The organism is Maribacter arcticus (assembly GCF_900167935.1).
GTDB lineage: Bacteria > Bacteroidota > Bacteroidia > Flavobacteriales > Flavobacteriaceae > Maribacter > Maribacter arcticus.
In genome coordinates this window covers 57,672-519,044 of the sequence record NZ_FUYL01000001.1, presented here as the reverse complement: position 1 = coordinate 519,044, position 461,373 = coordinate 57,672, and the positions used below count along the sequence as shown (strand labels likewise).

At 35.2% G+C, this 461,373-nt stretch carries 412 protein-coding genes, 3 tRNA genes, 1 other RNA gene and 4 pseudogenes (2 of these 420 running past the window's edge); 208 read left to right on the top strand and 212 right to left on the bottom strand.

Annotated features, from left to right (window positions below; translation table 11 throughout):
- The 4 genes from secA to B5X55_RS02390 form a co-directional block, all read left to right on the top strand.
- Window positions 1-1,416, top strand: the end of a protein-coding gene (secA, locus tag B5X55_RS02405; protein WP_079510973.1) for a preprotein translocase subunit SecA. 1,947 nt of this gene lie to the left of the window's left edge; the window shows 1,416 of its 3,363 coding nt (coding positions 1,948-3,363); its start codon lies off the left edge, out of view; it ends in the stop codon at window positions 1,414-1,416.
- Between the two features lie 161 nt (window positions 1,417-1,577).
- Window positions 1,578-2,972, top strand: a complete 1,395-nt coding sequence (locus B5X55_RS02400) for a Gfo/Idh/MocA family oxidoreductase (RefSeq protein ID WP_200811577.1) — start codon at window positions 1,578-1,580, stop codon at window positions 2,970-2,972.
- Between the two features lie 116 nt (window positions 2,973-3,088).
- Window positions 3,089-4,309 (top strand): sensor histidine kinase, encoded by a 1,221-nt coding sequence (locus tag B5X55_RS02395; RefSeq protein ID WP_079510972.1) that lies wholly within the window; start codon window positions 3,089-3,091, stop codon window positions 4,307-4,309.
- A gap of 114 nt (window positions 4,310-4,423) precedes the next feature.
- On the top strand, window positions 4,424-6,013 hold the full coding sequence (locus B5X55_RS02390) for an amidohydrolase family protein (RefSeq protein WP_079510970.1): 1,590 nt from the start codon (window positions 4,424-4,426) through the stop codon (window positions 6,011-6,013).
- Window positions 6,014-6,180: 167 nt separating this feature from the next.
- Here B5X55_RS02390 and B5X55_RS02385 read toward each other — a convergent pair whose 3' ends face one another.
- The 6 genes from B5X55_RS02385 to B5X55_RS02360 all read right to left on the bottom strand — a co-directional run bounded on the left by B5X55_RS02385 (window position 6,181) and on the right by B5X55_RS02360 (window position 14,964).
- On the bottom strand, window positions 6,181-6,438 hold the full coding sequence (locus B5X55_RS02385; RefSeq protein WP_079510969.1) for a hypothetical protein: 258 nt from the start codon (window positions 6,436-6,438) through the stop codon (window positions 6,181-6,183).
- A gap of 311 nt (window positions 6,439-6,749) precedes the next feature.
- Window positions 6,750-8,102, bottom strand: a complete 1,353-nt coding sequence (locus B5X55_RS02380) for a DEAD/DEAH box helicase (RefSeq protein WP_079510968.1) — start codon at window positions 8,100-8,102, stop codon at window positions 6,750-6,752.
- A gap of 243 nt (window positions 8,103-8,345) precedes the next feature.
- On the bottom strand, window positions 8,346-9,962 hold the full coding sequence (locus B5X55_RS02375; RefSeq protein ID WP_079510967.1) for a M28 family metallopeptidase: 1,617 nt from the start codon (window positions 9,960-9,962) through the stop codon (window positions 8,346-8,348).
- 118 nt (window positions 9,963-10,080) lie between these two features.
- Entirely contained in the window at window positions 10,081-11,541 is a 1,461-nt protein-coding gene (locus B5X55_RS02370) for an amidohydrolase family protein (protein ID WP_079510966.1), read from the bottom strand.
- Window positions 11,542-11,725: 184 nt separating this feature from the next.
- Entirely contained in the window at window positions 11,726-14,227 is a 2,502-nt protein-coding gene (locus B5X55_RS02365; RefSeq protein WP_079510965.1) for an ABC transporter permease, read from the bottom strand.
- A 47-nt stretch (window positions 14,228-14,274) separates the two neighbouring features.
- Window positions 14,275-14,964 carry an ABC transporter ATP-binding protein gene (locus tag B5X55_RS02360; RefSeq protein ID WP_079510964.1) on the bottom strand — a complete coding sequence of 230 codons (690 nt, stop codon included), beginning with the start codon at window positions 14,962-14,964 and terminating at the stop codon, window positions 14,275-14,277.
- 62 nt (window positions 14,965-15,026) lie between these two features.
- Here B5X55_RS02360 and B5X55_RS02355 point away from each other — a divergent pair, with 62 nt between their 5' ends.
- On the top strand, window positions 15,027-15,767 hold the full coding sequence (locus tag B5X55_RS02355; protein ID WP_079510962.1) for an arylesterase: 741 nt from the start codon (window positions 15,027-15,029) through the stop codon (window positions 15,765-15,767).
- Here B5X55_RS02355 and B5X55_RS18950 read toward each other — a convergent pair.
- The 3 genes from B5X55_RS18950 to B5X55_RS02340 all read right to left on the bottom strand — a co-directional run bounded on the left by B5X55_RS18950 (window position 15,764) and on the right by B5X55_RS02340 (window position 17,432).
- The gene (locus B5X55_RS18950; protein WP_143814382.1) at window positions 15,764-16,003 is read right to left on the bottom strand and encodes a hypothetical protein; all 240 of its coding nucleotides are present in this window, start codon (window positions 16,001-16,003) and stop codon (window positions 15,764-15,766) included. The two genes, B5X55_RS02355 and B5X55_RS18950, sit on opposite strands and share 4 nt — an antisense overlap.
- A 326-nt stretch (window positions 16,004-16,329) precedes the next feature.
- Window positions 16,330-16,566 carry a DUF3316 domain-containing protein gene (locus B5X55_RS02345; RefSeq protein ID WP_079510958.1) on the bottom strand — a complete coding sequence of 79 codons (237 nt, stop codon included), beginning with the start codon at window positions 16,564-16,566 and terminating at the stop codon, window positions 16,330-16,332.
- 182 nt (window positions 16,567-16,748) lie between these two features.
- Window positions 16,749-17,432 carry a peptidoglycan DD-metalloendopeptidase family protein gene (locus B5X55_RS02340; RefSeq protein WP_079510956.1) on the bottom strand — a complete coding sequence of 228 codons (684 nt, stop codon included), beginning with the start codon at window positions 17,430-17,432 and terminating at the stop codon, window positions 16,749-16,751.
- 101 nt (window positions 17,433-17,533) lie between these two features.
- Between B5X55_RS02340 and msrA the strand changes: the two genes are divergently transcribed.
- The 4 genes from msrA (at window position 17,534) to B5X55_RS02320 (ending at window position 23,797) form a co-directional block, all read left to right on the top strand.
- Window positions 17,534-18,241: a peptide-methionine (S)-S-oxide reductase MsrA gene (msrA, locus tag B5X55_RS02335; RefSeq protein ID WP_079510955.1), complete on the top strand. Its 708-nt coding sequence runs from the start codon at window positions 17,534-17,536 to the stop codon at window positions 18,239-18,241.
- Between the two features lie 76 nt (window positions 18,242-18,317).
- Entirely contained in the window at window positions 18,318-19,694 is a 1,377-nt protein-coding gene (locus tag B5X55_RS02330) for a 3-keto-disaccharide hydrolase (protein ID WP_079511091.1), read from the top strand.
- A gap of 3 nt (window positions 19,695-19,697) precedes the next feature.
- The gene (locus tag B5X55_RS02325; protein ID WP_079510954.1) at window positions 19,698-21,026 is read left to right on the top strand and encodes a Gfo/Idh/MocA family oxidoreductase; all 1,329 of its coding nucleotides are present in this window, start codon (window positions 19,698-19,700) and stop codon (window positions 21,024-21,026) included.
- 437 nt (window positions 21,027-21,463) lie between these two features.
- Complete coding sequence (locus B5X55_RS02320; protein ID WP_079510953.1) at window positions 21,464-23,797, top strand: TonB-dependent receptor plug domain-containing protein; 2,334 nt, start codon at window positions 21,464-21,466, stop codon at window positions 23,795-23,797.
- Between the two features lie 313 nt (window positions 23,798-24,110).
- Here B5X55_RS02320 and B5X55_RS02315 read toward each other — a convergent pair whose 3' ends face one another.
- From B5X55_RS02315 to B5X55_RS02305, 3 genes are read right to left on the bottom strand one after another with little or no spacing between them, the layout of a single operon-like run.
- Window positions 24,111-25,541, bottom strand: a complete 1,431-nt coding sequence (locus tag B5X55_RS02315) for a hypothetical protein (RefSeq protein ID WP_143814381.1) — start codon at window positions 25,539-25,541, stop codon at window positions 24,111-24,113.
- Window positions 25,513-26,097 carry a hypothetical protein gene (locus tag B5X55_RS02310; protein ID WP_079510950.1) on the bottom strand — a complete coding sequence of 195 codons (585 nt, stop codon included), beginning with the start codon at window positions 26,095-26,097 and terminating at the stop codon, window positions 25,513-25,515. The genes B5X55_RS02315 and B5X55_RS02310 overlap by 29 nt, the downstream gene beginning before the upstream one ends.
- Entirely contained in the window at window positions 26,081-26,626 is a 546-nt protein-coding gene (locus B5X55_RS02305) for an RNA polymerase sigma factor (protein WP_079510949.1), read from the bottom strand. The genes B5X55_RS02310 and B5X55_RS02305 overlap by 17 nt, the downstream gene beginning before the upstream one ends.
- 104 nt (window positions 26,627-26,730) lie before the next feature.
- Here B5X55_RS02305 and B5X55_RS02300 point away from each other — a divergent pair, with 104 nt between their 5' ends.
- The 5 genes from B5X55_RS02300 (at window position 26,731) to B5X55_RS02280 (ending at window position 31,180) form a co-directional block, all read left to right on the top strand.
- Complete coding sequence (locus tag B5X55_RS02300; protein ID WP_079510948.1) at window positions 26,731-27,639, top strand: aldose epimerase family protein; 909 nt, start codon at window positions 26,731-26,733, stop codon at window positions 27,637-27,639.
- A gap of 31 nt (window positions 27,640-27,670) precedes the next feature.
- Window positions 27,671-28,243, top strand: coding sequence for a DUF2911 domain-containing protein (locus tag B5X55_RS02295; RefSeq protein WP_079510947.1), 573 nt, complete (start codon window positions 27,671-27,673; stop codon window positions 28,241-28,243).
- A gap of 40 nt (window positions 28,244-28,283) precedes the next feature.
- Complete coding sequence (gene meaB / locus B5X55_RS02290) at window positions 28,284-29,273, top strand: methylmalonyl Co-A mutase-associated GTPase MeaB (RefSeq protein WP_079510946.1); 990 nt, start codon at window positions 28,284-28,286, stop codon at window positions 29,271-29,273.
- 82 nt (window positions 29,274-29,355) lie between these two features.
- Window positions 29,356-30,315 (top strand): glycosyltransferase family 2 protein, encoded by a 960-nt coding sequence (locus tag B5X55_RS02285; RefSeq protein WP_079510944.1) that lies wholly within the window; start codon window positions 29,356-29,358, stop codon window positions 30,313-30,315.
- On the top strand, window positions 30,299-31,180 hold the full coding sequence (locus B5X55_RS02280; protein ID WP_079510943.1) for a lysylphosphatidylglycerol synthase transmembrane domain-containing protein: 882 nt from the start codon (window positions 30,299-30,301) through the stop codon (window positions 31,178-31,180). The genes B5X55_RS02285 and B5X55_RS02280 overlap by 17 nt, the downstream gene beginning before the upstream one ends.
- A gap of 8 nt (window positions 31,181-31,188) precedes the next feature.
- Here the strand turns inward: B5X55_RS02280 and B5X55_RS02275 are convergent, their stop codons facing one another.
- Genes B5X55_RS02275 through B5X55_RS02260 form a run of 4 tightly spaced genes read right to left on the bottom strand, consistent with a single transcriptional unit; the run spans window position 31,189 to window position 35,068 of the window.
- Entirely contained in the window at window positions 31,189-32,847 is a 1,659-nt protein-coding gene (locus tag B5X55_RS02275) for an ArnT family glycosyltransferase (RefSeq protein WP_079510942.1), read from the bottom strand.
- On the bottom strand, window positions 32,844-33,413 hold the full coding sequence (locus tag B5X55_RS02270; RefSeq protein WP_079510941.1) for a phosphatase PAP2 family protein: 570 nt from the start codon (window positions 33,411-33,413) through the stop codon (window positions 32,844-32,846). Before B5X55_RS02270 ends, B5X55_RS02275 begins: the two co-directional genes overlap by 4 nt.
- A gap of 5 nt (window positions 33,414-33,418) precedes the next feature.
- Window positions 33,419-33,646 (bottom strand): DUF8828 family protein, encoded by a 228-nt coding sequence (locus B5X55_RS02265; RefSeq protein ID WP_079510940.1) that lies wholly within the window; start codon window positions 33,644-33,646, stop codon window positions 33,419-33,421.
- Window positions 33,647-33,700: 54 nt separating this feature from the next.
- Window positions 33,701-35,068: an MATE family efflux transporter gene (locus B5X55_RS02260; RefSeq protein WP_079510938.1), complete on the bottom strand. Its 1,368-nt coding sequence runs from the start codon at window positions 35,066-35,068 to the stop codon at window positions 33,701-33,703.
- A 362-nt stretch (window positions 35,069-35,430) separates the two neighbouring features.
- Here B5X55_RS02260 and B5X55_RS02255 point away from each other — a divergent pair, with 362 nt between their 5' ends.
- A complete protein-coding gene (locus B5X55_RS02255; RefSeq protein WP_159447514.1) occupies window positions 35,431-35,835 on the top strand; it encodes a response regulator in 405 nt (134 codons plus the stop codon).
- A gap of 2 nt (window positions 35,836-35,837) precedes the next feature.
- On the opposite strand, the gene mazG is transcribed toward B5X55_RS02255, so the two are convergent.
- Complete coding sequence (gene mazG, locus B5X55_RS02250) at window positions 35,838-36,614, bottom strand: nucleoside triphosphate pyrophosphohydrolase (RefSeq protein WP_079510936.1); 777 nt, start codon at window positions 36,612-36,614, stop codon at window positions 35,838-35,840.
- A 117-nt stretch (window positions 36,615-36,731) separates the two neighbouring features.
- On the opposite strand from mazG, the gene B5X55_RS02245 reads away from it, so the two are divergent.
- Window positions 36,732-37,565 carry a sugar phosphate isomerase/epimerase family protein gene (locus B5X55_RS02245; RefSeq protein WP_079510935.1) on the top strand — a complete coding sequence of 278 codons (834 nt, stop codon included), beginning with the start codon at window positions 36,732-36,734 and terminating at the stop codon, window positions 37,563-37,565.
- An 8-nt stretch (window positions 37,566-37,573) separates the two neighbouring features.
- Window positions 37,574-38,482, top strand: coding sequence for an SMP-30/gluconolactonase/LRE family protein (locus B5X55_RS02240; protein ID WP_079510934.1), 909 nt, complete (start codon window positions 37,574-37,576; stop codon window positions 38,480-38,482).
- Between the two features lie 25 nt (window positions 38,483-38,507).
- Here the strand turns inward: B5X55_RS02240 and B5X55_RS02235 are convergent, their stop codons facing one another.
- Complete coding sequence (locus B5X55_RS02235; RefSeq protein ID WP_079510933.1) at window positions 38,508-38,972, bottom strand: hypothetical protein; 465 nt, start codon at window positions 38,970-38,972, stop codon at window positions 38,508-38,510.
- A gap of 265 nt (window positions 38,973-39,237) precedes the next feature.
- Here B5X55_RS02235 and B5X55_RS02230 point away from each other — a divergent pair.
- The 4 genes and pseudogenes from B5X55_RS02230 to B5X55_RS02215 all read left to right on the top strand — a co-directional run.
- A pseudogene (locus tag B5X55_RS02230) lies at window positions 39,238-39,972 on the top strand (MIP/aquaporin family protein); the annotation flags it as partial.
- Window positions 39,969-40,856, top strand: a complete 888-nt coding sequence (locus tag B5X55_RS02225; protein WP_234999646.1) for an alpha/beta hydrolase — start codon at window positions 39,969-39,971, stop codon at window positions 40,854-40,856. The pseudogene B5X55_RS02230 and the gene B5X55_RS02225, both read left to right, overlap by 4 nt.
- A 4-nt stretch (window positions 40,857-40,860) precedes the next feature.
- A complete protein-coding gene (locus B5X55_RS02220) occupies window positions 40,861-41,556 on the top strand; it encodes an SGNH/GDSL hydrolase family protein (protein ID WP_079510929.1) in 696 nt (231 codons plus the stop codon).
- Between the two features lie 9 nt (window positions 41,557-41,565).
- On the top strand, window positions 41,566-43,179 hold the full coding sequence (locus B5X55_RS02215; RefSeq protein ID WP_079510928.1) for a beta-N-acetylhexosaminidase: 1,614 nt from the start codon (window positions 41,566-41,568) through the stop codon (window positions 43,177-43,179).
- A 161-nt stretch (window positions 43,180-43,340) separates the two neighbouring features.
- On the opposite strand, the gene B5X55_RS19255 is transcribed toward B5X55_RS02215, so the two are convergent.
- The 7 genes from B5X55_RS19255 to ruvX all read right to left on the bottom strand — a co-directional run bounded on the left by B5X55_RS19255 (window position 43,341) and on the right by ruvX (window position 47,122).
- Window positions 43,341-43,598 (bottom strand): hypothetical protein, encoded by a 258-nt coding sequence (locus B5X55_RS19255; RefSeq protein WP_394332829.1) that lies wholly within the window; start codon window positions 43,596-43,598, stop codon window positions 43,341-43,343.
- Window positions 43,599-43,631: 33 nt separating this feature from the next.
- On the bottom strand, window positions 43,632-43,838 hold the full coding sequence (locus B5X55_RS18945) for an ATP-binding protein (protein WP_234999645.1): 207 nt from the start codon (window positions 43,836-43,838) through the stop codon (window positions 43,632-43,634).
- Window positions 43,808-44,629, bottom strand: coding sequence for a phytochrome family protein (locus B5X55_RS02205; RefSeq protein ID WP_234999644.1), 822 nt, complete (start codon window positions 44,627-44,629; stop codon window positions 43,808-43,810). The genes B5X55_RS18945 and B5X55_RS02205 overlap by 31 nt, the downstream gene beginning before the upstream one ends.
- A 314-nt stretch (window positions 44,630-44,943) precedes the next feature.
- Window positions 44,944-45,372 (bottom strand): DUF5606 family protein, encoded by a 429-nt coding sequence (locus tag B5X55_RS02200; RefSeq protein WP_079510925.1) that lies wholly within the window; start codon window positions 45,370-45,372, stop codon window positions 44,944-44,946.
- 60 nt (window positions 45,373-45,432) lie between these two features.
- Entirely contained in the window at window positions 45,433-46,023 is a 591-nt protein-coding gene (gene def / locus B5X55_RS02195; RefSeq protein ID WP_079510923.1) for a peptide deformylase, read from the bottom strand.
- A 2-nt stretch (window positions 46,024-46,025) separates the two neighbouring features.
- A complete protein-coding gene (locus tag B5X55_RS02190; RefSeq protein ID WP_079510922.1) occupies window positions 46,026-46,706 on the bottom strand; it encodes a DUF1919 domain-containing protein in 681 nt (226 codons plus the stop codon).
- A gap of 5 nt (window positions 46,707-46,711) precedes the next feature.
- Window positions 46,712-47,122 carry a Holliday junction resolvase RuvX gene (ruvX, locus tag B5X55_RS02185; protein WP_079510921.1) on the bottom strand — a complete coding sequence of 137 codons (411 nt, stop codon included), beginning with the start codon at window positions 47,120-47,122 and terminating at the stop codon, window positions 46,712-46,714.
- 101 nt (window positions 47,123-47,223) lie between these two features.
- Between ruvX and B5X55_RS02180 the strand changes: the two genes are divergently transcribed.
- Complete coding sequence (locus tag B5X55_RS02180) at window positions 47,224-48,039, top strand: 2,3,4,5-tetrahydropyridine-2,6-dicarboxylate N-succinyltransferase (RefSeq protein WP_079510920.1); 816 nt, start codon at window positions 47,224-47,226, stop codon at window positions 48,037-48,039.
- 294 nt (window positions 48,040-48,333) lie between these two features.
- Window positions 48,334-49,128: a glycosyltransferase family 2 protein gene (locus B5X55_RS02175; protein WP_079511089.1), complete on the top strand. Its 795-nt coding sequence runs from the start codon at window positions 48,334-48,336 to the stop codon at window positions 49,126-49,128.
- Here the strand turns inward: B5X55_RS02175 and B5X55_RS02170 are convergent.
- Window positions 49,110-49,928: a glycosyltransferase family 2 protein gene (locus B5X55_RS02170; RefSeq protein ID WP_079510919.1), complete on the bottom strand. Its 819-nt coding sequence runs from the start codon at window positions 49,926-49,928 to the stop codon at window positions 49,110-49,112. The two genes, B5X55_RS02175 and B5X55_RS02170, sit on opposite strands and share 19 nt — an antisense overlap.
- 99 nt (window positions 49,929-50,027) lie before the next feature.
- Here B5X55_RS02170 and B5X55_RS02165 point away from each other — a divergent pair, with 99 nt between their 5' ends.
- The 6 genes from B5X55_RS02165 to B5X55_RS02140 are packed head-to-tail and all read left to right on the top strand — an operon-like array spanning window position 50,028 to window position 55,545.
- The gene (locus B5X55_RS02165) at window positions 50,028-50,858 is read left to right on the top strand and encodes a hypothetical protein (RefSeq protein ID WP_079510917.1); all 831 of its coding nucleotides are present in this window, start codon (window positions 50,028-50,030) and stop codon (window positions 50,856-50,858) included.
- Between the two features lie 19 nt (window positions 50,859-50,877).
- A complete protein-coding gene (locus tag B5X55_RS02160) occupies window positions 50,878-51,438 on the top strand; it encodes an L-threonylcarbamoyladenylate synthase (protein ID WP_079510915.1) in 561 nt (186 codons plus the stop codon).
- Window positions 51,439-51,442: 4 nt separating this feature from the next.
- Window positions 51,443-52,867: a CCA tRNA nucleotidyltransferase gene (locus B5X55_RS02155; RefSeq protein ID WP_079510913.1), complete on the top strand. Its 1,425-nt coding sequence runs from the start codon at window positions 51,443-51,445 to the stop codon at window positions 52,865-52,867.
- Window position 52,868: 1 nt separating this feature from the next.
- Entirely contained in the window at window positions 52,869-53,903 is a 1,035-nt protein-coding gene (locus B5X55_RS02150) for a COX15/CtaA family protein (protein ID WP_079510911.1), read from the top strand.
- 26 nt (window positions 53,904-53,929) lie between these two features.
- Window positions 53,930-54,427, top strand: a complete 498-nt coding sequence (locus B5X55_RS02145; protein ID WP_079510909.1) for an IS1096 element passenger TnpR family protein — start codon at window positions 53,930-53,932, stop codon at window positions 54,425-54,427.
- 59 nt (window positions 54,428-54,486) lie between these two features.
- Entirely contained in the window at window positions 54,487-55,545 is a 1,059-nt protein-coding gene (locus B5X55_RS02140) for a nucleoid-associated protein (protein ID WP_079510908.1), read from the top strand.
- A 97-nt stretch (window positions 55,546-55,642) separates the two neighbouring features.
- Here B5X55_RS02140 and B5X55_RS02135 read toward each other — a convergent pair whose 3' ends face one another.
- Window positions 55,643-56,728, bottom strand: a complete 1,086-nt coding sequence (locus tag B5X55_RS02135; protein WP_079510906.1) for a hypothetical protein — start codon at window positions 56,726-56,728, stop codon at window positions 55,643-55,645.
- Between the two features lie 89 nt (window positions 56,729-56,817).
- Here B5X55_RS02135 and B5X55_RS02130 point away from each other — a divergent pair, with 89 nt between their 5' ends.
- From B5X55_RS02130 to B5X55_RS02100, 7 genes are all read left to right on the top strand, one after another.
- Complete coding sequence (locus tag B5X55_RS02130; protein ID WP_079510904.1) at window positions 56,818-57,720, top strand: ABC transporter ATP-binding protein; 903 nt, start codon at window positions 56,818-56,820, stop codon at window positions 57,718-57,720.
- A 12-nt stretch (window positions 57,721-57,732) separates the two neighbouring features.
- Window positions 57,733-58,566, top strand: a complete 834-nt coding sequence (locus B5X55_RS02125; RefSeq protein WP_079510902.1) for an ABC transporter permease — start codon at window positions 57,733-57,735, stop codon at window positions 58,564-58,566.
- Between the two features lie 94 nt (window positions 58,567-58,660).
- On the top strand, window positions 58,661-60,430 hold the full coding sequence (locus B5X55_RS02120; protein WP_079510900.1) for a T9SS type B sorting domain-containing protein: 1,770 nt from the start codon (window positions 58,661-58,663) through the stop codon (window positions 60,428-60,430).
- Between the two features lie 4 nt (window positions 60,431-60,434).
- A complete protein-coding gene (locus B5X55_RS02115) occupies window positions 60,435-61,868 on the top strand; it encodes a T9SS type B sorting domain-containing protein (protein WP_079510898.1) in 1,434 nt (477 codons plus the stop codon).
- A gap of 18 nt (window positions 61,869-61,886) precedes the next feature.
- Complete coding sequence (locus B5X55_RS02110; protein ID WP_079510896.1) at window positions 61,887-63,353, top strand: T9SS type B sorting domain-containing protein; 1,467 nt, start codon at window positions 61,887-61,889, stop codon at window positions 63,351-63,353.
- A gap of 162 nt (window positions 63,354-63,515) precedes the next feature.
- Window positions 63,516-65,504 carry an excinuclease ABC subunit UvrB gene (uvrB, locus tag B5X55_RS02105; RefSeq protein WP_079510894.1) on the top strand — a complete coding sequence of 663 codons (1,989 nt, stop codon included), beginning with the start codon at window positions 63,516-63,518 and terminating at the stop codon, window positions 65,502-65,504.
- Window positions 65,505-65,640: 136 nt separating this feature from the next.
- Window positions 65,641-67,167 (top strand): M20/M25/M40 family metallo-hydrolase, encoded by a 1,527-nt coding sequence (locus B5X55_RS02100; protein WP_079510892.1) that lies wholly within the window; start codon window positions 65,641-65,643, stop codon window positions 67,165-67,167.
- Window positions 67,168-67,235: 68 nt separating this feature from the next.
- Here B5X55_RS02100 and B5X55_RS02095 read toward each other — a convergent pair whose 3' ends face one another.
- Window positions 67,236-67,661, bottom strand: coding sequence for an Hsp20/alpha crystallin family protein (locus B5X55_RS02095; RefSeq protein ID WP_079510890.1), 426 nt, complete (start codon window positions 67,659-67,661; stop codon window positions 67,236-67,238).
- A 204-nt stretch (window positions 67,662-67,865) separates the two neighbouring features.
- Between B5X55_RS02095 and B5X55_RS02090 the strand changes: the two genes are divergently transcribed.
- The gene (locus tag B5X55_RS02090) at window positions 67,866-69,134 is read left to right on the top strand and encodes a DUF2254 domain-containing protein (RefSeq protein WP_079510888.1); all 1,269 of its coding nucleotides are present in this window, start codon (window positions 67,866-67,868) and stop codon (window positions 69,132-69,134) included.
- Here B5X55_RS02090 and B5X55_RS02085 read toward each other — a convergent pair.
- Window positions 69,131-69,532: a hypothetical protein gene (locus B5X55_RS02085; protein ID WP_079510886.1), complete on the bottom strand. Its 402-nt coding sequence runs from the start codon at window positions 69,530-69,532 to the stop codon at window positions 69,131-69,133. The genes B5X55_RS02090 and B5X55_RS02085 overlap by 4 nt on opposite strands.
- Before the next feature lie 267 nt (window positions 69,533-69,799).
- Between B5X55_RS02085 and B5X55_RS02080 the strand changes: the two genes are divergently transcribed.
- Entirely contained in the window at window positions 69,800-70,177 is a 378-nt protein-coding gene (locus B5X55_RS02080; protein ID WP_079510884.1) for a DUF1456 family protein, read from the top strand.
- A gap of 46 nt (window positions 70,178-70,223) precedes the next feature.
- On the opposite strand, the gene B5X55_RS02075 is transcribed toward B5X55_RS02080, so the two are convergent.
- From B5X55_RS02075 to B5X55_RS02065, 3 genes are all read right to left on the bottom strand, one after another.
- Window positions 70,224-70,559 (bottom strand): hypothetical protein, encoded by a 336-nt coding sequence (locus B5X55_RS02075; protein WP_079510882.1) that lies wholly within the window; start codon window positions 70,557-70,559, stop codon window positions 70,224-70,226.
- A gap of 358 nt (window positions 70,560-70,917) precedes the next feature.
- The gene (sucC, locus tag B5X55_RS02070; protein ID WP_079510880.1) at window positions 70,918-72,111 is read right to left on the bottom strand and encodes an ADP-forming succinate--CoA ligase subunit beta; all 1,194 of its coding nucleotides are present in this window, start codon (window positions 72,109-72,111) and stop codon (window positions 70,918-70,920) included.
- 150 nt (window positions 72,112-72,261) lie between these two features.
- Window positions 72,262-72,900, bottom strand: a complete 639-nt coding sequence (locus B5X55_RS02065; RefSeq protein WP_079510878.1) for an LON peptidase substrate-binding domain-containing protein — start codon at window positions 72,898-72,900, stop codon at window positions 72,262-72,264.
- A 151-nt stretch (window positions 72,901-73,051) separates the two neighbouring features.
- Between B5X55_RS02065 and lysA the strand changes: the two genes are divergently transcribed.
- On the top strand, window positions 73,052-74,290 hold the full coding sequence (lysA, locus tag B5X55_RS02060) for a diaminopimelate decarboxylase (protein WP_079510876.1): 1,239 nt from the start codon (window positions 73,052-73,054) through the stop codon (window positions 74,288-74,290).
- A 58-nt stretch (window positions 74,291-74,348) separates the two neighbouring features.
- A complete protein-coding gene (locus B5X55_RS02055) occupies window positions 74,349-74,885 on the top strand; it encodes a thioredoxin family protein (protein ID WP_079510874.1) in 537 nt (178 codons plus the stop codon).
- 66 nt (window positions 74,886-74,951) lie between these two features.
- On the opposite strand, the gene guaB is transcribed toward B5X55_RS02055, so the two are convergent.
- The gene (gene guaB, locus B5X55_RS02050; RefSeq protein WP_079510872.1) at window positions 74,952-76,424 is read right to left on the bottom strand and encodes an IMP dehydrogenase; all 1,473 of its coding nucleotides are present in this window, start codon (window positions 76,422-76,424) and stop codon (window positions 74,952-74,954) included.
- A gap of 240 nt (window positions 76,425-76,664) precedes the next feature.
- Here guaB and B5X55_RS02045 point away from each other — a divergent pair, with 240 nt between their 5' ends.
- Window positions 76,665-78,884, top strand: a complete 2,220-nt coding sequence (locus tag B5X55_RS02045; protein WP_079510870.1) for a TonB-dependent receptor family protein — start codon at window positions 76,665-76,667, stop codon at window positions 78,882-78,884.
- A gap of 64 nt (window positions 78,885-78,948) precedes the next feature.
- Here the strand turns inward: B5X55_RS02045 and B5X55_RS02040 are convergent, their stop codons facing one another.
- Together B5X55_RS02040 and B5X55_RS02035 are read right to left on the bottom strand one after the other, a co-directional pair.
- Entirely contained in the window at window positions 78,949-79,818 is an 870-nt protein-coding gene (locus tag B5X55_RS02040; protein ID WP_079510868.1) for a hydroxymethylglutaryl-CoA lyase, read from the bottom strand.
- 53 nt (window positions 79,819-79,871) lie between these two features.
- Window positions 79,872-80,492: a LysE family translocator gene (locus B5X55_RS02035; protein WP_079510866.1), complete on the bottom strand. Its 621-nt coding sequence runs from the start codon at window positions 80,490-80,492 to the stop codon at window positions 79,872-79,874.
- Between the two features lie 87 nt (window positions 80,493-80,579).
- Between B5X55_RS02035 and B5X55_RS02030 the strand changes: the two genes are divergently transcribed.
- Complete coding sequence (locus B5X55_RS02030) at window positions 80,580-80,990, top strand: Dabb family protein (protein WP_079510864.1); 411 nt, start codon at window positions 80,580-80,582, stop codon at window positions 80,988-80,990.
- 122 nt (window positions 80,991-81,112) lie between these two features.
- On the opposite strand, the gene B5X55_RS02025 is transcribed toward B5X55_RS02030, so the two are convergent.
- Both B5X55_RS02025 and B5X55_RS02020 read right to left on the bottom strand, forming a co-directional pair.
- A complete protein-coding gene (locus B5X55_RS02025; protein WP_079510862.1) occupies window positions 81,113-82,156 on the bottom strand; it encodes a quinone-dependent dihydroorotate dehydrogenase in 1,044 nt (347 codons plus the stop codon).
- Window positions 82,157-82,214: 58 nt separating this feature from the next.
- The gene (locus B5X55_RS02020) at window positions 82,215-82,667 is read right to left on the bottom strand and encodes a hypothetical protein (protein ID WP_143814380.1); all 453 of its coding nucleotides are present in this window, start codon (window positions 82,665-82,667) and stop codon (window positions 82,215-82,217) included.
- A gap of 70 nt (window positions 82,668-82,737) precedes the next feature.
- Between B5X55_RS02020 and pepT the strand changes: the two genes are divergently transcribed.
- Window positions 82,738-83,961 carry a peptidase T gene (gene pepT / locus B5X55_RS02015; RefSeq protein ID WP_079510858.1) on the top strand — a complete coding sequence of 408 codons (1,224 nt, stop codon included), beginning with the start codon at window positions 82,738-82,740 and terminating at the stop codon, window positions 83,959-83,961.
- Between the two features lie 5 nt (window positions 83,962-83,966).
- Window positions 83,967-84,563: a YdeI/OmpD-associated family protein gene (locus tag B5X55_RS02010; RefSeq protein ID WP_079510856.1), complete on the top strand. Its 597-nt coding sequence runs from the start codon at window positions 83,967-83,969 to the stop codon at window positions 84,561-84,563.
- Between the two features lie 16 nt (window positions 84,564-84,579).
- On the opposite strand, the gene B5X55_RS02005 is transcribed toward B5X55_RS02010, so the two are convergent.
- The 4 genes from B5X55_RS02005 to nusB all read right to left on the bottom strand — a co-directional run bounded on the left by B5X55_RS02005 (window position 84,580) and on the right by nusB (window position 87,757).
- Window positions 84,580-85,929, bottom strand: a complete 1,350-nt coding sequence (locus B5X55_RS02005) for a Gfo/Idh/MocA family protein (protein ID WP_079511088.1) — start codon at window positions 85,927-85,929, stop codon at window positions 84,580-84,582.
- Window positions 85,930-86,020: 91 nt separating this feature from the next.
- Window positions 86,021-86,305, bottom strand: a complete 285-nt coding sequence (gene yajC, locus B5X55_RS02000; RefSeq protein ID WP_079510854.1) for a preprotein translocase subunit YajC — start codon at window positions 86,303-86,305, stop codon at window positions 86,021-86,023.
- Between the two features lie 23 nt (window positions 86,306-86,328).
- Window positions 86,329-86,799 (bottom strand): DUF1573 domain-containing protein, encoded by a 471-nt coding sequence (locus B5X55_RS01995; protein WP_079510852.1) that lies wholly within the window; start codon window positions 86,797-86,799, stop codon window positions 86,329-86,331.
- A gap of 43 nt (window positions 86,800-86,842) precedes the next feature.
- The gene (gene nusB / locus B5X55_RS01990; RefSeq protein WP_234999643.1) at window positions 86,843-87,757 is read right to left on the bottom strand and encodes a transcription antitermination factor NusB; all 915 of its coding nucleotides are present in this window, start codon (window positions 87,755-87,757) and stop codon (window positions 86,843-86,845) included.
- A gap of 204 nt (window positions 87,758-87,961) precedes the next feature.
- On the opposite strand from nusB, the gene B5X55_RS01985 reads away from it, so the two are divergent.
- Together B5X55_RS01985 and B5X55_RS01980 are read left to right on the top strand one after the other, a co-directional pair.
- Window positions 87,962-89,713 carry an ABC transporter ATP-binding protein gene (locus B5X55_RS01985; RefSeq protein ID WP_079510848.1) on the top strand — a complete coding sequence of 584 codons (1,752 nt, stop codon included), beginning with the start codon at window positions 87,962-87,964 and terminating at the stop codon, window positions 89,711-89,713.
- Window positions 89,714-89,778: 65 nt separating this feature from the next.
- Window positions 89,779-90,162 (top strand): PUR family DNA/RNA-binding protein, encoded by a 384-nt coding sequence (locus B5X55_RS01980; protein ID WP_079510846.1) that lies wholly within the window; start codon window positions 89,779-89,781, stop codon window positions 90,160-90,162.
- Window positions 90,163-90,272: 110 nt separating this feature from the next.
- Here B5X55_RS01980 and B5X55_RS01975 read toward each other — a convergent pair whose 3' ends face one another.
- The 4 genes from B5X55_RS01975 to B5X55_RS01960 are packed head-to-tail and all read right to left on the bottom strand — an operon-like array spanning window position 90,273 to window position 92,887.
- On the bottom strand, window positions 90,273-91,325 hold the full coding sequence (locus B5X55_RS01975; RefSeq protein WP_079510844.1) for a lysophospholipid acyltransferase family protein: 1,053 nt from the start codon (window positions 91,323-91,325) through the stop codon (window positions 90,273-90,275).
- Window positions 91,322-92,242, bottom strand: a complete 921-nt coding sequence (locus B5X55_RS01970; protein ID WP_079510842.1) for a bile acid:sodium symporter family protein — start codon at window positions 92,240-92,242, stop codon at window positions 91,322-91,324. Before B5X55_RS01970 ends, B5X55_RS01975 begins: the two co-directional genes overlap by 4 nt.
- Window positions 92,243-92,246: 4 nt before the next feature.
- Window positions 92,247-92,585 (bottom strand): tRNA-binding protein, encoded by a 339-nt coding sequence (locus B5X55_RS01965; RefSeq protein ID WP_079510840.1) that lies wholly within the window; start codon window positions 92,583-92,585, stop codon window positions 92,247-92,249.
- Window positions 92,582-92,887 carry a phosphoribosylpyrophosphate synthetase gene (locus B5X55_RS01960; RefSeq protein WP_079510838.1) on the bottom strand — a complete coding sequence of 102 codons (306 nt, stop codon included), beginning with the start codon at window positions 92,885-92,887 and terminating at the stop codon, window positions 92,582-92,584. The genes B5X55_RS01965 and B5X55_RS01960 overlap by 4 nt, the downstream gene beginning before the upstream one ends.
- Window positions 92,888-92,984: 97 nt before the next feature.
- On the opposite strand from B5X55_RS01960, the gene B5X55_RS01955 reads away from it, so the two are divergent.
- Together B5X55_RS01955 and B5X55_RS01950 are read left to right on the top strand one after the other, a co-directional pair.
- Window positions 92,985-93,548, top strand: a complete 564-nt coding sequence (locus B5X55_RS01955; protein ID WP_079510836.1) for a thioredoxin family protein — start codon at window positions 92,985-92,987, stop codon at window positions 93,546-93,548.
- A gap of 40 nt (window positions 93,549-93,588) precedes the next feature.
- Window positions 93,589-94,116 (top strand): GNAT family N-acetyltransferase, encoded by a 528-nt coding sequence (locus tag B5X55_RS01950; protein ID WP_079510834.1) that lies wholly within the window; start codon window positions 93,589-93,591, stop codon window positions 94,114-94,116.
- Between the two features lie 12 nt (window positions 94,117-94,128).
- Here B5X55_RS01950 and B5X55_RS01945 read toward each other — a convergent pair whose 3' ends face one another.
- Window positions 94,129-94,665 (bottom strand): YfiT family bacillithiol transferase, encoded by a 537-nt coding sequence (locus B5X55_RS01945; protein WP_079510832.1) that lies wholly within the window; start codon window positions 94,663-94,665, stop codon window positions 94,129-94,131.
- A gap of 107 nt (window positions 94,666-94,772) precedes the next feature.
- Here B5X55_RS01945 and B5X55_RS01940 point away from each other — a divergent pair, with 107 nt between their 5' ends.
- Both B5X55_RS01940 and B5X55_RS01935 read left to right on the top strand, forming a co-directional pair.
- Window positions 94,773-95,411, top strand: coding sequence for a peroxiredoxin (locus B5X55_RS01940; protein ID WP_079510830.1), 639 nt, complete (start codon window positions 94,773-94,775; stop codon window positions 95,409-95,411).
- A 129-nt stretch (window positions 95,412-95,540) separates the two neighbouring features.
- A complete protein-coding gene (locus tag B5X55_RS01935; protein ID WP_027064347.1) occupies window positions 95,541-95,735 on the top strand; it encodes a cold-shock protein in 195 nt (64 codons plus the stop codon).
- A 356-nt stretch (window positions 95,736-96,091) separates the two neighbouring features.
- Here the strand turns inward: B5X55_RS01935 and B5X55_RS01930 are convergent, their stop codons facing one another.
- Window positions 96,092-97,024 (bottom strand): peptidylprolyl isomerase, encoded by a 933-nt coding sequence (locus B5X55_RS01930; RefSeq protein WP_079510828.1) that lies wholly within the window; start codon window positions 97,022-97,024, stop codon window positions 96,092-96,094.
- Between the two features lie 304 nt (window positions 97,025-97,328).
- On the opposite strand from B5X55_RS01930, the gene B5X55_RS01925 reads away from it, so the two are divergent.
- Together B5X55_RS01925 and B5X55_RS01920 are read left to right on the top strand one after the other, a co-directional pair.
- Entirely contained in the window at window positions 97,329-97,715 is a 387-nt protein-coding gene (locus B5X55_RS01925) for an acyltransferase family protein (RefSeq protein WP_159447513.1), read from the top strand.
- 75 nt (window positions 97,716-97,790) lie between these two features.
- Window positions 97,791-98,351 (top strand): acyltransferase, encoded by a 561-nt coding sequence (locus tag B5X55_RS01920; protein ID WP_143814379.1) that lies wholly within the window; start codon window positions 97,791-97,793, stop codon window positions 98,349-98,351.
- Between the two features lie 52 nt (window positions 98,352-98,403).
- Here the strand turns inward: B5X55_RS01920 and B5X55_RS01915 are convergent, their stop codons facing one another.
- Together B5X55_RS01915 and B5X55_RS01910 are read right to left on the bottom strand one after the other, a co-directional pair.
- Window positions 98,404-99,798, bottom strand: coding sequence for a M20/M25/M40 family metallo-hydrolase (locus B5X55_RS01915; RefSeq protein WP_079510822.1), 1,395 nt, complete (start codon window positions 99,796-99,798; stop codon window positions 98,404-98,406).
- The gene (locus B5X55_RS01910; protein ID WP_079510820.1) at window positions 99,770-100,651 is read right to left on the bottom strand and encodes a PPK2 family polyphosphate kinase; all 882 of its coding nucleotides are present in this window, start codon (window positions 100,649-100,651) and stop codon (window positions 99,770-99,772) included. Before B5X55_RS01910 ends, B5X55_RS01915 begins: the two co-directional genes overlap by 29 nt.
- 171 nt (window positions 100,652-100,822) lie before the next feature.
- Between B5X55_RS01910 and B5X55_RS01905 the strand changes: the two genes are divergently transcribed.
- Window positions 100,823-101,518 (top strand): hypothetical protein, encoded by a 696-nt coding sequence (locus B5X55_RS01905; protein WP_079510818.1) that lies wholly within the window; start codon window positions 100,823-100,825, stop codon window positions 101,516-101,518.
- A gap of 16 nt (window positions 101,519-101,534) precedes the next feature.
- On the opposite strand, the gene B5X55_RS01900 is transcribed toward B5X55_RS01905, so the two are convergent.
- The 10 genes from B5X55_RS01900 to B5X55_RS01855 all read right to left on the bottom strand — a co-directional run bounded on the left by B5X55_RS01900 (window position 101,535) and on the right by B5X55_RS01855 (window position 111,095).
- Window positions 101,535-102,698: a sigma-54-dependent transcriptional regulator gene (locus B5X55_RS01900; RefSeq protein ID WP_079510816.1), complete on the bottom strand. Its 1,164-nt coding sequence runs from the start codon at window positions 102,696-102,698 to the stop codon at window positions 101,535-101,537.
- A 9-nt stretch (window positions 102,699-102,707) separates the two neighbouring features.
- Window positions 102,708-103,589 (bottom strand): DUF6268 family outer membrane beta-barrel protein, encoded by an 882-nt coding sequence (locus tag B5X55_RS01895; RefSeq protein ID WP_143814378.1) that lies wholly within the window; start codon window positions 103,587-103,589, stop codon window positions 102,708-102,710.
- Window positions 103,576-104,511: a mechanosensitive ion channel family protein gene (locus B5X55_RS01890; protein ID WP_079510812.1), complete on the bottom strand. Its 936-nt coding sequence runs from the start codon at window positions 104,509-104,511 to the stop codon at window positions 103,576-103,578. Before B5X55_RS01890 ends, B5X55_RS01895 begins: the two co-directional genes overlap by 14 nt.
- A complete protein-coding gene (locus B5X55_RS01885; RefSeq protein ID WP_079510810.1) occupies window positions 104,508-105,851 on the bottom strand; it encodes an ABC transporter permease in 1,344 nt (447 codons plus the stop codon). The genes B5X55_RS01890 and B5X55_RS01885 overlap by 4 nt, the downstream gene beginning before the upstream one ends.
- The gene (locus tag B5X55_RS01880) at window positions 105,844-106,782 is read right to left on the bottom strand and encodes an ABC transporter ATP-binding protein (protein WP_079510808.1); all 939 of its coding nucleotides are present in this window, start codon (window positions 106,780-106,782) and stop codon (window positions 105,844-105,846) included. Before B5X55_RS01880 ends, B5X55_RS01885 begins: the two co-directional genes overlap by 8 nt.
- A gap of 237 nt (window positions 106,783-107,019) precedes the next feature.
- Window positions 107,020-108,141, bottom strand: coding sequence for a molecular chaperone DnaJ (gene dnaJ / locus B5X55_RS01875; protein WP_079510806.1), 1,122 nt, complete (start codon window positions 108,139-108,141; stop codon window positions 107,020-107,022).
- A gap of 9 nt (window positions 108,142-108,150) precedes the next feature.
- Window positions 108,151-108,708: a nucleotide exchange factor GrpE gene (locus B5X55_RS01870; protein ID WP_079510804.1), complete on the bottom strand. Its 558-nt coding sequence runs from the start codon at window positions 108,706-108,708 to the stop codon at window positions 108,151-108,153.
- A 139-nt stretch (window positions 108,709-108,847) separates the two neighbouring features.
- Entirely contained in the window at window positions 108,848-109,810 is a 963-nt protein-coding gene (locus B5X55_RS01865; protein ID WP_079510802.1) for a TIGR01777 family oxidoreductase, read from the bottom strand.
- A gap of 123 nt (window positions 109,811-109,933) precedes the next feature.
- Window positions 109,934-110,596: a tRNA (5-methylaminomethyl-2-thiouridine)(34)-methyltransferase MnmC2 gene (gene mnmD, locus B5X55_RS01860; protein WP_079510800.1), complete on the bottom strand. Its 663-nt coding sequence runs from the start codon at window positions 110,594-110,596 to the stop codon at window positions 109,934-109,936.
- A gap of 1 nt (window position 110,597) precedes the next feature.
- Window positions 110,598-111,095, bottom strand: a complete 498-nt coding sequence (locus B5X55_RS01855; RefSeq protein WP_079510798.1) for a DUF4920 domain-containing protein — start codon at window positions 111,093-111,095, stop codon at window positions 110,598-110,600.
- A gap of 108 nt (window positions 111,096-111,203) precedes the next feature.
- On the opposite strand from B5X55_RS01855, the gene B5X55_RS01850 reads away from it, so the two are divergent.
- Window positions 111,204-112,274: a branched-chain amino acid aminotransferase gene (locus B5X55_RS01850; RefSeq protein WP_079510796.1), complete on the top strand. Its 1,071-nt coding sequence runs from the start codon at window positions 111,204-111,206 to the stop codon at window positions 112,272-112,274.
- 25 nt (window positions 112,275-112,299) lie between these two features.
- Here B5X55_RS01850 and B5X55_RS01845 read toward each other — a convergent pair whose 3' ends face one another.
- On the bottom strand, window positions 112,300-112,686 hold the full coding sequence (locus B5X55_RS01845) for a pyrophosphohydrolase domain-containing protein (protein WP_079510794.1): 387 nt from the start codon (window positions 112,684-112,686) through the stop codon (window positions 112,300-112,302).
- Window positions 112,687-113,037: 351 nt separating this feature from the next.
- Between B5X55_RS01845 and B5X55_RS18615 the strand changes: the two genes are divergently transcribed.
- The 5 genes from B5X55_RS18615 to B5X55_RS01820 all read left to right on the top strand — a co-directional run bounded on the left by B5X55_RS18615 (window position 113,038) and on the right by B5X55_RS01820 (window position 116,656).
- Entirely contained in the window at window positions 113,038-113,217 is a 180-nt protein-coding gene (locus B5X55_RS18615; RefSeq protein ID WP_143057800.1) for a hypothetical protein, read from the top strand.
- 18 nt (window positions 113,218-113,235) lie between these two features.
- Entirely contained in the window at window positions 113,236-113,607 is a 372-nt protein-coding gene (crcB, locus tag B5X55_RS01835) for a fluoride efflux transporter CrcB (protein WP_079510790.1), read from the top strand.
- A 291-nt stretch (window positions 113,608-113,898) separates the two neighbouring features.
- Entirely contained in the window at window positions 113,899-114,237 is a 339-nt protein-coding gene (locus B5X55_RS01830; RefSeq protein ID WP_079510788.1) for a P-II family nitrogen regulator, read from the top strand.
- A 31-nt stretch (window positions 114,238-114,268) separates the two neighbouring features.
- Window positions 114,269-115,513 (top strand): ammonium transporter, encoded by a 1,245-nt coding sequence (locus tag B5X55_RS01825; protein WP_079510785.1) that lies wholly within the window; start codon window positions 114,269-114,271, stop codon window positions 115,511-115,513.
- 105 nt (window positions 115,514-115,618) lie between these two features.
- Complete coding sequence (locus tag B5X55_RS01820) at window positions 115,619-116,656, top strand: outer membrane beta-barrel protein (RefSeq protein ID WP_079511087.1); 1,038 nt, start codon at window positions 115,619-115,621, stop codon at window positions 116,654-116,656.
- A gap of 52 nt (window positions 116,657-116,708) precedes the next feature.
- On the opposite strand, the gene B5X55_RS01815 is transcribed toward B5X55_RS01820, so the two are convergent.
- Window positions 116,709-117,377 (bottom strand): DUF1684 domain-containing protein, encoded by a 669-nt coding sequence (locus B5X55_RS01815; RefSeq protein WP_317042661.1) that lies wholly within the window; start codon window positions 117,375-117,377, stop codon window positions 116,709-116,711.
- Between the two features lie 65 nt (window positions 117,378-117,442).
- Between B5X55_RS01815 and B5X55_RS01810 the strand changes: the two genes are divergently transcribed.
- A complete protein-coding gene (locus B5X55_RS01810) occupies window positions 117,443-118,180 on the top strand; it encodes a DJ-1/PfpI family protein (protein ID WP_079510781.1) in 738 nt (245 codons plus the stop codon).
- Here B5X55_RS01810 and B5X55_RS01805 read toward each other — a convergent pair.
- On the bottom strand, window positions 118,167-119,582 hold the full coding sequence (locus B5X55_RS01805) for an alpha/beta hydrolase family protein (RefSeq protein ID WP_234999642.1): 1,416 nt from the start codon (window positions 119,580-119,582) through the stop codon (window positions 118,167-118,169). The genes B5X55_RS01810 and B5X55_RS01805 overlap by 14 nt on opposite strands.
- 129 nt (window positions 119,583-119,711) lie before the next feature.
- Window positions 119,712-120,161 (bottom strand): Lrp/AsnC family transcriptional regulator, encoded by a 450-nt coding sequence (locus tag B5X55_RS01800; RefSeq protein WP_079510779.1) that lies wholly within the window; start codon window positions 120,159-120,161, stop codon window positions 119,712-119,714.
- A gap of 178 nt (window positions 120,162-120,339) precedes the next feature.
- On the opposite strand from B5X55_RS01800, the gene B5X55_RS01795 reads away from it, so the two are divergent.
- The 3 genes from B5X55_RS01795 (at window position 120,340) to B5X55_RS01785 (ending at window position 122,350) form a co-directional block, all read left to right on the top strand.
- Window positions 120,340-120,669: a hypothetical protein gene (locus tag B5X55_RS01795; RefSeq protein WP_234999641.1), complete on the top strand. Its 330-nt coding sequence runs from the start codon at window positions 120,340-120,342 to the stop codon at window positions 120,667-120,669.
- Window positions 120,670-120,754: 85 nt separating this feature from the next.
- Window positions 120,755-121,606 carry a formyltetrahydrofolate deformylase gene (gene purU / locus B5X55_RS01790; RefSeq protein ID WP_079510775.1) on the top strand — a complete coding sequence of 284 codons (852 nt, stop codon included), beginning with the start codon at window positions 120,755-120,757 and terminating at the stop codon, window positions 121,604-121,606.
- 27 nt (window positions 121,607-121,633) lie between these two features.
- Window positions 121,634-122,350, top strand: a complete 717-nt coding sequence (locus tag B5X55_RS01785) for a DUF4197 domain-containing protein (protein ID WP_079510773.1) — start codon at window positions 121,634-121,636, stop codon at window positions 122,348-122,350.
- 476 nt (window positions 122,351-122,826) lie between these two features.
- Here B5X55_RS01785 and B5X55_RS01780 read toward each other — a convergent pair whose 3' ends face one another.
- Window positions 122,827-123,609 (bottom strand): alpha/beta fold hydrolase, encoded by a 783-nt coding sequence (locus tag B5X55_RS01780; protein ID WP_079510771.1) that lies wholly within the window; start codon window positions 123,607-123,609, stop codon window positions 122,827-122,829.
- Between the two features lie 223 nt (window positions 123,610-123,832).
- On the opposite strand from B5X55_RS01780, the gene B5X55_RS01775 reads away from it, so the two are divergent.
- Window positions 123,833-124,024 (top strand): hypothetical protein, encoded by a 192-nt coding sequence (locus tag B5X55_RS01775; RefSeq protein WP_079510769.1) that lies wholly within the window; start codon window positions 123,833-123,835, stop codon window positions 124,022-124,024.
- Here the strand turns inward: B5X55_RS01775 and pyrF are convergent.
- The 6 genes from pyrF to B5X55_RS01745 form a co-directional block, all read right to left on the bottom strand.
- Window positions 124,016-124,837 carry an orotidine-5'-phosphate decarboxylase gene (gene pyrF, locus B5X55_RS01770; RefSeq protein WP_079510767.1) on the bottom strand — a complete coding sequence of 274 codons (822 nt, stop codon included), beginning with the start codon at window positions 124,835-124,837 and terminating at the stop codon, window positions 124,016-124,018. The genes B5X55_RS01775 and pyrF overlap by 9 nt on opposite strands.
- Window positions 124,838-124,840: 3 nt before the next feature.
- Window positions 124,841-125,917: a peptide chain release factor 1 gene (gene prfA, locus B5X55_RS01765; protein ID WP_079510765.1), complete on the bottom strand. Its 1,077-nt coding sequence runs from the start codon at window positions 125,915-125,917 to the stop codon at window positions 124,841-124,843.
- Between the two features lie 111 nt (window positions 125,918-126,028).
- Window positions 126,029-127,015 (bottom strand): FAD:protein FMN transferase, encoded by a 987-nt coding sequence (locus B5X55_RS01760; RefSeq protein WP_234999640.1) that lies wholly within the window; start codon window positions 127,013-127,015, stop codon window positions 126,029-126,031.
- A gap of 74 nt (window positions 127,016-127,089) precedes the next feature.
- Window positions 127,090-127,533, bottom strand: coding sequence for a QcrA and Rieske domain-containing protein (locus tag B5X55_RS01755; protein WP_079510761.1), 444 nt, complete (start codon window positions 127,531-127,533; stop codon window positions 127,090-127,092).
- A gap of 51 nt (window positions 127,534-127,584) precedes the next feature.
- Window positions 127,585-128,763: an AIR synthase related protein gene (locus tag B5X55_RS01750; RefSeq protein ID WP_079510759.1), complete on the bottom strand. Its 1,179-nt coding sequence runs from the start codon at window positions 128,761-128,763 to the stop codon at window positions 127,585-127,587.
- 94 nt (window positions 128,764-128,857) lie between these two features.
- Window positions 128,858-131,044, bottom strand: coding sequence for a glutamine synthetase III family protein (locus B5X55_RS01745; RefSeq protein ID WP_079511085.1), 2,187 nt, complete (start codon window positions 131,042-131,044; stop codon window positions 128,858-128,860).
- A gap of 191 nt (window positions 131,045-131,235) precedes the next feature.
- Here B5X55_RS01745 and B5X55_RS01740 point away from each other — a divergent pair, with 191 nt between their 5' ends.
- Window positions 131,236-132,252: a glutamine synthetase beta-grasp domain-containing protein gene (locus B5X55_RS01740; protein WP_079510757.1), complete on the top strand. Its 1,017-nt coding sequence runs from the start codon at window positions 131,236-131,238 to the stop codon at window positions 132,250-132,252.
- A gap of 55 nt (window positions 132,253-132,307) precedes the next feature.
- Here the strand turns inward: B5X55_RS01740 and B5X55_RS01735 are convergent, their stop codons facing one another.
- Together B5X55_RS01735 and B5X55_RS01730 are read right to left on the bottom strand one after the other, a co-directional pair.
- Window positions 132,308-133,903 carry a carboxypeptidase-like regulatory domain-containing protein gene (locus tag B5X55_RS01735; RefSeq protein WP_079510755.1) on the bottom strand — a complete coding sequence of 532 codons (1,596 nt, stop codon included), beginning with the start codon at window positions 133,901-133,903 and terminating at the stop codon, window positions 132,308-132,310.
- A 19-nt stretch (window positions 133,904-133,922) separates the two neighbouring features.
- Window positions 133,923-134,861, bottom strand: a complete 939-nt coding sequence (locus tag B5X55_RS01730) for a calcium/sodium antiporter (protein WP_079510753.1) — start codon at window positions 134,859-134,861, stop codon at window positions 133,923-133,925.
- A gap of 146 nt (window positions 134,862-135,007) precedes the next feature.
- Between B5X55_RS01730 and B5X55_RS01725 the strand changes: the two genes are divergently transcribed.
- The 3 genes from B5X55_RS01725 (at window position 135,008) to B5X55_RS01715 (ending at window position 137,528) form a co-directional block, all read left to right on the top strand.
- Window positions 135,008-135,367 (top strand): BlaI/MecI/CopY family transcriptional regulator, encoded by a 360-nt coding sequence (locus B5X55_RS01725; protein ID WP_079510751.1) that lies wholly within the window; start codon window positions 135,008-135,010, stop codon window positions 135,365-135,367.
- A 192-nt stretch (window positions 135,368-135,559) separates the two neighbouring features.
- Window positions 135,560-136,852: a M56 family metallopeptidase gene (locus tag B5X55_RS01720; RefSeq protein ID WP_159447512.1), complete on the top strand. Its 1,293-nt coding sequence runs from the start codon at window positions 135,560-135,562 to the stop codon at window positions 136,850-136,852.
- A 523-nt stretch (window positions 136,853-137,375) separates the two neighbouring features.
- The gene (locus B5X55_RS01715; RefSeq protein WP_079510747.1) at window positions 137,376-137,528 is read left to right on the top strand and encodes an SsrA-binding protein; all 153 of its coding nucleotides are present in this window, start codon (window positions 137,376-137,378) and stop codon (window positions 137,526-137,528) included.
- On the opposite strand, the gene B5X55_RS01710 is transcribed toward B5X55_RS01715, so the two are convergent.
- Window positions 137,525-138,037, bottom strand: coding sequence for an adenine phosphoribosyltransferase (locus tag B5X55_RS01710; protein WP_079510745.1), 513 nt, complete (start codon window positions 138,035-138,037; stop codon window positions 137,525-137,527). The two genes, B5X55_RS01715 and B5X55_RS01710, sit on opposite strands and share 4 nt — an antisense overlap.
- 75 nt (window positions 138,038-138,112) lie before the next feature.
- Between B5X55_RS01710 and B5X55_RS01705 the strand changes: the two genes are divergently transcribed.
- From B5X55_RS01705 to B5X55_RS01675, 7 genes are all read left to right on the top strand, one after another.
- Window positions 138,113-138,186 (top strand) — tRNA-Arg (locus B5X55_RS01705).
- A gap of 322 nt (window positions 138,187-138,508) precedes the next feature.
- On the top strand, window positions 138,509-139,237 hold the full coding sequence (locus B5X55_RS01700; RefSeq protein ID WP_079510743.1) for a FadR/GntR family transcriptional regulator: 729 nt from the start codon (window positions 138,509-138,511) through the stop codon (window positions 139,235-139,237).
- Window positions 139,234-140,241 (top strand): sugar kinase, encoded by a 1,008-nt coding sequence (locus B5X55_RS01695; RefSeq protein ID WP_079510741.1) that lies wholly within the window; start codon window positions 139,234-139,236, stop codon window positions 140,239-140,241. Before B5X55_RS01700 ends, B5X55_RS01695 begins: the two co-directional genes overlap by 4 nt.
- Window positions 140,238-140,873 (top strand): bifunctional 4-hydroxy-2-oxoglutarate aldolase/2-dehydro-3-deoxy-phosphogluconate aldolase, encoded by a 636-nt coding sequence (locus tag B5X55_RS01690; protein ID WP_079510739.1) that lies wholly within the window; start codon window positions 140,238-140,240, stop codon window positions 140,871-140,873. Before B5X55_RS01695 ends, B5X55_RS01690 begins: the two co-directional genes overlap by 4 nt.
- Before the next feature lie 2 nt (window positions 140,874-140,875).
- On the top strand, window positions 140,876-142,033 hold the full coding sequence (dgoD, locus tag B5X55_RS01685; protein WP_079510737.1) for a galactonate dehydratase: 1,158 nt from the start codon (window positions 140,876-140,878) through the stop codon (window positions 142,031-142,033).
- A gap of 43 nt (window positions 142,034-142,076) precedes the next feature.
- Window positions 142,077-143,399, top strand: a complete 1,323-nt coding sequence (locus B5X55_RS01680) for a GntP family permease (protein ID WP_079510735.1) — start codon at window positions 142,077-142,079, stop codon at window positions 143,397-143,399.
- A 3-nt stretch (window positions 143,400-143,402) separates the two neighbouring features.
- Window positions 143,403-144,476, top strand: coding sequence for an SMP-30/gluconolactonase/LRE family protein (locus B5X55_RS01675; protein WP_079510733.1), 1,074 nt, complete (start codon window positions 143,403-143,405; stop codon window positions 144,474-144,476).
- Window positions 144,477-144,530: 54 nt separating this feature from the next.
- On the opposite strand, the gene B5X55_RS01670 is transcribed toward B5X55_RS01675, so the two are convergent.
- Window positions 144,531-144,971, bottom strand: a complete 441-nt coding sequence (locus B5X55_RS01670) for a DsrE family protein (protein WP_143814377.1) — start codon at window positions 144,969-144,971, stop codon at window positions 144,531-144,533.
- Window positions 144,972-145,324: 353 nt separating this feature from the next.
- On the opposite strand from B5X55_RS01670, the gene B5X55_RS01665 reads away from it, so the two are divergent.
- The 3 genes from B5X55_RS01665 (at window position 145,325) to B5X55_RS01655 (ending at window position 148,565) form a co-directional block, all read left to right on the top strand.
- Window positions 145,325-145,978 carry a dienelactone hydrolase family protein gene (locus B5X55_RS01665; RefSeq protein WP_079510729.1) on the top strand — a complete coding sequence of 218 codons (654 nt, stop codon included), beginning with the start codon at window positions 145,325-145,327 and terminating at the stop codon, window positions 145,976-145,978.
- Window positions 145,979-145,984: 6 nt separating this feature from the next.
- Window positions 145,985-146,626, top strand: a complete 642-nt coding sequence (locus B5X55_RS01660; RefSeq protein WP_079510727.1) for a phosphoribosyltransferase — start codon at window positions 145,985-145,987, stop codon at window positions 146,624-146,626.
- A 1,261-nt stretch (window positions 146,627-147,887) separates the two neighbouring features.
- Window positions 147,888-148,565, top strand: coding sequence for a hypothetical protein (locus B5X55_RS01655; RefSeq protein ID WP_079510725.1), 678 nt, complete (start codon window positions 147,888-147,890; stop codon window positions 148,563-148,565).
- 13 nt (window positions 148,566-148,578) lie between these two features.
- On the opposite strand, the gene B5X55_RS01650 is transcribed toward B5X55_RS01655, so the two are convergent.
- Together B5X55_RS01650 and B5X55_RS18750 are read right to left on the bottom strand one after the other, a co-directional pair.
- Window positions 148,579-149,601 carry an AI-2E family transporter gene (locus tag B5X55_RS01650; protein ID WP_262494141.1) on the bottom strand — a complete coding sequence of 341 codons (1,023 nt, stop codon included), beginning with the start codon at window positions 149,599-149,601 and terminating at the stop codon, window positions 148,579-148,581.
- Window positions 149,602-150,003: 402 nt separating this feature from the next.
- Window positions 150,004-150,147, bottom strand: coding sequence for a VOC family protein (locus B5X55_RS18750; RefSeq protein WP_159447511.1), 144 nt, complete (start codon window positions 150,145-150,147; stop codon window positions 150,004-150,006).
- A 428-nt stretch (window positions 150,148-150,575) separates the two neighbouring features.
- Between B5X55_RS18750 and B5X55_RS01645 the strand changes: the two genes are divergently transcribed.
- On the top strand, window positions 150,576-151,382 hold the full coding sequence (locus B5X55_RS01645) for a universal stress protein (RefSeq protein WP_079510721.1): 807 nt from the start codon (window positions 150,576-150,578) through the stop codon (window positions 151,380-151,382).
- Window positions 151,383-151,922: 540 nt separating this feature from the next.
- Here B5X55_RS01645 and B5X55_RS01640 read toward each other — a convergent pair.
- From B5X55_RS01640 to B5X55_RS01630, 3 genes are all read right to left on the bottom strand, one after another.
- Window positions 151,923-152,327, bottom strand: coding sequence for a hypothetical protein (locus tag B5X55_RS01640; protein WP_079510719.1), 405 nt, complete (start codon window positions 152,325-152,327; stop codon window positions 151,923-151,925).
- Window positions 152,328-152,769: 442 nt separating this feature from the next.
- A complete protein-coding gene (locus B5X55_RS01635; protein WP_079510718.1) occupies window positions 152,770-153,459 on the bottom strand; it encodes a YajG family lipoprotein in 690 nt (229 codons plus the stop codon).
- 360 nt (window positions 153,460-153,819) lie between these two features.
- Window positions 153,820-154,338: a hypothetical protein gene (locus B5X55_RS01630; protein ID WP_079510716.1), complete on the bottom strand. Its 519-nt coding sequence runs from the start codon at window positions 154,336-154,338 to the stop codon at window positions 153,820-153,822.
- A 266-nt stretch (window positions 154,339-154,604) separates the two neighbouring features.
- Here B5X55_RS01630 and B5X55_RS01625 point away from each other — a divergent pair, with 266 nt between their 5' ends.
- Window positions 154,605-155,450, top strand: a complete 846-nt coding sequence (locus tag B5X55_RS01625) for a universal stress protein (RefSeq protein WP_079510715.1) — start codon at window positions 154,605-154,607, stop codon at window positions 155,448-155,450.
- Window positions 155,451-155,790: 340 nt separating this feature from the next.
- Here B5X55_RS01625 and B5X55_RS01615 read toward each other — a convergent pair whose 3' ends face one another.
- A complete protein-coding gene (locus B5X55_RS01615) occupies window positions 155,791-156,810 on the bottom strand; it encodes a quinone oxidoreductase family protein (RefSeq protein WP_079510713.1) in 1,020 nt (339 codons plus the stop codon).
- Window positions 156,811-156,934: 124 nt separating this feature from the next.
- On the opposite strand from B5X55_RS01615, the gene B5X55_RS01610 reads away from it, so the two are divergent.
- Window positions 156,935-157,744, top strand: coding sequence for a GIN domain-containing protein (locus tag B5X55_RS01610; RefSeq protein WP_079510712.1), 810 nt, complete (start codon window positions 156,935-156,937; stop codon window positions 157,742-157,744).
- Between the two features lie 318 nt (window positions 157,745-158,062).
- Here B5X55_RS01610 and B5X55_RS01605 read toward each other — a convergent pair whose 3' ends face one another.
- Window positions 158,063-158,923: a universal stress protein gene (locus B5X55_RS01605; RefSeq protein WP_079510711.1), complete on the bottom strand. Its 861-nt coding sequence runs from the start codon at window positions 158,921-158,923 to the stop codon at window positions 158,063-158,065.
- Window positions 158,924-159,046: 123 nt separating this feature from the next.
- On the opposite strand from B5X55_RS01605, the gene B5X55_RS01600 reads away from it, so the two are divergent.
- Window positions 159,047-159,262 (top strand): hypothetical protein, encoded by a 216-nt coding sequence (locus B5X55_RS01600; RefSeq protein WP_079510709.1) that lies wholly within the window; start codon window positions 159,047-159,049, stop codon window positions 159,260-159,262.
- 247 nt (window positions 159,263-159,509) lie between these two features.
- Here the strand turns inward: B5X55_RS01600 and B5X55_RS01595 are convergent, their stop codons facing one another.
- Together B5X55_RS01595 and B5X55_RS01590 are read right to left on the bottom strand one after the other, a co-directional pair.
- On the bottom strand, window positions 159,510-159,986 hold the full coding sequence (locus tag B5X55_RS01595; protein WP_079510708.1) for an archease: 477 nt from the start codon (window positions 159,984-159,986) through the stop codon (window positions 159,510-159,512).
- 128 nt (window positions 159,987-160,114) lie between these two features.
- Complete coding sequence (locus B5X55_RS01590) at window positions 160,115-160,624, bottom strand: nicotinate-nucleotide adenylyltransferase (protein WP_200811576.1); 510 nt, start codon at window positions 160,622-160,624, stop codon at window positions 160,115-160,117.
- 358 nt (window positions 160,625-160,982) lie between these two features.
- Here B5X55_RS01590 and ppsA point away from each other — a divergent pair, with 358 nt between their 5' ends.
- On the top strand, window positions 160,983-163,379 hold the full coding sequence (gene ppsA / locus B5X55_RS01585; RefSeq protein ID WP_079510706.1) for a phosphoenolpyruvate synthase: 2,397 nt from the start codon (window positions 160,983-160,985) through the stop codon (window positions 163,377-163,379).
- Between the two features lie 27 nt (window positions 163,380-163,406).
- Window positions 163,407-164,348 carry a 1-phosphofructokinase family hexose kinase gene (locus tag B5X55_RS01580; protein ID WP_079510704.1) on the top strand — a complete coding sequence of 314 codons (942 nt, stop codon included), beginning with the start codon at window positions 163,407-163,409 and terminating at the stop codon, window positions 164,346-164,348.
- A gap of 239 nt (window positions 164,349-164,587) precedes the next feature.
- Here B5X55_RS01580 and B5X55_RS01575 read toward each other — a convergent pair whose 3' ends face one another.
- Window positions 164,588-164,947, bottom strand: coding sequence for a hypothetical protein (locus B5X55_RS01575; RefSeq protein ID WP_079510702.1), 360 nt, complete (start codon window positions 164,945-164,947; stop codon window positions 164,588-164,590).
- 17 nt (window positions 164,948-164,964) lie between these two features.
- Window positions 164,965-165,366: a hypothetical protein gene (locus B5X55_RS01570; protein WP_079510700.1), complete on the bottom strand. Its 402-nt coding sequence runs from the start codon at window positions 165,364-165,366 to the stop codon at window positions 164,965-164,967.
- A gap of 177 nt (window positions 165,367-165,543) precedes the next feature.
- On the opposite strand from B5X55_RS01570, the gene B5X55_RS01565 reads away from it, so the two are divergent.
- A complete protein-coding gene (locus B5X55_RS01565) occupies window positions 165,544-166,212 on the top strand; it encodes a BON domain-containing protein (protein ID WP_079510699.1) in 669 nt (222 codons plus the stop codon).
- Between the two features lie 539 nt (window positions 166,213-166,751).
- Here B5X55_RS01565 and B5X55_RS01560 read toward each other — a convergent pair.
- The 5 genes from B5X55_RS01560 to B5X55_RS01540 all read right to left on the bottom strand — a co-directional run bounded on the left by B5X55_RS01560 (window position 166,752) and on the right by B5X55_RS01540 (window position 175,518).
- A complete protein-coding gene (locus B5X55_RS01560; protein WP_143814376.1) occupies window positions 166,752-167,234 on the bottom strand; it encodes a hypothetical protein in 483 nt (160 codons plus the stop codon).
- Window positions 167,235-167,395: 161 nt separating this feature from the next.
- On the bottom strand, window positions 167,396-168,463 hold the full coding sequence (locus tag B5X55_RS01555; RefSeq protein ID WP_079511083.1) for a response regulator: 1,068 nt from the start codon (window positions 168,461-168,463) through the stop codon (window positions 167,396-167,398).
- Complete coding sequence (locus B5X55_RS01550) at window positions 168,441-171,581, bottom strand: PAS domain S-box protein (protein WP_079510696.1); 3,141 nt, start codon at window positions 171,579-171,581, stop codon at window positions 168,441-168,443. The genes B5X55_RS01555 and B5X55_RS01550 overlap by 23 nt, the downstream gene beginning before the upstream one ends.
- Before the next feature lie 692 nt (window positions 171,582-172,273).
- Window positions 172,274-174,934, bottom strand: a complete 2,661-nt coding sequence (locus tag B5X55_RS01545; RefSeq protein WP_079510695.1) for a cation-translocating P-type ATPase — start codon at window positions 174,932-174,934, stop codon at window positions 172,274-172,276.
- Between the two features lie 119 nt (window positions 174,935-175,053).
- Window positions 175,054-175,518 carry an Hsp20/alpha crystallin family protein gene (locus B5X55_RS01540; protein WP_079510694.1) on the bottom strand — a complete coding sequence of 155 codons (465 nt, stop codon included), beginning with the start codon at window positions 175,516-175,518 and terminating at the stop codon, window positions 175,054-175,056.
- 293 nt (window positions 175,519-175,811) lie between these two features.
- On the opposite strand from B5X55_RS01540, the gene B5X55_RS01535 reads away from it, so the two are divergent.
- The 5 genes from B5X55_RS01535 (at window position 175,812) to B5X55_RS01515 (ending at window position 180,959) form a co-directional block, all read left to right on the top strand.
- A complete protein-coding gene (locus B5X55_RS01535) occupies window positions 175,812-176,414 on the top strand; it encodes a CDP-alcohol phosphatidyltransferase family protein (protein WP_079510693.1) in 603 nt (200 codons plus the stop codon).
- 8 nt (window positions 176,415-176,422) lie between these two features.
- Window positions 176,423-177,652 (top strand): metallophosphoesterase, encoded by a 1,230-nt coding sequence (locus B5X55_RS01530; protein WP_079510692.1) that lies wholly within the window; start codon window positions 176,423-176,425, stop codon window positions 177,650-177,652.
- 691 nt (window positions 177,653-178,343) lie between these two features.
- Entirely contained in the window at window positions 178,344-178,739 is a 396-nt protein-coding gene (locus tag B5X55_RS01525; RefSeq protein WP_079510690.1) for a DUF302 domain-containing protein, read from the top strand.
- Window positions 178,736-180,448: an adenosylcobalamin-dependent ribonucleoside-diphosphate reductase gene (locus tag B5X55_RS01520; RefSeq protein WP_079510688.1), complete on the top strand. Its 1,713-nt coding sequence runs from the start codon at window positions 178,736-178,738 to the stop codon at window positions 180,446-180,448. The genes B5X55_RS01525 and B5X55_RS01520 overlap by 4 nt, the downstream gene beginning before the upstream one ends.
- A 232-nt stretch (window positions 180,449-180,680) precedes the next feature.
- Entirely contained in the window at window positions 180,681-180,959 is a 279-nt protein-coding gene (locus B5X55_RS01515; RefSeq protein WP_079510686.1) for a zinc ribbon domain-containing protein, read from the top strand.
- Between the two features lie 149 nt (window positions 180,960-181,108).
- On the opposite strand, the gene B5X55_RS01510 is transcribed toward B5X55_RS01515, so the two are convergent.
- Window positions 181,109-181,789, bottom strand: coding sequence for an FMN-binding protein (locus B5X55_RS01510; RefSeq protein ID WP_079510684.1), 681 nt, complete (start codon window positions 181,787-181,789; stop codon window positions 181,109-181,111).
- 181 nt (window positions 181,790-181,970) lie between these two features.
- Between B5X55_RS01510 and B5X55_RS01505 the strand changes: the two genes are divergently transcribed.
- The gene (locus B5X55_RS01505; protein WP_079510683.1) at window positions 181,971-182,558 is read left to right on the top strand and encodes a hypothetical protein; all 588 of its coding nucleotides are present in this window, start codon (window positions 181,971-181,973) and stop codon (window positions 182,556-182,558) included.
- Between the two features lie 263 nt (window positions 182,559-182,821).
- On the opposite strand, the gene B5X55_RS01500 is transcribed toward B5X55_RS01505, so the two are convergent.
- A complete protein-coding gene (locus tag B5X55_RS01500; protein ID WP_079510681.1) occupies window positions 182,822-183,274 on the bottom strand; it encodes a DUF2267 domain-containing protein in 453 nt (150 codons plus the stop codon).
- Between the two features lie 123 nt (window positions 183,275-183,397).
- On the opposite strand from B5X55_RS01500, the gene B5X55_RS01495 reads away from it, so the two are divergent.
- Both B5X55_RS01495 and B5X55_RS01490 read left to right on the top strand, forming a co-directional pair.
- Window positions 183,398-183,709 (top strand): HPF/RaiA family ribosome-associated protein, encoded by a 312-nt coding sequence (locus B5X55_RS01495; protein WP_079510679.1) that lies wholly within the window; start codon window positions 183,398-183,400, stop codon window positions 183,707-183,709.
- A gap of 1 nt (window position 183,710) precedes the next feature.
- Window positions 183,711-184,541, top strand: coding sequence for a universal stress protein (locus tag B5X55_RS01490; protein ID WP_079510677.1), 831 nt, complete (start codon window positions 183,711-183,713; stop codon window positions 184,539-184,541).
- Between the two features lie 48 nt (window positions 184,542-184,589).
- On the opposite strand, the gene B5X55_RS01485 is transcribed toward B5X55_RS01490, so the two are convergent.
- Complete coding sequence (locus B5X55_RS01485; RefSeq protein WP_079510675.1) at window positions 184,590-184,991, bottom strand: hypothetical protein; 402 nt, start codon at window positions 184,989-184,991, stop codon at window positions 184,590-184,592.
- Window positions 184,992-185,084: 93 nt separating this feature from the next.
- On the opposite strand from B5X55_RS01485, the gene B5X55_RS01480 reads away from it, so the two are divergent.
- From B5X55_RS01480 to B5X55_RS01450, 7 genes are all read left to right on the top strand, one after another.
- Entirely contained in the window at window positions 185,085-186,596 is a 1,512-nt protein-coding gene (locus B5X55_RS01480; protein ID WP_079510673.1) for a sensor histidine kinase, read from the top strand.
- Between the two features lie 530 nt (window positions 186,597-187,126).
- On the top strand, window positions 187,127-187,963 hold the full coding sequence (locus B5X55_RS01475; protein ID WP_079510671.1) for a universal stress protein: 837 nt from the start codon (window positions 187,127-187,129) through the stop codon (window positions 187,961-187,963).
- 83 nt (window positions 187,964-188,046) lie between these two features.
- Entirely contained in the window at window positions 188,047-188,898 is an 852-nt protein-coding gene (locus B5X55_RS01470) for a universal stress protein (protein ID WP_079510669.1), read from the top strand.
- Window positions 188,899-188,999: 101 nt separating this feature from the next.
- Window positions 189,000-189,845 (top strand): universal stress protein, encoded by an 846-nt coding sequence (locus tag B5X55_RS01465; RefSeq protein ID WP_079510667.1) that lies wholly within the window; start codon window positions 189,000-189,002, stop codon window positions 189,843-189,845.
- A 17-nt stretch (window positions 189,846-189,862) separates the two neighbouring features.
- Window positions 189,863-190,717, top strand: a complete 855-nt coding sequence (locus tag B5X55_RS01460) for a universal stress protein (protein ID WP_079510665.1) — start codon at window positions 189,863-189,865, stop codon at window positions 190,715-190,717.
- Window positions 190,718-190,876: 159 nt separating this feature from the next.
- Window positions 190,877-191,848, top strand: coding sequence for an ROK family protein (locus tag B5X55_RS01455; RefSeq protein WP_079510663.1), 972 nt, complete (start codon window positions 190,877-190,879; stop codon window positions 191,846-191,848).
- Between the two features lie 60 nt (window positions 191,849-191,908).
- Window positions 191,909-192,748 (top strand): universal stress protein, encoded by an 840-nt coding sequence (locus B5X55_RS01450; RefSeq protein WP_079510661.1) that lies wholly within the window; start codon window positions 191,909-191,911, stop codon window positions 192,746-192,748.
- Window positions 192,749-192,853: 105 nt separating this feature from the next.
- Here B5X55_RS01450 and trxA read toward each other — a convergent pair whose 3' ends face one another.
- Window positions 192,854-193,153: a thioredoxin gene (trxA, locus tag B5X55_RS01445; protein WP_079510659.1), complete on the bottom strand. Its 300-nt coding sequence runs from the start codon at window positions 193,151-193,153 to the stop codon at window positions 192,854-192,856.
- A gap of 120 nt (window positions 193,154-193,273) precedes the next feature.
- Between trxA and B5X55_RS01440 the strand changes: the two genes are divergently transcribed.
- The 7 genes from B5X55_RS01440 (at window position 193,274) to B5X55_RS01410 (ending at window position 199,249) form a co-directional block, all read left to right on the top strand.
- Window positions 193,274-194,110 carry a universal stress protein gene (locus tag B5X55_RS01440; protein ID WP_079510657.1) on the top strand — a complete coding sequence of 279 codons (837 nt, stop codon included), beginning with the start codon at window positions 193,274-193,276 and terminating at the stop codon, window positions 194,108-194,110.
- A 6-nt stretch (window positions 194,111-194,116) separates the two neighbouring features.
- A complete protein-coding gene (locus B5X55_RS01435) occupies window positions 194,117-194,965 on the top strand; it encodes a universal stress protein (RefSeq protein WP_079510655.1) in 849 nt (282 codons plus the stop codon).
- Between the two features lie 64 nt (window positions 194,966-195,029).
- Entirely contained in the window at window positions 195,030-195,869 is an 840-nt protein-coding gene (locus tag B5X55_RS01430; protein WP_079510653.1) for a universal stress protein, read from the top strand.
- A gap of 384 nt (window positions 195,870-196,253) precedes the next feature.
- The gene (locus tag B5X55_RS01425; protein ID WP_079510651.1) at window positions 196,254-196,463 is read left to right on the top strand and encodes a hypothetical protein; all 210 of its coding nucleotides are present in this window, start codon (window positions 196,254-196,256) and stop codon (window positions 196,461-196,463) included.
- Window positions 196,464-196,780: 317 nt separating this feature from the next.
- Entirely contained in the window at window positions 196,781-197,257 is a 477-nt protein-coding gene (locus tag B5X55_RS01420; protein ID WP_079510649.1) for a hypothetical protein, read from the top strand.
- Between the two features lie 105 nt (window positions 197,258-197,362).
- A complete protein-coding gene (locus tag B5X55_RS01415) occupies window positions 197,363-198,370 on the top strand; it encodes a 2-hydroxyacid dehydrogenase (RefSeq protein WP_079511082.1) in 1,008 nt (335 codons plus the stop codon).
- Window positions 198,371-198,514: 144 nt separating this feature from the next.
- The gene (locus B5X55_RS01410; protein ID WP_079510647.1) at window positions 198,515-199,249 is read left to right on the top strand and encodes an SMP-30/gluconolactonase/LRE family protein; all 735 of its coding nucleotides are present in this window, start codon (window positions 198,515-198,517) and stop codon (window positions 199,247-199,249) included.
- Window positions 199,250-199,660: 411 nt separating this feature from the next.
- Here B5X55_RS01410 and B5X55_RS01405 read toward each other — a convergent pair whose 3' ends face one another.
- From B5X55_RS01405 to B5X55_RS01365, 9 genes are all read right to left on the bottom strand, one after another.
- A complete protein-coding gene (locus tag B5X55_RS01405; RefSeq protein WP_079510645.1) occupies window positions 199,661-199,996 on the bottom strand; it encodes an L-rhamnose mutarotase in 336 nt (111 codons plus the stop codon).
- A 185-nt stretch (window positions 199,997-200,181) separates the two neighbouring features.
- Window positions 200,182-203,331 (bottom strand): PVC-type heme-binding CxxCH protein, encoded by a 3,150-nt coding sequence (locus B5X55_RS01400; RefSeq protein WP_200811575.1) that lies wholly within the window; start codon window positions 203,329-203,331, stop codon window positions 200,182-200,184.
- Between the two features lie 26 nt (window positions 203,332-203,357).
- Window positions 203,358-204,332, bottom strand: coding sequence for a Gfo/Idh/MocA family protein (locus B5X55_RS01395; RefSeq protein ID WP_079510641.1), 975 nt, complete (start codon window positions 204,330-204,332; stop codon window positions 203,358-203,360).
- The gene (locus B5X55_RS01390) at window positions 204,329-205,348 is read right to left on the bottom strand and encodes an NAD-dependent epimerase/dehydratase family protein (protein ID WP_079510639.1); all 1,020 of its coding nucleotides are present in this window, start codon (window positions 205,346-205,348) and stop codon (window positions 204,329-204,331) included. Before B5X55_RS01390 ends, B5X55_RS01395 begins: the two co-directional genes overlap by 4 nt.
- A gap of 28 nt (window positions 205,349-205,376) precedes the next feature.
- Window positions 205,377-206,486, bottom strand: a complete 1,110-nt coding sequence (locus tag B5X55_RS01385; protein WP_079510637.1) for a zinc-dependent alcohol dehydrogenase — start codon at window positions 206,484-206,486, stop codon at window positions 205,377-205,379.
- Window positions 206,487-206,616: 130 nt separating this feature from the next.
- Complete coding sequence (locus B5X55_RS01380; protein WP_079510635.1) at window positions 206,617-207,765, bottom strand: Gfo/Idh/MocA family protein; 1,149 nt, start codon at window positions 207,763-207,765, stop codon at window positions 206,617-206,619.
- A gap of 35 nt (window positions 207,766-207,800) precedes the next feature.
- The gene (locus B5X55_RS01375) at window positions 207,801-208,613 is read right to left on the bottom strand and encodes a sugar phosphate isomerase/epimerase family protein (RefSeq protein ID WP_079510633.1); all 813 of its coding nucleotides are present in this window, start codon (window positions 208,611-208,613) and stop codon (window positions 207,801-207,803) included.
- A gap of 36 nt (window positions 208,614-208,649) precedes the next feature.
- Complete coding sequence (locus tag B5X55_RS01370) at window positions 208,650-209,456, bottom strand: alpha/beta fold hydrolase (protein ID WP_079510631.1); 807 nt, start codon at window positions 209,454-209,456, stop codon at window positions 208,650-208,652.
- Between the two features lie 31 nt (window positions 209,457-209,487).
- Window positions 209,488-210,516 (bottom strand): sugar phosphate isomerase/epimerase family protein, encoded by a 1,029-nt coding sequence (locus tag B5X55_RS01365; RefSeq protein WP_079510629.1) that lies wholly within the window; start codon window positions 210,514-210,516, stop codon window positions 209,488-209,490.
- 216 nt (window positions 210,517-210,732) lie between these two features.
- Here B5X55_RS01365 and B5X55_RS01360 point away from each other — a divergent pair, with 216 nt between their 5' ends.
- The 22 genes from B5X55_RS01360 (at window position 210,733) to B5X55_RS18835 (ending at window position 239,420) form a co-directional block, all read left to right on the top strand.
- Window positions 210,733-211,617: an AraC family transcriptional regulator gene (locus B5X55_RS01360; protein ID WP_079510627.1), complete on the top strand. Its 885-nt coding sequence runs from the start codon at window positions 210,733-210,735 to the stop codon at window positions 211,615-211,617.
- Between the two features lie 290 nt (window positions 211,618-211,907).
- Complete coding sequence (locus B5X55_RS01355; protein ID WP_079510625.1) at window positions 211,908-212,747, top strand: sugar phosphate isomerase/epimerase family protein; 840 nt, start codon at window positions 211,908-211,910, stop codon at window positions 212,745-212,747.
- A gap of 21 nt (window positions 212,748-212,768) precedes the next feature.
- A complete protein-coding gene (locus B5X55_RS01350) occupies window positions 212,769-213,881 on the top strand; it encodes a ThuA domain-containing protein (RefSeq protein WP_079510623.1) in 1,113 nt (370 codons plus the stop codon).
- Window positions 213,882-213,945: 64 nt separating this feature from the next.
- On the top strand, window positions 213,946-215,073 hold the full coding sequence (locus B5X55_RS18935) for a glycoside hydrolase family 95 protein (RefSeq protein ID WP_234999637.1): 1,128 nt from the start codon (window positions 213,946-213,948) through the stop codon (window positions 215,071-215,073).
- On the top strand, window positions 215,033-216,325 hold the full coding sequence (locus B5X55_RS18930) for a glycosyl hydrolase family 95 catalytic domain-containing protein (protein ID WP_234999636.1): 1,293 nt from the start codon (window positions 215,033-215,035) through the stop codon (window positions 216,323-216,325). The genes B5X55_RS18935 and B5X55_RS18930 overlap by 41 nt, the downstream gene beginning before the upstream one ends.
- 516 nt (window positions 216,326-216,841) lie before the next feature.
- Complete coding sequence (locus B5X55_RS01340; protein WP_079510621.1) at window positions 216,842-219,991, top strand: SusC/RagA family TonB-linked outer membrane protein; 3,150 nt, start codon at window positions 216,842-216,844, stop codon at window positions 219,989-219,991.
- A 23-nt stretch (window positions 219,992-220,014) separates the two neighbouring features.
- Window positions 220,015-221,496: a RagB/SusD family nutrient uptake outer membrane protein gene (locus B5X55_RS01335; RefSeq protein WP_079510619.1), complete on the top strand. Its 1,482-nt coding sequence runs from the start codon at window positions 220,015-220,017 to the stop codon at window positions 221,494-221,496.
- Between the two features lie 74 nt (window positions 221,497-221,570).
- Entirely contained in the window at window positions 221,571-225,086 is a 3,516-nt protein-coding gene (locus B5X55_RS01330) for a VCBS repeat-containing protein (protein WP_079510617.1), read from the top strand.
- 49 nt (window positions 225,087-225,135) lie between these two features.
- Entirely contained in the window at window positions 225,136-226,029 is an 894-nt protein-coding gene (locus B5X55_RS01325) for an IS1595 family transposase (protein ID WP_079510615.1), read from the top strand.
- 36 nt (window positions 226,030-226,065) lie between these two features.
- Window positions 226,066-229,395 carry a VCBS repeat-containing protein gene (locus B5X55_RS01320; RefSeq protein WP_079510613.1) on the top strand — a complete coding sequence of 1,110 codons (3,330 nt, stop codon included), beginning with the start codon at window positions 226,066-226,068 and terminating at the stop codon, window positions 229,393-229,395.
- 126 nt (window positions 229,396-229,521) lie between these two features.
- Window positions 229,522-230,400, top strand: a complete 879-nt coding sequence (locus B5X55_RS01315) for an AraC family transcriptional regulator (RefSeq protein ID WP_079510611.1) — start codon at window positions 229,522-229,524, stop codon at window positions 230,398-230,400.
- Between the two features lie 88 nt (window positions 230,401-230,488).
- A complete protein-coding gene (locus B5X55_RS01310) occupies window positions 230,489-231,799 on the top strand; it encodes an L-fuconate dehydratase (RefSeq protein ID WP_079510609.1) in 1,311 nt (436 codons plus the stop codon).
- 1 nt (window position 231,800) lies between these two features.
- Complete coding sequence (locus B5X55_RS01305; RefSeq protein ID WP_079511081.1) at window positions 231,801-233,147, top strand: alpha-L-fucosidase; 1,347 nt, start codon at window positions 231,801-231,803, stop codon at window positions 233,145-233,147.
- Window position 233,148: 1 nt separating this feature from the next.
- Window positions 233,149-233,925 (top strand): SDR family NAD(P)-dependent oxidoreductase, encoded by a 777-nt coding sequence (locus B5X55_RS01300; RefSeq protein WP_079510607.1) that lies wholly within the window; start codon window positions 233,149-233,151, stop codon window positions 233,923-233,925.
- A gap of 16 nt (window positions 233,926-233,941) precedes the next feature.
- Complete coding sequence (locus B5X55_RS01295; RefSeq protein ID WP_079510605.1) at window positions 233,942-234,793, top strand: fumarylacetoacetate hydrolase family protein; 852 nt, start codon at window positions 233,942-233,944, stop codon at window positions 234,791-234,793.
- Window positions 234,793-235,620, top strand: a complete 828-nt coding sequence (locus B5X55_RS01290; RefSeq protein ID WP_079510603.1) for an amidohydrolase family protein — start codon at window positions 234,793-234,795, stop codon at window positions 235,618-235,620. Before B5X55_RS01295 ends, B5X55_RS01290 begins: the two co-directional genes overlap by 1 nt.
- Window positions 235,621-235,693: 73 nt before the next feature.
- Window positions 235,694-236,473 carry an L-fucose dehydrogenase gene (locus B5X55_RS01285; protein ID WP_079510601.1) on the top strand — a complete coding sequence of 260 codons (780 nt, stop codon included), beginning with the start codon at window positions 235,694-235,696 and terminating at the stop codon, window positions 236,471-236,473.
- A gap of 15 nt (window positions 236,474-236,488) precedes the next feature.
- Window positions 236,489-237,805, top strand: coding sequence for an L-fucose:H+ symporter permease (gene fucP / locus B5X55_RS01280; protein ID WP_079510599.1), 1,317 nt, complete (start codon window positions 236,489-236,491; stop codon window positions 237,803-237,805).
- Window positions 237,802-237,915 (top strand): L-rhamnose mutarotase, encoded by a 114-nt coding sequence (locus B5X55_RS19180; RefSeq protein ID WP_317042658.1) that lies wholly within the window; start codon window positions 237,802-237,804, stop codon window positions 237,913-237,915. Before fucP ends, B5X55_RS19180 begins: the two co-directional genes overlap by 4 nt.
- A gap of 19 nt (window positions 237,916-237,934) precedes the next feature.
- Window positions 237,935-238,075, top strand: coding sequence for an L-rhamnose mutarotase (locus B5X55_RS19175; RefSeq protein WP_317042657.1), 141 nt, complete (start codon window positions 237,935-237,937; stop codon window positions 238,073-238,075).
- Window positions 238,076-238,142: 67 nt separating this feature from the next.
- Window positions 238,143-239,294, top strand: a complete 1,152-nt coding sequence (locus B5X55_RS01270; RefSeq protein ID WP_079510597.1) for an alpha-hydroxy acid oxidase — start codon at window positions 238,143-238,145, stop codon at window positions 239,292-239,294.
- Between the two features lie 33 nt (window positions 239,295-239,327).
- Entirely contained in the window at window positions 239,328-239,420 is a 93-nt protein-coding gene (locus B5X55_RS18835) for a Tm-1-like ATP-binding domain-containing protein (RefSeq protein ID WP_200811574.1), read from the top strand.
- A gap of 8 nt (window positions 239,421-239,428) precedes the next feature.
- Here the strand turns inward: B5X55_RS18835 and B5X55_RS19250 are convergent, their stop codons facing one another.
- From B5X55_RS19250 to B5X55_RS01250, 5 genes and pseudogenes are all read right to left on the bottom strand, one after another.
- On the bottom strand, window positions 239,429-240,322 hold the full coding sequence (locus B5X55_RS19250; RefSeq protein ID WP_394332827.1) for a c-type cytochrome domain-containing protein: 894 nt from the start codon (window positions 240,320-240,322) through the stop codon (window positions 239,429-239,431).
- Between the two features lie 144 nt (window positions 240,323-240,466).
- Window positions 240,467-240,745: pseudogene (locus B5X55_RS19245) on the bottom strand (DUF2231 domain-containing protein); the annotation flags it as partial.
- Between the two features lie 91 nt (window positions 240,746-240,836).
- Window positions 240,837-241,943: a twin-arginine translocation signal domain-containing protein gene (locus B5X55_RS01260; protein ID WP_079510593.1), complete on the bottom strand. Its 1,107-nt coding sequence runs from the start codon at window positions 241,941-241,943 to the stop codon at window positions 240,837-240,839.
- Between the two features lie 10 nt (window positions 241,944-241,953).
- The gene (locus tag B5X55_RS01255; RefSeq protein ID WP_079510591.1) at window positions 241,954-243,465 is read right to left on the bottom strand and encodes a DUF1501 domain-containing protein; all 1,512 of its coding nucleotides are present in this window, start codon (window positions 243,463-243,465) and stop codon (window positions 241,954-241,956) included.
- Window positions 243,466-243,469: 4 nt separating this feature from the next.
- Window positions 243,470-246,700, bottom strand: a complete 3,231-nt coding sequence (locus tag B5X55_RS01250; protein ID WP_317042656.1) for a DUF1553 domain-containing protein — start codon at window positions 246,698-246,700, stop codon at window positions 243,470-243,472.
- A 787-nt stretch (window positions 246,701-247,487) separates the two neighbouring features.
- Between B5X55_RS01250 and uxuA (B5X55_RS01245) the strand changes: the two genes are divergently transcribed.
- Together uxuA (B5X55_RS01245) and B5X55_RS01240 are read left to right on the top strand one after the other, a co-directional pair.
- Window positions 247,488-248,672: a mannonate dehydratase gene (gene uxuA / locus B5X55_RS01245; RefSeq protein WP_079510587.1), complete on the top strand. Its 1,185-nt coding sequence runs from the start codon at window positions 247,488-247,490 to the stop codon at window positions 248,670-248,672.
- A 26-nt stretch (window positions 248,673-248,698) separates the two neighbouring features.
- Entirely contained in the window at window positions 248,699-249,862 is a 1,164-nt protein-coding gene (locus tag B5X55_RS01240; protein WP_079510585.1) for a BT3233 family polysaccharide utilization protein, read from the top strand.
- A gap of 69 nt (window positions 249,863-249,931) precedes the next feature.
- Here B5X55_RS01240 and B5X55_RS01235 read toward each other — a convergent pair whose 3' ends face one another.
- From B5X55_RS01235 to B5X55_RS01225, 3 genes are all read right to left on the bottom strand, one after another.
- A complete protein-coding gene (locus B5X55_RS01235) occupies window positions 249,932-252,094 on the bottom strand; it encodes a DUF7133 domain-containing protein (RefSeq protein WP_234999635.1) in 2,163 nt (720 codons plus the stop codon).
- 155 nt (window positions 252,095-252,249) lie between these two features.
- Window positions 252,250-253,446, bottom strand: a complete 1,197-nt coding sequence (gene uxuA, locus B5X55_RS01230; RefSeq protein WP_079510581.1) for a mannonate dehydratase — start codon at window positions 253,444-253,446, stop codon at window positions 252,250-252,252.
- Between the two features lie 111 nt (window positions 253,447-253,557).
- Window positions 253,558-254,376 (bottom strand): SDR family oxidoreductase, encoded by an 819-nt coding sequence (locus tag B5X55_RS01225; RefSeq protein WP_079510579.1) that lies wholly within the window; start codon window positions 254,374-254,376, stop codon window positions 253,558-253,560.
- A gap of 445 nt (window positions 254,377-254,821) precedes the next feature.
- On the opposite strand from B5X55_RS01225, the gene B5X55_RS01220 reads away from it, so the two are divergent.
- On the top strand, window positions 254,822-255,652 hold the full coding sequence (locus B5X55_RS01220; RefSeq protein ID WP_262494137.1) for a DMT family transporter: 831 nt from the start codon (window positions 254,822-254,824) through the stop codon (window positions 255,650-255,652).
- A 76-nt stretch (window positions 255,653-255,728) separates the two neighbouring features.
- On the opposite strand, the gene B5X55_RS01215 is transcribed toward B5X55_RS01220, so the two are convergent.
- Window positions 255,729-255,920 carry a hypothetical protein gene (locus B5X55_RS01215; RefSeq protein ID WP_079510575.1) on the bottom strand — a complete coding sequence of 64 codons (192 nt, stop codon included), beginning with the start codon at window positions 255,918-255,920 and terminating at the stop codon, window positions 255,729-255,731.
- A 266-nt stretch (window positions 255,921-256,186) separates the two neighbouring features.
- Here B5X55_RS01215 and B5X55_RS01210 point away from each other — a divergent pair, with 266 nt between their 5' ends.
- Window positions 256,187-256,723 carry a lipid-binding SYLF domain-containing protein gene (locus tag B5X55_RS01210; protein WP_079511080.1) on the top strand — a complete coding sequence of 179 codons (537 nt, stop codon included), beginning with the start codon at window positions 256,187-256,189 and terminating at the stop codon, window positions 256,721-256,723.
- 58 nt (window positions 256,724-256,781) lie between these two features.
- Here the strand turns inward: B5X55_RS01210 and B5X55_RS01205 are convergent, their stop codons facing one another.
- The 8 genes from B5X55_RS01205 to B5X55_RS01170 form a co-directional block, all read right to left on the bottom strand.
- The gene (locus B5X55_RS01205) at window positions 256,782-257,600 is read right to left on the bottom strand and encodes a glucose 1-dehydrogenase (RefSeq protein ID WP_079510573.1); all 819 of its coding nucleotides are present in this window, start codon (window positions 257,598-257,600) and stop codon (window positions 256,782-256,784) included.
- Between the two features lie 166 nt (window positions 257,601-257,766).
- A complete protein-coding gene (locus tag B5X55_RS01200; RefSeq protein ID WP_079510571.1) occupies window positions 257,767-259,386 on the bottom strand; it encodes a sodium:solute symporter in 1,620 nt (539 codons plus the stop codon).
- Between the two features lie 9 nt (window positions 259,387-259,395).
- A complete protein-coding gene (locus tag B5X55_RS01195) occupies window positions 259,396-260,499 on the bottom strand; it encodes an aldose epimerase family protein (protein ID WP_234999633.1) in 1,104 nt (367 codons plus the stop codon).
- Between the two features lie 94 nt (window positions 260,500-260,593).
- The gene (araA, locus tag B5X55_RS01190) at window positions 260,594-262,093 is read right to left on the bottom strand and encodes an L-arabinose isomerase (protein ID WP_394332826.1); all 1,500 of its coding nucleotides are present in this window, start codon (window positions 262,091-262,093) and stop codon (window positions 260,594-260,596) included.
- A 25-nt stretch (window positions 262,094-262,118) separates the two neighbouring features.
- The gene (locus B5X55_RS01185; protein WP_079511077.1) at window positions 262,119-262,820 is read right to left on the bottom strand and encodes an L-ribulose-5-phosphate 4-epimerase; all 702 of its coding nucleotides are present in this window, start codon (window positions 262,818-262,820) and stop codon (window positions 262,119-262,121) included.
- A 4-nt stretch (window positions 262,821-262,824) separates the two neighbouring features.
- Window positions 262,825-264,498, bottom strand: coding sequence for a ribulokinase (locus B5X55_RS01180; protein ID WP_079510569.1), 1,674 nt, complete (start codon window positions 264,496-264,498; stop codon window positions 262,825-262,827).
- A 144-nt stretch (window positions 264,499-264,642) separates the two neighbouring features.
- A complete protein-coding gene (locus tag B5X55_RS01175; protein WP_079510568.1) occupies window positions 264,643-266,622 on the bottom strand; it encodes a glycoside hydrolase family 127 protein in 1,980 nt (659 codons plus the stop codon).
- 15 nt (window positions 266,623-266,637) lie between these two features.
- Window positions 266,638-268,188 (bottom strand): alpha-N-arabinofuranosidase, encoded by a 1,551-nt coding sequence (locus B5X55_RS01170; RefSeq protein ID WP_079510566.1) that lies wholly within the window; start codon window positions 268,186-268,188, stop codon window positions 266,638-266,640.
- Window positions 268,189-268,384: 196 nt separating this feature from the next.
- Here B5X55_RS01170 and B5X55_RS01165 point away from each other — a divergent pair, with 196 nt between their 5' ends.
- A complete protein-coding gene (locus B5X55_RS01165) occupies window positions 268,385-269,077 on the top strand; it encodes an NUDIX hydrolase (RefSeq protein WP_079510565.1) in 693 nt (230 codons plus the stop codon).
- A 4-nt stretch (window positions 269,078-269,081) separates the two neighbouring features.
- On the opposite strand, the gene B5X55_RS01160 is transcribed toward B5X55_RS01165, so the two are convergent.
- Complete coding sequence (locus B5X55_RS01160; RefSeq protein WP_234999632.1) at window positions 269,082-270,068, bottom strand: alpha/beta hydrolase; 987 nt, start codon at window positions 270,066-270,068, stop codon at window positions 269,082-269,084.
- Window positions 270,069-270,455: 387 nt separating this feature from the next.
- Between B5X55_RS01160 and B5X55_RS01155 the strand changes: the two genes are divergently transcribed.
- Window positions 270,456-271,484 (top strand): LacI family DNA-binding transcriptional regulator, encoded by a 1,029-nt coding sequence (locus tag B5X55_RS01155; RefSeq protein ID WP_079510563.1) that lies wholly within the window; start codon window positions 270,456-270,458, stop codon window positions 271,482-271,484.
- Between the two features lie 16 nt (window positions 271,485-271,500).
- On the opposite strand, the gene B5X55_RS01150 is transcribed toward B5X55_RS01155, so the two are convergent.
- From B5X55_RS01150 to kduI, 10 genes are all read right to left on the bottom strand, one after another.
- Window positions 271,501-273,117 carry a UxaA family hydrolase gene (locus B5X55_RS01150; RefSeq protein WP_079510562.1) on the bottom strand — a complete coding sequence of 539 codons (1,617 nt, stop codon included), beginning with the start codon at window positions 273,115-273,117 and terminating at the stop codon, window positions 271,501-271,503.
- Between the two features lie 16 nt (window positions 273,118-273,133).
- Window positions 273,134-274,570, bottom strand: a complete 1,437-nt coding sequence (locus B5X55_RS01145; protein ID WP_079510560.1) for a tagaturonate reductase — start codon at window positions 274,568-274,570, stop codon at window positions 273,134-273,136.
- Window positions 274,571-274,594: 24 nt separating this feature from the next.
- Entirely contained in the window at window positions 274,595-275,890 is a 1,296-nt protein-coding gene (locus B5X55_RS01140) for a TRAP transporter large permease (RefSeq protein WP_079511075.1), read from the bottom strand.
- Window positions 275,890-276,348, bottom strand: coding sequence for a TRAP transporter small permease (locus B5X55_RS01135; protein WP_234999631.1), 459 nt, complete (start codon window positions 276,346-276,348; stop codon window positions 275,890-275,892). The genes B5X55_RS01140 and B5X55_RS01135 overlap by 1 nt, the downstream gene beginning before the upstream one ends.
- 5 nt (window positions 276,349-276,353) lie before the next feature.
- Complete coding sequence (locus B5X55_RS01130; protein ID WP_079510559.1) at window positions 276,354-277,331, bottom strand: TRAP transporter substrate-binding protein; 978 nt, start codon at window positions 277,329-277,331, stop codon at window positions 276,354-276,356.
- Window positions 277,332-277,335: 4 nt separating this feature from the next.
- A complete protein-coding gene (locus B5X55_RS01125) occupies window positions 277,336-278,007 on the bottom strand; it encodes a bifunctional 4-hydroxy-2-oxoglutarate aldolase/2-dehydro-3-deoxy-phosphogluconate aldolase (protein WP_079510558.1) in 672 nt (223 codons plus the stop codon).
- 79 nt (window positions 278,008-278,086) lie between these two features.
- Window positions 278,087-279,127 (bottom strand): sugar kinase, encoded by a 1,041-nt coding sequence (locus tag B5X55_RS01120; protein ID WP_079510557.1) that lies wholly within the window; start codon window positions 279,125-279,127, stop codon window positions 278,087-278,089.
- A gap of 24 nt (window positions 279,128-279,151) precedes the next feature.
- Complete coding sequence (gene uxaC / locus B5X55_RS01115; RefSeq protein WP_079510556.1) at window positions 279,152-280,570, bottom strand: glucuronate isomerase; 1,419 nt, start codon at window positions 280,568-280,570, stop codon at window positions 279,152-279,154.
- The gene (locus B5X55_RS01110) at window positions 280,570-281,355 is read right to left on the bottom strand and encodes a gluconate 5-dehydrogenase (RefSeq protein ID WP_079510555.1); all 786 of its coding nucleotides are present in this window, start codon (window positions 281,353-281,355) and stop codon (window positions 280,570-280,572) included. The genes uxaC and B5X55_RS01110 overlap by 1 nt, the downstream gene beginning before the upstream one ends.
- Window positions 281,356-281,359: 4 nt before the next feature.
- A complete protein-coding gene (gene kduI, locus B5X55_RS01105; RefSeq protein WP_079510553.1) occupies window positions 281,360-282,196 on the bottom strand; it encodes a 5-dehydro-4-deoxy-D-glucuronate isomerase in 837 nt (278 codons plus the stop codon).
- Window positions 282,197-282,536: 340 nt separating this feature from the next.
- Between kduI and B5X55_RS01100 the strand changes: the two genes are divergently transcribed.
- Window positions 282,537-282,758: a hypothetical protein gene (locus B5X55_RS01100; protein ID WP_079511073.1), complete on the top strand. Its 222-nt coding sequence runs from the start codon at window positions 282,537-282,539 to the stop codon at window positions 282,756-282,758.
- Between the two features lie 197 nt (window positions 282,759-282,955).
- On the opposite strand, the gene B5X55_RS01095 is transcribed toward B5X55_RS01100, so the two are convergent.
- From B5X55_RS01095 to B5X55_RS01075, 5 genes are read right to left on the bottom strand one after another with little or no spacing between them, the layout of a single operon-like run.
- Complete coding sequence (locus tag B5X55_RS01095; protein ID WP_079511072.1) at window positions 282,956-283,231, bottom strand: ATP-dependent Clp protease adaptor ClpS; 276 nt, start codon at window positions 283,229-283,231, stop codon at window positions 282,956-282,958.
- A 20-nt stretch (window positions 283,232-283,251) separates the two neighbouring features.
- Window positions 283,252-284,088, bottom strand: a complete 837-nt coding sequence (gene prmA, locus B5X55_RS01090) for a 50S ribosomal protein L11 methyltransferase (protein WP_079510552.1) — start codon at window positions 284,086-284,088, stop codon at window positions 283,252-283,254.
- 23 nt (window positions 284,089-284,111) lie between these two features.
- Window positions 284,112-284,861: a triose-phosphate isomerase gene (gene tpiA, locus B5X55_RS01085; protein ID WP_079510550.1), complete on the bottom strand. Its 750-nt coding sequence runs from the start codon at window positions 284,859-284,861 to the stop codon at window positions 284,112-284,114.
- Window positions 284,862-284,902: 41 nt separating this feature from the next.
- Window positions 284,903-286,000 carry a BT_3928 family protein gene (locus B5X55_RS01080; protein WP_079510549.1) on the bottom strand — a complete coding sequence of 366 codons (1,098 nt, stop codon included), beginning with the start codon at window positions 285,998-286,000 and terminating at the stop codon, window positions 284,903-284,905.
- Between the two features lie 8 nt (window positions 286,001-286,008).
- A complete protein-coding gene (locus tag B5X55_RS01075) occupies window positions 286,009-286,557 on the bottom strand; it encodes a DUF1599 domain-containing protein (RefSeq protein WP_079510547.1) in 549 nt (182 codons plus the stop codon).
- Window positions 286,558-286,660: 103 nt separating this feature from the next.
- Between B5X55_RS01075 and folP the strand changes: the two genes are divergently transcribed.
- Window positions 286,661-287,485, top strand: a complete 825-nt coding sequence (gene folP, locus B5X55_RS01070) for a dihydropteroate synthase (protein WP_079510545.1) — start codon at window positions 286,661-286,663, stop codon at window positions 287,483-287,485.
- A 54-nt stretch (window positions 287,486-287,539) separates the two neighbouring features.
- Window positions 287,540-288,325, top strand: a complete 786-nt coding sequence (locus B5X55_RS01065; protein ID WP_079510544.1) for a diadenylate cyclase — start codon at window positions 287,540-287,542, stop codon at window positions 288,323-288,325.
- A gap of 3 nt (window positions 288,326-288,328) precedes the next feature.
- On the opposite strand, the gene B5X55_RS01060 is transcribed toward B5X55_RS01065, so the two are convergent.
- Together B5X55_RS01060 and truA are read right to left on the bottom strand one after the other, a co-directional pair.
- Window positions 288,329-290,095, bottom strand: a complete 1,767-nt coding sequence (locus B5X55_RS01060) for an ABC transporter ATP-binding protein (protein WP_079510542.1) — start codon at window positions 290,093-290,095, stop codon at window positions 288,329-288,331.
- Window positions 290,088-290,837, bottom strand: coding sequence for a tRNA pseudouridine(38-40) synthase TruA (truA, locus tag B5X55_RS01055; protein ID WP_079510540.1), 750 nt, complete (start codon window positions 290,835-290,837; stop codon window positions 290,088-290,090). The genes B5X55_RS01060 and truA overlap by 8 nt, the downstream gene beginning before the upstream one ends.
- A 128-nt stretch (window positions 290,838-290,965) precedes the next feature.
- Here truA and B5X55_RS01050 point away from each other — a divergent pair, with 128 nt between their 5' ends.
- Complete coding sequence (locus B5X55_RS01050) at window positions 290,966-291,460, top strand: metallophosphoesterase family protein (protein WP_079510539.1); 495 nt, start codon at window positions 290,966-290,968, stop codon at window positions 291,458-291,460.
- Between the two features lie 170 nt (window positions 291,461-291,630).
- On the opposite strand, the gene B5X55_RS01045 is transcribed toward B5X55_RS01050, so the two are convergent.
- Window positions 291,631-292,041, bottom strand: coding sequence for a DUF4293 domain-containing protein (locus B5X55_RS01045; RefSeq protein ID WP_079510538.1), 411 nt, complete (start codon window positions 292,039-292,041; stop codon window positions 291,631-291,633).
- 192 nt (window positions 292,042-292,233) lie between these two features.
- Here B5X55_RS01045 and rho point away from each other — a divergent pair, with 192 nt between their 5' ends.
- The 4 genes from rho (at window position 292,234) to B5X55_RS01025 (ending at window position 296,179) form a co-directional block, all read left to right on the top strand.
- Entirely contained in the window at window positions 292,234-293,862 is a 1,629-nt protein-coding gene (gene rho / locus B5X55_RS01040; protein ID WP_079510537.1) for a transcription termination factor Rho, read from the top strand.
- Window positions 293,863-294,070: 208 nt separating this feature from the next.
- Window positions 294,071-294,748 carry a hypothetical protein gene (locus B5X55_RS01035; RefSeq protein WP_079510536.1) on the top strand — a complete coding sequence of 226 codons (678 nt, stop codon included), beginning with the start codon at window positions 294,071-294,073 and terminating at the stop codon, window positions 294,746-294,748.
- A gap of 12 nt (window positions 294,749-294,760) precedes the next feature.
- Window positions 294,761-295,444: a hypothetical protein gene (locus B5X55_RS01030; RefSeq protein ID WP_143814374.1), complete on the top strand. Its 684-nt coding sequence runs from the start codon at window positions 294,761-294,763 to the stop codon at window positions 295,442-295,444.
- Window positions 295,445-295,492: 48 nt separating this feature from the next.
- Window positions 295,493-296,179 carry a hypothetical protein gene (locus B5X55_RS01025; protein WP_143814373.1) on the top strand — a complete coding sequence of 229 codons (687 nt, stop codon included), beginning with the start codon at window positions 295,493-295,495 and terminating at the stop codon, window positions 296,177-296,179.
- Window positions 296,180-296,313: 134 nt separating this feature from the next.
- On the opposite strand, the gene rpsT is transcribed toward B5X55_RS01025, so the two are convergent.
- The 4 genes from rpsT to proS form a co-directional block, all read right to left on the bottom strand.
- The gene (rpsT, locus tag B5X55_RS01020; protein WP_079510533.1) at window positions 296,314-296,565 is read right to left on the bottom strand and encodes a 30S ribosomal protein S20; all 252 of its coding nucleotides are present in this window, start codon (window positions 296,563-296,565) and stop codon (window positions 296,314-296,316) included.
- Between the two features lie 55 nt (window positions 296,566-296,620).
- Window positions 296,621-296,692, bottom strand: a tRNA-Glu gene (locus B5X55_RS01015).
- A 58-nt stretch (window positions 296,693-296,750) separates the two neighbouring features.
- Window positions 296,751-296,822 (bottom strand) — tRNA-Glu (locus tag B5X55_RS01010).
- 78 nt (window positions 296,823-296,900) lie between these two features.
- Entirely contained in the window at window positions 296,901-298,376 is a 1,476-nt protein-coding gene (gene proS / locus B5X55_RS01005; RefSeq protein WP_079510532.1) for a proline--tRNA ligase, read from the bottom strand.
- Between the two features lie 138 nt (window positions 298,377-298,514).
- Between proS and B5X55_RS01000 the strand changes: the two genes are divergently transcribed.
- Window positions 298,515-299,771: a hypothetical protein gene (locus B5X55_RS01000; RefSeq protein WP_079510531.1), complete on the top strand. Its 1,257-nt coding sequence runs from the start codon at window positions 298,515-298,517 to the stop codon at window positions 299,769-299,771.
- 33 nt (window positions 299,772-299,804) lie between these two features.
- A complete protein-coding gene (locus B5X55_RS00995) occupies window positions 299,805-301,310 on the top strand; it encodes an OmpP1/FadL family transporter (protein WP_079510530.1) in 1,506 nt (501 codons plus the stop codon).
- Between the two features lie 49 nt (window positions 301,311-301,359).
- On the opposite strand, the gene B5X55_RS00990 is transcribed toward B5X55_RS00995, so the two are convergent.
- Complete coding sequence (locus B5X55_RS00990) at window positions 301,360-302,805, bottom strand: T9SS type B sorting domain-containing protein (RefSeq protein ID WP_079510529.1); 1,446 nt, start codon at window positions 302,803-302,805, stop codon at window positions 301,360-301,362.
- 124 nt (window positions 302,806-302,929) lie between these two features.
- Window positions 302,930-304,732 carry a T9SS type B sorting domain-containing protein gene (locus B5X55_RS00985; protein WP_079510528.1) on the bottom strand — a complete coding sequence of 601 codons (1,803 nt, stop codon included), beginning with the start codon at window positions 304,730-304,732 and terminating at the stop codon, window positions 302,930-302,932.
- A gap of 134 nt (window positions 304,733-304,866) precedes the next feature.
- Here B5X55_RS00985 and folE point away from each other — a divergent pair, with 134 nt between their 5' ends.
- The gene (gene folE, locus B5X55_RS00980; RefSeq protein WP_079510527.1) at window positions 304,867-305,547 is read left to right on the top strand and encodes a GTP cyclohydrolase I FolE; all 681 of its coding nucleotides are present in this window, start codon (window positions 304,867-304,869) and stop codon (window positions 305,545-305,547) included.
- 17 nt (window positions 305,548-305,564) lie between these two features.
- Window positions 305,565-307,043, top strand: a complete 1,479-nt coding sequence (cysS, locus tag B5X55_RS00975) for a cysteine--tRNA ligase (RefSeq protein ID WP_079510526.1) — start codon at window positions 305,565-305,567, stop codon at window positions 307,041-307,043.
- Between the two features lie 2 nt (window positions 307,044-307,045).
- Here the strand turns inward: cysS and B5X55_RS00970 are convergent, their stop codons facing one another.
- Entirely contained in the window at window positions 307,046-307,969 is a 924-nt protein-coding gene (locus tag B5X55_RS00970; protein WP_234999630.1) for an AraC family transcriptional regulator, read from the bottom strand.
- A gap of 196 nt (window positions 307,970-308,165) precedes the next feature.
- On the opposite strand from B5X55_RS00970, the gene exaC reads away from it, so the two are divergent.
- From exaC to B5X55_RS00935, 7 genes are all read left to right on the top strand, one after another.
- A complete protein-coding gene (exaC, locus tag B5X55_RS00965; protein WP_079510525.1) occupies window positions 308,166-309,689 on the top strand; it encodes an acetaldehyde dehydrogenase ExaC in 1,524 nt (507 codons plus the stop codon).
- A 13-nt stretch (window positions 309,690-309,702) separates the two neighbouring features.
- Entirely contained in the window at window positions 309,703-310,077 is a 375-nt protein-coding gene (locus B5X55_RS00960; protein WP_079510524.1) for a DUF779 domain-containing protein, read from the top strand.
- Between the two features lie 116 nt (window positions 310,078-310,193).
- Complete coding sequence (gene yidD / locus B5X55_RS00955; protein ID WP_079511070.1) at window positions 310,194-310,415, top strand: membrane protein insertion efficiency factor YidD; 222 nt, start codon at window positions 310,194-310,196, stop codon at window positions 310,413-310,415.
- 120 nt (window positions 310,416-310,535) lie between these two features.
- Window positions 310,536-311,498, top strand: coding sequence for a prolipoprotein diacylglyceryl transferase (gene lgt / locus B5X55_RS00950; protein WP_079510523.1), 963 nt, complete (start codon window positions 310,536-310,538; stop codon window positions 311,496-311,498).
- Window positions 311,498-311,992 carry a DUF192 domain-containing protein gene (locus tag B5X55_RS00945; protein WP_079510522.1) on the top strand — a complete coding sequence of 165 codons (495 nt, stop codon included), beginning with the start codon at window positions 311,498-311,500 and terminating at the stop codon, window positions 311,990-311,992. Before lgt ends, B5X55_RS00945 begins: the two co-directional genes overlap by 1 nt.
- A 35-nt stretch (window positions 311,993-312,027) precedes the next feature.
- Entirely contained in the window at window positions 312,028-312,549 is a 522-nt protein-coding gene (locus tag B5X55_RS00940; RefSeq protein WP_079510521.1) for a GNAT family N-acetyltransferase, read from the top strand.
- Window positions 312,550-313,782, top strand: coding sequence for an ATP-binding cassette domain-containing protein (locus B5X55_RS00935; RefSeq protein ID WP_079510520.1), 1,233 nt, complete (start codon window positions 312,550-312,552; stop codon window positions 313,780-313,782).
- Window positions 313,783-313,836: 54 nt separating this feature from the next.
- On the opposite strand, the gene secDF is transcribed toward B5X55_RS00935, so the two are convergent.
- From secDF to B5X55_RS00920, 3 genes are all read right to left on the bottom strand, one after another.
- On the bottom strand, window positions 313,837-316,806 hold the full coding sequence (gene secDF, locus B5X55_RS00930) for a protein translocase subunit SecDF (RefSeq protein ID WP_079510519.1): 2,970 nt from the start codon (window positions 316,804-316,806) through the stop codon (window positions 313,837-313,839).
- A gap of 112 nt (window positions 316,807-316,918) precedes the next feature.
- Window positions 316,919-317,536, bottom strand: coding sequence for a hypothetical protein (locus B5X55_RS00925; protein ID WP_079510518.1), 618 nt, complete (start codon window positions 317,534-317,536; stop codon window positions 316,919-316,921).
- Between the two features lie 140 nt (window positions 317,537-317,676).
- Window positions 317,677-318,603 (bottom strand): malate dehydrogenase, encoded by a 927-nt coding sequence (locus B5X55_RS00920; protein ID WP_079510517.1) that lies wholly within the window; start codon window positions 318,601-318,603, stop codon window positions 317,677-317,679.
- 294 nt (window positions 318,604-318,897) lie between these two features.
- On the opposite strand from B5X55_RS00920, the gene B5X55_RS00915 reads away from it, so the two are divergent.
- Window positions 318,898-319,275 carry a hypothetical protein gene (locus tag B5X55_RS00915; RefSeq protein WP_079510516.1) on the top strand — a complete coding sequence of 126 codons (378 nt, stop codon included), beginning with the start codon at window positions 318,898-318,900 and terminating at the stop codon, window positions 319,273-319,275.
- Between the two features lie 287 nt (window positions 319,276-319,562).
- Here the strand turns inward: B5X55_RS00915 and B5X55_RS00910 are convergent, their stop codons facing one another.
- The 3 genes from B5X55_RS00910 to asnB all read right to left on the bottom strand — a co-directional run bounded on the left by B5X55_RS00910 (window position 319,563) and on the right by asnB (window position 324,951).
- Window positions 319,563-320,579: a DUF6588 family protein gene (locus tag B5X55_RS00910; protein WP_079510515.1), complete on the bottom strand. Its 1,017-nt coding sequence runs from the start codon at window positions 320,577-320,579 to the stop codon at window positions 319,563-319,565.
- A gap of 71 nt (window positions 320,580-320,650) precedes the next feature.
- Window positions 320,651-322,591 carry a DNA topoisomerase (ATP-hydrolyzing) subunit B gene (gene gyrB, locus B5X55_RS00905; protein WP_079510514.1) on the bottom strand — a complete coding sequence of 647 codons (1,941 nt, stop codon included), beginning with the start codon at window positions 322,589-322,591 and terminating at the stop codon, window positions 320,651-320,653.
- Window positions 322,592-323,277: 686 nt separating this feature from the next.
- Window positions 323,278-324,951, bottom strand: a complete 1,674-nt coding sequence (asnB, locus tag B5X55_RS00895; protein WP_079510513.1) for an asparagine synthase B — start codon at window positions 324,949-324,951, stop codon at window positions 323,278-323,280.
- Between the two features lie 245 nt (window positions 324,952-325,196).
- Here asnB and B5X55_RS00890 point away from each other — a divergent pair, with 245 nt between their 5' ends.
- On the top strand, window positions 325,197-325,736 hold the full coding sequence (locus B5X55_RS00890; protein ID WP_079510512.1) for a DUF2911 domain-containing protein: 540 nt from the start codon (window positions 325,197-325,199) through the stop codon (window positions 325,734-325,736).
- Between the two features lie 54 nt (window positions 325,737-325,790).
- On the opposite strand, the pseudogene B5X55_RS00885 reads toward B5X55_RS00890, so the two are convergent.
- The 6 genes and pseudogenes from B5X55_RS00885 to B5X55_RS00860 form a co-directional block, all read right to left on the bottom strand.
- Window positions 325,791-327,368, bottom strand: a pseudogene (locus B5X55_RS00885) (amidohydrolase).
- Window positions 327,369-327,519: 151 nt separating this feature from the next.
- Window positions 327,520-327,912 (bottom strand): hypothetical protein, encoded by a 393-nt coding sequence (locus B5X55_RS00880; protein WP_143814372.1) that lies wholly within the window; start codon window positions 327,910-327,912, stop codon window positions 327,520-327,522.
- Between the two features lie 114 nt (window positions 327,913-328,026).
- A complete protein-coding gene (locus tag B5X55_RS00875; RefSeq protein WP_079510510.1) occupies window positions 328,027-329,844 on the bottom strand; it encodes a DUF885 domain-containing protein in 1,818 nt (605 codons plus the stop codon).
- Between the two features lie 110 nt (window positions 329,845-329,954).
- Window positions 329,955-330,716, bottom strand: coding sequence for an NYN domain-containing protein (locus B5X55_RS00870; RefSeq protein WP_079510509.1), 762 nt, complete (start codon window positions 330,714-330,716; stop codon window positions 329,955-329,957).
- A gap of 79 nt (window positions 330,717-330,795) precedes the next feature.
- Entirely contained in the window at window positions 330,796-332,100 is a 1,305-nt protein-coding gene (locus B5X55_RS00865) for an MFS transporter (protein ID WP_079510508.1), read from the bottom strand.
- A gap of 60 nt (window positions 332,101-332,160) precedes the next feature.
- Window positions 332,161-333,111 (bottom strand): DUF6807 family protein, encoded by a 951-nt coding sequence (locus B5X55_RS00860; RefSeq protein WP_079510507.1) that lies wholly within the window; start codon window positions 333,109-333,111, stop codon window positions 332,161-332,163.
- Window positions 333,112-333,248: 137 nt separating this feature from the next.
- Between B5X55_RS00860 and B5X55_RS00855 the strand changes: the two genes are divergently transcribed.
- On the top strand, window positions 333,249-334,031 hold the full coding sequence (locus tag B5X55_RS00855) for an NIPSNAP family protein (RefSeq protein WP_079510506.1): 783 nt from the start codon (window positions 333,249-333,251) through the stop codon (window positions 334,029-334,031).
- A gap of 1 nt (window position 334,032) precedes the next feature.
- Here the strand turns inward: B5X55_RS00855 and B5X55_RS00850 are convergent, their stop codons facing one another.
- The 3 genes from B5X55_RS00850 to B5X55_RS00840 all read right to left on the bottom strand — a co-directional run bounded on the left by B5X55_RS00850 (window position 334,033) and on the right by B5X55_RS00840 (window position 340,056).
- Window positions 334,033-335,133 (bottom strand): OmpA family protein, encoded by a 1,101-nt coding sequence (locus B5X55_RS00850; RefSeq protein ID WP_079510505.1) that lies wholly within the window; start codon window positions 335,131-335,133, stop codon window positions 334,033-334,035.
- 121 nt (window positions 335,134-335,254) lie between these two features.
- Window positions 335,255-337,009 (bottom strand): TonB-dependent receptor, encoded by a 1,755-nt coding sequence (locus B5X55_RS00845; protein ID WP_079511069.1) that lies wholly within the window; start codon window positions 337,007-337,009, stop codon window positions 335,255-335,257.
- A 29-nt stretch (window positions 337,010-337,038) separates the two neighbouring features.
- Window positions 337,039-340,056 (bottom strand): tetratricopeptide repeat protein, encoded by a 3,018-nt coding sequence (locus B5X55_RS00840; RefSeq protein WP_079510504.1) that lies wholly within the window; start codon window positions 340,054-340,056, stop codon window positions 337,039-337,041.
- A gap of 155 nt (window positions 340,057-340,211) precedes the next feature.
- Between B5X55_RS00840 and B5X55_RS00835 the strand changes: the two genes are divergently transcribed.
- The 4 genes from B5X55_RS00835 to B5X55_RS00820 all read left to right on the top strand — a co-directional run bounded on the left by B5X55_RS00835 (window position 340,212) and on the right by B5X55_RS00820 (window position 345,439).
- Entirely contained in the window at window positions 340,212-340,895 is a 684-nt protein-coding gene (locus B5X55_RS00835; RefSeq protein ID WP_079511068.1) for a cell division ATP-binding protein FtsE, read from the top strand.
- Window positions 340,896-340,950: 55 nt separating this feature from the next.
- Window positions 340,951-341,871: a hypothetical protein gene (locus B5X55_RS00830; protein WP_079510503.1), complete on the top strand. Its 921-nt coding sequence runs from the start codon at window positions 340,951-340,953 to the stop codon at window positions 341,869-341,871.
- A gap of 17 nt (window positions 341,872-341,888) precedes the next feature.
- A complete protein-coding gene (locus B5X55_RS00825; protein WP_079510502.1) occupies window positions 341,889-342,701 on the top strand; it encodes an amidohydrolase family protein in 813 nt (270 codons plus the stop codon).
- 110 nt (window positions 342,702-342,811) lie between these two features.
- Window positions 342,812-345,439 (top strand): MGH1-like glycoside hydrolase domain-containing protein, encoded by a 2,628-nt coding sequence (locus tag B5X55_RS00820; protein ID WP_079510501.1) that lies wholly within the window; start codon window positions 342,812-342,814, stop codon window positions 345,437-345,439.
- Between the two features lie 7 nt (window positions 345,440-345,446).
- Here the strand turns inward: B5X55_RS00820 and nhaD are convergent, their stop codons facing one another.
- From nhaD to B5X55_RS00800, 4 genes are read right to left on the bottom strand one after another with little or no spacing between them, the layout of a single operon-like run.
- Window positions 345,447-346,751 (bottom strand): sodium:proton antiporter NhaD, encoded by a 1,305-nt coding sequence (gene nhaD, locus B5X55_RS00815; protein WP_079510500.1) that lies wholly within the window; start codon window positions 346,749-346,751, stop codon window positions 345,447-345,449.
- Between the two features lie 11 nt (window positions 346,752-346,762).
- Window positions 346,763-347,830, bottom strand: coding sequence for a mandelate racemase/muconate lactonizing enzyme family protein (locus tag B5X55_RS00810; RefSeq protein WP_079510499.1), 1,068 nt, complete (start codon window positions 347,828-347,830; stop codon window positions 346,763-346,765).
- Window positions 347,827-348,900: an N-acetyltransferase DgcN family protein gene (locus B5X55_RS00805; RefSeq protein WP_079510498.1), complete on the bottom strand. Its 1,074-nt coding sequence runs from the start codon at window positions 348,898-348,900 to the stop codon at window positions 347,827-347,829. The genes B5X55_RS00810 and B5X55_RS00805 overlap by 4 nt, the downstream gene beginning before the upstream one ends.
- 9 nt (window positions 348,901-348,909) lie before the next feature.
- Complete coding sequence (locus B5X55_RS00800) at window positions 348,910-349,971, bottom strand: pyridoxal-phosphate dependent enzyme (RefSeq protein WP_079510497.1); 1,062 nt, start codon at window positions 349,969-349,971, stop codon at window positions 348,910-348,912.
- A 265-nt stretch (window positions 349,972-350,236) separates the two neighbouring features.
- Here B5X55_RS00800 and B5X55_RS00795 point away from each other — a divergent pair, with 265 nt between their 5' ends.
- From B5X55_RS00795 to B5X55_RS00775, 5 genes are all read left to right on the top strand, one after another.
- Window positions 350,237-351,142 carry a serine hydrolase gene (locus B5X55_RS00795; RefSeq protein ID WP_079510496.1) on the top strand — a complete coding sequence of 302 codons (906 nt, stop codon included), beginning with the start codon at window positions 350,237-350,239 and terminating at the stop codon, window positions 351,140-351,142.
- A 407-nt stretch (window positions 351,143-351,549) separates the two neighbouring features.
- Window positions 351,550-352,026: a hypothetical protein gene (locus B5X55_RS00790; protein WP_079510495.1), complete on the top strand. Its 477-nt coding sequence runs from the start codon at window positions 351,550-351,552 to the stop codon at window positions 352,024-352,026.
- 48 nt (window positions 352,027-352,074) lie between these two features.
- A complete protein-coding gene (locus B5X55_RS00785; protein ID WP_079510494.1) occupies window positions 352,075-354,891 on the top strand; it encodes an Npt1/Npt2 family nucleotide transporter in 2,817 nt (938 codons plus the stop codon).
- A gap of 87 nt (window positions 354,892-354,978) precedes the next feature.
- Window positions 354,979-356,043: a magnesium/cobalt transporter CorA gene (corA, locus tag B5X55_RS00780; RefSeq protein ID WP_079510493.1), complete on the top strand. Its 1,065-nt coding sequence runs from the start codon at window positions 354,979-354,981 to the stop codon at window positions 356,041-356,043.
- Between the two features lie 18 nt (window positions 356,044-356,061).
- Window positions 356,062-356,745, top strand: a complete 684-nt coding sequence (locus B5X55_RS00775) for a hypothetical protein (RefSeq protein WP_079510492.1) — start codon at window positions 356,062-356,064, stop codon at window positions 356,743-356,745.
- A 54-nt stretch (window positions 356,746-356,799) separates the two neighbouring features.
- Here the strand turns inward: B5X55_RS00775 and B5X55_RS00770 are convergent, their stop codons facing one another.
- The 3 genes from B5X55_RS00770 to B5X55_RS00760 all read right to left on the bottom strand — a co-directional run bounded on the left by B5X55_RS00770 (window position 356,800) and on the right by B5X55_RS00760 (window position 360,945).
- Window positions 356,800-357,345 carry a cupin domain-containing protein gene (locus B5X55_RS00770; RefSeq protein WP_079510491.1) on the bottom strand — a complete coding sequence of 182 codons (546 nt, stop codon included), beginning with the start codon at window positions 357,343-357,345 and terminating at the stop codon, window positions 356,800-356,802.
- 74 nt (window positions 357,346-357,419) lie between these two features.
- Window positions 357,420-358,232: a helix-turn-helix domain-containing protein gene (locus B5X55_RS00765; RefSeq protein WP_079510490.1), complete on the bottom strand. Its 813-nt coding sequence runs from the start codon at window positions 358,230-358,232 to the stop codon at window positions 357,420-357,422.
- 85 nt (window positions 358,233-358,317) lie between these two features.
- A complete protein-coding gene (locus tag B5X55_RS00760) occupies window positions 358,318-360,945 on the bottom strand; it encodes an MGH1-like glycoside hydrolase domain-containing protein (protein ID WP_079510489.1) in 2,628 nt (875 codons plus the stop codon).
- A gap of 443 nt (window positions 360,946-361,388) precedes the next feature.
- Here B5X55_RS00760 and B5X55_RS00755 point away from each other — a divergent pair, with 443 nt between their 5' ends.
- The gene (locus B5X55_RS00755) at window positions 361,389-362,363 is read left to right on the top strand and encodes a formylglycine-generating enzyme family protein (RefSeq protein WP_079510488.1); all 975 of its coding nucleotides are present in this window, start codon (window positions 361,389-361,391) and stop codon (window positions 362,361-362,363) included.
- 26 nt (window positions 362,364-362,389) lie between these two features.
- Window positions 362,390-363,736 carry a Gfo/Idh/MocA family protein gene (locus tag B5X55_RS00750; RefSeq protein WP_079510487.1) on the top strand — a complete coding sequence of 449 codons (1,347 nt, stop codon included), beginning with the start codon at window positions 362,390-362,392 and terminating at the stop codon, window positions 363,734-363,736.
- Between the two features lie 142 nt (window positions 363,737-363,878).
- Here B5X55_RS00750 and B5X55_RS00745 read toward each other — a convergent pair whose 3' ends face one another.
- The 3 genes from B5X55_RS00745 to B5X55_RS00735 all read right to left on the bottom strand — a co-directional run bounded on the left by B5X55_RS00745 (window position 363,879) and on the right by B5X55_RS00735 (window position 368,320).
- Window positions 363,879-364,529 (bottom strand): hypothetical protein, encoded by a 651-nt coding sequence (locus B5X55_RS00745; RefSeq protein ID WP_079510486.1) that lies wholly within the window; start codon window positions 364,527-364,529, stop codon window positions 363,879-363,881.
- A gap of 363 nt (window positions 364,530-364,892) precedes the next feature.
- Window positions 364,893-366,155 (bottom strand): serine hydrolase, encoded by a 1,263-nt coding sequence (locus B5X55_RS00740; RefSeq protein ID WP_079510485.1) that lies wholly within the window; start codon window positions 366,153-366,155, stop codon window positions 364,893-364,895.
- On the bottom strand, window positions 366,155-368,320 hold the full coding sequence (locus B5X55_RS00735; protein WP_234999649.1) for a PEP/pyruvate-binding domain-containing protein: 2,166 nt from the start codon (window positions 368,318-368,320) through the stop codon (window positions 366,155-366,157). Before B5X55_RS00735 ends, B5X55_RS00740 begins: the two co-directional genes overlap by 1 nt.
- A gap of 1,012 nt (window positions 368,321-369,332) precedes the next feature.
- Here B5X55_RS00735 and B5X55_RS00730 point away from each other — a divergent pair.
- Both B5X55_RS00730 and ppgK read left to right on the top strand, forming a co-directional pair.
- Window positions 369,333-369,641, top strand: a complete 309-nt coding sequence (locus B5X55_RS00730; RefSeq protein ID WP_079510483.1) for a hypothetical protein — start codon at window positions 369,333-369,335, stop codon at window positions 369,639-369,641.
- A gap of 137 nt (window positions 369,642-369,778) precedes the next feature.
- On the top strand, window positions 369,779-370,528 hold the full coding sequence (ppgK, locus tag B5X55_RS00725) for a polyphosphate--glucose phosphotransferase (protein WP_079510482.1): 750 nt from the start codon (window positions 369,779-369,781) through the stop codon (window positions 370,526-370,528).
- Between the two features lie 72 nt (window positions 370,529-370,600).
- Here ppgK and B5X55_RS00720 read toward each other — a convergent pair whose 3' ends face one another.
- From B5X55_RS00720 to B5X55_RS00700, 5 genes are all read right to left on the bottom strand, one after another.
- On the bottom strand, window positions 370,601-371,503 hold the full coding sequence (locus B5X55_RS00720) for a LolA-like protein (RefSeq protein ID WP_079510481.1): 903 nt from the start codon (window positions 371,501-371,503) through the stop codon (window positions 370,601-370,603).
- Window positions 371,504-371,538: 35 nt separating this feature from the next.
- Window positions 371,539-372,327, bottom strand: coding sequence for an SDR family NAD(P)-dependent oxidoreductase (locus B5X55_RS00715; protein ID WP_079510480.1), 789 nt, complete (start codon window positions 372,325-372,327; stop codon window positions 371,539-371,541).
- A gap of 292 nt (window positions 372,328-372,619) precedes the next feature.
- Window positions 372,620-374,419 carry a translational GTPase TypA gene (typA, locus tag B5X55_RS00710; RefSeq protein WP_200811573.1) on the bottom strand — a complete coding sequence of 600 codons (1,800 nt, stop codon included), beginning with the start codon at window positions 374,417-374,419 and terminating at the stop codon, window positions 372,620-372,622.
- A gap of 200 nt (window positions 374,420-374,619) precedes the next feature.
- Window positions 374,620-375,201 carry a hypothetical protein gene (locus tag B5X55_RS00705; protein WP_079510479.1) on the bottom strand — a complete coding sequence of 194 codons (582 nt, stop codon included), beginning with the start codon at window positions 375,199-375,201 and terminating at the stop codon, window positions 374,620-374,622.
- Between the two features lie 89 nt (window positions 375,202-375,290).
- Window positions 375,291-375,749 (bottom strand): hypothetical protein, encoded by a 459-nt coding sequence (locus tag B5X55_RS00700; RefSeq protein WP_143814371.1) that lies wholly within the window; start codon window positions 375,747-375,749, stop codon window positions 375,291-375,293.
- Between the two features lie 192 nt (window positions 375,750-375,941).
- Between B5X55_RS00700 and kdsA the strand changes: the two genes are divergently transcribed.
- Window positions 375,942-376,760, top strand: a complete 819-nt coding sequence (kdsA, locus tag B5X55_RS00695; protein ID WP_079510477.1) for a 3-deoxy-8-phosphooctulonate synthase — start codon at window positions 375,942-375,944, stop codon at window positions 376,758-376,760.
- Here kdsA and B5X55_RS00690 read toward each other — a convergent pair.
- Window positions 376,757-377,137, bottom strand: a complete 381-nt coding sequence (locus tag B5X55_RS00690) for a DUF1801 domain-containing protein (protein WP_079510476.1) — start codon at window positions 377,135-377,137, stop codon at window positions 376,757-376,759. The genes kdsA and B5X55_RS00690 overlap by 4 nt on opposite strands.
- A gap of 78 nt (window positions 377,138-377,215) precedes the next feature.
- On the opposite strand from B5X55_RS00690, the gene B5X55_RS00685 reads away from it, so the two are divergent.
- The 3 genes from B5X55_RS00685 (at window position 377,216) to B5X55_RS00675 (ending at window position 380,660) form a co-directional block, all read left to right on the top strand.
- Window positions 377,216-378,121, top strand: coding sequence for a phospholipase A (locus B5X55_RS00685; protein WP_079510475.1), 906 nt, complete (start codon window positions 377,216-377,218; stop codon window positions 378,119-378,121).
- A gap of 200 nt (window positions 378,122-378,321) precedes the next feature.
- Window positions 378,322-379,497: a serine hydrolase domain-containing protein gene (locus B5X55_RS00680; protein ID WP_079510474.1), complete on the top strand. Its 1,176-nt coding sequence runs from the start codon at window positions 378,322-378,324 to the stop codon at window positions 379,495-379,497.
- Between the two features lie 50 nt (window positions 379,498-379,547).
- Complete coding sequence (locus B5X55_RS00675) at window positions 379,548-380,660, top strand: Sb-PDE family phosphodiesterase (RefSeq protein ID WP_079510473.1); 1,113 nt, start codon at window positions 379,548-379,550, stop codon at window positions 380,658-380,660.
- 86 nt (window positions 380,661-380,746) lie between these two features.
- Here the strand turns inward: B5X55_RS00675 and B5X55_RS00670 are convergent, their stop codons facing one another.
- A complete protein-coding gene (locus tag B5X55_RS00670) occupies window positions 380,747-381,952 on the bottom strand; it encodes an NAD(P)-dependent oxidoreductase (protein ID WP_079510472.1) in 1,206 nt (401 codons plus the stop codon).
- A 208-nt stretch (window positions 381,953-382,160) separates the two neighbouring features.
- On the opposite strand from B5X55_RS00670, the gene ssrA reads away from it, so the two are divergent.
- From ssrA to B5X55_RS00615, 11 genes are all read left to right on the top strand, one after another.
- Window positions 382,161-382,561, top strand: a transfer-messenger RNA (tmRNA) gene (gene ssrA / locus B5X55_RS00665).
- Window positions 382,562-382,799: 238 nt separating this feature from the next.
- A complete protein-coding gene (locus B5X55_RS00660) occupies window positions 382,800-384,035 on the top strand; it encodes a site-specific integrase (RefSeq protein ID WP_079510471.1) in 1,236 nt (411 codons plus the stop codon).
- 49 nt (window positions 384,036-384,084) lie between these two features.
- Window positions 384,085-384,195: an integrase core domain-containing protein gene (locus B5X55_RS19240; RefSeq protein ID WP_079511066.1), complete on the top strand. Its 111-nt coding sequence runs from the start codon at window positions 384,085-384,087 to the stop codon at window positions 384,193-384,195.
- 456 nt (window positions 384,196-384,651) lie between these two features.
- Complete coding sequence (locus B5X55_RS00650; RefSeq protein WP_143814370.1) at window positions 384,652-386,973, top strand: LamG domain-containing protein; 2,322 nt, start codon at window positions 384,652-384,654, stop codon at window positions 386,971-386,973.
- A 141-nt stretch (window positions 386,974-387,114) separates the two neighbouring features.
- On the top strand, window positions 387,115-388,383 hold the full coding sequence (locus B5X55_RS00645; protein WP_079510469.1) for a Gfo/Idh/MocA family oxidoreductase: 1,269 nt from the start codon (window positions 387,115-387,117) through the stop codon (window positions 388,381-388,383).
- A gap of 20 nt (window positions 388,384-388,403) precedes the next feature.
- Window positions 388,404-391,808 carry a DUF1080 domain-containing protein gene (locus B5X55_RS00640; RefSeq protein WP_159447510.1) on the top strand — a complete coding sequence of 1,135 codons (3,405 nt, stop codon included), beginning with the start codon at window positions 388,404-388,406 and terminating at the stop codon, window positions 391,806-391,808.
- A 48-nt stretch (window positions 391,809-391,856) separates the two neighbouring features.
- The gene (mgrA, locus tag B5X55_RS00635; RefSeq protein ID WP_079510467.1) at window positions 391,857-392,873 is read left to right on the top strand and encodes an L-glyceraldehyde 3-phosphate reductase; all 1,017 of its coding nucleotides are present in this window, start codon (window positions 391,857-391,859) and stop codon (window positions 392,871-392,873) included.
- Window positions 392,874-393,245: 372 nt separating this feature from the next.
- Window positions 393,246-394,061, top strand: coding sequence for a 3-keto-disaccharide hydrolase (locus B5X55_RS00630; protein ID WP_079510466.1), 816 nt, complete (start codon window positions 393,246-393,248; stop codon window positions 394,059-394,061).
- A gap of 174 nt (window positions 394,062-394,235) precedes the next feature.
- Complete coding sequence (locus B5X55_RS00625) at window positions 394,236-396,407, top strand: DUF5916 domain-containing protein (RefSeq protein WP_143814369.1); 2,172 nt, start codon at window positions 394,236-394,238, stop codon at window positions 396,405-396,407.
- A 68-nt stretch (window positions 396,408-396,475) separates the two neighbouring features.
- The gene (locus B5X55_RS00620) at window positions 396,476-396,703 is read left to right on the top strand and encodes a hypothetical protein (RefSeq protein ID WP_079510465.1); all 228 of its coding nucleotides are present in this window, start codon (window positions 396,476-396,478) and stop codon (window positions 396,701-396,703) included.
- 57 nt (window positions 396,704-396,760) lie between these two features.
- Window positions 396,761-397,525 carry an NIPSNAP family protein gene (locus B5X55_RS00615; RefSeq protein ID WP_079510464.1) on the top strand — a complete coding sequence of 255 codons (765 nt, stop codon included), beginning with the start codon at window positions 396,761-396,763 and terminating at the stop codon, window positions 397,523-397,525.
- A 966-nt stretch (window positions 397,526-398,491) separates the two neighbouring features.
- Here B5X55_RS00615 and B5X55_RS00610 read toward each other — a convergent pair.
- From B5X55_RS00610 to B5X55_RS19235, 4 genes are all read right to left on the bottom strand, one after another.
- Complete coding sequence (locus B5X55_RS00610) at window positions 398,492-399,652, bottom strand: cysteine desulfurase family protein (protein WP_079510463.1); 1,161 nt, start codon at window positions 399,650-399,652, stop codon at window positions 398,492-398,494.
- 1 nt (window position 399,653) lies between these two features.
- On the bottom strand, window positions 399,654-400,856 hold the full coding sequence (locus B5X55_RS00605; protein WP_079510462.1) for an MFS transporter: 1,203 nt from the start codon (window positions 400,854-400,856) through the stop codon (window positions 399,654-399,656).
- 435 nt (window positions 400,857-401,291) lie between these two features.
- Window positions 401,292-401,885, bottom strand: coding sequence for a 3-keto-disaccharide hydrolase (locus B5X55_RS00595; protein WP_079510460.1), 594 nt, complete (start codon window positions 401,883-401,885; stop codon window positions 401,292-401,294).
- Window positions 401,886-401,955: 70 nt separating this feature from the next.
- Complete coding sequence (locus B5X55_RS19235) at window positions 401,956-402,366, bottom strand: transposase (RefSeq protein ID WP_159447509.1); 411 nt, start codon at window positions 402,364-402,366, stop codon at window positions 401,956-401,958.
- A gap of 1,108 nt (window positions 402,367-403,474) precedes the next feature.
- Here B5X55_RS19235 and B5X55_RS00585 point away from each other — a divergent pair.
- The 7 genes from B5X55_RS00585 to B5X55_RS00550 all read left to right on the top strand — a co-directional run bounded on the left by B5X55_RS00585 (window position 403,475) and on the right by B5X55_RS00550 (window position 412,157).
- On the top strand, window positions 403,475-403,702 hold the full coding sequence (locus B5X55_RS00585) for a helix-turn-helix domain-containing protein (RefSeq protein ID WP_079510458.1): 228 nt from the start codon (window positions 403,475-403,477) through the stop codon (window positions 403,700-403,702).
- The gene (locus tag B5X55_RS00580; RefSeq protein ID WP_079510457.1) at window positions 403,699-404,034 is read left to right on the top strand and encodes a HipA N-terminal domain-containing protein; all 336 of its coding nucleotides are present in this window, start codon (window positions 403,699-403,701) and stop codon (window positions 404,032-404,034) included. The genes B5X55_RS00585 and B5X55_RS00580 overlap by 4 nt, the downstream gene beginning before the upstream one ends.
- Window positions 404,024-405,001 carry a HipA domain-containing protein gene (locus B5X55_RS00575; RefSeq protein WP_079510456.1) on the top strand — a complete coding sequence of 326 codons (978 nt, stop codon included), beginning with the start codon at window positions 404,024-404,026 and terminating at the stop codon, window positions 404,999-405,001. Before B5X55_RS00580 ends, B5X55_RS00575 begins: the two co-directional genes overlap by 11 nt.
- Before the next feature lie 562 nt (window positions 405,002-405,563).
- Complete coding sequence (locus B5X55_RS00565) at window positions 405,564-408,296, top strand: PSD1 and planctomycete cytochrome C domain-containing protein (RefSeq protein ID WP_079510454.1); 2,733 nt, start codon at window positions 405,564-405,566, stop codon at window positions 408,294-408,296.
- Between the two features lie 21 nt (window positions 408,297-408,317).
- Window positions 408,318-409,835: a DUF1501 domain-containing protein gene (locus B5X55_RS00560; protein WP_079510453.1), complete on the top strand. Its 1,518-nt coding sequence runs from the start codon at window positions 408,318-408,320 to the stop codon at window positions 409,833-409,835.
- A gap of 30 nt (window positions 409,836-409,865) precedes the next feature.
- A complete protein-coding gene (locus B5X55_RS00555; protein ID WP_079510452.1) occupies window positions 409,866-410,750 on the top strand; it encodes a sugar phosphate isomerase/epimerase family protein in 885 nt (294 codons plus the stop codon).
- 12 nt (window positions 410,751-410,762) lie between these two features.
- Window positions 410,763-412,157, top strand: coding sequence for a c-type cytochrome domain-containing protein (locus B5X55_RS00550; RefSeq protein ID WP_079510451.1), 1,395 nt, complete (start codon window positions 410,763-410,765; stop codon window positions 412,155-412,157).
- 346 nt (window positions 412,158-412,503) lie between these two features.
- On the opposite strand, the gene B5X55_RS00545 is transcribed toward B5X55_RS00550, so the two are convergent.
- The 4 genes from B5X55_RS00545 to B5X55_RS00530 form a co-directional block, all read right to left on the bottom strand.
- Complete coding sequence (locus B5X55_RS00545) at window positions 412,504-412,812, bottom strand: response regulator (protein WP_234999629.1); 309 nt, start codon at window positions 412,810-412,812, stop codon at window positions 412,504-412,506.
- 612 nt (window positions 412,813-413,424) lie between these two features.
- The gene (locus B5X55_RS00540; protein ID WP_079510449.1) at window positions 413,425-414,516 is read right to left on the bottom strand and encodes an alkaline phosphatase family protein; all 1,092 of its coding nucleotides are present in this window, start codon (window positions 414,514-414,516) and stop codon (window positions 413,425-413,427) included.
- A 323-nt stretch (window positions 414,517-414,839) separates the two neighbouring features.
- Complete coding sequence (locus B5X55_RS00535; RefSeq protein ID WP_079510448.1) at window positions 414,840-415,505, bottom strand: CpsD/CapB family tyrosine-protein kinase; 666 nt, start codon at window positions 415,503-415,505, stop codon at window positions 414,840-414,842.
- Between the two features lie 294 nt (window positions 415,506-415,799).
- Window positions 415,800-417,581 (bottom strand): alkaline phosphatase, encoded by a 1,782-nt coding sequence (locus B5X55_RS00530; RefSeq protein ID WP_234999628.1) that lies wholly within the window; start codon window positions 417,579-417,581, stop codon window positions 415,800-415,802.
- Window positions 417,582-417,803: 222 nt separating this feature from the next.
- On the opposite strand from B5X55_RS00530, the gene B5X55_RS00525 reads away from it, so the two are divergent.
- The 3 genes from B5X55_RS00525 (at window position 417,804) to B5X55_RS00515 (ending at window position 420,454) form a co-directional block, all read left to right on the top strand.
- Window positions 417,804-418,034, top strand: coding sequence for a hypothetical protein (locus tag B5X55_RS00525; protein WP_079510447.1), 231 nt, complete (start codon window positions 417,804-417,806; stop codon window positions 418,032-418,034).
- 517 nt (window positions 418,035-418,551) lie between these two features.
- Window positions 418,552-418,776: a hypothetical protein gene (locus B5X55_RS00520; protein ID WP_079510446.1), complete on the top strand. Its 225-nt coding sequence runs from the start codon at window positions 418,552-418,554 to the stop codon at window positions 418,774-418,776.
- 313 nt (window positions 418,777-419,089) lie between these two features.
- On the top strand, window positions 419,090-420,454 hold the full coding sequence (locus B5X55_RS00515) for an exonuclease domain-containing protein (RefSeq protein WP_079510445.1): 1,365 nt from the start codon (window positions 419,090-419,092) through the stop codon (window positions 420,452-420,454).
- Window positions 420,455-420,568: 114 nt separating this feature from the next.
- Here B5X55_RS00515 and B5X55_RS00510 read toward each other — a convergent pair whose 3' ends face one another.
- The 8 genes from B5X55_RS00510 to B5X55_RS00475 form a co-directional block, all read right to left on the bottom strand.
- Window positions 420,569-420,751, bottom strand: a complete 183-nt coding sequence (locus tag B5X55_RS00510; RefSeq protein WP_079510444.1) for a hypothetical protein — start codon at window positions 420,749-420,751, stop codon at window positions 420,569-420,571.
- Window positions 420,752-420,848: 97 nt separating this feature from the next.
- Window positions 420,849-422,258 carry an MBL fold metallo-hydrolase gene (locus tag B5X55_RS00505; protein WP_079510443.1) on the bottom strand — a complete coding sequence of 470 codons (1,410 nt, stop codon included), beginning with the start codon at window positions 422,256-422,258 and terminating at the stop codon, window positions 420,849-420,851.
- A 69-nt stretch (window positions 422,259-422,327) separates the two neighbouring features.
- Complete coding sequence (locus B5X55_RS00500) at window positions 422,328-424,067, bottom strand: SulP family inorganic anion transporter (protein ID WP_079510442.1); 1,740 nt, start codon at window positions 424,065-424,067, stop codon at window positions 422,328-422,330.
- Window positions 424,068-424,122: 55 nt separating this feature from the next.
- Window positions 424,123-424,467: a TfoX/Sxy family protein gene (locus B5X55_RS00495; protein WP_079510441.1), complete on the bottom strand. Its 345-nt coding sequence runs from the start codon at window positions 424,465-424,467 to the stop codon at window positions 424,123-424,125.
- Between the two features lie 3 nt (window positions 424,468-424,470).
- Complete coding sequence (locus B5X55_RS00490) at window positions 424,471-425,244, bottom strand: SOS response-associated peptidase (protein ID WP_079510440.1); 774 nt, start codon at window positions 425,242-425,244, stop codon at window positions 424,471-424,473.
- A 28-nt stretch (window positions 425,245-425,272) separates the two neighbouring features.
- Complete coding sequence (locus B5X55_RS00485) at window positions 425,273-426,058, bottom strand: aldose 1-epimerase (protein ID WP_317042654.1); 786 nt, start codon at window positions 426,056-426,058, stop codon at window positions 425,273-425,275.
- The gene (locus tag B5X55_RS00480; protein WP_079510439.1) at window positions 426,051-427,346 is read right to left on the bottom strand and encodes a M20/M25/M40 family metallo-hydrolase; all 1,296 of its coding nucleotides are present in this window, start codon (window positions 427,344-427,346) and stop codon (window positions 426,051-426,053) included. Before B5X55_RS00480 ends, B5X55_RS00485 begins: the two co-directional genes overlap by 8 nt.
- 77 nt (window positions 427,347-427,423) lie before the next feature.
- Window positions 427,424-428,665: an ABC transporter permease gene (locus B5X55_RS00475; RefSeq protein WP_079510438.1), complete on the bottom strand. Its 1,242-nt coding sequence runs from the start codon at window positions 428,663-428,665 to the stop codon at window positions 427,424-427,426.
- A gap of 3 nt (window positions 428,666-428,668) precedes the next feature.
- Here B5X55_RS00475 and B5X55_RS00470 point away from each other — a divergent pair, with 3 nt between their 5' ends.
- A complete protein-coding gene (locus B5X55_RS00470) occupies window positions 428,669-429,904 on the top strand; it encodes an exo-beta-N-acetylmuramidase NamZ family protein (RefSeq protein WP_079511062.1) in 1,236 nt (411 codons plus the stop codon).
- Window positions 429,905-429,907: 3 nt separating this feature from the next.
- Here B5X55_RS00470 and B5X55_RS00465 read toward each other — a convergent pair whose 3' ends face one another.
- From B5X55_RS00465 to B5X55_RS00445, 5 genes and pseudogenes are all read right to left on the bottom strand, one after another.
- The gene (locus B5X55_RS00465; RefSeq protein ID WP_079510437.1) at window positions 429,908-430,747 is read right to left on the bottom strand and encodes a sterol desaturase family protein; all 840 of its coding nucleotides are present in this window, start codon (window positions 430,745-430,747) and stop codon (window positions 429,908-429,910) included.
- 78 nt (window positions 430,748-430,825) lie between these two features.
- Window positions 430,826-431,452, bottom strand: coding sequence for a hypothetical protein (locus B5X55_RS00460; protein WP_079510436.1), 627 nt, complete (start codon window positions 431,450-431,452; stop codon window positions 430,826-430,828).
- A gap of 108 nt (window positions 431,453-431,560) precedes the next feature.
- Window positions 431,561-431,674: pseudogene (locus tag B5X55_RS18915) on the bottom strand (YkgJ family cysteine cluster protein); the annotation flags it as partial.
- A gap of 59 nt (window positions 431,675-431,733) precedes the next feature.
- A complete protein-coding gene (locus B5X55_RS00450) occupies window positions 431,734-432,459 on the bottom strand; it encodes a tRNA-uridine aminocarboxypropyltransferase (RefSeq protein ID WP_262494135.1) in 726 nt (241 codons plus the stop codon).
- Between the two features lie 118 nt (window positions 432,460-432,577).
- Window positions 432,578-433,069: a YkgJ family cysteine cluster protein gene (locus tag B5X55_RS00445; RefSeq protein WP_079510434.1), complete on the bottom strand. Its 492-nt coding sequence runs from the start codon at window positions 433,067-433,069 to the stop codon at window positions 432,578-432,580.
- Window positions 433,070-433,144: 75 nt separating this feature from the next.
- On the opposite strand from B5X55_RS00445, the gene B5X55_RS00440 reads away from it, so the two are divergent.
- Window positions 433,145-433,858 carry a class I SAM-dependent methyltransferase gene (locus B5X55_RS00440; RefSeq protein WP_079510433.1) on the top strand — a complete coding sequence of 238 codons (714 nt, stop codon included), beginning with the start codon at window positions 433,145-433,147 and terminating at the stop codon, window positions 433,856-433,858.
- Between the two features lie 44 nt (window positions 433,859-433,902).
- Window positions 433,903-434,814, top strand: coding sequence for a hypothetical protein (locus B5X55_RS00435; protein ID WP_079510432.1), 912 nt, complete (start codon window positions 433,903-433,905; stop codon window positions 434,812-434,814).
- A gap of 51 nt (window positions 434,815-434,865) precedes the next feature.
- On the opposite strand, the gene B5X55_RS00430 is transcribed toward B5X55_RS00435, so the two are convergent.
- Complete coding sequence (locus B5X55_RS00430) at window positions 434,866-435,498, bottom strand: 7-carboxy-7-deazaguanine synthase QueE (RefSeq protein ID WP_079510431.1); 633 nt, start codon at window positions 435,496-435,498, stop codon at window positions 434,866-434,868.
- Window positions 435,499-435,670: 172 nt separating this feature from the next.
- Here B5X55_RS00430 and B5X55_RS00425 point away from each other — a divergent pair, with 172 nt between their 5' ends.
- The 4 genes from B5X55_RS00425 (at window position 435,671) to B5X55_RS00410 (ending at window position 439,096) form a co-directional block, all read left to right on the top strand.
- Window positions 435,671-437,176: a helicase HerA-like domain-containing protein gene (locus B5X55_RS00425; protein WP_079510430.1), complete on the top strand. Its 1,506-nt coding sequence runs from the start codon at window positions 435,671-435,673 to the stop codon at window positions 437,174-437,176.
- Between the two features lie 3 nt (window positions 437,177-437,179).
- Window positions 437,180-437,734, top strand: coding sequence for a hypothetical protein (locus B5X55_RS00420; protein ID WP_079510429.1), 555 nt, complete (start codon window positions 437,180-437,182; stop codon window positions 437,732-437,734).
- A gap of 78 nt (window positions 437,735-437,812) precedes the next feature.
- Window positions 437,813-438,652, top strand: a complete 840-nt coding sequence (locus tag B5X55_RS00415) for an alpha/beta fold hydrolase (protein WP_079510428.1) — start codon at window positions 437,813-437,815, stop codon at window positions 438,650-438,652.
- An 18-nt stretch (window positions 438,653-438,670) separates the two neighbouring features.
- On the top strand, window positions 438,671-439,096 hold the full coding sequence (locus tag B5X55_RS00410; protein ID WP_079510427.1) for a VOC family protein: 426 nt from the start codon (window positions 438,671-438,673) through the stop codon (window positions 439,094-439,096).
- 116 nt (window positions 439,097-439,212) lie between these two features.
- Here the strand turns inward: B5X55_RS00410 and B5X55_RS00405 are convergent, their stop codons facing one another.
- From B5X55_RS00405 to B5X55_RS00380, 6 genes are all read right to left on the bottom strand, one after another.
- Window positions 439,213-440,184: an aldo/keto reductase gene (locus B5X55_RS00405; protein WP_079510426.1), complete on the bottom strand. Its 972-nt coding sequence runs from the start codon at window positions 440,182-440,184 to the stop codon at window positions 439,213-439,215.
- Between the two features lie 52 nt (window positions 440,185-440,236).
- On the bottom strand, window positions 440,237-441,967 hold the full coding sequence (locus tag B5X55_RS00400) for an alpha/beta hydrolase (RefSeq protein WP_079510425.1): 1,731 nt from the start codon (window positions 441,965-441,967) through the stop codon (window positions 440,237-440,239).
- Between the two features lie 107 nt (window positions 441,968-442,074).
- The gene (locus tag B5X55_RS00395) at window positions 442,075-443,124 is read right to left on the bottom strand and encodes a sensor histidine kinase (protein ID WP_079510424.1); all 1,050 of its coding nucleotides are present in this window, start codon (window positions 443,122-443,124) and stop codon (window positions 442,075-442,077) included.
- A 553-nt stretch (window positions 443,125-443,677) separates the two neighbouring features.
- Window positions 443,678-444,562, bottom strand: coding sequence for a bifunctional 5,10-methylenetetrahydrofolate dehydrogenase/5,10-methenyltetrahydrofolate cyclohydrolase (locus B5X55_RS00390; protein WP_079510423.1), 885 nt, complete (start codon window positions 444,560-444,562; stop codon window positions 443,678-443,680).
- Between the two features lie 33 nt (window positions 444,563-444,595).
- The gene (gene ffh, locus B5X55_RS00385) at window positions 444,596-445,933 is read right to left on the bottom strand and encodes a signal recognition particle protein (RefSeq protein WP_079510422.1); all 1,338 of its coding nucleotides are present in this window, start codon (window positions 445,931-445,933) and stop codon (window positions 444,596-444,598) included.
- A 238-nt stretch (window positions 445,934-446,171) separates the two neighbouring features.
- Entirely contained in the window at window positions 446,172-447,932 is a 1,761-nt protein-coding gene (locus tag B5X55_RS00380; protein WP_079511061.1) for a hypothetical protein, read from the bottom strand.
- A 106-nt stretch (window positions 447,933-448,038) separates the two neighbouring features.
- Between B5X55_RS00380 and B5X55_RS00375 the strand changes: the two genes are divergently transcribed.
- The 3 genes from B5X55_RS00375 (at window position 448,039) to B5X55_RS00365 (ending at window position 452,038) form a co-directional block, all read left to right on the top strand.
- The gene (locus B5X55_RS00375) at window positions 448,039-448,551 is read left to right on the top strand and encodes an RNA polymerase sigma factor (RefSeq protein WP_079511060.1); all 513 of its coding nucleotides are present in this window, start codon (window positions 448,039-448,041) and stop codon (window positions 448,549-448,551) included.
- A 75-nt stretch (window positions 448,552-448,626) separates the two neighbouring features.
- A complete protein-coding gene (locus tag B5X55_RS00370) occupies window positions 448,627-449,538 on the top strand; it encodes a FecR family protein (protein WP_079510421.1) in 912 nt (303 codons plus the stop codon).
- Window positions 449,519-452,038 (top strand): TonB-dependent receptor, encoded by a 2,520-nt coding sequence (locus B5X55_RS00365; protein ID WP_079510420.1) that lies wholly within the window; start codon window positions 449,519-449,521, stop codon window positions 452,036-452,038. The genes B5X55_RS00370 and B5X55_RS00365 overlap by 20 nt, the downstream gene beginning before the upstream one ends.
- Here B5X55_RS00365 and B5X55_RS00360 read toward each other — a convergent pair.
- Window positions 452,029-452,952, bottom strand: a complete 924-nt coding sequence (locus tag B5X55_RS00360) for a Brp/Blh family beta-carotene 15,15'-dioxygenase (protein ID WP_143814368.1) — start codon at window positions 452,950-452,952, stop codon at window positions 452,029-452,031. The two genes, B5X55_RS00365 and B5X55_RS00360, sit on opposite strands and share 10 nt — an antisense overlap.
- 77 nt (window positions 452,953-453,029) lie before the next feature.
- Here B5X55_RS00360 and B5X55_RS00355 point away from each other — a divergent pair, with 77 nt between their 5' ends.
- Complete coding sequence (locus tag B5X55_RS00355) at window positions 453,030-453,767, top strand: bacteriorhodopsin-like (RefSeq protein WP_079510418.1); 738 nt, start codon at window positions 453,030-453,032, stop codon at window positions 453,765-453,767.
- Between the two features lie 75 nt (window positions 453,768-453,842).
- Here B5X55_RS00355 and argS read toward each other — a convergent pair whose 3' ends face one another.
- Window positions 453,843-455,624 carry an arginine--tRNA ligase gene (argS, locus tag B5X55_RS00350; RefSeq protein ID WP_079510417.1) on the bottom strand — a complete coding sequence of 594 codons (1,782 nt, stop codon included), beginning with the start codon at window positions 455,622-455,624 and terminating at the stop codon, window positions 453,843-453,845.
- Between the two features lie 116 nt (window positions 455,625-455,740).
- Between argS and B5X55_RS00345 the strand changes: the two genes are divergently transcribed.
- Entirely contained in the window at window positions 455,741-456,166 is a 426-nt protein-coding gene (locus B5X55_RS00345; RefSeq protein ID WP_079510416.1) for a hypothetical protein, read from the top strand.
- On the top strand, window positions 456,163-457,596 hold the full coding sequence (locus tag B5X55_RS00340) for an SDR family oxidoreductase (protein WP_079510415.1): 1,434 nt from the start codon (window positions 456,163-456,165) through the stop codon (window positions 457,594-457,596). The genes B5X55_RS00345 and B5X55_RS00340 overlap by 4 nt, the downstream gene beginning before the upstream one ends.
- A gap of 10 nt (window positions 457,597-457,606) precedes the next feature.
- Here B5X55_RS00340 and B5X55_RS00335 read toward each other — a convergent pair whose 3' ends face one another.
- From B5X55_RS00335 to ctlX, 4 genes are all read right to left on the bottom strand, one after another.
- On the bottom strand, window positions 457,607-459,781 hold the full coding sequence (locus tag B5X55_RS00335; protein WP_079510414.1) for a xanthine dehydrogenase family protein molybdopterin-binding subunit: 2,175 nt from the start codon (window positions 459,779-459,781) through the stop codon (window positions 457,607-457,609).
- 3 nt (window positions 459,782-459,784) lie between these two features.
- On the bottom strand, window positions 459,785-460,276 hold the full coding sequence (locus B5X55_RS00330) for a (2Fe-2S)-binding protein (protein WP_079510413.1): 492 nt from the start codon (window positions 460,274-460,276) through the stop codon (window positions 459,785-459,787).
- Window positions 460,277-460,286: 10 nt separating this feature from the next.
- The gene (locus B5X55_RS00325) at window positions 460,287-460,898 is read right to left on the bottom strand and encodes a hypothetical protein (RefSeq protein WP_079510412.1); all 612 of its coding nucleotides are present in this window, start codon (window positions 460,896-460,898) and stop codon (window positions 460,287-460,289) included.
- Window positions 460,899-461,011: 113 nt separating this feature from the next.
- Window positions 461,012-461,373: the end of a citrulline utilization hydrolase CtlX gene (ctlX, locus tag B5X55_RS00320; RefSeq protein WP_079510411.1), read on the bottom strand. 568 nt of this gene lie beyond the right edge of the window; 362 of the gene's 930 nt are visible here — the last part of the coding sequence; its start codon lies beyond the right edge, outside the window; it ends in the stop codon at window positions 461,012-461,014.

Below are 461,373 nucleotides of genomic sequence, written 5' to 3'. Positions count from 1 at the left end.
AGTGTTCGTAAAGTTCCTCATAATGTATTGAACGCGAAGCTTCACAAAAAAGAAGCTGATGTTGTTGCCGAGGCGGGTAATGCTGGTGTTGTAACTATTGCTACAAACATGGCAGGTCGTGGTACGGATATTAAATTATCTGAAGCTGTTAAGAAAGCAGGTGGTCTTGCCATTGTAGGTACAGAACGTCATGATTCTAGACGTGTAGATAGACAGTTACGTGGTCGTTCTGGGCGTCAGGGAGACCCAGGAAGCTCTCAATTCTATGTTTCTTTAGAAGATAACCTAATGCGTTTATTCGGTTCGGATAGAGTCGCTAAAATGATGGATAAGATGGGGTTGGAAGATGGTGAGGTTATTCAACACAGCATGATGACCAAATCCATTGAGCGCGCTCAGAAAAAAGTAGAGGAAAATAACTTTGGGGTTCGTAAACGTCTATTAGAATATGATGATGTTATGAACGCACAGCGTGAAGTAGTCTATAAAAGAAGGCGTCATGCATTACAAGGCGAGCGTTTAAAACTTGATATTGCCAACATGGTTTATGATACTTGTGAAGTTATCGTAGAAGGTAATAAAGCAGCAAGTGATTTTAAAAACCTTGAGTTTGAGCTGATTAAATATTTTTCAATGACATCACCTGTTACTGAAGCAGAATTCGGGGTCATGGGAGCTCAGGAAATAACAGGTAAAATCTATAAGGCGGCATATGCTCATTACAATGAGAAAATGGAGCGCAATGCTGCGTCTGCCTTCCCAGTAATTAAAAAGGTGCATGAAGATAATGCAAACAATTTCGAGCGTATCGTGGTTCCGTTTACTGACGGAATCAAAAGCCTAAATGTTGTAACCAATCTTCAGGAAGCTTACGATACCAATGGCAAACAATTAATTACCGATTTCGAAAAGAATATTTCATTGGCTATAATCGATGACTCATGGAAGACGCATCTTCGTAAGATGGATGAGTTGAAACAATCCGTTCAATTAGCAGTTCACGAACAAAAAGACCCTTTATTAATTTATAAGTTCGAAGCATTTGAACTATTTAAGTCAATGATAGAGAAAGTGAACAAAGATGTAATTTCATTCTTATTTAAAGGAGAATTACCATCTGAAAACACAAACGCTATTCAAGAGGAAAGGAATATTCAACGTTCGAAAGAAAATTTAAAAACGACTAAGGAAGAAATTCCAAATAGTGATGAAATGGCAGCTCAGAGTAGAGCTGTAGGTCAAACGCAAGGACAACGACCTGCCGTTACTGAAACCATTACAAGAGAACAACCTAAAATTGGTCGTAACGAACGAGTTACAATTAAAAATGTGATGAGTGGAGAAAGCAAAACTGTAAAGTATAAGCAGGCAGAACCTCTTATTCAAAGTGGATCTTGGGTATTGACCCAAGATTAACAAAACACTTTCTATATTTAAAAAAGGCATCCCAATCTTGGGATGCCTTTTTTAATACCTCATATTTTCACTTTTCATCGTCAACTTGTTAAATCAATTAACTAAAATTATTCGGCATTGAAAATTAGCTATATTTAGATAACCGCTTTAAAATCAAACCAATGAATACCACCAGAAGAAAATTCATCAATTCTATAGGAATGCTTGCAGCTAGCACTGCGTTTCCTATTTCAACATTTGCTTTTAGTAAAACTTCAAAACTAAAAGTTGCGTTGATTGGAACTGGTATACGAGGAACAACCTTTTGGGGAAAACGTTTGGTAGATGAATATGGCGAAATATTAGAATTTGTGGGGCTATCAGATATTAATTCGAGTCGTTTGAAATATGCCAAAAATTATATTGGAGCTGATTGCCCCCTTTTTGCGGACTTTGAAGAGATGGTAAACATGACGAAACCAGATTTAATTATTGTCACTACAAAAGATTCGACCCACCATCAATATATAATTAAAGGATTGGAAATGGGTTGTGACGTATTAACGGAAAAACCGTTGACTACAGATGAAACTAAATGTCAAGCAATTATTGACGCTGAAAAGAAATCAAATAAAAAATTAATTGTAGGATTCAATTATCGATGGAGCCCTTACGCAACCAAAATAAAAGAATTATTAGCAAATAAAACGATTGGGGATTTGGTATCGGTCGATTTCCATTGGTATTTGAATACATATCATGGAGCTTCTTATTTTAGAAGATGGCATGGTGAGATAGAGAGTAGTGGATCCCTTTGGGTTCATAAATCTACCCATCATTTTGACCTATTAAACTGGTGGATAAATTCTGAACCCAATCAAGTCTTTGCCTACGGTGATTTGGAATATTATGGCAAGAACGGACCACAACGAGGTACTAACTGCCGTAGTTGTGACCATAAAACTACTTGTGAATTTTATTGGGATATTACAAAAGATGAATCATCTAAAAAATTATATGCAGATCACGAACATGAAGATGGCTATATAAGAGATAATTGTTTGTTCAGAGAAAATATTGACATCTATGATAAAATGTCGGCACAAGTAAAATATGCCGACAACACAGTTCTAAACTATAGCTTAACTACCTATTCACCATTCGAAGGGTGGCGTGTTGCTTTTAATGGCACAAAAGGTAGAATTGAAGCTTCACAAGACATTCCTTACCATTCAATAACTTCTGTTGATGAGGCAGAAAAACACGTTTTGGAAATGGCTCAAAATAATAAGGAAGAATTGAACCACGAGTCAATTATTGTTCATAAGCTTTGGGAAAAACATGAGGTGATAAATGTACCCATGGAAAAAAGTGGCCATGGAGGTGGTGATAAAAGACTTCATGATAAAATATTCGTCAATCCTGAAACTACTGACCCCTATGGTAGAACTGCCGGTATAAGAGATGGGGCTATGTCAATTTTAATAGGTATTGGTGCAAGAAGAAGTATTGAATCTGGAAAAGCGATTAATATTGGAGATTTAACTGACCTTATACCAAAGAAAGTTCGAAGCTGACACTAACTTTACATAATTATGGTATACTATAACAAAAAATACTAGCATAATGTTAAAAACATAATTAGATTTACATTACTTAATAAGTATGTTTTTTTAGTACGTAAACAATATCTATGCCCGGATTTACCATTGACCAAGAGCGTCTTCAGGATAAAACCAAACTTTTTTTAAGGGTAAATTATACCACCAGCATTATATCCATTCTATTTGGATTATTATGCTATTTTCTATTGGGTATAACTAAAGTTGTACCATTCGCGCTTTTAGGTTTTGGAGTTTTAAACTTAATTAACTTACAATATTTTAAAAGTCATAAAAAGATTTTACCCACGTTCAATTTTTCATCTATACTAGGTCTTATATCTTCATTTATTGTAACGTTGTACAGCGGTGGTATTCATAGTCCTTTTATCTTTATGATTCCGTTAGTGGCCTTTGGAGGGTTCATCAATAGCAGCAGATATGGTAAAATCTACTTAAACGTAATCATAGTTCTCATCATTCTACTATTTACACAAACCATACCTGAGTTAAAAATCACAGAAAATTTTGTTCCTGAAAGTTCGAGTGCTGTTTTTAGCCTAGTTTCAGTATTATTTTCAGTTTTTGTTTTAGGAAACACCTTCGGTAAAAGTTTATTAAAGACTTACAACGCCCTTTATACTTCAAAAAAAGTCATGGCTAATGAAGTTCATGAAAAAGAAAATTTACTGAAGGAAGTTCACCATAGAGTTAAAAACAACTTACAGACCGTATCAAGCTTACTAAGTCTTCAATCTCGAAATACTGAAAGTAAACCAATGAAAGGTCTACTTAAAGGAACACAAAATAGGGTAATTGCAATGGCTATGGTTCATGAAATGCTCTATATGCGAAAAGATATTAGCCACATAGAGTACAAATCATATGTTCAAGAGTTAAGTGAATATTTAATTCGTTCTATAAAAGGAATTGACAATAATATTAATTTAATAATTGATATTCCAGATATAAAATTAGGTATAGACACAGCTATACCACTAGGCTTATTAATCAATGAATCATTGACCAATGCCTTAAAATATGGTATCGAAGGGGATGAAGAAGGGGATATCAATATTAAATTACAAAAAGATTCAGAAAAAGAGAATTGTTATATTCTTGAAATAGGAGATAATGGAATTGGTTTTCCAGAAACAATAAATTACAAAAACACCAAATCATTAGGTTTAAAACTTATTCATAATCTTACCCGTCAATTACGGGGTACTATTGAACGCGATGCTTCTAAAAGAGGCACTAATTACATTATCAAATTCCAAGAAATAAAGCAACAATTATCTCCAGTTGTATAAGTTAAAGGCTTCCATAATAACTAGTTCACAATTCAATTAATAAAGTTGACACTTGCTTTGTGTCATTACTATCACTTTAACTATATTTAAAGAACTAAATTAAACTACCACCTTATGTTCAAACAAATACTATTAGCTACGGTATTCAGTTTCGTAGGCCTACTAACCATCCACGCCCAATCACTTGAAGGAGATGGGCCGCACTCTCAATTAATAATTAGAGGCGTTATGTTAATTAATGGAAATGGAGCACCACCACAAGGCCCCATTGACATTGTTGTAGAAAACAATATTATTAAAGACATTAAAGTTGTAGGGTATCCTGGTGTCGCCATAGATGACTCTAAGCGACCACAACTAAAAACAGGTGGCAAAGAGCTAGATTGTACAGGTATGTACTTAATGCCAGGTTTTATAGATATGCACACACATATTGGAGGTGATGCTCAAGGTGCTGACCCAGATTATGTTTTTAAACTTTGGATGGCACATGGTGTAACCACCGTAAGAGAAGTTGCTGGAAGAGGCATTGATGTGACACTAGATTTAAAACGAAAAAGTGAGAGAAATGAAATTATCGCCCCACGTATAATCTCATATACCGCATTTGGGCAAACAAGCAAGTCTTTTAATCCATTGAACGATATTCCTATTTCTACTCCGGATCAAGCTCGTGAATGGGTGCGTGCGAATGCAAAAAAAGGAGCTGACGGAATTAAATTTTTTGGTGCAGAACCAGCTATTATGGCGGCAGCACTAGATGAAAATAAAAAATTAGGACTTGGCTCAGCGTGTCACCATGCACAAATGAGCGTTGCTAGATGGAATGTACTTCATTCCGCAAGGGCGGGATTAACTTCAATGGAGCATTGGTATGGATTACCGGAGGCTTTATTTGATGATCGCACAGTACAAGATTTTCCTCTTGATTATAACTATCAAAATGAACAACATCGCTTTGAAAATGCCGGTAAATTATGGGCTCAAGCTGCTGAACCATACTCTGAACATTGGAATAATGTAATGAATGAACTATTGGCTTTAGATTTCACAATGGATCCTACATTTAACATATATGAAGCTAGTAGAGATTTACAGCGTGCTAGACGCGCCGAATGGCATGAAGAGTACACATTGCCTTCCCTTTGGGAATTCTATCAACCTAGCAAAGTATCACATGGTTCTTATTGGCATGATTGGGGTACAGAGCAGGAAGTTCAATGGAAAAAGAATTATAATCTTTGGATGACCTTTATTAATGAATATAAAAATAGAGGTGGTCGCGTAACAACTGGTTCCGATTCCGGATTTATATTCCAATTATATGGTTTTGCATATATACGTGAACTAGAATTAATGCGTGAAGCAGGATTTCACCCTTTAGAAATAATTCAATCTGCAACCTTAAATGGCGCAGAAGCGTTAGGATTGGATGACAAATTAGGTTCCGTTACAATCGGAAAATTAGCTGACTTCGTCATTGTTGAAGAAAACCCTCTTCAAAATTTCAAAGTGCTATACGGCACGGGAGCTGTAAAGCTTACCGATGATAATGAGGTGGTTCGTATTGGTGGTGTAAAATATACTATTAAAGATGGAATCATTTACGATTCTAAAGCGCTATTAGCAGACGTAAAGCGTCAAGTTGATGAAGCCAAGGCTAAGGATAATTATACTATAAAGCAGCCTGGCATTAAAAACTAAAACTTTCTTTTGTTCACTGGCACTTTAATTGCACGTAGTTGCTTTTTATTTTTTGAAGTAAAAGAAACAACTAGAAGAACTATTAAAGCAGGTATTAAAAGTGTAAGTATTATCATAATTGAATTTTTAAAAGGTGCTTCATTGCACCTTTTTTAATAGCGCAAAGATTATGCCAACTTACCATAACTCTTTTGGGTAATGAATGCTAATTCTTTATTGACTCTAGAATTCTTATATCTATACAAACGAGTTATTTCAGTTTCAGTACTGATTGTAAACGTTTTCTTATGGTCAGTATTATTAAGGCTATCAACCATAACAATACCCATTTCAATAATGTAAACTTTATCATTTGATTGAGGGTTTTGTGCCATCGTTAATGTTCCAGCGAAAATTATAATTAATAAGGTGAATATTGCTTTCATATTTTTGTATTGAACAATATAAAGATACCCGCAGTCCAGCAATCAAGGCTCTTGACCTCGCTGAACTACTATAATTTTCGGCTAGCGTAAATTTTTAGGATGAATCGAAGAAAAGTGTCGACGAATGGATTTTGAACCAAAAACATCATACCGATATGTTATGTAGTTCGTCGATGTTTTTAAAATAGTACAATTAGTAAAGCCTTAATAAAACAATCAAATATGGAGTGTAATAAATGCTATTTGTTTAAAAAAGAATGTAATTATTCTATTGTACAAGCAACGTAATCTGAATATTAAAGAAACTATTCTTATTTGTTTCTACCTCTTTTTCCGTAATTCTTATCGCCTCGAGTCTTTGGCTTAGAATATTTCTTTTTAATAATCCATTTATAAGAACCTCCTTGATTTTCTTTTTTGTTCTTATCAGATTTATCATGAAAACTAGCACCACGTTCATCTTCATTTATATTCAAAGGATTTTCACGCTCCTTATGTTTAGGCTGTTCGTCGAAAGTTAGTTTAGTTGCCACTTCAACATCACTTGGTAAGTCTAATAAATTTACTTTCTGCAACATCAAATCTTCGATAGCATCTTTTGCTTCCTCTTCATTTGGGGTAAATAACAAAATAGAAGTTCCCTCTTTCTCTGCTCTACCCGTTCGACCGATTCGGTGCATGTAATTTTCTGGATAAATCGGTGTATCGAAATTGATAACATGAGAAATTTCTTGAAGATCCAATCCACGTGCCATAACATCTGTAGTAACCAAAATACGGTTCTTGCCTTCATCAAATTGATTAATAGAACGCAATCTATAGTTTTGGGTCTTATTTGAATGTATGATACAGATTTCTTCACTGAAAAATTCAGCTAATTCCTTGAACAATAAATCTGCACTTCTCTTGCTTGACACAAAAACCAGTACTTTATGAAACTCTTCTTCTTTCTGAAGAAGATTAACAAGCAAATTTACTTTTGTATAAAAGTTAGGCGTAGCATACCCGAATTGAGTAATGTTCTCTAATGGAGTTCCACTTACCGCAATTGAAATTTTCTGTACTCCTGTAAAGAAATCGGTTATAAATAACTCAATATCATCGGTCATAGTGGCAGAGAACATAATATTCTGTCTTCTGACCGGCAACAATTCGAAAATATTAACCAGTTGAAATCTAAATCCTAGGTCTAACATTACATCGACCTCATCAATCACAAGTTTCCTAACTGATTTTAATTGAACAGCTTTGGTCAAAATTAAATCATATAATCGTGCAGGAGTTGCCACCAAAATATCAGTACCCAAAGCCAAGGCATTTTTTTGCCGTAGCATACTCTTACCTCCAAATACACCTAATACACGTACACCCGAATATTTAGCCAGTTTTTCAGTTTCTTCTACAACCTGGACCACTAACTCACGAGTAGGTACAAGAATAATCACCTTCGGATGAATTTCTTTTGAAAATGATAGGGTATTTAAAATAGGTAATAAATATGCAAAAGTTTTTCCTGTACCGGTTTGGGCGATTCCTACCACATCACTACCACTCATAACAACAGGAAATGCTTGCTCTTGAATAGGAGTAGTATTTTCAAAACCTAAATCATCTAAGGCTTTTTCTAAGTTTCTAGAAATCTTTAAATCGGTAAACAAGGGCATAAGAATGACTTTTGTATTAAAAATGCAAAGCTATGTGGATTAGTTGACAAATCACGACAGTTGAGACAATTATCGGTATTTACCTAGTATTTTATGATGTAAGAGCTTCGAATTAGTAAAGAACTAACATTGACTTCATATTACAACATAGTAAAAACTGATTCTCAATTAGCTTACTTTTTAAAAGGCATTCATAATTAGAATTGAATTATATCAATTTATTACCTGCTCGTACTTCTTCCATTACTCTCTAGCTGCTTTGAATTCACTGCCGTCATACCATTTCGGAAAATAGTCTTCATTCGCTAATTTCAATCCGATATTATAAAATAATTGTAAGTCTAATTGTACCCCACTTAATTCGGTTGTTTCGGCATTGTACTCATCAGAAACTTGATGGTAATTATTGATATTATAATAGGTACTCAGTTCTTTTACTTCTTCAATACTTTTATCGAAACCTTCATAGGTACCACTTGCGTATAAAGCGGGAATTCCAATTTTAGCAAAATTAAAATGGTCTGATCTAAAGAAGTATCCTTTTTCAGCTTCTGGATCCGGTATAATGTACCTGTCTTGTTTAAGTGCCTCCGCTTTGGCATATTCATCCATTTCTGAATGTCCGTAACCCGTAATGGTCAAGTCTTTCATTTTCCCCGGACTAGCCAACGCATCCATATTAATATTTACCACTGATTTTTTGGGGTCAAAAATTGGGTGTTCAGCATAGTAAGCGGAACCTAATAACCCTTGCTCCTCTCCGGTAAGCGCTATAAAAACAATGGAGCGTTTTGTTGCTTCTCCTTTTTTTAATGCCTCTGCAATAGCTAATAACCCCGCAGTACCAGAAGCGTTGTCAATTGCACCATTATAGATTGAATCTCCATCAATGGGCTTACCAACCCCTAAATGGTCCCAATGTGCAGAATAAATAATGACTTCATCTTTCTTTTCTGTGCCAGGTATCATCGCTACCACATTTTTAGAAACGTCTTTTTTTATTTCGTTTTTAACCGAAACCGAAACATTTAATCCTAAAGGTGTCGGTTTAAAATCTTTAGTTCTTGAAAGCGATTTATAATCTTGACCCTTCATAGCTGATGCATCAAACATTTTCTGAGCACTTTCACCACTAATCCAAGACTCTACTTCTAACTTGGGTAACTCGCTCGCAATGGTTAATCGGGCACCTGTCCAACTAGACTCTATTACATTCCAACCATAAGAGGCTGGTTCTGTGTCATGTACTATTATAACTCCTGCAGCACCTTGCCTCGCTGCTTCCTCGTATTTATACGTCCATCGTCCATAATAGGTCATTTCATTCCCTTTAAACAATGTTGAATCACCAGATTTAAATCCTGGGTCATTAATTAGAACCACAGCTGTTTTGCCTTTCCAATCAACACCTTCATAATCGTTCCAACCATATTCAGGAGCTACAATACCATACCCAGCAAATACCAGTTCTGAGTTATCAAGACTAACATCTATAACTGCTTTATTTGTTGTAGCTACAAAATCTTTTAAGTAGTCTAAATTTATTTTTTTATTTTTTCCTGAAATGACCATGTGTTCTGAAGGTGCCCCTGTAATTTCTACCATAGGTACATCTTGAAAATAACTATTGCCATTACCAGGCGACAACCCTAATTTTTCAAATTCATTTTTTAAATAGTTCACCGTTAGCTTTTCGCCTTCAGTAAATGGTTTTCTACCAAGAAATTCGTCAGACGCAAGTCGTTCTATATGCTTACTAATTGTTTCCTGATTTACTTTAACTACTGTTGTCGCATTCTCTTTTTTATTAGCACAGCTAACGAATAAGATGATTCCTAAAATTTGTAGAAAATTCTTCATAACTAAGATTTTGAATACGTGTTCGTTAAGGTAGATAGATTACTAGTAAATAGCATATTAATCAATATATAATTTGATTTAATCTCAAACTATGATTATAAAACAAGATAGTATGTATTTAATTGCGCTTCAAATCGAGTTGTATCTTTCTATCTTTTGCATTTTGTAGCAACACATCTAATTCGGGTCTATCGAAATATTCGCCATCATTTATAACTGCGTAAATATCTTGCGTGGCTTTAATATCTTCTAAAGGATTACTATTTAAAATAACTAAATCGGCCTGCTTATTTGCTTCAACAGTCGCCATAGTATTTATAGTACCCATTAATTTTGCTCCGTTAATTGTAGCACTTTGTAAAATTTGTAACGGAGTGAGGCCTGCTTCTTGAAACAACACCAACTCTTCGTGAAGTGATAGCGCCGGATATACATACGTATTCAATGCAGCTGCATCACTGCCTGCAAGAATGTTTATTCCCGCTTCTTGAAAATAGGGTAATTGTTTTGCTATTAATTGATAGCGGTCTTTTCTAGCCTGTATATCGGCAGGGGAATCATTTGCCATTCTATCAATTCTCCATTGATACTTTGCAGTAAATCGATTTGTCAAATACTTTAAATAATCGTCATTCTCATGATTGTTTTCATCTAAATAAGCAAGTTGCTTACCCCCTATTAATGTTGGAGTAATCGCTACATTGCTTTTACCTAATTTTTCATAAGCCAAATTTGCAACTTCTTGATTAAAACCTGAAGCATATAATTCATTTGCATACTCTTTGGTAATTTCACTACTTTTCAATTTCGCTACAATTGTATGTTCATCGCTTCCTAAACGCAAGGCATAACTAGCATGTTCAATACTGGTAAAACCTTCATCAACCAATTCTTGAACCGTAAGATCTATGGGTATATGACCCGAAACCATAAAACCTCTCTTCTTAGCTTCTTGAACACTCTTTAAAAATAACGGACCTGGTAACGTATTCTCAGTGATTTTCACCAAATCAACTTTGTAGTCCTCAAGTTTATCAAGCATAGCGGACAATTCTTCTTCATTGGCAATTTCTAAATCTCCTTTCCAGATAGAATTTATACCTTCTAATTTTCTACCTGCTGTAAAAATCTGAGGACCTAATATCTTATCTTGTTCAATCTCATCTCTCCAAGCAAGCACTTGCTCTCCTAAATCACTCGCCATATCGCGAACTGTAGTAACCCCATATGCTACAAACACGGGAAACAATGCCAAATTATCCTCCACTAAATCTTCACCTTCAATATGAACATGCATATCCCACAAACCCGGAATAATGAATTTATTGGTAACATCAAATTGATGATCGGTATCGACTACAGATTTTAGGACTTCATAATCTATGATAGCTTTTATTATTCCGCTGTCAATAAGAATCGCCTTGTTCTTTAAAATTTCACCATTAGTGACATTGATAATAGTACCGTTATAGACGACTATGGCGTCACTGGATAATTCAAAGGCAGAATTTTTTTCAGAAGTGCAGGATGAAGCTAGTAACCCGATTATTAAAATGGAGAATAAGAATTTTCTTTTCATAGAAGAGATTTCATTTTTGATTAATTGGTCAGTATTTTGTATTTTATCCTAATCTAGTTTTCACCAAACACTTTCTTTCCTCCAATATACATTTCTAAAACGTGTATATCTTTAATCTCCTTAGGTTCCTTGAGTTAGTAAATCGTCACTAAGAATAACAAAATTAGACAAAACAATTACCCTTTTATTTTCCTTCTTTTCTTAATACTTCCAATGGCGGACTATTTAAAACCCCTCTACTATTTAATAATCCTATAGAAAGTACTAAAAGAGTAATTCCTGGTAAGACCACTAAAAATGGTACCCATGATGGTATAAATGGTGTGTCAAAAATAAAATAGGCAAGTAAAAAGCTACTAACTAGCGAAAGAAGCACACCTACTCCGCTACCTAAGACACCTAAAAACAGGTATTCCAAAGCATTTATTTTTAGAATCTGTTTACTTTGTGCCCCTAGGGTTCTCAACAATACACTTTCCCGTATACGTTGGTATTTGCTATTACGAACAGAACCTATCAATACAATAATACCAGTTAAAATACTAAAAAAAGCCATAAATGTAATCACCCATGATATCTTGTCCAAAATATTTTCAATTAGTGTAACCACCTGTCGTAAATCAATAATGGATACATTAGGAAACTTTTTCACCAGTTCACGTTGCAAATTGGCTGAGGTTTTTTTGTCAGGTGCGTTTGTAGTCAATACATGAAACTGTGGTGCATTCTCTAATACTCCTTTTGGAAATACGATAGAAAAATTGAGCTGCATACGCGCCCAATCTACTTGCCTAACATTACCGACTACGGTGGTCATCAATTTACCTTGAACATTAAATAGAATTGTATCCCCTATAGTTACAAGAGCATCGTTAGCTACATTATCTGCCAAAGAAATCGGTATAACCTCAGCATTAGGGGCTACACTAGGTATCCACTCCCCTTCTAATAACTTCTCAGACCCAATCATGGTGTCTCTATAGGTAGTTCTAAACTCGTGGCTTAAAATCCATTTATTCACCCGTGTGGTACTATCTAATCGAATTTCGTTAACACTACGATCTTTTATGCGTTCCATTCGCATAGTTACGATTGGTATATTATCAATTACAGTTAATCCATTTGGTGTAATCGTATTGGCTACTGCTTCTCGCTGTTCGGTCTGTACGTCAAAAAGTATCAAATTCGGACTTTCAGTACTTGATTCGAAAGAAGTTTTAGCGAGTAAAAAATCTTTTGTAAAGTATAAGGTACTTATAAGAAAAGTTCCGATTCCTATTGCCAATATCAACACTACGGTTTGGTTATTAGGCCGATATAAATTCAATAAACTTTGTCGTGCTGCAAAGCTCCACGATTTCGGGAAATATCGTTTTATCAATCGCATAAATAAAATAGAAACTCCGGCTAAAATGGAGAATGTTACTAAGATACCTGCCACAAAACTTGCTGCAAATCCCCATCGGCCCAACAGCCAATATGCAAAAAGGAACACGAAAAGAACTATGGCCAACATTACCCACATTTGATAAGGACGCGATTTTTTGCTGGTATCTTCCTGTACGCGCAAAACTTGTAAAGGTGAAACGAACCAGGTATTAATTAATGGAGAAAGTGCAAACAAAACTGACATGCACACCCCTAATAATAGACCCACAAAAATCGATTGATACGAAGTAGATATTTCTACTTGAAATGGAAGAAATTCTTGTAGGATTAGCGGGAAAGTTTGCTGTAAAATTAGGCCTATAACAGTGCCAATAAAGCCGCCCAACAATCCCATACCCGCAATTTGAAGCAAATAGATTAAAAAGGTTTGCTTACGGGTAGCTCCTAAGCATTTGAGAACAGCTACCGATTTTAATTTCTCTTTAATATAAATATGAACTGAGCTAGCGATACCTACACAACCTAAAAGAAGTGCTATAAATGCTACAAGATTTAAAAATCGACCAACATTTTCATACCGTCGCCCTAGCCGCTGACTGGTATCTGTATGAGTATCTAAATCAGCATTTTCAGCATCTAACAAAGGATCCACCTTTTTGTTAAGTGCCTTTAAATCTATATATGGATTTTTGAAATAATAGTTATATCCTAAACGACTTCCTCTTTGTAAGAGTCCGCTTTCTTCCATAAATCGAAACGGAACAATAATCGGTGGCGCTGCCGTGGCACCGATACCTGTACTACCAGGAGCGGTAATCAATGAGCCAACAATAGGAAAGGTAGTAGTACCTAATTTTACGCTATCACCTGGTTTAAGATTGTATTGTAACATGGCAGTGGCATCGACCAAAGCTCCACCCTTTTCTTGGTATTCTTGAGCGGCACTTAATGGTTCTGTTTCCAATTCGCCATAAAAAGGGAAGTTACCTTCTATACCACGTACTTGTACTAGTTTAGTTGCTCCATTCTTGGTGAAAGCTGCCATAGAAGCAAAATTAACTTCCCGTGCATTCGCACCTCCCAAAGAATCCATCAACTGTGTCACCCGCTCATTGGCTGGCTGATTACTATCGATAAGAAAATCGGCTCCCATAAGGGCTTTTGACTGTAGACCAATGTTATCTTTAAGGTTATCACTAAAAGACTGAATAGAAACTACTGCAGCGATACCCAAAATAATGGAAGCCATAAACAAGAGTAAGCGCTTACCACTTGCCTTGCCATCGCGCCAAGCCATTTTCAATAACCAATTAAAGTCTGCTTTTGAAGTTCGTGTTGGTTTGCTCAAGATATTGCAGAGGTTTCATCGATTACTATTTTACCACCTTTAAGTCGTAATACATGTTGGTTCAGTTTAGCCAGTTCTAAATCATGGGTCACAATAACCAGAGTAGTTCCCATTTCCGTATTTAAATCGAACAGTAATTTTATCACCTTTTCTCCTGTTTCTTCATCTAAATTACCCGTTGGTTCATCAGCAAAAAGAATTGAAGGTTTGTTAGAAAATGCCCTAGCTAATGCAACCCGTTGCTGTTCCCCACCAGAAAGCTGTGACGGATAATGATTATGTCGATCACCAAGACCTACTTTGGTTAGCAGTTCCATAGCATCTTTTGTTGCATTTGGTGCACCTTGTAATTCTAAAGGAACACTTACATTCTCTAATGCGGTTAAGGTCGGTAATAATTGAAAATCTTGAAAAATAAATCCGACTTTTTCATTTCTTAAAAGAGCACGCTGGTCTTCATTTAATGTACTTAAATCTTCACCACAAAGATCTATACCACCTTCATCAATTTCATCTAGGCCAGCACATAGTCCTAACAAGGTAGTTTTTCCACTACCGGAAGGACCTACGATTGCAAAAGTTGCCCCTTCTTCAATTGAAAAAGAAATATCATCTAATACTGTCAAATTTTTAGATCCACTCGTGTACGTTTTCCTTAGATTACGTACGTTTAATATCTTTGTCATAAATCATTTTACTTCAAGCTAACAAAATAAGCAAATGATTTTGAATCTAATAAGCTAAGACTATGTTGAAAGTATTAAAGTTTCGTTATTTTTTATGGGCACTCGTGCTTATTGGATGTGGAGAAAGACCAGAAAAAAAACAATCAGATGGCCCTACCAAAGAAGTTAGTGCTGCCGAAAATGAGGTTATTGACACAAACCAGAAGGTAATAATGTTTTATGGTAATAGCCTTACAGCCGCTTATGGCTTAGATACAAAGGAAGGATTCCCAAATAGAATTCAGCTGCGTTTAGACTCTTTAGGATTAGAATATAAGGTCATTAATTCTGGATTGAGTGGAGAAACAACATCTGGCGGTTTAAATAGACTTGATTGGGTACTGAACCAACCTGTCGATATTTTTGTTTTAGAGTTGGGTGCTAATGATGGACTAAGAGGAATACCTATTTCTGAATCGATGAATAATCTTCAATCAATGATAGATATGGTTAAAGATAAAAATCCTGAAACTATACTAATTTTAGCCGGTATGCAGATACCACCAAACATGGGTACAGATTATACTTCTCAATTTATGGCAATGTATCCTGCATTGGCAGAGTCTAACGAAATTCTGTTAATACCTTTTTTATTGGAAGGTGTTGCGGGTATACCAGAATTGAATTTAGAAGATGGCATACACCCAACCGCAGAGGGGCAAAAAATAGTAACTAATAATGTCTGGGAAATTTTGGAATCAGTTGTACTACCAAAAACGAATACTGAAGTAACCACAGATATCGAAGTTGATGAAGTAAATTAAGCAAAAAGTGTTTTTAGCGTCGTAGGTTTAAATTTTAAAGCTTGTTTAACTCTAGCATTTTTAACTTTGAAAAACCTTGCAGCTGTTTGGTAACCCTGAGTATTAATTTCAGATTGGCCTATTATATCTACCATGGGCATTGTAAAAGACTGCACTTTGGTAACGGGTAACTTATGTTGAGCTTGGGACTTGGTTCCCAAACAGACAACAAGGAATAAGAAAATAATTGTACGCATAATAAGTAGGTAAATTTGGTTTGTAGATAACCCACTCATTGTAAGTAAACGTATTTCGAATTCGACAAAATGCTCAATTTTTACGATGAAAGTATATGTTTTCGATGTATTACCTATTTTTGTAGTCCTTTTTCCTACAAATACTATTGTAGATTATCGGTGATTATGTGCCGTTTATCGATTTAGCAATCATATTCCTACATCTATATTGATTTCCTATTTTGAATATAATTGATTGTTTGCTTCGCAGATGATGTCTAAATTCACTTTCTTGAAGATATAATAAGATTAGAATACTGTTAAGTTTTTTGATTACCTATATAAGATTATGCCATTTTAGGTTTGTTAGCTTTAGTTGTGAAATTCAACTCTCTTTTTATTTTTGAATCCTTTGACTTGTATAAACGCGCTACTTCAGTTTTCGCTTCAAGATTTAATTCGTAAGATGTTTCAGTAACGATTGTCATTTCAATAGTTTCAACTTTTACATCAGTAGTAGCGTTTTGAGCTTGAGCAGTAAAGCTTAAGAAGATGATAAAGATGATTGTAAGTATTGTTTTCATGACTTGCGTTTGTTACACTTATAGAACGCAGTAGGCCTTGATTCACTAGGTGGTGAATCGCTCAAAAACACATATTACTCGTTATTTTACACGTACTCAGTTGAAGTGTAATATCTGGTCGATAAACAGCACATGCCTCAAAATCACCATATCGATTAAAGGTGCGGTTAATCGACACAGGCTTACTTCAACTTCAATAAAATATTAGGGTCTGGGCAGTTTTCCTGATAAAAGGACAATTGTTCTTTGGCGCATACTCCAGGATAGTCTCCTATGTTACCCTCTAAATTGCGTATTATTTGAAAATGTAGATGTGGGGCATAATTGACATTTATATCAGGTGTACCTAATCTGCCAATGGTATCACCAGCTTTAAATTCTTTATTAATAAAAAGTCCGTCCAAAGAATCTACCGACAAGTGGCCATATAAAGTGTAAAAGGTATGATTACACAAAACATGCTTCAATATAATCGTTGGTCCGTAATCACCAATGACATTATTATTTTTAAAACTATGCACCATGCCTTTTACAGGAACAATAACTTTAGTTAAGGCATTACACCAATAATCTATTCCCAAATGAATGTTTCTAATAGGGTTTGTACTAGAGGTGAAACCTTCCTTATCATTATATAGGTTACGCTCTTCTAAATAGCCCCCATATGCTATTAATCCTTGCTTATCTTTTAATACGCTATCAATATAATTTTGACAAACAGCATAGTCAGTGATATCTAAACCCATTAACTCCTCATTATCCTTAGAAAGGTTTAAGGATACATATTCCTGAATAGGAATTGCCGTATCTAAAATAGAAATAGGGTTTGTGGTATAAGATTTAAGGTCTTCAAGCAATGTATCCATTTCCCAAAAATATAATATCCTTTTATCTAGTTAACATTTTTTAACCATTTTCCTCGTAAGGTCTTTGTAAATTACCTACAAATTGCTAAAAGAAAATTGCCATGAAATTATTACAAATAACAGTATTGGCCTGTGCTACATTACTAGCTACAAGTTGTCAATCTAAAGTCAAGAAAAATACCTTATCAGAAAATACCGAAAACACTGAAATTGTGAACGAAGAAGTTGATGAGGCTGTAAAACTAAGTGCCCAACAACTAAGTAAATATGAAACCGCCTATTTTGCTAGTGGTTGTTTCTGGTGCGTAGAAGCTATTTTTGAGAGTGTTAAAGGAGTTAAAGAGGTTATTTCTGGCTATGCTGGTGGCAAACAGAAGAACCCTACTTATGAAGACGTTGGTTATGGTAAAACCGACCATGCAGAGGCTGTAGAAGTCTATTATGACCCTAAAGAAATCTCCTTTACCGAATTAGTTCAAGTTTTCTTTGGTTCTCACGACCCTACCCAATTAAACGGACAAGGTCCTGATCGCGGTAGACAATACCGTTCTATTGCCTTTTACAAGACCGATGAACAAAAGAAAATAATAGAAGGATACATGCAAGCACTTACAAATCAAAATGTATATGGCGGCCATCCAATTACAACTGAAGTCACCCCTTTCACGGTTTTCTATAAGGCAGAATCTTATCATCAAGATTACGAAAAAAACAATCCTAATAATTCATATATTAAAAATGTATCTATTCCAAGATTAAACAGGTTTAAAGAAAGCTTTGGAGATTATCTAAAGAAGAGTGTCCACTAAAAGGTCTCCCAAAAAATTGTTATATTCAAGCGCCCTACCGGGCGCTTTTTTTATAAACCATAATTTACCAAAACCAATGAAATCAAATATCAATTTTCTGCTCTTTACCTTAATTCTATCTACGTTGATAAGTTGTAACCAAAAACCCAAAGACGATACCCCATGGGTAAATCTTTTTGATGGAGAAACTTTAAATGGATGGACACAGCTCGGTGGCGAAGCCACTTATGCAGTAAAGGATAACTCTATTGTAGGCACCACGGTTCATAATACACCCAACTCATTTATGACAACTGACAAGATGTATGGTGATTTTATTTTAGAATTAGATTATAAGGTAGACCCTAGTATGAATTCTGGCATACAAATTAGAAGTAATAGCTTACCGCACTATATGGATGGTCGTGTTCATGGATATCAAATAGAAATAGATCCATCTGAACGAGCATGGAGTGCTGGTATTTATGATGAAGCAAGAAGAGGTTGGTTGAACCCAATGACCAATAACCCTGAGGCTCAAAAGGCATTCAAGCAAAATGAATGGAATCACTACAGAATAGAGGCCATCGGCGACACCTTAAAAACGTGGATTAATGATGTACCTGCAGCTTACTTAATTGATGATAAAACAGCCAAAGGTTTTATAGCGCTTCAAGTGCATAGCATCTCTGATGAACAGAAAGACGGTACCGATATTATCTGGAAGGATATTAAAATTTTAACCGACAGTCTTTCTAAGTATTCAAGAAAAAGTACATTGACACCAATAAACACAAAAAATGCATTAGGTGTTGACGAATTGAAAAATGGTTGGAAAATGTTATGGGACGGCGAAACTGCAAATGGTTGGCGAGGAGCCCGTTTAGATGAATTCCCAACAATAGGATGGGAAATTAAAGATGGCATTTTGACAGTACTACCATCAGGAGGTGAAGAATCTGCAGCAGGTGGTGATATTGTTACTAAAGAGCTATACGGTGATTTCGAGTTAATGTTAGATTTTAAAATTACAGAAGGTGCTAATAGTGGTATCAAATACTATGTGGATACCGATATTAATAAAGGGCCAGGTTCTTCAATAGGTTTAGAGTATCAAATTTTAGACGATGCTAGACACCCTGATGCGAAACTAGGAAATCATGATGGTAGCCGTACCGTAGCTTCTCTTTATGACCTTATTCAAGCAGATGTAAATAAGCCTATGAATGCACCAGACGAATGGAATACGGCTCACATTATATCTAAAGACAATCACGTAGAACATTGGTTAAACGGAATGAAAGTTTTAGAATATGAACGCAAAAGTGACGACTACCGAAAATTAGTATCAGAGAGCAAATATGCTCAATGGCCAAATTTTGGAGAAGCTGAAAAAGGGCATATCCTTTTGCAAGATCATGGAGACAAAGTTTCCTTTAAAAACATTAAAATAAAATCAATCATTAAAGAATAAGCTATGACTACTAGAAGAAACTTTATTAAAAAAACCTCAGCAGGTACAGCAGCGGTAACTTTGGGCAGTTTAGTCTTTCCAAGTAGTTCGTATGCAAATATTCTTGGCGCTAACGACCATATCAATTGTGCAATTATTGGAGTGCGTAGTAGGGCAAAAGCGCACGTAATGGCTATTCATAATGATAAAAATGCCAAGATTATATATTCTTGTGATGTCGATGATGTGATTTTGCAAGAACATAATGTGTGGTGCCAAGAAAATATAGGATACATACCTAAAATAGAAAAAGACTTTAGAAAAGTATTGGAAGACAAAGATGTCGATGCAGTATTCATTGCTACACCAGAACACTGGCATGCACCAATGGCTATTTTAGCTTTACAAGCAGGAAAGCATGTTTATGTTGAAAAACCTTGTAGTCATAACCCGTATGAAAATGACCTTTTGGTCGAAGCACAAAAAAAGTATGGAAAAAAAGTGCAAATGGGGAACCAACAACGTTCTGCAAAAACTTCTATCAGTGCCATAAAAGATATAAGAGAAGGTATTATTGGTGATGTTTATAAAGGAGAAGCATATTACTCTAATAATAGAGGTTCTATTGGTAAAGGGAAGGTTATTGATGTTCCTTCCACATTAAATTGGGATTTATGGCAAGGACCAGCACCAAGAGAATCGTACAAGGATAATATTCACCCTTACAATTGGCATTGGTTTCGTACTTGGGGTACAGGTGAGGTGCATAATAATGGTACACATGAAATAGATATCTGTCGATGGGCATTAGGTGTAGACTTACCAGAAACAGTTACATCTTTTGGAGGTAAATATACCTTTCAAGACGATTGGGAATTTGTAGACAACCAACAAGTAACCTACACTTTTGCAGATAATAAATTTTTAACATGGACAGGCCATAGTCGAGGAATGATGAAACCAACGCGACCAGGCCGAGGAAGTACGATATACGGCTCTAAAGGAAGCATTATGCTTGACCGTAATTTCTATCAACTTTATGATTTGGACGGAAATCTCTTAAAAGAGGAACTTGAAGGTGGCTCAAGCGAAACAACCAATACAAGAGGTGAAGGACAATTAGATACAAACCATATTTCTAATTTCTTTGCAGGTATTAGAGAAGATAAAAGTCTTAATTCTGATATAAGTGATGCGAGTGTTTCTACCATGCTATGTCATTTAGGAAATATGGCTCAAGACGCAGGAGAAACCTTAAAGATTGATTCCACTACTGGAAAAATAACTAATAATGCTAAAGCAATGGAGTCTTGGAAACGCACCTATGCTGAAGGATGGGAGCCTGTACTATAAAAATACTTCTATTCAGAAAAGTATACTTAGACCACTTGAGCTAAACATAGATCAAGTGGTCTAATCATATTACACATGAAAAAAAATCAAGTATTCGACAACAATGAATGACCAAGCCGTCTACAAATAGTCCCCTTAACTTATTATTTATTAAATAGTTACAATATTAATACGTATGGATTATTCTTTTTTCTAACTTAGAAGAACACTTAAACATTCTATTAATATGAAAAAATTAAGTTCTATCGTTATCATTGGGTTACTTAGCGCGCTATCGATTGTTTCGTTTACGAGCCTCCCACAAGAATACCTACTCTTGAAAAAAGTAAAGTCCAAACTTTTGGACTACAGCCGTAATCAATCTCCTGAAAAAACATACCTACATACAAATAAAAGATTTCTATACCAATGGTGAAACCATTTGGTTCAAAACCTATTTGGTCGATGGTATTTCGCACAATGGTTCCGAAAAAAGTAATGTTGTGTATGTAGAGTTGGTTGACAAACAAGGCATTGTGGTGGCCCAACGTAAATTATTCGTCGATGAAGTTGGGGCCTCTGGTGATATTGAAATTGATCAAAACATAGCACAAGGCGATTATACCCTACGTTCATATACCAAATATATGCTCAACGAGCAGGAACCCGTTATTTATGAGAAAAATATACCCATCTTCGTACAGCAGATAGGTAATACCGTAAGTCCTGACCAGATTCCCGTAACACAATATTTGCAGGGTTTTGAAGAAAACATGGGAAAGGCGGTCTCCGGCAGACCAAGCATTAAATTCTTCCCAGAGGGGGGCCACCTTGTCAAAGGTTTACCCGGCACAATGGGTCTAGAGGTACTTGACGAAAAGGGCAATGGCCTGGCCCTGAAGGGCTTTATCAAAGATTCCAAAGAAAATATCATAGAGACTTTCGAAAGTCTAGAGTTTGGCCTTGGCAGTGTAGGGTTCACCCCTTTACCAGGTGTGCAATACCATGCCAGTGTAATTCTCAACGGTATAGAAGAAAAGTTCCCCCTTCCTGAAGCATTGCCAAACGGTTACGTGCTTAGTCTAAAAAACAGGAAAGACCATGTTTTGGTACAGGTGTCTAGTACTACCCAAAATGGACTTGAGGGGACCCTGTTGATAGGACATTTAAGGGGCGATATGATTTTTAAACGCATTGGAAACGCTAATGACAATGCGGCCTATGCTACAAAGATTTATACCAAAGAACTTCAAGATGGTGTGGCACAGTTCACCCTATTTACCCCTAACGGAGAACCCATAAGTGAACGCCTGATCTTTATAGACAACCCTGAAAACGATACCCATTTAACCATTTCCTCTCCCACTACAACCTATGGCATGCGCGAAAAAGTAGAACTCAATATGGTTTTAGTGGATGGAAAGGGGGCTCCGCTTAACGGTGACTTCTCTATGGGGATCGTGTCCAAAAACGGAAGCAAGGGCACAGCATCGACCAACAATATAAAAAGTTGGCTCTTGTTAGATTCCGATTTGGGCGGTACCATTCAAAACCCCGATTATTTCTTCGCCGATGATGCTAAAGAACGTAAATTCTTATTAGATGCACTTATGCTCACCCATGGTTGGAGAAGGTTCGTCTGGAAAGATATGCTTTCTGAAAAAGTGGACAAGACCCCTGACTACGCTCCTGAAAAAGGGATCATGATCACCGGAAAAACCACTAGGTTCGGCAACCCCAACAAGGCAAAAGAGACCGTTGCCACCCTAAACCTGTACGATTGGCCCGATCTCATCAACTCAAAGCAAGAGACCAATGCCCAAGGAGCCTTCAGTTTTGGCCCATTTTATTTCAATGACAGCATTGAGGCCACCGTTGAGGCGTATGATTCTGTGCCCAAATGGGCATACAAACGAAAGAATCTCTCTGTTTTAGTCGATGAGCAATCTCCCAAACTAGACTCAGAACTTGGAAAGACAAAGCGTACCGACCGCCAGACCATTGAACTGAGCCAAGAGTATCTTAGGGATGAATATCTGAAAAAAGTGACCGATTTTAACTACGATCCCAAAAAAGTAACCCGTTTGGATGAAGTTATTGTCAAGGAAAAAAAGAGAATGAGGGAAGAAGTTTTAAGAAAGAATAACCCTCGTATAACCAACGGCCCCTTTACTATGACCGTTTATAATGATTCTATCCCAGGTTCTGAGGCCATGAGCGCCATGGATTTGGTTGGGCGCTTGCCTAGGGTACAAGTCGCTGGCGCATACCCCAATCAATATGTAAATATTCCAAGTATGAGCATGAGTACCTTGTTCGCTTGGACCGGCCCTTTGTTTTTAGTGGATGGTGTCCCAACTGATCAAACCTTTATCCAATCTATGCGGGCCAACGAGGTTTCTTATATTGATTTGGTGACTGGTTCAGATGCCGCAATTTTTGGATCTAGGGGTAGTAATGGTGTTATTGCCCTTTATACCAATGACCTTTATGATCCAAACGAACAGAACGCAGAGGTATACCCCGGTATTGTCAACTTCAAAATTCCCGGTTTCTACAAGGCACGGGAGTTCTACAAACCTAACTATATTAAGGAAAGTCCTGAAAAACCAGATTACCGCACTACCTTGTTCTGGAAGCCCGAAATTACTTTGGACGAGGAGGGTAAATCGGCAATCGATTTTTTTACAGGGGACAAGACCGGCGAGTACTGGGTAAAAGTTGAAGGTATTACCGAAGACGGGAGGCCTGTCAACGGCTTTTACGATTTAGCGGTAGTTGAATCAAATTGACAAACGAATGTTAGTTTAAAAACACACATCATAGACTATACATTTTTTTAGACCTAAAAATGTACAAAGCAAATACGTTAAGAATATTTTTCAAGTAATGCCAAAGGACATTTAACGATTCAATTAGTATAAAAAAGAAAGTTCTATCATTGTCGTTAGCGTGTTTTTTGGTGAAAGAGGCGTCACAAAACCACCACCACACTAAAAGCAAAGACCACTAAAAATTTATAGGATAATAAGGTCTTCTTGGGAAGGTAATATCAAAAGTAAAGGAGCGAAAAAAAATTTTGGCACATTACAATTACTATAGTAATTAGTGGATTACCACCTCACTATAATCTGATGTAATTACAACAGAACGATTACTGTTTTCTTTTAAATAAGAGCCTTTATTAATAATTGAAGTACCATTTTTAATCTGCTCTAACTTTAAAGTAGCTGGTACCTTAAGAGTAGAAGAATTACCCTTAACATAAACATCTGTAGCCACTTTTGGCAATGATAGGTTTAATTCCCCATTTCGAACACTAATATCTAATTCTTTAAAATCTGGCCCCAATTCTAGTATATGTACTGCACCAAAGTTGTTTTTTATAAAAGCATTTTTAAGCAGTTTATTTATTGTAACGGCAGAGGATGTTGTTTGCAATTGCAATTGAACAACTTCAGACAATAATATTTCTTCTGAATACGAAGTGCTTAATTGGCCATAATTCCATTTTTGAACATTGACAGGTGAATATGAAGCCGAAACATTAGTTTCTTGCCCATCTATGGTAGCTGCCCAAAGGCTTGAATGCGAAAGTTTCGCATTCAAGTTTTTGGTATTCGCTGCTAGTTTTACTTCTCCATGACGTACATCCATTTTTATACGGGTAGACTTAGGTAACTTAATTTTTATGATTTTTTTTATTTTATAATTCTTTTGGCCTTCATTCGTATTCAAATAGAAAATATTTGGTGCGTTGATTAAACTATCTCGTCTTAAAAAAGCAAAGCTCCTTATCGAATCTATTTCTGCAAGACGATGTTCACGGTCTCTTTCACGCTCTCCAAGCCGCTGTTCCATTTCTTTGGCACGTTCTTCCATATGCTTAATGCGTTCTTCATTTTGTTTCTCCATACGCTTTTCCATTTCCTCAGCTTGCCCTTCCATTTTTGAAGCCCATTCTTCTAAACGTTCTTGATGCTCCTTATCAAAGCTTTTCTCAAAATTCTTTTGCCATTTTTTCATGTACTTATCCCCATCTTTTTGATATGCCTCATAATCAAATGAAAACGCCTCTGTTCGAGGTAATGGCGGCATATTTGGAAAAGGCGCTATTTGCGGCATATTCATAACAAAAGATGCTATTTCTGGTATTTCAATATGTAAATCACTATGGTCAAATTCAAAATCCGTTGCGTCAATAGAAAAGAATGTATTGTTTCTTGATTTTGATGCTATAGTAACTTTTTTACTATTACCTAATATTTCAATTGGATTACCCTTAAAATAAGCATCCGCCTCTTCTTGGGTAGCGCCTTCTAAGGTGATGGTGGCCGTAATGGCCACCTCATCTTTGTCCCACGTTTCAAATTCAATATCAGCATAACTGGTATTGATGTCTAAAACGGCATCATCTGCCACAATAAAACGTTCTTGAAATGTTTTACTTTCCTTCTGGGCAAAAAGCCCTCCGGTCATTAAAAGTCCTAATGCAATGATGAGTTGCCTAGATACTATTCTCTTGGATCTGTTCATTTTTTGATAATTTTAATTCGTTTAACTTCCTTTTTAATTTCTGTAATAATTGTAGTCGTAATTGTAAATTCTCTATAAGTGCAGTTATTGTTTGGTCGTTGGGGCCCAACTCCTTTAACTCTGTGTTTAGTTTTTTATACTCTAAGTTCAGGTTATTAAGTTGTTCCATAAAACCGTCTATTAAATCTTTGGTATCAGGCGATACTTCTAGCCTCGCTAATTCTAGATTAATATTGGCCACGTAATAATTTTCTACTTTTTTAAGGTCTGGAGATAGGTCACCGAAAGTAAATTCAGTTTGTTTTTCATTGATAGAGTCGCTATCCACAACTGTATTCTCAACATTACTATTTTCATTCAATAAAAGATAACCTACACCAAAACTTAACATGACCATTATCGAGGCAGCAACTTTTAACCAGGCTCTATTTGGTTTTTTACTTTCAGGCAATGATTGCTGAAGTTTCTCTAAAAAGCGCTCTTCATGGCCATTACTTATGGTGAATTTTTGCTCTCGCTTTTCTTTATTGAACATTTCCCTAAGATCCTGTTCCATATTTTTTTTCTTTTAATAGTTCTTTTAAGTGTCCTTTTCCTCGTAACAATCTTGTTCTACAGGCAGATTCTGAAATATTCAATACCTGAGCAATTTCTTGATGGTCATACCCTTCTAGCAAAAACATGAGTACAACGTATTTATATTTACTTTGTAAATCATCTATTGCACTTCTCACCTGTTCTATACTAATTGTCGATGGCACATTCCAATTATTATCATCTTCTACAACCTGCATATACCCTTCATCTAAAGCCACAACATTATCTTTTTTTGACTTTAGAAAATCAATGCTCTTATTAATAACAATTCGCTTTAACCATGCCCCAAAAGTTACATCTCCCTTAAACTGATGTAATTTTTGAAAAGCCTTTATAAATGATTCTTGTAAAACATCTTCTGCATCATCTGTATTCTTTACAAATCGCATAGCAACGATAAACATACCATCACAATATTTTCTGTACAGTTGCAACTGTGCAGTTCTATCATTTGCTTTACATTTCTCTACGACATTGCTTTGAAACATCGGTTGAATAGGTTGGTTTAAGTTTGTTGTTATAATAAGGACGTTAGAAAAAAAAGAATGTTGCAAAAATCTTTATTTTTACATTGTATAATTAATTCCTCCCTTTGAAACAAGTTACGATTTCCAATAAGTTTATAACCCTCATGGTGCTTGATTATGGCGCCACAATTCAAAAATTACTGGTAAAAGGTAAGGACGGTAACTATACCAATGTAGTTGTTGGTTTTAATCATCCTAGCAGATATCGATTAGATGATAATAAACTTGGTGCAAGTATAGGGCGTTATGCTGGTCGTATTTCTAAAGGAGGATTTGAACTTGACAGAGAAAAATTTTACTTATACCATGAAGATGGAGTTCATTTACACGGTGGCAAAGAAGGTTTTCATCATAAATATTGGACTATTGATGAAGTAAACAATGATGATAACCCCTCAGTTAAACTTTCTTACAAAAGCAAACATTTAGAAGAAGGTTACCCTGGCAATCTTACCGTAAGTGTTACCTATAAACTAATGAATAATGCATTACAGGTTATTTACGAAGGAACTACAGATAGAAGCACAGTTATTAATCTTACCAATCATTCTTATTTTAAACTTGATTCAGACCCGTATATAGACGATTATGAATTGCAATTAAACTGTCCGTATAGACTTGAAATGAATGAAAATTTACTTCCTACGGGAGACATTATTCCTGTAAGAAAATCTGAATATGATTTTTTATTGCCAAGAAAAATTGGAGTACAACGCTTAGATACAGTTTTCATTAAAGATATTGGCAATGAAAAAGTTGCAGAAGTACATTCAAAAACCTCTGGTCTTTCAATGAAGGTATATACCAATCAACCAGCGGTAGTACTATACACACCTTCAGATTTTCCAGGTATTTGTTTTGAAACACAGAATTATCCTGATGCTCCTAATCAACCAGATTTCCCTAAAAGCGTCTTAAGGCCAGGTGATATCTATAACAACATCTCTATCTTTAAATTTGATAGTATACCCTAATATGTAATTTAATATTCTAGTCATATAGCACATGAAAGTATTGATAAAAATTCTCATTGGTATTATTGTGCTTATAGCTCTCATATATTTTATTGCAATACCCTATGTACACAATGAAGCCAAAAAATTCAGTCCCGAAAAAACAGCTACTTTAGACCTTGGAGATAGCTCGTTAGAAGTAGATTATTCGAGTCCGTCAAAAAAAGGAAGAACAATTTTTGGTGAGTTAGTGCCTTTTGGTAAAATATGGCGAACTGGTGCCAATGAGCCTACCACATTTACCACGACCAAGCAAATTAAAATAATCGACAAAACTTTGCCTGCAGGAAGGTATTCTTTATGGACGATACCTAACAAAGATTCTTGGAAGGTCATTTTTAACACTAAAATACCCGAATGGGGCGTAACCCGTGTAGATGGCAACCAAACTACTCATAAAGCGAAATACGACTACTTGACTATTGAAGTACCTACCAAAAAATTAGAAGAACCAGTAGAAGGTTTATCTATTAATTTTGAGGATATCGAGATAAATAATAAGACTCAAAATAATTTAAGTTTGGCATGGGATACTACTAAAATTATGGTTCCCATATACAAATAGTACATTTACAATAGTACTACCAAAAACTCAAGCTGTTTTAATGAATATAGCCAACCTTAGCACTACAGAAATAATTGAGGGTATTTTCTCGAACAATATTGCTATTGTCAGTAAAGCTATTACCATTATTGAGAGTACAAAACCAGAACATCGCAGTATAGCTAATAAAATAATAGAAGGCTGTATTTCAAAGAATCATGACACTATTCGAATAGGCATAACCGGTGTCCCTGGAGCTGGCAAAAGTACCTTTATAGAACAATTTGGTAACTTACTTACAGGTTTAGGAAAAAAAGTAGCCGTGCTTACCGTTGACCCTTCAAGCAGTAGAACAAAAGGTAGTATTCTAGGAGACAAAACTCGAATGCAAGAATTAGTGAAAAATCCTAATGCCTACATTAGACCATCTGCCTCTGGTTCTTCACTTGGTGGTGTTACTAGAAAAACTCGAGAAAGTATTGTTATTCTTGAAGCAGCAGGTTTCGATATTATTCTAATTGAAACTATTGGTGTAGGGCAAAGTGAAACAGCCGTTCATGATATGGTAGACTTTTTTTTACTCTTAAAATTAGCAGGTGCTGGAGATGAATTACAGGGGATAAAAAGAGGAATTATAGAAATGGCAGATTCTATTGTCATCAATAAGTCTGATGGAAACAATGTACAAAATGCTGCTCAGGCAAAAATGGAATTCGCCCGAGCTTTACATATGTTTCCGCCAAAAGAGAATGGTTGGTCTCCTGAAGTGTTAACATGTTCTGCATTAGAAAATAGAGGGTTAGAAGAGATTTGGAAATTAATATTCAACTATTGCCAAACTATGAAAGAAACCGGTTATTTTAATAAAAACAGGCAACAACAAAATGAAAATTGGCTTATTCAATACCTAGAACAAGAGCTTTTATCGAAATTCTATCAAAATCCGAAAACAAAAAAGTTATTGCCTTTACTTAAAGAGGAAGTAATCAATGGCAATACTTCACCTTTTTCAGCTGCAGAAAAACTATTAAACATACTTTCAACAAATTAGGTTGAGAAAGATGTAGTAATAATCATGTTCTTCATCTTAACGATAAAAAACATAACTTTGCAGCTATTCCAAAAACAACCCAATGCAACCTGTTACCACTTCCCTACTTTCGGTCGTTGTTCCTTTATATAACGAAGAAGATAATGTGGCATTATTGACACAAAAAATCCACGAAAGCTTGGTAGGCTACGATTATCAAATTATTTATGTTGATGATTTTTCTAAAGACGACACTAAAAAAGTAGTAAAAGCCCTAAAAGATGATAAAGTTCATCTTATAGAACTTAAGAAAAATTACGGGCAAAGTTTAGCTTTAGCGGCTGGTCTTGATTATGCAGAAGGTGAATATATTATTACTATGGATGGGGATTTGCAAAACGACCCTTCCGATATTCCTGAGATGCTTACCTATGCTGTAAGTGAGGAATATGATGTAGTAACAGGTATACGTCAAAAAAGGAAGGATTCTTTAGTTAAAAAGATTCCTTCTAAAATCGCTAATTTTCTGGTGCGTAGAATCACCAAATTAGATATAAAGGATAACGGATGTGCCCTCAAAGTTTTCACTAAGGATATCGCCAAAGATTTAAACCTTTATGGCGAAATGCACCGATTTATTACCCTTTTGGCGCATTTAGAAGGTGCACAAATAAAACAAATTCCTGTGAAACATCATGCACGTCATGCTGGAGTTTCCAAGTATGGTTTAGAACGGGTATTTAAAGTGGTAGCAGATATGATGCTACTGCTATTTATTCGCAAATACTTTCAACGCCCCATTCACCTTTTCGGAATATTCGGATTTTTATTAATCCTATTGGGTATAATAATAAATTTATATCTCTTAGTCGTGAAAGTAGGTTTTGGGGAAGATATAGGCACAAGACCTTTATTGATGTTCGGAATGATGTTCATTCTTGCAGGAATTCAATTGTTCACCATAGGTATTGTTATGGAACTATTAATACGTACGTATTATGAATCACAGAAGAAGAGACCGTACCGCATTAAAAAAGTAAGTGTAGGTGGCGAAGTTAAATAAGAAAGTAACCACCGGATTAAAAGTCCTTATCAGTGCAGTTCTTATTTATTTCATCCTTACAAAAATTAATGTAGAAGAAATAAAGGAGATTTTAGTAAAGAGTAATCCTGCTTATTTATTCGGTGCAGCTATTTTCTTTATCATTTCTAAGGTGATAGCGGCTGTGAGGCTTAATCTTTATTTTCATCAACTTAGTATACCTCTTACCCATAAAAGTAATCTTAAACTGTACCTTTTGGGGATGTTCTATAACCTCTTCTTGCCAGGCGGCATTGGTGGTGATGCATATAAAGGCTACATTTTAAAAAAGAGTTTCGATGTACCTACCAAAAAAATGGTGAGTGTTTTGGTGTTAGACCGTTTAGGAGGTCTTCTTCTACTCTTTATTTATGCTTGTTCCTTATTATCTTTTCTAGATTTAGAAGCCCTAAATGGTTTTCGATGGATGCTCATTTTAGCTATTCCGTTGTCCGTAGTGGTATTTTGGTTTTTAAACAAAAGATTTTTCAATTATGTGCTTCCCATTTTTTGGAAAACCACAGTCTTATCGGCTTTGGTACAGTTGGCGCAATTAATAAGTATATGGTTTATTTTGTTTGCTCTGAAAATAGAACTGAATCAAATCGCATATCTTATCATTTTCCTTGTTTCATCAATCGTAGCGGTAGTTCCATTAACCCTAGGAGGCATCGGTAGTCGTGAAGTTACATTTTTTTATGGCGCACAGCTTTTAGGGCTAGATCAGAGTATATCGGTTGGTGTAAGCGTATTATTCTTTTTAATTACAGCGATAGTTTCTTTAGCTGGGGTATGGTATCACTTCAAAAAAATAACGCTAGAATCTAAAGAAACTTCAAAGCAATAAAAGACTACCTAGTAAATATGCAGCAAATGCATTTTACGTGTAACTTTTTTACGTGTACTTGGGTTTAAAAACTTGCCTTGAAGACGAGTTATGCGAAACTGATCTACAGAAATTTGAGAATTCCAATCTAGGCCACTATTCTGCAACATTGACATATCTTCATCACTAGCATATACCCAAATATCCTTTTTACCTTTTAGTAAATTTGGCGTTGCTATTTGAACAGGATATTGATTATAAAAATCTAAAGACCAAGTATAATCTGAACTAACCTTATACACTCTGTCTACAGGAATATTTTTTAGTTTAATGATTTTTGCCATTGAAGAGCCGCCTTGAAACTCTAATAAATTAGGATAAAAATGCAAATTCAAAACAGCGTTCAATAATAATGATGCACACACAGAAATAGTAATTAATCTTACATAAACACCCTCTCGTTTTAATGCATAGAAGATAATAATTACCCCTGCAATTATAAGAGAGATATAAGCTACTATTCCCTTTAATTCAAATACATAAAAACAAATTAAGGCTGAGGCAATGAATACCACGCCTAGTATAAAATACTGACCCTTCATCAGTAATCGTGTTGCTTTCTCTCTATCAAATCGATATAAATCATAGAGATAAGATGCCGTTAAAACGGCAAATAAAGGAATGGTGATATTTAAATAGTGTGGCAGCTTAAATTGAGCAAAGCTAATAACTGCAAAAATTAAAGTTATTCCCCCTAAGGTTAATACTTCAAACTTGGCGTTGTACTTAAATTTAAGCTTGATAAGTCTTCTTGCCTTAGCGTAATAAGCTGCAATTCCAAGAATTGTCCAAGGTAGAAATACCCATAAAAAAGTATGAAAAAAGAAGAAAAAGTCACTACTATTTTTTCCTATTCCTTCACCACTTAATCGTTCAAAACTTTGTTCCCAAAAAATAAAGAATATTCCACTACGGTTATCCTTTCCACGAATTACTTTTTCAGGATGTAAATCAAATTGTAAGTAATAAGCATATAACATAGGGCTAATGGTCACACCAAAAACCAAAAGCGCCACTAATACCTTCCAACTCAAAAATACTTTCCATTTGCCCGTATACAAAAGATGACACAAAATAGGTAAACCAATAACCAATAAAGAAATCTGCCCTTTTGTGGAGAATGCAATACCCGCCGCAAAAGCTCCTATTATAATTCCTTTTAAAGAACCTTTTTCTATATAATTGGTAAGTTGCCAAATAGCCAAAATACTAAAGCCTGTCAATACCGCATCGGTACGTACATCTATGGCTCCCAATACAATTGTTTGGGCAGTCATAAAAATTAAGGCTGATAATTTACCAACATGTTTGCCATATAAAAGATTTCCTAAACCATAACAACTATATGCTGCTAGTAGTGTGGCCAAAATACCAGGTATTCTGTATGCCCAATCATGCAATCCAAAAATTTTATAGGATAAAGCGGCAAGCCAGTAATGCATATGTGGCTTATCTAAATACTCCTCTGGACCTTTAAACAAGCTAAAAAAATCATTTTCTTGAACCATTCGCATGGCCATTACCGAAAACTGAGCAGAATCATTCTCAAACAACGTAACAAACATACCTGCCACGTAAACCATGAATATCAAAGCAATTAAAAACCAGTACCTTAGATTGGATATCATAGGGAGAATTTGCGAAGTGCAAATATAAATAACTTTACAAACAACCAGCCGAACAATGAACCTATTACCGCGCCAGTAATAATATCTAGTGGAAAGTGAACGCCAAGGTAGATGCGACTATACGCAACCAAAGCAGCCCATAACACTAAAAAGACACCAATATATTTTATGGTAGACTTCAAAATACTGCCAAAAAACACTGCAATAGCAAAAGCATTAGCGGCGTGAGCTGAGAAATAACCATACTGCCCACCACAATAACTTTTAACCAAGCGCATTACCGGCATTATTTCGGGATCATGACAAGGTCTTAATCTAGCAACGCCATACTTGAAAAAGTTGCTTAATTGATCAGTGACAGTGATTAACAAAGCAACGGAAATTAATAAAACTAAAGTTTTTTTAATTCCGAATTTTTGATACGAAAGTAGAAGAAGAAATATATACAATGGGACAGCACTCAACTTATGGGATATAAATTGAAATAAATTATCCCATTGGGGTGTCCCCAATCCGTTGAGGTATATAAAAAAATCTTTATCTAATTGTAATAACTCTTGAAGCATATTACTTATTCTTCGTATCTAGAGACTTCTCTATCGTAAAAAGCTGTGGCAGCTACTATTAAGTTTTCTGCTTCCTCTTCTAATTCTTTTTCGTCTTCTTTAGAAAATTCTTCAAGCCATTCTACTTCGTCATTTTCAAGATTTATAATAAACCTTGGAAACTCGGTATGTACAACAAATATTGCTGTTGGATAATCAGTATTGTCACCCAATAAAAATTTTGGAAATTCCATAAAAAATGTACTATATAAGTTGAAATTTAATTGCCTATTACAGTTCAACAACCGTTACCCAGCAATTAGCTTTTTTGTTAAATAATTAAATCGAAGATACAACATAATGGCCGATGCGGTTAAACCCGTAAGCAAACCAATCCAAATACCGGTACTTTTCAAATCTGTGTAAAGGCACAAGTAAAAACTTACAGGAAACCCTATTAACCAATAAGAAATAAAAGTAATAACCGTTGGTATTTTCACATCTTGCAATCCACGTAATGCCCCTAATACTACTACTTGAATTCCGTCTGAAATTTGAAAAAACGCAGCCACCAATAATAACTCAGCCGCAATAACTATAACCTCTGTATTATCAGTGATGTTGGCTACATCATTAATATCTAAATATAATGAAGGGAACCAATACCTACCTAATAAGAAAAGAATAGCAAAGAAAATTTCTAATAAAAAGGTCAATAAAAATATGGACTGGGCAATACGCCTTAACTCCGTAAAATTCGTCAAGCCCTTTTGATTTCCAACTCGTATCATAGCCGCTATCCCTAACCCCATACCAAACATAAAGGTCATACTACTTAAGTTCAAGGCAATCTGGTTGGCTGCTTGTGCATTTTTACCTAAAACACCACTTAACCATACCGCAGAGGTGAAAATACCAACTTCAAAAAACATTTGTAATGATGAAGGGAATCCTAATTGAATTATTTTCTTCATCACCTTTTTCTCAATTTTAGCAAAATTGAAACCGGTTACATAGTATTTGAATTTTTCTTTTCTTTTAAGGATAAACCATAAATAAAATACCATAATAATCCTTGATACCAATGTCCCAATTGCAGCCCCTACTACACCCATTTCTGGAAACCCAAAATTTCCAAATATTAAAAGATAGTTTAATATGATATTGATAATGTTAGCACCAATAGTCGCATACATTGGGTATTTCGTTTGCGACAACCCTTCTGAAAATTGTTTAAATGCTTGAAAAATTATCAGTGGAACCAATGAAAATGCGACCAAATCTAAATATGGTAATGCTAACGCTACTACCTCAACCGGTTGATTCATAATGTGCATTACTGGTTTCGACAGTAAAATCAATCCGAATAATGTCAACCCCAAAACAGTACATAACACCAAACCATGTTTTAATGCACTTTTAGCATCCTTTTTATTGCTTGCTCCATCAGCCTCCGCAACCAAAGGTGTAATTGCGGTAGAAAAACCTATACCCAATGACATTGCTATAAATACAAAACTATTTCCCAATGAAACGGCAGCTAATTCAGCCGTACCTAATTGACCAACCATGATATTATCTGCCAATTGCACGAAAGTATGACCCAACATTCCTAGAATTACAGGAACGGAAAGCTTAATATTATATCTAAATTCTTTGGTGAATTTTTGTAACAAAACTTAATCTAAAATTTTGACAAAGGTACTTCTAATTAGCCTATTTCAGCTTAGAGAAAACTGTATTAAATTGTTGAAAAAATAAGCAAATAATCTCTTTTGCTTCAATTCAAATAAAATTATCCCCACAAATAACCACTTTACTATAGGGTATATAAAAAGTTAGTTGTTCTATTAATAAATACAAAAAACTCTAGAAATAAGCAGAGCTGCAAGATTATTCGTTAATAATTTCTCTCTAAAAAAGAGAATAGCCTTCAGAAAATATAGCTAAAATATAATTCAAGGCAATGTACTATTTGGGCATAATAAAGCGTTACTCATATTGTATTAACACTGCAAGACCATTAACTATAAGTAGTATGAGTAACACACCATTAGTTTGGATCATTGACGATGACGATATTTCAAAGTACGTAATGAAGAGGAACCTTAGGCAACTTTCGGTAACTAATGTTATTGAATTTCCAGATTCCGTTCAGCCCTTAAAAATTCTATCTGACAATTTTGAGTCTACAAATGAATTACCAGACATAATTCTTTTAGATCTGAATATGCCCATTCTTAATGGGTTTCAATTTATGGAGGAATTTAAGGTAGCAAATGAAAAAATAAAGAAAGACATTCAAATTTATATGCTGACTTCTTCATTAAGCTCGGAGGATGTAGACCGCGCAAAGTCATTTCCTGAAATTTCAGAGTATTTTATTAAACCGATTACACTTAGAAATTTATCGAGAATTGTCGATATCGTTTTACAGGAATAAGATTATTCTTTAGTCTTAGCTTCATTCCAAAATACATCCATTTCTTTTAAGGTCATATCTTGTAAATCTTTACCCATTTGTTTTGCGTTTTTCTCTAGATACTGAAAACGCTTAATGAACTTTTTATTGGTTCTCTCTAGAGCATTTTCAGGGTTAACACCTAAGAACCTTGCGTAATTTATCATCGAAAAAAGCACATCTCCGAATTCAGATTCAATTTTATCGACTTCGCCAGATGCAACCTCTACTTGTAATTCACCAAGTTCTTCTTGTACTTTTTCAAATACCTGTTCTGGTTTTTCCCAATCAAAACCTACCCCTGCAACTTTATCTTGTATTCTATTCGCCTTAACAAGTGCTGGCAAACTTCGTGGTACACCTTCTAAAACACTCTTTTTACCTTCTTTTAGCTTTATCTGTTCCCAGTTGCGCTTCACTTCTTCTGCATCGGCAACTTTTACATCACCATAAATATGAGGGTGCCTATTAATTAGTTTATCGCATATGGCATTCGCTACGTCAGCAATATCAAAGTCTTTAGTCTCTGAACCAATTTTAGCATAAAACAGAATATGAAGAAGTACATCTCCTAATTCCATCTTCACCTCGTTCAGGTCATTATCTAGAATAGCATCACCCAACTCGTAAGTTTCCTCTATGGTTAAATGCCTAAGCGATTGCATCGTCTGCTTTTTATCCCAAGGGCACTGCTCACGTAACTCGTCCATGATAGTTAATAATCTATCAAGAGCTTTTAACTGGTCTTTTCTGCTATTCATTGGTGAAGTTTTTACAAAAATACGTATCCCATGTATGACCGGCTAAAATTCCTGTTTAGTTTTTGTACATTTAAAATCATAAAACCTACAATCTTTTATAACTAAAAACCAACTCTCATGAAGACGCGAAGAAATTTCCTTAAACAATCAAGTCTATTCGGTGCTGTAACACTCATAATGCCACAATTAAGTTGTGCTGCACCTAAAAATTCAACTTATGGTGTTCAACTATACTCCTTCAGAGATAGCATGTTAAAAAATCCTAAGAAAACATTAGAAGAGATTGCTAGTTTAGGTTTTAAAGAAATAGAAAGTGCAGGTTCAGCAAAAGGATATTATTACGGTCTTACACCTTCAGAAATGGGACAAACTTGTATAGATTTAGGGATGAAAATTACAAGTGGTCATGTACGCCTTGATGATAAATTTGAACAAACTATGGAAGATGCGGTTGCCTCTGGGCAAGAGTATCTTATTTGTTCTTCAATGCCATCGGATGGGCAAACAGTTGATAATTATAAAAAAGTAGCCGAACAGTTTAACGTTGCTGGGGAGGCGTGTAAGAAATTAGGTCTCAAATTCGGATATCATAATCATGAATATGAATTTGATTCTGAAAATGGACAGGTTCTTTATGATGTTTTAATGGACAATACCCAGAATGATTTGGTTTATATGGAACTAGACCTTGGCTGGGTTGTAGTTGCTGGCAAAGACCCTATTTCTTACTTTAAGAAGTACCCAGGCAGATTCCCCTTATGGCACTTAAAGGATATGGATATGACTAAAAAGGAAAGTACTGAATTTGGTAAAGGAGCTCTCGACATAGGGTTAATGCTCAAAAACAAAGAACTTTCTGGGGTAGAACATATATACATCGAACAAGAAGAGTATGCAAGCACACCTTTTGAAAGCATGAAATACAATATGGATTATCTTAAGAATATCTAGTGCCAATTATGAAAACAACTATTCAATTTATCACCACAGTTATCTGCTCAATTTCAATAATTTCTTGTAAATCTCAATCAGTAGGTTTAGTTGCTGACGGGGCAGAATTAAATCAAATTTCAAACAAGTACAGTTTTACCGAAGGCCCTGCATCAGATAAAAATGGAAATGTATATTTTACAGACCAACCAAATGATAAGATTATTAAATGGAATGAAGCAGATAACACTTTAAGTATTTTCAAAGAACCTGCAGGTAGGGCTAACGGTTTGTATTTTGACCATAACGGAAATTTATTGGCAGCAGCAGATGATAAAAATGAGCTATGGCGAATTAATTCGAATGGTATAGTAGATACGCTTATTACTAATTTTGAGGGTAAGAAATTAAATGGACCAAATGATATCTGGGTAGATTTACAAGGAGGAATCTATTTTACCGACCCATATTACCAAAGACCCTATTGGGAAAGAACCACAGCTGAAATTGAAGAAAAAAATGTGTATTACATTTCACCAGACTTAAAGAAAATTACCGTTGCTGCAACTGATTTAGTACAGCCCAATGGTATTATCGGCACACCAGATGGCAAAACACTTTATGTGGCAGATATTGGAGACCAAAAAACCTATTCTTATACCATTCAAAATAATGGAACATTGACAAACCGAACATTATTTACAGATATGGGTTCTGACGGCATGACCATTGATAATAAAGGAAACATATACCTTACTGGTGAGGGTGTAACTATTTTTAACCCTAAAGGTGAAAAAATACATCACATACCTATTAATGAAGAATGGACTGCTAATGTTACATTTGGTGGAAAAAACCAAAACATTTTATTTATAACTGCCAAAGGCTCGGTTTATACTTTAAAAATGAATGTGCATGGTGTTAGATACAACGACTAACACCTTTATATAAAATTAAAAAGTTCTATTGCTTTAAAAACTTCCTATTTAAAATACCTGGTAAATCATCATTTATACTTTCGGTCAATGTTGAAGAATTAAAAATCATAGTAGAAAATTCACTATTATTTAAATTCAAAACATTACTAAGAATTGTCCATTTACCGGTATGATTTATTGCACGGCCACATCGTATATCATAAAGGTCTCCAGTTATACTTGTTATATTCAGTTCAATTAAGTCCATATCCCAAGTTCCATCTGCACTTACCGTAAGTAATCCTGTCAAACAAGAAAGCTCGTCTAACATATTTACTGAAGAGACACCATCTTCATTAGGGTCTTGAGCTGCACTTAAATATACTTCCGTCAAATCATAAGTACCAATAACTAATGAACTTTCCTGAGCCTCATTAACTCCTTCATCTGACGAGCAGGCTCCTAAGATTATTATCGAACAAAAAACAAGAACATATTTAAAATTTTTCATAGCGTATTTGCAATTTATAATCAACCATGTGAAAGTTAAGTTAAATAATTTTTATGCTGTTTAATCCCAATACTAATCAAAGAATTACAAAATCAGCGTTCCTTACAAAATCTTTAAAAACCAAATAATTTAGTCAATGCAAAAAATTAAAAAATATTGAGTTTCACTTATCTAACGAGTCTTAATTATCAATAATGTAACAAACCGTTTTAATTCTTAATTATTCCTCGTTTTTTTTTATCTTAAACAACTTAAAACCAACCAAACTATGATTGCATATATTTTTGAATTTATTGGAACTGCTATGTTAATTCTAATAGGAAATGGCATCGTTGCCAATATAGTATTAAAAGGAACAAAAGGCAGTGACTCTGGTTGGACAGGTATTTCTTTAGCATGGGGTATTGCTGTTTTCATTGGTGTATTTATGTCTGCCGATGTCAGTGGCGCTCATCTTAACCCTGCTGTTTCCATTGGTCTTGCAACCGCAGGTAAATTTTCATGGGCATTAGTCCCTGGTTATATAATTGCTCAAGTACTTGGTGCTATGATGGGTAATCTTTTAGTATGGTTAACTTATAAAAAACAATATGAGGCCACAGAAGATACGGGTTCCATTTTAGCGACATTTTCCACTTCCCCTGCCATAAAAAGTCCCTTTTGGAATTTGGTAACTGAAATCATCGGTGCTTTCGCACTTGTTTTTGGTGTTTTTTATATTGCTGGCGGTGCAATGGGTGAAGATGCTGTCTCCTTAGGTTCTTTAGATGCCCTACCGGTTGCTTTACTAGTTATGGGTATAGGATTCGGGCTTGGTGGACCTACCGGTTACGCTATTAATCCAGCAAGAGATTTTGGTCCGCGTTTATTACATTCGATATTACCAATTAAAAACAAAGGCAAAAGCGATTGGGGTTATGCTTGGGTACCTATAGTTGGCCCTATTATCGGTGGGGTATTGGCTGCACTTTTATATCTATTAATTGAATCATTCATATGAAAAAAATAATGAAGATTACACTTCTCATACCTTGTTTGCTTTTCTCGATGAATATACTCGCCCAAAGTATTATTGAATTGCCGTTCACCCCTAACCCAGAAGTTAAATGGTCAACTGATGAGAAAGAGTACTTCTCAGAAATATGGGATACTCAAGTAATTACCAATGTATCTGTACCTCGATTAGAAGTATATGAAGCTGACCAACCAAATGGTACTAGTGTAATAATTGCTCCTGGAGGTGGCCTTTACGGTTTAAGTATAAACAGTGAAGGACGAGATGTAGCCAAATGGTTGAATAATAAAGGAATTACCGCTTTTGTTTTAAAATATCGACTGGTACCTACGGGTGTTGATGGTATTAAAGAAATTACAGATGAAGGAAATACCAATCCTACTAAAATTGGCGAAAGGGTATCTCCTGTATTACCGCTTTCGATTGCAGATGGTTTAGCAGCGATTACCTTTGTAAGAACTAATGCAAAAGAAATGAAGTTAGACCCAAACAAAATTGGCTTTATGGGTTTTTCGGCTGGTGGCGCAGTTACTATGGGAGTAACATTTAACTATACACAGGAAAATAGACCGAATTTCATTGTACCTGTTTACCCTTGGATGACCGTTATGGGTGATTACAAAGTACCTGAAGATGCTCCAGCAATGTTAGTTGTTTGTGCTTCTGACGATCCATTAGGACTTGCAAAACCAAGTGCCGACCTTTACTCCGCTTGGTTAACCAATGGCAAAAATGTTGGAATGCATATGTACTCGAAAGGTGGACATGGTTTTGGCATGAAAAAACAAAATCTTGCTTCTGATAATTGGATTACACAATTTTATAGTTGGGCACTTACCGAAAGTTTAACAAAACCAACAGTCAACTAATTTCATGCGATATAAAAATCATCATTCTAAACAATTAAATACAAGTAAGCTCTTTCTACTTTGTTTTTGCACAACATTGAGTAGTTTTTACTGTAGCGCACAATCAGAAAATACTTTTACAAACGAGGTCGAAGCTATTACAGCAAGATATGATGATATTTGGGACACAAACCAAGAAACCATCGTTTTTACAGGAAGTTCAAGTGTACGTTTATGGAAGGATCTAGAGCAGCGTTTTCCAAATCATCAAATTGTAAATTCTGGTTTTGGCGGTTCTGAATCATCTGACTTACTATATTTTTTGAATGATTTGGTTTTAAGTTACAACCCAAAACAAGTATTTATTTATGAGGGCGATAATGATTTATGGGCAAAAAAAAGACCAAATCAAGTTCTTGATACCACAGAAGAGATCATCCGTCGAATAAAAGCAAACAACCCATCAACTCAAATTATATTAATAGCTGCAAAACCAAGTATTAGCAGATGGGAGATTCGAAGAAAATATAAGAAGTTAAATAGAAAATTCGAACGCCTCGCTAAAAAAGACATTCAATTAGACTATGTAGATGTTTGGCACCCAATGCTAAATAACAGAAAACTAATGACTGATATTTTTATTGAAGACGGACTGCACATGAACCAAAAAGGTTATGATATTTGGTATGAAGCCATGAAAAATTTTGTAAACAACCCATAATAAAAGACGATGTTTAAAACCCTTTGTATTAGAAGTTTATTTTTTACCGCTATTACCTTAGCATTTATCGCTTGTAGTGAGGATAAAAAAGAACGAATTGCGATGCCTACAACAGATTTATCTAAAGTTAGTTTGATTCCAAAACCTTTAAAAACAACACCAACAAATTCAGCGTTTGCATTAGATCAGTTTACCGCTATCTATACTTCAAAAAACGCAACAGGTTTTGAAGAGGTAGGTACGTTTTTGGCAGATAAGTTAAAAAGTAAAACAAACTTAACCATACCTGTAAATTCTGAAGGTGCCAATACAATAGAAAGAGTAATATATATCAACCAGAGCGATAGCGTAGACTTAGAATCGCCTGAAGCTTATCAACTATACATAAATCAAGATTCAATTATTATTAATGCGAATACTGCTGAAGGAGCTTTTAGAGGTATACAAACTTTAAGACAATTGGTTCCGATTGAAAGTAACGACACTTTAGCTCTACAGAAAATTTGGCCAGTACCGTCAGGTAAGATTGTCGACAATCCTAACTTTGGCTATAGAGGCTCTATGTTAGATGTTGCAAGACATTTCTTCAGTGTTGATGATGTGAAAAAATACATTGACCTACTAGCCTATTATAAAATAAATGTGCTTCATTTACACCTAAGTGATGACCAAGGCTGGCGTATAGAGATTAAATCTTGGCCTAAATTAACCGAAGTTGGTGGTAGTACAGAAGTTGGTGGTGAATCTGGCGGATTTTACACCCAAGAAGATTACAAAGAGATTGTTCGTTATGCAGCTGAGCGATATATGACGATTATACCTGAAATAGATATGCCAGGCCATACAAACGCAGCTTCTGTTTCTTATCCGTTCTTAAATGGTAATGGTAAAACACCTAAACTTTATGAGGGTACGCATGTTGGCTTTAGCACATTTGACACGCATAAGGATACAGTATATACTTTTATAGATGATGTTGTAAGAGAAATTTCGGCAATAACCACTGGTCCATATTTTCATGTTGGTGGAGATGAAAGCCACGTGACCAAAAAGAGTGATTACATCTATTTCATTAATAAAGTAGAGAAGATTGTTCAGAAACATGGTAAGCGAATGATTGGTTGGGATGAAGTAGCTATTGCAGATGTAGATTCTACATCCATATCACAATGGTGGGCAAGTGAGGAAAATGCAAAAAAAGCGGTAGAGAAAGGAATGAAAGTTATCGTTTCGCCTGCAAAAAAAGCATATTTAGATATGGAATATGACACCTTATCTAAGTTCGGATTACACTGGGCCGCTTACATACCTGTTGATACTGCGTATATATGGACACCTGAAGAATATGGCATACCCATAGAAAACATATTAGGTGTAGAAGCACCACTTTGGTCTGAAACAATTAGTAATATAGATGAACTAGAATACTTAGCATTCCCAAGAATAATAGGATATTCTGAACTTAGTTGGAGTACTAAAGAAAATAGAAACTGGGAAGATTATAAAGTACGCTTGGCAGACCAAGCTCCCTTTTTAGATAGAATGGATGTTAAGTATTACCCCTCTTCTTTAATTGATTGGAAAAAAAGTGATTTCACTTATGAGACTATAAAAAAAGACTAAATAAACTGCTACATAAAAAAAGCCTTGATTTAAAAATCAAGGCTTTTTTTATGAAATTCAAGTTCTTTAGCCTTCGCTTTTGGGTTATAGCGTTCAACATTTCAAAATTTAAAGGCTTTTCCACATACTGAATAACATTTTCAAAGATTGCCCCCTTTTAGTCAATCCTCTTGTCTCCCCGAGGAAATCGTAAGTAGTATAGGAACATTTGGACAACATTTTCTATCTGTATTGTCTTCAAGAAAATACCAACCATCTAAAACTGGCAAATTGATATCAAGTAATATTAAATAAGTACATTCATTAACCATTAAATAAACTATGCCTTCTTTACCATTTAATGCAATTGATATATTCTTATACCCTAATTTCTCAAGATTTGTTTTAGTTATAAAATTTGTGATTTCATCATCTTCGATGATTACTATTTTAGATAGTGTTAGTAATCCTTATTAAAATTGAATTATAAACTCAGTTCCTTTATTTACTTGACTTTTCACGTTGATTTTCCCACCATTTTCATTGATAATCGAATGAATAATATATAAACCAATACCCAACCCTTCTACATGGGTATGCATCCTCTTAAAAAGTCTGAAAATTTTATAAGCTAAATTCTGGTCAAAACCTATTCCATTATCCTTGAAAGACAATTGCATTTTACCATTGATTTTTTTTTCACTATTTTAATACTTAATTTTCTGCCTGGATGCCTATATTTAAGAGCATTCGACATAAGATGATGAAGAATACTTTCTAATTGAAAAGAATTATAATCGATTTTTGTACAGCTTGAAAAATCTTCTTTAATAATGGTTCTACCTTTTATAATTTCTTCTGAATGACTCAATTTTATATTACCTATAACTTCTGAAATAACCAATTCTTCTTTATTATCACTAAAATTAGATTTTATTGCAATGACCTCGTTAAGAGCTCGGATTTTATCACACATTACTTTAGCGACCAATTGCATTTTTTCCACTATAGGCTTAAATTCATCAGAATTAGGATTCGATTCTATAACCATTCCTAAAAGACTGTTCAAGTTCGTAAGGGGAGCCCTTAAATCATGAGAAGCTACATAAGAAAAATCCTCTAATTCTTGATTTTTTCTTTTTAAATTTTCATTGACTTCTGTTAATAAGGCTTGCTTCTTTTTTAATTTTTCTTTTGAACCTATAACCTTGGTAACATCTAGTGTTGAAACACCCAAATAATCACCAATTTTAAATGCCCTGCTCATAAATCTATACTCAACATTCTCACCTTGAAACAAGAGTTCGTCAAAACCTATAGATATACCTGTTTCTATTACGTTTTTATAAGAATAAAATCGATCAGTCCCTTCCAAGTAGGGGAATATGTCTAATATATTTTTTCCTATGAAATTTTCTTTATGAACACCCAGTGTTGCAACCGCGGCTTGGTTTATATCAACAAAATCCATATCACGATTCAAAATAACAAAGGGTGAATATGCATTTTCAAAAAAAACACCTTTTAAATCGTTATTAATCTCTGCCTTAGAACTCTTCATTCTTCGCTAATTATATTTGATTCAACCATTCTATTATACCGCTAAATTGAAGGGTTTAAACGAGGTTTTGAGTCGATATAAGGTGTACTAAAGAAAACTATCGCTGAAATACCTTTAAACATAGATAAAAAGCATCTATTGATGAATAAAATCGACTTCGTATTATTTATTAAACCAAAAAAAAGCCCTAAAAGGGCTTTTTTAATTTCTATTGTTACTGACTTTTATTCCTCCTCAGATGTATCGCTTGTTTCTTCTTTTTCACTCGAGAAATCAGCTATATCACTATCGGATAATATATTATACCACTGAATAACTTTTTTAATATCACTAACATATACACGATCTTCATCGTAATTAGGCAACACTTCAAAAAAGTATTCTTCTAATTTTATTTTTTCATCTTTATGACTGATTGAAGTTTTAGCTCCATTTTCCTTAGTTTGAATTTTTTGAAAAACCTCCCTTAATGGCACCTCTTCTTCTAGAGTATAAATCGCTATTTCAGACAATACACTTACACTACTTCGTAAGCTAACTGTTATTCGTTTGCCATCTAACAAAGATTCCGCCACAAATCCAGTTCTTGTTTGGGTAATTAACTTATATAAACCTGGCTTTCCTGCAACGGATAAAATTTTCTCTAAACCCATAAACTATTTTAAAATTTAAGTCGACAAAGATTACACTTTTCTATTAATTATAAGATGATTTTAACGTCCTTTTTTCATTGCAGGAAATTTCATGCGATAATCTACACTAATCTTTCCTTTAGATATATTGGTCAATCTACCCTTTAACATTCTCTTTTTTAGAGCAGATAATTTATCAGTAAACAAAATCCCTTCAATATGATCGTACTCGTGCTGAATAACACGGGCTAATAATCCGTCAATCGTTTTTGAATGTTTTTTAAAGTTCTCATCCAAATAAGTGATTTTAATAGTATCCTTTCTATTTACATCTTCACGTACATCTGGTATACTTAAACAACCTTCATTAAACGCCCATTCCTCACCTGTTTCCTCTTCTATTTTAGCATTAATAAAAACTTGTTTAAAACCATCTAACTGTTTTTGCTCATCTATCGTAAGCTCTTCGTCATCAGAGAAAGGCGTGGTATCTACCAAAAACAAACGAATTGGCAATCCAATTTGAGGGGCAGCAAGGCCTACCCCGCTAGCATTATACATGGTTTCCCACATATTAGAAACCAGTTCATCTAGTTTTGGATATTCGTTATCGATATCTTCAGCAACTTTTCTCAATACGGTGTCACCGTATGCTATAATGGGTAAAATCATTTTTAATCTTTAAATCTAGTTCTAATTACATTTTCTTCATTTAACCAATGTATCAGGTCAAAGTACAAAAAGCTAAGCTTAAATCTTTTTTTTCCGTTCGGCGGACTTCCGTTTTTCTTGCTTGGATCCCTGATAAATTTTATATGTTGACGATTTGTTAAACCCTCAATTTTATCAAAAGAAAAAGAAAGTTTATTCTTGAAGTTCATTTTATGAAACTCCTTGATATCCAAAGAGGAAACCTCTCTTCGATCACATATCGTAAAAAAGTAATTCTCCTTTGAAATCTCTAACATTCTTTGCTTTCTTCTATTCCATTTTTCTCGGGCTTCTTCAATGCTTCCATAATGTTGAAAATGAATTTCGACATCACCCAAAAGCGCAATTGGATGGTTATTATAAGCATCTGCATATTTTGAAATCTCTATAAATTCTAACTCCATTTGCATATAAGAATCAAAATCACGAAGCAATTTCATATAACAAGGCCCAAATAAAAACAACCCAACAAAAGGGGAATTATAAGGCAACCCTAACCATTGATATGCTTGACCTCCCCAACAGTTTCTTGAAATTAATACAAAATTGGTATTCTTTAATTTAGCAATGTCCCTCTTAATATAATAAGAACTAAATGCTTGTCTTAATTTACGTTTTATAAAAATTTCTAATCTTATCAACATAGAAATCAAACTATACTTAAATATGATTGTAATATTATTGTTGCGCTAATCTCATCTATCAATGCTTTATTCTTTCTTTGTTTCTTTTTTAAGCCACTATCTAACATGGTTTGAAATGCCATTTTAGAGGTAAAACGCTCATCATGCCTTTTAATAGGTATCGCTGGAAATTTTTCTGCCAGTTTTACCAAAAACGGTTTGATATAAACTTCAGATTCTGAAGCCGTATTATCCATTTGTTTAGGTTCACCGACCAAAATAAGCTCAACCTTCTCCTTAGTTATATAATCAGATAAGAATGCGAAAATTTCGGTAGTAGCAATGGTAGTCAAACCAAATGCAATCATTTGCATCTCATCGGTAACTGCCAAGCCAATACGTTTTACACCATAGTCAATTGCAAGAATCCTTCCCAAACTTAATTTTTGGCAAAAATAAAGGATAATTTGTTATATGTGCTTTCGCAAATGGTGAATTCCTCAACTTCAACTTATATTTGAGTAAATTTTTGACGAAAATGACAGAACTGAGAGCACAAATTGAAAAAGCATGGGATAACAGAGATCTTTTGAAAGAAACTGCAACCCAAGATTGTATAAGAGAAGTGATCAACCTTTTGGATGTTGGTAAATTGAGATGCGCAGAACCGACCTCTAATGGATGGCAGATTAACGAATGGGTTAAAAAAGCTGTAGTTATGTATTTTCCCATCCAAAAAATGGAAACTCTAGAGGCTGGTATATTTGAATACCACGACAAAATACCTTTGAAAAGAGGATACGCCGAAAAAGGAATTAGAGTTGTACCAAATGCTGTTGCTAGACATGGTGCCTATATCTCTGCTGGCACTATTTTAATGCCAAGTTATGTAAACATAGGAGCTTATGTTGATGAAGGTACTATGGTAGACACTTGGGCCACTGTAGGGAGTTGCGCCCAAATTGGCAAAAATGTACACTTAAGCGGTGGCGTAGGTATCGGTGGCGTTCTTGAGCCTTTACAAGCGGCTCCTGTAATCATTGAAGACAATGCTTTTATAGGATCTAGATGCATTGTAGTAGAGGGTGTAAGAGTAGAAAAAGAGGCCGTTTTAGGCGCAAATGTTGTTCTTACGGCATCTACTAAAATTATTGATGTTACGGGTGAAACACCAGTTGAACGAAAAGGATTGGTACCCGCACGCTCAGTGGTTATACCTGGTAGCTACACAAAGAAATTTCCGGCTGGTGAATTCAATGTGCCTTGTGCATTGATTATTGGTACAAGAAAAGAAAGTACGAATAAGAAAACTTCATTAAACGATGCTCTAAGGGAGTATGACGTAGCAGTTTAAACCACAAAAAAACACCTCTCGACCATCATCGCCCCCTTAGAAGGAAGTCAAGAGGTGTCTTTTTCATACAATTCACTACCATTAATTCTTCATCCCTAAGAATTCAATATTGACATTTTTAAGAAATTAAAAGCAACCTTTTACATTAAACAGACTCTTGTTCTCATAAGGAACCCTCTAATGCTATTGTTTAAAAATTTGTAAGAAATTTACCTACTTATACAATTTTTTAATTCCTTTTTTGTTATAACTTTGTTCGCTCCGATTAGAGCCAACCTACCAAATTGGATTACTATGATTACCAAAAAAGAAAAACTAACCGCATTAATCATCACCTATAACGAAATGGGATACATTGAAAAGTGTATTGATTCTGTTTCTTTTGCTGATGAAATTATAGTAGTTGATTCTTATAGTACTGATGGAACTTTTGATTTTTTAAAAGATCACCCGAAAGTAAAGGTTATTCAAAATCCGTTCGAAAATTTTACAGCTCAAAAATCATTTGCTTTAAAACAAGCAACTAATGATTGGGTTTTGTTTTTAGATGCTGATGAAATTGTTTCTACTTCTTTACAGATGGAGATTGCAGAAACAGTCTCTAGCGATACTGAAATAGCTGCATTTTGGTTTTATCGCCAATTTATGTTCAAGAATGAAAAGCTGAATTATAGCGGCTGGCAAACAGATAAAAACTACAGGCTTTTTAGAAAAAGTAAAGCATCGTTTTCTGATTGCAAAATAGTTCACGAAACTTTAGACGTTGATGGAACTTCTGGTATCTTAAAAGAAAAGTTAATTCATTACTGTTACAAAAATCACGAAGATTACAAAGGTAAAATGTTGAAATATGGTCGATTAAAAGCTATCGAATCATTTTACAGAGAAAAGAAATATAGTTTTGCAATGATGATTGCAAAAACTAGTTGGAAATTCTTTAACCATTACATTTTGCGTCTTGGCTTTCTAGATGGCAAAAAAGGTTTTATCATTTGTCACTTAAATTCGCTGGGCGTTTTAGAGCGCTATAAAGAACTTAAAAAACTTGAACAAAAGAACGAACTTGCGTATTACTTGGTAATGCCATAAAAAGTCCATACTCTTTTCTCCTTTTTAGTTGTATTTCTAATTCCCACATTTTTCGCTATCGATTCTGGTGTCTTATATCCCCTTTTGTGATCTAAGTGTACACATACAGCACTATAACGAAGTTGTTTAGATTTTAATCCGAAGTTAAAAAGTCGTTCACCTAATTCTCTATCTTGACCACCATACTGCATTCGTTCATCGAATCCGTTTACATTCTCGATATCTTTTTTCCAACCAGATGAATTATGACCGTTCCAACTAGCATTGGTAGGGGTAATCCAATTTAAAATCTTAGAAATAAATCCTTGAGCAGTAAGTTTGTTGTTCTTAAAAGTTTGCGGAATACCTTTTTCTTTAAGCCATTGTATATTAAAACAACGTTGTTTTTCAATATCTTCTAGGGTAATCAACTTAGATATATTCATAGGAAGCATATAGTAACCCCCAGAAATGAAATAGCCAGTTTCTTTATTAATATAATGTACCTGAACGAAATCTTCTCTAGGTATACAATCGCCATCGGTCATTATAATATAATCAGCAGAACAAGCGGTAACGGCCTTGTTTAATATTCTTGATTTTTGAAACCCATCATCTTCTTGCCACACGTGTACAATAGGATAATGAACCTTTTTAGACATTTCATCAATCAATTCTTTCGTTGGTTCTTTTGAACCATCATCAGCAATGACAACTTCAAAATCTTTGAAAATTTGTTGCTCAAAACCCCACAGCACCTTCTTCAACCACTCTTCGGCATTATATGTACTAACTATGACACTTATTTTAGGAATCTCCATACTACGTTTCAAATTACCACAAAAATATAAAAGTCTTATCTATCTTTGATCTTGAAAAGACTGTCTACATTAATAAACGACAAATAACAGCATTGTAAAATGAAGTTGAAAGAAATACCTGTATCTATTTACACTTCAATTAAACTTTCATCGCTTTCGGTTAAAAGTATTGTTTCTAAAACAAAAGAAGAAATACCTGTTATTGTTTCTTTAACCTCCATACCAGAAAGGTTACAGACCTTGTATTTAACTATACGAAGTATTTTGAACCAAGATTCTAGACCAAAAAAAATAATACTTTGGCTACATGAATCTTTAAAAAATGAAATACCAAGTAAATTAAGAATATTGGAAAGTGATTTATTTCAAATCATGTATTCCGATTTAACCTGTTCTCACAGAAAGTTAATTCATAGCCTTGAACTTTTTCCAGAAGATATTATTATTACTTGCGATGATGACATGATGTACCGTTCTAATTGGCTTCGTTTGCTTTATGAAGAACATAAAGCACATCCTACAGCTATTATTGGAAATCAAACAAGATATATTAGATATACTATAAGTGGTGAGCTTCAACCATACAAGAATTGGGTTTACGACGATGGAATACCGTTTAATACATCTGCTGTAATCCCTATCGGAGCAGAAGGCGTTTTATATCCTCCTAAAAAACTCTCAGATACTATCTCTAATTCTGAATTATTCTTAGCATTGGCTCCTAAAGCAGATGACCTTTGGTTTAAAGCTATGGCATTATTAAATGCAACGAATTCCATATTAGCTGAAAATAGGGCAGAAACACCAATACCCATTTTAGGATCTCAAAAATATTCTCTTAAAAAATCGAATATAGGCGGCGACAAAAATAGGACTCAATGGCTTGCGTTAAGCCAGCATTTTAATATTAAACCAGAAACATTTCTTTAAACAAATTTTTAGAAGAGCTATGACAGAAGAAATAAATAAATGTATTGAGGTTCTTGAAAATGGCGGACTCATACTCTACCCTACCGACACCGTTTGGGGTATTGGTTGTGATGCAACCAATAAAGAGGCTGTTCAAAAAGTTTTTAAACTAAAGCAACGAGATGATAGCAAGGCACTAATATGTTTGGTTGCAAATGATGCTATGCTAGAAAAACATGTCGAAAAAGTACCTGATCTTGCTTATGACCTTATCGACTTAGCTACAAAACCAACCACAATAATCTACGATAAACCTCGTGGTGTGGCAGAAAACCTCATTGCATCTGATAATACTTTGGCTATTAGAGTAGCGTCGGATAAATTCTGCCAATACCTAATTGGTAAATTCAAAAAGCCCATTGTATCCACTTCCGCCAATATTTCTGGGACGAATACCCCCAAAAGTTTCCAAAATATAGACAAAGCCATTTTATCAGGTGTAGACTATGTGGTAAATTTGCACCGAGAGAAACAGAATAGCTCCGCATCATCCATTATTAGATTATCTAATGATAATACTGTGAAGATTATTCGAGAATAAGAACATGCAACAGAGCCACGAAAACGCTTTAAACAACCCTATTTTCAAAATTATTTCAGAAGCTGCAGATGAACTTTCTGTAGATTGTTATGTTATAGGTGGATTTGTAAGAGATTACTTTTTAGGTAGAACCATACCAAAGGACATCGATGTTGTTGCCATTGGCAGCGGTATTAAATTGGCAGAAAAGATAGCTTCGAAATTAAAAGGCAAGCCACAAGTATCCGTTTTTAAAAATTTCGGAACGGCTATGATTAAGAATGAGGGCATTGAGCTCGAATTTGTTGGTGCAAGAAAAGAAAGTTATCAGCGCGATAGTAGAAAACCTATCGTAGAAGATGGCACGTTAGAAGACGACCAAAAAAGAAGAGATTTTACTATTAATGCATTAGCGCTCTCATTAAACAAAAAAAATTTCGGAAAACTTTTAGACCCTTTTAACGGCATTGCAGATATAGAATCTCAAATCATTAAAACTCCTCTAGAACCAGGTATTACATATTCTGATGATCCTTTGAGGATGATGCGGGCGATACGTTTCGCGACTCAATTAGATTTTCAAATTGCCTTACCCTCGCTACAAGCTATTACCGAACATAAGGATCGTTTAAATATAGTTTCGAACGAACGTATTTTAGATGAGCTTCATAAAATAATGCTATGCAAGAAACCCTCATTAGGTTTTGCCCTTTTACATAAAACCGGACTTCTAGAGTTAATACTACCTGAACTTACAGCATTACAAGGTATAGAAGAGATTGAAGGTCAAAAGCATAAAGATAATTTTTGGCATACATTAGAAGTGGTTGACAATATCTCTGAAGCCACCGATGACCTTTGGTTACGATGGGCGGCTTTATTACATGATATTGGTAAAGCACCAACAAAACGATTTCACAAAAAAATTGGGTGGACATTTCATGGACATGAATTTGTGGGCTCTAAAATGGTCTACAAACTTTTTAAACGTTTACGCATGCCGCTAAATGAGAAAATGAAGTTTGTTCAAAAAATGGTTTTAATGAGTTCAAGACCTATCATATTGTCTGAAGATTTTGTAACCGACTCTGCAGTTCGTAGACTTATTTTCGATGCTGGTGACAATGTTGAAGATCTTATGACCTTATGCGAGGCCGATATCACCACAAAAAACCCTAAAAAACAACGAAAATATCATCAAAACTTTAAACTTGTTCGTCAAAAAATTGAGGAAGTAGAAGCTCGTGATCATATACGTAATTTTCAACCACCCATAAGTGGTGAAGAAATTATGGAAACTTTTTCTCTAAAACCATCCAGAGAAATAGGTATTATTAAAGAAGCCATAAAAGAAGCTATATTAGAGGGAGATATACCGAATGAGTACCAAGCAGCCAAAGAATTCATGATTATTAGAGGGAAGGAATTAGGACTAGTAATAGCAAAGTAGTATGGATATTCAATTTAGAAAAATTGCCAAAGTATCTTTATTTTTAGTTTATTTAGTAATTATAGCAGGCGCCGTTGTACGCATGACAGGCAGCGGAATGGGTTGCCCCGATTGGCCAAAATGTTTTGGTTATTACATACCGCCAACAAATGAAAGTGAGCTAAAATGGCAACCGGATAGATTATTTGAAAAAGGTCAAGTTATTATAAAGGATGAATCTTTACAGATATCAAAAGAGACATTCACAACCAAAAGCGATTTCAATTCTGACAATTGGGAACTTTACACGAAACATGATTATGCCATTTTCAACCCATGGCATACCTGGATAGAATATATCAATAGGCTATTCGGTGCATTAGCAGGTCTAGCTACATTATTGCTTGCTATTGCCTCAATTAAATTCTGGAAAAAGAAAAAGCGAATACCCATATTAGCCTGGTTGGTCGTATTTGGTATGGTTTTTCAAGCCTGGTTAGGCGCTACGGTAGTGTATTCTGTTTTAGAACCCGCTAAGATTACGGTACATATGCTTATGGCTTTAGTTATTGTAGCCATGCTTTTATACATAATTTATTTAGCGAATGCCGAAAACAAACTTATTCGTTTTGACAATCTTACCCTCAACCTCAGTATTCTAGCGATAGGCCTAACGCTCATTCAAATTGTCATGGGTACACAAGTAAGACAATTTGTTGATGAACAAATTGATATATATGGATATGATGCTAAAAGTAATTGGCTTAAAGACCCTTTATTATTATTTTACATACATAGGTCTTTTTCTATATTAGTTTTATTGTTGAATGCTTTTTTGGCTTTTAGAATAACAAAACTAAATTTAGGTCACATTAAAATCTATTGGGTACTCTTTATATTACTAGTTGAAGTATTTACAGGAATAGCAATGAATTATCTAAATTTTCCCTTTGCTAGTCAACCTTTACACCTAGTATTAGCTTCGATTCTTTTCGGAGTACAATTCTACATAGTTTTAGATGCATTAAAGCCTAGAAAAATTAGTAAAACTTCGTAACTTTGCCCTCCTGCAAAAAATAAGTTATGATTTATAAAATTCGTGTAATTCTAGACGCTGAGGAGGATATTTTCAGAGATTTAGAAATTGAAGCCCATAATTCACTAGAAGACTTTCATAATGCTATAACACAAGCGTTTGGTTTTTTAGGTAATGAAATGGCTTCTTTTTATACGTGTAATGATGAATGGCAACAAGAAGAAGAGATTGCTCTTTTTGATATGAGTGAATCTGGTTCAGATGTTCGCTTAATGAATGAATCTTTTTTGGAAGATATCATGACTCAAGATAATCCTAAACTAATTTATGTTTATGATTTCATGAATATGTGGACGTTTTTTGTTGAACTTGCCGATATCGAAGAAAAAGAAGATGGTCGTTCTTATCCAAATGTATTATTCTCATTTGGTGAATTACCTGAAACTCCACCAGAAAAAAACTTCGTAGCTGAAAATAGTGCCTTTGATTTTGACGATACCTTTGAAAACTATGACGATTTAGATTTTGATGAAAATTGGAATTAGTCCGTAGTTATTAAATTGTGAATTCCTTTTAAGAACAATCCTATAAATAAGAACATTCTATGATCAACTTATATGCCACCCAAATTGAAAGTATTTCTATACATAGAGTGGGCAATAAAAATAAAAACGAAGGTGTTTTTCTATCAGAAGAACCGTTCAGGTTAAATGATGAAACCACTGGTTTACTAAAGGAATATTTTTTCAAACCTTTTAGAGAAAAGGAAGAAAACTACTATAAGCTTACCAATGAAGTTGATGTTGAGTTCAATGAACTATATAAAATAGTAAGTGAAGTTTTCGCTGATAATTCAAAAGCACATTTGAATTCTAAAAAAATCGCTTCACTCCTTTTCGAGCAATCTAATCACCCACACATTAAAAGTGGAGAAGTTTATGTTGCTTACTTAACAGGTCTATTATTAGACAACCAGAAAGTTGATGCCATTGGTATTTTTAAAAGCGAATTAAAGCACGATTTTATTCAGTTTGAAGAAAAGGATAGCAACCTAGATATTGTTATTCAACAAGGCATCAACATTAATAAATTAGATAAGGGTTGTTTAATTTTCAATGTAGATAAAGAGGAAGGATATAAGGTTCTATCTGTTGATAGTAACAAGTATGACACTAAATATTGGATAGAAAATTTCCTAGGCGTTGACCCTCTTTCAGATGACAACTTCAAGACTAAAAACTACTTGAAATTCTGTCAAAATTTCGCAAAAGATGTGGTTTTACCTGCAGAAGATAAACAACAAGAAGTTTTGTTCATGAACCGTGCTGTTAACCATTTTGCAAAAAACGATTCGTTTGAAGAGTCTACGTTTTTGAATGAAGTAATGGAAAACCCTGAATTAATTCCAGAATTTAAACATTACAAAACAGAAAAAGGTCCGAAATACAGTATTCAGGATGTTTCTAATTTTGATATTGCTAACAAGGCAGTATCTGATGCACGTAAGAAAATTAAAAACGTAATTAACTTAGACACCAACATACAGATAAAGCTAGATTTTATTAATCCGGAATCTGCAGCAAAATTTGTTGAAAAAGGTTGGGATGAAGATAGACAAATGTATTACTACTTAGTATACTTCAATAAAGAACAAAAGAGCTAAGGGCAACTATTTCAATAGACAACAAATAAAAAAGAGGATGAAATAAAATATTCATCCTCTTTTTTTAAATAAACAATTCATCACCTACAATAAATTATTAGTTGATTTTTATATTATTCTCGATAATCTGTTTCATACTAATATTCTCATAATTACGACGTACAAAGTTCAAGGCTAAATCGAGTACTTGACCCATAGTAGTGCAACTTTTAAAATCCATATCCATAGTAAGCACTTCTATTTGCTCTCTAAGCATTGCAATATTTTCAGGCGTAGAAATTTCATCGGTCTTACAAATAGCCCTTAATTTTTTAATTCTATTTCCAGAACTTAAAATACGTTTCGCCACCATAGAGCGTTCTTCTAACTTATATTGATCTACTGAGTCACTCGTTAATTTATTACGAACCAACTCGACCATTTTATAGTTTTCCTTAAAAAATTGTGGTCGATATACTTTCAATTTACCTTCAAAACATTGCTGATCAAAATCTATAGCTCTAATCTTATATACTACATGGTCAAAATCATGAGTCGGCACTATTACATAATTATAGGAACGCATATCTCCTAAAAGTCGAATCATACAACGCTCATTAAACTTTACAAATTCCTTGGCTAATTGTGCTTTTTCAGGTTCAGTACATTTTGGCAGCATATTTTTTATAAACTCATCACCAGGTATACCTGCAATATGCTCCTCTATCAAGGTATCTTTATACACTAAAAAGTTAAGGTTATAAGGCGACAACATATGCTCCAATTCTAATCCATAAATACGAGAGGCATCTGTTTTCTTTACATAGAAATATGTAAAGTTGTCATTAAGAATATTACGGATTTTAATTCTAAAAGGCTTAGAATTACCAAACGTACAGAAGTCGACGGCATCTACATTTAAATACTGGTTAATATTATTACTACCATCAGAATGTAAAATAGAATATACCTTTTTTAAACTATCATCAATTTCCTTTCTATCAAACTCTGAATAATAAGCGCGAACCCACAAGGTATCTTCATCATTTTTATCATACACGACCACTGAACCTGAAAAACGAAGTAAATCATCATAAAATATGGGAATTTCTATCTTTCTACTATAATGTTCTAAATAGTCATCTAAAGCCTCATTTACAGGGTAAGCAGGTTTCTTTTTAGACATTAATCGTTCTTCTGACATGACGTTGAAATAAATTTGATGATGTTAACTGTAACAAAGTTAGGCTTTCTTCGTCAACTAGGTATATCAATCAATAACACCAACATACTTTGGACCATATTTTAACAGTACAAAATCTGACTAAAAAATTCGGGTACATCACAGCAGTAAAAGATTTATCATTTACTATTGAAAAAGGCAATGTATATGGCATTCTTGGTCCCAACGGTAGCGGCAAATCAACTACCCTTGGCATCGTTTTAAATGTCGTCAATAAAACCAGTGGTCAATTCTCTTGGTTTAATGGACAGGCCTCAACCCATGAAGCATTAAAAAAAGTCGGTGCCATTATTGAGCGCCCCAACTTTTACCCGTACATGACTGCTTTACAGAATTTAAAATTGGTCTGTAAAATTAAAGACGTTGAGGAAGATAAAATAGAAGAAAAACTTGAGTTAGTTGGGTTGCTAGATAGAAAAGACAGTAAGTTTAGAACATTTTCTTTAGGAATGAAACAACGATTGGCCATCGCCTCTGCCTTATTAAATGACCCAGAAATATTAATTCTTGATGAGCCTACCAATGGCCTTGACCCCCAAGGCATTCATCAAATACGTGAAATCATTAAGACCATTGCAGCAAAGGGAACCACAATTTTATTGGCCTCACATTTATTAGATGAAGTTGAAAAAGTATGTACCCACGTTGTCATATTAAGAAAAGGTGAGAAATTATATTCCGGCAGAGTAGATAGTTTAAAAGCAAGCTTTGGCTTTTTTGAACTCAAAACTTCTGATATGGATTCATTACATTCTTTTCTAAAAGAAAATGAACATTTCGGTGAAATAAAAATAGAAAATGGTTTACTCACAGCCTTTCTAAATACTGAACTAGATCCCCAAAAGTTAAATAAACTATTGTTTGAAAACGGTATAGTAGTTTCTCATTTGGTCAAAAGAAAAGAAAGTCTAGAAGAGCAGTTTTTAGAACTAACTAAAAACGCAAAAGCCTAAAACAATCCGACAATGATACGATTACTACACATAGAATTTATAAAGCTTTGGAATAATAGAGCAAGCAAAATATTGATTATTTCATACTTCACTCTATTAACCTCTATAGCTTTGTTTGCCGCCATTAAATTCGATATTGGCCCTATTCAATTCCATTTGGCAGATCAAGGAATATTTAATTTCCCCTACATATGGCACTTTAATACATTTATTACAGCATTCTTTAAACTTTTCTTGGCAATTGTAATCGTTTCGATGATGTCAAATGAATACAGTAATAAAACTATAAAGCAGAACTTAATTGACGGACTCTCTAAAAAGGAGTTTATACTTTCGAAATTCTTGACTGTTATTTCCTTTTCTCTGATTTCTACCCTTTTTGTTTTTGTGGTTTCATTGATTTTGGGGCTAGCATATTCAGATTATAACGAGATTTCAATTATACTAACTGACTTAGAGTTTTTAGTAGCATTTTTCGTCAAACTAACAGGTTTCTTTTCCTTCTGTTTGTTCTTAGGAGTTTTGGTTAAAAGGTCAGCTTTCGCTCTAGGCTTTTTAATTCTGTGGCAAGTATTTGAAGGTATTGTTAGAGGCATTATTCGCTGGAAATTATTTGATGGTGAAACTACAGATGTTATCATGGGCTTTTTTCCATTACAAGCTATGTTCAATCTAATCAAAGAGCCCTTTTCAAGATTGGGTGCTGTACAATCTGTCGTAAACCAAATAGGAGAAGAATTGCGCCTTGATTATGCTATTCATTGGTATGAAATATTAATTGTTTTGGTTTGGACAGCAATTTTTATTTATGGTTCATACGCTATCTTAAAAAAACGAGACCTATAATACGACTAATAGATTGGTCATTAGTCCTATTTAACACGATTTCAAAAGGGTAAATTTTCATTTTGTAGTATATTGTATTGTTTACGAACATGCTATGAAAAAGAATTGGAATATATCATTACCAAAGATTTTGGCTATGCCATTAACTTTCATGGTATTTTTCATTTCTTTTTCGCAAATTATTGCCCAAGATTGCCCTGCTCTTTTAAATCCTTTAAATGGTTCTGATTTAGCACCACTGAATTCGACTATTCGATGGGAGCCAGTTATTGGTGTGCCTGGTTATATTTTATCCTTAGGAACAACAGAAGGCGGAACCGATATTCTGAACGAACAAAATTTAGGGGCATCGAACAGCTACACACCCTCAACAGGTTTGCCAGAGAACACAAAAATATTTGTAACGATTACTCTTTTCTTTTTTAATCAACCGAATATTGTTTGCGATAGTCAAAGTTTTACAACAGCCATTCTGAGTGAAGCACCAGAATGTACCACTTTCAATATTCCACAAGAAAATGCATTAGATGTTAACACTGCAACAAACATTACATGGAACGCTTCAATTAGCGCTACTGGTTATTTCTTGACCATTGGCACATCAATGAATGGAGGTGAAATTGTCGATAATCTTGACGTCGGAAATACCTTAAGCTATAATCCAACAGCTGACTTACCAGAAGAAACGACTTTCTATATTTCAGTAATACCATATAATAGAATAGGATTATCGATTGATTGTAACTCCTCTATATTTGCTACAGCACCAAAGGCAGATTTACCTTTCTGCTCTACAATGATTACACCTTTCAATGGAGAAACCAACGTTCCTTTAAGTCCGGTTTTAGAATGGAACGAAGTACCCAACGCAACAGGTTATAGAGTTACTATTGGCACATCTCCTTTTGAATCCAACATTTTAGACGATGCAATATTTTTTAAAACATCGACCATAGTCATAGATTTTGAACCTAATCGCACTTTCTTCATAACCATAATTCCATTTAACGATGCAGGTGATGCTATTGGTTGTGCACAAGAAACTTTTTCCACCTTACTTGGTTGTGGTCCATATTTTGACCCATTAACTGGTGAATTAAAAGTTTTAAATCCCAAAATAACTTTCCCTGATACAGTTACCATATGCTTAAATGGCGAATCAAATATAATTTCAGCGACCGACCAAGCTGATGGTTATAGATGGTTTAAAGTCGACGGTGCAGGAAATGAAACATTATTATCGTCATCGTCAGATGTTTCTATTTCAGAAGTAGGTAATTATCTTTACGAAGCCTATTCAGTATTCGAAGACTCTGGCAGCTCATACGAGTGCTCTTCCTCAAAATCTTTTGCAGTGGAAGCCTCCCAAGCACCTGTGATTGAAAATATATTGGTTACCAACTTAGCCAATACCAGTAATTATGAAGTGCTAACCACTGAATCTGGAAGCTTTGAATATGCATTAGACAATGAAAATGGTCCATATCAAGATAGCAATAGGTTTAATGGAATAACCCTTGAAAATCATATCGTTTATGTTCGTGACAAAAGAGGATGCGGCATGGTGAATCAACCTATTGAACAAGATTTGACGGTTGAAGGATTTCCCGATTTTTTCACTCCCAATGGAGATGGTGTAAATGATTATTGGCAATTTATTCCTCCTGCAGCAACCGGTGAAAACAATGTATTGAACATCTGGATCTTTGATAAGTTTGGAGCACTCTTAGCTCAGATAGTACCAAATTCAGTTGGTTGGAATGGTGATTTTAATGGAAGAGCACTACCCGAATCTAATTATTGGTTTAGGGCAATATCAAATAATAATAAAGTAATTAAAGGCCATTTTAGCTTAAAAAGGTGAACCTATGGGCAAAGAAAGAATCATATTAACTTTATGCCTTTGTATTGGGTTGTATTCTTCTTTTTGCTACACACAACAATGCCCAATAATGACATCGCCAATAGATGGCGATATTAATGTACCAGTAGACAACTTAATTCAGTGGACCCCCGTGGACGGCGTTATTGGATATTTGATTTCTTTAGGAACAACCCCTGGTGGCGGTGAGATTATAAATAGACGTTCTTCAGGATTAAACAATTTTTACCAACCTACTGTTGGTTTACCCGAAGACACCATAATTTATGTGACTATAAGCCTATTTTTACCCGACGCACCAATTAAGGTTTGTCCACTCAAAATTTTCACCACCGTCAACATAACCGACCCACCCGTTTGCACAACACTTGCCTCACCCTACAACGAAGAAACAGGAGTACGTGTAGACACTAATATTAAATGGAATTATGCTCCTGGTGCTATCAATTACCTAATTTCTATAGGCTCATCACCTGATAATTACGACATTATTGAAAATTTTGAAACCGGCAATATACTTTCATATAAACCAGAAAATAATCTTGAATTAAACCAATCTGTTTATGTTAGAGTTATTCCTTTCAATGAAAATGGTGAAGCGATGTTATGCACTGAAGAATATTTCACCACTGGCGAACCTACAGTGCAATGTAATCAAAATGACTTTCCGATTATTACGATACCAGACAAAGTCTCGTTATGCACAAACTTAGAATTTGGTATCTTAAACAATAATCAAATAGCTCGTGGTTATAGGTGGATAAAAATAAATACTGATGGCACTGAAAATATTATATCTACCACCCGAGATTTAGAATTTAATGAAGCAGGTTATTATCGTGTAGAGTTATATAATATTATTTCAGAATTTGGGGCTAGTATAGAATGCCCTGTTACTAAAAATTTTGAAGTCGTAAACTCAGAATTACCCGAAATAGAAAATGTAATAGTTTCAAGAGAACCCAACGGCCTGCGAATAGAAATTGTAGCTTATGGTAACGGTGAATATGAATACTCGCTAGAAAGTCGTGATAATGGATTTCAGGATAGTGCTATATTCACAAATCTTGAACCTGGCGAGCGCACTGTATATGTTCGTGATAAATTCGGATGTGGTGTTACCCAACGTCTTGTAGAAAAAGAAATTTCAATTAAGGATTTCCCTCCTTTTTTTACACCGAACGGTGATGGCATAAATGATTTTTGGCAGCTAAAGAATGAATCAGATAGTAGCGAACTTAATATTGAGTTTATTTTTATATTCGATAGATACGGAAATTTACTTGCGCAACTAGACCCTAAAACCAAAGGTTGGAACGGAAATTTCAATGGTAGAGAATTACCTGAAACCGATTATTGGTTTAAAGCAGTGTCATTTTCCAAAAAAGTAATTAAAGGTCATTTTAATTTAAAACGCTAAATTAAAAATTTGATATAAATGAATTTAAAAGAAATGTTTCTCGTTCTGAAGTACTTGGGCATTTTTTTGATCTGCTCATTATCATCAGCTCAAGACTGTCCAACATTTAGCTATCCTATTAATGGAGCGACCGACGTACCCTTAGACGCTACGTTAACTTGGCCTGAAGTTTTAGGTTATAATGGGTATTTATTGTCTATTGGCACAACACCGATGGGAAATGACATACTTGATAGAAAACCTGTCGGCATCGACATATCGTATACTCCGCCTTTAGGATTTCCCGACAATACGAGACTTTATGCGACTTTAAGCTTGGTACCTTTTGACGGCCCACCTATTGCATGTCAAGAAATTTCCTTTACTACAATCCAAACAACTTCTGCACCATCTTGCTCTATTTTAATAGCGCCGGACAATAACGCTAGTAGCGTTACCATAATAACCGATTTGGAATGGGCTTATGCTCCTGGCGCTAACGGCTATAAACTATCTATGGGTACCACGCCAAACGGAACTGACCTTGTCGATAATTTAGATGTACAGAATGTATTAAGTTTCAACCCACCAGAAGACTTACCGCAAAACTCTTCAATTTATGTGCGCATTGTTCCGTATAACGATATCGGTACTGCGACGTCGTGTCCTGAAGAAGTCTTTACCACAAGTTTTGCATTATACGTTTGTGACCCTTATGTTAATGAAAATACAGGCGAGCTAGTATACCGTGCTCCACAAATCAACCTACCCAACATTGTAGGTATTTGCAGTGATGAACTGCCATATACGATTACTACAGATGATGATGCAGACGGTTTCAGGTGGTATCTAACCAATAGCGGTAGTGAAGAATCTTTAATATCACAATCACGAAGTGTAGACATTTCAATACCTGGTAGATATCGATTTGAAGCCTATAATACTATCACCACCGATAGTGGTATTATCGAATGTACCAGTTCTAAACTTATTGATATCGTAGCATCTGAAGCAGCTACTATTACAGCGATAGATGTTGTCAATTTTATCAATGGCAAAACAATTACCATTTCTGCCATAGGCGACGGTCAATATGAATATGCTTTAGACAACCGAGACGGGCCTTATCAAGATATTCCAATTTTTAACAATATTCCACATGGCCCACATATTGCTTATGTACGCGATAAAAATGGTTGTGGAATTACGGAAAGATCGGTAGATAGGGATATCGTATCCAATGATTTTCCCGCATTTTTCACCCCTAACGGAGATGGCATTAATGATTATTGGCAATTTGTTCCTCCACCAGAAAACTTTGAATCTGTAATTGACCTAATTTTTATATTCAACCAGTATGGCGGTCTACTAAAACAAATTAATCCCAATGATAAAGGTTGGGACGGAACTTTCAACAATAAGGTTTTACCTGAGTCAGATTACTGGTTTAGGGCAAGTTTCCTTAATAGACAAGAAATTATCGGTCATTTTTCTTTAAAAAGGTGACAGAAATCGTATGGGCTTACGTCTAATATAAAATTCGTCTTTCGTATTTTTATACTAAGTATCAGCATGATGGATATTTAATTAGTTTCCACTTACAAATACCGATGCAAGATGAATTTTTAAGCAATTCAGTTTAGACTTCAAAAAAGAGAATTACCATACATGAAATTCAAAGTAGTATCAGAATTTAAGCCGACAGGAGATCAGCCGAATGCCATTAAAGAATTGGTTAAAGGACTGAATGAAAATGAAAAATATCAAACCTTATTAGGGGTAACAGGCTCTGGAAAAACATTTACGGTAGCTAATGTTATTGAAGAAGTTCAAAAACCTACCTTAATATTGGCACATAACAAGACCTTGGCAGCTCAACTTTACTCTGAGTTTAAACAGTTTTTTCCAAATAATGCTGTTGAATATTTTGTTTCATACTACGATTACTATCAACCAGAGGCATTTATACCCACTAGCGGTGTATACATTGAAAAGGATCTTTCGATTAATGAGGATATTGAAAAATTACGACTAAGTACGACTTCTTCCCTACTTTCGGGCAGAAGAGATGTAATCGTTATTGCCTCGGTCTCTTGCCTGTATGGTATTGGTAACCCAGTGGAATTTCAAAAAAATGTCATCTCCATTAAAAAAGACCAAGTTATTGCCAGAACCAAGCTAATGCATCAATTGGTTCAATCGCTGTATTCGAGAACAATGGCCGAGTTTAAGAACGGAAACTTTCGAGTAAAAGGTGACGTTGTAGATGTCTTCCCTAGTTATGCCGACCATGCCTACAGAATTCATTTCTTCGGTGATGAAATAGAAGAAATAGAAGCTTTCGACCCGTTTAACAATAGTATAATAGAAGTTTACGAGACACTTACTATTTACCCAGCTAATATGTTCGTCACCTCTAAAGATGTCTTACAGAATGCTATTCATAGTATTCAAGACGATTTAGTCAAACAAATCAACTACTTCAAAGATATAGCCAAACCTCTAGAAGCAAAACGTTTAGAGGAGCGTACAAATTTCGATTTAGAAATGATACGTGAACTTGGTTATTGCTCTGGTATTGAAAATTACTCAAGATATTTAGATGGTCGTGAACCTGGCACAAGACCTTTCTGTCTTTTAGATTATTTTCCCGATGACTATTTAATGGTTATTGATGAAAGTCATGTGACCATACCTCAAGTACACGCGATGTATGGTGGCGACCGATCGCGAAAAGTAAATTTAGTTGACTATGGGTTTCGCTTGCCAGCTGCAATGGATAACCGACCCCTTAAATTTGAGGAATTTGAAGCTTTACAAAATCAGGTTTTATTTGTTAGTGCCACACCAGCAGATTACGAATTACAACTAAGTCAAGGTGTATATGTTGAACAAGTAATTAGACCAACTGGCTTGCTAGACCCCATTATAGAAATAAGACCAAGTCTAAATCAAATTGACGATTTGGTAGAAGAAATTCATCAGCGGGTTGAAAAAGATGAGCGAACTTTAGTTACAACATTGACTAAAAGAATGGCCGAGGAATTGGCAAAATACTTGGATAGAATTAACGTGAGATGTAGATATATTCATAGTGATGTTGACACTTTAGAACGTGTTGAAATCATGCAAGATTTACGCAAAGGAATCTTTGATGTGCTCATTGGAGTGAATTTATTACGTGAAGGATTGGACCTGCCAGAGGTATCTTTAGTCGCAATTTTAGATGCGGATAAAGAAGGGTTTTTACGAAGTAATAGATCACTTACACAGACCGTTGGCAGAGCTGCAAGACACCTAAATGGAAAGGCAATTATGTATGCAGATAAGGTAACGAACAGCATGCAAAAAACGATTGACGAAACAAATTATAGACGTGAAAAACAAATAAAATACAACACTGATAATAATCAAATTCCGAAAGCTTTAAACAAAAGTTTGGACAATGTTTTATCAAAGAATTCAGTCTCAACTTATCACTTCATAAAAGAGGAATTACGTGCCGCTGAACCTGACTTGAAATACATGACCAAAGAGCAAGTTGAGAAGATGATAAAAGAAAAAAGAAAAGCTATGGAAAAGGCTGCTAAAGAACTTGATTTTATGCAAGCTGCAAAGTTGAGAGATGAAATAAAATCGTTGCAAGAACAAGAATAAGTCCGATTTTAGCGAAATTTTACCATTTCTAAAAAATATAAACTAAAATTAAACTTAAGACTACATAACCATATGGATAAAAGTACTTTATCTATAATTTTTAGACAAGACTAAATCGATTTATATCTATACAAAAATGAAAAATTGGAAAGCTTTAGTAGTATTCACCATGTGTATTTTAACCAGCTACAGTAGCCATTGCCAAATCTTAAAAGGCGAAGAATTAAAGTCGCTAACTAACGAGAATTTTAATATAGCTTTTACGAATTTACGTCATTTTTTGAAACTACAAAATGATGGAAATTATCCTGAGCAAATTGACAAAAATAAACATTGGTGTGATAGTGTTTTTAGAAAATTAAACTTCAAAACTCAGACCATAAAAACCGATGGCGCTCCCCTCCTTTTTGCGGAAAAAATATATAAAAAAAACTACAAGAGCATTCTTTTTTATTTACAGGTTGATGGGCAACCTGTTGATAGTTCCGCTTGGTCACAAACCGACCCGTTTACACCCATAATTAAAGAATTCAAAAATGGAATTTGGAGTCCAATAGAAATTGATTCAGAACAAAATATTTATGATGATGACTGGAGAATTTTTGCACGCTCCGCATCCGATTCAAAAGGTCCGGCGATGTCATTAATTTCCGCTTTACAAATTCTTCAAGAGCAAAACATAAATCCAAAATACAACATAAAAGTGATTATGGATTTTCAAGAAGAATTAGGTTCTCCTGATTTACCAAAAGCAGTTTTAGAAAACAAAGATTTGTTGAGCGCTGAAATGCTTTTTATTATGGATGGTACAAGACACCTTTCAAATTTACCAACATTGACTTATGGTGCTCGAGGAATCGCAACTGCAACTATAAAAGTATTCGGACCAAAATATGCACTTCATAGTGGTCAATATGGAAATTATGCACCTAATCCGGTTTTTGAAGCGGCACGATTAATAAGCAGTTTAAAGGATGACCGAGGAATTGTACAAATACCAGGGTTTTATGATGGTGTCGTTTTAACTGAACGTGACAAACAATTACTGGCTATGATTCCTGAAAACAATGATAGTCTAAATACTAGACTAGGTATATTCAGCTCCGAACACGTGGCATCTACCTACCAAGAAGCCCTACAGTTTCCTAGTTTAAACATAAGAGGTCTAAAAGCTGCCTACACAGGAAAGGAAGTACGCACCTTAATACCAGAAGATGTTGTTATTGAAATAGACATGAGGTTAGTGCTCGAAACACCTGCAGAAAGACAATTAGAATTATTACGAAATCACATCATAAAGCAAGGCTATCATTTGGTCGATTCCGCAGCCACTAGTGAAGATAGAGCCACTTTTAAAAAACTTGCGGCATACGAGTACCGAATAGGCTCAAAACCCTTTAGAACGGATATGGATACCGACATCGGAAAATTTTTAAACTCGGCACTTGAAAAAGTATTTGGAGACGATATAGTTAACATGAGAACGACAGGCGGTTCTCAACCAATGGCTCCATTTATACAAACTTTGAAGATACCTGCAGTATCCATTAGAATCCCAAATCCGGATAACAATATACATGGGCCTGACGAGAATTTACGGTTAGGGAATTATAGAGAAGGAATTTTATCATGTTTGGCAATTTTAACCGAACCTTTACCATAAAAAAAAGTGCCTTGATTACTCAAAGCACTTTAAACAAACAACTCAAACCAACCTAAAAAATTTTATAATTAAGACAACTCGATTTTTCTTTTTGGCTTTGTTAAAGCTTCTTCCTTTTTAGGTAGATTGAATTTTAGAACCCCATCAATATACGCAGCTTCTATTTTATCTGTAGCTACAGTTTCAGGAAGGGTAAAAGCTCTTTTAAAAGAAGAAAACTTAAACTCCCTTCTTGTAAAGTTTTCTTTTGATTCTTCTTTATCCTCCTTAGTTTCAGAAGAAACAGTCAAGACAGCATTATCTATTTCGATAATCAATTCATCTTTACTCCTACCTGGTACAAAAAGTTCCAGTTCAAAATTTCCCTCATTCTCTTTAATATTAACCGCTGGTATAGCAGCTCTTTCATTTTGCGTACCACCGAACCAATCTGGTCTAAATATTTCGTTCATTAAAGCTGGGAACAACACTTCATTTCTCTTAGTTAAACTCATAATTGTATATTTTAAATAAATTGTGTTATTAATTGTTTGAATTAGAACAAACTATATACCAATTCATTTTTAGTGCCATTATGTCTTATTAACACTCTAACAACATGTCATTTTGTCAAAAAATCAAATTTCGATGCTATAATCTCATCAACCCAGCCACTTTATAACTTCTATTTTAGTTAGTTTTATAATGAAACTCAATTCATGGATAGACTTACCAACTTCGTAAAACAAATACGCAATAAAATTGCCTTCCTACCTACCATAATTTCAATAGCAGGGTTAGTATTAGCATTTTTAATGATTTACCTGGAGCAAATAAATATATCTAGCTATTTAATAGATGTAGCACCTGGCTTGGTTATAGATGATACCGATACCGCCAAAACAATACTGAGCACTTTAATTGGAGGTTTATTTTCTTTAACGGTTTTTAGCTTTTCGATGGTCATGGTTTTATTAAACCAAGCTTCGAGTAATTTCTCACCAAGAGTTTTACCAGGTATTATCTCAGATGAAAAGCATCAATTTGTATTAGGACAGTACATTGCAACTATACTTTACAACATCTTTATTCTCATCTCCATTGAGCCTACTGAGAATTCTTATCAAACGCCTGGTTTTTCAGTATTAATAGGCATCATTTTAACAGTATTGTGTCTAGCATCGTTCATTTATTTCATTCACCATATTTCGCAGGCCATACAGGTTGGTAATATCTTAATAGATATTCACAATAGAACAAAATCTGAAATTGAAAATATAATTAAGCAAGAGAAAGAAAAGTCACTTGATTTTCCAAATATTGAGAATTGGGAAGAATATGAAATTACAACTTCAGGATATTTTTATGGAATACTCCACGATAATCTTTTAAAGCTCTGCAAGGAAAATAACACTAAGGTTGTGATTAATCTATTTAAAGGTCAATTTCTATTAGATGGCACAATCGGACTTTTAACCGAAAAACCGATTGATGAAAAATTAAAGGAAAAGATAATGGACACTTTACTTTTTAACAATGAAGAACTAATGGGTCAAAATTATATTTACGGGTTTAGGCAAATATCAGAGATAGGCGTTAAGGCAATGTCCACTGGAATAAACGACCCAGGCACCGCATTAAATACCATTGATTATCTTACTTCATTATTTCTGGTTTTAATGAAAAAATGGGAATATGAATATGTAAGCGATTCAGATAGTATTAATTGGTCTAGCACCAAATGCCCTACCTTTTCTGAAGTGCTTTATAATGTCATGGCCACTTATCGTCAATATTGCAAACATGATATAACCGTTATGAGAAAATTGATGCATATGCTTAAAACGCTAACATCTCATGTTATAAACTCTAATCAGTTAAAAGATATTGAAATAGAAATAAATGAATTGCGGGAAGATGCAAAATTGAATATTGAGAATAAAAGAGATTTGTCAAAAATTGATACCGAATTTATCTCGTGGTCTTAATTATAATGCGCTTTAAAAATGGCTATCAACAAATCTGGTGGAACAATTTTATCGGGATATTTATGCATAATAGCTAACACTTGTTGAATTGCACCAGGTGGCAAACCCATTTTCAACCCTATATCATGAATTCTCTTTATTTCAATCATTTCTTGATTATTGTCTACATTCATCAACAATAACAATCTATGAAACTGAACAATTCTTTCTGACTGTGATTTAGGTATTATGTGCTCAACATTCTCAACAAACAAACTATCGAAGATTTTTTTACTGACTTCTAGTTGTTGGGCAACAGAAAAAAGAAAGTCATATTCCGTTTGCTTTATCTCATTGTTTACTTTGGCAAAAGCAATCATTTCCGATAAAATACTAAGTTTTTCTTTTTCCGTAGGCATAAATCAATCTAATATATTGACATTCATTATACTAACTCGAAATTTTAAGCAATCGTATTTTTTATAGAATGTTTCCATGAATTTCCTTAAATCCCAGAAAGTGATAAAACCTTACTTATTTCATATTCAGATGAATTCACTTCTTAGAAATAAAGTGAAAATCAGAATTTTCAAGCTAAACAAAGAAATGTTTCCCATTAAAAAACACGGTACACAACTCAATGAGTACATAATTTTATAATAACTTGCAGAGCTTAAATTAGTAGTATGACCAATAACGATATATTTAAAAAATTAAGAGTAGCCTTAAAATTCAGGGATGATGAAATTGTTGAAATACTTCAACTGGTAGATTTTAAAATTTCAAAAAGTGAATTAGGTGCTTTTTTTAGAAATGAAGAACACCCTAATTATATGGAATGTGGTGACCAAGTGTTACGTAATTTCTTGAACGGATTGGTAATTCACCTTAGAGGAACTAAGGAGAATCCGAAAAACCCCAGTGACGTTCTTTCAGGGAAAACCAAAGTTGCTGATAAGCCCGATAAAAAATTTAATGTTAGGGAAGATTTTAAAAGCAAACAGCTTAAAAAAGTAGACAAAGCTATTACTCCTGTAAAATATAAAAACAAGAAAAAATCCTGATACACCATAGTGCAGCAGGATTTTTTCTGATAACCTTTAAACTAGGTTAAGCTTTTACACGAACCGGAATAGTATAAATTTTACCTTCTTCCGCTTCATTTAAATTTACTTTTTGATAGTTTAGTTTATTCTTAACGAAGCGTTCCATCTTATCAAAATCTGTACTTACAGATAATACCACAATTTCGCCTTCATTATTTAATGTAAAACGAACTTGAGCTGTTAAATCAGTTTGCTCCTCAGAAAAATTATTTTCTGATAACATAGCTGATATCTGTGATGAAAGACTTTTTGTAGGGTTTTCAACTGTTGTATCCTTTGCCAATACATTACCTGTTGCAAGTAGCATTGCAGCTACCACTACTAAACTTAATTTTCTCATGACTTTTTGTTTTTCCTCCAGATATTCTGAAGATTGATTAATAATTGATTGATGATGAATTATTATAAAGACGCTTGAAAATTGAAATTGTTACCGATTATTTCAATTTTAACATCTTTTTAATGAAAATTTCTCAATTTCTTCCAGTAAAAATAAATATCACAAGAATAGATTATTCAAGTTTTAAAAGTCTTAACCATTATTTCACTCCCTTAACATAAACTACAGATTAGGTGTATTTTCAATTACACTAAGTTTAAATTACACAATCACAAATTACCCTATTGAGAAAAGTTAAACGCAAAAAAAAGGCCATTCATTAGAATGGCCTTTACTATAATATGTTAAGCAAACTTGTTTACGCCAATACAGCTTTAACTTTATCTGCAGCTTCTTGAAACTGAACAGCCGATTGAACCGCTAATCCAGAATTATCAATTATCTCTTTTGCCAATTCAGCATTAGTACCTTGTAATCTTACAATAATCGGCACTTTCATTGAATCGCCCATATTCTTATAAGCATCAACAACACCTTGTGCTACACGATCACAACGAACGATACCACCAAATATATTGATTAGAATTGCTTTTACGTTTGGATCTTTTAAAATGATTCTAAAAGCTTCTTCAACTCTTTTTGCATCAGCTGTACCTCCAACATCTAAAAAATTAGCTGGCTCACCACCTGCCATTTTAATTAAATCCATCGTTGCCATAGCAAGGCCAGCTCCGTTAACCATACAACCAACGTTACCGTCTAAATCTACATAGTTAAGACCAACTTCTCTAGCTTCAACTTCAATCGGATTCTCTTCTCTTAGATCACGCATTTCTGCATACTGCTTTCTACGATAAAGTGCGTTATCGTCAATAGATACTTTTGCATCTACCGCCATAATCTTATCATCAGAAGTTTTCAATACAGGGTTAATTTCGAACATACTTGAATCACTTTCAACATATGCTTTATATAAAGAAGACACGAATTTGGTCATCTCTTTAAATGCTGTTCCAGAAAGACCAAGGTTAAAAGCTATTTTTCTAGCTTGAAAACCTAAAATTCCTGTTGCTGGGTCAATTTCTTCAGTGAAAATTAAATGAGGTGTGTGTTCAGCAACCTCTTCAATGTCCATACCACCTTCTGTAGAATACATGATCATATTCTTGCCAGTAGCCCTATTTAAAAGGACAGACATATAAAATTCTTTAGTTTCACTATCACCTGGATAGTACACATCTTCAGCAACCAATATCTGATGAACTTTTTTACCTTCTGCAGAAGTTTGCGGAGTAATTAAGTTCATACCTATGATCTGGTTTGCTATTTCTTCTACCTCTTTAAGGTTTTTGGCCAATTTAACACCACCACCTTTACCACGACCACCTGCGTGTACTTGAGCTTTTATAACATGCCATCCAGTTCCGGTTTCAGCAGTTAATTGCTTTGCAGCCTCAACAGCCTCTTTCGCATTATGGGCAACTATTCCTCTTTGGATGCGCACCCCAAAACTTGCTAATATCTCTTTTCCTTGATATTCGTGAAGGTTCATATATATGGTGATTTTAATTGTTAAGCAAAAATAGGAAACACTAAGTAATAATCTAAAAATACAAGTGATTAATTAGAATAACTCTAAGAATAAACTGTATAAAACCACAAAACATCTTTAAAGTGATGCAATTTTACAACCTAATATTTCTCACATTTCCAAATCTTTAAAATCTAAAGGGTCAAAATTTTTGAAGTGACCATTAAGTTCTATGATTTTCTTTGTTCGTTCTACCTCTGATAATACTGTGATGGTAGCAGTTAAATGTAAGCTTATAAAATTTAGGCGGTCATTTTCTGAAGGTATCTGAAGAAGTTGGTATTCTTGCTCGAAAGACAAACCAATTTTATGGGCCAATGTAAAACTATTGAATGCTTCTACATTGAGCTCTTTAAAAGGGACCTCCATTATAGTATATAATTGATGAATACCTTTTATAATAGTTTGTTTTTTTTCAATAGATGCCTCATAGTCGTAATCTAAAAGCTTCACAATACCCCCAGCATATAATTTACCTGGCATGTTCTTCTCAAAAGCCAACAGCTTAAAAACCTGCCGTGCAACACAAACAACATCCATTTCACCACTATCGTAAGTACTTACTACTTCTACCAGCTGAACCTCAACACCATACTCCATCTTATTGTTAATAAAGACGGGAATACCAAAAGTGATTGCTTCCTCTCTACAATCGGTTATCAGTTGTTTATAACGTTCTTCAAAAATATGAAGCGGCACTGTTTCTCCTGGAAAAAATATGGACTGCAGTGGAAATAAAGGTATTTTCATTGTATAAAATTACAAAGGACTTTACAGCACGCCAAAATAAATTTATTTTATAATTGTTACAAATATCACATTTTGTTATTTTTATTGTTTTTATGTGATTATTTTTGTTGCTGTCCAATTAGAGAAGTAACTTTGTATAAAATTGTATAGTATGAAAAATGAGGATTTGTTGCAAATAGCAAAAACCTTTGGTGATCCAGTTTATGTTTATGACTCGGAAAAAATAGTTTCACAGTTCAATAGATTGACCAAGGCATTTGGTTCGGTAAAGAAATTAAAGCTCAATTATGCAGCCAAAGCCTTATCTAATATTTCTATCTTAAGATTAATGAATAGTCTTGGTAGTGGTTTAGACACGGTTTCTATCCAAGAAGTACAATTAGGCCTGTTGGCTGGCTTCAAACCAGAATCCATCATTTTTACACCCAATGGTGTTTCGCTTGAAGAAATTGAAGCAGCATCTAAACTTGGTGTCCGTATCAACATTGACAACTTATCTATATTAGAACAATTTGGCGGCAAACACCCAACGATACCCGTATGTATAAGAATTAATCCGCATGTAATGGCCGGAGGAAATTCTAATATTTCGGTAGGTCATATAGATTCGAAATTCGGAATCAGTATTCATCAAATTCCACATTTGCTTCGCATTGTAGAGTTGACTAAAATGAATATTAATGGTATTCATATGCATACTGGAAGTGATATTTTAGATATCGATGTTTTCCTATATGCGTCTGAAATATTATTCGATACCGCCCGAAATTTTAAAAATCTCGATTTTATCGATTTCGGTAGTGGGTTTAAAGTTCCTTACAAAGAAGGCGATATTGAAACCAACGTTGAAGAGTTGGGTAAAAAATTAAGCACCCGTTTCAATGAGTTTTGCAAAGAATATGGGAAAGATTTGACTTTGGCATTTGAGCCTGGTAAATTTTTGGTAAGTGAAGCCGGCGTTTTTCTAGCTAAGGTAAATGTTGTTAAACAGACTACTTCAACCGTATTTGCAAGTGTAGATTCTGGTTTCAACCATTTAATACGCCCTATGCTTTACGGTGCTACACATACTATTAAGAACATATCTAATCCTGAGGGAAGAGAACGTTATTACTCTGTTGTTGGTTATATATGTGAGACCGATACATTTGCAAGCAACAAGAGAATTAATGAAATAACTGAAGGTGATATTCTCTGCTTTAAAAATGCTGGTGCTTATTGCTTTACAATGGCCAGCAACTACAATTCTAGATTTAGACCACCAGAGGTTCTTTGGCACAAAGGCAAAGCAATTCTTATTCGCGAAAGAGAAACTTTTGATGATTTAATACGTAATCAAGTGGATATTAAAGATTTGTTCGCTGTTAAAGAAATTGCTAAAGTGAAATAAAGAACGTAAAAATGCGTTAGTTTTGGTATTGCTATTGGACTAATATCTCAAAAATCATATGAAATCGAACGCTCTTTATATTTCTAAAACGGTTTTATTCATTGCCTTTATACTTATCTCGAGCATTACTTTTGCTCAAGAGGTGAATTGGCTTTCTTGGAATGAAGCTGCAGAATTAGCTGCAACCGATAAAAATCCTAAAAAAGTATTCATAGATGTCTATACCGATTGGTGCGGATGGTGTAAGAAAATGGACAAAGACACCTTTCAAAACCCTGAAGTTGCCGCTTATATGGCAGAAAACTATTACATGGTTAAGCTAGATGGAGAAGGCAAAGAACCTATTGAATACAAAGGAAAGATTTATAAATTTGTACCCTCAGGAAGAAAAGGATATCATGAATTTGCCGCTGCCTTAATGCAAGGTCGTTTAAGTTACCCAACAACGATTTTTTTGGATGAAGAACTAAATATGTTGTCACCAGTACCTGGTTATCAAAAACCAAAGCCGTTTTTAGAAATAGCCCGTTATTTTGGTGATAATATTTATAAGGAGAAAAAATGGGACGCCTATGTTAGTAAGACAGGCAAATAAAATGCCAAATCAACAAATAAAAAAAGAGATCTTTTAGACCTCTTTTTTTTATGCATTATATTTTTTCTATCTACTATAATTCGGACTTTCCTTGGTGATAGTAACATCATGTGGATGACTCTCATTAATACCACTTGCAGTAATTTTTACAAATCTACCTGTATCTTGTAAAGTAGCTATATCCTTCGCACCACAGTAACCCATACCAGCTCTTAGACCTCCAATAAACTGATGAATACTTTCAAATAAATCTCCTTTATATGGTACACGACCTACGATACCTTCTGGAACCAACTTTTTAATATCATCTTCAACATCTTGAAAATAACGATCTTTACTACCTTGTTTCATGGCTTCCACAGAACCCATACCTCTGTATGATTTAAACTTTCGTCCTTCATAAATGATGGTTTCTCCTGGAGATTCTTTTGTACCCGCTAAAAGCGATCCCAACATAACGGTATCTGCACCAGCTGCTATAGCTTTAGGAATATCACCAGTATATCTTATTCCACCATCTGCAATAACAGGTACACCAGAGCCTTTAATTGCGGCTGCAACTTCTAACACGGCAGAGAATTGTGGAAAACCAACACCCGCAACTACACGAGTCGTACAAATTGAGCCTGGCCCAATACCAACCTTAACCGCATCTGCACCAGCTTCTACCAAATATTTGGCAGCTTCACCTGTTGCAATATTACCTACAATAACATCTAAATTCGGAAACTTATTTTTTACCGCTTTTAAAACAGCTACTACGCCTTTTGTATGACCATGGGCAGTATCGATAACAACTGCATCTACACCTGCATTAACTAAAGCTTCAGCTCTTTCTACGGCATCGGCAGTAACACCTATGGCAGCAGCAACACGTAATCTTCCGTATTGATCTTTATTGGCACTTGGCTTTTGGGTTAATTTGGTAATATCTCTAAAAGTTATTAGTCCTACCAAAGTATTATCCTTTGTTACAACTGGAAGTTTTTCGATTTTATGTTGTTGAAGTATATCTTCAGCCTCTGATAATGAAGTACCCTCTTCTGCAGTAACTAAATTTTCTGAAGTCATCACTTCAGCTATTGGGCGTTCATTATTTTTCTCGAAACGTAAATCTCTATTGGTAACAATACCTAATAATTTTCCTGCATCATCTACAATCGGAATACCACCAATACTATACTCTTTCATATTGGCCTTTGCATCTTTCACTTTAGAATGTAAAGGTAAAGTCACAGGATCTAAAATCATTCCACTTTCAGCTCTTTTCACCTTTCTTACCTTCATAGCTTGCTGCTCAATGGTCATGTTCTTATGTAGAACACCAATACCACCTTCTTGAGCCATAGCAATAGCCATTCTAGATTCCGTAACCGTATCCATAGCTGCAGATATGATAGGAACATTAATGGTAATATTTCTGGTGAATTTGGTCTGAATGTTTACATCTCTTGGAAGTACATCAGAATAGGCAGGTACTAATAATACGTCGTCGTATGTTAGACCTTCTCCTAGAATTTTATTTTGGTGGGCTTGCATAGCAATTAAGGATTTAATTGCGTGCAAAGATACTCTTTTTTTACTTAGTCAAATGAATACGGTTCATCAAGATAATACACTTATCAAGTGTTAAAATTTTAGTCCTAATCTTTTGATTTTAAAGTATTAATAACACACTATTTTTATTTATTCTAAATAAGCTTTGCAAATAACAAAGAAGGGTATTACATTTGCGCAAAAGAACACTATTTTAAGTAAGTCTAAATAAGTATAAATAAAATGAAAACCTCAATATTCCTTTTTACATTCCTATTAACTCTAGCTGTATTTGCTCAGAAACCAGCATCTACAAGCATGGATTCAATACATTTAAACGAAGTAACACTTAAAGCCAATTCTATTTTAGGGAGTAAGTTTGAAGCCAAGAACAGAACAGGTTCAGCCTATTACATTTCACCAAAAGAAATTAAGAAGTTTAATTATACAGACATAAACCGAACCCTTAGAAGTGTTCCTGGAGTAAATGTTTACGAAGAGGATGGTTTTGGACTTAGACCAAACATTAGCCTTAGAGGTACTTCTCCAGAGCGTAGCTCAAAGATTACCTTAATGGAGGATGGGGTATTAATTGCTCCAGCTCCTTACAGCTCACCATCAGCCTACTATTTCCCAACAATTGCTAGAATGCAAGCAGTAGAAATATTAAAAGGTAGTAGTCAAGTACAATACGGCCCATACACTACTGGTGGTGCCATTAATATGATTTCGACTGAGGTGCCAGACAGTTTTGGCATCTTTCTAAACTCTAGCTACGGTAGTTTTAACAGTGGTCGTTTACATACCCAATTGGGAGATAGTAAAAAGAATTTTGGATATTCTATAGAATACCTCAACTACAATTCTAACGGATTCAAAGAATTGGATAATGGTGAAAATACCGGATTTGATAAAAACGACTTGGTCGCTAAATTCAAAGTAAACACAAATCCTGAAGCTAAAATTGGTCAGGCCTTTGAATTTAAATTTCAATATTCTGATGAAATTTCCAATGAAACCTATTTAGGTCTTACCGAAGCTGATTTTTCCGCTACCCCCTTCCGTCGTTATGCAGGTTCGCAGGAAGATCAGATGAATACGAAACATCTACAATTTATGGGCACACATACCATGGCCTTTAGCTCAAATGTTAGAATCACTACAACTGCCTATTTAAATAATTTTAATCGTAACTGGTTCAAAGTAGATTATTTGACTGTAAACGGTCAACGTGAGAGTATTACTAACATTATTCAAAATCCCGAAGAGCTTTCAAGTTACTACGATATTGTTAGCGGAAATTCGAATACAGAAGCAAATGATGTCATTGCAGTAAAAGCAAATAATAGAGAATACCTTGCTACAGGAATCCAGACCAAATTGAATTACAGATGGAATACTGACAATACAGTTCACGATATAGAAGTTGGTTTACGCTACCACTATGACGAAGAAGACCGCTTTCAATGGGTTGACGACTATAGCCTTAACAACGGAACCATGGCAGTAGTAACGGCAAGACAAAGAGGTACTGATGCTAATAGAATAAGTGATGCCAAAGCTTTTTCTTCTTACGCGTTATACAAACTAAAATACAAAGAACTAACCTTGACCCCAGGCCTTCGTTATGAGAATATCAATTTAGGACAGACAAATTACGGTAGTAATGACCCAAAAAGAACAGGTGTCAATCTTTCGGAACGGGAGAACCAAGTAAATGTAATTATCCCAGGGATGGGGTTTAACTACAACTTTCAAAATATTTCTTTGTTTGGAGGCATCCACAAAGGATTCTCTCCGCCAAGTAATCAAGTGGGTGAAAAACCAGAAGAGAGCGTTAATTATGAGCTAGGCACTCGCTTTTCTTATGCAGGCTTTTCAGGAGAATTTGTTGGGTTCTATAATGACTACAGTAATCTTTTAGGAAGTGACTTGGCTGCAACAGGTGGTACAGGTTCCTTAGACCAATTTAATGCCGGTGAGGTTAAAGTACAGGGAATAGAATTCTTATTGAACTATAACCCCATAATCAACTCAGATACCTTCGCATTACCTATTACAATTGGATATACCCTTACAGATACAGAGTTCTTAAATAGTTTTGGCAGTAGTAATAGCGTTTGGGGTGAAGTCAATATTGGTGATGAACTGCCTTACCTATCCAAACACCAGTTTAACGCATCCATTAGTTTAGAACATGAAAAATTTGAAGTAAACTTTAGTGGCCGTTATAACGGCGCCTTTAGAACAAAAGCAGGTGTAGGTGCTATTCCTGACAATGAGCTTGTTGCATCAAACATCGTATTGGATTTAGGCACAAAGTATCGTTATAACCAAAATATTACAATAACGATAAATGCAATGAATCTGTTAGATGAGACCTACGCGGTAGCGCGTGTACCTGCAGGACTAAGACCTGGAATTCCTTTTGGTCTTTTTGGTGGAATAGAATTAAGGTACTAATAACCCGTTTATATAAAAAAGCCTTGTCATGTACAAGGCTTTTTTTTGCTTGTTGGATTCAATATTAATGATAAGCCGAAAATAATTCTGTCGCTTTATTGTAAGCCGCTTCAAAAACCATCCAGTTCACTCCTGTGTCTGCCTTTTGAGCTGTAAAATAGGAAAGCATTTTTTCGGTGGGCATATTTCCAGTTAACTCATCTTTGGCCATTGGGCAACCTCCAAAACCTTGAACGGCACCATCGAACCTACGGCAACCTGCTTGGTAAGCTGCATCCACCTTTTCATGCCACTTCGTGGGTGTAGTATGCAAATGGGCACCAAATTCGATATTCGGGTATTTTGGAATAAGGTTGGAAAACAAATAATTTATAGTTTCGGAATCAGAGGTACCAACAGTATCCGAGAGGGACAAAATTTTCGCACCCATTTTTGATAACTTCTCAGTCCACTCCCCTACTATTTCAACATTCCAAGGATCACCGTATGGGTTACCGAATCCCATCGATATATAAGTCACCACCTCTTTATTTGCAGCATCTGCCAAATTAAAAATCTCTTGTAACGTTTCTACAGATTGCGCTATGGTCTTGTGGGTATTCCGCATTTGAAAATTTTCTGAAATAGAAAAAGGAAATCCCAAATACTCTATTTCTGGATGTGAAACCGCATCCTCGGCACCTCTGACATTCGCAACAATAGCCAGTAATTTTGTCTTAGTTTCCGATAGGTCTAGATTTGACAGAACCTCTGCCGTATCGACCATTTGGGGTATTGCTTTAGGAGATACAAAACTTCCGAAATCTAAAGTATCAAAGCCACAACCCAATAATGATTGTAAATACCTTACTTTTTCACTTGTAGGTATAAAATCCTTTATGCCTTGCATAGCATCTCTAGGGCATTCTACTATTTTAATTTTTGAATCGGACATTATGTAAAAATACAAACTCAAATTAAGTAAGACTTAATTATACAAGAAATAAGCTATCCGAAAAATAAAAAAATAGCTATCCCTAGAAAGACAGTAATTTGAACCCACTTAAGAACAAATCCTGTTTTTTTATTCCCTGTCAAAAACGTTGAAATACTACCTGATAATAAAGCGATACCGCTAAATACTATAGATGAAATCATAATAAAAAGAAGTCCTAAAACATAAAATTGAATAATAGTACTTATACTATCCGAGAATAAGAACCCTGGAAAAAAAGCTAGAAAAAAGATAGTCACCTTAGGGTTTAAAACATTCATTATAAATCCTTGTCGAAATAAACTACTTATACTTTTAACCTGTTTATTTTCAGTTTCAATTGAAATAGAATTTCCTCCTCTATAAACTGAAATTGCCAAATACACCAAGTATACCGCACCAAAAATTTTAATTAAAGTAAATATGGTTGGATTATTTTTTATAACCGCCGAAATCCCAAATGCCAATAAAGTAGTATGTACCAAACAACCTGTCATTAGACCAGCTACTACAGCAAGACCAAATTTGCGACCATTAGTAATACTTTGTATAAGTACAAAAATATTATCGGGACCTGGTGACAGCGCCAAAGCAAAAGTAGCCATTGAGAACGCTAATAAGATTTCGTAATTCAAATGAGAAATTAGTTGGTTAAGGACATAAAGTACAAATTACCATTATTTACACCTATATTTAATATCTTGTTTAAAAATAATAAAATCATGAAAATTAAAGCGCTCGTTTTTCTAATCAGTATTTCATTCATGGCAAATGCTTTTGCCTCATCAAATGAAACTACAAATTCACCAACAATGATCAAGGCAGACAGCCTATTAAGGCATGTAGTTCTTTTTAAGTTTAAAGAAGGAACCACCAAATCACAAATAAAAGAAGTCGAAGATGCTTTTAGCGCTTTACCTTCAAAAATTGAACAAATAAAAGGATATGAATGGGGATTGAACAATAGCCCTGAAGGATTAGAAAAAGGTTTCACACATGCGTTTTTTCTAACTTTTGAAAGCGAAGAAGACCGTGCTACTTATTTACCTCACCCAGACCACAAAGCTTTTGGTGCAGTATTAACTCCATATTTAGATGATGTTTTAGTAATTGATTATTGGACCAATCAATAATTAAAAAAACAATCTGATTATACAGATAAAAGCCTTTATACTACTAAAATGTACAAAGGCTTTTATTATACATGCAATTCAAGTTTGTAAATCAACAATCACTTAATAGTATTGATTTCCTCTTAATTACTCGCTTTTTCTAATAGTGCTTTATTAATTTTCTTCACTAATCCTGGTCCTTCATATACAAAGCCTGTCCACAATTGAATTAAATCTGCACCTGCCTCTAATTTCTCAATAGCATCTTCCGCAGAATGAATACCACCTACCCCAATAATAGGAAACGATTTATTACTCTTTTCTGCCAAAAACCTAATTACCTCGGTACTTCTGTTCTTTAAAGGCGCGCCACTTAGACCACCTGCTTCCTCAATTAAAAGCGCATGAGATTTTAAATTTTCTCTTGAGATAGTTGTGTTTGTAGCAATTACTCCATCAATCTTAGTAGTATCAACAATTTCAATAATATCTAATAACTGACTATCAGTTAAATCTGGCGCTATTTTCAGTAGAATTGGCTTACGAATGGTTTTCTTTCTCGTACTTAGTTTAGAGTTTTCTAATTGCAATTCATTTAATAACGCCATAAGCGGTTCTTTGTCTTGCAACTCGCGTAAACCAGGTGTGTTGGGCGAACTAACATTGACCACAAAATAGTCTACATGGTCAAATAAAGCATCGAAACATATTAAGTAATCTTTAATTGCCTCGTTATTTGGAGTAACCTTATTCTTACCAATATTACCCCCGATTAAGACCCTATGTTCTTTTTTTAATTTTTCGGCTGCCTCAAAAACCCCATGGTTATTGAAGCCCATTCGATTAATAATAGCGTGATCAGCTTTTAATCGAAATAATCTTTTCTTCGGATTGCCATCTTGTGGTTTTGGAGTTAGAGTTCCTATTTCAACAAATCCGAATCCAAAATCCGACAATTCGTTATAGAGCACCGCATTTTTATCAAACCCAGCTGCTAACCCTACTGGGTTTTTGAATTTTAGGCCAAATAACTCACGCTCCAAACGTTTATCCTCTATTAAAAACATAGATTTAAAAAGACCAGATAATCCAATCTTTGACAAAAATTTAATGGTAGAAAAACTTATGTAGTGAACTTTTTCTGGGTCGAAAAGAAACAAAATAGGTCTAATAAGAAGCCTGTACATTTATATATTTTAGATTCCCAAAAATACAAAAGTGTATTTGAAAAAAGTGCGAAATACGTTATCTGTTTTCGTTGTTCGTACTATCTGAATAAATTGTAGGGGTAACAATGAATGGTGAGCGAGAAGCTTCTTTACAAAGATTACGATATAATTCATATTGTTTTGAATTAAACAAAGTCAACATTCTTTTATCAATCATTGTTTGAACTCTAGCCATACTATCCATTACACTTTTATATTTATCCGCTAATTGGCTCAACTCCTTAACATTACTTTGCGGATGTCGACTCTTTACGTTCTGCAACTCATTATTCAATAAATCATTTCGATACTTCAATTCTGCACTAAAACTCACCAATTTTTCATGTTGCATCTCATTTAACTGAAATACATCAGAAATTATTGAATCATTAGTTAGACCCACACCAAGTATACAATCTGCTTGTGCGTAGGTCTTATTTAGAAGAAAAAAGGAACTAAACACCACCAACAATCTAAATGTATTCATCATCTTATTTATCAAATCTTACATTTACTAAATTACGATATATAACCCTATTTTTGATGAAATCATTTTTACCATGCAGCATATCATTGACCGTTTTATTAGTTATGTTACTATTGACACACAAAGCGATTCATCATCAGAGACTACACCAAGCACTGAAAAACAGTGGAATTTGGCAAAAAAATTGGCAGAAGAGCTCCGTTCAATTGGCTTAGAAGATGTTTCTATTGATGACAATGCCTACATTATGGCAACTTTGCCTTCAAACGTAGATCACGAAGTACCCACTATCGGTTTTATTTCTCATTTTGATACTTCTCCTGATTTTTCTGGCACAAACGTAAAACCGAACATTATTGAAAATTATGATGGTAATGATATTGTGCTAAATGAGGAAAAGAACATAATTCTATCTTCTTCATACTTTCACGATTTATTACAATATATAGGACAAACATTGATTACTACGGATGGAACTACCTTGTTAGGTGCAGATGACAAAGCAGGTATAACCGAAATAGTAACTGCTATGGAATATTTGGTGAAACACCCAGAAATAAAACACGGAGCTATTCGTATTGGCTTTACACCAGATGAAGAAATTGGTAGAGGGGCTCACAAATTCGATATAGAAAAATTTGGCGCAAAATGGGCATACACTATGGATGGAAGCCAAATTGGTGAATTGGAATATGAAAACTTCAATGCAGCCAGCGCAAAAATTACAATTAATGGTAAAAGCGTACACCCAGGTTATGCAAAAGGCAAAATGGTAAATGCCGTACTTATTGCAAATCATATAATTGCTGATTTACCACGACATGAAATACCAGAGGAAACCGATGGAAGAGATGGCTTTTTTCATGTACATACTGTACATGGTGAAATTGAAAATGCCTCTATTGAATTGATTATTAGAGATCACGACCTACAGCGATTTAATGAACGAAAAGAATTATTGAAAGTATTGGTCAAAAAATACAATCACAAATATGATGATTGTATTTCCTTAGAACTAAAGGACCAATATTTTAATATGAAAGAGAAAATAGAGCCCGTTTACCATATTGTAGAAATAGCAAAAAAAGCTATGGAAGATATTGGCATTAAGCCAATAATAAAACCCATTAGAGGCGGAACCGATGGTTCTCAATTAAGCTATATGGGACTACCATGCCCAAATATTTTTGCCGGCGGCCATAACTTTCATGGCAAATATGAATATGTGCCTGTTGAGAGTATGCAAAAAGCAGTGGAAGTTATTATTAGAATTTGTGAATTAACAGCTCATCAATAATATTCGTGGATAAGCCAGAGAAAATAGAACGGTTCTACAATGAAAATCATCAATTTAAAGATGGTGTTCATGAACTAAGACTGTTAGTTTTAAAATGCGGATTAATAGAAACCTTCAAATGGAGCTTTCCAACATACACTTTAGATAATAAGAATATAGTTGCCATCTGCAAATTTAAATCTCATTTTGGCATCTGGTTTTTCAATGGGGTATTTTTGAGTGATCCAACGAAAATTCTAGAGAATGCCCAAGAAGGTAAAACCAAAGCGATGCGGCATTGGAAATTTAAATCATTAGATGAAATTAATAAAACTACGGTACGTGAATATATTACTGAAGCTATCGAAAATCAAAAGAAAGGGTTGCATATAAACCTGATTAGAAAGACGAACGACAAACTCATTCTACCTTCCCAATTATCTTCAGTTTTTAAAAAAAATTGTGAACTCAGAAACGCTTTTCAAAGTTTAACCCTCGCAAAACAAAGAGAATATGTTGAATATATTGAAACTGCTAAACAAGAGAAAACTAAACTATCAAGACTAAACAAAGCCATAGCTCTCATTTTAGAAAAAAAGGGTCTTAACGATAAATACCGTTAAAACCCACTACATTTTTCTACATATAAGGTAGTTTCCAGCCATTTTGATAATTAGCTTTGATAAGTTCATTTGCAGAAGAATCTGTAAATTGTCCTTTCTCTTTATCCCAATAAACTCTATTACCTGTTTTATAAGCAACATTACCCATGTGTGAAACTACTGCCGCATCATAACCGACTTTTAAAGGAGCTGTCAAAATTGAATTATCTCTACTTTTAACTGCATCTATAAAGTTTTTAGTATGTAAATCTAGGCCACTAATTCCTTCGTTTCCATAAGACAAAGCCTCCATCTTGGGTATACCTTCTTTACCCCAGCCTTGAAATTCCTTTTCTGGTATTACTTCCCATCCGCTTCTATCTAAAACCAATGTTCCATTATTACCTATGAAAGCTATACCATGGTTTCTGCCATAATTACCACCATCAATACCTGTGGCATGTTCCCAAAGAATTGAGAACCCTTCATATTCATAAACAGTTTGCAATGTATCTGGTGTTTCAGACGCATCGTCAGGATATGCAAATTTTCCACCCAATGCCATTACAGATTTTGGATAACCAGCTTTCATACCATAAAGTGCATAATCCATTAAGTGTACCCCCCAATCTGTCATTAATCCGCCAGCATAATCCCAAAACCACCTAAAGTTAAAATGAAATCTGTTTGCATTAAAAGGTCTTGATGCAGCTGGCCCAAGCCACATGTTGTAATCTACCCCGTTTGGTGTAGCAGAATCTGCCGCAACTGGCACAGGTTTCATCCAACCTTGGTAAGCCCATGCCTTAGCTAATCTTATTTCACCAAGAGCACCCGAGTGCACATATTTGATTGCATCAACAAAATGTGGCTGACTACGTTGCCATTGCCCAATCTGAACCATTCGATCACTACTTTGCACACCATAAAGCATTATATCAGCTTCTTGTATAGAGTTAGCTATTGGTTTTTCACAATACACATCTTTACCAGCCTGTAACGCATCGGTCAATTGTAAACAATGCCAATGATCCGGAGTACCTATAATGACAACATCAATATCTTTATTTTCAAGTAATTTTCTATAGTCACCATACCATTTCGGCTTTTTAATACCCGCCTTTTCTAAATCGGCGGTTCTTTCTTTTAAAACATTCTCGTCAACATCACATAAAGCGATTACATTGATTTCACTCATTTTAAGAAAAGAAGATAAATCAGAAAAACCCATTCCATTACATCCTACCAAACCAACATTAATGGTGTCATTTGCTCCCACTTTTTTCCGCATCATGGACAATAATTCCATCGGAAATACAAATGAAGCTCCTGTCATTACTAATCCGGCTGTCCCTTTTCTAATAAAACTTCTTCTATTTTGTAGCATAGCATTATTTAGTTTTACTAAATATACCGCTTTTAGGCTAAAAAAAAACACCGATGTTTCCATCGGTGTTTTTTATATGAAATATAAAAATTTATTTTTCTGGAGCGTTTAATTTAACGCTCATTTCCATGGATATGGCAGATCTATCAAATTTTAATTTCCCTGCCATTGTCTCCAACACGCAAGAAGAATCTTTTTCATTTAAATCTACTACCTTTCCGTGCAGACCACTTTTGGTAATAACACGATCACCACGTTTTAACTCTGCCGAAAATTTCTTTTCATCCTTCTGTCTTTTCATTTGAGGTCTAATCATAAAAAAATATGCGACCACAAAAATCAAAATCATCGGAAGAAACTGCCCTATATCACCCATTTTTGGTATATCTGTATTTATATTTATTTAACAGGTCCTAGTGGAGCTGCTCCTTTTGGATTAACAAAAGCTTTAATCCTCAAAATTTCAGAACCTTTTTCTGTATTCGCTGTAACCGTAATTGTTTTGGTTACTTGATTTTGACCAGAACCATTGAAATTAACTCTCAATTCACCAGTCTCACCTGGTGCAATAGGATCTTTTGGTGGGTTAGGTACAGTACAACCACAACTACTTTTTGCATCTGTAATAATTAGTGGTGCATTACCCGTATTTGTAAACATGAAAACTGTTTCTTGAGGTGTTCCTTGCTCAATTGTACCAAAATCGTGTTCTGCCTTTTCAAAAGACATTACAGGCACTGCTTTTGCAGCCTCATCTCTTACTGCAGCCTCTGCTACGTTATCTGTTTTGATTTTACTTGATGCATTATCCTTACAAGAGGTAAACGCTACCATTGATACTAGACCAACAATTAGAACTATTTTTTTCATACTATTATGATTTATCAATTAATTGTAAAATTATAAAATATTTTTATAACAGACCCCTACCCATTTTGTTAAGCTTTCCTTCTGCCTTATATTCTTTTGTAAGTTTATCTAAAATACCATTTATAAAAATGCTGCTTTTTGGAGTTGAGTACTCTTTTGCTATCTCTAAATACTCATTTATAGTTACTCTTTCTGGTATTGATGGGAAGTGTAACAATTCGCAAATTGCCATTTTTAATAAAATACTATCTATCTCGGCAATACGATCTTTATCCCAATTTGGTGTTTTACCCTCAATTTCCTTTTCTAAAGCTTCATTTTTCAATAAAGTTCTAGAAAGTAGTTGCAAGGCATATTGCATATCATCATCATCTTTCATTAGAGTAGGCAGAAAATATGACTCAGGATGTACCTGTTTTGCTTTTTTCAAATGCTTCAACACAAAGGTATTCACAATTGGAATATCATCTACCCATGTTAATTTATCGTCTTCGAAATAGTCGTAAATTTTTTCATTCGGTGCAATAATTGTCTTGAACAAGGTCATTACCAATTCCTTATCTGAAGCATAATCGCTTTCTGGCTTAGACATGTACTCTTGATATGCTTCACTCTCTATTATCTCTTTATAGATAAGTTTCACATATTCTTCATTCAAGTACCAATTATCAAGCTTTCTATGATTAAGTTCTTCAGTCAACTTAGTATTGTCTACCATTTGTAGCAACAATCTGTTTTGAATAAACTTGTTTGGGTTTGGAAATTCTTGCTTCTTATCGGTAATGTATTTATTAGCAGCGAGAGAAATTTGGTCTGCAGCCCTTTTCTGTATTTCTACAAAAAGACTTAACCATAATAAATAAAGCGTATAGGTGTTCTCTATGCTTACTTTTAAAAACTTCTCTTGTTTTTGCAAGGAATCATCCTTGGATTGAATTAGGGCGTATATGCTCTGCATTACTTTAACCCTAATGTGCCTTCTTGTAAGCATTTTAAAGAACTTTTTTAAATAAATTAATAATTAAAGCTGCAAAGGTAAGCATCTATTTAAAGGGTCACAATAGCAATCGTATTTATCTTAGCTTATTTATAACATATGGTTTTAGGGCAAAAAACTATCTTTGATCAAAGAATAGTTATAATCTTCTTTTTTTAACAACCTATGAAAGAACTTAAGCACCTTAATAAATACTTCAAGAAATATCGGCTTAAACTTTTTCTAGGAATCATTATCACTGTCGTAGCAAGGCTATTTCAATTGGTTATGCCTTCTTATGTTAATAAATCTATATCTGTAGTTGAAAGATATATTTCTACTGAAATAGCGAAATCGACAGCGCAAGAACTACTTTTAGAATACATTCTTATAATAGTTGGAGCTGCTTTACTATCAGGATTTTTCACTTTCTTAATGCGGCAGACTATTATCAATATTTCTAGATATATTGAGTATGATCTTAAAAACGAAATTTTCGACCACTATCAAAAGTTAAGCCTCAACTTCTATAAGAAAAATAGAACGGGCGATTTAATGAACAGAATAAGTGAAGATGTAAACGAGGTGCGTATGTATGCTGGCCCAGCAATAATGTACGGTATACAAACGCTTACTTTATTCGCATGTTTAATTCCTTTAATGTTTATAAAAGCGCCTACCTTAGCCGCGTACACGTTATTACCACTACCTATATTATCGGTATTAATTTATCAAATTAGTAAGGTTATACATAAAAGAAGCACCATAGTTCAGCAATATTTATCAACCTTATCTACGTTTACACAAGAAGTGTTCTCAGGGGTTTCTGTAATTAAAGCTTACGCCTTAGAACCGCAGACAAATGATGAATTAGTAACTCTTGCAATAGATGGAAAAGAAAAGAGTGTAAATCTTGCAAAAATAAATGCATGGTTCTTTCCTCTTATGATTTTGTTGATTGGTATTAGTAATATTTTGGTGATTTACATTGGTGGCAAACAGTATTTAGCGGGTGAAATAAGCGTAGGCCTTATTGCAGAATTCATTTTGTATGTAAATATGCTTACTTGGCCAGTTGCTATTGTAGGTTGGTTAACTTCTATTGTTCAGCGAGCGGCAGCGAGCCAAGAAAGAATTAATGAATTTTTGAACGTTGCACCAGAATTAAAAAACACCCCTACTTACAATCATAAGGTTAAAGGAAAAATAGAATTTAAAAATGTTGGCTTCACGTATGAAGATACCGAGATTACTGCATTAAGCAATTTATCTTTCACTATCAAAGAAGGGGAAACAATAGCTATTCTTGGAAAAACCGGATCAGGTAAATCGACTATTTTAGATTTAGTTGCTCGACTATATGACACCACATCAGGAGAAATCTTAATAGATGATGAACCTATAAAGCACTTTGACCTAACTAATTTAAGAGAATCTATAGGCGCCGTTCCACAAGATGCTTTTCTGTTTTCTGATAGTATCAAGAACAATATAAAATTCGGCAAAGAAGATGCAACTGATGAAGAAATTATCAATATTGCCAAAGATGCCGTCGTTCATGAAAATATTATAGGGTTTTCAAAAAAATATGACACCGTATTAGGAGAACGAGGAATTACCCTTAGTGGAGGTCAAAAACAACGCGTCTCAATTGCTCGTGCACTAATTAAAAACCCTAAAATATATTTGTTCGATGACTGTCTTTCTGCCGTAGATACTGAAACTGAAGAGGAAATATTGAATAATCTAAAAAAAGCCTCTGAGAATCGAACTACACTAATTGTAAGTCACCGAGTCTCATCTGCTAAAAATGCTAATAAAATACTGGTTTTAGAAGATGGAAAACTAATTCAAGAAGGCACACATGAAGAATTAAATAGCAAGGCTGGCTATTACAAAGAGCTTTACCACAAACAACTTTCAGAGAAAGAAAATTAGAAAATTGTTGTTGGATAGGGTTTTTTTTTCCATTTTTGATAGTATAACGACACTAAACATAAGAAATGAGCGAAAGAGATTTATCAGATCAGGAAGAAATTCACTCCAAAGTTTTACGCGCTGGCAGAAGGACTTATTTTTTTGATGTAAGAAGTACCAAAGCTGGTGATTATTACCTTACGATAACTGAAAGCAAAAAATTCACACACGATGATGGATCTTTCCATTATAAAAAACACAAGATTTATCTATATAAAGAAGATTTTGAAGCCTTTAAGGAAAATGTGGAAGAAATGATGGATTTCATCATTAATGAAAAAGGTTCTGAAGTAATATCTGAAAGACATCAAAAAGATTTCAAAAAAGAGGAAACAGAGGTTGAACAAGAAACAGAGAACACTTCAACAGGTACCTCTAGTTTTACTGATGTAAGCTTTGAGGACATCTAATTAAAAGTATATTTTTAATAATAACCAAAACGACCCTTATCACCAAGGGTCGTTTTTTTATATACTTAATTGGTACAATCCTTTTTTAAAGGCATTGTAATTACAGCCTTTTAACGTAGAACGAATTTAACGAGTAATATGTTAAAAACTGTCAGCGACCCTATACTCAAAAGAGCTATTTCCATATTATGTAAAAACGAAATAAATATAAAAAGAGTGAGTAAATAGATAGGAAAAAGAATCAGACTAAATGCAAACCTAAAAGTACCCATAAATTCAGCTTCAGGCACTTTTGGTTTTAGCCAAAAACGCCATAGCAAAACAGCAGGAAAATTCAATATACAAAACAGCAATTTTGATAGATTGAATTTTTCTCTTTCGGAAGGTGCTTCGCTAGTACTATTTGTTACTGATTTCGAATATGATTGAACTGTTTCGTTTACCAACACAGGATCAAGAAAGCTCACATTTTCATTCATTAACCTACTAACCGTTGCCTCATAATGTTCATCATTTGGAATATGACTTGTTAGTTTTTTTAAACTCGAAGAAACTATATCTTTTATTGATTGACTAGATTTATTAACATCATCTAAATCAAAGAGGCTTTTGGCTGAAATAGATTTACCGTAATGAACTGCAACTTCATCAGGAAAATGAGCTGCATTTTTATAATTTAATCCTACTGGTACTAATTGTATATCCAATTCAGGATAAAGTTCAAAGCTCCTTAAAATAATTCTTGTAAAACCTTTGCTTAAGGGCCTAACCCTTCGTTGAAGATTATGATTAGCTTCTGGGAAAATAACTAGCGCTTCTCCTCTATCTAATATTTCAGAACAAGTATCGAAAATCAGGTTATTATTGACCAAGGTTTCTCTACCATCTCTAATTCTGTAAATAGGTAACATCCTGAAGTATGAAAAAATTCGATTCAACCAAGAACTAGAGAATACGTCTGCACGCGTTAAAAAGAAAGGCTTTCGTTGGCAGTCTGTTGCTATTAGTAAAACATCAATTAAAGCACTTTGATGGTTAGGCAGAAATAAAACAGGTTTATCCGTTGGTATATTGTGAAGTCCTGTAATTACTATTTTTTTATGATAGGTATAAAGTCCGGTCTTCACCACCAACTTAACTATCGAATATATAAAACGGCTCACGCTATAGTTTCTTTAGTAATAGGTTTACCATTCCACAATGCAGCCAAAATCAGTCCGGAAACGATATGCCAAATTCCCCAAAAAGCGGCAAGTAATGCCATTCCTCCCAATCCGTCAAAAAACGTAAAAATCAATAATAAACCTAAGCCCGAATTCTGTATTCCTGTTTCAATAGTAATTGACCTGATACTATCTTCTGGTAGTCGAAATAACTTACCAACACTGTAACCTGTTGAAAAAGCAATAAGATTATGGATTAAAACAATCCAGAAAACATAAACAATATATTCCTTGAAAATATCGAGGTTATTATACAAAGCGATAAAGACTAAACATATAAAAAAGAGCAGAGAAACCACTTTTAATCTTTTTGCTAATTTCATCGCTAAAACAGGATGGCTGTAGTTGACATACATACCTAAAATTAAAGGTAAACCTAATAGCAACGATACAAGTTTGAACATTTCAACAGGTGAAATAGAAATCTCTTGAATCAAATTTGAACTTGGCGTATACAGCATTGACCAGAAATGAAAATTCAACGGTGTCATTACAATAGCCAAAAGCGTGGCGATAGCGGTAAGACTAACCGATAATGCCGTATTTGCCTTAGAAAGGTATGAGATAAAATTAGAAATATTACCACCAGGGCAGGCAGCTACCATGAACATGCCTAAAGCGATACTTGGTAATGGTTCTATAAAAAGAATTAAAAAATAGGTTACCGCTGGCAGCAAAATAAACTGACTAAAAAGACCTAAAATTATTGCTTTTGGCTTTAACAATAAGGGCTTAAAATCTTTAATCGATATCTCTAAAGCGACACCGAACATTACCAAACCCAATACTAGGTTCAAAACCCATAGGGAACCTGCATCAAAATTAATATGAACGTTATCTAAAAGGTTTTCAGTCAATAAACTAAGAAATTTTTAATCCGTTAGGTACTTTCATTTGTGGTTTAATTAAAACCACTGAATTTCCTTCAACAGCACCCAATATAAGACATTCACTCATAAAATTGGCTATTTGCTTAACTGGAAAATTGACTACTGCAACAACCTGCATTCCTAAAAGTTCATCTTTTTCATATTTATCTGTAATCTGAGCAGAAGTTTTTTTTATACCTATGTCATCTCCAAAATCAATATGTAATTTATAGGAAGGATTTCGAGCTTCAGGAAAATCTAAAACATCGACTACCGTTCCTGTCCTCATATCAATATTACAAAACTGGGCCCAAGAAATAGTATCGCTCATTTAATCATATTAAGTTTTTCTATTAAATCTCTTGGAACATTACCAGCATACATTCCGTATGCGTCAACCAGTAGTCCTTTCTCACCAGTAGTAGTTTCTATAACATACGATATAGTATTATCGTCTGGGTTACTCATACCTTCAAATCGATAAAACTTAATTACATCTAATTCAGTTGCTTTATGAATACGTTTCTTATGTTTATGTTCAACACCTGCATTACATAAGTTAAAATCTGCCGTGTACCCTTCCTTTTGTAAATCTTGTATTGCAATAGAAAGCGATGAATATGAATTTTTCATATAATTGATTTTAAGAGTCTATTGAAATTAGTAAATGTTATAATCAATTACAAGGCTTTTTAATTTCTTAACTTAGTAACATTAAATTTAAAACTATATGTCAAGAACCGAAAGCAATATGTTGGCTTTAGGCACCATAGCACCAGAATTCAGTTTATTAGATACGGTAAGTCAAAAAACGATGAATCTGCACACTCTAAATGGAGAAAAAGGAACGGTGATCATGTTTATTTGTAATCATTGCCCGTTTGTTATACATGTAAATCCGGAAATTACCAGATTATCAAAAGATTATCAAAATAGAGGTATAAGTTTTATTGCAATTTCAAGTAATGATGTTGAAAATTATCCGGAGGATGCGCCACATTATATGAGAATTAAGGCAAAAGCTGAAAATTATACATTTCCTTATTTATATGATGAACACCAAGAAGTTGCAAAAAAATATGATGCTGCGTGTACGCCAGACTTCTTTCTTTTTGATGATGAATTAAAGCTAGTTTACAGAGGTCAATTAGACGATTCTAGACCAGGTAATGGGCAACCTTTAAATGGAAAGGACCTTAGAGATGCTTTAGATCAATTATTATCCGGAAAAAAAATTGATTCTCTTCAAAAGCCTAGCATAGGCTGTAATATTAAATGGAAACCTCAAGTTTGATTTGAAATCATTTTGAAAAAAGCATATTTCGTACAGAAGAATGAAAAGCACCATTAAATTTGAACCATTAGTTCCGCTACTGTATGATGACTACATAAAAATAGGCACTACAGCGTATAACCAGCATTACAGGCACCTTTGGCCAAACGGTGATACATCAACCTATATTGAAAATAGTTTCACCAAAGAGGTTCTATTAAAGGAAGAGAAAGATGAAAATACTGCTCTTTATCTACTAAAAATGAAAGATGATTATGTAGGTATTTTAAAAATCACCTTAGACATGGCCATTGCCAAATTAAATAAATCAGAAGCTCTTTATTTAGATAAAATTTACATTCAAAACGAATTTACAGGATTAGGTATCGGAAGAGAAACTCTTAAATTCATAGAAATCAAGGCAAGAGAGCTTTCGAAAAAAGCAGTATTTTTAGGCGCTATGCAAAATGGTCCTGCCCTATCTTTCTATTTAGCAAATAATTTTTCTATTATCGATACCACTAAAGTTCCATTTAAAAATGTCATTGAGAAAGAAAAACCAATGTTTATATTACTAAAGGAAGTTTAATTCCAAAAAAAACTACCATCCATTTCTAACAGCTAAATTTTTGATATGTGCAAAATGATGGTTACTATGCCAAGCGTATTTACCTAAATTTTCTACCACTGATACATTAGTATTTCCTTCTGGATGAATGTAATATTTTTTGAAATCTTCTGATGAAATACCCTTTAATAGATAGACTAGCTTTGCGTGCAATGCAGTAAGATAATTTAAAGATAATTCTATCGGAGCTGTTTTGGCGTCGAACATTTCGCTCCAATCTTTTTCATAATAGGCTTTAATTAAAGGGCTATTCTCCGTTAAGGCCCATTTAAAACGGGTGTAACTATGATGGTGACTATCAGCTAAGTGATGAATTACTTGTCGAACAGTCCATCCTCCATCCCTATACGGGGTTTCCAATTGCGCTTCAGAAAATACACTAACAAGGTTCGACAACCTTGCTGGCAGGGCATCCAATACATTAATCCATTCTTTTATATCTTCTTCTGAAATCTCCACTGGGCAACTAAAATGCCCAATCGGGTATCTTAACTTTTCTAATTTTTCCATAAACTAAAAGTAAAAATTTTAATAGACTTTTAACCAAAAACCTTTACACAAGGACTAATAATCTAGTAATTTTATAGGATATAATATATTAATTAAAAATCATACAAATGGCAACAATACGATTAGGAGATAAGGCTCCAGATTTTACCGCAGATAGTTCAATGGGAACTATTAATTTATACGATTATTTAGGCGATAGTTGGGGAATTTTATTCTCGCATCCAGCTGATTTCACACCTGTTTGCACAACAGAGTTAGGAACAGCCTCTAAATTCAAAAACGAATTTGACAAAAGAAACGTAAAAATGCTAGCCCTTAGTGTTGATGGTGCAGCGTCGCATGCAGAGTGGATCAAGGATATCAATGAAGTTCAAAATACCACGGTTAATTTTCCTATTATAGCCGATGAAGATAAAAAAGTGTCTCATCTATATGATATGATTCACCCAAATGCAGACAACAATTTAACGGTACGTTCGGTATTTATCATTGCACCAGACAAAAGTGTAAAACTTACATTGACATACCCAGCTTCGACAGGAAGAAATTTTTATGAATTATTAAGAGTTATAGATTCTTTACAACTTACTGCATACCATAAAGTTGCTACACCAGCAAACTGGGAACATGGTAAAGATGTTGTGGTTAGCCCTGCTATATCAACTGCCGTTGCAAAAGAAATGTTTCCTAAAGGAGTTACCGAAATAAAACCTTACTTGAGAATGACGCCAGACCCTACTGCATAGGCCTAAAAACGAGTTCATGCTCAAGATGTTAGAGTCTAATTCTTAACATTAAGATAACCTGTAAGAATTTAAGATATTTAATAAAAAAAAACTATCTTCGCGCTTTAATTAATATTTAATTTTTCTATTATGAGTAAAGGGACAGTAAAATTCTTCAATGATTCCAAAGGTTATGGTTTTATCACTGAAGATGGTTCAAACGAAGATCATTTTGTACACATTTCTGGCTTAATCGATGAAGTTCGAGAAGGTGATGTTGTGGAATTTGAACTACAACAAGGTAAAAAAGGATTAAACGCCGTTAATGTGAAGGTAATTGACTAGGTAACGATTTAACTTTTTTATAGAATAAAACCCGAACCAATGGTTCGGGTTTTTTTATGCTTTATCTTAAAAATTTAAAAATTTGTTCAACAACAACGCAACCATTTAGGAGATTGACTATCTAATGGTTAAACATATTAAAGTTCCCCGACTTTACTGTACAACCTATGAACACATTTTTCACTGTATTTCTAATTTTAATTATCGTGAATATTGCCTTACTATTGGCTGGCTTTACAGCCCGTAAAAAATAATAGTGGAAAATACCATTTACGACAGTTAAAATATATTTACACAAAAAAACACCCCCATCATCACGATAAAGGTGTTGCTCTTTTATTAGAATAAATTATTATTTATCCTACTTTCATTAATTCTACATCAAATATTAATGTAGCATTTGGTGGAATTACCCCTCCAGCTCCTGCTGAACCATATGCTAAATCTGATGGAATTACAAAACGTGCTTTATCACCAACTTTTAAAAGTGAAATTCCCTCATCCCAACCTGGAATAACCTGACCAATACCTAACTGAAAATCTATTGGTGAATTACGCTTATAAGAAGAGTCAAATACATCTCCTGATAAAAGTGAACCTTCGTAGTGAACAGATACTTGTTTACCCTTTTCAGCTTTAGCACCATTACCTTTCTGAATCATCTTATATCGAAGTCCAGATGCGGTAGATTCAAAACCAGCAGCTACTTTATCAAGTTCGGCTTCTTGCTTTGCTTTATCTGCAGCTAAACGAGCCTCACCAGAAGTATTAAAATTTTCAAAAGCCTTAACAGCATCCCAATTTTGGGCATCATCACCTACTCTAACTATCTCTAAAGATTCAATTAAATCTTCCTGTGCTATTTCATCAACAACCCCTTGACCAGCAGTTACATGACCGAAAACGGTATGTTTATTATCTAACCATGGGGTTGGAACGTGAGTTATATAAAATTGACTACCATTGGTGCCAGGGCCAGAGTTTGCCATAGAAAGTACACCTGGTTTGTCATGCTTTAATTCAGGATGAAATTCATCATCAAATTTATACCCTGCATCTCCAGTTCCTCTTCCTAGTGGACAACCACCTTGAATCATAAAATCTGGAATCACTCTATGAAATTTCAGCCCATTATAAAAAGGCTCACCTTTACTTTTTACATTATTCTCTTTATTCCCTTCTGCAAGAGCCACGAAATTACCTACCGTACCTGGAGTTTTTTCATGGGTTAATTTTACTAATATTTCACCTTTGTTAGTATTAAACTTGGCGTAAATTCCTTCTTCCATTTTACTATTTTTAAATATCTGACAAAGGTAAAGAAATTTAACGATTTGAGTGTTTCACCAATCTCAATATGCTCATAATTACCTACTAAAAGGAGATAAGCCAATTTATAGACACTTCTATCGACTAGAATAATTTATTCTTAAGAATATGACGTTTTTTGCTTACTGACATAATACGTTTAAATTTTTATGCCTGTTAAAAAGCGCATTTACCAAATAGATTTACTACGATTTGTTACCGCTGTCGGTATTATGTTGGTCCTCTATCTTTATAGAGAATTGAAAGCTGAAAAACTTAAGTTTCTTGGAACTTGCAGGTGAGTGGATAAAGTATTGCGCTGTTTTTATTGACTTATTTTTCATCATCAGTGGTTTTGTTATTGCACTTTCTGTATCAAATAAATCTGTTTCCTACTTTTTCAAATCTAGAGTGGTACGTTTATTTTCCGTGTATTGGCTTTGTGCATTCATCACCTATATGGTTACGGTCTTCTTCGGAGCTCCCAGATTTCATGCCACATTTGGTCTCTTTTTATTCAATTTGACATTGCTACAAGATTTTTTCCATGTAGAACGTTTGGATGGAGCCTACTGGACCATGTTGGTAGAATTAAGGTTTTATGCACTTGCACTTGGCTTTCTAAATACTACACCGTTACAAGAAAATAAAAATATCTACAATTGCATATAAATATGACTAGCGTTATCAGGTATATATCCTTTAGTTCAAGGCAATATCGTCGTAAAAGTAATCGACTTGTTCTTGATGTTCGAATGGTCACCTGCATTTATTGCCGGTATGTTAATGGCAGAAATCTATAATAGTAAAAAAATAAATATAAAGAATGGTACCGCCATCCTTATCTGTTTCATTCTCTCCACATTTCATCGTATGATTTATGCCAAAATAGCAATAATCATTTATCCAGAAACCTTCTCAAAACCTATTATCGTTGCTGTAATTTTCGCTGTATATGCAATTATGCTTTTGGTCATTTTAGGGCGTCTAAAATGGCTAAATAAACCCTATTTTCTTTACTTGGGTATTATGACCTATCCACTGTATTTGCAAAACCAAAGAATAGGATATATAATCTTCAATAATTTAATGGGGCATTATAATAAATACTTGATTTTGGCAGGAACAGTAACGTTAATGATTACTGCCTCTTTTAATATTGTGAAATATATTGCGGGACCTTTATTCAATTTCATCGAGAAGTATCTAGACATACTTATTGACTTCTTTCTAGATCTACGATATAAATCAACCTCCATTGAAACAAAAGGAATTGAAAAAATGAGCAATAGTATTTCAGATAAATAAAAGCACAACTTAAACATCGATGATATTGCAAGTTGCAATTTAGAGTGTCTTATTAAAAGCCGTAGGTATCTACCAAATAAATTAAACTTGCCATTGAGGCAGACCCTAATTCAAGCTCACGTTTATTAACATGTTCGAAAGTATCATTTTCCGCATGGTGATAGTCGAAATACCGTTGTGAGTCTGGTCGTAAACCAGCTAACACCATACCATCTTTTTTCAACGGACCTATATCTGCACCGCTTCCACCTTTTTCAAAATAATGAACTAAGTAAGGTTCAAATAAGGGTTTCCAGCTTTTAATTTTATCAAAATCTTTATCAGAACTGTCGAAAGTAAAACCTCTTGGCGTAAAGCCCCCTGAATCACTTTCTAATGCGAAGATGTGCTTCTCTTTATTTGTATTGGCAACTTCTGCATATTTTGTACCACCCCTTAAACCATTTTCCTCATTCATAAAGAGTACCACTCTAATAGTTCGCTTAGGTTTAAACCCTGTTTTCTTAAAAAGGTTTAGTACTTCCATACTTTGCACACAACCCGCACCATCATCATGAGAACCATCACCTAAATCCCAAGAATCTAAATGACCACCAACCACAATAATTTCTTCTGGCTTAGAACTACCTCTAATCTCTCCGATTACGTTATATGATTCTACATCTTCAAATTGCTTGCAATTCTGTTTAAAATAAAAATTGATTTCAGGATTTAACTTTAACGATGTACTCAACAAATCTGCAGCGTTTGTACTTATAGCAGCAGCAGGTATTCTATCATCAACAGATTGTTCGCCATACCCCATTGAACCCGTATGCGGAAAATCATCTAGCCGAAGATTCATTGATCTTACAATTACGCCTAATGCTCCATATTTAGAAGCTTCTAACGCACCTGAGTAGCGTTGGTCAACGCAATTGGAATATGCATTAAATGTATTAATCTGAGTAGGATCCATCGGCTTATTGAAGAATACAATTTTACCTTGTATTTTATCCTTACCCAAAGTAGCTAATTCTTCAATTCCACCTAGTTCTATAATGTTTGCCTTAATACCTTTAGGTGGAGTGGCAACCGAGCCACCTAATGCACAAATTGCCATATTAGTAGTTACGCCAGGTGTAGTTTCAAAATAAGCAAACTCAGGTGTACCCCTTACCCATTTTGGCACCATAACAGGCTGCAACCAAACTTTATCGAGACCTAATGAATCTAATTGAGATTTCGTATAATTTACTGCCTGTTGCGCTTGTATTGACCCTGAAAGCCGACCACCAATTTGATTTGATAAATAATTTAACCAATCATACCCTTTTCCTTGGGTTAATGCAGCATCGTATAACTTTTTAATTTGTTCTTGATCATTGCTTTGAGAAAACCCAAAATAGGTAAAGAAAATAACGACTAATAGCGCAAGTTTACTTTTCACGTTGTAACTGTTCTTCATAGGTGCCTAAATTAGCTAATATTTTATCGCTTAACATAGGCTCTTTAATATCTTTGTATTTTTTTAACGATTGAAGTAATATAGAAGCAATAATTATTCGAGTTGCTTTTTTGTTATCTGCAGGTACCACGAACCAAGGTGCATAATCATTTGTGGTTTTTGAAATTGCCTCTTCGTAACAATTCTGATAGGTCTGCCATAATTCACGCTCTTTTAAATCGCCTGGAGAAAACTTCCAATGTTTTTCTTTAAGAGCTAATCGTCTTAACAAACGTTGACGTTGTTCTTCTTTAGAAAGATTTAAGAAAAATTTAAAAATCAACGTTCCATTTTCTGCTAGATGACGCTCAAAATCATTGATTTGTTCAAACCTTTTATCCCAAAATTTTTGATCTATGTCTTCTACGTTATGAATACCCGGAATGTGTTCATTTAGAATATATTCTGGATGAACTCTGGTTACTAATACATTTTCATAATGGGTTCTATTAAAAACCCCAAATTTACCCTTTGCAGGTAATACTAAATAATGACGCCATAAATAATTATGACTTAATTCTAATTCGGTAGGCACTTTAAAACTATGCACCTCTACTCCACTAACATTAAAGTCTTTAAATATCTCTCGTATTAAACTATCTTTTCCTGCAGTGTCCATTCCTTGCAAACACACCAAAATACTATATTTACCATGTGCATAAATGGTGTCTTGAAACTCTCCAAGTTCTCTTCTAATTACCGATAACTCTTTTTTTAGAATCTTTTCTGATTTACCGAAATCTTCATATGTTTTCGTTTCAGATATTTTAAAGTCGTTATTAGCCCTGTATTGTTGTATTTCTATCCTATTCATACTGAAATATAAAATTTTAATTCTGTTTTTAATAGAATGGGGTACTTATCCTATAAATTTCCGTTTATCGTAATTCAAACGTATTGTATCGAAAATAATATTTTCCGTTGAACAAAGCACTTAAATTTATAATTGTAAAATCCCAAATTTTACAATTTAAATAACCTACAAATGAAGAAAGCGACCTACATTTTCTGTACTCTTGCTGTATTAGCACTATCCTCTTTTCGAACGAATTTAGACTGTGAATACGCAAATTCAAATATGGGATTTGCAAAATCTCAGATAACCGCTGCACTTCTTACAGATGACATAAACCAAGCTAGGTTCTATGCATACAAGGCTGTAAATGCTTTGGAAAAATCTAAAAACCAATTAAAAGTTTGTGGTTGTACTTTTGCAAAAGCAAGTATGAACGAAAATTTAGATACACTTGTTCTCGCCACCAAATCCACAACTTTAGAAGGCACAAGGACCTATTTAGATAAATCTATTGAGCTCATCAACAACACTATGTTTGTTCTTGATTCACACGATAGCCATAATAGCACATACGCTAATGACGTATTATCAATGAACACTAATACTGCTTCAAAAACCGTAATTAACACCAAGAACAGTAAAAGCCTTAGTTTAAATGATAAAATAGACCTTTCATTAGCAAAGTATAAAGTTTCACTTGAAAAAGTTGTTGCCACTATTAATTGCAAAGACGCAAAAGCCTTCGCACAGCGTATATTTGATGAATGTGAAAATCAATTACTGAAACCAAATTTAACTGAAGGCAGTAAATATTATAATTTACGCACTAAAGAGATTACTCAAAATGCATTAAATAAAATAGGCGACTGCCCAAAAGAAAAATAGAAATCCCTAGTTTTAATTACTTACTAGCAAATAATTTCACATCATCTTCAGAAACAACTTGACCACCAAGTATAATTAAACGCTCAACAACGTTTCTAAGCTCTCTTATATTTCCTGTCCAATCATATGCTTTTAAAAGCTTAATCGCCGTATCTGAAAAAGTTTTAGCAGCCATACCTTGTTCTTCGGTAATCTTCTTCGAAAAATGTTCAATCAGCAAAGGAATATCATCCCTTCTATCGTTTAAACTAGGTACTTGTATAAGAATTACTGCTAATCGATGATATAAATCTTCTCTAAAGTTACCATCTTCAATTTCCTTCTTTAAATCTTTGTTAGTCGCTGCAATAACACGAACATCAACTTTAATATCTTTGTCAGAACCTACTCTTGATATTTTACTTTCTTGAAGTGCACGTAAAACTTTTGCTTGGGCAGAAAGGCTCATATCACCAATTTCATCTAAAAATATGGTACCCTTATTGGCAGCCTCAAACTTACCTGCTCTATCTTTTACAGCAGATGTAAAAGCACCTTTTACATGGCCGAATAATTCACTTTCAATTAATTCGGACGGTATTGCGGCACAATTAACTTCAATAAATGATTCTCCACTTCTTGCGCTTTTCTCATGAAGCCAATGAGCAACTAATTCTTTCCCTGTACCATTAGAACCCGTTATCAATACACGAGCATCGGTTGGCGCAACTTTTTCTATCATACCTTTAATGGTACTTATTTCGTTGCTATCCCCTATCATTTCATAGTTCTTACTAACCTTCTTTTTTAGATTCTTATTTTCTACAACCAAAACTTTTCTATCTAAAGCATTTCTTACGGTTGTTAACAATCTATTTAAATCTGGCGGTTTTGAGATGTAGTCGAAAGCACCTAAGCGCATTGTATTTACGGCAGTATCTAAATCACCATGACCAGATATCATTATAAAAGGTATTTCTGGTTTTATTTTTCGTGCAGCCTCCAGTACTTCAACACCATCCATTTTAGGCATTTTTATGTCACAAAGAACCAAATCATAATCATTGTTCTTAATGGTTTCAATTCCCTTCAATCCATCTTCTGCTTCTTCTACAGAATACGCATCGTTCTCTTCAGATAAGATTTTGACCAATACCCTTCTAATGGCAGCTTCATCTTCTATTACTAATATTTTTGACATAATAATTTTTTAAATTCCTATTCTAAATCCTGTTCTAAAATAAAGTCCTGCTTCATCATTTAAGGTAAAAATATCATTTCGTTCTTCGTCCCTTAATACTCCATTCTGAAATAAGGAGTGACCACCTATTAAGTAAACGGACATATCCTTAGTTATCTTATACTGATAACCTAAAGTCAATAATAATGCCGTAGAAGAGACATCAGTAGATAAATTATTACCCGGAAGTAATATATTGTTCTGAATATTCACATAATACCCATCTAAAAATAATTCTGTTTGAAAGAAATGTCCCTTCTTGGTAAAATATTTCATTCCAGATTTTGGCACCCCTAAAACGTAAGACCAATTTGGGTGAAATCGCTTTTCATAGTACACAAAAGGCAGTGGAACATCAATTGGTGAAGTGCCATTATATGAAATTCCTAATACTAAAATAAAAGGTTTTTCTACATCTTTAATATTTTTATAGGCACCCACCGTATAATTCATATTAAAATCATCTTGCTGCAATTCTTCTACAAAATTTGAAGACCAACGTGGAGTAACTACTCCTATTAACCGCCATTTCTCACTCAAATTATACATGTAAGCCATATTGACATCTATCACATGAAACTTACTTAAATCATTAGAATTAGGAAATAGGTCATCAGGCACTTCAAAATTATACCGGTTATATTCTGCCCCTAGAATTAGGTAATCTCTTTTTTCTCTTAACGCAATAGGTACATTTAACACCAGCTTAATTCGCGAAGTTTCTACATCACCACTATTATCTGGCATCAGCATATACTCTATTCTAAATACATCTGGAGTTTGAGCTAAAATTGGATTGATGGTTACGATGAGTAATAAAACCAATAAAAAGAATCCGCTAGCCTTTTTCATTATTCCCTTCATTTGAAACATTGCTATGTTGAAAAGGTGCTTGTTGAAATAAATGTACATCTCTTTGAGGGAAAGGAATGGTAATATTATTATTCCTGAACTCAGCATCTATTTTGTATCGTAATTCACTTTTTATTCTAGGATCTGAAAAACTATCGGTGATATAAAAATTCAAAGAAAACATTAATGCTGAGTCTCCAAAATCTTCAAAAATCACAAAAGGCTTAGGGCTTTTTAATACATTTCTATGCGTCTTAATTACTTCTAATAATATTTTAGTCACGAGCTGTACGTCACTACCATAAGCTACCCCAAGTTTTATATATTCTCTTGTAGTTTTATGGTTTTGGGTATAATTATAAACGATATCACTTATAAACTTATGATTTGGAATAATAATAACCTTATCATCTCTAGTAATTGCTCGCGTTGTACGTAATTTAATTTCAAAAACCTTACCAACTTTATTATCGATTTCTATAATATCACCAACTCGCAAAGACTTATCTACTATAATAAAAATACCACCGATTATATCTTGAAAAATCTCTTGTAATGCAAGACCAAGACCAACAAACAAAGCAGCAGAGGCTGTTATTAATATGGTAATATCAACACCCGCAGCACTCATAGTAAATAGTATTACTACTACGTAAACTAGGTACTTAATAAACTTGAAAATACTAATAAACTTCAGTTTATCATCTACCTCCATTTTCCTAGTAAAAAACCTTCTAATGCCCTGTAAAATTGTACTAGTAAGTAAAAAGGCCAATGTTAGAAGCAAAAGTAGACCCACAGTAATGTGAATAGACCTTTCACCTTCACCAAATTGGTAGCCTAGATCTAAAAATTTCTTTAGAGTTCCCCAGACATCATCCTCAATTATTTCTTTAATCTTTTCTGTACTTTCTTGGATCATGAAGAATATTTAAGCCACTTGTACAATTCTTTATAACTAGGTTTTTTACCGTACATAAGAATACCTACTCGATAAATTTTAGCCGCCATCCAAACAATACCAATAAAAGTAGCTATTAATATTAAAATAGAACTTATCAATTGCCAAACAGGTACACCACCTTCACCAATACCCCATGGTAAACGCATTAACATAACAATAGGCGATGTTAGTGGAAATAGAGAAAAAGCAACAGCAATAGGACCATTAGGATTACTGAATACAGAAAAGAAGCCAACGTAAATAGCTAACATTAATGGTAAAATCACCGGAAAAATAAACTGTTGAGTATCAGTTTCATTATCAACAGCAGCTCCAATTGCCGCATAGATTGAGCTATAAATCAAATACCCCAAAACAAAATAAATGATGAAAAAAATCAGCATTGCAAAAATGGGAATTTCAAAAATTTCTTGGGCATATAATTGAATATTCTGCGTAACAGCATCTACATCTACACTTGCATTACCAGCCATTCCTGGTGCCATGCCTCCTTTTGTTAAACTAGCCGGATCAATATCGAAAATAGTCAAACCAATAAATAGCAAAATTGCTCCAGATACTATCCAAATGGCGAATTGTGTAATACCCGCTAACGATGTACCAATTATCTTACCCATCATTAAATGAAAAGGTTTTACAGAAGATATAATAACCTCTATTATTCGACTTGTTTTTTCTTCGATTACACTTCGCATTACAAAACCGCCATAAATAATAATAAACATCATTATGAGGTAACCAAAAGCACCACCTATTATAGCTTTTATCTCATTTATCCCTTTTATATTTTGAAGTCCGTCGAAAGTTTCAATATTCATATTATAACTACGATCCATTTCGGCATATTCCTTGGGCGACAATCCAAGTTCCCGCAGTCTTTCTTGTCGTAATCTACTGGTTATTGTGTTTTCAAGTTTGTTTAGTACTATTGAACTAGGAGCTTCTTTACTATAAAAAAAAGTTCGTTGTGCAACCTGTTCCAAATTGGGTTCGCTTGGTAAATAAACAAGACCATAATAACCCAAGCTCAAAGTAGAATCTTTAGCTTCTGCCAATGTCAAATCTTGAAAATTAACGTATGATGTTGCTTCAGAAGCAATAAACTCATTAGAAAAATAACCACTGTCGTTTAAAACGGCGATAACCCTTTCTTCATTATCATTAAGCTGTGTTAAATAAGCAATTAAAAGAATCATGCCTACCATTAGAATTGGGCTCAAAAAAGTCATGATTACAAACGACTTGTTTCGCACTTTTGCCAAATATTCTCTCTTGATAATTAACGGTAACTTATTCATGTGCTATATTCTTATTTTGAATAGTCTTAATAAAAATATCATTGGCAGAGGGTATACTTTCAACAAAGCCGTTTACATTGGCTCTAGTGCTCAAAAAGTCCAATATTGCTCTAGATTCTTTTGAAGGAAGTTGTAAAGTTAAATTCAACTGTTTCTCTGTGATATCATAATCATGGGATAAAAGTTGAAATTTATCTTGCACTTCACTTATCAATACATCTTGATTCGCCGTTTCTAAACCTACTTTAAAGATATTATTCTTGTAGGCTTTTTTTATATCGGATAATTTACCATCAAGTATTTTTTCAGATTTATGTATTAAAGCGATATACTCACAAAGTTCCTCAACCGATTCCATTCTATGAGTAGAAAATATTATGGATGTACCATTATCCTTTAAACTCAATATCTGTTCTTTTATAAGATTTGCGTTTATAGGATCAAAACCACTAAAAGGCTCATCGAAAATTAAAAGTTTAGGCTCATGCAGAACGGTAACCACAAACTGTATTTTTTGCGCCATACCTTTTGATAGTTCTTGGATTTTCTTATTCCACCAATCACCTATTTCTAGTTTTTCAAACCAATATTTTAGTCTTTTTTTAGCCTCAGCCTTTGAAAGTCCTTTCAACTGCGCAAGGTATAAAGCTTGCTCGCCAACCTTCATACTTTTATAAAGGCCACGTTCTTCTGGCAAATAACCGATTTGAGAAATATGTTCAGGCTTAAGAAGCTCACCATCAAAATAGACAGAGCCTTTATCTGGAAAAGTAATTTGATTTATAATACGAATTAATGTTGTTTTACCAGCACCATTAGGTCCTAGTAAGCCATATATACTGTTTTTTGGGATTTCGAGGGAAACGTTCTTTAAAGCCGTATGGTTTCCAAATTGTTTGGTGACCTCATTAGCTACCAAAATATGATTCATGTACGCAATTTATTCAAAGATATTGAATTGTTTTGACTAGCTACATTCTTTATGATTCCTTTATACTATTAGTCATTTAAGCAATAAAATTAAGATACAGCATTGTCTTAAAAAGCAAAACCCACCCTTAATAAATTAAGGATGGGAAAAAAATTGCTATGAAAAAGAAAATTAATATTGGTTGCCCAATATTATCTCAAATATACGTTTTTTATTTAAAAACGAAAGATTTTGAACTTAAGAGAACATATCTTTTACTTTTTCGAAAAATGACTTATCTGATTTCTCAGGTTTAGGCTCAAAATTCTCATTACCCTGCATTTTTTCAAAAAATTCTCTTTGCTCTTTATTCAACTCTTTTGGTGTCCAAACATTAACATGCACCAATATATCACCAGCACCGTAACCGTTTAAACTTGTAATTCCTTTTCCACGTAGTCTTAATATTTTACCTGATTGAATACCAGGTTCTAATTTTATACGCACCTTACCACCGACTGAATCAATTTCTTTAGAAGTACCAAGTACTGCTTCAGAAATACTTACATAAAGATCATAGTGCAAATTATCACCTTCTCTTTTTAAAGTACTATGCTCTTGTGTTTCAATGGCTACTAACAAATCGCCCGGAATTCCGTTTCCTGGAGCATCGTTACCTTTATTTGGCACTTTTAATTGCATACCCTCTTCAACACCGGCGGGTATATTTATTGATACAGTTTCTTCGACAACTTTAAGTCCTTGTGCATCTGCGTCACCTGGCTTACCATCTAAAATCTGTCCACCACCACCACAAGAACTACAAACGGCAGCCGTCTGCATTCTACCTAAAATGGTATTCTGAATTTTTGTCACCTGACCTCTACCACCACAAGTGCTACAAGTTTTATAAGTAACACCTTCAGCTTGAACTTTTCTTCTTACTTTAACTTTCTTCTCAACGCCATTTGCTATTTCCTCTAGGGTCAATGTAACCCTAATTCTTAGGTTGCTACCTTTGACTCTTCTTTGACCGCCACCGCCGCCAAAGCCGCCAAAGCCGCCACCACCACCAAATGCGCCTCCAAAAATATCACCAAATTGGCTGAAGATATCATCCATATTCATACCGCCACCACCAAAGCCGCCTGCGCCACCTTCGAAAGCAGCATGACCGAATTGATCATAACGAGCCTTCTTATCGGCGTCACTCAAAACTTCATATGCTTCCGCAGATTTTTTGAACAACTCCTCAGCAGAACTATCACCCGGGTTTTTATCAGGATGATATTGTAATGCCTTTTTTCGGTATGCCTTCTTTATTTCTGCAGCAGATGCACTTTTACTGATGCCTAAAACCTCATAATAATCTTCCTTCATTCCAATTTTTTAATTTCCTACTACAACTTTTGGATGCCTAATAATACGGTCACCTAACTTGAATCCCTTTTCGATGACGTCTATAATTTTACCCTTCATCTTTTTATCTGGAGCAGGTATCTGTGTAATTGCTTCGTGAATTTCTGCGTCAAAAACATCACCAGCTCTAACTTCCAGAATCTCTAAACCTTTTGACTTCAAAGTTTCATTCAACTTCACATTGATTAATTCGATACCCTTGAAAACTTCCTTATCATCAGTTTTTGCCAATTCTTTCATCGCTCTATCAAAATCATCCAAAACCGGCAATAATGAAACGATAACTTCTTGACCAGCAGTCTTAAATAGCTCCATACGTTCTTTAGAAGTACGTCTTTTATAGTTTTCAAATTCTGCAAATAATCTTAAAAATTTATCCTTTTCTTTCGCTAACTCTATTCTTAGTTTTTCTTCTTCAGATAGCTCTTCACCTTCAATTTCATTATCTTGGTTTTGTTCTTGAGTTTCACCCCCTAAAAGCTCATCTTCCAAAAATTCATCATCGAATGTGTTTTCTTTATCACTCATAACTTATTGTAATTTAATCGCTGATTAAAAGCAGGCAAAAGTACTGCCAAATCTTTAAAAATGTCAAAATGTCACAAAAGTTTAAAAAAAAATCCGCCAAATAGCGGATTTATAATTAACATTTTAAAAAGTCATCTATCTAAGACACGAACTCCTTTGTTATTTTAGTTTTTGAATCTACGCACTCATCATCACTCTCATAAATAGCCCCTAGTGCTTGACAAATATTAGCATAACGAAAAATAAAACCTTCTTCTTCAATCTTCTTACTACTGACTCGTTGGCTTGCGAATAAAATATAAGCCATATCACCAAGAATAGTATACATTACAAATTTAGGGATATTAGGTAAGAACAAAGGTTTATTCAAAACCTTTGCAATTTCCTTCACCAATTTAATATTAGTTACAGGATTGGGAGCTACACCATTATAAACGCCTTCCAATTCAAAAGAAGCAATATGTAGAAAGATGCCTGCCAAATCTGAAATATGAATCCAAGACTGCCATTGTTCACCAGTACCAAAAGCTGCACCAACAAAGTAGTTAACTGGTTTTGCAATTTCTGGCAAAGCACCGCCATCATTAGACAAAACCAAACCAATACGTACCTTTGCAACCTTTAAACCTAACGCTTCAAATTCATCGATTTTATTTTCCCAAACATCTACTACTTCACCTAAGTAACTATCATCTACTTTCGTCTCGTCTTCTGTATAATAATCACTTAACGAATCTGGATAAATACCGATTGCAGATGCCGAAACGATTGACTTAACCGAATGTCTTTCAGTTTTAAGAAGTGTGTTTTTAAGTAATTCTAATGAATTTACTCTACTGTCAATTATTTCTTGCCTATACCCCTTCGTCCATCGTTTAGATATACTAGAACCTGCCAAGTTTATAATGACAGAAACGCCATCAAGGCAATTTTGGTCAATTTCTGCAGTAGTAGGGTTCCAGAAATAACCTTGATAATTAAGTTCTGAAACAATCTTTTTTTTACTGGTTGTTAGGTAGTTAACGTCATATCCTTTTTCATGGCATTGAGATACCAACTCGCTACCCACTAACCCTGTTGCACCTGTTATCAATACTTTCATAGCTTAAAGGTATTGCTTTTGGTGATTCTTGATATACTATTTAATTTCAATTTAACATTGTGAGCAAACGTATTGATTCTTAATACTTTGAAGTTTCTTAAAATTACAATAAAAGTCCTTTTACTATTTTTTTCTTGCTCTCAACATTTCTCGTTTACCTGGTGGGCCTGGCAATCTCTCAACCAGAAACCCAACTTCTAGCATAGCTCGTCTTACACTGCCTTTAGCTGCATAGGTCACTAAATAACCACCAGGTTTCATAGCCCTATGCATAATTTCAAATATCTCAACAGTCCATAATTCTGGTTGAACACGAGCACCAAATGCATCGAAGTAAATAAGGTTAACCGTTTCTAAGATATCGATATCCTTAAAATCTTTCTGTTCTTTTCTAAGAATGAATTCAGAACTAATTACAATATCTTCTTGCCATTGAGAAGAATGCATTAAATCGAAGTCTTTTTTTCGTGAAACCGAATCTAATTCTTCAATATAATTCAACTGATTAAGTTCATCAACAGAAACAGGAAAGGCCTCTACACCAGTATAATTGATTTTCAAATTTCGCCTCTCAGACTCCATCAAAGTAATGAAAGCGTTAAGACCTGTACCAAAACCAATTTCAAGAATATGTAAATCTTGATTCTTGAACAAATCTAATCCTGAATGAATAAATACATGATAGGCTTCTTGAATAGCTCCATGTTTAGAATGGTATTGCTCTTGCCAATCCATTATCTGAATGGTCTTAGAACCATCACCTGTTGTAATTATTTCTCTTTTCAAATTAATTTGGAACTAAGACTCCTGAAGCTTCAAAACTAAATGTTCTTTTAGGAGTTAATATTTTAGCAATCTCATCGGCAGACTTACTTGCATCTTTTGCATAATGTTTTTGGTCTTCGACACTCATTTCTTCCACAAATGCCAAACCATTTAACACAACTTCTTTTTCAGAAATATCAGAAGGCATAAAAAAACCGTAGTTTTTAAAACGAACCATTGCTTGTTCGCCTTCAGGTAATTCAACAATCATCCAACATCCTTTTACTTTACAAACTTCTTTAACCTTAGTCTTAAATTGCACATGTAAAGAATCTGAAATAGCCATAGAAGTATATTTCTGCCAAACTTCTTTCTCTAGATCAACAGCATCCACCGTAAACTCTTCTCCATAATAGGTGCCAGAATTTGTATCCTTAGAAGGTAATATCTTCGAATCTTTCTGAGCAAAGCATGAAAAAAATCCAAATAAAAACACAAGTAAAATGTTAAATCCTTTCATAAATCTTAAAAATGATGAATTACCTACAAAACTGGTCAATTTTAATCTAAAAAAGAAGTGCTAGTAGCGATATTTGTTTAATTTTAATCAACTAAAGTTACGTATTTCATGAGTATTGAAACTAAAGATATCACTGTAGAAAAAGTAAAAACTTCAAAAATTGACCAAGTAGATTTTGATAATCTAACTTTTGGCTCAGTATTCACAGACCACATGCTTGTCTGTACGTACAAGAATGGAGCATGGGAAATGCCTAAAATTGCACCCTACCAACCAATAGTACTAGATCCATCTTCTAAGATTTTTCACTATGGACAGTCTATATTTGAAGGAATGAAGGCTTATAAAGATAAAAATGACGATGTATTTTTATTTAGACCTTTAGAGAATTTTAAGCGATTTAATATTTCTGCGGATAGAATGTGCATACCACAAATTCCACAAGAATATTTCATGGATGGGCTTACCACGCTTCTTAATATTGATAAAGATTTTATACCAACTAAGGATGGTAGTTCATTATATATAAGGCCTTTTATGTTTGCTTCTGGTAACGGATTTCATGCATCACCAGCCAATGAATATAAATTCATAATAGCGTGCGCACCATCTGGAGCGTATTTTTCAGGTAAGGTAAAAGTACTTATCGAAGAACGGTATTCTAGATCAGCAAACGGTGGTGTTGGTTATGCTAAAACAGGCGGCAATTATGCAGGTCAATTTTACCCCACCCAATTAGCTGTTGAAAAAGGATACAACCAAGTTATTTGGACAGATGACACCAATCATGAATTTATTGAAGAGGCGGGCGCAATGAATATATTCATAAGAATAAATGACACTTTATTAACAGGCCCAACAAGCGACCGCATACTTGATGGTATTACTAGAAAAAGCATACTAGACATCGCAAAAGACCAAGGCATAAAAACTGAGGTTCGAAAAATAACAGTAAAAGAAGTGGTTGAAGCAGCCAAAGACGGCTCTTTAAAGGAAATGTTCGGAACGGGAACAGCTGCGGTAATTTCTCCAATTTCTGGATTTGGTTACAGAGATACAGACTACGAATTACCAGAATTAGAAAACAGCTATGGACAATCTTTAAAAAAGATTATTACAGACATTCAATACAATAAATCGGAAGACAAATTTGGCTGGCGATTTAAAGTTGAAAAATAGAAAAAAGGGGCCAATTGGCCCCTTTTTATTTATCAAGAATTGTCTCAATATTCGGTTTAAAGTAATTTGGACCTTTAAGCACTTTACCATCTTCCCTATATATAGGCTTACCGTCCACTCCTAATTTACTCATATTACTTCGTTGAATTTCATTAAAAACTTCCTCTATTTTATATTGCATACCGTGTTCTAAAATAGTACCACATAAAATATACAACATATCACCAAGGGCATCTGCTACTTCTACAAGGTCATTATTTTGTGCAGCCTCTAAATATTCTTTATTTTCTTCATCCATGAGGTTAAAACGCAAATTATTTTTTGCTTCCCCTAAGTCGGCAATCATATTTTCTGAAACACCTAGACCAAAAGAATTATGAAATTCTTTGACCGCTTTGATTTTGTTTTTCATCTTTATTTTATCGTTTTCAGTTAGCTTTGCGTAAAAATAGGAAATATGTTCAGCACAGGGCAAATCATTTTTGCTATAGGATTTGCAGTGGTTTTTGCCATCGTTATTATCATTTCCTATAAAAAAGACTTTAAACTACACCAAAAGTACTTCAAGGGAGTTAAGTGGATTGGCTTATTCTTTGTATTATTCTTAGTATCACTACTTTGTATCAAGTTTTTACTAAAGGATTAGTTAATATTTTACCTACACCACAAAAATTAACATTTTTACAACAAAATGGTCATTTTGCTCGTATAATATACCAAATAACGTAATTTTGCGTTATTCATCTATACATGGTAATTAATTATGATGACATTTCTTACAATTTTTTTAGTTTTAGTAGGTATTAATATCGCGATGGTGGTAGTTAGCTTGTTAAGTGTTTCACAAAAATCAAAACAATCTTCTCAAGAATTATCCAATCAACATACTTCTGTAATCTATCCTTTAGATTTACTTACATCTAGCTACAAGAAAGCAGTTTAGTTTTTACCTTTATAAGGTATGAAACAATTTTTACTGGTTTTTTTAGGAGGAGGTTTAGGTAGTATCTTAAGATACTGGATTTCAAAAAACCTCAATTCCTACTATTCAAATTTCTATCTAGGTACTTTTTTAGTAAATATTATAGGTTGTCTTTTAATAGGTATACTTATAGGTCTTTCTTTAAAGCACAATTACATTACTCAAAATCAAACCCTTTTATTAGCCACCGGTTTCTGCGGGGGCTTTACAACATTCTCAACATTCGCATTAGAAAGTAATATTCTTTTAAAGGAATCTTCTATTCTTTACACGTCACTTTACTTGGGCTTAAGTGTTGCGTTAGGCATTCTAGCCATCTCATTTGGCCTTTGGGTTTGTAAAATGTTATAGAACCAACAATCAGCACCAACTATTTTAATATTTACTTATTTTTAAAGTATTTGCCGTTTTTTTAAACAATCGGTAGATAACTAATGAATTTTCTGACGATTAAGTCAAAATTCACGATTATAGTCCCCACACAATTCCACTTATCCACAAAATTTTTAATTATAACTATCAATACCCTAAAATTTATGGGGTATAAATTATGATACCAATAAAAATATCTATTCATACCCTAAAATAAATAGGGGGTTGTTGTAATTAACATATATTTGGCATTATCAAAAACTTAATCAAATGAAAAAAATTGAGGCAATTATCAGAAAATCAAAGTTTGACGATGTCAAAGAGGCATTACATCAAATAGAGGTTAACTTCTTTAGTTACTGGGACGTAACAGGAGTTGGCAATGAAAAACAAGGTCATGTTTATCGCGGTATTTCATATAGTACAACGGATATACAACGTAGACACCTATCTATAGTAGTATCCGATGACTTTCTAGAAAAAACAGTGAATTCAATACTTGAAGCTGCATACTCAGGTAATGTAGGTGATGGAAAAATATTTGTATCCGAAGTATTGGAAGCTTACCGAATTAGAACCAAAGAGAATGGTTTGGCAGGTATCAACTAAAAATTTAAAAAACTAACTAAAACGAAAAGAAATGGACGCAGGATTATTTACAGCAAATAACGTATGGATGATGTTGGCTACCGCATTGGTATTCTTCATGCATACTGGTTTTGCTTTTCTAGAAATAGGATTGACCAGACAAAAAAACACAATTAACATATTATTTAAAAACATATTTATTATCACAGGAGGTTTACTTCTTTATTATGCATGGGGTTTCAATTTAATGTACCCTGGTTTCGAAGATGGTGACTTGGGATTAATAAAATTTAGCATGGATAGTTTTGGAATTGGAGCCCCTGAAGGAGGAATGACGGCTGAATATGCAGATGGCGGGTATACATGGTGGACAGATTTTCTTTTTCAAGGAATGTTCGCAGCAACTGCAGCTACCATTGTATCTGGAGCCGTTGCTGAGCGAATTAAAATAGGTTCTTTCATGATTTTCACAGTAATCTACGTAGGTCTAGTTTACCCTATAGTAGGTGCTTGGAAATGGGGTGGAGGATTCTTGGATTCATGGGGATTCTATGATTTCGCAGGTTCGACATTAGTACACTCTGTTGGTGGATGGGCAGCTTTGGTTGCTATAACCTTATTAGGTGCAAGAATTGGAAAATTCGGTAAAGACGGCAAACCAAACGCCATACCAGGTCACAGCATACCAATGGCAACTGCCGGTGTTTTAATACTATGGTTAGGTTGGTTCGGTTTCAACGGCGGATCAGTATTATCTGCAGACCCAGAATTAACGTCATTAGTCTTGGTTACTACAAGTTTAGCTGCCGCTGCAGGTGGATTCGGAGCAATGATAACCTCTACTATACTTTATAAGAATTTAGATTTAACCATGTTCCTTAACGGTATTCTTGGTGGTCTAGTTGGTATTACTGCAGGTGCAGACTTAATGTCACCAAATGAAGCAGTTGTAATCGGCTTTCTAGCAGGTATAATAATAGTAGGCGGTGTTGCTTTAGTTGATAAAATAAAATTAGATGATCCTGTTGGTGCAGTAGCGGTACACTTAATCTGTGGTATCTGGGGGACTTTAGCTGTAGGTATTTTTGGAAACTTGGCAAGTGGCGCTCAATTTATGACACAACTTTATGGAGTACTTATAGTAGGTGGCTTCTGTGTCGTAACATCTGGAATAATATTAGGTGTACTTAAAGTAACATTAGGTCTTAGAGTATCTAAAGAAGAAGAAGTAGAAGGCTTAGATATTCATGAACATGGTATGGATGCCTATGCAGATTTTAGAATGAACGATCACTAAATTAAAAAATACGGAGCGCTTTGCAGAGCGCTCCGTTACATAACCTTTCAACAAATTTATTTTCTCAAACTAATTAATCCCTTGTGGGAATTAAAAACAAAATTTATGAAAACAGTTATCAATACAAAATACGTAAAAAATATCTTAGCATCAGGTCTTATGTTACTTGCAGTGTCAAGTGTTATTGCACAAGAAGAGGAAAAAAGTGCACTTAGCCTTAGTGGTTCAATAGATACATATTACAGAACAACATTCAATGAAGCAGGTGTAGATGAATCTTCATCATTTACATCGTTTGCGAACCAAACAGGTTTTGCTTTAGGTATGGCCAATATAATAGGTACTTATGAAACTGGTGATACTGGTTTTGTAGTAGATTTAGTTTTTGGTCCGAGAGGAACAGAAGCGACATTTAATAATGATGTGTTGAATGGTGTTATCAATCAGGCTTATGCATATTGGAACGTGTCTGAAGGAACTACTTTAACCATTGGTAGATTTAATACATTTTTAGGATATGAGGTTATCGCTCCAGCAGCAAACTTTAACTATAGTGTTTCGCATTTATTTTCAAACGGACCGTTTTCACATGTTGGTTTAAAAGCTGATTTTACTTTATCTGACGATGTTAGTTTAATGCTTGGCGTTATGAACCCATGGGATACCAATGATATCACAGGAACTGGAGAATACTCATTCGGTGGTCAACTAGGTTTTTATGGCCAATTCTTAAATCTATATTATGATAGTGGTAAAAATGATGGATTAGGTTTCGAAATTGATTATACTGGTGGTTTTGATGTATCTGATGATTTTTTCTTTGGCATAAATGCTGCATATAATAAAAACTCAGAAACTGAAAGTGGTTTCTATGGTTTGGCAATTTACCCTCAACTTACAACTTCAGAAACCTTTGCCATAGGTCTAAGAGGTGAATATATGACCTTTACACAAGATGGCCTAGATGATACACCTGTACTTGCTGCTACATTGACTGGTAGCTATACAACTGGTAATTTAATAATCAAACCAGAAGTACGCTTAGATAGCTGGGGCAATGATGTAGAACCTTTTGGTAATGCAACTGACCCTACAAATTCTCTAGCTTCTTTTACTTTAGCGGCAATCTATTCTTTCGATTAAGAAAATAAAAATCAATAATTAATAAAATCCTCTAACAGCACGTTAGGGGATTTTATTTTTTTTCAAAGTCTTTTACCCCAGCCACTATCCTAGAATCAATATGATTAACAGAAGGTACTAATGGACAACTAAATTTTTTATTATAGGCACAATAAGGATTATAGGCTTTATTAAAGTCTAATACAATTTCGTTTCCATCAGGAATCCTTAAATCAAGATATCGACCCCCACCATACGTTTCTTCACCATTAGTAGCATCTGTAAAAGGCAGAAATAAGTAATCTTTATACTTTTCTTGTGTAATTAATTCTGGCGTTTGGTAAATTTCCAATTGTTGCTTTTTTCCATTTAATGTGAATTTTGCAATACCATACAACACCTCAGTTGATTCACGATCTGTTGTTGTTGGCATAGAAAATGGCAAAGCTTCAGGTGTTCTAATAAACTCGGCAACTATGACATAATTAGTATCGGGTTGAAAGAAATCTAGTGTTTCGAAATCTATTCGAAATCTATCTGCCAACGGAGACGTTTCGGGATCTTTAAATTCGTCATTTAGCTTCTGCTGAAATTTTAAAATGTCCGCCAGTTTATCAGATGTAACCAACGACTTTCTATCATGATTTGTATCATGATATTTTTTTTCCTGCTTACAAGAAAACAATACGCACATTACTGCAATAATTACAAACACCTTCATCATTCTTCGTTTACAATTCAAAAATACAATTTATTCATTGTACCATTTTTGTATATAATCGTACTTTACACATTAATACTATTCTTATGAACTTTAGATACTTTTTTACACTTCTGCTTTTTACTACATTTAGTTGTGAGCAACAAAAGCCCACAAAAGAACCTTTACACGAAGACATAAGAGTCTTGCCAGAACTTAACCTTGAGCGATATAACGTGGCATTTTTAATTATGGATGGCACTTTTAATACTGAATTTACCGCACCTTTCGATATTTTTCAACACACCAAGTTTAGAGAAGGCATTAAGGCGATGAATACGTTTACAGTAGCAAACACCCTTAAACCGATTACCACTTTCGAAGGTGTTCGCATTCTACCAGACTTTGATTATACCAAAGATGAATTACCAAGAATAGATATTCTCGTAGTACCAAGCGCTGAGCATTCAATGGATAAAGACTTAAAAGATACCACCATGTTAAATTTTATTAAAAAGATTGATAAAACTTCACTTTATATGACCAGTCATTGTGATGGCGCATTTCTTTTGGCTAAATCTGGAATACTAGACTCCGTGGCATCGACTACTTTCCCTAGTGATATTGAAAATTATAAAAAAATGTTTCCAAATCTTGATGTAAAGGACAATGTGCTTTTTGTTCACGATGATAAATACATTACCTCAGCAGGCGGCGCAAAAAGTTTTGAAGCTGCATTATATTTATGTCAAATATTATATGGGGAAAAAATTACCGAATCTCTAGCCAAAGGCCTAGTCATTGATTGGGATTTAGAACAAGTTCCTCATCTTACTGTTCAATAATTTCGTAACGAGCATCCTTTAAATATTTCTCAACAAGCAAGTTAAACTCAGGCGTAATACGAAATAAAGCGGTATTTTCAAGTTCATATAGTTCACTTTTGTTGGCATAACCATTTTTCAAAAGCTCTTCTAAATAAAATAATGCGGTGCCATAATCTTCCATTTTAGCACTAGTAGAAATAACCTTTAAATAAGGAGCAAATTCTAACGGATCTGTAATAGTTTTAATCATGTACAATAAATTCAGGGCCTCTAAATCGACTTCCTTATCTGCCGAAACAAAATCAATATTATCAGAAATTAGTGCATTTATATATCCTCTTAATCTGCTAGACATTTGGCGTTCATAAAGCACAGTGCTTTTATCGAGTTTAGCTAAATCTTCCATCTGATAATTCCACCATCCTAGATTTGCATAATTATATGTAATAATATCTTCCTCTAAATAATAGCTATAATCTTCCTTTAAAAAGGATTCTTTCAAGAAATAACTATTCTGACTTCTATTTGCCTTTTTATAAGAAGTACTGCGCCGTAAAGACTTTTGAGATAATTTAAGAGAATCCAATTCTACCAATGGGTTAAATACTTTCTCTATATCTGACAATAGGTAGTTTGCTAAAATCGGTTTTTCGCTTGAAACAAAAATATTTGCTTTTGTCATAAACTCCCGATAAGAATCAGTAATTAAACCGTCATTACGCTGAACATCACCTTTTGCCATACTCGTTAAGGTTAGCATTCTAAAAGCACTAGCAATTGTAGTCACATCAGGTAAAATTCGATCATCATCAAAAACCAATAATTCATTTGGGAATTTCATCTTATTAAGAATTTGTTGCGTATCGAGCATGTCTCTAAAACTATAATCAGACCTATTTACAATACCTATAAATTGAAATGTCTGTTTTGAATTCAAGATTTCAATATTACCAACAGAAGCACCTATAGAAACAACACCCTTTATTTCCTTTATGAACGTTGGTAGAATTGAGGCAAACATAGCACCACTTCCAAAACCTGCAGTATATGTGCGATTATTGGCAACAGGAACAATATTTATTAAGGCGTTGAACATTCTATTGGCTATTAGAACATTTTCAGAAATAGATAAAGAATCATTTACATTATCTGAACTTGCTAAAATATACCCTTCTTTTTCAGCAGCAGTAACCAACATTGAAACAGATGCCCTACCTCTGCCTTTCAAATCAAACACAAAAATTACAGGCCAAGGTTTCTGAACTTCAAAAGTAGAGGGCAAATAGAGCGATAATGTTTCTTTTAAAGAATCGTTGACCGCTACATTTTCTGTAATCGAACCTCTTAATAATCTCAGTTCTTGAGAAAAATTTGTGATAGAGGTCAAAACAAAAGCAAAGAATAGTATTTTTTTCATCATTTAATTTACATCAAAAATCTAGCCAAAAATTTAATTTCTTAAGAATTACTTAACGCTTTAAAAGCTTCATAATCTGATTTAGATGTCATGAGGCTTTTTAAAAATAATTAATATTGAACACCTTCAAATCTATTTTATTTTATGTATTGGAGCATTTGAAATTACTTGCGATAGCACAATATGCGTTCTAGTTTCACCATATTGAATAAGTTGGTCTATAAATTTTTCAAGGTGAAATTGATCTTGTAACACAACTTCCATCACAATATTCTCATTTCCAGTTATTCTATAACAATTAATGACTTCATGCAAGGTAGGCACCACTGCTAAGAAAGGTTTCAACTTACCCATAAAAGCCCTAAGCGTTATGATTGCCTTAAGTTGATGACCTGTTAGTGCGTGCGAGACCGAAGCTTTATAACCCAAGATTATACCTAGGTCTTCCATTTTTTTTACTCGTTCAGCTACAGCAGGTGCAGTAAGCCCTACTGTACGCCCAATATTGGCGAACGATTCTCTTGCATTATTCTGCAACTGCTTCAGTATTTTCCAGTTAAGCTCGTCTATCTTTGGATTCAAAGGTATATTTTATTAAAATTAACGTAAACAAAGTAAAATTACAAAATACATTTACAATCGATAGAAAATTATGGAATAACTAACGTAATTTTATATAGTCGCATTATTATCCCACAACATGGCATATCGTAGTTTAAAAAATTTACCGATTTATAGAAAAGCGTTGGAACTTTGTACCATGAGTAGGGAGATTGCCTCATACGTTTCTTTAAACAAGGACCTTATGCGACTTTATGAATCTAAGAGTCTTAGAGATATAATGGCCAATTCTATTTTGACCGATTCGATACTTATCCCTCAAAAAATAGCACAAGTAGAATATTCAAATTGCAATTCTGAACGCTTAGCAACAATATCTTACATTAATATAATTATAAGGAATATAAATTCTTACTGCTTAGGCTTAGAAAAAGATGGTGTAAAAGAAACTGAATACATCAACTTACTTCGCGCAGAGATTAAAAGTTTTAGAAAATTCTATAAAAAATGGAAATCTGAGCATTTATAGATGCTATATTTACCACCAAAATTAAATTGATTACTTAGTATTTTAAGAATTATGCCCTATTTTTGGAAGCTTAATTACTACTCAATTGAAAACCACTATTTTAGTTCATTGCCCGGATCAATCTGGTATAATAAGTACAGTTACCGGATTTATTCATAGAAATCACGGCAACATAGTTTATCTAGACCAGCACGTTGATAAACCTGCCGATGTATTTTTCATGCGTATCGTTATTGAATTTGCAGACACCTTTTCTAACCTCGACCATTTTAAATCATTATTTCAAGAAGAATTAGCTTCGCCTTATACGATGGAATGGAGCTTACATACCGATGATAAATTACCCAAAATGGCAATTTTCGTCTCTAAATACAACCATTGTTTATATGACTTATTAAGTAGGTATCGTTCAGGTGAATTAGCAGTTGAAATACCTTTTGTTCTAAGCAATCATACTGATTTAAAGCATATTGCAGACCAATTTGAAATTCCATTTTTTCACATTCCATTTAATAAGCAAAATAGAGTTGAGGCAGAAAAAGAACAATTGGTATTGCTTGAAAAATATGAAATTGATTTCATTGTTCTCGCACGGTATATGCAAATTGTAAGTGGTAATCTTATTAGTAAATTCCCAAATAGAATTATAAATATACATCACTCATTTTTACCTGCGTTTGCTGGCGCGAAACCTTATCACGCAGCATTTAAGAGAGGAGTAAAGATAATTGGCGCTACTAGCCATTATGTAACAGAGGAGTTAGATGAAGGTCCAATTATTGAACAGGATGTTACTACGGTAACCCACTCTCACTCAATCGAAGATTTTATAACTAAAGGTAGAGACTTAGAGAAAATTGTACTTTCTAGAGGAGTAAAACTTCATATTGCTCGAAAAACAATGGTATACAACAATAAAACCGTTATTTTCTCGTAAGCTATGTAAGACCTTAATAATATAATGATGATAAAAAAAATAAGCTTAATTTTTAGTGTGTTCCTCGTAATTTCTTGTACCGAACTTCAACAAGTAGTGAACCAAATACCGGGATCTACAAGTACTGGTTTAAGCAATGAAGCTATTGCAAATGGACTAAAAGAAGCACTTGATCAGGGAATCGAAAAACAAGTAAGTAAACTAACCAAGACCGATGGATTTTATAAAAATGATTTGGTCAAAATTCTGATGCCTGAAGAATTACAAAAAGTAGATAAAACTTTACGAGATATCGGATTAGGAAGCCTAGCTGATGAAGGTCTAAAAGTTTTAAATCGTGCTGCAGAAGATGCAGTATCTGAAGCAACTCCAATATTCGTTAATGCAGTAAAGGAAATGTCTTTCGCTGATGCTAAGAATATTCTTTTAGGAGACAATAATGCTGCTACTACATATTTGGAAACCAAAACAAATACTGCTTTATACGATAAATTCAACCCTATCATTAATGCATCATTTAAAAAAGTAGGTGCTGATGAAATATGGAGTACCATAATTTCAAAGTACAACGCAATTCCTTTGACCAACAATGTAAATCCTGATTTAACCGACTACGTAACCGAAGAAGCCCTTTCTGGTGTTTATAAAATGATTGCATTAGAAGAGGAAGAAATTAGAACTAAGTTATCATCAAGAACAACTGATGTTCTTAAAAAAGTATTCGCTCTTCAGGATAAAAAATAGTTTTTTAACATTTTGAACAATAACTTAATAAGTTATGCGTTAAAATTTAAACAGAACATTACATTAAAGCATTCATTTTCAATTTTTTGAGTTAGTTATTTTGAGTTAGTTAGTTAAAAACCGGTGGGAGCACCGGTTTTTTGTATTTAGTTTTCATTTTGGTTTAACATTTTATTTTTTGTTAAATTGAAGTGTGCTAATCTAGCAATGAAACTATCACAATGAGAAATTTAAGAATATTAATCACATTCTTGTTTCTAAGCAATTACATTTATCCTATAATTCCTCTTAGGCAAAATGAAATTCATACAAGTCCACAAACTAGCGCTAGTAACATATTATTAAAAATTGATTCTATACTAAAAAGGGATTTTTATTTAAATGCAGTTAAAACCCATGAAATAGTTTTAACAGGTAAAGCGACTGCCAAGTGCCAAAATTCTATAAGAGGCTGTAATTACAAACTTAATTTTTACTTAATTTTTCATGGTCAAATACTTAATGACCTCATCATTAAAAAACTTAGGCTGTTCTACATTAACTACATGGCCACAATTCTCAACCACTAAAAGCTTCGAATTTTGATGAAGGTCAACAATCTTTCGAATACTTGGAAGAAATAAATAATCTTCTTCTCCCATTACATATAGTGTAGGTATTTTAATATCGGCCGCTCTAAAGAAACGTAGTAAAGGGTTTATTTCTGAAGTAAGTTTAAACCAACGTATAAATTCTTTTTGATAAAGCTTTTTAGCTTCTCGAACAAAAAGAGAACGAGATTCTTTATGATTCTTATTTGGCATTATTATAAATGCAAAAAACTTATACAACCATAGGTAAGGAATAATAGTTTTAAAAATTATACCAAGTTTCATGAGTATTTGTGAACGCAGGTTTAATTTCATAATAGCACCACCCATGACCATACTCGCTACTCGCTCTGGATGCAATTCAGCGAGATTACGTATTAAAATAGTACCGAGAGATATTCCTACGAAGTGCGATTTTTCAATATTTTCAAAATCTATGACCTCAACTATATCATTGGTAATGACATCAAATGTATATTTCTCATCAAATACATTTTTAAGATTTGGCTTAGAATTTCCATGTCCCCTTAAATCTAAGAGTAACACATTAAAATGCTTTTTAAACTCACGAATCTGTTTGAACCATATAGAAGAACTGCCACCTGCACCATGTACAAAAGTGACCCAAACAGGTGAAGCCTTATGTTTATAAGTTATATAATGAAGCAAATTAAAATCCCTTTAGAACAAGTTAATTTACAATGTATCAATTCTTTTTCAAATTCTAATTAGCATAATTGAATATTGCCAAAAATGTGCATGTTTTTAGAGTTTTGATTACATAAGTGTTAAAAAAAAGACAAATTACCTAATAATTAGTTGTATTGCCCAACATGCTGACGTCCAAAAATTGAAACTGCCCGTATATTTGTAAGAACTTAATTATAGTAGTATGGAAAAGCAATATTGTAAAGTAGGAACAGTGAAACCAATAGCGGCAAATGCTGATATTATCACATTATTAGAATATCAATATCAAAATTTTATTGATAAAGCTTCAAACATGCAATCTAATAACCAATTAGGAGAGTTTTTCGAACAGAAGGCGCAAAAAATTAAGAAAACATTAGAGAATCTAGTTTAATCTAGATAGTTCTTTTTCCATTGCTATTTGTAATTCCTTGGCTTTAGTTTTGGCCGCTTCAGCATAATCACGCAGATTAGATGCATAGATAATTCCGCGAGAAGAATTGATTAATAGACCAATGTCTTTGGTCATACCACAAGCACATACATCTTCTAAGCTTCCACCTTGCGCTCCTACACCTGGTACAAGTAAAAAACTATTAGGTACAATTTCACGTATTTCCTTAAGATACTTAGCCTTTGTAGCGCCTACCACATACATCAAATTCTCAGAACCTTTGTAAGTTGTAGAAACTGACAATACTTCTTTATAAAGTTCTTTACCATCAATTTTTTTGGTTTGGAAATCAAAAGCCCCCTCATTTGAAGTTAGTGCCAATAGAATGGTATGTTTATCCTTAAATTCTAAAAATGGCTCTACAGAATCTCTTCCCATATAAGGAGCAATAGTGATGGAATCAAAATTAAGATCTTCAAAAAATGCTTTAGCATATCTTGTTGATGTATTGCCTATATCACCCCTCTTAGCGTCAGCAATCGTAAAAATATCAGGATAGTTAGTATTTAAATACTCTATCGTTTTTCTAAGTGACGACCAACCCTTTACTCCATAAGCCTCATAAAATGCAATATTTGGCTTATAGGCTACACATAAATCATGTGTGGCATCAATTATTGCTTTGTTAAAAGAAAATATTGGATCCTCCTCATCTAATAAAAACGATGGAATTTTTTCTAAATCTGTATCTAATCCGATACATAAAAAAGATTTTTTTTTGCGTATTTGGTCTACTAACTCTTGAGTGGTCATAATTTAAAAAATCTCAGAGGCTTCCCTCAATTTCTCAGTATTTTCAACAAAACTCAATTCATCAATTATTCTTTGTACATCTCCATCTATTATATTCGACAAATCGTACAACGTAAGACCAATACGGTGATCAGTAACTCGACCTTGTGGATAATTGTATGTTCTAATTTTCGCAGAACGGTCACCACTACTAACTTGAGAATTTCGCTTTGCTGCATCTGCCTCCTGCTTCTTAGCTAACTCCATGTCATACAATCGAGATCGTAAAACTCTAAATGCCTTATCCTTATTCTTATGTTGCGATTTCTGATCTTGACATTGCGCCACTAATCCGGTAGGTATGTGGGTTAGTCGAACTGCAGAATATGTTGTATTCACCGATTGGCCACCTGGCCCTGATGAACAGAAAAAGTCAATACGAACATCTTTAGGGTCTATTTGAACATCAAATTCCTCAGCTTCTGGTAAAACCATAACCGTAGCAGCGCTTGTATGCACTCTACCTTGTGTCTCGGTTTGAGGAACACGTTGTACACGATGAACACCTGCTTCAAACTTCAAGGTTCCGTAAACATCAGTTCCTGAAACTTCAAACTGTATTTCTTTATATCCTCCACTTGTACCTTCGCTAAGGTCAATAACATTAGTCTTCCATCCTTTAGATTCACAATATTTCGTATACATTCTAAAGAGATCGCCAGCAAAAATACTGGCTTCGTCCCCGCCGGTTCCTGCTCGAATTTCAACTACTACATCCTTCGCATCTTCAGGATCTTTAGGAATCAACATGAGTTTAATATCCTCTTCTAATTTAGGCAGACCTCCTTTAGCCTCTTCCATTTGCATTTTTGCCATCTCTAGCATCTCAGCATCACTACCATCAGCAATTATTTCCTCTGCTTCGGCTATATTATTGGTAAGCTCTAAATATTCAGCACGCTTATCCATTAAATTTTTCAGGTCCTTATACTCCTTTGTGAGTTTAACATAACGTTCCTGATCAGTAATTATATCTGGCTGAATTATAAGGTCTGAAACCTCATCAAAACGTTGTTTTACGATGTTTAACTTGTCTATCATATGCTTACTTCACTTGTACCGCAAATTTACGATAAATTTACAGACGCCCTAGAGGGATTATTAGTGTAAGGTGTAAAATTATTGAAGGTGACAAGAATTAAAGGTATCTCTCTAATTAAGAATTATACCATTACTTTTATACATTTTATTGTTAGTATCAACTATGATTACTTCAGTGTCTCCCAATTGATTTATCAATGCTAGACCAGCATCTAAACCCATAACAAAGATTGATGTAGCCAATGCATCTGAAAGCTCTGCACTTTTGGCAAATACAGTTACACTATTAATACCTGTGGATGGAAAACCCGTCTTAGGGTTTAATACATGAGTAAACTTTTCATCGTTCACCAACATAAAATTAGCATCGCCGCCAGAAGTCGCTACCGAAGACTCTAATATTGGAAGCCAAGAAAACAAACCACCTTGTCGTTCAGGATTTACGATACCGATTAGCCATTTATCACCAGTGGCCTTAGTACCCCAAGTGGTAATATCTCCATCTAAATTTATAATACCAGCCTTCACATCTTTTGACACTAGCAAAGCCTTTGCTTTATCTGCAGCAAACCCCTTGCCTATACCGCCAAAAGATATTCGCGTACCCTTTTTATTAAGATAAACCGTTTGATCTTTACTATTCAATATAATATTCTTATACCCAATTCTATCAACAGCTTGTTTAACCTCAAGTTTATTAGGCAACGAACTCATAGAACCATCGAACTTCCAAATGTCTTCTAATGCTGTATAAGTAATATCAAAAGCTCCGTTAGTAATTTCAGAAATTTGAATAGATCTTTCTATAAGTTTATAAAGCTCCCAACTAACAGGTACGGGTTTAATTCCTGCATTTTTATTGATAAGACTAGTTTCAGAAGCCTCATCCCATGAAGAAATTAATTTTTCAATTCTTTGAACCTCAGCCAAGGCTTCTTGTATATAAATATACCCCAGTTCTTCATCGACAGCAATGACAGTTATATCAAAACCACCACCCATGACCTCAAATGTTTTTTTGACCGTAACGTACTTTTCCCCTTGACCCACTGCAATGCAGGTCATAAGGCAGAAAAATAAAACATAAATCTTTTTCACTTACTTTCTCTATTTAGAGATAAACATTGGTATAAAGAATAATAAGTTAGGTTGTTGTAATTGAGGTAGAAAATTTATTCGAAAACCCTTAATATTGAACCCTCAAGAGAGGTGTTATATATTTTTAAAGCTTTTGAAGTACTATTCGGAATCTCATTTAAAGGTGTGCCATTTTGTGAAAATCTAGAACCATGTACATTACAGTAAAAGATACCACCATCTTGATTTACAAAACGAACTTGATCATATTGCTCATGGCTACAAATTTGAGTAGCAGCAACAAATTCACCTTCTAAATTCTTAACGACTACAACAAGATTTTTTAAAATGAATCCGCCATTATTGGCCAATTTTGCTGCTTCAGAAGAATTAAGGTCAATGGTAAAATCTACATTTGCAGGTGGTGTAACTATCTCCCCTTCAATTTCACTGTCTTTTGAACAGCTGCCTAAACAAGGAAAAGTTATTGCAAAAGCTGCACCAGCACCGAGAGTTCGTAAGAATTTTTTTCTTTCCATAGCAAAATAGGTATATAATCAAGAACGATATATTTACACTATTCGTATGTACTAATACACAAAGGTTCCGTGGGTACTTGAAATTGTTAGCTTTTTTGAATCTGACGCTTCTACCCTACCAACAATTTGAGCATCTACACCAAAACTTTTAGCTATCTCAATAATATCTTCTGCAATTTCTTCAGTTAGATAAAACTCTAATCGATGACCACAATTAAAAACCTTATACATCTCTTTCCAATCAGTACCAGATTGCTCTTGTATCAATTTAAAAAGTGGCGGCACCTCGAATAAATTATCTTTTACAATGTGTAGTTCATCAATGAAATGCAAAATTTTTGTTTGGGCTCCTCCACTACAATGAATCATACCATGAATTTCATCGGAATTATATTTTGACAATATTTTTTTAACGATTGGTGCGTAAGTTCTTGTTGGCGAAAGCACCAACTTACCTGCATTTATAGGAGAATTTTCAACCTTATCGGTCAACTTCACAGTTCCTGAATACACTAAATCTTTTGGGACTTCTGCATCAAAACTCTCAGGAAATTTCTCTGCTAAATAATTCGAAAACACATCATGGCGAGCAGATGTTAGCCCGTTACTTCCCATGCCTCCATTATACTCTTTCTCGTAATTAGATTGACCAAAAGAAGCCAAACCAACGATAACATCACCAGCTTTTATATTTGCATTATCAATAACATCAGACCTTTTCAATCTAGCCGTTACTGTAGAATCAACAATTATAGTTCTTACCAAATCACCCACATCAGCAGTTTCTCCACCAGTAGAATGAATGGTAATGCCGAACTCACCTAAATCGTTGATTAATTCTTCTGTACCATTTATAATAGCCGAAAGCACTTCACCTGGTATTTTATTCTTATTCCTCCCTATGGTAGAGGAAAGCATAATATTATCTGTCGCACCTACACAAATTAAGTCATCGATATTCATGATAAGCGCATCTTGCGCTATACCTTTCCAAACCGAGATATCACCTGTTTCTTTCCAATACATATAGGCTAAAGAAGATTTTGTACCTGCACCATCTGCATGCATTACCAAACAATAATCTTCATCTCCCGTAAGATAATCGGGAACTATTTTACAAAAAGCCTTTGGAAAAAGACCTTTATCGATATTCTTAATTGCATTGTGAACATCTTCTTTTGAGGCAGAAACTCCTCTTTGCTGATATCTTTCGCTGCTCGATGTGGACATAACTTTAATTTGTGGCAAAAATAAGAGAATCATTAAAACTGTAACCCCTCAACCGATTAATATTCCGCTATTTTCTATAATTAGAAATAAGTACTTACTTAATAAATAGTAATTCTCGATATTTAGTCAATGGCCATAACTGATTATCCATTAATTTTTCAAGCTTATCGCTATGCAATCTTATTTCAGAAAAATATGGTTTCACATTATTACAATATGCTTCCGCTTTCTTTTTAGTATCCTTCAAAGCATTTGCCTTTTTTCGTGCATCTGTCATAGCATCAACCATTTTTTTAATACTGACAATGTGTTCGGCTATTTCTTCTATCATGGTCAATTGACCTTCAGAGAATTTTTTATGAGCGGCACCGTAAATTTCCTTTAAACCTGATACATTTTTAATCAATATATTTTGATAGGCTATTGCTGCAGGTATAATATACCCATAGACCAATTCATTATAAACCCTACCCTCTATTTGGGTATGCAGTATATAATTCTCTAAATCGACTTCTTGTCGTGCACGAACCTCAACTTCGCTCATCACTTTCATAGATTGAAAAAGTGCTAAACTTTCTTTCGAAGTTAATACGTTAAGAGCTTCAGGTGTATTCCTATTATTACTTAATTTTCGTCGCTTAGCCTCACTCTCCCATTCTGCACTATACCCATCACCATCGAAACGTATACGTTTTGATGTTTTAATATATTCTCGAAGTACATTAAAAATCGCTTCATCTTTTTTCAACGCTTTTTTATCTATCAATGCGTCAACTTCCTTTTTAAAATCTTTCAGCTGTTTTGCAACTATAGTATTTAAAATGGTCATTGGCTTGGCACAGTTTGTTTTAGCCCCTACGCCACGCATTTCAAATTTATTACCCGTAAAAGCAAAAGGCGATGTTCTATTACGATCCGTATTATCCATTAAAATCTCAGGAATTTTACCGACCACATTTAACTTTAATTCCGTCTTCTCTTCTGGTGATAATTTTCCTTTCGATACTCCTTCAAGCTCATCTAGCACACTACTTAATTGCGTACCGACAAAAATTGAAAAAATGGCCGGTGGCGCTTCATTTGCACCCAATCGATAATCATTACCCGCCGATGCTATTGAAGAGCGCAAAAGTTCTTCATAGGTATCAACAGCTTTTATCGTATTTATAAAGAAGGTGAGGAACTGTAAATTTTTCATCGGCGTAGAACCCGGACTCAACAGATTAACTCCCGTATCGGTTGCCAATGACCAATTGTTATGTTTACCAGAACCATTTATTCCTGCAAATGGTTTTTCATGAAACAATACCATAAAGTGGTGTTTATCAGCAATCTTGTCCATCACATCCATAAGTAAAAGGTTGTGGTCAATAGCAAGGTTTGCTTCTTCAAAAACAGGCGCCAATTCAAATTGATTAGGTGCTACCTCATTATGTCTTGTTTTAACTGGTATGCCCAATTTGGTACATTCTTTTTCCAAATCGCTCATAAAACTAAGTACACGACTTGGTATTACTCCGAAATAATGATCATCTAACTGCTGACCCTTTGCAGGTGTTTCACCCACCAAAGTGCGACCAGTCATCATAATATCTGGTCTAGAATGCGCGAGAGCCTTATCAATCAAGAAATATTCTTGCTCCCAACCTAAGGTGGCATTCACTTTAGAAACATTCTTATCAAAGTATTTCGCAACAGCTGTAGCAGCATCATCAACGGCACTCAACGCTCTTAACAACGGAGCTTTATTATCTAATGCCTCACCCGTATACGAAACAAAAATAGTAGGTATACATAATGTGGTACCATAAATAAAAGCGGGTGATGAGGGATCCCAAGCGGTATAACCTCGGGCTTCAAATGTATTTCGAATTCCACCACTAGGAAAACTAGAGGCATCTGGTTCTTGCTGAACTAACTGCCCTCCTCCAAATTTTTCTAAAGCAGTACCATCTGGCAATAAATCAAAAAAGGCATCATGCTTCTCAGCGGTAGAACCAGTTAATGGTTGAAACCAATGCGTATAGTGTGTAGCACCCATCGATATAGCCCAACCTTTTATGGCTTCGGCAACCTGATCTGCTATTTTACGGTCAATCTTAGAACCTGAAACCATAGCTCCTTTCAAACTTTCTAATGCATCTTTAGTAAGATATTGTAACATCTTACTTTCATTAAAAACATTAATTCCGAATAACTCAGATCGCCTTCCTTTTTCCTCTATAGCGATACTATTTCTTGTCTGACTTTGGGCAATTGCCGCGAATCTTGATGATACCATATGCAAATACATTATTAATTCAACAAAATTACGTTCAATAAATATAAATATGACAAAATACCCGATAAAAAACAGGGGTAGATAACAATTAATTTAATTTTTAAAGATTTACCCCCTCAAAAATTCATATGAAATGATAAAAAACATATTTTTGCTTGTCTTTTATTCAAAAAAAATATAACTATTATATTATGAGCAAAACAAAATTAGAATACATCTGGTTAGATGGATATTTTCCAACCCAAAACATGAGAAGCAAGACCAAAGTGGTTAATGACTTTGGTGGTAAATTAGAAGATTGCGAAATGTGGTCTTTTGATGGAAGTTCAACACGACAAGCTGAAGGTGGTTCTTCTGACTGTTTGCTTAAGCCAGTTGCTATTTTTCCAGATCCTGCAAGAAAGGACGGATTTTTAGTAATGACTGAAGTTTTAAATGCAGACGGAACTCCGCATGTATCAAACGGAAGAGCTACTATAGAAGATGAAGACAATGATTTTTGGTTCGGTTTCGAGCAAGAATACTTTATCATGGATACCAAAACACAATTACCTTTAGGTTTCCCTATTGGTGGTTATCCTGCTCCACAAGGTATGTACTACTGTTCTGTTGGAGGGTTACATACCCACGGAAGAGATTTAGTTGAAGAGCACGCTGATCTTTGTATCGCTGCCGGACTTAACTTTGAAGGGATTAACCAAGAGGTAGCTTCTGGTCAATGGGAATTTCAATTGTTCGCTAAAGGCGCTAAATTAGCTGGCGACGAAATGTGGGTTGCACGCTACCTATTAGACAGACTTACGGAATCTTTTGGATACTATATTGAATACCATCCAAAACCATTAGGTAAGGAATTGGATTGGAACGGTTCTGGTATGCACGCAAACTTCTCTAACACTACGTTAAGAACTTGTGGTTCTAGAGAAATTTATGAAAAAATTTGTGAAGCTTTCAGACCAGTTGTTAAAGAACACATCTCAGTTTACGGTGAGTTTAACGACCAACGTTTAACCGGACTTCACGAAACTGCTTCAATTACAGATTTTAGTTATGGTATTTCTGATAGAGGTGCTTCAATTAGAATCCCAATCATTACCGTTCAAAAAGGATGGAAAGGTTGGTTAGAAGACAGAAGACCTGCTTCTAATGGTGATCCTTATAAAATTGCTGGTAGAATTATTAAAACCGTTAAATCGGCTAAGATTTAATACCAAATTAATTGTTGATTATACTAAAACGCCTTGGATTACTCCAAGGCGTTTTTTATTGCTTAGTATTTTGAAGAGGAGTATTCATCCAGTAGTCCTTAAAACTATCACCTTCGTTAATTGGCTGGAGTTTATTAAAAATTGGTTTTCTTTTATCCATATAAAGGCTATCAGTGGGCAAACTTATTATTTCTAGCTGTAATTTTTGCACAAAAAACTCTCTGAATTGTTTTCTGTTTTCATACCAATTCTCATTAATTATATTCCCATCAATATCTTTTAATTTTTTCAAGTTCAACTTTAAATTTTTGTTATTGATTTTCTGTTGTTCTCCTAGAGATTTTATCTCCGTAATCATTTCTAGCGTATTTTCATTTTCCAAATCTGGATATAACAGTACTTCATTACCAATTAACACCAATCTTTTTATTTTTATCTTCTCACCATTAAACTTCGCATTGTAATTGGATTTTCTAAGTGCAGAACTCTCTTCCAAAGTATTAGTGAACTTCAGTATAAAACAATTCCTATGTAGATTCAATATAACATTCTCAAGCTTCAATTTTGGTTCTTTAGCTATCTTAAAAGCGTTATCCATTGAATGATAACTAAGATACATTTTACCGTTTTGCCGAATATATTCAACTTTGGTTTTCAACAATATTTTTTTCTCACCCTCATTTTTTCCAATCGCAACCTTATCATATATGACATAATCAAAACCCTGTATGGCAAAATCATCCTTCATGATATACATATGGCCTTTTACATCTATTTTATCATCCATGGTAATATTATCATCCATAACTTTAAATGAAATATGATATAGCACAATCCCATCGACGATAACATCATCTTCTTTGTAGAAAATATGATTATCAGCAAAGTCACTTTCTAACTTATTTACAAAATCAAAAGAATTGATTTGATAGTTTCTAATTGGATTATGTATTCTTAGAATGGTATATTCATTACCTCCGTAACTGTCCAAAAAAGCTTTTGATATGGTTTTTGTTTTGTTCTTATAATCATATGGTCTTTGTCCTACAGTATCAATGGGAAAATCATTGTTACTATGATATTCTAAAATTCTAACTTTTGAAGTTTCAAAATCGGAACCTTTAACCCCTTGGTCATATATTTGGAATATTGCCTCATTAAGATTGGTATAATTATCATTTTTAAGTTGATAATCTCTATAATAGCCAACATAAGAATATGGTTTTTGAGGTAAATTGACTGAGAGGTTTTTAATTGACTTATAAATTATCTGCTTCGCTGTGAGTTCTTTTTTTCTAGTTCTTTTTTCACTAACCACAACTTCATCTAATTCAAACAAAGCAGCTTTCATTTTAATTAACTCTATTAAGCCATTTTTAAAGTTTGACAACGAAACAACTCTTGTTTCATAGCCCATAGAGGATATTTCAAGGTACTCACCGCTACTTTTAAATCTGACTGGAATTTTAAAGCTTCCATCAGCATTGGAAATTACACCCAATGCTTTATCCTTAATCCTCACCGTGGCAAATACCACAGGTTCTAGAGTTATGGAATCAATCAATTGACCTGAAATAAATTCAGTTTCTTGTGTATAACCTATTAAACCTATAAACCCAAAAAAAAAAGAAAAAAATGCAACGTAGGTCATACATACTTTTTAGTATTTATTATCCAATTGTAACGTACACAAAGGCTAAGTAGATTCCTACAAGAATTATGCCATCTCTCCACCCCAAACGCAGCCCTTTTGGTATAAATACCAAAGGCAGAATGAGAAAGGAAATACCCAACATCCAAAAAATATCGTTGGTCAATAAACCCTGATCCATAACTCGTATCGGGGTAATTATTGAGGTAATACCCAATACCGCTAGCAGATTAAAGATATTAGACCCTATTAAGTTTCCTAATGAAATAGCCTTTTCCTTTTTTATCACCGCTATTACCGATGCCGCTAATTCAGGAATACTAGTACCTATAGATACAATTGTTATTGCAATTACACGCTCACTTACACCAAATACAGTAGCCATACCAACTGCACCACTAATCAATAATTCTGAACCACCCCAAAGAGCACCCCCACCTAAACCTAAAAAAAGTGCGGTTTTATATGTTGGCATCATAACATCAGGTTCGTCATCTTCATCAATTACAGCCGGTTTTTGAAAACGCAATAGATACACTAAGAATAAGAAAAGAAAAATTACCATGGTAATACCTTCGTACTTCTCTAGAACTCCGTCAAAATAGATAAAGAAGAAAAAGAGTAATGAGGCTAACATCATCACCGGCCAATTAGTTGTGTAAAAGTTTTTATTAACATCAATAGGACTTAATAAAATTGTTATCGCTAGCACCAATCCTAAATTGGCAATATTAGATCCTACTACATTACCTAAAGCTAAATCTGGGAAACCATCTAATGCGGCATTTATACTAACAATTAATTCTGGTGCTGAGGTAGCGAAAGAAACGACTGTCATACCTATTACAATCTTCGGAATCTTTAATTTCAGCGATAAATCTACAGCAGCTTTTAAAAGCCAATTCCCCCCGGCTATCAATAAAAAAAGTCCCCCAAGTATAAAAAGAAAGTTCTGCATGAAATGAATTTACACAAATATAAATAGAAGAAATCTGTTTGTATTCATCAATCGAGATAATAGATAACTAAAATTATAGTTAAATAACTATTTTTATAGTTTTAAAACTATAAAAATAGTTTACATTAGCCAATGTAAAACACACCATGGAAAAATTAACTAACAAAGAAGAGGAAATAATGAAAATTCTTTGGCGACTAAAAAAAGCCTTTGTCAAAGAAATAATGGAGGAAATTTCTGCGCACAAACCACATTACAATACACTATCTACTATTGTACGTAATTTAGAGGAAAAGAACTTCGTGGGTTTTACAGCCTATGGAAAAACACATCAATATCATCCGATAGTGAGTAAAGAGAGTTATTACAAGGCTTATGTAAATGAAGATATGGTAGGGTATTTTGATAATTCTTATAAGAATTTAGTATCATTTTTTGCCAAGGAGGAAAAAATTTCCGTCGAAGAATTAAAGGAAATCATTTCGCTAATAGAAAACAACAAATAGATGGAAGCACTATTCTACTATATATTAAAAGTTAGTTCTGTTCTACTTCTATTTTTCATATGTTATTAACTAGTATTAAGGAAAGAAACATTATTTCAGTTCAATAGATTATTTCTTCTTAGTGGACTTATACTTTCGATACTATTCCCATTATTTTATATAACGAATACTATTAACGCCCCTATATTTGATTTGACAGCTGCCAACGCAGCTATACCCGCACTTTCTGAACCCTCAACCATTAATGCCTTAAATCCTTATTCATTTATAATAACACTATATCTGATTGGGGTCTTCATTTTATTCATCAAATTATTTCGACAAGGCCTAGATTTAAAGAGAGTACTTAATACGGGTGAGCGTGTAAAATTAACGGCAACAGTTCACATTAAAACTAAGGTCACTATACAACCTTTCTCATTTTTCAACAATATCGTTTACAATCCTTCATTACACTCAGAAAAAGAATTAGAAGCCATAGTAGCTCACGAAGAAGTTCACGCCGCACAATTTCATTCTTTAGATATTATATTGATGGAAGTTTTTTTAATACTACAATGGTTTAATCCTATTGCATGGTTGTATCGAATAGCGGTTAAACAAAATTTAGAATTTCTTGCCGATACAGAAAATCAACAAATCAAAGCCAATAAAAAAGCATATCAATATATCCTACTACTTAGGGCAGTCGGTAATCATCATCTATCAATCGTAAATCCATTTTTTAATTCATTAATCAAAAAACGAATCGTTATGATTAATCAACAAAAATCACACAAATTAAAAGCATTAAAAAGTTTATTCATTCTGCCATTGTTAGCCTTCTTTCTGATAAGTTTCAATGTAAGGGAAGTTTATTCCTATAACATTAAATCTCAATCCGATTCTACACAAAACAACATAGAACTACTTATAGATAAAAATACTTCAGATTCACAATTGTTGAAAATTAAGGCAGATTTAGCAAAGGAAAAATTTGATTTTTCATATACTACAGTAAGAAATAAAGATGGAGAAATAAAAAACATATCTATTGAAATTTCTGGCGGAAATAAGAAACATGGAGAAGTAAGTAGCAGATTTAATTCTGCCTCAGACAATGACACCATTGATCCCACATATATTTTAATTGATATCGACAAGAATAGTATATCATTTAGAAACTCAGATGTCAGTAATAAAGTAACCAAAATAAAAAAGTCTAAATCTGACAACAATAAGCAAATTTCTATCACTACTTCTTCTGCTGAGGACTACGACGTTAAAATAGTAGAAGCAGAAGGCAATGGATTTATGTTTATCACTACAGATGGTAATGAAGAACCCTTATTTTATATTGACGGAGAAAAAAGCGATGCCAAGGCCATAAATAACTTAGATGAGAGTACTATTAAATCAATGAATGTTATAAAAGGTGACAAGGCTATTGAAAAATATGGGAAAGAAGCTAAGCATGGAGTAATTGAAATAATAACAAAAAAATAATCCGATATAAATATCTTAGGGATTAACTTTAATCTAAATCTGGTGTATCTATAACATCGGATTTTTTGATTTTAATGATGAAATAGCCTTTTTAGTCAATTTGATCAATGAAAAGCCCCTTACAATTTAAAAAATACTCAAATAAGCCCCTACATTTATTACATAATACAACTAATAAACAATATTTAATTATAATATAAAACTTAATCGTAGAACTCAAGTTTTATATTGAAATAAAAATCACTAATTAACTTACAGTTATGTAATTGATTACACTAATTTAACAAGTTTTATTTGTTCTAAGGACTAAGCCCATATATCTTCCATGAACAATTATTCATTCAACGTTCAATCACTAAAACCTTACATCATGATAGCTTTAATTAAACTTTTAGTCGTATTAATTTTAAGTACTATAATTACGCTTGTTCTGCATTAGGTATTACGTATTTTTAAATAAAGGAAATATTGCGATTTAAACAATCGCTTTCTTATTTATGTACTTTTGTAATAAATAAAAACATTGAAAAAAGTAATCTACAAACTACTTGCTAAGCTTAACAAAGCTCTTTTACCTTCATATAGTAAGCAACGATTAGACCTATCTAAAGCTAGTAAATTACAAATGGCGCTTATAGGTTGGCGCTATTTCGTAACCACTAAGGCACTTGATTAATATTTTAAAAGAGATTGTACCGAGTAGTCATTCATTTTTGAAGAGCCATTAAGAAAAGTAAGTTCTATTAAAAAATTACATTGAACTATTTCACCTCCTAAACGTTCTATCAACTTACATGCTGCATTTGCAGTACCACCAGTCGCCAGTACATCGTCATGTATAAGCACCTTATCACCCTTTTCGATAGCGTCTATATGAATTTCAAGCGTATCTGTACCATATTCTAGATCATAAGTTTCACTCAGCGTAGTGGATGGTAATTTTCCTGGTTTACGTATAGGTACAAAACCTGCATTTAGCTTACTTGCAAGCATAGGTCCAAAAAGAAAGCCTCTACTCTCCATACCAACAACCTTATTTATTTTTTGCCCGTTCAATAATTTAAACAGTTCATTAGTAGTTTCTTTTAATGCATCAGGGTTTTGCAACAACAAAGTTATATCCTTAAAAATCACACCTTCCTTAGGAAAATCAGGTATATCTCTAATTAAGCTTCTTAAATCCATTTAATATAGTGCTCTTAATTTTGTGGTAAATGTAAAAAGAAATATATTTGCAGCCCGTTAAGGGAAATATTAAAAGGCCTCGTGGCGCAACTGAATAGCGCACTTGATTACGGCTCAAGAGGTTACTGGTTTGAATCCAGTCGAGGTCACAAGAAAAACTCGCAAAGAGTTTCAAAACCCTGCAAATTTTATGATTTGCAGGGTTTGTTGGTTTTAAACGTTTCATATAAATTGAATTTATTTTATATGCTAAAACCCTTTTGCAACTGCATTTACCAAAACAATAGAGTTCCAATTGAAATCTTTTCAAAAATTCTAAGCTCTACCTAAATAGCAATTACTCTATTCCATACAAAAACTCTATACTACTACGATTACTACATTCTAATAAATTCAAGCTTTGAATTGAAATTATAAATTCATAATTTGTATGATGTATTATAAAAATGCACTCATTTAAACATCATTATCATGTTTACCCCATTAGGACAAACAAAATCTATTACCCAGCAAATTGAATTTGAATTAACCAAAGCAATTAGAACTGGAAAATATCTTCCAGGAAATAAATTACCCACAGAAAACGAACTCTGTCAAATATTCAATGTTAGCAGAACATCGGTACGAGAGGCCGTAAAAAAAATGAATGCAAAGGGTATTGTAGATGTAAAAAGAGGGAGTGGCGTTTATGTATCGGAGATCAGTATAAAAAATGCTTCCGAAAATTTAAATATGTTTTTTGAACTTTCTTCTGATGAAGATGTTATTCTACAAACAATCAATACAAGATTAATTCTTGAGCCCGCTCTAGCAGCACAGGCAGCCAAATTTCGCACTGAGAGTCAGTTGATTTTTTTAAAAGATAATATGATTGCAATGTACAATTGTGATTTAATGAATAAGAAAAAGGAAACGGAATTGGACAATGATTTTCATAGAGCACTACTTTCAATTGCCCACAATAAAGTATTAGAATTGCTGCTAAGTCCTATTTTCAATTTAATGCCAAAATTCAAAACAATTGTCTACGCGAAACCTACAGATGGAAATCTACAAACCCACAAAAAAATAATGTTAGATCATCATGAAAACATACTTAAAGCAATTATAGAACAAGATGAACAAAAAGCAACAGACGCAATGAGAACCCACATTATTGAAACTCAAACCAATTATTCAAAATCAATACAGAAAAAATGAGCTTTATAACCTTTGGAGAAACCATGCTAAGGTTAACCCCTAGCAATAGTGCTTCTAAAATTAAATCATCACGGCTCTTTCAAGCCAACTATGCGGGTTCAGAATCTAATGTTGCCAGTTCTCTAGGTGTATTGGGCAATGAGGTGAGTCATATTACAAAGTTCCCTAACAATCAACTAGGAGATGCCGCTATCGCTTCATTACAATCCTACGGTATTGACACAAAACATATATCTCGAGGGGGGAGTAGAATTGGCACCTATTTTATAGAAATAGGCTCTTCCATACGTCCTTCAAGTGTAGTGTATGATCGCGCCAACTCCGCCATCAGTGAAATAAAACCCAACGAGTTTGATTGGGAAGAAATATTGGAAAACAAAAAATGGTTATTTCTTTCTGGCATCACTCCTGTACTCTCTAAACAATGTGCCTATGAAACTATAAAGGCTGCCAAGGTAGCTCAACAAAAAGGGGTCAAAGTTTGTTTTGACATGAATTATCGTCGATCACTTTGGAAAGACCCATCTGATGCTCGTAAAATTTTTGACCAAATAATAACGCATACCGATTTACTATTCGGCAATGAAGGTGTCTTAAAAGATGTTTATGACCTAAAACCTGCTGGAGATACGATATTAGATAAGACCATTGAAGCATCAACGGTAGCATCTGAAAAATTTGGAGTCAAACAATTAGCTTTTACGGTACGAGAACATAATTCAGCAAGTACGAATAAAGTTTCTGCAGTTTTACTATCAAACAATAAGCATCATATTTCAGATACAATAGATATCTCCATAACAGATCGTTTTGGGGCAGGCGATGCTTTTGCTGCTGCAACTTTACATGCTATTAACAGTGGTTGGGACGATAAAAAAGTAATTGATTTTGCTACCGCTGCTTTTGCATTAAAGCACACCATACAGGGAGATCAGCATACGAGTAGTGAAAAAGAAATTCTTTCAATTATGGAAGGTAAAACAGGCGGTCACGTATTAAGATGAAAAGAGCAGAAATAGTTAAGATAATTAAGAAAGAAAAAATAGTGGCTATTGTTCGTATGAAAGAACAATTAGAAGTACCCGCTTTTATAAATAGTTTAATAAAAGGAGGCATAAAAGCACTTGAAATCACCTCGAACACACCCGGTTTTTATAAAGAAATTGCGAATGCCAGAAATCTATATTCACAATTCGGTGTGCTCATTGGGGCAGGTACCGTAACCAATATTGAAATTGCAAAAGAAGCCATCAAGGCAGGAGCACAATTCTTGGTCACTCCTAATACAAATATAGAGGTCATCAAAATTGCCCATACGCATGATATTCCAGTATTGATGGGCGCGGTTACACCTACTGAAGTCTGTGTTGCTATAGAAAATGGCGCTGATATTATAAAACTGTTCCCTGCCGGAAGTCTCGGAATCAATTACTTCAAATCCATCAAGGCTCCTTTGGACAAAGTTGATTTTTTTGTAGTCGGAGGCATAAACCTTTCCAATATAAAAGATTGGATGGAAGCAGGTGCTGCCGGGGTTGGACTGGGGAGTGTTTTGACCCAAACCACAATAAGAGAAGGTGATATAAACCCAATAGAAAGTACCGTAAAAAAATTCATCCAATTAATACAGAATTAATCATGGACGAACTGAAAATCGAAAAAATAGAATTGTTTAAAGTTCCGCCAAGATGGTTGTTCGTAAAGATTACAACCAAATGCGGTATTGTAGGTTGGGGGGAACCTCTAGTTGAAGGAAAAGCGGATACCGTGGCCGCATGTATAAAAGAGCTGGAGAATTATTTGATAGGACGTACCGCAAATAATATCGAAGATATTTGGCAAGTGCTTTATAGAGGTGGTTTTTATAGAGGTGGCCCTATTTTAATGAGTGCAATCTCCGGTATAGATCAGGCCTTATGGGATATTAAAGGGAAGTTTTTAAATGTGCCTGTTTATGAATTATTGGGCGGGGCCGTACGGCAAAAAATGAAAATGTATTGTTGGATTGGCGGAGATAATCCTGATGTTGTTTTAGAACAAGCCCATGCAAAAGTAAAACAAGGTTATAAAGCAGTAAAGATGAATGCTACAGGTGCAATGGATTGGGTGTCATCTTTAAAGGATATTAAAAAAGTAGCGAATAACATTAAACTATTAAGAGAGGAATTTGGATACGATTTAGATATTGGTCTAGATTTTCACGGTAGGGTTCATAAACCCATGGTCAGAAGGCTTATCGATGAGCTAGAACCTTATGAACCAATGTTTATAGAAGAACCTGTTTTAAGTGAAAACAATGATGCCCTAAAACATATATATTCCTACACCAGTATTCCTATCGCAACAGGAGAACGTATGTTCTCTAGATGGGATTTTAAGGGTATACTTAACGAGGGTGTTGTTGACATTATTCAACCAGACCTTAGCCATGCGGGCGGAATTTCAGAAGTAAGAAGAATTGCTGCAATGGCAGAAGCCTATGACATTGCCATTGCGCCACATTGCCCGTTAGGACCAATATCACTTGCATCGGCATTGCATCTCGATTTTGTTTCATCAAATGCAATCATACAAGAAAGTAGCTTAGGAATACATTATAATAAAGGCTATGATATTTTGGACTATGTGCTAAATCCAGAAGTTTTGGAAGTAAAAGAAGGATATATTGAATTACTAACAAAACCAGGCCTTGGAATTGAGATCAATGAGGATATACTGAAAGAAGGTCAAAAGATTGGGCATAACTGGGCAAACCCGATCTGGAGAAATACAGATGGTAATTTTGCAGAATGGTAATTAATAATCAGCAACGCAAGTAACAAGGCAAACCATAAAACACATGATTTATATAATTGCATTACTAGCTTCCTTAATATTTTTGGTCGTAGGCATCGTTAAGTTCAAAATTCATCCATTTTTTGTATTGCTACTTGCTGCAATTGGTTATGGCTTTATCACAGGAATGAGAGCCGAATTAATAATAGATTCCATTAACTCTGGTTTTGGAGGTATTTTGGGGAAGATTGGTTTAATTATTCTTTTTGGTGTAACGATAGGAACCATTTTAGAAAAATCTGGCGGAGCTATGGTGATAGCTACTCGCATATTGAACTTGATTGGCGAAAAATCTATTCACCTAGCGATGATGCTAACAGGTTATATACTATCGATTCCCATATTCGCAGATAGCGCCCTGCTCATGATGAACCCTTTGAACAAAGTATTATCCAAAAAATCGGGTATTTCATATGCAGGTACGACCGCCGCATTGGCAATGGGCTTGACTGCCTCTCATGTTATGGTTCCACCAACCCCAGGCCCAATAGCAGCAGCAGGCATATTAGGAGCCAACTTGGGAGATGTAATATTATGGGGGCTTTTAGTTAGCAGCCTTTCCTTGTTTCCCTGTTATGTATACGCTAAAAAAATAGCTTCAAAAATTAATATTCCTATTATACTTGAACCTATTGCAAATCCCGAAAAAAAACCGGCTTTATGGAAATCATTATTGGCAATTGTAGTCCCGCTGGCATTAATACTATTGAAATCAGTAATGGACTACCCTGAACTGAATATGCAACCCTCGGTAGTTAAAAGTTGTATTTCCTTTTTAGGAACACCAGTAATCTCTTTACTTATTGGAGTACTATTAGCATTGGTGCTTCCCGAAAAATTGGACGAAAAAATTTTCTCAGCCACAGGTTGGGTCGGTGAATCCTTAAAAGTAGCGGCCCCTATTATTTTGATTACTGGTGCCGGAGGAATTTTTGGAAAAATGTTACAGAACTCTGGTATTTCCGATATAATTACAGAAGGATTTACTGGTTTGGAAATAGGGTTGTTTTTCCCTTTTTTCTTGGCAGCTTGCCTAAAGACAACCCAAGGGTCTTCCACAGTTGCATTGATAACGACCGCTTCTATTGTCGCTCCTCTAATGACCTCTTTAGGGCTCAACGAACCATTTCTGCAAGCGATGACCGTTTTGGCCATAGGAGCCGGTTCATCTGTTGCGTCTCATGTTAATGATAGTTTCTTTTGGGTGTTAACACAATTAACAGGTATGAACGTTAAACAAGGGTATCAAGTACAGACCGCAGGTACCTTTATTTTTGGAACCACGGCAATGGTCATCATTTATATAATTACTAAATTAATTCACTAGAACATGAAAAATAGTAGTATCACAATTGTATTGGGAATTTTACTTTTTAGCTCTTGCAAAGAAAACTCTAAGAAAGAGCAACATGATGATATTCTTAAGGAAGAAACTTCAGAAATAGTTTCTAAAAAATCTACAGACATCATAAAAGCTGCCTTTGCTATTGAAATTTTGGATAATGAAGCACTGAACGTCATTGATCCCGAAGCCACTTTAGAAGTTCTGGCTAGCGGATTTACATGGACCGAGGGACCACTTTGGATTGAAGAAGATAACTATTTATTATTCTCTGATATCCCAAACAATAAAGTATATAAACTGGATAGTAACCATGGTGTATCTACTTTTTTAGAACCTTCAGGATATACCGGCGAGGGTTCCTACGGCGATGAGCCAGGATCAAACGGTTTAATTTTAAACAAACAAGGTGAATTGATTTTACTTCAACATGGCGACCGAAAAGTTGTAAAAATGAATGCTTCTTTAGACAACCCAAAATCAGAATTTATAACGCTCTCGGATAGTTACAACGGTCAGAAATTCAATAGTCCCAATGATGGCTTTCTTGACAAAGAAGGTAATTTGTATTTTACCGATCCACCCTATGGGCTCCCATTAAAACAAGATGATCCCAACAAGGAGTTAGATTTTCAAGGGGTTTACTGTTTGTTGAATTCTGGTGAACTAGTCTTGCTTGACAAACTCACAAAACCCAATGGAATTGGGCAATCACCTGATGGAAGTACCTTATATGTGGCTGTTTCTGATCCTTCTCATGCTGTTTGGTATCAGTATGATATTGTAAAACCGGGAAAGGTTACCAATAAGAGAATTTTTTATGATGTTACCCCATTAATTGGCAAGGAAGGCCAACAAGGATTACCTGACGGTTTAAAAATCAATAGCAAAGGATATCTATTTGCTACAGGGCCAGGTGGCATATGGATTTTTAATAGTTCTGCAAAAGCTATCGCACGGATTCACACCGGGCAATTAACCTCAAATTGTGCCTTCAGCAACGATGGAAAAAGGTTGTTCATGACGGCCGATGATTATATTTTAGCCGTTGACTTATTATAAGAGTTTATTAAGCGGGAAAATTGGGTAAGATTTCTTTTTTCCCAATTTTCTTATTTAATAGGTCAACGTATTATAACCATTTGCCTGTAATTGAAGCATCCGTACCGAGGCGGTCGGGGTAACGTTGAGACCGTCAAAAAGCGTCTCTTCCGCTACGCCTAATTTTTCCATGGCAACACTACATACGCTTACCTTGACCTTTCCCTTATATTTTTGAAAAAACTTTTCCATTTCAGAATTTTTGACTAATTGGGTCACCACCTTACCTTTTACCACAATTTCGTACTCCTCTATTACAGCACCGCTTTCAATGAGCAAGTCATACATGCTTAGCACCCCCTTAAAATGCCTTTCCGTAGTAAGTATAAAACCATATTTGGGTGTTTTTTCCAAATCCACAATAGTTTGTTGGTCTAATTTTTTTTGACCGTGGGCTACTGAAGTAGTTGCGGCCATAACCAAAATGACCAAAAGGATGCGAAAAATATTTTTCATGAATTCTATTTTTTTTTGTGTGTATAGTTTATCTAAAAATACAGAATTTAATGACCGTTTTTCATGTAAGCCATGAGAAAAACTAGAACCTTTTATGCAACCCTTGCTCTGGGGCAACAATGGTCTTTTGAATTGTTCGTGAGCGTTTAGTTAACGAAGTAAAGCCATTGAAAAACAAATGGAACCATCTTGTAAATAAGTCGCTCAGGCGATCTTTGAGCAGAAAGGTCAAGAAACGCCTGCCGGTAAACACGAAAATGCTAAATTCTTACAAATCTATATTCATGACCTGTATCATTTCATACACCATAACCATCCCTTAATTTTAATTCTTAGTGAAGAGAAAATAAAAAATGAAAAACGAGTTTAACCATAGAACCGTAAGCATACAGATAAACGGGGTGATACTTAAAGGAAATCTGGTTGTACCCCAAAATCCAATTGGTTTAGTCGTTTTTTCGCATGGAAGTGGTAGCAGTCGCCTTAGTCCCCGTAATAACTATGTTGCCGAGGTTTTACAAAAAAATCACTTGGCCACTTTGCTCTTTGACCTATTAACGGAAGATGAAGACAAAATCTACGAAAATCGATTCAATATCGATTTACTCACACTTCGTCTTATAGATGTAACGCAATGGGCTCAACATACAAAAGAAATTCAAAACTTACCAATAGCATATTTTGGAGCAAGTACTGGAGCCGCATCTGCTTTGAAGGCTGCGGCATTCTTTGATGCCGACATAAAAAGTATTATTTCAAGAGGCGGTCGACCTGACCTTGTACTCAAAGATTTGGATAAAGTAACCGCTCCTACCTTGTTAATCGTTGGAGGTTGGGACGATGTTGTCATCGAACTCAATGAAAAGGCTTATCAAAAACTACAATGTGAAAAGAAATTGGAAATTATACCAAATGCAACCCATTTGTTCGAGGAACCTGGAAAATTGGAGGCGGTTGCGCGAATATCGGCATCGTGGTTCACTAAACATATGATGAACAAAAAATGAAAACCCATGTTTGAAGATAGAAATGATGCAGGAACACAACTGGCTAAGAAATTAACTAAATTCAAAGAAGAAAATGTAGTGGTTTTAGCAATACCCAGAGGCGGATTACCTGTAGGAGCACAAGTAGCAAAGAGCTTACAAGCCCCTTTAGATGTAGTGTTAACTAAAAAAATAGGTTACCCTACTAATAAAGAATATGCTATTGGTGCCATTAGTCTAGAAAGCATCGTCTTGACCAATGCCATGGGAATAGAAAAAAGTTATATTGACCAAGAGACCGCTCGTATTCGAAAAACACTGAGAGAGCGGTACAATCAATACTACAAGCATCAATCTCCAGCCAACCTGAAGAACAAGACGATAATTATAGTAGATGACGGTGTCGCGACCGGAAATACCTTGTTGGCGACTATAGAACTAGTATACAAACAAAATCCATCTAAAATTATAATAGCCATACCTGTTGCTCCTGCTTCTGCAATCTATAAAATATCGAATACCGAAAATGTAGATGAAGTCATCTGTATATTAATACCTGATAATTTTAGGGCAGTTGGTCAGTTTTACAAAAATTTCGAACAAGTTACCGATCAAAAAGCCATACAAATACTAGAGAAAACCAATTCTAAAAAGACACTTGATCTTTAAGTAAGAAAAAATATTAGTCTATAAAATTCGTTTTACCAACTTGTAGATATTCATGAATTACCCTCTATTTTTTAGTAGTTTTTACAACAACAAAAGACCTTTCACCAAAATATTCAGGAGATAACCTAGGCTTAAGGGGGGGGGGGGCATTCTATCAACTAAATATTGAGGGAAATCAATTAGATGTTGGTGGCGTTGTTTTATTAACTTTTAACAATATACCATTAACGAATGAAAAAAATCTTACAAAGGCTTGGTCAGTTATACATAACCTTAAATTCGGTGACACCTTAAAAGCCATCATTTTAAGAAAGGGAAAAATCATGAATTTGGCTCTAAAAATTCCTAAAACTGAAAAATTTTCACCAAACTGACCTAGGTCATTTTGAAGATGTCATGCTTGCCTTAATTTAGCATCATCATCAACAATAATAATGTTCTTTGAAATTAATAGTCATTTGAATCTTGTTCGGGGGAACCAGGGTTCAATTTAAAAAGAAGAAGGTTGCACGTAACCATTTAGACCGTTTGAATTCTATTTTGGTTTAGCAATAAGCACAAATAAGAGTCAGTGTAAGCGTAAATTGGTGAAATATCATCTTCTTAGAAACCAGGTTACTGCGGTGACTTGGTTTCTTTTAAAATAAAAAGGAATTGATTTGTATAATCGCAAGATGGTACAAGTCATAGTAAAGAAGAAAATGCTGTCGCTACCCAAATCGATACGTTAAATAATCTTAGCAATAAGTTGGTTTAAAAAATTGATAAAAGGTAACAACTAATTAAATTCTTTACGGAAAACAGGAAGTTTAGGCTTCCTGTTTCTTCTTTAAAATTATAAGTAAAAAATTAGGGCTTCTAAGCAACAATGCCTTAGCGGCCATATATTTGGTATTGCATCCATTTCTTTTATTGAAAAAAGCAAGTGAAATTGTAGCTAGTACATTGTAACTTGATCTGCGTTCAAAATTCATAGAAATGCGATACCAAAAAAAGGACCGGATATTCTGGTATTCTGGTCCTTTTTAAAAAGCATTTAGGGAAAGACCAATATTATCGCAAGATTATAAAGGTCGAAAAGTGTTCGAATTATTTATTGACAAAATCGCCCCTATTTCATTTTAGTGATAAGATGAATTAAGGTTAGATGTAACGCAAAGAATAAAACGAACACTTCAAAAGAAACAGGAGACCATAGGCCTCCTGTTTCTGTTTTTATACCTTTCAACTGTATCAATAGAACATATACAAATACCTGCTCATGAAAACTAAGCCAGTATTAGATTCTTACGAGCTTTTTCTATTGTCGCTACCATTAATTGGCATTGGCTCATTCATTCTTTTTTATTTTATGGCTGCTAAACATTATCCTGGGGGATCTTGGATAGTCACAGATACAAATGGTTTTAGTTTTTGGCACAATTATCTTTGCGACTTATTAGATATCAATGCTATCAACGGGGAACCAAACAAAGGTCGAACATATGCAATTACGGCTTTATTCCTACTTTGTGCCGGTATATTTTTTTTATGGTCTTTGCTTCCGAAATTATTCAAAACAAAAAATAACATTCAAAAGATTATGAGTACTTCGGGGTACTTATCGTTATTGTCCATTCTATTTTTAGCAATCGGCAATCATGATGTAATTGTACGTATAGCGGGGGTATTTGGCGTTGTCGCCTTTATTGGTTGTTGTGTAGAACTTTATAAAACCAACTATAAAAAACTTTTTCTGTTAGGTGTAGTCTGTATTATCACCTTTCTTTCCAATTATTATATTTACGAAACCGGCATATGTATAAAGGCGCTTCCTGTCATACAAAAATTTACGTTTGCATTATTTATTATTTGGTTCATTGGCCTAGACATGGCCTTGTACAGAATAGTGAAACAATCCTTGCATATTGAAAATCAAAAATCAAGTGAGTTGATTTGAGTGTAACTATGTGTTATTCTTGTCTTTCTTGGAAAAAAAAATTAAAGAACCTGTATTTTTCATCATCGAAAAGTTCTAGAAAAACATTCTTTTTACGGGCTAGACCATCTTCCATTAGGTAACTCAATGGTTTAAACATATCAAAACTTCTAAATATTTCTTTTGTCATCGCCAAAATCGGTAAAGCCAAAATCATACCTGGAATTCCCCATAAAATACCCCCAATAAAAAGTCCTAGAATTACAAACAAGGGGTTAATTCTAATGCTCGTACCCATGATGTTCGGCGAAATTAAATTACCCTCCAATTGTTGCACAACTATATAAAGACCAACTACAGCAATAGGTTGCCAATAATTATCGGCTATCATAAACATGTATAAAACGGGCAAAATTCCACCGATAGAAGTACCGATATAGGGGATAATTTCAAGAAAACCTGCCAAAAAACCCCAAAAGAAAGGATAAGGAACACCAATGAGCCACAACCCTGACCCAATTAAGAGGCCTAAAATTATTATGACCAAGCCCTGTCCCAACAAATAACGTTTTGCAAGATATTGTAACTTCTTAAAAAATTGTTCAAGTCTTTTTCTGTTTTCAAGATTTGCTTGTGCCAATAGAAAACTTTTGAATGCCGTACTGTATAATAGCATAAAATAGGTAATCACAACAATAAGCACCAAATGGGCCAATACAGTAGTGGTCGATTGCAGACTTCCCTTAATAATGTCTATTGAAAAATCAGATGCCGCCAGCACATTTTCAGATACCCAACTAGCGGTTGTATCGGCCTTTAAACTAAGTTTTTGGTCAGACCAATCGGAAATAATCATCATCATTTCTGCCAAGCGGTCTCGAACCGAGGGTAAATCACTAAAGAGAATTCTGGTTTGATTGAAAAAGAAGAAAATTAAAATAAAAAGTGGAGCAACGGCTAGAACATATGCCGTAAATATTGCCAAAATTCGATTATGAAATTTTAGTTCAAAAAAGGTTACTATGGGTTTTAACATTAAGGCAAAAAAAAACTGAATACTAGCGGAATAATTACCACTTTGGCCGCAAGAAGAATCCAGATAACTAGGGTAAGCGTAAAAATGAAATAAAAAGTATTTGCTAAATTGAGGGTGTATTTTCGCATCGTATTTTAAAAAATTATATCAATTTAAATTTTTCTTTGACCTTGGACAAAACTCCTATTTCTTATAAAATTGGGTAAAGTCGTTTGCTTTCTTACGCTCGTTTAAATCTTTGGTTATTGTCATAATCGCGATCAAAAAGGGTAAGTTACAGCCTACTGCTTTTTGTATTCAGTGTTGATATTGCCAACTAAACTATCAGGATAAATCTACCCCTAAATAAAAAGTATAAAAATGACATTGGTCAGTCCATGATTTAATTTTAAAAAATGTTGGTGATAGATACTATAAGTAGTTTTATTTTTCAGTGACCCCCACGAGTCCAAAGCTATTCCCTTCATTATCCTTACAACCTACGATGTGCCCGATATTTGAAATAATAGATTTAGGTTCAACGATTTCCCCTTCTAGTTCCCTCACTTTGTCCATAGCTTCATCCATAGAATTTACTTTAATAAAATTAGTAATGTGCTGACTAGACTTTTTCTTTTGGCTATTCCTCCACCAATACCTTTTTCTCCTGCCTTACCAATGTTTCAATAAGGTAGTATTCCGCAAGACCATTGGGGAATTTCTCTATTTTCCATCCAAATAAGTTTTTATAAAACTCTTGGCCCTAAGAACATCATCTGAAGAAATATCAAAATGTATAATTGAAGCCATTATTTAATTTTTTAGTCATGTTGAAAAAAAAATAACATAATCATAAACTTAATGATTTTTCACCTTACCCAAAATGAGGAGGTTCACTTTATCTTATTAGGCAACATCATGTAAACCTTAAAACCAAATCATCATCCCTTTTAGCTGACTGACCAATATCATGGTTTTGCATAATTGCCAACAGTACTTTTAAAAAAAAATACACCATGTACAAAATATTGCTACCCACCGATTTTTCAGAAATAGCACAAAATGCTATCGAATATGCTGCTTATCTATTTGAGCGGGAGCCGTGTACTTTTTACCTATTACATGCCTATTACATTGTACCCTCTGAAACAGGTACTAAAGTAGATGCAGGTAACGCTTTAGAACTACTACAAAAAAGACTAGAGGCAATGAAGAATGCAAAACATACGTTTGAAAACGTATTGTTGACCGATACAGCTTTGGGTGGTATAGAAAAAACTATAGCTGAAAAAGAAATCGATTATGTTTTTATGGGTACGAAGGGGTCTTCAGCATTAAAGGAAATCTTTATGGGAAGCGTTACTACCAGTGTTATAAAATATATTGATAATTGCCCTATCATTGCCGTACCCGGCGAATATGATTATGACATACCTGATGATATTCTTTTTGCAAGCGATTATAAACATGCATTCACTCCTCTTGAATTAACACCGCTGATTAAGATATCCTCCCTTTGGGATTCAATCATAAACATTGTATACATCAATTCAAAAAACGAACTTGAAAACATTCAAAAATCAAACAAAGAATTGCTTCAAAATCACCTAAACGACACTAAGCATCGATTTATACAGGTTAAAAAAAAGAATTCGGTGTCGTCAACACTAAAAGATTTAGAAAAACAATATAAGAACATCGGCATGGTCACCTTTCTAAAAACCAAACATGGATTTTTTGAAAAAATGGTACGCGAACCAATTATTAAAAATATGACTTTTATGACCCGCGTACCACTCTTGGTACTTCCTGAAAATCAATAAGGTCAATGAATTCTAAAGAATCATGAATATGTTTCCTTAATATCTTTTAGAAAGTATTGCTAATCTTTCTTGTTGGATTCCATTGGCCCAGAATTATATCGTTTTAAGAAGGCATTACGGGTCGAGTCCGTTCTGCTCATCATCTCTTCCATTTCCATAGATTTTCCTCCCCATTTGTCAAAGAAATAATCGTCCCAAAAACTCTCTCATAAAAAGGAAATCATTTTTAGAAAAAATGAGAGATTGTCTTACTACTGAAAAAGAGCGCTTTCCTGATATATTTTCGAGAAGATGCTATAATACTATCTAGGTTTACTTTTATCGAATCGCCTTTAATGTTAGTATACAGATATGAATAAACAGAATCGTACTTTATAAGATTACCAAGTTCGTTATATTCTTTGTTAACCTTCCAAGAACCTTTGGGTTCAATATTTGAATCCTTCTCTGTTTATCTAGTCAACGGCTATTTTACTTGAACTTTACATGCTGTAAAAAGCAGTACAAGTACTACTATTAATAGTAGAGTCTTTAAATTATTTAATTTCTTCTAGTATTCGAACGTGGTGTCGTTCTATTACTTCTTCCTCTATTTGCATTATTATTTTCATGATAACGACGAATGTTCTCATCACTATAGTTACGAATTCGTTCATATTTCGATCGCCTTAAATCGATATTTTGGTATCTCGATGGCAATACGTTTCGCCTTACCCATACCCCACCATCTAGATAGACATAGGTTCGCGCTGAAAGATCATAATAGAAGCTATATTCGGGAAAATAGACATACCTAACTACTTCTAAACGATTTGGATAGAACCATGGCGGTGGTGGTTGACCGATTCTAGATGAAACAACTATGGGACCACAGCTAGCTAAAAACAATAAAACTATTACTGTTATAAATAGAACATAGGATTTGTATAAGTTTCTGCTTTCCATCACTTTAAAATTTAAATAACAAAATAAAAGTATGATGAAGAAATTTGAAATGACCTGCATCATGTTAAGACCAATTCTATTGAAATTGTTTTGAAACCCTAATAGATAAGTAACCCTGTATTCCGTAGAGAATGAAAAATTCAAACGGTGATGATGAAAAAAGCACATAATATAAAACGGGGAAAATTCGCCCCCAATTGAGTTTGCTCTATATCATCCTTTTATAATACGTTCATTTTTTACCTAATCTATAATAATCCCACCCAAATACAAGAAATAGGTAGTTCGGCCATTGAGCAAGGGCAATGCATTTACAATACAATTAGCCGAAATCCACCCACCGGTTTTCAATACTATTATCTCATAAACATAGAAGTCAACGAAATACTTAATAGTCTATAACTTTGAAATGGCTTATTATTGATGAGTAGTTCAATGATATTTAATCAATGACTTCTTTTAAAGGAAAAATTCTTTCGTATTCCGTACACGATCTATGGAAAAGTAATCCTTCATCATAAATACGTTCAAACTCCTTAGCCGTAGGTTTCAAGTAAATTTGAGTTCGAATACTATCAGTTCCTTTAAGCGTACTCACTGTGGTAATGGAATCTAATCTTGCTAAGTTTTCTGGCATATCTGCCCGAGCAATAGTCAGCAATTCACCCCTTCGTTGAGAAACCACTAAGATTTCCCAAGCATCTTCGTCCAATTTTAGATTTAAAACAAGATGCCCTTTAAAGGGTTTTACAATCTGTGTACCATTAATTGCAAAAATAGTATCGCGTATGATAATTTGGGAAATTATGGTGTCTCCTTTTTCGGTAATAGGAAAATAACCCTCCCAATCCTTTACATACAGCTGCCCGTTTACTAGTTCAAGATCAGGGTCTGCCACTATTTCTTCCTTGGTAGTTTTTATCAAGAACTCTTTGCGCCTAATAAAGGCCTTATCATCAACATACAAAGATGCACTATCTATCTTGCACCAGTAAATACCCTTGTAAATATTCGGAATAGTTGAAAGTGGTTTAACATCTACAGGTTGTGGCTCCCCAAAAACCACTGAAGGTTGACATGAAGCCAAGAGCAATACCACAATAACTGTTCTAAGAATCTTAATCAATTTCATTTTTTTATGTTTTACATAAAGGCACTGATGCCTACACTTTAAAACTAAGGATTATGATAAATTTATAAAATGATAAAAATCAGTAGTATTAGAATTTGTTAGTTAGCAAGCGGACAATAAATCTTAACCAATTATTCATTTTCCCCTTTTATCCTATCATGCATTCCTAAATACCTCTTAACTATTATCTAAAAAAACGAAATACCAGTGCTTTATATGCTAGTATCAAAAAACACCAAAATTCCAATTATAAGGTCAATGACCAATAAAATTGCAAGGATAAGTAACCAGGTTTTATTCATTTCCGTATTAAATATTATAATTTTTTTACGTTTCATTTTCACATACCCAATTCGCTCATTAATTTTCTTTTGAAATTAACAACCTATTCAATCTCGCAACTATCGTATCAATAAAAATCGGAGCATCAGCAAGTATTGATTCGCCCGTTATAGCATCTATTCCTTCCATTTTATAGCTGCCTTCACCAGAGGTTGTGAGCACAACAATTTTATTTTTATGCTCAGGGTATTTCTCAATAAAAGTTTGTACAGTTATGGGCGGTTTCCAATTCTCCCAAGTATGTATAATAACTAAAGCGTTATATTTTCTTGGATTAATAGTCGGTAGTGTTGAAATATCAACAACTTCGATATAGACAGAATCAGCTTTAAAATAATCCACAATTCCACTAGTCACCTTATTTTTAAAATCACTACCCTGAGTAGCAATCAATAGCTTTTTTTCAAAGCTAGGAGTGTTGACAACATAAGGCGCAACAACATCCATCGAATAGTTGTTTTGGTACCACAAAAGAAAGAGGAAAAAGGCAATTATTACAGCTAAAAATATTAATAGAATTTTTTTGAAAAGCTTCATCTTATTATGGTTTTATGAGTTGATAAATGATGTTTTGTCAACACATAGTGTTCGTTATATGAACCATCCTTTAAGAATTCGATGTATTGACTTTATTTTAAATTAAATATGATACTCAGTTTTACTTTTGTGATTTAAATGTAATGGAGTGCCTTCTTAATCCAAATGACCCAAATCATGAGTAAGTCATATTTCTTATGACGTTAGTCATTTTCATTAATATGAGGTAGCTGTAGATTTACAGTATCATAATTAAACCAATAGCTATGAAAACTATTTTATACGCCACTGATTACTCTGAAAATTCGGTTTCCGCATTACGACTTGCATATTCTTTAGCAAAGAAATTCAGTGCAAAACTAATTGTCATGCATGTTTTTGATATGCCTATTACTTTGGCAAGTACAGTTACAGTAAGCTATTTAAAAAAGGAGAAAAAACTATATATTGAAAACAGGGCCAAATTGAAAAACTTTTTTGACCATAACCTCGATACTGTAGAAATGTACATGGATTTGAATTTCGTAGTATATGAAGGTACTTCTGTTTCAAGTAGTATCTTGGAAAAAGCTATCAAATTTAATGCAGATCTAATATGTGTCGGCGCCAAAGGTACAAGTGTTTTAAAGGAATTATTATTGGGTAGCACAGCGAAAACACTCCTAAAAAAATCTCCATGTGCTTTATTGGTCGTACCTGCAGGTGGAGAAAAGACAGAACTGAATAAAATGGTCTATGCCACAGATTTTGAGCAGGCAGATATTTTTGCAATTACCAAACTAGCAAAAATCGCACAAAAATTTGATGCACAAATAAGGGTGGTACATATTACAACACGAAATGAATATGATGGTGAGGGACAAATGGAATGGTTTAAGGAAACACTAAAAGAAAAAGTAGGCTATGCAAAAATGGAATTTGACCTTGTTTTTTCAGAAACAGTTTTTGAGGATTTACTATGGTATATTGAAAATGCCCAAGCTGACCTTTTAGTGATGCTGGAGCGTAAAGACAGTACTTTTTATCAAAGATACTTTCAACCCGACTTGGTGAAACAGATGGTGAAAAATAGTACTCTGCCTTTACTTTGTTTTAATGTCGGGGGACTTTAACTACCTCTACCTCAACGTCTGAATCAGTAATGATTTCTTGATATACACTAGTTACCTGAGCGCTTTTATCTACAGTTAGCCCACCGATCATCGTATACTGGTTTTTTATTTTTTCTCGATTGAGCCAAAACAACCAGCTGCTAAATGCAGGAAGATAAAGGATAGTGAAATTGGCCAAATTCCCTAATCCTGTTAAGTTTATTCTCTTTGTTCTTTTTCCAATCATTTTACGGATACTTTGGGCAACAGATTATGGAGTTGCCAATTGCTTGTTCGTACTTTTGGGTAACTAGAACCGGTTACCAAAACCACTTTATTTTTCAAGTAATTCTTCAATCCATTACCAATTTACGACGATTTTTCCCATCGATTTTCGAGATTCCAATAAAGCATGGGCCTCTGCCAGTTGCTCTACTTGATATTCACCACCAACATGTGGGGTAAGAATACTTTCTTCCGTCAAGCGAATGACCTCTTGCATGACCTTTGATATTTTCTCTGGGTTTTCTTCTGCAACTTTCAACATATTAATACCTATCATTCCCTTTGAAGCAGTCAAAAATTGTAATGGGTGATAAAGCCCGAACTGCCAAAGCACTCTTAGCTTTCCAAATATGGTTTTGGTCTGGTTCATACTCGAAACACCAAAAGAGAATACTCTTCCTCCCGCCCCGAGCAAACGGAAGTCTTTTTTGACCGATTTTCCACCAACTGGATCAAAAACTGCATCCAAGCCCTTTTTTTTAATAAGCTTCCGTACAACTTCTTCAAAATCATTTTTTCGATAATTTATTGGATATTGCACGCCGTTCTTTTTGAGATATGCTACCTTTTCTTGAGAACCACACGTACCAAAAACGATACACTTTTTATACAGTGCCATTTGAACTAGAGCTGTACCCACTCCCCCTGCTGCCGCATGTATAAGTACAGTATCATTTTCTTGTAAATTGGCCATATTATGACTTAAAAAATAGGCAGTGCTGTATTGGGTTGCCAAAGCAACTGCAACACCTGCAGAGAATGAAGTCGGTATTTTATAGACTACCTCATTGTCGGCCAAAGCAAATTCGGCATAGCCACCGAACTTGGTCAGTGCAATGACTCTATCTCCTAATTTCACATGATTTACCTGGGCGCCAATCGCCTCTATTTTACCCACCACATCGTAACCCAAAATTGCAGGCAATGAAGGAGCTGCTTTATAAAGTCCCAATCGTGCCATAACATCGGCAAAATTCAATCCAAAGGCTTCAACCTTTATCAAAACCTGATTTGGATTTGGTTGGGGTTTATCTGCTTCCCTAATTTCAAAAGCTTTCTCTGCATTTCCGTACTTTATAAGATATGCAGCATTCATAAATTAATTTATTTATTTAAGATGGTAAGGTATAACCCTTTGTTATTACCTGTAATGACCAATATCATTTTAAAATCATCTTTTAGTAAATAAATTTCACACTTAAATTGTCAATCTTTCTATTATGAAAAAAGCATGGTGTATTATCGTAATCTTATCTTTCAATTATCTATTCGCACAAGAAGCCAAAACATTCAATTCATACGCAACCCTTGAAGGTGTTAAGACCATCGAAATACATAACAATCTTTGTGTAAGTCTATACCCCTCATATTTTTATGGTGTACAGATTAAGGGAAATCGTAGTCTAAAAGATATCATCAAATGGGAATTTAAAAATTCAACTCTAAAACTTTATACTGTTCAAGAAAACACCTTGGCCAGTGATGCCGAAATTATTCTTTATGTAAATGATCTGAAAGAAATAAAATTGTCAGACACGGCTTCAATAGACACCAATGAAAAATTAGTTACAGACAGTTTTACCGTGTATTCTTTAGGTGAATCCTATTACAACTTACTTGTCGATTGTCAGAATTTTAATTTGATTATAGATGGTTCGAGTACAGGAAATATATCTGTAGAAGCAAAAAATGTATATATAGATGCGAAAGGAGCCTCAAACACATCAATGAAACTAAAATCTAATAAAGTTAATGTGAAACAATCGGACAAAAGTATCGTAAGCCTAAATGGAAAGACACAATCATTAAGTGCAACAGTAGACAACAAAGCACAATTATATGCTTGGGCACTCTTAGCAAAAGACGTGTATCTTTTCTCATCAAACTCTGAGGATATTCAGGTATTTGCAGAAGATCGTCTTAAAATAAATGGTCAAGGCAGTGGTAAGATTTATGTTACAGGAAGTCCGAAGCAAATAGATACCATCAATTTAAATAGAAAGACAAAGATTTTTTACCGTTTACAATAAACTAGACATCAATTAAAAAGTTCGTAAAGTAAATAGGTATTACAAAAAACACAAACAGTAAAAATAGAACAGCCCAAAGAGCCCACATCAATATAGGATATACGATTATATTTCCCTTAGAATTAGGTAGTAGTGAGTATGCTATTATTCCGTGTATTCCAAAACTAAATATCAGAAACACAAGCCTAGAAGTAACTATGAGAAAGCTTTACGTGTGGTTATTTATTAAGGCAAATAAATTGCCAATACTATTGAAATTACAATAACTATTCTAAATATTCTTCTGGCCTTAATAGGTTTTTATTTTAAGTAGTACAATTAATATTTAAGGGTTTGATGATTATGTTCATTAAAACTCATTAGAGGCACCCTGCCGTAAGACTCCATTTTCTTAACCAGATCCTGATGAAGCCATTTTTTCAAGCCCTTCTTTTCCCTTTCAAGCATAACCACCAAATCGGCGTCAACATCTCCTAAATAAATTCGAAGTGAATTAAAAATATCATCAGAAATAAACAGTTTAAATTCAATGTTTTTATACGTTACCCTTTCTTTAAGCGCGTCTTTGAACCACTCCATTTGCATATCTCCTTTATATTCTTTCTTTGTGGAAATATGCACGACATTGATCTTCGCATTTAAAGGTTTTGCAATTTCGACGAGTCTATTGATAGTATGAATATCTTCTTCCTCAAAATCTGTGGCATACACAATAGTTTTTATCTCAACATGGCTCATATCAGCAGGTATTGCCAGTATTGGACAAGGTGCATTTTCTATGAGTTGTTTGGTTGTGCTACCCATAATCAATTCTCGTATACCACTACCACCCTTCATACCAACAAGAATTATATTGGCGTGCCATTCGTTGGCTATTGTATTTATACCTTGTATAACAGATTTATTTTCTACAATCTCTAACTGTATGTTCGGGGCATTCCAATCCTTACCCAAATGTTCGTTGCAAAACTTATCTAAGTTGGAACGGTGCATTTTAAAATTATCTTTCTCTAGATTCGGAAAAGGTTCTGAAAGCACCTCAGTACCCAGAACAGCCGGGTAATCGAACACATGTGTTATTACCAAACGAGTACCTAACTGCGTATTCAAAGCATAAGCATATTTCAAAGCTGCTACTGAATTCTCGGAATAATCTGTGGCGTATAAAATAGTTTTCAATTTGTTCTCTTTTAATTTGAGTTTAAAACTATTAACCTATAATACGCAATCAAATGACCTATATCATACTCTTCATATAAAATGTAGAATATATTTACACCTCACAACGAATGCAATAGTGTTATGAAGGATTTAAGGAGGGTAGTAGTCGAAATCGAAAAGCTTACGACGAATATCGAGACAAATTATCCAGAACTTTATCGTTCTTTGGATGAAAACCCATTGACTATTCCCACTAAGCAAAATCCACATATTGATAAGGAAGTTATGCAGGATTATCTGGAAAGTTTAAAGCAATTATTGAAACACCATTTAGAAACCCATAAAAAAGCTAAATAAACTTCTTTTTAGGCGGAGATAAAAGAAAATACCCATTACAAAAAATCCCATAAGTCTAAGGCTAAAAACAATTTTAGCCTAACTAATTAAATCATCATCTACCATTCGAATAATTCGGCTTGAGCAAAAGATAATTTGGTTATATGTACAAACGCTAATTTATAGCATCATTGAATTTTACAATGAGTATGATATTATCAATTGAAACAAGCCTATTCGTTTAAAAAATAGGGTCGAATACAGAATTTTAAAAATCCTCTTCACACTTAAAAATAATTGAGCTATTAAAAGGTTTTAACGGATCTGTTTCACTACTCATAAGTATGCCATTTTCAGGAACATATTTTATCTTATTATCAAACTTATCAAACCAATTACCAAATAATTGTGCATTCAATCTATTCTCATTAAGTTCTTCAATGTACATAGTGCAAAAAATGGTGTGATGTGTATAGGTCAATTCTAAGACTTGGTTTAAGAATTTCTTCAATAATTTCTTACTATTCATTGCATCAACTTCTATTTTCATAGTACAATCAGCGTGTCGCGTAGGATTGTAAATTTTATATTTCAACTTATTGGCCAAGCTTCTTAAGCTCTTTTTAAAAAGTTCACGTAAACTGTTCGCTTCTATTTGAATAGTCACTTGCGGTTTAACTATGTCAATCCTATCCATATTCTTATTAAAATGCCGGTGTTGCTTGTTTAAAATTTGAGTTTCCATAGTATTATTTTTTTTGTCTTCTACTTAAAAAATTTAGTTGCAAAATGAGAGGTTGCCTTTAACATCCAGAATTTGAATGGATGTTTATAAAACAACGCTCTCAATTTTATAATCAATAGTTTATACTTCTAAAGAAAGTTTCCCATTTCATCTAATTTCACCCTTAAAACTTTATCGCCGTTTTCGAGTTTCACCTTATACTTCAAACTAGCGCCTTTAGTATCTTGATAATTCACCAAATAGATATCTTTAGTAATTGTCCATTCTGGAAAACGATTATCAATAGATTCCTTTACCGCTTTAGGAAGATTGATGTTTTTAAACTTTTCTGCGGTACGTATAAGTTTTCCGTTTGCATCATAGGCGGCCAAAATAGTACCCTCGGGGATAAAAAAATTAACTTGATACAAATCATAGTCATCTTGGTAAAACTCAGAATCCTTTACGTTGAACCCAGCCACTTTACGATGTAATAATTCTACAGGAACCGAAACTTCTTCACTCGTATTTAATTCGTTCAAATACTTGTAGTTCGTCGCATACACAGATACCTCAGATAACTGTTCTGTCTTAATAATTTGAGAATACATTTGAGAGCTTAACCCAATAGCTAATAAACCTAATACTACTTTTTTCATGATTTTTAATTTTTAGTTCATACTTAAATGCTCGTGTTTACCTATATCTTCTCTTATTGTTATTGGCTAAATTATTGAAGAATACCCTTGACTACAATGACCTGCATCAGTAGGAGAATTTTTAAATAAACTGCTTAATCATCCAATTAACAGGTACTGACCAAAATCATAAGTTTTACATCTTGTAAGTTTTAGTTTTGAGAAAACAGAAACAGACAAAAGACCATTGTTTTTCCTAATTAGTATCAATTATATTACTGGAAAGAAAAGGGGGCGATAAACTGGCAAATGATTTAGATCATGCCAACCCAAACCTATGATAGGTAATTTTGAATCATAAATTTAAAACCATTGCACTATGCTTATTAAAAAATTTACGCATATCAGTATCTCCGATATTGCATCGGTAGGAGGCAAAAATGCTTCTCTTGGAGAAATGTACAATCAATTGACTTCTAAGGGAGTGTCTATACCTAATGGTTTTGCGACAACGTCAATCGCCTTTTGGAAATTCCTAAAAGAAAATGACATACAAGAAGCACTTGAGAACATCATGTCTGGCTTGGACCGAATTGAATATTCTAATTTGGCATTGATTGGCGAACGAGCAAGAAGTCTAATTCTAAAAAGTGAAATGTCTACCGCTTTTTCCCAAGCCATTATCAGTTCTTACAACTATTTATGTGACGATAATCAAGTAGCTGTTGCAGTTCGCAGTAGTGCTACTGCAGAAGATTTACCCGATGCCAGTTTTGCTGGTCAGCACGACACGTTTTTAAATATTAAAGGAGAGACCGCTCTTTTGCAAGCGGTCAAGCAATGCTTCGCTTCTCTATATACCAACCGTGCCATCAAATATCGAGAGGACAAAGGATTTCTGCACAAAGATATTGCCCTTTCTGTAGGTGTTCAATTAATGGTGCGTTCAGACAAAGGTTGCTCTGGGGTAGGTTTTACCATTGAGCCAGAATCGGGTTTCGAGAATGTTATTTTACTTTCGGGCGTATGGGGCTTAGGCGAGAATATTGTGCAGGGTACAATAAACCCTGATGAATTTTATGTATTCAAACCTAGTCTTCTAAATGGTAAATATCCCATAATCCAAAAAAAATTAGGAGATAAGAGGCTTACAATGATATATGCTGCCGAAGCAGAAAAAGCTACTACCTTAAATATAGACACCCACCAAGATAAACAGGAACAATACGTTTTGTCTGATGAGGAAATTACCACCTTAGGCAATTGGGCACTATTAATTGAAAAGCACTATAAAAAGCCAATGGACATTGAGTGGGCAAAAGACGGACTTACCAATGAGCTATTTATTACCCAAGCCCGACCTGAAACCGTTCATCAGAATAAAAACAAGCACATACATGTTGAATATCAATTATTAGAAAAAGGAAAAGTTTGTGCCCAGGGCAATGCAGTAGGTTCTAAAATAAAAGTTGGCCAAGGTGTTCTTTTAAACTCCCCAAACGATGCAAAAGAATTGACGTTAGATTCAATTATAATTACTGATACCATTACCCCAGATTGGGATCCGTTACTTAAAAAAGTGGGTGGGATTATCACGAACAAAGGTGGTCGAACTAGCCATGCCGCTATCGTAGCCCGTGAGCTAGGTGTACCCGCAATTGTAGGTTGTGGCAATGCTACCGAAAGTATTATGAACGGTGAGACGATAACTATGTCTTGCGCCCAAGGAAAAACAGGATATGTGTATAAGGGAAAACTACCTTTTGAAAAGAAAGAAATCGATTTTTCAGGAATACAGATGCCTCGTACAGAAGCTAAATTGATTCTGGCCGATCCCGAAAATGCCTTTCAACTTTCTTTTTATCCGAATAATGGGGTTGGTCTGCTTCGAATGGAATTTATTATTACCCATAAAGTTAAAATACACCCAATGGCCTTGGTCAAATTCGATGCGGTCAAAGATGCTGATACCCGCAAAGAAATAGAGAATCTAACTAAAAATTACGCTAACAAATCTGCTTATTTTATTGACCAACTCTCTCAAGGCATAGCTACCATTGCTGCCGCATTTTATCCAAAAGAGGTCATTGTGCGCTTGAGTGACTTTAAAACTAACGAATATGCCAACCTCATCGGTGGTGCCGATTTTGAACCCAGTGAAGAAAATCCTATGTTAGGTTTTAGGGGAGCATCTAGGTATTACAACGAACTTTATAAGGATGGTTTTGCTTTAGAATGCGCATCTATTAAAAGGGTACGAGAAGATATGGGTTTAACCAATTTAAAAGTTATGGTGCCATTTTGTAGAACTATCAAAGAGGGTGAAAAAGTAGTATCAGTTTTGGCAGAAAATGGATTGAAAAGAGGTGAAAATGGTTTAGAAATATATACGATGGTCGAAATACCCAGTAATGTAATTCTGGCAAGAGAATTTTCACAGATATTCGACGGTTTTTCTATTGGTTCTAATGACCTTACACAGCTAACATTAGGTATAGACAGAGACTCCGAAATTATGGGTCAACTCTTCGATGAAAACGATTTAGCATCGAAACGAATGATTTCTATGGCAATCAAATCTGCTAAATTAACCAAAACAAAAATCGGATTATGCGGACAAGCACCTAGCGATTTTCCCGAATTTGCCCAATTTCTGGTTGATGAGGGCATAGACAGTATTTCATTTAACCCCGATGCCTTGCTACAAGGCATCGAGAACATCAACAAAGGTGAAAAAATACGTGCGGCTTCCAAGATGGCCAAAAGCAGTAACTAAAAATTTAATTTAAAAAAGTATAGCCAATTGAACCGAATCTTCACCCTTACCGTAAACCCGGTGGTTGATAAAAACACGACCATATCAAGCTTGGTACCTAACAAAAAATTACGTTGCTCAGAACCTGTATATTATTCTGGCGGAGGAGGCGTCAATGTTTCTAGGGCAATCAATAATTTGAAAGGTAATTCAATTGCCATCCATTTCTCTGGGGGGCGTATTGGGGCACATCTTCAAGAGTTATTGTCTAAAGAAGGAATTGAGCATCACGAAATTGACTTGGTGGGAACAACCCGAGAAAATCTTTCGGTATTCGATACCGCAACAGATTTACAATATCGTTTCGGACTCCCAGGGCCGCAAGTAAACGAAAATGAATGGCAAGCAGGGTTGGACATTGTCGAAAGGTCTTTAAGCGAAAATGATTTTTTAGTTGTCAGTGGAAAGTTGACTTCAGGTATCCCCGATGATTATTATATGATGGTGGGAGAGATAGCCAAGCGAAAAAAAGCGAAATTTGTTTTAGATACAAAAGAAGGCGCCTTAAAGCATGCGATAAAAACGGACATCTTTTTATTTAAACCAAACCTTTCTGAACTTGCGAGTCTTTATGGTAAAGAGACCTTGTCTAACAAGATGCTAGAAGAATCGGCTAAAGATTTTATGGCAACCCATAAATGTGAGATTTTGGCCGTGTCATTGGGGCGTCGTGGTGCTTTATTGGTTACTTCAGATGTTCTCGAATATATTCCTGCCCCCATAGTCCATGAAAAGAATACTATCGGTGCCGGTGACAGCATGTTAGCAGGCATGCTATTGAAAGCTCAGACAGGACATACTCCCAAAATCATGATACAATATGGAGTCGCCTCTGGAGCGGCTGCAACCCTACGACAGGGAGCCCAGCTTTGTCAAATAGAAGATGTGGAGAGGATATATAAATGGATGACATCGAAAGATTCTTTCTAAAAAATTATTTAGCACACCAATGTTATATTTCAGAAGAACTGGGATGACTATTTTATTCCATTATCTTACTAATAGCATCCTTTCAAGTTTAAAAAAGTTTAGATGCTAATGTCTAAAAGTTTTATCACCTGTGGTCGTATACCAATTCAATTTAAATTCCGCAAAAAAAAAGGAAACTCGACACCACTATTTTTAAGTAATATACAATTATTGAAAAGGCTTGGAAATCGATATTTAAATCAACTATGATTAATTAAATATGACTGTAACAAACTTACCTGAAAATCGCCTACGACCGAAAGTTCTACATCTGCATTAATCATTACTAGACCATAGGCCAAGTGAGATAGTTTACAGTCGTTGATAATTTCCTTATTAAAGCTACTGAAAATAGGTTTAAAATGTTGGTTCAATACCAACCCTGAGGCCTTGCCAATGTTAATCGCCTTAATTACGGCATCTGAAATCTGTTGAGGTGACAAACCCTGGTCTAATAAATCACTCGCCAAATAGTTCATTTGCAAACTATGGTAAAAGTCCATGAAACGGGCAATACTATCCACTGGTCTAATATCCTTAATAAATATGGTCATTTCCATAGCTATAGTTTTAACGGTTAAAACTTCTTGACATAGCCGAAAACCATTTTTTTAAATTCCCTGAAATTATTGGTAAACAAATCCATTCGCTCACCAAGACTGCGATGTTTTTCACGGTAGTCCCCATCAGATAATCCTTTTTGGCCTTTAAGTAAACGTGATAAAAAGCGCTCATGCTGTTTAATATCGTCTTCTAAATAATCAAAAAGATTTTCATGTATTTTGTCTAAATTCTTCAACATTTCGGAATACTCAGATGTCTTATTTTCATCTTTATTCAACAAATTAGCGAAGAATTTGGTTTCGTCTTTCCAGAAGGCAATGTTTTCTAGCCACTCTCTACTTTCTTGGTGCAGAACATCAAGGCTCGCACCCAATAACAATAATGCCGCTTTGGTATTTGAAGTTGCTGTTTTCATTTGAATTTTATTTTGATTTTATTACTATTCAAAATTTCAAAATAGTTTTAAAGCGCCAAATGACTTAGGTCAGTATCAACCTTCTAGAGAAAATAAGTAATCAACAATGTTTAGGCCTGACGAATATCATTTTGTAGGCCAACCAAGACATGTATTTTTAATAAAAATAAAAATCACATGAAATCGGATGCACAAATCAAACAAGATATATTAGATGAACTCGTATTCGAACCCAATATAGACGAGACCCAAATAGGAGTCATAGTTGAAGATGGTATTGTAACGCTAAGTGGCGTTGTAAATGAATACCACAAAAAAGCCTTGGCCAATAAAGTTGCGAAGCGTGTCGTCGGAGTCAAAGCAGTTGCTGAAGATATAGAGGTAAAATATGGTGAAGATTTTAAAAAAACCGATAAAGAAATTGCAAAAGCAGCAGTAAATGCTTTGGAATGGAACGCCAAAATACCCGAAGAAAACATCATGGTTTTTGTTGAAGATGGTTATATATATTTATCGGGTAATGTAGCTTGGGACTTTCAACGAAAAGCCGCCGAACACAGTTTACAAAACCTATTAGGAGTAAAAGGGGTCGTCAACAACATCGAGATAAAGCCAGTGGAAAAAGCCAAGAATATTGAAGAGCAAATTACCAAGGCCTTAGAACGTTATACCAATTTAATGGCCAAAGGTATTCGAGTTCAAGTTCATGATGATACTGTACAGCTTAAGGGAAGGGTTCATTCTTTAAAGGAACGTGAATTGATTGAAAAAACAGCCTATAAAGCTAATGGTGTTCGACATGTACAAAATGATATTGTGGTACAATCTTACCCTGAGTTCGTTTAATATATAAAAAAATCAGACAAACTGACCTAGGTCATTTTAGATATAAGAACAACAATGTAAATTAGCTGTATCATTAAAAGTTCATTGAAAAAAATCACATATAGATTTAGTATTCGCGTAGAGTACTAAATTGTAAGAAAAGAAGAGGTTACGAAAACCAATTCAATACTTTGTGTATCTCGAACGGTTATAGCAATATATTCTAGTAGGGTTATAACTAGTAGACGATTGGGCTGAAGAACATCTCCTAGGAAACCGAGGTACCTTCGGTACTTCGGTTTCTTTTTAAAATACGAAATTGGTTTTTAGTTCTGTATAGAGATAGAAACCATAGCGTTTCGGATGATACCGTAAGTGTCAAAATCAACTTTTGAATCGATTTAGAGATAAAATGATATAAAAGTTCGATTTAAATCATAAACGAATTCATACGTTTCGTGTGAAACAGGAGGCCTCGGTCTCCTGTTTTTTTTGTCCTATATTAAAATATAAGCGATAAGAAACTTCCGATAAAATGTATCATACTGTTAGTTTAGTTGTTAGAGCAACTCTTCTATGATTTTCAATTCTTGATCATAACCCCTTAATATGAGAAGAAAACACTTCTCGTTCAAATCTTTTAAATATTTGGATGCGTTATTTTCGGTTATGCCAAGACCCCTTAGAATCCCATATGGCCCAGAAGTCATTTCTCCTAAAACTGTTCCATGCATATCGTGTATAAATTGAGAAACTAGAGAACCGGTTATAAATAATGTACCTATTTCAGGATTACAGAAAATCGCAAAATCAGTTTTTGCTCCCAATACCCCTTTGAAATAATGCTTTAATTCAGTTTTGGCTAGTTGGGTTTCTTTATTGTTTACTACACAATCTTGTCCCAATTTTCCTAAAACGGACATATTTGGTTTCACTGAAGTAGTATTACCTAATTCTAGAATTACTTCTTTAAGCTGCTCCAAATTTCGATAACTTATAATCAAAAAGCGCCGTTGTTCTTGTTTTAAATGAATTGTTTTCATGACTTAAGAAGGTTTGTATTAGATGTAGATAAACACATTCCACAATTACTAATTTAAACAAGTCCAAACCTTTTAGTTATGATTCAAGTCATTTCAAAATCATTTTTACGAAATTTTTTTGTAGAAATTAAAAATGATTAAGTAATAGTATTACCGTCTATTTAGAAATCTGCAATATTCAGTAATTCTTCTTTATCTAAAATAATGATCCTTCGACCACTGTCTGTCGTAATCAAACCTTCATCTTTAAAATCGGAAAGTGTTCGGATGGCAGTTTCGGTAGCCGTACCGATCATACCTGCAAAATCTTCACGAGGAATAGACATACCCTCACCCGGCTTATCTTTAATATGACCTTTTTCATATAGTTCCAAAAGAGCTTTGGCCACTCGTTGTCGTACCGTAGCAAAGGCCATATCTACTAGATGTGCCTGAACGTTTATTAAGTTATTAGAAATCATTGAAATAAATTTTTGAGAGACCATTGGGTTACCATAAAGCAATTTTATAAAATCGGCCTTAGGTATAGCACAAAGTTCTGCATCATGCAAAATAACGGCGTTCTCTACATATGTACCGGCAGCGTGTAATAGTGATAATTGTCCTACAAAATCGCCAGGCCCATAAAGCCCCGTAACCAGTTCTTTGCCAGACTCAATACCTTTATAGGTCTTGACATTTCCACTTTCTATGAAAAAAAGTGAATGTGCATTTTCTCCTTCCCAAAAGATAATTTCCTTTTTTTTATAAGACTTCAGGCTATGACTCTTAGAGAGGCCTTCCATATCTTCATATTCAGAAACTTCGCCCAAAAATCTATTGAGACCTTCCAAGTTTTTCTTGATTTCATTTTTTAAGTTATCGTGTTTATTTAAGCGACAGGCAATTGCTTCTAACAGTTCATGTTCCTCATAAGGTTTTGTTAGATAATCATCGGCGCCTAGATTCATGCCCATACGCATGTCAGACCTATCTGTCTTTGCGGTAAGAAAAATAAAGGGAGTACTGACCATACTACTATCTTTTTCAAAAGTTCGTAATACTTGAAAACCATCCATTAGTGGCATCATAATATCACAGAGCACTAGATCGGGTTTAAATTCCTTTGTTTTTTCTATACCTATTATACCATTTTCAGCAGTAACTACTTGGTAGTTGGCTAGTTCTAATATTTCTGCCGTATTCTCACGAACATCTTGATTGTCCTCAATTAATAATATTTTTTTCATGTTCATATAAATTTTGGGGAAGTTGAACGGTAAAGGTGCTTCCAATACCAGTTTTACTTTTAAAACGTACAGTACCTCCCATCAACTCTGCATAGTGTTTGACTATATGCAGCCCTAGACCAGTACCACTTATATTCGTTACGTTCTCGGCACGAAAAAAACGTTCAAACAAACTCTTTTGGTCCTTTTCTGGTATGCCGATTCCATTGTCGGTGATATTAAATAATACCGCTTCATTGGCCTGTTGAATTTCCATTACCACCTCCTTGCCTTCTTCGGAATATTTTAAAGCGTTTGACAAGAGATTGATTAAGATATGGCTCAATAGCTTTGGATCTAAAAAAACAGGTATTTCCGCAGATGTATATTTAAATTGAATAACCTGACCTTCCTTTTTTGTCGACTCCATTTCATCGATAACAATTTTACAGTACTCCATTAATTCAAAATACTGGGGCTTTGCCTCTACCTTACCTTCTTCCAATTTGCTCAACGATAGAAAATCATTTAATATAACGACCAAATGTTTTACATGGCTACGAATACGGGAAACATGTTTTTCACGTCGTTCTGCCATATCAGGTTCATTTTGTTTTCCAATTAAGATTGCGGAAGACAGAATAGCGCTTAATGGAGTGCGAAACTCATGAGAGGCCATTGAGATAAAGCGCGATTTTAGTTCATTTAGTTCTTGTTCTTCCTTTAGTGCCTTGGCTAATTTTTCTTGCACTTTTTTTTGTTCTGTGATATTGTTATATACAAAAAGTGCCCAAACAATACTTTCTTCTTCAGACTTTAATGGAGTGGTATTTACGGCATAACAAAAATCACCGAACTCGACCTCAAAGGAAAGACTTTTGCCCGCTATCGTTTTAAAAAGATCTTGTTTAACCTGATTAATCTGTCTTTTTGAAAAAATTGGAATATCATCAATATGTTTCCCCTCAAAATTGATTTTATTAAGGTTCATCCGTTTCAATTCTTCTCCTTCTAGGTAGAGGAGTTCATAATCAGCATTGAAGACCACAATAAACCCATTTGGAAAATTTTCGGCAATTGCGTTAAACTGAGCTTGGCTACGTTGTGCCTTACTTTCTGCTAGTTTAGTCTCTTGAATTTGATCTTCAAGAATGAGATTGTTCTCGACTAGTTTTTGTACCGTCGATTCAATTGCTTTAGTACGATCTGCTACCTTCTCTTCAAGCTTATTCGCATATTGTTCTAACTGATTTTTTGCATTATGCATTTCGGTAACATCATTCTGCACCCCAATAAAATGGGTTAATCTTTGATTTTCATTGAATAACGGAGTAATACTTAAATCGTTCCAAAACAGGGTACCGTCTTTACGGTAATTTCGTAAAAACACCCTACACTCCTCCCCTTTCTTAATGGCTTTTCCCATCGTAACAATGGCTTCTTGGTCTCTATCGTCGTTCTGTAAAAACTGACAATTTTCACCTATAACCTCTTCGCGACTGTAGCCTGTAATCTCGGTAAAAGCAAAATTACAATAGATTATAGGCAAATTAGGCTGTTGGGCATCGACGATTACGATTCCGTTTCCGGCGGCATCTAATGCTTTGTTTCTTAAATGTAAAGTGTTATGAATTTCCTTTGTTTTTGAAATATCTCGAGCAATTGCCAATACTTGATTTTTGTTCAATGGTACGAACCGACATTCGTAATCGATCATTCTATTTGCCACCTGTACCGTTACTTCCAATATTTCCATTTTTTGGCTACCCAGAACTGTTGATATTGTCTTATTAAGCCTATCTGCGACCTCTTTTGGGAACAAATCATTTAGATTTTTTCCTTTGAGATTCTCTTTTTCTGCAAAAAGATATGACTCGTCTGGAACTTGTATTTCTAATACAGTTCCGTTTTTATTGTGTATGGTCATAACATCGGGTATTGCCTCAAGAATAGCCCTGTTTTTCTCCATACTTTCACGTAATTTATTTTCCGCCTTAACTTGTTGGGTCACGTCAATACCAGAACTGATTAAACCCGTAACCTTCCCATTTTCATCTTTAGAAAGTGCATTTTGCCAACGAATCAACTTTCTTTTATTTCCTTTAGCAATCACCCAGTTCTCTTTCTCATTAGGTAGTTCTAACTCACCTTCAATTATATAATCGAAAAATTGTGTCAAATTTTTTCTATCATTTTTGGGAATATAATGGTCAAACCAATTCTTACCTTCCATCTCTTGCGCGTCATAGCCCATAACTTCACATGCTTTTCTATTGACCATGGCAATGGTATGATCTCTATTAATGACCAAAAAAATGGATGCGGCAGTTTCTAAATATTTATAAAGTAATTCCTTCTCTTTGGTAAGTGAGATTTTCGCTACCGTACGTTCTGTAACATCTTGCATGAACCCCTCTAAATGCATGATTTCCCCTGTTTGGTCTATAACACAAGACCCTATTTCCCATATCCATTTTGTTTTATTGACAGCTGTTGTGATTCGATAGGTAAATTCATAAGAATCTTTTTTCAAAATAGCTTTCCTTCTTTCCTTTTCGACTCTATTTCTATCATCTGGATGAATAAGGGCTACCCAATTTAAAGTACCATTAGCATAAAATAGTTCGGGTAAATACCCACTGATAGTTTCACAGGCATTGCTAAGAAATTCCATAGTCCAGTGCTTATCGGTTTTGCATCGGTAGACTATACCAGGTACATTTCTGATTAGGGTGCGGAGTTTCCTGTCGCTTTCAAAAACAGCATGGTCAGCTTTTTTACAGTAAACAGCCGAAATTGTTTGTCCTTCGACAACCGATTTAACTATTCTAATATCCATGGAAAATTCCATCCCGTTAAAATGTAACCCTATGAGCTGAATTGGCTCAGAGGTTGGTTTATTCATAAAGAGCTCTATCTCTTTTTTATATCTCTTTGAAAAGATGATATCGATTTTTTTATTGATTAACGCCTTCTTTTCGTAACCGAACATACGCTCACTCTGGGCGTTTACTTTAAGAATAGTACCCTCTGAATCGAGCACGAACAAGCCTGCCAAAGAGGAATCGAAAACGACCTGATATATCGCAGTTTCCGTTACTTTTGGTTTCCTTTCATATTGTTCTTTAAATCGGTTCATAGCGGTAGGTCAAATTATACTTCTTCCATATCGTATCCTTTATTATGCATTTTTGGCAATGCATCTAAATGATTGTTTTGAACAAAACCAATAAATTTTTCTCAGATTTTGTAGTAAAATCAATCTAGTAGCCTAAATGGTGATACTCATCCTAAAAATGAGCTGCCCCATCCATTTTCCGTCTTTAATCCTGTAGTGCAAATTAACCCTAACCACTTTTTCATCAGCCTTTTAAAATGACGCTAAGTCTAAATAAAAATTCAACAATGAGTTTTTTCTGACTATTCCTAAAAAAGGATTTCATGTATTGAATTTTATCAAATATATCATTGATAGGCAAGGATAAAAATGATATTAGTCATCAATCACATTTGAAAAATAAAAATGATAAAAATTATTTTATTGAATTAAAAGATGGCAGATTACCGAACAGTAAAGGACTTACGTAATTATAAAACAGGTTTTGTACTTTCTGATGGTGGCGAACGCGGTGTTGCATAAATTTGCGCTTTAAAAACCCATGAAGAATATGGCTTCTATCCGTCCCAAATTGAAGCACTAGTATCAGAGGCAATAAACGATTTAAATCAACGGGTCTTATGAATTATTTATGGGTGCGGATAGGGGTCATAACTTTGATTCAATGTTATAGTAGTTTTAAAAACCCCTCTTTGAGCTGACTCCCTATTACATTAGCCATTTGGTGTTTTACCAAAACAATATTTTATCGAACGTTTTGTCAATTGTGCCAGTACCAAAGAACCCAACGCAAACAGTATTACCAATATCAATTGGTGCATAGAAACGGGGTCTAATGATAATGCCTCAGCTACTGGAGTAATTAGATACGCCCCAAACGTTATTCCAAGGGATAAAACTATTGCTCCCCAAACCCAAATATTTGTAGTTACCTCATTAATCCAAAAAGATTCTGTATGTTTTGGCAAATTGAAAACATTGAATAATTGTGCCATTACCAAAGTATAAAAAGCCATATTATTAATAGTTTCAGTAGGTAGTTCTAATACAAGGTATGCATAGGCAACAATACCTAAAACTGCTAAGCTTATACACAGCCCATATAAAATTATATTATACCAATCTTTTCTATTAATGATGGGTGCCTTGGGGTTATTTGGCGGACGTTCCATAATGTCTTTTTCTCCTTTTCCCAACCCCAGTGCTAGTGCCGGAAATACATCTGTTATCAAGTTCAAGAACAATATTTGCATGGGCAACAAAGGCGACGGAAAGTTCAATGATGCGGCGATACCAACCGATAGTATTTCAGCCAGATTACATGATAGTAGATATACCACAAACTGACGAATATTCTCAAAAATCACCCTACCCTGTCTGATTGCTAATTCTATTGCAGTAAATCCATCGTTCTTCAAGATAACATCGGCAGCTTCACGAGCGGCCTCAGTACCCCGAATGCCCATAGCTATACCAATATCGGCTTTTTTTAAGGCAGGAACATCGTTTATACCGTCACCAATCATGCCTACGATATGGTTATTCTTTTGATAGAATTTGACAATATCTAGCTTCTGCTCAGGGGTAACACGTGCAAAAACCGAAGCATTCAACAACCTTTTGATTACCGTTGCATCTGGATTATCCCCTATCACAAAGTCTTTGGCTATTATTACTTTATCTGGAGAGGCATCCATTTCCAACAGACCTACTTCCTGTGCAATTTTTTTAGATGTGCCAGGGTGGTCTCCAGTAACCATAACTACTTTTATCCCTGCTTTCTTATAAATATCAATGGTCGCCTTTACATCATTACGTGCCGGATCAAGAAACCCTATAATTCCTAAAAAAGTAAGTCCCTCAATTATCGATTTAGAAGTTGGCAACTTTTGCGTCTCTTTATAGGCAAACGCCAAGGTTCGTAAACCTTGGTCGGCCAGAGTGTTCACCTTTGCATGCCATTCACTTTTAGTATCAAAAGATATAATGCCGGTGGCATTCATGATAAAATCGCAATGGATTATTAGACTTTCAAAAGCCCCTTTGGTGTAAACGTGAAAACGCTCCCCATGGCTATGCGCGGTTGCCATAAATTTACGGGTTGCATCAAAAGGCAACTCCAATAGCTCAGGATTGTTTTCTTTGATGGATACTGGATTATATCCTAAATATTTTGCAAATTCCATAAGGGACAATTCAATAGAATCACCTTGTCCTTTAATAGCATTTGGATCTTCGTTATTGCAAAGAACACCAGCAAGCATCATTTTATTAAAAACCGGATGTTCTTTGACTGAAGAAGATACTTCTATAGAATACGCATCATCTACCGATTCATCTCCATAAAGTATAGCATGTACTTTCATACGATCTTCAGTCAAGGTACCTGTCTTGTCTGTGCAGATAATGTCAGTTGCCCCCAAGGTTTGCACGGCTTCCAGTTCTTTTATAATCACTTGGCGTTTCGATAACCGTAACATACCTTGTGCCAAGGCAATGGTCGCCACGATAGGTAGACCTTCTGGTATTGCGGCAACGGCCAGAGCTACTCCCGTTTCTACCATTAATAAAAAATCGTTTCCCCTAATATATCCTACAATAATGACGAATATGGCAAAAAATAAAGTTAACCAGATTAGCCATCTGCTCAATTGGTTTAACTTTTTTTCTAAAGGGGTACGCTCCTCAATGGCATCGATACCTAGTTGTTGTATATGACCCAATTGCGTATGCTTAGCCGTGGCCGTTACAATTGCTTTTCCTGACCCTGCCGTTACCATAGTACCCCTAAATACCATATTATGTTGGTCGGTAATTGGTGAATGCTGGGGTAAGGTTCTGGTTTGTTTTGTTACAGGAACACTTTCCCCAGTCAAGGCCGATTCCTTTACCAGTAAGTTGTCAACTGCCATCAAACGTGCATCGGCCGGTACAATATCGCCCGTTCTCAATAAGACGATATCACCAGGCACAACTTCAAACGACTTAATTTGTATACTTTTCCCCGATCTGATAACGAATATTTTTGACTGACCCATTTTTCGAAGTTCTTCCAACGAACGCACGGCCTGAAGTTCCATAAAAAACCCAATACCCGCAGAAATTAAAATAACGATAAGAATAGCGATGCCCTCTAAAATATCATTGAAAATAAATGCAAGTATGGAAGCAGCGAAAAGGATATATAGTATAGGGTTCAATAACTGATCGGTAAGGATGCGCCATCTTTTTTTTGGGGCATACTGTGGTATTTGATTGGGGCCATATTGATTCATGCGTTCTTGAATCACTTCCCTATCCAATCCTAATTCGGCATGGCTATCTAAACTGGCTACAACTTTGTCTAAGGATATTGCAAACGGTTTTTCGACCATTATAAAAATTTTGCAATGAAGTTATGATATAATGTAATACCCTCCGAACCTTACCTATATACATTTACGCGTTTAGGTTTTGGCCGGAGGGTATTATATAAAAAGCGGGGTTAAATTAACTAGGCAATCTGAACCTTTTTAGGTGGTAGTTTTTTTGCTTCTTCCTTTTTCGCAAGATTAAAACTTAAAATACCATCGTTATATTTAGCTTTAATGGCTTCTTGTTTTACACTATCTGGTAGTTGCAAAGAACGCTCGAAAGCATTATAACTAAACTCTCTACGTGTATAGTTATCATCGGTTTCTTCTTCTGAGGACGACTTTTCTGCCTTAATGTTTAGGCAACCATCTTCAATGGTAACCTCAAAATCCTTTTTACCAAAGCCAGGAGCAGCAAGCTCGATTTCGAACTTATCATCGGTTTCCTTTATGTTCAATGCGGGCTCAGATCTTTTACCATTCCAAAAATTTTCAGACACCATATTTCTGACCCATCCGCGATTTTCGAAAAAATCGTCCATGTCAAAAAAGTCTTGGGTAATCAAATTTCCAAAAGGTCTTCTATTAAATTTTACTAATGACATAATATTTTGATTTAAGGTTATACATTTAACTATATCTCAAAATTACATTCAACTTAAAGGGTATAAAATGACGCAGGTCAGTACTGATTTTTTTTTGAGATTATTTTAAAAAAAAGGATACCAACAGCTGTCCATAGTATTTATTTAGCTCTCTATTCTGGTTTCCTATACGTTCAACTATGATAAATATCATTTAGAAAGCCCTTATTATCAACTAGTTTTAGTTTTTCTAATTTATTTTCTTTTCTTGAATAAAGACTAATGACACCAATTTAAAAAGCTTGAAACAACCTATGTGGACATTCAAAAATTTTAACTTAGCTGACTGGTTTTCATTTTATCGGATTGCAGCAGTTCCGTTACTATCAATGCTCTTATGGTTTGGAGAACGAGAGCTTTTTACTTGGTTTTTACTTATTAGTTATAGTACCGATGCAATTGACGGGTATTTGGCAAGAAAATTAAAAATAACTAGTGCCCGAGGGTCTCAATTAGATTCAATCGGAGATCAATTGACATTTACAATGGGTCTTATCGGTCTAGTAGTTTTCGAGAACGACTTTATAAAATCGAATATAATACTCATCTTAATTGCATTTGTGCCTTATCTGCTTCAAATGGTTATAGCATTCGTTAAATATGGTAAGGCAACATCTTTTCATACCTATTTGGCCAAAGTATCTGCTGTTGTTCAAGGGGTTTTTATACTATGGCTGCTATTTTTTGGCCCCGTATATTGGTTGTTCTATTTTATGATTATAGTAGGGCTTTTAGAAACAATAGAAGAAATTATACTCATCTTTATGTACGATTCTTGGGTGGCGGATGTTAAAGGTTTTCTTTTCGCTCTAAAGGATAAAAGAAGATTAAATGGCACTAATGCCACAAAGCAATAAATTACAGCATGCGCTCCTATTCTTTTTTCACCATTGTTCTTTTATGTCTGGCAATATTATTAATTGATGCTTTGGCCTTTTATTGGTTATTATCTATTACCCGCCCAATTACATCAATACTACTAAAAAATAGTATCTATATCGCCTTTTGGATTTTCACTATTGGCCTAATAACCTCAATTTTACTTCTGAAAATAAAATTGGAATTAGTAGCGCCTGAACGACAACAACTTATTATATCTAGACTTTACGGCCTAACAGTATCGTCATTTATCCCCAAATTTATTTTTGTTGTGGTAATCAGCATTCTCTACTTTTCTAATTTCGTATTTTCTGAACAGGAATCTCTTATTATAATACCGCTGGTCGGTGTTTTTTCTGGTTTTCTTCCTTTTTTCGTGATACTTTATGCCATCTTTAGTGCGGTTTATCGTTTTAAGGTGCATCACATAAAATTAAATTTCGACGCCTTGCCAATGAGGTATAATGGCTTACGAATCGTACACATTTCAGACCTTCATTTGGGCTCTTTTAATTTCAAGTATCATAACCTGCAAAAGGCCATCAAAAAAATAAATCAATTAAAGCCTGATTTCATCTTCTTTACAGGAGATTTGGTCAATAATTTTGCTTGGGAACTACTAGGTTGGGATTCTGTTTTAAATCAATTATCGGCTAAGCAAGGAAAAATCGCCGTATTGGGAAACCACGATTACGGAGATTACAGTCAATGGCCTACACCACACGATAAACAAATAAATTTTAAGGGTATTCAAGAATTTTATAAAAAAATTGATTTTAAACTGTTAATGAACGAAGCAAAAGTTTTTGAAAATTCTGATACACAGATAGCCATCATCGGTGTAGAAAACTGGGGAAATGGTGGTTTTAAAAAATATGGTGATTTGGAAAAAGCTTTAGAAAAAGTGGATGACTCCAATTTCAAAATTTTATTATCACACGACCCTTCGCATTGGCCTGAAGAAGTGGCGCACCATACAGATATTGCACTGACACTTTCGGGTCATACCCATGGCATGCAAGCCGGTATTAGTTTTAGAAATAAAAAGTGGAGCCCAATAAAGTATAAATACAAGCATTGGGCGGGTTTATATAAAGAAGGTGGTCAATACCTATATGTGACCCGAGGCTTAGGCTGGATGGGATTTCCTGGCAGGTTAGGCATGAGACCCGAAATCACGTTAATTGAACTTTCTTGCGCTAAGGACATGACTTAATTCGTAAAGTATTACACAAACCATGTGTACCAATATCAGACCTTGGCTATTGGCGATATTTTTGAGATTACCTTTATTTTTTTTGGAATTCCAAAAATCTTATCCATATTATCATTAACACAAAAGTCCAATGTACCTCTATTGAAATACCATCTACATGAACCAATTTTAAAAAAATATTCATATTAAAAATTTCATTAAGATTTTTATAAGTCCCTGTTCAACAATGATATAAATCATATGAAACTTTAAGGCTTACCATTACATTTGATTCTTTGGGCTTAAAACGAACAAAAAAAAAGGTATTTGCTCATATGGTCAATCCAAGCAATACCGAAGCAGTAACAAAGCATGACTGCAAGTTATAATGCGAAGTACCGATATACGTAGTTATTAGAGGGGTTAGATAATACTGCTAGAACACTTATCTATCAAAAAAGGCCTATTGATGCCGTTGGACATTATGGTTACCAGAATTGTATATGCAATAGCCAGAAGAAAATCCTTAGCAGATTAAGGTCACAATATGGCATAACTTGTGGTACCGCCTCAACAATAACAAAAGGCTCTCGACTGTGTAAAATAAAAGCGGTGGTTCAACTGAATAAATGGATTATTTCGAATTCAGAAACCACAAAAAAATTGGAATAATTGCCTAACATAAAACACTTACATCAAAAATAATCATGTCATGGACTACTATTTTTCAACTCAGTTAAAAGATTCAACCTTCGATGATGCAGTATCAAAAACTAAAGAGGCTTTAAAATCAGAAGGTTTTGGAGTACTTACAGAAATAGACATGAAAGCTACCTTGAAAAAAAAGTTAGATGTACACTTTCATAATTATATAATTTTAGGGGCTTGTAATCCTCCATTAGCTTATGAGGCACTTAAAGCCGAAGACAAAATCGGCACTATGCTACCCTGTAATGTAATTCTGCAAGAGAGAGAGCAAAATACCATAGAAATTGCCGCGGTAGACCCAGCTGCCTCGATGCAGGCCGTAAAAAATGATGCGCTGATTACGGTTGCAGAAACCGTTCGTGAAAAACTTAAAAAAGTAATTCAGAATATAACTAAATGACGAATCTAAGCCCCAATGGGCTACAAATTCTTCAAGCCCGTTACTTACGCAGAACCGAAGTTACCGAAACGCCCGATGAACTTTTTCAACGGGTGGCAAAGCATCTCATTACCGTAGAGGATGAAGACCACGAATTCTGGTTCGACCGTTTTTATGGAGTCATGCGTCATCTCGAATTTTTACCCAATAGCCCTACCCTAATGAATGCCGGTTTACCTAAAGGTCAATTAAGTGCTTGTTTCGTACTTCCTGTTGAAGATAATCTAGAGGCCATTTTCACAACCCTTAAAAATGCAGCACTTATTCATAATAGTGGTGGTGGTACAGGCTATAATTTCTCAAAACTTCGACCCAAAGATGATATCATTACCTCATCTGAAGGTTCCTCTGCAGGGGCAATTGCTTTTATGAAAATATATGATACCGCCACCGAGTATGTGAAACAGGCAGGCAAACGACGAGGTGCCAACATGGGAATCTTGAATGTAACACATTCTGACATCGAAGCTTTCGTAACCTCAAAATCTGATCGGGAGAGTTTGCAAAACTTTAATATTTCTGTGGGCATCACGAATGATTTTATGAATGCTGTAAAAAATAACCTAGAATGGCAATTGGTCAATCCAAGAACGAAAAAAGTATCAAAGACGATTCGTGCCAAAATGCTTTGGGATTTGATTGTAGATGAAGCTCTAAAAACCGGAGAACCGGGACTTATTTTTTTAGATACCATTAACCAAGATAATCGGTTACCTAAACAGGGAAAAATTAATTGCACCAATCCTTGTGGAGAAGTACCGTTATTCGATTTTGAAAGCTGTAATCTAGGTTCTATCAATTTAACCAAAATGGTAGTTCATGATGGAAAAAAAAATGAAATAGATTGGAATAAACTCGATAAAACTATTTCGATAGCTATTCGATTTTTAGACAACGTCATCAGTTCTAACCACTACTTATTACCCAATATCAAGCATATAACATTGGCCAACCGTAAAATAGGATTAGGTGTTATGGGCTGGGCCGAGCTTTTGATTATGCTGAGCATACCCTATGCCTCAGAAAAGGCTGTGGACCTTGCCGAAGTGCTCATGAAATTTATTCAAGAAAAAAGCTATGCAGCATCGGGCAACTTGGCACAAATAAGAGGGTGTTTCCCTTCATGGAAAGAAAGTCGATATGCACCCAACACACTATTACGTAATGCCACCTGTAATAGCATTGCACCTACTGGAAGTATTTCGGTCATTGCCGATGCCTCATATTCCATTGAACCACTCTATGCTCTTGCTTATAAAAGAACCGAAATTTTAAATGATAAGACCCAAATAGAAATCAATTCCATTTTCGTTGAAAAAATGAAATCCTTAGGGTTTTGGACTGAGGAAATACAGAATGAAGTAATCGCCAATGGAAGCATTCAAAATATAAAACATATTCCGAAAAATATAAAAAAACTATTTGAGACAAGTTTAGAAATTCCATGGAAATACCACTTGCTACATCAAAGGGCCTTTCAAAAGTATACGGACAATGCTGTTTCTAAAACCATTAATCTTGCAAGTAACACAACAGCCAATGAGGTCTCTGAAATCTATAAAACTGCATGGAAGTATGGTCTAAAAGGGATAACCATATATCGAAATGGTAGCCGAGCCAATCAAATACTACAACCCTGTGGGGTTAACTTGGAAGACGAATGCAGTTAAAATATCAATTTCAATAATAACAACTATCATAGGCCATACATTTAAAAATAATACGGTTGTCATTTCTTTTTGTATGTAGTATACTGCTTATAATTTCAAGTTTGATGGATTAGGAATATTTGCGACGGTGATGTTTCGAGGAAAAAAGTACAACTGACCAAAATCATTTTAATTTTTTCAGTAGAGCTCTACCTTATACCCCAATAGCTTTAGAATTCTAAAATTTAAACAAATGAAACCTTCATTAAATATTTGTCAAAGTTGTGGTATGCCCATGCACCATTTATCAGATTTCGGCACCAATAAAAATGGCACCGTCAATTCCGATTATTGTCATTTTTGCTATGTAAAAGGAGCATTTGTAGATCATGGAATAACATTAGAACAGAAAATCGAGAAGAATATCGCCTTTGCTGAGAAAAAGGGAATGCCTAGGGAAGAAGCAACAATCTTGGCCCACAGCACACTTCCCAATCTTAGAAGGTGGAAGGGTCTAAAACCTTTAGATTAGCGGTAGAAATAATGACTCTTTAAATTCCAAATCAAGTTTCATATGTAATCGATTTGACGCTTATACAGCATTATGGTTAGCATGTGATAGGGTTCACCCAAACGCTTAATCCAAAGTTCAAGCAATAGTTGTGATTTTATATTCACCTTTTAAGGCCTTAAATATCCCTTATATTTTTTCAATCCTTCGTTGACCATTTCTATTGCCGCTTCACTAGTCATGGTTGCCCCAGAAATACCATCTACAATAACCCCATCATCTATTCTGCTTTCCATGTTTTTTTGAAGCGTAAAAGTATTTTTATCTAAATTTATTTTTGTTCCTATAAACTTATCCGCAAAAGGTGACTGGGTCATAGCCGCCCCGTAGCCATCGGTTTCAGCAAAATGTTCGAAAGCTATTTTTTTAATTTCCAATGTATTTTTATCCACTAAAACCTTTGCCCAAATAGGACCTCCAAAGCCTACGCCTTGAATTAGAAGAATTACATCGTCAGTGTTTTTAATTTCGAAAATTGGTAAAGAGTTTGCTTTTTCACGCTTCATCATTTTTTTGTAAAATGATACTGCTTCATTCATATCAATAGCTGTGACCGATTGGTTTGTATCTATATGTTTGAAGTCGATGAATTGATTTATATCAGATTCGTCAGAAATAACAATATCGGCAAATTTACCAAGTTCAATCATTGCAGCAGGAACATGAACTATTGCCTTTTCTTCCTTTACAGTTTCTACCTCTTTTGGTTTTTCAGTACCAGGTTTTTGTTTGCAGTTCCAAAATAATAGAACAACTAGTAAAAATATAATTTTAGGGATAACATGTTTCATAACTATATTTTTTCAATTTATACTAAAGTATACTCCTCGAACCTATTTAGAAATGATGTTGGTCATATGCACATTAAATCTTTATTCTTCTTCATAAGATTGAGAAAAATCGACTGACATATATCATTGTGAATCATAAGCTGGCAATCTACTTTTAGATGAAATATTATAATCTAAAATAATGAAAAAAGCACTCTATTTCGCTCTGGCGTTACTGTTAACCTCTTGCTATTCAACTCAATTTGTAGATAGTTGGAAAAACAAGGAAATTACTGCTTTCGAACCCGAAAAACTTTTAGTCATTGGTATTACTAATAATCTTACGGCGCGTAAAATTTTCGAAGAGGACATGAAAAACGCCCTTACCCTAAGAGGTATCAACGCTAATGATAGTAGTACTGAACTTGAAAAATCATTTACCGATTCACAAAAAAACGAGGAAGAAATAGATGCCCTAAAAGAACAGCTAATAGCCAAAGGATTTGATGCTATAGCAATCACAGCGGTTGTTGGGGTTGATGATAAGAGAGACTACAATTCTGGACACTATTCTATTGGTTATAATTGGTACCGTTTTGGTCGTTATTACTATCGCTTTCAAAACGTCTATTACACTCCAGAATATTATTCAGACTATAAAGTATTTCATATCGAAACTTCCATATACAATATAAAAGCTGATGAAGATAAATCATTAGTATGGGTGGGCACCTTTGATATCGTAGATCCAAATAATATAACATCAACAGTCAAAGACTATGTAAACTGAATCGTACTACAATTGGAAAAGGAAGGAGTTATCAATAACGTAAAAAGTAAACGATAAAAAGTTAAAAGTTGGCAGTTAGAAACTTATTGATAATAACTCTATATCACTTTACAGATGATTGAATTGAGTAATAATATTTTATTTAAGGCTAGTATTGATTGGACATGTTGATTTTTATTTTAAAAGAAACAGCCTATACTTTTTTTATAAAGCATACACTATTTCTTTAATATGCTTGCCTACACTACCAACCATCCACTAATTTAAAACATCAAATTAGAGTAAATCATACTTTTAAGGTCTTTAGGTAAACTGTCACGTATATCTTCCATTTCACCTAGAGAGATATATTTTCTAAGGTAAATAAAAGTTGTGTCTACATATTGTTCAGCTACTTCGTCGCTATATTCGAAATCATTAACCGCAGCTGACCCGTCATGGGCACGAACCAAATCTAAAAATTCAGCCATATGTTTAATCTTAGGTTTATTCTTTTTAATTGACCATCCATTAACATAAACAGCTTTAAGAAACATGGGTAGTTGAGCAATTAACTGTAATGATTCTTCTGTCGGAATTATATCTCTAAGTGCGTGCATAATAGAAGTAAAAACTCGCCCTGCCTTATTACGGTCATTGGGCATATTCATTTCTTTTGCATAATCCTTTAAAAAGGTATTCCCTTCAGTTGCATATTGATTAAAATTAAGTGCCATAATATTTTGTTTTTATAATGAGGTATAAAATTTAAAATATAAGACCACACTTGAAATGATACAGGTCATTTTATAAAAAGAATAGCATTGATATTTTTGAAAAGAAACAAAACCATACATATTATGACCATCAATTTTCAATACATACAAATGGCTGAAAGTAGTTCGTTAAGTGAAATCGTAACCCGTAATCTTCAAAAATTAGGAAACAAATATCAGTTTATCATTCGTGCCGAGGTTTTCTTCAAATTGGGAAACGGCACTGATGGAAATGATAAAATCTGTGAAATACAACTCAGCGCACCAGGACCAAGAATTTTTGCTAAATCCAACGAAAATAATTTTGAAAAATCTGCTGCAAATACTATAAGCGACTTAGAAAGGCAATTAAGAAAACGTAAAGAAAAATTTGAACGAAGTAGAAAAGCCATTTAAAATGAAAAAAATATTAGTCCCCGTAGATTTTTCTAAGCCCTCTGCACATGCATTACATGTTGCAGCAAGAATTGCAGAACAACTACAAGCCGAAATTATAGTGCTTCATATGATGGGAATTTCAGAAGCGGTACTTACTAAAGATGAAGCCCAAGAATATGAAGAGGCGAAGTATTATATGAACCTTGCTAGAAAACGTTTCAAACCTTTTTTGAACCAACCATACCTAGAACATATCAAAGTCAGGGAAATAGTTCAAAACTATAAAGATTTTAAGGAATTGAACAAAGTAGCTCAAGAACAGCATATTAATTTGATTGTAATGGGGTCACATGGAACCAGCGGCATAGGTGATTTCTTATTGGGTTCTAATACCGAAAAAGTGGTACGATCATCAGATGTACCAGTTCTTGTCGTTAAAATGCCTAATCCAGATTTTAAGGTTGAAAATATATTATTTGCCTGCGATTTTACAGAAGATTCGGTTCTAGCCTTTAAAAATGTTAGGGAATTCGCAGCTAATTTTTCTGCGAAGTTGAACCTTGTCTATATTAATACGCCACATTACGATTTTAACAGTAACACCGAAATAGAAGAGCGTATATCAAAGTTCTTATATAAGGCAGGTACAATTGAACAAGAGGTTACAATTTACAATGATTATAGTGTAGAGCATGGTCTTATGAACTATTCTAAAAAGGGAAATTATGATATACTAGCTATACCCACGCGAGGTAGAAAGCCTATGTTACATTTTCTATTAGGTAGTAGAAGCATTGGCGAAGATGTGGCCAACCATGCAAATCTACCTGTATTGACGTTTAAAATATAAGTAGAGAAAGAAGTATCGTCAAGTTTCCAATTTCTTTTGTTCAATAGTTTATTTCAATAGTAATTCAATCTTGGCCAAAAGCATAAGTTCTGACTTATTTTTTTTTGAAAAGGAATTGGCAATTGCATTAGTGGTCTCCTTCGTCAATGATTTGATTTCTTCTGAGAATGCGTGTGGATGTTCTTCATAGAATTCTTTAAACTCTTGAAAACACTCTTCGCTGGTCTTTTCATATTCTAAAAGCCAGTCGAAAACAATTTCAATTTGGTTTGCAGCATCGGTACCATATCTATCGGCAAAATCATCTACATATAGCCATTTTTCTTTTACAATTTCCTCAACTTTATCCCATTCTTTTATATGTACACTACCATCGCATATGGCAACTGCATAAAACAATTTACCTAGGCTTTTATAAAGTTGGTTCATCGTCTTATCTGTATCTCTCATTTTCAATGGCTTTAAGTTGTATAGTTTAAAAATATGATACATAAGCTAGAAATTCAATGATAAAAATCAGATGTAATCTTTTATATTTGATATATGCGCATTTTCCAGAAAAACAGTAATATTTTCAACCTTCTTTCAGAAGGGATTTCCGAAGGAATAATTGTTGTAAATACTGAGCAGGTCATCGTTGCAACCAATTCATCAGCATTGGAAATGTTCGGCTATGAAAAAGATGAACTTATTGGAAAACCACTCGATACCCTTATTCCCTCAAGATACCATCATAACCATGATACACACGTTGAAAACTTTATAGCAAAAAGCGGAAAACGTCAAATGGGTCATGGTCGTGATTTATTTGGCATTTGCAAAGACAGTAAAGAATTTCCGGTAGAGGCTGGTCTAAATCCTTTTGAACTTGATGGCGCCACCTATGTCATGGCTTTGATTATTGATATTACAGAGCGTAAGAAAAAAGAAAAAGAACTTAGTCATTGGGCGCGTATTTTTAACGAATCGCTAAACGAAATCTTTGTTTTTGATGCAGATACCTTCAAATTCATCAATGTTAACAAAGAAGCCCAGCGAAACATAGGGTATACCATGGAAGAGCTTCTCAAAATGACTCCTGCTCATATCAAACCTGAATTAAGTAAACTTAAATTTAGAGAATTGATACAGCCTCTATTGAATGGCGATATAGAAAAGCTCAAGTTTGAGACCGTTCATGGAAGAAAAGATGGATCTTCCTACCCCGTAGAAGTGCATCTACAACTATCAGCTATGGGAGAAAATAGAGCTTTTGTAGCCATAATACTAGATATTACCGAGCGAAAAAACTATACCAAAAAACTCGAAAAAACAGTAGATGAACGCACACAACAACTGACAGAGGCACTGGCTGTAGAAAAGGAACTGAATGAATTAAAGACACGTTTTTTATCTTTAGTATCACATGAATTCAAAACACCTTTGAGCAGTATATTGACCTCAATTACGCTGTTGGGAAAATACACCCAGACTGAACACCAAGAAAAGCGTGACAAGCATGTGAACACGATTAAAAAAAAGGTAAAATATCTTGATACCATTCTTACCGATTTTCTTTCCGTAGAACGATTAGATTCCGGTAAGATTAATTATAGCATAGAAACCTTTCCGCTCAGTAAAATAGTTAACGAAGTCATTTATGATGCCAACATGTTACTCAAAGCGGGACAAAAAATTAACTATCCTGAAAACATTGATGATATTACCATCGAATTCGATGAAAAAACATTAGAGCTGGTACTATCGAATCTAGTGCGTAATGCCATTAAATATTCCCCAGAAGACTCTATCATAGATGTACAAGTAGCAATAGAAGATAACAAATTGCTCTTAAAAATAATCGATAAGGGAATTGGTATTCCCGAGGAAGAACAAAAACATATTTTCAACCGTTATTTTAGAGCTGAAAATGCTCTATTGACACAAGGCACTGGGATTGGCCTTAATATTGCAAAACAACATTTAGAAAACTTAGGTGCAAGCCTTGAATTTTCAAGTGAGGAAAATAAAGGATCTATTTTTACGGTAAATATACCTCTAACACATAAAAGCTAGAGCAAAGGAAGACTACTCTACCAAACGAAGATGGAGCTTTAAGTGAAAGCAACTTAGAATTTTTAAAGCTATCAGGTTATTCGGTACTAACTGCTTCGAAAGAAAAGATAGGCCTCTAAATTAACCTTAGAAAACATAACTACCATCGAGTCTATTGAATTAGAAGGAATATTTAAACAAACAATAGTATTTCCTTAAAATTGATAAACCTTATTACTAAATAATAATGCAATTATCAAGGCACAATTACTAGAAAATCGTCTATACTTTATCATGCAAGAAAACGGCTAAAACACTTTTACAATTTGTCGATATCCTAAACACAATTACGGAAGAACCCAATAAAATAAAAAATAACGATTTAGATAGTTGGCCTAAATTGTTACAGAAAGCCTCATTCATACCCTTACATGTTTTTAGAAAGAGGGACTTATAACTATGGAAGGCCACAAAATTAGAAATCATGAAACTGATAAATATCATATCTAAATTCTGTAACAAGTATAATATTTGTTCCCCAAGACTAATTAATGAAAAACATTTTATTCCCCACAGGTTTTTCAGCCAATTCTTGGAACGCTCTGGAATATGCCGTACACTTTTTTAAGAATGAAGACTGTATCTTCTACATTTTACACATTGCCGATTTAAAGGACTCTAATGTAAACAGCAATTCTTTTGCTTTTGCTACAGAGACAGCCTTACCTAGCATTAATAAAAAAATCAACCTTCTTTCTATGCGTGTCGAGCAATTACTCGACAACAAAAAACACCATTTAATTGTTCTTTATGAATATGGGAATTTTATAGATCTTATAAGAAAAACGGTCTATGATAAAAAAATAGAACTTATAGTTATGGGTACAAAGGGGGCATCAGGTATTAAAACCGCCATAGTGGGCAGCAACACAGGAGATGTAATAACCAAAGTAATCTGTAATGTATTGGTAATACCGGAAAAGGCACCTATTAAAAAGCCAAAGAAAATCACTTTCGCTACTGATTACAATATCTTTTATACCCACCCCATATTAAATACACTTTCGGAACAGCTGCGAATTTCGAAGGCCAATTTTAATGTTTTAAACGTATCACAAGCCAACGGTCATCTTACAAACGCTCAAAAAAAAAACAAAGAGTATTTACAAGATTATTTGGAAGAAATATTCTCTTGCTTACATAATTTCCAAAGTGTGGACAATAAGAATGTCAAGGAAGCCATTCTAAATTTTGTAGCCGATAATAAAATAGAAATGTTAACAATGGTAGCCAAAAACCTTAACTATTTTCATCAGTTATTATTCGATACCACTATTGAAAAGTTAAGTTTTCATACCACCATACCTCTTTTTGTACTTCATGAATAGGTCGTCTTTGTCTTGAGCTGATCAAAATCATAGTTTTTAGATCAAATCACCATTATTTTTCTTGAAATGTAAAAGTGAGACCGATGAAAAATATTTTAATTCCTACCGATTTTTCCAAGAACTCTAAAAATTCCATTCGTTATGCACTGGATTTATTCCAAGTAACTCCTTGCCATTTTTTCCTCCTTTATGTCAATGTAGAAGGATCGAACTTTACAGAAAAACCTGCTTATGAGTTTGGCACAAATATTCTAGTAGAATTAGAGCCCAAAGCCATCAATCAAAAGTTAAATGACTTAGAAAAATTTATAACGTCGATTTCCTCAAAAAAAGAACATCATCATTTTACGACGATTCGCGAACAAGGTTACTTTTTGTCATCTATACGAAAACATATTCAAGAAAAGGAAATAGATCTCATCATAATGGGTACGCAAGGCGCCTCTGAACTTAAAGAATTTTTCACCGGCACCCGTTCGGGAGATGTAATTACAAAAGTGGAATGCGATACCCTAGTGGTTCCCAAAAAAGCAAAGTTCCAAGGCTTTAAACAAGTGATACTACCTGTTGATTTTGAGATGGCCTATGACGATGCCACCTTAAACAAAATAGCAAATTATATTACTTCAGATAAGGCACATATCAACTTACTTTATGTTACAAAATCTCCAATTCCACTTTTAGAGGAAATAGAAGTGCTTCAAAAACACTTAGCACAGCGGCTATCGGAAAAATTAATGAACACTGTCAGTTTTCATAGGGTAGTATCTAGAAAGGTAGAAGACGGTGTTCATTCATTCGCAGAAGGCCTGAATGCCAATTTCATTATAATGATTTCAAAGGATTATAATCTCTTTCAGAAATTATTTTTAGATACCACGGTAGAAGAGGTAAGCTTTGACACTAGCATTCCACTTTTATCGCTTCAAGGGTAAAATACTATATTCCTTTTTTTTCTTTCTCAACACTGATGACTTATATCATTTTAATTAAGTTATGATAGAAATATTTTTAGATAATCGTAAAAAGAAATTATATGACCACCGTTTTGATTCCTACCGATTTTTCGAATAATGCTATGCATGCTATAAAATATGCGATACAGCTCTACAAGTGCGAACGCACTAATTTCTATTTTTTACATGCCTATGCAGACGAAATATACGGTCCTTTTAAAAAGAACGGTGGCAAGTCAATAGAAGAGCAAAAAGAAATCACCCGAATAAAAGTGGAACAGTCGCTAAAAAATACAATAAGCGAACTTACCAAAAAATATCACAATCCTAAACACAGTTTTGAAGCCGTATCTGCCTTTGAGTCTTTGGTCGATGCGGTCAATGATTTTGCCAACCAAATCAATGTAGATCTTCTAATTATGGGTACTCAAGGCCAGACTGCAAACAAAAAGCTTACGTTTGGCAGCCATACCGTACAGGTATTTAAATATGTCTCTTGTCCGGTTTTGGCCATTCCTGAAAACTACGAATATCGACAACCTAAAAAGATACTATTTCCCACAGACTACATGTTGCCTTATAAACGTAGAGAACTTAAACTCTTAAATACACTAGCCGCTGAATTTAAATCGGAAATACATTGTCTTTATATTTCAGATTTTGAAGATTTAACTAATAGACAAATTGACAACAAGCGTTTTTTACAAGAATCCTTACCTGATACCTACCTATTTAATGAACGTTCGCCTGTTAAAAATAAAGGCGAGGCTATTATGGAATACATTTTAGAAAAGGATATTAATCTATTGGTTATGGTCAATGCTCGTCACTCGTTTTTAGAAGATATGCTATACCGATCTACGTTAGACGATATTGGGTTACATCCTAAAATTCCATTTTTGGTCATGCAGAACTTGCCCAGATAATATTTAACTCCTTTACTATGAAAAAGATTCTCTTGCCTACCGATTTCTCTAATAACGCATGGAACGCCATTTGCTATGCCCTTGAATTTTTTAAAACTGAGAAATGCGAATTTCAAATACTTCATACCTATACTCCAACCTTCTATCGCATAGATTATATGATGGGCGGGCCAACGTTTAGCGCCCTTCCTGATAAAGGTGTAGATATTGCACAGGCAGGTCTCGATAAAACTTTAGTGGATATAAAGCTAAAATATAAAAACCCAAAACATACATTCAAGACCCTTTCCGCATTTAACACCTTAACCAATGAAATCTTGGAGCTTACCGAAGCTAAAAATTTTGATTATATCGTAATGGGAACACAAGGTGCCACAGGTGCCAAGGAGATTTTTTTGGGAACAAATACCGTACATGTAATTAGAAAGTCAAAAATTCCTGTATTGGCCGTGCCTGTTAGCTATGTGTTTAAAGAAATAAAATCTATTGTTTTTCCAACGGATTATGGCCAATTACACAAAGAGGAAGATTTACAATACTTATTTAACCTTTCAAATACTTTTGAATCTAAATTAACCATATTGCATGTAAAGGAGGAGTATGATTTGGCCGATGAACAGCAGGTGAATAAAAAGGCGTTAGCTGATTATTTTAAAAAGCTTAATCCCATTTTCGTAGAGGAAAGAGGAAAATTGATGCCCGAAGCAATCCATGAATATATTGAAGAACACCAATCTGGATTTTTGGTAATGATGAATAGAAAACACTCATTTTTAGATAGGTTTTTGGTAAAGCCAAATGTAGAATCTATTGGATACCATACCCAAATTCCTTTTTTGGTAATACCGGATACTTGGGAAGAACATCCTTAAAAATATTCTTTTACCAGCCGAACTTTACAATAATGAAGCACATACCCTTTAAAAATCAAATGGATGATTCACTAGTCATAAAAATGGCATTAATTCAGCAGCGCCATAATTTTCTAAAATAAACTTGTAATTTTTTAATTCGTATAATAATTTAAACATATGGCACAAGAGGTAGTTTTAGGTATTGATATTGGTGGCAGCCTTACTAAGGTTGGTCTTGTTACCAGAGAAGGGAATATTATTGATAAAACTATATTCAAAACCAATGCTCAAAATCCGTTTCCAAGCTTTATGGAAAAACTAAAATTGGAGGTGGAAACACTGATTTTAAAATGGGATGTTGATATACAAATACGTTCCATCGGTGTTGGAGCCCCCAATGCTAATCCGCACACAGGGCAAATTGAAAATCCCCCGAACCTGAAATGGGGTAAGGCTACCCCGATAGCAAAGATTATCAACCAAACTTTTAATCTACCTGTTTCACTAGCGAACGATGCCAATGCTGCCGCTCTAGGTGAAATGGTTTTCGGTGCAGCCAAGGGAATGAAAAATTTTGTCGCTCTGACCTTAGGCACAGGACTGGGAAGTGGAATAATTGTAGATGGTAAACTGTTAATTGGAGAACACGGTGCTGCCGGAGAAATAGGTCATGTTAATGTGGAGCCTAATGGGAGAGAGTGTAATTGCGGGTTACATGGCTGTCTGGAAACCTACGCATCGGTAACAGGAATTAAGAGAACAGTCTTTGAGTTATTGGCAGATATGAAGATAGATTCCCCCCTTCGTGGTATTAGTTTTAAGGATATGAGAGGAACAGATATTTCGGATGCCGCGTTAAAGGGCGATCTTATCGCTCTGACGGCTTTTGAAAAAACAGGTGAAATCTTAGGAAGTAAAATGGCCGATACTGTGGCCCATTTAGACCCAGAAGCATTCATACTATCGGGTGGATTGAGCAAGGCAGGTGAAATTCTATTAAGACCTATAAGAACCCGAATGCAGCAACATCTATTTAACGCCTACAAGGGCAAAATAAAAGTACTATTGTCAACGGCTACAAGTTCCAACGCGGTGTTAGGCCCTGCAGCTTTGGCCTGGTTAGAATTAGAGAATACGGCACTTGAATGATTATTATCATATTTAAAAACATTAAGTGCGGTTATTTTTAAATACAAATTACTGCGTACTATGAAAAACATACTGATACCAACAGATTTCTCTGAAAATGCTTGGAATGCAATTGTTTATGCAATATCATTATTCAAAAAAAATGAATGTTCTTTTTATCTAATTCATGTAAACCCTATCAATCCTAATTCAGGTAGTGAAGGCACCATGTTCTTACCACCAGAAATATTTGAAGAAAGTATTTTAAAAAAGAGCAGAAAAAAATTAAAATTATTACTGGAAAAGATTCAAAAATTACCTCTTAATACGAAGCATACATTTGAAACCAAAGCTATGTCCGGCTTTTTCACCGATTATATTAAACAAGAGGTAATAGATAAGAAAATTGATTTAATTATTATGGGCACCAAAGGGGCATCGGGTATAAAAGCTGTTTCTTTAGGCAGCAATACTGGCAATGTTATCACCAAAGTGCCGTGTGCTGTATTAACAGTACCAGAAAATGCAAAATATAGCGACCCAAAAGAAATAGGTTTTCCAACAGATTTTCTTTTAGGGTATGATGACAAGGTCATGAAAAGGATAAAAGAGCTTGTCTTTTTACATAAATCGGCACTACGTTTTTTGCATGTTACTTCTAAAGGAGATCAACTAAGTATGGAGCAAATAAAAAACCGTGAATTTTTAAAGGACTATTTTACCGATACAACTTATTCATTTCATACCCTAAAGGAAAAAAAACTAGACGTTGCCGTTCAACATTTTGTTGAAAGTTGCAATTTGGATATGATTGTAATGGTTGCAAAAAACCTAAATTTCTTAGAGCGAATTCTTTTTAGACCAAAGGTTGAAAAAATTAGTTATCATACTTCTGTTCCATTTCTGGTAATTCATGAATAAAATTTACAAAACACAATAGGATTAAGTCTTTGACCATTTACCTTATTAATGAATTAATGGCCATCCACTAAAATTGTAGATGAACTACAAATTCTATAATACAATTTAGGCATGCGATTTTACGATTTGAATTAAATCGTTCTTTTGCAATACCCCAGACTGTCGCCATAACTGTTTCCCATTTTTAAACAATAACATGGTGGGTACTCCCCGAACTTGATATTTTGCAGCTATCGATTGGTTTTTATCTACATCTATTTTGACTATTTTGACGGCTTCGCCCATTTCGTCTTTTACTTGTTTTAAAATCGGGCCCAACATTTTACAGGGTCCACACCAATCTGCATAAAAACCTACGAGAACTGGAGTTTCTGAATCTATAATTTTAGAAAAACTGCTTTTCATTCATTTGTAATTTAAAAAATCTAAAATTACCTTAAAATGTAATTTGGCGAACTGACCAATGTCATGGTAATTGGATTTGCACTGCCCTAATTTTATGTGAAATAATAAAATTATATAGACATGCCACGAATTCTCTTACCTACTGATTTTTCCAATAACTCCAAAGAAGCAATTCGTTACGCGCTAAAGGTCTACAAAGACGTTAAAACTACTTTCTATTTGCTTCATACTTATACCCCACCCGTTTATCAGACCGAGTACCTCATTGGTAGCCCTGGCCAAATAGGGTTAGGAGATATTCTACAGGAAAGTAGTATGACTCAATTAGAAAAATTGAAAAGCGAGCTAGAGCATCAATTCCCAAACCCTAACCACACCATCATAGTTCATTCTGCCTTTAATACACTAATAAGTGAAGTCTTAGAAACGGTTACGGCTGAGAATATAGATGTAATAGTAATGGGAACAAAGGGCGTTACCAGTGCCACTGAAATTTTATTCGGCACACATACCGTTCATGTAATCAATAAAGCAAAGTGCCCCGTAATTGCCGTTCCACCAAATTTTGACTATGAAGCTCCTAAAGAAATATTATTCCCTACCGATTATGAGATTGAATATAAAAAAGGGAATATGCAGACTTTGTTGGCAATTACCACACAACATAAATCACGAATAAATGTAATGCACGTGCGAGCAGGGTATGACCTTACCAACATTCAAGAAAAGCACAAAGTAGAGCTTGAAAAATTATTAGGAAACCACGCATTGTTTCATGAACTACCAGATAACGGTATCATAGAAGCCATCAATGAATTTCAGATAAAACAAAAGATAAACCTATTGGTGATGGTAAAGAATAAACACACTTTTTTAGAACGCTTGTTTATTGAACCTATTATTAAAAAAATAGGATTACACATTACCGTTCCTTTTATGGTACTACCTCAAATTTAAAATATTATGAAGAATATACTGGTCGCTACAGATTTTTCTAACAATGCCTACTGTGCACTATTTTATGTTACAAAATTATTGGCATCACAGCCTTGTACTTTCCATTTATTGAATGTTTTCAATGAACTAACTCCTTTACAAGGAAAAAAACCAAAATTGTTTGTTAGTGAAAAACTGCTAAAAAAACTACAAATTGAATCTGAGGAAAAATTAACAAAGACAATGCATAAAATTGTATTGGACAATGATAACTCGAAACATCAGTTTCAGACCATATCAGAAAAAGGAATTCTATCTAAGATTTTGACTAAAACAATTGATAAACTGCATATAGATTTAGTTGTTATGGGCAATAAAGGCATTACCGAGGCAGCTGATATTTTCTTTGGGAGCAATACGATACAGGTAGCTAACATAATTAACAAATGTCCCATTCTTGCTATTCCTGGTGAAATGAATTTCAAGGAACCTAAAGAAATAGCTTTTGTCACTGATTTCAAGAAAGGGTGTGCAAAAAAATCAATAGAACCTTTACTATTCATAACCTCTTTATTTAAAGCTAAGATTAGAGTATTGCATATTACCGAAGAAGAAATTTTAAATACCGAACAAGAATCCAACAGAAAATTGTTGGATATCTGCCTAAAGGATGTCGACCATACTTTTCATTGGAGACAATTGTCTAAAGACAAAGCGAAGGTCATTCAAGTATTTTTAGAAAAATTGAATGTAGACCTATATTCAATGGTTAATCAAAAACATAACCTTTTTGAAAAATTGACCCGTGAGCCGGTTATAAAAGATGTAAGCATGTATTCAGAAACCCCGTTTTTAATTCTACCTGCACAAGACTGATAATTATCATTGTTAAAAAGAAAATCGACAAATACTTTTACCGGAGAAACCTAAAAAACAAAGTATGGATAAGCGAATATTAATACCTACAGATTTTTCGAAAAATGCCCTTAACGCCACAAGGTATGCCCTTGACCTATATAGTAAATTAAATTGTGAGTTTTATTTTTTAAACGTTTTTAAGTTGGATAGTTATAGTACCGACAACCTATTTATTCCTGAACCTGGTAGCGGGGAATATGAGGCAGCTAAAGCAAAATCGGAAGAAGGTTTTGTTAAACTGTTGGATATGTTAAAACTGCATCATGACAATCCGAAGCATTCGTACCATACCATTTCTACCTTTAATTTTTTATCGGATGCCCTAAAGCAGACCATCGCTGAAAAAGATATCGATTTAGTAGTCATGGGTACCCAAGGTGCTACGAAAAGCCAAGGTATCATTTTCGGTAGCAATACGGTCAACACCATGGAGAAAATAAGAGAATGCCCTGTTTTGGCCGTTCCGGAAGATGTTCGGTTTTCTTTACCCAAAGAAATCGTATTCCCTACAGATTATAAGTCCGTCTTTAAACGTAAAGAATTGGGTTATCTAGTTGAAATTTCAAAAATGCACGACACTGCAATCCGGGTATTATATATATCAAAAAATGCCGAATTGAGTGATGAACAAATGAATAACCAAAAATTACTAAGAGATATATTGGGGAACTTAAACCATAGTTTTCATACACTCTCTAAAAAAGATGTTTCAGATGGTTTAACTGGTTTTGTCGAAAGTAGGGACAGCGATATGATAGCGTTTATTAATCGTAAGCACTTTTTCTTCAGCAGCATTTTTTCTAAACCCTTGGTTAAGGAAATAGGATATGATACTACCGTTCCTATTTTAGCTTTACATTAATTATGGAAAATGATGAGGTTTAAAGGAATTTGAATTATAGAATTAAAACCTTATTGAATTTATTGATTGTCAATACAATTATAACTCTATTTCTGATTTGACTATTAAAATAATAGTTGTGAAATTTGCCGTACTAGGTGGCCCTAAATGAATTAGAACCATGTTATAATTATATATTGACCATCGCTATTAATGTATTTCTTAATCATTCAAAGTTTACTCTTTAGGCGCATTGTAGCGTAAATTAAGAAATGTATTTGCTATGTAGATAATTAGTTTACAATTAAAGGAAACATAGGATTATTACTTAAATCTTAGTTTCTGACCTATATCATTGTTTGCATTTTTATTGGCTGGTAATTTTAATAAATAGATTCCACAATAATGGAAAAAGAACATATAAGAACAAATCAAAAGAACAAGAAAGTAAAAGAACTTCATTGGAAAACACAGCAATGGAAATTCCACTTTCAAAGCATGGACGATGAACTGATTTTAGCAGATCGTCTCTTAGATAACCAAATTTTTCGACCTAAAACGCGAAATCTTTTTGAGCGCAAACAGGAATACAAAATACGTATCAAGAAAATTTAAAGCACCAAAAAAAAACTTCTTAGCGATATTTCTATTCATGAGAATAATTTAGGTGGTATGTTAGACTGCACCGATAATGAATGTAAATTAATCTTTTACCGAAACCATGACAAATTAAGAACCAAAGTAGATTCTTGTATTGAAAATTTTCAAAAACTGAAATTAGAAATTTTCAACTATACTGACGGTATTTTACATACATAACCTAAACGACAACAACATTTTCCATTAAACGTCAATAGAAACTGACCAATGTCATTTTCAATTTACATGTATTACTATAAATTAGAATCAGTATTTAAAAAAAATCCAAGAAAATGAAATATACCTATATAGATTCGTATAGTGCCGAAGATATGCATGAGCATTCTAAAAAGTGGTTTTCAGAACTTTCTTTTATTAAAGATGAGCAACGCTTTCTAATTAACTTAATTCATTCTTTTGCGATTAAACCAATAGACAAAAATGAATTTTCGAAAACAGAAGATTTCAGAAATGATATAGAAGAAAACCAAAAAAGATTAAATCCTATCATAAAACAAGTTCAAAAACATATGAACCAGCTTGAGATTATGATAGATGGTGTAAATCAATTAGAAATGGAACAAGCCTATAGGAAGACACACAAAAAACTCTTCCAAAAGGTAAACCAATTTCTTTTGGACTATAGAACTGTAAAAGAAAGAGGTTTTGCGAAATTATCGTCCATACTTAAATCAACAAAACAGAAAAAAGTTTTAGGCAACCCCAATTACCAAATTAGCACTATCAAAAAAGAAAAAATTAATTCATGAGAATATTTTCAACAATATCTCAAGAACATAATAAAGTTAGCGAAAGATTATATCAAACTTATTTTATTCACAATGACTAGAAGATGTTTAGAAAAGAACGATAATATGAAATTACTGGTTTATAGTGCAAAAGAATTTGAAATTCCTTTTTTAAAAAGCGCCAACAACAATCGATATGAGGTAACCTTTACCAAAAATGCGTTGGACAGTGAAACGGCATTACTGGCTGTTGGTTTTAATGCTATTTCCATTTTTTCTGGAGACGATGCCTCACCAATTGTACTAGAAAAACTTTGGAACTTTGGCGTTCGTTATATCACCTTACGTTCTAGTGGTTATAACAACCTTCATATAAAAACTGCAAAACGTTTTGGGTTTCATGTTGCTAATGCACCAGACTATTCACCCCATGCTATTGCCGAACATGCAACAGCCCTCTTATTGGCGTTGAATCGAAAAATTGTTTTGGCAAATACCCAGGTTCATAATTACAATTTTATACAAGATAACTTGATGGGATTTAATTTGCATGGTAAAACTGTGGGTATTGTGGGCACCGGAAGAATAGGTAGTATTATGGCCAAGATTATGCATGGTTTTGGATGTAAAATTCTGGCATACGACCAAGCACCTGATTATGACCTTATTGAGCTTTGCAATGTAACCTATACTCCACTAAACGAGTTATGTAAAGAATCTGATATCATTAGCCTTCACATACCAATGAATTATGAGAACTACTATTTTATCAATAAGGAAAAATTGTCTTTAATGAAAAATAGTACAATTATCATAAATACCTCAAGAGGTGAATTGGTAGACACAAACGCATTGATAGAAGCATTAGAAACTAAAGAGATTGGCGGATATGGTACAGATGTTTACGAAAAAGAAAAAGAAATTTTCTTTAAAAACCATTCTAAAAATGGAATAAAAGATGAACGTTTAAAAAAATTATTATCTCTTCCTAATGTATTGCTAACACCACATCAAGCTTTTATAACTAAAGAAGCTTTGACAAATATAGCGGAGATAACTTTTGAAAATTTGGTTAGTTGGTCTCAAGGCCAAATCAGTAAGAACGAATTGGGGATGGAATTAATGAACTCATAATAGTTTATGAGAGTCACTTAGAAACATTCTTTTTACTATCAAATATTGACCTGTACAAGTACTTTTTCTTGGTTGTAACGGCAGTAACCTCTGGGTCTTGAGAAATAACCGATGGGTAACATAACTAAGTGTATTCTGTATTAAATTCTGCCGATAATTGCTTTTTATTTTTATTATTTAATTGAAGAGACAAGCCATTCAAACTTTTTAAATTTAAACAAACAAGGTGAATTGATCTTACTTCAACATGGCGACAGAAAAGTTGTAAAAATGAATGCTTCTTTAGACAACCCAAAATCAGAATTTATAACGCTTTCTGATAGTTACGAGGGTCAGAAATTCAATAGTCCTAATGATGGCTTTCTTGACAAAGAAGGTAATTTGTATTTTACCGATCCACCCTATGGGCTCCCATTAAAACAAGATGATCCCAACAAGGAGTTAGATTTTCAAGGGGTTTACTGTTTGTTGAATTCTGGTAAACTAGTCTTGCTTGACAAATTCACAAAACCCAATGGAATTGGGCAATCACCTGATGGAAGTACCTTATATGTGGCTGTTTCTGATCCTTCTCATGCTGTTTGGTATCAGTATGATATTGTAAAACCGGGAAAGGTTACCAATAAGAGAATTTTTTATGATGTTACCCCATTAATTGGCAAGGAAGGCCAACAAGGATTACCTGACGGTTTAAAAATCAATAGCAAAGGATATCTATTTGCTACAGGGCCAGGTGGCATATGGATTTTTAATAGTTCTGCAAAAGCTATCGCACGGATTCACACCGGGCAATTAACCTCAAATTGTGCCTTCAGCAACGATGGAAAAAGGTTGTTCATGACGGCCGATGATTATATTTTAGCCGTTGACTTATTATAGCCTCCCCTTTTCCTACACTGTCTTTCTGATGGCAAGTACCCCTATTCCGTATGGTTTCACAATGTCCATTTTATCCAAGGATAGATTTTTGGCCGGAATCAACAAATAGGTTCAAACACCGATGACTTCCTGTATTCCCCCGTTTGTTTGCAATATGTTTACAATAAAACTTTGAGATTTTTACCTTGGAAAAGATTACTATTTTAATATAAATTCCTAAAAAATAGACACAAAATTGAACAGCCTAATACTTTAGCCATTTTGATTTATCTAAAATTGCCTCAAACTTAGGAAGTTTAAAATTTTCGAATTTCAAAGTATGCCCCTAATTTATTTGGAAAACATCAACTAAAAGTATTGCTGAAAAAACGTGATGTTATTTTAAAAAATAAGCCTACCCGCTATTTTAAATCAGGCACTGAAATTAAATATTTTATGCATGGGCAACCATTTTTCACCTGGTTTAGCGAATGGCAAAGCTTTTTGATAATTCCACATTAACACCTCCCAATCTTGAACACGATGATTTTTTGCATCCATTTCACTTTTCTTTTCAAAGGAGAACTCTTCATTTACTTCAATGATCATAAATAGTCTATTCTCAATACTGTATATTTCCATTTCCATAATTCCTGAATCCCTAATACTGTCCAAAACTTCAGGCCAAACGTTTTCGTGGTATTCTACATATTTAGCAATTAAAGAGGCATCATCTTTTAAATCAAGGGTTAAACAATGTCTTTTCATTTATCTTTATTTTAGTTAAACTATAGGTTAGTGTAAAATATTCTTGACCATTGACCAGTAAAGATTCCTAAACGGATCAATAGCTATTTCTCTTATCCCGTTTGTACATTACACATTTACTTTTCCTCTTATAGATGGTAGCTGCTTATTCCTATAAAAATATTGAATTTCAAAAACCTTTAACCCTATTCCATTGGGTGTTGGAGCAATAATTCTGCAGGTTTGTAAAATCCTTCTTTGTCTTTAGTGCTTTCCCTAACTTTTTTAACCATTTCAGGAGTGATTACGGCAGCTTTATTTCCAAAAGCATTACGCACAAATGTTAAAACAGATGCTACCTCTTGATCATTTAACATACCGCCAAAGGGGGTCATTGGCACTTGACCAGGATAGGACTTCCCCATTAAATCCATAGGTCCCATTAGCCCATGCAATGTCAATTTGATTAGCCTTTCTTCACTACCTGTTACCCATGGTGATTTTGCCAAAGGTGGAAATTGAGAAGCGCTCAATCCATTACCATCGGGCTGATGGCAGGTTACGCAAAAGCCTTCACGGTTGTAGATTTGTTCACCATTATCAAACAATTTTTTCGAGGTACCTTCCAAATCAGTTTTTGTACTACCTTCAGGATCCTGTCCGAAATTCACATCCTGTAAATGGGCCAATGCAGCTTCAAATGGTTTTTCCATCCAACTGTCTAATGGCATATCTCCCGCGACCTCTAAAATGGGCAAACCTTTTTCCTTTCCAAGCCAGGAAGCGGCTACAAATGCCTCTAGCCGTACCCGTGGATTTTCATCCCCAGCAGCGGTCATTAGCAAATCTGCTTGGTCGTTAATTTGATGACCAGAATACCGTAAGACTTTAACAGCTGCGGCACGTGCCCTAAAGTCCTTAGCTTTTAAAAGTTGACTTAACAAATTGGCATCTACCCTATCCAGACCCCAAGTCACCCAAAGGCCTTCTAAAAGATGGTGTTCATATTCTGGATCATTCTTATCCAAAGATTTGACCCATTCCCCAAGCTTTGATAATACGGTTTCAGAATCTCTAGCACGTAATTCTCTTTTGGTTCGATACCTGGTCCTAAATTCGGGAAGTTTCAAATTATCCAGCAATTCTTCTATACTTGCATCAACTACTTTCGCAGGCTCAACCAAAGGTCGTGACGGGTACGTGATTCTATATATTCTACCATGTACATGGTCACGTAAAGGATCTCTAGCATTGTGCTGCATATGACCAACCAAAACATTATGCCAATCAATTAAATATAACGAACCGTCAGGAGCAAATTCCATATCCACAGGCCTAAAATTAGTATCCGTTGAAGTAACCAAATCTAGTCGATGTTTGCTTACATAACCTGAACTATTAGGGTCATCGGCCATGGTATGTTGTTTTGTACCCAAAAAACCAATGGTGTTATTTATAATTAGATCCCCTTGAACTTCATCGGGAAAATGACGACTTGAAATAAATTCTAGTCCCGAGGTGGGTCTTACACGATGTTCTTCCTGTATCAAATTCTTAGGTAACGGGTTAGCTTGCCCATAACGAGATTTAATAGTTCCTGGTGTCATCCAAGTCATGTCAGGACCAGAGGTATGAGCAAAAAAAGGTTGGCCCCAATCATCAAAAGCGATACCCCATGGATTGGGAATAGGAAGTTGCGCGGTTCGTTCCAAATAATGCCTTTGAGGACTATAGCGATAAAAACCTCCATTGGTGGTGCGAACAGGGCCATAGGCAGTTTCTACATTGGTATGTAAAAAAACACCTTCACCCATGTAAATTGCGCCAGAGGGATCGGCAGCAAAAGCGCCCGCCGTATGGTGGGTATCGTGGTCATCAAACCCACTTAAGATAATTTCCCTTTCATCGGCTTTGTCATCTCCATCAGTATCCTTTAGCAATACAAGATTGGTTCCTTGGGAAACATAAACGCCCTCAGGAGCAAATTCAAAGCCAATGGTTAAATTCAAATTATCAACAAAAGTGGTTTGCTTATCTGCCTTACCATCCTTGTCCGTATCCTCCAATATAATCAGTTTATCTTGGGGTTTACTATCGCCAGGTTTGTAATGGGGATAAGATGGCATCACTCCCACCCATAGCCTTCCTTCATTATCAAAAGAGAGTTGGTTTGGATTCGCCAAATCAGGAAATTCCTCTTCCGAAGCAAAAAGTTCTATTTTATATCCCGGAGCAACCTTGATTTCATCTAATGCCTCTTGGCCATATTTATACCCTTCTTCTACATTGCCCATTCCAGGGTCATAGTTTGATTTTACAGTGGGAAGCTTGGTTGTTCTAGCATCTGCCGCAGCCAGATCAAAACGTTTACCTTGAGCCGTTTCCCAAATAGCCGTATCACGAATGGCGGTCATTTGATTTATTTTTTCTTTCTCAAAAGGATAGTTGTCCGGGCCAAAAGGATCATAACGCCGACCCCAAGCATGGACTCCATTGGGAAGTTTTATTTCGTTATGCCAAAACCAGTTTTTTTCCATAACAGCATCGTGCACTAGGTCCCGGGAAACTTTGCTCGAAATAGATACTTTTCCGAAAATTTCATCAGCTAGAAGGTTAGCAAATTCTCTATATCCCAAATCATTCAACTGAAACCCATCTGCAGTAATGGGGTTTTCTGGATTCATCCATTTTTTACTGGGGGTAAAGGTGTCTATAAACGGGACGTTATTTTTAATTGCAACCTCGCGAATGGCTTCTGTGTACAATTTAAGATTTTTGTTTTCTTCAATACCATTCGGTAAATCCATTTTCGAGGATAGATCTTCAAAAGCTATGGGCGAAACCAAAACCAAATCGGAACCTCCATTTTCATTGTACTTTTGTTTCTGCGAATGTTCTATAAATGCCTCAAGTTCATTCTTAAAGTTTTCCAATCCCGCCTCTCCTTCAAATGATTCATTATACCCAAAGAATGCAAGAATAACATCCGCTTTTAAATTTACCAACCATTCATCTTCCGTTGGAAAAAAGCCAATGCTTCCTGATTTATTTCCAAGTTCATTTTGATGGAATTTCTCCGCACCTGGAAAGGCCCAAGGTGACTTTCTAGAGGAATGTGGTCTAAACCCAGGGGTATTACCCGGGTCGGCCATATTGCGGATGAACAAGGAACTATCTGGATAACGCAAATGCATCTCGGTCTCAAAATGTCCAAAATTCAGCATTCGCGATGCTAAATTATTTCCTATAAGGACAATATGATCATTCTTATGCAGTTGAACCACACCCTTTTTCTTTTCGCTACACGCTGTAAACAGTATGGTCAGCAAAAGTAATGCTCCGATATTTCCTTTCATTTTTCTTCTAATTTTATGCATAATTTCTAATTGCTTAAATTAACATGAATCCCTTTTTCTGCGGATAGTTCACAGGCTTCTATAATCTTTTGACAAGTAATGGCATCCTGCAAACTAGAAAGAGGCCTTTCTCCTAAGCGCACCACACGATTTATAAAATAGGTAGCTGTATTTTTTATAGATTCAGGATAATTCTCATAGGTTTGCGAGTGCGCACCATTTCTATGGTTAATAACAAAATCCCTATAACTGTACCGGGTACTGCCATTAGTGCCGATTACCTTTATAATGCAGGTCCAAGGATCACCAGAATGGTCATCGTTCGCAAAACTTGCGCAAAGATGACTTAACGAACCATTTTGCATTTGAATATTTGCCATGGCCACGTTTTCCTGTGGAGCAATCCTATCATCCACCGTGTTTTTAAAGCAACTAACCATTTTCGGTTCTCCTGCAAGATACAACATCGTATAGCTGTGATGAGTCAATATTTGCCGAATAACTCCTGGATATCGTGCACGTATTTCATCGGCATGATGAATATTATACATCATATAAAACTGTACAATGTCCCCAAGTTTACCATCTACTATCATTGACTTGGCACGTTCAATTCCTGGTTCGTAAATATAATTGTGTACGGGCATACATTGCACTCCCGCATTTTGAATAGCCGCTTGCATTTGCTCCAATTGGGCACTATTGGAGGCAGCCGGTTTTTCTACTAAAACATGTTTTCCCGCTTTTGCGGCCTGTATGGTATATTCACAATGTGTTTCCATATTGGTCAATACAAAAACAGCATCAATATCAGCATCAGCGAGTAGTTCTTTGACCGAACCATAGGTCCTACAACCAAATTGCTCGGCTTTGGATTTGGCCTTTTCCGGTGTACGATTCCATAGCCCTATCAACTTAGCTCCTTTCAAATCATGTATTGCCTCTGCATGTAAATTGGCAATATCCCCTGCTCCTATGAATCCAATTCCTATAGTTTTCATGATGCTGGTTTTGAATATTCAAGCGTTCCTTTTTCCGCCATGTTCTTGAATTCTAAAATAGACTTTCGAATTCCTTGAGAAATATCGGTACGTGGTAAATCTTTAAAAGTTCCCGCTATTTTGCAATGGTCCAAATCGCATATGAACAGATTAGGCGGTGCATTTTCCATAATGGAAAGGTCAACAAAATCTCCCATACCCAATGCCGTAGCCTCCTGTTTTATCAATTCTAAAAATGAGTTTATCGGAATAGTTTCACCCTGAATGTTAAAAGCCCCGAAACCCTTATAAGATTGTAAGGTTACGGCGGCGAATTGATCCCCTACGTCTTCAACAAAATGATAGTTTTCCCTACCTTGATAAGGCATTTCAAAAGCTATTGACTTTCCTTTAAAAGCACCCATAGCTATTGCTTTTAAGGCATTGGTTGGTGCCGATGTTTTTCCCTTATCCCTTCCCTTACCATAGGTTGTATTGATTCGTAAGCAAATGGTTGGCACATGGGTATTGTCATAAAACAGGCGTGCCAAGTGTTCCCCTGCCAATTTCCATATTCCATAATGGTTAGGCGGAGCTAATGGAACATCTTCAGGGATGATTTCTTGTGAATATAATGACCGCATTCCATATACCGCTGCGGAACTGGCAAATACAAAACGCTGTAAATTTTGAAGTTTTTCTGCAGCATCAAAAAGTGCCATCGTTCCTCCTATATTGATTTCCATCCCACCGATATGGTCACGTGAACAATCAGGGCTCTGATAGGCGCCCAAATGAATAATATGCGTTGGATTGACCTCAAGCAAAACGCGCTCAATTTCAGCATAGTTAGAAACATCTAAGGTTACAAATTCCAGTCTGGCATCCAAATCTTCCCCTAACCACAATTTTAATGGATCTATCTGGTTTGAGCGAGAAGCGATAACTATTCTATCCACTTCCTTAGACTGTAATAATTTGTAAACGGTAACGGAACCTATACATCCTGTCCCTCCAGTTATGAAAATTTTATGCATTATTTCTTATTGTTAGGAAAACTTCCATTTAATTCATTTTTACAACTGCCTTCATATTTTGTGCCTTTATAGAATCTTCAAATGCTTTGGTCACATTTTTAAAATCATATAAATCCGTATAGTGTTCCGTTGGAAAGACACCTGTGACCATCAATTTCATTGCGGACATATAATCTGCTCTGCAAGAGCCCATAGAACCCCTAATACTTAAGGAAGTTCTAGTCACATGTGTAGCATTTATGGACACGTCATTTCCATACGTGGCAATCACACAAATAGCACCTTCAGGACGGACCACTCCAATGGCTTCTGTCAGTACCGCAGGAACGCCTGAACATTCAATCAATAAATCTATTTTTCCATTGGTCCCAAAGGGAACGCCATTTTCATCGGTGATTCCATTTTGTAATTGGGAAATCAAAGAGTTTTCTGGGGAAACTTCCACCGTAATAAATCCTCTTTCCCTTGCTTTTTTTAGACGGATATCACGGTCCTGTGCAAGTCCGGTGACGGCAACTCTTGCCCCGGCGGACCTTGCCACTTCCGCAGACATCAAACCAATGATTCCGCAACCTGTGATGACCACGTCTTGACCTGGTTTGATATCGCATTTATTAAAAAGGGCATTAGTGATAATCGACAATGGCTCTACAAGAGCACCTTGGGCAGGAGTTAACCCCTTCATTAATGGAACCACACGGTCAGATTCAAGAACAACCCGCTGGCCAAAACCACCATTGCGATGAAAGCCAATAATTTTCTTTTGAGGACAAAGATTCCATTTGGCAACACTACATTCCGGACATTCTTCGTCTTGACAACCCAACATTGCAAGAGGCGTAAAGATATCTCCCACTTTTAGTTCACCATGATCCCCGGGTCCCAATTCTAAAACCTCTGCGCTAAATTCATGCCCGATTATCCTTGGGCGTTCTACCCAATCAAAATTCGATTTACCAATAGCCGCACTGTTATCAGAACCACAGATCCCTGTATACAATGTCTTAGCCAGGATTTCACCTTCTTTCAATTCAGGTAGTTCCATATTGACCACAGCCGTGTTTCTAGTGACATTATCAGAATTTGGATAGATTTTTTCTCTACCTTGAAGGCAAAAGCCTTTTATTGTTTCACTCATTTTTTTTGTTTCTTTACAGTTGTTCTCTACGCATTGGCATTGGCATTGGCAGTGGTAGTGGTAGTGGTAGTGGTAGTGGTAGTGGCAGCTTAATGGTTTAAAAACTGTTTACTAAGACTATTCAATTCTATTATAGTCCTGTATCTTTCCAGCTTTTCGAATTCGCCGAGTCAATGACCGCTTCGCATACCTTTTGTGTCATAAGGGCATTTTCAAACGTAGGTTCGCAGGGCTCGCCAGTTTCTAAACTTTTCAGAAAATCGGCAACTTGATGAACAAATGAATGCTCATAGCCTATAGATGTTCCAGGAATCCACCAACGATCCATATAAGGCTGGTCAGCATCGGTTACCAATATTCTTTTCCAGCCGCGGGTAACGGCATTGTCTTCATGGTCGTACATTTCTACGTAGTTCATTTCATGAAGATCCCATCTTAGCGACGCATGCTCACCGTTAATTTCTAACGTGTATAATGCTTTATGTCCCCTAGCATAGCGCGTAGCCTCGAATAGCCCCAATGACCCGTTCTCAAAATGGCAATGGAAAATACAGGCATCGTCTATACCCACTTTCTTAACTTCTCCGGTATCTTGATGAACCCGCTCTTTTATAAAAGTTTCGGTCACTGCCGAAACATCTTTAATTGGGCCGTTCAACCACATGGCACCATCGATACAATGTGCTAAGAGATCACCAGTAACCCCCGATCCGGCAGCATCTATATCTAATCGCCAAAGTGCTTCCCCACCCTGAGGCAATTCCGGATTAATGGTCCAATCTTGCAAAAAGTTAGATCGGTAATGGAATATCTTTCCAAGTTTACCTGAATCGACGATTTGTTTTATTAAAGTGACCGCTGGAATACGACGGTAATTATAAAATACGGTGTTGGGCACACCTGATTTTTTTATGGCGTCTACCATAGGTTTGGCCTCAGCGACAGAACGTGCCAAAGGCTTCTCACAAAGTACCATTTTACCTGCCTCTGCTGCGGCAATTGCAATATTTGCATGCATATGGTTAGGCGTACAGATGTCAACTGCATCAACGTCTTCTCTAGCAATAACGGCTTTCCAGTCCGTTTCGTAGGATTCGTAGCCCCATTGTTCCGCAAATGCCTTCACTTTTTCTTCAGTTCGTGCACAAACTGTTTTTAAAATGGGACGATATTCCAACTCAGGGAAAAAATCACCTATTCGCTTATATCCATTAGTGTGCGTCCTGGCCATTAGACCCGTACCGATCATTGCGACTCGTAGTTCTTTTTTATTTGCCATTTTCCTTTTTTTTAATCTAAAATTGAATTCTAAAATTATAATAAGGGCCTTAAAACTTCTTCGATATAAATACCATCTTTTGCAGTTACGGCATCTGGATCGGTTATAGCTTCGTCAGCCTCATCCTCAACGATAATCCAACCTTTAAAACCACTATCATTAAGGTAGGTGGTAATGCCTTTAAAATCTATTATGCCGGCACCCATTGGAGCCCAACCCCCATCCTCGAACATATCTTTATAGTGTACGCAGTTCACGATATCACGATATTCCTTGATAACTTCTAAGGGGTTCATTCCCCCTTTTGCGATGTGTCCCACATCGGGAGTATACTTTATAACGCTACTATCTAGACCATTGAGTAAAATTTTATAATCTTCATGGGTTCTGTAAATGGACCCCATTGGCGAATTGGGATGATACGAACAAACAATACCTTTATCCGCAGCTCTTTTCGCTATTTCATTGACACAGGTCAACAAGTTTTGTTGACGCTCGTGCAAATGTTCGCGGTCTTTCCCTGGCATTTGTACCAATAAAAGAATAGCCTCGGGAAAATGCTTCATAAAATCTATCCATTTATCCACATTTCGTTTTTCCGCATCGGTCTCTTTCGGATTTCTCCAATCTTCAACATGGCACAAAACTGATAGTTCAATATTATTGCGCTGCAGGGCCTCCTTAAATACACCCGGATCTTCGAAACCATTCATGAATCCGGTATCCGGTTCAATACTCTTAAAACCTGATCTGGACATGACCCCAAGTATGTGTTCCAACTTATTTTTATAAGCATCGCCTGACATGGCCCAAGTATAGGTTTCGCAGCCAATTCTTATTTTTTCCATTTTTCAAGTCTATTTTAATACGAAAGCATTATGAAATCAATAATTTTTATTGAGCCAATCCAATACCCTTGGGTTAAAATCTTCCAAATGTTCCCAATGAAAGGCATGACCCGCATTATCATACAAATGCAAATCACAATTGGGAATACCGTTGTGGACTTCCCGCGCCATCCATTCGGGTATAAACTGATCTTGTTTACCACCGATCACCAAACTTGGAGATTCGATCCGTGGTAATTGATCCACCACATTATGAGAAATACAAGCATAGGCCTGACCTTCAAGTCCATGTAATGGTTGCGGCATCGCTTCAAAGGCCGCCCCATTTTGTCCTTCCAACAAACCATCATATTCCGTATCATTATCCCAAGTAGACTTGTGAAAAATGAGCAATTGTATAAAATTGGCAAACTGCTCTGGTCGTAGGTGCGCCTTGGCATGCATCATATGTTTAAAAATAGCCTCTCCTTTACGGTCACAGCTTGCCCATGGGCACATAAGCACCATCGCCTCCACTTTTTCAGGGTGCTTAATGGCCAATTGCAAAGCTATGGCACCCCCCATAGATACTCCTACAATTGCTGCACTCGAAACTTGTAACGCATCCAGAAGTGCTGCGCTATCATCAGCCATTTGGGCCGTAGTATAGGGCCCCTCAGGTTTATCGGATGCACCTACTCCCCTATTATCGAATAAAATACATCGGAAGTGTTTCTCCCAGAAAGAAACGTGGTTTTCCCAAACGGAACATGTGGCGGTAATGCCCATTATTAACAACAGGGGTTGACCCGTACCTCGTTCCTCGTAATATAATTGTATTCCGTTTGCATTGACAAAAGACATAGGTATAATTTATTAGTAAAATTCAATCCATTTAGCTCCACCCATGCAGGTTCCGAACTTCAACTAATTTGGCTAGAATATCATTCCAAGTTTGCTGCTTCAACATGACCTCATTATCAAACATGCAGCCATCCCAACAGATATGTTCAAAAGCCTTGGTCAAATTTCCATTTTGATCACGTAACCAATAGCCAGCGTCTTTAGCAACGTCCAATTTTCCATTGGGATCTGTTGCCAAACAATGGCGGCCCGTTTTATCATGTGATCCGGTACCGTGTACCGTACCATCGTTTTGAGCTACATGAAAATCAATTGTCCATGGTCGTAATGCATCTGTCACCGTTTTGAGACCGGCTTCTAAAACACTTCTATCAGACCAATCATAGTCTTTTGGAAGTATACGATGCTCTGGTGCATTGTAGCCCAGTAAATATAATAAGGTATGTGACATATCGGCTTGGAAACCAATGTTCGGCCGGTCAACCGCCTCTAATGTTTCGACCATGGTTTTCCAACTATGCATACCGCCCCAACAGATTTCCCCTTCCGCGGCCAGTTTTTCATCATAATCATTGGCCACATCACAAGCTGCCCGAAAGGTCTGGGCGATCAGTTTAGTATTGTTTACAGGATCTTTAGACCATTCTTCTGGACTTGAAGCAGAATCAATACGGATAACACCGTACTGACGAACTCCGTGTTCGCGTAAAATTTTACCAAAATGACAAGCCTTGCGTACCATTTCCACAAAGGTCTTACGGTCATCATCGGAACCCAAGGTGGGACCTCCCCAAATGGGAGCAACTAAACTACCGACGTTTAAACCGTAACCCGCTATTTTATCAGCAAGCCGTTTTATTTCATCATCTGAACTATCAATATTTATATGAGGATCTAATAGTCCCAAATCTACCCCATCAAATTTATTACCATTAACTTCAGCAGCAGCAGTCATCTCGAGCATTTTGTCAAAAGAAATAGGTGGCTCCGAATCAGGTCCTTTACCCACCACCCCAGGCCATGTGGCATTGTGTAATTTTGGAAAGTTATTTTTTTGCATAACTTAAATTTTAACGATTGGTTTTTTTAAAGATATTCTTGCTACTATGAAATAAGGTTGTGTTTTACCCTCACCCTATACTAACAAATATAAGCTTAGATAAAATTTTGATTTTCCTGTATTTTATTAAATAGCAGTACTTTTTTGCCTTAAATTAGTGATTATTTAAAATAATAAGAAATATTTAGGTAATATTCAAAATAGTAAAGAGAAATAATGAATGTCCCTAATATAGAAAAAACACTGAACCCCGATGAGCTTTTTTTGTTCAAAGACTTAATTAGCCCTCATTTTAATCCTAATTGGCATTTTCATCCCGAACTTCAAATTTCTTTTATTGTTCGAGGAAAAGGAACGCGATTTATTGCTGATCATGTTGAAACTTTTGAAGAAGAGGATTTGGTCTTAACCGGACCTAACGTTCCCCATCTTTGGAGGAATGATGAAGCCTATTTTAATCAAAATAACAATCTTTCTACTAGAGGATTGGTAATTTATTTCAATAGTGAGCTGCTACATAGCGCTCTTTTGCAAAAAAATGAATTCTATCATATCAACAAGCTTATTAAGAATTCGGCTAGAGGTATAGAATTCTATGGCGAAACAAAAAAGGAAATAAAAGGATTGCTATTAAAAATGGAGAAGGTTAAAGGATTTAAAGGAATTCTTATTTTACTGGAAATTATTGATGTGCTCGCTAACAGTAAAAATTATAGCTTATTAGCCAGTCCAGCATATACCAATGTTTTAAAAGCTGATGACACTAATAAAATGAGCTTAGTTTACGAATATGTCATGACCAACTTCAAAAGTAAGATAGCCCTTGAAGATATTTCAAATATGCTAAACATGACTACAACGTCTTTTTGCAAATACTTTAAACCTAGGGCAAACAAAACGTTTACACGTTTTGTAAATGAAATTCGCATTGGACATGCCCGAAAATTACTTCTACAAGACAATTTAAATATATCAGAAATAGGTTATGAATGTGGGTTTAGCACCTTGTCAAATTTTAACAAACAATTTAAATCCATAGCGAATATGCCCCCGCATGAATATCGAAAATTATTTTTGAAGATAAAAACCCCAATTTCCTAGCTTTGATTTCGTGCATAAAAGTATTTTACAAATACTAGGTAAAGAACATGGGATGTGTAAAATTTTAAGAGAAAAAAGTACTACTATTTAATAAAATACAGGAATTCCTTTTTTTTTATTAGTAATAACTTTAAAAAATAATTTAATTATAATTTCTGTTTGCTTATCAACATGCTGTTTTGTATCCTTAACATAATAGAAACAAACGTAATTTAAAAACAGTAAAGACATAAATTCAGATAACAACTAGGTTCCTTCTTTTTTGGGGATGAATTTAAATAAAGAAATATATGAAAATAGGAATGAACATGCTCCTTTGGACAAACCATGTTACCGAGGAACACTATCCCATAATAGATACCCTCAAAGAAACCGGATATGATGGCATTGAACTCTACATGGGTGATGGTGATCTAAAACATTACAAAAAACTTGGAGATCATGTATCCAAACTTGACCTAGGTGTTACTGTAGTTACAGGTCTTGCACCCTCTGAAAATATAACAAGTGAAGATCCTAAACTTCGACAGGCCGGTCTTGATCGTTTAAAATGGGCCATTGACAATGCCCAAGCTTTAAATGCCGATATTATTTGTGGACCTATTCATTCTCCTTTTGCTTTTTTCAGCAGACAACCACCAACCCAAGACGAAAGAAAACGAAGTGCAGAAATGCTAAGAAAAGCTGCTGATTATGCAGCTCAAGCAGATATCATGCTTTGTCCTGAAGCCTTAAATCGGTTCGAATGTTATCTATACAATACAATGACTGAATTAAAGACTTTAGTTGAAGCGGTCAACCATCCAAATTTGGGTGCCATGTATGATACGCATCATAGTAATATTGAAGAAAAAAGTCAATCTGGGGCCATCAAGACCATTGCCCCTTATTTGAAACATTTTCATATTAGTGAGAATGATCGCGGAACACCTGGAAGCGGACAAGTATTGTGGAGTCAAGTTTTTTCAGCACTTAAAGAAATTAATTATGATGGTTGGTTAACAATAGAAGCGTTTAGCACTATAATTCCCGAATTCGCAAATGCGATTAACGTTTGGCGAGATTATTCTCCATCAAAAGAAATTTACACCAAAGGATTACAATTTATTAAAGACGGTATGGATCTCTAATCCATCAAAAACAAATCTTGTATGAAAAAAATAATTTATCTGTCTGTACTTTTAGCATTTATAGCCTGTAAGGAAAATAAACATGAGAAAGTAGCTACCCTCCCATTGGTGGAAACTCCGAAACAATGGCTTGTTTTTGAAGGCTCTAAAGAGAATGCCAAACATATTGTCCTAGTTTCTGGGGATGAGGAATATCGCTCTGAAGAGGCGCTACCTCAGCTCGCCAAAATATTATCTAAGCATCACGGATTCAAGTGCACGGTCCTCTTTGCCCAAAATCCTGATAAACCAGGTATCGTAAACCCTAATTATGTGAAAAATATTCCAGGTCTAGAAGCTCTTGATTCTGCTGATATGATGATCATATTTACACGTTTTAGAGCCTTACCGGATGAACAAATGCAGCATTTTCAGAATTTCTTGCTGGCAGGCAAACCTTTGATTGGTATTAGAACCGCGACCCATGCTTTTAATTTTGAAAAAGAAGACCTCACTAATTTTGCTCATTATAGTAATGGTTATACAGGCAACCAACTCGAATGGACTGATGGTTTTGGCCGTTTGGTTCTAGGAGAAAAATGGCATACACACCACGGGCATCACAAACATCAAAGTACAAGAGGTGTTATTGCTGAAAGTGCGGTATCACATTCTATTACAAATGGAATTGGTAATGGGGATGTTTGGGGTCCTACTGATGTCTATGGAGTTCGGCTTCCTTTGCCCGGAGATAGCGAACCAATTCTATTAGGCCAAGTCATCAATAGTAATGGTGACTTTGATGAAAATGATTTGTTTTACGGCATGAAACCTTCGGATAATGAACTCGCAACTAAAAACAATGAAGGCTTGAACGTAAACGACATACTGATGCCCATTGCATGGCCGAAAACTTACCAAATTCCAGAAGGTAAAAAGGGAAAGGCCTTTACTTCTACAATCGGGGCAGCCACAGATATCCTAAATGAAAGCGTTAGAAGGCTACTCATAAATGGCGTTTTTTGGACAATGGATTTACCGGTGCCTGAAATGGCAAATGTGTCCTTAGTAGGAAATTACAAGCCATCTGCTTTCGGATTTAAAAAAGATGAATACTGGCAGGATAAGAAATTGGAAATTATTAGTCTCCAATAATCCTTAAAAAATACTTTTTTCAATATCGTATTATTTTTGTTCAAGCACACTGCATCCAAAAAGATTGTTAATCATTGCGGTTCATTTATATATTTCTGTACAAGGTCAGTCAAATCATATTCTTTGGTTTGATGAACCAGCTACTTTTTTTGAAGAAAGTTTGGTACTTGGTAACGGAAAAATGGGCGCTTCAGTCTTCAGTGGTATTAGCACAGAAAAGATATTTTTAAATGACGCCACCTTTTGGTCAGGAGAGCCAGTAAACACTATGATGAATCCGGAGGCTTATAAAAATATACCTGAAATTAGAGAAGCATTAGCTAATGAAAATTATAAACTTGCAGATGAACTTTACAAAAAAGTACAAGGTTCATTTTCAGAATCCTACGCTCCTATAGGTACACTACATATTAATTTCAACCATGGCAAAACGGTCAAAGGCTATAATAGAGAGTTGAATATTAGCAATGCTGTGGCCAAAGCCCAGTACCAAGTTGGAAAGGCTACTTATGGACGCGAGTATTTTGTATCTCACCCAGAGCAGGTTATGGCGATGCAATATACAAGTGATGTAAGTTCATCGTTGGGGTTTAAGATTGAGTTTGAAAGTGAAATGAAATACGAGGTTTCCAATGATAGAGAAACCATGATTATTAATGGGTATGCTCCGTACCATGCAGAACCTATTTATAATGATGTGCCAAATCCGGTGTTGTTCGATAAAAATAGAGGCACCAGATTTACCACATTGATAAAAATTACAGATACGGACGGCAAAATAAAATTTTCAAATAAAGGCTTGTCCCTTTCCAAAGCATCTAAAGCTACTGTTCTAGTCTCGATTGCAACTAGTTTTAATGGTTTTGATAAAAACCCAGCTACAGAAGGGAAAGATAATAGGGTCATTGCATCTAATCAGTTACGAGAAGCTTTACTTAAAAACTATCAAGAAATAAAAGAAAGACATATAAAAGATTATCAATCTTTATTTAATAGAGTAACATTAGATCTTGGTGAAACAGGTGCTCCAAATTTACCTACAGATGAGCGTTTAATGCGATATGCCAAAGGTGAAGAAGATAAAAATCTTGAGACTCTTTATTTTCAATTTGGAAGATATTTACTGATATCAAGTTCTAGAACTACAAGGGGTGCCTGCCAATTTACAAGGTATATGGAACCAGTATGTTAGACCGCCTTGGAGTAGTAATTACACCATTAACATAAATACCGAAGAGAATTATTGGTTGGCAGAAAGTGACAACCTTTCTGAAATGCACACACCACTTTTAAGCTTTTTAGGAAACTTGGCAGAAACTGGAAAAGTAACGGCCAAAACATTTTATGGTATCAATGGCTGGACTGCAAGTCACAACTCCGATATTTGGGCGATGACCAATCCAGTAGGGGGCTTTGGTAAAGGAGATCCTGTTTGGGTAAATTGGAATATGGCAGGTGCTTGGTTAAGTACACATTTATGGGAACACTATGCCTATACCTTGGATGAAGACTTTCTGAAAAATGAAGGATACCCCTTAATGAAAGGAGCTGCTCAGTTCTGCTTAGAATGGATTGTTGAAGATAAAGATGGGTACCTTATTACTTCCCCATCTACCTCTCCTGAAAATTTATATGTAACTCCAGAAGGTTATGTTGGCGCAACGCTATATGTTGCAACATCAGATCTGGCGATTATGAAAGAGTTATTTGACCAGACCATTAATGCTTCCGAAGTTTTAGGTATCGATACTGATTTCAGAACACAATTAGTGAACGCCAGAGAACGCTTATATCCTTATAAAATTGGTAAAGATGGGAGCTTACAGGAATGGTATTGCAATTGGGAAGATACAGACCCTAAACACCGTCATCAATCACATCTTATAGGTATACATCCTGGTCATCATATAACACCAGATAAAACTCCTGATTTGGCAGCAGCAATTGCTAAAGCACTTGAAATAAAAGGTGATGATACGACAGGGTGGTCAAAAGGTTGGCGCATAAATCTTTTGACCAGGCTTTGGAACGGTAACAGAGCTTATAAAATGTATCGCGAACTTTTGAAGCCTGTAAAGCCCAATGATGGTCTTAACTTTAAATATGATGGAGGCGGAGGTACTTATCCCAACCTATTAGATGCACATCCTCCCTTTCAAATTGATGGAAATTTTGGCGGTGCTGCGGCAATACTCCAAATGCTGGTACAATCTACAATTGGTGAATTAAGAATATTACCTGCACTACCAGATGACTGGGATCAAGGTTCGGTAAAAGGAATTCGCGCCAGAGGTGGTTTGGAAATAAGTATGGACTGGAAAAATCATAAACCCACAAATCTTACAATTAATTCAAAAACAAATACAACCATCAATCTTAAACTAGGTGACAAGCAAAAAGTAGTTTCATTAAAGCAAGGTGATAATTCAATAATTTTTTGGTAAAAAAAACATGCCATACCACTACACCTATATTGGTATGGTATAACTTTTTATAGCATTTTTCACTCATTTAAATATCTAATAAATCTATTCTTCTATATCAATATACACACTATATTATTCATTATTTCAACCATAAACTTCAACAATTATATTGCATAATTTGATAATTTCTTCAGTTGAAGATAAATCAACGGGAGAAAAAACTTGAGCATCTATTAATTCATCATAATAGAGGGTAATTAACTCCTACAATAACATTTTATCATCATTAAAATAAATTAAGGCAAAATAAGTATCAATACTAGCAATATAAAAGGTAGAATAGATTGAATAATAAAGATATTTTTGATTAGTGATATAATAATTTTTAATATCTAATTATGTCAATACCTTAATATAAGGTCATATTATTTAAGATATCATCAAACACCTAATTAATAAAAAGTACCCATAAATTATATTCAACTTAAACATTCAATCTTAATTATTAACAAATTACCTCAACAAAATAGCTACATGAAAAAAAATGAAAAACCACCTACTCAAAAATTGCATCACTATCGTGATAGACGCAATTTAAGAGCATGCTTTTCAATCCTCATTTTTATGATAATTGCATGTATTTCAACAGATCTATTATACGCAGCAGATTCAAAATCAGAAAACGTATTAATTCAACAAAGCTCTATTTCAGGAACTATTTTAGATGAAATGGGGACGCCTTTACCAGGGGCTAGTATTGTTGAAAAAGGAACCACAAATGGAACTCAAACTGATTTTGATGGCAATTATACGCTTGATATATCAAGCAGTAATTCTATTATAATCATTTCATATATTGGTTATGAATCTAAAGAAATCTCTGTTACTAGTGGCCAAACAACTTATAATATTTCTTTAAATCAAGACACCGAAACATTAGATGAGGTTGTTGTTGTTGGTTATGGTACCCAAAAGAAAAGAGAAGTTACTGGAGCTATCAGCTCTATATCGGCAGACGCCATTACCAAACAGACCATCACAGGTTTTGACCAAGCTATGGCAGGTAGGGTAGCCGGAGTTCAAGTTTCTCAAAATTCGGGAGCCCCAGGTGGATCTACTTCCATTAGGGTAAGAGGTATTGGAACACCAGGAAATAGTGAACCTTTATATGTTATAGATGGAGTACCTGTATTTAACAGCAACTCTGGTGGCGGAGGAGGCTCACCCCCAAGTCCGCTTAATACGATTAACCCAAATGATATTGAATCCATAGAAATTTTAAAAGATGCCGCTTCTGGTGCTATCTATGGATCAAGAGCTGCCAATGGGGTAGTAATCATTACTACAAAGAAGGGAAAGGCCGGTGCACCTAAATTGAATTTAGACTACTCCATTGGGATGCAGAGTAAGGAGAAAAATCTTGATATTTTGGATGGACCTACTTATCAAGAGTTTATCACTGAATTTTCAGGAGCAGCTCCAACTTACACAAATCCTGCAAATACAAATTACATAGATGAAATCTTTCAAACGGCCACAGTTCAGAACATGAACTTAAATGTAAGTGGTGGAAACGAAGTATCTAAATATTCACTTTCCCTAGGGTATTTAGATCAAGGTGGTATCATCAGAGGTACTGCATTCGAAAGACTCTCTCTGCGTGTCAATACATCTCATGACGTAAGCAAACGTTTTAGAATCGGAAACAATTTTTCAGTTTCGCGGTCAATAAACAATCAAACACCAGAAAATAGCGTATTTGGCGCCGCAATTGGTAGGGCTGCAATAAACCCACCAGTTATTCCCGCTAGAAATGCTGACGGAAGTATTGGTCAGCCAGGAGATGTTGGCACAAGTTTTATTAGATCTGGTGGACCACTTTACGTGACAGATGAACGTTTATACGAGGCCGAACAATTTCGTTTCCTAGGTAATGTTTTTGCCGAATATGATATTTTCGAAGACCTTACTTATAGAATTAATTTAGGGGGCGATTTCTTGGCTAGTGGTTCTAATTTATTTTCTCCATCCTTTGTAGGTAGTGGAAGCCCAGATATTCTGTCTACAGGCCAACGTTTTGATAGCAAAGAATGGATTTGGCTAGCAGAGCATACCCTTAATTACAAAAAACAGTTTAACGACATACATAATCTAAATGTACTTGTTGGTTTCACGCAACAGCAATCAACCTTTTCATCACAAAGTACTTCTGGAACAAATTTCGTCTCTAATGATTTAATCGCTTTAAGCACCGCAGCAGAGAGAATTGGAACTGGTAATTTGGTAGATTGGTCGTTAATGTCTTACCTAAGTAGAGTAAACTATAATTTAAAGGATAAATACTTTATTTCCGCCTCCGTTAGAAGAGATGGTTCTTCAAAATTTGGACCTGGCAATAAATGGGGGGTATTTCCAGCGTTTTCAGCAGGTTGGCAAATAGCCGATGAAGAATTTTTTAATCTCGACTTTATAGATGAACTAAAATTAAGAGGAAGTTGGGGCCAATTAGGTAACCAAGAAATTGGAAATTTCAATTATCTTGCATTACTTTTTCCAAATGCAGGTTACGGTTTTGGTGGTAATGTAGGTTCAGGTAATTTTTCTGCACAACCGGCCAATGCTAACATAACATGGGAAACAGCAGAACAAACCGATATAGGTTTCGATTTAAGTCTTTTAAATAAAAAAATAACTTTAAGTGTTGATTATTTTGACAAACAACAAATCGATATCTTATTACCCGGATCCTTACCTTTGGCCTATGGTTTTATTGTAAATGGAGCACCTCAATTTCCAACAGTAAACGCAGGTATAGTTAGAAACAAAGGTCTTGAATTTGATTTAGGGATTAAAGGATTTGAAGAAGACTTTAGTTGGTCGGTAAACGCAAATCTTGCTACTTTGAGCAACAATGTAGAGAGTGATAATGGTAGTCCCATTATTAGAGATGGCGAATCTATATCTATCCGTTTTCAAGAAGGTTTGCCTATTGGAACTTTCTATGGGTACAAAGTAGATGGGGTTTTTCAAAACCAAGCAGAAATAGATGGGCTAAACCCTGATGCTACTAACGGAGTATATTATCAAGCTTCCAATACAAGTCCAGGAGATTTCAAGTTTAAAGATTTAAACGGTGACGGCATAGTCGATTCTGAAGACCAGACCGCATTAGGTAGTGGAATACCTGATTTTACCTATGGCTTAAATGCGAATATAAACTATAAAGATTTTGATTTTTCAATGTCTTGGCAGGGAGTTCAAGGAAATGAAATTTTTGCTAACATTTTACAACAAGCAGGAGACTTTACAAAACCCGATAATAAGTTTACCACGTTATACGAAAATGCTTGGCGAGGCGAAGGAACTAGTAATACTGTTCCTGCAATAGGAAATGGTAATGGTAATTATAGAAATTCCGATTACTATATTCAAGATGGTTCATTCTTGCGATTACGTTCTTTACAAATTGGATATTCACTACCTAACACCCTTTTGGAAACGTTACAAATTAGTAACTTTAGGATATACGTGGGTGGTCAAAATCTATTAACTTTTGATAATTATGAGTATGGACTAGACCCAGAAGTTGGTGCAAATTCTGGTAACACCTTAGAGAACGGTGTAGATCGTGGTCGTTATCCAATCCCAAGGACTATTTCTATGGGTGTAAACATAGGATTTTAATAAAAAACAAAAAAACAAAAAAAATGAAAAAGTATATTTTTCTTAGTCTTTTGACAGTGGTAATGCTACTTGGTTGTGAAGATTTTATAGAACTCGACCCGCAGGATCAGTTGACTTCAACTGCGTTCTACAAGTCTGCCGCAGACGCCATATCTGCTACAAATGCAGCTTATGATGGCGTTCAACATTTAAACTATTACGGTTTCAACTATCCTGATATTTTGAATATTGCCGGAGGAGACGCTATAAAAGGAGGTTTTGGCGCAGGTGATCGACCAGCTTATCTAGAATTTGAAACATTTAACATAACCGATAACAATCTTAGAATTGGAGAATTTTATGCCATGGCATGGGGTGGTGTTAACCGAGCAAATCAAGTTTTAGACAATGTTTCACTAATGGAAGTTGAAGGTGACTTTACCGAAGCCCTTAAAACAAGATTATTAGGTGAGGCTACCTTTTTAAGAGCGCTACACTATACTAATTTGGTACTAGGTTTTGGAGGTATGCCTATTTATTCTTCTGTCCCTGGTATTGATGATGAAGTACTACCGAGAGCAACCATAGAGGAGACATGGGCTTTCATAATCCAAGATTTTAGTGATGCCGCAAGTATATTGCCAGATTCTTATGACGCTGCAAACACTGGTAGAGCAACAAAAGGTGCTGCAAATGCCATGTTAGCCCGTATCAATTCATTAAGAGGGGAATGGGGTCAAGTGAACACCTATACAGATTTGGTTATGAATAGCCCTGCTGGATATGATTTAGCACCAACGTTTGCTGAAAATTTTGACGAAAGAGGAAATAATAATATAGAGTCTATTTTTGAGATTCAATACACTTTATCAAATACCTCTCTGAATATATGGAGTTCAGCTGGAGATTGGAACTCTAATTTTATAGCTAAATATTCCGCTCCACAAGTAGGCAACGCCGGTTGGGCAACCATGTCTCCAACACAAGAATTAGTAGATGCTTTTGAAGCTGGTGATATTCGTCTAGGTGAAACTGTTTATCAGCCAGGAGACCAATATGGTGATGGTGTTTTTGACCCCAATGACGGTTCCCACTTTGAAAATGCCGGTCTTTATGGGCATAAAAAATTGACAGGTCTAGATTTTGCAAATAATGCAGGTAATGGATTTGATTACAATTATAAAATTATTCGCTATGCCGATATTTTATTATTGAAAGCAGAGGCTGAAAATGAGTTAAATGGAGTTTCCGCAAATGCTTTAGCCCCACTAAATCGTATTAGAGCCCGTGCTGGTTTGTTACCCGTTAACGACACTAATAATCCAGGACTTACTCAAGATGGGCTAAGAGATATTATTCTAAGAGAACGCAGAAGTGAATTGGCAATGGAAGGCCTACGTTTTTACGATGTAATCTATCGTGGTAGAGGAACAGAGTTTTTTGGAGCAAGAGGATACCAACCAGGAGAAGAAATTTTTCCTATTCCACCAAGTGAAATCTCCCAAACCGGATGGCCTCAAAACTAATTGTTTTATGTTAGTTTCTTAAGGTAGTTTGGTAACTTGTACCAGACTACCTTTTTTGCTTTTTGTCAAAAATTATGATGAAATTATTAAAATATAGCTGTATTATTTTTTTTCTGAGTCATCTTTGGTCTTGCTCATTTACTAAAAATGAAACCTTCACCAAACTTGAGCCTGAAAAAACCCATTTAGATTTTGTAAATCAAGTAATTGAATCAGATTCTATAAGTCTGGCCAATAATTATTATTTCTACAACGGAGCCGGTATTACCGTTAGTGATTTTAACAATGATGGTTTACAAGATGTTTATTATTCAGGTAACCATACCACATCCAAACTGTATATTAATAAAGGGAATTTAGTTTTTGAAGATATTACCAAGTCTTCCAAACTAGAAAATGATTTTTGGAGTAGCGGTTCTACCTATGCGGATGTAAACGGAGACGGATGGCAAGATATTTTTGTTTGTACCGTAGGCAAAGATGAGGCCAATTTATTGTATATAAATCAAGGATTAGATACTCAAGGTTTACCCGTATTTCAAGAAATGGCAGCTGAATACGGCCTTAATGATAAAAGAATCTGTACGCAAGCTGCTTTTTTTGATTATGACCAAGACAACGACCTAGATCTTTTTGTTATTGTGAATTCTCAATTAATGAATGATCGTAATCAGACCATACCAAGAAATACGAACAGTAATTCTTATACAGTAGATATACTTTATAAAAACAATGGCGACAATACATTTACCGTTATTTCTGAGGAAGCGGGTATTGTAAACGAAGGTTTTTCCTTAGGCCTTGCCATAAATGATATTAATAATGACGGTTGGCCAGATATCTATGTTGCCAATGATTTTATCACCAATGACCTAATTTATATCAATAATCAAAAAGGTGGTTTCGACGAAAAGGCAAACGACTTCCTAAGACACACTAGCTATAACGGAATGGGTGTTGATATTGCCGATGTAAACCAAGACGGACTAATGGATATTACCGTAATGGACATGCTACCAGAATCTAACAGACGTCGAAAATTAATGCAAGCCCCAGTTAATTATGACCTCTTTAATTACCGTACAGAGTTAGGGTATACCAAACAGCATGTAAAAAATACCTTACAGATTAACCAAGGAATGGATGAGGAAGGTAATTATCAATTTAGCGAGTTAGGTACTTTGTCTGGCATGTATTCCACAGACTGGAGCTGGGCACCTTTGTGGGCAGATTTTGACAATAATGGCACGTTAGACCTGTTCATTACCAATGGATATTATAAGGATTTAACAGATATGGACTTTGCGCTCGGCCTTAAGGAAAAATTGCGTTTTGGGTCGAATGAGCACAGTATTTCGTATCAAAAAGAAACTTTAAATAAACTTAACCCTATAAAAAAATCTAATTTTATTTTTAAAAATAGAGGTGATTTAAACTTAGAAAATGTAACCGAGGATTGGAACTTGAATGAACCTTCTTTTTCTCATGGTGCTGCTTTTGCAGATTTTGACAATGATGGAGATTTAGAATTACTAGTAAATAATCTTGGCCATACAGCCTTCTTTTATAAGAACAACACGATAGAAAACCAAATAGAAAATAAAATTAAAGAGAGTAACTTCTTAAATATTAAGTTGAATGGCACGGGTAAAAATAAAAATGCCTTTGGCACTCGCCTAGAATTGTTTACTGCCGGTAATCTCATTCAAAGTTATTATCATTCTAATGTACGTGGCTACCTCTCAAGTATGAGCGATGAAATACATTTTGGGCTTGGCGATAAAACGAAGCTCGATAGTATTACAATTCATTGGCCCGATGGCACTTTTCAAGTTGAAAATAGCATAACCTTAAATACTAAACTGAAAATTGACTATAAGCCCAAAAGAAAAAGTCAATCTACTGTGAAAACCAAAAGCTTGTTCACGTCTATAAGTGATTCTCTGAAATTGCAATATGTGCAAGAAGAAAATAAGTATATCGATTTTAATAATGACCCTCTTTTCTATAAAATGTATTCGAAAGAAGGACCATCTATTGCTATAAATGACATAGACAATGATGGTTTGGATGATATTTTAATAGGTGGGTCCGCTGAAAATACGGCAACGTTATTTATCCAAAAGCAAGGTTCATTTGAAAAATCAAACATTTTCGAAGAAGATGCTAGTTTCGAGGACATGGGCATACTTCTTTTTGATGCAGACAATGATGGTGACAATGATGCATATGTAGTTAGTGGCGGCAGTGACTTCGTTGCCGGCAAAGAAGCTTATCAAGACCGGTTTTATACGAATGAAAACGGTTCGTTTATAAAACAGAATACAAGTTCATTAAGCACCGCAAGTGGTGGTCCGGTTAAAGGAGCTGACTTTGATAGAGATGGTGATATCGATCTCTTTATAGGTGGAAAATTTAGTCCGGGAGAATATCCTAAATCTCCAATAAGTAGCCTTTTAATGAATGACAATGGCAACTTAAAAGAAGCTACTCCCCCAGCCCTAAAAGAGATTGGTATGGTAACCGATGCTATTTGGACAGATTTCAACAATGACGGTTGGGTAGATCTAATCGTTGTAGGGGAATGGACAGAAGTTCAATTTTTCATCAATAAAAATGGTGCACTCGAACCATATAATAATACCGGACTTAAAAATACATCTGGATGGTGGAATAGTATCTCAGGTGGAGATTTTGACAATGATGGTGATACCGACTATATACTGGGCAATTTCGGATTGAATACGTATATAAAAGCAGATGCAGAACATCCTGTTCGCGTATATGCTGATGATTTTGACGCCAACGGCAAAATTGACCCCATTATTTCCTATTACGAAAAGGATGATTCTGGTTCCTTAAAAGAATACGCTTTACATACAAGAGATGCATTGATATCCCAGATTGTTGCTTACAAGAAGCGGTTTAAAAATTACAAATCCTTTTCGGAAGCAGATTTTGATGAAATCCTCAAAAAACAGGACCGTAAAAATGACTTTGTTTTAGATGCTAAAATCCTCACAACAAGCTACTTGGAAAATTTAGGTGAAGAAGGATTTAAAATACGTCCATTACCCATCACATGTCAAGTATCCCCAGTTTATGGTGTATTAATCAAAGACTTTGATGCAGATGGAAATCTAGATGCATTACTTAGCGGCAATCAAAACTCTGCTGATCCTCTTTTTGGCAACTATGATGCCTCGAACGGAATTTTTCTTAAAGGTAATGGCAAAGGTGATTTTGAATCAGTTTCGACCTTAATCTCAGGATTGTATTTAAATGGAGATCAAAAAAGTATTACAACCTTTTATATCGATAACCAATCAGCCCTTTTGGCCGGAGCAAATAAAGGCCCCTTGAAAGCTTATGAATATCAAAGCAAAGGTACGGCAGCTAACAAAATTATATCACTAAAAACGTCGGATGCCGGAGCTTATATCACATTCACTAATGGCGAAAAAACAAAATTAGAATTTTATTATGGTAACAGTTATCTTTCTCAATCTTCAAGAAAATTTGAGATATTACCTGTAATGAAAGAGGTTGTTTTTTATGATTTCAATGGAGTTACCAGAAAAATTTTATAGAGGTCACAAGTTAAATACTTAGATTTGAATTCAATAAAATAAGGGATTTATGGAATTATTCAAAGGTCAAAACCTCTTAGAGTTCTGCGAACACTTTAAAACAGATTTTGATTGTAAGGAATATTTGGCGACTATCAAGTGGAAAGAAGGATATAAATGTGTCAAGTGTGGTCATTGTGGATACCAAAACCGCAAAGATTTTTCCAGAGCGTGTAATGTCTGCGTCCATATCGAAAGTGCCACGGCCAACACCCTTTTTCATAAGGTAAAGTTCGGTGTCCGCAAGGCTTTCTTCATCTGTTTCGAGATGTCCACCACCACCAAGAGTCTTTCGGCAAGCTATATGGCGGTTCGCTATGGGGTAAGCGAACAGACCGCGAGGTTTTTCATGCACAAGATCCGTGAAGCGATGCAATCAAGTGGCAACCACTCAATGCAGGGCAATGTACATGTTGATGAATTCGTGGTAGGTGGAAAAGAAAAGGGTAAGGTCGGCAGAAGCTATCATGCGAAGAAAAAGAAGGCCATATGTGCCGTTGAGCTTACCGAGGGTGGAAAGGTGAGACGGATGTACTCGCAAAAAATAGACAATTTTTCAGCCAAAGAACTTAAAACAATCTTTGATGCCCATATCGACAAGAACGCAAAGGTGACCACGGATAAATGGAAGGGATACAGACCTATCGCCAAAGCATACGATATCGAACAGATCAACAGCAACGGCGGATTGAATTTCAAGGCACTACATACGATGATACATCAAATAAAAACATGGATAAGGACAACTTACTCTTGGGTGAGCGAATTCCACATCAATCGCTATTTCAACGAGTTCTGCTATCGCTTGAACCGATCTCAGACTAAGAACACAATCTTTAATAACCTGATAAAAAGAATGGTCGAAGCCGATAGCATAAATCAGGCTAAATTAGTAAGTAGCTAAATTGTGACCTCTAAAATTTTATACTAATTTAATCTAATGACTTTTAAATATTTATACTTGGTTATTATACTGTCTTGCATCCTTTCTTGTAAGGATAAAACAGCTTATACCGCCAATAATGCCCCAACCGAAAATGTAATACAGAATTTCGAGGCGGTTTCGGCGGACACTTCTGGTATTCGTTTTTTGAATAAGACCCAAGAATCACAGAACTTCAATTACCTGATTTATCCGTTCATTTATTTTGGGGGTGGAGTTTCTACTGGTGATATTAATAATGACGGTTTGCCTGATATTTATTTTACTGGCCAAATGGGTAAGAATAAATTGTATTTGAACAAGGGTAACATGTCGTTTCAAGACATTACAGTAACCGCGGGTGTTGAAGGAGTTTATAATCATTGGACTACCGGTACAACAATGGCAGATGTTAATAATGACGGTTTTTTAGATATTTATGTGAGCGTTGCTGGGCCAGGAAATTCTAGAAAAAATCTCCTCTACGTAAACAATCAAAACAATACTTTTTCTGAACAGGCCTTAAAATTTGGTGTTGCTGATAAGGGCCACTCCATTCAATCTGCTTTCTTTGATTATGATAATGATGGGGACTTAGATTTATATGTAGGCAACTACCCCCCTTCTGGTTTTAACCAAAAGAACGATTTCTTTGAAAAGCATATGAAGCAGCCCAATTTAGAAGAATCTGACAAGCTGTATCGCAATGACAATGGTAGATTTACTGATGTCACATTAGCATCGGGTATTCTAAATTACGGACTTACTTTGGGTATCAGTTTTTCTGATTTTAATAACGATGGAAATGTAGATATCTATGTCTCCAACGATTTCAATTCAAGCGATTTTCTATACATCAATCAAGGTGACGGTACATTTAAAAATAAGCTTCAGCAATACACCATGCACACTTCTAATTTTGGTATGGGTACTGATGCTGCAGACATGAACAATGATGGCCTAATCGATCTTGTTCAATTAGATATGATGGGTAGTAACAACGAAGACCAAAAATCTAATATGAGCGCCATGAATACCGAATTGTTTTATGATTTGGTAGACAAAGGCCTACATCATCAATACATGAAGAATACTCTTCAACTAAATACGGGTATGGATAATTTCATAGAGATAGGTGAAATGGCTGGTATTAATTATACAGATTGGAGTTGGTGCCCTTTGTTGTTCGATATGCAAAACAATGGTTTTAAAGACCTTTTTGTCACTAATGGTATGCGTCGGGATGTTAACAACAATGATTACAATGCTCTTTTTAGGGTTCAAAAAGCTTATGGCAAAGTTAAGCTAGAAGAATATGTGGATTGGGTAAAACGTATGCCTTCTACCCCTGTTCCCAATTTTGCATTTTCCAATAATGGAGATTTAACTTTCGAAAAGAAAACCTCAGCATATGGATTGAGCGTTGAAGGCTTCTCCAATGGAGCATCGTATGCTGATTTAGATTTGGATGGTGATTTGGACCTTGTAGTTAATCATTTGGATATGACATCACAGGTGTTTGAAAATAAAATCAGCACCAAGTCCGGTTCAAATTATCTTCGTTTAAAATTAAAGGGAAAAGAAGACAACTGTTTTGGGATAGGTTCCAAAATATGGATTTATAACAATGGTGAAAAGCAATTGGTTGAATTACAAACCACAAGAGGATACGAATCATCCGTTGAACCTATTGTACATTTTGGTATTGGTTCTCACCAAAAAATAGATTCTATACAGGTATTTTGGCCTAAGGGAGGTATTCAAACTTTGTACGATATTGAGGCTAATCAATTGGTAGAAATTAAACAAGAATCTAGAAATCAAGTGCAGTTAATAAAGGAGGTAAACCCCAAGGTTCTTTTTTCTAGTGCAGAACCCGATTTATCACCAAAATTCATCCATATTGAAAATGACTTTAAAGATTTTCAACGAGAAGTACTTTTACCACACAAAATGTCACAGCAAGGACCTGCCTTGGCAGTGAAAGATGTTAATGGTGACGGCTTAGATGATTTTTACGTGGGTGGCGCAAAAAATCAACCAGGACAACTCTATCTACAAAATAATGAAAATAGTTTTGATGGGGTACTTGATGATATTTGGCAATTGGACAAAGCCTATGAAGATGTTTCTGCTATATTTTTTGATGTTGACAATGACGGCGATATCGATCTCTATGTTGCTAGTGGCGGGAATGAAAATAATGAAGGAGACCAACTGTACCAAGACCGACTATATATAAACGATGGAACGGGAGAATTCAAAAAAGATACTAATGGGCTACCAAAACTATATACAAGTAGTTCAGTAGTTAAGTCTGTAGATATTGATGATGATGGAGATTTAGACCTATTTGTTGGCGGTAGGCAAACCCCAGGCAAATACCCTTTACCAACGAATAGCTATATACTGAGAAATGATAGCAAAGATAATCTTATCAAGTTCACCGATATCACCAATGACATAGCACCCGAGCTGACAAATATTGGTATGGTTACAGATGCCGAGTGGGCAGATATTAATAAGGATGGAAAGCAAGATTTAGTTATTGTTGGTGAGTGGATGGCACCAACTATATTCATTAACTCCAATGGAAAGTTTACCGATAAAAGCACTGTTTATGGTCTAACCAATTTTGTAGGCTGGTGGAACACTATCAAAATAGCAGATGTAGATAACGATGGCGATTTAGATTTTATCGCAGGCAATATTGGCTTAAATTATAAATACAAAGCATCTGCAAAAGAACCCTTTAAAATCTACGCTGAAGATTTTGATGATAATGGCAGTTTAGATATTGTATTGGGGTATTATAGCGAAGGGGAGTTGTATCCACTTAGGGGTCGACAATGCTCATCCCAACAAATACCTTCAATTAAAAAGAAATTTCCAGATTACAGCTCGTTCTCTAAAGCTAGTTTAACAGAAGTATATACGCCAGAAAAGTTAAATGACGCTTTAACCTACGAGGCGAAAACTTTCGCTAATTCTATATTTATGAATCAATCAAGTACATTTATTCAGAAGCCGTTACCCTATGCTGCACAAACATCTTCTATAAATGACATGATTATAGAGGACATTGATAATGATGGTGTTTTAGATATAGTACTAGCAGGAAATCTTTATGGTTCAGAGGTTGAAACCCCAAGAAATGATGCAAGCATAGGATACTTGCTAACTGGAATTGGAAATGGTGAGTTTCATACGGTCTCCCCAATAGAAAGTGGAATAAATATTCTGGGAGAAGTTAGAAGTATCAAAACCATAAATCTTGCCGATAAAAAAGGAAGTTATCTAATTGCTAGAAACAATATGAACCTTCTTGTTTTAAATAAAAATAAATAAGTAGGATTTAAAAATCCTATTCCAACTGTTCTTCAAGTTTGCAATTAAACCATAATAAAATACAAACTGTATAATGTGTAATTAAGAAAAAGGACCAAACACAAAGCATAACCTAAAAAGAATTTAATGAAACTTCACTTTGTAGATCGCACCAGCTCCATTACCAACTCTTTGAGTGTAACCCGAAACTGCTATCCACATTTTTTAAAACTATGGCATTTTCATCCTGAACTTGAATTAGTGATTATTCTTAAAAGTACGGGGACACGTTTTGTTGGGGACAGTATTGAAAAATTTAACGAAGGTGAAGTAGTACTCTTGGGTAAAAATTTACCCCATATGTGGATAAATGATCCAGATTATTATGTCGGGGATTCCAACTTAACAGCAGAGGCTATTGCGGTACACTTTAAAAAAGATTTTCTAGGCACTACATTTTTTGAAACTCCCGAAATGATTAAAATTTCCAATCTTATAACCAAGGCATCATTAGGAATTGTTTTTACAGATATAAGCGTAGAGTTGATGAAGAAAATTAAAAGTTTGGTAGCACTTAAAGATTTTGAAAAAGTAGTTATGCTATTGCAGGTTTTACAGGAACTAACAAAAAGTAACACTTCAAGAATTTTATCGAGTAATGGCTTTATCAAACCTTTTAATCATGAATCTTCTCAAGATTTGAAGAAGATATATGAGTACATATATAAGAATTTCAATAAACCAATAAGTTCTAAAAAGGTTTCTGAAATTGCCAACATGAACTCATCGGCATTTAGTCGATTTTTTACCAAAATACATAGAAAATCATTTACAAGATATCTAAATGAGATAAGGGTTGGCTACGCTTGTAAAATGTTGATTGAAGGTGAACAGAAAATTATTTCAATTTGTTATGAATCTGGTTTTCGCAATGTTTCAAATTTCAATAGACAATTCAAAATAATTAGAGGTATCACCCCAAATGAATTTGCAAAACTTTACTATAATAAGGTAAGTAAAGATTGATTATGGCAAAAAAAGTATTATAAAAAGCAACATGAACAGTGGATACTTCTTTAGACAATAAATAGATTTGTTATTAAGTTCGTAATAAATGAAACAAAATATTATCATATCGGAAATCTCTGTTCAAGATGTGAGATTTCCTACTAGCAAATCATTAGATGGTTCAGATGCAATGAACCCTGACCCAGATTATTCTGCGACATACGTAATATTGAAGACCAATAATCCAAAATTAGAAGGTCACGGATTAACCTTTACCATTGGTAGAGGTAATGAAATTTGTGTGGCTGCGGTTAAAGCTTTAGCTCCTTTGATAAAAGGTAAATCCTTAGCAGAATTTACACAGGATATGGGTAAGTTTTGGAAAATGATAACAGGGGATAGTCAATTAAGATGGCTTGGACCAGAGAAAGGAGTAATACATTTAGCCACTGCTGCGGTTGTTAATGCCGTTTGGGACCTTTATGCAAAAGCAGAGGGAAAACCATTATGGAAACTAGTGGTAGACATGACACCAGAACAACTGGTATCATGTATCGACTTTACCTACATTACAGATGTTATAACTCCAAAGGAAGCACTTGCAATGCTAAAGGCAAAGGAAGCTGGAAAAAAGGAACGTATAGCTACCTTAATGAAAAATGGTTACCCTGCTTACACAACGTCTGCAGGCTGGTTAGGCTATTCAGACGAAAAGATGCGTTTCTTATGTCAAGAAGCAAAGGCAAGTGGCTTTAAGCATATGAAAATTAAGGTTGGTGCAGATTTAAAGGATGATATGAGAAGGGCAGCGATCATACGTGAAGAGATTGGCGACGACCTTAAATTGATGATGGATGCCAATCAGAAATGGGATGTTGATGAAGCCATTACCAATATGGAATCCCTGAAAAAATTTAATCCTTGGTGGATAGAAGAACCTACAAGTCCTGATGATATTCTAGGTCATGCAAAAATTGCCAAAGCGGTAAGTCCGATTTTAGTAGCAACTGGAGAACATTGCCAAAATAGGGTCATGTTTAAACAACTGATGCAATCGGGCGGATTGGGTATATGCCAAATAGACAGTTGCCGTGTAGGTGGTGTCAACGAGGTATTGGCGATTTTATTGATGGCTGCAAAATTTAATATTCCTGTTTGTCCTCATGCTGGTGGCGTTGGCCTTTGCGAATATGTGCAACACCTTTCTATGATAGATTATATTACGATAAGTGGATCTATGGAAGGTAGAATAATTGAATTTGTAGATCACTTACATGAACATTTTTACGAACCTGTGATTATAAAAAATGGAGCATATATGCCGCCTCTAGCACCTGGTTACAGTATTACCATGAAAGAACAGTCTCTAAAGGATTTTAATTTTCCTAATGGAAAGGAATGGAACAACCAATATTAATATGAAATCAAAACTAATACACGGTTTAGCTTTACTATTGATCAGTGCTTTGACCTACGGCCAAGGACAACAAAATTATAAGCCTACCAAAGAAAATTTAGAAGCCAGAGAATGGTTTAATGAGGCTAAGTTTGGTTTATTTGTTCACTGGGGCGTTTATAGCATTCTAGGAGATGGTGAATGGGTTATGAACAACCAAAACATAGCTATTGATGCCTATGAAAAATTACCTGGCTTTTTCAATCCTACTGAATTCAATGCTGATGAATGGGTAAAAATGGCCAAGGATGCCGGTATGAAATACATTACCATAACCAGTAGGCACCACGATGGTTTTTCAATGTTCGATACAAAGGCCAGCCCCTATAACATTGTTGATAGTACTCCCTATGGAAGGGATGTTTTAAAAGAATTGGCGGAAGCCTGTAAAAAAGAAGATATAAAACTGTTTTTCTACTATTCCTTATTAGACTGGAACAAAGACGATTATTTCCCTAGGGGTAGAACTGGAAAGGATATTCCTGGTAGAAATCAAGGAGATTGGGATAAATACATAGAATTTATGAAGCTTCAATTAACCGAGTTGCTTACCAACTATGGAGAAATTGGCGGTATTTGGTTTGACGGTTATTGGGACCAAACAATTTTATCTGTTCCTAACGAAGAAAAATCTGGAAAACTTCAATTAGATTGGCATCTTGATGAAATCTACACCTTGATACACACTCTACAACCACAATGTCTAATTGGTAACAACCACCATATAGCACCTATTGAAGGTGAAGATTTTCAAATGTTCGAAAAGGATCTCCCAGGAAATAACACTACTGGCTTTGGTACAGATGCATCTGATATTGGCCAACTACCTTTTGAAGTTTGTGAAACTATTAACGGATCTTGGGGCTTTAACCTTCAAGATAAAAAACATAAATCTGAAAAAGAACTTATCCATTACGTAATTAAAGCGGCAGGTTATGGTAGTAATTTATTACTTAACGTAGGCCCCATGCCCAATGGTAAAATTCAAGAAGAACATGTACAATCCTTAAAACAAATAGGAGATTGGTTACAAAAAAATGGTGAGACCATTTATGGTGCCTCAGAAGGGCCAATCTCACCAACCAAAGAAATGGCGACCACCCAAAAAGGCAAAAAAATATACGTTCATATACTTGATCAGAATAATAAGATATTTATAAAAGATTTTGAAGGAAAAATAAAAAGTATATCGATGTTCAAGGGAGATAAACCTTTGGTATATCAGAATAATAAATTTGGATTATTGGTTCAAATTCCTGAAAGTGAAATAAACCCAATAGATACCATAGTAGAAATAACACTAAAATAGAATGTCAACATTTAACTATAACAATAAAACAGTCTTGGTTACCGGTGGTGGAAGTGGAATTGGCGAAGCCCTTTCCACACAGTTTGCCTTAAATGGTGCCAATGTTCATATTTTGGATCATAATTTAGAAATGGCTCAAAAGGTTGTGCAACAAATCACCTCTGAAGGTTATAATGCAAAAGCTCATTCATGTGATGTCTCAAACCAAAAAGAGGTTAAGTCCATAATTGATGGTATAGCAAAAGAACAGGAATTGCATATACTGATAAATAATGCAGGTATAGCCCATGTTGGTAACATTGAGCATACTACGGAAGAGGATTTGGATAGACTTTATAATGTAAATATTAAAGGTGTTTACAACTGCATATCTGCTGTAATACCCCATATGAAACAATTCGGAGGTATCATTTTAAATATGGCTTCGGTAGCATCATCCGTAGGCATTACAGACCGTTTTGCTTACTCTATGACCAAAGGTGCGGTGCTAACTATGACTTATTCAATAGCTAAAGATTATATAAACTATAATATTAGATGTAATAGTATTTCTCCTGCACGGGTTCATACACCGTTCGTAGATAATTTTATAAAGAAAAATTATCCTGGTCAAGAAGATGAGATGTTTGATAAGCTTTCCAAATCGCAACCTATTGGTAGAATGGGACAACCAAAAGAAATAGCAGCTTTGGCTCTTTTTCTATGTTCAGATGAAGCCACTTTTATTACTGGTACAGATTTCCCTATTGATGGCGGATTTATTAAATTAAACAACTAATACAAATTAGAAATTAATGAAACTAATACGAATAGGAAATATTGAAAACGAAAAACCAGGAGTTGAACTACCCAACGGAGATTGGGCGGATGTGTCTGGTTTTGGAATGGATTATGACGAGGAGTTTTTTGGTGGAGACGGACTTGAAAGACTTGAAAAATGGATAGAAGCAAATAAAACTAATTTGCCGAAATTTAATAAAGACGCAAGAATTGCTGCTCCAATGAAAAGGCCATCAAAAATTGTTTGTGTTGGTTTAAATTATGCAAAGCATGCCGAGGAAAGCGGAATGACACTTCCTAATGAGCCAGTACTATTTTTTAAGGCGACCTCTGCAATCGTTGGACCCAATGACGATTTAATAATCCCAAAAGGAAGTAGTAAAACAGATTGGGAAGTAGAATTGGGTGTGGTAATTGGTAAAAAAGCCAGTTATGTTTCCAAAGAAAATGCCATGCACCATGTAGCGGGCTATGTATTGCATAATGACTATAGCGAACGTGAGTTTCAGCTAGAACGTGATGGCCAGTGGGTAAAAGGAAAGAGTTGTGACACCTTTGCCCCTATTGGACCTTACATTGTTACCCAAGAAGAGATACAAGACCCGCATAATTTGGACTTATGGTTAACCGTAAACGGGGAGACCATGCAAAAAAGCAATACCTCAGATTTAGTTTTTGATGTGCCTCATTTGGTGAGTTATATTAGTCAATATATGACCTTATTACCAGGAGATATCATCTCTACCGGTACCCCATTCGGTGTCGGCCTAGGATTTAATCCTCCCAAATACTTAAAAGCCGGAGATATAGTAGAGCTTGGCATTGAAGGTCTGGGAACTTCTAAACAAGTCGCAAAAGCACTATAATGATTATAGATAGTCATCAGCATTTCTGGAAGTATCATCCTGTTAAGGATGCATGGATTACTAATGATATGAAAATAATTCAACAAGATTTTCTTCCTGAGCATTTGGCACCTATTTTTCAGACACTGAATATAGAGGGTTGCGTTGCCGTACAAGCAGACCAATCTGAAGAAGAAACCGAATTTTTACTGGGTTTGGCGAAAACTAATGACTTTATTAAGGGAGTCGTAGGTTGGGTTGATTTATCAAGCCCAAATGTTTCATCTAGATTAGAACATTATGCTCAAAACCCATACTTTAAAGGAGTCCGACATATTTTACAAGCTGAAAAGGAAGACTTTCTTCTAGACCCTAAATTTCAATTTGGCATTTCCCAATTAAGTGCTTTGAACCTAACTTATGATATCTTAGTTTACCCTACGCACTTAAAAAATACTGCTACACTAGTTTCTAAATTTCCTGAAAACAAATTCGTGCTAGACCATTTGGCAAAGCCATATATTAAATCAGGAGAAATTGAACAGTGGAAAAAAGATATTCAACGTATTGCTCAAAACCCAAATGTATATTGTAAGCTATCTGGCTACGTAACAGAGGCCGATTTAGCAAACTGGAAATATGAGGATTTTGTTCCGTATTTCGATGTGATTTTTGAAGCTTTTGGCGCTTATAGAGTACTCTTTGGCTCAGATTGGCCGGTATGTTTGTTGGCTACTGAATACGAAGAAGTTCTAAATATTGTCAATCACTATATCAATGAACTCAATTTAGACGAAAAGCAAGCCATCTTAGGAGGTAATGCTTCAAGATTCTATAACTTAAACTAGAAAAAAAGCTCGTACGTATATTTTACTTCTTGATTCAAGATATGAGGTAGAATCCAAATAAAAGCAAAAACAAATGGACCTATATTTAAAGGACAAGGTTATCATCGTTACCGGTGGCTCTGCAGGTATAGGTAGAGGTATAAGTATGGCATTGGCGAAAGAAGGCGCTATTCCTTTTATCATTGGTAGAACAAAGGAAAAAGTTGATGCTTGTGTAAAAGAAATCCAAGCCTTAGAAGGTAAAGTAGGTAAAGCCTATGCTGAACTTACAGATGCACATGAATGTGAAAATGCGGTAAAATCTGCCTTGGAGCAATTTGGACAAATTGATGGTTTGGTAAATAATGCCGGCGTAAATGATTCGGTGGGTTTAGAACATGGTTTGGTTGAGGGTTTTGTAAAATCGCTTCATAAAAACCTGACCCATTATTATACTATGGCCAAACTGGTTCTACCAGAATTGAAAAAAAATAAAGGAGCTATCGTTAATATCGGTTCCAAAACCTCTGTTACGGGGCAAGGGGGCACCTCAGGATATGCTGCAGCCAATGGTGGTCGTAATGCCTTAACAAGAGAATGGGCCGTTGAACTACTCCCCTATTCCATTAGGGTAAATGCTATAATTGTGGCAGAATGTTATACACCTTTATATGATAAATGGATAAAAACATTTGATAATCCTGAAGAAAAACTTGCCGAAATCACCAAAAATATACCTCTAGAAAATAGAATGACCTCCGAACAGGAAATTGCGGATACCGCCTTGTTTTTATTATCGTCCCGTTCTAGCCACACTACCGGCCAATTACTTTATGTAGATGGTGGTTACACCCACTTAGATCGATCATTATAAACTAAAGCACCAAAGATGACACAGCAAGAAAAAGTACCTGTAGTATCAAAAAAAGTAGTCATTCCATTTATATTGATTACTTCTCTTTTTGGACTTTGGGGCTTTGCCAATGCGGTTACAGACCCCATGGTACAGGCGTTTAAAAAGGTTTTAGAGCTTTCAAATTCCCAAGCGGCATGGGTACAAATGGCATTTTACGGAGGGTATTTTTGTATGGCCTTGCCAGCTGCCTTATTTGTAAGGAAATACAGTTATAAAGTTGGGGTTTTAATTGGATTGGGCCTTTATGCCGTTGGCGCTTTACTGTTCTATCCTGCGGCAATTACAGAACAGTTCTGGTTTTTTTGTTTAGGATTGTACATCTTAACATTTGGACTAGCATTTTTGGAAACCACGGCAAACCCTTATATCTTGGCCATGGGTGACCCAAGAACTGCTACCCAGCGTTTAAACCTAGCGCAAGCATTTAACCCTGTCGGATCAATTTTAGGCCTATTAGTTGCCCAACAGTTTGTACTTCAAAAACTACAATCAGACGACATAGCTAATTACAGTGCTCTGGAAGAAGCTAAAAAGGTACTGATACGGACTTCTGACCTTATGGTAATCAGAGATCCTTATGTGATTCTTGGCCTAGTTATTTTAGCTGTTTTAGTACTCGTTTCAATAAGTAAAATGCCCCAAAAAAAAGGTGATGGTATTACGGATAGTTTGGGAGAGACGTTTGCCAAACTAAAGGCCAATTCTACTTATACATTGGGAGTGTCGTCGCAAGTGCTCTATGTAGGTGCACAAATCATGTGCTGGACCTACATTTACCAATATGCAGAGGCCATTGGGATGTCCAGTGATACAGCGGCCAACTATCAATTTATAGCTTTTATTTTATTTTTCTTTGGTCGTGCATTAGGCACCTATCTTTTACAATTTTTTCCTTCAGGCAAGTTATTGATGCTGTATGCGTTGTTTGCAATTTTTGCAACCATAGGTGTCATTTTTATAGAAGGAATTTTCGGTCTTTATTGTTTGGTTGCAATTACGCTGTTCATGTCTATTATGTTTCCTACCATTTATGGGATAGCCTTAGAAGGTATGAGTGAAGAAGAATCAAAAATTGGTGCAGCGGGTTTGGTGATGGCCATTGTCGGTGGTGCCCTAATGCCAAAACTTCAAGGTATGTTGATAGACCTTGGCGGATTCGGGGTAAATGATATAAAAATTTTAGGAGTTAGTGAAGTGAATTTCTCTTTCATGTTACCAATGCTATGTTTTGTTTTTATTGCTTTCTATGGCTTTAGAGTTAATAAGAAAGCCCTAGTCATAATTAAATGAAAACCGAAAGATTATGTTTTGCACTCGACCTGAAGGATGATTCAAGACTCATCCAACAATATATTGCACACCATAAAAAGGTCTGGCCAGGGATAATAGCCAGTATTTAAGGACTCCGGAATAGTGAACATGAAAATCTTTCATATTGCCAATAGACTATCTATGGTCATGGAAGTAGATGAACATTTTTCCTTGAATGCTAAAGGAGAAAGTGATAAAAACAACGTTCTAGTGCAAAAGTGGGAAAGTTTGATGGAACAATATCAGTAATTACTCCCTGGGACTCCCGAAGGTGAAAAATGGGTTAAAATGAATAGAATATTTAAATTATAAGAAGATGAAATTATACGTAAATTCTAAATATCCCTCAATAGACGACCTTAAAAATAAGGCTAAAAAACGTATTCCAAAATTTGCTTTTGAATATTTAGACGGCGGGTGCAACCAAGACGTTAACATTGTTAAAAACACTGCAGAAATCAGGGAGGTAGAATTAAGTCCGTATTATCTGGATTCCTATAATGAACCATCCTTAAAAACGGAGCTTTTTGGACATACTTATGATGCCCCATTTGGTATTTCACCCATAGGCTTGCAAGGTCTTATCTGGCCTAATTCGCCCGAAATATTGGCAAAGGCAGCCTTTGATCATAATATACCCTTTATCCTGAGTACAGTAACCACTAGTAGCATAGAGCGCATATCGGAAATTACAGAAGGTAAAGCTTGGTTTCAACTATACCACCCCACGGAAGCCAGGTTAAGGGATGATATTATAAAACGTGCAGCCGCAGCAGACTGCCCCGTTCTAGTTATTTTATGTGATGTACCCACGTTCGGTTATCGCCCGCGCGATATTAGAAATGGCCTTGCCATGCCCCCAAAAATGTCTATTTCCAATGTTCTTCAAGTCTTACAAAAACCGGCTTGGGCTTTAAATACGTTACGTTACGGTCAACCTGGCTTTGAAACCTTGAAACCCTATATGCCAAAAGGTTTGAACTTAAGTGAGTTGGGTAAATTTATGGACCAAACATTTTCTGGTAGACTCAACGAAGAAAAGATAAAACCTATTCGGGATATGTGGAAGGGCAAATTGGTGCTAAAAGGTGTGGCAACCGAGCAAGATGCACAAACAGCAATTAAACTGGGTTTAGACGGTATCATCGTTTCTAATCATGGCGGAAGACAGCTAGATGCCGGTCAATCTAGTATAAAACCCCTTGTTAGAATTGCCGATAAATACGGGGATAAAATAAAAGTAATGATGGACAGTGGCCTACGGTCTGGCCCAGATATAGCCCGTACCATTGCTTCTGGGGCTGAATTTAGTTTTTTGGGAAGATCTTTTATGTACGGTGTTTCAGCTTTGGGAAAAAAAGGAGGAGACCATACCATTTCCCTATTAAAAACAGAGCTAAAGCAAGTTATGGACCAGGTAGGTTGCGAGAAAATAGAAGACCTGCACAAACATTTGGTAAAAAATTAATTATCAGTAATCGGTTAACTTAACAATTGGACTATGAAAACTAGAAAAGTATACATTATTGGAACGTTCGACACTAAAGGAGGAGAACTTAATTTTATAAAATCCTGTCTTGAAAAAGTTACTTAGGATTCTAATTATAGCCCTAAGATAATTTTAGGCCCCTCTTCATTAGTATTAAAGGAAACAACATCTTCTGATGTAATGGAAGTTTGCCATGCATATACCTTTCTAAGATTGGTCATTTCTGAAAATTGGGATAAGCATACCTTACTAATGTTGGTCTTATATAGATTAACACTATTTAATACTGAAAGCTGTTTTAAATACGTAATCCCTTTATCCGTAATAGGATTATCGGGTAATTTTAACTGTTGCAAATTACTTAGTACTGTGATAGATTTTAAATGTTCATCTGTAACACCGTTACCTCCCATATCTAATCTGATGACATTGTCTTTTATTGCCACTAACAAAGCAATCTTTTTATTTAAACCGGATTCGTCCTTTAAATCAACCGTATTATCTGGTAGCGTTATATCCAATAAAGAGGACCCAAGAACCAATTCTCGTACTTGAAAACCTTCAGAAATTAGGACGTCAATAGTTTTGGCATCAAGAACGTTTACTTTGGGCATGGCATCGGAGGCTAATTTACCCGAATACGTAAGATTTAATTTATTCGCTGCTATAAGTTGAATTTCTTCGGGTACGTTCAATTGCGCTAAAGTTTTAGTGAAATCAACATTCACACTATCTATCCAAAACTTTAATATGGAAATTTCCTCATCTGTTAACGGTGTTTTACCTTCAGGTGGCATAAACTCCTCATCAGACTCTGGTAAGGTAACGCGCTTGTACATTTCTGATTCTGCCGCATCACCAGCTACTAATATTGGCCCGTGCTTTCCACCTTCCATTAATAGCTCTGGAGTATACATGGCCAAATTTCCTTTTTGCTTGGATTCGTTGTGGCAGCTGTAGCATTTTGCTTCCAAAACTGGCTCTACTAAATACGGATATACGACCACCTCATCTAAACTTGCCAGTGCTGGAAGCTCAATTTTCTTATTGTCGTTAAATGGTGCGTACTTCGTAAGGTAATCGGACCCATGTGTTAGATTGCCACCATAATGACCGGTAACGCTAATCAAAACCACAATAAGTGTTAGGACCGCAATATTTGACCGGATTACTTTAAAAGATTCTGGTAAAGGAAAGAAATTAGCTTTTAAAATCCAGGCTAGAAATGTCACTACTATAGTGGCAACCCCTAACCAAAAATGGCTATCTAACATGCCTTCCTCATAATCCCCACTTTGTGATAACATATAGCCCAAAACGGAAGCAAAAAATGCACTTATAGCCCCCAACAAAAGAGCAATCTTTATGACGGCATCAAAATTGGATTGCTTTTGAAATCTATTGATAAGTTCCAGAAAAAAGGCGAACATCAAAATTCCAATAGGAAGATGCACTACCAACGGGTGAAACCTACCAAGGAATAAAACAAAATCAGAAGTTTCCTGCATAGGTGGCTTTTACTTAAACACGTTCTAACATTAATGGAGGAGTTCTATTGGCGTTCCATTGGCATACATAAACGTTCTTATCCCCATCTATACAAACATCATGACCATGTAAAATTGGTTTGGTAGACAATTGATAAGAATCTTGTAATTTTCCGTTTTTATAAGTTGGTTCCGTGCCTCCGGGATTGGATACCACCGTATCTCCCTCGAGAATGGTCATAAAACCTGTATGCCCTTCATTGGCTTTTATACTTTTATCCTTTGGTTCTGACCAGCACACCCCTGCATAGAGGTTATTATCATCAAAAACAGGTCTACACACTTGCATATTTGGTAAAGTTAAGGTCTTTACATAAATCCCATCCAAGGTAAAAAACTTAAAAGCTTTATCATTTCTAGATGTACAAACAACCATTGGATTTTTAGCATCCCTATAATCTATGGCGACACCGTGGGCATTTGAGAGATTATAATTTTCATTGGTATTATCATGACCACCCCAATGCCTAATATATTCTCCTTTAGCGCTGTATTGAATTATATAATCCATACCATAACCATCGGCAACATAAATATCTCCATTTGGTCCTATTGCAGTTTCAGTTGGTTGAAAATAATCTCCTGGCTCATATATGCCTATGGTTTGCGGGTGACCAATATCGAAAAGCACTTTACCATCTGTAGTTGTCTTGCTTATGCGTCCGCTTTGTCTTTTCCATTGGCCTGCCTTATCTTGATACCAACCGCAATCTGTTAGGTATAGAAAATCTTCTTCGCCCTCATTGGATATGGAAAGTCCGTGACCACCAGGATATGCACTCCCCCAATAATCCAAGATTTTACCAGATTTATCAAAAATTAGAATGTTATTGTCCGTATGGTCTCCGATCATGATCAACCTTCCTTTACTGTCCATCACCATTTCATGGCAATTCAATAGCGGTTTCGACAGTCCTATTTGCGCCCAATTTTCATTTACCCTATATGTATAATCTCCATGCCCGATAATTTCCCCTTTTAGCTCTGGTTTTTTTATCATATGAAATCCAAAACTAGGTACGGTGGTTAGCGCTACGCCTGCAAGGGTAGTTTTCTTTAAAAAATCTCTTCGTTTGTTCATGCCCTTAAAATTATGTCAAAATATCTTTTACCACTTTACCATGTACATCGGTTAGTCTAAATCGTCTACCTTGATGCTTAAAAGTAAGTTGTTCATGGTCTATGCCGAACAAGTGCATTAACGTAGCATGAAAATCGTGGATATGGACTGGGTTTTCAACTACATTATAACTGAAATCATCCGTTTTTCCATAGGTAAAGCCAGGCTTAACCCCTGCTCCTGCCATCCACATAGTAAATGCTTTTGGGTGGTGATCCCTGCCATAGTCGGTTTTGGTCAACTGCCCTTGAGAATAAACGGTTCTACCAAATTCACCGCCCCATATCACCAAGGTGTCTTCTAACATACCACGTTGTTTTAAATCTTTTATCAATGCTGCGTTGGCTTGGTCTGTACGCTTACATTGGGCCCGAACGCCTTCTGGGCAACCAATATGCTGATCCCAACCTTGATGGTACAACTGAACAAATTTTACGTCTTTTTCCAAAAGCTTTCTAGCCATTAGGCAATTGGCCGCATACGTACCCGGTTCTCTACTGTCTTTACCATATAGGTCAAAAATATAATCCGGTTCATCAGACATATCGGTCACCTCTGGTACAGACGTTTGCATTCTGAATGCCATTTCATACTGCGCCATTCTTGCCTGTATTTCGGGATCACCGTAGGCATCATGTTGTAAATTGTTCAACTTTCCTAAATAATCCAACATTTTACGACGGTCGTGACCATCATAATTTTCTGGGTCGCTTAAGAAAAGTACAGGGTCTTTTCCAGAACGAAATTGAACCCCTTGATGCTCTGTAGGTAAAAAGCCATTACCCCATAATCTTGAGTATAATGGTTGGCCAGGCATATTTTTTGTCACTAGGGTAATGAATGTGGGTAAGTTTTCATTATCCGATCCCAACCCATAGCTTAACCACGAACCAATAGAAGGCCTACCTGGTAATTGATTACCGGTCTGCATAAAGGTTATTGCAGGATCATGATTAATAGCATCTGTCTGCATGGATTTTACAAAACAAAGGTCATCTACCACCTCCGCGAGATGCGGCATCAATTCACTTACCCAAGCCCTAGATTCGCCATATTGCTGAAAATCCATAATAGTCGGGGCAATGGGAAAGGTAGTTTGGTCTGCACTCATACCCGTTAACCGTTGCCCTTTTCTAACGGAAGCCGGTAAATCCTTACCGTACATATCCTTAAGTTTAGGCTTATAGTCAAACATATCCAATTGTGATGGACCACCACTTTGAAACAAATACACAATCCGTTTGGCCTTAGGCACATGATGTGGAAGCCCTAATTGATTTTTCAAAATAGAATTTACCGCATCATTATCAGAACCACCGGCGGCCAAGGATGCAAATGTTTTTTGAGGGTTCATAAGCGAACCCAACGCCAAGGCTCCCAAACCTAGGGAAGTCTTGGTCAAGAAATTACGTCTATCCCATTGTTTCTCTACTTGTTGCAAGTCCTTATTGTTAGACCGTAATGTATCATGTCCGTCGCACATTCCTTTATCTTTTAGTTATGGTGGCATCTAAATTCATAATGGTACTTGCCACCACTGCATTCGCTGCCAATATATTGGTATCAATACCAGCATCAACTTTAAATTCCCCAGTATTTAACCACCCTTTTGCTTTATCTGGATATTGATTGAAATTATCGTACTCCTCATTTCTGAGCGATAACAATAAACTCAATTCATCTTTTGTGATGGACCTACCGGACAATTCTTTAAACGTATAGGAAATACCTTCTGAGATGGTTTCAAAATCCATCATGTTCTTGCCCAAAACCCTAGCTGCCTCGATGTATGTAGGATCATTTAAAAGCACTAAAGCTTGTAAAGGAGTATTAGTTTTTTGTCTTCTAACTGTGCAAAAAGACCTATCAGGAGCATCAAAAGTAGCAATTGTTGGGTGGGGTACGGAACGCTTCCAAATGGTGTACAAGCTTCTTCGGTATAATTTGTCCCCTGTATCCTCTGTATATTCGGCGTTATTAATTTTCCATAAGCCTTCAGGTTGATAAGGCCTTACACTCGGCCCTCCTATTTTTCGGTTCAATAATCCGGATGCCGCAAGTGCATTGTCACGCAACATTTCACCTGTTAATCTTTTTACCGGGCCACGTCCCAACAACCTATTCTCCACATCAATTTCCATAAGCTCTGGTGTTGCTTTTGAAAACTGCTGGTAGGTGTTTGACATTACCATAAGTTTGTGCAATGCCTTTACGTCCCATCCTGTATCCATGAAATTAATAGCAAGCCAATCCAATAACTTTGGGTGTGACGGCATCTCACCCTGATTTCCAAAATCTTCAACCGTTTTCACGATACCAATACCAAATATATTCTTCCAATACCTGTTTACCGCTACACGTGCGGTTAAAGGATTATTTTTAGCTATTACCCATTCTGAAAGCCCCAACCTATTTTTTGGAAGACTATCGTTAAAGGCAAAAATTTTCTCAGGTGTGTTTGGAAAAACCTGTTCACCGTAAGCATCATATTGCCCTCTTTCCAAAATGAACGTAGGTCTAGGTTCGTCCATTTCTTTCATGACCATAATTTCCGGTATGGTCTCTATACTATCGTTATAAAGCTTTCTTGTTTCTTGCAGTTCCGCAAGATTAGCTTTGTACATGCTAGATTTCGTAGCTTGATAATAATTCTTTAGCTGATTTTTCTCTGCAGATGATAGGTTAGAAAACGGTTTAGTAATTACTTCTCTATAGCTATCGGCATTGGCTATTTTCAACACTTCCAAATCTGATAGTTCTTTATCAAAAACCAAAAGATCATCTATGATGGCACCGCCAATACCTTTTCCTCTCCATCTAGCACCTATCTGTATTCCAGGTTCTTTGTTTCGTCTAGGATTTTTTTCATGGTCATAGACAATATCCTTGGTCAAGTTATCATTTACCACTTCGGTTTTCATTTCGGCACCATCCAAAAAAATCTTAAAACCTTTGGCTGTACTAGATCCGTCATAGGTCATGGTTAATTGCACCCATTGCTCTTTGGGAACATCCTGTAAGGTCTTTTCCACAATGGCGTTATCCGGATAGACGTGAGCCATGAGCAACTCTAGCTTATTATCCTTAATATTTAGGTGATAGCCCCTATAACTAAAAAGACGGGTACCTATCATTTTGTGTAGGATTACACCATTTTCCAAATCTTTGGGCACAAAGATTCGTAGACCAATGCTAAACGGTTGGTACCGGTGAAAAATACCCTTTGTTTCCAAATCCATCCAAACATCTCCGTCCAGTTCTAGTCCTTGACCCGTAAATCCTTTTGAGAATTTGGCTTTTTCATTTTCCGTGAATTGGGTACGCATTTTGGCCTTATTACCATTGGGTGCAGTGTTGTACAAACTACCACCATCAAAATTCATATTCACCGAAAGAGCTGTTGGCAAACCATTTACACTTTCCTTTTTATATTTTTCGGTACGTATCCATTCCTCAAAAGAATCTGTCTCCTTCTCTACAATCTGCGCTTTTTCAACCTCTTTTTTCTCAAGTAGGGTATCTACATAGGCTAAAAAGTCTTCCTGTTCTTTCGTTGCCAATAATAAGGTTGGGACTGGCATGGAATAATCCCAAGATATTTGACCGGACTCATTTATGTTATTGAAAAAACTGTACATTTCGTAATAGTTCTTTTGGGAAATTGGATCATACTTATGATCATGGCACTTAGCACAAGCCACAGTTAGTCCCAAAAGTCCTTCCCCGGTTACGTTGGCCCTATCGGCTACATATTCTGATCTAAACTCCTCTTCCACTATACCGCCTTCCATATTTTGAGGATGCAGTCTGTTAAAAGTAGTTGCCAAAATCTGATCTTTAGTGGCATTGGGCATCATATCACCCGCCAATTGCCATTGTATAAACTCATCGTAGCTACGATTTTCATTGAAGGATGTAATGACCCAATCTCTCCAGGCAGAAACATCTCGATACTGGTCTACTGTATACCCATGCGTATCCGAAAAACGCGAAAGGTCCATCCAATCCAGGGCCATATGTTCGCCATAATGCGGGGAAGCTAAAAGCCGGTCCACTTGTTTTTCGTATGCGTTAGTATCGGTGTCCCCCAAAAAAAAATTAAGTTCTTCAACGGTTGGCGGCAATCCGGTTAAATCAAAAGACACCCGTCGCAATAGGGTTTCTTTATCCGCCCTTTCATTAGGCTCCAGTTTTTTTTGTTCCAAACGTGAAACGATGAAATTATCTATCTCGTTGGATATAAATTTTTGGTTTTTAACCTTAGGAAGTTCTGGCCTTTTTGGTGGGATAAAAGCCCAATGGTCTTGATATTCCGCCCCTTCCTCAATCCATTTTATCAATAAGGCTTTTTCCCTATTGGTCAAGGATAGATACGATTCTGGAGTTGGCATTACATAGCTGGGATCCTCAGAAATAATTCTATAAAAAATCTCGCTCTTTTTTAAATTTCCAGCAACCAGTGCAAATTTCCCAGGAGATTCTGGTAACTCCGCATAAGCGGTTTCTGATTGATGCAATTGAAGTCCAGCAGAAATCTTAGCCTTATCCGGCCCATGGCATATATAACATTTATCCGATAAAATGGGTTTGATATCCTGATTAAAGTCAATTTCCTCAGGTAAATTTTCATAGGCCAAAGCAACTGTCTCTGGAAGTTCCGGTCCGCCACAAGAAACGCATATAATCACCAATACACTGGCTAGAAAAAATCTATACATATGTTTCATTAAGAGTTACAACTGATTCCAAAGTTCCTATCTATTTAAAATACTAAATTATTGACAAAAACTAAGGTGCTTAATTCTTATATTTCAATATTTAAAGATAAATTTTTGCATATTTCACATCTACCAGTAAAATTGCCATATATGATACTTTTTTGACCCAATTATAAAAGAGGACAACACTTCCTGAATATTTTGTTGAATACACATTTAGGTGGAAGAGTCGACTATAATGAAAAATTAAGATAATCCAACATCATTCTATAGCAAACATTCAAAAGTGAATCGATTGAAATTAGTGGTATAACCTCATCGTTTTCTTATTATTCTTACCAGAAATTGATGCTAGAATAAAAATAAAAAACCTTCCAATAACAAACTGATCAATTAATTTAAAATTATCCACTAAACAATAACAATTGATTTCTATGTGAGACTTTAAAGGGATTTATATCAAACCTTTTTAAATATTATAATGTTATTGAATCCAATTAATTCTCTTATTTTATAATTATATGGGTTATGCACCACCTTTTATTTAAGAGACTATTCCTTGTTAAAATTAAGCTTCCAAGTATACTCATCCTAAATTTTTAAGCATTTTACCTATTATAAGTCTTTACAAAGGGTATGGCAGATACGAAAGGTTATAGTATCTTGAACAAACATTCTAAGGTGTAATTTACATCCCTAACAGAAGTGGTGACACCGCTTCTTTCGCTTTGAGGCATTTATTTAAAAAAAATAGATTTCAGGAGGATTAATTTTAAAGAAATACGATTTGAGTTTAGAAAACACATGGCGTTGGTACGGGCCAAATGATCCAGTCTCCTTACAAGATATAAGACAAGCAGGTGCCACGGGAGTAGTTAGTGCTTTACACCATATTCCTAACGGTCTTGTTTGGCCGATTGATGAAATTATGAAGCGTAAAAAAACAATCGAAGCAGCAGGTCTTTCTTGGTCTGTAGTAGAAAGTGTACCTATTCATGAGCAGATAAAAACAAAAAAAGGAGATTATACCATCTATTACGAAAACTACAAACAGACACTTTCGAATTTAGGAAAATGTGGCATCGATACGGTCTGTTATAACTTCATGCCTGTACTGGATTGGACAAGAACGAATTTAGATTATAAAGTGGAAGATGGTTCAACCGCACTTCGTTTCGAAGCAGCTGCTTTCGCTGCCTTTGAAATGTATTTATTAAAAAGACCAGGTTCTGAAGAAACGTATTCACAGTCTCAAAAATCTGCCGCCAAAGAATTTCTTAAGAATATTTCCGAAGAAGGAAAAAAGAAATTAATTAGTAATATTATTGCAGGTTTACCAGGTGCAGAAGAAGGGTATACCTTAGAAGAATTCAATACTATTTTGGCCACTTATGATTCTATTGGTCCGAAAGAATTAAAAGAAAACTTATTCCAATTTCTATCTGAAATAATTCCTGTTGCCGAAAAATCGGGTATAAAAATGTGTATACATCCTGATGATCCGCCTTTTCCAATTCTAGGCCTACCAAGGGTTGTAAGTACAGAGCAAGATATCGTTGACCTTTACAATGCCGTTGATAGTCCAAACAACGGATTAACTTTTTGCACAGGTTCATTTGGTGTAAGACCCGATAATGATTTACCAGGTATGGTAGAACGTTTAGGTGACCGTATTCATTTTATCCATTTACGGAGCACACAACGCGATGCAGAAGGTAATTTTCATGAAGCGAATCATATAGAAGGGGATGTAGATATGTTCTCTGTAATGAAAGCTTTAATTAATGAACAAGAAAAAAGAAAGGCCGTAGGAAGAAAAGATTTTAGAATGCCATTTCGACCTGATCATGGGCATAAAATGCTAGATGATTTGAGGAAGAAAACTAATCCTGGGTATTCAGGAATAGGTAGGCTACGAGGTTTAGCTGAATTAAGAGGACTAGAAATGGGGATTCGAAAAAGTCAACACTAGTTTTTACATTTAAATACTTGACTATTATGAAAATCGCATTCCCGTTATTATCATTATTTTTTATTTTATCCTGTGGCAAAAATGCTGAAACCATAATTACCGTAAAAAATTCGTTATCCACGTATAGGCAATTTGAAACAGTCACTATAAACTTAGAAGAACTAAAACTTAGTGGTGGTAATGAATCTATTTTCATAGAAGATATCGAAACAGGACAACAACTAATTTCACAAATAGTAGATGAAAATGACGATGGCAAGTTTGACGTGCTTTTGTTTCAACCTGAAATGCCCGCTAATTCTGAGAGAAAATTCTATATAAGAACTGGTAAAATTTCTCAAGAAAGTGATAGTATAGCAGCCTGTTATTCTAGGTTCGTACCAGAAAGAACAGATGATTATGCTTGGGAAAACAATAGAGTAGCATTCCGCACATATGGCCCAAGAGCTCAAGAAATGATTGAATCTAATATCAAAGGAGGTACACTCTCAAGCGGTATTGATGCATGGCTAAAAAGAGTTGAATATCCCATTATCAACAAATGGTACAAAAAGGAAACCTCTAGCACGGGTTCTTATCACGAAGATACAGGAGAAGGTTTAGATAATTTTCATGTAGGCATGAGTAGAGGTGTTGGCGGTATCGCTAAAAAAGCAGATAGCACCTATTATATTTCGAAAAATTTTACCACGTGGAAAACTTTGTTCAATGGTCCTATACGTACTTCTTTTATTTTAGAATATGCATCATGGGATGCCAGTGGAAAGAAAATATCGGAGAAAAAGAAAATTTCTTTAGATTATGGAAGTAACCTTTCTAAATTTGAAATAACCATTAAAGGAACCGATACAATTTCTGCTGGTTTAACATTGCATGAACAGGATGGTGAAATAGCAATAAATAAGGACTACGGATGGGTTAGTTATTGGGAACCACATGGCGATTCTCAATTAGGAACTGGTATTGTTGTTCCAAACAATGCTATGGTTGGCTATGAACATTATGTGACTAATATACAAGATGCCAGTAATTTGTTCGCTCACATTTCTATAGAAGATAGTATGATAACCTACTATGCAGGTTTTGGGTGGAAAAAGAGTGGTCAATTTCAGAATAAAACCAAGTGGAATGAATATTTACAACACTTTTCAGAAGGTTTAAAAAATCCTTTACTTGTTAGAGTACAATAGCGTAGTTTAAAAACCTTAAACGAATCAATTAAAAAAAATTAAGAACGTAATTTTTTTTAATAAATAGATTTACTTATCGAGCGCTTTTAATTCCTCTTCCTTGAATTCCATACCAGTAGAGGACTTCACACTTCTAAGCTCATTAATACGTTCTTTACGTAAGGTTTTGGGAACATCAGAAAAAGCATTTGTAACATAGGATATAATGTCGGCTATATCTTTATCCGTTATCGTTTCATTTCTAATAAGTCCTGGCATAGCTAGATTAATATTATATTCTTCTCCATTCACATGAACAGGTCCTTCTAAGCCATGTAATATAATTAGCGCCAAACGTTCTGTATTCTTAACGTGTTCTGAGCCCATTAACAGTGGTGCAAGCCCATCGATACCTTTACCATTTGCTCCATGACAAGAGGCGCAAATTTGATAAAACATTTTAGCACCACTGGTTCTGTTATCTTCGTTGATGAATTTTCTAGTATAAATAGAATTCATCTTTTCATTTGTCTTATCTGATAAACTCCTCACCAGCTTATTTACAAATTCAGTATGCTTCAAGGTATCCATTATCGCTTTATTGCTAGAAATTGAAGTATCGACACCTGTTAAACCACTAATTACCGCTTCTGTAATGGTGCTATTAAGTTTTCTTCTTTTTAAAATTTCCATCATAATTGGAGTAACCTTCACTTTACTAAGAGCTAACCAACTTCCTAGTGAACTACCCAAATAAACATCCAAACCAAGTTCATTTTTCTTCAAAATTGATTTAAAAACACTTACTGCCTTATCTATATTTTCTTCGGATACAAAACGTTTTGATAATATTAGGGCATGAGAGGCAGCCTCAATATTATCGGTGTTCATAACCTCTACTAAGAAATCAAAAGACAAAACACCCCAACCTTCTAGCACATACAAAGCATGTACTTGGCTAAATTTATTTTTGGAGTTGAGTGCTACATTCTTAATTGCATCAGTAGCTTGAGTTAACTCTTTTAAAATCAGATAGTGTTGTGCTCGGTCTCGAACCCATCCGCTTTTGTTAGATAAAAGAGAAACTAATTCAGCTGCATCCAAAGCATCAAAATCAGGAATGACATCAGCCACAGCATCCCTATGATTTACTTTTAATATTCTTCCAAAATTGACCAACGTATCTAGCTTATCAGCTTTTACTTTTTCTCTTAGATAAGGACTCATGTAAGCATGATGACCAATAATACCGCGATGCATATCTATAATATACATACTGCCTTCTGGACCATTCTTTAAACTTACCGGACGAAAACCTTCATCAGTAGAAGTTAAAAATTCTTTATTCTGCCAAGCTTGTTTTGCAATGACTGAATCACCAGTAAAAGTCAAAAGTACTCTTTTCACCAAATTACCTTCTGGTATACATATAAAAACATTCTGATCATACGATTCTGTAAATGCCCCTCCTCTGTAGACTAAAGGACTACATGCAGCTGTAGCATTCACCAAAATACTATCGGCATTTAAAACACCTTTCGCATAGCCCCTATTTACTGAAGCAGCATGAACTGGATAAACCCTTTGGTCAGTGGTCAAAAGCTTATCTACAGTAGATTTCGGCGCAAAGTATTTGTTGCCTATTGTGGTATTTGGCAAAACATAATCACCCAATAATATTCTTGAATTATCATTGTAATATAATCTTCCAAAATTGTCGTGGGTAATACCCCACTGCCCTCTAAAGGTTGTTGGTTCTTTTCTCCAAACTCCTGCTATTCGCCTGTATCTAAAATTCGATTTGGCATTATAAATCCAATTATCAATATTTAATTCTAGCCCGTTTGGTTGATGTTCAGGGTTACCTTCTACCGTATAAACTGAATCTACCAAAACCTTATTTACAGGTTGATCATTTTCAATATCAACGAACCATAAATAGGGTGGTTCGGCATAAAGTAAGCCTCCATATACATGTGCCAATGCGCGTGGCATTACTAAGCTATCTATAAAAACTTTAGAATGGTCTACTAATCCATCGTCGTCCAAATCTTCTAAAATAAGTATACTACCCGTTGGCTCATCTTCACCCGATCCTTGAATATCATTCATATAACCAGGCATTTGGGCAACCCATATTCTACCTTTGGCATCAAAATCTATGGCAACCGGTGCTTCCAAAAGTGGTTCTGCAGCAATAACTTCTAATTCAAAACCCTCCTCTATTTTATAAGAATCTAATGAAACCCTCATATTTTTATTATTGGGTTCACATGAAGATAAAATATAACTAAGAGTGAAAAATAAAATAAGATTAAAACGCATGAACAATAATTAATTTTCGATAAAATAAAATAATCTTAATATAAAGAAGCATATCGCTTCTTTACCCTAAATAAGCTGGGAATTTAAACTTGAAGACTTTCTCTAATACCTCTTTCTAAACCAGTTAATTGCGCAAGACCCATCGCTCTACCAATTAAAGAGTAACCAGAATAAAACTCATTTTGACGCTTTTTATCATCTAATAAAACATGACCATGATCTGGTCTCATAGGAATACTAACAACACCAATACCATTGCTATACCTTTTTTGTTGTTGTTTAATAATAGCTTTCATTACTTTTTCAATAGGTACAGAACCATGAAGATGATCGGCTTCATAAAAACTACCATCTTCTTCTAGCGTGACATTTCTTAAATGGACAAAGTGAATCTTATCACCGAAATCTTCAATGATTTTCACTAAATCATTATTTGCAGATGCACCTAAAGAACCTGAACAAAACGTTAATCCGTTACTCGGTGATGGACAGCACTCTAACAGAAATTTTATCTCCTGATAGTTAGAAACAATTCTGGGCACACCAAATACCGAAAACGGTGGGTCATCAGGATGAACAGCCATACGAACACCTAATTTTTCAGCTTCTGGCATTATAGCATTTAAAAAATAAGACAGATTCGCCTGCAACTGTTCTTTATCTATTTTAAGTACTGTAGCAAGGTTCTTTTTAAAAGTATCTAATGCTATCAATTTTTTCGTACCGGGCATACCCGCTAAAATAGATTCTTCTAACTTTTTTCTGTTTACATCGTTTAAACTATCGAAATGTGCTTTTGCTTTTTCATACAGCTCTGTTGTGTATGATTGTTTAGCATTTTCACGCTCTAAAATAAATAAATCAAAAGCTGCCGCTGAAACCGGACTATATCGTAGGGCCGAAGCACCTGTTGGCAAAATAAAATCTAAATCGGTACGTGTCCAATCTATCAATTGCATGAAATTATAACATACATTGTAAATGCCATTTTCGGCAAGATTCTTAAGTGTCTGAATATAATTGGCTATATAAAGGTCTCTTTCTGGAAGTCCGTATTTAATAGCCGTATGAATATTCACACTTTCTACAACCGACCATTCCATGCCGTGTTTTTCAATCTCAGATTTAAGTGCTGCGATTGTCTGTATTGGCCAAACTTCGCCAAGGGGCACTTGTTGGCATGCCGCTACAATGCCTTCTACTCCCAACTGACGTATGTCAGCTAGAGCAACTCCAAATTCAGGTCCGAACCAACGAAAGGTTTTCTTTAAATAATCCATACTTTTTACTTACTTATAAATAATTCTAACGGATAATACTTTTATAAATTCTTAAAACAACCGATTACAAAGCATTAAAACCGCATAATTATCTTGAAACAAAGGCTTCGGTTATACGCCTGAAAATGAACTAAAACCACCATCAACATCGTAAATACTACCTGTAACAAAACTAGAAGCGTCACTTAACAAATAGTGCACCATACCATTAAGTTCAGAAGCATCACCAAAACGACCCATTGGTGTATTTTTTATTATACTGTTACCTCTTTCAGTATAAGTACCGTCTTCATTAGTTAACAATCTTCTGTTTTGGTTACCAATAAAAAAACCCGGTGCAATTGCATTCACTCTTATTTTATCTCCGTGTTTAGAGGCTAATTCATTAGCCATCCATTTTGTAAAAATATCTATAGCTCCTTTTGCCATTGAATATCCCAATACCCTAGAAATACTTTGCTTAGCAGCCATTGAAGAAATATTTATTATAGAACCGTAACCCTGTTCTACCATTAATTGGCTCAATATAATTGTTGGAATCACAGTTCCAAACAAATTAATATCGACTACTTTTTGCGTATCGCCCATTGCTATATCTTGAACAGTCTGATCAGGTTTCAATGTTGCCCCAGGTATGTTACCACCAGCAAGGTTTACGAGTCCGTCTAAATGTTTAAATTTCTTTTTTATTTCTTTCCTTAATGCAGTAAGTTGCCCCTCATTCATAACATCTACCTTGAAAATATGGGTGCTGTTGGTTACTATGGTATTCAATTCATCTTGCTTAGTCTTTAATTTATCTTCTGACCTACCAAGTAATAATACGTTTGCCCCATTTCTAACAAGGTATTCAGCAATTGAACCACCTAGAGTACCAGTACCTCCAGATAATGCGTAATTCCTGTTTTTTAAAGATAATAACTCATTCATATTTTTATTTTGCTTTTTTCTAAAGGATATAATTCGTGATTATTTTTAATTACTCTGCTATTATATTTTTCTAATAAAAGTGAATTATCTTGTTTTGATTTTACTTTAATGTAATTTATGTAGAGCATTAAAATCGCTCTAATACATTATCTATAACATGAAATTCTACAGCGTCTTAAGTAATAAAACATGTAACTTTTTTCACTATTTCACTTTGCTATGCCAAGTTAAGGGATTTCTTAAAATGAACTCGTGAATTATAGTCTTTATAAAAATTGGATTCCCATTTTTTACCTGAATTCCTTCATTAAAATCATTGAACCGTAACATATTACCCTATAAAATTATCGGTATGATAAAAGTTATTCCTATTGTTCTATTTTCTAGTTTAGATTAGTTTATTTCTTCCCTACACCTGTAACTTTGTTCACTATTACCATAGACAGTGAAGAAAGCAATCCTTTACATGATTATAAGTACGTTTTCATTTAGTTTAATGAATTCGTTTGTAAAATACCTTAGTCATTTTCCGACCTTTGAAATTGTTTTTTTCAGAACGGCTGGCTCATTGTTTTTAGGAACTACCTATATTTTAATAAAAGGAATACCCATTTTAGGTAATAGTAGAAGATTAATGATTTTAAGAGCTTTGGCAGGATTAACCGCCATGAGTCTCTTTTTTATGTCGTTGCAATACTTACCTGTAGGCACAGCCGTATCACTAAGATACCTAGCGCCTATATATGCTGCTGTTTTTGCTATTATATTACTAAATGAGAAACTAAAAACTATTCAATGGTTTCTTTTTTTATTAGCATTTAGTGGAGTACTAGTTTTAAAAGGATTTGACCAAGAGCTGAATACAACGGGCTTGTTATTGGTTTTAGCTGCTTCAGTCTTCAGCGGATTAGTTTATGTTCTTATTCGTAAAATAGGCAATAGCGACCATCCTTTGGTCATTGTTAATTATTTCATGTTTATAGGAACTCTTATTGGGGGTATTTTAAGTATTAATGGCTGGATACAACCCAAAGGATTTGATTGGTTAGAACTACTAAGCCTGGGAATATTCGGCTTCTTCGGTCAAGTGTTCATGACCAAAGCTTTTCAAATTGCCAAAACAAACTTGGTGGCACCCCTAAAATATATTGAAGTGATATTTACCATAGTGATCGGTGTTAGTTGGTTTGGAGATGTATACTCACTTTGGAGCCTAATGGGAATTCTAATGATTATCGCTGCCTTGGTGGCCAATATTATAGTTGGCAGACGATAAATTATTCCTTACTGGTCAAAAAAAAGCCACCGAATACATAGTACCGGTAGCATATAGTTATGGTCAGAAATTTTTTTTATTTTCGAGCAGATTCCTGCTCAGCTAAACTATTATTTACATCATTCAAAGAGTTTACTATTACCGTAGTCACCTCATCATGTATCTCATCAGAATAGTTTAGGTAATAAATAGCAGACAACACTAGTGTTAATGCTAACATTATATTCACAATCATTTTCGAATCGAAGAAATTTTCTCTATTGCTCATACCGGTAAGTGTCTGGTTTACAGTAGAAATATAAATAAAAAAAACTTAATTAACCAATTTTTAAGAAAAAATAATAAATTGATATTTTAGTCAAAAACTGTTCTGACGTTAAAGATTAACTAAATATTAACTTTTAATTAACTGATTAACAGTTCCTTAAAATAAAATTGCATTAAATTTTATCTTAAAAAAGATAAGTTAGGTACTATGTCGTTTCTATATTTGCAGTGACAGTTAAAAAAAGAGATAATTTAAAAATAGAACACATGAAAATCTTAAAATCAATTACGTTTACTACACTGCTATTTTTAGCCATTGGTCTTAATGCACAAAGCAACAAAGACCAAAAGATAATTAAAGATGCAAATAAAGCTAAAGACAAACTAATGAAAATGGAAGTAGGTTTAGACCAGTTTTTTACGAACTCAGCCGGATATGTCGTATTTCCTAATGTTGGTAAAGGTGGTTTCATTATTGGCGGTGCTTCAGGAAATGGAGTTGTTTATGAAAACGGAATTATTATAGGTATGGCCGATTTAAAAAAATTAAGTGTAGGATTACAAGCTGGAGGACAAGCAATTACTGAAATTATATTCTTTGAAACAGAAGCTGACTTAGCAGAATTTAAAAAAGGCGATTTTGAATTTTCAGCTGAGGCCTCAGCAGTTGCATTAAAATCTGGCATTTCAGTAAATGCTAAATATAGAGATGGCGTTGCAGTTTTTGCACTACCAAAAGCAGGGCTAATGGCAGATGCATCAGTTGGGGGTCAAAAGTTCGCTTATAAGCCGATGATGAATTAATACATATAAAATGAAATAAAGAAAGCCACCTAAATAGGCGGCTTTCTTTATTTCTATTTTATCCATTTGCAGTAAAACCCGGGTAACAGGTCATGCCACCATCAACAAAAATAGTCGTTCCATTTATATATTCAGATTCATCTGATGCCAACCAACTGGCTACACTACCTATATCATCTGGTACTCCAATTTGCTTGTAAGGTATCAATCTTAACATACCTACCCTACCCTCTTTTGTACTCCAAACATCTTTATTAATAGCTGTTTTGATAGCTCCTGGCGCAATTGAGTTACATCTTATTTTATCTGGACCGTATTCTTGACAAATGGTTTGCATCAACATTACCAATCCTCCTTTAGAAGCCGCATAGTTTGCATGACCTGCCCAAGGTATAACCTCATGAACAGAACTCATATGAATAATCTTTCCTAAGGACTTTGAAACTTCTGGTCGCATTCCACGCCTTTTAAATTCGATAATTGCCTCTTTAGCACAAAGAAACTGTCCGGTTAAGTTTACGTCTATAACCCGTTGCCAATCTTTTAATGGCATTTCATGTAGTGGATGGTCTAATTGCAAACCTGCATTTGCCACACAGACATCCACAGTGCCAAATTCAGCTATTCCCTTTTTAAACATAGATTTAACCTCATCTTCCTTACTAACATCACACTTAACTACAATAGCATTACCGCAATTAGAATTAGAGGATATCCAATGTGCAACTCCCTCTGCCTCCTCCTTACTGTTATGATAGTTAATTACCAAATTGGCACCTTCCATGGCCATTGCCTTTGCTACCGCTTCACCAATACCGTCACTAGACCCAGTAACGATACAAGTCTGTCTTTCTAATCTTTTATTTGGTTTTTGCATGATTCTTTTTTAGTACCCTAAAAATAGCTAAGAAAACTAGTATCGATTATCGCTATAACTAAAAATTGTGACACACGATATTTGGCATTATCTAAAATAAAAAAGTTGATAGCGCTCTCTCAAATTAAGAGAGCGCTATCAACTTTTTTACTATTTAAAAATGATATTACTTACCGTTGAAAAATATCATAATACCTATAACAATTAGAATGATTATAATAGATACAGTTACATCTACCCAGTTATAACTACTTTTATTCCTCTTCTTTTCTTCTTCGGTTATAGTGCCAAAAGTAAGGTTGACAATTTGTTCCTTGTCTGGTGCTTTTGTCAATAAACTAACGACTACCATAAAAATTAAACAAAACAAGAAGAACCAAGCACCAAAAGTCAAGAAGTTCATATCTCCTAGATAAAATAACACACCATCGGCATCTAGATTATGTTTTACCAATTCTAATGTTATCCTTAAGAAAGCAACTACAATACCCATGACTAGTGTGTAAAATGCGCCTGTAGCATTTATACGTTTATAGAATATACCTAGTAAGAATACAGCGGTAATAGGAGGTGCTATATATGATTGTACACTCTGTAAATATTCATACAATACACCTGATATATTTGCCATAATCGGAATCCAAATAATACCAATGATAACAACGAAAACAGTTGCGATTTGTCCGGTTCTCACCAATTTCTTCTCTGGTGCATTAGGTCTTAATTTTTTATATACATCTACCGTAAATAATGTAGAACATGAGTTAAATACCGAAGCCAATGAACTCATAAGAGCTGCTAATAATCCCGCAGCAACAAGACCCCTTAAACCTGAAGGCAATAAATTACTCATCAAAACTGGGAACGCCTCATCTGCATTATCCCAATGTAATTCACCTCGCATTTTTAACGTCAACGCTATAACCCCAGGAATCAAAAATAAAAAGACTGGTAAAAGTTTTAATAAAGCTCCAAAAATAGTACCCCGCCTACCCTCTTTAATGTTTCTAGCAGTTAAGGTTCTTTGCACAATGTATTGGTCCGTACACCAATACCAAATACCAACTATAGTACTAGTGATGAAAAGCGATGGCCAAGGAAAATCTGGATCCGTAGCCGGTCGCCACATATTAAAATATTCAGGTCCTAGGGTATCTACCATACTTCCCCATCCCCCAACTTTATCTAAACCGATAAATGTTAAAACTGCAGCGCCAACAACTAAAAGAATTGCCTGAAGGGTTTCTGTATATACTACAGCACGCATACCGCCTAAAACAGTATAAATCCCAGTTAATACCACAGTAGCAATCGCACCTGTCCAAAAATCAATTCCTAACAAGGCAGAAACTACAACACCACCAGCGTAAATAGTTACAGAAATTTTAGTAAGTACATAAGCAACAATTGAAAATATGGACAATACCCATCTAGATCTTGCATCAAAACGTTTCTCTAAAAATTCTGGCATTGTAAAAACGCCGCTACGTGCATAAAAAGGGAGAAATACCCAGCCTAACATCAATACTACCCAAGCATGTATTTCATAAATAAGCAAGGGAAGTTTATTACTTGCACCCGTACCTGCTAAACCAACTACATGCTCCGAACCAATGTTTGATGCAAATATTGAGGCACCCACCACGAACCAACCGATATTTCTTCCGGCCAAAAAATAATCTTCTGTGTTGTCTTCTTTTTTTCGGATAACCCACACAGCTATTCCGATAAGTAATAAAAAATAAAGCGAAATACTAATCCAGTCTAAATTGTCTAATTGTTGCATGCTAATGGTTTATTTGGCAGAAAACTTAAAGGTAGTTTTGGTTGAATATTTATCTCCTAGCTCTAATGTTACAGAAGGAAATTTTGGTTGGTTTGGAGAATCTGGATAGTGTTGTGTTTCTAAACAAAATCCGCTTCTCTTTGCGTATGTTCCACCGTTTGGTGCCGGCAGTGTTCCGTCCAAAAAGTTACCAGAATAAAATTGTATGCCTGGCTCATCGGTAAAAACTTCAAGTGTACGGCCCGAACCTGAATGATATGCTTTGGCTACTGAACGGTAACCCGATTCATAGTCGTTTAGAACCCAACAATGGTCAAAACCACCACCTAGTTCTATTTGTTCATTGTCTGCATTGATGTCTTGACTTACTAGTTTGGCCTTCCTAAAATCGAAAGGTGTACCTTCTACAGTTGCTAAATCTCCTGTCGGTATTAACCCACTATCTACAGGAATGTATGAATCAGCGTCAATTTCTACTTCGTGATCCAGAATTGTTTGTGAAAAATCACCAGAAAGATTAAAGTATGAATGCTGCGTAAGGTTAACGACAGTAGTTTTATCTGTCGTAGCTTCGTACAAGACGTCTAAACTATTATCAGAATTCAATGTATAGGTTACAATAGTAGTTAAGTTACCTGGAAAACCTTCTTCCATATCCTTACTTAAATAACTAAGCTTTAAAACCCCCTTATCACCCTCATTTACCTCTAATACCTTCCACACAACCTTATCAAAACCCTTTACCCCTCCGTGTAAACTATTTTCACCATTATTCTTGGCTAACGTGTAATCAGTATTATTCAGGCTAAATTTTCCTTTAGCTATTCTGTTACCGTAACGACCTACCAATGCTCCAAAAAATGGATTATCTTTTTCATATTGTTCTAAATTCTCAAAACCTAAAACAACATTTTCCATTTTGCCATTCTTGTCTGCAGCTGTTAAAGATGTAATACGTCCACCGAAAGTAATAATATTAACGACAATACCATCTTTGTTCGTTATCGTAAAAATATCCACTTTCTCACCGTTCTGGGTAACTCCATAATCGCCCTTTTCAACACGTATACTCTTAGTTATTACTTCTGATATTTCTGCACTATCTTTTTTCATGGTTTTTTCTTTACAGTTTATGTTAAACATTAAAATGCCAAATAGCACAAATGAATAACCTAGTTTGGTGAATGGTTTCATAGTATATGGATTGTTATAATTTATTTTTGAATAAATGATAATATGCCTCATTGGCATTTAATTGATTTTTAAACTCTCGAATCGTTGTATTTTTATCAATAACGACCAGCTCAATACCTGCCATTTCTGCAAAATCTTCGATAAATTCAGTAGTCAGCGCCTGGGAATAAACCGTATGATGGGCCCCACCTGCTAAAATCCAAGATGTAGCGGCAATCTCTAAGTCTGGTTTCGCATCCCAAATCACCCTAGCAACTGGCAAATTAGGCAATTTACCCATTGGCTCTACAGCCTCTACTTCATTGACCACTAACCTAAAACGATTACCTAAATCTACCAGAGAAACATTGATTGCAGGACCTGCAGGTGAATTAAAAACCAAACGTACAGGATCTTCTTTTCCACCTATTCCTAACGGATGTACTTCACAACTTGGTTTTGCATCTGCGATGGATGGACAAATTTCTAACATATGCGAGCCCAATACATAAGCCTTCTGCGGTGTAAAATGATAGGTGTAATCTTCCATAAAGGATGTACCACCATTCAACCCTGTGGCCATTACTTTTAAAGCCCGCAACAAGGCGGATGTTTTCCAATCTCCTTCAGCACCAAAACCATACCCATCAGCCATTAAACGTTGCGTGGCAATACCTGGTAATTGTTTTAACTCACCAAGATTTTCAAACGTATCGGTAAACGCTTTAAAGCCACCTTCTTCTAAAAATCCCCTAAGTCCTAATTCTATTTTTGCCGCATCAATCAATGATTGCCGTTGTGCACCTCCAGGTTTCAGTTTATCACTTAACTCATAACTCTCTTCATACTCCTTCATTAAAGCTTCTACCTCGTCTTCGGTAAGTATATTCATATGTTTAACCACATCTGAAGAATCGTAGCCATTCACAGAAAAACCGAATCGTAACTGTGCTTCAACCTTGTCACCATCGGTTACCGAAACTTCTCTCATGTTGTCACCTATTCGTGCAACGGTAAGATTCTGAAATTCATTCCAACCCATGGCTACACGTGCCCAGTTACCAAGTTTCTTTTGTATTCTATCTTCTTGCCAATGCCCAACAATAATCTTTCTATTCTTACGCATGCGGGTCATCATATGACCAAATTCGCGATCACCATGTGCCGATTGATTTAGGTTCATAAAATCCATATCAATGGTTTCCCATGGCACCTCAGCGTTAAACTGTGTATGTAAATGACATAAAGGTTTGTTCAATACACTCAACCCTTTTATCCACATTTTGGCAGGTGAAAATGTATGCATCCATGTAACGATACCGATACAGTTTTTAGTAGAACTTGCCTGCAGGCAGATATCTGTAATTTCGGTCGGAGATTTAACGGTTGGTTTAAAAACTATCTTAACGGGTATATTGTCTGAGGCGTTAAATCCTTCAACTATTTGTTGAGAGTCTTTCGCAACCTGTTTAAGTGTTTCTTCTCCATATAAATCTTGGCTGCCTGTTACAAACCATATTTCCTTTTCCAACATATTCAATTTTATAAATTTGTTATAATTATTGACCGTAGTAGGCATTTTTGCCATGCTTACGTTCATAGTGTTTCTTAATTAATGCATCTTTTAACCGAGTTGCGTTCGGATTTATTTGAAGCGTGAGGTATGCCATTTGTGCAACCGTTTCTAATACCTTACTATTATAAACTGCTTTTGCTGCAGTCTTTCCCCATGCAAACGGACCGTGATTACCTATAAGTATCATTTCCACCTCTTCAGGATATAGACCTCTTTCCTTAAAACAATCGATAATTTGTATGCCAGTGTTATGCTCGTAATTGCCTTCTATAAGGCTATCATTCATAGGCTCAGCGCAAGGAATATCTACTGTTAAATGATCGGCATGGGTTGTACCAAATATGGGAATATCTTTTTGTGCCTGAGCCCAAGCAACCGAATAAGTGGCATGGGTGTGTGCTATACCACCAATATGATTCCAATTTTTATATAGAAAAGCATGGGTCTTTGTATCTGATGAAGGCCTCATAGTGCCTTCCACTATATTGTTTTCATAATCTAATACTACAATATCTTCTGGTTTTAATTTTTCGTACGGTACGCCGCTCGGTTTAATTGCAAAAACCCCGTGGTCCCTATCTACTGCACTTACATTTCCAAAAGTGTAAATGACCAAGCCCAAGTCATTAAGCTCAATATTCGCTTCAAAACATTCTTCTTTAAGTGCTTTGTATTTTGAACTCATGCTTCTATTTTTTTTTAATTGAACTTTCAATGAAGTCTCCTAACGCAGTGTAAGAATCCATTAATTCCTCATAGGTTTCAATGGTATCTTTTTGAGGATGGTATTCCGCTTCAAACTCACTACCCATATGTGTACTTGCTTCCACAACATTTGGATAAATGCCCGATGCTACTGCTGCATAAATGGCAGCTCCAAGGGCAGGTGTTTGATCTGAGGCAGCTACTTTTATTGGCATATTCATCACATTTGCCAAGGTTTGCATAATATACGGCGACTTTCTAGCTACACCGCCAATACCAATAACCGAATCAATCCGTACACCTTCATCCTTAAATCGGTCGGCTATTTTTTTCGAACCAAAACAAATGGCATTCACTAAAGCCTTAAATATATGAGGTGCTTTACTACCTAAGGATAGGTTTGAAATTGCACTTTTTAGATTTTGGTCGGCATCTGGTGTTCTTCTACCATTTATCCAATCTAAGGCGGTTGGTATACTTTCTGATAACGGAATAGCGGCTGCTGCATCAGATAATTTTCTAATGAAGTCGTTCTCGATTTCAGTTTTTAAGTCCGCTTTTTGCTGTTCAGACAAAATATTGGATGTCATTACCAAATTATCAATGGGCCAATCTAACACATCTTTAAACCAAGCAAGCAAATCTCCGAAGGCAGATTGACCTGCCTCCAACCCTATCAAGCCTGGTATTACAGAACCATCAACCTGACCACAAATACCTTTTATAGTTTTACCATTAATATCATCTTTTGTTGCCACCATGATATCACAGGTAGATGTGCCCATTACTCTCACAAGAGCATTTTCATCTATTTTGGCACCCACGGCTCCTGAATGTGCATCGAACGTACCCACGGCAATTACGGTAGCTGTAGTCAACCCTAGTTTGTCTGCCCATTCTTGACTTAAATGACCAGCAACCTCATCCGAGGTATAGGTTTCATCATATAGGTTATTTCTCAAATCTCCCAAATACGGGTCTAACTTTTCTAAAAATTCTTTAGGTGGGAGTCCGCCCCAGCTTTCATGCCACATGGCTTTATGGCCTGCCGCGCATCTGCTTCTTTTAAATGACTTTAAATCTTTATTATCGATAAGCAGGTAGGTCATTAAATCGCAATGCTCCATCCACGTGAATGCATTGTTTTTAACTGCTTCATCTTGTTTTACTACATGTGCGATTTTTGCCCAAAACCATTCTGAAGAATAAATACCTCCCACATATTTCGTGAAATTTTCCCCACCCCATTGTGCTCCCAATTCATTAATGCGTTCAGCTTCAGCAATTGCAGTATGGTCTTTCCATAGCACCATCATCGCATTGGGGTTTTCAGTAAAACCCTCCACCATTGCCAACGGAGTTCCCTCTTTGGTCACCGGAACTGGTGAAGACCCAGTTGTATCTATGCAAATACCTTTTACGTCTTTAGGATTCACTTTACTCTGCGTAATAACAGATTTTATGGTGATTTCTAAACCTTCTATATGATCATGTGGATGTTGTCTAAATTGATTTATGGAAGGGTTGCAATATTTCTGTTCTGACCATCTTTTATACCAGTGAACTTCAGAAGCAATCTCTTCTCCGTTTTCTGAATTAATAAGTACGGCCCTAACGGAATCTGAACCATAATCTAAGCCAATTACATACCCTTTCATTTTTTTAATTCAATTTTTGCGAAGTAAATATAAGTATTTGATTTTATAAGTGTCAATAACACACTTTTAATTAAATTTTATTTTTCATGAATACATACAAATTGAGCCATTTAATCATCAATCTATTTTGAACGCACCTTCTCTTTACTGATTTTCTTTTGCTATCCAAACCTTCATTTTACCCGTTCCCCTATTTGACCATGCATAGTAAGGAATCGCTTTAAGGTTTCCATTAAAAATAGTATTTACACCGCCCAAAAGGTTTTGCTCCATTTGCACTTTAAAATCATCATTTGATGGTATAGTGATTGCATCAAAATTGCTTTTATTATCGATTTCTTCGATGGCATAAACAATAGGGCCATATTCTAATGCTACCTTTCCTCTATTTTCTGCTACTTGAAGTGAAGTTTCTACCACACGAACATTCATCGGAAATTTTAACGCTATCGTTTTGCCTTCTATTTTTTCACCGGAAAGAGTAATATATCCATCCAAAGAATTAACAACTTCTTTTTTACCATCTAAATAGACCTCTACATTACCTGTCATATCATTGACATAATCATATAAACCACCAGGTAGTACTTCATTTTTTGCCCAGCCAGGTATACGCATTTTTATGTTGAATTTTTCCTTTGCTTCGGCAAATACATTAATCTGTACATCACCGTTCCATGGGTAATTGGTTTTTTGAGTTATGATTAGGTTGTTTTTCGCCAGATTTACTTTTGCCTCACTTGAAGCATAAAGATTTACATAAACCTCATCTTCCGTTTTTGAATAAATCAAACCTGGCATAGCAGGTAAAAAACGTACTACATTAGTAGGACAGCAAGAGCAATCAAACCAAGATTTTCTGGTAGTCGCCCCTTGGTTGAATTCATATTTACCATCCGATTCCAATGCATTTGGATAGAAAAATTCAGTACCACTTAATGACAGTCCAGAAATCAATCCATTATACAAGGTACGTTCAATAACATCAAAATATTTTACATCTCCAGTTAAGTTAAACATTCTATGGTTCCAATACACATCACCAATTGAAGCACATGTTTCATTGTAAGCGGTTAAATTTGGGAGTTCGTAGTTTTCTCCAAATGCTTCTCCTTCATGTTTAGCACCAATACCCCCCGTTAGGTACATTTTCTTCTCCACCATATTGTTCCATAACTTGTCTATTGCTTTATGATAGGCCGTATCATTTTTCAATGCAGCAATATCCGTCATGGCAGCATACATGTAAACTGCCCTTACCGCATGGCCAACTACTTCATCTTGGTCCACTACTGGAATGTGATCCTGGGAATAGGCCCCGAACAATTCATGGTTTTCAGGATTACCCCTATTGTCCAAAAAGTATTTTGCCAAATCTAAATAGGCTTCTTTCCCCGTAACTTCATAAAGCTTTATCAAGCCTGTTTCAATAATCTGATGCCCAGGAACTGCAGGTATTTTTCCTTCTGCATCCCCAAAAGTTGCTACCATTAAATCTGCGTTCTTTAAAGCGATATCCAAAAAATTCCTTTTACTGGTTGCCTTAAAATGAACAACGGCGGCTTCATACATATGCCCCGCATTATATAATTCATGACTCATGAACAGGGATTCCCAACGCTTTCCTTCCTTAACCTCAACCCATTCCGCAGGTGGCTTAGCAGGGTTTATTGTTCTCCATGTGGTCAAATACCCATCTGATTCTTGACCTGTTTTCACGATTCCGATCAAAGAATCAAGTAATTTTTCCAAAGGCTTGTTTGGGGCACTTATCAGTGAATTGGAAGCACCCTCTATTACTTTATAAACATCTGAATCGTCAAAAGGCATAACTCCTTTTACCGGTCCCTCCATTTTTCCGCCAGCAATCAAGAAATTATCAAAACGACCTTCTTCCTCACATTTTTCTATAGCATACGCTATTGTTTTTTCTTGTACCCGTTTAATGATCGGCAACCAAAACTCATCCGTTAGCTTTACATGTTGAATATTTACAGGAGTTAGCTGATACCCTGATTTTTTTTCTGGAACACTTGAGGAATTGTCCTTTTTACCTTCCTCTTGACATCCCGTAAAAAGGATCAGTGATGTTGCTACAGCTAATAATAGTTTAGTCCTTTTCATTTGATACAATTATTTTTATTTCTTTCCTTCCAAAACCAGTACTGAAAAAGGTGGAATGGTAACCTCCAACATTCCTTTATTAAATTTGAAATCCTTGAAATTTTTAGGTTCGATTTTGTTAGGGTTATCAAATGTATTATGATCCTGTAAACTTTCAGAACTCAATATAGCACCCATTATATTTTTTAATTTCAAATCGGTTAAATCAATAGATACGGTACTGCCATTTTTAGTGTCGATATTGGTAAAAGAAATATGTATCTCTTCATTTTTATCTTTTGAAGCAGAAACCGTTAATGCTGGCAAAGATTCTTCCTTAAAATTATACGAAGGCGAATCAAATGAGAGCGGTATCAATGTAGCATCTTGATGCACTTTATACATATTCATTACATGGTAGGTTGGTGTAAGAATCATTTTCTCATCTTCAGTAAGAATAACCGCTTGTAGTACATTTACGGTTTGTGCAAGGTTTGCCATTTTTACCCTGTCCGCATGGTTGTTGAAAATGTTCAGGTTCATCCCCGCAATCATAGCATCACGCATGGTATTTTGTTGGTAAAGAAATCCGGGATTTGTACCCTCGGAGACTTCATACCATCCACCCCATTCATCAACGATCAGATCAACCTTCTTTTCTTCATCGTATTTGTCCATAATGGCCGTATGCTTAACGATAAGCTCTTCCATTAACCACGATTCCTTCATGGTCTTGAAATAGGTTTCTTCATCAAAATTTACATCCGGACCTTTAGCACCCCAATCGATTACTGAATAATGGTGAAGGGCAACCCCTTGCAACATATTTTTAGGTATATTTTTCATTAATACCTCTGTCCAGTTATAATCGTCATTACTGGCCCCTGAAGCTATTTTATAAATACCTCCCTCAACATCGGCATCGGACATGAACGTGACGTATTTTTTATAGATATCCGCATAGTATTCTGGGCGCATATTACCTCCGCAACCCCAAGCTTCGTTACCTATTCCCCAATATTTCACCCCCCATGGTTCTTCCTTGCCGTTTTCGCGTCGTAAATCGGACATAGGGCTTTTACCCTTAAAATTGGTGTACTGCACCCAATCGGCCAATTCCTGCACCCCTCCACTACCTACATTACCGGACAAATAGGGTTCGGCCCCGAGTTCCTCACAGAGGTTCAGAAAATTATGGGTCCCAAAACTATTGTCCTCTGTAACCCCACCCCACCAAGTGTTTACGATGGTTGGCCTTTTTTCCAAATCACCTATTCCATCCATCCAATGGTAGGTATCCGCAAAACACCCTCCTGGCCAACGTAAATTCGGAATCTGCAATTCTTTTAAGGCTTCAATGATATCTATTCGCACCCCCTCTGAATTCGGAATGACACTATTCTCACCAACATAAAAACCCTCATAAATACATCTGCCCAAATGTTCTGCAAAATGGCCGTATATATGTTTGCTTATAATTGGAGCATTTTCAATACTAACAATTTCAATTTTTGTTTGAGCAGAAATTAATTGGGAGAAGCCAACTAAAATCAAAATTGCCCCAGACTTTAAAAAATGTTTATCCATAAAAATGTGTATTAATCTTAAATATGATTCTATAAATTCTAGCCTTATTTAAAATCGAATTAGTGTTTTAGTTCACTACAATTTATTCAACAATAATAATTAAAAAAAGTGTGTTTTAAACACTTAACTATAAAAAATTATTACATCATAAATAAATCCTTTAAAATAATTAGCTTGCAATTCTATTAGATACATAATGATACTTAGCACATACAATAAAGAAGACAAAGTATTACTTGCAGTAGACTGCATTATTTTCGGTTTTTTAAAAGATGAATTAAAAATTTTACTAGTAAAAAGAGACTTTGAGCCTGAAAAAGGAAAATGGTCACTTATTGGTGGTTTTCTTAAAAAAATAGAAAATTTAGATAAGGCTGCAATAAGAATTTTACATCATTTAACAGGTCTTAACAATATTTACATGGAACAGGTTTATACCTTTTCTAAAGTCGACAGAGATCCTGCAGAAAGAACCATATCTGTTGCTTATTATGCACTAATTGATATTGCTACCCATGATAAGGAACTTTTAAAGCAAAACCCTATTCATTGGTTTAATTTAAAAGACGCACCAAAATTGATATTTGACCACAACCGTATGGTAGAAAAGGCAATGGCTAGATTACGCAGAAGGGCACTGAGCAAACCTATTGGCTTTGAACTGTTGCCTGAAAAATTCACCATGCGTCAACTGCAAAAATTGTATGAAGCAATTCTTGACACCAAATTGGACAAACGAAATTTCATCAACAAGTTCAATTCATTTGATATCCTGATAAAATTAGAAGAAAAGGATATGAGCTCTTCTAAAAAGGGCGCATATCTATTTAAGTTTGATCAAGAAAAATATAACCGAAAGGTAGAAGACGGTTTCAACTTTAAAATCTAAAACTTTAAAATACGGTTTTAAGAAAATTATCGATTCCCTTTACCGTTGGTTCAAACCAAGGGTTGTAAAGCACAAAGGAATGTGGTGCAGTTTCAAAAGAGATAACTTCTGAATAGGTACTGTTATTTCGTAAAATTTTGATATAATCTTCTCTACCAGCATGCATTCGTGCTACCGAACTATTTATAAATAAAGTAGGAGGTGTTTTTTCATTGACATAAGTTAGCGGGGAGGCCATTTTCCATAAACCAGGATTTTCAGCTTTACTATAACCAAACCAATATGTTGCCGCAGAAGTACCTTTACTATCATCTCCTTCTCCACTTTCAGGATGCACAAAAGACAATATACCGTCTAAATCAATAATTGCATTAACATGCGTTGATATTTCTGAATTACAAATATCATTCTCGAAAAGCAGTTTATTTGCCGTGGTTCCTAAAAAGGCAGCCAATTCACCCCCTGCCGAAAAACCAGAAACCACAATTTTCTCAGGATCAATATTGTACTTAATTGCATTTTTACGCACCCAACGTATTACAGCTTTTAGATCGTAAACTGCTGAAGGGAACAAAGCTTCGGTAGACAATCGATATTCTGGCGTAAAGGCTACGTAACCCTTATTAGCTAATTGTTGTGCTAAGGGATAATGTTGAGTTCTATTACCTGTGCGCCAACCTCCACCATGAATGATAATAATTGCCGTTCTTAATGTATTGGATTGAATTTTAGGCTGAAAAACATCTAGTTTCAAATTTCTTTCTCCAAATGAGCAATAGGTAATGTCATTTTCCTGTTTAACCGAATCGAAATCAAATTCTTTGACAATCTTAATGTACGGATGTGTCTTAATATCATTGGCAAATGCTGAAACAGTAGTATAGGAGGTGTCCCGTACTCCTGTAATTCCTTCAAGATTTTGGGATACAACAGTATTGAATATCATTACCATTATGGCAGAAATAGCATATGAGAATATCTTAAAGTCCATAAATTTTCTTTGTTTGACTGAATTTGGCATAATACACTCCATCGCCAAAATTATTCTCCCAAAATTAGTCTTTTGTATTTTTAATTATAGTCCCAATTCAAACTTTCTTAGTACGAAAATTTCAACTATTAATTAGAGTATAACTTACAATTATAAATAATATTTTACCTTAAAGTATCTGATATCTTCATAGAAATCTTCTTTATTCGATTACGAAAACGATTAAAAATTATCTTAAAATACCAATTCAAATTGATAACGAATAGACATTTTTAAAATAACTAACTCTCTCAAGATTTATCTTTAAATCAATTTTAGTTTCTTTACCTAATCTATATCCTAACCCCATTTCTTTACGTTTATCGTATATTTATAATTCTATTTATAATGAGCAAGAAAACAACCATTTACGATATTGCTAAAGAGCTACAAATTACAGCAGCTACTGTTTCAAGAGCCTTAAATAATAATCCTAGAATCAGTAAGAACACACGTGAACTTGTACTTGAAACAGCTTCAAGAATGAATTATAAACAGAATAGACTGGCTTTGGCACTTAAGAGTGGGAAAAGTAATAATGTTGGTGTTGTTGTACCCTATATAAATAGAAGTTTTTTCTCCTCGGTTATTAGAGGTATAGAAGATGAACTATATCCAAAAGGGTATCATGTAATTATTTCCCAAACACACGAGGATAAAGAACGAGAGCTTAAAATAATTCAAAATCTTTTAAATGCTCAAGTGGATGGTATTTTGATATCGACGTCATATTCAAATGATGAGAAAGACAAATTAGAACCTGTTCTAAAAAAAACTACCCCATTTATTTTCTTTGATAGAAAACTAAATTTCCCTGATATAAGTTCTGTAACGATTGATGATTTTCAAGGTGGTTTTGATGCCACTAAACATTTAATTGACCAGGGCTGTAAACGAATAGCTCATTTTTACGTAAACAATGATCTTGAACTTTATCAAAATCGTTTAGATGGGTATAAAAGTGCTTTGTTAGAAAACGGATTAGAATTTAAACCTGAGTATGTAATCTCTTTAAAAAGTGACATGGAAGCAGGCATGAAAGCTGCCGAAAGACTAATGAAACTACCTTTACCACCAGATGCAATTTTCTCATCAACCGACAAGGGTCTTCTAGGGGCTATAAAGTATTTACAAAGTTTATCTATCAACATCCCCGATGATTTCTGTGTTGTTGGTTTCAGTAATGATCCATTCACACAATTCATGGAACCATCAATAAGTTCTGTAGACCAATCACCCGTAGAAATGGGAAGAATGGCTGCCAAAGTATTTTTAGAGCAAATGGCAAGCGAACACGCAGTGAAAATTAACAAGGAGGTAATCTTACCAGCTAATCTAATCATCAGAAAATCATCCAGTAAAATTCAAAAGAAGTAATGTTTTTAACTGATATTTAAAGGGATACTCCTCTTTTCCAAGGAATAAAATCATCTTGACCTAATACATCTGCCTTTGCCTCTATTTCGCCACTTGCTACTTGAACAACATACTCCAAAATCTCCTCACCCATTTGTTGAATCGTTTTTTCACCACGAATTACTGCACCGGTATCAATATCAATAATATCTGGCATACGCTCAGCAAGAATCGTATTTGAAGATACCTTTAAAACAGGTGCAATAGGATTACCTGTTGGCGTACCTAACCCTGTTGTAAAAACTACAATATTAGCCCCAGACCCGACCATACCTGTCGTGCTTTCTACATCATTACCTGGGGTACAAAGCAAGTTTAGCCCAGGCTTAGTTACGTATTCACCATAATCTAAAATTGCTTCAATTGGTGATGTTCCACCTTTTTTAGCAGCACCAGCAGATTTCATCGCATCTGTGATTAAACCATCTTTTATATTTCCTGGAGAAGGATTCATATCAAAACCTGAACCCGCTGCCTCGGCCGAAGCTTCATAAGCCTTCATTAATTTCATAAATCGAATAGCATCATCATCATTGACACATCGATTAACGAGCTCCTGCTCTACCCCACAAAGTTCTGGAAATTCAGAAAGTATTGGAGATCCACCAACAGCTGCAAGAATATCTGAAGCATACCCTAATGCCGGGTTTGCAGAGATTCCAGAAAAACCATCAGACCCACCACATTCCAATCCCATTTTCAATTTAGAAATAGAAGCTGGTTTACGTTCAATAGCATTCGCAGCTTTTATGCCTGCAAAAGAATCTTTTATAATGGTATTCAACATTTCATCGACAGTACCCATCTGCTGTTGCTCATAAATAAGCACAGGTTTGTTTAGATTAGGATCAATGTCATTCAATGCATTCCTTAACAGGTCAATTTGTAAATTCTGACATCCTAAACTTAAAACAGTAGCACCAGCAACATTAGGGTTTTTTACATACCCAGCTAAAAGTTTGGCCAAGGTTTGTGAATCTTGGCGAATACCGCCACAACCACCTTGATGTGTAATGAATTTAACGTCAACATTGTCAAAAGTTTCACTGCTCGTTTCGGCTTTTCCATCGTTAAAATCAGCATCTTTCCCATTAATAAGATTCCGTAATAATTGTCTTTGTTTACGCTCTTTACCCATAGATAGTTCTTTTTCAAAAACTTCTTTAAGCACCTCTATATTTCGGTTCTCACAAAAAACTAAAGGAAAAAATAACCACACATTTTGTGTGCCTACCTGGCCATCTGATCTATGGTATCCCATAAATGTACGGTCTTTCCACTTAGAAATATCTGGGGCGCTCCAAGTAACCGACTTAGTTCTTTTTGTTACCAAATCACTTTGGTGTTTTACATTCTCGGTCGTTAGCACATCACCTTTTTTAATTGGAAACATTGCCTTACCTACCAAAACGCCATACATAAAGATTTGATCCTCCTTATCAAAATCAACAAATGCAATTTTATGTTTTGCTTTGGTATCGGATATGATGATTATATCTTCACCTTCATATTGTACACGATCACCTTGCACCAAATCTACCAAGGCAATTGCTACATTATCTTCAGCCTGTACTTTAATCAACTTTTTCTGCATGGCTTTAATTTAAAAACTAACTTAATTTTGAGAACGCTTCTTTGATTCCGTATTCATCAATCCTTTGTAAGTATGTTGCGATAGCTTCTGTTAATCCTTCAATTTTATTCAAATCTTCATCCCAATAGGCTGTTTTACCTAAAACTTGAGATGCAATATCCTCCATTGAACCCGATTTCCATATCGCAGACATTTCAGCTACAATTTCCTTATCATCATTTACAGGTAATTGCTTTCCGTCCCAACTACCCTTATAAAAGCGTATTAAACAAGCAAAAGTAAACACTGTTCGTGTTGGCAAACTGTCTGTTCGCTTTACATATTCCAGCAAACTTGGCAAAACCCTTACCTTAAATTTGGATATAGAATTTAATGCAATACTGGCCAATTGATGTTTTATAAAAGGATTTCTGAATCGGTCAAAAACTGCTTCAGCAAAGATTTCCAACTCTTCCTTTTTCATATCAAGGGTTGGAATAATTTCATCAAAAACCAATGACCGTATAAAAGGACCTGTAAAACTTTCTTCTATAGATTCTTTAACCGTTTCATTACCGTAAAGTATTGAAAATGGAACCATTGCTGTGTGAGCACCGTTTAAGATTCTTACCTTTCTAGTTCGAAACGGCTGCATATCAGCTACAATTTTCACATCTAAATTGGTCTTATGAAAAGGTAATTTTTCCTTTAAAGAAGCATCTCCTTCAATCACCCATAAAAAGAATGTTTCTGCACTTACAATTAGGTTGTCTTGATACTCTAATTGCTTATTATAACCCTCAATTTGGTCATGTGGATAACCAGGCACAATTCTATCCACCAACGTATTATGAAAAGAACAAGAATTTAATATCCAGTGTTCAAAATCTTCGGATAGGTTCCATAACGAAACATAATCTAGAATAATTTGTTTTAAGGTGTCTGAATTATGATTAATCAATTCACACGGAATTATAGTTAACCCTTTATCCTCTGCTCCATTAAAATGAGTAAATCGTTCAAATAAAAGTCTCGTCAATTTCGCCGGAAAAGAACTAGGTGGAGTCATTTCTAACGTATCTGATGCTACATATGAAATACCAGCTTCGGTAGTATTAGAAACTATAAATTCTAATTCTTCTTCTTTAGCCAAATTCAAATAAGCATTATAATCAATATAAGGGTCAATCCCTTTTATAATATTGGTGATGAGCTCTTTTTCTTCTACCTCCTTGCCGTTCAAAATACCCTTTGAAAACAACGTATATAATCCATCTTGATCATTTAACATTGATACCATACCTTTATCAATAGGCTGAATAACTGCAATACCCGCATTAAACCCTACTTCATTATTCAAGATTTGAAATGCATATTCCACAAAGGCACGTAAAAAATTACCTTCTCCAAACTGAATTATTTTGATGGGTAAATTGGTAGAAATTCCTGTGTTTTTTCTATTTAATTTCCGCATGATTCTTTTAAAAGAATAATAATTTTATAAATCAAATAAGCTAGGTAGCCATAAACTTAATTGTGGAATGTAAGTCACCAAGAATAACGCAACAATCATTGCAATAAACAAAGGTAACAAGGGCTTAAAAACCTTTTCTATGGTGGTTTTAGCCACACCAACCCCAACAAATAATACTGAGCCAACAGGAGGTGTGCAAAGACCTATACAAAGGTTCAATACCATTATAATTCCAAAGTGTACTGGATCTAGCCCCAGTTTTGTTACTACAGGTAAAAATATAGGCGTAAAGATGAGAACTGCAGGTGTCATATCCATAAAAATACCAACGAACAATAACAGTAAATTTATAATGAGAAGAATCACAATTTTATTATCACTAAGGCTTAATAGACCAGTACTAATATCTTGTGGAATATTCTCATAAGACAAAGCCCATGACATACACATTGAAGAGCCAATTAACAGCATAACGATTGCCGTAGTTGCTGATGAGTCCAATAAAATTTGTGGAAGCTTAGGAAGCGTTATTTCTTTATAAATAAACCCTAAAATTAAGCTATATAAAACCGCTATAGCAGATGCTTCGGTAGCTGTAAAAATACCGGTAACAATACCGCCAATTACTACAACCAGCATAAATAAACTTGGTAAGGCATCGATGAACGTTTTCGTTACTTCTTTAATAGAACTACGTTTACCTACCTTATATTTTTTCTTTTTTGCCCAGAATGCAGCAACTATCATTAAGAATAATCCGGTCATAATACCCGGGATATACCCAGCTAAAAATAAGGCTGCAATGGATGCACCACCACTAGCCAATGAATAGACAATTAATACATTACTCGGTGGTATAATCAATCCGGTAGTTGCCGATGTAATATTTACCGCAGCACCAAATTCTTTTGAGTATCCTTCTTTTTCCATCTCAGGCCCCAAAATACTACCCATGGCAGAAGCAGATGCCATAGCTGAACCAGCAATTGCGCCCATTAACATAGCAGCTATAACATTTATTAAAGCTAAACCACCAGGTAATGACCCTACCAAGGTTTTTGCGAATGCTATCAATCGATGTGCTATTCCTCCTTTATTCATAAGCTCACCCGACAACACAAAGAAAGGGATGGCTAATAGTGCAAAACTATCGAGCCCAGTCGCCATACGTTGAGACACTGTTGTAAATGCAGGTATAGCAGGTATACTAACCAACATAGTTAATAACGAAGAAATTGCAATACTCCACGCAACAGGGGTGCCTATCGCTAAAAGGCAGACAAAACTAATTACCAGTACTAAAATTGGAATATGTTCCATCATGATTTTAAATTTTTCAAGTCCGATGCTTTATAATACATAATCAATATTCCACTTATAGGAATAATAATATAGACTACCGCTAAGGGCAATTGCAAGGCAGGTGATTGCTGTCCTAACACATACGATATATATACCAGTCTAGAACCGCCTATTACGAAAGCAAAAAAGACAAAAAGGATTATCAAAATAGTCACAATAATCTTCAGATTTTTTTGGGTTTTCTTATTCTGCCGTTTCGGTAAAATATCAATAGCAACATGTAGATTGCGCCCAGAGACATATGCAGCGCCTAAAACACCAATCCAAATCATAAGGTATCGAGCTAATTCATCGGTAAAGGAGCTAGGGTCACCAGTTACATATCTTGTAAATACTTGCCATAAAACATTGAGTACCATTATTGACATAATAAAAACCAATGTTTTGCTTAAAATAGCGTCTATTTTGCTTCGCATAGTAATTAATGAGTTTCTTGAATTTGTTTAATCAGCGGATATATTTCGGCATCATCTTTATAACCTTCGTAAATACCCTGAACTTTTTCGGCAAAAAGCGATTTATCTGGTCTAAATATTTTAACGCCCGCCTTTTGGACTTCACGTAAAGCTTCTTCCTCTGCTTCTGCCCAAAGTATGCGCTGATATTTAACTGATTCCTTTACAGATTCGGTTAACCACTTTTGTTCTTGTTCATTAAGTTTATTCCAAACATAAGTACCTATCAATAATACATCTGGCAATACCGTATGCTCATCTAAAGAGTAGTATTTACAAACTTCATAATGACGAGATAAATAGAAACTAGGCGGATTATTTTCAGCACCATCGACAACACCTTGTTGCAAAGAGGTATACAATTCACCCCATGAAATAGGCGTTGGTGAACCACCTAAAGCCTTAACCATATTTACCGCTGTAACGCTTTCCATCACCCTAATTTTTTCACCCTCTAAGTCAGAAGGTTTTTCTATAGGTTTATTCATGGTATAAAAACTACGACTACCTGCATCATAATACCCTAGGCCTTTTAACCAATACTTTTCGCCATCATTCAATAACATTTTACCAATAGGACCATCAAGAACATCAAACGAATGTTGGCGATCTCGAAACAAAAATGGTAATCCTAAAACCTTCATTTTTGGTGCGAAATTTTCTAATACCCCTACAGAAACTTTAGTCATATCTAAACTGCCAATCTGCAAAAGTTCTAGACATTCACGTTCGGTACCTAATTGCTGACTGGGGTATATTTCTAAGTTAAGCTTGCCTCCAGAACGCTCTTGTAAATCTTCTCCCATTTTTACCATTGCCTTGTGAACCGAGTGACTTACGTCTAACCCATGTCCTAATCGTATGGTTTTCGTTTTATTGTCTGCACCACAACCCAAAAGAGTTATAGCGAGAATCAAAATGGATAGAATACTTTTGCGTTTCATAAGCTTAGTTTGATCTAATCTTTTTTATAAGTGCTAAGGCATCTGAAACCTTTTTCTCTAATGCTACATAATCTTTGTTGGCAAGAATATCTTTACTTATCAGTTGAGACCCCATACCTACACAAGTTACGCCTGCGTCGAACCAACCTTTTAAGTTACTTTCTTCTGTACTTACACCACCGGTTGGCATTACACTTGTCCATGGTTGTGGGCCTTTAATAGCCTTCACGAAACCTGGACCATAGGTAGAACCTGGAAACAATTTTATAATCTCACAACCTAGTTCTTCTGCTCTATTTATTTCTGCCAAAGATCCACAGCCTGGTGACCATAATACCTTTCTACGGTTACATGCTATGGCGATATCTTCACGTAAGGATGGAGTAACTATAAAATTAGCTCCCATCTGCATATAAAAGCTAGCTGCCGCAGCATCAGTTATCGAGCCAACACCCATAATCATACCCGGAAGCTCTTTAATCGAAAATTTGTTTAATTCTAAAAAAACTTCAAAAGCGAAATCTCCTCTTGCTGTAAATTCCATTAATCTAGCTCCGCCATCATAACAAGCTTTCATTACATTTTTACCAAGTTCAATATCTGGGTGATAAAATAAAGGAACCATGCCTGTTTCTTTCATCACTGCTGCAACTTCTAATCTCGAATATTGTGCCATTCTATTTTGTTCTTTGTAGCTGGCAAATAATCCTTTGAATTAATCCCAAAGAACTATCAGCCAACTGCTAATTATTATTTTATCGCGCTACTCTACCTGATGCATCGCCACCCATTAACTTCTCTACTTCAGATATTGTAACTAAATTGGCATCACCTTTAATAGTGTGTTTTAAACAAGACGCTGCAACAGCAAAATCCAAAGCATTTTGATCATCTTCTGGGTACTTCAATAAACCATATATTAAACCTCCCATAAAAGAATCTCCGCCACCTACTCTATCTACAATATCGGTAATTTGATATTGACGGGTTTCGTACATTTTTTCACCATCCCAAAGTACACCTGCCCATGTATTGTGCGATGCAGAAATAGAACCTCTAAGAGTTGTTATCACTTTTTTTGCTTTTGGAAATTTTTTCATCATCTGCTTACAAACCGATAGAAAAGCTTCAGCTTTAACATCAGCTCCATCTTTATGTACATCTATCCCTTCTGGATGAATTCCGAAATGCTTTTCAGCATCCTCTTCGTTCCCCAATATAACATCGCAATACGATGTAAGTTCGGTCATGATTTTTTCACGATCTCCACCATAATTCCACAATTTCGCTCGGTAATTTAAATCCGTTGAAATAGTAATTCCCTTTTTATCAGCTGCCTTAACAGCCTCTAAACATACATCTGCGGCCCCTTGAGAAATTGCTGGCGTTATACCTGTCCAATGAAACCACTCTACACCATCAAAAACAGCATCCCAATCGATCATACCCAATTCGATTTCGGCGATTGCAGAATGAGCACGATCATAAACCACTTTACTACCACGGCTTACAGCTCCTGTTTCTAAAAAGTAAATACCTAAACGGTCTCCACCAAATACAATTTTACTTGTTCCTACACCTCTCTTGCGCATTTCCATTAAGGCACATTCCCCAATATCATTTTTAGGTAATCGGGTTACAAAATCAACAGGAACACCATAATTGGCCAATGAAACGGCAACATTTGATTCACCACCACCGTACACTACATCAAACTCGTTGGTTTGAGAAAATCTTAAAAATCCTGGAGGTGATAATCGAAGCATGATTTCACCGAAAGTGACTACTTTTTTCATTATTCTATTAAATTGTAATTTGTTTTAAAATCTAAAATATTCTTTAGCATTATTGTAGCAAATATCTTGAATAATTTTACCGACTAATTCAAAATCTTCTGGCAATTCACCTCGCTCCATTTCCTGCCCAAAAAGGTTGCACAAAACCCGTCTAAAATACTCATGCCTAGGATAAGAAAGGAAACTTCTAGAATCAGTTAACATACCTATAAAACAACTAATAAGACCCATATTTGAAAGTGCATTTATCTGTTTGGTCATACCATCTTTCTGATCTAAAAACCACCAACCAGAACCAAACTGCATCTTTCCCTTTACCTTACCATCATTATAATTACCTATCATGGTGGCCATTACTTCATTATCAGCCGGATTGAGATTGTATAAAATGGTTTTGGTAAGTTTATCTCTAGAATCTAACGCATTTAAAAAACTTGATAATGTTGATGCTTGAGAATAATCTCCTATAGAATCCCAACCAGTATCGGGCCCAAGTATGCTATTCATTCGTGCATTATTATTTCGTAAAGCTCCTAAGTGAAATTGTTGAATCCAATCACGTTTATGGTATTGCTCACATAGAAATAGTAATATGGAAGTTTGAAATTTTTCACCTTCCTCTAACGACAATTGTTTTTTCGTTCTTCTTTTTTGAAATATTATTTCAATTTCAGAATCGGTAAATGTTCTAAATGGAACATAACTTAAACCATGGTCAGATAGTGTACATCCATTCCCTTCAAAATAGTCTAATCTCAAATTTAGGGCATCACATAAAGACTTATAAGAATCAATAGTAACATTACTTACTTCTGATAATTTTTCTAAATAATCCAGATATGTATCACTTAAAATCATAATAGCCTTATCTGGTCTAAATGCCGTACTTACCTTCACGCTAAAATCACTATTCTTAATTTTAACATGATGATCCAAACTATCAATTGGATCCTCGGTCGTACAAACAACCTCTACATTCATGTTTTTTATCAGATTTCGGCAACTAAAGTCTGCTGTTTGTAGTTTGGCCGTTGCTTCATCATAAATTTCGTTCGCTGAATTAGAATTCAGTAAAATATCAATGTCAAAATATCTTTTCAACTCTAAATGCGTCCAATGATATAATGGGTTTCTTAAAGTATAGGGCACTGTTTTTGCCCATTGAGCAAACTTTTCCTTATCTGAAGCATCTCCAGTTATATACTTCTCTTCAATACCAAAAGTTCGCATTGCCCTCCATTTGTAATGATCACCCTTAATCCAAATTTTTGTAAGATTCTCAAAAGTGCGATTATTTGCTATCTCATTAGGAGGTAAATGACAATGATAATCTATGATTGGCATTTGAGATGCATAATCATGAAATAGCCTTTGGGAAAACTTATTCTCTAAAAGGAAGTCATTTTTTATAAATGTTTTGCTTGTCAGTATAGAATTACTCATTAAATTTCATTTGAAGGTTTCCCAATAGTAGCCAATATACCACCATCTACATAAACAATATGCCCATTAACAAAATCGCTTGCTTTTGATGCAAGAAAAACTGCTGTACCTGCTAGATCTTCTGGATTACCCCATCTAGCTGATGGTGTTCTATTAATTATAAAATCATTAAAAGGGTGACCATCTACACGAATAGGTTCTGTTTGAGAAGTTGCAAAATAGCCTGGGCCAATACCGTTTACTTGAATATTATGTTTTGCCCATTCAGTAGCTAAACTACGCGTCAACATTTTAAGCCCACCTTTGGCAGCGGCATAGGCTGAAACACTATTTCTTCCTAATTCACTCATCATAGAACAAATATTGATGATTTTACCGCCTCCATTTTTAATCATTCTATTTCCTACCAATTGAGAAATAATAAAAGCACCGACTAAATCTACCTCAATGACTCTTCTAAAATCATCAACAGGCATCGTAGTTGCGAGTTCTCGCTTTATAATACCTGCGTTATTAACCAGTATATCAATTTCACCTCCATCATCAACAACTTCAGCAATTTTGGTAGCTGCTAACTTATCGTCTGTTATATCAAAAATATAACCCGAAACCTTAAATCCTTTCTCTTTATAAACAGCTAACGCTTTATTCATCTTAGAAGGCGTTGTACCTGTAATAATTAGCTCTGCTCCCGCATTTGCCAATCCTTCAGCCATAGCCATGCCTAGACCGTGGGTACCACCAGTAACCAATGCACGCTTACCTGTTAAATCGAACAATTTCATAAGCTTATCTTAATTCGTTAGGAGCGCAAACATCCATATCACTATAATCTAAATTCTCACCAGCCATACCCCAAACAAATGAATATGCACATGTACCGGAACCAGAATGAATTGACCATTCAGGTGACAACACTGCTTGGTTATTCTCCATGAATATATGGCGTGTATGTTGTGGCTCACCCATAAAATGACAAACTGTTTGTCCTTCCTCAACATCAAAATAAAAATAAGCTTCCATTCTTCTATTGTGGGTATGTGCTGGCATGGTGTTCCAAACGTTACCAGGTAACAACTCGGTCAATCCCATTTGCAATTGACAGGTTTCTACAATACTATTGACTATTAATTTATTCAGCACACGCTTATTTGCATATTTTTCATCTCCCAATTGAATTACTTCAGCTTCATTTGCACTAACCTTTTTAGTTGGAAAACTTTTATGGGCCGGAGCTGAGTTTAAGTAAAAAAAAGGTTGTTCTCCAGAGACAGATTCAAAAATCACTTCTTTTACACCTTGACCAACATATAAAGCTTCTTTTTTTGCCAATTCATAAGCTGTACCATCGACAATTATTTTTCCTTTACCACCAACATTAACCACACCCAGTTCCCTACGATCAAGAAAATTATCTGACTTCAAGTATGGAACAGTTTCTAATTTCACAGATTGGTCAACAGGCATAACGCCACCAACAATATACCTATCATACATTGAATAGGTCAATTGCACACTATTCTTTACAAATAGCTTAGGTATTAAAAATTCCTTTCTTAACTCTTCTGTTCCATATACTCTACTATCTACAGGATGAGCGGCGTATCTAAATTCGTGATTTGTCATATTATTATTTTATGTAATCGATTACACAAATATATAAGTTTTCACATAACCCCCAAGAAAATTGAGTGGAAATAAAAATTCTATAATTATTCTCCATTCAAATTCTCAACAATTAAATTAAAAAATTAAACTGTAGAACAACAATAAGCAATTAAATTCAGAGATTAACAATGCCATAATATGATGTTATTAATCTTTTATAATCAAACTAAGCTCCTTTTTAGGCCTTTTTAGTTAAATTGTTCATAAATACTATTATCTAATTGCCCTATAAGCATATACAATTGACAAAGAATTGCGTAATTTGAATATTATGTTAACTTTGAAAAAAAAGAAGCACATGGAGTTACTTGAAAAAGCTCAGGAATTTATAGGTCGAAAAATGAGTAATATGTCTACTAGTGACCGAGTAGAAGCATCTAGAGAGGCAAAAGCTCTTATTTTGAGCATTAATGAAATATACAAGGAAACTAAAGATCCTAGTTTAATGGATGTAATGAAAGATGTTACCGTAAAGAAGAAAAAGATTGAAAAACGATTAAATGGTGTACCATTGGTATAATTCATTTTAATCTTAGTCAATTGGATTTCTTTTTAAGAATAATCCTAAAAAAAATAAAAAACCCCTTCAAAAGAAGGGGTTTTTTATTTTTTTAATAAACTTTTATTTATTGACAGGGTTATGACACCTTTCTCACGCTGATTGTATCTTTATGTTTTATACGTTTAGTATGACTAACTGCCTTGCTGGCAAACCAACTAAATTAACTCAGCACTAAGACCAGCCTGCAATAATTTAGAACATTGCGGCTTTAATTCTTCGAATTCGCCAGTTTTAACTGTGCACTTACCTTTATAATGTACAATAAGGGAACATTGCTCAGCTTGTTCGGGAGAATGCTCACATACAGACATTAAGGTATTTATTACATGGTCGAAAGTATTGACCTCATCATTAAAAAGAACGATTTCATTTTGCTGAACCGTCTCTTCTTCTAAAAGTAGTTCTTCGGAAATTTCTTCTCTTGTGCTCATACTATTCCAATTAGTACCATCTAATTTACATATTTTGCGGCAACCCAATTATTACGTTCAAGATTTTTTTCAAATTTTAACTCTAATTCGACGCATTTTTGAGTTATCATATCTAAGTCTTCAGTATAAAAACCGCTTAACAATAATATTCCATTTTTATTCAAAGATTTTACATATTCAGGCAAATCTTCCAACAAGATATTCCTATTGATGTTGGCAATAATAATATCATACTTTTTATCTTTCAATAATGCTACATCACCTTCATATACAGAAATAAAATCCATTTTATTTCGGATTACATTCTCCTGAGCATTCAAAAAACACCAATTATCAATATCGATTGCATCAATTTTCGTAGCACCTCGCATCGCAGTTAAAATTGCCAATACTCCCGTGCCACTACCCATATCTAAAACGGTTTTATCTTTTACATTTAGCTTTAAAATATGTTGTAACATCATATGTGTAGTTTCATGATGCCCAGTGCCAAAACTCATTTTAGGCTCAATTACAATATCATATTCAACACCTATTGGTTCATGAAAAGGAGCCCTTATCATACATACATCATCTACGATAATAGGCTGAAAATTTTGCTCCCAGGTAACATTCCAATTTTCTTGTTCAATTTCTTTGTAACCATACCTAATTTTAAAATTTTTGTTCGTGAGAATTTGAATATCATTTAAGATATCTAGAGACCAATCAGCCTTTTGAATATAGGCTAAAACTTCATCCTCTTCTTCAACAAAACTTTCAAAGCCAGCTTCGCCCAATTCTGCTATGAGAATATCTGAAGCTGGTTCTTTAGGTTCTACCGTAAAACGGTATTCAATATAAATATTATTACTCATTTTAAAATACTGAGTTTTTTCAACTAAATCGCTTTCACGATTGCTATGAAATCATCTGCAACTAGTGCAGCGCCACCGATTAAACCACCATCAACATCTGGTTTTGAGAAAATTTCTACTGCATTGCCCGGTTTAACGCTACCACCATACAAAATTGTAACATTGTTAGCTATAGTTGCATCAAAAGCTTCTGCAATAGTTTTACGAATAAATGCGTGCATTTCTTGAGCTTGTTCTGGCGAAGCAGTTTCTCCTGTTCCAATAGCCCATACTGGCTCGTATGCCAATACAATTTTTGACCAAGCAGATGGTTCTAAATTAAAAAGAACATTTTTCAACTGGCTTTCGACCAATTTAAAATGATTACCAGATTTACGATCTTCTAATTCCTCTCCGAAACAGAACATTACTCGCATTCCTTTTTTCAAAGCAGTAGCTACCTTTTTAGATAGGATTTCATCACCTTCTGCAAAATATGCTCTTCTTTCAGAATGTCCTATTATAACTGTATCAATGCCAATACTCAAAAGCATATCTGCAGAAATCTCACCTGTAAAAGCTCCACTTTCAGCATAATGCATATTCTGAGCGATTACCTCAATTTTAGAATTATCTAATGTACGAACAGCGCTAGCCAAATTAACATATGTTGGCGATACCATTACTTCTGCAGTAGTGTCTGGCAATTTTGCCGATAACTCTGCTAAAAGTGTTTCAGTTTCTGCCAAATTCTTGTTCATCTTCCAATTTCCTGCTACTATTTTTGCTCTCATTTCAATTATATTTCTAATTATTTTTATTTTGGTTTAAAATTCTAGTCAAATTTTAAATCCTCTAAATCATTGTAATGTACTTTCTGTTTTATTGTACCTTTTTCTAAAACCAATACTCCTGGGTTAGAACGAACAATAGTCTTCAAGGTCGTTTCGTCTGTAAAGTAAAAATCAAACCCTAATCCATATTCCTTTTTTAAGAAAGTAGTTTGGTCAGGACCAGAAGCAGACATACCAATTACTTTATACCCAGCTTTCAATGCTTTTTCTGCAACAGATTTAATTTCTTTAAATACATCTAGATTAGACTTTCTTAAATCATAAGCAATTACCATAACCAACTTTGGTTCTTGCAATAAAGAACTAGCAAAATCTTCTCCTTCTTGCTCAACAGTAAAGTCGTGCACTGGTGGCTCGTAACCTGCTTGCATCTCTTTTGTTTCTACATCAATATATTCACCATCAACAGTAGGGTAAGCTCCATTGGTTATATAAATTTCCTCATTACCATTCACATTGAATTTCCATTTATATTCAAATATGGCTTTAGGAGCATTTTCTGGAACACTCATGCCTTCTTCTATGTTCTTTCCTATTTCATAGGGTCTAAAATCAATAACTGGCAAATGGTTAAGCACGTAATAAACGTATCCTATACAAGCTAATAGTGAAACCATTAAAGCAGCTTTTACAGTATGTGGTTTTACTAGTGGAGTAATATACTTTCTACCTGCATATATTATAAGAATCAAAATTAAAAGCACCACATCTTTAGTGAAAGATTCCCATGGTGTCAATTTAATAGCATCTCCAAAACAACCACAATCGGTAACTTTATTAAAATAGGCTGAATAAAAGGTTAGAAATGTGAAGAAAATAATCATTGCAAGTAAGGTCCAAACTGTAATCTTACGCTTATATCCAAGAATAAGCATTACCCCTACCATAACCTCAACAACAACTACCAAAATTGAAATTGCTAATGCATAAGGTGTTAAAAAAGGAAGGTCTAAAACACCTTGACTAAAATATTCTTCTAATTTAAAAGAAAAACCAACTGGGTCATTCAATTTTATAAATCCGCTAATAATAAAAAGAATTCCAACAAAAATTCTAACGACACCCACTAAATACTTCATTATTGAATTTATTTTTCTGATTCTGTTCCTAAATGTATTAATGCAAAAACAGCATAATTAATCATATCTTGATAATTTGCATCAATCCCTTCACTCACCACGGTTTTACCTTTATTATCCTCAATCTGTTTTACACGAAGTAATTTTTGCAATATTAAATCTGTTAGTGAGCTCACCCTCATATCACGCCATGCTTCACCATAATCATGGTTTTTATTCAGCATAAGCTCCTTAGTTATTTTAATATGTTTGGAATATAATTCTACGGCCTTTTCTGTATTTAAATCGGGCTGATCAACAACACCCAATTCTAACTGAATTAACGCCATAACAGAATAATTAATAATCCCAATAAACTCTGAACGTTCATCTTCATCAACTTTACGAACTTCATTTTCTTGAAGACTCCTTATTCGCTGAGCTTTAATGAATATTTGGTCGGTTAAAGATGGTAATCTTAAGATTCGCCATGCACTACCATAATCTGACATTTTTTTCTGGTACAGATTCAAACAAACCTGAATCACCTCATCGTATTCCTGTGCCGTATCTAGCATGTAATTCTATCTATTTTGTGTAAATTTCGCTTAAAAAACTGTAACCATCAAGATTGATGGTTGAAACTTGGAAAATGCCACAAATTCCTATTAATTCTTGATAATGACCATAAACTGCAACGGTAAACTTATTTCACTACATCAACCTAAAGTAATGGGTATTTTAAATTTGACTCCGGATTCTTTTTATGATGGTGGAAAATACAAAGACGATTCTAGTATTTTACATCACGTTGAGAAAATGATAAACGACGGCGCAAGTTTTATTGATGTGGGCGCCTATAGTACCAGACCTGGTGCGATAGAAGTAGATGAACAAACCGAATTAAAACGGATAGTTCCTATAATTTCAATCATTTTAAAAGAGTTTTCCGAGGCAATAGTATCAATTGATACCTTTAGAAGTAAGGTAGCTATAGAATGTATCAGCAGTGGCGCGGCAATTATCAATGATATTTCAGCTGGGGTACAAGACCAACAAATGTTGAATACTGTTGCGCAATTGAATGTTCCCTATATTATGATGCATACGAGAGGAACTCCCCAAAATATGCAGCAACAAACAAATTATGACGATGTGCTTAAAGAAGTACTTTTGTTTTTTTCTGAAAGGCTTTCAATAGCTAAATCTTTAGGAATTAAGGATATTATAATAGACCCAGGTTTTGGTTTCGCTAAAAACTTAAACCAGAACTACGAACTCTTAAGACAATTAGAAATGATGAGTTTTATTGAGTTGCCCTTATTGGTAGGAATTAGTAGAAAATCAATGATTTACAAAACATTGAATACTACTGCAGACCAAGCTTTAAACGGTACAACGGCATTACACATGGTCTGTCTTCAAAAAGGTGCTAAAATTTTACGGGTACACGATGTAAGAGAGGCTATGGAATGTGTAAAACTACATGATCAATTAAATGCCTAATTTTATACTTATTTCTTGTTATCAATTTTCTTAATTTTACTAAAACGGTACTGATTGGATTTTTTAAATTTTATTGACTTTAGAATTACCGATGTATTAGACATCATTTTTGTTGCCGTACTTCTATACTATATCTACAAGTTAGTTCGTGGTTCGGTAGCTATCAATATTTTTATTGGAATAGTAATTGTTTGGGCCTTTTGGAAACTAACAGAACTTCTAGACATGCAAATGATTAGTAGTATGGTAGGTGCATTTATGCAAGTAGGCTTAATTGCGCTAATCATTGTTTTTCAACAAGAGATTCGAAAATTTCTATTGATGATAGGGTCAACTAATTTTGCCAACAAAAGGAATTTTGTAAAACACTTTAAATTTTTAAAGCAAGAGGGTATTTCAACTGACACCGATGTAGATTCGATTCTTAAAGCTTGCGAAAAAATGTCTAGCACCAAGACAGGTGCTATTTTGGTAATAGAGCGTAATAATTCTTTAGATTTTATTAAGTCTACCGGTGATCGAATGAATATCGAAATCAACCAGCCTATTCTTGAAAGTATATTTTATAAAAATAGCACGCTGCATGATGGCGCTGCCGTTATAGCGGGGAATTATATAGTTGCTACTAGAGTTATACTTCCTGTGTCTAATGAGCGAAACATTCCGCTGCGTTTTGGACTACGACATAGAGCAGCTGTAGGCATCAGCGAAAAAACAGACGCATTAAGTCTTGTGGTAAGTGAAGAAACAGGTTTAATTTCCTATATAAAAAATGGAGAATTCGTTTTGTATGATTCCATCACACAATTAGGTAATATGCTTAAACAAGATTTAATTTAAAAGTTAAGCGACCTCTTCTGCTAAGAATTGAGCTTCATAGAGATTACTGTAGTATCCACCTTTTTTAAGTAGTTGTTTGTGAGTGCCAGATTCTACGATTTTACCAGCATCCATAACTATAATCTTATCCGCTTTTTTAATGGTTGCCAAGCGATGTGCAATAACGATTGAAGTTCTACCCTGAGTTATTTTGTCAGTAGCTAATTGTATCAATTGTTCTGAATAGGTATCTACAGATGAGGTAGCTTCATCTAAAATTAAAATACTTGGGTTACTTACATATGCCCTTAGAAAAGCTATTAATTGACGTTGACCACTCGAAAGCATAGTGCCCCGTTCTTTTACATTATACTCATAACCACCAGGAAGACTAGATATGAATTCGTCGACGCCAATGGCTTTAGCAGCATTTTCAATATCATCAACACTTATCGTTGCACTTTTCAATGAAATATTATTTGCAATCGTATCAGCAAATAAAAATACATCTTGTAAAACAACCGCTATATGGGAACGTAAAGATGCTAATTTATATTCCTTAATATCAACACCATCAATGGTTATCTCTCCTGAATTAATTTCATAAAAACGATTCAATAAATTAATTATAGTACTCTTACCTGCGCCAGTAGAACCAACAATAGCAACCGTTTCTCCAGCTTTTACCTCAAAAGAAATACCATGAAGTACTTCCTCGTCCTCTAAATATCCAAAACGAACATTTTCAAACTTTATATCACCCTTAATTACTTCTTGCTCATAAGAACCAACATTCTGTATATGACTATCGGTATCTAATATTTTAAAAACTCTATTTGCAGCTACCATTCCCATTTGTAGCGTATTGAATTTATCGGCGATTTGGCGAAGAGGTCTAAACAGCAAATCTATTAGCATTATAAATGCGAAGATGGTACCAGCAATATCGGTAGTTATGTTTGCCACGTTTTGTAATCCTCCGTACCAAACAATTAGGCCAACTGTTATCGATGAGACAATTTCTGCAATAGGAAAGAAAATAGAATTATACCAAACTGTTTTTAACCACGCATTTTTATGCTTTTCATTGATTACCCTAAACTTATCGCTCTCAATTTTTTCTCGGGTAAATAGTTGAACTATTTTCATGCCCGTAATTCGCTCTTGAACAAAGGAATTCAAATTGGACACTTCTGCCCTAACTTCGGTAAAGGCAATTTTCATAGCCTTCTGAAATAACCTAGTTGCGTAAATAATTAAGGGCAATAACGAGAAAACAATTAATGAAAGTTTCCAATTGATAATGAGCATTACAACCGCAGCAACTAACATTTTTAATAAATCTGCTACTATTACGAAAAAACCCTGACTGAATATCTCCCCAATTCTTTGCATATCGGCAACTGCCCTAGTAACCAAAACACCCAATGAAGAATTGTCAAAATACTTCATTTTAAAACTGAGCATTTTTTTAAATAAATCTATACGGATATCCTTTATAACAGACTCACCCAACCAGTTAGCATAATAGTTAAAGGCCAATTGACTAACCACTTGCCCTATCAAAACTACTAACATGGCAATCGTTAAATTTAACAACATCTCTTCATTGCTTTGCTTGATGGCATTATCAATGATTTCCTTAACAATAAGTGGAGTTAGAATAGCGAAACCAGACAATAAAATAGCTGAAAGCGCTACCCCATAGAAAGTAAGTTTGTACGGTTTGGTGTAGGCCATTAAGCGTTTAAAAAGACGAGTGTCAAATGCTTTGCCAGAATCCTTATCCATTTTTTAAAATAGTATTGGGGTAAACAATAGAGGTCAAATATAATCCTTTTGCAGGAACGGATGCTCCCGCCATTGTCCTATCCTTACTTTTTAATATGGTATTAACATAGTCGGCCGAATATTTACCAACACCTACATTTAATAGTGTTCCAACCAGAGCTCTTACCATGTTTCTTAAAAATCTATCAGCTGTAATTGTAAAAATAAGCTTATCGTTTTCTACCACCCATTTTGCTTCCCGTAAATCGCAAATATTGGTAAACACATCTGTATTCGATTTAGAAAAGCACTCAAAATCTTTTTTACCGATTAAATACTCTGCGGCAGTATTCATTTTAGCTAAGTCCAGATCTTTCCATATAAAATGTGCCATATCCATTATAAATGGGTCTTTAGTTTTTGAAATATGGTATTCATAGGTACGAGCCGTGGCATTAAAACGCGCGTGTGCATCATCTTTTACTTCAAAAATACGCTGTACAGCTATATCATTAGGCAAGTAAGAATTAAGCCTAAAAAGTAGTTCAGGAATTTTCGTTAATTGCTCAACATCAAAATGAGCGTACATTTCTTTGGCATGCACTCCAGTATCAGTACGGCCTGCTCCCATTACAGAAATAGGACTATTCAATAGTTTAGACATGGCATTTTCCAATACCTCTTGAACCGTTATTGCGTTTGGCTGATTTTGCCAACCATGATAAGCTTTACCGAAGTATGAAAATTGAATAAAGAATCTCAAAGGGATGTACTAGTTTTGTATTCTGTAAAGATATTAAAAAGGAATCCGTTTTAAAATTCATTTTTAATGGTCAACTCTTAAAAATTGTTATTGTAGCTCAACTCCTTCACTAAAATCGAATTCAAATCATGACTAAAATTTTATTGCTTTCAGACACCCATTCTCACATAGACGATGCAATATTAAAGCATGTTGGCTGGGCCGATGAAGTTTGGCATGCAGGCGACATAGGTTCTTTAGAGGTAACAGATGCAATTGAAAAATTAAAGCCTTTAAAAGGTGTACATGGCAATATTGACGACCATATTATTCAAAAAGAATTTCGAGAAAATAATAGATTTTTCTGTGAAGGTGTAGATGTTTGGATAACTCATATTGGCGGTTACCCTCCTAAATACAATGTAAGAACACGAGATATGATAAAAGAGAATCCGCCAAAACTATTCATCTGCGGACACTCTCATATTCTTAAAGTTATGATGGATAAAAAATTGGGAGTTCTACATATGAACCCAGGTGCCTGTGGTAAGCACGGGTTTCACCAAGTACGTACAATGTTACGTTTTATAATAGACGGGGAAGACATTAAAGATTTAGTTGTTGTAGAATTAGGAAAGCGTTAGCTATAGCATCTGTATCTGTTTCACCTTTTCAACCATTTAAATAATTTTAGGCATTCATAATATAGTAGATGTCGCGTCTTATTACAATCTAAGTAATGAAAACGTCTTAAAACAAAAAAACCCGGAAACTACCCCGGGTTTAACGCACTAATACTACTAAGATGTTAGGTTTAACGCAAGCGATCAACAGATTTTACAAGATCTTCATCCTTTTTTATAGCCCTATTTGCAAGGACCAAAAAAATGATAGAAAATACTGGAATCAGCATCCCAATACCCTTCTCAGAAACCAAAGCCTCTCCGGATAAGTTTAGTGATCGATAAACGAAAAATCCTAGTAAAAAAACATTTAATATCATGTTCAGCCTGTTAATTACAAACTGAGTTTTTCTATTTTTAAATTGCACTATAGACCATATAGCCAGAATAGCACTCATATACATGGCAATGGAAACAATCATTTCATTATCCGCAAAAACCTCAACCCCATCTATGTTTATCCATAGATTAAAGAAGAACGGCAATACCCCCGTAAGAATTGCAACGATAAGTAAATAAAAGCTCTGTATTCTTTGAATCATAAATTTATTACCACTTTATACCGTAAAAATACAGGTCTTTTCAAAAATTATAACTCTTTTATTCAAAATAATTTGTAATATTGCTTCGTTATCATGTTATAACGCCTACCAATAAGGAAAACATTCCTTGAGTTTACCCAAAAAATATACTTCTTACAATACAATATACTCATAAATTTATTCGACTACTTAATGTTTGAGATTTCAGATTTAAAATCAAAAAAGCTACCTGAGCTTCAGGAAATTGCTAAAGGACTAAAGGTTCCTAAATTCAAAACCTTAAAAAAATTAGATTTAGTCTACCAAATATTAGACTTACAAGCCGCAAACCCTAAAGTTGCTGCTGCTATTGCCCCGATTAAAACGGAAACAGCAGAAGTTAGCAAACCAGTAGCGGAGAAAACGAAGCCAAAACCAAGGCCAAGACAACTTGTTGCTCCAAATGTAACAAAGGAACCTAGAGCTACTGAAAAAGAAGAGTCTCCAAAGAAGGAAGACTCTCCAGTAAATGAAGTGAAGGAAACTCCAAAGCCAAGGCCAAGGCCAAGGCCAAAAGCTCCAAATGCACCAAACGTCAAAAAAGACTTTCAGAAGAATTCTCCTCAAAATAATAATCAGAACAAAAAGCCAAACCCGAGAACTCCTCACGACAAAAGTAATTTTGACAAGGACCTAAAAAATAGGTACAAAGAGCCCGAATATGAGTTCGATTCTATTATCGCGAGTGAAGGCGTATTAGATATCATGCAAGATGGTTACGGATTTTTACGTTCATCTGATTACAATTACCTATCATCACCAGATGATATTTATGTGTCACAATCACAGATTAGACTTTTTGGCTTAAAAACAGGAGATACCGTTTTAGGTAATGTTAGACCACCTAAAGAAGGTGAAAAGTATTTTCCTTTAATTAAGGTGAATAAAATTAATGGTATTGACCCACAGATAGTTCGTGATCGCGTTTCTTTTGAGCATTTAACTCCGTTATTCCCTCAAGAGAAGTTTAACTTGGCAGAACGCCAAAGCACTATATCGACCCGTATTATCGACTTGTTTTCTCCGATAGGAAAAGGACAAAGAGGTATGATCGTATCTCAACCAAAGTCTGGTAAAACTATGCTATTGAAAGATATAGCAAATGGTATAGCCGCGAATCATCCTGAGGTATATCAGATTATATTATTAATTGACGAACGTCCTGAAGAGGTTACCGACATGCAACGTAATGTACGTGGTGAAGTTGTTGCCTCTACATTTGACAAAGAACCAACAGAACATGTTCGTGTAGCGAACATTGTTTTAGAGAAAGCAAAGCGTTTAGTAGAATGTGGTCATGATGTAGTAATCCTTTTAGACTCAATCACTCGTTTAGCAAGAGCCTACAACACGGTTCAACCTGCATCTGGTAAAGTATTAAGTGGTGGTGTTGATGCTAATGCACTACACAAACCAAAAAGATTCTTTGGTGCTGCACGAAATATAGAAGGTGGTGGTTCTCTTACAATTATTGCTACAGCATTAACAGAGACTGGCTCTAAAATGGATGAAGTTATCTTTGAAGAATTTAAAGGTACTGGTAACATGGAACTTCAATTGGACCGTAAAATTGCGAACAGAAGAATATTCCCTGCAATTGACCTTACTTCTTCTAGCACACGTAGAGACGACATGTTATTGGATGAAACCACATTACAACGTATGTGGATTATGCGTAAGTATCTTGCAGATATGAATCCTGTAGAAGCAATGGAGTTTATTGAGCAGCGTTTTAAACAAACGAAGAACAATGAAGAATTCTTGCTGACGATGAATAATTAAAATAATTAAGTTTTATAAAAAAATCTCGATTTCTATATGAAATCGAGATTTTTTGTTTTTAACAAAGCCCCAAAACAGTATCTCTATTAAAACCATAGATTAACTTTTCATACTCCTATATTTTTTTTAATATCTTTAACTAATTAGAGAAAGATTCTCCCCCAGTCTTTTTTCAGTTTTCTATATTATAAACCCTAATTCACAGAAAATGAAAAGACCCACTTCAATTACCACCAAAATCTTATGTGTTCTTGTACTCACTAGTATTTTTAGTTGCAATCAACAACAAAAAGAAAACAAACCAAATTCGAAAACTCCACCAATCGTTGATGCACCGGCTAATATTATTTCACTAAACGAAGCAAACGCCATTTATGATAATTATTCCGAACATAGGGTTAGACTAATTGAACCATATGAAACACAGCAACGTCAACCAGATGAAAAATTTGAAGCATCTAGATTTGTAGATTTTGATTACGATGCCCTTAAGCAATATATCGCTTATATAGACCAGGAAGCTGAGGCGGGCGGTGTTAAAAAAATCACCAAATTAAGATTGTATTTTGCCAACTACCCTAATGAAGAAAAATTCCCAAACGGAAAAAAGGTAGTTCATAAAAGACAAAATTCAATTTTTATGGTTCCAACTTTAGAAAAAGGAGGAATTAATTATGGTTTCTTTATTGGTGATAATGGCAATGCCGAATTGATTAAAGACTGGAAAGATTCTTCTAAAGATGGTTTAGGATTTTCTTTAGATAAAAAACAAGAAGCACAAGCGGGATTCGCACCTAATTTTGTTTTAAATACCAGTTTACAAGGCAGTAAAAGCTTAGCTTTTAATTTTGGTCAAGGTGGACCTCCACCAAAAACAGATTTTTAAAATAATTACTGCATGCTTTCAATGTCTTTTATTAAGGATAATTACTACATGATAATATATGCAGTTACGCTATTTATATCATTAACGACCTATAAAAAGTATTATGACACTGCTTTAAAGTACTTCCCAATCATTATTGCTTATACTTTTTTCAATGAAGTATTAGGATATTTAGTAAGAACTTATGACGAAATTTCCTTTTTTCAGAATGTCAAATACAGCAACTTTAATGATGTAATTTATAATATATATGCGATTATATTCTTTTGCTTTTTTTACTTCGTTTACAGGCAATTAATACATAATAGAAGTTATAAAAAGTGGATAATCATTAGCGCAATAATCTCACTTTTGGCATATTTAATAAGTACTATATTTCAAAACCCACTTGAAACCAATCTCTATTACGCCCTTGCAATAAGTTCGTGGCTATTAGTGTTTTGTGTAATTCTATATTTTAAAGATAAAGTTCAACAGCAAGAAGATTTAATTCAAAAACACAACCTAATGTTTTGGGTAAGTATTGCTTTAATAATTTTTTATTCCGTATTCCCAGTAATTTATGTAATAGGTTATACTGATTATGACACCTGGACGAAATACGAATTAAGATCAGTTCTGAGAGTACTTATAGTCATAATGTACAGTCTGTTCATTTTTGGATTCATAAAAGGAAGAAGACTAGCCTTTAGGTAGAATAAAAGCTGTTATAGAATCAATAGTATGCTAATTAAAGGATGAATTATGCTAGAGTACATATTGAATAATTATTTCATGTTACTCTACTTTTTAGCTTTAATTCTATCTATTGTTAAATACCATCTCTATTATGATACGATATTAAAATATCTACCCATTCTGATTGTCTACACATTCTTAACAGAAACCCTAGGTATTATTATACGAGATGTAGATGAAATTCAAATTATCTACAAGCAAGAGTATTATAATTATAATACAGCTATTTTCAATATTTTTGATATCATCTTTTTTCTATATTTCTTTTATATTTTTTATCATATTATCGAGAATTCACTTTGCAAAAAAATAATTAAATATGGTAGCGTGGTATTTGTTCTTACGTGCACCATAAATTTATTCGTTCAAGATTTTTATGTAGACCCTCAAAACTATGCAATTATAATTGGTGCTATAATTTTACTCTACGCTGTTCTCAACTATCTTTATACCACTTTTTCAAAAAAACATAAACTGCAACTTCACAATAACTTACTTTTTTGGATTAGTTTAGGTATTTTAATTTTTTACACATTTTACCCAGTTTCAATGTATATTTTAACCTACCATTATAATTTCTATGATCAATACAATTTAACTGTATTTCATCATGCTACAATTGGCGTATTGTACTCTTGTATTATAATAGGTTTTATGTTCATGAAGCGACTTCGTATAATTTCTAAGAAATAGAATACACCTAAATTATTTCTCTTACAAAACCATAAGACCTTCTCAAACTCAATAATATTGAATTTAAAGAAGGTCGGTACAACAAAAAAAGCCTTCCTAAGAGGAAGGCTTTAAATATTATAAGTAAAGCTAAATTATAGAGCCGCTACGTGCTTCGCTAATTTACTTTTTAAATTAGCAGCTTTGTTATCATGTATAATATTACGTTTTGCTAAACGGTCTATCATACTAACCACTGTAGGGTATAATGTTTCAGCAGATTTTTTATCTTCTTCAGTACGCAACTTTCTCAATGCATTACGCATTGTTTTGTGTTGGTATTTGTTACGTAAACGTACTGCTTCGTTTCTTCTGATTCTCTTTAACGCTGACTTGTGATTTGCCATTTTATCTCTTAATTTGTTTATAGGATTTATTAAAATCCTGAAAATGTTTTACTAGTAGTCCGTAGGGGAATCGAACCCCTGTTACCAGGATGAAAACCTGGCGTCCTAACCCCTAGACGAACGGACCATTATTTTACTTAGAACTTACAAATAGCAACTAAAAACCTAAATCTTCAATTACTTTGTAGTCCGTAGGGGAATCGAACCCCTGTTACCAGGATGAAAACCTGGCGTCCTAACCCCTAGACGAACGGACCAAACTTTGCGCAATTGCGGATGCAAAAATACAAATATTTTTTACTATCACAACCCCTGTATATTATTTTTTAAAAAAATTAATATGCTTTCGCAAATAACACCCTTTTATTTGATGGTTTACCAGTAACCATACATACTCCTTCTTCAGCCACAGCGTCAATAGGAATACACCTAATCGTTGCTTTTGTCTCATTTTTCACACGCTCTTCTGTTTCCTTGCTACCATCCCAATGCGCAGATATAAATCCACCTTTATCCTCTAAAATTTTCTTGAATTCATCATAAGAATCAACTTTAGTAATATGTTTCGTACGATAATCCAATGCCTTTTGGTACATATTCTTCTGAATATCCTCCATAAGAAACTCAATCTTGGCTACCACATCGGTAGCAGAAACTGTTTCTTTTTGCAAAGTATCTCTTCTAGCGACTTCAAATGTGCCATTTTCCATATCCCTTGGCCCTATTGCCAACCTAACAGGCACTCCGCGTAGTTCATACTCATTAAATTTAAAGCCAGGCTTATGAGTATCTCTATTATCGAACTTTACCGAAATACCCTTAGACCTTAATTCTTTTACCAATGGCAATACTTTTTCAGAAATTTCATCTAACTGATCCAATCCTTTATAAATAGGAATAATTACCACTTGAATTGGCGCCAATTTTGGAGGAATCACTAGACCATTATCATCACTGTGCGTCATCACCAACGCTCCCATCAATCTAGTTGAAACTCCCCATGAGGTAGCCCATACATATTCTTTACCACCTTCTTTAGTCGCGAATTTAACATCGAAGGCCTTTGCGAAATTCTGCCCTAAGAAATGTGATGTTCCTGCCTGTAATGCTTTACCATCTTGCATCAATGCTTCTATACAATAGGTTTCAATTGCACCGGCAAAACGTTCGCTTTCGGTTTTAGTTCCTTTAATTACAGGTACTGCCATGTGGTTCTCGGCAAAATCAGCATACACATTCATCATTTGTTCTGCTTCTGCTATTGCTTCTTTTTCAGTAGCATGCGCAGTGTGGCCTTCTTGCCATAAAAACTCAGATGTTCTTAAGAACAGTCTAGTTCTCATTTCCCAGCGTACAACATTTGCCCATTGATTAATCAATAAAGGCAAGTCTCTATACGACTGAATCCATTTTCTATAAGTATCCCATATTATTGTTTCAGAAGTTGGCCTTACAATCAACTCTTCTTCCAGCTTAGCATCGGGATCTACAATAATTCCACTACCATCTTCAGCATTTTTTAATCTGTAATGGGTAACTACCGCACATTCTTTAGCAAAGCCTTCTACATGACTAGCCTCTCTACTGAAATATGATTTTGGTATAAATAATGGAAAATACGCATTTTCATGTCCGGTCTCCTTAAACATTTTGTCCAAGCCTGCCTGCATCTTCTCCCATATTCCATAACCGTAGGGCTTTATCACCATACAACCTCTAACACCAGAGTTCTCAGCCAAATCTGCCTTCACTACTAGTTCATTATACCATTTGGAATAATCCTCACTTCTCTTAGTCAAATTTTTACTCATTTTCTGGAGTTTGGCACAAATTTTGTGAATATTATAATAAATTAATTGGGTAAAACTAGTTATTTTTAATATGTTCAACAATATAATTTTGATCCGATGATATATTCTTTACCCCACAACAGACTTCGAAACATAACAATGTTGGTGACCCTAGGTTTAATAATAGCTTCATGTGGTTCTTACCAGCAATCTTCTTATTATGACAATGACGGTATTTATTCTGATAATACGCCAACCACAGTAGAAAGAAGACCAGAGCAACGAAATTATCAGCAAAATAATCCAGAAACCGACACCTATTCTGATTATTTTGGAGAAAAGGCCAATCAATATGATGAAATATTGGATAGCGAAATTTTTACAGATGTTGACTCTTACTCGAGTAATACCGTAAATGACAGTGTACCTCAAGATCAATTAACAGATTATTATTCAAGCGAAAATGACTACCAAGGTTACGGTGGTTGGGGCGATAATAATTCTAATGTAAGTATTAACATTTATGACAATGGATGGAATAATTGGGGATACGGAGGGCTTTATGGTTGGGCAAATCCTGTTTGGGGATGGAACAATTGGGGATATGGTGGTTATTATGGATATGGCTGGAATAATCCTTGGAGATGGAACAGGTGGAATAATTGGGGATATGGTGGCTTCGGATATGGCTATGCAGGTTATGGATACGGATGGAACAATCCTTACTATGGATATGGTTACGGATACGGATACAGAAACTATAACCGCAATTATGGCTACACAAATAGAAGTTATGCCTATAACAACTCTAGAAGAGGCAATTACAATAGAAATACAATAAATAACGGTGCTACAACAAGTGCGTTAAGAGGTAGATCTAATGTAAACACAAGAGGAGATTCTCCTAGATACAGAAGTACCGATTCTAGAGCATCTGCAGCAAGAAGTTCTTCAAATACACGTAGTGCAAGAACTTATTCTGGAAACACAACAAGAAGAACTGTTGGTGTAGATCAGAACAGAGCTTACAGAACAAGTAGAAGCACAAGGGCTACACCAAGATACAGTACGTCTTCGCGAAGCTCTAGCAGATATTCTACAAGTCCGAATACATCAGGCACCACAAGGTCTAGCAGTAGAGTTATGACTCCAAGAACCTCAACCTATAGAAGTTCTGGAAATAGTAGCTCAAGAACAGGAAACAATTATTCAACCGGTCGTTCTACAAGAAGTTCAAATAGTGGGTCTTACAGAAGTTCTAGCAACAGCTCAAGAAGTAATTCTAGCGGCTCATATAGAAGTTCAGGCAGTAGTAGCTCTAGAAGTTCTGGTTCGTCGGCAAGAAGCTCAAGCAGTGGGTCTTCTAGATCTTCTGGTTCGTCGTCATCTAGCAGAAGTAGTGGTAGAAATAATTAAATTCAATAATTTTTTAAAATTCAAAATATTGCTATGAAAAGATATTTAACTTTCATAACACTGGCGGTGTGCACTCTCGGTAGTGCTCAGAACATAAATGATGTATTACGCTACAGTACCGAGAACCTTCAAGGAACTGCTCGCTTTCAAGCAATGGGCGGAGCTTTTGGAGCCTTAGGAGGTGATTTATCCTCTTTAAATGTAAATCCGGCGGGGTCAGCTGTTTTCAACAATAGCTTATTTACCATTTCTGGTTCTAACTACAACACTAAAAATCAATCTAGTTATTTTGGAAATAACATAAATTCAGAGAATAACAATTTAGATTTAAATCAGATTGGTGGTGCATTTGTTTTTAAAAATACCAATTCCAATTCCGATTGGCAGAAATTTACTTTGGCCTTTAATTATGATGTAGTCGATAATTTCGACAATTCATATTACGTAGCTGGAAACAGCACTCAAGGTATTGACAACTACTTCTTAAATTTTGCACAAGGCACACCTTTCGGGTCTATTCTACGCCAAGACGGTGAATATATAGAAGAAGCATATTTAGATATCGGCTCTAATCAAGGTTATAAAGAACAACAGGCATTCTTAGGATATTATGGAGGTATTCTTGACCCTATTTCAGAAGATGACAATAACACCGATTATGTTAGTAATACCATTTACAATTCTGTAAATCAGGAGTTTTTAAGAAGAACTACTGGCTATAACAGTAAATTCACCTTGAATATGGGCTCTCAATTTAAAGAGAATATTTATATGGGTGCTTCGTTAAATTTTCATAATGTAATATATTCAAGGTTTGACCAATTCACTGAAAATGGATATGACCCTGCTTCAGAAATACAGCGAACAACTTTCGATAACTATTTACAAACTAATGGTAACGGGTTCTCATTTAGCATGGGTGCTATTGCCAAATTAAATGAATACGTACGTTTAGGTGGTAGCTACCAATCCCCTACATGGTATCAATTAGAAGATGATTTTTCTCAACGCATCAATTCTAATTTGGCGGATGATGAAATTAATTTTATTGATCTTAACATTGTAAATCTTTTTGATTCTTATACTATTAAAACACCAAGCAAGTTGAGTGGAAGCTTAGCCGTCATCTTTGCACAAGATGGATTATTAAGTTTTGATTACGGATTTCAAGATTTTTCAAAGGCAGAATTACGACCTACAAGCGACCCAAGTTTTCAAACCGTTAACAATCAAATTTCTAATGACCTAGGCACGGTATCTACATTTAGATTAGGTGGCGAATACAAAATTGAACAAGTTAGCTTAAGAGCTGGTTATCGTTTTGAGCAAAGCCCTTATGCAAATGGTAATACAATAGGTGATTTAAATGCCGTTTCTGGTGGTATCGGTTATAATTTTGGAGGTAGTAGATTAGATTTTGCCTTAAGCCGTTCTCAGCAAGATATTAACGAACGATTATTTGATACTGGCATTACTACACCAGCGATAATTAATAGGATCAACACCAATGCAACGTTAAGCTACACGATAAACTTCTAATTAAGTTTATTGCTAAATATAAAAAAGGGAGCAAATTTGCTCCCTTTTTTTATCTCTTTAATGAAAAATGTGTTTTTCTTGTTTTAGCCACTAATAACCCCTCCTCTATCTCACCATATTCAAATCGAAACCAATAATCAGTAGAAGGCATCTGTCGGCCATTAAAAGTACCATCCCATCTATCGGTAGCTCTTAGTTGTTTTAGAAGCTTACCATATCTATCAAAAACAAAAACAACAGGATTGGTAATCAAATCTGGTCTTTCAATACCTTTAATATTCCAGGTATCATTAATACCATCGCCATTGGGCGTGAAAAATTTAGAATACCCAACCACTAAAAAATCCCTAGGCTCTGTAGTTCCACATCCGTTTTTATCATTAATAATCACGGTATTAATACCTGGTGGAACATTCATAAATACAGAATTGTCTTGAAACTCGCCACCATTAATAGCATATTCATAGTCCCCATCACCCTCAACAAAAAATTCAATATTATTCTGGTCGGGATCAATGGATAGGTTGGTATCTAATGTTTCTACCCGATCTAGTATCGGCGTTCCAAAAAATGTAATTAATACGCCACTATCGTCACTTACTGTTGGAGGTGTTCCTGAAATTGTAGTAATTGTCGCGAAATAACGACCAGAGTTAGGGCTTACTACTACTAATTCTGCCCCAAAATCTCCAGATCCAGTAAGCGTATCATCTACTACACCATCATCTTCATAATCAACGGTCCACTCAACATTTGCAATATCAGCGCCTGCAGGAGAGTTCAATGCACTTATAGTAATATCATCATCACCTTCACAAGCGATTATATCCAATCCTAAAAATTCGTCTCTAAGTGTACAATCTAAAGCAGTATCTTGATTATCACTAACAGAACTTCCTGTAAAGGTTAACATAAAAGGTTCTGGGTCTCCTGTGAAATTATCGGCAAAATTATTAATCAGAATATAATATATCTCACCTGGCAGCACATCTAAATATTCATCATAAGTGTTTTGACTACCTGTTAATGAAGCTGCACCTTCTTGCCCGCTTTCAGGATTCACACCTAGTCCCGTAAAATCAGTATCATTCACTTCATAATTACAACGTATCGGTTGTGCTGTACCATTGCTTATATCGGCACAATCAACATCAGGGCCAAATACAGCAAAATCCCATTCTGCAGTAGGTATCGTTCCAGTAGAAGCTAATGCTTCAATATCAAAACCAACTTGACCACCGGTACCTGCCCTAAAGATAAACCAAGAAGTATTAAATTCAATATTAGCAGATACAAGACTTCCTTTCTCCAAGCATCCTGTTTGTAGTATAAACTCTGGATCAAAATCATAGACATCGCCAGTACCCCCAGCGATTCCCATAATAGGTTGATCTGCACATACAGGAATTGCCGTTCTACAATCGGCTGAATTTTGAGCAGTTGAATTCCAATAGAAAAGAAACAAACAACATATAGAACAAAGAAGTGTTCTCATAAATAGAGTGGCTATTAGTATACGTATCGTATATCATAACTTCACATGCCTAACTTTAGTATCCTACATCGATTTTTATGGTGTTTAATCGATAAAATACACTTTTTAGATACCTCTTAAGGTGTTATCGCTTTAATGTAAAATGATTGTTTATATATGCAGCATTGGTGTCTTGTCCTAAAGAATTGGTATACGATAACTTGAACCAATAATCTGATTCTGGCAATAACACACCTTTAAATGTACCGTCCCAGCCATTTGAATCTTCATTTAATTGATATAATAATTTACCATATCGATTATAGATTGTTATTACAGGGTTATCTAAAACTGAAAGTCCGTCAACCTTCCATTTATCATTTACGCCATCTGCATTAGGCGTAAAAAACTTAGGAAAGCCTACAACCACTATATCCTTTGAATCTAAACCACATCCATTTAAATCAGTAACAGTAATAGTATGCTCACCAGGAAATAGATTATTAAATATAGAACTACTTTGAGGTTCTTCATTATCCACTTGATAATCAAAATCACCATCTTCTTCTAAAAATATTGAAATCACATTCGAAGCATCATCTTCATATAAGATAGTAACATCAGAAATAACAGGTGGTCTAGAAAAAATCACAGTTACAGAACGAACAGTAATACATTGCAAAGCACCTACCACATTAGTAACAGATAAAGTATAAACACCTTCTTCTGCAACTGTTATCAGTGAAGTGTTTTGCCCTGAACTCCATTCATAAGTATAATTAGAATCTGGAATTCTTTGCCCTATAGTAACAACGGGAGTATCTCCACAAATAAATACATTCGTATCAAAATCTAAATACGGTAACTCAATACCGTTTATATCAAAAGATTCTGATGCGTCATAACAATTACCATTTTCTAATGATGTGGTACGAACAAAAATTGTTTCTAAGGTTTGAGTGGGTATGTATTCTTTAGGCAGCGCATTAATCCCATTCATTGCCTCTTCAATTGAGGAATGATAGGTAACAAGAAATTCTAATGAACTTTGACCTCCCAAAGCTTCTAAATCCTTCGAATTAAAATCAATAACGGTACCATCTAAACAAGCTGTTTCGTCAGTTAATTCATATGTAAATGGCGCAGGCGCATAAGCTACTTGTGTTTCACTTATTAAATTATTTCCTGACGGTCTAACGACTAAAACCCGATACATGGCAGATACAGCTACATTTAATTCTGGGCCGCTTTCACCTGGTATAGGTTGATACCCTGCCCCTATATCCAAATACCATTCATAATCTATCGCATCTGATGTTGTAGCATCTAAAATTACATTTTCATTATCACACGCAATTTTTGGCGGACCTAATAAATTATCTATAATGTTACAGTCTAACGCCGAGTTTGGAAATTCAACAAAAATGTTTCCTGAGAATTGTATTGAGAATCCAGAATTATTGTTGCTGTAATTATTAATCAACAAGTAATAATCTTCACTAGGTGAAACTTCTAACCAATCTTCATATTGTATATTGGCAACTCCTGTTGGATCTTGACCAACACCTATATAAATACTGTCATCTGAATTATCGAAATAGTTACATCGTATAGGCTCACCTAAATCTCTACAATCATCGGTTTTATATAAAGCAAAGTCCCAATCTTCATTTGAATTAAAACCTATGTTAAAACCTAGTTGACCGGTCTCTGCAGCTCTAAAACGATACCATGCAGAATTTGTTTCTACGGTACCTGTTGCTTGAGTTATACAACCAGACACTGAAGCTCCATTAAAATCATCTAAGCCATAACCGTCGGTACCCGCATTAATTGGGGTATTGTTACAAATAGGAATAGCATTAACGCAATCTAGTGCTACTTGCGAAAAACAAGATAGGGCGCCAAATAAATTTAAAAGGAGAATGGTTATACCATACTTGGTCATAGGGGGTTCAAAATTTCTAATTTTAAAATTAACTAGACCTTAACGATATGTCTAATTTATGTTGTGTAATGCCCCTATTTAGTTATAAAGTGGCACATATTGTATATCTTTGCAACTTGTAAAAGTTAGTTGAAATGAAAATTGAGGATACATTGGAAAATCAATTTGATGAATTAGGAAACGATCATATTTCTACTTCTGAGGATACCCCATTACGCAAAGACGCCTTTGTTTTAGATGACGCTACGAAGATTGAGCGTATACGTGAAAATGTTCGTGACATTATGCTTACACTAGGCCTAGATTTAAACGATGATAGTTTAAAAGGAACTCCTAATCGAGTTGCTAAAATGTACGTAAACGAAATATTTGGAGGTCTACACCCTAATAAAAAACCAAAAGCTTCTACCTTCGACAATAAGTATAAATACGGCGAAATGTTAGTAGAGAAAAATATTACGTTGTATTCTACTTGCGAACACCATTTTTTACCGATTGTTGGCCGTGCACATGTAGCCTATATCTCTAACGGCACCGTAGTCGGACTCTCTAAAATGAACCGCGTTGTCGATTATTATGCAAAAAGACCACAAGTTCAAGAACGTTTGAATATTCAAATCGTTAGAGAATTACAAAAGGTTTTAGGTACTGAAGATGTTGCTTGCGTTATAGACGCTAAACACCTTTGTGTTAACTCAAGAGGAATACGTGATATTGATAGTAGCACTGTAACTGCTGAATATGGCGGTAAATTCAAGGAAGAATTGGTACGCCGTGAGTTTTTGAATTACCTTAATCTAGACACCCATTTTTAATCGCATATAGCTTCTTCATGCAATTGTACGAAAATCAAGAAATTAGAGTATATAATTCCTTAACGGGGAAAAAAGAAGTTTTCAAACCAATAAACGAAGGCTATATTGGCATGTACGTTTGTGGGCCTACTGTGTACAGCAATGTGCATTTAGGCAATTGTAGAACTTTCATGTCCTTCGATATGATTTTTAGGTATTTCAGGCATCTAGGCTATAAAGTTCGGTATGTTAGAAATATAACTGACGCGGGCCATTTAGTAGATGACGCTGAGGATGGTGAAGATAAAATTGCAAAAAAAGCCAGGTTAGAAAAATTAGAACCGATGGAAGTTGTACAACGATATACTGTCGATTTTCATAATATCTTAGAAAAATTCAATTTCTTACCTCCAAGTATTGAACCGACTGCGACAGGTCATATTATAGAGCAAATTGAAATTATTAAAGATATTCTTGAAAAAGGATTTGCCTATGAAACCAATGGCTCTGTATATTTTGATGTAGCCAAATTCAACAAAGAGCACGAATACGGTAAACTTAGTGGTCGCAAGCTTGAAGATATGATTGCGAATACCCGTAATCTTGCCGCTCAAGACGACAAACATAATCCTCAAGATTTTGCTCTTTGGAAAAAAGCGGAACCACAACACATTATGCGTTGGCCTTCGCCGTGGGGAGATGGTTTCCCAGGCTGGCATTTAGAGTGTACCGCAATGAGTACTAAATATTTAGGGGAAACTTTTGATATTCACGGTGGTGGTATGGATTTAAAATTTCCACATCATGAATGCGAAATAGCACAAGCCGAAGCCTGTAATGGCAAAAGCCCTGTGAATTATTGGCTACATGCTAATATGTTGACACTAAACGGTAGAAAAATGGCTAAATCTACAGGAAATAGTATACTTCCTGGGGAAATTTTCTCTGGTGAAAATGAAATCCTTAGCAAACCATTCTCTCCATCTATGGTTCGTTTCTTTATGATGCAAGCACATTATACCAGTATTTTAGATATAAGCAATGAAGCACTTTTAGCTTCTGAGAAAGGCTTTAATAAATTAATGGAAGCAATAAGTTCATTAAAATCTTTAAACACAGGTAAGACAACAAATTTCAATATTTTCGATTGGAAATCTTCATGTTATGCTGCCATGAATGATGATTTTAATACCCCAATTTTAATAGCGACATTATTCGATGCTGTAAAGCATATCAATCTTATTAAAGAAGGTACAGAAACTATTACGGAAGAAGATAGGGTAGAACTTGAAAACACAATACACAATTTTGTATTTGACGTATTAGGACTTGAAAACAAAAGTAGTTCTGATGCAGATTCTGAAAAATTAGGTGGTGTTGTTGAGCTATTGATTGAGTTACGTAAATCAGCTAGGGAAAATAAAGATTTTGCCACTTCAGATAAGATTCGAGATCAATTGGCTTCTTTAGGCATTCAACTTAAAGATGGTAAAGAAGGCACCACGTATAGTCTATAATTTTAATCTAACAATCTAGATTTTTTTATTTTAGACTGGTATTCACCAGGCGCTAAGTTTTGCCTTGTTTTAAATACTCTATTAAAATAAGACCTACTTTCAAAACCACAATCTAGATATACATCTTTAATACTTCGGTTAGGGTCTTGCAATAACCCAACAGCTAATTTTATACGCTCATTATTAATGAATTCGACAGGTGAAATTCCTAATTCAGATTTAAAGGTTCTGTAAAAATTGGAGACACTCATACAAGCAATTTTACTTAACTGCTCTACTTGAAGCGATTTATGTACATTATTTCTTATATACCGTATAACCTCAGTTAACCTACTTTCACTTTTAATTGAAAGTGTTGCATTACTATAAATTTTTCGTTCGTTTGATTGTAGAACTCGAATGATTAACTCCCGCAGCATGTTATCCACAAAAATATCTTTTGAAGGATGATCTTCAGTAAACAAAAACAATAGGCGCTGAATTATTTGAAAGATGCCTCTGTCATTTACAAAGTGAAAATTATAGTCCATAATACCCCAATCTTCCCTACTGTCCTTTGGCATATTTTCATTCATAAATTGTAGCACTTTGTCTATTTTATCTTCAGAAATAGCCATTGCCAAACACCTAGTTGGGTTTTTCGCCATTGCCTCAGGAAAATCAATACACATACTTTCGTTAGCCGGCAATACTAATGATTCGCCAGGTAAAAAATCAAACGATTCATAATCACGTAAATGCATAATCTTTTTTCCTTGAATCATGCTAGCTAAAACAGGTTGCTCAAATTTCAACAATACAGTTTTCGCTTGCTCATGTGTTTCAAAAACATGCATGGCTGCATTATTCATAAAATAGGATGTTTGGTTTTCAACTAAAGTTTCTAACCGTCTTCCCTTTAAAAAATGTTCTGATAAATGTATCACACTACATATTCTTATGATTAAGAAATTTACGAAATTTTATACTTAAAAAAATCATAATATCAATAAATGGTAGAATTGTTCATGTAATTCGTAGAATACGTCAGATAAATTAAGGATATGAGAAGTAAATTTAGAAGGTCGTACAAGTTATTTTGATGCGACCATTAAACATTATTATTAACTTAAATCATATACTATGAGTACAACAGCAACCGTAGAGAAGGATATTCTTCAAAAGCCAAAGTTCAAAAACCAATATGAAAACTTTATTGGTGGTAAATGGGTAGCACCTTCCAAAGGTGAATACTTTGATAATATTTCTCCTGTAGATGGAAAGTCTTTTACTAAAATTCCAAGGTCCACTGCCGAGGATATTGAATTAGCGATTGATGCAGCATGGAAAGCAGCTCCGTCATGGAATACATCATCAGCAACAGAAAGAAGCAATATGCTTTTAAAAATTGCCGATAAAATTGAGCAAAATCTAGAAGTACTGGCAAGAGCAGAAACTTGGGACAATGGTAAAGCTATTCGCGAAACAAGAGCAGCAGATTTACCGCTAGCTGTTGACCATTTTAGGTATTTTGCTGGGGTTATAAGAGCAGAAGAAGGTTCGGTAAGTGAATTAGATTCCAACACCGTGGCACTAAATATTACAGAACCTTTAGGTGTTGTCGGACAAATTATACCATGGAATTTTCCTCTATTAATGGCAACATGGAAATTAGCACCGGCCTTGGCAGCAGGAAATTGTGTTGTACTTAAACCCGCAGAACAAACACCAGTTGGCATCTTAATTTTGATGGAAATCATCGAAGGTATTTTACCAGCAGGTGTTCTTAATGTGGTTAATGGTTTTGGCGCCGAAGCCGGAAAACCATTAGCATCAAGCCCAAGAATAGACAAAATTGCGTTTACTGGTGAAACGACTACTGGTCAATTAATCATGCAGTACGCATCTAAAAATATTACTCCCGTTACCTTAGAATTAGGCGGAAAATCTCCAAATGTGTTTTTTGAAAGTATTATGGACGCCGACGATGAATTCTTCGATAAATGTTTAGAAGGCGCCAATATGTTTGCTTTAAACCAAGGCGAAGTCTGTACTTGCCCGTCTAGAATGTTAGTTCAAGAAAGCATTTATGATAAGTTTATAGAACGTGTTATTGAACGTACCAAAGCCATAAGAATGGGACATCCGTTAGACCCAAATACGATGATGGGTGCACAAGCATCGAATGACCAATTTGAGAAAATATTGAGTTATATAAAAATCGGAAAAGAAGAAGGTTGTGAAGTACTAACTGGTGGTGAGCAAGCTTACAACGAAGGCTTAGAAGGTGGGTATTATATTCAACCAACTATATTAAAAGGCAATAACAAAATGCGGGTGTTTCAAGAGGAAATATTCGGACCTGTACTTTGTGTGACTACTTTTAAAGATGAAGCTGAAGCCATCGAAATCGCTAACGACACCTTATATGGTTTAGGCGCTGGTGTATGGACCAGAGATACACACCAAGCATATCAAATATCAAGAGCAATAAAAGCTGGTAGAGTTTGGGTCAACTGTTATCACTTGTATCCTGCTCACGCACCATTTGGTGGATATAAAAAGTCTGGTATTGGTAGAGAGAATCACAAAATGATGTTAGCCCACTACCGACAAACCAAAAACATGCTTATATCATACGACAAAAAAGCAATGGGATTCTTTTAAAGAGCAAATTAAAATGAAAACTAAAAGGGTATTAGTAACCGAAAAAGCAGCAGCTATAATAGCTGAATTAAAAAAGACACATGGCGAACTCATGTTTCACCAAAGTGGAGGCTGCTGTGATGGTTCTTCTCCTATGTGTTTTACAAAAGGTGATTTAATGCTTGACGATAATGATGTTTGGCTAGGTAATATTGAAGGTTGTGATTTTCATATGTCAAAAGACCAATTTGAATATTGGAAGCACACACAATTAACCATTGACGTTACCCCAGGCAGAGGCTCTAGTTTTTCATTAGAAATTCCTTTAGGCATACGATTTTTAATTAGATCAAGATTATATTCTGAAGAGGAAGCCGAACATCTAGAACCCATAAGAATTGGCGCTTAAATAAATTAAAGCTATTGAAACAAGTCCGTATGTAATACATACGGACTTGTTATTTTTAAAGAGTTAGCTGTTTTATATTAAATTTGCAGTATTAATTCTCGGCTTTGAACATTTCTATAAAAAAAATTCTGATTGCCCCTTTTGTACTATTGGTACGTTTTTATCAATTAGCAATATCACCCTATACACCTGCAACGTGTAGGTACTCCCCTACTTGTTCTCAATATACGGTAGAGGCTTTAAAAAAACACGGATTATTTAAAGGTGGATGGTTAGCTACAAAGCGAATATTTAGCTGTAACCCTTGGGGTGGTAAAGGATACGACCCTGTACCCTGAAAATTAGAATTCGTACAATTGTTATCTTTCTTAATGAGGTAAACTTTTACCCTAACTCTGTATTACAAAATCGAATTGTCTGTTGGCTATTTATTATCTTAGCCTTTCAAAATACAACACATGCATTTCTTAGGAATTATTTGGAATCCGAATGAAACTCTTTTCAATATAGGATTTATACAGATTAAGTATTACAATTTACTTTGGATAACCGCCTTCGCTTTAGGTTGGTTTATCATGAAAAGAATTTTTACCAACGAGAATAAATCGGTAGAACAATTAGATTCCCTTTTTATATACACTGTTTTAGGCACTATGTTAGGTGCTAGATTAGGACATGTTTTCTTTTACGATTGGGCCTATTACTCTAATCACCTTGCTGAAATTCTATTACCTGTTCGCGAAAGTGAATCGGGTAGTTTGTTATTCGGTCTAATAAATGGTTATGAATTCACAGGTTTCACAGGTTTAGCAAGTCATGGAGCCACTTTAGGCATTATTGTTGGAACATACTTGTACACAAGAAAATATCCTGAATTCAGCATGCTTTGGATATTCGACAGAATGGTTATTCCGGTTGCAATTGGATGCTTTTGTGTTCGTTTAGGAAACTTCTTTAATTCTGAAATTAATGGGAAAATTGTTGATGAAAACTTCATTTTCGCCACGAAGTTTATACGTGATTCAGATGATTTACATCCATCAAAAGCATTAGGTGTTACTCAAGAAAAAACATTGAATGCCGCGTATGCAGCAATAGAGAACAATCCGCAATTTTCAGAATATTTAGCAGAAATACCTTACCGTCACCCTGCTCAATTATATGAAGGTATATGCTATATGTTCATATTCATACTACTTTACTTTTTATATTGGAAAACTGACAAAAAGAATAAACCAGGATACTTATTCGGTTTGTTTTTCGTGTTACTTTGGTCGGTACGTTTCTTCGTAGAATTCGTTAAGAAAAGTCAAGGTGGTTTTGAAGATACCTTGGGTATTTTATCTACGGGACAATGGTTGAGTATTCCATTTATTCTAATTGGTCTTTTCTTCATGTTCAGAAAAACTAAAACTGCCTAATGCTAAAATTAAAATCTATAATTTGGGTTTTAATAGCAGCTTTTCCGCTGGTATTTTCCTCTTGCAAGGAAGATGCTAAAAAAACCATTTCAACACAACAGATTGAATTTACTCACGAAGGAAATTTAAATGTGTATTTAAACACTAGCGATAGTTTAAAAACAAATTTCGACATAGAATTTGCTGAAACGGATTACGAAACACAAACGGGATTGATGTATAGAAAAGGCATGAAAAACAATCAGGCTATGCTATTTATTTTTCCCGATGTAGCTACCCACTCTTTTTACATGAAGAACACTGAATTTTCTTTAGATATCATTTATATAAAAGAGGATATGACAATTGCTAGCATGCAAGAAAATGCACAACCTTTTAATGAATCAGGCTTATCTTCAATGGCACCAATAAAATATGTTCTAGAAATAAATGGTGGTCTTGCAGAAGCATTAGGGATTTCGATTGGTGACCGCATTAGCTTCAGTCGTAATTAATTACCTATTTCTCTATTAATTTAGTCAAGAATTAAATGCCAGACTATGTAATGTTCAATGAAGAATCAGAACGATTACTTTTTAAGAAAGTAACAAAATCTGATTTTGAAAGATGGCTCCCTTTTCACCAAGAACCTTTATGTAGTCAATATTGGTCAGGTTTACCTAAAGACCCCATTACAGCCTGTAAAGAACAATTTTCAAGAATATTCGAACGCTATGAAGAACAGTCAGGTGGAATGAATGCACTCTTTTCGAAAGAAACCAATAAACTTATTGGTTTAGCAGGTCTTTTAGTTCAACATGTAAATAACAAAGAAGAACTAGAAATTGGTTATTCTATTTTACCAGAATATTGGCGACAGGGTTATGCTTTTGAAGCAGCTAAAAAATGTAAAGAAGTGGCTTTTGAGAATAAATGGGCAGATAGTTTGATATCTATCATTCAAGTTAATAATATTCCGTCACAGAAAACAGCATTAAAAAATGGAATGTATATAGACTTCAGCACTACCTATAAAGACAATCCTGTACATATTTTTAGAATTAAAGTATAAATGAATCATTGGGTAATCTACATCGACAATAACTCTGCAAAAAAGAATTTCATAGAAGATTTTCAAAAGGGTAAAATTCCAAATGAACTTATAGAATACCAACATAAGAAAGGACTTTTATACTCTATTTTTACCTTAGTTAAACTTATAGACGAGGAAGACAAACACGACCATAAAATCATTAGCTCTGAACAACAGGCCCTGGAGACTATGTCTAGTGGAGAGCAAAAGAAAGCCTTACTTCATTATTTACTTAATGAAAAACCAGACTTTATCATTTTAGACAATCCCTTTGACAATTTAGATGTCACTTTTCAAGAAGAATTTAAAAGTATACTACAGAAACATTCAAGTCACATTTCATTTGTGCAAATAGCAAGTCGAAAGGCAGACGCTCTTTCCTTTATAAAGCATTTCGGAAGACTAACTTATGACACATTTACTGTAATTCAAGATTCAGCGTTTGAAAAGAAAACCAAGAAACATGCCTATAGCAGCGTAAGTATACCACAACCTTTAGAAAATATAGCTAGCTTAAACAATCCATTAATACACTTTAAGAATGTTAGCGTTTCTTATGGAGACAAAAAAATACTTAACAATATCAACTGGACTATTAATAAGGGGGATTTTTGGCAATTAGCCGGTGCAAATGGAAGCGGAAAATCTACCATACTTTCAATGATTACAGGAGATAACCCAAAAGCTTTCGGACAAGAAATATACCTTTTTGGAAACCTAAAAGGAAGCGGTGAAACCGTTTGGGATATTAAAAAGAAAATAGGATACTATTCACCTGCGATGACCAATAAATTTAAAGGCAGACACACTGTAGAACACATGTTAATCTCAGGTCTTACTGACTCCGTAGGTCTATATACAATACCAACTGACATTCAAAAAAGGGTTATTAAGCAATGGCTATCAGTATTAAATTTCCATAATATAAAAGACTCCTATTTTAATAAACTATCAACAGGTAAGCAACGATTGGTTATGACTGCAAGAGCCATGGTGAAACATCCTCCAATACTGATACTTGATGAGCCTACTACTGGCATGGACGATGAATCTTCAGCTTTATTAGTTTCATTAGTCAACAAAATTGCACAGGAAACCAATACAGCTATTCTATTCGTTTCCCATAGAAAAGAACCTTACCTAGAACCAAAGAGCATTTACACCTTAGAAAAATCACCTTCAGGCTCAATTGGTGATATCACTACCGCATAAAAAAATCGCTATCCTTTTGAGATAGCGATTTTCAAAGTTGAGTTAGTAATATATTTATTCTTCTTTACCAGAAGTAATTTTCTTGCTTAATGCATCGAACATTACAGGAGTTGCAATAAATACAGATGAATATGTACCCACAACTACACCTACAATCATTGCGAACATAAATCCTCGTAATGATTCACCTCCAAATATGAAGATTGCCAACAATACTACTAATGTAGTCAAAGAGGTATTCAATGTTCTACTCAATGTACTGTTTATAGCGTAGTTAATATTCTCGCCACCTTTCCAGCCGCGTTCTGACAATGTTTCACGAATACGGTCAAATACAACCACGGTATCGTTCAATGAATAACCGATTACCGTTAATATCGCTGCAATAAACGCTTGATCAATTTCCATGTTAAATGGCATCAACTTACCGAATATGGAGAAAACACCTAACACAATCAATACATCATGGAATACAGCAACAACTGCACCCAATGAGAACTGCCATCTTCTAAATCTGAACAAGATATAAAGGAACACTACTGCTAGAGAACCTAATATAGCCAAGAAGGCATTATTTTTAATATCATCTGCGATGGTTGGACCTACTTTAACAGATTGCAATATACCAATAGCTTCCTCATTTGCACCCCCTAAGGTAAATGCATCTTTACTCATACCGTCAGGTAAGTATTTTTGAAGTGTTGTATATAATTTATCCTGAATTTCAACATCAACTTCTATTCCCTCAACATCTACTTTATAAGGAGTTGTTATTTTTACTTGATTAGATTCACCGTATGTTTTCACATTGGTACCACTTCCAAATACAGTATTCAGTTCAGATGCAATTTCAGAAGGATTAACCGGATGTTCAAAACGAACTGTATACGAACGGCCACCTACGAAATCTACCCCTTGTTGTAGTCCTGGTCCGAAGAATAATGAGAACAAACCAATAGCTACCAAAATACTTGATAGTATATAAGCTTTCTTTCTTTTAACCAAGAAATCAATATTAACATTCTTGAAAAGGTTTTTAGTCAAACCTGTTGAAAAGTCTAAGCTTCTTCCTTTACCACCAACATACCAATCTACTAATAGACGTGTAATGAATATAGCGGTAAATAGAGAGGTTATAATACCAATTAATAATGTAGTTGCGAATCCTTTTATAGGTCCTGAGCCAAAAATAAATAATATAACAGCAGTTAAACCTGTAGTAATGTTCGCATCTAAAATAGAAGACAAAGCATTTCCAAATCCGTCAGCAACTGCTTGGCTCTTTCCTTTACCTTTTGCCAACTCTTCTTTGATACGCTCAAAGATAAGTACGTTCGCATCTACAGACATACCGATAGTTAAAACGATACCGGCAATACCAGGCAATGTTAATACCGCATTTAAGCTTGTCAGTACTCCGAAAATCAACATGATGTTCAACAATAATGCAATGTCTGCAAATGCCCCAGCTTTACCGTAATAAGCGATCATCCATAACAACACTATGCCCATTGCGATTAAGAAAGACATAAAACCACTATCAATAGCTTCTTGACCTAATGAAGGACCAACAATTTCTGATTGAATAATTTCTGCAGAAGCAGGTAATTTACCAGCTCTAAGTACATTCGAAATATCTTTAGTTTCGTTTACCGTAAAGTTACCAGTAATCTCTGAACGACCTCCTGAAATTGGACCAGAAGAAACTCCTGGAGCGGTATATACCTTGTTATCTAGAACAATAGCAATACCTGTTTGGTTTGTATAAGCGTCACCTGTTAATTTCTCCCATTCTTTAGCACCTTTAGTGTTCATGGTCATAGAAACTGCAGGCTTACTGAACTGGTCAAAATCTGCACGAGCATCACTTACCACATCACCACTAATTCTTGGAGTACCATCACGGTTAGATTTTAATGCATATAAATCGATTACTTCAACATCTTCTGAAGCCGGTCTTTCCCATACAAATTTTGTGAACTGAATATCAGCAGGCAATAACCTTCTAATTTCTGGCATTCTTAAGTAAGAACCGATTGTTGCAGTATCTTTAATAGCTGCTCTGAACATTGCATTAGTTCCCGGGTTTGCAGGAATCAACAATTCGTACAATGGATTTACCTGTGTTGCTAGATCTAAAGAATCAGCAGAAACATCAGACAATAATGAATCTAATTCAGATTCCTCCTTTATCTGCTCAGGTCTTTCTACCACTACAATATCTTTTAATTTTTCATTCGCTTGAATAAGGAATGTGCTAAAGCTTGTGTTGCTTTGCTTGTATGTTTCCCAAAACTCTAATTGAGCAGTACTAGACAAAAGGTCTTGAGCACGAGCAATATCTCTAGCTCCTGGCAATTCTACCAGAATACGTCCAGAACTACCTTCTCTTTGAATGTTTGGTTGTGTAACACCAAAACCATCTATACGTTCTCTTAATACCTCAAAAGCAGAAACGATAGATTCATCAATTTTTCTTCTGATGATAGGCTTAACTTCATCATCTGACATTTGAAAATTGATTTCATCACTAAGACCTTTATTGGCGAAAATATCAGGTGAAGCTAATTTAGTTTCTCCTTTTATATTATCGAAAGCTTCAAAAAATAAATCAATGTAAGTGTCATCACTATTTCTAGAAGCAGCATCCGCATCAGCTAAAGCTTTATTGAAAACAGGGCTTTTTGTATTGTTAGCCAAACCTTTAAGGATATCCTTAATGGAGATTTGTAACGTAACGTTGATACCACCTTTAAGGTCAAGACCTTTATTCAGCTCCTTCTTTTTGGCTTCATTATAATTGGTATACCCAAGAATACTGTTGTTGCCAATGGAGTCAAGATAATTTGCAGCTACAACTTCCCTTTTTGCTACATAGCCACCTTCTGATTCCGTTATACGGCTCGTAGCGAAAACGTTAGCCTCTTTTTCTACTTTGCTTGTGATGAAAGTATAGGATAGCTGGTAGATACTTACTAACCCAAATAATAAAGCAAAAAGCTTTATAAGTCCTTTATTTTGCATTTTAATAATATATTTAATTTATGTTGATTACGATTTTGTTTAATTTAAAAATCTAAAGCAAACTACTTTTACGCAAAGTAATTACGTTCCTTAGTTATATTTATTATTGGAATTAGCTATTCCCATAAACATAAGGTCCTGCCCTAACTTCTGGAATAGTCTTTGAAGTGTTATCTATTGCTATTGCAATAATTCTATTAATCTTAAAGGATACATTTACTATAGCATCTTGTTTAAAAACTATTGCATTATTAAACTGTAGAATTACTGGATTAGAAAATCTATTATCATCTTGCGTTTGAATTAAAACAAGATTTCCATATAAACTCAATCCATTATCAGCTTGCTGATGCAGGTCCGACACTACTAGGTTATACTTTTCAGGAAGCTGTTCTTTTGGAAAATCAAAAGGAAGTTCATCGTCATACATTAATGACCGTTGGCTTTCTTGAGTAAGAAATTCCTTAACACTAACTGCATCAACATCACTATAATAACGAATACTTACTTGTCTCCCGTCATTTTCTATTATCTCAACAGCATCAACACCTAAGACTTTTAGCCTTTTGGTAATTGCTATCAAAACCTCATCATGAGCGGTTTCCGAAGCTAATTCTACATCTGCAAATTGTAATAAAATTTGCTGATTAGAAGCTTTTGTTTGCTCTTGACTTAGCCCTAATAAGGCTAGGATAATAATTAAAGTACTTATGCACCATTTTGCATTCATGCGGCAAATATAAAAAGAAAGATTATACTAGGTAGTCTATTTTTTACAATATAAATATTTCTGAAACCTCTCTTCTTATAAAAAGAAAACCTTTATAGTTGAACTATAAAGGTTTTCTTTTATGTTTATGAGTATAAAAACTACAACTCTAAAAGACCGTTTGTTTTTGAAACACCATCTGCACTCTCTTTCATTTTTGCTTTTTCAGCATCACTAAGAGGAATATCTATAATTTTCTCGATTCCGTCCTTTCCTAAGATTACTGGAACACCAATACAGATATCCTTTAAACCATACTCTCCATCTAACATTGTCGAGCAAGGAAACATCTTCTTTTGGTCACAAGCTATTGCCTGAACCATTGATGATACTGCCGCACCGGGAGCGTACCAAGCACTTGTACCTAACAACTTCGTTAATGTTGCACCACCTACTTTGGTGTCATCTGAAACTTGTTGTAGCCTTTCTTCTGATAAAAATTCTGAAACACGAATACTATTTCTTGTTGCATGAGAAGTTAATGGAACCATACCTGTATCGCTATGACCACCGATTACCATACCATCAATATCTGAAATAGGAGCTTCCATAGCTTCTGCTAAACGATATTTGAATCTTGCACTATCTAAAGCACCACCCATACCTATAATTCTATTTTTAGGAATGCCAGTAGTTTTGTGTACCAAATATGTCATAGTATCCATAGGATTACTAACTACTATAATGATAACATTTGGTGAATGCTCTAAAAGGTTGCTTGAAACAGTTTTAACAATACCAGCATTTATACCAATCAATTCTTCTCTAGTCATACCTGGTTTTCTCGGAATACCAGACGTAATTACAGCTATATGGCTATCAGCAGTTTTAGCATAATCATTTGTACTGCCTGTGATTTTAGTATCAAAACCCATCAATGATGCGGTCTGCATCAAATCCATCGCTTTACCTTCTGCATAACCTTCCTTAATGTCCAAAATAACTACTTCAGATGCGAAATCTTTAATAGCAATGTACTCTGCACAACTAGCACCTACTGCGCCTGCACCAACTACTGTAATTTTCATGTATATATATTTTATGAATTATTATTTATAAAATAGGATCACCGACCTTATTTATATTGAATTTTCAATCCAAAAATAGGTATTTATTGACGAAAAATCGTCTAGAGAAGCTCATTTAATTACTACTTATTCACCTTAAAAACATCGATAAAATGCACGTGATGTTAAAAAAAAATGCGGTTCAACGAAGATATCGAAAATTAGTTACCATACATCGAATATAAATAATAACGAGAAATAGATCACGTTAATAACTGTGGATCCCAAATCCAAAAAAAATAAATTAACCTACTTATGACTAAGAAGTTCCTCTCTTTGGTGGCCATATGTGCCATAGTCTTTCTGGCCAATTGTTCTAGGATAGAACAAAACAATGATCCCATTATTGGGATATGGTCACAATCGAAAATCATTACTACAGAAAATTCATCTAAGCAAACCGTTCGAAAAGAATGGATATTCAATGATGTCTATTTAGGAAGGTATCATGAAATTAATGGCACTACAATTACTATAAAAACAGATTTCAACTGGTCCAAGCAAGGCGATATATATACTATTGAGTATAGAGGTCTTGAAGATAAACCCAACAATTATATAACCATTCAGAACTTAGAAGATGATTTTATTCTTAAGAATAAGGATGGTGCCACAATGGCAATAAGGGAATAAACAATTTTAACAGGGCCATGGGAAAAAGTCTGTCCAGAGCAATCTGGGCAGTCTTTTTTATTTACAGTCATTTCTATGGAATTTAAATCTTATCATCTGGTCTAAATAACAAATACCAAGTTCATCTCTTCATTATAATTACATTAATCAAACAGATTACAAACTTCATAAAATACTTTTAAGCCTAAATCAAAAGAAAAGTCCAATATGATTGACAACAATCTTACTGGACTTTTTTATAATAGAGAATTATATTACTAAAGACTCTATTAAATATTAAGCTTCAATTACCTAAAACCAAAATTAACACCAACTGTTGCCGTATTAAACTCACCTAAATTATACTCAGCATTTAATCTAAAGAAACCTAACTTAAGTTTAGTTCCTACAGTTCCGGTAACACCACTAACTTTTTTAATAATCGAGAAAGGGTCTATATAGGTTTCTGATGCAAAAGGACCTTCAGTAACTCGATACGTTCCTAAAACATCTGTTACAGACTTTCCTGAAACATACCCTATTCCTCCATAAAAATTAATAATCGGCAGCTTCGTAGAAACTACCCCACTAAAATTCCAAGTTCCAATACTTGCTTCAATTCGTTGATTTTCACCATCAACAATATTAACATTTGTCAAATCATAATCTCCAGAAATATTGGTATAACCAATTACTGCAGAAATTGCAACAGGCAATACTTTATCCGCTGGTAATAATTTTGTGAAGTCATGCTGGATTCCAAATCCAATTAAACTGATAGAGGCATCTTCATATTCCATTTTAGGTAGAAAACGAGCCTTTATTTCAGTCCCTTTAATCAAACCAACACTAGCTTGAATATATCCCGAAGGTATAAAATCAACACCTTCCCCAGAGAGTCCAGATGGTAAATCAAACTCTTTTCTAGCAGCAAAACCTGCAACCTCACCTTCTACAAAAACAGTAGTTCCAGAAATATCCCCTAGAGCAGTAGAAACTTCTCTGGCAATGCCTGGATTGTCAACAAAATCAAGATTTTCATAATCATTAGGGTCTAAGATAAATGCTTTTTTATCTGACTTATTCTTAAAACCAGTAATGTTACCTATAATTGATATTTCGAATCCGCCTAAAGGTTTAGCATCAGCTGTATTATACCATCCAGTCGCTAAGCTGTAAACTACACTTTCTGATAAAGGTGCCATATAATCGGACGTAAACTGCTCGGCATCGTCAACACCTGCTGCAAATACATTATTAAACTCTGTTTGAGCAGTTGCAGTTAAGCAACTCCCAATAAAAATAAATACAAGTAACTTCTTCATTTCTAAAATTTTATCTAAAATTAAAAAACCTGCGCTGTAGGCGCAGGTTTTTGTTGTGTAAGTAGTGATTTCTAGGTGTCAATGTTTGCATAAACAGCATTCTTCTCAATAAATTCTCTTCTTGGTGGAACCTCATCACCCATCAACATAGAGAAAACACGATCTGTTTCGGTAGCATTATCAATAACAATCTGCCTCAAAGTTCTGAATTCTGGGTTCATTGTAGTATCCCACAATTGTTCAGCATTCATTTCCCCAAGACCTTTGTATCGTTGAATACTCACGCCTCCACTATAACTATCAGCAATTGCATCTCGTTCTTTATCACTCCAAGCATACTGCTTTTTCTGGCCTTTTTTCACTAAATATAATGGCGGCGTTGCAATATAAACGTGACCACTTTCAACCAACTCTCTCATATAACGGAAGAAGAAGGTCAATATTAAAGTTTCAATATGACTACCATCGACATCGGCATCACACATGATGACTACCTTGTGATATCTTAATTTAGAAAGATTCAATGCCTTACTATCTTCTTCGGTACCAATGGTAACACCTAAAGCAGTGTACATATTCTTGATTTCTTCGTTTTCAAAAACCTTGTGCTGCATGGCTTTTTCAACATTCAAAATCTTACCTCTTAAAGGTAAAATAGCTTGAAAATTACGATCACGACCCATTTTGGCCGTACCACCTGCCGAATCACCCTCGACGAGGAATATTTCGCATTTCTCAGGATCCTGTTCTGAACAATCTGATAGTTTACCTGGCAAACCACCACCGCTCATTACATTCTTACGCTGTACCATTTCACGAGCCTTAGAAGCTGCATGTCTAGCCTGAGCCGCAAGGATTACTTTTTGAACGATAATCTTAGCATCATCTGGATGCTCCTCTAAATAATTGGTCAGCATTTCAGAAACTGCCTGACTCACTGCAGCAGAAACCTCTCGGTTACCTAGTTTTGTTTTAGTTTGACCTTCGAACTGTGGCTCTTGAACTTTTACCGAAATAATAGCTGTTAATCCCTCACGGAAATCATCTCCTTGAATTTCAAACTTCAATTTATCTAACATACCAGATGTATCGGCATATTTCTTTAAAGTAGAAGTAAGTCCTCTTCTAAATCCAGATAAATGCGTTCCACCTTCATGGGTATTAATATTGTTCACGTAAGAATGTAAATTCTCAGTGTAACTTGTATTATAAATCATCGCTACTTCTACAGGAATATCATTCTTCTCCCCTTCCATGGAGATGACACTTTGTATCAATGATTCACGATTACTATCTAAAAACCTCACAAATTCTTTTAATCCTTCGTCAGAATAAAAAGTTTCATTTACATATTCTCCTTTATCATCTTTTTGACGCATATCGGTAATAGTAATTGTTACCCCTTTATTTAAAAAAGAAAGCTCACGCATTCTATTCGCTAAAGTCTCATAACTATACTCAATAGTTTGGGTGAAAATAGTTTCATCTGGATGAAAGGTCACCATAGTTCCTCTCTCCGTAGTCTCTCCTACTCTTTTTACCGGATAAAGAGCTTTACCCCTTGAATATTCCTGTTGCCAAACAACACCTTCTCTATAAACCGTAGCTGTTAAATGATCTGACAATGCATTAACACATGACACCCCTACACCATGTAAGCCACCAGAAACTTTATAAGAATCCTTATCAAACTTACCACCTGCTCCAATTTTGGTCATTACCACCTGTAATGCGGAAACACCTTCTTTTTTATGTAAGTCTACCGGAATACCCCTACCGTTATCTTTTGTGGTTATAGAGTTATCTTCATTAATAACAACACTAATTGTATCACAATAGCCACCCATTGCTTCATCTATAGAGTTATCTACTACTTCATAAACCAAATGGTGCAAACCACGCACCCCAACATCTCCAATATACATTGATGGACGCATACGTACATGCTCCATACCCTCAAGGGCCTGAATACTGTCTGCGGAATAATTCTTCTTATTTGCTTCTTCGCTCATAAAATTAAGGTTGTTTTACTTCAAATTTTGCAATCTTACAAATATACGTAATACCCCATGAAATATGATGTTTCTAGCAATTGGGCTGAAGCAAGTTATCAACAATTATTGTGGAAAATTAACACAATCAAGGCAAATCTTATAAACGGATTCACTAATGCTGCTTCATTTCTCTTTTTATAGAAGCAGATGAAATGTTAGAACAAATTGACTCAAAAAACATTATTCCGTTATTGATAGTTAGTACTACTTCGTAATTTGCAAAACGTCTTCAAAATTTAATCTTTCACTTACAATATCGACCAGAAGTTAATCCGATTAAAATCAATGTGTTCGGAATCGATTAGACTAAGAAAATATTAAGATTTCCTTTACACACCTAAATTAACTCAGCAATAAAATCTTAAAATAAGTTGTCATGAATGAAGAGTAAATTAAAGGAAAGTTGAACAAAGCAAAAGGTAAGCTTAAACAAAAATATACTGACCTAACGGATGACCATCTAAAGCACGCTGAAGGTAAAAATCTGGTGAACTTTTAGGAAGAGTACAAGAGAAGACCGGAGAGTCCAAGGAGAACTTAAAAAAAATGATAACGTTTTGTAGTCTAACTACAATTAAAAAAAGTAAACCCGTCTAAATAAATAGACGGGTTTTTTACAATAGAAACATTGACTAATTCAAACCCTATTGTTTTACATATGCATCGGTATGAACATTTGCCACAGCTCTACCAGAAGGATCATTCATATTTTTAAATGCTTCATCCCATTCTAAAGCTATTTGAGTACTACACGCTACAGAAGCTTCCTGAGGCACACATAGGGCAGCCGCATCTGAAGGAAAATGCTCTTCGAATATAGAACGGTAATAAAATTCTTCTTTTGAGTTTGGTGTTTGAAGTGGAAACCTAAACTTGGCATTTGCCAATTGCTCATCACTTACTTCTTCGTTCACAACCACTTTCAAAGTATCGATCCAACTATACCCTACACCATCAGAGAATTGTTCTTTTTGTCTCCATGCTACACTTTCCGGTAACATATCTTCAAAAGCTTTACGAACAACCCATTTTTCCATACGCTCGCCATTGATCATCTTATCTTGCGGGTTAATTCGCATAGCGACATCCATAAATTCTTTATCCAAGAACGGAACTCTACCTTCTATACCCCAAGATGCCAATGATTTGTTAGCTCGTAAACAATCATACATATGTAGCTTGCTTAATTTACGAACGGTCTCTTCATGAAATTCTTTAGCGTTGGGTGCTTTATGAAAATATAGATACCCACCGAACAACTCATCTGCACCTTCACCTGACAATACCATCTTTATTCCCATTGACTTAATAACACGAGCCATTAAATACATTGGAGTAGATGCACGAATGGTGGTTATATCATACGTTTCTAAGTTGTATACTACATCTTTAATAGCATCTAAACCTTCTTGAATCGTAAATTTTATTTCATGATGAACAGTTCCTATATGCTTAGCAACTTTTTCAGCTGCCGCTAAATCTGGTGAACCTTCTAGACCCACAGAAAAAGAGTGTAATTGTGGATACCAAGCATCAGTAGTATCTCCACTTTCAATACGTTTTTGTGCGTATTTTTTAGCAATTGCAGATGTTACCGAAGAATCTAATCCGCCTGACAACAATACACCATAAGGTACATCAGACATTAATTGACGGTGAACGGCAGCCTCTAATGCTTCCTTAATTTCTTGAATACTTGTAGCATTATCTTTTACAGCATCATACTCCATCCAATCTCTAGAATACCATCTCTTCAATTCTCCATCGGAACTGTGTAAGTAATGACCTGGAGGAAATAACTCAATTTTAGTACATGTACCTTCTAAAGCTTTTAATTCTGAAGCCACATAGAAAGTACCGTTCTTGTCCCAACCCATGTATAAAGGAATAATCCCCATATGATCACGAGCAACAAAATATTCGTCTTTTTCAGCATCATAAATAGTAAAGCCAAAAATACCGTTCATTTCATCTAAAAAGTCAACTCCCTTTTCTTGATATAAAGCCAATATAACTTCACAATCAGACTCTGTCTTAAAGTCATATTTACCTTCAAATTGCTTACGTAATTCTCTATGATTATATATTTCACCATTGGCAGCTAATACCAATTTACCATTCGGACTCAATAATGGTTGTTTACCAGAAGCTGGATCTACAATTGCCAATCTCTCATGCGCCAAGATTGCTTTATCATCTGCATAGATGCCACTCCAATCTGGACCTCTATGTCTTATTTTCTTTGACATTTCTAAAAGCTGAGGCCTTAGTACCTCGGTACTTTCCTTAACATCAAATGCACATACTATTCCACACATAATCTAATTATTATATCATTTCGAATACAAATATCCATTTATAGTTTCAATTAAGAAACACATACGCCTGTTTTAATTACACATTATAATCATATTTCCTTTATTTAATTAAATTTAAAATATTTTAAGCCATAATTATCCAATGAACCTAGAATAATGTAATGAATTAAAATTTAACTTCTTTTTACCAATAAGACTGTAAGGAACTGTTTAGTTTTATGACCTAATTAACCAAAACAATTATTATGAAAAAAACATTTGCACTTGCTACTTTAATGCTAGCCTTAGTTTTAACGACTGCTGTATCCGCTCAAGAATTTTCTGGTATCGATAAAAGCCCTATGGATATGGCTGCTTACCCAACAGACTACAAAGTTTCTGAAAAAGCGGTTCGTATTATATACGGTAGACCTCAATTGAAAGGACGTTCTATGGAAGAATTGGCTCCTACTGGTAAAGTATGGAGAACTGGAGCAAATGAAGCTCCTGAGATAACTTTTTATAAAGACGTGAAATTTGGCGGAAAAGATGTTAAAGCCGGTACGTATTCATTATTTACTATACCTGGTGCTGAAAATTGGACTGTTATTTTAAACAAAAATCTAAATCAATGGGGTTCTTACTTCTATGATGAAGCATCTGATGTTATTCGTGTAACAGTTCCTAATGGTTCTGATGCTGCGTCGCTTGAAGAATTCTCAATTGCTTTCAAAGATGTTGAAGGTGGAGCACATTTAGTAATGGGTTGGGACAAAACAAGAGTTGCAGTACCGATTACCATGTAATTTTAAAAAATAATTTATTTTAAAAACCTCGGTCTACGACCGAGGTTTTTGTTTTTAACGAACTACTCCATTCACGAATGTTTGCTCCGCGCGTATACTTGGTATTTCCTCTAAGGGAACGGTCATCATATCTTTATCGTAGATAACAAAATCTGCAAATTTACCAGGATCGATACTTCCTTTTTCATCCTCCTCAAAATTTGAATAGGCAGCCCAAATAGTCATTCCTTTAAGAGTTTCTTCCCTACTTAAAGCCTCTTCTACTTGAAACCCGCCTTTAGGAAAACCGCTTGTATCTTTACGTGAAACAGCAGCATAAAAAGTTAAAAACGGGCTAACATCCTCAACAGGGAAATCGGTGCCTAATGCTACCATACCTGCTTTATTCAATAAAGTCTAATACGCATATGCTCCTTTCACTCTTTCACCCAAACGATCCTCGGCCCAATACATATCACTGGTGGCATGCGTTGGTTGTACTGAAGGAATTATTCCATCCTCAAAATAATCAAAATCACCCTCTGTTAGTATTTGGGCATGTTCAATTTTCCAACGTCTATCCACTTGTCCTTCTAAAGCATTTTTATATACCCTTAATACAGCAATATTCGCAGAATCGCCAATGGCATGCGTATTCATTTGATATTCTGAAAGTGCTAAACAACGATTAGCAAGATTTTCAATTTCGGCAACAGGTGTTACCATTGCACCAAAATGGCCAGGTAAATCACTATATGGTTCCTTTAATGCAGCTCCTCTAGATCCTAAAGCACCATCGCCATATACTTTTACAGACCTAACATTTAGACGGTCAGTTTTAATGGGTCCTTTATAAATAAAGTAATCTACATCTTCTTTATTGTTACTTACCATCGCATAAACACGGATAGACAATTCACCAGTTTGCTGCAAACTATCGATAAGTTCAATAGTATTTCTATCGATCCCAGCATCATTTACAGTGGTAAGTCCGTGATTTAAACAAATACGCTCTGCATCTTTTAGGGCCTTAATTTTATCATCTAAAGTTGGTGATGGCATAATACTATCTATCAGTGCCATAGGATTATCGATAAGTATTCCTGTTATACCAGAAAATCCGTCTTTCCATTTTTTTTCAATTTCGCCACCTTCTACTTTAGTACTCCAATCTATCCCCGCCATATCTAATGCTTTCTGATTGACCAAATAAGCATGGCCATCAACACGCTCTAAAGCAACAGGAATATCAGGAAAAAGAGTATCTAATTCTGTTTTCGTTGGAAATTCCTTAACCTCCCAGTCATTTTGGTCCCAACCTCTACCTCTTAAAAATGTTTTAGGATTCACAGCATGAAACTCTTTAACTCGCTCTAGTACTTCTTCAAAACTAGTGGTGCCAACAAGATTCACTAATTGCTGGTTTAATCCCAATCCATAAAAATGACAGTGGGCATCAATTAAACCTGGCGTGATGGCTCTACCATCCGCATCAATAAGTTGATCAGAGGTATAAACATCACGAATTTCATCGGTTGTACCAACTGCAAGAAACTTACCTTCATGTACCGCAAAAGCTTGAGCTTTTGAAAACTCATCATTTACAGTATATACATTGGCGTTTACAATAATTAGGTCGACTTTCTCTTTCATGAGTTCGCAACCAGATAATAAAACGAGTAGAATGGGTAGTAGTTTTTTCAAAACACAAAAATTAGTTCACCAATAAATAGTAATGAAAGCCAACTAGGGCGACATCAAATAATCTTGAAAACTAAGTATTTTTTTGGTAAGATTTAAATCTTTAACGCACAGGCAGTTGACGTATACCTAAAATTTGACTAGAACCAGCATTGGAATAGCTCTCCCCTATGATTCGGTCTCCTTCTACCATCAATACAAATGAAACACGTTCTAAGCCTGCTATATTTACATTAAAATTAATGCGGTCAATATCTATAACAACATCTTGACATGTATATATACCTTCTGGATATTTAATGGCTACATCGTATGTAACTTCATTTTTAGAAATGAACAATACACCTTTCTCGTAAGCAGATTCTGCATTAGACATGGTAAAGTTCCAAACACCTAAAATGGTTTCACTAGAAACAATCTGATCTTGTAAAACATTGGTGCTACTTTCAAGATTTTGCACATTTATTGCCGAAAAGACATATAATAGTTGAATCAAAAAAATACTTTTTACTATAATCTGAATCATGTTTATTCAAGCTAGCGTTAAACTATGAGTCTCAAACGTGCATATTCTTTTAATATTTTATTGATTTATCAGCATTTTACTACATTATTTACTTTGACTCACTATCCAGCCATTTAATTTCTCTTCTAGTAGCACAAGTGGCAAACTACCTGAATTCAAAATTTGACTATGAAACTCCCGAATATTAAAATTAGTGCCAAGGGCTTTCTCTGCTTTTGTTCGCAATTCCCTAATTTTTAGTTGACCTAGTTTATACGAAAGTGCCTGACCAGGTGTAGCCATATAACGCTCTACCTCTGCAATTATACTTTCTTCTGACTCAGCTTCATTATCTAAAGAATATTGTATCGCCTTTTCTCTTGACCATCCTTTTGCATGCAAACCAGTATCTACTACTAAACGTATAGCTCTGTGCATCTCCATACTTAACATTCCAAAATATTGATACGGATCAGTATATACGCCTAATTCTTTACCTAGAGATTCTGCATAAAGTGCCCAACCTTCCACAAAAACACCCATACTTTCTGGATGTAGAAACTCTGGAAGGTCTTTATTTTCTTGCTGTAATGATAATTGAAAATGATGCCCAGGTATTGCTTCATGCAAAAACAGAGCTTCGTCATGCACTGTATTGTATGTTTTTACATTTGGTATAGGCACATAAAAAATACCCGCCCTTGTTCCATCTTTTGAACCCGGTGTATATTCAGCGCTTGCCGAAGCTTCTCTAAAAGCTTCTGTTCTGCGAACATTAAAGCCCGCTTTCGGTGTTAGTTCGAATAAAGAATCAATTCTTAAGGCAATACGGTCATTGATGGCATTAAAATTAGCAATTACCTCCTCTGGATTATTGAAAGGCATTAAATCCTTTTTCGTCCTTAGTGAATTGAAAAAAGATTTTAGATCACCATTAAATCCGATTTGATTTTTGATAATTTCCATTTCACTTGAAATACGCGCCACCTCTGACAAGCCTAATTCATGAATTTCATCGGCATTCATGTTCGTGGTAGTATGCAGTTTTATTAAATATTGATATGTTTCTTTTCCGTTTGGCAAATCTAAAAGTCCGTCTGTTTCTCTACATTTCGGCAAATATTCTTCCGTCAAGAATTGATTTAACTCCACATATTTAGGAGTCAGTTTATCCTTAATAAAAGCAGCATAATTACTTTCTAATATATCCTTATCAACATCTGACATACCATCTGGAAAATTCAATATAGGCTGATAGAAAAGATTCTCCTCTAACGGTATATCTATAAATGACCTTACTTGAGGCAACATTTTTAAGGTCAACACCTTTGGCAAAACCACCCCTTTGGCCATGCCTAGTTTCATTTTCACAATCGAAGTATCTAAAAAAGAGAGATAATCGTCTAATCTACTTAGCCAATTCGTATAATCTTCAACCGTATTAAATGGCTGAACACTTGTACCACCTGCCAATTGGGCAACATAAAGGTGCAATGATTGAATTTGAAAAAGGGGCATTAACTCAAAACTTGGAAGATCATAAATTGGTGACGCCACGGTTACGATGGGATTCATTACCCCTTGCAACTTCACAGAACAATCCCATTTCATTACACGCAAACTCATCCAATCTGACCCACTTACCTTTGTAGAATCATACTTATCCAATTCTTCTAAAAAGTAGGCATACCGGTCTTTTAAATAAAAAATGTAATCGTCTGAGATATAATTGGCTATTGTATCGTTGTATTGAGAATAACCTGCTTTGGTCGCTTCTATTGGATTGATGCTTTTTTTAAACTCATAAAATTCACCAAACACTTCAGCGATAGGCCGTAGTTCTTCAGTCAAGTTTTTCTTCTCAGTTTCTTTACAAGAATTGAGAATTAGAGCACACAACAATAGCAATAGGATACGGTTCATAGTCTTAGAGTTTGAATTGAAAAATACAAAAACTAATACAATGCTTTAAGCCTATTTCAAAGAAAAATGAAAATAAAAATATTATCCAAAAGAATAATTAACCAGCTTGGTTACTTCTTTGTTTTTGAAGTATTCTTCTCTTTAATTTTTACGTAAATAAGTTTCTTACGCCCTTTGGAGTCTTCTCTTCGCTCAATTTCAAAATGAGGTATTGAATTAATTAACGGTGTCAGTTTTTGAAACCCATAGTTTCGAGAATCAAAATTTGGTTGTTTCTTTTGCAGCAAACTACCTACGTCACCTAAAAATGCCCAGCCATCATCATCTGCAACATCATCGATTGTTGTCGCTATAAAACGCAGGGCTTTTGGCGTAATCTTATCAACGGTATTCTTTTCCGCTGGGGTTTTACTAATAGAATCAGTTGTCTCCTCTTCTGTTCTACTTTTAAGAATTTCTATATAGATGAATTTATCACAAGCAACAATAAACGGATTAGGCGTTTTACGTTCTCCAATACCAAAAACCTGCATACCTGCTTCTCGTAATCTTGTTGCTAAGCGTGTAAAATCACTATCACTACTAACAATACAGAATCCGCTTACCTTACCAGTATAAAGAATATCCATTGCGTCAATAATCATAGCAGAATCGGTGGCATTTTTACCTTGTGTGTAGCCGTATTGTTGAATAGGAGTAATAGCGTTTTCTAGCAATACATTTTTCCATTTCCCTAAACGAGGGTTTGTCCAATCACCATAGATACGTTTGATTGTTGGGTTGCCATATTTAGCAATCTCCTCCATCATTTCCTTTACGTAAGCTGATGGAATATTATCACCATCGATTAATACCGCTAAATTTAAATCCATTATACTACTTTTTTATAAAGATAATTCGTTTTCAACTTGAACTGCAAGTTGTTAGCCCATAACTTTCCTAAATATTACATTACTGCGGATTATCAGCTTTAATAGAACCGATTGCTAAAAAAAGCAAAAATGCTAACCCTAAATATCCTACCATTTCATATGACCCAAAGGTTGACAAACACAAGCTAAAAATACTAGGCGCCAATGCACTTGCCAGAATTAAAAAGCTCATAATCTTTCCGGTGATGCTTCCTAAATGAGATCTGCCAAAAAAACGAGGCCAAGCTACGGCATTTAGAACTGCAAAAAATCCGCCCAAAATACCAAAACCGGCAATTAACATTGGAATTCCTGCGGGAGTGGATAAGAACAAAAATCCTAAAGAGGCTAAAAATCCACCTAACAGCATTAAATACAAATACAGTTTTAACGGCAAATAATCACTTAAAAAATTAAACAAGGTAGAAACTGTTACAGCAACCACCGACCCAGGCAGAAATATAGCTATAGCATCCTCTTTTATAAAACCTTCGTGCGTAAAAATAGAGACCACATGAAAAGTTAGTCCGGTGATAAAAAAACTATTAAAAGCTAATGTAAGTCCGTACATCCAAAATGCTCTTTCTTTTTTAGCCTCGTCAAGTGTGAATTGTTTTGGTACTACTTTTTTCTCTTCTTCCTGTGCAGATAACGATTTTGCTCCATCTGGCAGAAGACCATGTTTCTCAGGTGATATTTTATAAAAAATGAATATAAAAACACTGAATATCAATAACCCAATTGCTAGAAATTGCCATGTTTGCTGCCAACCATACCCTTCTATTAGAAAGTTGACCCATAAGGGTGAAGATGAAAAGCCGAAAGAGAGCGCGACACTACTAAATGAATTTACTTTACCCCTATTTTTATCGAACCAAATCATTATTACGTTTCTAGAGGCCATGGTCAAAACTCCCTGACCTGCAAAACGTAAAAGAAAAAATAAAACCGTCATTACCGTAAAAGGCACTATCCACGTATCTAATGACAAAAGCTCTTTTATATACGAGCTCATAATAGCAGACCAAGAACACAAAAACAAGGTTACCCCTAAAGTCAAAGCTGCAAAGAAAGCTACATATCGGGCACCATACGTATCGAACCAAACCCCTGCCCTACCAATGACGAGTGAACTCACAATAGTACCAATCATGTAGGCATTACTAAATTGATTTCTAGATAATCCTAACGCATCTTTTACGGGATCAGTAAATACCGACACACCAATGGTTTGACCTGGTATGCTACAATAAATTCCAATTGTACCTATAAAAAGTATTACATAGCCATAAAAAATAGGGCTTTTGGCGGGGTCAATAAGCGGTTTCCTGAAAATAGTGGCCATAAGAAAAATACTGATTACAAAAGTAGGCCATCATCAAAACCTAGAAAAAAATGCATCCGGTTATTTTATAAAAAAAGAATTTTGTAATTCAATGATACTATCCGTTGTTAAGCTACCGTCAGAAATCAATAAGCGATAGTTCATCCTTGTGGGCTTTACCATGGACAATGGTACAGCAACGGCTCCCGGATCCGGGTAGACCGCATTCTGCATACTGGCCTTGGAACGCAATATCCAAGGATTAGGATAACCCGGATTATCCTTATGGGGTATAATAACCAATTGTGTGGCATTACCACTTACATCCATGGTCCCCTTAAATGCCAACCAACCATTTCCATCTACCGGAAGGTTTTGTGGCATTACTTTTCCATTAGCGTCTAAAAATTGAATATCCTCCGGCAATTGCATCCGGACCGAAAAACCACCATATCCCTTTACATCTTCTGAACCACCCAAACGCATATCCGGTTCCATGGCCACTAATTCTATTTGAATATCAACGGCCCTATACGTTCCTTTTTTGGGATAGACGGCAATAGAAGTCGTTTCCTTCACCAAGGGTTTTTCATTTCCCAAATGATCCTTCCACAAAGGGGATTTCCAAAAGACTTCGGTTTTCAAGGTTTTCTGCGCCCTTAAAGAATGGATTTCTTCCAAGGAAACCACCTCCCAACGTAAATCTTTTAATTCCCAGCCATCTCCAATACGGGTTTCGCCAATATACAATTGATGCCAAGCCCAAAAGACCCCCCTATGATGCTTGTGGTCCTCTGGAAAATCTTCCGTAATGACTGTACCATCCAAACCATACAGCGGATGAATATAATTGGCTCTTTTAAAAAGTCCGTTCAAGGATGTTTCCGCAGCCCTATAGACCAAAATACTATCAGCTTCCTCCAAAAAATAGGCCGAATCATCGGTAATTTTCAATTTGATTTCTTGGGCGGATATGGTATTGGTAGTCATAATCCAATAAAAAATCATCAATTTTAAAATTATATACTTCATGAATATCTATTTATCTGTCCATTACCCCAATAATAATTGACCTTTAAAAAAGGTATTCTGTTACTTTTAGCTAAAAAAAGGAACAATACTATTTTAATCCCTAACTTTATTAGCTTATTAACTACATAACTTAACTCATGAAAAATAAAATTTTAATGCCTTTCCTTTTTCTTTTGACCCTAGTTGTCACATCAACTTTTAGTTATGGTCAAGATAAGGAATTCTATCAACTGAAAACATACACCCTAAAAAACGGTGATCAGGAAAAAATGGTGGATGCCTATTTGGAAAATGCCTATATACCTGCTTTAAAACGAATGGGTATTGAAAATGTTGGCGTTTTTAAAGTTCGTCCTAATAATTTCACATTGAGTGATAAAATCTATGTTTTGATTCCATTTAAATCCTTGACAGCATTTGAACAATTGGAGTCCAAGCTTGCGGCAGATAAAACCCATTTAGCCGCTGGAGCAGATTATATCAATGCCACACACACTAACACTCCTTATGAAAGAATAAGTTCAGTTTTATTGCGTGCCTTCCCAGATATGCCAAAAATGAAACCGACAGATGTAGAAGGTTCACGAGCGGATCGGGTTTATGAACTGCGTAGTTACGAAGGACCTACCGAGGCCATGTATCACAGAAAGGTAAATATGTTCAATGAAGGTGGAGAGGTGAAACTTTTTAATGACCTTGGTTTCAACGCCGTGTTTTATGCTGAAGTAATCTCCGGTGACCATATGCCCAATCTTATGTATATGACCACATTCCCAAACATGGAAAAACGGGATGCACTTTGGAAAGATTTTGGAAGCGCTCCTAAATGGAAAGAAATTTCCAGTATGGACATATATAAGAATACAGTTAGTCATGCGGACATAAACTTACTTTACCCAACGGAGTATTCAGATTATTAATTTACTTTAATAACACAAATTCTACACGCCGGTTGAGTAATCTTCCGGCGTCTGTAGTATTATCAGCTATCGGTTTTACACTACCCAAGCCAACGTATTCTATTCTACTTTTATCAATCCCATTGTTGATTAAAAAATGGGCAACTTCTTCAGCTCGTTTCAGGGATAAAATTTTATTAAATGTATTCGACCCAATATTATCGGTATGCCCGGTAATAGCTATTTTCAGCTTAGAATGTTTTTTCATATAAGCTACTAATAAGTTCAATTCCCGTTGATGTGAATTTCTAGGAATACTTCGGTTAAAATCGAAATGAACATCTCTAAAGACATGCACGCTATCTATTTTAAAGTTATTTTGATTTTCCACGGTCAATTTCGCGTCTTCCGAATCTGATTTATATACTGACACCATATCTAAGTAATAGTAAGACCCTTTGGTGATTTTTCTTTTGGTCTGAAATTTTTGAGTGCGTTTGTTATTCTTAAAATTCCCGATAATCAAATAATTCTCTGTACCGTTTGCCACAAACTCTTGTGTAAGTTTTATCCATTCTATTTCGTCAGAATAAAACTTTGAATATTTAATTTCTAGCTGATTTGAAGTATCACCTTTTAATTTAGAAAAATGCATGCTCGATAACACTTTCCTAGTTTCTACCTGTACTGGAAACTCCGTAAATCTAATTCCGAATTCCTTTACCGCAAAATCTGAACGTTCTGCCAAACTCACATAAAAAGAAATCGAGTAGTGTTCACCTTTTTTCAATGTTGAAATTAAGGCTGCTTGTAAATACTCTCGGTAGTCGTTTGGGGCATACATATACAAACCCACATACCCTTCTCCGAAATCTGCAGGTTGCTGCCCATTAAAATTTTTGGGGGTTCCCATGGCCTCACTACATCCATTAAAATAATCTGTAGAACCCAAGGTGGGCATTTTCCAATCTTCAACATCTTGTTCTAGATTACCTAATTTAACGGGACAATTGATGAAGTTTTCAAAACTTGGGTTTAATACCAAATTTTGAGAATAACCGAAATAAGGCACACAAAAAAGCAGCAAAAAAATCATTCCTACATGTAAGTCTCGTAACTGCATACACTATGAATCGTTCTCTAAAGTACTGAAAACCTATAAAATCATAACCATATGCAAAAAAAGCCCCTCTAGATTACAAGAGGGGCTATTAAGTAGTCGAACATTTTAGATGAACGTATTCCTAAAAATCAAACTTATATGTTGCTCCTCCTAAAACCTGAATCCCTTGTACCTGAAAATTGGTCCAACGTTGATATTCGTTATTGGAAAGGTTTGCACCTTTTATAAAAAAGGAAAGTTGATCGTTAAATCTGTAACCTACATGTGCGTTGGCATCAAAATAACCTTCTAAAGTTATAGGTGTATCGATACCAGGTTGTGGATTAGCGGACCCGGAAGTTAATTCGCTTGAAAAATCATCTCTTTCACCAACATAAAATAAGTTTGCTCCCATAAACCATTTTTCACCGATTTGATAATCCATAAATAATGATGCTTTCAAATTAGGTAGGTTCCAAGCTGGGTTACCTGTTTCGGTATTATAATCATAAACTTCTGCATTAACACCTAAGGTAAAGTTTCTATTCACATCAACATTTAATTCTCCAAAGATGCCTAAGGTCTTTATATCGTCATAAAATACTTGAAACGAATTGCCTAAGAAATAACCGTTGTCATTACTCCTTGAATTTTCCTGAGGATTTAATCTAAAAAGTGGTTTTCTATTTTCTGCAGCATAAGATCCTTTTAAGTTATAGCTCAAATTTGGCAATAATTGACCTTTAAATCCCACATAAGCATTATACTGACTATCGGTTGGCGCAATAGTTAAAGTAGGAGATACAAACGGATTCGCCTCAACAAAATCATAATATGAATTTTGCTTTAATTCACCAGTTACACCACCATAAGCAATTACAGATTCATCTAATAATCTATAAGATGCTGTCACTGCTGGATAGATATAAAAGTTACTTTCGCTGTTTTCCAAATCCATGCCATACACCAAATTCACCCCAAGATTTAATGATAAGTCATCTCGAAGCATCTTTAAGGACGGATTGATACCTGCCTGTAAATTGCTATAATTAATCGGTGCCGAATTTATTGTTGGGTTATAACCATCATTTGCAAAAGTGCCGCCTACATAATCGACCTTGACCTTTACGGCAAAAGCTTCTTCGTTCATCGGAAATTCAAATCCGGTATTAAATATGGCTCTGTTTTCCCCAGAACTTAGCGCATCAAAAAATCTACGATACTTAATATCCGCTCTTTTAAAGAAGGCATCCTCTACATTAATATGCGTACTAGCCTCACCCATAAAATAATTTTGACGTTCGTCAATACCATTCAATTCTATATCACTAAACTCCCCTTCAGGAATTCCGTACCAATTGTATAATTGATGTTGAAGTCCGATAGCTGCCCCCCAATCTAAGTCACGATCACGTTTTGCGTACGAAGCGTCTAAATTTGTATCGTAAAATGTATTGTTCAATTCTACTCCTTTAATACCACCTCTTGAGGATAAATGATTAAAACCTACATCAAAATTTTCGTCTCTATTAATAGTTCTACTCGTGTAAAATTCACCTAAAACATTACCATAATTACCTGCTCCGAAAGAGGCATAGGAATTAAAGAGTTGTGGTGGCGGTAATTTTTCTACTTTAGAAGCCGTTCCTTTTGATGGTGTAAATGTCGATGCTACAGGTACAGAGAAAATACTATAGGTAATCGGCTTTTTTTGAAGAACGATAGAATCGTTCAAATTAGGAACTGACTTTATTTTAAAGGCATCTGAAACTGTAGGCGTATACGCTTTTGTAACCGTCACTGTTTCTGTGCCTAAATCTTTTTCATCGTCTTGGGCAACACCGATGTGCAGGCCAAGAGCCAAAAAAATAAGCGTAACTATATGTTTATTGTACATAGGTGTTCTTTTACTGGTGTACATGATGTTTAATTAGGATTAACCGATGAATTACTTTGAGCTTCTTTTGATTTGATGATGGCTAACTCTGCCCTTGCCTCAGCAACAATTTCTGGATACTGACTAAAATTGGTAATCACACTTTCTAAAATGTAAGTAGCCTGATAAGCATCATCTAGTGCATAATAGTTTTTCGCCATTAAGACCAAACCTTTACCACCCCATTCCTTGTAAGTAGCATAATCTTTTGCCAGTTTCTGAACGGCCACATTCGAGTTTTCAAAAGCACCATCTTTATGCTCAAAATAGGCATCATAGTATAACGCTTCTGCAGCGGTAGCACCCGAAGCAATTTTCAATACTTCGGCATAAGCAGATTTTGCCTTTGCTTCATTGTTCGTTGCAATTGCTGACCTAGCGATCATAATATGTGCATCACTCTTAATACGGTTATCGATATTTGAAGTTGCCAATACCTTATCAGCATATTCTAATGTCTTAGCATAATTACGTTGGCCGTAATACCCTTTCATTAAATTAGAGCGTGCAAAGGTTCTGTTCTGTTGAATATTCGCTTGACTTTCCAATTTCAATAAATAAGGCAATGCAGTTTCGTAATCGTCATTACCGATATACACTTCACAAACCCTTGTCAATGCCTGTTCAGCATATTCACTTGTACTTCTATCGGCAACATATTTGTAATAGGGTAAAGCCGATTCTTTTTCTCCTTTTCCGAAGTACAATTGTGCCAAACTAAAATTAGCATCAACTGCATGAAGACCATTTGGAAATTGCTGAATGTAATTTTTATACGCTCGTATTGCAGGCTCAACATTACCTTCTAGGTTTTGTTTTTGAGCAGCATCATAACTTGCATTATCTAATTCAGTATCGGTCACCTCAACAAAATCAAGACCACGAACCCAGTCTGCATATTCGTTTACTTGCCCTAAATCAACATAAACCAATTTTGCCGTAGCAACAGCTTGTATCGCTTCTTGAGTTTTTGGATAATCACGTACAACAGTTTTAAACTTCACTAAAGCAGCTTCGTTTCTATTGGCATTGTAATTAACCAAACCTTGTCTCATTAAAGCTTGTGGTACCAAAGAACTTCCTTTGTATTCGTTAATTAAACGATCGTAAGCTTCCAATCCTTTATTCTCTTGACCTTGTGATATGTAGGTGTTCCCTAATTCAAAAAGCGCATCATCTTTAAAGCTTGATCTAGGATACTGACTTACAAAAGATTCTAAGTTTTCAATTTTACTGACACTTCTATCCACATAACCATAACTCATTGCTTTTTGGTACGATGCATAGTCTTTCTCTGGTCCCGTTAAGTCTAACGCTTTGTTATACGTTTCTATCGCAGGCCAATATTTACTGGTAGCATAATAGCTATCTCCTAATCGTAAAAAACCATCGTGTAATTTCTCTACCTCAGCGTTACCGTTACTTGTGAATGAATTAAAGTAAGTAATGGCATCTGAATATTTTTTCTGTTTGAAGTACGCATACGCTAAACTATAATCTATGTCAGCATACATTTCTGTATTCTTTGCTGACGGATTATTTTTAAAATCAGCATAACCTTTTACTGCATCATCAAACCGATTTGACAAATAATCTGCTTCTGCTTTCCAATAATTGGCTCTTGCTTTGAACAGTATATCTTCTGCACTCGACAACGACTTAGCAAAATTATCTGAAGCAGCATTATAATCAACTTCCATAAAAAGTTCGATACCTCTGTAGTATGCTACTTTTTGGTAGACTGATTTACTAGCATAGTTTTTATTTTCTTCAAGCAATTTCATCGCTCCGGCAAAGTTCTTTGAAGTAATGTATGAATCGACCAACAAGGTTTGCATTTCTTCTTGGTGTTCATCGTTAGGGTAAGTTTTTAAATAATTGGTAATCACCTGTGGTACGGGCTCATAAGCGTTACCCACTTCATAACTCAATCTTGCATAATTTAAAAATGCGTCTTTTTGAATCTCCGCACTATACTCCATTTGAGAAGCATTTCTAAAAGCGTTAAGAGCTTCCTGCTTTTTATCCAACTTTAAATAACATTCCGCTAAATGGTAATACGCATTCTGTGCGACGCTATTAGTACCACCGATAATTTTATTAAATTGAGCAATCGCATTTGCATAATCGCCTCCTTTGTAATAGGCATATCCTAGGTAATAGTAATCGGTATTACTCCACTTACCACCTTTACCGTTATATTCTTTCAAATACGGAACCGCATTCTCATATTGTTTAAGATTAAAATAACTCTCGCCAATCACCTTATTCAATTCAGAAACTTCTTTTCTGTCAGATTTTGGTAACTGTTTTTTCGCCAAAGCAATCGCCTCTTCGAATTTACCAAGCTTAAAATTCATATCTGCCTGGTAGTAGCTTAATTTTTCCTCTAAAACATCTTGATCCGTAATTTGGTCAAAACGTTGGTTGGCAGCTTCGTAATCATCTTCTTGGTACGAAATATAGCCTAAGTAATACTTGGCTTGTGAACCGTAAACAGGTGAAGTAGTGACCTTTTCTAGATATTTTTCAGCTTCTTTCGTTTTACGGGATGAGAACAAAGAGTAGCCATAATTGAAATTAAACTTATCCATCTCACCACGAGACAATGACTTCTGGTCTACCTTATCATACCACTTTAGGGCATAAGGATATTTACCGGTTTGAAAATAATATTCTGCCACATCGGCAAAGGCAGAATTACGTTTTGTTGAGGTAGGATATTTTTCAACAAAATCTTCCATTAAACGATCCGCACCAATTTGGTTTAACCGCACAGCTGCGTTAGCCGCATAATATGCGCTATTGGCAGCGGTCTCCTCATCTTTTGTAGTCACTTTGACCTTATCAAAAATGGTCTGTGCCGCTTGATATTGTTCGTTGTTGTAAAGCGCTAGGGCGTCTTGAAATGCTTTTTGTTCGTGGGTATAAATCTTAGACTCTTGGGCAGTGGTCAAAGCGACCAAACCGAATACCATTGGAATAAAAGCGGTGATTTTTTTAAGCATAGTGTTCTGTTACTATTTAGAAATACCGTTATAACATGTCATAACGGCAAAAATTGTTCCTAAGTATGTGCAATACCATTGCAAAAGAAAAGATTTTGAAAAAGGGTTCTCTATTATCAATAGGAACTTATTACTTTTATATCAACATTAGCGCTATGAAAGAGATTGTTTTAGAACTTAAGGATGCCTCAATATTTCAAAAAGAGAGTTTGGTTTTGAGCGAAGTGAGTTTAAAAATCGAAAAAGGGGAATTTGTATACCTTATTGGTAAGACGGGAAGCGGTAAAAGTAGCTTCATGAAAACCCTTTATGGCGATTTACCCTTACAAAAAGGTGAAGGTCATATTGTTAAGTTCAACCTAAAGACGTTAAAAGAGAACGAAATACCCTTTCTTAGACGGAAATTAGGTATTGTTTTTCAGGATTTTAAACTGCTCCCAGACCGAAATATCAACCAAAATATGTTATTTGTTTTGAAGGCTACCGGATGGACCGACAAGGCGAAAATGGATACCCAAGTATTGACTGTTCTTGAAAAGGTAGGCATGAAAACCAAGGGGTTTAAATTTCCTCATGAGCTTTCTGGTGGAGAGCAGCAACGTATAGCCATAGCGCGTGCACTTTTAAACGACCCAGAATTGATTATAGCCGATGAACCTACCGGAAACCTAGACCCACAAACCAGTGTAGAGGTAATGAAGGTATTACAGGAAATCAATAAAGCAGGCCGCACTATTCTTATGGCTACCCACGATTATGCCTTGATTCTTAAATACCCAGCTAAAACTATTAAATGCGATGCTAATAAAGTGTTTGAGGTAGTGCAAAGGGCGGTTTAGCATAGTTCACGTATTTTACAGTTATCAGTTTCACCTTCATACCTAATATTTATAATTGAGTTCTGCCGGACACATAATTGACGCAATAAATCGAATTAAACAGAATAGAGCATTAAAAGCGTCTAAACGTCAAAAATTTAAAGGAAGCAATAGAGACACTATTTATTCAGGGGCAGACCAAACTCAAAAGGCAGTATTCAAAAAAGTTCCCAAAGAACAAGCTCAAGCCGTTATAAATAAAATAAGACACGAGTTTAAAATAAAAAGGAAGAGAGACATTATTTATTTAACGACTTTCACCCTAATTATTGCCTCAATAATAATTAAGCTTAACATTTCTGAAAATAATACCCTTAAAAACGAAAATGCCGTTAAATTTTTTGAAACGAAACCGATACAATGGAATGGAAATATTTCTGAACCATTAAAAATCAAAAACACCAATTACTACTATATACCAATACTTCATGGAATTTCTGGCGAGTTAGACGAGCATGGCTTTTATAAAATAAAACGAAATAATATGGTAGGTGAACGAACTCGCAACATTTTATTTATGGATAAAGAATGTACCGTAATTGGAAAATTGCTAAATAAAGATGGTTTAATATATAACATGGAAGTTATACCATCAAAAGATAATAATTTACCCAAAAATATTTTCTACATTTTATATGAAGAAGATTCAAATAAGGATGAAATGATTGATACCAAAGATAATTATGCTTATTATATTTCAGATGTTAACGGTGAAAATTTACTGAAAATCACAGATGAACCCCTTGTTTCAATTAACTTGAGAGAGGGAAATCTTATTCTTGAATACTACAAAAACGAAAATTCAAAAGAAATTTCAACGGAAAATCCAAAATATGAATATTACAAGACTGAAAATCCAAACGATAATATTTATGGTATCTACAATTTAGAGACCAATGAACTAAAATTCACCAATCAACTTGACTCCATTAATTGAACACTAATTAACAACAAATGATCATAGACGTTCACACACACATCAATAATTACCACGAAGACAGAGTAGTTTCTTTAAACGAAAGTTTAGACAAGCTTTCTGAGAACATGGTAGCCAATAATATCGATTATTCATTGGTATTAACATCTTATAAGGTCAATGAACATAGGCCGAGTACGAAACAAGTCGTAGAAGCAATAAAAGGGTATAACAACTTGGGTGTAGTTTCTGGTGTTAGTTATTTGCATTATAACCATAGAGATGTTCGAGAAATAAGTGAATACCTTGAAAATGGGTTTATAAAAGGGTTAAAATTCTATCCTGGTTACGAGCCTTTTTATCCGAATGATATTCGGTTTAAATTGATGTATGAAATGGCGATTGAATACGACGTACCTGTTATGTTTCATTCTGGTGACACCTATGCGCCAACCGGTAAAATAAAATACTCACACCCTATTCATATCGATGATTTAGCGGTCGATTATCCTGAGTTAAAAATTGTAATCTGCCATGTAGGTAACCCGTGGATTAAAGATTGTATGGAGGTCGTTTACAAAAACAAAAACGTATATGCCGATATCTCTGGCTTAGTACTTGGTGATTTCTCCGATAAGTTTGAGCGTTATATGAAAAAGGAAATCGAGGAAATGATTACCTACGCTGGTGACCCAAAATACCTATTATACGGTACAGATTGGCCTATTTCAAATATGAAATCTTACTTAAAATTCATGAATCAATTAGATTTAGCTGATGAAAAGAAAGAACTGATTCTTTGGAAAAATGCAGCAGCACTCTTCAAAATTGACATTAACAATCTTAAGTAGTTGGTGGTCAAATGAAAAAACATAAACGAAAAGCCTATTTTCAACATTATTAAAGAAAGCGCTAAACGAACAGCATAAAACGTATCTCGTAAAGTCAAATTAAACTTCCCATGAAAAACCCCGAAAAAGAACGGCTAGCCCAACACCAAAGTGAAGAAAAAGATTGGCTAAAATGGGGCCCATATTTAAGTGAGCGCCAATGGGGAACGGTTCGTGAAGATTATAGTGCTGGTGGTGATGCTTGGAACTATTTTCCGCATGACCACGCCAGAAGTCGCGCTTTTCGTTGGGGTGAAGATGGTATTGCTGGTATTAGCGACCGCTATTGTAATATGTGCTTTAGCATTGCATTATGGAACGGACAAGATGATATCTTAAAAGAGCGACTATTTGGTTTAACTGGTCCGCAAGGCAATCATGGGGAAGATGTAAAGGAACTTTATTATTACTTAGAGAATACACCCTCGCATTCGTACATGAAGTATTTGTATAAGTATTCTCAAAAAAAATACCCATACGATCAACTGATTGAGGAAAACAAAAAACGCTCTCGAGAAGATTTAGAATTTGAGTTATTTGATACTGGTATTTTTGATAACAACACCTATTTCGATGTCAGTACAGAATACGCAAAAGGTGATGAAACCGATATACTTATTCAAATTACCATTACCAATAGAAACAGTCAGCCTGCACCAATAACGTTGTTACCGCAAATGGTTATGCGTAATCATTGGTCATTTAAAGAAATGACGGTAAAACCGGTGATAGCAACGGTGAAAAAAGGCAAAAATACTTCGGTATTTATTGACCACCCATATGTTGGTAAGTACAACTTTTATTTTCAGGCGGCAGACAAATTATTGTTCACTGAAAACGAAACGAATAGAGAAAAGGTCTACAGAGAAATAAATCAACATCCGTTTAAAAAGGACCTGTTTCATACAGCAGTTTGTACTAATGATTTTGAATTGGCAACCAAAAATAATTCAGGTACCAAGTTTGCACCACTCTATCAACAAATTTTAAAAGGTGGGGAATCAAAAACGTTTCAATTACGTTTAACAGAAGAAAACCTGAACGAGCCCTTTGCTGATTTTGATAGTATTTTCAAGAAAATAAAAAAAGAGTGCGCACAATTCTATGATGACATTGCACCGAAGGCCACAGAAGACAGAAAGGCTATTTTAAAGCAAGCATTCGCAGGATTATTATGGACCAAACAATACTATAATTACGAGGTTGAAAAGTGGCTAAATGGCGATTATAAAACCACCCCACCACCAAAAGAACGAAAAGATGGCCGTAACAGCCATTGGAAAACATTACGTAATCACGATATACTCTCAATGCCAGACGCTTGGGAATATCCTTGGTATGCTGCATGGGATTCCGCTTTTCATTGCGTATCGTTCGCCTCTATAGATCCAGACTTTGCCAAAGAGCAGTTATTGTTATTCACCAAAGAATGGTACATGTCGCCCAATGGACAAATACCTGCATACGAATGGAATTTTAGTGATGTGAATCCGCCAGTACAGGCATGGTCGACATTACAGATTTACAAAACCGACAAAGCAAAAACGGGCGAAGGAGACATCAAATTCTTGAAGCGAATGTTCAATAAACTATCGTTAAATTTTAATTGGTGGGTAAACCGATTGGACAGAAATGATAACAACGTTTTTCAAGGTGGATTTCTAGGATTAGATAATATCGGAGTCTTTGACCGGAGTCATGGTATACCCGGAAACGGATTTCTAGACCAAGTAGATGGTACCGCTTGGATGGCAATGTATAGTTTAAACATGCTAGAAATGAGTTTGCGTATCGCCGAACATGATGATTCGTTTGAAGATATGGCAACTAAATATTTCGGACATTTCGTCTTTATCGCAGAAGCTTTGAACAAAATGGATACTGACAAAGCCAATACTTGGGATGATGAAGAAGGATTCTTTTATGACCGTTTAATTTTACCTGACGGACAGTCGACCACCATAAAAGTACGCTCTATTGCCGGTATGTTATCACTGGCTGCAGTACTTACCATTAAGAAAAGTGTGTTGGATAAATTTCCAAAATTCAAGGCCAGTATTCTTTGGTTTCAAAAATACCGTTCCGATAATTTAAAATATGAGGTCATTCAACAATTTAAGGATGGTGATGATTTACTATTATCATTGGTGCCTAAAGACCGAATGCAAAAACTAGTGACGTCACTTTTAGATGAAAAAGAATTTTTGAGCGAATATGGTATTCGTTCTCTTTCTAAAATTCACCATAAACCCTACCAGATTCATATAGATGGAATAGAATATTCTATCGATTACGAACCTGCAGAATCTACAGTTTCTCTTTTCGGAGGTAACTCTAATTGGCGTGGTCCTATTTGGATGCCAATGAACTACCTTTTCATACAAGCATTACGCGAATATCAAACCTATAGTGGCAATGATTTTCTATTTGAATACCCAACAGGCAGCACCAAATTATTAAACTTAAAACAAGTTAGTGATGCATTAAGTAATCGATTAATAAAAATGTTCGAAAAGGATGCTGAAGGCAACCGACCTATCAATAAGAACTACGAGAAATTCTACCAAGACCCAAACTTTAAAGATTTGGTGTTGTTTTATGAATATTTCCACGGAGAAAATGGTAGAGGCTTGGGAGCATCTCATCAAACGGGCTGGACAGCATTAATTGCTAATCTTATCGAGGAATTAGAAAATTAATAAATCACTAGTTTACCAACATAAAGGTCAAAATTCCCGCAGCATATCCTATTATTGCCAAAAAGGAGATATTCTTCAAATACCACATAAAGTCAATTTTAAGGATACCCATAATGGCAACACCTGCAGCCGAACCAATAATAAGAATACTACCACCTGTACCTGCGCAGAAAGCTAGTAATTCCCAGAAATCAGAATCTGGCGGATAGGTATCCAAACTATACATACCCATTGTACCTGCAACTAAAGGCACGTTATCAACAATAGATGACAACACTCCAATAATAGCATTAACGGCATAAATACTATCGAAATTAGCATCTAACAAACGTGACATATCCGCTAAGTGCCCAGCAGATTGCAAAGCACCAACTGCTACTAGTATACCTAGAAAAAATAGGATGCTGGGTGTATCAATTCTACGTAACACACTAGAAATTGCTAAAGTTTTCTTTTCTTCTAAAGTTTTGTTTCGGTGAATAATTTCAGTTATGATCCAGACAATACTAAGCCCTAGAAGTATACCCATAAAAGGTGGCAAATGCGTAATTGTTTTGAAAATAGGCACAAAAAGTAACGCACCAATACCTATAGCAAATACAAGATTTTTTTCAAATTTACTTATTTCAAAACCATGTGATTCTAAATTATGCTTTTCAGTGGTTTTGGTAATGTGTCCTTTAAAACGAAACGATACTATCGCTAACGGCACCAGTAAACAAACTAAACTCGGTAAGAAAATTTCTTTGATGATATGCATGGCGGTTATTTGACCACCAATCCACAACATAATGGTAGTAACATCACCAATTGGGGACCAAGCGCCACCCGCATTTGCTGCAATAATCAATAATCCGGCAAACATCCACAAATCCTTTTTCTCATGAATAAGTTTACGAAGCAAGGCAGACATAACAATTGCTGTTGTCAAGTTATCTAATGCAGCAGATAAAAAGAAGGTAAGCAAACAAAGAATCCATAATAACTTAACTCGATTTGTAGTAGTTATTTTATCTGTGATAACTGAAAAACCTTCATGAGCATCAATTATCTCTACAATGGTCATGGCACCTAACAGAAAGAATAGAATTTCAGATATCTCACCTAAATTCTCCCGTAAACTTTCGGTTACGAAGTGAATCGATTCGTCCCCTGGTATATTAGAGAGAAATGCATCTCTACCAAAAATAAAAACCACCCAACAAAGCGTACCTGTGAATAGGGCCGTAGCAGCCTTATCAATTTTTACAGTATGCTCAAGAGCAATAAATAAATATCCAACAATAAATACAGCAAGTAAAGTTAAATACATAAGTAAGTGAATTAAAAGTTAGTTTCAGAATACCCTAGTCCGTATTCTTCGGTTGGGTATAAAATACCTTTTTCTAATCTAAAAATAGAATGATAAGGATCATCAATAATATCTAAATGGCCATCTAAGTCTGCATAAACAATGTTTGGTCTAGAAAGAGCAAAATGTAATCCGGCGGCAATACCTAAACCACATTCATCAATACAACCGACCATAGCATCTAATTTAGCTGCTTTTGCGACTGAGTTGATATGCATACCTACCCAAATACCACCTACCTTCTGCAATTTAATATTGACCATATCAACACGTTCATTCTGTGCCAAGCGAAAAGCATCGGTAAGTGTTTTTAGACTTTCATCTGCCATTACGGGTATACTAACTTGACCAGTAACTTCCCCCAAACGCTCTTCTGCTTCAATTTTTGTAGGTTGTTCGAAAATCTCAATTCCAATAGCAGCGGTAGCTTTTACAAAATCTACCGATTCTTTAACCGAATAACCTTGATTACCATCGAACCGTAATTCAATATTAGGATATCTCTCATGAATCATCCTCATTTTAGCAATATCTTCTTCAAGATTAGAACCTCCCTTAATTTTTAGAATAGTAAAACCCTGTTTTACGAACTCGCTAGCATAAGATAAGGTTTCATCTAAACCCATAATACCAATAGTAATACTGGTAGCAATATGGGTGCGAAAACCACCTAAAAATTTATATAATGGAACCTCAGCCTTTTTCGACATTAAATCAAACAAAGCCATATCAACCATCGCCAAAGCTGAAGACCTTTTACCCAATAATTCTTTTAATTCTAACAACAACAACGCATACGTAAAGGGGTCTTTACCGCGTAAATAAGGAATTATAATATTCTTAATGGCATCGGTCACATCACCAGGTGATTCATTTGTTACCACTGGGTCTGGTGCTGCACAACCGTAGCCGACAATTCTACCATCGGTCTCTATCTTTAGAATAAAATTACTTGTACGATCTATCGTTTCATAAGCAATCGTGTAAGGATCAGATAACTTAAGGTCTAAACGCTCGAAAGAAATATTCGTTATTCTCATTTAATTTCAGACATCAATAGTGCTATTAAATCTTCTGCGCCATACTCCAATACATCGAAAGCGGGCAATTTGGTTTCTAAGGTGATTGCCTTACAGACATCCAATATTTCATCTTTTTCCATGCCTTCGTGATTAACCGTTATAGCTATCACTTCTTTACCAGAAATAACTTGTATCGCATTAATTTGTTCAGCCAACGAATGCATTTTATACCCAGGGAAACCGTCGTACTCCAACCGTTTAGGGGCGTGTTGTAAAATCACATAATCAGGTCTACCTGCGGCTAAAATTTCGAATCCACCAGGGTATGCTGGGTTCATTAAACTTCCTTGCCCTTCTATTACAATAACATCTGGATCTTCATTTTTCCATGCGCTAACCACGGCATGTTCAATTTCACCAGAGACAAAATCATTAATGCAACTATCCATTACCATACTATACTTAGCACCTTGCATCCAACCTGTTTGTCCGGTACCGATCATTTCAGCTTTTTTTCCAGCCTTCCTAAACGCATGTACCAATATCCAAGCTGTAGTACGTTTTCCTAAAGCAGAATCCGTTCCAAGTACTGCCAATTTCAAACAATCTACCTTTTCAATATCACCTGTAAAAAAATGTAATTTATCACGATCTGGAGTTTTTCTAATATCTCTAATCTTCACATTTTTCTCTTTTGCCAAAGCAACCAATTCAGGGTCATTGGTTAAAAAATCATGTAAACCACTATCAACATTCCACCCATGTTGTAATGCCGATTTTATAGTTCCTTTTGCCTCTTTTGGCAACCTACCCCCATCAGGAGCTAAGCCTATTACCAAGTAACTAGGCATATTATTAGTTGCTTTGAGAGCTACCAATGCAGAGTCCATATCCTTAAAAACAGGAATACCATTTGGTCTCCCATCTAAAACATCACCAGCATCTGACCCAGCATATTTTTCATCAAGAACACCAACCACTTCATATCGTTCGGTGAAACGAACCAGACCATGTGCTGTTTTACCATTTGGCGTATTAAAAGCACCTTCACAATACACAAGCGCCTTACCGTCAATAACTTTTTTCATCTATTTATTTTAATTTTTCGCAGTGAGCACGGCAACAAAACGATCCGGCTCAAAATTTAATTTTTCATCTAATTCAAGAAGTCCAATGAGTCCGGCTGTTGAAGCAGGTAGAATTCGAAATCCTTCTTTTTTATATAACAAGGAGGTCATCTCCTTTAATTTTTTATCACTTATGTTAAATGCCTCACCTTCTGATTCGCGTAAAGCATACAAGGCCTCTTCCCCATCGAAACTATGCCAGTTAATCAATGGCTCATTATACTTGGTTTCTTTAATTGCCGCCGGATTTAAATCTTTACAATGGTCTAACCCCAATAAAAAAGATTCTACTATCGGATTCTTATGTGAAGACGACGCAGCAATCATTTTAGGAATGCGCGATGTTTTACCTCTCTTATATAGATTAACAAAACCTCTGTAAATTCCTGCGAACAAAGTTCCGTTTGAAACTGGAACAGCACAGTATTTCGGCGCATCGCCTAAATCTTCAAAAATTTCTTGAGCAATTTGAGCGTAAGCAGATATTTGAAGCGGTGTATTTGCTCCGCCTGGGTTGGCATCGTACCAACCATGTTCTCCCGCTAATTTAGAGCTCTCAGTGACCACATCTTCATAACTACCAGGAATACGAATAATTTCGGCTTTCAAGGTTTCCATTTCGGCAATACGATCTGTGTGGTATGTTTCTGGTATATAAATCTTGCACGCAATACCTGCTAAGTCAGCAGCCAAAGCCATGGCTACACCATAATTACCACAGGTAGCTAAACTGACCACTTTAAACTCTCGTCTTAATGCATCATATAATTGGGCAAATGCAATTCGGTCTTTTTGAGTACCGGTCGGGTTATCGCCTTCATATTTAATGTACAATTGGCGAACATCAAACTCACGTTCTAATGTCTTTGCACGACTCAACCCTGTATCTCCCACTTCTAAACTTATGATGTCTTCGTAACACTCTAGCCTATCAACTATTGATTTACTCGTATCCTTAACCATTTCACTCAATCTTCGAGCTTCATTAGACACTTTATTTTCAGCTGTTTTTACGCCGTCTTTAAGATTCATAAGTTTCTTTAAATTCCATTTTTTAATATACAGTAATTATTTTAATTTTTCTTTTTACTAGCGCAAATTTTTCCTTTAAAAAAATGCATACATAGGTACTATTTTCTTTGAAAATATTAAAAATTTTAACATAGCATTTTACAGTATATAAAGGGATGTGGCATGTTTGTTGATTTTTTTAATTATACTAGAACAGCAAAAATTAACATAAGGATAAACAGTGCATTACTTAATTTTGACTACATTTTAAACTAAGTATAAATCAATGAGATCAACCCAATTCTTTTTACTTTTTACAATCGTATTATGTTTTGCCGTAAACGCACAAGATGAGCTACCCCTACGAATAGATAATTCGAAGATTAAGCCTTTACAAAAACTACTAGATAGTTCTTTACAAACCAACTTAAGAGATGAGCTAGCGTCGCACCCTGAATGGAACGACCTTATAGTACAAAAGAAAATGGCTGTCGGTCTAGTTGACCTAAGCGATCCAGAAAATGTACGTTTTGCCCGTGTAAACGGCAACCATATGATGTACGCCGCAAGTCTACCTAAAATAGCCATTTTATTAGCTGCTATGGATGCTATTGAAAAAGGAGAGTTAAAAGAAACTTCAGAGGTGAAAAAAGATATGCGTTTAATGATTAGTAAATCTGACAATTCTGCTGCTACTCGAATGATAGATCGTGTAGGGTATGATAAGCTAGAAGCGGTTATGACGGATCCTAAATACGCTTTTTATGATGAACATAAAGGTGGCGGACTTTGGGTTGGAAAACGCTATGGTGGCGGCGGTGATACCAATCGCGAACCACTTAAAAATTTAAGTCACGCAGCAACAGTAACGCAGGTATGTAGGTACTATTATTTATTAGCAAATGGCAAACTAGTCAATCAAAAAAGGTCGAAGCAAATGCTTGATATTATGGAAGACCCAGAATTGCACCATAAATTTGTAAACACTTTAGATCAAATTGCACCTGCTGCACGGCTTTTCAGAAAATCAGGTTCATGGAGAACCTATCATTCAGATTCTATATTGGTATGGGGTAAGGATAGCAATAGAAGATATATACTAGTTGCACTGATAGACGACGCCAACGGTGAACAAATTATTAGAGATTTAGTAAAACCAATAGAAAAGGTCCTAAAAAAGCCAGTACTTTAGGTCTTGGAAAATAATGATGTTGATGATTTTACTAAATGATGAATCTTACGAATAAACTCTAATAGAATGGCAGTATCAAATGATTTTAATTTTAAAGGAAACCCTGGAAAAGAATGGCGTTAGTATTTCTAAATTAAAGAATATATGCGGGGAATTTACTTTTGACTTAGCCATGTTACAAAATCAAGGTGAAATTCATGTTGATGGCGAAAAACTTAGACCAGTTATTTGATTTGAAAATTCGAATGGAATTTTAAAATATAACTCAATTGGACAATGTCAAATTCAAGAATACGCATTTGGAAATGCTCGTGAAGCTTTTGGTGAATAATTCCTAAACAAAATCAGGAATACCTTGTGTGTATAATTGGAATTTATGCTGTCAACTAACTTCAAACCAAAATTAAATGAAGTTCTTTTCATCAATCAAACCAAATACTGAATTCTTTACTGTAAATATCGGAATTGACGATGTAAAAAATATACTTGGTGAAAACGGAAAGGTATTTTATCTAAAATGGCAATCAGAAGTAGAGTTTATTATTAGTTTAAATTTTTCTTTTGGTTCAGACTTATTGTTTGACACCAATTACTCCAACACTAAAAGCGATATTATTTTCACAGGAAATTTGATTAAAATAAATGGTTCTAAAACTAATATAGTTTTAGAACCAAAAAGAAATTATTGGTTGTTTATGTTATTAATAACTCCTGTACTTATGTTGATTATAGAATTATCAATGAATTTAGGAATACCTATTCCATTCTATTTCATTTTTCCTTTTGTGTATATTGTATTATTCTTTATTATAAATAGTGAGAATAAAAGGTTAATCAAGAAATTCGAAGAATATTTGCATCAAAAAATAAATCACAACAAATAGCAGAAACTAAATCTAATTTTTAAATAAACGATAGATTTATATTATTTGATGGTAGAAAGACTAATTAAAAAAATATTTGACGTAAGGGAAGGCGAATTCAAAGTATCACTTTGGATGCTCGCCTATATCTTTTTGGTCATTGCCGTATTACTGATTATTAAACCTACCGTTAACGCTCTTTTTCTTTCTGAGTTAGGTGTAGAGCAGCTACCCTTTGCCTTTTTATTGGTTGCCGTTACGGCGATTACCAGTTCATATTTTTATTCAAAAGCGGTTTCTCGGTTTTCACTTAAAAAAGTGATCGAAGTAACTATTATTAGCTCGATTGTTATTCTTATCGGACTAGGTATTCTTTTATCCTTACATGTTGTTAGTGGATTTTTACTTTATTTTTTTTACATCTGGGTGGCTATTTATGCCGTTTTATCCGCTTCCCAATTTTGGATTTTGGCCAATTTAGTTTTCAGTATTAGAGAGGCCAAAAGATTATTTGGCTTTATAGGTTCTGGGGCCATAATTGGTGGAATTTTCGGAGGTTATCTTACTTCAATTCTTGCACCGCTTATTGGTAACGAAAATTTGATGTTCGTGGCTGCATTACTCCTTTTCTTCTGCATACCATTACTACGAAAAATTTGGAATATTAGGGTCAAGAAGAATGGTTCTATTAGAAAACATAAGAATCCGGTAAATAACACAGAGCCTCCTCTAAAGCTTATTTTAAAATCTAAACATCTCACCTATATTGCAAGTATCGTAGTCGTTAGCGTTGTAGTGGCGAAATTGGTCGATTATCTTTTTAGTGATTTTGCTTCTTCTGCCATATCAGATGCAGATGAGCTAACCGCTTTTTTTGCCTTTTGGTTTTCAACATTTAACTTATTATCCCTAGTCATTCAATTATTCTTTACTCATAGAATTGTTGGTATATGGGGAGTAGGCTTTTCCTTATTATTATTACCGATAGGTATTTTCGGCGGAAGCATTTTATTTCTACTCTTGCCAGAACTTTCTGCGGTAGTAGTCATAAAAGCAATGGATGGTATACTAAAACAGTCTATTCATAAAAGCGCCTCTGAACTATTGACGCTACCATTACCGTTCGATTTAAAAAACAAGACTAAATCATTCATCGATGTAGTTGTCGATAGCTTGGCTACTGGTATTGCAGGATGCCTCTTAATATTTGTAGTTCGTGGTCTTGACCTACCTTCATTTTATATCGGTATTCTAATCATAGTTCTTGTTTGCCTTTGGCTGTATTTCATTTACAAAGTGCGTATTGAATATTATAAAACGTTTAGAACCAACCTAGAAGTACTTACCGATTCTTTAAAAAAAACCAAAAAAATAACTACTTCAAAATCTTCGGTTGTAGCAGGTATGCGTACCGTGTTTAAAAATGGAACTGAAGAACAAATTCTTTTTATGCTTGACAAATTGATGGAAATCAATGATAAGCGTTTTGCAGATGATGTTGAATTGCTATTGGAACATCCAAGCAACAAAGTGAAGTTATCGGCTATTCAAAATTTATACTTTTTAAATTCAAAAAGTATGACATCTGAGGTTTCTGAGCTTTTAAAAATTGAAGATAGAGATTTGACCATTGCCACCTTAGCATACATTTTAAGTTTTGCCCATAAAGACAAATCGTTCGTATTCGATGCCTATTTAGAAAATTCGAATGAGCGTATTTCTTCGGCAGCCTTATTTTGTTTGGCAAGGGAGGCTAAACATAATTACTCTCTAAAACAACGCTATTCATTACTAGACCGTATTTCTAAATCGCTCATTAACATTGAAAAAGACAAAGACAATATAATCTATTTAGAAACTGTAATAGAAATACTGGGTGTTGCTAATATGCCCATTTATTACAACAAGCTTATTGAGTTTCTAAATCATGAAAATGAAGAAATTGTAAGAACCACTATCAAGTCTATCGGTAGTACAATGGACCCTATTGTAGGCCAACATATTATTCCGTTTTTAGAACAAAAAAAATATAGACCTGCGGTTATTGAGGCATTTAAACAATATGGCCCTCAAATTTTACCATTACTTCGTAAAAATGTTCAGGAAAGACTGCAACCCTTATCCGTGATTCGATTCATACCTATGGCCATGCAATCTTTTTATTCGAAGGAAGCCGTTCATCAATTATTAGGCATCTTAACAGATAATGATTTGACTGTTCGGTTAGAAGTGGTTAGAGCATTAAGTGCTATTCGTTCAACACATCCACAATTAAAATTCAATCGCTATAAAGTGGTGTCGGTAATCTTTGATGAGTGTAAGTTGCACCATCAAACCTTGTCTTCAATGCATACTCAAATAATTATCTCTTATCGAAACAGAACCAAGTCTAAAAAAGAAATTGGAGATGCAGAACGAGATGCACGCACAAGCCTTTTAGAGCTTTTAGAACGCAGGTTAGATTCTGGTTTAGAGCGAATCTTTAAATTATTAGGTCTACGCTACCAACAAAAAGATGTTGCCATAGCCTATGAAGGTCTTTTAAGCCATAAGCAAGAAGCCCAGCACAATGCCATTGAATTTTTAGACAACCTTCTTACAGGTGAGCTTAAGCGCAAGCTGCTGCCAATTATTGAAGAATCTGCCCTTGATATATCATCAGAAGAAGAGCTTCAAAAAATAAAACATAAGATAACCTCAGAATTAGAGTGTTTTAAATTGCTATTACAAGGCAACGACCTAAAAATTAAGTTGGCGGTTTTATACCTCATTGCGCAACAAAAAGAACCTCGATATTTAAGTATTGTAGAAGAACATCTTAACGATGCTGACCCAAAAATTAGAAGTTTCGCATTAGATGCATTTACAGCTATAAGCGATTCTTAATAACAGTACTGGTATATTTTCTGTAGATATTTAAATATCATGTAGCTTATATATTCTAGGTCATTATGATTACAAAAACAAATTAGCATGGCAAGATTCGTAAGAAAAAACAAGGATGAAATTGGGAGAGCCCCAGATGAATTATTCTATAGAGGCGAAAAAAAAATAGACGAAGTCTTGATTAGGGTTATTGATTTTGACTCAAAGAACCTCAACGAGCAACCTGTAAAAGATATTACCGAAGCCATAGCCTATCAAGATATGAAAACGGTCACATGGCTCAATATTGACGGTTTACATAACAAAGAGCTAATGCTCGATATAGCTAAGGGTTTTCATTTAGATGAACTGGTGCTAGCAAATGTTATGAATACGTCTTCAAGACCTACGGTTCAAGAATTCGATAATTGCATTTTTCTTTCCATAAAAATGCTTCAACTCAATGAAGAACACGGTACTCTAACTGTTGAAAATCTAAGCCTAATACTTACCAAATCTGTATTGATTTCTTTTCAAGAGAAAAAAGGCGATGTATTCGAACCCATTAGAGAACGAATTCGCAAGAATAGAAAGCGTATCAGAAATGGTTGGACGGACTATTTGACCTTTGCCCTATTAGATATCGTCATTGACAATTACATCTATATTTTAAGTGTATTGGGTGAAAAAATAGAAATCTTGGAAGAAAACATTGGCAACCACCCTAATAAATCTACAATCAGGAAAATCAATGATTACAAACGTGAATTAAACTTTTTAAGAAGAAATATTAGGCCGGCAAAAGAGATGATTTTAACACTTTCAAAGTTAGAATCTGAATTTATATTTGATTCTACTTATATCCACTTTCAAGAGCTACGGGATAATATGAATCAAGCAATCGATTCATCAGATAGTTACCGTGAAATTTTAACCGATCAATTAAACTTATACCATACTTCAGTAAGTACCAAACTAAATGACATCATGAAGTTCTTGACCATATTCTCGGTCATCTTTATTCCCCTAACATTTATTGCTGGTATATACGGAACCAATTTTGACAATGTACCAGAACTACATTATCAATACAGCTACTACATCATGTGGGCAGCAATGATTTTCGTTGCGATACTAATGCTTATTTATTTTAAAAAAAGAAACTGGTTTTAATTTTGAATTACTCTCTTCATGAAAAAATCATTTACTGTTACTCGAATATCGTTTAAAACGATTTCTGAATTACCTGGTTATTGGACAGAAGCCAAATATCTAGATTTATTAGAGCTGATGGATTATGATAATCCTGCTAGTTTAGATAAGGCCGAAATAAAAGATATGTGTTTAATGTCACTAACTGATAATGAACCAGATGATGCCGCGAAAATTGTACTCACCTATGTTTTTGGTAATAAACTTAACAAGGGTCAAATCGACAACCTTTCAAATGAAATGTTGGAAGAAAAATTATGGGAAGAATATGCAGATCTTTCTTTACATGAAGAATTCTTTGCCGTGCATCAATTGCTATATGATGCCTTTGAAGGTACTTTTCCTCACCCTGAAGCAGTTTCATTTCAGTTGAAAGTTCAGGAAACTTCAAAAAATAGCTATCCCATATTTGACACTTATCCAGAAGCGACCTTGGTTCGTTTATTGGTTGGTGGCTTACCAGACAACAGTGTAATCAACCGCCTTTTTGATGACAAAATTGAAGGAGATAAATTTCAAGAAGCAAAAGATATTCTTTGGCAATTGAAACTTACAAAAAACGATACAGGAGAATTAATCGCCGATGTGATTTCTTCCCACTATTGGTTCAAAGATTTAAAATATGTTGATAGCTTTGAAGCAGAAACCCATGAAGATGAATAAAAACCAAATAGACATTGATTCTATCTCAAAAAAGATATAGATTCCTTCTATTTCCTATACAAAAGTTACTCCCTGTCTTCCACAAATTTCCGCTACTTTTTCAAAATTCGGTGGTCCTGCTGGTAATTGTGCCAATTCTTGAAACATAAACTCGATACCTGCAGGAAAAGCGGAGGTAATCATTTTTGCCTTTTCTGTACCAACAACCTTCCAAGCGTGTGCGATACCTTTTGGCGCAAAAGCAATATCACCTGCTTTTAAAATGGTGGTTTTACTGTTTACGGTTATTTCAACTTCTCCCTTAACCACCCTAAACATCTCGTCTTCCTTGGTATGGATATGCGGCGGTATACCTACACCTGGGGCAACATTATCCACCCATTCAACAATTTGATTGTTTGTGTCCTTACCCAACAATTTATGGGTCTGGATATCCCCAATAACATTAAGAACATCTCCATCATCATCTTTAACCACTTTTGGGTCATTAAGAGAAACATGAGGGGTTGAAAATAAATTTGGTTGACTAAGTAGTACTCCAGGCAATAATGCTATTCCCAAACCTATTCCTGAATTTTTAATAAAACGTTTTCTATCCATGATTTTAATTTTACACCAATTTAGGAATAAAGCAAATCGGGTAAAATGTGAAAACCACGGTATAAACTTTGAATTTAAGAACTACCGCTTCTTCTAAGCACAGAAGGGTTGGTTCCTGTTTGGGTCTTAAAGAAATAGCTGAAATAATCTGGTGTAGAAAAACCTAAATCATAACTAATCTCCTTTATTGTTCTATTGGTAAATTTTAAAGCATGACGTGATCGAATCAATAACTGTTCAATAATTATACTCTTAGAGCTAACATTAAGCACTTCTTGAACGCATTCATTCAAATATTTTGTAGATATATTAAGTCGTGACGCATAGTACCCTACCTCGTGAGATTTCACAATATTCTTATCTACTAACTGCTTAAACGCATATACAATATTTGCCTTTGTTTGGTTTTTTTCAATGATTGACTTTATATTACATTGACCATCGCAGTATACAAAAAAGGTGTTTAGTAGTGATATCAATGCATCTTCTTTATTATTTAGATGAGAGCCCAAAAGCTCATCTATCATTTCTAAAATAGCTTGGGTTCGTTTCTCGATACCCGGACTTAATTTAAATAGCGGAATGGTTCCGGAGTTAAATAGTCTCACTTGGTTGATGTGAAGTTTGCTCAACAATGGATTGCTAAGTATCTCGTGCGATAATTGGAGTAAATATCCTGCATTCACAGCATTATCTCTAGTATAAAGCTTCCATTGTACTTTATTATCCAAGAAAAAAATAGAATTTGATATGTTTGGATATAAAACACCGTCTATCTCAACACCTTTAATTTCGTCCTTGACCCAGCAAACAGCATAGTCAGAATCATCAGAAGAGTGGGAAACATTTTTGACTATTTTCGATATATTTATTGTATCGTTTTTCATCAGTGAAATGTTGGTTTAGATAACAGGCCATGTTAAAGCACATAGCCTTTAGTATTCTAATATACAACATTTTAAATTTCTCTGCTTATGAATTCTGCTCTAGCTCCATGATCAAGTTGGCGACCAAAGCGGTCCAACCTGTTTGATGCGATGCTCCTAAACCTTTACCAGAATCCCCATCAAAAAACTCATAGAAGAAGTGCTGGTTTTTGAATTGTTCATCTTTCGTAAATAGTTGGTGCTTATCTTCAGAATGGTATTGAAACTTCCCTTTTTTATTAGGTTGAAATAGCTTTATCAATCTTTTAGAAATCTCATTTGCTATTTCATTCAGGTTCAGTTTAACACCCGATCCGGTAGGAAACTCATACACATATTCTTTTCCATAGAACAAATAGTACTTACGAAGCGATTGGATAATCATATAGTTCAATGGCATCCAAATGGGGCCACGCCAATTAGAATTACCCCCGAACATATTTGAACGACTTTCCCCAGATTCATATTGAATCTGATGGTGTCCATTATGTTTAAATACAAAAGGATGCTCCTCATGGTATTTTGAAAGAGAACGAATACCGAATTCAGAAAGAAACTCCTTTTCATCTAACAATCGAAACAATAATTTCTCCAATCTAAATCCTCGCATGATAGAAAACAAATAATTTCCATCGGCATTGAACTCTTCAATATTAGAAATTAACGAGGCCAAATCGGGTCGTGTGCGTACAATTTCAGCTGCTCTTACTTTAAAGTGCTTTAGTTCCTCAAATAAATCTTTATGGATAATTTCTACAGCAAATAATGGTATGATACCTACTAATGACCGCACCTTTAAACGATCTGTAGTACCATTAGACATTTCTACCACATCATAATAAAAATCATCCTCATCATCCCATAAAGAAATATCTTTCTGCCCTATATGGTGCATCGCCCAAGCAATATTTAAGAAATGCCTAAAGAATTTTGCAACACTCTCTTCATATATTGGATTTACCTTCGCCAATTCTAGAGACATACGAAGCATGTTCAATGTAAACATAGCCATCCAACTGGTAGCATCTGCCTGTTGCATACGTGTGATGCCCTCTGGCATATGATTACGGTCAAAAACCCCAATATTATCGAGCCCTAAAAAGCCACCTTCAAAAAGATTGATTCCATTTTTATCCTTTTGATTTACCCACCAAGTAAAATTGATTAGTAATTTTTGAAAAGCCTTTTCCAAGAATTTTGAATCACCTTTTCCTGAACGTTGTTTATCTTTTTCATATACATTCCAAACTGCCCAAGAATGTACTGGCGGATTCACATCACTAAAATTCCATTCATAAGCAGGTATCTGTCCATTAGGGTGCATATAACTTTCCCGCAATACCAAAAGCAATTGTTCTTTGGCAAAATAAGGATCTATCTCTACAAAAGATACCATATGAAATGCCAAATCCCAAGCGGCATACCATGGGTATTCCCATTTATCTGGCATTGATATAATGTGGCGATTGGTAAGGTGTTCCCAATGTATATTTCGCGAATCTGCACGATAAGGTTTGGCCTCACCAGCACCACCAAACAACCATTTATGGACATCATAATAATAAAACTGCTTAGTCCATAAAAGTCCAGAAAAGGCTTTTCTAGCTATTTCTTGTTGCGCTTGTGGCAGCTCTTTCTTTAAAATATCGCCATAAAACGCCTCACATTCAGCAATTCTTTTATTAAAAATTGAATCAAAATTGGTCCATGGATCGGCAAGTTTCTTTTTACTTAATCGTACTCTAATGGTTTTCTCTTCCCCCGATTTAAGCCTTAATTTATGCCATACTGCAAATTTTGAACCTTTCTTATTCGGGTTTACCGTATCTAAACCACTAACTACATGGTCATTGATACCGTCTTTTACATAATCTACTTCGTTAGGCACATCGTAGATGCGTTTGTTATTGGTTTCATTTTCACAAAACAGTTGTTCTCCACCTTCATGATAAAAATAATATCTGCCATTTCTTGTACTTCTACTCTGTACAGATGAATTTGAAATCGACTTCATTTCTGGTCGCTCAAAACGATTGTTGTGCTTCCAAAAATTACGAAACCATAGATGAGGCAAAACATGAATATTAGCAGCTTTCGAGCCTCTATTAACAACAGTTATCTTCATAAGAATATCGCCAACATCTTCTTTGGCATACTCAATAAAACAGTCAAAATATCTATTTTTGGCAAATGCTTTAGTATCTAGAAGTTCAAATTCTGACTCTTCCCTACCTCTTTCCCGATTTTTCTTTATTATTTCAGCGTATGGGAATTTCTTATGAGGGTACTTGTATAAATATTTAGCATACGAATGTGTAGGTGTAGACACTTGATGAAAATAGAGTTCTTTAACATCCTCACCATGATTACCCTCATTATTGGTAAGTCCAAATAAGCGTTCTTTAAGGATTGGATCCTTACCGTTCCAAAAAGCAGGCGCCAAACATAGAATTTCTCTAGAATCACAAAAACCACCTATACCTTCTTCTCCCCATCTATAAGCATTACTACGTGCCTTATCGTGACCGATAAAATCCCATGCGTGACCATTTTCACTATAATCTTCTCTTACGGTTCCCCATTGTCGCTCTGCCAAATATGGGCCCCATCTCTTCCAATTTTTATAATTATCCTCAACGGCTAATCGTTCTTCCTCAGCATTTTTATGGATCATACAGTCTTTACTTAATTATATCTTTTAATCTTTTTCAACATAGTCTCCTATAAACGATTATGTTCTAAGATTTTAAAAGTTGGCAAAAATATCTTATCCTGTCGGAAATAACAATAAAAATACCACTTGTTACAGCATTAGATTGACTAACGTTCTATGCAAATGAATAGTATTATTCAATCATTAGAATTACTATCAATACTTTGTCGACTAATTAATATTTAACGATTATTCTATTAAACAGTCAACAGTATACGATTATATAAATCCTTATTAAATAACAATTTGTTATAATTATACTTCGCTTACATTTTAATGGAGTATGAAATTAGCTTTTGAACTCGGGGTTTCCCAGTAATAGACAGCAGAAGACGGTTAAGAGACATTATAAAAAACGGATTTCCCAAATGGATTTATTCTTGATAAAATCTTATATTTAAGATATGATTTTATCAAACCGTGTATTTACCCTTCTGTTCATTATTTTAATGAATAATTTGTATTCGCAAGAAAAAAAACCTCATGACTTCACACAATCTATTGGAGGTTCAAATTTAGGTATTGAAATGGTTGCCATACCTGCTGGAAGTTTTTCGATGGGGAGTATAACATCCGAAGAAAAAAGAGGTAAAGAAGAAGGCCCTATACATACAGTAGAATTAAATTCATTTTGGTTATCTAAGTATGAAATAACATGGGAACTCTATAATTTATTCGTAAACAGAGCAATAGATAGTATTGAATCTAATAGTAAGGCAAATGAATTAGAAATTGAAATTGATGCTATTTCTGGCGCAACTATACCCTATGTAGATATGAGTCTAGGTATGGGAACCAGCGAAGGTTTACCCGTTGGTAATGTTACTCAATTTGCAGCCTCTCAGTTTTGTAAATGGCTTTCTGCAAAAACCGGCCATTTTTACCGCCTACCCACCGAAGCAGAGTGGGAATATAGTGCTCGCGCAGGTACAAGTACCGCTTACCACTTTGGCGATGACCCTAAAATACTCGATGAGTATGCTTGGTCTTATGAAAATAGTGAAGACACCTACCACCCAGTAGGTCAAAAGAAACCTAACCCGTGGGGCTTATATGATATGCATGGTAATGTGGCTGAATGGACGTTAGACCAATATATCTCAGAAATTTATACCACTAGAAATGGCGTAACCCAATCACCTATAGAAATTTCTAAGGAAGAATACCCATGTTCTGTTCGGGGTGGCTCTTATTATGATGATGCCGAATATTTAAGAAGTGCAGCCCGTTTGGGATCTAATGAGAATTGGAAAATGAGAGACCCTCAATTCCCAAAAAGCAAATGGTGGAATACCGATGCCCCATTTGTTGGCTTTAGAATCGTAAGAGATCCAAATGTGCCAAAAGAAACTGAAATCAACAACTATTGGGGCGAATAGTCCCTTAAACCTTAAAACCAATCAACATGAACGACACTAAGAAAAAACCAAGTTTAAAACCGGAAAACTCTAGAAGAGATTTTTGCAAAAGCACCGCCCTCGTAGGTGCAGGAATGTTATTACCAGGATTGGAAATGAGCGCTATGGCAAACGTTTTTAATGACAAAAAACTAAAGTTAGCGGTTATAGGTTGTGGTGGTCGTGGTAGCGGGGCAGCCAACCAAGCTTTAAAAGCAGATGAAAATATTGAGTTGGTAGCCATGGCAGATGCCTTTCAAGACCAATTAGACAAAAGTCTACTGAACTTGCAGAAAGAATTCGAAGGCACTAAAAAAGTAAATGTAAAAGATGCCCATAAATATGTGGGATTCGATGCTTACAAAAAAGCAATAGACCAAGCAGATGTTGTCATATTAGCAACACCACCAGGTTTTAGACCCTATCACTTTGAATATGCTATTAATGCCGGTAAACATGTGTTTATGGAAAAGCCAGTGGCTACAGATGCACCTGGTATTCGAAAAGTTCTAGAAATGGCAAAAATTGCCAAAGAGAAAAAGCTAAATGTAGTCGTAGGTCTGCAACGTCATTATCAGAATAATTATTTAGCCATTGCAGAGAAAATAAAGCAAGGTGATGTTGGCAAAATAGTATCAGGACAAGTATACTGGAATAGTGGTGGTGTTTGGGTACGACCAAGACAAGAAGGCCAAACCGAATTAGAATATCAAATGCGTAATTGGTATTACTTTAATTGGTTATGCGGAGATCATATTTTAGAACAGCATATTCATAATATTGATGTTGCCAACTGGTTTATAGGTGAATATCCAATTTCTGCGCAAGGCATGGGTGGTAGATTGGTTAGAACAGGAAAAGACCATGGTGAGATTTTTGACCATCATTTTGTAGAGTTTACATACCCAAGTGGGGCCGTAATTGCAAGTCAATGTCGCCACCAACCGGGTACTTGGTCTAAAGTGGGCGAAAACTTTCAAGGCACAAAAGGAAGTATTGATATGAATGATGCGGGCGCTGCAAGTATTATTGGCCTCGATGGTGAAAAAATGTTCGACTACCGTAATCGAAATGACCCTAATCCTTATCAAGTGGAGCACGATAGATTATTTGCATCTATTCGTAATAATGAAGTAATTAGCGATGCTGAAAACGGTGCAAAAAGTACCATGACTGCCATAATGGGCCGTATGGCAACTTATTCTGGCAAAGTAATTACATGGGAAGATGCGATGGCCTCTGAAAAATTATTGATGCCAAGTGAACTTACTTGGAATTCTACACCACCAAGTGTCCCAGGACCAAACGGAATGTATCCAATTCCAACCCCTGGTGTTACTGAGGTTTTGAGTTAAAATACAAGTGTTTGATCATTCATTTTAAGTAGTAACGAAAAATAAAAATGCCTGCATATAAATTTATGCAGGCATTTTTTATTATCAAATAGATTGGTTCACTAATTAGCGATTTAAGTTTTTGATCTAGAATATTTTTATATTATTCCCCCAGCTCGGTAATCTTTTTCTCATAGAGTTTTTTACTCTCTACAACAGCCACATTCAATTCTTGCATAATACCGTCTACACGGCCTTCTATGCTTTTCATTTGGTCGTTGATATTATCAAAAGAGATAAGGGCAGCGGCTACTTCTAAAGCTTTTACAACTTCTACGGCATCGCCATGTAAAAGCTTCAACTTATCGATAGCTTTTGAGGTATTGGCTAACGTACCGTTATATTTGGAACGGGCTTTTTCTATCGCACTTAATAAGGTTTTCTTACTGGTTTCATCACTTAGGCTATTGGTCTGTTTTTCCATCGCAGCAAACAGATTTGAGGCCTTTTCCTTTAAATCGTCATACTCCCTATTCAAGTTTTGCACACGACGATCTACTTTCTCCCAATCACCATATACTTTGGCGAATTCTTTATCTTCATTTTTAGTATCCTCTAAAGCGCTTTTCAGTGCATTTAAAGATTCTAAACCTTTGTTTACATTTTTATTTGCAGTCTCTTTCTTATTCTCGAAAGTATTTACCTGAGATTTAAATTTGTCTTTTAAACGAATAAGATCTTCAGGACTTTTATCTTTCCAACAAGAAGTTAGCGTAAGCGCAATTAGGGCAACAAATAGTGTTCTTTTAAACATGTAATAAATTCTTTAGTTAATGGTACGGCAAAGGTACATATTCTAAGAAGCATTCAATTTTGAAATGAAATTTCTAGTTAAAGGTCACAAGAATGTCCATCACTTTTTATAGGTCAGATGCTACAATTTCAGTTCATGGCACCAAAGGGCATATTTGTTGACCTGGTCTAGTAATAAATATAGCATTTCAACCTAGCCAAAGTGATTTCTATTCTCCACTTGCAATGGTCACTAAAGTACTACTGAAACATTATTGTAAACCAACAGTTTGAATAGGTCAATTGAACATATTATTAATAAATAAAATAACCTGCCACATGAAGTGCAGCAGGTTATTTAAACTTTTACTAAGGTTATAATTATTTACCCTTTACGTATTAATTTATCGATATTACCAGCTAAATACATGTGATCACTAGCAGAGTTTTTACGTAGTACATTCGTCATCAACACGACCATATACCTACAATTATCAGGATGTTCTACGATTATTACAGAATTCATGAAATTGGTAACGTTACCCATATATTTACCACATGCTTCGCCTTTACTTCTATCGCACTTATACAATGAGCCCGATTTAAAATATACTGCGGCTTCTTTTAAAGCAGGTGATTGTGCGTACCGGATTCTTCTGTCGGTCATGTACATTAACCGTTTCATTTCTAAGCTTGAAGCCTCATCAACAACCTTACCTTGCTCTAACTGAACCAAGAACTTCATCAAGCCTTGAGGAGAACCAATACTACCACCTTTATCTCCTACATAGGTATTTGCCCCTTTTGTAAAGAAACTACCTAAACGCCATTCGTCTGCAGTTATACCTAACTCACGTAATGGTAAATTCACCACATCGTTACCTAAATCAGTCAATTCTTTTCTTGGAGTTTCTTTAAAATAGGCATCGGTTTCCTCTTGTGTTAAATCAGGATATTTATCACCGAAAGCAGCCATTAAAAGCACTTCTCGCCAAACAATACTTGCTGCACCATTATTACTTACAGATAACATGTGATCCGCCCATTCGTACAGGGTAAACACATCACTTGCGATTATCTGGCGTTTCACCAATGTATTCTTCTCGATATTATAAATAGGAATGGTATGCTCGTCAGTTAAGCCCCACACTCCCGCTTTTACAGATTTGTTCTTTAAAAGCTCTGTTCTTAATTCAAACGAATCTGGATAAATCTTGGCCAACTGTGTAAAGAGTCCGTTGAGAACAGCCAATTTACCTACACTACCTGGTTGATAACCTGCAGTTTCATTTCGCTCTGCATAACGTACATTTTCAGGGTCTGATATATCTAATACCGTTAACGAATAACTTTTATCTAAACCACGAAAAAGTGCATTTATTTCTTTCTGAAAATCTTCGTTCACCTGCATTAATCCCATGGCACTATCATTCTTTCTTGATAGTAAATTCAATTGTATATCACTGTATGATTTTAATGCCCCTGCTGGTAAAGCAGTTGCGTCTTTTATTACGCCACTTTTAATTAGCTCTAAACGCTTTAAACGTTTTATGCCTGTGCGCTCATAACCGTCTATTGGGTAGTATGTATAAGTTGTAAATGCGGAAGCAGAAAAAACTACAACCAGTAACACTAAAATTTTATTCATTATAATTTTGTACTTAAAGAGATTTCTTTCTCTGTGTTAATTTTTGGAGTTATGGACTCTAAATACCCAGAACTCACCGCTTTTTTATTCTCTACAAAAGGTCGTATTTGAAACAACCACAATTTATCATCTTTAAAACCAAGTTCTACATCATAAGCGCCTTCATAATCTGAATTAGTAGCTTCAGGTAAGGTCTTACGAATTGTGTTTGCCAAAATTTTGATTTCATTTAAGTTCTTCTCATTTACCACCCTATTTTGAAACGTAGCAACTTTTTTACCAGTACCACCTGTATCAGGTAATGTATTATATAAAGGTTCACGAGCAGGAGCTAACAATCTATAGCCGCCAGCATCATAAATGGTATACGTTTCTGCCGATTGCCCATCTACGGCACCCCCTGCACCCCTACTGAAAGCAACGGTCAAATCTTTATCATTACCAGAATTGATTCCTTTTGAAATCAACACTCCAGAATAATCTACATCGACACTAGGTATAACCAAAATAGAAGGAAACACATTCTCAGGATTCAATAAATACTTTTGGCGCCATTTAAAGCTACGCTCAGTATATGGTGATGCCCAAACCTCTTTTACTCCATTTAAAATTTTCTCCTTATCCAGAACATTAAATAAAGTAAGGTTAAGTCCTGCACCTGTAAAATCCTTCAAATCTTCCATGTTCGTATCACTACGCAAGAACACCGGAATTTTACCAAAATCAGAACCTAAGACCGTTTTAAACTTCGCTTCTAACTGACTCATAAAATCAGCTTTTAGAGGCATTTTCTTAATAGCGTCTCTTAAAGTTTCTAATTGTCGTAATTGATAATTCTCTACTTCAGGTTCAGAAACTCCTATAGTTCTCATACGCTCTGCTTCAACGAACATCGCATTCAAATACTCCCAATATGAACTATCGGCACCCGGCATTTGCTGATCCATATGATCTCTAAAAATTCCGAAAGGAATTACTAACCCTTCAACCACCTGCTCTGGAAACATTTTTTTCAATTGTCCTAAGTTTGCGGCTTTAGGACCGCATAATGCTCCTGAATCACTCGCGTCTACATCACGCATATTCAGAACATCGGTATTCTTTAATTGAATTTTTTCAATAGGCACTTCAATCTTATCCGTATTACGCTCTTTCTTCACAAAAAGTCCGCGCTCTTGATCGGTCATTTTCGATTCAGGCTTTATAATCACATTTCCTTTATTCGAAACGGCATAAAATACGCGTTCGCCATCATACTTCTTTAAACTTTGTAGATTCGCATCAGATAATGCTGCATTCGGTATCCCTAAATTACGTGCCAATAGTTGCACGTGAGAAACCATATTACCTTCAGCAACTGTTGCAATACCTGCAATAGGCTTCAAATCTGACGGTGAGCGCTGAAAAATATAAATCTTATCAGAAGACACTTCTATATCTTCAGAAGAACCATCTACTACCACCAATTCACCGAATGCGTACCCAGGATTTAATCCTCTAAACGTACTCTGGTTCGGAATATCCATTACCAAATTGGTAAGTGCAGATTCCTTAGCAATAAAATCGCCTAATTCTCCAACACTTTTACCCAAATGCAAAGCTACCGAACCTCTAATTCGGTCATCTATAAAAGCATACGATTTTGGTTCAAACGTTGTATAGGTATCAACAACCTCTTGGTAATTTGCTTTTACCATAGCCGCACTCCATTCTACCCCAGCTCTTGCCGTTTCTAAAACTTGGGTTAATTCTGCCAAGCTTAATTGATCTTGACCGAACTTGCTTAAGGTACCAGAGATTTGCTCCCATTCCCACAACTCTAAATATCCGGCACCAACTGATGCCGTAGTTAGCGCACATATTTTTTCCAATTGTCCGCTTACCGTCGTTGGCTCCCAATTAGGTGCATTTTGAAATAATAGTTCTTCTAGTTTTAAAGAAATATCTAATAACTGCAAACGCGCCATCGGTCGTTTTTCCTCTAATAGGCCTTCACGAATATCTAAAAGTAACTGAGCTGTTTCATTAACCAAATATGAAGGTGAATCATTACTGGATTTCCCCTGAACAAAAGCTTGAACCTTATCTCCTAAAGTGGTGCCTTTTACTAATTTCGATTTATTCAATAAAGATTGAACATCTACTGGCTTAAAAAAGGTTTGCATAGTTACCACCAGACCATCTATTTTTTTAATTAAATCGGTAGTTAAAGACTTCTGATTTTTTGCTTTAAAATCGATTACTTTTTGAATATCTGATTTTTCAGGCAGGCTATGAATTTTGGTTCTTAAATCCATAAAAGGCGTATAGATATCTGAAATAACTTTCGATTCACTACGCATTAACTGTGCTACATTATCATCACCATTATGAGGTATGTCTTTTAAAGATTGTCTTAGGAAGTAAAAATTATCAGCGACCAAGGCATCTTTTGCCAAAATCCACTTATAAAAACCAATACCCCAAGCTTCTTCATCTTCTACTTGAACAGAGCCTCTATAGAATTGACCTTTTTGATTCACCCAGCCATCATCGATAAGACGAAGATATTTATCTAATTGATATTGCTTTAAACGAGAATGATTATGGTCTATATCCCATAAATCATCATTAGTTGAAAAGGCTAAAATTTGACCTAAAAAGATATGATTGCTTTTACCTAAGGCAACAACTTCATCTTTGTATCTTGCATGCTGTACTCCAGGACCTATATTATCAGGACAAGGGTCTTTTGGTTGCCTTACACTACCGTCGGTACAGAACCATCGAATATCTTTATAAGGTCCGCGTATATCATTCTTATACTTTTCAATCAATGTTTTTATATTATCCCCTGACAATGGTGATTGGGAATAAGAAATATTAACTGTAGCAAAAAGTGCGACAAAAAGAAAACTATAAAAGGAATGTGTGTTACTGTTTTTCAATTTAATGGTGTTGGATTATTCATCAAAGGTAGTATCAAATTGAGCTATAATCCTAGGTATTAGCAAATTATTTTATTGTAACAAACCGAAATTACCCTACTGACTTACAGCTATTTAAGAATTAAAAAAACTTTCATAATAAAATGATAAAAAAAATCGTTATTCAACTATTTATAGTTCATTTGTATCAACATTTTTACAACTTAAACAGACTAAAAAAAATTAATAACTAAACTTAATAATTTAAAAAATGAAATCGATTTTAGTAGTATTATTCGTAGCTCTTTCTTCATTATCAAGCGTTTACTGCCAAGATGCAGAAAAAATGAATGGAACTTTTGTAAGTTATGAAGATGGCGTATATGTTTTTACAGATAAAGACGGGTACAATGCAGAGTTTACCAGTATAACCGATGAGGCTAGCCGGAAATACAATTTAACTGACAAAACATATATAGGGAAACAATTTATTATCACTTTCATTGTAGAAACAGAAATGGACGAATTTGATGAAGAAATACAAGTAAGCAGCATTATAGGGCTTACCATGCCAGAATAATAAAAATTAAAAGGACGTAAAGTCCTTTTTTTTATGCCCGATTTTTTTTCAAGCATATTTAATATAACTCCCTTTAATAACCCACTTCAAAGAGCCGATTCTTTTTCGTTTCTTTGTATTTCATAAGAAAAAATAAAATGACTTTACTTGGCATTGATGTAGGTGGCTCTGGAATTAAAGGAGCATTAGTTGATTCGGAAACAGGAGAAATGATTTCTGAACGATTTCGAATTCCGACTCCTAATCCTCGAACACCAGAAGCAATGACCGATGTTATTGCAGAAATTGTTGCCCACTTCGATTACAAAGGTAAAGTTGGCTGTGGCTTTCCTACAATCATTAAAAATGGTATCTGTAAAGCATCCGGAAATTTAGACCCAAGCTGGTTAGGAGTAAATGTTGAAGAAATATTAGAAAAGAAAACCGGATTAGATTTTACCGTGTTAAATGATGCTGATGCAGCTGGTTACGCCACTATGAATTATGGTATTGGTAAAGGCGAAAAAGGTTTGGTGGTTATGATAACCATAGGTACTGGGCTAGGAAGTGGTGCGTTTTTAGATGGCAGATTGATTCCTAATTTTGAGCTTGGTCAAATTCCTTATAAGAAATATTCAAAAATTGAACTATGGGCTGCAGGATCTGCAAAAGACCGTGAAAAATTATCTTATAAAAAATGGGGCAAGAGATTCAATACATTTTTAGAATACGTTGAATTGATTATATCTCCAGATTTAATTATTCTTGGTGGTGGTGCATCAAAAGACTTTGACCAGTTTAAATCACAAATAAAAATTGACACCAAGGTTATTGCTGCAGAATTACAAAATCATGCAGGCATTATTGGTGCTGCGGTAGCTTCGCAATACAAAGCAAAGAAGGTTTAACTATTAAAATATAGCATATAAAAAATCCCAAAGAAATCTTTGGGATTTTTTTATTTTAAATAACTAACTAAATTATTCATTCAGAATTTTGGCATCTTTTGGACCATCAAAAAAATCTTTTGGCAAATCATTTTCGAAAGAAACATTAGAAACATCTATTTGGGTTATATACTCCCCAGGTTTTTCATCTTTCGTTAACCAATGAGTCTTATAACTGGTTGGAAACAATATACCATTAACCGTATTTTCTCCTATCACTTCCATAAACTTTTCAGGTGCATGCCCACCCTCTTTAAAATACTCAGGATAAGAAACGATATAACGTATAGCGGCAAGTTTATGTGACTCTTTGCCAAAGTAAAGTATATAATAATCATCTGGCGCATCACCTGTACCAGCATCAAAAGTTACCTTAACCACATCTTGCTGTTGTTCTATATAAGTCACCTCTGGAAGCATTTCTAAATTTACACCTTCACCATTCAACACAAAAGGTTGGCCTAAAAAATAAAATGGCGTTAGTGCCCAAAATTTGGTATCATATTCAAATGCGGTACTATCTTTTGCTTTTACCCAAGCTTGTTCACCTGTCCACCCAAAATGAGCCGTACTATCAGCTGTACTCGTATGCACTGCCCTATTGCTCCATGTATCTACAGTTTGGTAACTGTCACGCGCTGTTTTACCATCACGAGGCTGATAATTAAATCGAAAAGAAAGTGGTCCGTTTGAATACCACTGAGCTAAACCTCCATGAGCTTCCATCGCATTCCAAACTACTTTACCAGCTTCAGATGCACCTAGCTTTTCTTTAGCCTTATTTACCCTACCATCTACCCACGATTTAGGAATACTAATACGATCAGTTTCGGCTACTTTATTTACAACAGCTTTTTGCGTAGGTTTCGTATTTTCCTTACAAGATAAAATAAATGCAAATAGTAATAAAATAGAAAATTTGTAATGTAATCTCATAGTTAATTACCGTTTTGTTGGTTATCAAGTATAAATCACACGGCTTTATGATCTAAACTAGCTGTTTTACGTTGCTCATAATTTTGTGCCACCAGCATATCAAGTTCTGCTGGAGCCTCAAAATTCAAACGATTTTCTTTAAGTCGTTCCTCACCACCAAAAATTACTTGAATTTCTTTATTCATCATACCTTGTATGGAGCTTTCGGCTACAAACTCTGGTGAATCCATTTTTCTGCCTTTGAATTTTTGCATCATATCGGTATCTGTCGCAGTCGGAAATGCGCATGTTACAGAAATATTAAAAGGAGCAAGCTCTCTTCGCATAGAATCTGAAAACTGACGAATAGCAGCTTTTGTGCTTCCATAGACCGAATAGAAAGGCATTCCGATTAATCCCAATCCTGAAGAGATATTCAAAATAGCCCCTTCTTCTGCAGATTTTAAAAGTGGAATACAATATTTGGTTAATAAAAGTACTGCTGTAAAATTGATAGCTACTTGATCGTATACATCTTCATCTTGAATATCTTCTAAAGGACCTGCAGAAACGATACCTGCATTATTAATCAAGATATCTAAATGACCCCACTTATCTTCTATTCGCGCTACAGCTTCGCGCAAAACCTCAATATTGGCTACATCACCCGTAATTTTTAAAAATTTCACTCCTTCAAATTCTTGTGATAATTTTTTTAAGTTTTCCTTATCTCGTGCAATCACAGCAATCTTGCTAACACCACCTTTAATAAGTTCTTGTATCATACATTTTCCAATTCCTCTAGTACCACCAGTTATGAGTACATTTTTTCCTTCTAGTTGCATCCTATTTTTAGTTTGAGTTGCGTTTAAATCGTACTTTAAATTAGATAAAATTCACACTCAAAACGAAGAAAAATAAAGTATGAATGAATTATTAAGAAAGTAGGAAAATGAAACCTAATATTTTACATTATTCTTAATCAATCGATATTAATTAGTGACTTATAAGACTGATTGCCAGCACGAACATTTAATTTCACCCTTACCCTTGATAAACAGAATTAAAAAAGCCACCTTAAAAAGGTGGCTCATTGTATTCAAATTAAAAAGCCCCTTAAAAGAGAGGCTTTAGAAATTATGCTATTTTATTACGCTTACGTTCATTCTCCGTTAAGTAAATCTTACGAAGACGTAAATGTTTTGGAGTAACCTCTACATACTCATCTTTCTGAATATATTCTAAAGCTTCCTCTAAAGAAAACTTAATTGCAGGTACAATTTTAGCCTTATCATCTGCTCCTGAAGAACGAACGTTTGACATCTTTTTAGTTTTCGTAATATTCACGGTCATATCATCACCACGAGAATTTTCACCGATTACTTGACCTTCATAAATATCTTCACCTGGATCAACGAAGAACTTACCACGATCCTGTAATTTATCGATAGAATATGGAATTGCTTTTCCTCTTTCCATAGAAACCAAAGAACCATTTTGACGTTGAGGAATATCACCTTTCATTGGTTGATATTCTAAAAAGCGGTGTGCCATAATAGCCTCACCAGCCGTTGCAGTCAATAATTGGTTACGAAGACCAATAATACCACGTGATGGAATTTGGAACTCGCACAACATACGATTTCCTTTTGCTTCCATCTTGGTCATTTCACCTTTACGGATAGAAACCATTTCTACAGCCTTACCAGAAACCTCATCTGGCAAATCGATAGTTAAATGCTCGATTGGTTCACATTTTACACCATCAATTTCCTTAATGATTACTTGTGGCTGCCCAATCTGCATTTCATAACCTTCACGCCTCATAGTTTCAATTAAAACAGAAAGGTGTAATACACCACGACCGAATACTAAAAACTTATCAGCACTATCAGTAGGATTCACACGTAAGGCAAGGTTTTTTTCCAATTCTCTTGCCAAACGATCCTTAATATGCCTTGATGTTACAAATTTACCATCCTGTCCAAAAAACGGACTATCGTTAATGGTAAATAACATACTCATTGTAGGTTCGTCAATAGTAATAGTTTTCAACGCTTCAGGATTTTCTAAATCAGCAACAGTATCACCAATTTCAAATCCTTCTACACCTACTAAAGCACATATATCACCTGTTTCAACTTCTTGTACTTTCTTACGACCAAGTCCTTCAAAAATAAAAAGTTCTTTAATTCTAGATTTTACAATAGATCCATCACGTTTCACCAAAGAAATCTGTTGTCCTTCTTTTAAAGTTCCTCTTTGTAATCTACCAATAGCTATTCTACCAGTGAATGAAGAGAAATCTAAAGATGTAATCAACATTTGAGTATTTCCTTCCTTAGGCTCGAAAGTAGGCACGTGCTCAATCACCATATCTAAAAGTGGCTCGATATTATCGGTTTCATTTCTCCAATCATCACTCATCCAATTGTTCTTTGCAGAACCATAAACCGTAGGAAAATCTAATTGCCATTCTTCAGCACCTAGTTCGAACATTAAATCGAAAACTTTTTCATGTACCTCTTCTGGAGTACAGTTTTCCTTATCTACCTTATTTATAACTACGCAAGGCTTTAAACCTAAATCAATAGCTTTCTGTAATACAAAACGAGTTTGCGGCATTGGTCCTTCAAATGCATCTACCAATAACAAAACACCATCTGCCATGTTCAATACACGTTCAACTTCACCACCGAAATCGGCGTGACCAGGAGTATCGATAATATTTATTTTAGTATCTTTATATATAACTGAAACATTTTTGGAAGTAATGGTAATACCACGTTCTCTTTCCAAATCGTTATTATCCAAAATTAAATCGCCTGTATTCTCGTTTTCACGAAACAAGCTACAGTGGTACATTATTTTATCAACCAAGGTGGTTTTACCGTGGTCAACGTGCGCAATGATCGCAATATTCTTTGTAGTGGACATAATGTCTATTTTAAGCGTGCAAAGATACTTCAATTTTCAATAGCTACACTTAATCTTATGATATTTTTATCTTATTGATTTTGAGAGGGTTCTGTCACTTATTAAGAACTTTTTAGTAATACTAATCCCTCAATCAAATTGAGCGTCTTTTAAAATATGTAGAAAAGCTATCATTTCATTACAAAAACTAGCCATCTTATTTAATCAAAAACAGGTTTTCTAGATTTTCGTTTCGTAGCAACCCAACCAAATTTAAAACTCACCAAAGGACCATAACCATCTGGTACTCCGTCACCTTTATAGAACCCTGCACCTAATTCTGCATTGAAATTAAACCCTTTTGGATAGGTACGTTGAATACCATACACCATCCCATAAAAACCTAAGTTAAAATCATCGGGTCCTTCGATATTGGTAGAAAGTCGTAATTGGGAAAAAAATATTGCTTGTGCAGCGGCAATGTAGTTTCCAGAATTACCAGAAACATTTTTATCTCGATTTATTCGTCTATTGAAATTATGGTAGTATCGATATCTATTGTTCATTGCTAAACCATAGGCATAGCCTTCCCCGTATGTGGCTGCACCCAAGCCTACATCAGTTGAAACGGTTTGATTTCTAAACAATCCGATTTCATAACTAATACCAGGGCTAAATAGGTCAAACTTGAATTGATGCCGTTCTAGATTAACGATTCCTGAACCTTTCTCAGTTATTCCATTGATTTGAGAATACCCAAAACTCACAATAAAAAACAGGAGAATTAGCGTGATTTTCTTCATGTGATTAGATCAAAGATGCATTTAAAACTAATCGTTTAAAAAAACGTAAGCACTTGATTTAATGAAATATTATGATTTTTAATGGTAGGTTACCGACCTACACACCAGCGTTTCTCACTAACAATCCAACCAATACTTAAATTGGCAACCGGATATATAGCACTATCAAATTGCCCCAAATAATACGCAGCACCCACATCAACAGAAAAATTGAATCCCGAATCGAAGCTACGTTGTAAGCCAGTAACTACGCCTGTATAACCAAAGGCACCTTTTACAATCTCATTTTCTATTGTACGCGTTCCCGGAAAAAAGACGGCAGCTGCAGGAGCTACATAATTTGCCGAGTTACCATAAATCTGTTTTCTATTTCGTTGTCGTTTTTCGAAATTATAATAGTAGCGATATTGGCCAGCTATTGCCGGTAGAAATGCCAACTCTTCATATACATCTGGCAGAAGCGGATCTAATGCAACTTGCAAGCCAGCCTTAACATCAATAGTAGTATTGGTTCCTAAAGCCATCTCATATTCAAACCCAGGATTCATCAAGTTAATTTTCACCTGCCTTAATTCACAATTTTTTCCAAATTGAGCATTCGATTGGCTTATTACTACAAATAATAAAAACAGAGCTGAACTATATTTAGAAAACATTTTCAAATTGGGATTTGGACAATCTTATCCATATAGAACAGGTAGCTTCTGAAAATAGTATCTTTGTTCAAAAATATTCGACGAATGAACCTATCTCTAATACCCCAAATAAAACATACCGATAGCAATAACTTTTTTTTACTTTCTGGCCCTTGTGCCATAGAGGGTGAAGATATGGCGCTGCGTATTGCAGAGCATATTGTTACCATAACTGATGACCTTAAAATTCCTTATGTTTTTAAAGGAAGTTTTAAAAAAGCAAACCGTAGTCGGTTGGATTCATTTACGGGTATTGGGGATGAAAAGGCATTGAAGATTTTACGTAAAGTTTCTGAAACATTTAAAATTCCGACCGTAACGGATATTCATACAGAACAAGATGCCGTTATGGCCGCTGAATATGTAGATGTGCTACAAATTCCTGCTTTTTTAGCTCGCCAAACAGATTTAGTGGTTGCAGCTGCTGAAACAGGCAAAACTGTAAACATCAAAAAGGGACAATTTATGAGTCCCGAAAGCATGAAACATGCTGTAAATAAAGTTACCGAAACCGGCAACCAACAAGCTATTATTACAGACCGTGGTACTATGTTCGGTTACCAAGATATGATTGTTGATTTTAGAGGTGTACCGACCATGAAACAATATGCCCCTGTAGTTTTAGATGTAACCCATTCATTACAACAACCAAATCAAACTTCGGGTGTTACAGGCGGTAGACCAGCATTAATAGGTACTATGGCACGAGCAGGTATTGCTGCAGGTGTTGACGGGCTTTTCATAGAATCCCATTTCGATTGTGCCAATGCAAAAAGTGATGGTGCCAATATGCTTGACTTGGGATTGATGAAAAAATTATTGACCGATTTGGTTGCGCTTAGAACCGTAGTAAATCAGTTTTAACGTAAATCTTTTCGCTTATAAAATCCGTTTTGGCGAACTGAATACGCATCTTTCAGTACATCGATTAGAATATGGTCATCTATCTCTTCTAGGGTAGAGTAACGTAATGAACGTACTACCTTTCGTTTTTCTGAAATTAATACGTTCAAATGTTTAGTAAGGTGTGCAGAATTCCAAAAGGCAATGTCCACAAACTGCTTTTTATGAGACGCATTCAGGTAACAAATAGGTGATTTACCAATGTAAAAGCATGGAATATTCCATTTATATTTTAATTCTACCTCGGGCAATGTGAGCTCAATTTGCATTTGCAAATGTATTAAGATACCCCTGTAGGGTTCTGGCTGGTTTAAAATATATTCCTCGGCCGGTTTCATGAGTGAATTTCCATTAATTCGTTAAAGGCTACTTGTAACGATTTCAAATATATAGTTTTGCGTTTTTAAAATGTTTTAATGTTCAAAAAAATAACTTTCGTATCTAGCTTTATTATTTTCTTTTCTAACCCCTTCAATATATTTGCACAAGATCTTAAAGAACAGAATTGGATAGGTAAGAATAGTAAAAACCTATCTGAGTTATGGGAATTAGGAGATGAGTATCATAGAGGCACCTTTTTAATTACCACTTACAAACCCATATACCTTACCGTTGCAAAATATTCCACTAATCCTAACGAATTTCCAGTAGCCGAAAACTCTACTAAAGTTTTAGATGCCCCATTGAGTTTAAATGCGGTAGAAGCAAAATTTCAGGTTAGCTTAAAAACAAAAATTTTTCATAATATGTTAGATGGCCATATGGATTTATGGATGGGATACTCACAAACCGCATACTGGCAAATCTATAATACAGAACGCTCAAGACCATTTAGAGAACTAAATTATCAACCAGAAATTATAGCCAACTTCCCAGTTAAATTTAAGTTTCTTGGGTTCGATCTAAAAATGGTAGGAGCCGCAATAATTCATGAGTCAAATGGTCAATCTGACCCTATTTCCAGAAGCTGGAACAGAATTGCTTTTCATGCTGGTTTTGAACGTAACAATTGGCAGATTATGCTAAAACCATGGATAAGAATAGGTAGCAAGATTGACGATAACGAGAACATTTCAGATTATATTGGAAGAGGCGAAGCTAACATCACCTACGATTTAGGACGACAACGGTTTAGAGCCATTGCGCGACATTCATTAAATTATGGAGCTAAAAGTAGAGGTAGTATACAATTGAATTGGTCATTCCCAATTTTTGAGAATTTCAATGGTCACCTACAATTATTTGATGGGTATGGGGAAACCCTAATCGATTACAATCATAGACAAACAACCATTGGCATTGGCGTGTCATTAATCAATTAAATCTTAATAAGCAGTTGGTGTTTTTTGACTGTTCTTGAATGGTTAAACTGTTTTAATTACTACAGCGTAAGTTCGTATGTTAAATATTTACTTCATCTTTGAACACAAGATTGTAAGAATAATTACAAGTATTTCTATAGTAGTTTAAAATACGTATCTTTTATAGGATAATTCTCTTTCGAACCTAAAATAAGCACATCATGGTTAGTAATGAAAAAATTATTCCAATAATTTTATTGCTATTAATTTTTCACTCCTGTAAAAGTGATGACAGTGACCTTTATACAGAACCAACTAATGGTATAGAAATTGGCACGGAGACCGATGAATCTAATACAGGCGAAAGTTCAAGTGTTTCTAACGCAAGCTTAGAAGATATCACTTCAGGTTTCAGACAACTAATGCTTATTTATGGATTTCCAGGTGCTCAAGTTGCTATCACGCGAAATAATAAAATAGTGTATTTAGAGTCTTTTGGTAAAGCAGATATTGATGCTGAAATTGCTGTTGATGATAATTCACAATTTAGAATTGCGAATATATCGAAGCCCATAACCTTAACTGCAATTTCAAAACTTGTAGCAGATGGTCAATTATCATTAAATGATCGTGTATTTGGGCCTTCATCAATTTTAGGAACAGAATTTGGAGTCTTGCCCTACGATTCTGAAGAAGAATCTATTACTATTGAACACCTCGTTGAGCACACCGCGGGTTTTACAAATTCACCCTTCGATATTATGTTCGACGATAATGCTTTAACACAAGAGGAGCTTATTGCTAAGGTATTGGACGAAAGATCATTATCTTCTTCACCAGGTAGTACCTACGGATTTTCAAATTTCGGATACAGTCTTTTAGGTCGTGTTATCGAGAAAGTTACCGGCAAATCTTATGAGTCTTACGTTAAGGAATTTATATTAGCCCCTATGGAAATATCGAAGATGACGATAGGTGTAAATAGTAAATCTGAAAGCACAAAACAAGAGGTTACGTATTATACCAACTTTTCTAATCCATATATCAATCCATATGGTATAAATATTAAGCGAATGGATTCTCATGGTGGATGGATAGCTTCTGCAAAAGATTTAGCATTATTTGCAATGAAGTCTGACAATGAAGCCTCAATTCCTGACCTACTAGACCCTATAGATAAACTTAGCTACTTAAAACGAGATAGTTGGAATCATAATGGCTATTTACCAGGTAGTATAAGTGTATTGCAGGTCGGTTATCCAACTTCATATGTGGTGTTGGTTAATAAAAGTGCTCCAGACTATCTTGAAATTATTCAGGCAATTCGAAATTTTATGAGAGAAAAAGTAGAAGGCCGAACAGACTGGCCAAAAACAGACGTGGTAAATGACTTATAATTTAAAGCAATTTTAGTACATTACTAAATACCAATAAACAACCTAAGACCATGAAAAAATCGATTTTAATTATTGCTTTATTGTCCATTAGTTTTCTGCATTCACAGGCCCATAGCCATTTATCAGCTAAACCTTTGTCTTTTCCTGATATTCCTGGCTATAAAAGCTTGAAGACTGATTTACATATTCACACCGTTTTTTCTGACGGATATGTTTGGCCTAATATTCGTGTGATGGAAGCATTACGTGACAACTTAGATGCTATCTCACTAACAGAACATTTAGAGTACCAACCTCATCTAGACGATATTCCACACCCAGATAGAAATAGGTCTTATACAATTGCGTTAGAAGAGGCTAAAGAGCATGACTTACTTATTGTTCATGGTTCTGAAATTACCAGAAGTGCACCTATGGGCCATAATAATGCTGTCTTTATAAAAGATGCAAACCCTATTCTTCAAGATAAAGCAGAAGATGCATTCGCAGAAGCCAAAAAACAAGGAGCATTTGTATTTTGGAACCACCCAGCATGGCATAATCAAGCACCACAGGGCAACCCGATTCTAAGCGATTTTCAAAAAGAACGAATTAAAAAAGGAGAGCTGCACGGCATTGAGGTTATTAACTCGGTAGATTATGCACAAGAATCGTTGGCATTGGCTTTAGAACATCATTTAACCATAATGGGTACCAGTGACATTCACGGACTCATTAATTGGGATTATACAGAAAAAGGAAATCAAAGGCCTATTACATTGGTGTTTGCAAAAGAGCGAAGTATTACTAGCCTACAAGAAGCGTTATTTGCTGGTAGAACTGTTGCTATTTACAATGATTTATTGGTAGGCAAATCAGAATTTTTAGTACCGCTTTTGAAGGCGAGTATTACTGTAGAAAAAGCTAGCTATGTCAAAAACACTCAAGTTTTAGAATTAGAATTAAAGAATGTGACTAGTAGTGATTTACAGTTTCAAAACGAGTCTGAATACTCGTTTTATGACAGTTCACCAGTTTTTGAAATAAAGACGGGTGAAACAAAAAAAGTATCGATAAAAACATTGGTCCAAAAAGATGAAATCACTTTAAAATTAAAAGCCATAGGATGTTTTACAGCACCTAATACACAGCCTATTATTCAATGGGCTATTAAGACAAAATAGAATTCATCAACTGTTTTATCAGACTTCTTGATAACCTCAACCATATCAAAATGATTTTGATTTGGTTGAGGTTAAATGAAAACTAGCTATTCCTTACCATCTACATAATCTTGCAAGTAAGCAAAACGCTCAGTCAATTTTCCATTCTGAGTCATGCGTGCTCTTTGTAGAACTCCGTCTTTATCTTCATTAAAAAAGGCAGGGATTACATTTTTAATGAACGCTTCACCAAAGCCTTCACTTGCATCTCTGGGAAGCTCGCAAGGTAAATTATCAACTGCCATAACAGCAATAGCTTCTTTATGTTTAAAATCTGTTTCAGATTCAGAAACTGCATCGTAGCCATAAATTGGCTCTGCTATAGTAGAAGGTCGTATTGTTGTCGCTACAGGGCCATCAATATCACAGCTCACATCGGCTACTACACGAATTTTAAAATCAGGATGCTTAGCATCTTCCCTAGTAAAAAGATATGGTGAACCTTGACCATAAAAATGACCTGCAATATAAAAATCAGTCAACTTTGCAAAACGGAAAAAGTTGGACTTATATTCTGCCGGGTTAGCAAAGAAATCGGCCTTAGTACCGCGAACACCATCTTTTCTTTTATTGTATTCCCCTGCATCTATTTGACAATAGACCGGTTCATTAAATGTTTCTTCGAGATATTCAGAAATAGTTACACGCCGCATTCCCATACCGTCAAGCATTTCTCTAGCACCATTACCAACTCTACCCCTACCAGTTAAAAGCACTTTAATACCTGGTAATCTAAGTTTTTTAAGTTCAGCAATTAACGCTTCTTGGTCAGCCAAATCGTTAGCTTTTGGCAAATTGAACAATCCGAATTTGAGTCCGTATGCTCTAAAACCATTATAAGCTCCAACAATACCCGCATACCTGCCAAATGCAACTACACGTTGTTCTAGTTTGTTGGTAATGACTTCATGATCATAAAGTTCAATATTCTTATCTAATACCGCCTGTAACAAATCTCTATTATAAGGTTGCTTTTTAATGGTATGAGAAAAGAAAAAATACTTTTTGTTTGGAATTAACGCATCGATAGGAACTTCCTTAACTCCTAAAAGCACATCACAATCAGCCATTTCATCGGCCACAGTAACGCCTAGGTTTTTATACATATCATCGGAATACGCACGAATTGGTGACGGCTCTACTATCAATACTGCCTTTTTGTGTGATTTCAAGACTTTTTGACAGGCCAATGGTGATAGTACTACACGCTTATCTGGTGGATTTTTACGTTCTCTAATGATTCCGAACTTCATATATGGTTTGGTATAAATATTGCACTAAATTATACAATTAGATACACAATGGCTTAGGTCGTAATAAAAATTATAGGGGTTCGTAAACTTTTGTTAGCTTTGCTGCCCGCGTTAGAGAATGAGGCGATTAGAAAGTACAGCCGAAAGCCCGACCTTTTTGCAAAAAAGGGAACGCACAAATAGAGAATACGAAGTTCATTAACATATTGGGGCCGACCGGTTTTGACAGCGAGACTAGTTGGAATGTAAGCATGCCGAGCGCTGAGAAACAGCTCGTTAATATCATTTTTCACACTTTTAATTGGCGAAAATAATTACGCTCTTGCCGCTTAATCCGAATTACAGTAGGATTTAGCCTCGTCCCTACTAGGTAGGGAAGCGAGATGTTCCTGAACAGCCCTTGTTGATGGCGGTTCTTATAGGAGCACCAGAAAAGTCAACATAAGGATACCTGCTCGCTTTGGTGGTATCACTAAAACCTTAAGAAGATAAGTTTGTATTGGGCGGTTTCTGGTCAGGTACTTATCGAAAATTAATCAGATACTACGCATGTAGAAAGCATTTTAATTACTTGTTTGGACGAGGGTTCGAATCCCTCCGGCTCCACTGAAATGGTATCATTTAAAACCATAAACCCTGTAACTCTATGATTTACAGGGTTTTTTATTTTTAATAACATCGTTTGATATCAAATAATACTATATAAAAAGTCACCTAATCGACACCTATTTTTAAAATACAAAAATGGTGTCGATTTCTTTGTAATTAATTCTTTTTTAGATATTTACAGAATTATAAAATTTCTTTTTAATACCTTTATTTAGCACTAATCGATACCTATTTTCTAATGAATTCATTTTCTGTACTTTTTTACCTCAAAGATGAACGTCGCGACAAGAACGGAAAAGCTGGCTTATACCTAAGGATTACGGTAGATGGTAGACGAACGTCTATCAGTTTAAATCGAAAGATAGACCCACCCAAATGGGATTCTAGAATGAACAAATTAAAGGGGAAGGGTCATGAAGCTGAAGAGTTAAATCGTTTTATGGCCACTATCAGACACAAGGTCAATAAGATTCAGCATAATCTTATTGAGGAAGGCGAACCGTTTACGGTACATGAGGTTAAAGAAAAATATTTAGGAAAGGATAAAAAATACAAAATGTTGCTCCAACTCTTTGACGAACATAATCAACAGATGGAAAAATTGGTCGGGGTTGAATTTGCCCTTGGCACGTGGAAACGATATTTTACTACCAGAAATCATGTAGCCGAATATGTAAATTTAGAATATCGGAAAAATGATGTTCCTGTTAAAAACATCGATTTAAAATTCATCAAAGGTTTTGAATATTTCTTAAAGGTAACCAAGGCTTGTAATCACAATTCTGCCCTAAAGTATGTGAACAACTTTAAAAAAATAGTACGGATTGCCGTTGCCAATGATTGGCTCGCCAAAGACCCTTTCTACAATTACAAAGTGCAATTCAAGACTGTAGAACGTGAGTTTCTGTCAAAAGATGAGCTGCAATGCCTCATAGACAAAGAAATTAAAAGCGAGCGATTAGGTGTTGTCAGAGATATGTTTGTACTTTGCTGTTTTACAGGCCTAGCTTACATAGATGTTCAAACATTGAAACCAGAGGAAATTCACCAAAATGAAGACGGTAGTTTTTATATAAAATCCAAACGTTCTAAAACAGATACCGGTTTTACCATTCCGCTCTTACCTACTGCCATAGCCATCATAAAAAAATACAAAAACCACCCCAAAGTGGTCAATAAAGATTGTGTGATTCCCGTATTGAGCAATCAAAAGTCAAACGCGTACCTTAAAGAAATTGCAGACCGCTGTGATATTAAAAAAAACCTGACCACCCACCTAGCCAGACATACGTTTGCCACTACAGTTACCTTGACTAATGGCGTGCCTATTGAAACCGTGGGGAAAATGTTAGGGCATAAAAATTTGCGGACTACCCAGCATTATGCCAAGATTATTGATTCTAAAGTAGAAGAGGATATGAAGGCTTTGAGGGACCGGTTGCAATCATCATTAACCAAAAAAAATATCAAATAATTTGTTTTTTCTTTTTGAAAAATCATGCACTTGAGAAAAAGAAGAGGTCATTCTTAATACGTATATATTTGAATACATCGATAAAGTAAAGGAACAGACCCATATTTGGATGAAGGATTACAATCATTATAGACCTCATGAAGCACTAGGGAAAATATAGGGAACTTAATTCTTTGGGGATAGCCCCCAAAGAATTAAAAACAATAACTTTAATGAAGTTTTAGAAAACAAAGCAGTTCTAATTAGGGGAAGCTTACAAACAGGTTTTCTAATTATGAGAAACCAAAAATATTTTATGCCGTCGATGTGTTATTTATGAATCATCTCTTTAAAAGATACGTATTAATTCTACTAATTGCTGTTTCATTTCAATCATCTGCACAAAACACACTTTCAGATACTAAAGTAGATTCTTTACTACTTGTTTTGCGCTTACCTACATTAGACACTATGAGTATAATTAAACCGCACTTTTGAATTGATACTGAAAGTTGGCACTGGGGAAGTTTACAACCATAAAGTTCCCGAAGTAAATCAACATTAAGAATCAAGAGAAATATAAAAATAGCAAATTGATACCCGTTATTTATTTAAATTTGTCTTCTGGATACAAGTTTTGATAAAATTACTTAAATACACTTTCTTCTTAGTTTTAGTAATAGGTATTGCCCATTATGGGAATGCCCAAAGTTATGAAACACTCCCCAACGATAAGAAATTGGCTTTACGTTTGCGGTCGCACGTTTTTTTAAACTTGGACAGTATCCGGTTAAATCGTTTGGAATCCGTCCTGAAAAGTCAAACACCAATCGCCGTAGCTCTTTCCAAAAAAAAATCAGTTAATATTTCATTTTTAGAAGCGTATAAAAAGTACCATGATTCATTGTTGGTGCTTTCAGACAAGAATGTGGCAACTTATATTTCGGAAAGAATCACAATCCTACTTATATCTGATAAGCTAGTGAAAAAATTATTTTTGCAAGATTCTTTGACGCTCATAAAGACCAGGCACCAAACCACGGCAGAAATGTATTTGGTTTCAAGTCAAAAAAGAGATTCATTTCATGCGCAAAACTATTTCGATTTTTGGAACAGTACTGGAAAATTACCCAACTTTATTGAAGCCCAAGAAAATACATTGGCACAAATAGACAGTTTAGTAATAGCCATTAATACCCTTCCAAAGGTTTATGGAATGACCCATACGAAAGAAGGATTACTCCCTAATGTTACGTTCAAAAATTTTCGAAATAGTACCATCTCGGGCTTTTTTTCCTTTCCTGTTTTAGCTACCGAGTCAACACTACCCATTTTGATTCCATATAAAGCTGGGTATAATTTTTCACCAGATATTATCTACACTTCCCAAGAAAACATAAATAATCCCAAGGACTTTATGGGCCTTCCATTAGATATTGATTTTGGCTTTACGGATAGGTTTACATTCGAAAAAAGCATACAAAACAGAATTCGAAAAAATTCAGAAGAGATCATTTCCAATAATGTGGGTATAGTACAAGATAGTACATTGGGAAGCGTAGGGTTCTTCGAAAAGCGAGCGTATGTTGATGCCGGACTAAAAAGTAAATCTGCATTACAATCAGATTTTACTATTACTGCTTGGGTAAAACCTACCGAATTGGGCCGGGCGAACAGTATTCTAGGAAAAGGGGAAAGTTTCATTGTAAAAATACACGATGGTTTTTTGACCTTTACTATGGCAGATATCAAGGACTATATTTCTACATCTTCACTGGTACCATCGAATGAATGGACACATATTGCCTTGGTGTATTCAAAATTGAAAAATGAACTTCTGTTTTATATAAATGGAAAAGAAACGGACCGAATAGTCTTGATATCAGAATACGAACCCTCTAATTTCAATATATTGATTGGAAGCAATTTATGGGAAGAGTTTTTTGTGGGCTATCTTGGGGATATTAAAATTTGGGAAAGGGAGCTCAATACCAAAGAAATTGTGTCTCAGTATACAAATTTCCCTGAGGAAATCTCCACTAATAAGTATCGTTCCCTATGGATTGCGATATCAATCACTTTTTCATCTATACTTTCCTTTCTTTTCTGGAACAAGAGAAGGCGAAAGAAAGCGGGCGAGCCAAAGAAATTATGCCAAGAAACCGCAGTTTCATTAAAAGACATTTACAAATCAAATACCCGTCAAGATTTTAAGCAACGCATACATTGTTTCGGGCCCCTTTGTATTTTTGACGAAGAAGAAATTAATGTTGCCAAAAAGTTTTCGCCAAAATTAAAAGAGGTGTTCTTGGTAATTTTTCTATACAGTCAGAAAAACGGAAAAGGTCTCACCACAAAGCAGCTTACAGAACTACTTTGGCCGGGAATGACAAATCAAGAGGCCAAAAACACCAGGGGAACCACCATTCAAAACCTTAGAACATTGCTTTCCACCTGCCCTGATATCAACCTCGATTTTAGAAACAAGTACTGGTATATGCAAGTCGGGGAAGATTGCTATTTGGATTATCGCCAAGCATTAAATTATATCCGCTATTTTGAAGAAGTGCAGTATGAAACTTCTATTTTGGAAAAAGAACTTCCAAAACTGCTTGCCCTACTTAGCAATGGACGACTGCTCTCATCTAGCAGCAGTTCTTGGTTAGATCCTTTTATTGAAAATTTCACTAATCAAGTTATCGAAGCTTGTACGCTTTATAGTCAAAATCTGAATTATAAAAAACATCAAGAGCTTCTTCTTCAACTTGTCGAAGTAATATACCTTTACGATGACCTCAATGAAATGGCCCTTCGGCTTAAACTTCAAATCTTAATCCAACAGGGCATGTTGAGCCTTGCTCATACGGTTCACGCTAATTTTGCAAAACTATATCTGAAATTGTACAATGTAGAGTACCACCCCTCTTTTAAAGAAATGGTCTCCAAATACCAATCTTGAGATATTTACCCATTAAAATTCTTACCTTTTTCAGATAAATTGAAATAAAACACCCTTTTCTAATAGTATTACCCCATTCATTACCCCCATTAGTACACGGCGTATCGTTTTTTTGTAGTTCTAACTGTAAAAAGTATCTGAATGAAGAAAAAAACAGCAAGTCGAAGAAATTTCATAAAGAAGTCCGCTTTACTTGTAGGCGGTATTACGATTATACCCAGACATGTAATGGGCGGGGTTAATTTTATTCCACCGAGCGATCAACTCACAAAAGCAGTAATCGGAGTTGGCGGAATGGGCCAAGGACATTTGGGATACGAGGGTACCAAACTCTTGGCTATTTGCGATGCAGACGGAAAACACTTGTCAAATACACTTCAGAAAGTAGGAGGTGGCGTAAAGGGATATCGTGACTTTAGGGAAGTCTTGAACAGACCTGATATTGATATCGTTCACATAGCGACGCCTCCACATTGGCACTGCCTTATGTCGATAATGGCAGCGGAAGCAGGTAAAGATGTATGGTGTGAAAAGCCTATGACTCGAACGATAGGGGAAGGCAAACGGGTAGTCGAAGCCATGAAAGAACACGGCAAAATGTTTAGGTTAAATACCTGGTTCCGTTTCAAGGATAATTTTTACGGAATGGGTACTCCTGTCAAAAAACTAAAAAAAGTTGTGGATAGCGGTGCTTTGGGATGGCCATTAAAAGTTACGATAAGCGGTATTACCGGATTCAACTGGAAGTTTTATTGGGTCGGAAAGGAAAATTTAACCCCGCAAGCGGTGCCAGAACATTTCGACTATAATATGTGGTTAGGGCCTGCACCCGAAAAACCGTATCATCCGCATAGAACACATTCTACTTTTAGAGGATACTGGGATTATGATGGTGGAGGATTAGGGGATATGGGTCAGCACTATATCGACCCAGTACAATACTTTTTGGGAAAAGACAATACCAGTCCTGTGAAAGTCGAAGTAGATGCCCCACAGCAACATTATGATGCCATAGGTACTTGGAGGAAAATCACATTCACCTATGCCGACGGTTGCCAAATCATATTGGACGGTGAAAACGGAGACAAAAACGCCGCTTATATAGAAGGCCCTAACGGAAAGATTTACAATGGTTTTAAATCGACCATCCCCAATATTGAAGGGATTATCAACAGCATTCCCGACCCAGAAGAGCAGATCACAACTTTTTCAGAATCTGTTAAAACACGTCAAAAGTTTGCCTTGAACGAAGAAAACGGACATCGCTCGGCAACGGTTGTAAATATGGGGATTATAGCTCTCCGATTGGGAAGAACCTTAGAATTTGACCCCATAAAACAAGAGTTCATTAACGACGAGGAAGCCAATAGATTAATAGATCAACCAACAAGAACATCATGGGCTTACTAATTATTAACCATTCGAATAAAATGAAAAAAGCAATTATAACTTTCAGTACATTTCTTTTGATGCTATGTGCCTCGCTCAACGTACAAGGGCAAATTAATAGAACGCTCGAAACCAAAGTAGCCGATATTCTTGCACAATTACCCACCAAAGAGCTGAAACATTCTGACAAATTAATGGAAGAAATTATAGGCTTGGGTGCTGAAGGAATTCTTCAATTCACCAATATGTTAGTGCCCTTGGGTACCGGCGATGATACCAAAGCTAGATACGCAATACAAAGTCTAGCGATTTATAGTGGTGGAAAACAAGGTAAAATTACCGGAGGGGTGGTGGAGCAAGCACTATTAAAAGCATTGAAAAATACTTCTAATGACGAAGTAAAGACCTTTTTGATAGACCGATTAATATATTGCGGAAGCAATGCCAGTGTTGTTCTGGTAAGTTCATATTTACAGGATGATGTAGTATATGCACCGGCCTTATCCGTCTTGACCACCATTGGAACTCTAGAAGCGGCCAAAGCGATTATGGATGTCACAAAATCAGCGGGTACTACTGAACAACCTGCATTTGTAGAAGCTTTGGGAAGATTACAATACGCACCTTCTATAGCGTTGCTAGAGCAATTAGCAGATTCCGGTTCTAAAGCAGTCTCCAAACAGGCATTGGCAGCTTTGGCAGAAATAGCTTCGGTAAATTCAAAGAGCGTGCTGATTTCAGCTGTGAAAAAATCCAATTTTGACTTAGATACTTCAAACTCGATCATCGCCTTAATCCGCTACGGGCAAAGGTTGAAAGAAGAAGGTAAAAGGGCTTTGAGTATAGAAATAGGCAACCTATTGCTAGATAATTGCTCTTCAGAAGAACAATTGCATTTCAGATTTGCGGGAGTACAAATGCTTAGAGATGCTCAAGGAAGTGCTGCCATAAATATGATGCTTAAAGAGGCTAAACATCAAAATACAAAATATGTGGCTTCTGTTTTAGAGGCCGCTTCAAACAACCTTACGCAAGCAGAGGTGGTCAAATGGGTGAAAGCATATAAAAAGGCTTCCGTTGACACCAAGCCGTTGTTAATTAGAATGCTAGGTGAAAGAAGTGAAGCTTTGGTATATGAAAAGTGCATCTTGATGGCAGTAAAGGATACTAATGAAACTGTAAGGATTGCGGGGATCAAAGCTTTAACCAGTCGAGATAAAAACAAGGCTTTATCAGTATTGTTCCAATCCTTAAAGCAGGCATCGTCACCCCAAGAATATACAGCGATCCAAGAAACTTTGCTCAAGATTGTTGATTCTAAGGATGCACAGCTACTGGCCGATAAACTCAATGGGGCCAACGATAATGGCAAAAGAGTATTGATCAACGTACTAGCTGCTCGGAATGCCACCTCACAGTTCAGTGCCATTGAAGGATTGGTAAATACTACGAATACTGATTTAAAAGGGGCTATATATGCCGCTATGCCTTCGGTAGCTTCAATAGATAAACTACCTCAGCTATTAGGTTTTCTTTCCGAAACCAATAATGCTGGTGATTTAGTTAATATTCAAAAAGCCATTATAAAAGTGCTGAATGCAGATGAAGGTCTAAATACAACTAAAATATATCAAGCATACCAGAGTTTTTCAGATAAATCGAAGCTAGTTCCCATTTTGTCGGCCATCAGCAGTAATACAGCTTTAAAATTGGTATCCGAACAGTTGAGTTCAGGGAATACCGAGGAAAAAATCAGTGCTTTGGATGCCTTGGCAAACTGGAAAAATAATGACGCGCTGCCGCTATTGTTCCAGACCGCAAAAACAGCATCAACTGGGGAGGTAAGATCAAAAGCCTATACACAGTATTTGAGTAAAGCAGGGGAGTCTGATTTCCCTAGTGCCCAAAAGTTACTTTTAGTAAGAAAATTGGTACCCTATAGTACTACCGTTCAAGAAAATAAGCAAATTATTATGGCGGCAGGGAAGATTAAAACCTTCCTTTCCTTAGTTTTCGTTTCAGAATTTTTAGATAACAAAGATCTATTGATTACTGCTTCCAACGCAGCCATTCAAATAGCATTACCAACTCCCGGAGTTCAAAACGGATTGAGCGGCGACGCAGTGAGGGATATTGTATCTAAAAGCGTTGACAATCTAACAGGGACGGATAGCCAGTATATAAAGATAGATGTCAAGGAATTTTTGGATAATATGCCCTCGATAAAAGGATTTGTTTCCATTTTTAATGGAAAGGACCTTGAAGGATGGGAAGGTCTGCTGGAAAATCCGATAGCCCGGGGTAAAATGTCTAGAAGAGCACTGGCGAAAGCGCAGGAAAAGGCCAATGCCCAAATGATGCGGGATTGGTTTGTTAAAGACGGGGTCATTGGTTTTAAAGGAGAAGGGTATAACAATATCTGTACGATAAAGGATTATGGTGATTTCGAAATGCTGGTAGATTGGAAAATAACCAAAGGTGGTGATAGTGGTATTTATTTGAGGGGAACACCACAAGTTCAAATTTGGGATACCGCACTAATTGAAGAAGGCGCCCAAGTTGGTAGTGGTGGACTTTACAACAATCAGAAAAATGTAAGCATTCCTTTAGTGGTAGCCGACAACCTCATTGATGAGTGGAATACTTTTCAAATAAAAATGGTAGGCGAACGGGTAACCGTACATTTGAATGGCGTACTGGTCACTGATAATGTTGTTCTAGAGAACTACTGGGATCGCGAAAACCCTATCTTTTCTAAAGAAGCCATTGAATTACAGGCCCATGGGGAAGATTTAGGATTCCGGAATGTCTATGTACGTGAAATTCCTTCTGGAGATGTTCTTTTATCTCAAGAAGAAAGAGATACAGGTTTTATATCCCTTTTTAACGGAAAAGACCTAGATCATTGGGTCGGCAATAAAACCGATTATTTGGCAGAAAATAATGAATTGGTGGTACGCCCCAAACGAGGTGGGCATGGCAACCTTTATACCGCAGAGGAGTATTCAGATTTTACCTTTAGATTTGATTTTAAACTAACGCCAGGAGCTAATAATGGCTTAGGAATCCATGCACCCCTCGAAGGCGATGTGGCCTATGTGGGTAAGGAATTACAAATCTTGGATAATACAGCATCCATTTATGCCAATTTAAAACCGTATCAATATCATGGTTCTGTATATGGAATAATAGCATCTAAAAGGGGGTATTTAAATCCTGTGGGCGAATGGAATTCCCAAGAAGTTGTGGTAAATGGGGATAACATTAAGATTACCTTAAATGGTACCGTTATTATGGACGGAAATATAAAGGAAGCCTCGAAGAATGGTACGGCTGACCATACGGATCATCCGGGGTTAAAAAGAAACAAAGGACATATTGCATTTTTGGGTCATGGCTCGGAGCTTGAATTTCGAAACATACGAATCAAAAATCTAAACAAATAAAACATGAAACTATAACTTAAATAATAGTTCAATACGTACAGAAGATATATGAGAACAAATAATAGTACTTCAATAAAACCATTTTCAGCCTCTGAAGATAGGTATGATAACATGCAATATCGCCGTTGTGGAAATAGTGGTATTCTACTCCCCGTATTGTCACTTGGCTTATGGCATAATTTTGGCCATTCCGATGATTTTGACAACGCACGCAATCTTTTAAGAACTGCCTTTAATCAAGGTATTTGTCATTTCGATCTGGCCAATAATTATGGGCCTCCTTACGGATCAGCAGAAGAAAGCTTTGGACGAATTTTAAAATTGGATTTAGCTAATTACAGGGATGAACTCATGATATCTACCAAAGCAGGGTGGGACATGTGGCCGGGTCCTTATGGTGACCTGGGTTCTAAAAAATATTTAATTGCCAGCCTGGACCAGAGTTTAAAACGAATGGGATTGGATTATGTGGATATTTTTTATAGCCATCGTCGTGATCCAGATACTCCTTTGGAAGAGACCATGGGTGCATTGCATCAATGTGTACAACAAGGCAAAGCATTGTATGTGGGTATATCACAGTATAGTGCGGAAGATACGGATCGAGCCCATGCCATTTTAAAGGATTTAGGGACGCCTTTATTGATTCACCAACCAAGATATAATATGTTCGATAGGTGGGTCGAGAATGGATTGCTGGATGTTTTAGGTAATGAAGGAATAGGTTCCATTGCATTTTCACCTTTGCATCAGGGTGTGCTCACAAATAAATATCTAGAAGGTTTTCCAAAAGATTCAAGAGCTATGAAAGATGGTAGGTATTTAAAAAAAGAGCAAATTACATCTGAGATATTGGAAAAAGTGAAAAAATTGAATGCTATTGCCGAAGCAAGGGGGCAAAACTTAGCGCAAATGGCACTTGCATGGCTTTTAAAGGATGAGCGAGTATCCACTGTTTTGATTGGAGTAAGCAAAACTCAACAGATATTCGATAATGTAAAGGCGTTAGAAAACTTAGCCTTTACCACAAACGAACTTGATAAAATTGAAGAGATTCTCAAATAATCGGTTTTATATGCGCTTGTAAATAACATAAACTAACTATTTAAATTATCCGTTTTGCCGTAATGCATTTTGAAAATAGTATAACTCTAATCTTACCTTTTATGCATAGAGAGATTGATTTATAAACAATTGGTTTACAAGAATCATAGTGCTGCAAAAACTCTATGTTCCTTTTAAAAAAATTTAAATAAATGGAAGGAATGAAGAAAAAGATTGGCAACTCCTTAAGATGTTAAAGAAAATAAATCTTGATGTCCATATAGTATATGTAAATATCGGAAGTCCGAAGGCCAATGATAATTTAGTTGATATGGTATTGAAAAAGTACGGCAGGTTAAGAGGATGAATTGATATGAAAAACAAAAAAATGACATGGAAAAAAAGATATTGATATTTGTGCTATTTTCAATAACAGTTGTTGTTAATGCTGTCGGACAAAACGCGATGCGTTCTACCCCAGGAAAAAAGGATATGGGGAAGAAAGCCATTGAATTGTTCAATGGAAACAACTTGGATGGATGGTATACCTTTCTCCAAAATCGGGGACGCGATGATGACCCAAAAAAGGTCTTTACCGTAAAAGATGGGATGATCCGAATTTCTGGTGAGGAATGGGGATGTATAACTACTGATACGGAATACGAAAATTATAGACTAATTACAGAATTTAAATGGGGGCAAACGACCTATGCCCCCAGATTAAAGAATGCACGCGATTGTGGTATATTATTACATTCACAAGGAGAGGACGGCAATTCTCAGGGCATATGGATGACATCCATAGAATGCCAGATTATTGAAGGAGGTACTGGAGATTTTATCGTAGTTGGAGATGGAAGCAACAAATTTGAAATTACATGCACGGTAGCAAAAGAAAAACAAGGAAACTCTTTTGTTTTTCAACCCGAGGGACGTAAAGTAACTATAAACGAGAATCGCATCAATTGGTATAGTCGTGATCCAAATTGGAAGGATGTCCTAGATTTTAGAGGTGAAAATGATATCGAAAAACCAGTAGGGGAATGGAATCTTTTGGAATGTGTGGTAAAAGATGGTGAAATAGCGGTATTCCTCAACGGAGTTCTTGTAAATAAAGCAACAGATGTAAAACCAAGAAAAGGACGTATTCAGATACAGTCTGAAAGTGCTGAAATCTTTTTTAGGCGTGTGGATTTACTTCCCCAATGAATACAATGACTTTGAATCACCACTTTAAAATACAACCAAGGAGAGTATACCTGCATCGAAATGGACTTTATTGCAGTATTAGAGAAATAAAATGGATAAAAACTATTTAAATTAAATAGAGATAGATCTATTAGTATTATGAACAATTTTTATGAAATAACTAAATTTTACGGAATGATAAAAAACAGCATCCTATTCCTCACCATGGGATTAGGAATATTTCAGGTGAACGCCCAAAAAAAGAACGAAACCTTTCAATATCATATCCGAAAAACAGTACAGCCGGTTATCATTGATGGGATTGTGGATGAGCGGGCCTGGCAAGAGACTGATGTGGCCGATGATTTCTTTATGGTATTGCCTATGGATACGGGAAAGGCTAATGAAACTTCGGAGATAAGGATGACTTATGATGATAAAAACATTTACTTGGCCGCCACCTTTTTTAACAGTGTTCCTGGTAAATATTATGTGGAATCACTACGACGGGATTTCTCCTTTGGTAAGAATGACAACTTTTTACTGTTCATAGACCCGTTCAACAATCAGACTACCGGTTTTTCCTTTGGTTCCAATGCCGCTGGGGCACAGTGGGACGGTACCATGTTCGGGGGAGGAAGTATAGACCTTAATTGGGATAGCAAATGGATTTCTAAAGTAAGGCAATATCCCGAAAAATGGGTCGTGGAAATGGCCATCCCCTTTAAATCTATCCGCTACAAGGACGGCGTAACAAAATGGGGCATCAACTTTAGTAGGTTGGATTTGAAGTCGAGCGAAAAATCGAGTTGGACCCCTATCCCAAGGCAATTCCCTACGGCATCCTTGGCCTACACAGGGGTATTGGTATGGGATGCACCACCGCCTTCGCCAAAGACCAATATTTCCGTAATCCCATATTTGCTGGGAGGCACTGCAAAAGATTTTGAGGGTGAAGACACCACACACAAAAAAATAGGGGGTGATGTTAAATTCAGCCTTACCTCTTCCTTAAATCTTGATTTAACTGTAAATCCTGATTTTTCACAGGTTGAAGTAGATCGCCAAGTAACCAATCTAGACCGTTTTGAATTGTTTTTCCCAGAGCGTAGACAGTTCTTTTTAGAAAATGGAGATTTATTTGCCAATTTTGGATATGAGACCATTAGACCTTTTTTCTCCCGAAGAATTGGACTGAATGTACCTATTCAAGCTGGTGCACGTATAAGTGGTAACCTTAACGATAATTGGCGATTGGGCGTTATGGATATGCAAACAGCAAGCATTGAAGAATCTGGGCAACCCAGTCAAAATTTTGCGGTAATGTCGTTACAGCGAAAAATATTTGGCCGCAGTAGTATTGGAATGATGTTCGTGAACAAACAATCTATTAACTATCCAATGGAGAATGATTCGTTGGTTGATATATACGCCAAGTATAACAGAAATCTTGGTGTTGAGTACAATCTGGCTTCTGCAAATAATGCCTGGAATGGTAAGGCATTTTTTCTAAAATCCTTTGCCCCTACGGATGAGGATAGCGGATTTACCCAAGGTGCACACATAGGATATACCAACCGTAAATGGAACTGGCGCATACAAGAGGAATGGGTTAGTCATGATTACTCCGCGGAAGTTGGTTTTGTAAGGCGAAGAGGCTATAAAAATATATCTGGAAAAGTAGGGCATTTGTTTTTTCCAAAAGCAGGTCTAATACTTAGTCATGGCCCGGAAGTAAACGGATTCTATTATTTCAATGAACAATTTAACGAGACTGATCATACTGCTTATTTAAAGTATAAAATCGATTTTAGAAAGCGAAGCAGCCTACTATTCTTTTTGGGCGATGATTATGTAGAATTACTTTCCCCTTTCGACCCTAGCGGGCTTGGTATTTCGACTTTAGCAACGGGCACCAAACATAGATGGAATTCTTTTGGATGGGAATATAAATCCAAACCTCAAAGTTTACTGACCTATGCTTTTGAAGGTCGATTAGGAGGCTATTATCAAGATGGAAATAGAACAAGTTTAACTGGAGAAGTGGGATATAGATTTCAGCCATATGTTAGCTTAAATGCAAACCTTAGTTATAATCATATCCAGTTGCCGGACCCTTGGTACAATACTGAATTCTGGTTGATTGGTTCAGAAATAGATATAACGTTTACCAATAAACTCTTCTTTTCCAATTTGTTCCAGTACAACGAGCAAAGTAATAATTTTAATATCAATTCTCGTTTTCAATGGCGTTATAAGCCTGCTTCGGATTTGTTTATTGTCTACACCAATATGCAATTATTAGATCCCAATATTGGTAAAAGCTGGTCGCTTACCCTAAAATTTACACATTGGTTTAATTGGTAAGGCCTTTCAAATTAAAGGACAATCCTAAAATCATCAAATCCAAAAAACAATAATTTAAAGTATTTTAATTGAATGGAGAAAAAGGGTTTGCCGAAATACATCCTTCTTCAGGGTATGCCCCCATAAAAGGGCGAATCTATAAAGGAGAACTCAGGGCGTCACATATTACCGACCAAACCTTACAAATGGATGGCATGGCACAAATTATTTTTGACGTAAATGTAGTTCCAGTAGATGGAGAAGAAGTTGTAAAAGACCTTAAAATTATAGACACCATCTATTTAGTTGTAAAATAAGGCAAAAGAGTAAACTTATAATTGATTCAGTAATTAGGATATAAATACAAATACCATATGAAAAGAAGAAATTTAATATTCGTTGCACTGTCAGCAATCATCTTGTCGTTGACAAGCTTTGGCTACAATTCAGAAATACTAAAAAATAAAGTCGAAAAAGAACTTTATGAAATCCGTACTTATGAAATTAAATTAGGGGGGGATCAACAAATTCTTATAGACTATTTGAAGAATGTGCTACAACCAACCCTAAAGCGTTTTGGCGCAAACCATTTTATGCTCTTCAATGAACTAGGAAATTCTAACCCGACTAAACTTTGGGTAATCATAAGTTATCCTAACAGCCAAATTTACATCGACGCCCAAAATTTGGAAGCCGACCCTAAATATACTAAAGCGGCATCAGGTTATAATGCCCTTTCGCAAGATGATAGGGTTTATAACAGGTTTACTTCCTCCCTATTACTTGCATTTGATGGTATGCCCAATATGTTAGATCCGATTAATGGAGCCTCATTATTTGAATTAAGGACTTATGAAGGGTATAGTGAGGATGCTGTAGGACGCAAGATTAAAATGTTCAATACAGAGGAGATTGATCTTTTTTTAAAAACAAACTTACATCCCTTATTTTTTGGGGAAATGATTATAGGACCGCATAGACCATGCCTTACCTATATGCTGAACTTTAAGGATATGGAGGAGCATGATGCCAGCTGGAAAACTTTTGTTGACCATCCGGAGTGGAAGGTTATGAGTGCAAAAAAAGAATATGCCAATTCTGTCTCAAATATACGAAAGGTGTTTTTGAAACCTCTGTAGACAATTATTATCTGAAGAACTATAATAGTTAATAATATTTTATAGCTGAAGTATAGATTAAGAAAGAGTCTGAACAGAAGGTAGTAAAATCCTTTACACCGAATAAATTAGAAGAGGGGGCACCTCTACGTTGTATTAAATTTAAAAAGACATTAAGACAAAGCATGATAACCGTTTTTACTATTTTATATTTTTTTTGAATTAGCGTAAATTTATTTCATAACCCCTTTTCTTTTAAAAAAGTTATAATGGTGCTATCTTAAAATGCTCATCAATTGTCTCTATCGATATTAAGAGCATATTTTTAGTAAGTTCAAATAAAGGTTGAGTAATAATTTCGATACCCAGGTTCATAGAAATTTGATTGCGAAACAGCTGGAAAAAGAAGGTAGATTATTAGAAGCTAAGGCTCTTTGCGAAGTAAATATCTGTGAGAATTTCGAAGGTAGCTTCCGCTATAGAAGGCTACCAGTTCTTTTCTCGCAAAAGAAAGTTGTTTGCTGACGAAATACAAGTTATAGAAAAAGCTTTCTCCGTTTTTGATTCACTAATTACAACAGGGAGAAGTGATGCTCAACCAAAATTGAACGATTTCAAAAAAAGCTAAAGAAAAAATGTCATAGTTTAAATAAAGGATAAATAACTTAGATCCATAATTGGATAGCCTCATTGATGCTACCCACTTGTTGGCAACAAGCTGAGTTAAATCATAAGAATAGTCAGGTTTCAAAATAGGAACATATAATATAAAAAATAGTATAAAAAACAACCGGTTTAGAATCTATTACTTACCAATGCTTGTTTTGAGCCTTATATTCTGTCCAGTTTTTTGTTGCAAGTCCAGAACTGAACCCATCGGTTTACGAACCGCCGTATACGAGACCCATATGTACGGTGGTGTGAGAGGTGCACTCTCCTCACTGATGGGGATAGCCGTCTACTCGATTAGCAACTGGGCTTTATATTTTAATGATAATTTAACTTCGTAAGTTTCAATTTTTCAAATGCTTTCTTAAAGTGAATAATTGCATCATCAATTTCTTGTTTAGTAGTATTTTTTCCTACTGAAAATCTAAATGTTCCATTGGCATAATTATAATCGGATAGTGTCGCTTTTAAAACATTAGATAAATTTGCTGTTCCTGAATGACAGGCAGAACCAGCAGATAAAGCTACCTTGTTTCGAAGTTCATTAATTACCGTATTAGCATCAATATTTTTAAAACTCATGTTCAAAGTATTTGGAAGCGACCTTGATACATCTCCATTAACAATTGAATCAAAATTCAAACTATTTAATTGAACTAACAAATAATCCCTCATTTTCCTCATTTGTGAGGTGTTTTCATTAAACTCTTGATTTGTTATTTCACAAGCTTTCCCTAAACCAACTATTTGCATTACATTTTCAGTCCCAGGCCGTTTATTAAATTCGTGACCTGCACCGTGCATTAATTTGCTTAAAGTAATTCCTTTCTTTATGTACAAGGCACCAATGCCTTTTGGAGCATATATTTTGTGCCCAGCGATGGTTAATAAATCTACATTTAATTCTTTTACATTCGTTGCTATTTTACCAACCGATTGAGCAGCATCTGTGTGAAAAATAATACCATGTTGTTTTGCGATTTCTCCAATCTCTTTTATTGGTTGAATGCTGCCAACTTCATTATTAGCATGCATAATGGTAATTAAAATAGTTTCTGGCAATATGGCCTTTTCAAGCTCTTTTACATCTACAATACCATTTTTATTCACATCAACATAAGTGATTTTAAACCCCTGTGTTTCAAGATATTTACAAACCTCTATAACAGCAGGGTGTTCTACTGAAGAGGTAATAATATGATTCCCTTTTTCTTTATTGGATATAGCGGTACCAATAATGGCGTAATTGTTAGATTCTGTTCCTCCACTAGTGAATACAATTTCATTAGGAGATGCATCTAACAAGTTAGCTACTTGTTTACGAGCCTTTTCAATAGATTCTTTAGCCTTTATTCCCTGTGAGTGAATACTAGAAGGATTGCCATAATGATTCGTTAGAAAAGGCAACATCGCATCTACAACCCTAGGATCATTTGGTGTAGACGCATTATAGTCGAGATAAATAAATGGTGTGTTCATATTAGGTCATTCTTATTTTTATAATGATTGATGATGCTAGGGTCAATATTCCTATAGCAATAATTGTAATATCTATTTCAAAAAATTGCGCTATAATAATGGTTAATAATGCGCCAAAAGCGTAACCTAAATCTCTCCAGAGCCTAAAAGTACCTATACTTTTCGCTCTTTGATTAGGGTTTGTAAAACTAGCTATTGCCGATAAAAAAGTAGGATATACAATTGCAGTACCTACTCCCAAAAGTGACGAAAGAATGATGAATTGAAAATAGGTAGTTGCCCAAAACATGAAAATTAGAGATACACCTTGTAATGCCATCCCTATAAATAACATCATTTTTTTATTATAGTGATCGGATAGTTTTCCGGTTATTAATTGTCCAATGCCCCAAACCGCGGGGTATATAGCTACGATGATTGCTATATTTTTTAAATTAAAACCTCTACTGGCTAAAATAATGGGTAGAACACCCCAAATCATACCATCGTTAAGGTTATTAATAAAACCTGCTTGAGAAATGGATCCTAAGTTGTTGTCTCGCCATGTAGTATCCCAAAAGATATTTTTGAGAGACGTTATGTTATTGATTTTTGTTTCAGCAGCAACATGTTTCGCGGTGTCTTTTATGAAAAATATGCTAATTAACAACCCCAATATCACAAAGCCAATACCTTGATAAAAGGGGTACGGACGTAGACCATATTCAGAAGCAATCCATCCTGTTGTAAATGCTACTAATGCAATAGAAAAATACCCAAAAGACTCGTTCAGTCCCATCGCTAAACCTCGATGTTTTTCACCGACCAAGTCAATTTTCATTACTACCGTACTAGACCAGGTTAATCCTTGGTTTATCCCTAACAATACATTGGCGAAAATAATCCAGTTCCAATGCTGGGCATACATTAAAATAAATGGAATGGGAATAGCAATAATCCATCCAATGATTAATAGATTTTTACGTCCTATGCTATTTGCCAATACGCCTGTAAAATAATTGGTAATGGCTTTTACAACTCCAAAGACAATTATAAATGACAACACTACTGAAGTAGCAACTATTAAAAACTCTTCTTCTGCTAATTTTGGAAGTATGGTTCGTTCTAATCCTACCATACCACCAACAAAGGCATTTACTATTAATAGCAATGTAAATTGTTTCCAATTTTCCTTTAAGCCTAATTGTATGTTTTTTCCTTCCATTTTTTAATTTTTAAGAAATGGCACAACGATTAGCCCCTGCTTCCAATTCAATTAAATCTTCTACTTTTGCATTGCCTTTCAAATTTAGTTTTACTGTAGCGTCTTAATTTGGTGGCGTTTCAGGAATTTTTTGCAATAAATTATTAATGAAATCTTCTTCATTAAGTTGCAATATTTCAACATTGTTTTTGATGTCACCAAGAGTATTACATATTAATTTCTCATCAAAAGAAATTGGGTTACTAATGTGACTAGGGTATACTACCAATTTGCTTTTAAGTGCCAATAATTTTTAAAGTGATTGATACAATAAACCTGTTTTTTGTCGCGCAATCTCCATTGTTGCTAACGTTCCCGGGGTATTAAAGCTCACGGCCGTCTACTCGATTGTAAACAGTTTTTATTACTGAATATCATAAAATTCGATTTATCAAATTAATCCATTTTCAAGGTCTTAATTTTTACATTACGAAATCTAATTTCTCCTGTTCCCGTTGCTTGCAGACCAATATATCCTTCGGTGAGAACTTTATCTCTGATGTCGGCTGTCAAAATACCATTAACCCAAACCTGAATATGGTCTTTTTCATTTTTAATTTTATAAGTATTCCACTTATCAATTGTTTGAACCATTGCTAAAGGAATAGATTTCATTACTATTGCCCCAGTTCTATAATCCTGATTTGGATGTAAATCCCAAATATTTACTTCATAACAATCAGTAGGGCTGATATCATTATTTTTGCAGCGTATAAAAATTCCTGAATTGATAGTACTATCGGGTTTAAATTCCAACTCTAAAATGAAATCTTTATATTTCTGTTGTGTCATTACAAATCCAGCCCCATTTTTAATTTTCCCAATCAACTCATTGTTAGAAAAATTCCAATTAGCATCTCCCTTTATAAACCAGTCTTTGATATTTTCTTGAAATAAAGCTTGTGAATTCAGACACGAAATATTTAATAATAGAACAAGTATAACTAATAAATGAAATCTTATTTTTTTTAAGTAGTTAATGTTTTTCATTATAAATTGTTTACAACGGGAGTTTGCGCAGCAACTCCATCTGGGTTAAAAATAATAAATCGATTGGGATTTAGGGCGTAGCTAAGGTAGTTTTCTCTATTGTAGCTGAATGGGGATGTGGAATCCGGAATAAAAGGAAGTCTGCCCTAGGGGCCGATATTTCCTCTAACAGGGCAAAAAACATGTTGACAAGCCTTTTTAGCCTGTCTTTCAACACTTTTAGGCCAACAATTGACACAAGTCTTTTGAGATTGTAACAAATCATTATCAGATTCACCTCCGGGAGTACATTTTGTTTTCCTCTCATCAATGTATGGGTGAAGCCCCATTGCCTTTTTAGGGTGCCGAACTGATGTTCCGTTATTTGTTGCCTGAGCCTATAGTATTCCGGATTTTCCTCCACTCTTTTTTGGTTTTCCTCCAATGCCTCCTGATAAATGGAGCGCTCTATGAACCGTCCGTTTTTATTTGCGGTACACAAGATAGGTATTGTTTGACGGACGTTTTTCTGGGCCGCTCATATTTTTTAAATGTTGAAACTTATGCAGTAAGGACCATACCTATTCTCCCATTCGTTGATATTTGTCGCAAATCCTTCCCCAGAAATGGGCGTTCACGGGTCATTTGTCGCAAATCGGAAAAAGCTTATAATTTTACATATTTATAAACAGTTGAATTTCAATTTTTTATAAATAAAAAGGAGCACTTAACATCGCGTAGCGTGTTACCCTCTTGCTACTCCTTTTTATCCGCTACGCTCCTCAAAACGGCAGCCCTGGGCTTCCGATCTGATTCAAGTTCTTTCCATTTTTTTTGAAGGCATTCGGTATCAAGATCTATGAGGGAAAAACACCCATTACTTATTATATCCGGTGCGCTTTCCCCTTTTTTATGTCCATCGTAATACGGACATCATATGTCAAGTTACAAATGCTTTCTTGGCTGCGGAAATAATGGGGTATGCCTTTTTAGTTCCCTTTACTTCCCATAGTGCCGTATGCGTTTCCTTTTTTCGATGCTGTATCACTTAACTGATTTGAGCGTAGTAAAGATTTATAAAAAGTGCGAAGCATGAGCCTGATTATGCAATCCGTCTAGGAACAAATCGGTTTCCTTTGGTTTCGGAAAAGGGAAAGGTATATTCTGGGGTACTAAATTTGACAACTGTTGAAAATAAAAAGATTTATCCGATAGCGATACGGGTATGACTAGCAGAGTATAAAGCGAACTTCATTCATGCTATTTTTCTTAAAATGGATGGTGTTCAAGAACTTTTTAAATGATGCGCTTTGACTGGAATGCAATTAAGGGCAACGGGCTTAGTTTGCTTAGTTTGAGAATCAAAATATACTTAAATCATAACAAAACACTTGAATCAATACACATCCCTTTCGTTTTGTATAGAAAATCGATATTTTTATACATTTATGGTTTTATCTTCCTTAATAGATACCAAAATAAGTGAATAAAGCGTCACGGTAGAGTAATTTTTATACTTAAAAGCATATAATAATATTATTTTTAGTTATATTATACGTAAAACCATATAATTTATTATATTTACTCATAATTATATTTAAAAACATATAATGAGTACTTTATCTGAATTTGTAAAAGCACGCAGAAAAGAGGTGAATCTCACACAAAGAGAATTTGCGGAACGAACAGGTGTAGCCCTAACGGTTGTCCGGAAAATAGAACAAGGAAAAACAAACTTGAATATGGATAAGGTCAACCTCATACTCAGTATGTTCGGCCATACGCTTGCTGCTGTTCCAAATGCAACAAAAGAGAGTGTTGAAAATGACGTACAATGAGAAGAGCTACTATCCTATACAACAATAGTAAAGCGGGTGAACTTATAGAAACCAATGATGGCGACTATGTATTTCAATATGATGTTGACTATATAGATAACTATCCAGAACAGTTTCTGACGTTTTCTATGCCAGTCCGATCAGCACCCTATAAAGACAATAGACTTTTTCCTTTTTTTGAAGGATTGATTCCCGAAGGTTGGTTGCTGAACATTGCCACTAAAAATTGGAAGATAAACCCAAATGACCGAATGGGGTTGCTATTAGTCTGTTGTCAAAATTGTATAGGCGCCGTGAGTGTTCACCCCCTAAAAGAAAATCATGAAGCATAAATGTTTATACTGCTATGAGAGCTTAAGCGGAGAAGCAGATTTTCACGAAACTTGTAGCTTATCTTTTTTTGGAACCAAGGAAGCACCAAAATTGGAATATTCCTTGAACCAGATGTCAGAACTAGCAAAGAATGTTATTGACCGAAGTATATCTGTACCGGGAGTGCAGGCCAAGTTGTCGATGTCTTTAATTAATAAAGTTAAAGACGCTGGTAATTTTAGACTGACAGTTGTTGGTGCTTTAGGTGGTAATTACATCTTTAAGCCACCATCATCCGATTATCCCGAAATGCCCCAAAATGAACATTTAACAATGCGCATTGCAGAAACATTTGGAATACAGACCGTGCCCTCTAGTTTGATTCGATTGCAATCCGGCGAACTGTCTTATATCACTAAGCGAATAGACAGAACAGAAGATGACCAAAAAATTCACATGCTAGACATGTTTCAAATAACGGAAGCTTTTGACAAGTACAAAAGTTCCATGGAAAAAGTTGGGAAAGCTTTGCGAACCCATTCCGCAAATACACTATTGGATATGGTCTTCTTTTTTGAATTAACACTGTTTAGTTTTTTGACGGGGAATAACGATATGCATCTTAAAAACTTCTCCATGATTAAATCTACTTGGGGGTGGCTTCTAGCACCTGCATACGACTTACTCAACGTTTCCATTGCCAATCCTGATGATAACGAAGAGTTAGCACTTACTATAGAAGGAAAAAAGAGTAAACTCCAACGAAAGCATTTCGAAAACCTAGGCACTGGGCTAGGGCTCACCGAGAAGCAAATTTCAAGTGTATTCAATCGTTTTTACAAGAAAAAGGGGAATGCAATAAAATGGGTTAATAATTCCTTTTTATCAAATACTATGAAAGAGAAATATATTGATTTAGTTAATAATCGATATGATAGGATATATTCTCCTTCTCCCTCTTTAGATAAACCACTTTTAATCTTATAAAACAAAAGTCACCTATTCGGTGCGCATAAAAAAAACAACCCCTCAAAACCCTTGTACATAGGCATTTCCAGGTTGAGTTCTAGTCCCTCCGGCTCCACAATCACTAACAACTGTATTGTGGATGAAAAGATAAAATCCCATCAAGCTCGCTTGTTTGGGATTTTTATTTTTAGACAATAGGGTTTCTTTAAGCCTTGACAGTTGTATTTGCAGGGCGTGAGCCACTAGGAACAACCGTAAGGTAGCCCCTCCCGGCTCCACTTCAAAAAACAACATTATAGGTGGTTTTTTTCGTTATACCTACGAGAGTCGAATGCGAACGCATTAACTCGTACCTGTGCTAAAAAGGTCTATAAGACCTTTTCTTTACCTTACTATATTTTCACCTCAACTTTAGTTAAATAGACCTATTAAAAACAAAAATACTGGATACATTTGGTCTTTTTTTAAACAATTTTTAAAACTACATTTATAATTAAGCTAAAAATTCTTAATATTAAGTTTGCTTACAAAAGTGTCTACTGATTATCATTATAACACTACTTAAATATTATTCTTAGCAATGCAAAACAACAGCAAACAGGTTTATTTTAAATACGTTTTTATTGTCATTGCAACTACTATTTTTTCGTGCAACACATCATCTGAGCAAATAGATTATAGTACTCAGATAAAACCTATTTTAAATAATAAATGTATTACCTGTCATGGCGGAGTCAAAAAAAATGGTGGTTTCAGCTTACTTTTTAAGGACGAAGCATTTGCAGTTACTAAATCAGGAAAACCTGCCATAATTCCTGGTGATGCCAGTGGAAGCGAATTCATTAAAAGATTAAAAGAAGAGGATCCAGAATTACGAATGCCTTACGAAAAGCCCCAACTTTCAAAGAAGGAGATTGACTTGTTGACCAAATGGGTAGACCAAGGTGCAAAATGGGGCGAACATTGGGCGTATTCACTGCCAGAAAAAGTAACAGTTCCGGCGATTACTGAAGAAGCTAGTATTATCGATGTTAGTAAAAATGAGTTCTTACAAAATGATATTGACCATTTTATATTGGCCAAATTAGAAAGTGATACGATTGCTCCAAATCATTCTGCAGATAAAAATATCCTTATTAGAAGATTGGCATTTGACCTTACGGGTTTACCTCCAACTACAGCATTACACGATGATTTCGTTTCAGGAAACATATCTTATGAAGTGGCAGTAGACAATCTTTTACAACAAAACACCTATGGTGAAAAATGGGCAAGTTGGTGGTTAGATTTGGCCAGATATGCAGATACCAAAGGCTACGAAAAAGATAATGGTAGAAACATGTGGCGTTATCGAGATTGGGTAATCGATGCATTTAATACCGACATGCCTTACGACCAATTTACTACTGAACAATTGGCCGGAGACCTGTTACCTGATCCTTCTGCAGACCAACTAATTGCCACAGCTTTTCACAGAAACACTATGAATAATGACGAAGGTGGCACCGAAGATGAGGAGTTTCGAGTCGCTTCTGTATTAGATCGGGTAAATACTACTTTTTCTGTTTGGCAAAGTACCACAATGGAATGTGTACAATGCCACAGCCATACCTACGATCCTTTTAAGCATGAGGAGTACTATCAAGCTATGGCGTTTTTCAACAATACGAGAGATGAGGATACACCCGATGAAAGTCCGAATGTTCGTTTTTATAATGACGAACAGACTAAAAAGAAAAACCAAATTATCTCTTGGGTAGAAAAGTATGGTACTAAAGAGGAAAAGAAAAATTATGCTGATTTCTTATCCTTTATGGAACCTAAATATTTAGCCCATAATGCGACCAATTTTGTCAACGGTGAACTTGCAGACACTAAATATTTAGCACTTTGGGATGATGGGTCGTGCGTACTTAAAAATATCAATACAAAAGGTGCATCCTCAATATATATGTTTTATAGGGCATTTATGAATGGCACCACTATGACCATTAAAAAGAATAATGCCAAAGGTGAAATACTAGCGCAATTCAAGGTCGATAAAACTGACGGTAATGGAATTAGAAAAATACCTTTCAAAACCATTAATGAACCTATTGATTTATATTTTGAAGCTAATAATGACAGAATTGCAAAACAGGTATCAACAAGTCATATTTCTTGGTTCGCATTTTTATCGGATATACCAGGAACCACCGAAGCCGGTTATGACCAAATAAACCGATCATTTATAGAATTACTGAATACTCAAACACAAGAGCTTCCTATAATGGTTGAAAACCGAAGCGATATGGCAAGGGTTACTCAAATCTTTGAACGTGGCAATTGGTTAATGCTGGCAGATACGGTACAACCAGGTACGCCGAAAATACTTAATGCGTACGATGATGCATGGCCCAAAAATCGCTTAGGGCTTTCAAAATGGTTGGTAAGCAAAGAGAATCCGTTAACGGCACGTACGCTGGTCAATCGTGTATGGCATCAGGTTTTTGGAAGGGGTATTGTCGCTTCGTTAGAAGATATGGGTACTCAATCAGACCCACCTAGTCACCCTGCCTTGTTAGATTGGCTTTCCCTTCGGTTTATGAATGAACAAAATTGGAGTATGAAAGCATTGATCAAAGAAATTGTAATGTCTGGCACATATAGGCAGAGTTCGATAGTTACTCCAGAATTATATCAAAAAGACCCAAATAATGAATTGTATGCTCGCGGACCTAGAATACGTTTGACCGCAGAGGAAATACGGGATCAAGCATTGGCGGTTTCAGGACTGTTAAGTAAAAAAATGTATGGCCCAGGGGTTATGCCACCTCAACCAGATGGCGTTTGGCAATCTGTTTACAGCAATGAGTCGTGGGTAGAAAGTAAAGGAAAAGACAAATATAGGCGTGCAATATATACCTACCTAAAACGTACCAGCCCCTACCCTTCTTTTATTACGTTTGACGCTGGTAGTAGAGAAGTTTGTACTATTCGACGTACGGTCACCAATACACCATTACAGGCATTGGTTACTTTGAACGACCCGGTTTATTTAGAAGCTGCATATTCATTTGCGAAATCGATGGATATGGATGATGTGGAAAAAGGAATTTCATCAGGATTCAAAAAAGCTACATTTTCAGAAATAGATCCTGAAGAATTAGCAATTTTAAAGAGCTTATATGACCAAGCGATGGTTGAATTTTCGGCAGGTACGTATGAAGAAAATTTTATAGGTCTAAAAGAAAAACCGAGTTCGAAATTAGCAGCATTGACCATAGTAGCCAATGCAATAATGAACTTAGACGAATTTTTAACCAAGGCATAAGCCTGGTAAATAAAAACTACTATGAAAAGTAATATAGATAGGCTCATAGCAGAAAAACTTAAAATAGAACTAGAAACCAAGACCCGTAGGCATTTTATAAAACAATGCGCTACAGGTATGGGTGGTCTAGCCTTAGGCTCAATATTTATGGGGTGTGACCCATTGAGCTCGGGTAAATCAATAGCTGGTATTAACTCAGGCTTCTCCGAACGAGACTTAAATCCGTTGGCTACATTGCCACCTCCATTTTCACCCAGAGCGAAAAATGTTATATACTTACATATGGCAGGCGCCCCCTCACAATTAGAAATGTTCGATTACAAGCCCGAACTGGCAAAGCTTAATAATCAAGAATGTCCACAATCACTTTTAGAAGGAAAGAAGTTTGCTTTTATACGAGGTACACCTAAATTATTAGGTCCACAGGCAACCTTCAAACAAGAGGGGAAATCTGGCAATTGGGTTTCCGATAATTTACCGCATTTCAAAAAAGTGGTTGATGAGGTAGCCTTTTTAAAAGCCGTTCATACCGACCAATTCAACCATGGTCCCGCACAATTATTCATGCATACGGGTAGTGCTAGATTAGGTAGACCATCTATTGGATCTTGGGTTACCTATGGTCTTGGCTCTGATAATCAAAATCTCCCTGGTTTTGTGGTTCTAACTTCTGGCGGCAAGGCACCTAGCGCAGGAAAAAGTGTTTGGGGAAGCGGATTTCTACCTTCTGTTTATCAAGGTGTACAATGTCGCTCAAAAGGTGACCCTGTATTATATATCGATAATCCCGATGGTATATCTCGCGATTTAAAAAAGAATACCATCAATGCGATTAATGACATCAACAAAAAAGAATACGCAAAATATGCCGACCCAGAAATTTTAGCACGAATCAATCAATATGAAATGGCATATCGCATGCAAATTGCTGTTCCAGAGGTAATGAATATTAATAACGAACCGCAACATATTAAAGACATGTACGGGGTAGAACCGGGCAAGGAATCCTTTGCTAATAACTGCCTTTTGGCTCGTAAATTAGTTGAAGATGGTGTTCGTTTTGTTCAGTTGTTCGATTGGGGATGGGATGCCCATGGTACCGATGCCAGTACAGCAGTTGATTTAGGATTAAAAAATAAATGTCGAGAAATCGATAGACCTATGAGTGCCTTATTACTTGATCTAAAACAACGCGGACTTCTAGAGGATACTTTAGTCGTTTGGGGTGGTGAATTTGGCAGAACCCCAATGCAAGAGAACCGAGAAGGTAAAACCATGGGCTTTAAAGGTCGTGATCACCATGGTGATGCTTTTACCATGTGGATGGCCGGCGGAGGAATTAAAAAAGGTGCTTCTCACGGTCAGACCGATGCCATCGGTTTTTCTGGGGTAGATGGCAGGGTATCCGTTCATGATGTTCATGCAACAATATTACATCTTCTTGGTTTCGACCATGAACAATTTACGTTTGATTTTCAAGGTAGGCCTTTTCGATTGACAGATGTGGAAGGAGAAGTCATTCGTGAAATTCTAGCTTAATTCCGATTTAATAATACCAACCTATACCTTATGACCAAATTACGACACCTTTTTATTTTAGCATTATTGTTTATCGCTAGTAAGGGTAGCAGTCAAGAACAAAAAACGATTCAATTTTTTCAAACCGATTGGGGGCGTACTATTTCTTGGGATGCTTTTTGCGAAAAGACAGCCGCCGCTGGTTATGACGGTATAGAAATTTGGTTTCCGAATACAGTAGAAGACCAATACAATTTAAAGGCTGCACTAAAAAAGTACAATTTAAAAGTGGGGTTTTTAAACGGCACCAATAAATCCCTACCCTTTGAAGAGAGCCTAAAAAGCTATGAAGCGCATTTAAGACTATTGACTACGTGGGCGCCTGTATATATTAATTGCCATACGGGCAGTGATTTTTTCACTTTTGAACAGAACAAAGCATTTATTGACTTGGCCAACAAAATTGCGAAGGAAAGTAAAATTCCAATATATCATGAAACCCATCGAGGGCGTTTTAGCTTTAACCTGCCCGATACTAAAATCTATTTATCTGAAATACCCGAGCTTAAATTAAATCTAGACATAAGTCATTGGACGGTGGTACACGAATCTTTACTGGAAGGACAAGATAATACCCTTGAAAAAGTGTTAGAACGCACACACCACTTACATGCACGTGTGGGACATGCAGAAGGGCCACAAGTAAACGACCCAGAAGCGCCCGAATGGAAAAAGGCCGTTGATAGACATCTAGATATCTGGGAAAAAGTAATCAGGAAAAACTGGGAAACCAAAAATATATTTACGCTTACTACAGAATTCGGACCTGCTGATTATATGCCAACTTTACCCTATACCAGAGCACCGGTAGCGAATCAATGGAAGGCGAACCTCTATATGATGAAGGTAATCAAAGAACGAATGAATATCGAGTAACCCTTTGCCACTATGGATGTTTTAAAACAACTTTTTGGAAGACTTCACCCGCTAGTGGTTCACTTGCCCATTGGGTTTATTATCGTCGGATTACTGTTACAGTTCTATGATAGAAAACAAAAGGAATTTAACCACGTGATATCTTTAATTTATTTATGGACAGGGTATTTCGCTGTTTTAGCTTGTACCACAGGATATTTACACTATTTAGGGGAAGGTTATTCTTTCGATTCTATAAAAGTTCACTTATGGTCTGGTATTGCCACTGCGCTATTTTCTTTCTTAATGTGGGCAAAGCTAAAAGATAAATCCATGTTGCCTTTTTTAACAAAGATTCCAATGCTGGTTTTATCTGTGCTCATTTTTATCCTGATTTCCTTTACCGGGCACCAAGGCGGTAATATTACGCATGGAGAAGATTATTTGATAGAACCCCTACCCAATTCACTAAAGTCTGCCCTGGGATACGAAGTTTTTGAAGAAAAGAAAATAGTGCTTACCGATGAGAATTGGGAAGCTGCCATTTTGTATAATGCTGTTATTCAACCCATACTCAATAATAATTGCGTAAGCTGTCACAATGCTAAAAAAGCAAAAGGAGAACTACTTTTAAACACAAAACAAGGTATCTTAGAAAGCGGTGAAAATGGTCCTGTGGTATTAACTAGCCATGCAGATAAGAGCGATTTATTTATTCGAATGAAATTACCGAAGAGTGACGACAACCATATGCCGCCAGATGGAAAAAAACAACCCTCAAAAGAAGCTATTAAACTAATTGGTGTTTGGATCGAGAATGGTATTTCGTTTGATAAAACTATAGGAGAACTAGGATTAGAAAAATCACTCTTTCAATCTTTCTTTCCAACAATCATACAAACAGATTATCCAGATGTAGCAATTGCTGCTGCATCTCAAGATAGTATACTAAGGATAAAAAATAGCGGACTTCATTTAAATACAATGAGTGAGAATACCCACTATTTAAAAGTCTCCGCACTTAATTTAAAAAGTTTTAGTGATATTGATTTTCAATTGCTAAAATCTGTAGCATCCCAGATAGCAGTACTCGACCTTGGGGGCACTCAAATAACGGATGCTATTTTTACAGACATCGCAAGTTTACCTCATCTTACTATTCTAAAATTAGATAATACTACGATTACCGGCAGTCAAATAGAACGTTTAAAAATGCTCGAGCATCTAACCTCCATTAACCTTAGCAACACAACATTTAAAGAAGAAAACCTGAACAAGCTCAAAGACTTTAAGAAGTTAGAAAAAGTATTTCTATTTAACTCTGGTTTAGATAAGTCGGGAACAGAAATCATCGGCCAAAGCAACATAGTTGTTGAATATGGCAATTATACCCTACCCATTGTAGCTAGGGATAGCATAGAATTCTAATGGTTTACGTACAAACGGGATAACCAATTTTTTTAGAACCTACTAAAAAATAACTGTAGCTAAAAGTCACTTATTCGGTGAGTAAAAAATTTTACCTCTCACAAAACCCAAATTAATAGGTGATTGCATATATAGGTACTAGACCCCTATGAGCTTTTATTTATTCTGAGTAATATCTGGATCTAAAATTTTACACACCATGTTTATGATTTGAAAATTTTAAGCTCGGCAAGTTTACTTGATTGAATTATTTTGTTTAATAGCTTAGGTACTACCTTACAAATACACCTTCAATCAACTTATATATGTTTTATAAAAGATCAACTCTATTAGCTTGTTCTATTCATTAAATACTCGCAGTCATTACACTTTCAAATAAATCGGTGAGTTTAGACTCAACCAAAGGTTTTGAAATATAATCACTGACAATACCATAGCTATTTCCTTTATTGATTTGACTTAATTCAAAGTGTGAACTAACTACAAAAATTTGTGGTTTAATTACTAATGGCAACTTCACAAATTCATCTAAGAATTCCCAGCCATTCATAACCAGCATATTCAAATCTAATAAAATAACATCTGGTAACCTTTTTTTAGAAATTACCAAGGCAGTAAGGTTTACCAATGCCTCATAGCCATCTTCGTAAACCAAAATAATTATTATGGTTCAGTAGAACCTTTGTACCATAGACTCAAATAGGGTCATCATCAATTATGCAAATAGTTTTACTCTTCATAGGGGGGTTATTTATCCATATAAAACATTTAATTTCTTAATTAAAGAATGGGTATGAAAAATATAAACGTAGTATATTTCTTACTTTATTCCAATGTAAATAAATTAGGCACATGAAAAAAATATTTCTCCTAAAAAATTCGTAAAAGCTTAATTTTCAACATTAAACAAAAAGTTTAGTCGAAAAAAAACCCCAATTACAACAGATAAATCGTTTTTAGATAACATCTCAAAATTTCATAATTTATTTATAATTACCCTTAGCTCTATTAGCCTTCTAACACTATAATAATAAGTGAGTTGCTCTAGTTCTTTTATATAATATGAATTTAAATCACTAAACTGAAGAAATCATAATCTATGGCAAATCAATTGTAAAACACGCAACAAAGCCATAACAGCTAATTACCCGGTAACCAACATTTTAAATGTGTTTATATTTTTATAAAATAATCATCCCAATGATTCATAAAATATAAACAAGCGATAAAGAAATAGCCGAAAACAGGCTAATAGTTTAAGCCAACATCAAGGCCTCTTAAAATCGATTGAATTTGCCGGCATCTTATTGCTGTCTATTTTCATGTTCAAGGTCTTTAATACCGTAGGTGCAATTTGATTGGTGTATAGTTGATTGTTACTTGCTTCTCCTGTAGAGGTCACATCAGGACCTAAAATAGCCAGCCACGTTTGTTCTGCCCCTGCAACATCGATACCATGACTTGTCCATTTCGAACCTTCTTCTATACCTTCTCCTCTGCCATGATCCGTGGTAATAATAAAATAGGTATTGTCTTTATAAAAGGAGTCCGTTTGCACATAATTCCACAAATCGGCAATCAACGCATCTGTGTTATGTAATGATTTTGTGTAAAAATCAAAATGGCCGTCATGAGCGAAATCATCTGTTTCACCATAAGAGATGTATACCAATTTCGGATGGTTCTTTTTCATGTATTCTTTGGCATACTGATGCGTAAAAACATCTAAACGTACGCTCTCCCAAATAACAGGTGCCTGGCGTTGAATTTCGTTCAAGAATTTCTCCCTTTTGTTTAAATCGCCCGTAGCATCCATATATCCAGCATTTACGGGTACACCGCTTCTTTTATCATTTATAATGAACGGAAAAACATCCCAACTACCAAAACCGGCAACTTTACCTTTATAAGCTTCAGTAGTGTTCGCCAGTTCTAATAGGGTCACATTTTTGTTATATATTTTATCATTGCTATCAATGTTTTCATCATCTGCACTACCGGTTAAAATCTCATTATACCCAGGGTATGAAAACATCATCTTATTGGTAAGGTTCACAGTACTGTTTTTATTTCTATTACCATACAACTGCCCATGGTTAGCAATCGTATTCCAGAAGAAAGGCATTAACAAAGTCCTATTTTCTTCAATAGATGTACCAACGAATTTTTCGGTCAATAGATCTTTATCTTGAGTATAAGAACTGTTCAATAATTTAGTATCGATTCCTGTAAAAACATCTTGCCAACGAACACCGTCTAGTGTAATTAAAATTACATTCGGGTTCTTGTCTTGTTGGGCCTTTATGGACAGCGTTGCAAACAACACCGTAGCAAGTAAAATTTTTAAAAGTGTTTTCATAGGTTGTCTAGTTTATAATTTTTTGTGTTTCTAACCAATCACTACAATTTAAATGTTGATTACTATAGCTCACCTTATAAAAGTAGGAAGTATTTGGTAGTAACCTTTCTGATGTTAAAAATAATAAGCGGACAACCATTTTAAGTTGCGAAACAATAATTCAGATGATACTATTCAAAAATTGAAGTTTGAAATCATCAACTTTACTACCTAACAAATTAAAGGGCTCAACAAATTTCTTTATGAGCCCTATTTTAATGTATACCTATACTAGCTATCTACTTCTCGTTATTCGAGTATGAATAAGAATCTTTAGCGCCCATTTAGGTGTCGTTAAGTACAAATGCCATATTCTTCAACTTATCCCTTCGGTTAAGTTCATTCGCCTCTTGTAAGACTGCTTTATCGGTAACACCCGCTCTTGTCACAAATAAGGTAACATCGGCATAATCAGCAATCAATAACGTATCGGTTACTGGCATGGTCGGTGCCGTATCTACAATAATGATATCGTAAAATGATTTTGCTTGCACAATAAAATTCTCAAAAGCACCAATTGAAAGTAATTGTGGTGCATTGGGCGGAATTGAACCACTAAGGCATATATGGTGCATTTTGCTATTTTCTAGCCCTGGATAAATAATGTCTTGCCAATTAGAATCAGGATGCTGTAAATAATCGGTTAAGCCTTTTGTATTTATACCCATCGAGAAATAATTATGAATTTCCGGACTTCTAAGATCGGCACCTACCAACAAAACTTTTTTATTGATACTGGTAAAGGCTACGGACAGGTTATAAGCGATAAGACTCTTACCTTCGCCCATCTTCCCAGAAGTGACATAAACAACATTACCTAGGCTACTTTTAGTCTTTGGCAACATATAGTTCACGTTCGTGGCCAAAATTCGGAAAGATTCAGCCAAAAAAAACCTTTCATTAACATCGTTGAACTTTTTATCCCCTTTAAGACGTGGTATTTCACCCAAGAATTGGGTTAATAAAATTGAATCGAACCAAACCCGTTAAGTCAATAGAACGATTCAATAGTTTTAATTTTGGTGATATCTATCGGTGAAAGTTAAACCCAAGGTTTTATGAGGATTTTGTTTCAAGAAATTACAGCTGTTATTTTAAATCGACCTTAAAACTTACTGCCTCTTCACCGTTCATTTGCTTTTGAAAAATGCTTGTAAATTGTTGTAAAGTTTCACCGTTTATAGTGGTAATAGAAGAAAATGACTATGGTATAGAAGAAGTGTCAAAATCAAAAATTATTTTCACTAAAGTCCTAATACCTTAATTATTTTATGAAAGACTTCATTGTTTTCATAAACGCCTTGAAATTCTTGAGACAAAGGTCCGTAGGCAAAAATAGGGACCATAGTACCTGTATGGTCATGCGTTGTAAAATCGGCTTCAATTTCATGTTTAGCCATAGCACCTTGAGGAATCGTTAAGCCACCAGTTTCGTGATCGGCAGTGATAATGACCAGGGTGTTTTTATCGGCATCGGCAAATTTCAAGGCTTCGGTAATTGCCTTGTCAAAAGAGATACTTTCGGTGATGACACCTTTAATATCATTTGCATGGCCGTAGCTATCAATTTTTGCACCTTCGATCATTAAGAAAAAAGGCATCTTCTTATTCTGAAGGAATGACAATCCGTTTTTGGTGGCTAGTGCCAATTTTTCAACATAGAATTCAACAGGTTCTTCTTTGGTAGTATTGAACCATGCACCTACTTTTTCTTCCTTACTCATGCCAATGGTTTTTACATCACTTTTCATATGAAACTCTGCCTCATCAATTCCATTAACCGCGGATGTAGGCTGGGATATGAATAATTTTAATTGTGAAGTATTTAAGTCAGATGCAATTTCTTCTGCCATTCCACGGTCTGTTCTGTGCGCAAAAAATGAGGAAGGTGTAGCTCCTGTAATTTCATCTGTAGTGATGACCCCAGTATTAAATCCTTTTTTAGTTAAAATTTCTGTGATATTCGGAATCGCCTTGCCATTGGCATTAGCACCAATTGCTCTATTGTTGGTTTTTTCACCAGTAGCAATTGCGCTGCCTGCTCCCGCAGAATCGGTAGTAAAATCATCGGCAGATTGGGTTTTAATAAAACCGATGCTTTTTAGTTGGGTCAAGGATAGCTCTCCATTATTCGCCAAAGTGGCTGCTGAAATCTGAGTAAGTCCGTTGCCATCACCAATCATTAAGATAATATTCTTAGGGTTTCGCTTTGCCTTGTCCGATTCAAAAGTTGGATAATAAACCTCAGAAAAAACCGTATTCTGCACTACCCTTTCTTTTAAGGTGTTTACATACATAACACATTCGCTAGGCATATCGGTATTAATGAAGTCTACGCCCATATCGGCAAAAACTTTCCAAGCAGATTTAGAATCTGGAGTTGCCCAAAACCGGAATGGTTTATTAAACTCATGTGCTTTGGCAATTGTATTAACGACAGCGTTATAATCTGTAGCTGTTAACCTTCCTTTTCCGTTCCAATCTGAGAAATTTCTAAAACTTAGGCTTACCATAGCTATCTTATTTAAGGTAGCAGTATCTGTAATAGGCTCTAAACTTTGATAATCAAAAGAAATAAAACCTGGATACTTTATATACTCAGATAATTTTGGCCTGTTACCAGAAATTACAATTTCAATATCGGTATTAGCAGTAATCATTGGATACGCTTTTAAACCATCAATAATTACGTCAATTGTTTTATACGCATCTGTTTTAACATCTATCAATAACTGAAGTGGTTTATTTGAAAACAATCCTAATTCTATAACCTCTTTTAAAGGTTCTAAATACATTCGTTGTAACGTTTTACTATCATCTACTTCACTCAATTCATGCGCGACAAGAAGCTTACCATTCTGTAAAAAAACATCTACCTCAATAGAATTCACTTCTGCGCCGATAGCTTTCCAAAAAGGAATATTCTGTTTATAATCGTTATGAGAATGTACTTTAAAGTCTTGTGCTTTACCCGTAGACAGTACCACAATAAAAAAACAAATGGAAAAAAATATTCTTGATTTCATAAAATCAGCTTTAAAAAGGACATGTTTCGCGAACAATGCATTTGATATTATCAAACCTAAGCACAAATGTATAGTCTGCAAATTTTAATTCTTAAAATGACTTTGTATTTACGTAAAGGTCAAGTAATTATTGGATTGTTTAATTCTTGGTGATATCTATCGATAACTAATAGCATTTTAAAACTCTTTTTTATTTATTTTTGATTCCGACCATTACCAACCATGACCGAAAATATAAAACAAATGTTCAGTAAAATGAACGATGAAACTCGCCAAGAAGCTTTAGAATGCTTAATGATGGAGTTTAATGCGAAAAGCACTAAGCATATTCAAAAAAATTGGATTATTGGTGGTCGTATACCTGAAGACCACCAAGAAAAGATTGTTCACATTTTCCAAAATCTCTTACGCATTCAGATTTTTAGAATCAACGAAATAAAGGTGAATCTTTAATACCACCATTTTCGATTTTCAATCTCAAAATTCGTTGCCCGCTTTTCTAACTAAATAATATTTATACTAAAAAACCGACACATCAAGAGAAATGCATCGGTTATTCAACTAACTCAAACTTAGGGCAAAGATGGGTTCATTTATTTAGTTCGAGTTTACCTAAAGATTAAGGTAACTTTAAATTCAGTATACCTATTAAGCTCAAGTATTTTGCATGGCATTAATTTATAGTGTTGCCAATAGGTATTAATATATCAGTGCTTGAAATGTCTTTAAAATGTAGTGCAACTGTGAGACATGACAACCACTTCTGCTTTTTTTTCGCAGTTATCTACCAGCATAACATATAAGTCAACATACTTATAGCCTTAAGCGTAAAAGTTATTAACAATTGGTTGTAATAACTTTTATAGTGCATTTCATCGAATAAAACGAACTTTTCATCGTTAATAAATAAAGTTTAAATATTTTCGGAATGAATTACTATTTCAGCCACTAAAATTCTATTTGCTTTTACATGAGATTTAAATTATCCAGAACCTTTTTCGTCCCCCTAGCAGCCATTATTTTTCTTTTAAGTTTATCTTCTTGTGGTAAGGACTATGACCTAGTATCAGAGTATGTAATACGTGATACCAATCAACAAGTTCAATTAAATTCTGTTCAAGACAACAGTATTTTAAATGTTGATGTTGTGAACAATACTACGACCAACGAACTAAAAAAAAGTAGTAAAGAATAATGTTACAAATATTGTAGCAGAAAAGTCTCCTCTCTCTAACTTCGATTAAACACTGTAAGCTAATACTGCTAAATTACTTTTTAGCTCTGGTTTTGAAGGTGTACATCTTTCTCAAAATAAATACGATTCTTATCTAGAGAGCAAATAATTTTCAGATTATAATTAAAAACCCATCTATTGTATTTCGACCGAATACCTTCCTTTAAATTGGTAATTTCAATACAACCCCTCCTCTTAAATTTCAAAGGAGGTAATTCATGAAAAATTTCTATCAAATTCGCTAACTTTACTTTTCTAATTTATTTTATCGTATTTGTATACCATCATTGACATAGAGACCACCGGAAACGGAATAAAAGGCAACAAAATAACCGAAATTTCCATATTTAAATATAATGGTCATGAGGTAGTCGATGAATATACCTCATTGGTAAATCCGCAATGTGAAATACCTTCATTTATAACGGGTCTTACCGGAATTGATAATAACATGGTGCGCAATGCACCTCTACTAGAAGAAATTATACCTAAAATTGAAGCAATTACAAAAGACACCATTTTCGTTGCCCATAGTGTGAACTTTGATTACAACGTCATCAAAAACGAATTTTATCAACTTGGTCATGATTTTTCTAGAAAAAAGCTCTGTACTGTACGTCTTTCAAGAAAGTTACTGCCAGGTTATAATTCCTATAGCTTAGGTAAATTAACTGCTGCTTTAGGTATTCCATTAACCAATCGCCATAGAGCAAGAGGTGATGCCCATGCAACTGTTTTATTGTTTCATAAACTATTAAGGGCTGAAAATGCAGAAAGTGTTTTTAAGTTATTCTTAAACTCAAAATCACAAGAAGCTACACTACCACCTGCATTGCCAAAAGAGGAGTACGAAAAACTGCCGACAACCCCTGGCGTGTATTACTTTAAAAATGAAAAGGGAAAGATTATTTATGTTGGTAAGGCCATAAACATTAAAAAAAGGGTTCTAGTCCATTTTTACGATAAGAAAACAAAAGAAATTACGCTTTGCTCAGAAACTGCCTCTTTAGATTTTGAAGAAACTGGGAATGAATTAATTGCTTTATTGAAGGAATCTGCTGAGATTAAACACCTATACCCTAAATATAATAGTGCTCAAAAAAGAACTATACAGCAATATGGTATTTTCAGCTATGAAGATCGTAACGGTATAATTCACTTAGCCTTCAATAAAATAAAAATGACACCTAATGCTCTTGCCATATGCTACAGCCCAACTGAGGCCAGACAGTATTTAGAAGCGTTATGCAATACCTTTGAGCTTTGCCCCAAGTATTGTCATTTACAAGAAAATGTTTCAAGCTGCTCTCATTATAAGATCAAACAATGCATTGGTATATGTTCTGACACAGGCTTGGTGAATACTTATAATGAACGAGTACAAGAGGCCTTAAAAAGTTTAAAAGATATTCAATCAGATTTAGTCATAAAAACAAATGGCAGAAATGCCGAAGAGAATGCCTTTGTCATTATTCAAGAAAATAGTTACGCAGGTTACGGCTTCATACCAAAAGAATTTTCCATAGAACATATAGAAAATCTGGAAACCTTTATTATACCACAGAAAAATACACTAGAGACACAAAGAATTGTTGAAAGCTATATGCGAAAAAACCCTAATGCAATTTTCGCTCTTTAGTCAGAACACTTTAATTGATTTAGTCCTTCATTTTCTTGTACATCCTAATTACAAAAAGCAACCACAACATAAAGACTATGGAGATGAAAATTGAATATAATAGAACAAATTCCATTACTTTTTATATTTAAGATAATTCATAAAACCTAGAATAGTTGGCGCCCAAAATGCAATAAAAATTGCATCCAATTTCTTTCCAGATAAGAAAAGCACTTCCGATACAATTATTATAGAAATAACTACCAAGAGCATTATAACATTAATTAGGCCAATACGCTCTATAAAATTTTTAAACATCGCCGCAATTTAAATCCTAATTAAAGGAATTAATTAATACTATTTAAACTAGGACACTTCACTGTTTTCAAACCATTAAATGTCCTATCTATCTATTTTATAATGTTGTAGGGCAAACATAATCTGTTGTACGCACGCCTTCTTTTTTAAGCACTCCAAAACCGCCTTTCACATCTATCAAATTATGAATACCCCGACTTTTTAAAATGGATGACGCAATAACTGATCTATAACCACCTGCACAATGAACTAAAAAATCTCCCTTCTCAGGATATTCTGCTAAATGCTTATTTAGTTCACTTAATGGTGTGCTTTCAGCATCTAAAACATGTTCGCTCTTATACTCACCTTTCTTTCGAACATCAAAAACCTTAATATTAGTACTGTCTATCATCTTCTTAGCCTCTTCTGCGCCAATAGAAGTGATTTTATCGATTTCTTTACCTGCTGCTTTCCAAGCTTCGATACCTCCTTTTAAATATCCTATAGATGCGTCGAACCCTACCCTAGACAATCTAGTTACGGCCTCTTCTTCCATACCCTCTGGTATCACCAACAACAATGGTTGTTTTGTGTCTGCAATTAAAGCGCCTACCCATGGTGCAAAATCCCCATTTAAACCAATAAATATTGATCGAGGAATATGGCCTTTTACAAATTCATCTTGATGTCTAACATCCAACACCAAGGCTTCAGATTCATTCGCTATTAATTCGAATTCTTCAGGCGAAAGACCTTTGGTACCTCGGTCTAAAACCTTTTCAATATCCTCATAGCCTTCCTTATTCATCTTTACATTTAGTGGGAAATACTTTGGTGGAGGTAATAACCCGTCTGTAACCTCTTTTACAAACTCTTCTTTGGTCATATCTGCCCTTAGAGCATAGTTCATCTTCTTTTGATTACCCAATGTATCGACCGTTTCTTTCATCATATTTTTACCACAAGCAGACCCTGCTCCGTGTGCTGGGTATACAATGACATCATCTGATAAGGGCATAATTTTAGTACGCAAGCTATCAAATAAGGTTCCGGCCAATTGTTCTTGTGTCATGTCGGCAGCTTTCTGTGCTAAATCGGGCCTACCTACATCACCTAAAAATAAGGTGTCACCAGAAAAAATCGCATGGTCTTTTCCTTTTTCATCTCTTAATAGATATGTGGTGCTCTCCATAGTATGACCAGGAGTATGTAATACTTTAAAAGTAATTTTACCTAATTTAAACTCTTGACCATCTTTTGCGATAATAGCATCAAAAGAAGGATTTGCAGTTGGCCCAAAAATTATTGGAGCCCCAGTTTCTTTAGATAGAGTTAGATGGCCACTTACAAAGTCGGCATGAAAATGAGTTTCAAAAATATATTTAATTTTTGCCTTGTCGTTCTTTGCTCTTTTCAAATAAGGAGTAACCTCACGTAAGGGATCTATAATAGCTACTTCTCCATCACTCTCAATATAATAAGCTCCTTGAGCCAAACATCCTGTATATATTTGTTCTATATTCATAATTCATTAATATTTATCAATATACCACTTGATTCTCAACCTTCAAAATACGAGGTATAATCAATTCGATTATAATTTTTCTTTTGCCACTTTACTGTTTTCATAAGCCACTTTGGCTGCTAACAATGAAATTTCATTCGGATTATCATAAAAATCTACCGCCTCTTTAGTTTTTACGAATAAAAACTCTCGTTGTAATTCTTTAATAATTCCTGTATTAAATATAATATCTCGTGTGGGTCCAATCGCACCCGCCATATAAAATTGGATACCTCTTTCACGAATATCATGAATGAGTTTTGTTAGCATATCTGCTGCAGTGGCATCTATATAATTTATTGCTTCTGCATTAAGAATAATTCCTTTTAAATTAGGGCCTTTTGCTTTCATATGCTTTAAAAGCTGCTTTTTAAAATATCCTGAGTTACCAAAATACAATTGTGAATCGAATCGTACAATCAATAAATCATCTCGAACCACAACCTCATCAGCAAATCGGATTACATTCTTATAATAGTCGGAATTTCCAATATTACCTATCTCAACAAAATGTGGTTTAGATGTTCTATATACCATGAGTAATAATGAACATAAAACTCCGATCAAAATACCTTGAGTAATTCCCATAAACAGGGTAATAAAAAAAGTAACCATCAATACAAAAAATTCATCTTTTCTGTTTTTCCACAGGTGTTTGCAATACTTTACATCGACCAGATTCACCACCGAAACCATAATAATACTTGCTAAAATAGCATTTGGCAAATATTGAAATAAAGGTGTTAAAAACAGTAATGTAAATACGACTAACAAAACACTGAACACACCAAACAAATTTGTCTTCGTACCTGCATCATAACTAATTGCTGACCTTGAAAAGCTAGCAGTAACGGGATACCCTTGAAATAAAGAACCGACAATATTAGAGGTGCCCAAGGCAATTAATTCTTGATTGGCCTGTATTGTTTCCTCTCCACTTTTATCTTCCAAGGCTTTACCTATTGATATAGCTTCTAAATATCCCACAAGCGCTAGGGCAACTGCAATAGGCCATAATTGCCTTAGGTCCTCTAAATCTATGGTAGGTATTACAAACGAAGGCAATCCTTTTGGGACATTACCCACCAACTTAACGCCATAGGCTCCCATTTGAAAAACATACACTGCCAATATGCCCAAGACTACGATTATTAATATACCCGGAATATTTTTATTCCATTTTTTAAAACCTATCAATAGTCCAATACCAACTATGCCGAGACCAAAATCGAATAAATTTATTTCACTTAATTTATAAAAAATATTAAGAACTGTCTCGTAGATTTTATTGCTATTTTCTACCGATATACCTAGAAGGTGTTTTAACTGACTTAGAATAATAATAATTGCCGCCGCTGAAGTAAACCCACTTATTACGGGCTTGGACAAGAAATTGACCAAAAAACCCATTCGAAGAACACCCAATACTAATTGTATAGCACCAACCATAAGGGCTAAAACAACCACCATTTTAATGTAATTCTCAACTCCTGTAATTGCCAAAGTACCTAAACCTACTGCGACTAATAATGAGTCCATAGCAACTGGTCCCACTGCTATTTTTCGTGAAGTACCTAAGAATGCATATGTAAGTACAGGAAACAATGCTGCATATAATCCGTGAACAGGAGGAAGCCCTGCAACCATGGCATACGCCATACCCTGAGGAACCAAAACAATACCAACAGTTAAGCCCGCCAGTAAATCTTTAATAAAATAGGCTTTTTTATAGGTAGATACCCAATCCAAAAATGGAAACAAATTCCTCACATGGTAAATTTAATCATTTCAAGGAGCATTCGAAGAGGTATTTGCGACCATTACATTACTGGTGCAAAAGTCTATTAAATTCTAAAGATTTTTCTACCCAAAAATCTAAATCATCTTCGCTATCAAAACCATCAGCGCCTATAAATAAGAATCCGCGCATGGGTTTACCGGTGAAATCCATTGGTTTACTACTAGGTTGATTCAATAATTCTTCATAATTTAATTTTCCAACTCGTACCATTACCTTATCCTCTTCACTTTTTTTATCGAAAAGAATTCCTACACACATTTTACCATTTACCATAAAGGTGAGACCGCCCATCATCTTTTTCTCTTCAAGATTACCTTTGCCCATTAATCGTTGTCGCACGCGATTTGCTAAATATTCACTGTAAGCCATTGGTCAAAAGTATTTTTCTAAGGTTTCAAGTTCTTTGTATTTTATTTCATCTGAAATAGAAGCTACGTTACCCGCATAACTTTTTCCTCGAAGTTTACCTACAGAATATGCATGAAGCTGTACATCGCTACCAGACTTTACTATTGATTTTAGATCATGTTCAAAATCTTGTTTTGAAGCCAACCACTGTTCTTCCATCTCAGTTAGAAGCATTAATGGCATGCGTGGACCATTCAATTTAGGATTGTTATGAATCTTACTCATGATATCATTACCCTCTGTAGTTACTATTGAAAATGAATTTACTACACCGCCATTTTCATGATTTACCCATTCAGACCAAAGTGCTGCCATAGCTAAAGGTTCTTTATTTTTTTGCTGGATAAAAAACGGATACACTTGATTTTTATAATGGTGATGTTCATAAAATCCGTCAACATAAAGAATGCATCTTTTCTCAGTTGCGGCGTCTCTAAATGCAGGTTTTTCAAAAATGGTTTCTACCCTGGCATTTAAAGTATTGTTCCAAATTTTCTTTTGCTGTTCAACACTTTTAACCCAATGTGGAATGAGTCCCCAAGTGGCCACAATTGGATAAAATGGGTCTTCATTGGTATAAATCAACACCTCAGGATGCGAAAACCCAGACGCATGGTGCAATGGTAAATCGGTTAGCGGAGCCAACTTTTCTATAATCTCTTCAATCGCCTTTAAATCTTGATTTCTTGTTGCCCGTTTTAATTGTGCCTCTAAACTGGCTTTTATATCGTAACACATTTTTCCAATATTTAAGGTAAGCTAAGAACTACATTGGCTTTAATACTACTTTAAAATCGCTCGGTTTATTGGTTAAGTGGATAAAACCGTCAGCTAAATTTTCCTGTTTTACCTCATAGGGATAAAAAGTAATAGGCTCTATACATACCATATTAGGCACTTCGGTCCAAAGCATAAAATGTTTAAAACCTTCCGTTGAAATTTGTAATTTTTTCTCATCACTTAAGCTAATAATATTCGTGTTAGGCACTTGCAATGCCCTACTACCTACTGCCATCACCTCATCAATTGAAATATCCTTATCGCCGACTGAAATTATTGGGTTTTTAGAATGAAGCATAAATGCAGGATGATATCCCAGCATAAACGGCATACCTTGATCCCCAGCAATAGTAAAGGTTATAACCAACTCATCATCCTTTAGCTCAAATGTCTTATTAAATTCAAAATTATATGGCCAGCTAAGCTTTTCAGTGCTTGATTTTGCAGGATATTTAGAATTCAAAACCTCCGTATTTGCATTATATTTTTTGGTAAAAACAGCTTTACTTTCGGTACTTTGAGTAATTGTATATGTCATTTCTCGAAGCAAACCATGCTGGTCTTGTATCGCAACGCCTTTTGGTGTACTTACTTTAAACCCAGCTTCGTTTGTTGGGCCAATAATTGGAAACATTTCGGTATCGACACTTCGCCAACCAGGATTCCCTTTTTGGTGCATAAATTCATGACCAGAAACTTGATAACCTACAAGTTCTCCGCCTTCAATGATTACTGTTTGATTTCCGACCTTAAGTGTTATTATATTACTCATTTATCAATCTGTAAATTAATAGTGCCGTTCTTTTGGTAAGTGCTTCAATAGTATTCAAATTAACCGTTTCTTCAGGTGTATGGGCCGCATTCCCCATAGTACCTAAACCATCTAAACAATCTACATATTCCGCAACGAAAGATGTGTCTGCCGCACCTCGCTTACCAGGATCATATGCAATAACTTCACCTTGTTTTAAATCTTGACTTACAATATTTAATTTAGCCAACAAAGCTTCGTTGCCTCTTGTAGGTTGCATGGCAGGGTAGCTATCAGTAAAGGTAACTGTCGCCGAAGTGTGAGGTAAATTTTCAGCAACAACCGCTCTCATTTTATCACGTGCACGTTCTTTTTGCTCTTCGGAAATAAAACGGAGCCCACCACGAACCTCTGCTTTTTGGGCAACTACATTTGTTTTACCGAAAACAGTGCCTTTACTTGTCATTTCATCAAATTCTACAAAAGTACCACCTAGCAAAGTACCCGGATTAAAGGTCAATAAATCTTCACCTTTTACATCGGTATAAAATCCGTTTAAAATCCGTGACATTTCAAAAATGGCTCCTGCACCGGTATTTTCACTGAAAATTCCAGAAGAGTGGGCTCTTTTACCTTCCACTACTACTTTCCAATCAGATGAACCTCTACGTGCTACAGTAGCATAATTAAATCCGGTTGAAGTTTCAAAACCTAAAGCTATATCACTTCTTTTTGCAGCGGCAATTAAATCTTTTCTACTTTCTTCTAAAGGGTCGCCCGTACTTTCTTCATCACCGGTAAAAGCAACAATAATTTGGGCATCTTTTAAAAGTCCGTTTTCTTTCAAAGCCTTTAACGCATAAAGTACAATTACATCGCCACCTTTCATATCATTGCCCCCAGGCGCATGTGCGATAGAATCATTGACCATTTCGAAAGTCTGGAACGGACTATCTTCTTCAAAAACAGTATCTAAATGACCGATGAGCAATAATTTCTTGCCTTTAGAACCTTTAATTTCAGCAAATAAATGACCGGCTCTATTCATTTCTTCCGGCATGGGTATCCACGTACTTTCAAATCCTATTTCTTCAAAAGCAGTGGCAAATTCTTTTCCTACTTTTTCTATTCCTTTTAGGTTTAAGGTACCACTATTGATATTCACGACCTTTTCTAAAAAGGAAATCGCTTCAGCATTATTCTGCTCAATATTTTTGACAATTTTCTTTTCGTTTTTAGTAAGTTTCTGGGCATTTGTAATGACCATGAACAATAGAAAAATTTGGGTAAGAATTAATTTTTGACGCATCTAATTTGTTTTACATCAAATTTACCAAAAAGGGGATTAACGAAAGATTAAAAGATGAATTAGCTATTGAAATTCTATTATTCGAATCGAATAGCTTTCACGGGAGTTATTCTCGTTATAATATATGAAGGAATTAATAGCATTAATAAACAAAGAAATAAAACTCCAATATTTAATAGAAGTATTGTAGACAAATCTATACTTACAGGAATATATTCGATGTAATATTCCTTTGGATTAGGAAACTTGAAGATTTTAAATTTATGCTGTACAAAAATGAATCCAAGTCCAATAAGGTTACCCCAGAAAAGACCTACTCCAATAAGATATGCTGCATTGTACAAAAATACTTTACGAATACTCCAATTCGGCATACCTAAAGCTTTTAAAATGCCAATCATTGGTGTTCGTTCTAATATTAAAACGAGCAAAGCCGTAATCATATTAATACCACCCACGATAATCATAATACCTATTATTAAGGCAATATTAAAATCAAAGAGGCCTATCCATTCAAAGATTTTATAGTATTTATCCTTAATTGATTTGGTATCTAAACTAGCTACCGTTTCCCCATATATTTCATTACTCTTTTCATCAATATCATCAAAACTGTTCAAGAAAATTTCAAAATTACCCACTTCGGTATCTTTCCATTTGTTCATACGTTGTATGTGCCGTATGTCAGTAAAAATGTAGAGTCCATCAATTTCCTCGAATCCACTATCATAAATTCCGGTAATTGTAAATTTTCTTTGGTTGGGAATTCTATCTGCTGCATCATCCCGAAGAAAAAAGGTAAAGAAAGAATCGCCTACTTTAAGGTTCAAGCGATTTGCTATTATCTTCGATATCAAAACATCAGAATTCAGTTCCCCATTATAATCAGGCAAAACCCCTTCAATCAGAAATTCTTTAAATGGTGCCCAGTTATAATCTTCACCAACACCTTTGGCGATAATACCCTCAAAAGTTTCTTCAGTTCTAATGATACCTGCTTTGGTTGCCACGGCCTGTATGTGCACAACACCTTCAACACTATTGAATTCAGGATAAAAATTCTGTTCTGTACTAACGGGTACGATAGAAACTTCAGAATTATTATTATCGTAATTGTAGATTTGAACGTGACCGTTAAAGGCGGTGATTTTTTCTCGAATCTTCTCCTTCAATCCAAGTCCTGTAGCAATGGCGATTAACATCATGATTACACCAATAGCAATTGCTGCAATTGCTATTTTTATTATTGGTGCAGATATACTAATTTTATGCTCCTTACCCTTTATAAGCCGTTTGGCGATAAAATATTCTAGATTCAAATGATGTTATTTTTATCCAATTTCAAAAGTACAGTTTTATTATGGTTTTTGGTATTGGCCACCTGCGGAAACGAAACTGAAAAGATAGCTGCTACAACACCGCCACCTTCTGAACCACAAATTGAGAAAGTCGAGAAGGAAATAATTGTTGCTGCCAATAGAACCGATGCCTACCTACCTTTATTAAAAGGGAAGAAAATAGGGATTGTAGCTAACCAAACCAGCGTTATATTCAATAATGAAGGCCATACACACTTAGTCGATTCGTTGCTTTTTTTGAATGTGAACATCAAGAAAGTCTTTGCTCCCGAGCATGGTTTTAGAGGTCAGGCCGATGCCGGTGAACATGTAAAAAACAGTACCGATACTAAAACAGGGCTACCCCTTATTTCTTTATACGGCAAAAACAGAAAACCGAATCAAGAGCAATTAGACGGATTAGATATGGTTCTTTTTGATATACAAGATGTTGGTGTTCGCTTCTACACCTTTATAGCGACAATGCAATTAGTAATGGAAGCATGCGCAGAAAAAGGGATTCCTGTGATGGTTTTAGACCGACCAAACCCTAACGGGCATTATGTTGACGGACCTACCATGGAGGCAGCACATACCTCGTTTTTAGGTATGACCAAAATTCCTTTAGTTTACGGTATGACGATTGGCGAATATGCCTCCATGATTAATGAAGAAGGATGGCTAGAAAATAGCACAAAAGTAGATTTGACCATTATTCCTTTAGAGAACTGGACCCATACTAGTTTTTATAGTTTGCCTATACGGCCTTCACCAAATTTACCTAATGACACTTCTATTACACTTTATCCTAGTCTAGGCCTTTTTGAAGGTACTAATGTGAATGCAGGTCGCGGAACAGAGTTTCAATTTCAACGTTACGGAGCTTCTTTTTTAGATCGTGATAAATATAGTTTCACGTATACACCAAAACCTAATTTCGGTTCAAAACACCCAAAAGAAGAAGGGAAACTTTGCTATGGTGTAGATCTTTCTAAAGCTGAGCGAATGGGTGAAGTAACTATGGATTATGTCATAGATGCTTACAATAATTCGACAGACAAAACCACCTTTTTCCTCACGAGTGGCTTTACCAAACACGCGGGTACCGATAAACTGCAAAAACAAATTGAAGCAGGAAATTCAAATACTGAAATCAAAGAATCGTGGCAGCCAGACTTAGAGAAGTTCAAAAAAATTAGAGCGAAATATCTGCTTTATTAGAAATTAATCTTCGGCTATACCAGTTGTTGGTTTCCGATACCCCACAAATGGGTACTTCAGCAAAGAACTGATTTTTCCATTTTCAACCTCATCAGGGAAGGTGTCTACACCGTAGATGATTTTATCTCTATCTAAATGTAAAAAGGTTCCAAACAAACGGTCCCACCAAGAGAAGATATTCCCGTAATTACTATCCGTATATGGCAATACATAATGGTGATGCACTTTGTGCATATCTGGTGATATCAACACATAGCTCAATGCTTTATCTACACCTTTAGGTAATTTAATGTTCGCATGATTAAATTGGGAAAGTACTACAGATAGGCTTTGATATAACATAATGATGCCGATAGGAGCACCAACAATAAATACCCCTAACAATGTAAATACATAACGAATTAAACTCTCTAACGGATGATGTCGATTCGCTGTAGTCGTATCAACATTATGATCTGTGTGATGCACTAAATGAACCATCCATAAAGGTTTTACTTTATGTTCTACTAAATGGACCGTGTAGGCGCCAATTAAATCTAATAGGGCGACACCTAAAAAAACATAAGCCCATAATGGCATTGCTGGCAACCAGTTAATTATCCCAAAATCATTGGCAATTGCCCAATCCGATGTTTTTAAAAGTAAAAATGCCAATGGAAAATTAATAACGATAGTAGTCAATGTAAAAAAGAAATTGGGCAAAGAATGTTTCCATTTATCATAACTCCCATTAAACAAGGGCACAATGCCTTCTAATATCCAAAAGAAGGTTATTCCCCCTACCAAAATTAATGAACGGTGAGCGGCCGGTATGGTTTCGAAATAAGAAATTAATTGTTCCATGTAGTAAAAATAGTGGTTATCGATTTAAGTTAGAAATGGACGAAGGGTTTTCATAGGAGGTTTTGTTGGCAACAGTATTTAATATCGGTCTACAAAATCATTTACAAAACAGAGTAAAGAAAATGCCTTAAGGCTATTCTCTTTGGTTCCAAAACTAGTATTGTAACCGTGAATTACCCCATGCCTATTTAAGTCACTTTCATAATCACCTGATTCTTCTGGATAAAATGAATCTATAGCACTTTTCTGATTTATAGAATTAAGTAGCAACAAGAAAAAACTTCCATATTCGGAAGTTGCTAGATATTTCTTTAATTCTTGTTTTCTATTCCCGCCTTTGAACAAATAACCACCACACATGCCATCTGCCTGGGATAAGAATAGAATTGTTGAGGCATAGTACTTCTTTTCATTATGGCAATCAATAGCTTCTTTTATAATATCCAATCTCGCATTATGCTTTAACTTAAAACTACTTATTCTTTGTTTAATGGCTTTTTGGTAATAATCAATAAAGAAATTGTTTAAAAACTCCACATCTCCTTCCATTGCCTTTTCCATCAAACTAGTGGTATATCCTAAAGAGATGTGAGCATCTACATACCAACCAAAATCAGCCAGTTTCTTGAATCCTACTTCCGAAACCGCACCAAACCTCAAAATACCTTCTGACATTTTTTTAAGTAATGCTTCGTCTATCTTCACATGCTTAACTTTTTCAAAATTGTTGCTAACAAATGAATAACATCATTAATGATATCTTGTTTATGTATCCAAGTTAATAATCTTAAAATTAGCAAGAATTATACAAAACTACTTAATTAACTTTTTTATCTCCTCGACTATAGTATAAGCCGCAGGGCATATCTCAACATTTTTCAAGGTAAGATTACTTATTTGTTGAAATTTCTTCCGGGCTATATACGGGGTGTTACAACCAGTTTTTATAATACTTGATTTATTCGGTATTGATTCAGTAATTCCATCTATTCTAGTTCAAAAAAAATATTTCTTTCCGTATTATTCCTATACATCTTCTTGGGAAGAATCTCTCTGTTCGCAGTTGAACAATAGTTTTTACTATTTGGGTTTAGAATATATTCGAGTTGATGCTCAATCATTTTTTCAAAAGGAGTAAGAAAGTCCTTCGTCTCGCATTCTTCTACCCCACCTTTCTTAAGTAAATCTAAGACCGTATAGACTGACTCAATAGTACTGAGACAAAGAGATTCTGGCTGCTGTTTGATAATAAATTTTGATTCTATACTATTATCAAAGCTCACTCTTTTTAATTTTTGCAAGTTCTTACTTAGTTTAAGCATTTTACGGGCACAAGGCCATGTACCATCGAGAAGGAAGATATGAGGAGTTTTACCCATAAAAGAATTCATTTCCGAGTCTTTTCTTTTGGATAGGTTAAAATTATCTTTTCCCGGGTAAAGTAAGAAAGAACAACTTTTTTCATTGGTCAATATTTCATTTACACGATCATTATTGCTGAAATCGACACCAACTATAATTTCTGAATTTTCAAGTTGAAGATTAGTCATATACCCCGTTCCGTTCTTTTCTTTTTTGTACTCTTTCGGGTGCATAAGAATAATAAAACGAGTTTTAGTCTTGAAAGCACTAATGTGTTTACAAATACATGTACTTAAAGGCCTCATGCATTTGTAACATTTGATTCTTGGATTTTTTATTTCGACTTGCAATGTGTATTTCTTTTCATTTTTCTAATTACTTACAACATTTAAATAGCATCATTGATGATATCATCTTTATACATCCAAATCTTTACTCTTTTAATTCAATCTTACACCAATCAACAAGTTACTTCATCAACTTTTTCATCTCCTCAACTATATTAAAAGCCGCAGGACATATCTCAACATTTTTCAATGTAAGATTGCTTATTTGCTGAAATTTCTTGCGGTCGGTATGCGGAAATTCGCGACAAGCTTTTGGGCGAACGTCGTAAATAGAACAATAATTATCAGCTCCTAAAAACGTGCAAGGCACTTGTTGCAGTACAAAATCATTTTCTTCATCAATTCGTAAATACGTGTCAATGAACTTTTGTGGCTTCATTCTAAATGACTTGGAAATTCGTTCTACGTCGGCATTTGTAAAAAGCGGCCCCGTGGTTTTACAGCAATTGGCACAGGTAAGACAGTCCGTTCGTTTAAATTCCGCCTCATGCAACTCTTGCATCATATAATCCAAGTTCTTTGGTGTTTTCTTTTTCAGCTTTGTAAAGAACTTCTTGTTTTCGCTATGTTTTTCCTTAGCTTTCTTGGGTAATTCACGCAAAACCTCATCCATAATCTAAATTTATGACCCAAAACTAGGAAAGTAGTTCTGAAAAGAGAGATTTTTGCAAACAGAAATAACACTAATTTGAAAGAAGATATATTAGGCACCGCACTTTTAGACTATCAGCAAGGTAATTACAATGAAGACATCACCACCTATTCTTCCCTAGATGAGGAAGATCAGCTACCCCTACCCTATATGTTCAGGTCTTTCAAAGACATGCCCAAATTGGAACAAAAAGCTTTAAAGATTTGCCAAGGAGAAATCTTAGATGTTGGTTGCGGTGCAGGTAGCCATAGTCTGTATTTGCAAAACAAAGGTCTTTCGGTTACCAGTTTAGACAATTCACCAGGCGCTATTGAGGTAAGTAAACAAAGAGGCCTTAAAAACACCATCAATGAAAATCTTTTAAACTTCGAAGGAAAAACATACGACACTATTTTAATTTTAATGAATGGTGTTGGCTTAGCAGGTACTCTAAATGGCTTAGAAAAATTCTTCGCTAAATTGAAATCATTACTTAAAACTGATGGGCAAATTCTCTTAGACTCTAGCGATATCATTTATATGTTCGAGAATGATGAAGATGGTGGTTATTGGATTCCTGAAGATGTAAATTATTATGGCGAGGTAAGCTTTAGCATGGAATATAAAAATAAAAAAAGCGCCCCTTTCCCTTGGCTATATGTAGATTACAACACATTACAGCGAGCGGCAAATTACAGTAATTTACACTGCGAACTTGTAATGGAGGGCGAACATTACGACTATTTAGCAAGATTGACCCATGCCAAATAATAGCAGGCTTATTTTTTCGTTATACTATCAGACAAACCAAGAATATGAATATATTAAAAAATTTATTATTAATAGCGCTAATTACTTGCTTCGTTTCCTGTTCAAAAAGTTCACCAGATTCTGTAGATGAAACTGTAGTTTCAGAAGTTGATAAAAAAGCGAACCTATTGTTTGCTGGAGACTCGGCTAATGACATTCTATCGAACGAAAATTTTGATAAAATGAAAATTGAAATCGCCTATGTAACCGGTTTTAAACCTACTGAGTCTGCAATGACCCAATTCATTAATTATCTAAAAGAACATACTTTTAAGACAGATATTCAACTTATATACAAAGAACTATCTAGCCCTGTTGAAGATGAACTTACCCTTAAAGAAATTGCAGATTTAGAAGCTAAAAACAGAACTGCCTATACTTCTGGTAGTACTTTAGCTATCTATATTTATTTTGCAGATGCACCAGCAGAAGGTGATGATTTAGATGGTGGCTTAGTAACTTTAGGGGCAGTTTATCGTAATACCTCAATGATTATTCATGAAGTTACTATAAAAAAATTAGCATCTAAAAGTAGTTCAATAAGTGATTCAGATGTAGAAACTACTACTTTAAACCATGAATTTGGACACCTTTTTGGATTAGTTAATTTAGGTACCGATATGGTGAATGACCATGAATCTCAATCTGAAAATAGTGATGGAGAATTAGCTGGCGACAATCATTGCAACCAAAATGGATGCCTTATGCGCGCAGAGTTACTGTTTGGGGGTTCATCAGGGAAATCTATTCGAGCAAATTCAATTGCGCAATATGAAGCTGGCATAAAAGCAGGTTGTGCCCTATCTGGAAATAGCGTTTTAAATCTTTTACAACATACGACTGCCAAATCAAATGCTGCCGCAGTAGGCCTTGACCCAGAATGTATTTTAGATATTAGAGCCAATGGTGGTCGATAATAACGAATTGATATAAATTAAAAAACCATGCAATTGCATGGTTTTTTTCAGTTAAGGTATATTTAAATACTTATGGGTTTGTAATGAAACTTTCCATTTCGGGTTTTTCATCACGTAATCTACAATCATAGGAACAACCTTATCTCGTACACTCCATTCTGGCTGTAAATATAATATACAATTAGCGTTTGTTTTTGCTGATTGTTCTTCGGCAAAAATTAAATCATGCTTATTGAACACAATTACTTTTAGCTCATGAGCCTCATCGTAAATTCGACCTTCAGGTAATTTGTTTTTCTTGGGAGAAAGACAAATCCAATCCCAATCACCCGTTAAAGCATATGCACCTGAAGTTTCAATATGTGTTTTTAATCCTTTTTCTTTTAATGCTTTCGTTAATGGGTTCATATCCCACATTAAAGGCTCACCACCAGTAACAACAATCGTATCTGAATATTTAGCCGCATTTGTAACAATTTTTACAATATCGGTAGGTGGGTGCGTTTCAGCATTCCAACTCTCCTTTACATCACACCAATGGCAACCTACATCACAGCCACCAACTCGAATAAAGTAAGCTGCAGTTCCCTTATGGAAACCCTCGCCCTGTATGGTGTAGAATTCTTCCATTAAGGGCAAAAAAACCCCTTGACTCACTTTCTCAAGTACCTCCACATTTTTCATCTTGCAAAGATACGTTTTACTTCCTAATTTTCTTAATGTGAGTAATTCAGAATAAACTCTTTACAACCTATTTTACACGGCTCTTCAACTGTTGAAAACTAAGTAGTATTTAAGACAGCCCTTACCTTTTGGTTTGGTTAAAAATCCCCTATTTTTATGCAAAATTTATTAAATGGCCGGTACCGAAGATTTTTTTGACCATATAGAAAAGGGATATGCTACGAAAGGGGATTATATAATTATGGGTGCAGCCATGCTAAATGGTGAAGCAGTAAAAGATGCCTTTGTAAAAATTCCGTTAAAAACATTGAATCGGCATGGTTTAATTGCTGGTGCTACAGGTACGGGTAAAACTAAAACATTACAGGTTTTTGCTGAAAATTTATCGCAAAAAGGAATCCCAGTTCTTTTAATGGATTTAAAAGGTGATTTAAGTGGATTAGCACAACCGAGTGCTGGTCATGCTAAAATAGATGAACGTCATGCAAAAATCGGTATCCCTTTTGAAGCAAGCAGTTTCCCTGTAGAAATACTTTCTTTATCAGAACAAGATGGTGTTAAACTTAGGGCTACAGTCTCTGAATTCGGACCCGTTCTTTTATCCCGAATTTTAGACCTATCAGAAACTCAGGAAGGTATCGTTGCGGTAGTTTTCAAATACTGCGATGACCATAAAATGCCCTTATTAGACTTAAAGGATTTCAAAAAAGTATTGCAATACGCAACAGGTGCTGGCAAAGCAGAATTCACTAAAGAGTACGGTAGAATATCTACCAGCTCAACAGGCACCATACTAAGAAAAATTATAGAGCTTGAACAGCAGGGTGCGGAATTGTTCTTCGGAGAAAAATCTTTCGATGTAAATGACCTAACTCGAATTGACGAAAAAGGTAGAGGCTATATCAATATTTTAAGATTGACCGATATACAAGATAGACCTAAATTGTTTTCTACTTTCATGCTTAGTTTATTGGCTGAGATTTATGCCACGTTCCCTGAGCAAGGTGATAGCGACCAACCAGAATTGATATTGTTTATTGATGAAGCGCATCTTATCTTTAAAGAAGCTTCAAAAGCTTTGTTAGAACAAATTGAAAGTATCGTTAAGTTGATACGCTCAAAGGGCATCGGAATTTATTTTGTTACTCAAAACCCAACAGACGTACCCAACGATGTATTGGCCCAATTAGGTTTGAAGGTGCAGCATGCCTTAAGAGCATTTACCGCTAGGGACCGAAAGGCAATTAAATTAACGGCAGAAAATTATCCTGAATCTGAGTATTACGACACTAAAGAAGTACTGACCTCTTTAGGCATTGGTGAAGCCTTAATTTCGGCATTGGATGAAAAAGGTAAACCTACACCGCTTGCAGCTACTTTATTAAGAGCTCCTATGAGCCGAATGGATATTTTAACAGATAAAGAATTAGCAGAAGTTATCGATAAGTCTTCATTAGTTAAGAAGTACAATGAAATAATAGATAGAGAAAGTGCGTATGAAATTCTTAATGAAAAAATAGAGGTTGCAGAAAAGCTGGCAGAAAAAGAAAAGGACCAACCAGCTGCCAGAAGAACGTCAAGCAGAACAAGTACAAGACAAAACCCAGTGATTAAAGTATTAACAAGTGCAACATTTATAAGAGGAGTACTTGGGGTATTAAAAAAAGTGATGAGATAAATTATGAAGTTTAGTTATACATTTTTATTGATATTGAGCTGTTGCATACTGATGAATTGCGCAGGAGAACAAAAAAATGATTTTCAAATATCTGGAGATCAGGTCGGCAAATTAACCAAACAAAGCCTGGCAAGAGATATTGACCTTATTTTTGAAAAAGACTCTGTGGTTCAAGATACCGTAAAATTGAATTTTGGAAGCGGCGCTAGTAAAATTAAAATATACGAGAGAGGTGGCCTACTATTACTTACCCTTACCCCAAATACAGATAGTATTGCAACCATACAGAATATTCAAATTAATGACAGCCGATTTATTACTGAAAAAGGAATCTCTAAAGAGAGTACCTTTAAAGAAATAAAAGACAAATACCCCATAAAAAAAATCATAACCTCTTTGAATAATGTGGTGGTTTTACTAAAGAATAGTGACCTGTATTTTACAATAGACAAAAAAGAACTTCCGGAAAGTCTACGTTATAATGCCAACAGCAAAATTGAAGAGGTACAAATACCAGACAATGCAAAGGTGAAATATATGATGATTGGTTGGGATTGATTCTTAGTTTTTTTCATAAAATATCATATCATCCAAAAAGAAAGATAGTTTTGCATTCATATTATAAAAGCTAAAAAAGTGCCTGTTTTACTTCAAAAAATCATAACAAAACTATACGGCCTATATTTCAATATTTTTGTTTGGTTTGTACCAAACAAAATAGCCCACCAAGCATTCGAAGTATTTTGTACCGTTAGAAAAGGCAAGGTTCTACCTAATCAAAAACAGTATTTAGACGATGCTAAACTTGACGTCATTAACGTAGCGGAGCATTCAATTCAGCTATATAACTGGCCAGGAAATAAAGAAACCCTACTACTGATACATGGATGGGAAAGCAATTCTTGGCGATGGCATAAGCTAATTGAAAAATTACAAAAAGCTGATTATAATATTATAGCTTTTGACGCACCTGCTCATGGATACTCATCTGGGAAATTTCTATATGTTCCTTTATATGCAGAGGCTTTGCAAGCAATCATACTAAAATACCAACCTAAAACGGTCATTGGCCATTCCGTTGGCGGCATGACTGTTCTATATAACGAGTATAAAAATCCGAATGTATTCGTAGAAAAAATTGTAACGGTTGGCTCGCCATCAGAATATCATGAAATTTTCACTCATTACCAAAATCTTTTAGGTTTCAACAATAAGGTAATGACAGTACTTGAAGAATACTTTTATGCTAAATTTGGATTCACCCCAAAAGAATTTTCGAGTTCAAAATTTGTTTTGACCAATTCTAAAAAAGGTTTACTTTTTCATGACAGACTAGACAAGATAACTCCTTATCATGCTTCAGTAGATGTTCATAAACATTGGAAAGGAAGTGAATTGGTAAGTACCGAGGGTTTTGGGCATTCTATGCACCAAAATGAAGTAAATGATAAAATAATTGCTTTCTTAGAGGAGTAATAATATAAATAAGTGATTATGCAAAACGTAACTCCATTTCACATTGCCATACCAGTTCATAATTTGGCAGAATGCAGAACATTTTATCGAGAGATTCTTAATTGCGAAGAAGGTCGTAGTAGCGACCATTGGGTCGATTTTAATCTCTTCGGTCATCAATTGGTGATACATTACAAGCCAAAGTCAGAAGTAGAAAGTATACATCATAACCCTGTTGATGGGCATGATGTTCCTGTACCACATTACGGCGTGGTTTTACCGTGGGATACATTTCAAAGCTTTTCTGAAGAACTAAAATCGAAAAATGTAAAGTTCGTTATTGAACCGTACGTACGTTTTAAAGGAAAGGTTGGCGAACAAGCGACCATGTTCTTTTATGACCCAGCTGGTAATGCATTAGAATTCAAAGCATTTAAAGATATAAGTCAGTTATTTGCTAAATAATTTAAGCAAGTTTCTATTGCCCGCTATATAGTTTACGACACCCTAATAACTAAAAACCATCAACTCTACTATAGGGTTGATGGTTTTTAAATTAAATGAATATTTATTTAAAGGAATTATTGAGACCATGAAGTAGGCACTCTATCCCATCTATGCTTTTTTAATTCTTCATATAATTTAGCAGACAAACCATTTCCATCACTTGTTGCTGTGTTAGCTAGTACATTACGTTGCTTACGCATACCAGGTATTGTCGTGCTCACATTATCGTTCATTAAGATAAAACGAAGTGCCATTTCTGCCATGGTCATCCCTTCAGGAATTAATGGTCTTAAGGCATCTGCATGTTCTACCGAAGAAATTAAATTTTCAGGCACAAAATAAGTTCCTCTCCAATCGCCTTCAGGAAAAGTAGTCTCCTTTGTCATAGTACCAGTCAGTGTACCTTCATCAAAAGGCACGCGTGCTATAGTAGCAATATCCATCTCTTTACATAAAGGAAACAGCGTGTCAACCGGTGCTTGGTCAAATATGTTATAAATTACCTGAACCGCATCTAAGAGTCCGGTTTTTAATGCTTTAATTCCATTTTCTGGCTCCCAACGATTCATACTAATACCCATTGCGGAAATCTTACCAGAAGTCTTTAAATCTTCAATAGCACGTTGCCACTCTTCTCTATCGCTCCAAACATCATCCCATGTGTGAAATTGCATAAGATCTAATTGTTCCAATCCTAAATTCTTCAAAGTTTTATGGGTATAATCCATAATATGCGCTGTTGGATAAGAATCTTCAAATTTATATTCTGGCTTTGCAGGCCACTGAAAATTTTTAGGTGGTATTTTACTAGCGGTATAGATTTTTTTTGAAGGGTGTCTTTTTACCAACTCCCCTAACAATTCTTCACTATGGCCTTCACCGTAACCCCAAGCGGTATCGAAAAAATTAACTCCGTTTTCAACAGCTAAATCTAATGACTTTGCTGACTGCTCATCATCACTGGCCGTCCAACCTGCCATGCCCCACATTCCATAACCTACTTCACTTACTTGCCAATCGGTTCTACCGAATCTTCTATACTTCATATTTTAATTTGAATTCTATAATTAACTACTTTAATCTTATTACCTACTAATATTACTCATACCTCCAGCTCGTTAAGTCAGCCCCTTCCGGGGCGCTTGTCGCGATACGTTCCATAATCTTAGGTACGTACATACTATTATATCGTAAACGAGTTATAGCATTTGGTAACTCTGGATCTCCGTTCCAGCAGTGTTCTGCTCGGTCACCATATAAAACTTCACCTTCATAATAGGGCTCAGTGGTACTTTCCAGAAAATCTTCCATTAGATACACCGCATTGTTCAAATAGTAATTATCCATGTCACCACAGTAAATATGAATTTTACCTTTTAGATTGTCACCCAGTTTATCCCAATCGCGTTCTAAAATGTATCGTAAATCAAAATTCTCTTTCCAATATTCGGCAACTTTATGGTTTATCTTACCTGTCTTTTTATCCCATATTCTTAATGGGTAGCCATCATCACCTTGTGGCGAATACGTTGCTTCCCAAATATCCCATTGTTGGCCCGATCTCGACTTATCTCCTAAAACCAATTCTAAATGGTTACCCTGCCTTAATGTAGATTGTATTTGACCTAAGTAATTACGATGCGAAGGCACCTCTAGTTTCTTATGAGCACTAGGGTAATAATAGGCGTTTTCATCATCATATATATTCGTTAATGCATAAGCCCTAAAATCGATAGGGTCAGGACAAGCGGCGAAACAACCATTGTATTCTTCTGGATAGTTAACCTGTACCGCTAAGGCTTCCCAACCACCCGTAGATCCTCCATACAAGAAACGTGACCAACCTTCACCCATTCCTCTAAATTGTTTTTCTATTTCGGGAATCAACTCATATGTAATCGCATCGCCATAAGGACCTTGACTTGCCGAATTTACAGCATAAGAATCGTCATAATATGGTGTTGGATGTTGAATTTCAATTATAATGAAACGAGGAAAATCTAGCTCATTCCATCGTTTATAAAAATCGTATGCTTCTTGTTGCTCAATAACATTGTACCCTTCTAAATTAAACCGCTCTGAAAACTCAGGTTTCATTTTAGGGTCTGGCGGAGTAGTTCTGAATCCTCCAAAATCGGATGGAAAATGACCATGAAAAACCATTAGTGGATATTTAGCTTCTGGATGCTCATCAAATCCTTTTGGAAGTAAAACATGAGCTCCTAAATAAGTATCACGTCCCCAAAATTCAGATAATTTTTCTGACTTTACTTTTATATGTTTAATCCACTCTGTATCTTTTGCCTCCTCGATAGGTGGTATTTCTTGATCTAAAGTGACCGACACATTCTGAATACCATTACTCGCAATTCTAATCTTAAACGGAGTACTATATAAATTGCCCGGTGAACGCTGCCACTGCTGCCCTTCACCATTATCCATTGGCAATTTTACAGTTTGCCCTGTAGCCAAATCAAAAGTTTCATACACATTTAAAAGGGCTTGCACATTATATTCGCCAGGTGGAATTTCTTTTAAACTTGAATAAGGGTATCCAAATACTGAAGCGTCAATTGTAATTGGCGTATTTGGTGCCCAATCATTTACGTTAACTCCAAAAATAATTTGAGTATTTAAACCGTCGTTTATTTGAAAACGAGGTTCATCACTATCATCTGTAGATAACATTAACAACAATCTACCATCTAACAGGGTATCGCTTAAACTTTCATCGAATATGACTTTTATATCATGAACTGGTTTAACTACCTTTTCACAACTAACTAAAAGACCAAACAGAAGTACGATGGCAAATATTTGTTTTTTCATGGTGGATGTTGATTATAACATTAAAGATAATTAATGAAAACACTATAGCGAAGATTGAATTGAAAAATTAATTTTTTAGCAATACTTATATATAAACAAAAAAATCATCATGCAGGAAACACAACACTAAAAGTAGCTCCTTTGTTAGGTTCACTTTCTACAGATATTGCACCACCTAAACTATTAATTTGATTTTGAATTAAATACAAACCAACACCTTTACCTTCTTGCGTATCGTTAAAACGTTGATTTAATCCGAAAATCTTATCACCATTCTTTTCCATGTCAAAGCCTTGCCCATAATCCTTAAACAGTAAGACCTTCTTACCATCTTGAATTTCAGTTCTTATTTCCATTTTAGGAGGACTACCCGGTATTGTATATTTAATAGAATTCGTCATCAAGTTTAAAAAAATACTTTCCATATATGCATTATCAAAATAAGCACTTTCGCAATTTGAAAAGTCGAAATCGATTTGAGACTGAGAGCTTTTTATGATAGCACTTAAAGTACTTCTAGTTTTCGCTAAAATGTTATCAAAAAACACTTCAGTAAAACTATGTAACCCTTTACTTGCACTTTCAATTAAATTCAAATAACTTTCTAATGACTCCTTTACATCTTTTGCAGAAACTTCCATATAACGCAAAATTTGCATCGTATCTTCATCCTTAATAACTGAATAATCTAGAACATTAAAAAGAGAGATTAAATTATTAATTGGGGCTCTTAAATCATGTGAAGTTGTATAGTTTAATCGAATAAGGTCTTCATTAACACTTTTTAGTTTAGTGAGTTCAAGTATACGTTCATTTTTAAGATTCATTTCATCTGTAATATCTCTAGCAATGGCGTAAACCAATTTTTCTGTATCAACAGGAACAGCACTCCAAGACAACCACACTATTTCGCCAAGCTTGCTGACATACCTATTTTGAAAATTTATGAGTTTTTCATTTTTATGAATACCCTCTCTAATTTCTTGTGTTGAATCTTTGTCGTGATCAAAAACAAAATCATTAATTTTTTTAGACATTAATTCCTCTCTTGAGAACCCCAATAAATTCATAAATGCGGGATTTACTTCTACGAAATAACCCTCGTAATTCGCAATACAAAGCATGTCAACTGAAGAATCAAAAAAGTGTTGTTTCATATATACTGTTGATCAGATTCAAAAATTTGAATTAGCAAGGTTATGCTAATTTTAGAGACTAAAATTAGTAATAGATAATAAACTTAGTCAAAAAAAATTGACAGCTTATATTGAAAATTATGATTTATCATCTTCGTAACTATTTGACATTATTCCTGCACATCACCATTAAACAAACTTTTATATGATAATTGAGTTCAATACTATAGTATTGAACCATTTAAGAATACCATTTTTAATTTCTAAACGTTTTAATAACAGAGCAATAAACCTTAATACTAAAATTAAAAAGTTGTGAAAAACATTATTATTAGTTTCCTCATTCTTTGCGCTGTTACTTTAATATCTAGTTGTGATTACGATGACAGTAATGATATAGACATTATAAAACCTAATGATTCTACAACAACGGCAACACAGATGAATACCTCATTGCATCATGAAATTCAAGATTAAAAGAAAATGATAAGAGTCTAATGATTCATCAAAAGACATATAGTATAAAAAAAACCGACAATACTTATCGGATTTTTTTATTGTAATTTACAAATTATTAGTTTCTACTTCTGTGTCTTTCACGTGCCAGTAATGTATTTTTCAACAACATCGCTATAGTCATAGGACCAACCCCACCAGGAACGGGGGTAATAAAAGATGCTTTTTTACTTACATTCTCAAAATCAACATCTCCTGTAATGTAATACCCTTTTTCTTTTGTTTCGTCTGGCACTCTTGTGATACCTACATCGATAACCACCGCATCATCTTTCACCATTTCTGCTTTAAGAAAATTTGGAACACCCAAAGCAGATATTACAATATCTGCCTGTGAAATAATTTGAGTTATATTTTTGGTGTGACTATGTGTTAAGGTAACCGTAGAATTTCCTGGCCAACCTTTTCTACCCATTAAAATACTCATTGGTCTACCTACAATATGACTACGACCAATAACAACCGTATGCTTACCTTTGGTATCAACCTTATAACGCTCCAATAATTCTAGAATACCAAAAGGAGTCGCTGGTATAAAGGTACTCATATCTAAAGCCATTTTACCAAAATTGGTAGGGTGAAAACCATCTACGTCCTTATCTGGATCTACGGCCATAATTACCTTTTGCGTATCTATTTGCTCTGGTAAAGGCAACTGAACAATAAAACCGTCGATATCATCATCAAGGTTCAATTCTTTTATCTTTTTCAATAACTCTTGCTCAGAAGTCGTACTAGGCATTTGTATAAGAGTAGACTCGAAACCAATACGCTCACAAGAACGCACTTTACTACCTACATAAGTTAAACTCGCACCATCATTACCTACGATGATTGCAGCTAGGTGAGGTACTTTTTCACCTCTTTCTCTCATCTTGGCAACCTCAGCCTTGATTTCTTCTTTTATCTGATTGGATACTTTTTTACCATCCAATAATTCCATATCCGTCTCTTTTAAGTTAGTGTTGCTCGTTTACTATTTCATTCCTTTCATGGCGCCCATCATCTGCATCATCTTCTTACCGCCACCACCTTGCATCATTTTCATCATTTTGCTCATTTGGTCGAACTGCTTTAATAATTGGTTTATTTCTTGCACTTCTCTACCGGCACCCTTAGCAATTCTCTTTTTTCTACTTGCGTCTAATTTTGAAGGCGTAGAACGCTCTTCAGGAGTCATAGAATAAATTATTGCCTCAATATGCTTAAAAGCATCGTCATCAATATCCAAACCTTTTAGAGCTTTACCTGCACCAGGTATCATACCCATAAGATCCTTCATATTACCCATTTTCTTGATCTGTTGAATTTGGCTCAGGAAATCATCGAATCCGAATTTATTTTTGGCGATTTTCTTCTGAATCTTTCTAGCTTCCTCCTCATCAAACTGCTCTTGTGCTCTCTCTACAAGTGAGATAACATCACCCATACCCAAGATACGATCTGCCATACGTGATGGGTAGAAGACATCAATCGCCTCCATCTTTTCACCAGTACCAATGAATTTAATTGGTTTATCTACAACCGATTTGATAGATATAGCTGCACCACCTCTAGTATCACCATCTAATTTGGTTAAGATAACACCATCAAAATTCAAAATATCATTAAAAGCTTTAGCTGTATTAACAGCATCTTGCCCTGTCATCGAATCGACAACAAATAAAGTTTCTTGAGGCTGTATCGCTTTATGAATGTCAGATATCTCTGCCATCATTTTTTCATCAACCGCCAAACGACCAGCCGTATCGATAATTACAACATTATAACCATCTGCCTTTGCTTTTGCTATCCCAGCTTTTGCAATGGAAACTGGATCGGTATTATCACGATCCGAATAAACCGGTACGCCAATTTGCTCTCCAACAATATGTAACTGATCAATAGCCGCAGGACGATAAACATCACAAGCGACCAACAATGGATTTTTAGATTTTTTTGTCTTTAAAAAATTCGCAAGCTTACCTGAAAAGGTTGTCTTACCAGAACCTTGCAAACCTGACATCAATATAATAGAAGGATTATCCGAAAGATTAATTCCTTCAGATTCACCACCCATTAATTGTGTTAACTCATCCTTTACAATTTTGACCATTAACTGGCCTGGCTGCAAAGTGGTTAGAACATTCTGCCCTAAAGCTTTTTCTTTAACCCTATTGGTAAATTCCTTGGCTATTTTAAAGTTAACATCCGCATCTAATAAGGCTCGACGTACTTCTTTGGTAGTTTCGGCAACATTAATTTCTGTAATCTGACCATGACCTTTTAGTACATGTAGAGCTTTATCTAGCTTATCGCTTAAATTATCGAACATTCTTTTCTTTTTTAAGGGGGTACAAATTTAATAATATCAATGCTAATTCTGCAGCAAGAACCCCAAAATATACAAAACAAAAGAGCACCCATTAAAAAATGGATGCTCTAAAGTTACTTGTGGGGCAAAAAAGGAATTACATTTTCATAAACTCCTGAACTAAAACCTCCATCAATACCGCCAACGAGGCCCAACTCTTTACTGTTGACGGTATATTTATGGATGCCTTAATTTTATTTTACTTTTCTAATACCAACGTGGTAATGGTACCATCTCCACTGATATCCTTTAACTCAATTCTTCCATCAACTACAGAAACAAAATCCCAATCATCGGTTAATTCATTAAAAGGCATATTTTCTCCAAAATTGAGGTATACTTTTAGTTTTTCATCACTATTTCTAAGTACTCTCCAAAGTCCAGATCCAAAAGCTTGACCACCTTCCATTATAGAAACTTGATTTTGAGCCATAAATCCTAAACTATATCCACCATACATATCGGTCATGTTTACATCCCCTTCTACGTAAGATGCTACAACCCATTCTCCACCTATCATGAAGTTTCTTATTTCGGCAACGTCACCATCTGTATTATTGTTATCACAAACACGTTGCATAACAAGCTCATACCCTATCTCATCAACTTCAAATTTCAGTCTATTATTAGCCATTTCACGAATTGGCCACTCAAAACTTACGCCTGGTTCTTCACCCATCGTAATGGCCATAACCAATTTCTGTTCTGTATTTAGGGCTATTTCCCAAGTACCTTCTGATATGTTTACACCATTACTCAAGGTAATAACACCTTCTGCCATAAAATTAAATTCATACCCTAGTAATCTATCTAATTCCTCACCTTGTTGTTGTACTTTTTTGATGACCCAACTACATTCCTTAAGAATTTCTCTTAATGAATCAGGGTTAGCCTCAGCCAAATCTTCTTCACAGATTTGTTTCATTATAATACGGTTACTTTCACCATTAAATAATTTGATCCTGTTATCACCAATATCGTAAACATTCCATTCTAAATTAAAATCTACAGAGGTTTCAAACTCCATGTTCAACTTAGCACCATCATCCCCAACCGTTGTGCTCCAAGTGCCCGCTATGGTGGCAGCCCCTCTAAAGCCTGTAATTACTGTTCCATCTTCCTTGAAATTCAGTATATAATCTACATACTGAACAGTCTGGTCAATATCATTTCTTTTAAATTCTTTCACGAACCAAACACACTCTACCAATTTATCATTAAAACTAGCTTCATTAAAATCATCATCGTTGTAATCATCGTCGTCGTCTTCATCACAAACATCCTTTGCATTTTCGATTACTCTAGCCAATTCCTCATTGTTTTCTACCGTAATTGTAGTGTCATCATATAATTTCAAGGAAATAGGAAAGTCAAAACTAATAAGCTTGTTCTCATCTAAGTCTTTAAAGAAAATTCTTAATTCGCGATCACTCTCTACAATCACATTACTAGTTTGCTCTAAGTTTACATTGAATGTAAATATGGTCATTGGGTACACAAAATCAATACATTCAATATCGTCATCATCGCCACCTTCTTTACATTCAGCAGCCAATTCTCGTAAATCTTGTAATCCATTAATGGTGATTTCCGAAAAATCTCCAGCAGTAATGGTTATCGGAAATAAAATTTCTAAGAAATCAAGATCATCATCAATTGCATCAAAAATTTCTTCTATTTGATGAATATCTTCACGAGAATCTATTGTAAGTTCCAGTCCATTTACCTCAACTATATATGGAAATTTAATATCAAAACAACTTGTACCGTCAACAATGTTATCAAAAGAACCATCATTAGACGATGTATGTTGAATTAATTGTGCTGTTGAAGAATTTGCGGTAATAGCCTGAGGCTCTGTACCAGTATTTATTTCTTCAAACTCATCTTGACATGAGGTGAAACTTAATGCAACTGTTAGTAGGCTAACGTACATTGTATATTTAAAAAACTTTTTCATAATGACTTGGTATTTTTCGTTATTATACATCTAAAACATTCCACTTTCAAAATACCCTACCTACTTTTTAATTTTTTTTAAAATATATTTGACAAAAAGAGACCCATTGAAATTAAATCAACAACAAAACGTCTGTGAGGAGGCCATATATAAAAGGGTTTTTAATGAAACGTCTAAAACCATCTTCAATTATATATTTTATAAATTCGGAAACGAAGAAAAAGCCAATGATGCTGTTCAAGAAGCATTTGTCAAACTTTGGGAAAATTGCTCAAAGGTTAGTCCAGACAAAGCTAAATCCTACTTATATACTGTTGCCAATAATTTATACTTGAATGTTATTAAGGCTGAAAAAGTAAGATTAAAGTATGCAGACAGCACCTTAAAAACGACTAATGAATCGCCTGAATTCATTATGGAAGAAAATGAATTCAAGCAAAAGCTTGACAATGCTTTAAACGATTTGCCAGAAAATCAACGTACTACTTTTTTATTAAATAGGATTGATGGTAAAAAATATGCGGAGATTGCCGAAATGGAAGATGTAAGCATTAAAGCTATTGAAAAAAGAATGCATTTGGCCCTTAAAAGCCTAAGAGAAAAGATTGATGGAATTTGATGGTTAATAAAATAAATTAAAAAAAGAGTAGGGTATTGCTCTAAGTAGTTGTTACTATACTATAAAGCTAAAAACATGCAAGAAAATTACTTAGCAAAATGGCTTAACGATGAGTTGACTGAGGCTGAATTGGCTGAATTCAAAAAATCGGAAGCTTTTGAAACATATCAAAAAATAAAGGATTCCGCTTCAAATCTTGAGGCTCCTGAATTTGATATGGATAAAGCATGGAGCTCAATTGAACCACTCAAAACTGCCGAAGACACTAAAGTATTCATCTTAACTCCGTTTAAGAAGTTTCTACGTGTTGCCGCTGTCATTGCAGTCTTACTGACGGGTTCATTCTTCTACTTAAGCACTTTAAGCGAGTCGTTTACCACAGACTATGCCGAAAACAAAACTATTTCATTACCAGATACCTCTGAAGTTATTTTGAACGCTGAGTCAGAATTAACTTTCAGTAAAAATAAATGGGAATCTAATAGAAATGTCAACCTTAAAGGGGAAGCTTTTTTCAAAGTAGCTAAAGGGCAAAAATTCACCGTAGCTACAGACCAGGGACTGGTAACCGTATTGGGTACACAATTTAATGTAGAAACAAGAAAAGAATATTTTGAGGTTACTTGCTTCGAAGGTTTAGTAAGTGTAACAATGGATGGGAAAGAAACACAATTACCAGCCGGCAACTCATTGTTAATGCTAAATGGAAAAAGCACCATGTTAAAAGCAGCCATTAATGGAAAACCTACTTGGTTATCGAACGAAAGTTCTTTTAAAAGCATTCCGTTAAATTATGTAATAGATGAATTACAACGTCAATATAACATTAAGATTACCACTAAAAATATTAACACCTCGCAACTATTCTCTGGATCTTTTAGTAATGAAAATCTAGAACTCGCCCTTAAAAGCATAAGTGTTCCTTTACAAATTAAGTTTAACTTAGATGGGAATAAAGTGCTGTTCTATGACGAAAAAGCACCTTAACAATTTAATTTTTCTGGTTTCTTTGCTGTTTTGCGGCATGTCTTGTCTTGCTCAAAACACAACTGACAATTCAATATTACTAACAGATTTACTAGTAGAGCTAGAAACCAAGCACAATGTTAAGTTTTCCTACGCTGATAAAGATGTTTATTCAATTCGCCTAACTAAACCTAAATATGATGCCCTTAAGCCTACTCTAGAGTATATACGAACTACAACAGATTTAACTATTATTAAATTAAATGACCGCTATTATTCATTAACGAACACTTCTACAATTTCAATTTGCGGTTATGTCCTTGATAATTTCGAAGAAAATACCATACCAGGGGCAACTGTTGAAATATTTGAATCAAAATTAGCTAGTATTACAAATACCAACGGTAAATTTAATTTTGAAAATATCCCAAAAAATTCAATAGTTCAGATTAAGCATATAGGTTATAAACCTATGTTCATCGAAGCCAAAGATTTGGCTAATACTGGCGATTGTAAAAAAATAGCCATGGCCTTAAGTTATCAAGAGCTAGATGAAGTGGTCGTTTCACAATTCCTAACTACAGGTCTCAATCAATTAAAAGATGCTAGTATTGAGCTGAACATTGAAAAATTCGGAATATTACCTGGCGTAAGCGAACCAGATGTGCTACAAACCGTTCAAGCGCTTCCTGGCATAAAGAGTGTTGATGAAACCGTATCTGATATTAATGTAAGGGGAGGCACAAATGACCAAAATCTAATTTTATGGGATGGAATTAAAATGTACCAAACAGGGCATTTTTTTGGCTTAATATCTGCCTTCAATCCGTATGTGACAAATAATGTCAACGTTATAAAAAATGGAACTTCTGCGGCTTATGGAGACGGATTGAGTGGCACTATAGCTATGCAAACCTCAAATAAAATTCCGTTAAACGTTAGAGGTAACGCAGGGTTTAACTTAATATCAGGGGATATTTTCGGGCATATTCCTATACAAGAAAATATTGCAATACAAATTTCTGCTCGTAGGTCTTATACTGACTTTTTAAACACACCTACATATACTACTTTCTCAGATAAAGCATTTCAGGATAGTGAAGTAGACCAAGAAAGTGAATTCTATTTTTATGACTTTACAGCAAAGCTTATCTACGAAATAAATCCCTACCACCAACTTCAGGTAAGTATGATTAATATGAGTAATAATTTAAATTACTTAGAAAACATTGAAGGCTATAGCACTCCAAATCGAAGTAGTTTAAATCAAGACAATAGCTCAATTGGGTCGCAATTTAAAAGCGAATGGACAGATGTTTTCACCACCGATTTACATTTTTATTATACCCAATATGGCTTAGATGCGATTACGGTTACCAATAATGAATCGCAAGAATTAAATCAGAACAACCTTGTAAAAGAATCTAGCATTAAATTAATCACTAATTATAAAGTATTAGAAAGCATTGATTGGATAAACGGTTACGAATTAACCGAAACTGGAATCGAAAATAGAACCAATATTAACCAACCGCCATTTGCCAGCAATATAAAAGGAGTTATTCGTAAACATGCCTTGTTTTCTGAACTCAAATACACCTCTGAAAATTCAAAATTCTATGGTATGTTGGGGGGGCGTTTAAATTATTTCGAAAATATAAATACTTTTAAAGAGTATATTTTTGAACCACGTATTAATCTATCCTATGAATTATTTTCTAATTTCAAAACACAGCTTCTAGGAGAGTTTAAAAGTCAGGCTACCAATCAAATAATTGACTTAGAACAAAATTTTCTTGGTATTGAAAAAAGACGTTGGATTTTATCTGATGGTGATGCATTACCATTAACCAAAAGCAAACAAGGTTCCATTGGTTTTAACTACGATACCGATACATTCTATTTGGGTATAGACGGGTTTTACAAAAAAGTAGATGGTATTAATGTTTATACCCAAGGATTTCAAAATCAGAATCAATTTGATGGTGAAATAGGGTCTTATGCCGTAAAAGGACTAGAATTTTTAATCAATACTAAAAACAATGTGTATAGTGCTTGGCTGAGCTACACCTACAATAAAAACGATTATACTTTTGATGCGTTAATACCAACATCTTTTCCTAATAATTTAGATATAAGACATTCCATCACACTAGCTGGAAATTATACTATCGGAAATTTAAAACTAGGTTGCGGACTCAACTTTAAATCTGGCAAACCTTACACACAACCGAACGATAATGAGCCAGTAAATAATAACGTATTCCCCAATGAGATAAATTACGAAAGTTCAAATAGTAGTAGATTACCTGAATATATTAGAGCAGATTTTTCTGCAGTCTACACCATTAAATTAAGTGATAAATTAAAAGGAACATTAGGTGCCTCAATTCTAAATTTCACCAATAGAAAAAACACCTTAAATACCTATTACAGACTGAAAGATGATAATAGTATAGAAACTGTTGAACGTATATCATTAGGCTTAACGCCAAATGCTAGTTTTAGAGTTCAGTTTTGATTTTGATTTTGATTCAACCTTTTAATAACCAACACATGTGGAAAGGTTATTGCTGCCAAAAAAGAGAAAAAGAAAGCCAAAGACTTTTCTAAATTATCCCTAAATAGAAAAAGCAAGAAAAGCAGTCCAGCAACAGAAATTAACCAATATGGTAGTGACGTTACCACAAATGACCTGAACGACCTTTTATTAATCTTACCATGCAAAAAGAATATCTGGTCATACAGGGAGGGTATGGAATGCCATAAAACAAAATATATAGCAAATCCCCATAACAAAGAGGCTGTTTTAAAAACCACAAAAAATATTCCTATAAAAAATAGCTCTTTTATCGGGTTAATTTTTAATTCATTCTTCAATACCAATATGAGACTAAAAGCTGCCGAAATTATTCCACTTATTAGTAATCCAACCTTAAATACAGAAATAGGAATAGAGTAATCTATTATGGTTTTAATAATTTCAGATGTTGATAAATTATTTGAATTAAAGAGGAGAAAGAGAATAAAAGTACCGTAAGCAAAATAAAGCACATTAGTTTTAAAGGATGCTCTAATGGTCTTAGAAATAAAATGCTGTTCTCCAAAATGATAACCACTGAATAGCACAAACACAACCAATGCTAAGCTTGGTACTAAGTAAAAAATCAATACACTACCAAACACAAAAAGGACATAATATAACAGAATCTTTATGTAATTTCTAGTCGATTTCTTTTTGCTTTCAGCCTTTTGAATAAGGTTAAGGTCATTTGCCCCATGCAAAATTCCAAAAGAAAGAATAAATATATAGGCCATAACATGTTCTATCACGTCTTCAAAAATGACTGCTAACCATAGTGAAAAAAAAGTCCCTACAATTATTATACTGTCCAAGTTCGGAAAATCAATATGCTTATTTTTTATTTTGTTCAATATTTTAACAATTTTATTAAACAATAATTGTTTAACTATTAGTAAATTTACTTAAACAATTTAAAAAAACTTTGATTATGGAAAATTTTATTACTTCAATTTCATTGGCAACTAAAATGTTATCCAATGACTATGTTGGTTTTACGTTCTTTGTTGGATGTATGGCCATGATGGCTGCATCTGCCTTCTTTTTCTTTTCAATGAACGATTTTGACACTAAATGGAAAACATCTATTCTGGTTTCTGGTCTTATTACATTTATTGCCGCGGTCCATTATTGGTATATGCGAGATTATTGGGCAACAGTAGGCGAATCTCCAACCTTCTTTAGATATGTAGACTGGGTACTTACAGTACCTTTAATGTGTGTTGAATTTTACCTTATACTAAAAGTTGCTGGCGCAAAAAAATCCCTTATGTGGAAACTTATTGCTGCATCTATAGTTATGCTTGTTACTGGTTATTTTGGAGAAGCAGTATACAATACAGGTACTGGTCCAGCCGTTTGGGGTTTAATTTCAGGTCTTGCTTATTTCTATATTGTTTATGAAATATGGTTTGGAAGCGCCAAGAAATTAGCGGAACAAGCAGGTGGCGCTGTTTTAACTGCACACAAAACTCTCTGTTGGTTCGTACTTGTTGGATGGGCAATTTATCCATTAGGATATATGGCAGGCACACCTGGTTGGTATGAAGGTCTTGGCAATCTAGGTCTTAATATGGATGTCATTTATAACATTGGAGATGCTATTAACAAAATAGGATTTGGACTGGTTGTATACGGTGCAGCTGTTGCGGCCAAGAAAACTACATAACATCTTTGCAACCTAATTTAGGTGGTTAATTATTTAAGTTGCTATGAAAAAGATCGCTTCGGCGGTCTTTTTTTATTACATACGCTCAGGCACTTCAACACCTAATAATTTGAATGCATCTTGAATTACCTCAGCAACCTTTTTGGATAACTGCACGCGTAGTATCTTTTTCTCATCGTCAGCCTCCCCTAGTATCGAAACTTGTTGGTAGAAAGAATTGAATTCTTTCACCAAATCGTAAGTGTAATTGGCAATCAATGCCGGACTATAATTATCAGCTGCCAATTGAATGGTATCTGGAAATAATTGAAGTTGCTTTATCAATTCCTTTTCTTTACCGTGAAGTTCTGAAATCTTGGCATCGTTCTTTATATCAATGCCCATACTCTCCGCCTTTCTTAAAATAGATTGAATTCGAGCATACGTGTATTGAATAAACGGACCAGTATTCCCTTGAAAATCTACCGATTCTTCCGGGTCGAATAAAATTCGTTTTTTAGGATCTACTTTTAAAATGTAGTATTTTAAAGCACCTAAGCCAATCATTTTATAAAGCGACTGCTTTTCTTCCTCGTTATAGTCTTCAAGCTTCCCTAACTCTTCAGAAATGGTTGCAGCAGTTTGGGTCATATCGGCCATAAGGTCATCGGCATCTACAACGGTACCTTCTCTACTCTTCATTTTCCCACTTGGCAAATCTACCATACCGTAACTTAGGTGGTGCAATTTATTGGACCACGAAAATCCAAGTTTCTTAAGAATCAAGAACAGTACTTTAAAATGGTAATCTTGCTCATTACCTACGGTATACACCATACCGTTAACATCTGGGTGGTCCTTAACACGTTGTATAGCTGTCCCGATATCTTGGGTCATGTAAACAGCCGTACCATCAGAACGAAGTACTATTTTTTCATCTAATCCGTCTTCGGTCAAATCTATCCAAACACTGCCATCTTCCTTTTTAAAGAAAACACCTTTTTTAAGACCTTCAGCAACAACGTCTTTTCCTAACAGGTAAGTATCACTTTCATAATAAAGGGTGTCAAAATCGACTCCTAAATTCTTATACGTCACTTCAAAACCTTTGTAGACCCAACCGTTCATGGTTTTCCAAAGTTCCACGGTTTCGGGCTCGCCAGCCTCCCATTTTAAAAGCATTTCTTGTGCTTCCTGTAAAATGGGTGTTTCTTTTTCAGCTACTTTTTGGTCAATACCTTCAGCTACTAATTGTGCTATTTGCTCTTTATAGGCTTTATCAAAAGCAACATAATAATTACCCACTAATTTATCACCTTTCAATCCGGTAGAGGCAGGTGTTTCTCCGTTTCCGAACTTTTGCCACGCCACCATACTTTTACAAATATGGATACCACGATCATTGATAATTTGTGTCTTATACACTTTTTTACCTGATGCTTTCAATATTTCAGCAACAGAATATCCTAAAAGGTTATTACGAATGTGCCCTAAGTGAAGTGGTTTATTTGTGTTTGGTGAAGAGTACTCTACCATCACAGCATCTTTTGATTCTTTTACAAATCCAAAATGAGGCGTTTCTTTAATAGCATTGAAAAAATTCAAATAGAATACATCATCAATGATAATATTTAAGAAGCCTTTAATGACATTATAGCCTAAAACCTCTTCTACATGCTCCTGTAAATAAGCACCTAACTGCTCCCCAATTTGAACAGGATTTCCTTTTACAACACGCAACATAGGAAATACCACAATGGTAATATCTCCTTCAAAATCCTTTCGGGTTGGTTGAAATTCTACCGATGGCAATTCTTTGCTAAAGATAGATTGTACTGCTTCTTTTACTTTCTGCGATAGTACCTCTTGAATATTCATCAAAACGTTTAATTAAGCCTGCAAAACTAATCATTTTTTAGGCTTTTAGGGTAAACAGATTCGGCATTCATTCGTCATTTGGTTAACTTTAATAAAAACTACCTAATAAAGCGAACATGCTGGTTAACGTATCCTACAATAATAAAGAAATCACCCGAAAGGTAGATGAGCAGGTAGGCAAGCCGTTTACGTTAAAAGAACGTTGGGCATTAAATGGTATTGGCTCCCCAAAACTAATCATTACCGAAACCAGTGTTGATCTAAGGAATTTACTGATTTTAGATAATAATAGGAACACCTGTAATGTTGAATTACGACCAAAAGGAATCATTGTTCGATTTCGCTCGCTCTTAGAAACATTTGCTTTGGTTATTCCGTATTATAAATTATCCCTTTATAAAGGAGAAGCTTCTATCTATTCCATTTATCGGGATCACTACTATATAAAGGTAGAATCTGACACCAAAGCAGTACAGAAATTCTTTAAAAAAATAATTGCTTATAAAGCGGATAATGCTCCAACATACATCGAAGATTTATGAAAATATTACTCACAGGTGCTAATGGCTATATCGGCATGCGTCTATTACCCCTACTTTTAGAAATGGGCCATCATGTAATTTGTGCAGTTCGTGATGAAACCAGATTATCAGTAGATAAGGAGATAAGAGAACAAATTGAGGTGGTTGAAATTGATTTTTTAAAAGATCCAAAAGAGAACATTCTACCGAAAGATATTGATGCCGCGTATTTTTTAATACATTCTATGAGTGCCTCCATTCATGATTTTGATGAACTTGAGGCTACCACCGCACGTAATTTTAATAAAACTGTAGCCTATACCAATATTCAACAAGTTATTTATTTAAGCGGAATTGTAAATGATGAAGTTTTATCGAAACACCTAAGGTCCCGTAAAAATGTTGAGGATATACTCTATGAAGGTGATTTTAACCTAACCGTTTTAAGAGCTGGTATTATAGTCGGCTCTGGCAGCTCCTCATTTGAAATTATTCGTGATTTATGTGAGAAGCTCCCGTTTATGATTACTCCTAAATGGGTATTGACCAAAACGCAACCAATAGCTATCCGTGATGTTATTTCTTTTCTAACAGGAGTGCTTGGCAATGAGAAAACTTACAACGATTCTTTTGATATTGCAGGTCCAGATGTTTTCACCTATAAAGAAATACTTCATAAATATGCTGAAGCTCGAGGTTTCAAAAATTGGATTTTAACTGTACCAATTATGACCCCCAAATTGTCTTCGTATTGGCTATATTTTGTAACCTCAACCTCTTATAAACTAGCTTTGAATTTAGTAGATAGCATGAAAATAGAGGTAATTGCCAAAGATAAAAGACTACAAGAAATTCTAAATATTAAACCGCACACCTATATAGAGGCTATAGATATGGCCTTCAAAAAAATAGAACAAAACTTGGTGATCAGCAGTTGGAAAGATAGTATGGTAAGCGGCAGGTTTAATGATAATATAGAAAAGCATATACAAGTACCTAAATTCGGAGTTCTAAAAGATGCTAAACAACTAAAAATCAATAATCCTGATGAGGTACTAGAACGTATTTGGAGCATTGGCGGTGAGACCGGATGGTATTATGGAAATTGGCTTTGGAAAATTCGAGGATTTATTGATAAGCTTTCTGGCGGTGTTGGTCTTCGTCGTGGCCGAACACATCCTAATCGCATCTATACCGGTGATTCCCTCGATTTTTGGAGAGTGCTTTTAGCTGATAAAAAAGCCAAACGATTATTGTTATTTGCTGAAATGAAATTACCAGGCGAGGCATGGTTAGAATTCAGAATAGATGAAAACAATATACTCCATCAAACTGCTACATTCAGACCTCTTGGCTTAAAGGGTAGACTGTATTGGTATAGCATTGTACCATTCCATTATTTCATTTTTGGTGGAATGATAAAAAACATAGCAAATCAAAAAGAAGTATAATAAGAGTATTCTACATGGTTTTAGAAAGTTTTAATGGAAGCTCCGTTAGTCTTTCACCTGTCAATCGCCTCACAGCATTGGCTATCGCGGCACCAATAGGCCCTAAAGGAGGTTCACCTACAGCCCCAGGTGTATCTTTGCCTTGAAGCAAAACCACATCTATTTCTTTAGGTGCATTCTTCATCAATGCCATTTGGTATGGCCCATAGATTGTAGGTTGCAATTCCCCGTTCTCCACATACATTTGCTCATAAAGCACTGCACTCATACCCATTATAACACAACCCTCGCACTGTGCACGTATCTGATCAGGATTTACCGCTAAACCTGGATCAAGGGAAACGGTTACTTTGTGTACAACAATCTCGTTGTCTACAATTGAAACCTCAACAACTTGAGCACAGGGTGTACCAGCATCAATAGACGCTGCAAAGCCCATAGCTCTACCATTGGCGATATCTTCAGAATAGTTTGCTTTCTCAGACGCGGCTTTAATTACATTTTTTAAACGAACGCCGATAGAATCATCACCAATTTGGGCAAGTCTAAAGTCTACGGCATTCTTATTTGCCTTCAATGCCATTTCATCCATAAAACTTTCCATCGCAAACGTATTCGCTAATAAACCAAGGCTACGCCACCAGCTGGTAGCAAATGGTAAACTTACATGCCAGTAGACCGACCTGAAATTGGGAATGCCTGTATATTGAATGAAACCGCCACGAATAGCACCAATATCGGCACCTATGATAGGAGGCAGAAAATCAGGTATTAAAGCAGAATGGTTACCCACATCTCCACTAACAAATTGATGCTCAAGACCATCTAAATAACCTTCGGCATTCAATTTTCCCTTAATTATATGATGTGTAGGAGGGCGAAACATATCATGCTGAAACTCTTCCTTTCTACTGAAAAAATATTTAACCGGCTTACCAACTGCTTTTGACATCACAGCGGCCTGCACCGCATGTGGTGTATGAAGTCTACGACCGAAACCGCCGCCTAAATATGTAGGTATCACATTTACCTTTTCAACATCCAAACCTAAACGGCTAGCAACTTCTTTTCTAGTTAGTCCTATTACCTGAGTTGAAATTTTTATAACTGCACTATCACCTTCAACAGAAGCGACAACACCATTTGGCTCAATTTGAGCATGAGCCCCTATAGGAGTTCTAAACTCTAAAGTTTCTATACCATCTTGTTTATCTAATGCATCACCATGTTTTTGAATAATAGTAGATTTACCATTACCAACCGTCATAATTTTAAAGATTGCATCGGTATTTAAATCTTCATATCCCTCCCACGTAACAATAATAGCGTCTTTTGCTTTTTCCGCTTCAAGCATGGAATTTGCCACTACCCCAACAAAATCTTCTTCAACAATAACTTTGACAACACCAGGCATATTTTCCGCCGGCTTAATATCTGCACTAACAAATTTGGCTCCTATTTTAGTGGGTCTTACAACCGCTCCATAAAGCATATCCGGCATTTGGGCATCCATTCCAAAAATTGGGTCTCCAAAAACTTTGGCATCTAAATCTACCCTAGCAATAGGCTTACCTATATATTTATACTCTTTTAAACTTTTTAAAACAGGAGTATCAGGCACTTTCCAATTTTCTACCCCTTCTGCTGCTTGGGCATAAGTCATTGTTTTCCCGTTACCAGAAAGAATTCCGTCTTCTATGGTAAGTTCATCAATACCAACATTCATTTTACGGGAAGCTTCTTTAAGAAGCATTTCTCGTAACATTGCGGCAAGTTCTCTTAATGGTTGCCATAATCCAGATATAGATGTACTACCACCAGTTGCAAAACTATCTATATTTCCGGTAGACGAAGCTGCGTGTATCACTTGAATCTGGCTCATGGAAACCGAAAGTTCGTCAGCGGCCATTTGGGCTATACCGGTAAAGGTTCCCTGACCCATTTCAACCTTTGGAGAATGTAATAGAATATTATTTTCAGAAGTTACCTCAAACCAAATCATGGGCTTGTCGGTGTTATCGGTATACGGTAAGTCTAGAGAATTTACCGTACCTAAAATCTCACGACGAATGGAATTACGAAAAATATAGGTGCCTATGGCTACCACTCCTATGGTACCCAAACCACCCCTTACTAAAAACTTACGTCTAGAAACTTTTTTTGATTCACTTTTATTATCCGCCATCACTTACACCATATTAGATTCATTAGTATCTTTTTCAGCTTGTATTTCGGCAGCCTTGTGAATTGCTTTTCTCATTCTATAATATGTACCGCAACGGCATACGTTTATTATATTGTTGTCAATATCCTCATCGGTTGGTTTAGGCACTTTTTTTAAAAGTGCGGCAGTCGCCATCATAAACCCTGGTTGACAATATCCACATTGTGGGACAATCTCCTCAACCCATGCCAATTGAACCGGGTGAGGGTTTTCACGATTACCCAACCCTTCAATTGTTGTCACAGTTTTATCTTGAACGAATTTTACGGCATATGAACAAGAACGAACCGCTTCACCATCTACATGTAATGTGCATGCACCACAAGCAGCTTTACCGCAACCAAACTTTGTGCCTTTTAAATCAAGAATATCTCTTATGACCCAAAGAAGCGGTGTATTTTCATCTTCTACATTAACCGTTTGTAAAACATCGTTCACTGTAAAGGAAATTTCCATAAAGTTTTAATTATTTAGTTGGTATAACTGCACCATTATCTAACCAATATTCGACAGCATTTTTAAATTCTTCTTTTGACACAGGTGGAACCTCTCTTTCTTGACCATTTGGGTCTATACCAGGAGTCCAAGCCCAAAGAACCAATTCATCTTCAGTCATATGCTTCAGAAGCTCATCAAAACTTCTTTGTCCATTAGCATTCTTATCTACAAGTCTTTCAGCAATTTGAGATCTGGTTAAACCTTCCCATCCCATTGAAGCGGGTGCCAAAGACCAATGTGGCGCACCAGGCACTCCTGAATATGTATTGTTTTCAGAATTATGACAGGTATTACAGTTCGTGGCTTGAAATCCCTTATCATCTTCACCTCTTGCCATTCCGAAATAATGAGGACGACGGTCATTACCTTGTTTAGGAATATTATCGTTGGGATGGCAATTCATACAGCGTTGATGGGTAAGAACATCCATCATCTTGTTGAAAGCTTCATCTGATTTGTTTATTTCAGATTGCTGATTTTCCAACAAGTGATATTCAAAGATTGTAGGTGTATTTGCTAGGGCAAGCAACACACCTACAATACTAATCATCAAAAAAACAAACCAAGTTTTAAGATTCATTTTAGTTCATTAAAATACCATTGCCAAAATCATATGCTTATGAAGATAGCGAAACCTTTACACTTATTTTAATCCAATAAAATTATTTACTCCTTTAAAAAGTCTGTTTAAATCTAGCTTTTGGGAAGAAACACCTCTGCCATCATACAACGTGCACTACCGCCACCACATGTTTCTATGGTATCTAGAGAACTATGAAGAATTGGACAATGATTCTCTATTTGCGCAATTTGTTTTGGAGTTAGACTATTAAAAGCCGCTGTACTCATCACCATATACTTTTGACCTTCACTGCCTAAAACCTGCAACATATTACCCGCAAAATGATGCATTTGCTTTTCAGTAATCGTTATTATTTCCTTACCATCAATCTTAAGATGGTCTAGAACATTCTTCCTTTCTTTCTTATCATCAATAGAATCTGTACAGATTACTACAAAATTTTCAGCCAAAGCCATCATTACGTTGGTATGAT

Bases quoted from the DNA above. Each gene is read 5' to 3' on its own strand.
- B5X55_RS01315 (WP_079510611.1), top strand. From the start codon at position 229,522: ATGAAACTTCACTTTGTAGATCGCACCAGCTCCATTACCAACTCTTTG.
- B5X55_RS01340 (WP_079510621.1), top strand. From the start codon at position 216,842: ATGAAAAAAAATGAAAAACCACCTACTCAAAAATTGCATCACTATCGT.
- B5X55_RS00330 (WP_079510413.1), bottom strand. From the start codon at position 460,276: ATGGAAATTTCCTTTACAGTGAACGATGTTTTACAAACGGTTAATGTA.
- mgrA (WP_079510467.1), top strand. From the start codon at position 391,857: ATGAGAACAAATAATAGTACTTCAATAAAACCATTTTCAGCCTCTGAA.
- kduI (WP_079510553.1), bottom strand. From the start codon at position 282,196: ATGACAAATCACGAATTTAGATACGCCGCTCATCCTGTAGATAGTAGA.
- B5X55_RS01795 (WP_234999641.1), top strand. From the start codon at position 120,340: ATGAGTAGGGAGATTGCCTCATACGTTTCTTTAAACAAGGACCTTATG.
- B5X55_RS01530 (WP_079510692.1), top strand. From the start codon at position 176,423: ATGCGCTCCTATTCTTTTTTCACCATTGTTCTTTTATGTCTGGCAATA.
- B5X55_RS00720 (WP_079510481.1), bottom strand. From the start codon at position 371,503: ATGAGATTACATTACAAATTTTCTATTTTATTACTATTTGCATTTATT.
- B5X55_RS00680 (WP_079510474.1), top strand. From the start codon at position 378,322: ATGGTTAGTAATGAAAAAATTATTCCAATAATTTTATTGCTATTAATT.
- B5X55_RS01195 (WP_234999633.1), bottom strand. From the start codon at position 260,499: ATGAAAAAAGATAGTGCAGAAATATCAGAAGTAATAACTAAGAGTATA.
- B5X55_RS01845 (WP_079510794.1), bottom strand. From the start codon at position 112,686: ATGAAAAACAAAATCAAAGCGGTCAAAGAATTTCATAATTCTTTTGGT.
- B5X55_RS01100 (WP_079511073.1), top strand. From the start codon at position 282,537: ATGGAGTTACTTGAAAAAGCTCAGGAATTTATAGGTCGAAAAATGAGT.
- B5X55_RS02110 (WP_079510896.1), top strand. From the start codon at position 61,887: ATGAATTTAAAAGAAATGTTTCTCGTTCTGAAGTACTTGGGCATTTTT.
- B5X55_RS01250 (WP_317042656.1), bottom strand. From the start codon at position 246,700: ATGTATAGATTTTTTCTAGCCAGTGTATTGGTGATTATATGCGTTTCT.
- B5X55_RS02285 (WP_079510944.1), top strand. From the start codon at position 29,356: ATGCAACCTGTTACCACTTCCCTACTTTCGGTCGTTGTTCCTTTATAT.
- B5X55_RS02180 (WP_079510920.1), top strand. From the start codon at position 47,224: ATGACAGAACTGAGAGCACAAATTGAAAAAGCATGGGATAACAGAGAT.
- B5X55_RS01365 (WP_079510629.1), bottom strand. From the start codon at position 210,516: ATGCAAAAAAATAACTTTCCAAAATTACACAATGCCACATGGCCTGGG.
- B5X55_RS00470 (WP_079511062.1), top strand. From the start codon at position 428,669: ATGTTATTTTTATCCAATTTCAAAAGTACAGTTTTATTATGGTTTTTG.
- B5X55_RS00820 (WP_079510501.1), top strand. From the start codon at position 342,812: ATGAAAAACCCCGAAAAAGAACGGCTAGCCCAACACCAAAGTGAAGAA.
- dgoD (WP_079510737.1), top strand. From the start codon at position 140,876: ATGGACGAACTGAAAATCGAAAAAATAGAATTGTTTAAAGTTCCGCCA.
- B5X55_RS00935 (WP_079510520.1), top strand. From the start codon at position 312,550: ATGAATCATTGGGTAATCTACATCGACAATAACTCTGCAAAAAAGAAT.
- B5X55_RS02270 (WP_079510941.1), bottom strand. From the start codon at position 33,413: ATGCTTCAAGAGTTATTACAATTAGATAAAGATTTTTTTATATACCTC.
- B5X55_RS00565 (WP_079510454.1), top strand. From the start codon at position 405,564: ATGCAAAACAACAGCAAACAGGTTTATTTTAAATACGTTTTTATTGTC.
- B5X55_RS01030 (WP_143814374.1), top strand. From the start codon at position 294,761: ATGCTTTCAATGTCTTTTATTAAGGATAATTACTACATGATAATATAT.
- proS (WP_079510532.1), bottom strand. From the start codon at position 298,376: ATGAGTAAAAATTTGACTAAGAGAAGTGAGGATTATTCCAAATGGTAT.
- B5X55_RS00395 (WP_079510424.1), bottom strand. From the start codon at position 443,124: ATGAAACAACACTTTTTTGATTCTTCAGTTGACATGCTTTGTATTGCG.
- B5X55_RS01995 (WP_079510852.1), bottom strand. From the start codon at position 86,799: ATGAAAAAAATAGTTCTAATTGTTGGTCTAGTATCAATGGTAGCGTTT.
- B5X55_RS01175 (WP_079510568.1), bottom strand. From the start codon at position 266,622: ATGAAAAGGACTAAACTATTATTAGCTGTAGCAACATCACTGATCCTT.
- B5X55_RS02275 (WP_079510942.1), bottom strand. From the start codon at position 32,847: ATGATATCCAATCTAAGGTACTGGTTTTTAATTGCTTTGATATTCATG.
- B5X55_RS02295 (WP_079510947.1), top strand. From the start codon at position 27,671: ATGAAAGTATTGATAAAAATTCTCATTGGTATTATTGTGCTTATAGCT.
- B5X55_RS00755 (WP_079510488.1), top strand. From the start codon at position 361,389: ATGATTTTATCAAACCGTGTATTTACCCTTCTGTTCATTATTTTAATG.
- B5X55_RS01160 (WP_234999632.1), bottom strand. From the start codon at position 270,068: ATGGACTTTAAGATATTCTCATATGCTATTTCTGCCATAATGGTAATG.
- B5X55_RS01560 (WP_143814376.1), bottom strand. From the start codon at position 167,234: ATGAAAACAATTCATTTAAAACAAGAACAACGGCGCTTTTTGATTATA.
- B5X55_RS01980 (WP_079510846.1), top strand. From the start codon at position 89,779: ATGAGCGAAAGAGATTTATCAGATCAGGAAGAAATTCACTCCAAAGTT.
- B5X55_RS01045 (WP_079510538.1), bottom strand. From the start codon at position 292,041: ATGATTCAAAGAATACAGAGCTTTTATTTACTTATCGTTGCAATTCTT.
- B5X55_RS01165 (WP_079510565.1), top strand. From the start codon at position 268,385: ATGATACTTAGCACATACAATAAAGAAGACAAAGTATTACTTGCAGTA.
- B5X55_RS18950 (WP_143814382.1), bottom strand. From the start codon at position 16,003: ATGCGTACAATTATTTTCTTATTCCTTGTTGTCTGTTTGGGAACCAAG.
- B5X55_RS01510 (WP_079510684.1), bottom strand. From the start codon at position 181,789: ATGAAACATGTTATCCCTAAAATTATATTTTTACTAGTTGTTCTATTA.
- B5X55_RS00345 (WP_079510416.1), top strand. From the start codon at position 455,741: ATGCTGGTTAACGTATCCTACAATAATAAAGAAATCACCCGAAAGGTA.
- B5X55_RS00805 (WP_079510498.1), bottom strand. From the start codon at position 348,900: ATGAAAAAAGTTATTGACGGTAAGGCGCTTGTGTATTGTGAAGGTGCT.
- B5X55_RS00540 (WP_079510449.1), bottom strand. From the start codon at position 414,516: ATGAAAACACTTTTAAAAATTTTACTTGCTACGGTGTTGTTTGCAACG.
- B5X55_RS02380 (WP_079510968.1), bottom strand. From the start codon at position 8,102: ATGCCCTTGTTTACCGATTTAAAGATTTCTAGAAACTTAGAAAAAGCC.
- B5X55_RS02240 (WP_079510934.1), top strand. From the start codon at position 37,574: ATGAAAACAACTATTCAATTTATCACCACAGTTATCTGCTCAATTTCA.
- secDF (WP_079510519.1), bottom strand. From the start codon at position 316,806: ATGCAAAATAAAGGACTTATAAAGCTTTTTGCTTTATTATTTGGGTTA.
- B5X55_RS01965 (WP_079510840.1), bottom strand. From the start codon at position 92,585: ATGAGCGATACTATTTCTTGGGCCCAGTTTTGTAATATTGATATGAGG.
- B5X55_RS01170 (WP_079510566.1), bottom strand. From the start codon at position 268,188: ATGGATAAACATTTTTTAAAGTCTGGGGCAATTTTGATTTTAGTTGGC.
- B5X55_RS01960 (WP_079510838.1), bottom strand. From the start codon at position 92,887: ATGAAAAATTCATATTCATCGCTTTCTATTGCAATACAAGATTTACAA.
- B5X55_RS00960 (WP_079510524.1), top strand. From the start codon at position 309,703: ATGAAAACTAAAAGGGTATTAGTAACCGAAAAAGCAGCAGCTATAATA.
- B5X55_RS00365 (WP_079510420.1), top strand. From the start codon at position 449,519: ATGACGAAAAAGCACCTTAACAATTTAATTTTTCTGGTTTCTTTGCTG.
- B5X55_RS00550 (WP_079510451.1), top strand. From the start codon at position 410,763: ATGGATGTTTTAAAACAACTTTTTGGAAGACTTCACCCGCTAGTGGTT.
- B5X55_RS01595 (WP_079510708.1), bottom strand. From the start codon at position 159,986: ATGGAAACTCAAATTTTAAACAAGCAACACCGGCATTTTAATAAGAAT.
- B5X55_RS01470 (WP_079510669.1), top strand. From the start codon at position 188,047: ATGAAAAATATTTTAATTCCTACCGATTTTTCCAAGAACTCTAAAAAT.
- B5X55_RS01480 (WP_079510673.1), top strand. From the start codon at position 185,085: ATGCGCATTTTCCAGAAAAACAGTAATATTTTCAACCTTCTTTCAGAA.
- B5X55_RS01680 (WP_079510735.1), top strand. From the start codon at position 142,077: ATGATTTATATAATTGCATTACTAGCTTCCTTAATATTTTTGGTCGTA.
- B5X55_RS00630 (WP_079510466.1), top strand. From the start codon at position 393,246: ATGGAAAAAAAGATATTGATATTTGTGCTATTTTCAATAACAGTTGTT.
- fucP (WP_079510599.1), top strand. From the start codon at position 236,489: ATGACACAGCAAGAAAAAGTACCTGTAGTATCAAAAAAAGTAGTCATT.
- B5X55_RS02235 (WP_079510933.1), bottom strand. From the start codon at position 38,972: ATGAAAAATTTTAAATATGTTCTTGTTTTTTGTTCGATAATAATCTTA.
- B5X55_RS00390 (WP_079510423.1), bottom strand. From the start codon at position 444,562: ATGGAATTATTGGATGGTAAAAAAGTATCCAATCAGATAAAAGAAGAA.
- B5X55_RS00595 (WP_079510460.1), bottom strand. From the start codon at position 401,885: ATGAAAAACATTAACTACTTAAAAAAAATAAGATTTCATTTATTAGTT.
- B5X55_RS02095 (WP_079510890.1), bottom strand. From the start codon at position 67,661: ATGAGTTTAACTAAGAGAAATGAAGTGTTGTTCCCAGCTTTAATGAAC.
- B5X55_RS00660 (WP_079510471.1), top strand. From the start codon at position 382,800: ATGAATTCATTTTCTGTACTTTTTTACCTCAAAGATGAACGTCGCGAC.
- B5X55_RS00520 (WP_079510446.1), top strand. From the start codon at position 418,552: ATGAGATTTAAATTATCCAGAACCTTTTTCGTCCCCCTAGCAGCCATT.
- asnB (WP_079510513.1), bottom strand. From the start codon at position 324,951: ATGTGTGGAATAGTATGTGCATTTGATGTTAAGGAAAGTACCGAGGTA.
- B5X55_RS01075 (WP_079510547.1), bottom strand. From the start codon at position 286,557: ATGCTAGATACGGCACAGGAATACGATGAGGTGATTCAGGTTTGTTTG.
- B5X55_RS00715 (WP_079510480.1), bottom strand. From the start codon at position 372,327: ATGCAACTAGAAGGAAAAAATGTACTCATAACTGGTGGTACTAGAGGA.
- B5X55_RS01490 (WP_079510677.1), top strand. From the start codon at position 183,711: ATGAAAAAAATATTAGTCCCCGTAGATTTTTCTAAGCCCTCTGCACAT.
- B5X55_RS02045 (WP_079510870.1), top strand. From the start codon at position 76,665: ATGAAAACCTCAATATTCCTTTTTACATTCCTATTAACTCTAGCTGTA.
- B5X55_RS19175 (WP_317042657.1), top strand. From the start codon at position 237,935: ATGAAAATCTTTCATATTGCCAATAGACTATCTATGGTCATGGAAGTA.
- B5X55_RS02305 (WP_079510949.1), bottom strand. From the start codon at position 26,626: ATGTTTCAAAGCAATGTCGTAGAGAAATGTAAAGCAAATGATAGAACT.
- B5X55_RS00605 (WP_079510462.1), bottom strand. From the start codon at position 400,856: ATGGAAGGAAAAAACATACAATTAGGCTTAAAGGAAAATTGGAAACAA.
- B5X55_RS01850 (WP_079510796.1), top strand. From the start codon at position 111,204: ATGAGTATTGAAACTAAAGATATCACTGTAGAAAAAGTAAAAACTTCA.
- B5X55_RS00335 (WP_079510414.1), bottom strand. From the start codon at position 459,781: ATGGCGGATAATAAAAGTGAATCAAAAAAAGTTTCTAGACGTAAGTTT.
- B5X55_RS00875 (WP_079510510.1), bottom strand. From the start codon at position 329,844: ATGAACCGTATCCTATTGCTATTGTTGTGTGCTCTAATTCTCAATTCT.
- mazG (WP_079510936.1), bottom strand. From the start codon at position 36,614: ATGAATAGCAGAAAAGACCAGTTAAAAGCTCTTGATAGATTATTAACT.
- B5X55_RS02005 (WP_079511088.1), bottom strand. From the start codon at position 85,929: ATGCTACAAAATAGAAGAAGTTTTATTAGAAAAGGGACAGCCGGATTA.
- B5X55_RS00785 (WP_079510494.1), top strand. From the start codon at position 352,075: ATGGTAGAAAGACTAATTAAAAAAATATTTGACGTAAGGGAAGGCGAA.
- B5X55_RS01295 (WP_079510605.1), top strand. From the start codon at position 233,942: ATGAAACTAATACGAATAGGAAATATTGAAAACGAAAAACCAGGAGTT.
- B5X55_RS00480 (WP_079510439.1), bottom strand. From the start codon at position 427,346: ATGCGTCAAAAATTAATTCTTACCCAAATTTTTCTATTGTTCATGGTC.
- B5X55_RS01825 (WP_079510785.1), top strand. From the start codon at position 114,269: ATGGACGCAGGATTATTTACAGCAAATAACGTATGGATGATGTTGGCT.
- nhaD (WP_079510500.1), bottom strand. From the start codon at position 346,751: ATGTATTTAACTTTACTTGCTGTATTTATTGTTGGATATTTATTTATT.
- B5X55_RS01350 (WP_079510623.1), top strand. From the start codon at position 212,769: ATGAAAAAAATAATTTATCTGTCTGTACTTTTAGCATTTATAGCCTGT.
- B5X55_RS01505 (WP_079510683.1), top strand. From the start codon at position 181,971: ATGAAAAAAGCACTCTATTTCGCTCTGGCGTTACTGTTAACCTCTTGC.
- B5X55_RS00865 (WP_079510508.1), bottom strand. From the start codon at position 332,100: ATGGCCACTATTTTCAGGAAACCGCTTATTGACCCCGCCAAAAGCCCT.
- B5X55_RS01425 (WP_079510651.1), top strand. From the start codon at position 196,254: ATGGAAAAAGAACATATAAGAACAAATCAAAAGAACAAGAAAGTAAAA.
- B5X55_RS00800 (WP_079510497.1), bottom strand. From the start codon at position 349,971: ATGAATCTTAAAGACGGCGTAAAAACAGCTGAAAATAAAGTGTCTAAT.
- B5X55_RS01035 (WP_079510536.1), top strand. From the start codon at position 294,071: ATGAAAAGACCCACTTCAATTACCACCAAAATCTTATGTGTTCTTGTA.
- B5X55_RS00850 (WP_079510505.1), bottom strand. From the start codon at position 335,133: ATGCAGTTACGAGACTTACATGTAGGAATGATTTTTTTGCTGCTTTTT.
- B5X55_RS00625 (WP_143814369.1), top strand. From the start codon at position 394,236: ATGATAAAAAACAGCATCCTATTCCTCACCATGGGATTAGGAATATTT.
- B5X55_RS00355 (WP_079510418.1), top strand. From the start codon at position 453,030: ATGGAAAATTTTATTACTTCAATTTCATTGGCAACTAAAATGTTATCC.
- B5X55_RS19180 (WP_317042658.1), top strand. From the start codon at position 237,802: ATGAAAACCGAAAGATTATGTTTTGCACTCGACCTGAAGGATGATTCA.
- B5X55_RS01355 (WP_079510625.1), top strand. From the start codon at position 211,908: ATGAAAATAGGAATGAACATGCTCCTTTGGACAAACCATGTTACCGAG.
- B5X55_RS01130 (WP_079510559.1), bottom strand. From the start codon at position 277,331: ATGAAACGCAAAAGTATTCTATCCATTTTGATTCTCGCTATAACTCTT.
- msrA (WP_079510955.1), top strand. From the start codon at position 17,534: ATGAAATTATTACAAATAACAGTATTGGCCTGTGCTACATTACTAGCT.
- B5X55_RS01945 (WP_079510832.1), bottom strand. From the start codon at position 94,665: ATGGAAAAATTAGAAAAGTTAAGATACCCGATTGGGCATTTTAGTTGC.
- B5X55_RS01235 (WP_234999635.1), bottom strand. From the start codon at position 252,094: ATGAGGGTTTCATTAGATTCTTATAAAATAGAGGAGGGTTTTGAATTA.
- yajC (WP_079510854.1), bottom strand. From the start codon at position 86,305: ATGGGTGATATAGGGCAGTTTCTTCCGATGATTTTGATTTTTGTGGTC.
- B5X55_RS00730 (WP_079510483.1), top strand. From the start codon at position 369,333: ATGAAATCGATTTTAGTAGTATTATTCGTAGCTCTTTCTTCATTATCA.
- B5X55_RS01710 (WP_079510745.1), bottom strand. From the start codon at position 138,037: ATGGATTTAAGAAGCTTAATTAGAGATATACCTGATTTTCCTAAGGAA.
- prmA (WP_079510552.1), bottom strand. From the start codon at position 284,088: ATGAGTAATAATATTTATATTGAATACCGTTTTACGGTAGAACCTAAA.
- B5X55_RS01125 (WP_079510558.1), bottom strand. From the start codon at position 278,007: ATGGCACAATATTCGAGATTAGAAGTTGCAGCAGTGATGAAAGAAACA.
- B5X55_RS01570 (WP_079510700.1), bottom strand. From the start codon at position 165,366: ATGAAAACAGCAACTTCAAATACCAAAGCGGCATTATTGTTATTGGGT.
- araA (WP_394332826.1), bottom strand. From the start codon at position 262,093: ATGTTGGAAAAGGAAATATGGTTTGTAACAGGCAGCCAAGATTTATAT.
- B5X55_RS00740 (WP_079510485.1), bottom strand. From the start codon at position 366,155: ATGAATAAAATTTTAGTGTTACTGGTTGTAGTTTTTTCTGCTTCCGCA.
- B5X55_RS00910 (WP_079510515.1), bottom strand. From the start codon at position 320,579: ATGAAGAAGTTACTTGTATTTATTTTTATTGGGAGTTGCTTAACTGCA.
- B5X55_RS18945 (WP_234999645.1), bottom strand. From the start codon at position 43,838: ATGCAATTGTCTTTCAAGGATAATGGAATAGGTTTTGACCAGAATTTA.
- B5X55_RS01485 (WP_079510675.1), bottom strand. From the start codon at position 184,991: ATGAGAGATACAGATAAGACGATGAACCAACTTTATAAAAGCCTAGGT.
- B5X55_RS01670 (WP_143814377.1), bottom strand. From the start codon at position 144,971: ATGAAAAATATTTTTCGCATCCTTTTGGTCATTTTGGTTATGGCCGCA.
- trxA (WP_079510659.1), bottom strand. From the start codon at position 193,153: ATGAAAAGCAGTTTTTCTAAAATTATAGATTCAGAAACTCCAGTTCTC.
- B5X55_RS02375 (WP_079510967.1), bottom strand. From the start codon at position 9,962: ATGAAGAATTTTCTACAAATTTTAGGAATCATCTTATTCGTTAGCTGT.
- B5X55_RS02225 (WP_234999646.1), top strand. From the start codon at position 39,969: ATGAAAAAAATAATGAAGATTACACTTCTCATACCTTGTTTGCTTTTC.
- B5X55_RS00685 (WP_079510475.1), top strand. From the start codon at position 377,216: ATGTTCAAAAAAATAACTTTCGTATCTAGCTTTATTATTTTCTTTTCT.
- B5X55_RS01920 (WP_143814379.1), top strand. From the start codon at position 97,791: ATGTTCGAATGGTCACCTGCATTTATTGCCGGTATGTTAATGGCAGAA.
- B5X55_RS02245 (WP_079510935.1), top strand. From the start codon at position 36,732: ATGAAGACGCGAAGAAATTTCCTTAAACAATCAAGTCTATTCGGTGCT.
- B5X55_RS01660 (WP_079510727.1), top strand. From the start codon at position 145,985: ATGTTTGAAGATAGAAATGATGCAGGAACACAACTGGCTAAGAAATTA.
- B5X55_RS01985 (WP_079510848.1), top strand. From the start codon at position 87,962: ATGAAAGAACTTAAGCACCTTAATAAATACTTCAAGAAATATCGGCTT.
- B5X55_RS01535 (WP_079510693.1), top strand. From the start codon at position 175,812: ATGTGGACATTCAAAAATTTTAACTTAGCTGACTGGTTTTCATTTTAT.
- B5X55_RS01905 (WP_079510818.1), top strand. From the start codon at position 100,823: ATGAAGAAAGCGACCTACATTTTCTGTACTCTTGCTGTATTAGCACTA.
- B5X55_RS01420 (WP_079510649.1), top strand. From the start codon at position 196,781: ATGAAATATACCTATATAGATTCGTATAGTGCCGAAGATATGCATGAG.
- B5X55_RS00435 (WP_079510432.1), top strand. From the start codon at position 433,903: ATGAATATATTAAAAAATTTATTATTAATAGCGCTAATTACTTGCTTC.
- B5X55_RS01910 (WP_079510820.1), bottom strand. From the start codon at position 100,651: ATGAATAGGATAGAAATACAACAATACAGGGCTAATAACGACTTTAAA.
- B5X55_RS00775 (WP_079510492.1), top strand. From the start codon at position 356,062: ATGAAAAAATCATTTACTGTTACTCGAATATCGTTTAAAACGATTTCT.
- B5X55_RS01555 (WP_079511083.1), bottom strand. From the start codon at position 168,463: ATGAAAAAAATATTATTAATTGAGGACAATCAAGATGTTCGTGAGAAT.
- folE (WP_079510527.1), top strand. From the start codon at position 304,867: ATGAAAATTGAGGATACATTGGAAAATCAATTTGATGAATTAGGAAAC.
- B5X55_RS02345 (WP_079510958.1), bottom strand. From the start codon at position 16,566: ATGAAAACAATACTTACAATCATCTTTATCATCTTCTTAAGCTTTACT.
- B5X55_RS02085 (WP_079510886.1), bottom strand. From the start codon at position 69,532: ATGCCTACGGAAAAAGAAAAACTTAGTATTTTATCGGAAATGATTGCT.
- B5X55_RS01095 (WP_079511072.1), bottom strand. From the start codon at position 283,231: ATGAGCACAAGAGAAGAAATTTCCGAAGAACTACTTTTAGAAGAAGAG.
- B5X55_RS01755 (WP_079510761.1), bottom strand. From the start codon at position 127,533: ATGGAAAGAAAAAAATTCTTACGAACTCTCGGTGCTGGTGCAGCTTTT.
- B5X55_RS01155 (WP_079510563.1), top strand. From the start codon at position 270,456: ATGAGCAAGAAAACAACCATTTACGATATTGCTAAAGAGCTACAAATT.
- B5X55_RS00765 (WP_079510490.1), bottom strand. From the start codon at position 358,232: ATGAAAAACGATACAATAAATATATCGAAAATAGTCAAAAATGTTTCC.
- B5X55_RS02150 (WP_079510911.1), top strand. From the start codon at position 52,869: ATGGATATTCAATTTAGAAAAATTGCCAAAGTATCTTTATTTTTAGTT.
- B5X55_RS00825 (WP_079510502.1), top strand. From the start codon at position 341,889: ATGATCATAGACGTTCACACACACATCAATAATTACCACGAAGACAGA.
- B5X55_RS02115 (WP_079510898.1), top strand. From the start codon at position 60,435: ATGGGCAAAGAAAGAATCATATTAACTTTATGCCTTTGTATTGGGTTG.
- B5X55_RS01430 (WP_079510653.1), top strand. From the start codon at position 195,030: ATGGATAAGCGAATATTAATACCTACAGATTTTTCGAAAAATGCCCTT.
- B5X55_RS02390 (WP_079510970.1), top strand. From the start codon at position 4,424: ATGTTCAAACAAATACTATTAGCTACGGTATTCAGTTTCGTAGGCCTA.
- B5X55_RS02400 (WP_200811577.1), top strand. From the start codon at position 1,578: ATGAATACCACCAGAAGAAAATTCATCAATTCTATAGGAATGCTTGCA.
- B5X55_RS01520 (WP_079510688.1), top strand. From the start codon at position 178,736: ATGACGAATCTAAGCCCCAATGGGCTACAAATTCTTCAAGCCCGTTAC.
- B5X55_RS01305 (WP_079511081.1), top strand. From the start codon at position 231,801: ATGAAATCAAAACTAATACACGGTTTAGCTTTACTATTGATCAGTGCT.
- B5X55_RS01930 (WP_079510828.1), bottom strand. From the start codon at position 97,024: ATGGAAGAAGGAATTTACGCCAAGTTTAATACTAACAAAGGTGAAATA.
- B5X55_RS02325 (WP_079510954.1), top strand. From the start codon at position 19,698: ATGACTACTAGAAGAAACTTTATTAAAAAAACCTCAGCAGGTACAGCA.
- B5X55_RS01080 (WP_079510549.1), bottom strand. From the start codon at position 286,000: ATGAAGTATTTAGTGGGTGTCGTTAGAATTTTTGTTGGAATTCTTTTT.
- B5X55_RS01185 (WP_079511077.1), bottom strand. From the start codon at position 262,820: ATGAGTTCAAAATACAAAGCACTTAAAGAAGAATGTTTTGAAGCGAAT.
- B5X55_RS01550 (WP_079510696.1), bottom strand. From the start codon at position 171,581: ATGAACCGATTTAAAGAACAATATGAAAGGAAACCAAAAGTAACGGAA.
- B5X55_RS01110 (WP_079510555.1), bottom strand. From the start codon at position 281,355: ATGAAATTGTTCGATTTAACAGGTAAGCGTGCATTGGTTACTGGTGGT.
- B5X55_RS01525 (WP_079510690.1), top strand. From the start codon at position 178,344: ATGGACTACTATTTTTCAACTCAGTTAAAAGATTCAACCTTCGATGAT.
- B5X55_RS01455 (WP_079510663.1), top strand. From the start codon at position 190,877: ATGGCACAAGAGGTAGTTTTAGGTATTGATATTGGTGGCAGCCTTACT.
- B5X55_RS01120 (WP_079510557.1), bottom strand. From the start codon at position 279,127: ATGAAAAAAGTAGTCACTTTCGGTGAAATCATGCTTCGATTATCACCT.
- B5X55_RS00770 (WP_079510491.1), bottom strand. From the start codon at position 357,345: ATGGATAGAAAACGTTTTATTAAAAATTCAGGAATAGGTTTGGGAATA.
- B5X55_RS02315 (WP_143814381.1), bottom strand. From the start codon at position 25,541: ATGAACAGATCCAAGAGAATAGTATCTAGGCAACTCATCATTGCATTA.
- B5X55_RS02145 (WP_079510909.1), top strand. From the start codon at position 53,930: ATGATTTATAAAATTCGTGTAATTCTAGACGCTGAGGAGGATATTTTC.
- B5X55_RS02155 (WP_079510913.1), top strand. From the start codon at position 51,443: ATGCAACAGAGCCACGAAAACGCTTTAAACAACCCTATTTTCAAAATT.
- B5X55_RS01575 (WP_079510702.1), bottom strand. From the start codon at position 164,947: ATGGAAATGACCATATTTATTAAGGATATTAGACCAGTGGATAGTATT.
- rho (WP_079510537.1), top strand. From the start codon at position 292,234: ATGTTTGAGATTTCAGATTTAAAATCAAAAAAGCTACCTGAGCTTCAG.
- B5X55_RS01745 (WP_079511085.1), bottom strand. From the start codon at position 131,044: ATGGTATCATCAAGATTCGCGGCAATTGCCCAAAGTCAGACAAGAAAT.
- B5X55_RS01540 (WP_079510694.1), bottom strand. From the start codon at position 175,518: ATGTCATTAGTAAAATTTAATAGAAGACCTTTTGGAAATTTGATTACC.
- B5X55_RS00795 (WP_079510496.1), top strand. From the start codon at position 350,237: ATGAGATCAACCCAATTCTTTTTACTTTTTACAATCGTATTATGTTTT.
- B5X55_RS01395 (WP_079510641.1), bottom strand. From the start codon at position 204,332: ATGAAAACTATAGGAATTGGATTCATAGGAGCAGGGGATATTGCCAAT.
- ppsA (WP_079510706.1), top strand. From the start codon at position 160,983: ATGCTTATTAAAAAATTTACGCATATCAGTATCTCCGATATTGCATCG.
- B5X55_RS02140 (WP_079510908.1), top strand. From the start codon at position 54,487: ATGATCAACTTATATGCCACCCAAATTGAAAGTATTTCTATACATAGA.
- B5X55_RS00465 (WP_079510437.1), bottom strand. From the start codon at position 430,747: ATGGAACAATTAATTTCTTATTTCGAAACCATACCGGCCGCTCACCGT.
- B5X55_RS01730 (WP_079510753.1), bottom strand. From the start codon at position 134,861: ATGCAGAACTTTCTTTTTATACTTGGGGGACTTTTTTTATTGATAGCC.
- B5X55_RS00380 (WP_079511061.1), bottom strand. From the start codon at position 447,932: ATGAAAAAGTTTTTTAAATATACAATGTACGTTAGCCTACTAACAGTT.
- B5X55_RS01675 (WP_079510733.1), top strand. From the start codon at position 143,403: ATGAAAAATAGTAGTATCACAATTGTATTGGGAATTTTACTTTTTAGC.
- B5X55_RS01140 (WP_079511075.1), bottom strand. From the start codon at position 275,890: ATGGAACATATTCCAATTTTAGTACTGGTAATTAGTTTTGTCTGCCTT.
- B5X55_RS01300 (WP_079510607.1), top strand. From the start codon at position 233,149: ATGTCAACATTTAACTATAACAATAAAACAGTCTTGGTTACCGGTGGT.
- B5X55_RS00340 (WP_079510415.1), top strand. From the start codon at position 456,163: ATGAAAATATTACTCACAGGTGCTAATGGCTATATCGGCATGCGTCTA.
- prfA (WP_079510765.1), bottom strand. From the start codon at position 125,917: ATGATAGACAAGTTAAACATCGTAAAACAACGTTTTGATGAGGTTTCA.
- B5X55_RS01775 (WP_079510769.1), top strand. From the start codon at position 123,833: ATGGAAAAGCAATATTGTAAAGTAGGAACAGTGAAACCAATAGCGGCA.
- B5X55_RS01500 (WP_079510681.1), bottom strand. From the start codon at position 183,274: ATGGCACTTAATTTTAATCAATATGCAACTGAAGGGAATACCTTTTTA.
- B5X55_RS01805 (WP_234999642.1), bottom strand. From the start codon at position 119,582: ATGATGAAAAAAATACTATTCTTTGCTTTTGTTTTGACCTCTATCACA.
- B5X55_RS01855 (WP_079510798.1), bottom strand. From the start codon at position 111,095: ATGAAAGGATTTAACATTTTACTTGTGTTTTTATTTGGATTTTTTTCA.
- B5X55_RS00945 (WP_079510522.1), top strand. From the start codon at position 311,498: ATGCTAAAATTAAAATCTATAATTTGGGTTTTAATAGCAGCTTTTCCG.
- B5X55_RS01320 (WP_079510613.1), top strand. From the start codon at position 226,066: ATGACTTTTAAATATTTATACTTGGTTATTATACTGTCTTGCATCCTT.
- B5X55_RS00510 (WP_079510444.1), bottom strand. From the start codon at position 420,751: ATGTTTAAAAATTTTATAGAGCGTATTGGCCTAATTAATGTTATAATG.
- B5X55_RS01600 (WP_079510709.1), top strand. From the start codon at position 159,047: ATGAAGGATTTAAGGAGGGTAGTAGTCGAAATCGAAAAGCTTACGACG.
- B5X55_RS01880 (WP_079510808.1), bottom strand. From the start codon at position 106,782: ATGAATCATATTTTGGTAGCTAATGAGGTCACCAAACAATTTGGAAAC.
- B5X55_RS00940 (WP_079510521.1), top strand. From the start codon at position 312,028: ATGCCAGACTATGTAATGTTCAATGAAGAATCAGAACGATTACTTTTT.
- dnaJ (WP_079510806.1), bottom strand. From the start codon at position 108,141: ATGAAGGAAGATTATTATGAGGTTTTAGGCATCAGTAAAAGTGCATCT.
- B5X55_RS01060 (WP_079510542.1), bottom strand. From the start codon at position 290,095: ATGGATAAGGATTCTGGCAAAGCATTTGACACTCGTCTTTTTAAACGC.
- B5X55_RS00580 (WP_079510457.1), top strand. From the start codon at position 403,699: ATGAGAAGAGCTACTATCCTATACAACAATAGTAAAGCGGGTGAACTT.
- B5X55_RS01405 (WP_079510645.1), bottom strand. From the start codon at position 199,996: ATGAAAAGACATTGTTTAACCCTTGATTTAAAAGATGATGCCTCTTTA.
- B5X55_RS01460 (WP_079510665.1), top strand. From the start codon at position 189,863: ATGAAAAAGATTCTCTTGCCTACCGATTTCTCTAATAACGCATGGAAC.
- B5X55_RS00835 (WP_079511068.1), top strand. From the start codon at position 340,212: ATGAAAGAGATTGTTTTAGAACTTAAGGATGCCTCAATATTTCAAAAA.
- B5X55_RS01390 (WP_079510639.1), bottom strand. From the start codon at position 205,348: ATGCATAAAATTTTCATAACTGGAGGGACAGGATGTATAGGTTCCGTT.
- B5X55_RS01435 (WP_079510655.1), top strand. From the start codon at position 194,117: ATGAAGAATATACTGGTCGCTACAGATTTTTCTAACAATGCCTACTGT.
- B5X55_RS01895 (WP_143814378.1), bottom strand. From the start codon at position 103,589: ATGAAAAAGGCTAGCGGATTCTTTTTATTGGTTTTATTACTCATCGTA.
- B5X55_RS00610 (WP_079510463.1), bottom strand. From the start codon at position 399,652: ATGAACACACCATTTATTTATCTCGACTATAATGCGTCTACACCAAAT.
- argS (WP_079510417.1), bottom strand. From the start codon at position 455,624: ATGAATATTCAAGAGGTACTATCGCAGAAAGTAAAAGAAGCAGTACAA.
- B5X55_RS01955 (WP_079510836.1), top strand. From the start codon at position 92,985: ATGTCAAGAACCGAAAGCAATATGTTGGCTTTAGGCACCATAGCACCA.
- B5X55_RS00420 (WP_079510429.1), top strand. From the start codon at position 437,180: ATGAAGTTTAGTTATACATTTTTATTGATATTGAGCTGTTGCATACTG.
- B5X55_RS01360 (WP_079510627.1), top strand. From the start codon at position 210,733: ATGAATGTCCCTAATATAGAAAAAACACTGAACCCCGATGAGCTTTTT.
- B5X55_RS01180 (WP_079510569.1), bottom strand. From the start codon at position 264,498: ATGAAAGGGTATGTAATTGGCTTAGATTATGGTTCAGATTCCGTTAGG.
- B5X55_RS00860 (WP_079510507.1), bottom strand. From the start codon at position 333,111: ATGAAGTATATAATTTTAAAATTGATGATTTTTTATTGGATTATGACT.
- B5X55_RS01205 (WP_079510573.1), bottom strand. From the start codon at position 257,600: ATGCAAAAACCAAATAAAAGATTAGAAAGACAGACTTGTATCGTTACT.
- B5X55_RS01290 (WP_079510603.1), top strand. From the start codon at position 234,793: ATGATTATAGATAGTCATCAGCATTTCTGGAAGTATCATCCTGTTAAG.
- B5X55_RS01150 (WP_079510562.1), bottom strand. From the start codon at position 273,117: ATGCAGAAAAAGTTGATTAAAGTACAGGCTGAAGATAATGTAGCAATT.
- B5X55_RS01615 (WP_079510713.1), bottom strand. From the start codon at position 156,810: ATGAATGCTGCATATCTTATAAAGTACGGAAATGCAGAGAAAGCTTTT.
- uvrB (WP_079510894.1), top strand. From the start codon at position 63,516: ATGAAATTCAAAGTAGTATCAGAATTTAAGCCGACAGGAGATCAGCCG.
- B5X55_RS00575 (WP_079510456.1), top strand. From the start codon at position 404,024: ATGAAGCATAAATGTTTATACTGCTATGAGAGCTTAAGCGGAGAAGCA.
- B5X55_RS01325 (WP_079510615.1), top strand. From the start codon at position 225,136: ATGGAATTATTCAAAGGTCAAAACCTCTTAGAGTTCTGCGAACACTTT.
- B5X55_RS00890 (WP_079510512.1), top strand. From the start codon at position 325,197: ATGAAAAAAACATTTGCACTTGCTACTTTAATGCTAGCCTTAGTTTTA.
- B5X55_RS01225 (WP_079510579.1), bottom strand. From the start codon at position 254,376: ATGAATGAGTTATTATCTTTAAAAAACAGGAATTACGCATTATCTGGA.
- B5X55_RS01690 (WP_079510739.1), top strand. From the start codon at position 140,238: ATGAAAAGAGCAGAAATAGTTAAGATAATTAAGAAAGAAAAAATAGTG.
- exaC (WP_079510525.1), top strand. From the start codon at position 308,166: ATGAGTACAACAGCAACCGTAGAGAAGGATATTCTTCAAAAGCCAAAG.
- B5X55_RS01330 (WP_079510617.1), top strand. From the start codon at position 221,571: ATGATGAAATTATTAAAATATAGCTGTATTATTTTTTTTCTGAGTCAT.
- B5X55_RS00925 (WP_079510518.1), bottom strand. From the start codon at position 317,536: ATGAATGCAAAATGGTGCATAAGTACTTTAATTATTATCCTAGCCTTA.
- cysS (WP_079510526.1), top strand. From the start codon at position 305,565: ATGCAATTGTACGAAAATCAAGAAATTAGAGTATATAATTCCTTAACG.
- meaB (WP_079510946.1), top strand. From the start codon at position 28,284: ATGAATATAGCCAACCTTAGCACTACAGAAATAATTGAGGGTATTTTC.
- B5X55_RS02205 (WP_234999644.1), bottom strand. From the start codon at position 44,629: ATGGATTTTGTTGATATAAACCAAGCCGCGGTTGCAACACTGGGTGTT.
- ffh (WP_079510422.1), bottom strand. From the start codon at position 445,933: ATGTTCGATAATTTAAGCGATAAGCTAGATAAAGCTCTACATGTACTA.
- B5X55_RS02165 (WP_079510917.1), top strand. From the start codon at position 50,028: ATGAAGTTGAAAGAAATACCTGTATCTATTTACACTTCAATTAAACTT.
- B5X55_RS02040 (WP_079510868.1), bottom strand. From the start codon at position 79,818: ATGTCCGATTCAAAAATTAAAATAGTAGAATGCCCTAGAGATGCTATG.
- B5X55_RS00985 (WP_079510528.1), bottom strand. From the start codon at position 304,732: ATGACCAAGTATGGTATAACCATTCTCCTTTTAAATTTATTTGGCGCC.
- B5X55_RS01700 (WP_079510743.1), top strand. From the start codon at position 138,509: ATGTTTACCCCATTAGGACAAACAAAATCTATTACCCAGCAAATTGAA.
- B5X55_RS00530 (WP_234999628.1), bottom strand. From the start codon at position 417,581: ATGAAATCAAGAATATTTTTTTCCATTTGTTTTTTTATTGTGGTACTG.
- B5X55_RS01950 (WP_079510834.1), top strand. From the start codon at position 93,589: ATGAAAAGCACCATTAAATTTGAACCATTAGTTCCGCTACTGTATGAT.
- B5X55_RS00645 (WP_079510469.1), top strand. From the start codon at position 387,115: ATGAAGAAAAAAACAGCAAGTCGAAGAAATTTCATAAAGAAGTCCGCT.
- B5X55_RS01210 (WP_079511080.1), top strand. From the start codon at position 256,187: ATGAAAATCTTAAAATCAATTACGTTTACTACACTGCTATTTTTAGCC.
- B5X55_RS00760 (WP_079510489.1), bottom strand. From the start codon at position 360,945: ATGATCCATAAAAATGCTGAGGAAGAACGATTAGCCGTTGAGGATAAT.
- B5X55_RS00750 (WP_079510487.1), top strand. From the start codon at position 362,390: ATGAACGACACTAAGAAAAAACCAAGTTTAAAACCGGAAAACTCTAGA.
- B5X55_RS01610 (WP_079510712.1), top strand. From the start codon at position 156,935: ATGAAAAAAGCATGGTGTATTATCGTAATCTTATCTTTCAATTATCTA.
- B5X55_RS00690 (WP_079510476.1), bottom strand. From the start codon at position 377,137: ATGAAACCGGCCGAGGAATATATTTTAAACCAGCCAGAACCCTACAGG.
- B5X55_RS01695 (WP_079510741.1), top strand. From the start codon at position 139,234: ATGAGCTTTATAACCTTTGGAGAAACCATGCTAAGGTTAACCCCTAGC.
- B5X55_RS01935 (WP_027064347.1), top strand. From the start codon at position 95,541: ATGAGTAAAGGGACAGTAAAATTCTTCAATGATTCCAAAGGTTATGGT.
- B5X55_RS01810 (WP_079510781.1), top strand. From the start codon at position 117,443: ATGAACTTTAGATACTTTTTTACACTTCTGCTTTTTACTACATTTAGT.
- B5X55_RS02330 (WP_079511091.1), top strand. From the start codon at position 18,318: ATGAAATCAAATATCAATTTTCTGCTCTTTACCTTAATTCTATCTACG.
- B5X55_RS00705 (WP_079510479.1), bottom strand. From the start codon at position 375,201: ATGAAGAAAATCACGCTAATTCTCCTGTTTTTTATTGTGAGTTTTGGG.
- B5X55_RS00855 (WP_079510506.1), top strand. From the start codon at position 333,249: ATGAAAAATAAAATTTTAATGCCTTTCCTTTTTCTTTTGACCCTAGTT.
- B5X55_RS18750 (WP_159447511.1), bottom strand. From the start codon at position 150,147: ATGGATGAAGCTATGGACAAAGTGAGGGAACTAGAAGGGGAAATCGTT.
- corA (WP_079510493.1), top strand. From the start codon at position 354,979: ATGGCAAGATTCGTAAGAAAAAACAAGGATGAAATTGGGAGAGCCCCA.
- B5X55_RS01285 (WP_079510601.1), top strand. From the start codon at position 235,694: ATGGACCTATATTTAAAGGACAAGGTTATCATCGTTACCGGTGGCTCT.
- B5X55_RS01335 (WP_079510619.1), top strand. From the start codon at position 220,015: ATGAAAAAGTATATTTTTCTTAGTCTTTTGACAGTGGTAATGCTACTT.
- rpsT (WP_079510533.1), bottom strand. From the start codon at position 296,565: ATGGCAAATCACAAGTCAGCGTTAAAGAGAATCAGAAGAAACGAAGCA.
- B5X55_RS00700 (WP_143814371.1), bottom strand. From the start codon at position 375,749: ATGAATCCTGGGTTTGAATATGAGATGGCTTTAGGAACCAATACTACT.
- B5X55_RS00425 (WP_079510430.1), top strand. From the start codon at position 435,671: ATGGCCGGTACCGAAGATTTTTTTGACCATATAGAAAAGGGATATGCT.
- B5X55_RS01475 (WP_079510671.1), top strand. From the start codon at position 187,127: ATGAAAAACATTTTATTCCCCACAGGTTTTTCAGCCAATTCTTGGAAC.
- B5X55_RS18835 (WP_200811574.1), top strand. From the start codon at position 239,328: ATGAAAACTAGAAAAGTATACATTATTGGAACGTTCGACACTAAAGGA.
- B5X55_RS01885 (WP_079510810.1), bottom strand. From the start codon at position 105,851: ATGAATAAGTTACCGTTAATTATCAAGAGAGAATATTTGGCAAAAGTG.
- B5X55_RS00400 (WP_079510425.1), bottom strand. From the start codon at position 441,967: ATGAAAAAACAAATATTTGCCATCGTACTTCTGTTTGGTCTTTTAGTT.
- B5X55_RS01725 (WP_079510751.1), top strand. From the start codon at position 135,008: ATGGAAAAATTAACTAACAAAGAAGAGGAAATAATGAAAATTCTTTGG.
- B5X55_RS01255 (WP_079510591.1), bottom strand. From the start codon at position 243,465: ATGTGCGACGGACATGATACATTACGGTCTAACAATAAGGACTTGCAA.
- B5X55_RS02360 (WP_079510964.1), bottom strand. From the start codon at position 14,964: ATGACAAAGATATTAAACGTACGTAATCTAAGGAAAACGTACACGAGT.
- B5X55_RS02200 (WP_079510925.1), bottom strand. From the start codon at position 45,372: ATGGGTTTAGAGAAAATTTTATCCGTTGCAGGAAAGCCAGGTTTATAT.
- B5X55_RS01000 (WP_079510531.1), top strand. From the start codon at position 298,515: ATGTTGGTGACCCTAGGTTTAATAATAGCTTCATGTGGTTCTTACCAG.
- B5X55_RS01440 (WP_079510657.1), top strand. From the start codon at position 193,274: ATGCCACGAATTCTCTTACCTACTGATTTTTCCAATAACTCCAAAGAA.
- B5X55_RS00370 (WP_079510421.1), top strand. From the start codon at position 448,627: ATGCAAGAAAATTACTTAGCAAAATGGCTTAACGATGAGTTGACTGAG.
- B5X55_RS01465 (WP_079510667.1), top strand. From the start codon at position 189,000: ATGACCACCGTTTTGATTCCTACCGATTTTTCGAATAATGCTATGCAT.
- B5X55_RS01890 (WP_079510812.1), bottom strand. From the start codon at position 104,511: ATGATCCAAGAAAGTACAGAAAAGATTAAAGAAATAATTGAGGATGAT.
- lgt (WP_079510523.1), top strand. From the start codon at position 310,536: ATGCATTTCTTAGGAATTATTTGGAATCCGAATGAAACTCTTTTCAAT.
- B5X55_RS01640 (WP_079510719.1), bottom strand. From the start codon at position 152,327: ATGGAAAGCAGAAACTTATACAAATCCTATGTTCTATTTATAACAGTA.
- B5X55_RS01740 (WP_079510757.1), top strand. From the start codon at position 131,236: ATGAGCAAAACAAAATTAGAATACATCTGGTTAGATGGATATTTTCCA.
- B5X55_RS01495 (WP_079510679.1), top strand. From the start codon at position 183,398: ATGACCATCAATTTTCAATACATACAAATGGCTGAAAGTAGTTCGTTA.
- B5X55_RS01135 (WP_234999631.1), bottom strand. From the start codon at position 276,348: ATGCGAAGCAAAATAGACGCTATTTTAAGCAAAACATTGGTTTTTATT.
- B5X55_RS00670 (WP_079510472.1), bottom strand. From the start codon at position 381,952: ATGAAGTTCGGAATCATTAGAGAACGTAAAAATCCACCAGATAAGCGT.
- B5X55_RS02030 (WP_079510864.1), top strand. From the start codon at position 80,580: ATGAAAATTAAAGCGCTCGTTTTTCTAATCAGTATTTCATTCATGGCA.
- B5X55_RS01665 (WP_079510729.1), top strand. From the start codon at position 145,325: ATGAAAAACGAGTTTAACCATAGAACCGTAAGCATACAGATAAACGGG.
- B5X55_RS01145 (WP_079510560.1), bottom strand. From the start codon at position 274,570: ATGCGGAAATTAAATAGAAAAAACACAGGAATTTCTACCAATTTACCC.
- B5X55_RS01240 (WP_079510585.1), top strand. From the start codon at position 248,699: ATGAAAATCGCATTCCCGTTATTATCATTATTTTTTATTTTATCCTGT.
- B5X55_RS00490 (WP_079510440.1), bottom strand. From the start codon at position 425,244: ATGTGTTACGATATAAAAGCCAGTTTAGAGGCACAATTAAAACGGGCA.
- B5X55_RS02190 (WP_079510922.1), bottom strand. From the start codon at position 46,706: ATGTTGATAAGATTAGAAATTTTTATAAAACGTAAATTAAGACAAGCA.
- B5X55_RS00790 (WP_079510495.1), top strand. From the start codon at position 351,550: ATGAAGTTCTTTTCATCAATCAAACCAAATACTGAATTCTTTACTGTA.
- B5X55_RS00915 (WP_079510516.1), top strand. From the start codon at position 318,898: ATGACTAAGAAGTTCCTCTCTTTGGTGGCCATATGTGCCATAGTCTTT.
- B5X55_RS00845 (WP_079511069.1), bottom strand. From the start codon at position 337,009: ATGTACAATAAACATATAGTTACGCTTATTTTTTTGGCTCTTGGCCTG.
- B5X55_RS01820 (WP_079511087.1), top strand. From the start codon at position 115,619: ATGAAAACAGTTATCAATACAAAATACGTAAAAAATATCTTAGCATCA.
- B5X55_RS00405 (WP_079510426.1), bottom strand. From the start codon at position 440,184: ATGAAGTATAGAAGATTCGGTAGAACCGATTGGCAAGTAAGTGAAGTA.
- B5X55_RS02055 (WP_079510874.1), top strand. From the start codon at position 74,349: ATGAAATCGAACGCTCTTTATATTTCTAAAACGGTTTTATTCATTGCC.
- B5X55_RS00870 (WP_079510509.1), bottom strand. From the start codon at position 330,716: ATGGATTTAAATTTAGCGGTATTAATCGATGGTGATAATATTCCATCA.
- typA (WP_200811573.1), bottom strand. From the start codon at position 374,419: ATGTCCACTACAAAGAATATTGCGATCATTGCGCACGTTGACCACGGT.
- ppgK (WP_079510482.1), top strand. From the start codon at position 369,779: ATGACTTTACTTGGCATTGATGTAGGTGGCTCTGGAATTAAAGGAGCA.
- B5X55_RS00555 (WP_079510452.1), top strand. From the start codon at position 409,866: ATGACCAAATTACGACACCTTTTTATTTTAGCATTATTGTTTATCGCT.
- B5X55_RS01050 (WP_079510539.1), top strand. From the start codon at position 290,966: ATGACTAAAATTTTATTGCTTTCAGACACCCATTCTCACATAGACGAT.
- tpiA (WP_079510550.1), bottom strand. From the start codon at position 284,861: ATGAGAGCAAAAATAGTAGCAGGAAATTGGAAGATGAACAAGAATTTG.
- B5X55_RS01215 (WP_079510575.1), bottom strand. From the start codon at position 255,920: ATGAGCAATAGAGAAAATTTCTTCGATTCGAAAATGATTGTGAATATA.
- pepT (WP_079510858.1), top strand. From the start codon at position 82,738: ATGCAGCATATCATTGACCGTTTTATTAGTTATGTTACTATTGACACA.
- B5X55_RS01400 (WP_200811575.1), bottom strand. From the start codon at position 203,331: ATGAAAGGAAATATCGGAGCATTACTTTTGCTGACCATACTGTTTACA.
- B5X55_RS02020 (WP_143814380.1), bottom strand. From the start codon at position 82,667: ATGATGAATACATTTAGATTGTTGGTGGTGTTTAGTTCCTTTTTTCTT.
- B5X55_RS00675 (WP_079510473.1), top strand. From the start codon at position 379,548: ATGAAAAAATCGATTTTAATTATTGCTTTATTGTCCATTAGTTTTCTG.
- B5X55_RS02395 (WP_079510972.1), top strand. From the start codon at position 3,089: ATGCCCGGATTTACCATTGACCAAGAGCGTCTTCAGGATAAAACCAAA.
- B5X55_RS02340 (WP_079510956.1), bottom strand. From the start codon at position 17,432: ATGGATACATTGCTTGAAGACCTTAAATCTTATACCACAAACCCTATT.
- B5X55_RS01025 (WP_143814373.1), top strand. From the start codon at position 295,493: ATGCTAGAGTACATATTGAATAATTATTTCATGTTACTCTACTTTTTA.
- B5X55_RS01270 (WP_079510597.1), top strand. From the start codon at position 238,143: ATGAAATTATACGTAAATTCTAAATATCCCTCAATAGACGACCTTAAA.
- B5X55_RS00485 (WP_317042654.1), bottom strand. From the start codon at position 426,058: ATGAGTAATATAATAACACTTAAGGTCGGAAATCAAACAGTAATCATT.
- B5X55_RS02355 (WP_079510962.1), top strand. From the start codon at position 15,027: ATGTTGAAAGTATTAAAGTTTCGTTATTTTTTATGGGCACTCGTGCTT.
- folP (WP_079510545.1), top strand. From the start codon at position 286,661: ATGACCATAAACTGCAACGGTAAACTTATTTCACTACATCAACCTAAA.
- B5X55_RS02215 (WP_079510928.1), top strand. From the start codon at position 41,566: ATGTTTAAAACCCTTTGTATTAGAAGTTTATTTTTTACCGCTATTACC.
- B5X55_RS02170 (WP_079510919.1), bottom strand. From the start codon at position 49,928: ATGGAGATTCCTAAAATAAGTGTCATAGTTAGTACATATAATGCCGAA.
- B5X55_RS01655 (WP_079510725.1), top strand. From the start codon at position 147,888: ATGAAAACTAAGCCAGTATTAGATTCTTACGAGCTTTTTCTATTGTCG.
- B5X55_RS02090 (WP_079510888.1), top strand. From the start codon at position 67,866: ATGGATAGACTTACCAACTTCGTAAAACAAATACGCAATAAAATTGCC.
- B5X55_RS00430 (WP_079510431.1), bottom strand. From the start codon at position 435,498: ATGAAAAATGTGGAGGTACTTGAGAAAGTGAGTCAAGGGGTTTTTTTG.
- B5X55_RS02385 (WP_079510969.1), bottom strand. From the start codon at position 6,438: ATGAAAGCAATATTCACCTTATTAATTATAATTTTCGCTGGAACATTA.
- B5X55_RS01630 (WP_079510716.1), bottom strand. From the start codon at position 154,338: ATGAAGCTTTTCAAAAAAATTCTATTAATATTTTTAGCTGTAATAATT.
- B5X55_RS02075 (WP_079510882.1), bottom strand. From the start codon at position 70,559: ATGAGAAAATTAAGTTTAGTAGTGGTAGCTGCAATGCTACTTGCAACA.
- B5X55_RS00525 (WP_079510447.1), top strand. From the start codon at position 417,804: ATGACCGAAAATATAAAACAAATGTTCAGTAAAATGAACGATGAAACT.
- B5X55_RS02365 (WP_079510965.1), bottom strand. From the start codon at position 14,227: ATGGCTTGGCGCGATGGCAAGGCAAGTGGTAAGCGCTTACTCTTGTTT.
- B5X55_RS01415 (WP_079511082.1), top strand. From the start codon at position 197,363: ATGAAATTACTGGTTTATAGTGCAAAAGAATTTGAAATTCCTTTTTTA.
- B5X55_RS00585 (WP_079510458.1), top strand. From the start codon at position 403,475: ATGAGTACTTTATCTGAATTTGTAAAAGCACGCAGAAAAGAGGTGAAT.
- B5X55_RS02265 (WP_079510940.1), bottom strand. From the start codon at position 33,646: ATGGAATTTCCAAAATTTTTATTGGGTGACAATACTGATTATCCAACA.
- B5X55_RS18615 (WP_143057800.1), top strand. From the start codon at position 113,038: ATGATGACATTTCTTACAATTTTTTTAGTTTTAGTAGGTATTAATATC.
- B5X55_RS00495 (WP_079510441.1), bottom strand. From the start codon at position 424,467: ATGGCTTACAGTGAATATTTAGCAAATCGCGTGCGACAACGATTAATG.
- B5X55_RS00615 (WP_079510464.1), top strand. From the start codon at position 396,761: ATGAAAAGAAGAAATTTAATATTCGTTGCACTGTCAGCAATCATCTTG.
- B5X55_RS02175 (WP_079511089.1), top strand. From the start codon at position 48,334: ATGATTACCAAAAAAGAAAAACTAACCGCATTAATCATCACCTATAAC.
- B5X55_RS01385 (WP_079510637.1), bottom strand. From the start codon at position 206,486: ATGAGTGAAACAATAAAAGGCTTTTGCCTTCAAGGTAGAGAAAAAATC.
- B5X55_RS02080 (WP_079510884.1), top strand. From the start codon at position 69,800: ATGACCAATAACGATATATTTAAAAAATTAAGAGTAGCCTTAAAATTC.
- B5X55_RS01310 (WP_079510609.1), top strand. From the start codon at position 230,489: ATGAAACAAAATATTATCATATCGGAAATCTCTGTTCAAGATGTGAGA.
- B5X55_RS01870 (WP_079510804.1), bottom strand. From the start codon at position 108,708: ATGAGTGATAAAGAAAACACATTCGATGATGAATTTTTGGAAGATGAG.
- B5X55_RS01785 (WP_079510773.1), top strand. From the start codon at position 121,634: ATGATAAAAAAAATAAGCTTAATTTTTAGTGTGTTCCTCGTAATTTCT.
- B5X55_RS01940 (WP_079510830.1), top strand. From the start codon at position 94,773: ATGGCAACAATACGATTAGGAGATAAGGCTCCAGATTTTACCGCAGAT.
- B5X55_RS01370 (WP_079510631.1), bottom strand. From the start codon at position 209,456: ATGTCTTTTGTCAATGCAAACGGAATACAATTATATTACGAGGAACGA.
- uxaC (WP_079510556.1), bottom strand. From the start codon at position 280,570: ATGAGTAATTCTATACTGACAAGCAAAACATTTATAAAAAATGACTTC.
- B5X55_RS01200 (WP_079510571.1), bottom strand. From the start codon at position 259,386: ATGCAACAATTAGACAATTTAGACTGGATTAGTATTTCGCTTTATTTT.
- B5X55_RS00410 (WP_079510427.1), top strand. From the start codon at position 438,671: ATGCAAAACGTAACTCCATTTCACATTGCCATACCAGTTCATAATTTG.
- B5X55_RS01635 (WP_079510718.1), bottom strand. From the start codon at position 153,459: ATGAAATTGATTAAGATTCTTAGAACAGTTATTGTGGTATTGCTCTTG.
- B5X55_RS02220 (WP_079510929.1), top strand. From the start codon at position 40,861: ATGCGATATAAAAATCATCATTCTAAACAATTAAATACAAGTAAGCTC.
- B5X55_RS01515 (WP_079510686.1), top strand. From the start codon at position 180,681: ATGAAACCTTCATTAAATATTTGTCAAAGTTGTGGTATGCCCATGCAC.
- B5X55_RS01865 (WP_079510802.1), bottom strand. From the start codon at position 109,810: ATGAAAGTATTGATAACAGGTGCAACAGGGTTAGTGGGTAGCGAGTTG.
- nusB (WP_234999643.1), bottom strand. From the start codon at position 87,757: ATGCAGAGCATATACGCCCTAATTCAATCCAAGGATGATTCCTTGCAA.
- B5X55_RS01545 (WP_079510695.1), bottom strand. From the start codon at position 174,934: ATGGTCGAAAAACCGTTTGCAATATCCTTAGACAAAGTTGTAGCCAGT.
- sucC (WP_079510880.1), bottom strand. From the start codon at position 72,111: ATGAACCTTCACGAATATCAAGGAAAAGAGATATTAGCAAGTTTTGGG.
- B5X55_RS00990 (WP_079510529.1), bottom strand. From the start codon at position 302,805: ATGAGAACACTTCTTTGTTCTATATGTTGTTTGTTTCTTTTCTATTGG.
- B5X55_RS00505 (WP_079510443.1), bottom strand. From the start codon at position 422,258: ATGAATATAGAACAAATATATACAGGATGTTTGGCTCAAGGAGCTTAT.
- B5X55_RS01450 (WP_079510661.1), top strand. From the start codon at position 191,909: ATGAAAAACATACTGATACCAACAGATTTCTCTGAAAATGCTTGGAAT.
- crcB (WP_079510790.1), top strand. From the start codon at position 113,236: ATGAAACAATTTTTACTGGTTTTTTTAGGAGGAGGTTTAGGTAGTATC.
- B5X55_RS01375 (WP_079510633.1), bottom strand. From the start codon at position 208,613: ATGGAAAAAATAAGAATTGGCTGCGAAACCTATACTTGGGCCATGTCA.
- B5X55_RS00920 (WP_079510517.1), bottom strand. From the start codon at position 318,603: ATGAAAATTACAGTAGTTGGTGCAGGCGCAGTAGGTGCTAGTTGTGCA.
- B5X55_RS00995 (WP_079510530.1), top strand. From the start codon at position 299,805: ATGAAAAGATATTTAACTTTCATAACACTGGCGGTGTGCACTCTCGGT.
- B5X55_RS01380 (WP_079510635.1), bottom strand. From the start codon at position 207,765: ATGGCAAATAAAAAAGAACTACGAGTCGCAATGATCGGTACGGGTCTA.
- B5X55_RS01590 (WP_200811576.1), bottom strand. From the start codon at position 160,624: ATGAAAAAAGTAGTATTAGGTTTATTAGCTATTGGGTTAAGCTCTCAA.
- B5X55_RS00325 (WP_079510412.1), bottom strand. From the start codon at position 460,898: ATGAATCTTAAAACTTGGTTTGTTTTTTTGATGATTAGTATTGTAGGT.
- B5X55_RS01900 (WP_079510816.1), bottom strand. From the start codon at position 102,698: ATGTCAAAAATATTAGTAATAGAAGATGAAGCTGCCATTAGAAGGGTA.
- B5X55_RS02065 (WP_079510878.1), bottom strand. From the start codon at position 72,900: ATGAAAATACCTTTATTTCCACTGCAGTCCATATTTTTTCCAGGAGAA.
- B5X55_RS02255 (WP_159447514.1), top strand. From the start codon at position 35,431: ATGAGTAACACACCATTAGTTTGGATCATTGACGATGACGATATTTCA.
- B5X55_RS02370 (WP_079510966.1), bottom strand. From the start codon at position 11,541: ATGAAAAGAAAATTCTTATTCTCCATTTTAATAATCGGGTTACTAGCT.
- B5X55_RS00810 (WP_079510499.1), bottom strand. From the start codon at position 347,830: ATGAGAATAACGAATATTTCTTTCGAGCGTTTAGACCTTAAGTTATCT.
- B5X55_RS02125 (WP_079510902.1), top strand. From the start codon at position 57,733: ATGATACGATTACTACACATAGAATTTATAAAGCTTTGGAATAATAGA.
- B5X55_RS01645 (WP_079510721.1), top strand. From the start codon at position 150,576: ATGTACAAAATATTGCTACCCACCGATTTTTCAGAAATAGCACAAAAT.
- guaB (WP_079510872.1), bottom strand. From the start codon at position 76,424: ATGCAAGCCCACCAAAATAAAATTCTAGGAGAAGGTCTAACATACGAC.
- B5X55_RS02100 (WP_079510892.1), top strand. From the start codon at position 65,641: ATGAAAAATTGGAAAGCTTTAGTAGTATTCACCATGTGTATTTTAACC.
- B5X55_RS02310 (WP_079510950.1), bottom strand. From the start codon at position 26,097: ATGGAACAGGATCTTAGGGAAATGTTCAATAAAGAAAAGCGAGAGCAA.
- B5X55_RS02120 (WP_079510900.1), top strand. From the start codon at position 58,661: ATGAAAAAGAATTGGAATATATCATTACCAAAGATTTTGGCTATGCCA.
- B5X55_RS02160 (WP_079510915.1), top strand. From the start codon at position 50,878: ATGACAGAAGAAATAAATAAATGTATTGAGGTTCTTGAAAATGGCGGA.
- B5X55_RS01735 (WP_079510755.1), bottom strand. From the start codon at position 133,903: ATGACCTACGTTGCATTTTTTTCTTTTTTTTTTGGGTTTATAGGTTTA.
- B5X55_RS00640 (WP_159447510.1), top strand. From the start codon at position 388,404: ATGAAAAAAGCAATTATAACTTTCAGTACATTTCTTTTGATGCTATGT.
- kdsA (WP_079510477.1), top strand. From the start codon at position 375,942: ATGAACCTATCTCTAATACCCCAAATAAAACATACCGATAGCAATAAC.
- B5X55_RS01565 (WP_079510699.1), top strand. From the start codon at position 165,544: ATGAAATCGGATGCACAAATCAAACAAGATATATTAGATGAACTCGTA.
- B5X55_RS00735 (WP_234999649.1), bottom strand. From the start codon at position 368,320: ATGCAAACCTTTTTTAAGCCAGTAGATGTTCAATCTTTATTGAATAAA.
- pyrF (WP_079510767.1), bottom strand. From the start codon at position 124,837: ATGACCACTCAAGAGTTAGTAGACCAAATACGCAAAAAAAAATCTTTT.
- B5X55_RS02135 (WP_079510906.1), bottom strand. From the start codon at position 56,728: ATGTCAGAAGAACGATTAATGTCTAAAAAGAAACCTGCTTACCCTGTA.
- B5X55_RS01830 (WP_079510788.1), top strand. From the start codon at position 113,899: ATGAAAAAAATTGAGGCAATTATCAGAAAATCAAAGTTTGACGATGTC.
- B5X55_RS00745 (WP_079510486.1), bottom strand. From the start codon at position 364,529: ATGTTTAAAAGAACACTATTTGTTGCCCTAATTGCGCTTACGCTAACT.
- B5X55_RS01260 (WP_079510593.1), bottom strand. From the start codon at position 241,943: ATGAACAAACGAAGAGATTTTTTAAAGAAAACTACCCTTGCAGGCGTA.
- B5X55_RS02025 (WP_079510862.1), bottom strand. From the start codon at position 82,156: ATGTACAGGCTTCTTATTAGACCTATTTTGTTTCTTTTCGACCCAGAA.
- B5X55_RS01625 (WP_079510715.1), top strand. From the start codon at position 154,605: ATGAAAACTATTTTATACGCCACTGATTACTCTGAAAATTCGGTTTCC.
- B5X55_RS01915 (WP_079510822.1), bottom strand. From the start codon at position 99,798: ATGAAGAACAGTTACAACGTGAAAAGTAAACTTGCGCTATTAGTCGTT.
- B5X55_RS01750 (WP_079510759.1), bottom strand. From the start codon at position 128,763: ATGTCCACATCGAGCAGCGAAAGATATCAGCAAAGAGGAGTTTCTGCC.
- B5X55_RS00560 (WP_079510453.1), top strand. From the start codon at position 408,318: ATGAAAAGTAATATAGATAGGCTCATAGCAGAAAAACTTAAAATAGAA.
- B5X55_RS00445 (WP_079510434.1), bottom strand. From the start codon at position 433,069: ATGGATGAGGTTTTGCGTGAATTACCCAAGAAAGCTAAGGAAAAACAT.
- def (WP_079510923.1), bottom strand. From the start codon at position 46,023: ATGATTTTACCCATTATAGCATACGGTGACACCGTATTGAGAAAAGTT.
- B5X55_RS00840 (WP_079510504.1), bottom strand. From the start codon at position 340,056: ATGCTTAAAAAAATCACCGCTTTTATTCCAATGGTATTCGGTTTGGTC.
- gyrB (WP_079510514.1), bottom strand. From the start codon at position 322,591: ATGAGCGAAGAAGCAAATAAGAAGAATTATTCCGCAGACAGTATTCAG.
- lysA (WP_079510876.1), top strand. From the start codon at position 73,052: ATGAAAAATGAGGATTTGTTGCAAATAGCAAAAACCTTTGGTGATCCA.
- uxuA (WP_079510581.1), bottom strand. From the start codon at position 253,446: ATGGATTATTTAAAGAAAACCTTTCGTTGGTTCGGACCTGAATTTGGA.